The sequence below is a fragment of the Microbispora hainanensis genome (assembly GCF_036186745.1).
Taxonomy (GTDB): Bacteria; Actinomycetota; Actinomycetes; order Streptosporangiales; family Streptosporangiaceae; genus Microbispora.
Genome location: NZ_CP108086.1, coordinates 3,515,613 through 3,973,858, shown reverse-complemented (window position 1 = coordinate 3,973,858; position 458,246 = coordinate 3,515,613). Strand labels below are relative to the sequence as shown.

The 458,246-nt window shown below is 71.5% G+C and carries 405 protein-coding genes, 1 tRNA gene and 1 other RNA gene (1 of these 407 only partly in view); 179 read left to right on the top strand and 228 right to left on the bottom strand.

What is annotated here, in order from left to right; translation table 11 throughout:
- Positions 1 to 35 precede the first annotated feature (35 nt).
- A tRNA-Arg gene (locus OHB01_RS18695) sits at positions 36 to 110 on the bottom strand.
- 128 nt (positions 111 to 238) lie between these two features.
- Here OHB01_RS18695 and OHB01_RS18690 point away from each other — a divergent pair.
- Complete coding sequence (locus tag OHB01_RS18690) at positions 239 to 628, top strand: response regulator transcription factor (protein WP_244313084.1); 390 nt, start codon at positions 239 to 241, stop codon at positions 626 to 628.
- A gap of 29 nt (positions 629 to 657) precedes the next feature.
- Here the strand turns inward: OHB01_RS18690 and OHB01_RS18685 are convergent, their stop codons facing one another.
- Positions 658 to 1,365, bottom strand: coding sequence for an alpha/beta hydrolase (locus OHB01_RS18685; protein WP_328855747.1), 708 nt, complete (start codon positions 1,363 to 1,365; stop codon positions 658 to 660).
- A gap of 83 nt (positions 1,366 to 1,448) precedes the next feature.
- Between OHB01_RS18685 and OHB01_RS18680 the strand changes: the two genes are divergently transcribed.
- Positions 1,449 to 2,042: a TetR/AcrR family transcriptional regulator gene (locus OHB01_RS18680; protein WP_142649298.1), complete on the top strand. Its 594-nt coding sequence runs from the start codon at positions 1,449 to 1,451 to the stop codon at positions 2,040 to 2,042.
- A gap of 249 nt (positions 2,043 to 2,291) precedes the next feature.
- On the top strand, positions 2,292 to 2,879 hold the full coding sequence (locus tag OHB01_RS18675; RefSeq protein ID WP_142649297.1) for a DUF5666 domain-containing protein: 588 nt from the start codon (positions 2,292 to 2,294) through the stop codon (positions 2,877 to 2,879).
- A gap of 64 nt (positions 2,880 to 2,943) precedes the next feature.
- Here the strand turns inward: OHB01_RS18675 and OHB01_RS18670 are convergent, their stop codons facing one another.
- From OHB01_RS18670 to OHB01_RS18655, 4 genes are all read right to left on the bottom strand, one after another.
- Positions 2,944 to 4,338 (bottom strand): glycoside hydrolase family 16 protein, encoded by a 1,395-nt coding sequence (locus OHB01_RS18670; RefSeq protein WP_328855746.1) that lies wholly within the window; start codon positions 4,336 to 4,338, stop codon positions 2,944 to 2,946.
- A 307-nt stretch (positions 4,339 to 4,645) separates the two neighbouring features.
- Complete coding sequence (locus OHB01_RS18665) at positions 4,646 to 6,025, bottom strand: DHA2 family efflux MFS transporter permease subunit (protein ID WP_142649295.1); 1,380 nt, start codon at positions 6,023 to 6,025, stop codon at positions 4,646 to 4,648.
- Positions 6,022 to 6,558: a PadR family transcriptional regulator gene (locus tag OHB01_RS18660; protein WP_142649294.1), complete on the bottom strand. Its 537-nt coding sequence runs from the start codon at positions 6,556 to 6,558 to the stop codon at positions 6,022 to 6,024. Before OHB01_RS18660 ends, OHB01_RS18665 begins: the two co-directional genes overlap by 4 nt.
- A gap of 39 nt (positions 6,559 to 6,597) precedes the next feature.
- Complete coding sequence (locus OHB01_RS18655; RefSeq protein WP_328855745.1) at positions 6,598 to 7,104, bottom strand: anthrone oxygenase family protein; 507 nt, start codon at positions 7,102 to 7,104, stop codon at positions 6,598 to 6,600.
- A 152-nt stretch (positions 7,105 to 7,256) separates the two neighbouring features.
- Here OHB01_RS18655 and OHB01_RS18650 point away from each other — a divergent pair, with 152 nt between their 5' ends.
- The 6 genes from OHB01_RS18650 (at position 7,257) to OHB01_RS18625 (ending at position 14,207) form a co-directional block, all read left to right on the top strand.
- Positions 7,257 to 8,204, top strand: coding sequence for an AraC family transcriptional regulator (locus OHB01_RS18650; RefSeq protein ID WP_142649292.1), 948 nt, complete (start codon positions 7,257 to 7,259; stop codon positions 8,202 to 8,204).
- 278 nt (positions 8,205 to 8,482) lie between these two features.
- Positions 8,483 to 9,784: an ABC transporter substrate-binding protein gene (locus OHB01_RS18645; protein WP_328855744.1), complete on the top strand. Its 1,302-nt coding sequence runs from the start codon at positions 8,483 to 8,485 to the stop codon at positions 9,782 to 9,784.
- A gap of 123 nt (positions 9,785 to 9,907) precedes the next feature.
- Positions 9,908 to 10,930 (top strand): carbohydrate ABC transporter permease, encoded by a 1,023-nt coding sequence (locus OHB01_RS18640; protein ID WP_142649290.1) that lies wholly within the window; start codon positions 9,908 to 9,910, stop codon positions 10,928 to 10,930.
- Complete coding sequence (locus OHB01_RS18635) at positions 10,923 to 11,747, top strand: carbohydrate ABC transporter permease (protein ID WP_142649289.1); 825 nt, start codon at positions 10,923 to 10,925, stop codon at positions 11,745 to 11,747. The genes OHB01_RS18640 and OHB01_RS18635 overlap by 8 nt, the downstream gene beginning before the upstream one ends.
- Entirely contained in the window at positions 11,744 to 13,132 is a 1,389-nt protein-coding gene (locus OHB01_RS18630) for a GH1 family beta-glucosidase (RefSeq protein WP_240971677.1), read from the top strand. Before OHB01_RS18635 ends, OHB01_RS18630 begins: the two co-directional genes overlap by 4 nt.
- A gap of 79 nt (positions 13,133 to 13,211) precedes the next feature.
- Positions 13,212 to 14,207, top strand: a complete 996-nt coding sequence (locus tag OHB01_RS18625; protein WP_142649288.1) for a LacI family DNA-binding transcriptional regulator — start codon at positions 13,212 to 13,214, stop codon at positions 14,205 to 14,207.
- A gap of 53 nt (positions 14,208 to 14,260) precedes the next feature.
- On the opposite strand, the gene OHB01_RS18620 is transcribed toward OHB01_RS18625, so the two are convergent.
- A complete protein-coding gene (locus OHB01_RS18620) occupies positions 14,261 to 15,292 on the bottom strand; it encodes a LacI family DNA-binding transcriptional regulator (protein WP_222709667.1) in 1,032 nt (343 codons plus the stop codon).
- A 198-nt stretch (positions 15,293 to 15,490) separates the two neighbouring features.
- Between OHB01_RS18620 and OHB01_RS18615 the strand changes: the two genes are divergently transcribed.
- From OHB01_RS18615 to hydA, 14 genes are read left to right on the top strand one after another with little or no spacing between them, the layout of a single operon-like run.
- Positions 15,491 to 16,456, top strand: a complete 966-nt coding sequence (locus OHB01_RS18615) for a dihydrodipicolinate synthase family protein (RefSeq protein WP_328855743.1) — start codon at positions 15,491 to 15,493, stop codon at positions 16,454 to 16,456.
- Complete coding sequence (locus OHB01_RS18610) at positions 16,453 to 16,746, top strand: (2Fe-2S)-binding protein (protein ID WP_147944662.1); 294 nt, start codon at positions 16,453 to 16,455, stop codon at positions 16,744 to 16,746. The genes OHB01_RS18615 and OHB01_RS18610 overlap by 4 nt, the downstream gene beginning before the upstream one ends.
- A complete protein-coding gene (locus OHB01_RS18605; protein WP_142649285.1) occupies positions 16,736 to 18,247 on the top strand; it encodes an FAD-dependent oxidoreductase in 1,512 nt (503 codons plus the stop codon). The genes OHB01_RS18610 and OHB01_RS18605 overlap by 11 nt, the downstream gene beginning before the upstream one ends.
- Complete coding sequence (locus tag OHB01_RS18600) at positions 18,244 to 19,446, top strand: NAD(P)/FAD-dependent oxidoreductase (protein ID WP_142649284.1); 1,203 nt, start codon at positions 18,244 to 18,246, stop codon at positions 19,444 to 19,446. The genes OHB01_RS18605 and OHB01_RS18600 overlap by 4 nt, the downstream gene beginning before the upstream one ends.
- The gene (locus OHB01_RS18595) at positions 19,440 to 20,771 is read left to right on the top strand and encodes an amidohydrolase family protein (protein ID WP_142649283.1); all 1,332 of its coding nucleotides are present in this window, start codon (positions 19,440 to 19,442) and stop codon (positions 20,769 to 20,771) included. Before OHB01_RS18600 ends, OHB01_RS18595 begins: the two co-directional genes overlap by 7 nt.
- Before the next feature lie 58 nt (positions 20,772 to 20,829).
- Complete coding sequence (locus tag OHB01_RS18590) at positions 20,830 to 22,926, top strand: hydantoinase/oxoprolinase family protein (protein ID WP_142649282.1); 2,097 nt, start codon at positions 20,830 to 20,832, stop codon at positions 22,924 to 22,926.
- Positions 22,923 to 24,671 (top strand): hydantoinase B/oxoprolinase family protein, encoded by a 1,749-nt coding sequence (locus OHB01_RS18585; RefSeq protein WP_142649281.1) that lies wholly within the window; start codon positions 22,923 to 22,925, stop codon positions 24,669 to 24,671. Before OHB01_RS18590 ends, OHB01_RS18585 begins: the two co-directional genes overlap by 4 nt.
- 7 nt (positions 24,672 to 24,678) lie before the next feature.
- Entirely contained in the window at positions 24,679 to 26,307 is a 1,629-nt protein-coding gene (locus OHB01_RS18580; RefSeq protein WP_142649280.1) for an ABC transporter substrate-binding protein, read from the top strand.
- A 42-nt stretch (positions 26,308 to 26,349) separates the two neighbouring features.
- Entirely contained in the window at positions 26,350 to 27,429 is a 1,080-nt protein-coding gene (locus OHB01_RS18575; RefSeq protein ID WP_142649279.1) for an ABC transporter permease, read from the top strand.
- The gene (locus OHB01_RS18570) at positions 27,426 to 28,358 is read left to right on the top strand and encodes an ABC transporter permease (RefSeq protein WP_328855742.1); all 933 of its coding nucleotides are present in this window, start codon (positions 27,426 to 27,428) and stop codon (positions 28,356 to 28,358) included. Before OHB01_RS18575 ends, OHB01_RS18570 begins: the two co-directional genes overlap by 4 nt.
- Positions 28,355 to 29,239 (top strand): ABC transporter ATP-binding protein, encoded by an 885-nt coding sequence (locus tag OHB01_RS18565; RefSeq protein ID WP_142649278.1) that lies wholly within the window; start codon positions 28,355 to 28,357, stop codon positions 29,237 to 29,239. Before OHB01_RS18570 ends, OHB01_RS18565 begins: the two co-directional genes overlap by 4 nt.
- Entirely contained in the window at positions 29,236 to 30,072 is an 837-nt protein-coding gene (locus OHB01_RS18560) for an ATP-binding cassette domain-containing protein (RefSeq protein WP_142649277.1), read from the top strand. The genes OHB01_RS18565 and OHB01_RS18560 overlap by 4 nt, the downstream gene beginning before the upstream one ends.
- 47 nt (positions 30,073 to 30,119) lie before the next feature.
- The gene (locus OHB01_RS18555) at positions 30,120 to 30,509 is read left to right on the top strand and encodes a gamma-glutamylcyclotransferase (RefSeq protein ID WP_147944665.1); all 390 of its coding nucleotides are present in this window, start codon (positions 30,120 to 30,122) and stop codon (positions 30,507 to 30,509) included.
- A 59-nt stretch (positions 30,510 to 30,568) separates the two neighbouring features.
- Positions 30,569 to 32,035, top strand: coding sequence for a dihydropyrimidinase (hydA, locus tag OHB01_RS18550; protein ID WP_147944682.1), 1,467 nt, complete (start codon positions 30,569 to 30,571; stop codon positions 32,033 to 32,035).
- A 19-nt stretch (positions 32,036 to 32,054) separates the two neighbouring features.
- Here hydA and OHB01_RS18545 read toward each other — a convergent pair whose 3' ends face one another.
- From OHB01_RS18545 to OHB01_RS18535, 3 genes are read right to left on the bottom strand one after another with little or no spacing between them, the layout of a single operon-like run.
- Positions 32,055 to 33,251: a hypothetical protein gene (locus OHB01_RS18545; protein ID WP_142649275.1), complete on the bottom strand. Its 1,197-nt coding sequence runs from the start codon at positions 33,249 to 33,251 to the stop codon at positions 32,055 to 32,057.
- 2 nt (positions 33,252 to 33,253) lie between these two features.
- Positions 33,254 to 33,640 (bottom strand): Rid family detoxifying hydrolase, encoded by a 387-nt coding sequence (locus OHB01_RS18540; RefSeq protein WP_142649274.1) that lies wholly within the window; start codon positions 33,638 to 33,640, stop codon positions 33,254 to 33,256.
- A gap of 13 nt (positions 33,641 to 33,653) precedes the next feature.
- Positions 33,654 to 34,895, bottom strand: coding sequence for an alanine racemase (locus OHB01_RS18535; RefSeq protein ID WP_328855741.1), 1,242 nt, complete (start codon positions 34,893 to 34,895; stop codon positions 33,654 to 33,656).
- Between the two features lie 116 nt (positions 34,896 to 35,011).
- Here OHB01_RS18535 and OHB01_RS18530 point away from each other — a divergent pair, with 116 nt between their 5' ends.
- The gene (locus OHB01_RS18530; protein WP_328855740.1) at positions 35,012 to 35,689 is read left to right on the top strand and encodes a tetratricopeptide repeat protein; all 678 of its coding nucleotides are present in this window, start codon (positions 35,012 to 35,014) and stop codon (positions 35,687 to 35,689) included.
- A 125-nt stretch (positions 35,690 to 35,814) separates the two neighbouring features.
- Here the strand turns inward: OHB01_RS18530 and OHB01_RS18525 are convergent, their stop codons facing one another.
- Genes OHB01_RS18525 through OHB01_RS18515 form a run of 3 tightly spaced genes read right to left on the bottom strand, consistent with a single transcriptional unit; the run spans position 35,815 to position 42,282 of the window.
- Entirely contained in the window at positions 35,815 to 37,359 is a 1,545-nt protein-coding gene (locus tag OHB01_RS18525) for an N-acyl-D-amino-acid deacylase family protein (protein ID WP_328855739.1), read from the bottom strand.
- Positions 37,360 to 37,385: 26 nt separating this feature from the next.
- Positions 37,386 to 41,567 (bottom strand): DUF4153 domain-containing protein, encoded by a 4,182-nt coding sequence (locus tag OHB01_RS18520; protein ID WP_328855738.1) that lies wholly within the window; start codon positions 41,565 to 41,567, stop codon positions 37,386 to 37,388.
- A gap of 25 nt (positions 41,568 to 41,592) precedes the next feature.
- Complete coding sequence (locus OHB01_RS18515; RefSeq protein ID WP_142649270.1) at positions 41,593 to 42,282, bottom strand: response regulator transcription factor; 690 nt, start codon at positions 42,280 to 42,282, stop codon at positions 41,593 to 41,595.
- Positions 42,283 to 42,484: 202 nt separating this feature from the next.
- Between OHB01_RS18515 and OHB01_RS18510 the strand changes: the two genes are divergently transcribed.
- Entirely contained in the window at positions 42,485 to 43,078 is a 594-nt protein-coding gene (locus OHB01_RS18510) for a hemerythrin domain-containing protein (protein WP_240971675.1), read from the top strand.
- A gap of 593 nt (positions 43,079 to 43,671) precedes the next feature.
- Entirely contained in the window at positions 43,672 to 43,866 is a 195-nt protein-coding gene (locus tag OHB01_RS18505; RefSeq protein ID WP_142649269.1) for a hypothetical protein, read from the top strand.
- Positions 43,867 to 43,947: 81 nt separating this feature from the next.
- On the opposite strand, the gene OHB01_RS18500 is transcribed toward OHB01_RS18505, so the two are convergent.
- The gene (locus tag OHB01_RS18500) at positions 43,948 to 44,268 is read right to left on the bottom strand and encodes a DUF3817 domain-containing protein (RefSeq protein ID WP_328855737.1); all 321 of its coding nucleotides are present in this window, start codon (positions 44,266 to 44,268) and stop codon (positions 43,948 to 43,950) included.
- 68 nt (positions 44,269 to 44,336) lie between these two features.
- Positions 44,337 to 45,260, bottom strand: coding sequence for an SURF1 family protein (locus OHB01_RS18495; RefSeq protein WP_328855736.1), 924 nt, complete (start codon positions 45,258 to 45,260; stop codon positions 44,337 to 44,339).
- 447 nt (positions 45,261 to 45,707) lie between these two features.
- Between OHB01_RS18495 and OHB01_RS18490 the strand changes: the two genes are divergently transcribed.
- Both OHB01_RS18490 and OHB01_RS18485 read left to right on the top strand, forming a co-directional pair.
- Positions 45,708 to 45,881, top strand: a complete 174-nt coding sequence (locus tag OHB01_RS18490) for a hypothetical protein (RefSeq protein WP_168066169.1) — start codon at positions 45,708 to 45,710, stop codon at positions 45,879 to 45,881.
- 174 nt (positions 45,882 to 46,055) lie between these two features.
- Positions 46,056 to 47,519, top strand: a complete 1,464-nt coding sequence (locus tag OHB01_RS18485; RefSeq protein ID WP_328855735.1) for an NAD(P)/FAD-dependent oxidoreductase — start codon at positions 46,056 to 46,058, stop codon at positions 47,517 to 47,519.
- Between the two features lie 111 nt (positions 47,520 to 47,630).
- On the opposite strand, the gene ggt is transcribed toward OHB01_RS18485, so the two are convergent.
- Positions 47,631 to 49,397 (bottom strand): gamma-glutamyltransferase, encoded by a 1,767-nt coding sequence (gene ggt / locus OHB01_RS18480; RefSeq protein WP_142649265.1) that lies wholly within the window; start codon positions 49,395 to 49,397, stop codon positions 47,631 to 47,633.
- 218 nt (positions 49,398 to 49,615) lie between these two features.
- Here ggt and OHB01_RS18475 point away from each other — a divergent pair, with 218 nt between their 5' ends.
- Positions 49,616 to 50,767: a sensor histidine kinase gene (locus OHB01_RS18475; RefSeq protein WP_328855734.1), complete on the top strand. Its 1,152-nt coding sequence runs from the start codon at positions 49,616 to 49,618 to the stop codon at positions 50,765 to 50,767.
- Positions 50,764 to 51,426: a response regulator transcription factor gene (locus OHB01_RS18470; protein ID WP_328855733.1), complete on the top strand. Its 663-nt coding sequence runs from the start codon at positions 50,764 to 50,766 to the stop codon at positions 51,424 to 51,426. The genes OHB01_RS18475 and OHB01_RS18470 overlap by 4 nt, the downstream gene beginning before the upstream one ends.
- 21 nt (positions 51,427 to 51,447) lie before the next feature.
- Here the strand turns inward: OHB01_RS18470 and OHB01_RS18465 are convergent, their stop codons facing one another.
- Positions 51,448 to 52,071 (bottom strand): TetR/AcrR family transcriptional regulator, encoded by a 624-nt coding sequence (locus OHB01_RS18465; RefSeq protein WP_147944672.1) that lies wholly within the window; start codon positions 52,069 to 52,071, stop codon positions 51,448 to 51,450.
- Between the two features lie 88 nt (positions 52,072 to 52,159).
- Here OHB01_RS18465 and OHB01_RS18460 point away from each other — a divergent pair, with 88 nt between their 5' ends.
- Entirely contained in the window at positions 52,160 to 53,626 is a 1,467-nt protein-coding gene (locus OHB01_RS18460) for an MDR family MFS transporter (RefSeq protein WP_142649262.1), read from the top strand.
- A gap of 277 nt (positions 53,627 to 53,903) precedes the next feature.
- On the opposite strand, the gene OHB01_RS18455 is transcribed toward OHB01_RS18460, so the two are convergent.
- The 3 genes from OHB01_RS18455 to OHB01_RS18445 are packed head-to-tail and all read right to left on the bottom strand — an operon-like array spanning position 53,904 to position 56,596.
- Entirely contained in the window at positions 53,904 to 54,722 is an 819-nt protein-coding gene (locus OHB01_RS18455) for a MerR family transcriptional regulator (RefSeq protein WP_328855732.1), read from the bottom strand.
- A 21-nt stretch (positions 54,723 to 54,743) separates the two neighbouring features.
- A complete protein-coding gene (locus tag OHB01_RS18450; protein ID WP_328855731.1) occupies positions 54,744 to 55,946 on the bottom strand; it encodes an anhydro-N-acetylmuramic acid kinase in 1,203 nt (400 codons plus the stop codon).
- Between the two features lie 20 nt (positions 55,947 to 55,966).
- Positions 55,967 to 56,596 (bottom strand): TetR/AcrR family transcriptional regulator, encoded by a 630-nt coding sequence (locus OHB01_RS18445; protein ID WP_142649259.1) that lies wholly within the window; start codon positions 56,594 to 56,596, stop codon positions 55,967 to 55,969.
- 76 nt (positions 56,597 to 56,672) lie between these two features.
- On the opposite strand from OHB01_RS18445, the gene OHB01_RS18440 reads away from it, so the two are divergent.
- Positions 56,673 to 57,386 carry a carboxymuconolactone decarboxylase family protein gene (locus OHB01_RS18440; RefSeq protein ID WP_328855730.1) on the top strand — a complete coding sequence of 238 codons (714 nt, stop codon included), beginning with the start codon at positions 56,673 to 56,675 and terminating at the stop codon, positions 57,384 to 57,386.
- A 143-nt stretch (positions 57,387 to 57,529) separates the two neighbouring features.
- On the opposite strand, the gene OHB01_RS18435 is transcribed toward OHB01_RS18440, so the two are convergent.
- The gene (locus OHB01_RS18435; RefSeq protein ID WP_328708190.1) at positions 57,530 to 59,086 is read right to left on the bottom strand and encodes a glycoside hydrolase family 10 protein; all 1,557 of its coding nucleotides are present in this window, start codon (positions 59,084 to 59,086) and stop codon (positions 57,530 to 57,532) included.
- 244 nt (positions 59,087 to 59,330) lie between these two features.
- Between OHB01_RS18435 and OHB01_RS18430 the strand changes: the two genes are divergently transcribed.
- Positions 59,331 to 60,227: a MurR/RpiR family transcriptional regulator gene (locus OHB01_RS18430; RefSeq protein WP_147944676.1), complete on the top strand. Its 897-nt coding sequence runs from the start codon at positions 59,331 to 59,333 to the stop codon at positions 60,225 to 60,227.
- Positions 60,228 to 60,289: 62 nt separating this feature from the next.
- Here the strand turns inward: OHB01_RS18430 and murQ are convergent, their stop codons facing one another.
- From murQ to OHB01_RS18395, 7 genes are all read right to left on the bottom strand, one after another.
- On the bottom strand, positions 60,290 to 61,306 hold the full coding sequence (gene murQ / locus OHB01_RS18425; RefSeq protein ID WP_328855729.1) for an N-acetylmuramic acid 6-phosphate etherase: 1,017 nt from the start codon (positions 61,304 to 61,306) through the stop codon (positions 60,290 to 60,292).
- Positions 61,307 to 61,371: 65 nt separating this feature from the next.
- Positions 61,372 to 62,376, bottom strand: coding sequence for an ABC transporter ATP-binding protein (locus tag OHB01_RS18420; protein ID WP_142649255.1), 1,005 nt, complete (start codon positions 62,374 to 62,376; stop codon positions 61,372 to 61,374).
- Complete coding sequence (locus OHB01_RS18415; protein ID WP_142649254.1) at positions 62,373 to 63,404, bottom strand: ABC transporter ATP-binding protein; 1,032 nt, start codon at positions 63,402 to 63,404, stop codon at positions 62,373 to 62,375. The genes OHB01_RS18420 and OHB01_RS18415 overlap by 4 nt, the downstream gene beginning before the upstream one ends.
- A gap of 2 nt (positions 63,405 to 63,406) precedes the next feature.
- Positions 63,407 to 64,315, bottom strand: coding sequence for an ABC transporter permease (locus tag OHB01_RS18410; protein ID WP_142649253.1), 909 nt, complete (start codon positions 64,313 to 64,315; stop codon positions 63,407 to 63,409).
- Between the two features lie 94 nt (positions 64,316 to 64,409).
- The gene (locus tag OHB01_RS18405) at positions 64,410 to 65,417 is read right to left on the bottom strand and encodes an ABC transporter permease (protein WP_147945383.1); all 1,008 of its coding nucleotides are present in this window, start codon (positions 65,415 to 65,417) and stop codon (positions 64,410 to 64,412) included.
- Between the two features lie 3 nt (positions 65,418 to 65,420).
- On the bottom strand, positions 65,421 to 67,241 hold the full coding sequence (locus tag OHB01_RS18400; RefSeq protein ID WP_328855728.1) for an ABC transporter substrate-binding protein: 1,821 nt from the start codon (positions 67,239 to 67,241) through the stop codon (positions 65,421 to 65,423).
- A gap of 67 nt (positions 67,242 to 67,308) precedes the next feature.
- The gene (locus tag OHB01_RS18395; protein ID WP_168066165.1) at positions 67,309 to 67,446 is read right to left on the bottom strand and encodes a hypothetical protein; all 138 of its coding nucleotides are present in this window, start codon (positions 67,444 to 67,446) and stop codon (positions 67,309 to 67,311) included.
- Positions 67,447 to 67,498: 52 nt separating this feature from the next.
- Between OHB01_RS18395 and OHB01_RS18390 the strand changes: the two genes are divergently transcribed.
- Both OHB01_RS18390 and OHB01_RS18385 read left to right on the top strand, forming a co-directional pair.
- Positions 67,499 to 67,699 carry a hypothetical protein gene (locus tag OHB01_RS18390; protein ID WP_167530662.1) on the top strand — a complete coding sequence of 67 codons (201 nt, stop codon included), beginning with the start codon at positions 67,499 to 67,501 and terminating at the stop codon, positions 67,697 to 67,699.
- A gap of 2 nt (positions 67,700 to 67,701) precedes the next feature.
- The gene (locus OHB01_RS18385; RefSeq protein WP_328855727.1) at positions 67,702 to 68,982 is read left to right on the top strand and encodes a sulfite exporter TauE/SafE family protein; all 1,281 of its coding nucleotides are present in this window, start codon (positions 67,702 to 67,704) and stop codon (positions 68,980 to 68,982) included.
- A 127-nt stretch (positions 68,983 to 69,109) separates the two neighbouring features.
- On the opposite strand, the gene OHB01_RS18380 is transcribed toward OHB01_RS18385, so the two are convergent.
- Together OHB01_RS18380 and OHB01_RS18375 are read right to left on the bottom strand one after the other, a co-directional pair.
- Entirely contained in the window at positions 69,110 to 69,655 is a 546-nt protein-coding gene (locus OHB01_RS18380; protein WP_328855726.1) for a hypothetical protein, read from the bottom strand.
- Complete coding sequence (locus OHB01_RS18375; protein ID WP_328855725.1) at positions 69,656 to 69,997, bottom strand: hypothetical protein; 342 nt, start codon at positions 69,995 to 69,997, stop codon at positions 69,656 to 69,658.
- Between the two features lie 246 nt (positions 69,998 to 70,243).
- Here OHB01_RS18375 and OHB01_RS18370 point away from each other — a divergent pair, with 246 nt between their 5' ends.
- Complete coding sequence (locus OHB01_RS18370; protein ID WP_142649248.1) at positions 70,244 to 71,695, top strand: tetratricopeptide repeat protein; 1,452 nt, start codon at positions 70,244 to 70,246, stop codon at positions 71,693 to 71,695.
- Between the two features lie 218 nt (positions 71,696 to 71,913).
- On the opposite strand, the gene ald is transcribed toward OHB01_RS18370, so the two are convergent.
- Together ald and OHB01_RS18360 are read right to left on the bottom strand one after the other, a co-directional pair.
- Positions 71,914 to 73,029: an alanine dehydrogenase gene (gene ald / locus OHB01_RS18365; protein ID WP_142649247.1), complete on the bottom strand. Its 1,116-nt coding sequence runs from the start codon at positions 73,027 to 73,029 to the stop codon at positions 71,914 to 71,916.
- A 67-nt stretch (positions 73,030 to 73,096) separates the two neighbouring features.
- Positions 73,097 to 74,479, bottom strand: a complete 1,383-nt coding sequence (locus OHB01_RS18360; protein WP_142649246.1) for an aspartate aminotransferase family protein — start codon at positions 74,477 to 74,479, stop codon at positions 73,097 to 73,099.
- A gap of 249 nt (positions 74,480 to 74,728) precedes the next feature.
- Here OHB01_RS18360 and OHB01_RS18355 point away from each other — a divergent pair, with 249 nt between their 5' ends.
- A complete protein-coding gene (locus OHB01_RS18355) occupies positions 74,729 to 76,081 on the top strand; it encodes a M20/M25/M40 family metallo-hydrolase (RefSeq protein WP_142649245.1) in 1,353 nt (450 codons plus the stop codon).
- A gap of 114 nt (positions 76,082 to 76,195) precedes the next feature.
- Here the strand turns inward: OHB01_RS18355 and OHB01_RS18350 are convergent, their stop codons facing one another.
- Positions 76,196 to 77,500 (bottom strand): pectate lyase, encoded by a 1,305-nt coding sequence (locus tag OHB01_RS18350; protein WP_328855724.1) that lies wholly within the window; start codon positions 77,498 to 77,500, stop codon positions 76,196 to 76,198.
- 681 nt (positions 77,501 to 78,181) lie between these two features.
- On the opposite strand from OHB01_RS18350, the gene OHB01_RS18345 reads away from it, so the two are divergent.
- Genes OHB01_RS18345 through OHB01_RS18335 form a run of 3 tightly spaced genes read left to right on the top strand, consistent with a single transcriptional unit; the run spans position 78,182 to position 81,980 of the window.
- Positions 78,182 to 79,033: an ABC transporter ATP-binding protein gene (locus tag OHB01_RS18345; protein WP_147945286.1), complete on the top strand. Its 852-nt coding sequence runs from the start codon at positions 78,182 to 78,184 to the stop codon at positions 79,031 to 79,033.
- Complete coding sequence (locus tag OHB01_RS18340; RefSeq protein WP_142648223.1) at positions 79,030 to 81,378, top strand: YhgE/Pip domain-containing protein; 2,349 nt, start codon at positions 79,030 to 79,032, stop codon at positions 81,376 to 81,378. The genes OHB01_RS18345 and OHB01_RS18340 overlap by 4 nt, the downstream gene beginning before the upstream one ends.
- The gene (locus OHB01_RS18335) at positions 81,375 to 81,980 is read left to right on the top strand and encodes a TetR/AcrR family transcriptional regulator (RefSeq protein WP_142648222.1); all 606 of its coding nucleotides are present in this window, start codon (positions 81,375 to 81,377) and stop codon (positions 81,978 to 81,980) included. The genes OHB01_RS18340 and OHB01_RS18335 overlap by 4 nt, the downstream gene beginning before the upstream one ends.
- 111 nt (positions 81,981 to 82,091) lie before the next feature.
- Here the strand turns inward: OHB01_RS18335 and OHB01_RS18330 are convergent, their stop codons facing one another.
- Positions 82,092 to 83,009, bottom strand: coding sequence for a hypothetical protein (locus tag OHB01_RS18330; RefSeq protein ID WP_142648221.1), 918 nt, complete (start codon positions 83,007 to 83,009; stop codon positions 82,092 to 82,094).
- A 166-nt stretch (positions 83,010 to 83,175) separates the two neighbouring features.
- Here OHB01_RS18330 and OHB01_RS18325 point away from each other — a divergent pair, with 166 nt between their 5' ends.
- Positions 83,176 to 85,014 carry a substrate-binding and VWA domain-containing protein gene (locus OHB01_RS18325; protein WP_260617296.1) on the top strand — a complete coding sequence of 613 codons (1,839 nt, stop codon included), beginning with the start codon at positions 83,176 to 83,178 and terminating at the stop codon, positions 85,012 to 85,014.
- A 32-nt stretch (positions 85,015 to 85,046) separates the two neighbouring features.
- Entirely contained in the window at positions 85,047 to 85,796 is a 750-nt protein-coding gene (locus tag OHB01_RS18320; protein WP_142648219.1) for a hypothetical protein, read from the top strand.
- Between the two features lie 45 nt (positions 85,797 to 85,841).
- Here the strand turns inward: OHB01_RS18320 and OHB01_RS18315 are convergent, their stop codons facing one another.
- Positions 85,842 to 86,804: a threonine ammonia-lyase gene (locus tag OHB01_RS18315; protein WP_261986037.1), complete on the bottom strand. Its 963-nt coding sequence runs from the start codon at positions 86,802 to 86,804 to the stop codon at positions 85,842 to 85,844.
- 58 nt (positions 86,805 to 86,862) lie between these two features.
- On the opposite strand from OHB01_RS18315, the gene OHB01_RS18310 reads away from it, so the two are divergent.
- Positions 86,863 to 87,735 carry a LysR family transcriptional regulator gene (locus OHB01_RS18310; RefSeq protein ID WP_328708199.1) on the top strand — a complete coding sequence of 291 codons (873 nt, stop codon included), beginning with the start codon at positions 86,863 to 86,865 and terminating at the stop codon, positions 87,733 to 87,735.
- Positions 87,736 to 87,739: 4 nt separating this feature from the next.
- On the opposite strand, the gene OHB01_RS18305 is transcribed toward OHB01_RS18310, so the two are convergent.
- Positions 87,740 to 88,270: a hypothetical protein gene (locus OHB01_RS18305; protein ID WP_142648217.1), complete on the bottom strand. Its 531-nt coding sequence runs from the start codon at positions 88,268 to 88,270 to the stop codon at positions 87,740 to 87,742.
- Between the two features lie 296 nt (positions 88,271 to 88,566).
- The gene (locus OHB01_RS18300) at positions 88,567 to 88,842 is read right to left on the bottom strand and encodes a helix-turn-helix domain-containing protein (RefSeq protein WP_142625059.1); all 276 of its coding nucleotides are present in this window, start codon (positions 88,840 to 88,842) and stop codon (positions 88,567 to 88,569) included.
- Between the two features lie 55 nt (positions 88,843 to 88,897).
- Here OHB01_RS18300 and map point away from each other — a divergent pair, with 55 nt between their 5' ends.
- From map to OHB01_RS18280, 4 genes are all read left to right on the top strand, one after another.
- On the top strand, positions 88,898 to 89,665 hold the full coding sequence (gene map / locus OHB01_RS18295; protein ID WP_142648216.1) for a type I methionyl aminopeptidase: 768 nt from the start codon (positions 88,898 to 88,900) through the stop codon (positions 89,663 to 89,665).
- Positions 89,666 to 89,747: 82 nt separating this feature from the next.
- Entirely contained in the window at positions 89,748 to 90,386 is a 639-nt protein-coding gene (locus OHB01_RS18290; RefSeq protein WP_142648215.1) for a LysE family translocator, read from the top strand.
- Positions 90,387 to 90,538: 152 nt separating this feature from the next.
- Positions 90,539 to 91,297 (top strand): VC0807 family protein, encoded by a 759-nt coding sequence (locus OHB01_RS18285; RefSeq protein WP_328855723.1) that lies wholly within the window; start codon positions 90,539 to 90,541, stop codon positions 91,295 to 91,297.
- Positions 91,294 to 92,301 (top strand): hypothetical protein, encoded by a 1,008-nt coding sequence (locus OHB01_RS18280; RefSeq protein WP_328855722.1) that lies wholly within the window; start codon positions 91,294 to 91,296, stop codon positions 92,299 to 92,301. Before OHB01_RS18285 ends, OHB01_RS18280 begins: the two co-directional genes overlap by 4 nt.
- Here OHB01_RS18280 and OHB01_RS18275 read toward each other — a convergent pair.
- From OHB01_RS18275 to OHB01_RS18255, 5 genes are read right to left on the bottom strand one after another with little or no spacing between them, the layout of a single operon-like run.
- On the bottom strand, positions 92,268 to 93,863 hold the full coding sequence (locus OHB01_RS18275; RefSeq protein WP_142648213.1) for an acyl-CoA synthetase: 1,596 nt from the start codon (positions 93,861 to 93,863) through the stop codon (positions 92,268 to 92,270). The genes OHB01_RS18280 and OHB01_RS18275 overlap by 34 nt on opposite strands.
- A 36-nt stretch (positions 93,864 to 93,899) precedes the next feature.
- The gene (locus OHB01_RS18270) at positions 93,900 to 95,048 is read right to left on the bottom strand and encodes a thiolase domain-containing protein (RefSeq protein WP_142648212.1); all 1,149 of its coding nucleotides are present in this window, start codon (positions 95,046 to 95,048) and stop codon (positions 93,900 to 93,902) included.
- A gap of 8 nt (positions 95,049 to 95,056) precedes the next feature.
- Positions 95,057 to 96,082, bottom strand: a complete 1,026-nt coding sequence (locus OHB01_RS18265; protein WP_147945283.1) for a lipid-transfer protein — start codon at positions 96,080 to 96,082, stop codon at positions 95,057 to 95,059.
- Positions 96,079 to 97,002, bottom strand: a complete 924-nt coding sequence (locus tag OHB01_RS18260) for a Zn-ribbon domain-containing OB-fold protein (protein WP_328855721.1) — start codon at positions 97,000 to 97,002, stop codon at positions 96,079 to 96,081. The genes OHB01_RS18265 and OHB01_RS18260 overlap by 4 nt, the downstream gene beginning before the upstream one ends.
- Positions 96,992 to 98,539, bottom strand: a complete 1,548-nt coding sequence (locus tag OHB01_RS18255; RefSeq protein ID WP_147945281.1) for an acyl-CoA synthetase — start codon at positions 98,537 to 98,539, stop codon at positions 96,992 to 96,994. The genes OHB01_RS18260 and OHB01_RS18255 overlap by 11 nt, the downstream gene beginning before the upstream one ends.
- A gap of 209 nt (positions 98,540 to 98,748) precedes the next feature.
- Here OHB01_RS18255 and OHB01_RS18250 point away from each other — a divergent pair, with 209 nt between their 5' ends.
- Both OHB01_RS18250 and OHB01_RS18245 read left to right on the top strand, forming a co-directional pair.
- Positions 98,749 to 99,564, top strand: coding sequence for a crotonase/enoyl-CoA hydratase family protein (locus tag OHB01_RS18250; protein WP_328855720.1), 816 nt, complete (start codon positions 98,749 to 98,751; stop codon positions 99,562 to 99,564).
- Between the two features lie 95 nt (positions 99,565 to 99,659).
- A complete protein-coding gene (locus OHB01_RS18245) occupies positions 99,660 to 101,156 on the top strand; it encodes a hypothetical protein (protein WP_328855719.1) in 1,497 nt (498 codons plus the stop codon).
- Between the two features lie 4 nt (positions 101,157 to 101,160).
- On the opposite strand, the gene OHB01_RS18240 is transcribed toward OHB01_RS18245, so the two are convergent.
- Both OHB01_RS18240 and OHB01_RS18235 read right to left on the bottom strand, forming a co-directional pair.
- Positions 101,161 to 102,354, bottom strand: a complete 1,194-nt coding sequence (locus OHB01_RS18240; RefSeq protein WP_328708204.1) for a damage-control phosphatase ARMT1 family protein — start codon at positions 102,352 to 102,354, stop codon at positions 101,161 to 101,163.
- A 280-nt stretch (positions 102,355 to 102,634) separates the two neighbouring features.
- A complete protein-coding gene (locus tag OHB01_RS18235) occupies positions 102,635 to 103,750 on the bottom strand; it encodes an NAD(P)H-dependent flavin oxidoreductase (protein WP_142648205.1) in 1,116 nt (371 codons plus the stop codon).
- Positions 103,751 to 103,998: 248 nt separating this feature from the next.
- Here OHB01_RS18235 and OHB01_RS18230 point away from each other — a divergent pair, with 248 nt between their 5' ends.
- On the top strand, positions 103,999 to 104,961 hold the full coding sequence (locus OHB01_RS18230) for a LysR family transcriptional regulator (protein ID WP_142648204.1): 963 nt from the start codon (positions 103,999 to 104,001) through the stop codon (positions 104,959 to 104,961).
- 234 nt (positions 104,962 to 105,195) lie between these two features.
- Positions 105,196 to 106,350: a S1 family peptidase gene (locus tag OHB01_RS18225; protein WP_142648203.1), complete on the top strand. Its 1,155-nt coding sequence runs from the start codon at positions 105,196 to 105,198 to the stop codon at positions 106,348 to 106,350.
- Between the two features lie 43 nt (positions 106,351 to 106,393).
- Here the strand turns inward: OHB01_RS18225 and OHB01_RS18220 are convergent, their stop codons facing one another.
- The 4 genes from OHB01_RS18220 to OHB01_RS18205 are packed head-to-tail and all read right to left on the bottom strand — an operon-like array spanning position 106,394 to position 110,395.
- On the bottom strand, positions 106,394 to 107,143 hold the full coding sequence (locus OHB01_RS18220; protein WP_142648202.1) for a decaprenylphospho-beta-D-erythro-pentofuranosid-2-ulose 2-reductase: 750 nt from the start codon (positions 107,141 to 107,143) through the stop codon (positions 106,394 to 106,396).
- Positions 107,144 to 107,177: 34 nt separating this feature from the next.
- Entirely contained in the window at positions 107,178 to 108,536 is a 1,359-nt protein-coding gene (locus OHB01_RS18215) for an FAD-binding oxidoreductase (RefSeq protein ID WP_328855718.1), read from the bottom strand.
- Positions 108,515 to 109,447 (bottom strand): decaprenyl-phosphate phosphoribosyltransferase, encoded by a 933-nt coding sequence (locus OHB01_RS18210; protein ID WP_147944573.1) that lies wholly within the window; start codon positions 109,445 to 109,447, stop codon positions 108,515 to 108,517. Before OHB01_RS18210 ends, OHB01_RS18215 begins: the two co-directional genes overlap by 22 nt.
- A gap of 21 nt (positions 109,448 to 109,468) precedes the next feature.
- Complete coding sequence (locus OHB01_RS18205) at positions 109,469 to 110,395, bottom strand: DUF3068 domain-containing protein (protein ID WP_328855717.1); 927 nt, start codon at positions 110,393 to 110,395, stop codon at positions 109,469 to 109,471.
- 200 nt (positions 110,396 to 110,595) lie between these two features.
- On the opposite strand from OHB01_RS18205, the gene OHB01_RS18200 reads away from it, so the two are divergent.
- Both OHB01_RS18200 and OHB01_RS18195 read left to right on the top strand, forming a co-directional pair.
- Positions 110,596 to 111,876 (top strand): acyltransferase family protein, encoded by a 1,281-nt coding sequence (locus OHB01_RS18200; protein WP_261985938.1) that lies wholly within the window; start codon positions 110,596 to 110,598, stop codon positions 111,874 to 111,876.
- Positions 111,877 to 113,778: 1,902 nt separating this feature from the next.
- The gene (locus tag OHB01_RS18195; RefSeq protein ID WP_328855716.1) at positions 113,779 to 114,549 is read left to right on the top strand and encodes a class I SAM-dependent methyltransferase; all 771 of its coding nucleotides are present in this window, start codon (positions 113,779 to 113,781) and stop codon (positions 114,547 to 114,549) included.
- On the opposite strand, the gene OHB01_RS18190 is transcribed toward OHB01_RS18195, so the two are convergent.
- From OHB01_RS18190 to OHB01_RS18165, 6 genes are all read right to left on the bottom strand, one after another.
- Positions 114,490 to 115,473: a DUF3068 domain-containing protein gene (locus OHB01_RS18190; RefSeq protein WP_328708207.1), complete on the bottom strand. Its 984-nt coding sequence runs from the start codon at positions 115,471 to 115,473 to the stop codon at positions 114,490 to 114,492. The two genes, OHB01_RS18195 and OHB01_RS18190, sit on opposite strands and share 60 nt — an antisense overlap.
- On the bottom strand, positions 115,470 to 119,600 hold the full coding sequence (locus tag OHB01_RS18185) for an alpha-(1->3)-arabinofuranosyltransferase domain-containing protein (protein ID WP_328855715.1): 4,131 nt from the start codon (positions 119,598 to 119,600) through the stop codon (positions 115,470 to 115,472). Before OHB01_RS18185 ends, OHB01_RS18190 begins: the two co-directional genes overlap by 4 nt.
- Positions 119,601 to 119,606: 6 nt before the next feature.
- Positions 119,607 to 121,085, bottom strand: coding sequence for a glycosyltransferase family 4 protein (locus tag OHB01_RS18180; RefSeq protein WP_328855714.1), 1,479 nt, complete (start codon positions 121,083 to 121,085; stop codon positions 119,607 to 119,609).
- A gap of 222 nt (positions 121,086 to 121,307) precedes the next feature.
- A complete protein-coding gene (locus tag OHB01_RS18175) occupies positions 121,308 to 121,439 on the bottom strand; it encodes a hypothetical protein (protein WP_256862666.1) in 132 nt (43 codons plus the stop codon).
- A gap of 152 nt (positions 121,440 to 121,591) precedes the next feature.
- Entirely contained in the window at positions 121,592 to 123,706 is a 2,115-nt protein-coding gene (locus tag OHB01_RS18170; protein ID WP_328855713.1) for a hypothetical protein, read from the bottom strand.
- A 69-nt stretch (positions 123,707 to 123,775) separates the two neighbouring features.
- Entirely contained in the window at positions 123,776 to 125,983 is a 2,208-nt protein-coding gene (locus OHB01_RS18165; protein ID WP_328710916.1) for an acyl-CoA dehydrogenase, read from the bottom strand.
- Positions 125,984 to 126,153: 170 nt separating this feature from the next.
- On the opposite strand from OHB01_RS18165, the gene OHB01_RS18160 reads away from it, so the two are divergent.
- On the top strand, positions 126,154 to 127,227 hold the full coding sequence (locus OHB01_RS18160; RefSeq protein ID WP_147944577.1) for a S1C family serine protease: 1,074 nt from the start codon (positions 126,154 to 126,156) through the stop codon (positions 127,225 to 127,227).
- A gap of 79 nt (positions 127,228 to 127,306) precedes the next feature.
- A complete protein-coding gene (locus tag OHB01_RS18155; protein ID WP_260617292.1) occupies positions 127,307 to 128,344 on the top strand; it encodes an adenosine deaminase in 1,038 nt (345 codons plus the stop codon).
- Here the strand turns inward: OHB01_RS18155 and OHB01_RS18150 are convergent.
- Positions 128,317 to 128,871 carry a UTRA domain-containing protein gene (locus OHB01_RS18150; RefSeq protein WP_328855712.1) on the bottom strand — a complete coding sequence of 185 codons (555 nt, stop codon included), beginning with the start codon at positions 128,869 to 128,871 and terminating at the stop codon, positions 128,317 to 128,319. The two genes, OHB01_RS18155 and OHB01_RS18150, sit on opposite strands and share 28 nt — an antisense overlap.
- 180 nt (positions 128,872 to 129,051) lie before the next feature.
- Here OHB01_RS18150 and OHB01_RS18145 point away from each other — a divergent pair, with 180 nt between their 5' ends.
- The 5 genes from OHB01_RS18145 to OHB01_RS18125 all read left to right on the top strand — a co-directional run bounded on the left by OHB01_RS18145 (position 129,052) and on the right by OHB01_RS18125 (position 136,403).
- Positions 129,052 to 129,465: a hypothetical protein gene (locus OHB01_RS18145; protein WP_142648193.1), complete on the top strand. Its 414-nt coding sequence runs from the start codon at positions 129,052 to 129,054 to the stop codon at positions 129,463 to 129,465.
- Positions 129,450 to 131,687, top strand: coding sequence for a hypothetical protein (locus OHB01_RS18140; protein ID WP_142648192.1), 2,238 nt, complete (start codon positions 129,450 to 129,452; stop codon positions 131,685 to 131,687). The genes OHB01_RS18145 and OHB01_RS18140 overlap by 16 nt, the downstream gene beginning before the upstream one ends.
- Positions 131,688 to 131,828: 141 nt before the next feature.
- Positions 131,829 to 134,525: a LuxR family transcriptional regulator gene (locus OHB01_RS18135; protein ID WP_142648191.1), complete on the top strand. Its 2,697-nt coding sequence runs from the start codon at positions 131,829 to 131,831 to the stop codon at positions 134,523 to 134,525.
- A gap of 53 nt (positions 134,526 to 134,578) precedes the next feature.
- Entirely contained in the window at positions 134,579 to 134,728 is a 150-nt protein-coding gene (locus tag OHB01_RS18130) for a hypothetical protein (RefSeq protein ID WP_168065981.1), read from the top strand.
- A 79-nt stretch (positions 134,729 to 134,807) separates the two neighbouring features.
- Complete coding sequence (locus OHB01_RS18125; protein WP_147944579.1) at positions 134,808 to 136,403, top strand: NBR1-Ig-like domain-containing protein; 1,596 nt, start codon at positions 134,808 to 134,810, stop codon at positions 136,401 to 136,403.
- A gap of 102 nt (positions 136,404 to 136,505) precedes the next feature.
- Here OHB01_RS18125 and ssrA read toward each other — a convergent pair.
- From ssrA to ftsE, 5 genes are all read right to left on the bottom strand, one after another.
- Positions 136,506 to 136,891, bottom strand: a transfer-messenger RNA (tmRNA) gene (gene ssrA, locus OHB01_RS18120).
- A 292-nt stretch (positions 136,892 to 137,183) separates the two neighbouring features.
- On the bottom strand, positions 137,184 to 139,088 hold the full coding sequence (locus OHB01_RS18115) for a penicillin-binding transpeptidase domain-containing protein (RefSeq protein WP_142648190.1): 1,905 nt from the start codon (positions 139,086 to 139,088) through the stop codon (positions 137,184 to 137,186).
- A gap of 3 nt (positions 139,089 to 139,091) precedes the next feature.
- Positions 139,092 to 139,574, bottom strand: coding sequence for an SsrA-binding protein SmpB (smpB, locus tag OHB01_RS18110; RefSeq protein WP_142648189.1), 483 nt, complete (start codon positions 139,572 to 139,574; stop codon positions 139,092 to 139,094).
- 56 nt (positions 139,575 to 139,630) lie between these two features.
- Positions 139,631 to 140,530, bottom strand: a complete 900-nt coding sequence (gene ftsX / locus OHB01_RS18105) for a permease-like cell division protein FtsX (protein WP_142623990.1) — start codon at positions 140,528 to 140,530, stop codon at positions 139,631 to 139,633.
- A 14-nt stretch (positions 140,531 to 140,544) separates the two neighbouring features.
- On the bottom strand, positions 140,545 to 141,234 hold the full coding sequence (ftsE, locus tag OHB01_RS18100) for a cell division ATP-binding protein FtsE (RefSeq protein WP_079315626.1): 690 nt from the start codon (positions 141,232 to 141,234) through the stop codon (positions 140,545 to 140,547).
- A gap of 179 nt (positions 141,235 to 141,413) precedes the next feature.
- Here ftsE and OHB01_RS18095 point away from each other — a divergent pair, with 179 nt between their 5' ends.
- Positions 141,414 to 141,602 (top strand): hypothetical protein, encoded by a 189-nt coding sequence (locus OHB01_RS18095; protein ID WP_030509253.1) that lies wholly within the window; start codon positions 141,414 to 141,416, stop codon positions 141,600 to 141,602.
- On the opposite strand, the gene prfB is transcribed toward OHB01_RS18095, so the two are convergent.
- A complete protein-coding gene (gene prfB / locus OHB01_RS18090) occupies positions 141,596 to 142,714 on the bottom strand; it encodes a peptide chain release factor 2 (RefSeq protein ID WP_142648188.1) in 1,119 nt (372 codons plus the stop codon). The genes OHB01_RS18095 and prfB overlap by 7 nt on opposite strands.
- Positions 142,715 to 142,797: 83 nt before the next feature.
- Here prfB and OHB01_RS18085 point away from each other — a divergent pair, with 83 nt between their 5' ends.
- Entirely contained in the window at positions 142,798 to 143,868 is a 1,071-nt protein-coding gene (locus tag OHB01_RS18085) for a hypothetical protein (protein ID WP_142648187.1), read from the top strand.
- 13 nt (positions 143,869 to 143,881) lie between these two features.
- Here OHB01_RS18085 and OHB01_RS18080 read toward each other — a convergent pair whose 3' ends face one another.
- The 4 genes from OHB01_RS18080 to OHB01_RS18065 form a co-directional block, all read right to left on the bottom strand.
- Positions 143,882 to 148,828 (bottom strand): NAD-glutamate dehydrogenase, encoded by a 4,947-nt coding sequence (locus OHB01_RS18080; protein WP_142648186.1) that lies wholly within the window; start codon positions 148,826 to 148,828, stop codon positions 143,882 to 143,884.
- A 26-nt stretch (positions 148,829 to 148,854) separates the two neighbouring features.
- Positions 148,855 to 149,676 (bottom strand): tryptophan 2,3-dioxygenase, encoded by an 822-nt coding sequence (locus OHB01_RS18075; protein WP_142648185.1) that lies wholly within the window; start codon positions 149,674 to 149,676, stop codon positions 148,855 to 148,857.
- A gap of 441 nt (positions 149,677 to 150,117) precedes the next feature.
- Positions 150,118 to 150,318 carry a zf-HC2 domain-containing protein gene (locus tag OHB01_RS18070; protein ID WP_142623997.1) on the bottom strand — a complete coding sequence of 67 codons (201 nt, stop codon included), beginning with the start codon at positions 150,316 to 150,318 and terminating at the stop codon, positions 150,118 to 150,120.
- Positions 150,318 to 150,896 carry a sigma-70 family RNA polymerase sigma factor gene (locus OHB01_RS18065; RefSeq protein WP_312845745.1) on the bottom strand — a complete coding sequence of 193 codons (579 nt, stop codon included), beginning with the start codon at positions 150,894 to 150,896 and terminating at the stop codon, positions 150,318 to 150,320. Before OHB01_RS18065 ends, OHB01_RS18070 begins: the two co-directional genes overlap by 1 nt.
- Positions 150,897 to 151,019: 123 nt before the next feature.
- Here OHB01_RS18065 and OHB01_RS18060 point away from each other — a divergent pair, with 123 nt between their 5' ends.
- From OHB01_RS18060 to OHB01_RS18010, 11 genes are all read left to right on the top strand, one after another.
- Positions 151,020 to 151,622 (top strand): DUF4142 domain-containing protein, encoded by a 603-nt coding sequence (locus OHB01_RS18060; RefSeq protein WP_142648184.1) that lies wholly within the window; start codon positions 151,020 to 151,022, stop codon positions 151,620 to 151,622.
- 21 nt (positions 151,623 to 151,643) lie between these two features.
- Positions 151,644 to 152,783 (top strand): DUF1996 domain-containing protein, encoded by a 1,140-nt coding sequence (locus OHB01_RS18055; protein WP_328855711.1) that lies wholly within the window; start codon positions 151,644 to 151,646, stop codon positions 152,781 to 152,783.
- A 117-nt stretch (positions 152,784 to 152,900) separates the two neighbouring features.
- Positions 152,901 to 153,782 carry a hypothetical protein gene (locus OHB01_RS18050; protein WP_328855710.1) on the top strand — a complete coding sequence of 294 codons (882 nt, stop codon included), beginning with the start codon at positions 152,901 to 152,903 and terminating at the stop codon, positions 153,780 to 153,782.
- Entirely contained in the window at positions 153,779 to 155,236 is a 1,458-nt protein-coding gene (locus OHB01_RS18045) for an NADH-ubiquinone oxidoreductase-F iron-sulfur binding region domain-containing protein (protein ID WP_328855709.1), read from the top strand. Before OHB01_RS18050 ends, OHB01_RS18045 begins: the two co-directional genes overlap by 4 nt.
- Before the next feature lie 146 nt (positions 155,237 to 155,382).
- Positions 155,383 to 156,855 carry an FAD-binding oxidoreductase gene (locus OHB01_RS18040; RefSeq protein ID WP_147944584.1) on the top strand — a complete coding sequence of 491 codons (1,473 nt, stop codon included), beginning with the start codon at positions 155,383 to 155,385 and terminating at the stop codon, positions 156,853 to 156,855.
- Between the two features lie 58 nt (positions 156,856 to 156,913).
- Positions 156,914 to 157,648, top strand: a complete 735-nt coding sequence (locus OHB01_RS18035) for a GNAT family N-acetyltransferase (protein ID WP_328855708.1) — start codon at positions 156,914 to 156,916, stop codon at positions 157,646 to 157,648.
- A 148-nt stretch (positions 157,649 to 157,796) separates the two neighbouring features.
- A complete protein-coding gene (locus tag OHB01_RS18030; RefSeq protein ID WP_142648180.1) occupies positions 157,797 to 159,230 on the top strand; it encodes an ATP-binding protein in 1,434 nt (477 codons plus the stop codon).
- A gap of 119 nt (positions 159,231 to 159,349) precedes the next feature.
- On the top strand, positions 159,350 to 159,985 hold the full coding sequence (locus OHB01_RS18025; protein ID WP_142648179.1) for a hypothetical protein: 636 nt from the start codon (positions 159,350 to 159,352) through the stop codon (positions 159,983 to 159,985).
- A 32-nt stretch (positions 159,986 to 160,017) separates the two neighbouring features.
- Positions 160,018 to 160,647, top strand: coding sequence for an ABC transporter ATP-binding protein (locus OHB01_RS18020; protein ID WP_142648178.1), 630 nt, complete (start codon positions 160,018 to 160,020; stop codon positions 160,645 to 160,647).
- Complete coding sequence (locus OHB01_RS18015) at positions 160,644 to 161,435, top strand: ABC transporter permease (RefSeq protein WP_142648177.1); 792 nt, start codon at positions 160,644 to 160,646, stop codon at positions 161,433 to 161,435. Before OHB01_RS18020 ends, OHB01_RS18015 begins: the two co-directional genes overlap by 4 nt.
- A gap of 20 nt (positions 161,436 to 161,455) precedes the next feature.
- The gene (locus tag OHB01_RS18010) at positions 161,456 to 163,501 is read left to right on the top strand and encodes a polyprenyl synthetase family protein (RefSeq protein WP_328855707.1); all 2,046 of its coding nucleotides are present in this window, start codon (positions 161,456 to 161,458) and stop codon (positions 163,499 to 163,501) included.
- An 18-nt stretch (positions 163,502 to 163,519) separates the two neighbouring features.
- On the opposite strand, the gene OHB01_RS18005 is transcribed toward OHB01_RS18010, so the two are convergent.
- The gene (locus OHB01_RS18005; RefSeq protein WP_328855706.1) at positions 163,520 to 164,242 is read right to left on the bottom strand and encodes a TetR/AcrR family transcriptional regulator; all 723 of its coding nucleotides are present in this window, start codon (positions 164,240 to 164,242) and stop codon (positions 163,520 to 163,522) included.
- Between the two features lie 86 nt (positions 164,243 to 164,328).
- Between OHB01_RS18005 and OHB01_RS18000 the strand changes: the two genes are divergently transcribed.
- From OHB01_RS18000 to OHB01_RS17990, 3 genes are all read left to right on the top strand, one after another.
- Positions 164,329 to 165,177 carry an NAD(P)H-binding protein gene (locus OHB01_RS18000; protein WP_328855705.1) on the top strand — a complete coding sequence of 283 codons (849 nt, stop codon included), beginning with the start codon at positions 164,329 to 164,331 and terminating at the stop codon, positions 165,175 to 165,177.
- Positions 165,178 to 165,264: 87 nt separating this feature from the next.
- Positions 165,265 to 165,693 carry a hypothetical protein gene (locus tag OHB01_RS17995; RefSeq protein WP_142648173.1) on the top strand — a complete coding sequence of 143 codons (429 nt, stop codon included), beginning with the start codon at positions 165,265 to 165,267 and terminating at the stop codon, positions 165,691 to 165,693.
- Complete coding sequence (locus OHB01_RS17990) at positions 165,690 to 167,351, top strand: hypothetical protein (RefSeq protein WP_328855704.1); 1,662 nt, start codon at positions 165,690 to 165,692, stop codon at positions 167,349 to 167,351. The genes OHB01_RS17995 and OHB01_RS17990 overlap by 4 nt, the downstream gene beginning before the upstream one ends.
- A gap of 63 nt (positions 167,352 to 167,414) precedes the next feature.
- Here OHB01_RS17990 and OHB01_RS17985 read toward each other — a convergent pair whose 3' ends face one another.
- Positions 167,415 to 168,092 carry a TetR/AcrR family transcriptional regulator gene (locus tag OHB01_RS17985; RefSeq protein ID WP_147944590.1) on the bottom strand — a complete coding sequence of 226 codons (678 nt, stop codon included), beginning with the start codon at positions 168,090 to 168,092 and terminating at the stop codon, positions 167,415 to 167,417.
- Positions 168,093 to 168,193: 101 nt separating this feature from the next.
- Between OHB01_RS17985 and OHB01_RS17980 the strand changes: the two genes are divergently transcribed.
- The gene (locus OHB01_RS17980) at positions 168,194 to 169,156 is read left to right on the top strand and encodes an NAD(P)-dependent alcohol dehydrogenase (RefSeq protein WP_142648170.1); all 963 of its coding nucleotides are present in this window, start codon (positions 168,194 to 168,196) and stop codon (positions 169,154 to 169,156) included.
- Positions 169,157 to 169,197: 41 nt separating this feature from the next.
- Here OHB01_RS17980 and OHB01_RS17975 read toward each other — a convergent pair whose 3' ends face one another.
- The gene (locus OHB01_RS17975) at positions 169,198 to 169,833 is read right to left on the bottom strand and encodes a TetR/AcrR family transcriptional regulator (protein ID WP_142648169.1); all 636 of its coding nucleotides are present in this window, start codon (positions 169,831 to 169,833) and stop codon (positions 169,198 to 169,200) included.
- A 195-nt stretch (positions 169,834 to 170,028) separates the two neighbouring features.
- On the opposite strand from OHB01_RS17975, the gene OHB01_RS17970 reads away from it, so the two are divergent.
- Positions 170,029 to 172,050 (top strand): glycoside hydrolase family 6 protein, encoded by a 2,022-nt coding sequence (locus tag OHB01_RS17970; protein WP_328855703.1) that lies wholly within the window; start codon positions 170,029 to 170,031, stop codon positions 172,048 to 172,050.
- 2 nt (positions 172,051 to 172,052) lie between these two features.
- Here the strand turns inward: OHB01_RS17970 and OHB01_RS17965 are convergent, their stop codons facing one another.
- The 3 genes from OHB01_RS17965 to OHB01_RS17955 all read right to left on the bottom strand — a co-directional run bounded on the left by OHB01_RS17965 (position 172,053) and on the right by OHB01_RS17955 (position 174,524).
- Positions 172,053 to 172,727 carry a DUF4166 domain-containing protein gene (locus OHB01_RS17965; protein WP_328708234.1) on the bottom strand — a complete coding sequence of 225 codons (675 nt, stop codon included), beginning with the start codon at positions 172,725 to 172,727 and terminating at the stop codon, positions 172,053 to 172,055.
- Positions 172,724 to 173,311 carry a hypothetical protein gene (locus OHB01_RS17960; RefSeq protein WP_328855702.1) on the bottom strand — a complete coding sequence of 196 codons (588 nt, stop codon included), beginning with the start codon at positions 173,309 to 173,311 and terminating at the stop codon, positions 172,724 to 172,726. Before OHB01_RS17960 ends, OHB01_RS17965 begins: the two co-directional genes overlap by 4 nt.
- A gap of 523 nt (positions 173,312 to 173,834) precedes the next feature.
- Positions 173,835 to 174,524, bottom strand: coding sequence for a hypothetical protein (locus OHB01_RS17955; protein ID WP_328855701.1), 690 nt, complete (start codon positions 174,522 to 174,524; stop codon positions 173,835 to 173,837).
- A 123-nt stretch (positions 174,525 to 174,647) separates the two neighbouring features.
- Between OHB01_RS17955 and OHB01_RS17950 the strand changes: the two genes are divergently transcribed.
- A complete protein-coding gene (locus tag OHB01_RS17950; protein ID WP_328855700.1) occupies positions 174,648 to 176,057 on the top strand; it encodes a transcriptional regulator in 1,410 nt (469 codons plus the stop codon).
- Positions 176,027 to 177,889, top strand: a complete 1,863-nt coding sequence (locus tag OHB01_RS17945) for a DEAD/DEAH box helicase (RefSeq protein WP_328855699.1) — start codon at positions 176,027 to 176,029, stop codon at positions 177,887 to 177,889. Before OHB01_RS17950 ends, OHB01_RS17945 begins: the two co-directional genes overlap by 31 nt.
- 151 nt (positions 177,890 to 178,040) lie before the next feature.
- Here OHB01_RS17945 and OHB01_RS17940 read toward each other — a convergent pair whose 3' ends face one another.
- Complete coding sequence (locus tag OHB01_RS17940) at positions 178,041 to 178,220, bottom strand: hypothetical protein (RefSeq protein ID WP_328855698.1); 180 nt, start codon at positions 178,218 to 178,220, stop codon at positions 178,041 to 178,043.
- On the opposite strand from OHB01_RS17940, the gene OHB01_RS39925 reads away from it, so the two are divergent.
- The gene (locus OHB01_RS39925; protein ID WP_419197591.1) at positions 178,170 to 178,718 is read left to right on the top strand and encodes a protein NO VEIN domain-containing protein; all 549 of its coding nucleotides are present in this window, start codon (positions 178,170 to 178,172) and stop codon (positions 178,716 to 178,718) included. The genes OHB01_RS17940 and OHB01_RS39925 overlap by 51 nt on opposite strands.
- 46 nt (positions 178,719 to 178,764) lie before the next feature.
- Here the strand turns inward: OHB01_RS39925 and OHB01_RS17935 are convergent, their stop codons facing one another.
- Together OHB01_RS17935 and OHB01_RS39920 are read right to left on the bottom strand one after the other, a co-directional pair.
- On the bottom strand, positions 178,765 to 179,049 hold the full coding sequence (locus OHB01_RS17935) for a DUF6881 domain-containing protein (RefSeq protein WP_328855697.1): 285 nt from the start codon (positions 179,047 to 179,049) through the stop codon (positions 178,765 to 178,767).
- Positions 179,003 to 179,368, bottom strand: coding sequence for an HYD1 signature containing ADP-ribosyltransferase family protein (locus OHB01_RS39920; RefSeq protein ID WP_419197590.1), 366 nt, complete (start codon positions 179,366 to 179,368; stop codon positions 179,003 to 179,005). Before OHB01_RS39920 ends, OHB01_RS17935 begins: the two co-directional genes overlap by 47 nt.
- 331 nt (positions 179,369 to 179,699) lie before the next feature.
- Between OHB01_RS39920 and OHB01_RS17930 the strand changes: the two genes are divergently transcribed.
- On the top strand, positions 179,700 to 180,608 hold the full coding sequence (locus OHB01_RS17930) for a hypothetical protein (RefSeq protein WP_328855696.1): 909 nt from the start codon (positions 179,700 to 179,702) through the stop codon (positions 180,606 to 180,608).
- A gap of 206 nt (positions 180,609 to 180,814) precedes the next feature.
- Here the strand turns inward: OHB01_RS17930 and OHB01_RS17925 are convergent, their stop codons facing one another.
- Complete coding sequence (locus OHB01_RS17925) at positions 180,815 to 181,318, bottom strand: very short patch repair endonuclease (protein WP_328855695.1); 504 nt, start codon at positions 181,316 to 181,318, stop codon at positions 180,815 to 180,817.
- Between the two features lie 88 nt (positions 181,319 to 181,406).
- On the opposite strand from OHB01_RS17925, the gene OHB01_RS17920 reads away from it, so the two are divergent.
- On the top strand, positions 181,407 to 182,681 hold the full coding sequence (locus OHB01_RS17920; protein WP_328855694.1) for a DNA cytosine methyltransferase: 1,275 nt from the start codon (positions 181,407 to 181,409) through the stop codon (positions 182,679 to 182,681).
- 66 nt (positions 182,682 to 182,747) lie between these two features.
- On the opposite strand, the gene OHB01_RS17915 is transcribed toward OHB01_RS17920, so the two are convergent.
- Positions 182,748 to 183,377, bottom strand: coding sequence for a 2'-5' RNA ligase family protein (locus OHB01_RS17915; protein ID WP_328855693.1), 630 nt, complete (start codon positions 183,375 to 183,377; stop codon positions 182,748 to 182,750).
- Positions 183,374 to 184,549, bottom strand: a complete 1,176-nt coding sequence (locus OHB01_RS17910; protein ID WP_328855692.1) for a hypothetical protein — start codon at positions 184,547 to 184,549, stop codon at positions 183,374 to 183,376. The genes OHB01_RS17915 and OHB01_RS17910 overlap by 4 nt, the downstream gene beginning before the upstream one ends.
- 230 nt (positions 184,550 to 184,779) lie before the next feature.
- Between OHB01_RS17910 and OHB01_RS17905 the strand changes: the two genes are divergently transcribed.
- From OHB01_RS17905 to OHB01_RS17890, 4 genes are all read left to right on the top strand, one after another.
- Entirely contained in the window at positions 184,780 to 184,989 is a 210-nt protein-coding gene (locus OHB01_RS17905; RefSeq protein WP_328855691.1) for a hypothetical protein, read from the top strand.
- Complete coding sequence (locus OHB01_RS17900) at positions 184,973 to 185,266, top strand: hypothetical protein (RefSeq protein ID WP_328855690.1); 294 nt, start codon at positions 184,973 to 184,975, stop codon at positions 185,264 to 185,266. The genes OHB01_RS17905 and OHB01_RS17900 overlap by 17 nt, the downstream gene beginning before the upstream one ends.
- Positions 185,267 to 185,380: 114 nt before the next feature.
- The gene (locus OHB01_RS17895) at positions 185,381 to 185,593 is read left to right on the top strand and encodes a DUF397 domain-containing protein (RefSeq protein ID WP_079315603.1); all 213 of its coding nucleotides are present in this window, start codon (positions 185,381 to 185,383) and stop codon (positions 185,591 to 185,593) included.
- 61 nt (positions 185,594 to 185,654) lie between these two features.
- Complete coding sequence (locus tag OHB01_RS17890; protein ID WP_142648152.1) at positions 185,655 to 186,074, top strand: hypothetical protein; 420 nt, start codon at positions 185,655 to 185,657, stop codon at positions 186,072 to 186,074.
- 6 nt (positions 186,075 to 186,080) lie between these two features.
- Here the strand turns inward: OHB01_RS17890 and OHB01_RS17885 are convergent, their stop codons facing one another.
- The 4 genes from OHB01_RS17885 to OHB01_RS17870 all read right to left on the bottom strand — a co-directional run bounded on the left by OHB01_RS17885 (position 186,081) and on the right by OHB01_RS17870 (position 187,973).
- Positions 186,081 to 186,500 carry a cytotoxic translational repressor of toxin-antitoxin stability system gene (locus tag OHB01_RS17885; protein WP_328855689.1) on the bottom strand — a complete coding sequence of 140 codons (420 nt, stop codon included), beginning with the start codon at positions 186,498 to 186,500 and terminating at the stop codon, positions 186,081 to 186,083.
- Positions 186,497 to 186,910 carry a prevent-host-death protein gene (locus tag OHB01_RS17880; protein ID WP_142623584.1) on the bottom strand — a complete coding sequence of 138 codons (414 nt, stop codon included), beginning with the start codon at positions 186,908 to 186,910 and terminating at the stop codon, positions 186,497 to 186,499. The genes OHB01_RS17885 and OHB01_RS17880 overlap by 4 nt, the downstream gene beginning before the upstream one ends.
- A gap of 298 nt (positions 186,911 to 187,208) precedes the next feature.
- Entirely contained in the window at positions 187,209 to 187,715 is a 507-nt protein-coding gene (locus tag OHB01_RS17875; RefSeq protein ID WP_328855688.1) for a DinB family protein, read from the bottom strand.
- Between the two features lie 18 nt (positions 187,716 to 187,733).
- Positions 187,734 to 187,973 carry a hypothetical protein gene (locus tag OHB01_RS17870; protein ID WP_147944424.1) on the bottom strand — a complete coding sequence of 80 codons (240 nt, stop codon included), beginning with the start codon at positions 187,971 to 187,973 and terminating at the stop codon, positions 187,734 to 187,736.
- Positions 187,974 to 188,261: 288 nt separating this feature from the next.
- Here OHB01_RS17870 and OHB01_RS17865 point away from each other — a divergent pair, with 288 nt between their 5' ends.
- Positions 188,262 to 188,543, top strand: a complete 282-nt coding sequence (locus OHB01_RS17865) for a HesB/IscA family protein (protein ID WP_142648148.1) — start codon at positions 188,262 to 188,264, stop codon at positions 188,541 to 188,543.
- 118 nt (positions 188,544 to 188,661) lie between these two features.
- On the opposite strand, the gene OHB01_RS17860 is transcribed toward OHB01_RS17865, so the two are convergent.
- Positions 188,662 to 189,417 carry an SDR family NAD(P)-dependent oxidoreductase gene (locus OHB01_RS17860; RefSeq protein ID WP_187280749.1) on the bottom strand — a complete coding sequence of 252 codons (756 nt, stop codon included), beginning with the start codon at positions 189,415 to 189,417 and terminating at the stop codon, positions 188,662 to 188,664.
- A 138-nt stretch (positions 189,418 to 189,555) separates the two neighbouring features.
- Here OHB01_RS17860 and OHB01_RS17855 point away from each other — a divergent pair, with 138 nt between their 5' ends.
- Positions 189,556 to 190,419 carry a helix-turn-helix transcriptional regulator gene (locus OHB01_RS17855; protein ID WP_328855687.1) on the top strand — a complete coding sequence of 288 codons (864 nt, stop codon included), beginning with the start codon at positions 189,556 to 189,558 and terminating at the stop codon, positions 190,417 to 190,419.
- 33 nt (positions 190,420 to 190,452) lie between these two features.
- Here OHB01_RS17855 and OHB01_RS17850 read toward each other — a convergent pair whose 3' ends face one another.
- Genes OHB01_RS17850 through OHB01_RS17825 form a run of 6 tightly spaced genes read right to left on the bottom strand, consistent with a single transcriptional unit; the run spans position 190,453 to position 195,341 of the window.
- Positions 190,453 to 191,244, bottom strand: coding sequence for an alpha/beta hydrolase (locus tag OHB01_RS17850; RefSeq protein ID WP_328855686.1), 792 nt, complete (start codon positions 191,242 to 191,244; stop codon positions 190,453 to 190,455).
- A gap of 18 nt (positions 191,245 to 191,262) precedes the next feature.
- Positions 191,263 to 191,850, bottom strand: a complete 588-nt coding sequence (locus tag OHB01_RS17845; protein ID WP_328855685.1) for a GNAT family N-acetyltransferase — start codon at positions 191,848 to 191,850, stop codon at positions 191,263 to 191,265.
- A gap of 60 nt (positions 191,851 to 191,910) precedes the next feature.
- Entirely contained in the window at positions 191,911 to 192,516 is a 606-nt protein-coding gene (locus tag OHB01_RS17840) for a response regulator transcription factor (protein WP_142648144.1), read from the bottom strand.
- Positions 192,513 to 193,694, bottom strand: a complete 1,182-nt coding sequence (locus OHB01_RS17835; RefSeq protein WP_205830311.1) for a sensor histidine kinase — start codon at positions 193,692 to 193,694, stop codon at positions 192,513 to 192,515. The genes OHB01_RS17840 and OHB01_RS17835 overlap by 4 nt, the downstream gene beginning before the upstream one ends.
- Positions 193,695 to 193,704: 10 nt before the next feature.
- Complete coding sequence (locus OHB01_RS17830) at positions 193,705 to 194,433, bottom strand: ABC transporter permease (RefSeq protein ID WP_328855684.1); 729 nt, start codon at positions 194,431 to 194,433, stop codon at positions 193,705 to 193,707.
- A complete protein-coding gene (locus tag OHB01_RS17825) occupies positions 194,430 to 195,341 on the bottom strand; it encodes an ABC transporter ATP-binding protein (protein WP_328855683.1) in 912 nt (303 codons plus the stop codon). The genes OHB01_RS17830 and OHB01_RS17825 overlap by 4 nt, the downstream gene beginning before the upstream one ends.
- A 185-nt stretch (positions 195,342 to 195,526) precedes the next feature.
- On the opposite strand from OHB01_RS17825, the gene OHB01_RS17820 reads away from it, so the two are divergent.
- On the top strand, positions 195,527 to 196,549 hold the full coding sequence (locus OHB01_RS17820; protein WP_328855682.1) for an ATP-binding cassette domain-containing protein: 1,023 nt from the start codon (positions 195,527 to 195,529) through the stop codon (positions 196,547 to 196,549).
- Complete coding sequence (locus tag OHB01_RS17815) at positions 196,546 to 197,391, top strand: ABC transporter permease (RefSeq protein ID WP_142648141.1); 846 nt, start codon at positions 196,546 to 196,548, stop codon at positions 197,389 to 197,391. The genes OHB01_RS17820 and OHB01_RS17815 overlap by 4 nt, the downstream gene beginning before the upstream one ends.
- Here OHB01_RS17815 and OHB01_RS17810 read toward each other — a convergent pair whose 3' ends face one another.
- The 3 genes from OHB01_RS17810 to OHB01_RS17800 are packed head-to-tail and all read right to left on the bottom strand — an operon-like array spanning position 197,392 to position 202,052.
- Positions 197,392 to 200,562 carry an ATP-binding protein gene (locus OHB01_RS17810; protein WP_328855681.1) on the bottom strand — a complete coding sequence of 1,057 codons (3,171 nt, stop codon included), beginning with the start codon at positions 200,560 to 200,562 and terminating at the stop codon, positions 197,392 to 197,394.
- A gap of 34 nt (positions 200,563 to 200,596) precedes the next feature.
- A complete protein-coding gene (locus tag OHB01_RS17805) occupies positions 200,597 to 201,388 on the bottom strand; it encodes an alpha/beta fold hydrolase (RefSeq protein WP_147944432.1) in 792 nt (263 codons plus the stop codon).
- Positions 201,389 to 201,407: 19 nt separating this feature from the next.
- Positions 201,408 to 202,052, bottom strand: a complete 645-nt coding sequence (locus tag OHB01_RS17800; protein WP_142648138.1) for a dihydrofolate reductase family protein — start codon at positions 202,050 to 202,052, stop codon at positions 201,408 to 201,410.
- A gap of 98 nt (positions 202,053 to 202,150) precedes the next feature.
- On the opposite strand from OHB01_RS17800, the gene OHB01_RS17795 reads away from it, so the two are divergent.
- The 5 genes from OHB01_RS17795 (at position 202,151) to OHB01_RS39915 (ending at position 205,071) form a co-directional block, all read left to right on the top strand.
- On the top strand, positions 202,151 to 202,651 hold the full coding sequence (locus OHB01_RS17795; protein WP_328855680.1) for a helix-turn-helix domain-containing protein: 501 nt from the start codon (positions 202,151 to 202,153) through the stop codon (positions 202,649 to 202,651).
- Between the two features lie 25 nt (positions 202,652 to 202,676).
- On the top strand, positions 202,677 to 202,934 hold the full coding sequence (locus OHB01_RS17790) for a type II toxin-antitoxin system Phd/YefM family antitoxin (RefSeq protein ID WP_142648136.1): 258 nt from the start codon (positions 202,677 to 202,679) through the stop codon (positions 202,932 to 202,934).
- Positions 202,935 to 202,936: 2 nt separating this feature from the next.
- Positions 202,937 to 203,317, top strand: coding sequence for a type II toxin-antitoxin system VapC family toxin (locus OHB01_RS17785; protein WP_328855854.1), 381 nt, complete (start codon positions 202,937 to 202,939; stop codon positions 203,315 to 203,317).
- An 83-nt stretch (positions 203,318 to 203,400) separates the two neighbouring features.
- Entirely contained in the window at positions 203,401 to 204,930 is a 1,530-nt protein-coding gene (locus tag OHB01_RS17780; RefSeq protein ID WP_419197579.1) for an IS1634 family transposase, read from the top strand.
- The gene (locus tag OHB01_RS39915) at positions 204,931 to 205,071 is read left to right on the top strand and encodes a PIN domain-containing protein (protein WP_419197589.1); all 141 of its coding nucleotides are present in this window, start codon (positions 204,931 to 204,933) and stop codon (positions 205,069 to 205,071) included.
- A 69-nt stretch (positions 205,072 to 205,140) separates the two neighbouring features.
- Here the strand turns inward: OHB01_RS39915 and OHB01_RS17775 are convergent, their stop codons facing one another.
- The 3 genes from OHB01_RS17775 to OHB01_RS17765 all read right to left on the bottom strand — a co-directional run bounded on the left by OHB01_RS17775 (position 205,141) and on the right by OHB01_RS17765 (position 208,996).
- A complete protein-coding gene (locus OHB01_RS17775) occupies positions 205,141 to 207,054 on the bottom strand; it encodes an acetoacetate--CoA ligase (RefSeq protein ID WP_142648134.1) in 1,914 nt (637 codons plus the stop codon).
- A gap of 62 nt (positions 207,055 to 207,116) precedes the next feature.
- Positions 207,117 to 208,040: a serine hydrolase gene (locus OHB01_RS17770; protein ID WP_240971470.1), complete on the bottom strand. Its 924-nt coding sequence runs from the start codon at positions 208,038 to 208,040 to the stop codon at positions 207,117 to 207,119.
- 8 nt (positions 208,041 to 208,048) lie between these two features.
- Complete coding sequence (locus tag OHB01_RS17765; RefSeq protein ID WP_142648133.1) at positions 208,049 to 208,996, bottom strand: LysR substrate-binding domain-containing protein; 948 nt, start codon at positions 208,994 to 208,996, stop codon at positions 208,049 to 208,051.
- Positions 208,997 to 209,105: 109 nt separating this feature from the next.
- Here OHB01_RS17765 and OHB01_RS17760 point away from each other — a divergent pair, with 109 nt between their 5' ends.
- On the top strand, positions 209,106 to 210,653 hold the full coding sequence (locus OHB01_RS17760) for a penicillin-binding transpeptidase domain-containing protein (RefSeq protein WP_147944436.1): 1,548 nt from the start codon (positions 209,106 to 209,108) through the stop codon (positions 210,651 to 210,653).
- A gap of 174 nt (positions 210,654 to 210,827) precedes the next feature.
- Here OHB01_RS17760 and OHB01_RS17755 read toward each other — a convergent pair whose 3' ends face one another.
- Positions 210,828 to 211,547, bottom strand: coding sequence for an HAD family hydrolase (locus OHB01_RS17755; protein ID WP_261985929.1), 720 nt, complete (start codon positions 211,545 to 211,547; stop codon positions 210,828 to 210,830).
- A gap of 281 nt (positions 211,548 to 211,828) precedes the next feature.
- Between OHB01_RS17755 and OHB01_RS17750 the strand changes: the two genes are divergently transcribed.
- Positions 211,829 to 212,017, top strand: coding sequence for a hypothetical protein (locus OHB01_RS17750; protein ID WP_147944438.1), 189 nt, complete (start codon positions 211,829 to 211,831; stop codon positions 212,015 to 212,017).
- Here the strand turns inward: OHB01_RS17750 and OHB01_RS17745 are convergent, their stop codons facing one another.
- From OHB01_RS17745 to OHB01_RS17730, 4 genes are read right to left on the bottom strand one after another with little or no spacing between them, the layout of a single operon-like run.
- Positions 212,018 to 212,650 (bottom strand): HAD family hydrolase, encoded by a 633-nt coding sequence (locus OHB01_RS17745; RefSeq protein ID WP_142648130.1) that lies wholly within the window; start codon positions 212,648 to 212,650, stop codon positions 212,018 to 212,020.
- Positions 212,651 to 212,694: 44 nt separating this feature from the next.
- The gene (locus OHB01_RS17740; protein ID WP_142648129.1) at positions 212,695 to 213,201 is read right to left on the bottom strand and encodes a DUF6912 family protein; all 507 of its coding nucleotides are present in this window, start codon (positions 213,199 to 213,201) and stop codon (positions 212,695 to 212,697) included.
- Between the two features lie 24 nt (positions 213,202 to 213,225).
- A complete protein-coding gene (locus OHB01_RS17735; RefSeq protein ID WP_142648128.1) occupies positions 213,226 to 213,900 on the bottom strand; it encodes an HAD family hydrolase in 675 nt (224 codons plus the stop codon).
- A gap of 40 nt (positions 213,901 to 213,940) precedes the next feature.
- Positions 213,941 to 214,687: a YbaB/EbfC family nucleoid-associated protein gene (locus tag OHB01_RS17730; protein WP_328855679.1), complete on the bottom strand. Its 747-nt coding sequence runs from the start codon at positions 214,685 to 214,687 to the stop codon at positions 213,941 to 213,943.
- A gap of 131 nt (positions 214,688 to 214,818) precedes the next feature.
- Between OHB01_RS17730 and OHB01_RS17725 the strand changes: the two genes are divergently transcribed.
- The 3 genes from OHB01_RS17725 to OHB01_RS17715 are packed head-to-tail and all read left to right on the top strand — an operon-like array spanning position 214,819 to position 216,334.
- Positions 214,819 to 215,151: a hypothetical protein gene (locus tag OHB01_RS17725; protein ID WP_328855678.1), complete on the top strand. Its 333-nt coding sequence runs from the start codon at positions 214,819 to 214,821 to the stop codon at positions 215,149 to 215,151.
- Positions 215,151 to 216,077 carry a hypothetical protein gene (locus OHB01_RS17720; RefSeq protein ID WP_328855677.1) on the top strand — a complete coding sequence of 309 codons (927 nt, stop codon included), beginning with the start codon at positions 215,151 to 215,153 and terminating at the stop codon, positions 216,075 to 216,077. The genes OHB01_RS17725 and OHB01_RS17720 overlap by 1 nt, the downstream gene beginning before the upstream one ends.
- Complete coding sequence (locus tag OHB01_RS17715; protein WP_222709641.1) at positions 216,062 to 216,334, top strand: hypothetical protein; 273 nt, start codon at positions 216,062 to 216,064, stop codon at positions 216,332 to 216,334. The genes OHB01_RS17720 and OHB01_RS17715 overlap by 16 nt, the downstream gene beginning before the upstream one ends.
- Here the strand turns inward: OHB01_RS17715 and OHB01_RS17710 are convergent.
- The 7 genes from OHB01_RS17710 to OHB01_RS17680 form a co-directional block, all read right to left on the bottom strand.
- A complete protein-coding gene (locus OHB01_RS17710) occupies positions 216,327 to 217,661 on the bottom strand; it encodes a glycoside hydrolase family 3 protein (RefSeq protein ID WP_328855676.1) in 1,335 nt (444 codons plus the stop codon). The genes OHB01_RS17715 and OHB01_RS17710 overlap by 8 nt on opposite strands.
- A gap of 56 nt (positions 217,662 to 217,717) precedes the next feature.
- Complete coding sequence (gene ptsP / locus OHB01_RS17705; RefSeq protein ID WP_328855675.1) at positions 217,718 to 219,421, bottom strand: phosphoenolpyruvate--protein phosphotransferase; 1,704 nt, start codon at positions 219,419 to 219,421, stop codon at positions 217,718 to 217,720.
- 29 nt (positions 219,422 to 219,450) lie between these two features.
- Positions 219,451 to 219,708 (bottom strand): HPr family phosphocarrier protein, encoded by a 258-nt coding sequence (locus OHB01_RS17700; RefSeq protein WP_142648123.1) that lies wholly within the window; start codon positions 219,706 to 219,708, stop codon positions 219,451 to 219,453.
- A 25-nt stretch (positions 219,709 to 219,733) separates the two neighbouring features.
- Entirely contained in the window at positions 219,734 to 220,384 is a 651-nt protein-coding gene (locus tag OHB01_RS17695; RefSeq protein WP_142648122.1) for an HAD family hydrolase, read from the bottom strand.
- 4 nt (positions 220,385 to 220,388) lie between these two features.
- Positions 220,389 to 220,835 carry a PTS sugar transporter subunit IIA gene (locus OHB01_RS17690; RefSeq protein ID WP_142648121.1) on the bottom strand — a complete coding sequence of 149 codons (447 nt, stop codon included), beginning with the start codon at positions 220,833 to 220,835 and terminating at the stop codon, positions 220,389 to 220,391.
- An 83-nt stretch (positions 220,836 to 220,918) separates the two neighbouring features.
- A complete protein-coding gene (locus OHB01_RS17685; protein ID WP_030509331.1) occupies positions 220,919 to 221,155 on the bottom strand; it encodes a glucose PTS transporter subunit EIIB in 237 nt (78 codons plus the stop codon).
- Between the two features lie 32 nt (positions 221,156 to 221,187).
- Positions 221,188 to 222,222: an SIS domain-containing protein gene (locus OHB01_RS17680; protein ID WP_142623618.1), complete on the bottom strand. Its 1,035-nt coding sequence runs from the start codon at positions 222,220 to 222,222 to the stop codon at positions 221,188 to 221,190.
- Between the two features lie 154 nt (positions 222,223 to 222,376).
- Here OHB01_RS17680 and OHB01_RS17675 point away from each other — a divergent pair, with 154 nt between their 5' ends.
- The 3 genes from OHB01_RS17675 to OHB01_RS17665 all read left to right on the top strand — a co-directional run bounded on the left by OHB01_RS17675 (position 222,377) and on the right by OHB01_RS17665 (position 225,209).
- A complete protein-coding gene (locus OHB01_RS17675; RefSeq protein ID WP_142648119.1) occupies positions 222,377 to 223,117 on the top strand; it encodes a GntR family transcriptional regulator in 741 nt (246 codons plus the stop codon).
- A gap of 28 nt (positions 223,118 to 223,145) precedes the next feature.
- Complete coding sequence (locus tag OHB01_RS17670; protein WP_142648118.1) at positions 223,146 to 224,480, top strand: PTS transporter subunit EIIC; 1,335 nt, start codon at positions 223,146 to 223,148, stop codon at positions 224,478 to 224,480.
- Between the two features lie 276 nt (positions 224,481 to 224,756).
- Positions 224,757 to 225,209, top strand: coding sequence for an Rv3235 family protein (locus tag OHB01_RS17665; protein ID WP_142648117.1), 453 nt, complete (start codon positions 224,757 to 224,759; stop codon positions 225,207 to 225,209).
- A 61-nt stretch (positions 225,210 to 225,270) separates the two neighbouring features.
- Here the strand turns inward: OHB01_RS17665 and secA are convergent, their stop codons facing one another.
- On the bottom strand, positions 225,271 to 228,072 hold the full coding sequence (gene secA, locus OHB01_RS17660; RefSeq protein ID WP_142648116.1) for a preprotein translocase subunit SecA: 2,802 nt from the start codon (positions 228,070 to 228,072) through the stop codon (positions 225,271 to 225,273).
- A gap of 219 nt (positions 228,073 to 228,291) precedes the next feature.
- Between secA and OHB01_RS17655 the strand changes: the two genes are divergently transcribed.
- Positions 228,292 to 228,564, top strand: coding sequence for an HGxxPAAW family protein (locus tag OHB01_RS17655; protein ID WP_147944444.1), 273 nt, complete (start codon positions 228,292 to 228,294; stop codon positions 228,562 to 228,564).
- A gap of 58 nt (positions 228,565 to 228,622) precedes the next feature.
- Positions 228,623 to 229,840, top strand: a complete 1,218-nt coding sequence (locus OHB01_RS17650) for a winged helix-turn-helix domain-containing protein (protein WP_328855674.1) — start codon at positions 228,623 to 228,625, stop codon at positions 229,838 to 229,840.
- Here the strand turns inward: OHB01_RS17650 and OHB01_RS17645 are convergent.
- Entirely contained in the window at positions 229,833 to 230,537 is a 705-nt protein-coding gene (locus tag OHB01_RS17645) for a response regulator (protein ID WP_142623623.1), read from the bottom strand. The two genes, OHB01_RS17650 and OHB01_RS17645, sit on opposite strands and share 8 nt — an antisense overlap.
- 232 nt (positions 230,538 to 230,769) lie before the next feature.
- On the bottom strand, positions 230,770 to 231,129 hold the full coding sequence (locus OHB01_RS17640) for a hypothetical protein (protein ID WP_142648114.1): 360 nt from the start codon (positions 231,127 to 231,129) through the stop codon (positions 230,770 to 230,772).
- A 94-nt stretch (positions 231,130 to 231,223) separates the two neighbouring features.
- Here OHB01_RS17640 and OHB01_RS17635 point away from each other — a divergent pair, with 94 nt between their 5' ends.
- From OHB01_RS17635 to OHB01_RS17625, 3 genes are all read left to right on the top strand, one after another.
- Positions 231,224 to 232,804, top strand: coding sequence for an alpha/beta hydrolase (locus OHB01_RS17635; protein ID WP_147944445.1), 1,581 nt, complete (start codon positions 231,224 to 231,226; stop codon positions 232,802 to 232,804).
- An 86-nt stretch (positions 232,805 to 232,890) separates the two neighbouring features.
- On the top strand, positions 232,891 to 233,274 hold the full coding sequence (locus OHB01_RS17630) for a hypothetical protein (RefSeq protein ID WP_147944446.1): 384 nt from the start codon (positions 232,891 to 232,893) through the stop codon (positions 233,272 to 233,274).
- Positions 233,275 to 233,370: 96 nt separating this feature from the next.
- Complete coding sequence (locus tag OHB01_RS17625; protein ID WP_328855673.1) at positions 233,371 to 233,853, top strand: hypothetical protein; 483 nt, start codon at positions 233,371 to 233,373, stop codon at positions 233,851 to 233,853.
- Between the two features lie 100 nt (positions 233,854 to 233,953).
- Here the strand turns inward: OHB01_RS17625 and hpf are convergent, their stop codons facing one another.
- The 5 genes from hpf to mtrA all read right to left on the bottom strand — a co-directional run bounded on the left by hpf (position 233,954) and on the right by mtrA (position 240,117).
- Positions 233,954 to 234,619, bottom strand: a complete 666-nt coding sequence (gene hpf, locus OHB01_RS17620) for a ribosome hibernation-promoting factor, HPF/YfiA family (protein ID WP_142648110.1) — start codon at positions 234,617 to 234,619, stop codon at positions 233,954 to 233,956.
- A gap of 526 nt (positions 234,620 to 235,145) precedes the next feature.
- Entirely contained in the window at positions 235,146 to 235,868 is a 723-nt protein-coding gene (locus OHB01_RS17615) for a ComF family protein (protein WP_142648109.1), read from the bottom strand.
- A 56-nt stretch (positions 235,869 to 235,924) separates the two neighbouring features.
- On the bottom strand, positions 235,925 to 237,694 hold the full coding sequence (locus OHB01_RS17610; RefSeq protein ID WP_142648108.1) for an LpqB family beta-propeller domain-containing protein: 1,770 nt from the start codon (positions 237,692 to 237,694) through the stop codon (positions 235,925 to 235,927).
- Entirely contained in the window at positions 237,681 to 239,423 is a 1,743-nt protein-coding gene (mtrB, locus tag OHB01_RS17605; protein ID WP_142648107.1) for an MtrAB system histidine kinase MtrB, read from the bottom strand. Before mtrB ends, OHB01_RS17610 begins: the two co-directional genes overlap by 14 nt.
- A gap of 16 nt (positions 239,424 to 239,439) precedes the next feature.
- Positions 239,440 to 240,117, bottom strand: a complete 678-nt coding sequence (gene mtrA / locus OHB01_RS17600) for an MtrAB system response regulator MtrA (protein ID WP_036327899.1) — start codon at positions 240,115 to 240,117, stop codon at positions 239,440 to 239,442.
- Positions 240,118 to 240,400: 283 nt separating this feature from the next.
- Here mtrA and OHB01_RS17595 point away from each other — a divergent pair, with 283 nt between their 5' ends.
- From OHB01_RS17595 to OHB01_RS17575, 5 genes are read left to right on the top strand one after another with little or no spacing between them, the layout of a single operon-like run.
- Positions 240,401 to 241,777 (top strand): glycerophosphoryl diester phosphodiesterase membrane domain-containing protein, encoded by a 1,377-nt coding sequence (locus OHB01_RS17595; RefSeq protein ID WP_328855672.1) that lies wholly within the window; start codon positions 240,401 to 240,403, stop codon positions 241,775 to 241,777.
- A complete protein-coding gene (locus tag OHB01_RS17590; protein WP_260617283.1) occupies positions 241,774 to 242,412 on the top strand; it encodes a DUF4129 domain-containing protein in 639 nt (212 codons plus the stop codon). Before OHB01_RS17595 ends, OHB01_RS17590 begins: the two co-directional genes overlap by 4 nt.
- Entirely contained in the window at positions 242,409 to 243,578 is a 1,170-nt protein-coding gene (locus OHB01_RS17585) for a DUF4350 domain-containing protein (protein ID WP_328855671.1), read from the top strand. Before OHB01_RS17590 ends, OHB01_RS17585 begins: the two co-directional genes overlap by 4 nt.
- On the top strand, positions 243,575 to 244,540 hold the full coding sequence (locus tag OHB01_RS17580; RefSeq protein WP_142648105.1) for an AAA family ATPase: 966 nt from the start codon (positions 243,575 to 243,577) through the stop codon (positions 244,538 to 244,540). Before OHB01_RS17585 ends, OHB01_RS17580 begins: the two co-directional genes overlap by 4 nt.
- Before the next feature lie 7 nt (positions 244,541 to 244,547).
- Positions 244,548 to 245,873, top strand: a complete 1,326-nt coding sequence (locus tag OHB01_RS17575) for a DUF58 domain-containing protein (RefSeq protein ID WP_328855670.1) — start codon at positions 244,548 to 244,550, stop codon at positions 245,871 to 245,873.
- 21 nt (positions 245,874 to 245,894) lie between these two features.
- Here the strand turns inward: OHB01_RS17575 and OHB01_RS17570 are convergent, their stop codons facing one another.
- Positions 245,895 to 246,887 (bottom strand): stage II sporulation protein M, encoded by a 993-nt coding sequence (locus OHB01_RS17570; RefSeq protein WP_142648103.1) that lies wholly within the window; start codon positions 246,885 to 246,887, stop codon positions 245,895 to 245,897.
- A gap of 40 nt (positions 246,888 to 246,927) precedes the next feature.
- Between OHB01_RS17570 and OHB01_RS17565 the strand changes: the two genes are divergently transcribed.
- Positions 246,928 to 247,848 carry an RDD family protein gene (locus OHB01_RS17565; RefSeq protein ID WP_261986040.1) on the top strand — a complete coding sequence of 307 codons (921 nt, stop codon included), beginning with the start codon at positions 246,928 to 246,930 and terminating at the stop codon, positions 247,846 to 247,848.
- Between the two features lie 133 nt (positions 247,849 to 247,981).
- On the opposite strand, the gene OHB01_RS17560 is transcribed toward OHB01_RS17565, so the two are convergent.
- Positions 247,982 to 249,382 (bottom strand): hypothetical protein, encoded by a 1,401-nt coding sequence (locus OHB01_RS17560; protein ID WP_328708279.1) that lies wholly within the window; start codon positions 249,380 to 249,382, stop codon positions 247,982 to 247,984.
- A 375-nt stretch (positions 249,383 to 249,757) separates the two neighbouring features.
- Here OHB01_RS17560 and OHB01_RS17555 point away from each other — a divergent pair, with 375 nt between their 5' ends.
- From OHB01_RS17555 to OHB01_RS17545, 3 genes are all read left to right on the top strand, one after another.
- Positions 249,758 to 250,411 carry a DUF305 domain-containing protein gene (locus OHB01_RS17555; protein ID WP_260617282.1) on the top strand — a complete coding sequence of 218 codons (654 nt, stop codon included), beginning with the start codon at positions 249,758 to 249,760 and terminating at the stop codon, positions 250,409 to 250,411.
- Positions 250,412 to 250,585: 174 nt separating this feature from the next.
- Positions 250,586 to 251,014 (top strand): nuclear transport factor 2 family protein, encoded by a 429-nt coding sequence (locus tag OHB01_RS17550; protein WP_328855669.1) that lies wholly within the window; start codon positions 250,586 to 250,588, stop codon positions 251,012 to 251,014.
- Positions 251,015 to 251,568: 554 nt separating this feature from the next.
- Positions 251,569 to 253,545 (top strand): DUF222 domain-containing protein, encoded by a 1,977-nt coding sequence (locus OHB01_RS17545; RefSeq protein ID WP_328855668.1) that lies wholly within the window; start codon positions 251,569 to 251,571, stop codon positions 253,543 to 253,545.
- A 390-nt stretch (positions 253,546 to 253,935) separates the two neighbouring features.
- Here the strand turns inward: OHB01_RS17545 and OHB01_RS17540 are convergent, their stop codons facing one another.
- Positions 253,936 to 255,192: an adenosylhomocysteinase gene (locus OHB01_RS17540; protein WP_328855667.1), complete on the bottom strand. Its 1,257-nt coding sequence runs from the start codon at positions 255,190 to 255,192 to the stop codon at positions 253,936 to 253,938.
- Between the two features lie 61 nt (positions 255,193 to 255,253).
- Positions 255,254 to 256,681 carry an adenosylhomocysteinase gene (gene ahcY / locus OHB01_RS17535; protein ID WP_328855666.1) on the bottom strand — a complete coding sequence of 476 codons (1,428 nt, stop codon included), beginning with the start codon at positions 256,679 to 256,681 and terminating at the stop codon, positions 255,254 to 255,256.
- A gap of 166 nt (positions 256,682 to 256,847) precedes the next feature.
- On the opposite strand from ahcY, the gene OHB01_RS17530 reads away from it, so the two are divergent.
- Positions 256,848 to 257,180 carry a MerR family transcriptional regulator gene (locus tag OHB01_RS17530; protein WP_142622861.1) on the top strand — a complete coding sequence of 111 codons (333 nt, stop codon included), beginning with the start codon at positions 256,848 to 256,850 and terminating at the stop codon, positions 257,178 to 257,180.
- Positions 257,181 to 257,204: 24 nt separating this feature from the next.
- Here the strand turns inward: OHB01_RS17530 and OHB01_RS17525 are convergent, their stop codons facing one another.
- The 7 genes from OHB01_RS17525 to OHB01_RS17495 form a co-directional block, all read right to left on the bottom strand.
- Positions 257,205 to 258,611 carry a DUF6114 domain-containing protein gene (locus OHB01_RS17525; RefSeq protein ID WP_328708284.1) on the bottom strand — a complete coding sequence of 469 codons (1,407 nt, stop codon included), beginning with the start codon at positions 258,609 to 258,611 and terminating at the stop codon, positions 257,205 to 257,207.
- Positions 258,612 to 258,622: 11 nt separating this feature from the next.
- Positions 258,623 to 259,201 (bottom strand): DUF6230 family protein, encoded by a 579-nt coding sequence (locus tag OHB01_RS17520; protein ID WP_205830305.1) that lies wholly within the window; start codon positions 259,199 to 259,201, stop codon positions 258,623 to 258,625.
- Positions 259,202 to 259,346: 145 nt separating this feature from the next.
- On the bottom strand, positions 259,347 to 260,288 hold the full coding sequence (locus OHB01_RS17515) for a cation diffusion facilitator family transporter (RefSeq protein ID WP_142648096.1): 942 nt from the start codon (positions 260,286 to 260,288) through the stop codon (positions 259,347 to 259,349).
- 34 nt (positions 260,289 to 260,322) lie between these two features.
- Complete coding sequence (locus OHB01_RS17510) at positions 260,323 to 261,477, bottom strand: SIS domain-containing protein (RefSeq protein WP_147944043.1); 1,155 nt, start codon at positions 261,475 to 261,477, stop codon at positions 260,323 to 260,325.
- Positions 261,474 to 261,647 (bottom strand): Trm112 family protein, encoded by a 174-nt coding sequence (locus OHB01_RS17505; RefSeq protein WP_076432865.1) that lies wholly within the window; start codon positions 261,645 to 261,647, stop codon positions 261,474 to 261,476. Before OHB01_RS17505 ends, OHB01_RS17510 begins: the two co-directional genes overlap by 4 nt.
- A 4-nt stretch (positions 261,648 to 261,651) precedes the next feature.
- Entirely contained in the window at positions 261,652 to 263,007 is a 1,356-nt protein-coding gene (locus OHB01_RS17500) for a phosphomannomutase/phosphoglucomutase (RefSeq protein WP_142648094.1), read from the bottom strand.
- 71 nt (positions 263,008 to 263,078) lie between these two features.
- Positions 263,079 to 263,444 (bottom strand): DUF3499 domain-containing protein, encoded by a 366-nt coding sequence (locus OHB01_RS17495; protein WP_142622849.1) that lies wholly within the window; start codon positions 263,442 to 263,444, stop codon positions 263,079 to 263,081.
- Between the two features lie 248 nt (positions 263,445 to 263,692).
- Between OHB01_RS17495 and OHB01_RS17490 the strand changes: the two genes are divergently transcribed.
- Complete coding sequence (locus OHB01_RS17490) at positions 263,693 to 264,088, top strand: metallopeptidase family protein (protein ID WP_168065971.1); 396 nt, start codon at positions 263,693 to 263,695, stop codon at positions 264,086 to 264,088.
- Positions 264,089 to 264,092: 4 nt separating this feature from the next.
- Here the strand turns inward: OHB01_RS17490 and OHB01_RS17485 are convergent, their stop codons facing one another.
- The 4 genes from OHB01_RS17485 to OHB01_RS17470 all read right to left on the bottom strand — a co-directional run bounded on the left by OHB01_RS17485 (position 264,093) and on the right by OHB01_RS17470 (position 270,889).
- On the bottom strand, positions 264,093 to 265,559 hold the full coding sequence (locus OHB01_RS17485) for a DUF5719 family protein (RefSeq protein ID WP_147944044.1): 1,467 nt from the start codon (positions 265,557 to 265,559) through the stop codon (positions 264,093 to 264,095).
- Positions 265,556 to 268,426 carry a glycosyltransferase family 2 protein gene (locus tag OHB01_RS17480; protein WP_328855665.1) on the bottom strand — a complete coding sequence of 957 codons (2,871 nt, stop codon included), beginning with the start codon at positions 268,424 to 268,426 and terminating at the stop codon, positions 265,556 to 265,558. Before OHB01_RS17480 ends, OHB01_RS17485 begins: the two co-directional genes overlap by 4 nt.
- Before the next feature lie 191 nt (positions 268,427 to 268,617).
- Entirely contained in the window at positions 268,618 to 268,875 is a 258-nt protein-coding gene (locus OHB01_RS17475) for a WhiB family transcriptional regulator (protein WP_079313297.1), read from the bottom strand.
- Positions 268,876 to 269,068: 193 nt separating this feature from the next.
- Entirely contained in the window at positions 269,069 to 270,889 is a 1,821-nt protein-coding gene (locus OHB01_RS17470) for a hypothetical protein (RefSeq protein WP_328855664.1), read from the bottom strand.
- Positions 270,890 to 271,060: 171 nt separating this feature from the next.
- On the opposite strand from OHB01_RS17470, the gene cofD reads away from it, so the two are divergent.
- Both cofD and OHB01_RS17460 read left to right on the top strand, forming a co-directional pair.
- The gene (gene cofD, locus OHB01_RS17465; RefSeq protein WP_147944045.1) at positions 271,061 to 271,999 is read left to right on the top strand and encodes a 2-phospho-L-lactate transferase; all 939 of its coding nucleotides are present in this window, start codon (positions 271,061 to 271,063) and stop codon (positions 271,997 to 271,999) included.
- 20 nt (positions 272,000 to 272,019) lie between these two features.
- Positions 272,020 to 273,324, top strand: a complete 1,305-nt coding sequence (locus OHB01_RS17460; protein WP_328855663.1) for a coenzyme F420-0:L-glutamate ligase — start codon at positions 272,020 to 272,022, stop codon at positions 273,322 to 273,324.
- Here OHB01_RS17460 and OHB01_RS17455 read toward each other — a convergent pair.
- Together OHB01_RS17455 and OHB01_RS17450 are read right to left on the bottom strand one after the other, a co-directional pair.
- Positions 273,317 to 275,074 carry a substrate-binding domain-containing protein gene (locus OHB01_RS17455; RefSeq protein WP_328708288.1) on the bottom strand — a complete coding sequence of 586 codons (1,758 nt, stop codon included), beginning with the start codon at positions 275,072 to 275,074 and terminating at the stop codon, positions 273,317 to 273,319. The genes OHB01_RS17460 and OHB01_RS17455 overlap by 8 nt on opposite strands.
- A 106-nt stretch (positions 275,075 to 275,180) precedes the next feature.
- On the bottom strand, positions 275,181 to 277,802 hold the full coding sequence (locus OHB01_RS17450) for a bifunctional FO biosynthesis protein CofGH (protein WP_147944047.1): 2,622 nt from the start codon (positions 277,800 to 277,802) through the stop codon (positions 275,181 to 275,183).
- Positions 277,803 to 277,999: 197 nt separating this feature from the next.
- Between OHB01_RS17450 and OHB01_RS17445 the strand changes: the two genes are divergently transcribed.
- A complete protein-coding gene (locus OHB01_RS17445) occupies positions 278,000 to 278,347 on the top strand; it encodes a hypothetical protein (RefSeq protein WP_142648086.1) in 348 nt (115 codons plus the stop codon).
- Here OHB01_RS17445 and OHB01_RS17440 read toward each other — a convergent pair.
- From OHB01_RS17440 to OHB01_RS17420, 5 genes are all read right to left on the bottom strand, one after another.
- Complete coding sequence (locus OHB01_RS17440; RefSeq protein ID WP_142648085.1) at positions 278,332 to 279,309, bottom strand: DNA-3-methyladenine glycosylase family protein; 978 nt, start codon at positions 279,307 to 279,309, stop codon at positions 278,332 to 278,334. The genes OHB01_RS17445 and OHB01_RS17440 overlap by 16 nt on opposite strands.
- Before the next feature lies 1 nt (position 279,310).
- Positions 279,311 to 280,399, bottom strand: coding sequence for a sugar phosphate nucleotidyltransferase (locus OHB01_RS17435; RefSeq protein ID WP_142648084.1), 1,089 nt, complete (start codon positions 280,397 to 280,399; stop codon positions 279,311 to 279,313).
- Positions 280,400 to 280,539: 140 nt separating this feature from the next.
- Positions 280,540 to 281,667, bottom strand: a complete 1,128-nt coding sequence (locus OHB01_RS17430; RefSeq protein WP_142648083.1) for a glycosyltransferase family 4 protein — start codon at positions 281,665 to 281,667, stop codon at positions 280,540 to 280,542.
- 241 nt (positions 281,668 to 281,908) lie between these two features.
- Positions 281,909 to 282,835, bottom strand: coding sequence for a lysylphosphatidylglycerol synthase domain-containing protein (locus tag OHB01_RS17425; RefSeq protein WP_142648082.1), 927 nt, complete (start codon positions 282,833 to 282,835; stop codon positions 281,909 to 281,911).
- Positions 282,832 to 283,686 (bottom strand): class I SAM-dependent methyltransferase, encoded by an 855-nt coding sequence (locus OHB01_RS17420; RefSeq protein ID WP_142648081.1) that lies wholly within the window; start codon positions 283,684 to 283,686, stop codon positions 282,832 to 282,834. Before OHB01_RS17420 ends, OHB01_RS17425 begins: the two co-directional genes overlap by 4 nt.
- A 178-nt stretch (positions 283,687 to 283,864) precedes the next feature.
- On the opposite strand from OHB01_RS17420, the gene OHB01_RS17415 reads away from it, so the two are divergent.
- Positions 283,865 to 284,818, top strand: a complete 954-nt coding sequence (locus OHB01_RS17415; protein ID WP_312845742.1) for a lysylphosphatidylglycerol synthase domain-containing protein — start codon at positions 283,865 to 283,867, stop codon at positions 284,816 to 284,818.
- On the opposite strand, the gene OHB01_RS17410 is transcribed toward OHB01_RS17415, so the two are convergent.
- From OHB01_RS17410 to OHB01_RS17400, 3 genes are all read right to left on the bottom strand, one after another.
- Positions 284,782 to 285,891 carry a glycosyltransferase family 4 protein gene (locus tag OHB01_RS17410; RefSeq protein ID WP_328708290.1) on the bottom strand — a complete coding sequence of 370 codons (1,110 nt, stop codon included), beginning with the start codon at positions 285,889 to 285,891 and terminating at the stop codon, positions 284,782 to 284,784. The genes OHB01_RS17415 and OHB01_RS17410 overlap by 37 nt on opposite strands.
- Positions 285,888 to 286,820, bottom strand: a complete 933-nt coding sequence (locus tag OHB01_RS17405; RefSeq protein ID WP_260617281.1) for a glycosyltransferase family 2 protein — start codon at positions 286,818 to 286,820, stop codon at positions 285,888 to 285,890. The genes OHB01_RS17410 and OHB01_RS17405 overlap by 4 nt, the downstream gene beginning before the upstream one ends.
- A gap of 62 nt (positions 286,821 to 286,882) precedes the next feature.
- Entirely contained in the window at positions 286,883 to 288,982 is a 2,100-nt protein-coding gene (locus tag OHB01_RS17400; RefSeq protein ID WP_328855662.1) for a hypothetical protein, read from the bottom strand.
- A gap of 302 nt (positions 288,983 to 289,284) precedes the next feature.
- Here OHB01_RS17400 and OHB01_RS17395 point away from each other — a divergent pair, with 302 nt between their 5' ends.
- From OHB01_RS17395 to OHB01_RS17380, 4 genes are all read left to right on the top strand, one after another.
- Positions 289,285 to 290,961, top strand: coding sequence for a hypothetical protein (locus OHB01_RS17395; RefSeq protein WP_328855661.1), 1,677 nt, complete (start codon positions 289,285 to 289,287; stop codon positions 290,959 to 290,961).
- Positions 290,962 to 291,257: 296 nt separating this feature from the next.
- Positions 291,258 to 293,210 carry an LCP family protein gene (locus OHB01_RS17390; RefSeq protein ID WP_147944052.1) on the top strand — a complete coding sequence of 651 codons (1,953 nt, stop codon included), beginning with the start codon at positions 291,258 to 291,260 and terminating at the stop codon, positions 293,208 to 293,210.
- Positions 293,211 to 293,527: 317 nt separating this feature from the next.
- Positions 293,528 to 295,900, top strand: a complete 2,373-nt coding sequence (locus OHB01_RS17385; protein WP_328855660.1) for an acyltransferase family protein — start codon at positions 293,528 to 293,530, stop codon at positions 295,898 to 295,900.
- A gap of 67 nt (positions 295,901 to 295,967) precedes the next feature.
- Complete coding sequence (locus OHB01_RS17380) at positions 295,968 to 297,113, top strand: glycosyltransferase (RefSeq protein WP_328855659.1); 1,146 nt, start codon at positions 295,968 to 295,970, stop codon at positions 297,111 to 297,113.
- Positions 297,114 to 297,120: 7 nt separating this feature from the next.
- Here OHB01_RS17380 and OHB01_RS17375 read toward each other — a convergent pair whose 3' ends face one another.
- The 4 genes from OHB01_RS17375 to OHB01_RS17360 form a co-directional block, all read right to left on the bottom strand.
- Positions 297,121 to 297,795 carry a hypothetical protein gene (locus tag OHB01_RS17375; RefSeq protein WP_142646369.1) on the bottom strand — a complete coding sequence of 225 codons (675 nt, stop codon included), beginning with the start codon at positions 297,793 to 297,795 and terminating at the stop codon, positions 297,121 to 297,123.
- Positions 297,792 to 298,145, bottom strand: a complete 354-nt coding sequence (locus OHB01_RS17370; protein ID WP_142646371.1) for a hypothetical protein — start codon at positions 298,143 to 298,145, stop codon at positions 297,792 to 297,794. Before OHB01_RS17370 ends, OHB01_RS17375 begins: the two co-directional genes overlap by 4 nt.
- A 282-nt stretch (positions 298,146 to 298,427) precedes the next feature.
- The gene (locus OHB01_RS17365) at positions 298,428 to 299,675 is read right to left on the bottom strand and encodes an RNA polymerase sigma factor (protein ID WP_142646373.1); all 1,248 of its coding nucleotides are present in this window, start codon (positions 299,673 to 299,675) and stop codon (positions 298,428 to 298,430) included.
- The gene (locus OHB01_RS17360; protein ID WP_142646735.1) at positions 299,659 to 300,027 is read right to left on the bottom strand and encodes a YciI family protein; all 369 of its coding nucleotides are present in this window, start codon (positions 300,025 to 300,027) and stop codon (positions 299,659 to 299,661) included. Before OHB01_RS17360 ends, OHB01_RS17365 begins: the two co-directional genes overlap by 17 nt.
- Before the next feature lie 149 nt (positions 300,028 to 300,176).
- Here OHB01_RS17360 and OHB01_RS17355 point away from each other — a divergent pair, with 149 nt between their 5' ends.
- Positions 300,177 to 300,926 carry an acetoacetate decarboxylase family protein gene (locus tag OHB01_RS17355; protein WP_328855658.1) on the top strand — a complete coding sequence of 250 codons (750 nt, stop codon included), beginning with the start codon at positions 300,177 to 300,179 and terminating at the stop codon, positions 300,924 to 300,926.
- Positions 300,927 to 300,936: 10 nt separating this feature from the next.
- Here OHB01_RS17355 and OHB01_RS17350 read toward each other — a convergent pair whose 3' ends face one another.
- On the bottom strand, positions 300,937 to 301,902 hold the full coding sequence (locus tag OHB01_RS17350) for an ion transporter (RefSeq protein ID WP_328855657.1): 966 nt from the start codon (positions 301,900 to 301,902) through the stop codon (positions 300,937 to 300,939).
- A gap of 176 nt (positions 301,903 to 302,078) precedes the next feature.
- Here OHB01_RS17350 and OHB01_RS17345 point away from each other — a divergent pair, with 176 nt between their 5' ends.
- A complete protein-coding gene (locus OHB01_RS17345; RefSeq protein WP_328855656.1) occupies positions 302,079 to 302,957 on the top strand; it encodes a GNAT family N-acetyltransferase in 879 nt (292 codons plus the stop codon).
- 79 nt (positions 302,958 to 303,036) lie between these two features.
- Here the strand turns inward: OHB01_RS17345 and OHB01_RS17340 are convergent, their stop codons facing one another.
- The 6 genes from OHB01_RS17340 to OHB01_RS17315 form a co-directional block, all read right to left on the bottom strand.
- Positions 303,037 to 303,918 carry a glycosyltransferase family 2 protein gene (locus OHB01_RS17340; RefSeq protein ID WP_328855655.1) on the bottom strand — a complete coding sequence of 294 codons (882 nt, stop codon included), beginning with the start codon at positions 303,916 to 303,918 and terminating at the stop codon, positions 303,037 to 303,039.
- Positions 303,919 to 304,098: 180 nt separating this feature from the next.
- The gene (locus tag OHB01_RS17335) at positions 304,099 to 304,857 is read right to left on the bottom strand and encodes a CDP-alcohol phosphatidyltransferase family protein (protein WP_142646381.1); all 759 of its coding nucleotides are present in this window, start codon (positions 304,855 to 304,857) and stop codon (positions 304,099 to 304,101) included.
- Positions 304,835 to 305,875 carry an iron-containing alcohol dehydrogenase family protein gene (locus OHB01_RS17330; RefSeq protein ID WP_168065758.1) on the bottom strand — a complete coding sequence of 347 codons (1,041 nt, stop codon included), beginning with the start codon at positions 305,873 to 305,875 and terminating at the stop codon, positions 304,835 to 304,837. The genes OHB01_RS17335 and OHB01_RS17330 overlap by 23 nt, the downstream gene beginning before the upstream one ends.
- A gap of 44 nt (positions 305,876 to 305,919) precedes the next feature.
- Positions 305,920 to 306,651: a sugar phosphate nucleotidyltransferase gene (locus tag OHB01_RS17325; RefSeq protein ID WP_142622796.1), complete on the bottom strand. Its 732-nt coding sequence runs from the start codon at positions 306,649 to 306,651 to the stop codon at positions 305,920 to 305,922.
- Between the two features lie 93 nt (positions 306,652 to 306,744).
- Complete coding sequence (locus tag OHB01_RS17320) at positions 306,745 to 307,410, bottom strand: DUF5941 domain-containing protein (protein ID WP_142646385.1); 666 nt, start codon at positions 307,408 to 307,410, stop codon at positions 306,745 to 306,747.
- A complete protein-coding gene (locus tag OHB01_RS17315) occupies positions 307,407 to 308,915 on the bottom strand; it encodes a CDP-alcohol phosphatidyltransferase family protein (protein ID WP_328855654.1) in 1,509 nt (502 codons plus the stop codon). The genes OHB01_RS17320 and OHB01_RS17315 overlap by 4 nt, the downstream gene beginning before the upstream one ends.
- Positions 308,916 to 309,083: 168 nt before the next feature.
- Here OHB01_RS17315 and OHB01_RS17310 point away from each other — a divergent pair, with 168 nt between their 5' ends.
- Positions 309,084 to 310,490 (top strand): bifunctional cytidylyltransferase/SDR family oxidoreductase, encoded by a 1,407-nt coding sequence (locus OHB01_RS17310; protein WP_185948938.1) that lies wholly within the window; start codon positions 309,084 to 309,086, stop codon positions 310,488 to 310,490.
- 34 nt (positions 310,491 to 310,524) lie between these two features.
- Complete coding sequence (locus tag OHB01_RS17305; RefSeq protein ID WP_328855653.1) at positions 310,525 to 312,375, top strand: CDP-glycerol glycerophosphotransferase family protein; 1,851 nt, start codon at positions 310,525 to 310,527, stop codon at positions 312,373 to 312,375.
- Between the two features lie 114 nt (positions 312,376 to 312,489).
- Here OHB01_RS17305 and OHB01_RS17300 read toward each other — a convergent pair whose 3' ends face one another.
- Entirely contained in the window at positions 312,490 to 313,548 is a 1,059-nt protein-coding gene (locus tag OHB01_RS17300; RefSeq protein WP_142646391.1) for a glycosyltransferase family 2 protein, read from the bottom strand.
- 54 nt (positions 313,549 to 313,602) lie between these two features.
- Here OHB01_RS17300 and OHB01_RS17295 point away from each other — a divergent pair, with 54 nt between their 5' ends.
- Positions 313,603 to 315,117, top strand: a complete 1,515-nt coding sequence (locus OHB01_RS17295; RefSeq protein ID WP_328855652.1) for an LCP family protein — start codon at positions 313,603 to 313,605, stop codon at positions 315,115 to 315,117.
- Positions 315,118 to 315,253: 136 nt separating this feature from the next.
- The gene (locus tag OHB01_RS17290; RefSeq protein ID WP_328855651.1) at positions 315,254 to 316,960 is read left to right on the top strand and encodes an ATP-binding protein; all 1,707 of its coding nucleotides are present in this window, start codon (positions 315,254 to 315,256) and stop codon (positions 316,958 to 316,960) included.
- A gap of 452 nt (positions 316,961 to 317,412) precedes the next feature.
- On the opposite strand, the gene OHB01_RS17285 is transcribed toward OHB01_RS17290, so the two are convergent.
- Complete coding sequence (locus tag OHB01_RS17285) at positions 317,413 to 318,066, bottom strand: TetR/AcrR family transcriptional regulator (protein WP_142646397.1); 654 nt, start codon at positions 318,064 to 318,066, stop codon at positions 317,413 to 317,415.
- A 163-nt stretch (positions 318,067 to 318,229) separates the two neighbouring features.
- Between OHB01_RS17285 and OHB01_RS17280 the strand changes: the two genes are divergently transcribed.
- Positions 318,230 to 320,068, top strand: coding sequence for an AfsR/SARP family transcriptional regulator (locus OHB01_RS17280; RefSeq protein WP_328855650.1), 1,839 nt, complete (start codon positions 318,230 to 318,232; stop codon positions 320,066 to 320,068).
- A gap of 71 nt (positions 320,069 to 320,139) precedes the next feature.
- Here the strand turns inward: OHB01_RS17280 and OHB01_RS17275 are convergent, their stop codons facing one another.
- The 9 genes from OHB01_RS17275 to OHB01_RS17235 all read right to left on the bottom strand — a co-directional run bounded on the left by OHB01_RS17275 (position 320,140) and on the right by OHB01_RS17235 (position 326,868).
- Positions 320,140 to 320,316, bottom strand: a complete 177-nt coding sequence (locus OHB01_RS17275) for a hypothetical protein (protein ID WP_168065728.1) — start codon at positions 320,314 to 320,316, stop codon at positions 320,140 to 320,142.
- Between the two features lie 102 nt (positions 320,317 to 320,418).
- Complete coding sequence (locus tag OHB01_RS17270) at positions 320,419 to 320,856, bottom strand: S26 family signal peptidase (RefSeq protein WP_142646401.1); 438 nt, start codon at positions 320,854 to 320,856, stop codon at positions 320,419 to 320,421.
- A gap of 8 nt (positions 320,857 to 320,864) precedes the next feature.
- Positions 320,865 to 322,730: an ABC transporter ATP-binding protein gene (locus tag OHB01_RS17265; RefSeq protein ID WP_328855649.1), complete on the bottom strand. Its 1,866-nt coding sequence runs from the start codon at positions 322,728 to 322,730 to the stop codon at positions 320,865 to 320,867.
- Positions 322,727 to 323,269 (bottom strand): TlpA family protein disulfide reductase, encoded by a 543-nt coding sequence (locus OHB01_RS17260; protein ID WP_328855648.1) that lies wholly within the window; start codon positions 323,267 to 323,269, stop codon positions 322,727 to 322,729. The genes OHB01_RS17265 and OHB01_RS17260 overlap by 4 nt, the downstream gene beginning before the upstream one ends.
- Before the next feature lie 15 nt (positions 323,270 to 323,284).
- Positions 323,285 to 323,830, bottom strand: coding sequence for a MauE/DoxX family redox-associated membrane protein (locus OHB01_RS17255; RefSeq protein ID WP_328855647.1), 546 nt, complete (start codon positions 323,828 to 323,830; stop codon positions 323,285 to 323,287).
- 99 nt (positions 323,831 to 323,929) lie between these two features.
- Positions 323,930 to 324,487 carry a hypothetical protein gene (locus OHB01_RS17250; protein WP_142646407.1) on the bottom strand — a complete coding sequence of 186 codons (558 nt, stop codon included), beginning with the start codon at positions 324,485 to 324,487 and terminating at the stop codon, positions 323,930 to 323,932.
- Between the two features lie 137 nt (positions 324,488 to 324,624).
- The gene (locus OHB01_RS17245; protein WP_142646409.1) at positions 324,625 to 325,710 is read right to left on the bottom strand and encodes an FUSC family protein; all 1,086 of its coding nucleotides are present in this window, start codon (positions 325,708 to 325,710) and stop codon (positions 324,625 to 324,627) included.
- Positions 325,711 to 325,818: 108 nt separating this feature from the next.
- Positions 325,819 to 326,253, bottom strand: coding sequence for a nitroreductase family deazaflavin-dependent oxidoreductase (locus OHB01_RS17240; protein WP_142646411.1), 435 nt, complete (start codon positions 326,251 to 326,253; stop codon positions 325,819 to 325,821).
- A 207-nt stretch (positions 326,254 to 326,460) separates the two neighbouring features.
- On the bottom strand, positions 326,461 to 326,868 hold the full coding sequence (locus OHB01_RS17235) for a winged helix-turn-helix transcriptional regulator (RefSeq protein WP_142646413.1): 408 nt from the start codon (positions 326,866 to 326,868) through the stop codon (positions 326,461 to 326,463).
- A gap of 76 nt (positions 326,869 to 326,944) precedes the next feature.
- Here OHB01_RS17235 and OHB01_RS17230 point away from each other — a divergent pair, with 76 nt between their 5' ends.
- Entirely contained in the window at positions 326,945 to 327,787 is an 843-nt protein-coding gene (locus OHB01_RS17230) for an SDR family NAD(P)-dependent oxidoreductase (protein WP_142646415.1), read from the top strand.
- Between the two features lie 56 nt (positions 327,788 to 327,843).
- On the opposite strand, the gene OHB01_RS17225 is transcribed toward OHB01_RS17230, so the two are convergent.
- The gene (locus OHB01_RS17225) at positions 327,844 to 329,007 is read right to left on the bottom strand and encodes an acyl-CoA dehydrogenase family protein (protein ID WP_142646417.1); all 1,164 of its coding nucleotides are present in this window, start codon (positions 329,005 to 329,007) and stop codon (positions 327,844 to 327,846) included.
- 187 nt (positions 329,008 to 329,194) lie between these two features.
- On the opposite strand from OHB01_RS17225, the gene OHB01_RS17220 reads away from it, so the two are divergent.
- Positions 329,195 to 330,547: a UDP-glucose dehydrogenase family protein gene (locus OHB01_RS17220; RefSeq protein WP_205829999.1), complete on the top strand. Its 1,353-nt coding sequence runs from the start codon at positions 329,195 to 329,197 to the stop codon at positions 330,545 to 330,547.
- A 57-nt stretch (positions 330,548 to 330,604) separates the two neighbouring features.
- On the opposite strand, the gene OHB01_RS17215 is transcribed toward OHB01_RS17220, so the two are convergent.
- A complete protein-coding gene (locus OHB01_RS17215) occupies positions 330,605 to 331,204 on the bottom strand; it encodes a TetR/AcrR family transcriptional regulator (protein ID WP_221889886.1) in 600 nt (199 codons plus the stop codon).
- A gap of 96 nt (positions 331,205 to 331,300) precedes the next feature.
- Between OHB01_RS17215 and OHB01_RS17210 the strand changes: the two genes are divergently transcribed.
- Positions 331,301 to 332,728: an MDR family MFS transporter gene (locus tag OHB01_RS17210; RefSeq protein ID WP_328855646.1), complete on the top strand. Its 1,428-nt coding sequence runs from the start codon at positions 331,301 to 331,303 to the stop codon at positions 332,726 to 332,728.
- Between the two features lie 22 nt (positions 332,729 to 332,750).
- Here the strand turns inward: OHB01_RS17210 and purE are convergent, their stop codons facing one another.
- From purE to OHB01_RS17195, 3 genes are all read right to left on the bottom strand, one after another.
- Positions 332,751 to 333,254 (bottom strand): 5-(carboxyamino)imidazole ribonucleotide mutase, encoded by a 504-nt coding sequence (gene purE / locus OHB01_RS17205; RefSeq protein WP_142646425.1) that lies wholly within the window; start codon positions 333,252 to 333,254, stop codon positions 332,751 to 332,753.
- Entirely contained in the window at positions 333,247 to 334,359 is a 1,113-nt protein-coding gene (locus OHB01_RS17200) for a 5-(carboxyamino)imidazole ribonucleotide synthase (RefSeq protein WP_419197588.1), read from the bottom strand. The genes purE and OHB01_RS17200 overlap by 8 nt, the downstream gene beginning before the upstream one ends.
- Positions 334,360 to 334,449: 90 nt before the next feature.
- Complete coding sequence (locus OHB01_RS17195) at positions 334,450 to 335,412, bottom strand: hypothetical protein (protein WP_328855644.1); 963 nt, start codon at positions 335,410 to 335,412, stop codon at positions 334,450 to 334,452.
- A 242-nt stretch (positions 335,413 to 335,654) separates the two neighbouring features.
- Between OHB01_RS17195 and OHB01_RS17190 the strand changes: the two genes are divergently transcribed.
- The gene (locus OHB01_RS17190) at positions 335,655 to 336,251 is read left to right on the top strand and encodes a GtrA family protein (RefSeq protein ID WP_328855643.1); all 597 of its coding nucleotides are present in this window, start codon (positions 335,655 to 335,657) and stop codon (positions 336,249 to 336,251) included.
- Positions 336,252 to 336,255: 4 nt separating this feature from the next.
- Here OHB01_RS17190 and OHB01_RS17185 read toward each other — a convergent pair whose 3' ends face one another.
- The 8 genes from OHB01_RS17185 to OHB01_RS17150 form a co-directional block, all read right to left on the bottom strand.
- Positions 336,256 to 337,524 (bottom strand): ATP-binding protein, encoded by a 1,269-nt coding sequence (locus tag OHB01_RS17185; protein ID WP_168065730.1) that lies wholly within the window; start codon positions 337,522 to 337,524, stop codon positions 336,256 to 336,258.
- A 35-nt stretch (positions 337,525 to 337,559) separates the two neighbouring features.
- On the bottom strand, positions 337,560 to 338,228 hold the full coding sequence (locus tag OHB01_RS17180) for a response regulator transcription factor (protein ID WP_030451323.1): 669 nt from the start codon (positions 338,226 to 338,228) through the stop codon (positions 337,560 to 337,562).
- 299 nt (positions 338,229 to 338,527) lie between these two features.
- Positions 338,528 to 339,007, bottom strand: a complete 480-nt coding sequence (bfr, locus tag OHB01_RS17175) for a bacterioferritin (RefSeq protein WP_142646431.1) — start codon at positions 339,005 to 339,007, stop codon at positions 338,528 to 338,530.
- A gap of 13 nt (positions 339,008 to 339,020) precedes the next feature.
- Positions 339,021 to 339,200 carry a (2Fe-2S)-binding protein gene (locus OHB01_RS17170; protein ID WP_142616586.1) on the bottom strand — a complete coding sequence of 60 codons (180 nt, stop codon included), beginning with the start codon at positions 339,198 to 339,200 and terminating at the stop codon, positions 339,021 to 339,023.
- Positions 339,201 to 339,336: 136 nt separating this feature from the next.
- Positions 339,337 to 340,422: an S-(hydroxymethyl)mycothiol dehydrogenase gene (locus OHB01_RS17165; protein ID WP_142646433.1), complete on the bottom strand. Its 1,086-nt coding sequence runs from the start codon at positions 340,420 to 340,422 to the stop codon at positions 339,337 to 339,339.
- A 10-nt stretch (positions 340,423 to 340,432) separates the two neighbouring features.
- The gene (locus OHB01_RS17160) at positions 340,433 to 341,434 is read right to left on the bottom strand and encodes an adenylate/guanylate cyclase domain-containing protein (protein ID WP_260617163.1); all 1,002 of its coding nucleotides are present in this window, start codon (positions 341,432 to 341,434) and stop codon (positions 340,433 to 340,435) included.
- Between the two features lie 38 nt (positions 341,435 to 341,472).
- On the bottom strand, positions 341,473 to 341,985 hold the full coding sequence (locus OHB01_RS17155; protein WP_142646435.1) for a PH domain-containing protein: 513 nt from the start codon (positions 341,983 to 341,985) through the stop codon (positions 341,473 to 341,475).
- A gap of 65 nt (positions 341,986 to 342,050) precedes the next feature.
- Entirely contained in the window at positions 342,051 to 342,896 is an 846-nt protein-coding gene (locus OHB01_RS17150) for a biotin--[acetyl-CoA-carboxylase] ligase (RefSeq protein WP_328855642.1), read from the bottom strand.
- 165 nt (positions 342,897 to 343,061) lie between these two features.
- On the opposite strand from OHB01_RS17150, the gene fdhD reads away from it, so the two are divergent.
- Positions 343,062 to 343,961, top strand: a complete 900-nt coding sequence (gene fdhD, locus OHB01_RS17145) for a formate dehydrogenase accessory sulfurtransferase FdhD (RefSeq protein ID WP_205830000.1) — start codon at positions 343,062 to 343,064, stop codon at positions 343,959 to 343,961.
- Positions 343,962 to 344,023: 62 nt separating this feature from the next.
- Here the strand turns inward: fdhD and OHB01_RS17140 are convergent, their stop codons facing one another.
- The 3 genes from OHB01_RS17140 to OHB01_RS17130 form a co-directional block, all read right to left on the bottom strand.
- Positions 344,024 to 346,660, bottom strand: a complete 2,637-nt coding sequence (locus tag OHB01_RS17140) for a phosphoenolpyruvate carboxylase (protein WP_142646441.1) — start codon at positions 346,658 to 346,660, stop codon at positions 344,024 to 344,026.
- Positions 346,661 to 346,792: 132 nt separating this feature from the next.
- Positions 346,793 to 348,379, bottom strand: a complete 1,587-nt coding sequence (locus tag OHB01_RS17135) for a hypothetical protein (RefSeq protein WP_328855641.1) — start codon at positions 348,377 to 348,379, stop codon at positions 346,793 to 346,795.
- Positions 348,358 to 349,119 (bottom strand): ABC transporter ATP-binding protein, encoded by a 762-nt coding sequence (locus OHB01_RS17130; RefSeq protein WP_328855640.1) that lies wholly within the window; start codon positions 349,117 to 349,119, stop codon positions 348,358 to 348,360. Before OHB01_RS17130 ends, OHB01_RS17135 begins: the two co-directional genes overlap by 22 nt.
- A 210-nt stretch (positions 349,120 to 349,329) precedes the next feature.
- Here OHB01_RS17130 and OHB01_RS17125 point away from each other — a divergent pair, with 210 nt between their 5' ends.
- From OHB01_RS17125 to OHB01_RS17105, 5 genes are all read left to right on the top strand, one after another.
- A complete protein-coding gene (locus OHB01_RS17125; RefSeq protein WP_328855639.1) occupies positions 349,330 to 350,919 on the top strand; it encodes an acyl-CoA carboxylase subunit beta in 1,590 nt (529 codons plus the stop codon).
- Complete coding sequence (locus OHB01_RS17120) at positions 350,916 to 351,149, top strand: acyl-CoA carboxylase epsilon subunit (protein WP_142646447.1); 234 nt, start codon at positions 350,916 to 350,918, stop codon at positions 351,147 to 351,149. The genes OHB01_RS17125 and OHB01_RS17120 overlap by 4 nt, the downstream gene beginning before the upstream one ends.
- 143 nt (positions 351,150 to 351,292) lie before the next feature.
- Positions 351,293 to 352,231: an NYN domain-containing protein gene (locus OHB01_RS17115; protein WP_142616576.1), complete on the top strand. Its 939-nt coding sequence runs from the start codon at positions 351,293 to 351,295 to the stop codon at positions 352,229 to 352,231.
- A 171-nt stretch (positions 352,232 to 352,402) separates the two neighbouring features.
- On the top strand, positions 352,403 to 353,998 hold the full coding sequence (locus OHB01_RS17110) for a DNA-3-methyladenine glycosylase 2 family protein (RefSeq protein ID WP_328855638.1): 1,596 nt from the start codon (positions 352,403 to 352,405) through the stop codon (positions 353,996 to 353,998).
- Positions 353,999 to 354,104: 106 nt separating this feature from the next.
- Positions 354,105 to 354,599: a methylated-DNA--[protein]-cysteine S-methyltransferase gene (locus OHB01_RS17105; protein WP_142646451.1), complete on the top strand. Its 495-nt coding sequence runs from the start codon at positions 354,105 to 354,107 to the stop codon at positions 354,597 to 354,599.
- A gap of 440 nt (positions 354,600 to 355,039) precedes the next feature.
- Here the strand turns inward: OHB01_RS17105 and OHB01_RS17100 are convergent, their stop codons facing one another.
- From OHB01_RS17100 to OHB01_RS17045, 12 genes are all read right to left on the bottom strand, one after another.
- A complete protein-coding gene (locus OHB01_RS17100) occupies positions 355,040 to 356,005 on the bottom strand; it encodes a hypothetical protein (RefSeq protein ID WP_328855637.1) in 966 nt (321 codons plus the stop codon).
- A complete protein-coding gene (locus OHB01_RS17095) occupies positions 356,002 to 356,706 on the bottom strand; it encodes a hypothetical protein (protein WP_328855636.1) in 705 nt (234 codons plus the stop codon). Before OHB01_RS17095 ends, OHB01_RS17100 begins: the two co-directional genes overlap by 4 nt.
- A 139-nt stretch (positions 356,707 to 356,845) precedes the next feature.
- A complete protein-coding gene (locus tag OHB01_RS17090; protein WP_328855635.1) occupies positions 356,846 to 360,238 on the bottom strand; it encodes a hypothetical protein in 3,393 nt (1,130 codons plus the stop codon).
- 137 nt (positions 360,239 to 360,375) lie between these two features.
- Positions 360,376 to 360,777, bottom strand: coding sequence for a pilus assembly protein TadG-related protein (locus tag OHB01_RS17085; protein WP_147944758.1), 402 nt, complete (start codon positions 360,775 to 360,777; stop codon positions 360,376 to 360,378).
- A gap of 68 nt (positions 360,778 to 360,845) precedes the next feature.
- Positions 360,846 to 361,211, bottom strand: coding sequence for a TadE/TadG family type IV pilus assembly protein (locus OHB01_RS17080; protein ID WP_167530251.1), 366 nt, complete (start codon positions 361,209 to 361,211; stop codon positions 360,846 to 360,848).
- A gap of 20 nt (positions 361,212 to 361,231) precedes the next feature.
- Positions 361,232 to 361,783 (bottom strand): TadE family protein, encoded by a 552-nt coding sequence (locus OHB01_RS17075; RefSeq protein ID WP_328855634.1) that lies wholly within the window; start codon positions 361,781 to 361,783, stop codon positions 361,232 to 361,234.
- 2 nt (positions 361,784 to 361,785) lie between these two features.
- Positions 361,786 to 362,007: a hypothetical protein gene (locus tag OHB01_RS17070; protein ID WP_142646458.1), complete on the bottom strand. Its 222-nt coding sequence runs from the start codon at positions 362,005 to 362,007 to the stop codon at positions 361,786 to 361,788.
- Entirely contained in the window at positions 362,007 to 363,068 is a 1,062-nt protein-coding gene (locus tag OHB01_RS17065; protein WP_261985966.1) for a type II secretion system protein, read from the bottom strand. The genes OHB01_RS17070 and OHB01_RS17065 overlap by 1 nt, the downstream gene beginning before the upstream one ends.
- Entirely contained in the window at positions 363,065 to 364,000 is a 936-nt protein-coding gene (locus OHB01_RS17060) for a type II secretion system F family protein (RefSeq protein WP_147944757.1), read from the bottom strand. Before OHB01_RS17060 ends, OHB01_RS17065 begins: the two co-directional genes overlap by 4 nt.
- A complete protein-coding gene (locus OHB01_RS17055; RefSeq protein WP_328855633.1) occupies positions 363,997 to 365,316 on the bottom strand; it encodes a CpaF family protein in 1,320 nt (439 codons plus the stop codon). Before OHB01_RS17055 ends, OHB01_RS17060 begins: the two co-directional genes overlap by 4 nt.
- Positions 365,313 to 366,104, bottom strand: a complete 792-nt coding sequence (locus OHB01_RS17050) for a hypothetical protein (RefSeq protein ID WP_147944756.1) — start codon at positions 366,102 to 366,104, stop codon at positions 365,313 to 365,315. The genes OHB01_RS17055 and OHB01_RS17050 overlap by 4 nt, the downstream gene beginning before the upstream one ends.
- A gap of 1 nt (position 366,105) precedes the next feature.
- Positions 366,106 to 366,789, bottom strand: a complete 684-nt coding sequence (locus OHB01_RS17045) for a hypothetical protein (RefSeq protein ID WP_142646467.1) — start codon at positions 366,787 to 366,789, stop codon at positions 366,106 to 366,108.
- 476 nt (positions 366,790 to 367,265) lie between these two features.
- Between OHB01_RS17045 and OHB01_RS17040 the strand changes: the two genes are divergently transcribed.
- Positions 367,266 to 372,023, top strand: coding sequence for an FtsK/SpoIIIE domain-containing protein (locus OHB01_RS17040; protein WP_142646469.1), 4,758 nt, complete (start codon positions 367,266 to 367,268; stop codon positions 372,021 to 372,023).
- Between the two features lie 175 nt (positions 372,024 to 372,198).
- Here OHB01_RS17040 and OHB01_RS17035 read toward each other — a convergent pair whose 3' ends face one another.
- Entirely contained in the window at positions 372,199 to 372,471 is a 273-nt protein-coding gene (locus OHB01_RS17035; protein ID WP_030508536.1) for a WXG100 family type VII secretion target, read from the bottom strand.
- A 469-nt stretch (positions 372,472 to 372,940) separates the two neighbouring features.
- Here OHB01_RS17035 and eccB point away from each other — a divergent pair, with 469 nt between their 5' ends.
- Positions 372,941 to 374,362 (top strand): type VII secretion protein EccB, encoded by a 1,422-nt coding sequence (gene eccB / locus OHB01_RS17030; RefSeq protein WP_328855632.1) that lies wholly within the window; start codon positions 372,941 to 372,943, stop codon positions 374,360 to 374,362.
- Between the two features lies 1 nt (position 374,363).
- Here the strand turns inward: eccB and OHB01_RS17025 are convergent, their stop codons facing one another.
- The 6 genes from OHB01_RS17025 to OHB01_RS17000 all read right to left on the bottom strand — a co-directional run bounded on the left by OHB01_RS17025 (position 374,364) and on the right by OHB01_RS17000 (position 387,247).
- Positions 374,364 to 374,903, bottom strand: a complete 540-nt coding sequence (locus OHB01_RS17025; protein ID WP_205830002.1) for a hypothetical protein — start codon at positions 374,901 to 374,903, stop codon at positions 374,364 to 374,366.
- Positions 374,904 to 374,913: 10 nt separating this feature from the next.
- Complete coding sequence (locus OHB01_RS17020) at positions 374,914 to 375,426, bottom strand: hypothetical protein (RefSeq protein WP_142646470.1); 513 nt, start codon at positions 375,424 to 375,426, stop codon at positions 374,914 to 374,916.
- Positions 375,426 to 385,541 (bottom strand): hypothetical protein, encoded by a 10,116-nt coding sequence (locus OHB01_RS17015; RefSeq protein ID WP_328855631.1) that lies wholly within the window; start codon positions 385,539 to 385,541, stop codon positions 375,426 to 375,428. The genes OHB01_RS17020 and OHB01_RS17015 overlap by 1 nt, the downstream gene beginning before the upstream one ends.
- A gap of 2 nt (positions 385,542 to 385,543) precedes the next feature.
- Positions 385,544 to 385,894: a hypothetical protein gene (locus OHB01_RS17010; RefSeq protein WP_142646472.1), complete on the bottom strand. Its 351-nt coding sequence runs from the start codon at positions 385,892 to 385,894 to the stop codon at positions 385,544 to 385,546.
- Positions 385,891 to 386,307 (bottom strand): YbaB/EbfC family nucleoid-associated protein, encoded by a 417-nt coding sequence (locus OHB01_RS17005; RefSeq protein ID WP_142646474.1) that lies wholly within the window; start codon positions 386,305 to 386,307, stop codon positions 385,891 to 385,893. The genes OHB01_RS17010 and OHB01_RS17005 overlap by 4 nt, the downstream gene beginning before the upstream one ends.
- A gap of 85 nt (positions 386,308 to 386,392) precedes the next feature.
- Entirely contained in the window at positions 386,393 to 387,247 is an 855-nt protein-coding gene (locus tag OHB01_RS17000) for a helix-turn-helix transcriptional regulator (protein WP_142646476.1), read from the bottom strand.
- Between the two features lie 100 nt (positions 387,248 to 387,347).
- Between OHB01_RS17000 and OHB01_RS16995 the strand changes: the two genes are divergently transcribed.
- Complete coding sequence (locus OHB01_RS16995) at positions 387,348 to 387,728, top strand: cupin domain-containing protein (RefSeq protein ID WP_147944752.1); 381 nt, start codon at positions 387,348 to 387,350, stop codon at positions 387,726 to 387,728.
- Between the two features lie 139 nt (positions 387,729 to 387,867).
- Here OHB01_RS16995 and OHB01_RS16990 read toward each other — a convergent pair whose 3' ends face one another.
- The 3 genes from OHB01_RS16990 to OHB01_RS16980 are packed head-to-tail and all read right to left on the bottom strand — an operon-like array spanning position 387,868 to position 391,133.
- Positions 387,868 to 389,184, bottom strand: a complete 1,317-nt coding sequence (locus OHB01_RS16990; RefSeq protein WP_328708315.1) for an SseB family protein — start codon at positions 389,182 to 389,184, stop codon at positions 387,868 to 387,870.
- On the bottom strand, positions 389,184 to 389,969 hold the full coding sequence (locus tag OHB01_RS16985; protein WP_142646480.1) for a WXG100 family type VII secretion target: 786 nt from the start codon (positions 389,967 to 389,969) through the stop codon (positions 389,184 to 389,186). Before OHB01_RS16985 ends, OHB01_RS16990 begins: the two co-directional genes overlap by 1 nt.
- Before the next feature lie 3 nt (positions 389,970 to 389,972).
- Positions 389,973 to 391,133: a hypothetical protein gene (locus OHB01_RS16980; protein ID WP_142646484.1), complete on the bottom strand. Its 1,161-nt coding sequence runs from the start codon at positions 391,131 to 391,133 to the stop codon at positions 389,973 to 389,975.
- Between the two features lie 239 nt (positions 391,134 to 391,372).
- On the opposite strand from OHB01_RS16980, the gene OHB01_RS16975 reads away from it, so the two are divergent.
- The 6 genes from OHB01_RS16975 (at position 391,373) to OHB01_RS16950 (ending at position 395,895) form a co-directional block, all read left to right on the top strand.
- A complete protein-coding gene (locus OHB01_RS16975; RefSeq protein ID WP_142646486.1) occupies positions 391,373 to 391,723 on the top strand; it encodes a WXG100 family type VII secretion target in 351 nt (116 codons plus the stop codon).
- 39 nt (positions 391,724 to 391,762) lie between these two features.
- Entirely contained in the window at positions 391,763 to 392,062 is a 300-nt protein-coding gene (locus OHB01_RS16970) for a WXG100 family type VII secretion target (protein WP_142646488.1), read from the top strand.
- Positions 392,063 to 392,154: 92 nt separating this feature from the next.
- Complete coding sequence (locus OHB01_RS16965; protein ID WP_142646490.1) at positions 392,155 to 392,511, top strand: hypothetical protein; 357 nt, start codon at positions 392,155 to 392,157, stop codon at positions 392,509 to 392,511.
- Between the two features lie 30 nt (positions 392,512 to 392,541).
- Entirely contained in the window at positions 392,542 to 394,026 is a 1,485-nt protein-coding gene (locus OHB01_RS16960; protein ID WP_328708317.1) for a hypothetical protein, read from the top strand.
- 16 nt (positions 394,027 to 394,042) lie between these two features.
- Positions 394,043 to 394,468, top strand: coding sequence for a hypothetical protein (locus OHB01_RS16955; RefSeq protein ID WP_142646494.1), 426 nt, complete (start codon positions 394,043 to 394,045; stop codon positions 394,466 to 394,468).
- A gap of 26 nt (positions 394,469 to 394,494) precedes the next feature.
- Positions 394,495 to 395,895 (top strand): hypothetical protein, encoded by a 1,401-nt coding sequence (locus OHB01_RS16950; protein WP_142646496.1) that lies wholly within the window; start codon positions 394,495 to 394,497, stop codon positions 395,893 to 395,895.
- Between the two features lie 181 nt (positions 395,896 to 396,076).
- On the opposite strand, the gene OHB01_RS16945 is transcribed toward OHB01_RS16950, so the two are convergent.
- Together OHB01_RS16945 and OHB01_RS16940 are read right to left on the bottom strand one after the other, a co-directional pair.
- The gene (locus OHB01_RS16945) at positions 396,077 to 396,517 is read right to left on the bottom strand and encodes a YbaB/EbfC family nucleoid-associated protein (protein WP_142646498.1); all 441 of its coding nucleotides are present in this window, start codon (positions 396,515 to 396,517) and stop codon (positions 396,077 to 396,079) included.
- A gap of 212 nt (positions 396,518 to 396,729) precedes the next feature.
- Positions 396,730 to 397,164, bottom strand: a complete 435-nt coding sequence (locus tag OHB01_RS16940; RefSeq protein ID WP_328855630.1) for a hypothetical protein — start codon at positions 397,162 to 397,164, stop codon at positions 396,730 to 396,732.
- Here OHB01_RS16940 and OHB01_RS16935 point away from each other — a divergent pair.
- From OHB01_RS16935 to OHB01_RS16910, 6 genes are all read left to right on the top strand, one after another.
- Positions 397,163 to 397,480, top strand: a complete 318-nt coding sequence (locus OHB01_RS16935; protein ID WP_328708322.1) for a hypothetical protein — start codon at positions 397,163 to 397,165, stop codon at positions 397,478 to 397,480. The two genes, OHB01_RS16940 and OHB01_RS16935, sit on opposite strands and share 2 nt — an antisense overlap.
- 183 nt (positions 397,481 to 397,663) lie before the next feature.
- Entirely contained in the window at positions 397,664 to 398,545 is an 882-nt protein-coding gene (locus tag OHB01_RS16930; RefSeq protein WP_142646504.1) for a hypothetical protein, read from the top strand.
- Complete coding sequence (locus OHB01_RS16925; protein WP_147944747.1) at positions 398,542 to 398,931, top strand: YbaB/EbfC family nucleoid-associated protein; 390 nt, start codon at positions 398,542 to 398,544, stop codon at positions 398,929 to 398,931. Before OHB01_RS16930 ends, OHB01_RS16925 begins: the two co-directional genes overlap by 4 nt.
- Positions 398,932 to 398,942: 11 nt before the next feature.
- A complete protein-coding gene (locus tag OHB01_RS16920; protein ID WP_261985968.1) occupies positions 398,943 to 399,320 on the top strand; it encodes a YbaB/EbfC family nucleoid-associated protein in 378 nt (125 codons plus the stop codon).
- Positions 399,321 to 399,601: 281 nt separating this feature from the next.
- Positions 399,602 to 400,243, top strand: coding sequence for a PadR family transcriptional regulator (locus OHB01_RS16915; protein ID WP_142646510.1), 642 nt, complete (start codon positions 399,602 to 399,604; stop codon positions 400,241 to 400,243).
- The gene (locus tag OHB01_RS16910; protein WP_142646512.1) at positions 400,230 to 401,009 is read left to right on the top strand and encodes an SGNH/GDSL hydrolase family protein; all 780 of its coding nucleotides are present in this window, start codon (positions 400,230 to 400,232) and stop codon (positions 401,007 to 401,009) included. Before OHB01_RS16915 ends, OHB01_RS16910 begins: the two co-directional genes overlap by 14 nt.
- A 69-nt stretch (positions 401,010 to 401,078) precedes the next feature.
- On the opposite strand, the gene eccD is transcribed toward OHB01_RS16910, so the two are convergent.
- Positions 401,079 to 402,572 (bottom strand): type VII secretion integral membrane protein EccD, encoded by a 1,494-nt coding sequence (eccD, locus tag OHB01_RS16905; protein WP_260617167.1) that lies wholly within the window; start codon positions 402,570 to 402,572, stop codon positions 401,079 to 401,081.
- A 73-nt stretch (positions 402,573 to 402,645) separates the two neighbouring features.
- Here eccD and eccCa point away from each other — a divergent pair, with 73 nt between their 5' ends.
- The 3 genes from eccCa to OHB01_RS16890 are packed head-to-tail and all read left to right on the top strand — an operon-like array spanning position 402,646 to position 408,067.
- Positions 402,646 to 406,626, top strand: coding sequence for a type VII secretion protein EccCa (gene eccCa, locus OHB01_RS16900; RefSeq protein WP_142646514.1), 3,981 nt, complete (start codon positions 402,646 to 402,648; stop codon positions 406,624 to 406,626).
- Between the two features lie 20 nt (positions 406,627 to 406,646).
- On the top strand, positions 406,647 to 406,952 hold the full coding sequence (locus OHB01_RS16895) for a hypothetical protein (RefSeq protein ID WP_328855629.1): 306 nt from the start codon (positions 406,647 to 406,649) through the stop codon (positions 406,950 to 406,952).
- Positions 406,949 to 408,067: a WXG100 family type VII secretion target gene (locus OHB01_RS16890; protein WP_147944743.1), complete on the top strand. Its 1,119-nt coding sequence runs from the start codon at positions 406,949 to 406,951 to the stop codon at positions 408,065 to 408,067. Before OHB01_RS16895 ends, OHB01_RS16890 begins: the two co-directional genes overlap by 4 nt.
- A gap of 56 nt (positions 408,068 to 408,123) precedes the next feature.
- Here OHB01_RS16890 and OHB01_RS16885 read toward each other — a convergent pair whose 3' ends face one another.
- Positions 408,124 to 408,981, bottom strand: coding sequence for an SDR family NAD(P)-dependent oxidoreductase (locus OHB01_RS16885; RefSeq protein ID WP_328855628.1), 858 nt, complete (start codon positions 408,979 to 408,981; stop codon positions 408,124 to 408,126).
- 205 nt (positions 408,982 to 409,186) lie between these two features.
- On the opposite strand from OHB01_RS16885, the gene OHB01_RS16880 reads away from it, so the two are divergent.
- Entirely contained in the window at positions 409,187 to 410,092 is a 906-nt protein-coding gene (locus OHB01_RS16880; protein ID WP_147944741.1) for a helix-turn-helix transcriptional regulator, read from the top strand.
- 2 nt (positions 410,093 to 410,094) lie between these two features.
- Here the strand turns inward: OHB01_RS16880 and OHB01_RS16875 are convergent, their stop codons facing one another.
- Positions 410,095 to 411,552 (bottom strand): MFS transporter, encoded by a 1,458-nt coding sequence (locus tag OHB01_RS16875; protein WP_328855627.1) that lies wholly within the window; start codon positions 411,550 to 411,552, stop codon positions 410,095 to 410,097.
- Between the two features lie 321 nt (positions 411,553 to 411,873).
- On the opposite strand from OHB01_RS16875, the gene OHB01_RS16870 reads away from it, so the two are divergent.
- A complete protein-coding gene (locus OHB01_RS16870; RefSeq protein ID WP_328855626.1) occupies positions 411,874 to 412,353 on the top strand; it encodes a helix-turn-helix domain-containing protein in 480 nt (159 codons plus the stop codon).
- 297 nt (positions 412,354 to 412,650) lie between these two features.
- Here the strand turns inward: OHB01_RS16870 and OHB01_RS16865 are convergent, their stop codons facing one another.
- Complete coding sequence (locus OHB01_RS16865; RefSeq protein ID WP_328855625.1) at positions 412,651 to 414,942, bottom strand: serine/threonine-protein kinase; 2,292 nt, start codon at positions 414,940 to 414,942, stop codon at positions 412,651 to 412,653.
- A 117-nt stretch (positions 414,943 to 415,059) separates the two neighbouring features.
- Positions 415,060 to 416,214: a type VII secretion-associated serine protease mycosin gene (gene mycP / locus OHB01_RS16860; RefSeq protein ID WP_142646528.1), complete on the bottom strand. Its 1,155-nt coding sequence runs from the start codon at positions 416,212 to 416,214 to the stop codon at positions 415,060 to 415,062.
- A 211-nt stretch (positions 416,215 to 416,425) separates the two neighbouring features.
- Between mycP and OHB01_RS16855 the strand changes: the two genes are divergently transcribed.
- The 3 genes from OHB01_RS16855 (at position 416,426) to OHB01_RS16845 (ending at position 421,507) form a co-directional block, all read left to right on the top strand.
- On the top strand, positions 416,426 to 418,207 hold the full coding sequence (locus OHB01_RS16855) for an acetyl/propionyl/methylcrotonyl-CoA carboxylase subunit alpha (RefSeq protein ID WP_328708328.1): 1,782 nt from the start codon (positions 416,426 to 416,428) through the stop codon (positions 418,205 to 418,207).
- Positions 418,208 to 418,455: 248 nt separating this feature from the next.
- Positions 418,456 to 419,850, top strand: a complete 1,395-nt coding sequence (locus tag OHB01_RS16850; RefSeq protein WP_260617172.1) for a hypothetical protein — start codon at positions 418,456 to 418,458, stop codon at positions 419,848 to 419,850.
- Between the two features lie 370 nt (positions 419,851 to 420,220).
- Positions 420,221 to 421,507, top strand: coding sequence for a pentapeptide repeat-containing protein (locus OHB01_RS16845; protein WP_328855624.1), 1,287 nt, complete (start codon positions 420,221 to 420,223; stop codon positions 421,505 to 421,507).
- A 95-nt stretch (positions 421,508 to 421,602) separates the two neighbouring features.
- Here the strand turns inward: OHB01_RS16845 and OHB01_RS16840 are convergent, their stop codons facing one another.
- Entirely contained in the window at positions 421,603 to 422,631 is a 1,029-nt protein-coding gene (locus tag OHB01_RS16840; RefSeq protein ID WP_142646536.1) for an ROK family transcriptional regulator, read from the bottom strand.
- Positions 422,632 to 422,677: 46 nt separating this feature from the next.
- Here OHB01_RS16840 and OHB01_RS16835 point away from each other — a divergent pair, with 46 nt between their 5' ends.
- Positions 422,678 to 423,847 (top strand): MFS transporter, encoded by a 1,170-nt coding sequence (locus OHB01_RS16835; protein ID WP_147945377.1) that lies wholly within the window; start codon positions 422,678 to 422,680, stop codon positions 423,845 to 423,847.
- Positions 423,848 to 423,864: 17 nt separating this feature from the next.
- Here OHB01_RS16835 and OHB01_RS16830 read toward each other — a convergent pair whose 3' ends face one another.
- Positions 423,865 to 425,256: an NAD(P)H-quinone dehydrogenase gene (locus OHB01_RS16830; protein WP_142646540.1), complete on the bottom strand. Its 1,392-nt coding sequence runs from the start codon at positions 425,254 to 425,256 to the stop codon at positions 423,865 to 423,867.
- A gap of 138 nt (positions 425,257 to 425,394) precedes the next feature.
- Between OHB01_RS16830 and OHB01_RS16825 the strand changes: the two genes are divergently transcribed.
- From OHB01_RS16825 to OHB01_RS16815, 3 genes are read left to right on the top strand one after another with little or no spacing between them, the layout of a single operon-like run.
- Positions 425,395 to 425,847, top strand: coding sequence for a gamma-glutamylcyclotransferase (locus OHB01_RS16825; protein WP_142646542.1), 453 nt, complete (start codon positions 425,395 to 425,397; stop codon positions 425,845 to 425,847).
- Positions 425,848 to 425,900: 53 nt separating this feature from the next.
- Positions 425,901 to 426,698, top strand: coding sequence for a purine-nucleoside phosphorylase (locus OHB01_RS16820; RefSeq protein WP_396689086.1), 798 nt, complete (start codon positions 425,901 to 425,903; stop codon positions 426,696 to 426,698).
- Positions 426,699 to 426,707: 9 nt separating this feature from the next.
- Positions 426,708 to 428,342: a phospho-sugar mutase gene (locus OHB01_RS16815; protein ID WP_147945376.1), complete on the top strand. Its 1,635-nt coding sequence runs from the start codon at positions 426,708 to 426,710 to the stop codon at positions 428,340 to 428,342.
- Positions 428,343 to 428,441: 99 nt separating this feature from the next.
- Here the strand turns inward: OHB01_RS16815 and OHB01_RS16810 are convergent, their stop codons facing one another.
- Complete coding sequence (locus tag OHB01_RS16810; protein WP_147945375.1) at positions 428,442 to 428,810, bottom strand: FtsX-like permease family protein; 369 nt, start codon at positions 428,808 to 428,810, stop codon at positions 428,442 to 428,444.
- Between the two features lie 91 nt (positions 428,811 to 428,901).
- Between OHB01_RS16810 and OHB01_RS16805 the strand changes: the two genes are divergently transcribed.
- The 3 genes from OHB01_RS16805 to OHB01_RS16795 all read left to right on the top strand — a co-directional run bounded on the left by OHB01_RS16805 (position 428,902) and on the right by OHB01_RS16795 (position 431,266).
- A complete protein-coding gene (locus OHB01_RS16805) occupies positions 428,902 to 429,408 on the top strand; it encodes a helix-turn-helix domain-containing protein (protein WP_328708331.1) in 507 nt (168 codons plus the stop codon).
- 157 nt (positions 429,409 to 429,565) lie between these two features.
- Complete coding sequence (locus OHB01_RS16800) at positions 429,566 to 430,789, top strand: IS701 family transposase (protein WP_328855623.1); 1,224 nt, start codon at positions 429,566 to 429,568, stop codon at positions 430,787 to 430,789.
- Between the two features lie 339 nt (positions 430,790 to 431,128).
- Positions 431,129 to 431,266, top strand: a complete 138-nt coding sequence (locus OHB01_RS16795) for a hypothetical protein (protein WP_187280834.1) — start codon at positions 431,129 to 431,131, stop codon at positions 431,264 to 431,266.
- Between the two features lie 1,216 nt (positions 431,267 to 432,482).
- Here the strand turns inward: OHB01_RS16795 and OHB01_RS16790 are convergent.
- From OHB01_RS16790 to OHB01_RS16775, 4 genes are all read right to left on the bottom strand, one after another.
- Positions 432,483 to 432,911: a hypothetical protein gene (locus OHB01_RS16790; protein ID WP_147945092.1), complete on the bottom strand. Its 429-nt coding sequence runs from the start codon at positions 432,909 to 432,911 to the stop codon at positions 432,483 to 432,485.
- Between the two features lie 73 nt (positions 432,912 to 432,984).
- Positions 432,985 to 433,566 (bottom strand): PH domain-containing protein, encoded by a 582-nt coding sequence (locus tag OHB01_RS16785; RefSeq protein ID WP_328855622.1) that lies wholly within the window; start codon positions 433,564 to 433,566, stop codon positions 432,985 to 432,987.
- A complete protein-coding gene (locus tag OHB01_RS16780) occupies positions 433,563 to 434,651 on the bottom strand; it encodes an adenosine deaminase (RefSeq protein WP_328855621.1) in 1,089 nt (362 codons plus the stop codon). Before OHB01_RS16780 ends, OHB01_RS16785 begins: the two co-directional genes overlap by 4 nt.
- 49 nt (positions 434,652 to 434,700) lie before the next feature.
- The gene (locus OHB01_RS16775; protein ID WP_147945091.1) at positions 434,701 to 435,054 is read right to left on the bottom strand and encodes a cupin domain-containing protein; all 354 of its coding nucleotides are present in this window, start codon (positions 435,052 to 435,054) and stop codon (positions 434,701 to 434,703) included.
- 133 nt (positions 435,055 to 435,187) lie between these two features.
- On the opposite strand from OHB01_RS16775, the gene OHB01_RS16770 reads away from it, so the two are divergent.
- Positions 435,188 to 437,572, top strand: coding sequence for a hypothetical protein (locus OHB01_RS16770; RefSeq protein ID WP_328855620.1), 2,385 nt, complete (start codon positions 435,188 to 435,190; stop codon positions 437,570 to 437,572).
- Positions 437,573 to 437,872: 300 nt separating this feature from the next.
- Here the strand turns inward: OHB01_RS16770 and OHB01_RS16765 are convergent, their stop codons facing one another.
- A complete protein-coding gene (locus OHB01_RS16765) occupies positions 437,873 to 439,291 on the bottom strand; it encodes an MFS transporter (protein WP_328855619.1) in 1,419 nt (472 codons plus the stop codon).
- Between the two features lie 103 nt (positions 439,292 to 439,394).
- Here OHB01_RS16765 and OHB01_RS16760 point away from each other — a divergent pair, with 103 nt between their 5' ends.
- Complete coding sequence (locus OHB01_RS16760; protein ID WP_142646564.1) at positions 439,395 to 439,859, top strand: MarR family winged helix-turn-helix transcriptional regulator; 465 nt, start codon at positions 439,395 to 439,397, stop codon at positions 439,857 to 439,859.
- Between the two features lie 62 nt (positions 439,860 to 439,921).
- On the opposite strand, the gene OHB01_RS16755 is transcribed toward OHB01_RS16760, so the two are convergent.
- Complete coding sequence (locus OHB01_RS16755) at positions 439,922 to 440,761, bottom strand: VOC family protein (protein WP_142646566.1); 840 nt, start codon at positions 440,759 to 440,761, stop codon at positions 439,922 to 439,924.
- Between the two features lie 11 nt (positions 440,762 to 440,772).
- Positions 440,773 to 442,017: an MFS transporter gene (locus OHB01_RS16750; protein ID WP_205830008.1), complete on the bottom strand. Its 1,245-nt coding sequence runs from the start codon at positions 442,015 to 442,017 to the stop codon at positions 440,773 to 440,775.
- A gap of 58 nt (positions 442,018 to 442,075) precedes the next feature.
- Between OHB01_RS16750 and OHB01_RS16745 the strand changes: the two genes are divergently transcribed.
- Positions 442,076 to 443,059, top strand: a complete 984-nt coding sequence (locus OHB01_RS16745; protein WP_328855618.1) for a winged helix-turn-helix domain-containing protein — start codon at positions 442,076 to 442,078, stop codon at positions 443,057 to 443,059.
- Positions 443,060 to 443,346: 287 nt separating this feature from the next.
- On the opposite strand, the gene OHB01_RS16740 is transcribed toward OHB01_RS16745, so the two are convergent.
- The 11 genes from OHB01_RS16740 to OHB01_RS16690 form a co-directional block, all read right to left on the bottom strand.
- Positions 443,347 to 444,633: a thymidine phosphorylase gene (locus OHB01_RS16740; RefSeq protein ID WP_142646570.1), complete on the bottom strand. Its 1,287-nt coding sequence runs from the start codon at positions 444,631 to 444,633 to the stop codon at positions 443,347 to 443,349.
- 9 nt (positions 444,634 to 444,642) lie between these two features.
- Positions 444,643 to 445,032 (bottom strand): cytidine deaminase, encoded by a 390-nt coding sequence (locus OHB01_RS16735; protein ID WP_142646572.1) that lies wholly within the window; start codon positions 445,030 to 445,032, stop codon positions 444,643 to 444,645.
- Positions 445,029 to 446,300: an ABC transporter permease gene (locus tag OHB01_RS16730; RefSeq protein WP_147945087.1), complete on the bottom strand. Its 1,272-nt coding sequence runs from the start codon at positions 446,298 to 446,300 to the stop codon at positions 445,029 to 445,031. The genes OHB01_RS16735 and OHB01_RS16730 overlap by 4 nt, the downstream gene beginning before the upstream one ends.
- 31 nt (positions 446,301 to 446,331) lie before the next feature.
- Positions 446,332 to 447,462, bottom strand: coding sequence for an ABC transporter permease (locus tag OHB01_RS16725; protein WP_142646576.1), 1,131 nt, complete (start codon positions 447,460 to 447,462; stop codon positions 446,332 to 446,334).
- Positions 447,459 to 448,997: an ABC transporter ATP-binding protein gene (locus tag OHB01_RS16720; protein WP_142646578.1), complete on the bottom strand. Its 1,539-nt coding sequence runs from the start codon at positions 448,995 to 448,997 to the stop codon at positions 447,459 to 447,461. The genes OHB01_RS16725 and OHB01_RS16720 overlap by 4 nt, the downstream gene beginning before the upstream one ends.
- 100 nt (positions 448,998 to 449,097) lie before the next feature.
- Positions 449,098 to 450,126: a BMP family lipoprotein gene (locus OHB01_RS16715; protein WP_261986007.1), complete on the bottom strand. Its 1,029-nt coding sequence runs from the start codon at positions 450,124 to 450,126 to the stop codon at positions 449,098 to 449,100.
- A 207-nt stretch (positions 450,127 to 450,333) separates the two neighbouring features.
- On the bottom strand, positions 450,334 to 451,374 hold the full coding sequence (locus OHB01_RS16710; RefSeq protein WP_205830010.1) for a BMP family lipoprotein: 1,041 nt from the start codon (positions 451,372 to 451,374) through the stop codon (positions 450,334 to 450,336).
- Between the two features lie 87 nt (positions 451,375 to 451,461).
- On the bottom strand, positions 451,462 to 453,276 hold the full coding sequence (locus OHB01_RS16705) for a serine/threonine-protein kinase (protein ID WP_328855617.1): 1,815 nt from the start codon (positions 453,274 to 453,276) through the stop codon (positions 451,462 to 451,464).
- A gap of 315 nt (positions 453,277 to 453,591) precedes the next feature.
- Positions 453,592 to 454,833, bottom strand: a complete 1,242-nt coding sequence (locus tag OHB01_RS16700) for an amidohydrolase (RefSeq protein WP_185948943.1) — start codon at positions 454,831 to 454,833, stop codon at positions 453,592 to 453,594.
- A gap of 239 nt (positions 454,834 to 455,072) precedes the next feature.
- Positions 455,073 to 456,245: a glutamate--cysteine ligase gene (locus OHB01_RS16695; protein WP_142646579.1), complete on the bottom strand. Its 1,173-nt coding sequence runs from the start codon at positions 456,243 to 456,245 to the stop codon at positions 455,073 to 455,075.
- Positions 456,246 to 456,312: 67 nt separating this feature from the next.
- On the bottom strand, positions 456,313 to 456,513 hold the full coding sequence (locus OHB01_RS16690) for an SCO4848 family membrane protein (protein ID WP_261986005.1): 201 nt from the start codon (positions 456,511 to 456,513) through the stop codon (positions 456,313 to 456,315).
- Positions 456,514 to 456,607: 94 nt separating this feature from the next.
- On the opposite strand from OHB01_RS16690, the gene OHB01_RS16685 reads away from it, so the two are divergent.
- Positions 456,608 to 457,969 carry a D-alanyl-D-alanine carboxypeptidase gene (locus OHB01_RS16685; RefSeq protein ID WP_328855616.1) on the top strand — a complete coding sequence of 454 codons (1,362 nt, stop codon included), beginning with the start codon at positions 456,608 to 456,610 and terminating at the stop codon, positions 457,967 to 457,969.
- A gap of 215 nt (positions 457,970 to 458,184) precedes the next feature.
- Here OHB01_RS16685 and OHB01_RS16680 read toward each other — a convergent pair whose 3' ends face one another.
- A protein-coding gene (locus OHB01_RS16680) for a YihY/virulence factor BrkB family protein (RefSeq protein WP_240971177.1) crosses the window boundary here: on the bottom strand, positions 458,185 to 458,246 show its final stretch. It continues 907 nt past the right edge of the window; the window shows 62 of its 969 coding nt (coding positions 908-969); its start codon lies beyond the right edge, outside the window — the gene reads right to left on this strand; the stop codon is at positions 458,185 to 458,187.

Sequence of the window (458,246 nt, the reverse complement as noted above, 5' to 3'; positions counted from 1 at the left end):
GCCCTGGTCAGCGGCTTGATCCGCTGGTCAAGGTCTGGTGCCCCCTGCAGGATTCGAACCTGCGCACCCGGCTCCGGAGGCCGGTGCTCTATCCCCTGAGCTAAGGGGGCTCAACCGCTGATAAGGCTACCAGGACTTGAAGGCCCCTCGTGACATCATTACGGCCCGCAGGGAGCGCGGGGATGTAGATCAGTGAAAACCGCGCGCCCGCCCCGTCTCATTGGCTAGCTTTGCCGCCGTGGGCGAGCTTCTGGGACGCGTGCTGGTCGTGGATGACGACGAGGTCATCCGGCAGCTCATAGCGGTCAACCTGACCCTGGAGGGGTTCGAGGTCGAGACCGCGTACGACGGGCAGGACTGCTTGGACCGCGTCCATGACGTGGATCCCGATGTGATCACGCTCGACGTGATGATGCCGCGCCTTGATGGCTGGGAGACGGCCACGCGGCTGCGGGAGGACCCGAGCACCCGGCACATCAAGGTCATGCTCATCACCGCTCGTGCCCAGGAGGACGACCGCAGGCGGGGTTACGACATCGGCGTCGACGCCTATCTCACCAAGCCGTTCGACCCGGCCGAGCTGATCCAGATCGTACGGGACCTGGCCAAGAGCCCCGGCGCGCTCTGAGCGGGGCCGGGCGTACGGCGCGGGCGTGATCAGGCCGCGCGGACGGACACGTCCTCGGCCGCCGTGTCGATGAAGCGGGCCAGCCGGGCGGGGTTGGCGAGCACGGTGAGATGGCCTCGGCCCTGGATGTGGAAGAGGCTGCCGTCGGCGCAGGCCCGCAGGAACGCCAGTTCGTCGACCCGGAAGTGATCGCGGGCGCCGTTCACCAGCCAGACCCGGCCGGGGTAGGCGGCCAGCGAGGCGAGGGGGTCTTCCGCCGTGACCGCCGCGACGACGGACGCCACGACCTCGCTGCTCAGCCCGCCCTCGATCATGGCTTCGCCGGCGGCCCCGGGCAGCATGCGGCGCAGCGCGAAGCGGCTCACCCGGTCGGCGAGCCTGGGATTGCGGGCGGCCAGGCGCCCGGCGAACCGGTAGACGTCCGCCATGGGCCCGTCCGGCCGGGCCGTGCAGCCCATCGCGACCAGGCCGGCGACCAGGCCGGGATGCCGGGCCGCGGTGGCGATGCCCACGTAGCCGCCGAGGGACAGCCCCACGACGAGGGCCCGCCCGCCCAGGTCGTTGATCGTCTCCGCGACGACGTCGCAGGCCGACTCCGTGTCGTACGGCAGGCCGCGGCGGCGGCCGTGGCCGGGCAGGTCGGGCGCGGCGGACGGAGCCCGCAGCAGCGCCCTGACCGGGGACCACATCGTGCCGCTCAACCGGATGCCGTGAATGAAGACCACCGGCAGGCTCATGACGCACCTCCTCCCATCACAACGCAACGTTGCGTTGCATATGTCATTAAAACACAACGGTGCGTTGCAGTAAGCTCCCCCGCATGGCCCCACGCAAGAAGGACGACATCCTCAACGCCGCACTGAGCCTGCTGGCGGAGAAGGGCTACGAGGGCCTGACGATCGAGGGCGTGGCCGAACGGTCGGGGGTCAACAAGACGACGATCTACCGGTGGTGGCCGTCGAAGGCCGCGCTGCTCGGCGCGGCGCTGGTCGAGGCGCGGACGCTCGACTTCGACGTGCCCGACACCGGGAGCCTGCGGGGCGACCTGCAGGCGCTGCTGGACGGCCTGGCCTGGCTGCTGACCACTCCCCCGGCGGCGGACATCGCCGTCGCGGCGCTCGGCGCGGCCGTCAACAGCCCCGAGCTGGCGGAGGCGGCCAAGGGCTTCTTCGCCGACCGGTTCGCCAGGGAGCAGCCGATCTTCGAACGGGCACGGGAACGCGGCGAGCTCGGCGACTCCGCCGACCCGATGATGATCATGGATTTGCTCGCCGGCGCGGTCTGGCTGCGGGTGGTATTCCGGCAATTGCCTCTGGACGATGGCTTTACCGAGCGGGTGGTGAACGCCGTACTCGATGGGGTAGGGCGGCCAGGGGATCCGAAGGCGGGCCGACCGGCGCGGGCCGGCGGCTGACCGGACGGATCGACCTGACGGCCCGGCCGGGAATGCCACTGGCGGGCCCTCCGCGACGGGTTCGCGGTGCCGCGCGCTCCATGCGCGTCCGCGTACGCCCGGCGCGTCCTTCCCGCGGACGTTCCGCGCCACGGTCGCGTCCGCTCACGTCATGCGCGCACATTCCAGCCGCGCCGCCCACGCCAGGCCGCACCGTGCCATTGCACCGGGTCGTGTCGTGCTCCGGCGCGGGGTGGAGGGAGCACACCGATGACCATCTCCAGCAAGCCGCCGAAACCTCATCGCAGACGGCCCCGGCTTCTGCTCGGAATCGCCGCGGCGCTCACCGTCGCCACCGGAGCCGGCCTCGCCGCCGCGAGCGCACCGGGGCAGGACCAGACGCCGTACGCCCAGGGGGGACAGCTCCGGTCGGGTCCCGAGCAGTTCGGCATGACCGAGCTCGCGCTGCTCCATCTCGGACCGGCCGGCCAGCGCAGCCGGGCCGGCGACTACCAGACCTTCACCAGCCAGACCGGCGCGGTGGAGTCGGTGCGGAGCGGCGCCGTGACGGTGGACGGCCGCACCTACACGGTCGACGAGTCGACCAGGGTCGTCGCGGACTCAAAGGGCCTGCAGGGGATCCAGCAGGGCGACCAGGTGTGGGTCATCGGCACGACCGGCGACAGCCCGCGGGCGATCATCGTCGCGGACGCCAGCCGCCCGGCCCTGCCGGGGCACGGCGGAGGCACCGCGCCCCCGGAGCAGACCCCGCAGACGCCGACGGCGCCCGCCACGCCGGGCGAGACCGGCACGCCTGAGGAGTCGCCGTCGCCGGAGACGGTCGAGCCCACCGAGTGACGTACGCCCGGCCGTGGGCGGGGACCGGTAGCGGCCCCCGCCCTGGGCGTGACGGCGTGACGGGTCAGGACGTGGCGAACGTGAACCAGTTGAGGTTGACGAAGTCGGCCGGCTGGCCGCTGCTGAAGGTGATGTAGACGGTGTGGGTGCCGGTCGTCGGCGCGATGTTGGCCGGCACGGTCGTCCAGCTCTGCCAGCCGCCGGTGTTGGCGACGGCGAAGTCGCCGATCGGGGTCGCCGTCGGGCTGTCGAGCCTGACCTGTACGAGGCCGCTCACGCCGGCCGCCGCACCGGAGGCGACCCTGGCCTTGAACTGCCGCGCCGCCGTCGAGCCGAAGTTCACTCCGTCGAAGCGCAGCCAGTCGCCGTTGGAGATGTAGGCGACGTTCTGCCCGCCGCCGGTGTCCTGGGTCGCCTCAAGCTGCGTGCCGCTCTGCGCCTGGTAGTTCTCCGCCTGGATGGTCGAGCGCGCGTCCACGCCACCGCCGGTCGGCGGGGGCGAGCTCGGCGGCGGGCTGCTCGTCGCGCCGCTCTGCCACACGGCCACGTAGTCGACCACCATCGGCCGTCCGGACACGGTGGCGGACGTGGGCGTGGAGAACCCGGCGACGCCGTTGGGGAAGCCGCCGCCCATGGCGACGTTGAGCAGGAGGAAGTAGCCGGAGTGGGAGGTCATGTTCGACCACGTCGTGGCGTCGAGCTGGCTCTGGCTGATGCTGTGGAACTGCTGGCCGTCCACGTACCACCGGAGCTGGTTGGGGGTGACGCTGCGGTCCCACTCGAAGCGGTAGGTGTGGAAGGCCGACTGGCAGGTCGAGCCCGGGCAGGCCCGGCTGGCGCCGATGCCGTTGGTCTCGCCGCACGCCCCGCCGGGGTTCACGCCGCAGTGCAGCACGCCCCAGACCGAGTTGATGCCGTTGACGTTCTCCATGATGTCGAACTCGCCGATGGCCGGCCAGTTCTGGTAGTTGCCGCGGTAGGGCGAGCCCAGCGCCCAGAAGGCCGGCCAGTAGCCGAGGGCGGCATTGCCCGTCACGTTCGGCATCTGGATGCGGCCCTCGATCCGCAGGATCCGCCCGGCCTCCGGCTTGAAGTCCGTACGGCGGGTCTCGATCCGGGCGGAGGTCCAGTTCTGGCCGCTGCCGATCGGCGTGATGCGCAGGTTGCCGGAGCCGTCCAGGCTGACGTTGGCCGGGTCGGCCGTGTAGTTCTGGATCTCGCCGGTGCCCCAGTTGCCCGGGCCTCCGGGGTACGAGTGACCGGTGTCGATGATCCAGTTGGTGGACGACGGAAGCGTTCCGGCCGCGCCGTTGAAGTCATCCGACCAGACGAGCGACCAGCCGGACGGCGTCGCGGGCACCGACGCGTCGGCGGGCCGTACGGCGAGGGCCAGGACCGCGGCGGCCACGGCGAGCAGCGCCAGCGCCGAGCGCCGCCATGGGGAGTGGAGCACACGCATGAGTACCTCTCTCCTCGGTCCGGTCGTCGCGGCGGGGGGATTGGGGGGTTGCGGGTGGCCTCACGCAGCGGAGACGGCGAACGTCCGCGGGGCCGGACGGCGGTGTCCGGAGAGGGTCGTGAGGGCCCGCGCACCGCGATCGCGGACCGCTTGAGCGACACTGTCCCCTCTGAATCTCACGCCCGTCAAGAGGATCTGTGAAATCCAAGAGAGCGTTCTCAGCACACGACACCCGGTGTAGGCGGCGATGAGAGAGCGCTCTCCAATTCACTTCCTGCGAGGACCCGGAGGCACCCCGCCATCGATGTCAAGAGACCTGCGGCAGGCGGAGCCTGGTCGCGCCCAGCGTGCCCAGCAGCGCGGTCGCGGCCAGGACCAGGGCGGTCTCGTGGAAGCCCGTGAGCGGCGAGCCCGTCGCCGCGCCGCGGGTGGTGAAGAACGTGACGAGCAGGGCGATCCCGAACGATCCCGCGAGCCGCTGCGCCACGCTGAACAGCGTGTTGGCGTCGGGGACGCGTTCCGGCGCCAGGCCGCCCAGCAGCGAGATCACCAGCGGCTGGCTCGTGAACCCGATGGCCAGGCCGCGTCCGCACAGGACGAGCGTGGTGAGCCACACGGGCGTGTCCGGCGTGAACAGCGCCATCAGCCCGGTCATCACCGTCAGGAGCACCATCCCGAGCACCACCGCGAACCGCACCGACCGCCGCTCGGCCACCCTCTGGCCGAGCGGGGCGGACAGTCCCATGGCCAGGCCCTGCGGCAGGAGCGCGAGCCCGGTGACGAGGCTGGAGTGGTGCTGGATCGTCTGGAGATAGAGCGGCGCGAGGAACAGCACGGCGAACAGCACGACACTCGACACCGCGCACAGCGCGAGGGTCGCCGCCCGCGCCCCGTCCCGCACCAGGTCGAGCGCCAGGGCGGCCCGCGGGCGGCGGCGGGCCCACAGCACGTAGGCGGCCAGGAGCGCCAGACCGGCCGGCCATGACGGGGTGGCCCAGCCGTGGGCCGCCACCCGTTCGACTCCATAGGTCGCCAGCCCGAGTCCGGTCGCCAGCAGGACCAGCCCCGGCAGGTCCGGCCGTACGGCGCGGTCGCCCCGCACGCCGAGACCCGCCCGATAGGCCGCGAACGCGCCGGGCAGGGCGAGCAGCCCGATCGGCAGGTTGATCAGGAAGATCGAGCGCCAGCCGTACGCGCCGATCAGCAGGCCGCCCAGGGAGACGCCGAGGGCGGGCGCCGCGAAGAACGCGAGACCCGCGGCGAGCGGCACCCTGCCGCGCGCGCCCGTCGCGGCTCCGCCCTCCCCGATGAGCAGGCCGATCGCCAGCGGGACGAGCGGCGCGCCGCCCAGGCCCTGCAGTGCCCTGCAGCAGATCAGCGTGCCGGCGTCGGGGCTCAGCGCGCACGCGGCGGACGCGAGCGTGAACAGGACCAGGCTGCCGATGTACGTCGGAACCAGCCCGAACCTTCTGGCCAGGTAGGACGTCAGGCCAAGGCCGACCGCCAGGGCGAGCAGGTAGCCGCTCACGGCCCACTGCACGACGTCCAGAGGCCGGCCGAGCTCGCGGGTCAGGTCGGGCACCGCGAGGTTGACCACCGACGAGTCGACCATCGACAGGATCGGGCCCGCGACGAGCCCGAGCGACATCAGGCGGGTGGGCCCGCCGGCCCCGGCGCCCGTCGTCATGCCGACTCCCCCGGCGACGGCGACCGCTGCGGGAGCGCCGCCTCCAGCTCGTCCAGCCAGGCCAGTTCGAGCCGGTGGCGCTCGATGTTGAAGCGGAGGACGCGCAGGCCCCACGGCTCGTGTCCGGCCGCCGCGGCCATCTCCTCCTGCGCCGCCAGCGAGTGCTCCACGCACTCCCGGCGCACCTCGATGATCCTGCGGCGGTCGAGCTCGGGCAGCAGGTCGAACAGGCCCACCCTGACCTGGAACTCCTCGTCCTTCGTCAGGAGCGTCGTGTCGGCCGTGCCCAGCAGCGCCCGCAGCCGCTCACGCCCCTTGTCGGTGATCCGATAGACGGTCCTCGGCGGACGGCCCGGGGCGGTCTCCTCCGCCACCTTCTCGATCTCACCGCGCTGCTCGAAGCGCCGCAGGGCGGGATAGAGCGTGTTGTTGTTGAGCAGGCCGCCGGTGACGCGTTCGATGTACTTCTTGATCTCGTAGCCGTGCTTCGGCGTGTTGAGCAGCCCTCGGAGGATCACGATGTCGGAGTACACCCGTCCAAATTAACCTAGGTTACGTTAACCGTCGAGAGGTCAGGCGCCGCGGCCCCAGCGGTAGGCGCCGTAGCCCATGAGCAGCAGGCTCACCCCGCCGGCCACGGCTCGCCAGGTGTTCCACGTGGTCCACCGGGCCGAGTAGTCCGCCCAGATCCGGGCGGCGGCCTCCGCCGGGTCGCCGTGGGCCGCGGCGGCGGCCAGGGCGTTGTTCATCGGCACGTTCACGGCGCCCGTGACCAGGAGCACGCCGACGACGTACACCGCGGCCGCCGCGAAGAACGGCCAGGCCGCGCCGGAGCGAGGGGTGGCCAGCAACAGGCCGCCCGCCCCCGCCGCGGCCACCGGGGCGAGGAGGAACGCCGCCAGGAACACCGGGTTCTGGATCTTGATGTTGACGGCGTTCATCGCGTCGATCGCCGAGGAGGCCGGCGCGGCGTTCAGGCCCGGCATGACCCCGACCGAGAACCCGAAGAACGTGCCCGCCATCCCGGCGGTCATCAGCATGGACAGGCCCGCCGCGACGGCGGCCAGAAGGTATGTCATGACGCCTCCGCCACGGCCCGGGCGCGGACACCGGCGGTGGAGATGAGCGGATTGTGCGCTGTCGTCGTCATGGCGATCAGTCAACCGGCGGGCCGCTCCCGGCGACATCGCCGAGACGCTCGACCGCATATGCGGCCGTCTACGATCTGGCCATGGACGCGCTGGCCGATCTCCTCGACGGCCCCCGGGCGCGGGGAGCCTTCCTGCTGCGGGCGACCCTGAGCCCGCCCTGGTCACTGCGAATCCAGGACGAGGCGCCGCTGTGCCTGGTCGCGATGGTGCGCGACCAGGCGTGGATCATGCCCGACGACGACCGGTCCGTACGGGTGGGGCCCGGCGACGTGGCGGTCGTACGCGGCCCCGGTCACTACACGGTCGCCGACGACCCGGCGACCACGCCGCAGGTGGTGATCCACCCCGGGCAGGTGTGCACCACCCCGGACGGCCGCGCCCTGTCGGGGGAGATGGACCTGGGCACGCGCACCTGGGGCAACGACCCGGACGGGTCGGCCGTGCTGCTCGTCGGCGCCTACCAGATGCGCGGCGCGGTCACCCGGCGGCTGCTGGCCGCGCTGCCCACGCTGCTGGTGCTGCGCGGCGACTCGTGGGACGGCTCCCTCGTCACGCTGCTCGGCAAGGAGATCGGCAAGGACGAGCCGGGCCAGGAGGTGGTGCTCGACCGCCTGCTCGACCTGCTGCTGATCGCCGTGCTGCGCACGTGGTTCTCCCGGCCGGACGCCCAGGCGCCGGGGTGGTATCGGGCGCACGGCGACCCGGTGGTCGGGCCGGCGCTGCGGATGCTGCACGCCGACCCGGCGCATCCCTGGACGGTCGCCGAGCTGGCGGGCCGGGCGGGCGTCTCCCGCGCCGCGCTGGCGCAGCGGTTCGCGAAGCTGGTCGGCGAGCCGCCGATGGCCTATCTGACCGGGCTGCGGCTGGCGCAGGCGGCCGACCTGCTGCGCGAGACGGACGCGACGCTGGAGGCCGTGGCGCGGCGGGTCGGCTACGGTACGGCGTTCGCGCTCAGCGCGGCCTTCAAGCGGGAACACGGCGTGAGCCCGCAGCGCTATCGGGAGACCCTGACCCGCCCGGCCGGCTGAAGCCGCGCGGCCACACCCGCCGATTCGCACGGACATCCCTCCAGCAACGCCCCAAGCGAGAGAACGCTTTCTCATCCATCCCGGGGAGCATGCCCGGCACCGGACGGCCGTCTTCCTGCGCCGATAGCCATGGGAGCGCTTCCACCAGGTGTAACACCATCCTCAGATAACGGGAATCGTTACTGATCCAGCCCTTGACGCCCTCAAGAGCGACTCCCAATCTTGTGCGAGAGCGCTCTCTTCATGATCAATCAAATGCGGGAACCCAAGGAGGGTTCATGGGCACTCCCCACGCGGGCCGCCGGATGGTCCGGTTCGTCGCCCCCATGCTCGCCGCCTCCCTGCTCACGCTCACGGCGTGCGGCGGGGGCGGGTCCGGCTCCACGACCGGCGGCGGCCAGTCCACGGAGAAGATCAAGCTCAGCGTCGGGCTCTTCGGCGACTTCGGCTTCAAGCCGCTCTACGAGGAGTTCAGGAAGACGCACCCGAACGTCGAGATCGAGGAGCGCCAGGCGGCGTACGCCGACCACCACACGAACCTCGCCGCGCACCTGGCCACCGGCGCGGGCGCCGCCGACGTCGAGGCGATCGAGGTGGGCTACATCAGCCAGTTCACCTCGCAGCCGGACAAGTTCCACGACCTGCGGCAATACGGCCTCGACAAGCGGCAGGGCGAGTATCTCGACTGGAAGTGGCAGCAGGGCCTCGCCCCCAACGGCGCGCTCGTCGGCCTCGGCACCGACGTCGGCGGCCTGGCCATGTGCTACCGCACCGACCTGTTCGAGAAGGCCGGGCTGCCGAGCGAGCGCGACGAGGTGTCGGCCCTGTGGCCCACCTGGGAGCAGTACATCGAGACCGGCAGGAAGTTCGCCGCCAAGGCGCCCAAGGACGCGAAGTTCTTCGACGGCCCCGGCGAGATCTTCCGGGCCATCATCGCCCAGGCCCCTGTCGGCGTGTACGACGCGCAGGACAACGTGGTCGTCGCCACCAACCCCGACGTGAAGAAGGCGTGGGACCTGTCGGTCCAGATGATCGACGCCGGCCTGTCCGCCAAGATCGGCGCGTTCACGCCGGAGTGGAACACCGGCTTCGCCAAGGGCTCGTTCGCGACCGTGATCTGCCCCGCCTGGATGACGGCGTACATCCAGGACCAGGCCAAGAACGCGGCCGGCAAGTGGGACATCGCCACCGTGCCCGGCGGCGCGGGCAACTCGGGCGGCTCCCATCTCACGGTGCCGAAGCAGAGCAAGCACCCCAAGGAGGCCGCCGAGCTGATCGACTTCCTGACCTCGGCGCAGAACCAGGCCGCGGTGTTCAAGGCGATCGGCAACTTCCCGTCGATCCCGTCGCTGTACGACCAGCCGGACATCCAGAACTTCACGAAGGACTTCTTCAACGACGCCCCCGTCGGCAGGATCTACTCCGACGCCGCGAAGAACCTCAAGCCGCAGCACCTCGGCCCCCGCGAGGGCGACGTGCGTACGGCCATCGGCAACGGCATCGGCCGGGTCGAGCAGGGCAAGCAGTCGCCCGACGAGGCGTGGGCCCAGGTCCTCAAGGACGTGGAAGGCATCAAGTAGTCCGTCGCAGGCGGGGCCCCAGTCGACCGGATCAGCGACCGGCTCAGCGACCGGCGATCGGCTCAGGCGATCCGATCCGCTCGGGTTGTCGGCGCCGGGGCCCCGTCCAGAGGAGGATCTCCCATGGCATCACCCCCGGGCGGGTCCCTGCGGACCGCGGCGCCCTCCCCCGGCGGCCCACCGGCCGCCTCGCCCGCCCCGGCGCGCGCGCGAGCGGCGTCGGGCCGGGGCTCCACGCTGCACCGGCTCGATCTGCACGTCTCGCCGTACGCGTACGTCGCGCCGTTCTTCCTGCTCTTCGCGGCCTTCGGCGTCTTCCCGCTCGTCTACACGGCCTGGGTGTCGCTGCACGACTGGAACCTGCTGAGCAGCGACAACCCCTTCGTCGGCCTGGACAACTACGCGGCGCTGTTCGCCGACGGCTACTTCTGGAACGCGGCGTTCAACACGCTGTCGATCGGCGTGCTGTCCGCCGTGCCCCAGCTGCTGCTCGCGCTCGTGCTGGCGCACCTGCTGAACCGGCCGCTGCGGGCACAGACGCTGTTTCGCATCACGCTCCTGCTGCCCAACGTGACCAGCGTCGTGGCCGTGGTCGTCATCTTCAGCCAGCTCTTCGGGCGCGACTTCGGGCTGGTCAACATGGTGCTCGACTGGCTCGGGGCCGGCCGGATCGACTGGCAGGCGGGCGTGGCCTCCTCGCACGTCGCCATCGCCGTCATGATCATGTGGCGGTGGACCGGCTACAACGCGCTCATCTACCTCGCCGCCATGCAGGCCGTGCCCAGGGAGATCTACGAGGCGGCGACCCTCGACGGCGCGTCCAGCCTCAGGCAGCTGTGGGGCATCACGCTCCCGATGATCCGGCCGACCGTCGTCTTCACGGTCATCGTCACCACGATCGGGTCGATGCAGATCATCGCCGAGCCGCTGCTGTTCGGCGCGCAGGTCAGCAACGGCGCGGCGGTCACGGGCGGCACCGACCGCCAGTTCCAGACCCTGGCCCTCTACCTGTACGAGAAGGGCTTCCGCAGCTTCGAGTTCGGCTACGCCTCGGCGGCGGCCTGGGTGATGTTCCTGCTCGTGGTCGTGGTCGTGGGCGTCAACTATCTCGTCGTACGGCGCATGCGTGGAGGACTCGATGCTTAGGTCGCTGCGCGCTCGTCCGCTCACCTATCTGACCCTGGTGGCGGTGGCGTTCTTCTCGGCGTTCCCCGTCTACTGGAGCGTGGTCGTCGCCTCGCACGACAACGCGGCGCTGGCCGAGGTGCCGCCGCCGCTGCTGCCGGGCGGCAACTTCTTCGCCAACGTGCGGCGGGTCTTCGACACCGCGCCGTTCGCGCTGGCGCTGCTCAACTCGTTCGTCGTCGCGGGGACGATCACCGTGTCGGTGATGTTCTTCTCGACCCTGGCCGGCTTCGCGTTCGCCAAGCTGCGCTTCCGCGGCCGCAACATGCTGCTGCTGATGACGGTCGTGACGATGATGGTCCCGGCGCAGCTCGGCATCATCCCGCTCTACATGCTGATGATCAAGCTGGAGTGGACCGGCACGATGTACGCCGTGATCGTCCCCGCGCTGGTCAACGCGTTCGGCGTGTTCTTCATGACGCAGTATCTGAGCCGCGCGCTGCCGACCGAGTTGCTGGAGGCGGGCCGTATCGACGGGTGCAGCACGGCCCGGCTGTTCTGGCACGTCGTGATCCCGGCCGCCCGGCCGGCCGCGGCGGTGCTCGGCATGCTCACGTTCATGACGGCGTGGAACGACTACTTCTGGCCGCTGGTGGTGCTCACACCCGACAATCCGACCGTGCAGGTGGCGCTGTCGCAGCTCGCCAGCGGCTACGTGCGCGACTTCACGCTCGGCCTCACGGGCACGGCGGTGGCGACCCTGCCGCTGGTGCTCGTCTTCGTCCTGCTCGGCAAACAGATCATCGGAGGGATCATGCAGGGAGCTGTGAAGGGATGACGGCGACGACCACGGCCACTCGGGGGACCGGATCGTCGACGATGATCTTCCCTGACGGCTTCGTCTGGGGCGCCGCCACCGCGGCCTACCAGATCGAGGGCGCCGCCGCCGAGGACGGCAGGGGCCCCTCGATCTGGGACACCTTCTCCAGGGTCCCGGGCAACGTCGCCGACGGCCACACCGGCGACGTCGCCTGCGACCACTATCACCGCTATGCCGAGGACGTACGGCTCATGGCCGGTCTGGGCCTGGCGGCCTACCGGTTCTCGGTGGCCTGGCCGCGCGTCCTGCCCACCGGGGCGGGGCAGGTCAACGCCGCGGGTCTCGGCTTCTACGACCGCCTCGTGGACGAGCTGCTCGCCCACGGCATCAGGCCGTACCCGACGCTGTATCACTGGGATTTGCCGCAGGCGCTGGAGGACGCCGGCGGCTGGGCAACGCGGGACACGGCGCAGCGCTTCGCCGACTTCGCCGCCGTCGTGCACGAGCGGCTCGGCGACCGCGTCCGCACCTGGACGACGCTGAACGAGCCGTGGGTGGCCGCCTTCCTCGGTTACTGCTCCGGCGTCCACGCCCCAGGCAGGCGCGACCCGGCCGCCGCGTTCCGCGCCGCACACCACCTGCTGCTCGCTCACGGCCTGGCGGCGCGGGCCCTGCGCGCGGCCGGGGCCGCCGAGATCGCGCTCACCCTCAACCTCTCTCCCGTGATCCAGACGGACGGCCACGAGGAGGCCGCATTCGTGGACGCGCTGCTGAACCGGCAGTTCCTCGACCCGGCGCTGCGGGGGCGCTACCCGGAGGAGGTGCTGGAGATCGCCGCCCGCCACGGCGGCCTCGGCCACATCCGGGACGGCGACCTGGCCGTCGTCCACCAGCCGATCGACCTGCTCGGCATCAACTACTACAACCCGTCCTTCGTGTCGGCCGCGCCCGGCGAGCCGGCGAACCCCGCCTTCCCCGGCACCGAGGGCATCCGGTTCGAGCCGCCGACCGGCCCGACGACCGCGATGGACTGGCCCATCGAGCCGTCCGGCCTCAACACCCTGCTCGTACGGCTGTCGCGCGACTATCCCGAGGTCGGGCTGCTCGTCACGGAGAACGGCGCGGCCTTCGACGACCACCTCACGGGTGACGAGGTGCACGACGACGACCGGATCGGCTACCTCGACGGCCACCTGCGGGCGGCGCACGCCGCGATCTCCGCCGGTGCGGACCTGAGGGGTTATCTCGTATGGTCGCTCCTGGACAACTTCGAGTGGGCCTACGGCTATCACAAGAGGTTCGGCATCGTGTACATCGACTTCGAGACCCAGCGACGCGTTCCCAAGGACAGCGCGCTGTGGTATCGAGACGTCATCGAACGCAACGGGCTGGGGAGTGCCTGACGACCACTGCCCGTCGTGAGCGGCCCCCGGACCGCGCGCGGCGCGGCGTGACTCGCCGGGCACGGCGAAGGGGGACTGCATGAAACGACCCACTCTGGAGGCGGTAGCGGCGCGGGCGGGAGTGTCCCGCGCCACCGTCTCCCGGGTCGTCAACGGGCAGATGACGGTGACACCGCAGATCAGGGATGCGGTGATGCGCGCCGTCGACGAGCTGGGATACGTCCCCAACTCGGCGGCGCGCAGCCTCGTCACCCAGCGGACCGACTCGATCGCGCTGGTCGTGTCGGAGCCGCCGACCAGGGTCTTCTCGGAGGACCCGATGTTCTCCACGGTCATCCGCTCGGCCAGCGTGGAGCTCGAGGCCGCCGACAAGCAGGTCGTGCTCATGCTCGGCGGCTCGGCCCAGAGCCACGCGAGGATCGAGCGCTACATCGCCAGCGGCCACGTCGACGGGGTCATGCTGATCTCGATGCACGGCGCCGACCCGCTGCCCTCGGCCGTCGCGCGGATGGGCGTCCCCGTCGTCTCGTACGGCAGGCCGCCCGTGCCGGTGCCCCTGCCGTACGTGGACAACGACAACGTGGGCGGCGCGGAGAAGGCGGTGCGCCACCTGCTGGACGGCGGACGGCGGCGCATCGCCACGATCGCCGGGCCGCAGGACATGATCGGCGGTCAGGACCGGCTCAAGGGTTATCGCGACGCGCTGCGCGAGTCCGACCGGCGGTCGATCGTCGCCGTCGGCGACTTCACCCGTGAGTCCGGCGCCGTCGCCATGCGCCACCTGCTGCAGGACGACCCGGACCTCGACGCCGTCTTCGTCGCCAACGACCTCATGGCCATCGGGGCGCTGCAGACCCTGCGCCAGGCGGGCCGCCGGGTGCCCGACGACGTGGCCGTGGTCGGGTTCGACGACATCGAGGCGGCCCGCTACACCGAGCCCCCGCTGACCACGATCAGGCAGCCGGTCATCGAACAGGCCGCCGCGATGGTCCGGCTGCTGCTCGGCCTGTTCAAGGGCGGCCCGGCCGACCCGGTGATCCTCCCCACCGAGCTCGTCGTCCGCGAGTCCGCCTGAGCCCACAAGACGCCTGAGCCCACGAGACGCCTGAGCCCACGAGACGCCTGAGCTCACGAGACGACGGGGGCGCACGACTCCCGCCTGACGAGCTGGGCCCCGACGCGGTAGGTGCGGCCCGCGCGTCCGTTCGCGGAATCCGACGCCGGGCCGTCGCCGCGCTCGATCTGCTGCAGCAGCAGGTCCATGGCGAGCTCACCGAGCTCCCGGGCGCCGTTGTCGACCACCGTGATCGCCGGCTGCCAGCAGCGCAGCCAGGGCATGTCCTCGTGACAGATCAGCGACAGGTCGTCGGGAAGGCGAACCCCGGCGTTGACCAGCGCCGGGAGGACGCCGAACACCGCCTCGTGGTTCGCCGCGAACAGCGCCGTCATCCGAGGCTCGCGATCCAGCAACCGGACGACCGCCTCGGTGCCGAAGCCCGGGTCGAACGGGCCTCGCTCGACGAGCCCCTCGTCGACCGCGATCCCCCGCTCGACAAGCGCCTGCTCATAGCCGGCGAACCGTTCCCGTCCGGAGTTGGTCGTGAGCACGCCGCCGATGAAGCCGATGCGTTCGTGGCCGAGGTCGAGCAGGTGGCGCGTGGCCTCGTACGCGCCCTCCCTATCGGAGGCGAGCACTGACGGGGCCGCGCTGTCGGCGGCCGCGCGGATGACGTTCACCACCCCCACCCCGTTCGACAGCAGGGTGTTGGACGTGGCGGCGTTCTTGCCCGTGCCGATCACGATGAGTCCGTCGACGCCGTGGGAGGCGAGCACGCGCAGGAACGACTCCTCGCGCCCGGCGTCGCTGTCGGTGATGCACAGCATCACCTGGTAACCCTCCGTGGCCGCCCGGCGCTGCACCACCTCGACGATCGTGTGGAACGAAGCGTTGATCAGGTTGTTGAGGACGATGCCGATGAGGTGCGACTGCTTCGACCGCAGGGCGCTGGCGATCCGGTTGGGCTCGTAACCCAGCCTGCGCGCCGCCTCGACTACGGCGGTCCGCGTCTGCGGCGAGATCAGCGGACTGCCGCTCAAGGCACGCGAAGCCGTGCTCCTGGACACCCCGGCCTCGGCCGCGACGTCCTTCAAGGTGATCAATAGAGTGCTCCGTTCCTGGGATCGATCCCATGCGATGACCATTGTGCCAAACCGGAACGCCGCCGATCGCACGTTTCCCGAGAAAACCTTCTGGGTTAAAACCTCATTTCGGGTCTTGACCAAAACCGTAGTCTTGATGGAACGTAGTGCAACCGATCCCACAGCAGGGGTCACGAGTGGACACACCGGGGACGTTTCATGGATCGCGACGACGTCGACTGGCACGGTTACTGGCCGGCCGCTCCCACTCCCTTCACCTCCTCCGGTGAGCTGGACGAGGACGCGCTGCGCGCGCTGCTGCGGCTCTACGTCCGTCAGGGCGTGCACGGCGTGCTGGTCAACGGGAGCACCGGCGAGTGGTTCAGCCAGAGCCCCGCGGAGCGCAGGCGTGTCGCCGAGATCGCGGCGTCCGAGCTGTCCGGCCGGATCCCCGTGGTCGTCGGGGTCACCGCCTACACCGCCGCCGAGGCCGCCGAGCTCGCACGGCACGCCGAAGCCGCCGGGGCCGACGGCGTGCTCGCCACGCCGCCGCCGTACGCGCACCTCGGAGCGGCCGAGATCCACGCCTTCTACGCCGAGGTCAGCACGGCGACGGAGCTGCCGTTCATGGTCTACAACTGGCCGCGCGGAGTCGCCGTCGACATCTCGGCGCACCCCGGGCTGGCGGAGCGCCTCGCCGATCTCGATCGGGTGGTGGCCATCAAGGACAGCACCGGCGACTGGCTGCGGATGCTGGGGACGGTCGAGGCCGTCGCCGACCGCGTCCGCGTCTTCGGCAGCTTCCTGCACCGGCGCGGCCTCGCCGTGCTGATGGAGATCGGCGGCGACGGCAACATCGACGGCGGGGGCATCGGCGCACCGTTCGCCGTCCCCTTCTACGAGGCCGTGCGCAAGGGCGACCGCGAGACCGCGCGCGTCTGGGCCGACCGGTACGTGGCGCTCTCCTCGCGGCTGATCAACCCCGACTACAGCGGCGTCTACGCCTCGCCGATCTCCCAGCTCAAGGCGGCCATGGCGATCCTCGGCCAGCCCGGCGGGCACGTACGGCCGCCGCTCCTGGAGATCGCCGACGACGACGTGATCAGCGCCATCGGCGCCGTGCTGCGGGAGTCCGGGCTGGTGAGCGCCCTGGAGGCGGAGGACGGAACGGAGGCGCGGCGATGACACGGACCGGGACGGGCACACCTCCGCGGACCGCGACGATCACGGTGGACGGGCGTCCGCTCACCGTCGTGGACGGCGTCAGCGTCGCGGCCGCCCTCGTCGGCGACGGCCGTTGGACGCTGCGCCGCAACCCCGTCAGCGGGGAGCCCCGCGGGCCCTTCTGCGGGATGGGGGTGTGCCTGGAGTGCGAGGTGACGATCGACGACCGGGCGGGAGTGCGTGCCTGCCTGACCCGGGTGCGTCCCGGTATGCGGGTCGGCACCGGCGGAGGCGACGACGGTGACCGCTGATCATTGGAACGAGCCATCCGGCGCCCCCGAGACGGTGACCAGGGACGTCCTGATCGTGGGCGGCGGGCCGGCCGGGCTCAGCGCGGCCGAGCGGCTCGCGGCGGCCGGGCTCACCGTGACCCTCGTCGACGAGCAGCCCGAGCTCGGCGGGCAGTACTACCGCAGGCCCGCGCCCGCGGTCGCCGAGCGGTGGGGAGACCACCGGCCCGAAGGCGGCGCGCTCGTCGAACGGGTGCGCGCGGCAGGGGCCGAGTGCCGGACGAGGCACACCGTCTGGGGCGTGGACGACGACGGGCGCACCCTTCTCGCGGTGGACGGGGAAGGACGTCCCGTCCGGCTGCGCGGGCGTTACCTGATCATCGCAACCGGCGCCTACGAGCGGGTCCTGCCCTTCCCCGGCTGGCAGCTTCCCGGGGTCGCCACCCCCGGTTTCGCGCAGCACCTCGCCGCGAGCGAGCACACGCCGATCGGTGAGCGGGTCCTTGTGGCGGGATCGGGCCCGTTCCTGCTTCCGGTCGCCTGCTCCCTCGTCGATCTCGGGGTGACCGTCGTCGGCGTCGCCGAGGCCGGCACGCCGTACCGGCCCCGGCCCGCGGCGCTCGGCGCGCTGCGTCACCCGGCACGCCTGCGCGAGCTGGCCGGGTACGTCACGCGACTGGCCCGCGCCCGGGTGCCGATCTGGCAGGGCCACTCCGTGGTCCGCGCCGAGGGGACCGACAGGGTCTCCTCGGTCACGGTCGCCGCCGTCGGCGACCCGGCGGCGGCACGCACCTTCCTCGTCGACGCGCTCTGCGTCGGGTACGGCTTCCGTCCCCAGACCGATCTGGCCCGCATGCTCGGGTGCGACGTGCGCACCGACGCCGTGACCGGCGACGCCACGCCGGTCACGGACCCGCGCGGGCGAACCTCGCGACCCGGCGTCTACGTGATCGGAGAGGCCGCCGGCATCGGCGGCGCGCCCACCGCCCGCGCCCGCGGCCTGCTCGCGGCCTTCGACATCCTCATCCGGGAGGGCCGTCCCCCGGCGCGGCGCGACCTGCTCCGGGCGGGCGCCGCGCTACGCGGCCTGGCCCGCTTCACCGAGCTCACCGGGCGGCTCTTCCCGAGCCCGGCCCGGCTGACGTCCTCCCTGGTCCCCCCGCTCCCCGGCGACACGATGATCTGCCGCTGCGAGGCCGTGACCGCGCGTGAGATCCGGGCCGTGGCCGGGGAGGCCGAAGTCCCCGCCCCTGTGGATGTGAACGCGGTCAAGGCGCGCACCCGCGCGGGCATGGGCCCGTGCCAGGGCCGGGAGTGCGGCGTGGCCGTGGCCGCGCTGGTGCGCTCCGTCGCCGGCCGGACCACCGATGCGAACGTCTTCCCGGCGCGCACGCCGATCCGGCCGATCCCGCTCAGGGCGTTGCTCGCCACGGAGACGACCCCGGAGACGACCCCAAAGACGACCCCGGGGGCCTCTCCGGACGCCCTCGGGCCCGCCACCCCCCAGGAGGAACGGCCATGAGCGGCGTGCTGACCGCGGACGCGGTGATCGTGGGAGCCGGCGTGCTCGGCGCCGCCGCGGCTCATCACCTGGCCCGGGCCGGGCACCGGGTCGTGATCCTCGAACGCGGCGCCCCCGGGCGCGAGGGGTCCGGGACCACGGCCGGCAACCTGCACATCCAGGCCGTGCACTCACAGCGGCCCGGGCAGGAGGTGCCGCTCGACAACGCGCGCTTCCTGCCGCTGCAGCGAGCCGCGAGCGAGCGATGGGAAACGCTGGAGGAGGAGCTGGGCGCCTCGGTCGAGTTGCGCCGCAGCGGTGGCTTCACCGTGGCCGAGACCCCCGGGCAGCACGCCGAACTGGTCGAGAAGCACGCGTGGGAGACCGGCGCGGGCATCCCGACCGAGGTCCTCGACGGCGACGCCGCGAGGGCAGCGCTCCCCCAGCTCGGCCCCACCGTGATCGCCGCCACCTGGTGCGCTCTCGACGGCTACGCCAACCCGCTGAAGGTGACCCCGGCCTACCTCTCCTCCGCCGCGCGGAGCGGCGCGCGGACGCATCCGTACTCCCCCGTCCGGCGCATCGACCGCCACCGCGAGGGCTGGCGGGTCACCGCGGGGCGGGACGGCGGGCTTGTCGTGGACACCCCGGTGGTCGTCGACACCGCCGGGCCCTGGCTGGGCCGGGTGGCCGCCATGGCCGGGGCCGCGCTGCGGATGTCGCCGGTCGCGATCCAGATGCACTCCACGGTGCGGCTGCCGCCCATCCTGCCTCACCTGGTGCAACACATCGGTGAGGGCCTGTCGGTCAAACAGGTGGCGGCGGGTAACCTGCTCATCGGCGGCGGCTGGCCCGCCCGGACTCTCGACCTGGAGGGCCGGAGCCTGCCGAGCCTGGCCAGCCTGCACGGCAACGTCCGGCTCGCCGCGCGGGTGCTGCCGTTCCTCGCGGACCTGCGGTTGCTCCGCATGTGGGCCGGGCCGCTCGCGGCCACACCCGACGAGATGCCGCTGATCGGCGAAGTTCCCGGGCTGCCCGGTTTTCTCGTCGCCGGCGGGACCTATGCCTTCACCTTCGCCCCCCTGTGGGGGGAGACGCTCCGTTGTCTCGCGGAGAGCAAGCCACCACCTGTGGACATCGCCGACCTCGGTCCCGGCCGTCTCATGGACCACGCCGACCACCAGGCCGACCACCAGGAAGAGAGGAACACCCAGTGCTGACAACGCTTCCGAGGAGAAACCTGGTCGCGGCGACGGCCGGCCAGACCAAGGGGCGGCCCGCTTCCGGCACCGTGTGGCTGACCGGCGGGCACGTCGTGGACGTGCGGAACGGCCGGGTGCGGCGCGACACGAACGTGGCGGTCACCGAGGGCCGGATCGAGCGGATCACCGCCGAGGCGCCGCCGCCCGGCGCCACGGAGATCGCGCTGAACGGCCGCTATCTGATGCCGGGCCTGATCTCCGTGCACACCCATCTGTCGGTCGTCTATCCCTTCTCGGCCAACGACGAGGCCGAAAACCCCGGGCTGACCGCCCTCCGGGCGCTGTCCCGCGCCCAGGACGCGCTGTGGGCGGGTGTCACCACCATCCGCTGCGTGCACGAGCAGTCGCGGGCCGACCTGCTGGTCCGTACGGCGGCCCGGGAGGGCTGGGTGGACGCGCCGCGTATCGTCGGTGCGGGCCGGGCGATCTCCACCACGGGTGGTCACGGCAAGGGCGGCGGTTGTTCTTACGCCGACGGGCACGACGCCTTCCTCCGGGCCGCGCGGGAGGAACTGGACGCCGGAGCCGACCACATCAAGATCTTCATTACCGGCGGCATCGCCCATCAGGGCGAATCGTTCGCGGGCGCGCAGATGACGGTGGAGGAGATGCGCGCCGTGGTGCGGGCCGCCGACGAGCACGGCACGTACGTGGTCGCGCACGCGGGGGCCGGGGCCGCCATCAGGGAGGCGATGGCGGCCGGAGTGCGCAGCTATGAGCACGCCTACGACCTCGACGACGCAACGGCCAAGGAGATGGCGGCGCGGCGGGTGTTCCTGACGCCGACGCTGTGCGTCACCCGCTGCCCCGACTGGATGGCCGAGCACGAGTTCACCCCCTGGCAGATCGAGAAGGCGATGGAGACCGGGCCCGGCCACCTCGCCAGCATCCGCCGGGCGATCGCGGCGGGCGTGGCCGATCCGGCGGACCCGGAGGCTCCGGGGATCACCTTCCTGGCCGGGACCGACTACCCGCCGGGCGAGCCCATCGAGGACACGGTGGTGGCCGTACGGGAGATGGAGTTCCTGGCCGAGGCCGGGCTGTCCCCGGCCCAGGCCGTGCGGTCGGGGACCCTCGACGCGGCCCGCCTGGTCGGCCTGGCGGGCGAGGTGGGAGCGGTCGAGGAGGGCCACGTCGCCGACCTCATCGTCACGGAGGCCGACCCGCTGGCCGATGTCTCCGCGCTGCGCCGGATCCCGCTGGTCATGCAGGCCGGACGTGTCGTCCGCGACGACCTGCCGGCGGCCGGCCCAGACGACGGCACGACCGGCGGCGCCTCATGAACCCCCGGCGTCGCGACCGGCGCCCCAGCCACGTTCCCCTGGACAGAAGGAGTCAGGCATGAGTTCCCCCGCCGGCCGTGTTCGGCTCGCCGTGGACATCGGCGGCACGTTCGTCGACGCGCTCGCCTTCGACGAGGCGAACGGCACGCTACGGCTGCACAAGGCCCCCACTACCCCCGACGCCCCGGCCCGGGGCGTGCTCGACGCCGTGGGCGGCCTGATGCCCGCCGGCGACGACGCCCCCGGCGCGGCGCTCACCGAGGTCGAGGCGTTCGTGCACGGCACCACGCTGGGTCTGAACGCGATCCTGCAGCGCCGCGGCGCGGATGTCGGGATCATCACCAACGAGGGCTTCCGCGACCTGCTGGAGATCGCCCGCGCCAACGTGCCCGGGCATTCCATGTACGACTTCTCCTACGCTCCGCCGCCGCCGCTCGTCCCGCGTCGCCGCCGTCTCGGCGTCCCCGGCAGGATCGACGCGCAGGGCCAGGTCGTCGAGGACCTGGACGAGGACGCGGTGCGCGAGGCGGGCCGGATCCTGGTCGAGGAGCAGGGCCTGCGGTCGATCGCCGTGTGCTACCTGCACTCCTACGCCAACCCCGAGCACGAGCGGCGAACCGCCCGGATCCTCCGGGAGGCGTATCCGGACGTGTCGGTGTCGGTGTCCACCGACATCACCCGCGAGTACCGCGAGTACGAACGGACCAGCACGGTCACCCTGGACGCCTACATCCGTCCGGTGCTCAGCGACTACATCGGCACTCTGGAGACGCGGCTCGAGGCGGCCGGGCTGACCCGTCCGCTGCACATCATGCGGTCGGGCGGCGGCGCGATGACCGCGGAGCTGGCCCGCCGGGCGCCGCTCATGACGGTGCTGTCCGGCCCGGCCGGGGGCGTCGTCGGCGCGTCCTATCTGTCCCGCGAGCTGAACGGCAGGAAACTCATCTCGTTCGACGTGGGCGGCACGAGCGTCGACTGCTGCGTGATCGAGAACGGCACGCCGGGCGAGGTCCACGAGGCGTCCATCGACGGGTTCCCGCTGCTCATCCCCATCTTCGACATCCGCACGGTGGGCGCGGGCGGTGGGTCCATCGCCTGGATCGACGAGGGCCTGCTCAAGGTGGGCCCCCACAGCGCGGGCGCGGTGCCGGGCCCCGTGGCGTACGGCGCGGGCGGCACCGAGCCGACCCTCACCGACGCCGCGCTGACCCTCGGCTACCTGGCCCCGGAGGCGTTCCTCGGCGGGGACATGCGGATCGACGCCGACGCCGCGCGCGACGCGATCGCCACGAAGCTGGCCGCGCCGCTCGGCGTGACCGTGACCGAGGCGGCGGCCAGCGTCTTCCGGGTGCTGCTGGCGCGCACGGTGGGCGCGCTCCGCGAGATCACCGTCGAGCGCGCGCTGGACCCGCGCGAGTTCGCGCTGCTCGCCTTCGGCGGCGCCGGGCCGCTGATCGGCCCGATGCTGGCCCGGGAGATGGGCATCGCCGAGGTGATCGTGCCACAGGTGCCGGCGGCGTTCTCGGCCTTCGGAATGCTCATGTCGGATCTGGAGTACGAGTTCGCCACCACCGTGCTGCGGCCGCTGACGGACGAGACACTGGGCGAGCTGGAGCCGGCGTTCGCGGAGCTGGAGACCCAGGGCGACGAGGTGCTGTCCGCACAGGGCGTCAAGCCGGAGGACCGGCTGCTGGTGCGGCGGCTCGACGTCCGCTACAACGGCCAGGAGCACACGCTCCCCATCGACCTGCTCCCCGGCGACACGGCGGCCACCGTGCTCGCCCGGTTCAACGAGCAGCACCGGGCCCGCTACGGCCACGCCATGCCGGACACCGGGCAGATCCTCACCCTGCGGCTGCGCGCGGTGGGCCGGCTCGCCAAACCGAGCCTGCCGGAGCTGCCGGCCGCGCAGACGCCGACGCCGGACCCGTCCGGCGAGCGCCCCGCCTTCGACGTGGCCAGCGGCGAGGTCGTCGCCTTCCCCGTGTACGACAGGGCGACGCTCGGCCCCGGGCACGCCCTGAACGGCCCGGCCATCGTCGAGGAGGGCACCTCCACCACCGTGATCTTCGGCGACCAGCGCCTCGCCGTGGACCCGTACGGCCAGCTCATCGTGACCGCCGCCACCCCCGCGCCCGAGGAGGAAGACCGATGACGACCACCGGACGCCTGGACGGCGCGACGGTCGAAGTGATCCGCAACTACCTGGTGTCGGTGGGCGAGCAGATGCGCCGCACCCTGGTCCGCGCGGCCTTCAACCCGGTCATCTACGAGGTGCTGGACTTCGGCATCTCGCTCTACAACGGCGAGCTCGAACTGATGGCGGAGGCCGCCGGGATCACGCACTTCCTCGGCGCGAACGACTACGCGATCCGCAAGGGCGTGGAGTACGTCGGCCGGGAGAACATGGCGTCCGGCGACGTCTACCTGCTCAACTACCCCTACTGGAGCGGCGCGCACTCCTACGACGCGATGCTGTTCGCCCCGGTCTTCCGTGACGGGAAGGACGGCCCGGCGGCGTACCTCGCGGTGCGGGCGCACTGGATGGACCTGGGCGCCAAGGCTCCGGGATACGTCCTCGACTCCACGGACATGCACCAGGAAGGCCTGATCTTCCCCGGTACGAAGATCGTGAGCCGGGGCGAGCCCGTGCACGACATCCTGGAGCTGGTCCGGTTCAACTCTCGCCTGCCCGACCTGACCATCGGCGACTTCCACGCGCAGCTCGCGGCGCTGCGCACGGGCGAGATCCGGCTCGCGCAGGTGTGGGAGAAGTTCGGCGGGGACACCGTCGACCAGGCCGTACGGCAGATCATCGAGCACGGCGAGCGAGTGTCCCGCAAGGGCGTGGCCGCGCTGCCCGACGGCACCTGGACCGCCGTGGAGTACTGCGACGACGACAGCATCACCGACGACCTGATCCGCATGGAGGTCAAGGTCACCATCGACGGCGACCGCATGATCGTCGACTTCAACGGGTCGGACGGCGCGGTTCTGGGGCCGGTCAACCTTCCGATCGGCTCCACGGAGAGCCTGGCGAAGGCCACATTGAAGGAGCTGACCAGCCCGCACGAGCCGACCAACGCCGGCCACTTCCGCAACCTTGAGGTCAGAGCCGATCCGGGCAATTTCTTCCACGCCGTCTACCCGTCGGCGACGTTCACCCAGTGGAGCGCGATCGTCGCCTTCGAGATGCTGCACAAGGCGCTTGCGGGGGTGATCGCCTCCATTCCGGCGTCGTCGGGCGGTGACGAGCCCGGGTTCATGGCTCTCGGCCACGACCCGCGCACCGGCCGCGACTTCGTGATCAGCAACAACGAGGGCATCGGCTGGGGCGCCACCCGGGACCACGACGGAGCCAACGCCCAGCAGCACCCGTCCCAGAGCGTGGTGCGCAACACCCCGATCGAGGTGCTCGAGCACAAGTCGACGATCTTCCACGAGCGGCTGGAGCTCATCCCCGACTCCGGCGGCGCCGGGAAGTTCCGGGGCGGCGTGGGCGTGCTGCGGCAGGTCCGCTACCTCGCCGACGGCGAGGTCCTGTCGATGAAGAAGAAGAGCAAGACCCGGCCGTGGGCGCTGGACGGCGGCCACGAGCCCGAGCCGAGCGAGATGGTGCTGTGGCCGGGCACCGACCGGGCCAAGCGAGTCGGCATGTATCGCGCGGCCATGAAAGCGGGCGACCGCTTCATCAACCGCACGGCCGGCGGGGGCGGCTACGGCAACCCGCTCGACCGCGACCCGGCGGCGGTGGTCGCCGATGTGCTGGACGGCTACGTCACCGCCGAGAGCGCCGAACGGCTGTACGGCGTGATCGTCAACGGGCCGGGCGACTGGCGGCCGACCCCGGCCCGGACCGCCCGCGCCACCGAGGTCTCCAGGCGTACGAAAGAAGGGTAGAAGACCCGTGAACCTCACCCATCCCCCCGTTTCCGGGCCGAAGGCCCGCCCGTTTCGAAACCCGGCTCGTCCGCTGCGGCTGATCTCCGTCGCACTGGCGGGGGCGCTCGCCCTCGCGGCGTGCGGCGGCGGCGCCGACGGCGGGCCGGGCGCCTCCGGCGCTCCGTCCGCCCGCGCGCAGACGCTGGTCATCGCCGAGAACGAGCCGCCCGCCACCTTCGACCCGGTCCAGGCCGACAACTCGACCGTCGACGAGGTCGTCCGGCCCGCCTACGACACCCTGGTGAAGTACGACGACGACAACCGGCTCACCGGGGTCGCCGCCAAGGAGTGGAAGGTCTCCGGCGACGGCACCGCCATCGACGTGACGCTGCGCGACGACATCACCTTCCATGACGGAAGCAAGCTGACCAGCGCCGACGTGCAGTTCACCCTGGACCGCGCCAAGAAGCTCGGCATCGGCGTGGCGTCGCTGGTGACGGCTTACGACAGCACGACCGTCACCGACGACACCCACCTGACGATCAAGCTGAAGCAGGCGTACGCGCCGTTCATGGCCGCACTCACCCGCGTCTACCTGCTCAACTCCACGCTGGTCCAGGCCAACGCCGGCTCCGACGACGGCCAGCAGTGGCTGGCGAACAACGACGCCGGATCGGGGCCGTACAAGCTGGTCTCCTACAGCCCCAACCAGGAGGCCAGGTTCACCCGCCACGACGCCTACTGGGGCGGCTTCACCACCCAGGCCAAGGACCTGGTGTTCCGCTACCTCGCCCAGGCGGCCACGCAGAAGAGCGCCCTGACCAGCGGTGACATCGACATCGCGATGGACATCGACCCCAACGACTGGGCGTCGATGGAGAGCGACCCGAACTTCACGGTCGACAAGGCCGACACCAACGTGCAGCTCTACGTGTTCTTCAAGATGAAGGACTCGCCGGTGGCGAACAAGGCGCTGCGCGAGGCCCTCTCCTACGCCTATGACTACGACCAGCATGTGTCCGCCATCCTCAAGGGCGCGGGCAAGAAGGCCGTCGGCGTGCTGCCCAGCGCGATGAGCTGCTTCGACTCCACCGTCACCCAGCCCGGTCACGACCTGGACAAGGCCAGGAGCATCCTGGCCGGGGCGGGGCTGAGCAACGTGTCGCTCACCATGACCTATCTCAAGGCCACCGCGGAGATGGAGCAGGCGGCGACGCTGCTGCAGTCGGAGCTTTCCAAGATCGGCGTGAACCTGAAGCTCGAGGCGGTCACCTACCCGCAGTACGTGGACATGCTGAAGAGCAACAAGACCACGCCGGATCTCGGCATGATCTACGCCTTCCCGCCGTACCCCGACCCCGACTCGGTGCTGTACCTGATGTTCGACTCCAGGTTCATCAACAAGGGTCAGAACAACGGGGGCTACGACAACCCGAAGGTCGACGAACTGGTGGAGAAGGCGCAGCGGCTCACCGACGAGGGTCAGCGCTGCGAGCTGTACAAGCAGGCGCAGCACATCATCGCCGACGACTACGCGTCGATCAACCTGTCCAATCCGCAGACCGTCGCGGTCTACCGCAAGGGCGTCACCGGCTTCCGGTACGACCCCTCGCACCACCAGACCGTGGACGTCTACCGCATCAAGGTCGGCTGACCCGGCGGAGCCGGCGGATCACCGTAGAGGGGAGGTGCCCACGTGGCCCGTTTCCTGCTGAGACGACTCGTCACCAGCGTCGTGGTGCTGGCCGGGCTGGCCGTCGTCACGTTCCTGATGACGCAGGTCCTGCCGGGCGACCCCGCCCGCGCCGCGGCCGGGCGCAACGCCACCGTCGAGCAGGTGGCCGCGGTCCGGGTCCGGCTCGGGCTGGACCGGCCGCTGTGGGACCAGTTCCTCGGATACATCGGCCGGCTGCTGCACGGCGACCTGGGCACCTCGGTGTTCACACAGCGTCCCGTGACCGACGACATCGCAGCGGTCCTGCCGTCGTCGGTGGAGCTGGTGCTCGCCGCCATGTCGATCAACATCGTCGTGGCCGTGCCGCTGGGCGTCTACGCCGCCTACCGGCGCGGCCGGGCGGCCGATCTCGCGGCCCGCGTCGTCGCCATGCTGGGCGCCGCCGTGCCGGTCTTCTGGCTGGGCCTCATGCTCCAGCTCGTGCTGTCGGCACGGCTGCGGCTGCTGCCCCTGACCGGCCAGCTCGCCTTCGGCCGGGAGGTCTCCGAGATCACCGGGATGACCACGGTCGACGCCCTGCTCGGCGGCGATCTCCCGGCGTTCGGCGACGCGGTGGCCCATCTGGTGCTGCCCGCGGTGACACTGGCCGCGTCGTTCATCGCCGTGGTCGCGCGCACGGTGCGCTCCTCGATGATCGGGGCGCTCGACTCCGACTACATCACGCTGGCCCGGGCCACCGGCGCGTCGGAGTTCCGGGTCGTGGTGCGGCACGGGCTGCGCAACGCGCTGGTGCCGGCCAGCACCATCCTCGGCATGCAGCTCGGCTGGATGCTGGGCTCCACGGTGCTGGTCGAGTCGATCTTCGGGCGCACCGGCGTCGGGGCGTACGCGGTCAACGCCGTGCTGCAGAACGACCTGTACGCGGTGATCGGCACCGTCCTGGTGATCGGCGTGGTGTTCGTGGCGGCGAACATCGCGGTCGATCTCGTCCAGCTCTGGCTCAACCCGCGGCTCCGGCAGACCGGCGGGGGATCCGCGCCCGCCGGCCCGGGCCCCGTCGCCGGCGCCGAGCCCGTCGCGACTGTGGGAGGCACCCCATGAGCGGGCAGAACGGACAGAACGGGCAGAACATGGCATACAGCGAAGCGCCCGCGGGCGTCGCCGCCCGCCTCTCCGGAGGACGGTGGACCCGCGCCGCGCGCCGCGCACCGCGCTCACCGGTGCTGGAGCGTGTGGCGATCGCCGTCGCGGCGCTGATGGTGGTGATCGCCGTCGTCGGGCCGCTGCTGGCGCCGCACGACCCCTACGCCGTCGATCTCGGCAGCGCGCTCCGGGCTCCCTCCGCGGAGCACTGGTTCGGCACCGACGCCAACGGCCGCGACATCCTGAGCCGCGTGCTGTACGGCGCCCGGGTGACGCTGCTCGCCACCGTAGTGGTGATCATCGCCGCGACGTTGATCGGGACTCTGGTGGGCACGGTCGCCGCGCTCGGGGGCCGGGTAGTCGACGAGGTGCTCATGCGCATCTGCGACATCGGCCTGTCCCTGCCCGCGATCATCCTGGCGCTCGGCCTGGCCGCCGCGCTGGGCCAGGGACTCGACTCGGCGGTGATCGCCCTGGCCGCGACGTGGTGGCCGGGCTACGCACGCCTTGTCCGCACGCTGGTGCGGGAGGTGCGAGACGCCGAATATGTGGACGCCGCCCGCATGATCGGGGTCACCCGGGCCCGCCTGGTGTTCCGCCACATCCTGCCGAACGCGCTCGACACCCTGTACGTGCAGACGACGCTGGACGTCGCCGCGGTGATGCTGGTCATCTCCGGCCTGTCCTTCGTCGGCGTGGGCGCGCAGGTGCCGTCCGCCGAGTGGGGCGCGATGATCGCGGCCGCCGCCAACAACCTGACCAACGGCTGGTGGGCCGTCGTCTTCCCCGGTCTCGCGATCATGATCACCGCGATCGCGTTCAACCTGGTCGGCGACTGGCTCCGCGTGCGCAACGACCCGACGATCCGTGAAGGGAAGGCCCGATGAAGCACGCCAAGGCCGCCCTGGACACTCCGTTGCTGGCCATACGCGACCTGCGGGTGAGCTTCCCCGCCCCTGACGGGCCGGTCGAAGTGGTGCACGGGGTCGACCTCGACGTGGCGCGGCGGGAGAAGGTCGCCCTCGTGGGCGAGTCAGGATCGGGCAAGTCGGTCACCGCCCGGTCCGTCCTGCGGCTCGACGCGGACGCGCGGCTCTCCGGACGGATCGAACTGGACGGCACCGACCTGCTCACCCTGCCGCCTCGCCGGATGCGCCAGGTGCGCGGCGCCCGGGTCGGCCTCGTCTTCCAGGATCCGCTGGCCGCGCTCAATCCGGTCATGACCATCGGCTGGCAGATCATCCAGCCGCTGGTCATCCGGGGCGTGTCCAAGCGGGTCGCCCGGCGGCGCGGCGTCGACCTGCTGTCGCGGCTCGGCGTGCGGGACGCGGAGCGCCGCTTCGACGACTACCCGCACGAGTTCTCCGGAGGCATGCGGCAGCGTGTGGTGATCGCCATCGCCGTCATCGCCGAACCCGAGTTGCTCATCGCCGACGAGCCCACCACGGCGCTCGACGTGCGCGTCCAGGCACAGGTGCTGGCACTGCTCAGGGAGCTGGCCGACGAGCGCGGCATGTCGGTGCTGCTGATCACCCACGATCTGGGCATCGTGGCCGGGTTCGCCGACCGGGTCGTGGTGATGCGCCACGGGGAGGCGGTCGAGACGGGACCCGTCGACGACATCTACGCCCGCCCTCGCCACCCCTACACCCGCGCCCTGCTCGCCGCCGTGCCCCGCATCGGCGACGACCCGGCGCGCCCCCTCGCCGTCGTCGACGCCTCCGGCGCTCCGGCCGACGGCGCACACCGGAGGGAGGACGGACGATGACGCGTTCGCCACACGACCCGAACGGCTCCGCCGCGCCGCTGCTCGTGGTCGAGAAGCTGGTCAAGAGCTTCGGCGGGCGGCGCGTCGTCGACGAGGTCTCGTTCGACCTGGCTCCGGGCGAGGTGCTGGGACTCGTCGGCGAGTCCGGTTCCGGCAAGTCCACCACGGCGCGGTGCGTCGCCCGGCTGGTGCGGCCCGACTCCGGGCGGGTGCTGCTCGCCGGTCGCGACGTGCCGGGGGCGGGGCGGCGGGAGCTTCGCGACCTGCGCCGGGACATGCAGATGGTGTTCCAGGACCCGTACTCGTCGCTGAACCCCCGCATGACCGTCGAGGCACTCGTCGGGGAGCCCCTCCTCGTGCACGGGCTGGAGCGGGACCGGCGGCGGCGGCGCGACCGCGTCGTCGAACTGCTGGAGACCGTCGGCATGTCGGCCGCGCATCTGGACCGCCACCCCCGCTCGTTCTCCGGAGGGCAACGGCAGCGCATCGCCATCGCGCGCGCGATCGCGGTCGGCCCCCGGCTCCTGATCTGCGACGAACCCGTCTCGTCGCTGGACGTCTCCGTGCAGGCCCAGGTGCTCAACCTGTTCCGCGATCTCAGGGAGCGTCTGGGCCTGTCGATCCTGTTCATCGCGCACGACCTGGCGGTCGTGCACTACCTGTGCGACCGGGTGGCCGTGATGGAGCACGGCGCGCTGGTCGAGATCGGCACGCGGAGTGAGATCTTCGGCTCACCCCGCCACCCCTACACCCGCGCGCTCCTGGACGCCGTCCCCATCCCGGACCCCGTCGCCGAACGCGCCCGGGCCCGGGGGAACCGGGCGGCGCCGTGACCCCTCCGAAGGCTTACGTCCCGCATCCGCAGAAGGGAGAACAGGCAGTGGAACCGCTGCGCATGTTCGTGAACGGCCAGGCGATGTCGGGGGGCAGCCTCAGCCCCGCGCTGAGCGAGGCCGTGTTCCTGGGCCCCGCGTCCACCGCGCCCCGCTACCGCTTCTACTCCGTCCGCGACGAGTTCCCGGGCCTGCACCCGGTGGCGTCCGGTGGACGCAGCGTCCCCGGCGAGCTGTACGAGGTCAGCTACGAGATCCTGCGCGACCGCCTGCTCCCCGGTGAGCCGCCGGAGCTGGAGCTCGGCGTGATCGAACTGGACGACGGCAGCGGCACGCTGTCGATGCGCATGCGTGCCGAGGCGCTCGGCGCCCCCGGCGTCATCGACATCAGCGACGCCGGCGGCTGGCGGGCCTACCTCACCGGCCGCACCGCGTGACCAGGCCGGAGCCGCGAGGACGACGGCGAGATGATCAGGGAGATGAGACGGTGACCTCGATGTTCCCGGGACGTTCCGGAGCAGGCGCGGACGGCGGACACGCGCCCGTCGACCTGGTCGTGCGCGGGGGGACGGTGGTGGAGGCCGGATGGTCCGGCCCGGCCGACGTGTTCGTGGCGGAGGGCCGGGTGCTCGCGCTGGCCGAGCCCGGGGCCCCCGCACCAGGCACCCCGGAAGAGATCGACGCGACCGGGCGTCTGGTCATGCCGGGAGGCGTCGACCCCCACTGCCACGTCGGTTTCACCTCCGGCGACTTCACCTCGCTCGACGACTACCTGCAGTGCACGACCGCGGCCGTCTTCGGCGGCACGACCACCATCGTGGACTTCGCGATCCCCCGCCCGGGTCAGGCTCCCGCGGACGCCGCCTACGCGCAGCGCGCCAAGGCGGAGCAGGGCCTGTGCGACAGCGCCCTGCACGCGTGCGTGACCGAGTGGGACGACACCATCCCCGACCAGCTCGGCGCGCTCGTCGCCGACGGCGTCGTCACGGTGAAGATGTTCACGACGTACCGCAACGAGACCATGGCCGACGCGGACACGATTCTGCGCACCATGGCCACCCTGCGCGACCTCGGCGGCATGGTGGTGATCCACTGTGAGGCCAACCACATCATCGAGGACACCCAGGCCCACTGCGCGGCCGATGGGCGAATCGGCGCCGCCGACATGGCCGGCACGCGCCCCGAACTGGCCGAGACGGCGTCGGTGGCCGAGATCCTCGCCATCGCCGAGTCGCAGCGCGCTCCCGTCTACTTCGTGCACCAGTCCACCGCCGAGGCGGTCGAGCTGGTCGCGGCGGCGCGGCGGCGCGGCCTGCGCGCCTACACCGAGTCGGTGGCGCACCACCTCGTGCTCGACGAGACGATGTACGAGGGGGAGCATCCGGAGCGGTTCGTCTGCTGCCCGCCGCTCCGGCCCCGCGACGCCGTGAGCCGTCTCGGGCGGCACCTGTTCACCGGAGAGATCACCACGATCGGCAGCGACCACTGCTGTTACGACACGGCGCAGAAGCGGTCGCGCAGCGGCGACGTACGGGTGATGCCGAACGGCCTGCCGGGTGTGGAGACGCGTCTGCCCGTCGTGTTCTCCGCGTACGTCGCCGGCATGGGCCTGCCCGCGACGCGTTTCGTGGAACTGACCGCCGCCAACCCCGCCCGCGCCAACGGCCTCTATCCCCGCAAGGGCACCCTGCTGCCGGGCGCCGACGCCGACATCGCCATCTGGGACCCCACGACAGAGTGGACGATCACTTCCGGCGACCTGCACATGGCCACCGACTACACCCCCTACGAGGGCATGCGGGTGACGGGACGCCCGGAGACGGTGATGGTCGGGGGCCGGGTCGTCGTGCATGACGGCCGGTTGACCGATGCCACCCCGCATGGACGTCACCTGCCCGCCCGCCGCCTGCACGACCCTGTCGCGCCGGTGAGCCTTCGACGGCCGAGCGCCTTGAGCACCTGACGGGGCCGGTGCGGAGCGTTCAGGCGAGCGCCTCGGTGATGCGGCCGAGCGCCTCGAAGGGCGCCAGGCCGTAGGCGTAGAAGTCGGCGGCCCCGGCCCCCGCCGTACGGGCCGCGCGCACCTTGGCGGCGAGCCGGTCGGCGGAGTCGGTGTCCGGGGCGCCGGGGCGCAGCACGACCCGCAGCTCGGGGTTCTTGCCGACCGAGCGCCGGTATGCCGCCACGTCGTCGGCCACCCGGGCCGGGTCCCTGGCATAGCCGAGCACCGCGAACGACGGGACCAGGTCGCCGAGCGCCACCAGGTCGATCCCGAGCTGCCAGGAGTCGTGCGCGGCCAGGCCGGCGGAGGGCAGCCCGTGGGCGTAGCCCTTGACCGCGCCCGTGCCGTCCAGGAACGTCAGCCGCGCGCCCTCGGCCGTCACCGCCGCCGCGACCTCGCCCACCAGCGAGGTGACGCTCTCGGAGCGGGCCCGTGCGTACGCCACCGCCTCCGGGCCCGCGTACGCCGTCAGCGCGGCCCGCGTGACCTCGCCCTCCGCGGGAGGATCGCCGTCCAGCACGCCCCCGACGATCCTGGCGCACTCCTGCCTGGCGACCTCGGCGTTCACCCCGAGGTCGGCGGCCCGGCGCATGCAGTGGGCGCAGAAGCACAGGCCGAACAGGAAGGCGTCCATCGGGCCGAGCGCCACGAAGCACCGCTCGTAGGCGAACGGCCCGAAGTGCAGCGACTCCGCGACGACCGTGTCCACGCCCTGCCGGGCGACGGCGCGGGCCAGCGCCACCGCGTACGCCCGGACGTCGGGGTGCGAGGGGCACAGGTCGGCCGGGGAGCCGTGGTCGCCGAAGCAGTTCTCCACCGTGATGTCGGGGTGGGCCAGGCCGAGGGTGGCGTTGTTCAGGAACACGGTCCAGCCGTGCAGCCGCATCCCCCGGTCCTCGCAGGCGCGGCGCAGCTCGTCGAGCGGCCGGTCCTGCGCCCCGGGCTGCACGGGCGGGGCCAGGCGCAGCCCGTCGAACAGGTCCTCCGGTGGCGGGAAGTGGACGCCGTCGCGGCGCAGCGTCAGGCGCGACGCGCCGTGCGGGGTCACGTCCCTGGCCTGGTGATAGGCCGCGGCCACCGCGATGCCTCGCACGCCGTACGCCGAGGCCCGGTCGAGCAGCCCCCGCGCGCCCTCGGCGGGCAGGTCCTCGACGAAGACGTACAGGGCGCTGTCCATCGTCAGCGGCCCGCGTACGCCACGAAGTCGATCTCGACGAGGATGTCCATGAGATCGGAGCCCACCGTGGTGCGCACCGGGTAGGGCCGGGTGAAGTAGGACTGGTAGACCTCGTTGAACGCGGCGAAGTCCTCCTTGAGGTTCTGCAGGTGGACCGTCGCCTTCACCACGTCGTCGAACGTCAGGCCGTGGGCCTCCAGCACCGCCCCGAGGTTGCGCATGGTGCGGTGGGTCTGGGCGGCCACGTCCTCGCCCACGACCTCGCCGGTCGCGGGGTCGAGCGGCCCCATGCCGGAGGTGTAGAGGAAGTCGCCCACCACGAGACCCTGGGAGTACGCGCCGACCGGCGCGGCCCCTGCCGTCGTACGGATCTCCTGCTTGCCAGCCATTGTCACCGCTCCATCAGAAACACGTGTTGATCAAATCAATCACGACGTCGTCGTCGTCCACCACGGGGATGACCCGCCATTTGTCGAAGGCAGTGCACGGGTGCGACAGCCCGAACGACACCAGGTCTCCCGGGCGCAGCCCGGCGTCGCCGTCGAGATAGGCGTGCTGGTCCTGCACCTTGACGACCGTCACCCCGGTCAACGGCTCGGCCGGACCCCGGCCACCCCGCCGTACGGCCCGGGGGAACGGCAGGTGGATGTCGTGGGGGACGTCCCGCTTGCCCATGCCGACCAGCACGAGACCCGGCTCGGGCACGGACAGCACCTGGGCCCAGACCTCCAGCGCGGGCCGCAGCTCGCCCTCCAGCCGGTTGTAGGGCGTGTGCTCCCGGTAGTAGCCGTCGTCGTGGGCGATGTAGGCGCCGCTGCGCAGCACCACGGTCGCGCCCGGCTCCTTGGTCAGCGGCGCGAGCTCCTCGGCCACCAGGTCGAACCACGAGCTGCCCCCGGCGGAGACCACGATGGGCCCTGCCACCTGCGGCGCGAGCGTCCGTGCCGCGAGGGCCAGCTCGCGCAGGAACCCGCGCACCCCGGCGGCCTCGTCGTGGGTCCCCTCATATCCGGCCACCCCGGCCAGCTCGGTCCCCCGGGCCTCCCGCACCGCGCGGGCCACCGCCAGCAGCTCGTCGTGGTCGCGGCAGCCGGTGCGGCCGCCCGGGTGGCCCAGCTCGACCAGCACGCGGAACGGGACGTCGCCGGCCATCTCGTCGAGCACGCGCACGCCCTCGATCGAGTCGGCGAAGCAGAGGAAGTCGAAGCGCCCCATCTCGCCGGCCAGCCAGCGCAGCGCGCCGCGGTCGAAGATCTCGTTGGCCAGCAGCACGCGCGGCACGCCGAAGGAACGGTGGACGAGCACCTGGCCCGGCGTGGCGGCGGTGACCCCCCACGCCCCGGCGTCGAGCTGGGCCCGCACGAGCTGCGGCGACATCGTGGTCTTGGCGTGCGGCGCGAAGGCCAGCCCGTGATGGTCGGCGAAGCGCGCCAGCGTCGCGATGTTGTGGTCGAGGGCCGAGCACCGAGCCGTCATCACCGGCCAGGTGAACGCGCCGTCGAACAGGGAGTGCCGGGCCGCGGCGAACTCCCGTCCGCCGATCGGCTCGCCCGGCCACAGGAAACCGCGGGTGCGCGCGTCGACGACGATCTCCGGGAGCCCCGGCTCCGCGGGCCGCGTCGGGAGGCCGTCCGTGAAACCCACGCCGCCCCCCTTGTTGTCCGGTTCAGACCACCTTGTGGATCGTACTGGACCACCGTCTCGGGGGTAGACTCGCGCCCTCACACCATGATCGGGATGGGGTGGCCATGAGCGGCGACGTGCGACTCGAGCGGGCCCTTGCCCTCTATGAACAGGCGGTCTTCGGCGGCGACGCCTCGGCTCTCGCCGAGGCCGACCGCGAGCTGGACGCGGTGGAGGCCGACCTGACCACGCGGGGATCGGGACGGGACATCGCCGCCGCCGAGGCCGGGCTCGCGCTGGCCCGCGGCCGGATCGTCCACGCGCGGTTCCTCGAACACCACGAGGAGGACCCCCGCGAGCTCGAACTCTTCGAGCGGGCGGCCGATCTCTTCCGGCGGCTCGGCGACACGCGCGGCGAGGGCGAGGCGCTCTTCTGGATCGGCTGCTTCCACCAGGTCGTACGGCACGACGACGAGGCGGCCGGGCCCGCGTTGCGGCGGTCGCATGAGCTGGCGGCGGGGGCCGGTGACAAGCTGACCATGTCCTACGCGCTGCGCCACCTGGGCATCGCCGATCACAAGGCGGGACGGCTGGAGGCGGCGCGCGAACGGCTGGAGGAGTCGGTCCGGCTGCGCCGGGAGCTCGGCTTCCATCCGGGGGTCGCCGCCAACCTGGTCGGGCTGGCCTACATCGCCGCCGCGGAGGGCCGCCGTGACGACGCCCTGCGGCTGCTCGACGAGGCGGCCGTCCTGGCGGAGACGAGCGGAGCCCTGGGCATCGCGCGGCACGTGGAACAGGCACGCACGAACCTGTGATCATCCCCCGACCTGGGCACGCCGACGACCGGCAGCGGCTGATCGACGCGCCCGGTGGCGGGCCGGTGGACGACTTCGCCGTCACGCTGCGCCGGGTCCCGGCCGAGCAGGTCCGGGCCGCTCGTTCAGGCGGGGCGCAGCGCCCGGCCGGGGGTGGCGCCGGTGAGCTCGCCGCCGCGCAGCACCGGCACACCGCCGACGAGCACGTCGTCCACGCCCACGGCGAGCGAGCGGGGCTGGTCGTAGGTCGCGGTGTCGGCCACCGTCGCCGGGTCGACGACGATCAGATCCGCGGCCTGGCCACGCCGTACGAGACCGCGGTCGGGCAGCCGGAAGCGGCGCGCCGGGTGCGAGGCCAGGTGCACGGCGGCCTGTTCCCAGGTGAGGTCGCCGAGCTCGCGTACGTGCCGGCCGAGATAGCGGGCGAACGCCCCGAAGCCGCGCGGGTGCGGATGGCCGCCCACGTAGATGCCGTCGGAGCCGCCCGTGTGGCCGGGGTCGCGCATGACGGCGCGCACCGACTCCTCCCCCGCCGGGCCCTCGTCGGGGCGGGCCTGCACGCAACCCGCCTGCAGCCGGGTCTCCACCAGCAGCATCCGGCAGAACTCCGCGGGATCGGCGCCGAACTCCGCCGCGGCGGCGGGCAGGGTCATCCCCTCGGCCCACTCGAACCCGGGGGCGTGCGAGAGCGTGATGCGCGGCCACAGGTCGTCGCGTCCCGCCCACTCCCGGGCGAGGCGGTCGCGTTCCGCGGACAACATGGCCACGGCGCGGTCGGGGTCGGCGGCGGGCACCCACGGCGGCAGCGTCACCATCGCCAGGATCGTGCTGGCCCGCAGGTAGGGGTAGGTGTCGAAGGTCAGGTCGACGTCCTGCCGCCGGGCGTCCTCGACCAGCGGCAGCAGGGTGGAGGCCGGGCCGTGGAGATGCGAGACGTGCACGGCCGCGCCGGACCGCCGGGCGATCTCCACGACCTCCGTCATCCCCACCGCCGCGGACGCGCCGTACGCGCGCATGTGGGTCACGTACGGCAGGTCGCCCAGCGGCGCGCACAGCGCCGCCAGCTCGGCGGCGTCGGCGTAGCGGCCGGGGGCGTACTCCAGGCCCGACGACAGCCCGGCCGCCCCTTCGACCAGGCCCGTCTCGACCGCGCGGAGCATGGCGCGCAGCTCGTCCGCGTCCGCGGCGCGCTCCGCCGGGCCCATCGCGTCGAACCGGATCGTCGCGTGCGGCAGCAGATAGACGGTGTTGAGCGGGGTCGCGCCGTCATATCCGGCGAGCAGACCGGCGACGCTCACCGGCCCGTCCACGTGCGGGTGGGGACCGTTGACCGCCGCGAAGTAGCGGCTCGCGTACGTGAAGGCGGCCGGGGAGGTCGCCGGGGCGAACGACAGCCCGTCCTGCCCCAGCACGAACGTCGTGACCCCCTGCCGCAGCGCGGCCTGCTGCACGAGCGGGTCGAACACGGCCGCGTCGCCGTGCGCGTGGCAGTCGACCAGGCCCGGCAGCACGAGCCTGCCCGCCGCGTCGATCCGCACCGCCGCCTCCGCCTGGCCGAGGCGGCCCACCGCCTCGACCCGGCCCCCGCGCACACCGACGTCGGCGCGGAACGCGGGGGCTCCGGTGCCGTCCACGACGCGGCCACCCGTGATCACAACATCGAAGCTCACGTCTCCGATTAGATCAGCCGTACGGATCAGTCGTACGGACCGGGCATGCGCGAAGGGCCGGGGCAGTCACGCGACCGCGAGACGGGCGGCACGACGGGCCTGCGCTCCAGCACCTCGCGGGCGCGGGCGCGGGCGAGGTTCCAGCCGTTCCAGGGGTCCGGCTTCCACAGCTCGTCGGCCGCCACCACTTCGCTCAGCACGCAGCTGCGGTCCGGCTCCGGCAGGCGGTCGAGGATCGGCACGGCCTCCGCCCCCAGCTCGCTCAGATAGTCGTGGTCGAGCCGCTCCACGCCCCGGACCGTCAGCTGGGTCTCTGCCACCCGCGCGTCGGGGTCCCACACCGCGAACACGAACAGCGACACCCCGGTGAGCAGCACGAGCGCACGGAAGAACCACGACGTGCCACCGCCGGCCAGGCGGACCGCCCCCACCACCAGGACCAGCACGAACACCGCGCCGAGCCACCAGATCGTCGCCTCCACCGAGGCCCGCAGCCGCGACAGGCCGTACGCGTCGGTGTAGAGGCCGAGCCGGTGCAGCGCCGAGGCGAGGATGACGAGGGTGAACGCGCACAGCAGGCCGAGCAGCACGGCCAGCAGCCAGCGGTCGGCCCGGCTCTCGCGGCGCAGCAGGGCGACCGCGGCCGCCACGATGCCGAGCACGAAGAGGCTGACCGTGACGAGTTCGAAGAAGCCCGACCTCGCATACTGCGCGTAGGTGAGCCCCGCAGTCGTCAGCACCCTGCGGCTCCCGCCGAACAACACCGTGATCTGCACCGTCACGAACGCCGTGAACAGCAGGTTCAGCCCGATCAGCGGGATCATCCACACCTGGCGGCCGATGGACATCCGCAGGTCGGGCGCGGCGGGCTCGGCCACCGGCCGCAGGCCCACCAGCACCGCCGCCGCGGCCAGCGCCGCGAACACGCAGAACACGAAGGCCCGGTAGGGCAGGCTCCTGACCCAGTCAGGGGTACGCAGCAGGTCGCTGAGGAAGGCCGAGAAGACGGCGTCGGCCGAGGCGAACAGCAGGCCGAAGACGGCCAGCAGGACGATGGTCACGAGGGCGCTGACCAGCGTGGGCAGCATCCTGCGCCGGGTCAGCCTCCGGATCGGCCCGCTCAGGAACCACGGCTGCGGCAGCAGCGCGAACACGACCGAGACCCCACCCTTGATCACCGCGAGCCAGCCCCGTCCGCCGCCCGACACCGCGAGCGACCCGACTCCGAACGCGGCCAGCAGCACCGGCCCGACCAGCCAGTCGGCGTCGCGGAAGAGCACCACGGAGACCAGCGCGTACGCCAGGAGGCCGAAGGCCACCGTCCACGGCGTGATCCGGCCACGACGGAGCGGCAGCACCGCGGGGAACGCCGCGGCGCCCATCGCGACCGCCGTCAGCGCGAAGCCCAGCCCGGGCGCCGCGTCCGGCAGGGAGACGGCGGCCACCAGGCCCGTCGCCGCGGCGGCCGGCAGCAGCCACCGGGGCGCGTCCGGCAGTTCCGGCCGCGGGAACAGCGGCGGCGGCACGTACGCGGGCGGCGGCGGGTATCGCCCCGGCCCCTGTGGTCCGGGCGTGCCCAGCCCCAGCGTGCCCGGGTTCTGCGTGCCCGGGTTCTGCGTGCCCGGGTTCTGCGTGCCCGGGTTCTGCGTGCCCGGGTTCTGCGTGCCCGGGTTCTGCGTGCCCGGGTTCTGCGCGCCTGGGGCGGGCGACGGGGAGGCGCTCACACCCCGTGCCGCGGCCTGGGCGGCGGCCTGGGCGGCGCTCATACGAGCGACCGGCCCAGGTGACGGCGCATCTGTCGGCCCAAGTGTCGGCCCAGGTGTCGGCCCAGGTGATGGCGTGGGCGACAGCACCGGTGACGACGCGGATGACGGTCCGGGTGGCGGCGCAGGCGTTGGCCCGGGCGTTGGCCCGAGCGTTGGCGCTGCGCCCTGCCAGGGCGGCGGCGCGGCTCGATGAGCCGATGACGACCCGCGTGTCGCTCCCGCGATCGCACCGCCGATGGCGAACAGCAGCACCACCACGACGCCCAAGCCGAGGATGACCGAGACGACCATCCCGGTGAGGAATCCGGCGATCATGCCAAGGCCCGCCCCCAGCGCCGCCCGCGCCAGCTGCCCAGCGGGGTCATGGACGGCGCCAGGCCGCGAGGCGGGCACATGCGGTGCGGGCATATGCGAGGCCATATGCGGTGCGGGCATATGCGAGGCCATATGCGACGCGGGCGCATGTGGGGAGGACACGTCCGAGGCGAGCATGTGCGAGACAGGCGCGTGTGACGCGGGCATGGGTGACGCGGGTACGTGTGCGGCGAGCGGCCGTGAGGCTACACCCCCATCCTGCGCACCCACGCCCTGCACACCCACGCCCTGCACACCCACGCCCTGCGGACCTTCGGGGTGCGCGCCCCCGTCGTGCGCGCCCATGTCCTCCGCCGCCGCGCCCGGCTGGCCCGCCCGCGCATGAACGAGGCCAGACCGCAACGACTCACTGCGCTCCTCGCCATCGCCCAGAACCCCGGCGTCCTGCGCACCCCCCTCGCGCACACCCACGTCCTGAGCCGCCGCACCCGGCTGACCCGCCCGCGCATGAACGAAGCCAGACCGCAACGACTCACTGCGGTACCCGCTGTCGCCCAGGGCACCGGCGCTGTCCGGAAAGCCGCCGTGGTCCCCGCTCTGGGGGTGGCCGCCTGTCGGAGTCTCGGTCTGCGATGAAGCCGAGACCTCGTGAAGGAATGCCGGCCGGAGGGGCTCCAGGCTGTGAGGCTCCACGCTGTGGGGCTCCAGAGTGCGGGAATCCGGGCTGGGGGGCTCCGATCCCTCCCCGTGCCCGGCCTCCGCTCGCTCATCCCCGGCCTGGCTCGCGGGCGAGGTCCCGGCCGGGGTCGCGGGCGAGGACGCCCCCGCACCCTCGCCCCGCGCCTCCCCCACCAGTGCGTCCTCGCCCCGTGCCTCCGCTACGCGCACGACCTCATCAGCGGTCTTCTCCGCGCTCACTGCGGGGGCGAGAGTGCCATCGATCAGATCGGTCTCGCCTCCGAATGGGCCATGCTCGCCGGGCCTGCCTTCGGCGCGGCCCGCGCCCGGCATGCGGACGTCCATGTCTCCCCTTCCGGCGCGGACGAGTCCGTCCGTGCTCTCCGCCGCAGCGGGCTCCGAGCGATGCGGCAGCACGACGACCATCCGGCACCCAGGGGCCGTGCCCCCGCCTCTCAACTCGGTCCCCTCGATCCTCCCGGTCCGCCTGGTGACCGGGATCGGGTCGGACACCGAGATCGACCCGCCGTGTAACTCGACGATCTCCTTGGCGATGGCGAGCCCCAGCCCCGCCCCGCCCGCGTCGGCGGCCCGTCCGGCGTCGAGCCGCGAGAAGCGCTCGAACACCCGGGCCCGCTCCGCCTGCGGGATGCCGGGACCGTCGTCGGTCACGCTGATCTCCAGGTTCGCCCCGGCCGGCCGCGCCTCCACCCGGACCATGCCGCCGGGCGGGCTGTGCCGTACGGCGTTGTCGAGCAGGTTGGCCAGCACCTGAGCGAGCAGGGCCGCGTCGGCGGACAGCACCGTCCCCGGCCTGACCGCGCTCACCACCGTGACGTCGTCACGCGCGAGAGTCGCCTCAGAGACGGCCTGACGGCACAACGACGCCAGGTCCAGCTCCTCCGGCTCGATCAGCCGAGCCCCCGAGTCGAGCCGCGACAGGTCGAGAAGCTGGGCCACCAGGCGGCCGAGCCGCTGCGTCTGGGCGAGGGCCGTACCCAGGGTGTCGAGGTCGGGCGGCGTGACGCCGTCCACGATGTTCTCCAGCACGGCCTGCAGGCCGGTGATCGGCGTACGCAGCTCGTGGCTGACGTTGGCCACCAGTTCACGCCGCTGGCGATCGACCTCGGCGAGGTCGGACGCCATGGCGTTGAAGGCCCGCGCCAGCTCTCCCACCTCGTCGCGGGAGGTCGCGCTGACGCGCAGGCCGTAGCGGCCCTTGGCGATCGTCTGCGCGGCCGCGGCCATCTCGCGCAGCGGCCGGGTCATGCCGTGGGCGAGGAGCTGCACCATGATCATCGCGAGCACGACGGCGATCGCGATCCGCAGGTCCCGGGACATGCCGGAGTTGATGCCGACCTCGTTGACGACGAACGCCGCGACCACGGCGAGCACGATCACGATGCCGAGCTTGACCTTGATCCGGCCGAGGAAGTCGAGCGGCCTCAATTGCCTGGCTCTCCCTGCTGAAACGTCATGGACGGACGAGCGCGTATCCCACGCCGTGGACGGTGCGGACGACCTCCGGGCCGAGCTTGCGGCGCAGCGCGCGGACGTGGCTGTCCACGGTCCGGGTCGCGGCTGCCTCGGAGAAGCCCCAGATGTCCGACAGCAGCCGTTCGCGTTCGAAGACCTGACCGGGCCGCTCGGCGAGACGCCGCAGCAGGTCGAACTCGGTCCGGGTGAGCTGGGCCTCGGCCCCGCGGACGAACACGCGGCGCTCGGCCGTGTTGATCTCGACGTCGCCGACCCGGATCACCGCGTCCTCGTGGGCCAGCAGGCTGGCCCGCTCCACCCGCCGCAGCAGGGCGTGGATCCGCGCGACGAGCTCCCGCATGCTGAACGGTTTGGTGATGTAGTCGTCGGCCCCCACGCCCAGGCCGACAAGGACATCCGTCTCCTCGCCGAGCGCGGTCAGCATGAGCACCGGCACCGGGCGGGCGGCCTGCATCCTGCGGCACACTTCGAGCCCGTCCAGGCCCGGCAGCAGCCGGTCGAGGACGACGAGGTCCGGCTCCGCCTTCGCATAGGCCGCGAGCGCCCCCTCGCCGTCACTCGCGACGCGTACGTCGAAACCCTCCGCCACGAGCCGGAGCCGTACGGCGTTCGCGATGGTGGCGTCGTCCTCGACCACGAGGATGCGGCGTTGCTGAGGGGTAGCCATGGAGGGAAGCGTAGATGCCCTCTGTGCAGAGTCTCCGTCCGGAAATGTGCAGATCCCGTGCATCCCGTGCATGACGGGCCGCCCGTGCCCGCCACAACAAGGGCTGCGGGCCACAGCATCGCTTCGATGAGCCGAATCCACTGGTCAGGGGTTTCGCCCTCAGGTTACGGGTAGCCCGGATATGACCAGAAAGGAGGCGCTAATGGACCGCCAGTCAAGGCCGGAGACCATGCGGGAGAACGACGTGATCGATCTCCTGACACAGCAGCACGTCCTCATCCGGGAGCTGTTCGACGAGGTCGACAGAGGCCAGGGGGAGGAGCGCAAGGAGGCGTTCAGCCGCCTGGTTCGCCTGCTCGCCGTCCACGAGACGGCGGAGGAGGAGATCGTCCACCCGTATGCACGGCGCAAGCTGGTCGACGGCGACACGATCGTGGACAACCGCCTCCAGGAGGAGGAAGAGGCGAAGGAGATGCTCAGCCGCCTCGACGACATGGACGTGACGACGGCGGAGTTCTCCCAGGAGCTGGAGAGGCTGCGGGCCGCCGTGTTCGCCCACGCCGCCGCCGAGGAGCGCTACGAGTTCTCCGAGCTCAAGGCGAGCACGTCCGAGGCCGAGCGCAAGGCGATGGCCGTGGGGGTCAAGGCGGCCGAGGCGATGGCTCCCACCCACCCGCACCCCGGGGTCGAGTCGGCGATGGAGAACGTCCTGCTTGGTCCACCGGTCGCGATCATGGATCGTGCCCGTGACCTGATCCGCAAGGCGATGGGCAAGTCGGAGTCCGGCGAAGGCTGAGTCTCCGGTCAGGGGTCTCCAGCCGGGAGTCCCCGATCAAGGGCCTCCGGCCGGGCCGCAGTACGGGAACGGACTCCGTCCCGTCGAATCGGGAGCGCGGCCCATGCCGGACGACCGGGCAGTGTGCGCGGCGCCGCGGAGCCGGACGGGAGACGATCACTCGTCTCCCCGGCACCGCGGCGCCGCTGCGTGGACGCGCACCGGCTGGGACCAAACCGGAATCAGGCCGGGGATCAGGCCGGGGATCAGGCTGGTATAGGGCCGGGTCAGCGCGGGATCAGGAGGGGGTAGGCCCCGGGGTCGGGCGGGGTAGGTCCCGGGTCGGGCCGGAGTCAGGCGCGGATCGAGCGGGGTCAGGCCCGGGGGCAGCGCGGGATCGGGAGGGGGTAGGCCCCGGGGTCAGGCGCGGATCGAGCGGGGTCAGGCCCCGGGGGCAGCGCGGGGTCGGGCGGGTCAGACGCGGATCGAGCGGGATCGGGCGGGATCGGCGCCGGCTTCCCGCGGGCGTTCGCGGAACTCGGCCGGGGCTCCGGACGTTCTCCAGGCGACGCGGGACTTCGCCCCGCGCGAGACCCGACACGAAAGGCCTGACGATGTCGCCACTGGGCAAGTACTACGTGGGCGCGGCGGTGGTGGCCGTGCTGGTCTTCATCCTTCCGGTGCCGTCGCTCCTCGCCTGGCTGATCACCATCGGCGCGCTGGGTGCGCCGGTCGTCGCCTACTTCATGCTGGACGAGTCGCAGCGGGCGCGGCTGCGGCGCATCCGCCGCCGTCAGATCGGCCGCTGAGGCCCCCGAGCACAACCACAGACACGACACAACTAAAGGTACGGCCGGGTCGCGTTTCGCGACCCGGCCGTTCCACTTCGCTCACGAAGCGGTGGCGATCCTCCTGCGCGCCCGCTCGGTGACGCTGCGCTCCATCACGAAGGACAGGAACGGGATCGTGCCCGCGATGAGCACCAGCAGCAGATAGCCGACCGACCAACGGGCCTTGATCAGGCCCAGGTTGATCGCGGCCACCAGATAGATCATGTAGAGGAAGCCGTGGATCGGCCCGACGACCGCGACCATCGTGTCGCTGTCGAACCCGTACTCGACGACCATGGCGGCACACAGCACGAGCAGCATCACGCCGACGATGTAGGCCATGACGCGGTAGAAATTGAGCGCGGATTCCACGTCGATCATTACCTCTGCTGGGGAAACGGTCACACCACGATATCCGGGCCACCCGGTGGTCCCGGCTCCAGGGCCGCTCAGGCCTCCACGTGCGCGGCGGGCTCGGACGACTGGGGCCCGGGCGACCGGGGCTCGGGCGACCGGGGCTCGGGCGGCTGGAGCCCGGATGACTGCGGCTCTGATAACTGAGACTCGGACGGCTGCGGCTCTAACGGCCCCGGTTCACCCGGCGCCCGCTCTGGTTCCTGTTCGCGTTCCCGCCGCCCGCGCAGGGCGTCACGGACGAAGTGGAACCACATGTAGACGGCGAACAGCGCGAAGATCCACCACTGGAGGGCATAGGCCAGGTTGCGCCAGTTGAACCCACTGCCAAGGGTCGGCGGCGACACGGCCACCGGCGTGACGCGGGACGGCGGCTCCTGCGCGGTCGCGACGACGAAACCGTCCCGCACCCGCGCGTCCGGCCACAGGTTGATCAGCTCCGCCGTCGACACCGTCGCGACCTGACCGGCCGGCAGGTTGCCGCTGCGCATGACGTCGTCGGTCTGCTCGGCCGGCCGTAGCCGCCCGGTCACGGTCACGGTGCCCTCGGGCACGGCCGCGGCGGGGTCGTCCGCCCTGGCGACCCAGCCGCGTACGACGGGGACGACCGTGCCGTCCGCGAGCCGCAGTGGCGTGAGCAGCCAGAATCCGTCCCCCTGGGCCGCCCGGCCGCCGGGGGCGGCCACGTCGGCGACCCGGTCGGCCACCAGCAACTGGTGCGCGGCGTCGTAGGTCCCCGTGGCGGTCACCCTGCGGCTGATCGCGGTGCCGTTCACGTGCTGCCCCACCTGCGCCAGCTCGGTGACGGCCACGGGCGCGGGGTCGGGGGCCCGCTTCGGGGCGCCCGACGCCTCGAAGACACCGAGCTGCCAGCGGCCGAGGAAGGTGAAGGACACGAGCACCCCGATGACCAGCAGGTGCAGGGCCACCAGCCGGGGAGCCAGGAGGGTGCGGAGCATGAATACAACGCTATCCGCCGCCCGCACCGGTCCGGTATTCGCTCCGGCCCAGAAGGACGCCGGCGCCCGGCCGGGGCGGTGACGTCTCGGCACCGCAGCACGGGGTCATGCGCCTTCCACGCGGCGGCCCGCACGGGTCAGCCCGGTGACGTCACGACGAACTCGGCAGGGGTTCATGCGGGTTCCACCCGGCGGCCCGGATGGGTCAGCCCGGTGACGTCTCGGCACGGCGGCACCGGGTCATGCGCCTTCCACGCGGCGGCCCGCACGGGTTCGCGCGGCGGCAGTCGGCGCGGCGCGGGTGCCACCCCGCCCGTAGGCCGGTACGCCGCCGTTTCCTGCCTCCGCCGGAGCATGAGTTCTGCCCTTCCTCAAGTGACCACCAGGAGAGGGCAAAATCCGACAAATCGCGGCCACGACACACCATGTGTCGCTAGAGTCTTGCCCATGTCCGACCCTCAGATCGACCCGGCCGGAAACACGCAGGCTTTCCGGGCGTTCGCGCAGCAGCAGGACGTGGAGGCCTCGAAGGAGCAGCCGTCGCGCCTGCCGATTTGGATCGCCGTCGGTGCGGCGCTCGTTGTGATCCTCGCCGTGGTGGCGTACCTCCTGGTGCGCTGACATACCTGTACCAGCCGCCGACGTCCGCGCCCGTCGGCGGCTTTGTCATGCCCGCCGACGCGTCCACGACGACACGTCGCTCCCCTGCCGCTCGGGCCGTACGCGCCGGACCCTGGACCCGGCCCACCCCCGGGAATAGATTGGACAAATCTTCTAATAGGACGGGGAGGTCGCATGCCCAGTCCGGGCGTCACGATCATCGGTTCCGGGTTCGCCGGGCTGTGCATGGCCATCAAGCTCAAGGAAGCCGGCTATCACGACTTCGTGATCCTGGAGAAGGCGGGCGAGCTCGGCGGCACCTGGCGGGACAACAGCTATCCCGGCTGCGCCTGCGACGTCCCCTCGCCGCTGTACTCCTTCTCGTTCGAGCTCAACCCCGGCTGGTCGCGGCTGTTCTCTCCACAGGAGGAGATCTGGGACTACCTGCGGGCCTGCGCCCGGAAGTACGGCCTGGAGCCCCACCTGCGGTTCGGCAAGGAGGTCTGCGGGCTGGAGTACGACGACGAGCGGGCCCTGTGGCGGGTGTCGACAGGCGACGGGGAGACCTTCGAGACCCACGCCGTCGTCTCCGGCGTCGGGGCCCTGCACGTGCCGTCATTCCCCGAGATCCCCGGCCGTGAGCGCTTCACCGGCACGGCGTTCCACTCCGCCCGGTGGGACCACTCCGCGGACCCGGCCGGCAAGCGCGTCGCGGTCGTCGGCACCGGCGCGTCGGCGGTCCAGTTCGTCCCGGTCCTCGCGGAGCAGGCGAGCCGGCTCACCGTCTTCCAGCGCACGCCGCCGTGGATCCAGCCCAAGCCCGACCTGCCGATCGACGGACGGCTGAAGCGGGCCATGGAGGCGCCCGGCGGCGCCCGGCTGCTGCGCGACGCCGTCTATTGGCTGCTGGAGACCCGGGCCGTGGGCTTCACGATCGACCCTCGGCTGATGAAGGTCCACCAGGCCATGGCCGAGCGCCATCTGGCCCGGCAGGTGCCCGACCCCGGGCTGCGCGCGAAGCTGACGCCCGACTACACCATCGGCTGCAAGCGGATCCTGCTGTCCAACGACTACTATCCCGCGCTGACCAGGGACAACGTCGAGCTGGTCACCGACAGCATCACCGAGATCAGGCAGCGGTCGATCGTGGACGCCGCGGGGCGCGAGCACGAGGTCGACATGATCGTGTGGGGCACCGGCTTCAAGGTGGTCGACGCGCTCAACGAGCAGCACATCGTCGGCAGGAACGGCGTCAAGATCCAGGACGCGTGGAGTGACGGCGTCGAGGCCTACTACGGGATCACGACCACGGGTTTCCCCAACCTGTTCTTCCTGCTCGGCCCCAACACCGGTCTCGGGCACTCCTCGGTGGTCTTCATGATCGAGTCACAGGTGCGCTATGTCATGGACTGCCTGCGGCTGCTGTCGAAGACCAAGGCCAGAGCCCTCGACGTACGGCCGGCGGCGCAGCGGGCCTTCAACGACCGCCTCCAGCGGCGGCTCGATCGGCTGGTGTGGAACGAGGGCGGCTGCACGAGCTGGTATCTCGACGAGCACGGCAGGAACCGCGCGCTGTGGCCAGGCTTCACCTTCGAATACTGGGCACGCACCCGGAAGGTGAAGCCGGAGGCCTACGAGCTCATCGGCGCAAGGTGCTGACCAGGCCCCGTACCGACCCGGCCCCGTGCCGACCCGGCCCAGCGCTGACCGTGCTGACCCGGCCCGGCGCTGACCCGGCCCCGCGCTGACCCGGCCCCGCGCTGACCCGGCTCAGCGCCGCGGGCTGACCACGAGGGCGCTGCCTCCGCCGCGCCTGCCCGGCTCGGCGACCGCCTGGACGCGGCCGTCGCGCAGGAACTCCAGGCCGGTCGCCGCGCCGATCTCACCCACCGGCGGGCCGGGGACGTCCGTCAGCGTGTGACCGAGCGCGGTCAGCTCCGCGCCGTACCGGTCGGCGAACGCGGGCTCGGCCTGGGTGGCGGCGGTGTTGCGCTGCGAGGCGCGCGGAGCGGCCACGGCCTCCGGGAGCGACATGCCGAAGTCGAGCCGGTTCAGCAGGATCTGCAGCACGGTCGTGATGATCGTCGAACCGCCGGGCGAGCCGACGGCGAGCAGCGGCTTTCCGTTCTTGAGCACGATGGTCGGGGCCATCGACGACCTCGGGCGCTTGCCGGGAGCGGGCAGGTTGGGGTCGCCCGGCGCCGGGCCGAAGGTGAAGTCGGTCAGCTCGTTGTTGAGCAGGATGCCGCGGCCCGGCACCACGATCCCGCTGCCGCCGGTCTGCTCGATCGTGATGTTGTAGGCGGCCACGTCGCCCCAGCGGTCGGTCACCACGAGATGGGTGGTCTCCGGCCCCTCCTTCTTCTCCTCTGGGACCGAACCTTCCGCAGCCCCCGAGGGGCATGGTCCGTAGGAGCCGTCGGGCGAACCGGGCGCGGCGGGGTGGGCCATCGCCCGCGGGCCGATCAGGCAGGCGCGCTCCTTGGCGAAGCCGTCGGACAGCAGCCGGTCCAGCGGCACGTTCACGTACGCCGGGTCGCCGACGTAGGCGTTGCGGTCGGCGAAGGCGAGCCGGGACGCCTCCAGGTATTCGTGCAGGCCGACCTTCGGGAGTGCCTCAAGGATCTTCAGCGCCTCCCCCACCGTGGATCCGCCGGACGACGGCGGCGCCATGCCGTACACGTCGAGGCCCTTGTACGTGACCTTGGTGGGCGGCCGTTCGAGCGCCCGGTAGGCCCTGAGGTCGGAGACCTCCATCAGGCCGGTCCTGACGTTCCGGGTGGCTCCCTTGCGCACCGGCGGCTTCTTCACGGTGGCGACGATCTCGCGGCCGAGCTCGCCGCCGTACAGCCAGTCGGGGCCGCGGACGCCCAGCTCACGGTAGGTGCGCGCGAGGTCGCGGTTGCGGAAGACCGAGCCGACCGGCGGCGGCTGCCCGCCCGGCAGGTAGAGCGAGGCGGTCGAGGTGAAGTCGGCGAAGCGGGCGGCGTTCTGCTCCGTCTGGTCGTGGAACGTCTGGTCGACGACGAAGCCCTTCTCGGCGATCTCGATCGCGGGGCGCAGCACCTGGCGCAGCGGCATCGTGCCGTAACGGCGCAGCGCCAGGTCCCACTGCGCCACGCTGCCAGGGACGCCGACCGACAGCCCGCTCGTGACGGCCTCGTCGAACGGGATGCCCTCGAACGCCGTCGAGGTCATCGCCCTCGGCGCGGCCTCGCGCCCGTCGATCGTGGTCACCTTCCGCTTGCGCGCGTCGTAGTAGACGATGAAGCCGCCCCCGGCCAGCCCCGCAGAGTAGGGCTCGGTCACGCCCAGCGCCGCGGCGCCCGCCACCGCCGCGTCCATCGCGTTACCGCCCTGGCGCAGCACCGAGAGCGCGGCCTTGCTCGCGTCGAGGTCCACGGTGGCCACCGCCCCGCCGTACCCCTCCGCGACCGGCCGCTTGACCTCTTTCGCGGCCGGTGAAGCGTGGACGGGCGGCGCGAGGAAGCCCGCGAACGTGACCAGTCCCAGCGACGCGACGACGACGCTTCTCATGCCCCGGCACCTCCATCAGACGTGACCGATCACTCCAGCATGACTCACGACAGTCAAAAAGGCTGCGGGAATGTCCGCTTTCGGACGCCTGCAGGACGCGGGTCCAGCCGGAGCGGCCCGGCCTGCGGCGGAGGGAAGCCCGCTACTCCTTGCGGCGTACGGCGGACTGCCGCGCGGGGCGGATGCGGTGACCAGGGGTGATGGCCTAGCGTGCGGGTGTGCGCTCCGCCGTGTTTCACCGCATCGATCCCGTTCTGCCGATCATCGTGGGGATCCTTCAGGTGTTCCTGTCGATCGGCGCCCAGTATGGGCAGTTGCGAAACCCGGATCTCGGACGGGTGCCGCTGACCTGGTGGGGCTTCGGGCTGCTGCTGGTCGGGCCGATCGCGATCGCGCTGCGCCGCCGCGCCCCGGTCGCCGTGCTGGTCGTCACGCTCACGGCCACCTCGGTCTACATGCTGTCCGACTTCGCGTATGGACCGGTGTTCCTCAGCCCGATCATCGTGATCTGCAACGCGGTGGTGTCGGGGCACCGCCGCGCGGCGTGGCTGTCGGCAGGGGCGTTCTTCCTGTTCGTGGTCGCCTACGCCACCTGGCTCATCCCCCATCGGGCGAGCCTCTTCCACCACACCGCGGTCGCGGCCTACCTGCTGCTCACGCTCACCGTCGCGGAGTTCTACCGGATGCGCCGCGAGCGCCTCGCCGAACGTCAGCGGATGGCGCGGGAGGCGGCCCGGCGGCAGGCGAGCGAGGAACGGCTCACCATGGCCCAGGAGCTGCACGACGTGCTCGCCCACAACATCTCGCTGATCCACGTGCAGGCGTCCACCGCCCTGCACATCCTGGACGACCACCCCGAGCAGGCCCGCACCGCCCTGGCCACGATCAAGCAGGCGTCCAAGGACGTGCTGACCGAGATGCGCGGCGTGCTGAGCCTGCTCAGGGAGGGCGCGCCGCGCTCCCCCACGGCGGGGATGGCCAACCTGGCCGACCTCATCGAGCGCAGCGGCCTGCCGGTCGATCTGGAGGTCACCGGGCAGGAGCGTCCGCTGCCCGCCGGCATCGACCGGGCCGGCTACCGGATCGTGCAGGAGTCGTTGACCAACGTCTCGCGGCACGCGCCCGGCTCGCGGGTGACCGTACGCGTGGCGTACGGGCCGGAGGAGCTGACCGTGGTGATCGAGGACGACGGCGCGGGGACGGCGCGGGCCGAGGCGGGCCTCGGCGGCGGCAACGGCATCCCCGGCATGCGCGAACGGGCCGCGGCGCTCGGCGGGTCGCTCGCGGCGGGCCCCCGGCCCGGCGGCGGCTTCCGCGTCGAGGCCCGTCTCCCCCTTCCCCCATCCGCCGACCAGAAGGAGCCGAAGTGATACGCGTCCTGCTCGCCGACGACCAGGCGCTGGTGCGGGCCGGGTTCCGGGCCCTGCTCGACGCCCAGGAGGGCATGACCGTCGTCGGCGAGGCGGGCGACGGCGAGCAGGCCGTCCGGCTCAGCCGCGAGCTGCGTCCCGACGTGGTGCTGATGGACATCCGCATGCCCGGCACCGACGGCCTGACGACCACCCGCCGCATCGGCGACGACCCCGCCCTCTCCGACGTGAAGATCGTCATGCTCACCACGTTCGAGCTGGACGAGTACGTCTTCGAGGCCCTGCGCGGCGGCGCGAGCGGCTTCCTGGTCAAGGACACCGAGCCTGCCGAGCTGATCCAGGCCGTGCGGGTGGTGGCCTCCGGCGACGCGCTGCTGTCGCCCGGCGTGACACGCCGGCTCATCGCCGAGTATGTCGCCCGCGCCAAGGAGCCCGCCATCGCGACCCGCCTCGACCCGCTCACCGAGCGGGAGCGGGAGGTGCTCGCGCTCGTGGGCACCGGCATGACGAACGACGAGATCGCCGCCCGGCTCTACATGTCCCCGGCGACCGCCAAGACCCACGTGAGCCGCACGATGACCAAGCTGCACGCGCGCGACCGCGCCCAGCTCGTCGTCATCGCGTACGAGTCGGGCCTGGTCAAGCCCGGCTGGGTCTGACCCGCCGTACGGCCGCCCGCGTCAGGTGGCCCGCCCGCTGACGAGGGGGAGGAAGAGCTCGTCGACGATCGACCGGATGCGGGCGGGCGGCACGGGTTTCAGGTTCATGAGCAGGTCGTGGCGCACCAGGTCGAACGGCATGGCGAGCACCGCGGGCGGGATCCGCTCCAGATCGATCTCGCCGCGGTCGTGGGCGCGCTGGTAGATGGCCTGGACGCGCGGTAGCCGCTGGTCGCCGATGATCCGGTCGCGCACCTGGGACGGGGTGAGCCCGGTGCCGGCCAGCAGCCCCGAGAAGGCGGCCGCCGCGGTGACGGCGAAGAAGGCGGCGCGGGTCTCCCCCATGCCGGTGAGCGCGGCGAGGAGATCGCCGCGCAGGGTCCCGGTGTCGGGGAGCTCGATCGGGTGCCTGCTCCGGTAGTGCTCGAGCGCGGCGAGCACGAGCTCGTCCTTGTTGGCCCAGCGGCGGTACAGCACCGCGATGCCGGTGCCGGCGCGGGCGGCGACGGACTCCATGGTCAGTTTCGCGAAGCCGGTCTCGACCAGCTCGTCCCAGGCCGCGTCCAGCAGCGCGGCCTCCAGCGCGGGCCCGCGTCGGCGTCGCGGAGCAGACGCGGCGGCAGGCGCGGCGGCAGATGTGGTCACGGCTCCATCATAAGGAAGGATTGCATTCCCTATCAACACGTCCTACTCTCCTAAGAGATGGATTCCACTCTTATTTGAGAGCGAGACGATGACGGAGACCACTGAGGCGAAGCTGTCGCCGCAGGTGAAGAAGGCGCTGATCGCGCTGCTCGTGGGCGGGATCGCGGCGATCCTCGACTCCACGATGGTGACGCTGGCGATCCACACATTGGTGGTGAAGCTGCACACGACCACCGGCACGATCCAGTGGGTCACCACCGGATTCCTGCTGGCGGTGGCCGTCGCGATCCCGGTCACCGGGTGGGCGGAGCGCCGCTGGGGCGGCAAGCGGGTCTGGATGGCCGCGCTGGTGCTGTTCGTGCTCGCCTCGGTGCTGTGCGCGGCGGCGTGGAACGGCGCGAGCCTGATCGGCTTCCGGGTGCTGCAGGGCTTCGGCGCCGGGCTGATCTTCCCGCTGATGCAGACGCTCGCGGTGAGGGCCGCGGGCGGACAGGTCGACAGCCGGCTGATGGCGACCGTCAGCCTGCCGATCGCGCTCGGCCCGATCCTCGGCCCGGTGATCGGCGGGGTGATCCTCGACTGGCTGAGCTGGCGCTGGCTGTTCCTCATCAACGTGCCCGTGATCGCCGCCGGGCTGCTGCTGGCGTGGCGGTTCCTGCCCGCCGACCGCCCCGGCGCCACGTCCGGGCGCGGGCGCCTGGACTGGACCGGTCTGGCGCTGCTCGCACCGGCGCTGGCGGGGATCCTCCTCGGCCTCTCGCAGCTCTCCAGGGAGGGCGGGATCGGCCACGCCGGGGTGCTGGCGCCGCTGGTCGCCGGGGTCGTCCTGCTGGCCGCGTTCGTCGCGTGGGCGGCGCGGCCCGGCGAGCGCGAGCCGATCGTCGACGTCCGGCTGCTGCGCGTCCGCTCGCTCGGCAGCGCCTCCGCGGTTCTGTTCACCGCCGGCGCGGCGATGTACGCCGGCATGTTCCTGCTGCCGCTGTACTACCAGCAGCTTCGGGGCGACAGCGTGCTCGACGCCGGGCTGCTGCTGATCCCGCAGGGTGTCGGCGCGCTCGCCTCGCGCTTCGTGGTCGGCGGGCTGGCCGACCGGTTCGGGGCACGCGCCGTGACGATCGGCGGCTTTCTGCTCACCGCCGTCGCCACCGTCCCCTTCGCGCTCGCGGGGCCGGACACGAGCCTGTGGTGGCTGGGAGCAGTGCTGCTGGTCCGCGGCCTGGGGACCGGGGTGGTGCTGATCCCGCCGATGTCCGTCGCCTACCAGGACATCCGGCCGACGGACATTCCGCACGCCACCATGAACACCCGCATCGCCCAGCAGGTGGGAGCGTCGTTCGGCACCGCCGTGGTCGCCGTCGCCCTGCAGTCGCTCCTCGGCGACGGCGCCGCGGCCGCCTTTCACGGCGCGTTCTGGTGGGCGATCGGCATCGCCGTCGTGGCGGTCGTCCCCGCCGTCGTCCTCCCGGCCCGTACGAGGGCGAGCCGGGCGGCGACGCCGGTGCACGGCGACGAGGCCACGAGTCCCCGGACGGCCGCACCGGAAGAGGTGGCGTGACCCCGGGGGTCCTCACGCCGGGGCGTCGCGGACCTCGTCCGCGACGCCCCGGCCCTGGAACCTCGGTTCGGTACGCCTATGGGCTTGCCTGCGGGCGGGTCCCGGCTCCACTCGATCACCGCCCGCAGCGACCGATGCCGCGGCCCCGCCGTACGGCCGCCGCGCAGCGCCGGCCGTTCGCCCACCGCCTCGGCGAGCTGCCGCATCGGTAACTGCGCCGGAAGGAACCGTCCGTGCCGCTCGTTCCAGCCGGTGAGCGCCGGTGGACGGCGCGCTGCTACGAGGCGAGCGGCTCCTGGAGTTCGGTCACCCAGCCGGCGGGGTCGTCGGGGCACTCCAGGTAGAGCTCCCTGGCGTACCCGGCGGAGCGCTCACCGCCGTCGGCGATCCACCGGGCCAGCGTCTGCGAGGTCGGGAGGACGTCGTCCATCGGCCCGCGGTGCACGATAGTGGCCGCCCGCTCGATCGCGGGCAGGTCCACGACCGCGAAGTCCTGACCGTCTCCGGACGCGACCGCGACCGGCAGCGCCACGTGCGCGAGGATCCCGTCGCCGCCCGGGGCGTCCTCGTAGTAGGCGATCCCCGGCCCCACCGGGGTCACCCCGGCCTCGTCCAGCCTGCGGCACAGCTCCTGGAACAGCGGGCCGACCACCGGGCCGATGTCCTCGGGCTCGTAGCTGCGCGCCACGGCGCCGAGCTCGGCCACCCGGACAGCGGGGATGCGCTTGACCACCACGTCGTCGGTGCTCATGTGTCCCTCACTTTCGATCGTCCGGAGCCTCGCCTCGACCTGGGCCAGCCGGGCCGCCGCGGCGGCCATCGCCGCCTCCAGCTCGGCCTGCCGCAGCCGCAGCATCCCGCGCAGTTCCCCGGCGCTCACCTGCTCGTCCAGGATCTCCTGCACCTGACCGAGGGTGAAACCCAGGTCCTTGAGCGCGATGATCCGGTTGAGGCGGGCGAGCTGGCCCGCCTCGTAGAAGCGGTAGCCGCTCGCGGGATCGACGTGGGCCGGGCGGAGCAGCCCGATCGCGTCGTAGTGGCGCAGCATGCGGACCGACACGCGGCCGTGCCTGGCGAAGTCTCCGATCGTGAACATGATGCGGCCGATTCCAGCGCCTCACACGGTGTGAGGGTCAACCACGCCGCCCATGCGGATCCGCCGAGGCGGCAGGTCCAGCGGCGCAGGCAGCCGCAGCGGGCCGGGACCGGGGGTGATCGTGCCGAGCACGCGCGCCCCTGTGGCGCCGGTGCACGCGGGCACGGTGCCGGGCAGGCCGTGCGCGGTGAGCCAGCCGAGATAAGAGAACGCGACGGCCTCCTTGGCGTCCGAGGGCACGCCGAGGTCGTCGCTCGGCAGCAGCCGCACGCCGTCGGCCCGCTCGCGCAGCGCGCGCATCAGGGCCGGGTTGCGCACGCCGCCCCCGGAGACGACGACCGTGCCGAGCCCGTGCCGCCGCAGCTCCGCCGCCACCGTCTCCGCGGTCAGCGCCGTGAGCGTCGCCACCAGGTCGGGCAGGCCCAGCGCGTACGGCCCGGCGATCCGGTCCAGATAGCCCGCGTTGAACAGTTCCTTGCCCGTCGTCTTGGGCGGCGGCCGGTGATAGTAGGGCTCGGCGAGCAGCTCGGCCAGCAGCCCCTCGTGGACCTTCCCCGCCGCGGCCAGCCTGCCGTCCTCGTCGTACGGCATGCCGGTGGCGGCGCGCACGGCCGCGTCCGTCAGCGCCGAGGCCGGGCCGGTGTCATAGGCGAGCGGAGGCTCGCAAGCGGCAGGGCCGAGCGGAGGCTCGCAGGCGGTGGGGGCGACGGTGATGTTGGCGATGCCGCCCAGGTTGAGCGCGCCCGCGCGTCCCGCCGAGGCGGGCAGCCCGGCCAGCAGCGGCAGGTCGAAGGCGGACACGAGCGGCGCGCCCTGCCCGCCCGCGGCCACGTCGCGCACCCGCAGGTCCGACACGACCGGCACGCCGAGCCGTTCGGCGATCCAGGCGGGCTGCCCGAGCTGGAGCGTCCCGCGCACGCGCCCGCCCTTCACCCAGTGGTACATCGTCTGCCCGTGCGAGCAGACGAGGTCGGCGGCCGGGCAGGCCGCCGCCGCGTCGGCGAACGCCTGTCCGACGAGCGTGTCGAGGCGGCAGACCTCGCCCATGTCCGTACGGCCCGGGGGCAGCGCGGCGACGATCGCGGCCCGCAGCTCGGGCGGGTAGGGCACGGTGGCGGTGTGCTCCACGACCCCGGTGAGCAGGTCGCCGTCGCGCGACCAGCGGACGAGCGCGCAGTCGATCCCGTCGTGGGAGGTCCCCGACATCAGCCCGAGTATGCGCACGCCCACCTCGCCGGGGCCCGTCAGCCGGCTCTCGGCGGGAGGCCGACGAGCTTGGTGAGGAAACGGTCGATCTGCTCCTCGGCTGGCGGCCAGGGCAGGTCGGGCTCGTTGATCCGTTGCGACAGCATGCCGTTCACCGCCGTACGCAGGTCGATCGCGACGGTCGCCGCGTCGTCACGCGGGGCGACGCCGGCGTCCATGCAGCGCTGGACCGCCTCCGTCGTCCTGGCGACCAGCACCTCCTTGAACGGCATGCCGAGCCGCCGGTGGACCGCGCTCTCGTGCAGCACCTTGTAGAGGCCCGGATGCTCGTGGGCCCAGGCGGTCTGCGCGAGGATGCGCGCCCGCAGCCGCGCCGCGGGGTCCTCGTGCGCGGCGTCCGCCTCGTCGCCGGTGCGCACCAGCTCCTCGTTGCAGCGCCGCAGCACGGCGAGCACGAGCGCGTCCCGGTCGGGAAAGTGCAGGTAGACCGAGGTGGCCGCGATCGACACCTCGCGCGCCACGGCCCGCAGCGACAGCGCCTCGTCGTCGGCGAGGGCGTCGAGCATCCGCATGGCCGCCGCGACGATCTCCTCGCGCAGCCGCTCGCCCTGCCCCCGCGCGTTCGGACGGCGGCGGGCGGCGGGAGCCGGGGGCGTGCTTGATTCCATGACCGGCCCATTGTACGAGCACGACTTTCACACTACAGTCGTAGCGCTACAGCCGTTCATCAAAGGAGCGATCCCAGTGACCGTCCACGCTTCGACCGACACGATCAACGAGATGGACCCGGTGTTCGCCCAGATGGCGGCCGCCAGCGTCGGGCACTGCTGGGCGGTGCCCGAGCTGACCGACCGCGAGAAGGTGTTCCTCGCCCTGGTGGCGGACATCTGCCAGCCCGCCCTCGGGCTCCCGTTCGAGATGCACGTCCGCGCGGGGCTGCGGCGGGGCGTGTCCACCGCGGACATGCGGGCACTGCTGCGCCTGATCTCCTACGACAGCGGGTACGTCGCGGCGCTGGGCGCGCTGGAGCGGCTCGCCGAGATCGAGGCCGCGGCCGGGCTCCCCCGTCCGGAGGCGGAACCGCTGCCCCGCGAGCTGCTGGAGACCGGCCCCGGCGCGGCGCCGACCCCGCTGCCCGCGCCCGTGCGGGCCGAGCTGACCAAGCTCGACCCGTACTTCCTGGAGTATTTCGACCTCCAGTCGCGGATGCGGGGCGTCCAGGGCCCGGGCACGCTGAGCGTCCGCGAGCGGGCGTTCATGACGATGAGCGTCGACGTGCACTACCAGACGCTGGACGAGACGTTCCGCATCCACGTGGGCCGCGCCCTCGGGGCAGGCGCGACCCCCGAGGACGTGCGGGCCGTGCTGCGCTTCAACGCGCAGTTCGGGGCGACCCGGGCGTGGCAGGCGTGGAAGGCGCTCAACGCGTGCCTCGCCGACCTCGCCCCCACCCGCTGACGTGCGCTGACGTGCGCTGACGTGCGCTGACGTCCCCGCACGCCGCGGCGCCGCGGTCCGCACCGCCTGACGACCGTGCGGACCGCTCGATCCACCCTGCTCAATGCAACCTGCTCAACGGGACCCTGCTCAATGGGCCCTGCTCAGTGGACGCCGCGTTCCCCGCTCGGCTCGCTCTGCCGGGAGACCCGGTCGACGGCCGTGACGTGGTAGCGGTGGCCGCGTGCGCCGTCCGGATCGACCCAGCGGACGTGCCGGTCCCCCGGGACGACCGCGACCAGGTGCTCCGCGTCGGCGAAGTCCTGCGGGCGGGCGGGCCGGTCGAACCGGAAGACGGCGAACTGGAACGGCGCGCGGGGTCCGGTGGCCTCGACGTGCAGCTCCACGCCCCCGCTCACGCGGCGGGCCGAGGCGAGCACCGGACGGCGCGGCGGCTCGCCGCCCGCGAGCCTCGGCAGCAGCGGTGCGAGCGCGGGCCGGGTGTAGTGCTCGTTCAGCACGCCGCTGATCGACCCGAGGCGGTCGTCGCGGACGTCGGCGGCGTTGTACCAGATGTCTCCGCCGACCTCCGAGTGGTCACGGTTGAGCGTGAGGTGCCGCGACAGCTCGTCCGGCTGGAACCATTCGGCGGGCTGCCCGGCCGTCCCCGCCTTGTACGCCGCCTGGCCGATCCACAGCTGCACGCCGGTGCCGGCGGCCACGCCGGACCACCAGGGGACGAGCTTGGCGTAGTCGGCGTTCGACTGGCCGATGTACCAGTAGAGCTGCGGCGCTATGTAGTCGAGCCAGCCGTTCCTCACCCACGTGCGGGTGTCGGCGTGCAGGTTGTCGTACGACTGGCCGCCGCTGGTGTCGGAGCCCAGCGGGTCGGTGGCCTTGTTGCGCCAGATGCCCGACGGGCCGATGCCCCAGATCACCTCGGGCTTGGCCCGCCGCACGCGCTGCTGCATCTCCCGCACGAGCAGGTCGACGTTGTTGCGCCGCCAGGAGGCCAGGTCGGCGAAGCCCCCGCCGTACGCCGCATAGGCCGCGCTGTCGTCGAACTCGGTGGTGTTGACCGGGTAGAAGTAGTCGTCGAAGTGGACGCCGTCGATGTCGTAGCGGGTGACGGCGTCGAGCATCGCGTCCTGCACGAACGCCCGGACCTCGGGGATGCCGGGGTTGTAGTAGAGCTTCCCGCCGTACGGGACGATCCACTCGGGGTGCTTGCGGCCGGGGTGATCGGGGTGCAGCTTGGCCGGGTCGGACTGCATCGACACGCGGTAGGGGTTGAACCAGGCGTGGAACGCCAGCCCCCTCCGGTGGGCCGCCTCGACGGCGAAGCCCAGCGGGTCGTAGCCCGGGTCCTGCCCCTGGACCCCGGTGAGGTACTGCGACCACGGCTCGTACGGGGACGGCCAGAAGGCGTCGGCGGTGGGCCTGATCTGCACGAACACGGAGTTGAGCCGGCGCGCCACGGCAAGGTCGCACCAGGCCTCGAACTCGGCCCGCTGCTGCTCGGGCGTGAGGCCCGTCTTGGACGGCCAGTTGATGTTGACGACCGAGGCGATCCACATGCCGCGCATCTGGCGCAGCGGTGGCACGTAGCCGGCGGAAGAGGCGGAAGCGGGGGACGCGGCGAGGGACGGCAGCGGTGCGGCCGACGCCGCGGCGGCGAGGGCCAGGCCGCGCAGCACGGCACGCCGGGAGGGAGAGCTCAATCGGACCTCCGAAGGCCGGGGGGTTTCGGCGATCACGACACTGACAGAAACTTACTTTCAGATCAATGCGGATAAAAGAAAGTGTCATCGACGTGTAATCTGCCCCAAGAGGTCCTCAGGAGAGACGGCACCGGGCATCCAGGTCACACCGCACATGTCTCGACATGTGGACTTCTGTCCGCGTTGTCCCGCACCGGCGGGCGCGTGGATCTAAGCTGATCGCGCACAGGAGAGGCTGCACGCAATGAACGAGAACGAGGGCGCACCGGTCAACCCGATCGCGACGGTGCGTGCGGTGTTGCCCTCGCTCACCCCCGCCGCCCAGACCATCGCGCGCCTCATCCTCGACGACCCCGCCATGGTGGCCCGCAGCACCATCACCGAGGTCAGCGCGGTCTCGGGGATCAGCGAGGCGACGATCGTGCGGACGGCACGGGCGCTGGGCTTCGCCGGTTATTCGCAACTGCGGTTCGCCCTCGCGGCGGCCGTCGCCAGGGACACCCCCGAGCGGCTCGTGCCCGGCGACCTCGCCCCCGACGACCCGCTGACCGACGTGATCGCCAAGGTCACCCGGGCCGAGTCGCAGGCGCTCGCCGACACGGCGGCCCAGCTCAGCCCCGACGGTCTCGGCGCGGTCGTGGACGCCGTCGCCGGCGCCCGCCGCGTGGACGTGTACGGCGTGGGCGCCTCCGGCCTCGTCGCGGCCGACATGGCGCAGAAACTGATGCGGATCGGGCTGCCCGGCCACTACTTCACCGACGCCCACCTCGCGCTCACCAGCGCCGCGCTGCTGCGCGAGGGAGACGTGGCCGTCGGGGTGAGCTGCACCGGCGAGACGCCCGACGTGCTCGGCCCGATCCGGGTCGCCCGCAAGGCCGGCGCGACGGCCGTGGCCATCACGAACAACCCGCGCTCGTCGCTGGCCGGGCTCGCCGATCACGTCCTCGTCTCCGCCGGGCGCGAGACGGCGTTCCGGCCGGGCGCGCTGGCCAGCCGGATCAGTCAGTTGCTCATCGTCGACTGCGTCTTCGTCGGCGTCGCGCAGCGCACGTTCGACAGCTCCGACGCGGCCTTACGGGCGACCCGCGACGCGCTCGCCGACTATCTCGGCGACGCCCACCGCCGCGCCCGCTCGGCCTGACCCACCCGCGCGGAACCGTCCGCTCCACCGGTTCTCCGAGAGCGCGGCCACCGGTCAGTCGGTCAGGCCGCGCCGCCGGCGCGGCGGGCGGCCTCCAGCCGGTCGCCGTTGGCCTTCAGCAGCGCCCGGGCGCCGTCCGGGCCAAGGTCGCGCTCGATCATCAGCACCGCCACCTTGACGTTCCAGTCCGCCGCCTCCAACGCGCCCCGCGCGGCGGCGGCCCCCGCGCCGGTGATGTCGCCGACCATCCGCGTCGCCCTGCGCGCGAGCTTCTCGTTCACCGCCGAGACCTCGATCATGGCGTTCCCGTACGTCCTGCCGAGCCGGATCATCACGATCGTGGAGATCATGTTGAGCACGAGCTTCTGCGCGGTGCCCGCCTTGAGCCGGGTCGAGCCGGCCACCACCTCGGGGCCGACGACCACCTCGATCGGATGCTCGGCCCGCTCCGACAGCGGCGACCCCGGGTTGCAGGACAGGCTCACGGTCAGCGCCCCACGGCGGGCGGCCGCGTCCAGCGCCCCCAGCACGAACGGCGCGCGTCCGCTGGCGGAGATCCCCACGAGCGAGTCGAGCGGGCCCAGGCCGCGGTCGGCGACGTCCGCCGCCCCGCCGTCGCGGTCGTCCTCGGCGCCCTCGACCGACCGGGTCAGCGCGGCCTCGCCGCCCGCGATGACGCCCTGCACCAGTTCGGGGTCGGTGCCGAAGGTCGGCGGGCATTCCGAGGCGTCGAGCACGCCCAGCCTGCCGGACGTCCCCGCCCCCACGTAGAACAGGCGTCCGCCCCGCGCCATCCGGGCGGCGATCGCGTCGATGGCGGCCGAGACGGCCGGGATGGCCCTGGCCACCGCGCCGGGCACCGTGGCGTCGGCCGCGTTCATCAGGCGGGCGATCTCCTCGGTCGGCAGCCGGTCGATCTCGCGATAACGCGGATCGCTCTGCTCGGTGTACAACTCGCCCTGCTCGGTGTACAACTCGCCCTGCTCGGTGTACAACTCGCCCTGCTCGGTATAGAGCTCGCCGAGCTCGGTTTCAAGCTCTCCGTGCTCGGTGGACAGGCCCGTCAGTGGGTCAGTCATCTCGTCCCTGTCGTCGGTTTCCATCTCCGGCCTCCCCCGCTCGCCGTACGCGTCCGGACGACTCCTCACCGGCGGCTCACCGGCAGTGCGACCACGCTGCGGCGCTCGGGATGGAAGCAGGCGTGCTCCTGCGGCGTGTCGCCGTCGCGGCCGAGCGCGGGCCGCTCGCGTTCGCACCGCTCGGTCCTGAACGGGCAGCGCGGCGCGAACAGGCACCCGTCCGGGTACTCTCCCGACGCCTCCACCGGCACCACGCGCTGCTCGCCCGGCGACTCCAGGCCGTGCAGCACCGGTATGGCCGACAGCAGCGCCTGCGTGTAGGGATGCACCGGGGCCGAGATGACGGTCTCGACCGGGCCGCGTTCGACCACCTGGCCGCGATAGATGACGTACAGCTCGCCGTCGGTGCCGATATAGCGGGCCGTCGCCACATCGTGGGTGATGAACAGCACGCTCACCCCGAGCCGCTCGCGCAGGTCCTTGAGCAGCGCGAGGATGCCCAGGCGCAGCGACACATCGATCATCGAGACGGCCTCGTCGGCGACCAGGACCTCGGGATCGACGGTCAGCGCGCGGGCGATCACCACGCGCTGGCGCATGCCGCCCGACAACTGGTGGGGATAACGCGGCAGCACGTAGCCCGGGTCGAGCCCGACCAGCCCGAGCAGCTCCCTGGCCCGCTCGTCCGCCCACGAGTGCGGCCGGCCGGTCTGTTTCGCCCGCAGCGCGAGCGGCGCGGCCAGGGCCTGGTGGATCGTGCGCGTCGGGTTCAGCGCGGAGTAGGGGTCCTGGTGGATGAGCTGCACCCGGCGGAAGTACGGCTGCCGCCTGCGGTGGCTCAGCGACGACATCGCCACGTCGTCGATGACGATCTCCCCGGAGTCGCAGGTCTCCAGCCCGGCGATGATCCGGCCGAGCGTCGTCTTGCCACAGCCCGACTCGCCGATGAACGAGACCGCGCCTCCTTTCGGAATGGCGAAGTCCACGCCGCGCAGCGCGGGCACCTCCCGGGCGCCGAGCACGCCGCCGCGCTGCCGGAACGTCTTCGTGATGCCGATCCCGCTGATCATGCCTGGTCCTCCCCCGTCACGGCGGCCACGGCCGGTCTGTTCCCCTCGTCTTCCCGTACGGCATGGCAGGCCGCCGACCGGGAGCCCGAGACGACCACCGGCGGCCGGCCGGTCTCGCACACGTCCATGCGCAGCGGGCAGCGCTCGCGGAACACGCACCCGTCGGCCGGGATGCCGGCCAGCGTCGGCGGGCGGCCCGGCAGGGCGCATGCCTCGCCGATGTCGCCGACGAGGCGCGGGATGGCCCCGAGCAGCCCCTGGGTGTACGGGTGGCGCGGCGCGGCCAGCACCTCCCGGGTGGGCCCCTGCTCGGCCAGCCGCCCGCCGTACATGACCGCGAGCCGGTCGGCGACCTCGGCGACCACCCCGAGGTCGTGGGTGATGACGAGCGTGGTGAGCCCGCGCTCGGCGTGCACCTCCCGCACGATGCGCAGGATCGTCGCCTGCGTGATCATGTCGAGGGCGGTCGTGGGCTCGTCCAGCACGACGAGGCGGGCGTTCAGCACCAGGGCCAGCATGATGCCGACCCGCTGGCGCATGCCGCCCGACAGCTCGTGCTGATAGCAGTCGAGCACCCGGGCGCCGTCCAGGCCCATCCGGCCGAGCAGGTCGCGGGCGTCGGCCAGCAGGCCGCGCGGGTCCTCGACGCCGTGCGAACGCCCCAGGTCGAGCACCTGCTTGCCGACCGTCTTGAGCGGATTGAGGGAGTTCTGCGCCGCCTGGAAGACATACCCGACGTGCCGCCCCCGGGCTCGGCGCAGCCCCTCGCCGCCGAGCGCGACGACGTCGCCGAGCCCGTCGATCTCGACGCTGCCCGCCGCGATCCTGCCGGGCGGCTGGACGGCGTTGAGCAGCGACAACGCGAGCGTCGACTTGCCGGAGCCCGACTCGCCGACGACACCGGTGATCGTGCCGGGCGCGAGGTCGAGGTCGACGCCGGACACCGCGGGCAGCTCGCCGGCCGGGGTGCGATAGACCACGGTCAGCCCGCGGATCCGGACGCCGGGAGGACTCTGCTCGGGAGCCATGCTCACTCCTCCCGCAGCCGGGGGTTGAAGATCTCGTCCATGGCGTCCACGACCAGCACGATGCCGAGCGTGAGCAGCAGGATCGCCAGCAGCGGCGCCAGCAGATAGGGCAGCGCGGCCGTCGTGGTCAGCGCGCCGCCGCCGAAGACGGCGAGGTTGAGCATGACGCCCCAGTTGTTCGCCTCGAACGGCAGCACGCCCAGGAAGAACAGGCCCACCTGCGCGTAGACCGCGCCGGTCACCGCGATGAGCGCGTTCATCGCGATGTACGGAGCCATGCCGGGCAGCAGCTCCCTGCCGACGATGTGCGTCGTGGACAGGCCGAGCCCCCGGGCCGCCTCGATGAAGCCGCGTTCGCGCAGCGACAGCGTCTGCGACCGCACGGCCCGGGCCACACCGCCCCAGCCGAGCAGCCCGAGCACCAGGCCCATCTCGACCGCGCCGGTGAACTTCCACACGGTCGACAGCACCAGCAGCAGCGGCAGCCCCGGGATCGTGAGCTTCATGTCGGTGAACCGCATGAGCACGGTGTCCCAGCGGCCCCGCCGGAACCCGGCGAACAGCCCGACGCCCGCGCCGACGACGACCGTGATGGCGGCCGTCACGAGGGCCGTCAGCAGGACGTACCGGGAACCGGTGACGACGAGGGCGAGCACGTCCGTCCCCTCGAAGTCGGTGCCGAACGGATGCCGCAGGCTCGGGGGCGCGTAGAGCGCGCTCGTGTCGCGCGGCAGGGGGTCGGGGTAGAGCATCGGCCCGAGGATCCCCATGAGGGCGAACACCACGAGGATGACCGCACCGACCATCCGGCTCGGCTTGCGCCGCATGACCCGCCAGACGCCCCGCCAGAAGTTGCGGCGGACCGCCGCGGCGGCCCCCGTCTCCGCCTCCGGCACGATGGTGGCGCTCATGCGATCCCCTCGCCTGACGGCTCGGGGTGGCGTCGTGCCGGAGGCGCGCATATGGCCGCACCACGCGGCACGCTGTGTCTGCTGATTCGCTCGGTCATGCCGCCTCCCCTCCGCTGCGCACCCGGGGATCGATGACCGTGTAGAGGAGGTCGGCGGCGATGTTCGCGACGACGACCGCCGTCGTGATGAGCAGGAACGCCCCGCCCATCAGCGAGTAGTCGCGGTTGTTGATGCTGTCGATGAGCATCAGCCCCAGGCCCGGGTAGTTGAAGATGCGCTCGATGAAGATCGAGCCGCCGAAGAGCAGGCCCAGCGAGAGCGCCAGGATCGTGAACAGCGGCAGGATCGCGTTGCGCGCCACGTAGCGGAAGATGATCGACCGCTTCATCCCGCGCAGCTCGGCCGCCAGGATGAAGTCGTCGCCGAGCACGGTGACCACGCTCGACTTCATCGCGAGGATCCACCCGCCATAGCCGGCCAGCGCGTACGTGACGACCGGCAGGGTGGCGTGCTGCACCAGCGAGCCGATGTAGTCGGCGGTGAAGCCGGGGTCGATCACGATGTCGGCCGTCCCCCCGGCGGGGAGGATCGGGATCAGCGTGGTGAAGATCGCCCCCAGCAGCAGCGCCAGCACATACTGCGGCACGCCGTGCAGCAGCGACCCGGAGATGGCGAGGAGGTCGCCCAGCACGCCGGTCCGCTTGATCGCCGCGTAGACGCCCATGACGACGCCGACGAGGAAGCTCAGCAGCGTCCCGGCGAGCACCGGGATCAGGGTCCACTTGGCGGCCGAGAACAGCACGGTGGACACGCCGGTGCCGGGCACGGACAGCGACTGCCCGAGGTCGAGGTGGGCCAGCCCGCCCATGTAGTCGAGATACTGCTCCCACAGGCCGCCCTTCGGCGTGAAGCCGTACAGCGCCTCGACCGCGCGCTGGGCGGCGTCGGGGGCCATGCCCTGCTCGACGAGCTTCTGGTAGCGGGCCAGGAGCGGATCTCCGGGAACGTTTCTGATGATCAGGAAGCTGATCGTCGTGACGACCAGGATCATGACGAACCCGCGGGCCACATGGCCCGCGAGCCGCCTGAGGAGAACCGCCATGGACTACTGCTTCTTCTTGATCAGGCCGAGCTGGATCCAGACGCCGGAGGGCTGGCGCAGCAGATCGCTCTCGTCCTCCGGGAAGCCGGTGAAGCGGTTGGTGTTGACGAACTGCGTGTTCACGTAGTCCCAGAGCTGGATCACCGGAAGATCCTGGTTGGCCGCCTTGGCGAGCTTGGCGATGACGGCCTTCTGCTCGTCGCCCGTGACGCTGTTGAGCTGGACGGTCAGCTCGCCGGGGTTGACCGTGCCGACGCCCTCGACGTCGATCGTCTCGGGGCCACCCATCCAGTTGCCGTCCTTGCCGGCCGGCGAGTGCTTGACCTTGCCGCCGAGGATGTTCCAGCCGTTCGAGGAGCCGTACAGGCGCTGGTAGATGTTGTACGGCGCGGGGCCGAGCGCGATGAGCCAGAAGCCGAGATCATACTTGCCCTCGGCGAGCTCCGACAGATACAGCGGATAGTCGGCCGTGGTCACCACCTCGGCGTCCACCCCGGCCGTGGCGAGCTGGCTGGTGATGGCCTTGGCCGCGGAGACCCAGTCGGAGAACGGCGCCGGGATGTTGATCGTCACCTTCCACGGCTTGCCGTCGGCCAGCGCCCACTTGCCGTCCTTCTTCTGGAGGCCGGCCTCGGTGAACTCCTTCTCCGCCTTCGCCGGGTCCAGCGCGTACGGCTCCAGCGTGTCGAGCTCGGCGCCGAGCCATTCCCTGGCGGCCTTCTGGTGGATGCCCGACGTGGTCACGGCCGCCGTGCCGCCCTCGGGCGAGGCGATCTGCGTGACCTCCTGGCGGTTGATCAGGTAGGCCAGCCCGCGCCGCACGTGCACGTTGTCGTACGGCTTCTTCGCCTGGTTGAACGCCAGCGAGACGGCCACCGGGGAGTAGCCCTTGATCACCTGGTTGCCGGGCGTCGCCTTGATGCGCTTCATCACGTCGGCGGGCACCGCGGTGAACGGTGCGTTGTCGAGCGTGCCGGAGGTCAGATAGTTCCAGATCTGCTCGTTGCCCGTGGTGTTGAGCAGCTTGAGCTGGTCGGGCGCGACGTTGGCGGCGTTGTAGAAGTTCGGGTTCTTCACCAGCAGCGCCTCGCCGGGGTTCATCCGCTTGAGGACGAACGGCCCGGCCGACACGTCCTGGGCCGGAGCGAACGCGAGCACCTTCTCCGACAGCGCCTTGACCTGTCCGCGCGCCGCCTCCGCCTCGGGGCCGTCACCGCGTGCGGCCTTGAGCGTGTCCCAGAAGTCGGCGGGGACGACGCTCTGCCAGACGTGCTCGGGCACCACGAACGCGTCCATGACCCCGCGCACGAACGTGACGCTGGGGTTCTTCATGTCCTGGGTGATCTTGATCGTCCTGTCGTCGACGACCTCGACGTCCGAGGCGGCGCCGGCCGCGCCGGGGTCGACCGCGAAGGCGGTGCTGCCCTGGGTGTAGGCCAGCGCGATGGAGAACTTCACGTCCGCGGCGGTGACGGGCTGCCCGTCCGACCACTTGTTGCCCGGCTGCAGGTGAAGGGTGATGGACGAGTTGTCCGGCGCGATGTCCCAGCTCGCCGCGATGCCCGGATAGAACTGGTTCGGGTCGGTAAGGGTGTTCTTCGCCCAGGCGATCCTCATCGCGTTGTAGCCCCAGAACGCGTTGCCCTTGGGGTTCCACGGGTTGATCGGCGCGTTGACGTCGAGTGACGGCTTGTTGATGTCGACCGTGGTGTAGACACCGCCACCGCCACCGCCGCCCGTGGATTTTCCGCTCGTGCCGCCGCCGCTGCATGCCGCGACGGCCGCGAGGCTGAGCACCGCCGCGACCGCTGTCAGACGTTTCATTGACCGCTCCGGGGGGTTGTTCTGATGCGGATCTTGTCCGGACCTTATGCGGCGGCCCAAGCACAGGTCAATAATCTGCAAAACTCGTGAGGGTTCTGCAACTTTCCTTCATCGCGGTCACGGCGAAACCGAGCGCCGCGACGAACCGCCGCAAGTGGTGGTCTTCTCTCCGGCCGGTCAGCGAACTGTTACTGGTCGCTTCCACGCGATCACATTACGTTGCGAGAAAAGACCCCCGTCCTGCGAGGAGGACCTGCGTGAAGTCCATCGCCCGATTCTGTGGCAACTGCAGCTGCGGCTGCCCCGAGCTGTTCGTGGACGTCTCCGCCCCGGCGGAGCGTCAGGTCGTCATCACCGACGACTTCGGTCAGAAGGTGGAGATGAGCCTCGACCAGCTCGGCTCGCTCGTGGAGGCGGCGAAGACCGGCGCGCTGGACGACCTCGCGCTCACCGGCTGACCGTGGAGCCGGCCGCCCTGTTCGCCGGAGGTCTCGTCGCCGGCCTTGCCGCGGGCACAGCGTCGTGCACCGCCGTCCAGGGCGGCCTCCTCATCGGCCTGGCCGCCCAATCTCGCGGCCAATCTCGCGGCCGGTCTCGCGGCCCGTCCCGCGCCCTGTCTCACGGCCTCGCCCGCGGCCTCCCGCCGGTGGCGGCGTTCCTGACCGGCAGGCTCGCCGCCCACACCGCCCTCGGGGCGCTGCTCGGGCTGCTGGGCGCGGCCGTACAGGTCGGCCCGCGCACCCGCGCGGCACTGCTCGTCGCCGCCGGGACCGCGGTGGTCGTGCTCGCCGTACGGATGCTCCGTCGCCGCCGGTGCGCACAGGCGGAGCCCGGGACGGCGGACGGCGACCCGCGTGCATGCTCGTGCGCGGACGGTGGGCCCGCGCAGGACCGCACACAGATGAAAAGCGCACCGCCGGACAGTGCTTCACCGGACAGCGCACCACCTGACATCCCGCCGCCGGACAGCGCACCACCGGGCAGCGCACCACTGGACATCCCGCCGCCGGGCAGCGCACCACCGGGCAGCGCACCCCGGTGTCCCGCACTGACAGATGGCGCACCACGGGGTCGTGCACCACTGGGCGGCGGGGCCGGTTCCCCGGGCGGCGGGGCCCGCTCCCCCGGCCTTGCACGGGCGGCGGCGCTGGGCATGGCCACGATCTTCGTACCCTGCGGCGTCACGATCGGCATGGAGGTCGTGGCCGTCGGCTCGGGCTCGGCGCTCGGGGGCGCGGCCACGCTCGCGGGGCTCGCACTCGGCACAGCGCCCGCCTTCGCCGCCCTCGGTCTGCTGCTGCGCACGCTCGTCTCGACCCGGCTGGCCGCCCTCGCGGGGATCGCGGCCGTGGCCGCCGGGCTGTTCACCGCCGGCTCCGGGCTGCGGCTCGGCGGCTGGCTGCCGGACGTCTCCCTGCCGGAGTTCGGCTCCCCCGCCGCCGCGGCGGGACGCGCCCTCACCGGCACGGACGGCGTCCAGCGGCTCACCGTCTGGGCGACCCCGGAGGGGTTCCGGCCCGGGATCGCCGTCGCCGCCGCCGGACGGCCCGTCGAGATCGTCTTCAGGACGAAGGACAACCGGGGCTGCACGCGCACGCTCACGATCGACGACCACGACGTCGTGCTCCCCGTGACCGGAGAGCGCGTGGTGCGGCTGCCCGCCCGTCCGCAGGGGCGGCTGCGCTACGCCTGCGGCATGGGCATGTACGTGGGCTTCGTCAGGTTCGAGCGCTCCCCCTGACCCCCGGGCAATCCCCGCGGACAGGGCAAGACGGATGCCGGCCGGGGGCTCCGGCCGACATCCGCCGGGGGTCAGGGAACGCGGGCGCGGGCATCGCAGGGGATCAGGGCACCTCGGGGCACGGGGATCAGGGAACGCGGCGGCTCGCCGCGAGGGCGTTGTCGGCCTGGGTCTGGTTGTAGGTGGCGCGCGTCACGCAGACGTGGTCGGCGGGAGTGGTCTCACGCCAGACGTATCCCTGCTTGCACGTGTCCGGCCCGTACGGCTTCTCTACCGAACCCCCCGGCCAGAAGGGCGGGTTCTTCGGCACGGTGTACGTGATCTCGGTCCACCCGGAGTAACGGGTCGCGAAGAGACCGCCCGACCAGGCGCCTTCCACCTTGAAGGTGTAGGTCTTGCCGGGAACCAGCGTCCCCGTGGTGGCCTTGGTCGCGTTGCCCGGCAGGTCCACCTGCACACCGGGGTCATACCGGAACAGCACCTTCTTGTACGAGCTGCCGTTCACCCACTGCACCGTCGCCCGGTAGTCGCCGTATGCGACGACCCGCAGGTTCTGCGGCTTGGGCACGGGGCGCAACTGGCCCGCGCCCGGAGGGAAGGAGGGGACGTTCCCGGCGATCGGGATGGGGTCGCTGGAAGCGCACTCCGAGGGGTGCCCGACGCCGGGCCACACTTAGCAGACGGTCACCCGGGGGGCCTGGCCGGCGTAGGCCCGCACGTGCGCGGCGGGAATGGTGAAGGAGGTGGTGGCGCCGCGGTCGTTCCATGTGCCCTCCTGGTAGCCGCCGAACGTCAGGACCGTCGCCTCGCCCGCGACCGTGCCGGAGAAGAACGTGTCCGGCCCCCACGTCACCCGTAACCCGCCGTCGACCGGGATGATGCTGTTGATTCTCGGGGGCCGCCGGTTCACGTCCGCCTGCGCGGGACCGGCCACCGTCGCGCACGTGAGACCGGCGGCCAGCCCGCCGGCCACGAGGGCCTTGACGTACGCTCCACGGCGCTTCATCTGAGTCATCTCTCTTCTCCCGTCCGAGCTCCGTACTGACGAGTCCCACGATGCGCCGGGGCCCTGACCGGCCACATCGTGGCAATCCCTGCGGCCGGTTCCGGGATATCCCGGAACCACCGGCCGCCGGACACGTCGTCGAGCTCAGGTGGGAGCGCGGGGTGTGGTGCCTGCGCGGCGCCGCACCCACGTGTCATCCCAATGTCTTGCCAATAACCCTCCGTGACGACTCGGTTACGTGTCACCCTGTGTCCCATGACACTAGTGGGAGCGACGGAGGCGACCGCGTGGCCCGGGATACCGGTCCCGCGTACCCCTGAACCCCTGGACCCGGCCGAGGCGAACCTGGTCGACAGGGCCCGTGACGGCGACAGCGACGCGGCGCACCGGCTGGGCCGGCTGTGCGCGGAGCGCGACGACCGGCTGGGCGCCCGGCTCTGGTGGGAGCGGGCGGCGCGGGCGGGCAACGTCGACAGCGCCTACAACCTCGGGCTGTGGCACCGCACGCACGGAACGACCGAGGAGGCCATCGGCTGGTTCGAGCTGGCGGCGAACACCGGTGACGCCGACGCGGCGACGAACCTGGCATCACTGCTGCTGGAGCGGCGCGGCGACGCCGACGGAGCACGCAAGTGGTTCGAGCGGGCGGCCGAGGACGGCTCCCGCCACGCGGCCCGGCGGCTGGCCCTGCTCTGCGAGGACCAGGGCGACGGCATCGGCGCGCGGCGCTGGCACTTCAGGGCCGCCGTGGACGGCGACCTGCGCTCGGCCCACGACCTGGGGTTCCTGGGCTACGCCGCAGGCGACGAGGCCGAGGCGCTGCACTGGTGGGAGTACGCGGCACGTGGCGGCCACGCGGAGGCCGCCTATCACATGGCCCTGCTCCTGCACGCGGCACGTGACGAGAAGGGCGCGGAGGCGTTCTACCGGCTCGCCGTCCGCGCCGACCACCCCGGGGCGGCCTTCCGGCTCGGCGACATGGCGCTCTGCCGGGGCGACCTGACCACGGCACGCGCCTGCTTCGAACGGGCGGCGCAGACCGGCCGGCCGGACGCGCGGCGGATGGCCGGTCTCGTCTGCGCCCGGATGGACGACAAGCCGGGGGCCGCCCGATGGTATGGGCAGGCCGCGGCCGACGACCCCGAGGCGGCCTTCCGGCTCGGCCTGCTGCTCGTCGCGGAGCACAACGACCTGAAGGGCGCGCGCCACTGGTTCAGGCGTGCGGCCGAACGCGGGCACCACGGCGCCATGGTCGAGCTGCGGACGCTGCTGCCCCTGCTCGGCGCGTCGCCCGAGACCGAGGAGTGCCTGCTCGACCCGGCCCCGCCCTACTGGAGCCGCCCGGCGGAGCCCGGGCAGGCCGCACGCGCGGAGCTCGCCGTGGCGGCGGCGCGCAGGCGCGGCGACCCGGCGGCGGAGCCCGCGGACCTGGTCGAGATCCTCGGCACGTGGGATCTCGTCACCACCGAGCTCCTCACCGGGGCCTCGCCGCTCGGCGACGGGCCCGACGTGGTGGGCCCGGCGGACACCGTGGGGTGGCTCGCGCAGGCGAGCGGACTGCACCGGGCCGCGATCGAGCACCTCGCCCTGGTGCGCGCGACGCTCCTGCGGCCGGGGACGGCCCCGTTACCCACCCCGGCCGAGGTCGAGCACGTGCTCGGCACCGCGAGGGATCTGCGCAGACGCCTCGGTCTCGGTCGTGCCTGACAAATCACGCCCTGCTGCGCGTGGCCCAGGCGGCGCATCGCGGCGTTCTCGCCCTACCCGCGAAGATTGCTCACCGGCTCACGATCTCCGCGGGGCCCGGATTCGTCGCCCATAGCTCCGGCTATGGCCTCCTCCTCCGCCTTGCGATGCATCCACCTGCACGCTCACGACGGGCAGCGTTTGTCAGGCACTTCCGCGCTGATCCCCCACGTCTGCGGTCAGGCGGCGAGGATCTCCGCGACCGGCGTGTACGCCAGGCCGTGCGCCGAAGCGACGGGCGCGTTGGTGAGGACGCCTGCGTGGGTGTTGAGACCCAGGCCGAGCGCCTCGTCGCCGCGCAGCGCGTCCTTCCAGCCCCTGTCGGCGATCTTCACGGCGTACGGCAGGGTCGCGTTGGTCAGGGCGTAGGTGGAGGTGTTGGCCACCGAGCCCGGCATGTTCGCCACGCAGTAGAACACCGACTCGTGCACGCGGAACGTCGGCTCGGCGTGCGTGGTCGGGCGGGAGTCCTCGAAGCAGCCGCCCTGGTCGATCGCGATGTCGACGAGCACGGAGCCCGGCTTCATGCGGGAGACCAGCTCGTTGGAGACGAGCGTCGGGGCCTTGGCGCCCGGGATGAGCACGGCGCCGATGACCAGGTCGGCCTCGATCACCGCCCGCTCGATCGCGTACGACGTCGAGACCAGCGTCTTCAGCCGGCCCTGGTAGATGGCGTCGATGAAGCGCAGCCGGTCGATGTTTACGTCGAGGATCGTCACGTCGGCGCCCATGCCGACGGCGATCTGCGCCGCGTTGAGGCCGGAGACGCCGCCGCCGATCACGACGACCTTGGCGGGGGCCACGCCGGGCACCCCGCCGGGAAGCACGCCGCGTCCGCCGTTGAACCGCATCAGGTTGTACGCGCCGACCTGGGGGGCCAGCCGCCCGGCGACCTCCGACATCGGGGCCAGCAGCGGCAGCCCGTTGCCGACCTGGACGGTCTCGTACGCGATGGCGGTGGTGCCCGCCGCGAGCAGCGCGTCGGTGCACGGCCGGGAGGCGGCGAGGTGGAGATAGGTGAACAGGATCTGGTCCGCGCGGAGCCGGTGGTACTCCTCCGCGATCGGCTCCTTGACCTTGAGGATCATCTCCGACTCGGCCCACACCTCGTCGGCGCCCTCGACCAGCTTGGCGCCGGCCGCGAGGTACTCCTCGTCGGTGATGTGGGAGCCGAGTCCGGCACCGCGCTGGACGTCGACCTCGTGGCCGTGACGGACGAGCTCGTGGACGCCGGCCGGGGTGGCGGCGACGCGGTATTCGTGGTTCTTGACCTCGGCGGGCACGCCGATCTTCATGAGGTGTGTCCTTTCAAGCGGTCACTCGTCACGGTCGCCCCCTGCCCGGCCGCACGAGCTCTATGGTCTAAAGGCGGGCCCACGCCTCGGTGAGCACCGAACGGAGAATCGACTCGATCTCGTCGAACTCCTTGGGGCCGCAGATCAGCGGCGGGGCGAGCTGCACGACCGGGTCCCCACGGTCGTCCGCCCGGCAGTACAGGCCGGCGTCGTACAGCGCCTTCGAGAGGAAGCCGCGCAGCAGGCGCTCCGACTCCTCCTCGTTGAAGGTCTGCTTGGTGGACTTGTCCTTGACCAGCTCGATTCCGTAGAAGTAGCCCGAGCCGCGGACGTCGCCGACGATCGGCAGGTCGCGCAGCCGGTCGAGGGTCGCCTTGAACACCGGCTCGTTGGCCGTGACGTGCTCAAGCAGCCCCTCCCGCTCGAAGATGTCGAGGTTGGCCAGGGCGACGGCGGCCGACACCGGGTGGCCGCCGAAGGTGTATCCGTGCGCGAAGGTCTCGCTGCCGTGCTTGAACGGCTCGAACAGCCGCTCCGACACGATCATGGCGCCGATGGGCGAGTAACCGCTGGTCAGGCCCTTCGCACAGGTGATGATGTCCGGCACGTAGTCGAACTTCTGGCCGCCGAACATCGTGCCGAGACGGCCGAAGGCACAGATGACCTCGTCCGACACGAGCAGCACGTCGTGGGCGTCGCAGATCTCGCGCAGGCGCTGGAAGTATCCGGGGGGCGGCGGGAAACAGCCGCCGGCGTTCTGCACCGGCTCGACGAAGACGGCGGCCACGGTGTCCGGGCCCTCCATCTCGATGGCCTTGCCGACCTGGTCGGCGGCCCAGCGGCCGAACGCCTCGGGGTCCTTGTCCAGGCCGGGGAAGCCGGAGATCTCGTCGGCGCGGTAGAGGTTCGTGTTGGGGGCCTTGATCGCGCCGGGCACCAGCGGCTCGAAGACCTGCTTGAGCGCCGGGATGCCGGTGATCGACAGCGCGCCCTGCGGGGTGCCGTGGTAGGCGATGGACCGGCTGACGACCTTGGTCTTCAGCGGCTTGCCCTTGAGCTTGTAGTACTGCTTGGCCAGCTTCCAGGCCGACTCGACGGCCTCGCCGCCGCCGGTGGTGAAGAAGACGCGGTTGAGGTCACCGGGGGTGAGCTCCGCGAGCCGCGCGGCGAGCTCGGCCGCCTTCGGGTGCGCATACGACCACAGGGGGAAGAACGCGAGCTCCTGGGCCTGCTTGGCGGCGGCCTCGGCCAGCTCGGCGCGGCCGTGACCGACCTGCACCACGAACAGTCCGGCCAGGCCGTCGAGATACCGCTTGCCGTGGATGTCGTAGACGTAGGCGCCCTCGCCGCGCACGATCATGGGCACCTCCCCTCCCTCGTAGGAGGAGTGGCGCGTGAAGTGCATCCAGAGATTGTCCTGTGCGGCCTTGAGAACGTCGGGGCGCGTCATCGCAACCTTCCCTCAGGTGATCCGTCGCTGCTGCACAGTGTGCATGCCGCTTCCGCGTTTTGCCAAGTGATTACGTGGCGTCACTGTGAAAGAAGTTCGGATTCCGTGACATCGACATGTAACGGCAACGAAATCCGTCACCGTAGATTGGGGCCGTCCAGGCGCGGGAGCTGGGCCGGCCCGACCTGTGGTCAAATGGGGTTCCACCAGCCGACCTGGCAAGATCCGCGTACATTCCGGGAGAACGTCGTGACACCAGAGGAGATCGAGCGCGCCGTCGAGGAGGGCATGCCGCAGACGGTCGAGGACCTCAAGCGCCTCGTCGCCATACCGTCCGTCGCGTTCCCCGGCCACTCCGAGGCCCCGGTCCTTGAGGCCGCGGCGCTCGTCGAACGGCTGCTGCGCGACGCCGGCCTCCCGCACGTCCGGCAGATCCCCATCGAGGGCAGCTTCCCCGCCGTGTTCGCCGAGGCGCCCGCCCCCGAAGGGGCCCCGACCGTGCTGCTCTACGCGCACTACGACGTGCAGCCCGCAGGCGACCTCGCCCTGTGGCGCACTCCGCCGTTCGAGCCCACGGTCGTCGACGGGGTCATGCACGGCCGGGGCGCGGCCGACGACAAGAGCGGCGTCATCGCCCACGTGGCCGCGCTGCGCACTTTCAACGGCCGGTTCCCGGTCGGGCTGAAGGTCATCATCGAGGGCCAGGAGGAGTACGCCGGCGAGCGCCTGGAGGCGTTCGTCGAGAAGAACCCCGAACTGCTGCGCGCCGACGCCATGGTCATCGCCGACGTCGGCAACCCCGCGGTGGGCGACCCCGCGATCACCACCTCGCTGCGCGGCATGGCCGCGTTCACCGTGGAGGTCCGCACGCTCGCCGAGGCCGTGCACAGCGGCTCGTTCGGCGGCGCCGCCCCCGACGCGCTGGCCGCGCTCATGCGCATGCTGACCGCCCTGCACGACGACCAGGGCAGCGTACGGGTGCCCGGGCTCGAACCGGGGACCTTCCCCGGCGAGGCCGCCGGCGAAGAGGAGTTCCGCGAGCTCGCCGGAGTGCTCGACGGCGTGTCGCTGGTCGGCGACGGCTCGCTCGCCGACCGGCTCTGGGCGTCGTACGCGATCACGGTGACCGGGCTGGACGTGCCGACCGTGACCGGCGCCATCAACGCGGTCCAGGCGGTGGCCCGCGCGCGCGTCACGATCCGCATCCCCGCGAGCGGTGACTCCCGGCAGGCGCTGAACGACGTGACGGCCTACCTGGAGAAGGTCGCGCCGTGGGGGGTCAAGGTCTCCTTCAGCGACTTCGTCACCGGCTCGGGCTTCCAGATCGAGCCGGGCGGCCCGGCCATGAACGCCGCGGGGCGCGCGCTGGAGCGCGCCTTCGGGCGGGCGCCGCGCCAGGTCGGCCAGGGCGGCTCGATCCCGCTGGTGGCGGCCCTCGCCCGGCAGTTCCCCCAGGCCGAGATCCTGCTGTACGGCGCCGAGGACGACGGCGCCTCGATCCACGCCCCCAACGAACGGCTGGTGCTGGACGAGCTCAAGCGGATCATCACGACCGAGGCCCTGTTCCTCGCCGACTACGGCGGCTGGCACGGCGCGTCCTGAGCCCGCGGCAATCGGACACAGAAGGCCCGGTGGATGGGGGGACCACCGGGCCTTCCGTTTTTCTCGCACCGCCGTCACACGTGGCCCGGGGGATCCGCGGGCCGGCCGGCGCGCTTACTGGTAGTGGATGTCGGAAGAGCTGTAGATGCAGTTCGTGCCGTCGGCGCCCTCACCGATCTTCGTGGGCTCGCTGCCCTTCGGCACACCCTTGTACTTCTCGCAGATCACGATCTTGTGGCTGGAGTCGTTCTTGATCGTGATGTTCGAGAAGCGCGCAGTGTCGCCCCAGTTGGTGTTGATGCCCGCGAGCGCCTTGCCGGGAGAGGTCGCCACGATGTTCGACATCTGGACGTGCCGCTGGTAGGAGTTCGTGCAGTTGCCGCAGGCGCGGTAGAGCTTCCCGAAGTTCTCCACCTGGAAGTTCCTGATGATCATCGTGCCGGGGCCGTTGTGCTGGAACACCTTGTCGGAGGCGCTCCTGGCGCCGCCGCCGTCAATGGTCATGACCTGCGACGACGAGCTGCCCAGCAGGGTGGCGGCGTCTTCGCCGACGTCCTCCCACCAGACGTTCTGCAGCGTGCAGCTGCCCAGACAGTGGATGCCGTCGGCGCCGGGCGAGCCGATGATCACGTTCTTGAGCGTTGCGCCGTTGGCCAGCTCGAAGATCGGGTCCTGGCTCTCGCTCTGCCCGCCGTCGCCCATGTCACCACTTGCGTAGTAGCGCTTAAGGCCCCCGTCCACGGTGCCGGAGACGCTGATCGTGCTGGTGACCGCCTGCGAGCCGTTCGGGCTGGGCCAGCCCGACGGCGGCGGCGTCGGATTGGTGCTCGGCGTGGGCGAAGGGGATCTCGTCGGCGTCCTGGTGGGGGTGGGGGAAGCGGGCGGCTGGGAGCCGGTGGGCTGGAGTGACCACTGTTTGGTGGACACCGAGTCGCAGGAGTTCTGCTGCACGAGCGCGCCTGAGGAGGTGGAGTTGTCCTTGGTGTTGAGGCACTTGTCGCTGTTGGCGTTGACGACGCGGTAGTTGGAGCCCGAGGCGGTCAGCTCCCAGGTCTGCGACGTGGAGCCGGTGCAGGACTCCTGCTGGACGGCCCTGCCCGCGGAGGTGGAGGCGTCCTTCACCCCGGCGCACTTGCCGCTGTTGGCGGCGGCCAGGCGGAAGCCGCTGCCCTGGGTGGACAGGTTCCAGGTCTGGTTGCTCGCGCCGTTGCAGCTGGAGACGGTGAGCTGCACGCCGTCGGCGGTGCTGTTGCCGGGGACGGTCAGGCACAGGCCGCTGGCGCCGTTCACGATCCGGTAGGCGCCCGCGCTGGGTCCCGCACTGGGTCCCGCATTGGGTCCCGCACTGGGCGCCGCGTTGGACACGCCGACGAAGACGCCGCCCACCAGGGCGGCGACCCCGACAACGGTGCCGATCACCCCGACTCCGGTTCTGCTACTCCTTCTCAAAGCCGAGCTCCTCGCAGGTCGTGCAGGACCCCTGACCGAGGCTGGTGGCGGCGCCACTCCTGGTCCCGCTAAGGGAATTCATAGATGTGAACAACATCCATGAACCGGAACACGGCCAAAAGTACGGACCCCGCGAACCCGGGTCAATGCTCCGTGTCGACCAGCTGACGGGGTGGTCCTGGCACCCGCCGATTCCGGCAGGTGAGACCGTCCGCACCCGGTGCGCGCCAGTGAAATTTTCATGAAACACGGACACGCCGGGAGAGCCGAGGAGGTCATGGCGGAGAGCCATGGCCGACTGGAACGTTGCGCGGCACCACCCGGCACTCCCCACACACCGCCTGGCACTTCCCACACGGCACCGCGTGACTCCCCCTGCACGGCACCGCCCGGCACTCCCCGCACGGCACCGCCCGGCACTTCCCACACGGCACCGCGTGACTCCCCCTGCACTGCACCGCCCGGCACTCCCCGACATTTCCCACACGGCGGCGCGCGGTTCGCCGGCAACCCCCTTCTCCCCTCGTCAGGCCCGGTCACCGCGGACATGGGCCTGTGTCGGCGAAATCACACCATGACGAGCATGGGGCGAGAGCTCCCCAGGGCTACTCTTTTGTACCGACTGGTCAGTGCAAAGAACGGAGCACAGACGTGAATGCCGGGCGAACCACCGACGTCGCCACCCCCTCGGCCGGAACCCCCGACGGGCCGTCCGGCGGCGGGGTGGACGACACGTGCGACGGTGGTGGGGTGGACGACGCGTCCGACGGCACGTCCGGCGAGGCGTCCGGCGCCGTGTTCGGCGGGGTCGAGCTGAAGGCGCGAGACCTGGGCGTGCGCGGCGCTCACGGCTGGGTCTACCGGCACGTCTCCCTGCACGCGGCCCCGGGGACGCTGACCGTCGTCACGGGCGAGGCGGGCAGCGGCCGTACGAGCCTGCTGCTCACCCTCGCGGGACGGATGAAGCCCACCGAGGGGACGCTCACCGTCGGCGGCCTCGCCACACCCCGCGGGATCAGGCGGATCGCCGCCCTCGGGCTCTTCCCGGAGGTGAACCCGTTCGACGACGCCCTGACCGTACGGGAGCACCTGCAGGAGCGGCTGCGCCCGCACGGGTTCCTGTGGCGCAGGCGGCACCCGGACGCCGTGCGGTCGGCGCTCGCCCACGCCGGGCTCGATCCGGACGCGCTGCCGCGGGGCGACCGCACCCTGGCCAGGGACCTCACCCGGGCCCAGGCGGTGCGGCTGGGCGTCGCGCTCGCCCTGCTCGACCAGCCGGGCCTGCTGCTCGTGGACGACGCCGGCACCGGCATCCCCGCGGGCAGGCGGCGCGAGCTGTGGGACGTGCTGCGCGGCCTGGCCGACCAGGGGCTCACCGTCGTCGCGGCGTGCACCGACGCCGAGGAGGCGACCGGCGCGGCCAGCACGCTGCTGCCGCTGCCCGTTCCCGCTCCTCCGGCACCCGGTGCCGGAGACGCGGCGGAGACAGGAGAACGCCGATGAGGATCCCCCACCCCGGCCGGCTCGAACTGCGCAGGTTCCTGCGCTCGCGGCTCACCAGGGCCGCGCTGGTCGCCGTCGTCATGCTGCCTCTGCTGTACGCCGGGCTCTATCTGTGGTCGTTCTGGGATCCCCAGGCGAACCTCGACCGTGTGCCGGTGGCCCTCGTCGTGGAGGACCGTCCCGCCACCGCCGCCGGCGCCGCGGGGAGCCCCCCGAGCACGGTGGACGCCGGACGCGAACTCGCCGCCGAGCTGGAGCGGCGCAAGGTCTTCGCGTGGCACCGGGTCGACGCGGCGGAGGCCGACAAGGGCGTCCGAGAGGGCCGTTACTACCTGTCGCTCACGATCCCGGACGACTTCAGCGCCGACCTCGCCTCGCCCTCCGGCGACGGCACGCCGCGCCCGGCCCAGCTCGGCGTACGGGTGGACACCGGGCGCAGCTACATCATGCGGACGATCTCGGACGCCGTGTTCCGGGAGGTCAAGGAGGCGGCCGGACGCAGCGCGGTCAAGGGCTACCTGGACCAGATCTTCCTGTCCTTCGGCGAGCTGCACGACAAGACCGCCCAGGCGGCCGACGGCGCCGACCGGTTGCACGACGGGGCCGCCGCCGCGAGCGACGGCGCGGCCTCGCTCGCCAAGGGGCTCGGGTCCGCGCAGGACGCGACCGGCAAGCTGTCGTCCGGAGCCGACGCCCTGTACAGCGGGTCGAAGCAGCTCACGAGCGGGCTGCACCAGGCCAGGACCGGCTCGGCCTCCCTGTCCGCCGGTCTGTCGAAGGCGGCCGCGGGCGCGGCCGACCTCCGCAAGGGCCTGTCCGCGCTCGGCAAGGGTGCGGCCGCACTGGCCGAGGGCAACCGCGAGGTCTACCGCCAGGTGCACACCCTGTCTCCCACCGTTAACCGGGCGGCCGACAAATACGTCCCGGTGCTGGAGAAGAACGGCGACCGCATCCGGCAGGGCGCGCTCACCCTCGCGAAGGGCGCCGACGGCTTGGCCGACGCACTCGACGGCCTGCCCCAGGAGGTGCAGGGCTCGGCGGGCACGGCCAGGCAGGACCTGCGGGCCGTCCAGCGCTGGCTGAGCGCCCATCCCGACGCCGACCCCGAGCTGCGCGCGCTGGTCGAGCAGGCCGCGGGGTCGGCGGGCGACCTCGCGTCGGCCGCCGGGCGGCTGCAGAACCGCCTCGGCTCGCAGGAGGGCAGGCTCGACGACCTCGCCGGCACGGCACGGACCGTCGCGGACGACGCCCGCGAGCTGGCCGCCGCCGCGCCCGGCCTCGGCAGCGCGCTGAACGACGCCCGCGACAAGTTCAACCAGCTCGACAAGGGGCTGAAGCGACTGGCCGACGGAGCGTCCGACCTGCACGACGGCGCGGGCAAGGCGCTGAACGGAGCCACCTCGCTGTCGCGCGGCCTCGGCACGCTCAACAGCGGCGCGCGGACCCTGTCCACCGGGCTTGCCAGGCTCGACGACGGAGCGACCGGCCTCAACACCGGGCTCGCCTCGCTCGCCTCCGGCGCGGGCAAGCTCGACAACGGCATCGGCAAGCTGCACCGGGGGGCAGGAAAGCTCGGCTCCGGGCTGGTCAAGCTGACCGACGGTTCAAGCGAGCTGGCCGGCAAGCTCGGCGACGGGGCCGCGCAGATCCCCGACTACGGCACACCGGAGCGCGACAGCCGTACGGACATGATGAGCGACCCCGTCCGGCTCGCCACCGAGGTGGACAACGAGGTGCCCAACTACGGCACCGGGTTCGCTCCGTTCTTCGTGCCGCTCGCGTTGTGGGTCGGCGCGATGGTGACGTACATGGTGCTGCGGCCGCTCAACCCGCGCCTGCTCGCCGGGTCGGCGCCGGCGTGGCGCACGGCCCTCGCGGGCTGGCTTCCCGGGCTCGCGATGGGGACGCTCCAAGTGGCGGTGCTGCTCGCCGTGCTGCGCTTCGGCCTGGGGCTCGAGGCGGCCGACTGGCCGGGGATGGCGGCCTTCCTGGTGCTGGTCACGGCGGCGTTCCTCGCCGTCGTGCAGGCGGTCAACGCGCTGCTCGGGCCGCCCGGACGGGTGGCGGTGCTGGCGCTGCTCATGCTGCAACTCACCTCATCGGCGGGCACCTACCCGATCGAGACGTCCCCCGGGTTCTTCCAGGCCATCTCGCCGTGGCTGCCGATGAGCTGGGTGGTGTCGGCGATGCGCCGCCTCGTCAGCGGCGGCGACACCACCGTGGTGTGGCAGGCTTGCGGCGTGCTGTCCGCGTTCGTCGCCCTCGGTCTCGCCCTCACCGTGCTCGCCGTCCACCGTGGTCGTACGTGGTCGATGCGCCGCCTCAAGCCGGAGCTGTCGCTGTGAGCGGGCGGGGCGACGGCGCGACCGGCGGCAGGCGGGCCGAGACCCGGCAGCGGCTCTACCGGGCCGCTGCCGAACTCATCGCCGAGCAGGGTTTCGCCGCCACCACCGTCGACGCCATCGCCGAACGCGCGGGAGTGGCCAAGGGCACCGTCTTCTACAACTTCGGCAGCAAGGAGGCGCTGTTCGCGGGCCTGCTCGACCACGGGATCGAGCGGCTCGCCGACGCCCTCGCCGAGGCCGCACGCGCCCCGGCCGCCTCTCCGGTCGCCGTGCTAGACGCGCTCATGCTCGCGCAGCTCCGCTTCTTCGACGAGTACGGGCCGTTCGCCCGGGTGCTGCTGGCCGAGCTGTGGCGGGCGGCCTGGCAGGACGCGATCCTGCGGCTGCGCACGAGCGTGCTCGCGGTCTACGAACGTGTCCTTGCCGATGCCGTGGCGGCCGGCGAGCTGCGCCCGGGATTCGACACCGGCACCGCCGCCACCGCCGTCTTCGGCATGGTGCTCACCGTCGCCATCGAGCGTCGCGCGCTGCACCCCGGCCAGCCGGTCGAGGACGTACACGCGACGCTCGCCGAACTCGTCCACCGCCGCATCTCGCCCTGACGGAGCCCTGGCCGAGCCCCTGATGAGCCCCTGATGAGCCCCAGATGAGCCCCGGACGAGCCCCGGACGAGCCCCGGACGAGCGCGGATCGGCGTCGGGCGAGCGCGGACGTCAGAGGAAGAGCTCGTCCACCGACGTCACCGTCACCGCCTTGCGGACCCACTCCTTCAGGAGATTCAGGTCGGAGCATCGGCTGATCCGCTCGCGTGCCTCGGGGGGAATCTCCAGCCCCCGGGCGTCGAGCACGGCGAGGATCGCGTCGATCTCGCCCTCCGCGCGCCCCTGTTCCAGCCCCTGCTCCAGACCCTGCTCCAAGCCCTGTTCCAGGCCCTTGTTCACCCAATCGGAGAAGTAGCGGTCGCCGATGACCTTCTCGTAGTCGGCTGACGCTGTCATCAGAAGCTCCTTCAGGCGCTCACCCACTACTGTGGGTACCAGGCCGAACACGTAGCTCAAATATAGCCGGACGTCCTTCTGGTCGAGCTCGTTCAGCCCCTCCAGCATGACCTCCAGCCCCTTGTCGATGTCGGGGTGGTCACCGTTCATGGCCGCCGACAACACGGCCAGCTCGGGGTGCCTGCGTGCCTCGCCCGGATCGGTGACCAAGGGCAGGCGGTCCGAGTGAATCGCCACCGGGGTGACCGTTCCGCTCGGCCCCATGGAGATGGGCTGCTCGCACCAGCGGCCCACCGCCGGGTTCAGGCTGATCACCAGCAGGGCGGTGTCACACTTCAACCGGGCCCGCAGCGCGGCGACGTATACGGGCCAGGTGAAGCGCTTGTCCGCGTCGTGCCGTAACTGCACCTCGACGATCACCGCCAGCCGGGCCGTTCCCGACCCGTCGCGGAGCACCACGACCGCGTCCGCGCGATACTCCACCGGGGTCAGTTGCGTGGCGTCCACCGCCTCCGCCGTGGCCTTGGCGAATTCGGGCGGCTCGATGCCGCCGACCTCGCGTAACAGCTCCACCGCGGCGTTGGGCCTCCGGTGGAAGAGGTCGACCGTTTGTTGATGGATGAGATTCGGCACGCGGGAAACTTTACTCAGTGTGTTCGAGTCGTTACGGAGAATTATCGGGTTCTGTGGATGAGTGTGGAACGGGGCTGGGGTGTTAGCTGGACGAGATGATCGGCAACTAACGTGATCCGCCATTCGTCGGGATAGATGCAGGTATCCCGTGACAATGGAGGAGCCCGTGTACCCCCCACCGCAGCAGAAGCGCCGCCGCAGCGTGGCACCGTTCGTCGTCGCGGTCATCTTCGCGGGGGCGCTCATCGTCGGGCTGAGGCTGCTGTTCGGCGGAGTTTCAGGCGGCGGTGGCGATGCCGGTGACGGCGGGGGCGACGGGGGCGGGAGTGCGGGCAAACGCGCCTGCGGTGACGACGGGATCACGCTGACCATCGCCGCGTCGAGCGAGAAGGCCGAGCTGCTGCGCACGATGGCCAACGACTACAACGGCCATGAGGTGGACGGAAAATGCGTGGACGTGGTCGTGAACTCCAAGGCCTCGGGCGGGGCCATGCAGGCCCTCGCGCGGGGCTGGGACGAGCGGCAGGACGGCCCGAAGCCGGACGTCTGGACGCCGGCGAGCACCGGCTGGGTCACCCTGCTGCGGCAACGCGTCGAGGGCGGCGACCAGGCGTCGCCGGTGTCCGCCGACAACCCGACGATCGCCACGTCTCCGCTGGTCATCGCGATGCCCAAGCCGATGGCCCAGGCGCTCGGCTGGCCGTCCAAGAAGATCGGCTGGTCGGAGATCCTCGACCTCGCCAACGACCCCAAGGGCTGGGCGGCTTACGACCACCCGGAGTGGGGGAGGTTCCGCCTCGGCAAGACGAACCCGAACTTCTCGACGTCCGGGCTCAACGCCACGGTCGGGGCGTACTTCGCGGCCACCGGGCTGTCGGGCGACCTGACGGAACGAGACGTCGCCGCGGCGAAGACGCGCGAGTTCGTGCGGGGGGTCGAGCGGTCCATCGTCCACTACGGCGACACGACGCTGACGTTCCTGTCGAACCTCCAGCACGCCGACGACTCGGGGACGGCCATGTCGTACATCTCCGCCGTGACGGTGGAGGAGAAGTCGGTGTGGGACTACAACCAGGGCAACCCGACGGGTGATCCCAAGACGCTCGGCGACCACGCCAAGCCGAAGGTCCCGCTGGTGGCGATCTACCCCAAGGAGGGCACGCTCTTCTCCGACCACCCGTACGCCGTGCTGTCCTGGGCGGACGCCGCGAAGAAGGCCGCGGCGGCGGACTTCCTGAAGTATCTGCAGGCGCCCGAGCAGCAGAGGCAGTTCGAGAAGTACGCCTTCCGGTCGTACGACGGCAAGCCGGGCGACCTCATCACGACCGCCAACGGCCTCGACCCCAAGCAGCCGGCGACCACGCTGAGCACCCCGGCGCCGCCGGTGCTGAACCGCATCCTCAAGAGCTGGGCCGAGCTGCGCAAGCCCGCCAACGTGCTGATGGTGATGGACGTGTCCGGCTCGATGGGCGCCGACGTCGAAGGCACCGGCAAGACCAAGCTCGACCTGGCCAAGCAGGCCGCGATCAACGCGCTGCCGCAGTTCGGGCCGAACGACCGGGTCGGCCTGTGGCTGTTCAGCCTCAAGCAGGACGGCGACAAGGACTACCGCGAGCTCGTCCCCCTGGGCAGGGGCAACCAGTCGCAGCTCAAGAGCCGCATCAACGGCCTGATCCCCAGCGGCGGCACGGGGCTGTACGACACGGCCCTCGCGTCCTACCAGTACGTGACGCGCCATCAGAGCGGTGACGCGATCAACGCGGTCGTGTTCCTGACGGACGGCAAGAACGAGGACAACAACTCCATCTCGCTCGACAACCTGCTGCCCGACCTGCGCCATGAGGCGGGCCAGGAGACCGTGCGGATGTTCACCATCGCGTACGGCGGCGACGCCGACCTCGACGTCCTGCGGCGCATCTCGCAGGCCACGGACGCGGCGGCCTACGATTCGCGCAAGCCGGGAAGCATCGACGAGGTGTTCACCGCCGTCATCTCCAACTTCTGATCAACCCTGCCGTCCGACCTGGGAGCCCCCCTTTGTCCCGCTTCACCGAGGAACTCCGCGACCCCTGGGCGCTGCTCCTGGGCGCCACCGCCGCGGGCGCGGCCTGGGCGGTCGGCGTCCCTACCGTGGGGGTGCCCGTCGCCGGGGTCGCGGTCTGGCTCATCAAGGCGTTCGCCTCCGCGTGGCAGTCCACCGGTGGCGAGAGCCGTACGGAAACGCAGGCCCCGCCGGTGACGAAGGGGAGCGCGGAGGAGGCGTGGCTGCGGCGGGCGGAGCGGGCCGCCGCGTCGTTCGCCGACCTGACCGCCTCGATGCGCGGGCAGCTCCTGCTCGACCGGATCGCGGCGATGCGCCCGCAGGTGGACGACACCGTCGGCACGCTGCGCCGGCTGGCCGGGCACGCCTCGGTCACCGGCTCGGCCCTGGCCCGCTTCGACCCCCGGTTCCTGGAGCAGGAGCGCGTACGGCTCACGCAGGCGCGGCAGACGGCCCGGCAGGAGGTCGCGGGCGAGCTCGACCGGTCGATCGCCGCCCTTGACGCGCAGCGCGAGGTGTACGACAGGTTGTGGGGCACGCGGGAGCGGGTGCTGGCCCGGCTGCAGTCGGGCGCCATCAGCCTGGAGGGCCTGGTCGCGCGGGCCGTGGAGATCTCCGCCATGACGGCGGCCTCCGACGACGCGGGCGGCGCCCGGGCGCTCGACGAGCTGACCTCGGAGCTCGAACTGACCCGGCAGAGCCTGCACGAGATCGAGGAGGCCACCCGCGACGACGTCGGCCCCTGAGCCCACTTGAGCCCGCTTGGGGGCCCTCCGTCCGCCTGTGCGCGTTCAACCGGCGAGGAGGCGGGCGAGCTCGGCCGGGCCGGCGTTGCCGCCCGTGCACACCACGGCCACCCTGCGCCCGGCGAACTCCTCACGCCGGGCCAGCAGCCCGGCGAGGGCCGCCGCCCCCGCGCCCTCGGCCAGGGTGTGGGCCTCGGTGAGCAGCAGACGCTGGGCCCGCAGGATGTCGTCGTCGTCCACCAGCACGAAGTCGGCCAGGCCGTCGCGCATCACGGCCTGCGGGAGCGCGAACGCCGAACCGGTGGCGAGCCCCTCCACGACCGTCTTGACGGGCCGGGTCACCGGCTCCCGCAAGCGCCAGGAGTCGTGCGCGGCCGGGGCCTGGGCCGACTGGACGGCGATCACCCGGCAGCCCGGCGCGAGCGCGGCGGCGGCGAGGCACGCCGCGGCGGCCCCGCTGCCGCTGCCCACGGGCACGAACACCGCCTCCAGATCCGGCCGGGCGGTGAACATCTCGACGTAGAGCGTGCCCACCCCGGCCAGGATGTCCGGCTCGTCGGCCGGGCTGATCAGCCGGCGTCCCGTGCGCTCGGCGAGGTCACGCGCGTGCCCGGCGGCCTCCACCATCGTCGCGCCCCGGACCTCGACGGTCGCCCCGAGCGCCTCGACCGCCGCGACCTTGGCGGGGTTCGGGTTCTCCGGCATCAGGACGGCGCACGGCACGCCGTACAGGCGGGAGGCGTACGCGACGGACTGGGCGTGGTTGCCGGTCGAGTAGGTGACCACCCCGCGTTCGCGGCCGGCCATGCGCGCCAGCAACGCGATGCCGCCGCGCACCTTGAACGCCCCCGTGGGCTGGACGTTCTCGTGCTTCACGTGGACCTCGGCGCCCACCGCCGCGTCGAGCACGGGATAGGACCACAGGGGAGTCTCGGGCAGATGCGGGGCGATGAGCCGCCGGGCGTCCAGGATGTCGCGGATGTCGGTCATGACCCCCAGCCTGGCCATCCGCAGGACAATAGGTCCAACTCAACTTCTCAGGCGAAACCATAGACGGGATCGATGAATGCCGCTCGACGTCGTACGGCTGCGGGTCCTCGTGGCGGTGGCCAGGACCGGCACGGTGACCGCCGCGGCGCGGGAGCTGCACTACTCGCAGCCCTCGGTGAGCCACCACCTCGCCCGGCTTGAGGCGGAGACGGGCGCGAAGCTGGTGCAGCGCGTGGGGCGCGGCATCCGCCTCACCGAGGCGGGCCGCCTGCTCGCCGAGCGGGGCGCGGAGATCCTCGGCCGTCTCGACGCGGCATCCACGGAGCTCGCCGCGCACGTCGGGCTGCGCGCCGGACGCGTCCGGCTGGCGGCGTTCCCCTCCGCCCTCGGCACGTTCGTCCCGGCCGCCGCCGCCCGGCTCGCGCGCGACCATCCGGGGCTCGACCTGCGGCTGATGGAGGCCGAGCCGCCCGAGGCACTGCGCCTGCTGCGGGCCGGCCGGGTGGACGTCGCCGTGGTCTTCCGCTTCGGCGAGACCGCCCCCGAGGACGACGGCGTCCGGCTGGTCCACCTGCTCGACGACCCGAGCCTCCTCGTCACTCCCACGGCGTACGGCGACGCGGGCGACCTGGCGGCGTACGCGGACGGGACGTGGATCACGGGATGCGAGCGGTGCCGCGCGCACCTGCTCGCGCTGTGCGCCGAGGCGGGCTTCACGCCGCGCGTCTCGTTCACGACGGACGACTACGTGGCCGTGCAGGCCATGGTCGCGGCCGGGCTGGGCACGGCGATCCTCCCCCGGCTCGCGCTGTCGGCCCACCGCCATCCCGACGTGCGGGTGTCCGAGCTGCCCGGGTCGGACCGCCGGGTCTACGCCGCGACGTACGGCGAGCCGCCCGACCCGCCCGCCACCGCGGCCCTGGTCGCCGCCTTGCTGGCGATCATATGATCCGTCAGCTCGGTGCCGGCGACGGCGTGGCGGCGTCGTTGTCCAGCTCCTTGGCGCTCCACACCGCGACGCCGGTGCCCGGCAGCTGACTGATTTTGGACTCGAACGTGGCGGTGCCGTCCGTCGCGTCGTCGTCCTCCTCGGCGAAGACGAGGAGCGCCTGCCATTCGTTGTACCGGTCCGCGGGGAAGAGCAGCCGGGGACCGATCGACAGGTCCGAGTCGCCGGACAGCCGCTGGCTGTCGACGGTCACCCAGCCGTACGACGGCCGGTCGCTGAGCCGCACGTAGATGAGCGCCGAGCCTCCTTCGGGCACGACCACCTGGGCGGGTGTGACCATGACGTACGGCGTGGCGCTCACGGTCGGGGTCGGCGTCGGAGTGGGAACCGCACTCGGCAGCAGGCGGGCGACGGCGGCCGATCCGCGCGGCGCGGCGTCGGCCGTGCCCGGGACGAGCCCGGTCACCGCGGACGCGGCGGCCACGACGGCCGCGAGGACGGCCGGGCGACGTAACCGGCCGTGGGGGAATCGCATCGGGCACCTCCGTGGTGAGCCGACCGGCCGCCTCGGGCCGGCTGCCGTTGATCGTCGGCGATGCTCACAGCGTCCGATCTGCCACGCGGCCTGTACAGGAACCGCCGCCCCGGCGGCCACCCGGAGGGGCCCGCGACGGGCCGTTCACCTGGGGCAAACGCCCCCGGACACGGACACCCGGCCGGTGAAAGATTCAGCGCCGCCAGAGCAAACCACCGAGCAAACCACCGAGCAAGCCACTGAGCAAGCCACTGAGCAAGCCGCCGCGCGAGGCGCGACGAGCAAGCCGTCGCGGGTCAGCCGGCCTGGCGGAACTCGCCGGTCTGGGGACCCTCCGCGCAGGCGGCGGCCAGCTCGTCCAGCGACAGGCCGAGTGCGGCGGCGAGCGCGGCGACCGTGAAGAAGGCCGGGGTCGGCGCGCGGCCGGTCTCGATCTTGCGCAGCGTCTCGGCCGACAGCCCGGCCGCCGCCGCGACCTCGACCATGCTGCGCTCGCCGCGCGCCTGCCGGAGCAGGACGCCGAACCGCTCCCCCCGCTGCCGCTCCTCGGGGGTCAGGGGCACTCTCACCATGACCGTGATACTAATACCGGTATAGTTATTGGTGCCACCCCCGGAGGGCATTGTCATGGTGGAAATCAAGAGCGACGCCGCGCTGGACGCGATGCGGGAGGCGGGGCGGGTCGTGGCCCGCACGCTCGACGCCGTACGGAAGGCCGCGGCCATCGGGGTGCGGCTCACGGACCTGGACGAGACGGCGCGGGCGGTGCTGCGCGAGGCCGGGGCGAGCTCCCCGTTCCTCGGCTATCGGCCGCCCTTCGCGCCGACCCCGTTTCCCGCCGTGATCTGCGTGTCCGTCAACGACGCGATCGTGCACGGCATCCCGACCGGCTACCGGCTGCGGGACGGGGACGTGGTCGGCGTCGACGCCGGCGCGGTGCTGGACGGCTGGGCGGCCGACGCCGCCGTCACGTTCATCGTGGGCACGCCGCGCCCCGGTGACCTGGAGCTGGTCGACACCACGCGCAGGGCGCTGGAGGCCGGGATCGCCGCCGCGACCGTGGGCAACCGCATCGGGGACATCTCGGCGGCGATCGGCGCGATCGCCAAGGAGGCCGGATATGGCATGCCCAGGGACTTCGGCGGCCACGGCATCGGCCGGCGGATGCACGAGGACCCGTCGGTGCCGAACCACGGGCGGCCCGGCCGGGGCTATCCCCTGCGGCATGGTCTCACCCTGGCCATCGAGCCGATGTTCATCGCCGGGGGCCGGGACGGTTATCACACAGCGGGCGACGGCTGGACGCTGCACAGCACGGACGGCAGCAGGGCCGCCCACATGGAGCACACCATCGCGGTCACCGAGGACGGCCCTCGCGTGCTGACCGTGCTGTGAATCCACTGCTCTGGAGTCACTGCCCGTGACGGCGCTCTAAATTGACGTGCCGCGACGGCGCCGGTGTCCCTACCATCCGAACATGCCGACTCTGCCCACGCTCGCCCTGTTCGCGGCCGCCACGATGGCGTTGCTCCTGGTTCCGGGACCCGCCGTGCTCTACATCGTCACCCGGAGCGTGGCCCAGGGCCGTACGGCGGGGCTGGTCTCCGTTGTCGGCATCCACACCGGGTCGCTCGTCCACATCGCCGCCGCGGCCTTCGGGATCACAGCGCTGCTCGCCGCCTCGGCTACAGCGTTCGCCGTCGTGAAGTATCTGGGCGCGGCCTACCTCCTCTACCTGGGCATCCGCAAGCTCGTCCGGCGGACGGAGGCGGAGGAGACCGAGGTGAAGCCGGCCTCGCCCCGGCGGCTGTTCGGCGAGGGGTTCGTGGTCAACGTGCTGAACCCCAAGACGGCCATGTTCTACCTCGCGTTCCTGCCGCAGTTCGTCGATCCGGCGCGCGGCCCCGTGGCCCCGCAGGTGCTCGTGCTCGGGGCAGTGTGGGTCGCGCTCGGCATGGCCAGCGACGGCACGTACGCCCTGCTGGCCGCGGTGCTGGCCGGGCGGCTGCGCTCCTCGGCGCGCGCCCGGCGGCGGCTCGACCAGGGCAGCGGCGTCGTCTACCTCGGTCTCGGCGCCGTGGCCGCGCTCGCGACCGAGGGCGCCAAGAAGCTCTGACAGCCCGCCCGAGGGCAGACCCAGCACAGACCCGGGGCAGACCCGGGGCAGACCCAGGACATTTGTACTGCCGCAATCGGGATCGCTGAATCTGTCGGGCTCCTCCGGTTTTCGCGAGGCTTAACGCACACGGAGACCCCCTGGAGGACCCGATGACCGAGACCCTGGCCGCCCCAGTGACCGGCCCAGTGACCGGCCCAGTGACCGGCCCACTGACCGGCCCAGTGACCGGCCCGGCGACCGCCCCGATGAGTGCCGGCAAGCCCCGGCGGGGCACCCTCCGGACCCTGCTGATGCCGCTCGCGATCGACGTCGCCGCGCCGATGGCCTGCTACTACCTCCTGCACGGCGCGCTCGGCACGAGCGAGGTCACCGCGCTGGCCGTGAGCGGCGTGATCCCGGCCGTCCGGGTGATCGCCGGGATTGTCAGCGACCGCACGATGAACGCGCTGGCCGGGCTGACGCTGGCGGTCAACGTGGCGGGCATCGCCCTGAGCTTCGTCACCGGCGACGCCCGCATGATGATCGCCAAGGACTCCGCCCTCAGCGGCGTGATCAGCCTGTTCATGATGCTCACGGCGTTCACCGCGCGCCCGGTGATGACCCAGGGCATGCGCGCGTTCATCACCCGGGGCAACGCGGCGCGGGAGGCCGCCTGGGAGCGGCTGGCGAACGGCGCGAGGTTCCGCCGCGCCGAGCGCCGCTTCACCGGGATCTGGGGCGCGGCGCTGCTCGCCGACTGCGTGGCCCGGCTGATCGGCGCGTTCACGCTGCCGGTGTCCACCATGGTCTGGCTGTCCAACGTGCTGCTGATCGCCGCCCTCGCGGTGGGACTCGTGGTGGCGGGCGCGTTCGGCTCCGGGCCGATCATGTGGATGATCAACAACGAGGTGCGGGGAGACGCTCGATGAGAGGCAGGGGCATCAACTACGACACCGGTTTCCTCCCGGGCGGGCAGCTCAGCCGGGAGACGTTCGACCCGGAGACGGTCCGCGCGGAGATGCGCGTCATCGCCGACGAGCTGCACTGCACCGCCGTACGCATCACCGGCGGGCACCCCGAACGGCTCAGCGTCGCCGCGCGGCACGCCGCCGAGGCGGGGCTGGAGGTGTGGTTCGCGCCCTTCCCCTGCGAGATGACGACGCGGGAGCTCGCGCCGTACTTCGCCGAATGCGCCGAGCGGGCCGAGAAGCTGCGGCGCGACGGCGCGGAGGTGGTGCTCGTGACCGGATGCGAGATGAGCATCTTCTGCACCGGCTTCCTGCCCGGGGAGACCTTCTTCCACCGGATGGCGGCGCTCGGCGCGGGGGACGCCGAGGTGTACGCCCGGTTCGCCGAGATCCCCACCCTGCTGAACCCCTTCCTGGCGGAGACCGCCGAGGCCGCCCGCGCGATCTTCGGCGGGCGGGTGACGTACGCCTCGGGCGAGTGGGAGGACGTCGACTGGAGCCCGTTCGACATCGTCGCGGTGGACGCCTACCGCGACGACCGCAACGCCGCGACCTACCGCGAGGAGCTGCGCTCCCGCTTCCGGTTCGGCAAGCCGGTGGCGGTGACCGAGTTCGGCACGTGCGCCTACACGGGAGCGGGCGCACGTGGCGGCATGGCGTGGGCCATCGTGGACTACACCGCGACCCCGCCCCGGCTCGACGGCGACTACCGCCGCGACGAGGGCGAGCAGGTCCGCTACCTGCGGGACCTGCTCACGGTGTTCGAGGAGGAGGGCGTGGACAGCGCCTTCTGGTTCACCTTCGCCGGCTACACCACGGCCTATGACCCCGACCCGCGCGCAGACCTCGACATGGCCTCCTACGGCGTGGTCCGGCTGCTGAAGGACGGCGGGCGGGAGCCGAAGGAGGTCTTCCACGCCCTCGCCGCCGCCTACTCCGGCGGACACGCCGCGGCGGCCACCTGACCGGCCCACCGGTAGTCGGCCTTGCCCGCCGGGGAACGGACGATCTCCTCGACGAACGCGTAGGTCCGCGGCACCTTGTAGCCCGACAGCCGGGTGCGGCAGTGGGCGTCGAGCTGCCGCGCCGTCGGCGTCGTCCCGTCGTACGGCTGGACGACGGCCGCGACCCGCGACCCCCAGCGGTCGTCGGGGATGCCGGTGACGACGGCGTCGAACACGGCGGGATGCCCCTTGAGCACCGCCTCGACCTCCTCGGGGAAGACCTTCTCCCCTCCGGTGTTGATGCACTGGGATCCGCGGCCGAGGATGCGGATCGTGCCGTCCTCCTCCACCGTGGCGAGGTCGCCGGTGAGCAGCCACCGCACGCCGTGGGCGTCGGTCACGAAGGTGCGGGCGGTCTTGCCCGGGTCGTTGTGGTAGCCGAAGGCGATCCGGCCGGCCCTGGCCACCGTGCCGATCCGCCCCGAGCCCGGCTCGACCGGGGTCAGCGTCTCGTCGAGCACGGTCACGGAGGCGCCGGCGTTGGGCCGATAACGCAACCCCGACTCGGGCGACGACCCCTCGACCCCCGACGCCGTGTATCCCGACTCGGTGGAGCCGAAGTTGTCGAGGATCATCCGGCCGGGCAGCAGCTCCTCCAGCCGGGCGCGCACGGCCCCGCTGAGGATCGCCCCGGTCGAGCTGAGCACGAACAGCGACGACAGGTCGTAGGACCCGGCGGCCAGCTCCTCGGCGATCGGGCGGGCCATCGCGTCGCCGGTGATGTTGAGGCTGACGACCTTCTCCCGCTCGATCGCGCGCAGCACGGCGGCGGCGTCGAACCTGCGGACGTGCACGATCGTGCCGCCCATCCACCAGGCGATGAACGTGCCCATCTGGGCCGCGCCGTGCATCAGCGGGGCCGCCGTCATCATGACGACCGGCGACGCCGCGCCGCGCGCCTGCTCGATCACCGCCTCGGGCGTCTTCAGCGGCTCGCCGTACGGGTTGCCGCCGCCGAAGGCGAAGAACAGGTCCTCCGACCGCCACATCACGCCCTTGGGCATGCCGGTCGTGCCGCCGGTGTAGATGACGTACACGTCGTCGCCGGACCGGGGCGGGAAGTCCCTGCCGTCGGGCCGCCCCGCCACCGCCTCCTCGTACGGCACCGCGCCCGGCACTGCGGAGGGGCCGCCGACGGCGACGAGGTGGCGCAGCCCGGGGACCCGCGCGGCCACGGCCGCGACGCGGTCGTCGAACTCCACGTCGAACACCAGGGCCGCGATGCCGGAGTCCTGGTAGAGGTAGCGCAGCTCGGACTCGACGTACCGGTAGTTGACGTTGACCGGCACGGCCCGCAGCTTCAGCGTCGCCAGCAGGGCCGCGACGTACTCCACCCCGTTGTAGAGCTGCATGCCCACGTACGTCCCGCGTCCGACGCCCTGCGCGGCCAGGTGGTGGGCGAGCCGGTTGGCGTGGGCGTCGAGCTCGGCGTACGTCGGGCGGTCGTCGCCGCAGACCAGCGCGACGCGGTCCCCGATGGCGTCGGCGAGCCCCTCGAAGAGATCGGCGTGGTTGAACTCCATCCGGCGGACCTCCCGCTCGTCAGGGTCTGAGCTGCCTCACGGTCTGCGGCTTCCGACGATCCACATCGCGAAGAACTGGGCGCCCCCGCCGTACGCGTGGCCGAGCGCGAGGCGTGCCCCCTCGACCTGGTGCTCCCCCGCCATGCCCCGCACCTGGAGCGCCGCCTCGGCGAAGCGGATGAGGCCGGACGCGCCGATCGGGTTGGACGACAGCACGCCGCCGGAGGCGTTCCACGGGGTGTCGCCGTCGAGCGCCGTGCACCCGGCCTCGGTGAGCTTCCAGCCCTCCCCCTCGGCCGCGAAGCCGAGGTTCTCCAGCCACATCGGCTCATACCAGGAGAACGGCACGTACACCTCGGCGACGTCGATCTCCCGGCGCGGGTCGGTGATCCCGGCCTGGCGGTAGACGTCGGCGGCGCAGTCGCGGCCGGCCCTCGGGCTGACGACGTCGCGGCCGGCCATCATGAGCGGCTCCGAGCGCATCGCCGTGCCGTGGATCCAGGCGGGCGTGCCGGTCACCTTGTCCTCGGCCGCGAGCACGATCGCGCAGGCGCCGTCGGACGACGGGCAGGTCTCCAGATAGCGGATGGGCTCCCACAGCATCGGGGTCGACTCGACCATCTTCCGGTCGATCCCGGGGATGCGCAGGTGGGCGTACGGGTTCTTCAGCGCGTTGAGCCGGTCTTTGACCGCGACCAGCGTGCCGATGTGGCCGGGCGCGCCCGACCTGCGCATGTACTCCCTGATGTGCGGCGCGAAGTAGCCGCCCGCCCCCACGACCAGGGAGGCGCTGAAGGGCGGGTGCGTGGTCAGGGCCCAGGTGGCGTTCGACTCCGACTGCTTCTCGAAGGCGACCACCAGCACCCGCCCGTGCACGCCGCCCTGCACGAGCGACGCGCCGACCAGCGCGGTCGAGCCGCCGACCGAGCCCGCCGTGTGCACGCGCGTCACCGGCTTGCCGGCCGCGCCGAGCGCGTCGGCCAGGTACGCCTCCGGCATCATCACGCCCTCGAACATGTCGGGGGCCTTGCCGATGACGACCGCGTCGATGTCGGCGAACGTCAGGCCGGCGTCCTCCAGCGCCCGCAGGGCGGCCTCGCGCACCAGCCCGGCGAGCGACACGTCCCGGCGTCTCGTCTGGTAGCGGGTCTGGCCCACGCCGATGACGGCACAGCGGTTTCCCACGGCGACTCCTACAGAGACTGGTCGAGCACGGCGACGAGGTTCTGCTGCAGGCACGGCCCCGAGGTGGCGTGCGCCACCGCGCGGTCCGCCGAGCCGTCGAGGATCCGCCGGGCCGCCTCGCCGATGCGGATCAGGCCGGTGGCCATCACGGGGTTGGCCGCGAGCGGCCCGCCCGACGGGTTGACCATGACGTCGGCGGACAGGCCGAGCGCCTCGCGCAGGATCGGCTCCTCGTGGCTGAACTGGGTGTGCAGCTCGGCCACGTCGACCGGGCCCTTGCCCACTCCGGCCGCCCGGCCCGCCTCGGCCGTGGACACCGACCGGGCGAGGTCGCGCATGCCCAGATAGTGGGGCTCGGCGCGGTGTGCGATGCCGGTGATCCAGGCGGGCCGCCCGGCCAGCTCGCGGGCGCGGTCGCCCGCGGCCAGCACCACAGCCGCCGCCCCGTCCGTGACCGGCGCGACATCGTACGGCCGCAGCGGCTCGACCTCGAACTCCTCCCCGGCAGGGTCGGGCAGGTCGAGGGCGTACGGGTTGGCCCGGCCGCCGGCCCGGCTGCGCCGTACGATCTCGTCCAGCGCCGCCCGGTCCGCGTTCACCGCGGCGGCCTGCAGCGCGGCGTACGACACCTGGTCGAGCCCGAGCGGCGCCAGATAGTACGGGTCGAGCTGGAGCGTCATGATCTCCCGGATGTCCGACATCGACGACTTGCCGAAGCCGTAGACCAGGGCGGTGTCGATGTCGCCGTGCTGGAGCCGCACCCACGCCTCGTACAGCGCGAAGGCGCCGTCCATCTCGACGTGGCTCTCGCTGATTGGCGGCCAGGCGCCGACCGCGTCGAGCGCCGAGACGAACGAGAACGGCGCCCCGGCCAGGTAGTCGCACGAGCCGGAGCAGGTGAAGCCGAACCTCTTCAGCCCGGTCGCCCGCTTGACCTCGTCGATCACCGGCAGCAGCAGTTCCGGCTCGGCCGGCCCGGCGTCGTGGCCGGTGTGCACGGTCTGGGCGAAGGCGACGACCGCGACGTCCCTCATCGGGCACCCCCGGCGGACTCGTCGAGGTCGGCGTCCGGCTCCCCGGTCGGTTCGAACCACTTCACGTTGGCCATCGACAGCGTCCGCTCCTCGGGCGGCAGCCACACGGCCCGCACCCGCATGCCCTGCCGCACCTCGTGCGCCGGCACCCCGCCGATCAGCGCGATCATCGGCGTGTCCGCGCCGTCCAGCAGCACGTACGCGGAGACGAACGGCACCTCGGGGGCCCGGGGGTCGGGCAGGTTGTTGATGGCGAAGGTGGTGACCGTGCCGGTGTCGGCGACCTCCACCTCCTCCTCGATCACCGAGCCGCACGCGGGGCACGACACGCGGTAGGGCACGTAGACGGCGGCGCACTCGCCGCACCGGCCGCCGACGAACCTCCCGTCGCGCACGCCTTCCAAAAACCGGGTGAGCGCCCGCCCCGGCGTGACGCGATACTCGGCCCGCACGGGCGCGACGAGCGAGGCGACCTCGGGCAGGAAGCACTCGATATCCGTGATGTGCCCGGAGGTGGCGGCCCGCCAGCGCGGGCGCACCCGCAGGCCCGGCCGCAGCGCCTTCCGGCTCCCCGCGTCCACCGCGTGGACGAGGGCGGTATCGGCGCCGTCGAGCCGGATGAGCGCCCAGGCGAACGGCCGGTCGAGCGGGTGGCCGGGGCGCGGCGAGCCGACCCACGCCCATGCCTGGACGGTCCCGGCCGGACCGACCTCCACGTACTCCTCGGTGACCGGCTCGCCGGTGTCCGGGTCGTACTCCAGCGGCGGCACCAGCACCCGCCCCCCGGCCGTACGGACCCCGACCAGCCGCCGGTCGCGCAGTTCGGTGAGGAAACGCCCGATGACGGGCCCGGTCGTACGCGTGTAGCCGCCGGGGAACTCCAGAACGTGGGCGGCGACGAGCGGTTCCTCAGATGGCACGGTCCCTGCCTTCCCAGTAGGGGGCGCGGAGCTTGCGTTTGAGCAGCTTGCCGTTCGGCTCGCGGGGCATCTCGTCGATGAACTCGACCACGCTCGGCCACTTCATGCGGGCCAGGCGGCCCTCCAGGGAACCGACGAGCTCCGCGGCCAGCTCCTGCCCGGGGACGGCGCCGGGCGCGGGCTCGACGACGGCCATGATCCGCTCACCCCACTCGTCGTCCGGGATGCCGAACACGGCCACGTCGGCCACCTTCGGGTGGGCCATGAGCTCGTTTTCGATCTCGGCCGGATAGATGTTGGCCCCACCCGAGATGATCATGTCGGCCTTGCGGTCGCAGAGGAAAAGGAAGCCGTCGTCGTCCAGATAGCCGATGTCGCCGACCGTGAAGTAGTCCCGGAGGCGGCCCGCGGCGGTCTTCTCCGGGTCGCCCTTGTATTCGAACGAGATGCCCATCTTCATGTAGACGGTGCCGGGCGTGCCCGCGGGCACCGGCGCGAGCTCGTCGTCCACGATCAGCAGCTCGCTGCCCGGCCAGGCCTTCCCGACCGTGCCCGGCCGCTTCTTCCAGTCCTCGGGAGTGGCGACCGTGCCGCCGCCCTCGGTGGCGGCGTAGTACTCGTAGATCACGTCGCCCCACCACTCCAGCATCTGCCACTTGACCGGCACCGGGCAGGGCGCGGCGGCGTGGATCATCCACCGCAGCGACGACAGGTCGTAGGCGCGCCGCGTCTCCTCGGGCAGCGACAGCAGCCGCTTGAAGTGCGTCGGCACCATGTGGGAGTTCGTCACGTGATGGCGCTCGCACAGGCGCAGGGTCTCCTCGGCGTCCCACCTGTCCATGAAGACGAGCGTGTGCCCCATGTGCAGCGCCGTGCCGGCGAACTGGGTGACCGCCGTGTGATAGCTCGGCGACGTGACCAGGTGGGCGTTCGGGCGGCCCGGTGTCACGCCGAACAGCCGCAGCAGCGCCGTCATCAGCTCGGCGGCGTCGTCGGGGTCGAGGCCGGTGAGCGCGCGCCGCACGCCCTTCGGCCTGCCGGTCGTGCCCGAGGTGTAGTGCATGGTCGCCCCGGCCGTACGGTCGGGCGGCGGGGTGCCCGGCCTGCCGTCGGTCAGCTCGGCGACGGGACGGAAGCCCTCGACGTCGCCGTAGGAGAAGCACCGGCCGGTGTCGATCCCGGCCTCCCGCGCGCCCCTGGCGGCCTCCGCGGCGTACCGCTCGTGGGCGAAGAACGCCCTGGCCTCGCTGTCGGCCAGGATGTAAGCGATCTCGGGCCCGGTGAGGTGCCAGTTGACCGGCGTGTAGTACCACCCCGCCTGGAGGGCCGCGAGGTAGAGCACGAGACCGTCCGCGCCGTTGGGCAGCAGGCCGCAGATGCCGTCCCCGGGGCGCAGGCCCAGCTCACGCAGGCCGTGGACCATGCGGTTGGCCCTGGCGAGCAGCTCGCCCGCGGAGTGTTCCGTGCCATCGGGATCGACCGCGGCGATCCACGCCGGGTCGGCCTGCGCCAGCCTCCAGAAACCGAGTGAGCCCATATGCCAGCTCCCTATGGGGGCGCGCCGCACCACCGGGAGGCGTCAGCGGTCGCGGAGTGAAGCACGCGGGTGCGGCGCTGACAAGATCTGGCAATGCGGAGCGACTCAGACGAGAATCGGTTCTAGTTCTTGCGGGCAGACTAACCCCGCGCGCCATGGCTAACAAGCGCTTGATCGAGCCGGTGACACCACCCAGCCGGAGGACACCTGTGGAGCTCCTGCCCATCAGCACCCCGCACTGCCGCATCGAGTGCGACGGTCACGTGGTGATCGTCACGATGGACCGGCCCGAGGCCAGGAACGCGCTCTCGCAGGACATGCTGGTCGGGCTCGCCGAGGCGTGGCAGTACATCTCGGACGAGCCGGAGGTGCGGGTCGGCATCCTCACCGGCGCGGGCGGCACGTTCTGCGCCGGGGCCGACCTCAAGGCCATGGGCACGCCGTCCGAGGACGACCGGGTGCGCCGCCGGGCCGCCGAGATCCCCGACTACCACTGGAAGGGCCTGCTGCGCGACACCGGGGCGCTGCCGTCCAAGCCCATCGTGTGCGCGGTCGAGGGGTACGCCGTGGCGGGCGGCACCGAGCTGCTCGTCGGCACCGACCTGCGGGTCGCCGGGGAGAGCGCCACGCTCGGGCTGTTCGAGGCACGACGGGCGCTGTTCCCCATGGGCGGCAGCGCCGTACGGCTGCCGCGCCAGATCCCGTACGCGTTCGCCATGGACGTGCTGCTCACCGGCAGGGCGATCACGGCGGCCGAGGCGCTCACGATGGGCATGCTCAACCGTGTCGTGCCGGACGGCCAGGCGCTCGACGTGGCCCGCGAGCTCGCCGACCAGGTGGCCGCCTGCGGGCCGCTGGCCGTGCAGGCGATCCTGCGCGCCTACCGCGAGACGCTGGGCATGCCGGAGGCCGAGGCCCTCAAGGTGTCCGACGCGATCGGCTGGCCGGTCATCGGCTCGGAGGACGCCAAGGAGGGCTCCCGCGCCTTCCGCGACAAACGCCCACCGGTCTACCAGGGCCGATAGCCGGCCGATGGCGCCCGGCGCCTCATCGATGATTGACTTGCCCGTCTCGGGGGTGCTGTTCGCGCGAAGCGGTCGCGCATCGATGAGGAGGTCGCGTGGCGACGAACGGGCCCTCGGACGATCCAGGGCGGCGGGGACGATGGGCCCAGCGGGAGAACGAGCACCGCCGTCGGCCGTATGAGGCGGCGCTGGCCGCCTGGCGGCGTGCCGACGTCGAATTACGCCACATGCTCGCGAGCGCTCGCACATACCGCGGCCGACCCCCTGGCGACGTCCCGCCCTCGCTCCGAATGCGGCGCGGGGAGACGCTTCTCTGGAACGCTCCCGGCGCACGGCTGATCGAGCTGCGGCATCAGCCCGCGCTGCCTCCCCCCGGTTACGCGAGCCTGCCGGAGTTGACCTGGGCGGCCGGGCAGGCGCCGCCGGCGCAGGCGAACGTCAGCGACATCGGCGCGGTGTCCGTGACGAACCAGCGCGTCGTCTTCCACGGCAGCAGGCACAACCGCGAGTGGGCGTTCGCCAAGCTCACCGGCCTGGCTCACGACCTCCCGACGTCGTCCACCCTGATGAGAGTCGGCAACCGGAAGTACGTCTCGGGCCTGGTGCTCGATCCGGGGGCGTCGGTGGGCTTCCGGTTCAATCTGGCGCTCGGCCTCGCCGACGCCATGGGCGACCGTGCGGGGTTCGTCGCGCATCTCGAACGCCTGCTCGTGCACCACCAGTCGCTCCTTCCATCGCCACCCGCCCTCGTCGGCCCGGCGCAGGCCCCGCACGCGGCTCGTACGGCCCTCGGCGTGCTGAGAACGGCGTATTTCGGCCCGCGCGGCGCGTCACCGAGACGTCGCGCCCTCCAGGGTCTCGTCACGGTCGCCCTGACGCTCGGACTGATCGGCCAGGTGCTTCCCCATGCCCCCGTCACCATCGCCTCGGTGGGGCGACCGTCAACCCTTGTGCCATCCGCGCTCGCGCCGACCGTGCTCGCGCCGACCGTGCCCGCGCCGACCGTGCCCGCGCCGTCGCTCGCGCCCGCAGAAGTGGCGACCGACGTCGCGGAGCCCGTCGTGACGGTGACGATCACGCAGGCGCCTTCCTCGGAACCCGTGCCGGAGGCTGCGGATCCCGCTGTGACGGTGACGATCGAGGTCACGAGTACACCGGCTCCGGAACCGCCGGCAGTGCCTTCTCCCCGGCCTCCCGCTCAGGCGGAGATCACTGCGGCTCAGTCACCTCCGGCACCGCCGTCGGAGGCGGCACCGCCGCCGGAGACAGCACCGCCGCCGGAGACAGCACCGCCATCGGAGGCGGCACCACCGTCGGAGGCGGCACCACCGTCGGAGGCGGCACCGATGCCGGAGGCCGTCCCGCTCTGTGACGCGCCCGCGAATCCGTACGGATACACCTTCTGCGACGGCGACCTGATCACCGACCCGAAGCCGGACATCTGCCGGTACTTCCACTGCATTCCCAATTTCTGGGAGGGCAAGGGCTACATGATCGAATGCAGCGACGGCAAAGTCAGCATGTCGGGCGGGCGTCAGGGCTCGTGCTCATACCACGGCGGCAACCGCAGGCGCGTGCATCAGGGCCGATAGTCGCTCAGGGGCGGGCCTGCACCATGGCGTGGGTGCCAGTGGTCCGCCAGGGGCGGCCGGGCGCGTCCAGCTCGGCCAGCGCGCGCTCCGGCACGCCCACCAGCGCATCCGACTTGAGCGTGCGCAGGGCGACGACCGGCCCGGGGAAGTAGGCGGTGACCGCGGCGAACGGCGTGCTCGCCGGCCACATCCGGTCGCCGACGAGCCGCCGGTAGTTCAGGTCGCCCTTCATCACGGTGAGCGAGGCCGACGCGAACTCCGCCCGCAGGTCGTCCGGCATCTCCGCGTACGGCAGCGGGGCGCAGGCGAAGGGATGCGCCCGCAGCGTGAGGCGTCCCTCCTCCATGGCGTCCCAGAGGCGGGCGCCCGCCTCTGCGGCCCGGCCGGGCGCCGCGGCGAGCCGCCGCAGGCACGCCAGCACGTCGGCGGGGGTGGCGTCGGACACGAAGTACGGATAGGGCTTGACGTGCAGGACGACCTCGCCCGCGAGCCCGCAGGCGAGGAGATCGTCGGCCAGCACGAGATCGGGCAGCAGTTCGCGCCCCGCGTTGTCGGCGACCAGGCAGATCCTCCCCGGGGCGGCGGCCTCGACCAGCGACCACAGCAGCGGGCGGTCGTCCACGACCAGGTCCGCGGCCTTCTCCCGGTCACCGGTGAGGGTGACGCCGAAGGACAGGTCCGCCCGGTTGCCCCAGAGCGAGCCGAGCAGCAGCGCGTCGGCCCGCTCGGCCGGGGAGAGCGCGGCGGTCTCGTCGAGCGCCGCCAGCTCACCGTCCACGTCCGGGCCATCGAGCTCGGCCTGCTTCATCGGGCCGAACGGATCGATCCCGCGCCACGGGCCGTCACCGAAATATCCGGTGGCTTCGAGCACCTTCCGATAGAAGTAACTCTCCCCCCACAGGAAGGGCACGTCGACATAGGGGCGGCCGATCTTGCCGCGTCCCCACTCGGCCCAGGCCGCGGCGTCGTGCGCCGACGGCTCCAGCGGCTCCATGACGTCGCGCACGACCTCGTCGAGCAGCCGGTCGAGCGCGCGCCGCCGGTCCGGCGAGTACGGCAGCGCCTCCGCGACCTGGCGGACGAGCACCGGGTGCCGCTCCCTGAAGACGCTCAGCGCGTAGGAGCCGGGGACGTTCCCCATGATCGGCGGCGGGGTTGGCAGGGCCTCAGCCACGGTCTCGTCGCGGGCACCACTCATCCCCGGCGTCCTCCCTCTGCTCGCGGAACGGCACCGCCAGTAAATCGCAGCGGCCGGGCGACCGAGGGAGGCGGGGGCAGGCGTGGGGACAACCGGGCCTGGCAGGGCCCAGTTGCGTGCCCGTACGGGTGATGTGGTGGGGGCGGAGCGGGAGCTGGCGTTGGCCGGTGAGGCGGCCGATCGGGGTGCGGGGTCCTTCTCTCCAGGGGACGGACGCGCGAGGGGACCCGCCGCTCACCGCGTCAGCCGCCGCTCACCGCGTCAGCCGTCGCTCGCGGTGTCAGCCGTCGCCGGTCATGCGGCCGAGACGTTCCATCGCCTCGATGTACTCCTCCACCATCTCGAAGACGACCTGTCTGGCCGGCTTGACCTGGTTCATCGCACCGATGATCTGCCCGGCCGGGAACGTGGCCAGCTCGGTCGCGTCCGACCTGCTGATCCGCCGCAGCGCGTCGGAGATCAGCATGAACTGCAGCGGCATCGGCAGCGTGCCGGGCGACTCGGCCGACTCCCACGCGTCGGTCCACTCGTTCTTCAGCAGGCGGGCGGGCTTGCCGGTCCAGCTCCGCGACCTGACCGTGTCGCGGGAGGTGGCCGCGATGATGCGCCGCCGTACGGTCTCGGAGGTGTCGGCCTCCTCCACGGCCAGCCAGATCGAGCCGGTCCACACGCCCTCGGCGCCGAGCGCCATGCCCGCGGCCATCTGGCGGCCCGACCCGATGCCGCCCGCGGCCAGGACCGGCACGTCCACCGCGTCCACCACCTGCGGGATCAGCACCATCGTGGAGATCTCCCCGGTGTGGCCGCCGGCCTCGGTGCCCTGCGCCACGACGACGTCCACGCCGACCTCGACCTGTTTGATCGCGTGGCGGGGCGTGGAGGCGAGCGCGGCCACCTGCACGCCCTTGGCGTGCGCCTGCTCCACGACGTCCGCGGGCGGCGGGCCGAGGGCGTTGGCGAGCAGCGCGATGGGGTGCCGGAGCGCGACCTCGACCTGCGGCCGGGCGGTCGCGTCGGTCCAGCCGAGCAGCACCTTGCCGGAGTCGGCGCCGTCGAGCGGCGGCACGCCGTGCCGGGCCAGCAGATCCTCCACGAAGGCCCGGTGCCCCTGCGGGATCATCCCCTGCAGCCGCGCCACCAGTTCTGCGGGAGTGTCCACGTCGAGGTCCGCGCCCGCGTAGGAGGCGGGCATCACCACGTCCACGCCGTACGGACGACCGTCCACGTGGTCGTCGATCCACTTCAGCTCGATCTCGAGCTCTTCCGGGGTGAAGTACAGGGCGCCGAGCACGCCCATGCCGCCGGCGCGGCTGACCGCGGCGACGACGTCCCGGCAGTGGCTGAAGGCGAAGATGGGGAACTCGATTCCGAACATGTCGGTGACACGTGTCCGCATGCCTCGAACGTACGACGGCCCCCACCGAACTGCAACGCGTTCTAATAAGCCGCGCCCGACAGGTTCCTACCAGTCGGTAACCATTCCCCGGAGGGCGGGAGAAAGCCCAGGCGAGAACGCGTTTCACGCCACGGCCGACGCCCCAGCCGCACCACCCGTCACAGCGGTGACGACAGCTCACGGGCCAAAGTCAGATTTCATGACAATGCGGGATTGCGGCCATAACACGAGGGTCGTACCGTCCCTCTATGGATCTGGAGATCCGCCATCTGAGAATCGTGCACGCGGTCGCCGAAGCCGGGAGCGTCACGAAAGCGGCCACCCGGCTCGGCCTCGCCCAACCGTCGCTCACCGCGCAGCTCAAGCGCATCGAGCGATCACTCGGAGGTCCGCTGTTCGAACGCGACCGCAACGGCGCCCGGCCCACTCCTCTCGGCGAGATGGTGCTCGCCCGCGCCCGGGTGCTGCTGCCCGCCGTACGGGACCTCCAGGAGGACGCGGTGAGGTTCGCCAACACCTCCGTCAAGCTGCCCGGCTATCGTCTGGGCGCGACGAACGGGCCCATACTCGGCGGGCTCGTCGAGCGTCTGACCGCCGACCAGCCGGGCATCCCCGTCACCACCCGCACCTCGTGGTCGGCCGCTGAGCTGACCTCGCTCGCGGTCGCGGGCCGGCTCGACTTCGTGCTGCTCGGAACGTGCGGCGACAGCCCGCCTCCCCCGGCCGAATCGATGAACTGGACCACGGTCGGCACCGATCCGGTCTTCGTGCTCCTGTCCGAGGATCATCCCCTCGCGGGAGAGAAGGAACTGGAGCTGTCGAGCCTCGCCGAGGAGCACTGGACGGTCGCCCCCGGCGACGGCTGTTTCGCCGACTGCTTCGCCGCCGCCTGCGCCCGGGCCGGGTTCGTCCCCGAGTCCATCTACGAGACGGACGTGGCGACCTGCCTGCACCTGGTCGGAGTGGGCAAGGCGGTCGCCCTGTGCCAGGCCACCTTCCGGCTCACCGCCGGGCTGGTCATGATGCCGCTCGCCGGCGCGCCGCTGCGCTGGCGGCATCTGCTCGGCTGGCACGCCGACTCGATCGGCGCGCGGGCCGCCGCCCCCGTCGTCGCCGCGCACGCCCGGGCCGCGTACGCCGACGCGGTGCGGCGCAGCGCCCGCTACGCCGACTGGCTCGCCACCAACCCCGAATACGGCGCGGTTCCCTGAGCGGTTCCCCGACCGAAATCGCACGACCGGCGAATTCCGTCATGAATGACGGCGTACGAAAGGGCTATTTCGGAATGCTCCCGCGGGCGTGGTGCGGGAGCGGCCAATTTCGGGCCAGCGAATCCTCTCGCGAGGGCGGTTCCATAACTCGGTGATAGGGGCGAACTGATAGATCCACCGGAGAGCGGAGGTCGGTTACGTTGACGGCACCCCCAGAGACAAGGAGAGCCCCACATGCTCCACAGACGCACCGTACTCGCCGGATGCGCTCTGGCCGTCACGGCCCTCGCCACGGTCGCCACCCCCGCCGTGGCCGAGCCGAACGACTCTCCCGCCTCCTCCGGCCTCAAGCCTCCGCCCGCCTTGGTGGACGCCATGCAGCGCGACCTCGGGCTCACCCCCGCCCAGATCGACGCCCGCCTGGCCAACGAGGCCAAGGCCATGTCCGCCGACGCCAAGGTCCGGGCCGCGATCGGCGACGCCTACGCCGGTTCCTGGGTCACCGGCACCACCTCCGAGAGCTTCATCGTCGCCACCTCCGACGCCTCGAAGGCCGGTGCGATCCTGGCCGCGGGCGCGCAGCCGAAGATCGTCGGCCGCAGCCTCGCCGCGCTCGAGTCGACCGAGGCCGCGCTCGACCGGGCCGCCGCCAGTGCGCCCGCCTCCACCCCCGTCTGGTACGTCGACGTGCGCAGCAACAGCGTCGTCGTGCTGTCGTCCAACCCCGCCGAGGCCGAGGCGTTCGTGGCGGCCAGCGGCGCCGACACGTCGGCCGTACGGGTCGAGCAGTCCAGCGAGCAGCCGCAGACCTACTACGACGTGCGCGGCGGCGACGCCTACTACATCAACGGCTCGGCCCGGTGCTCGATCGGCTTCTCCGTACGCAAGGGAAGCACGAACGGCTTCGTCAGCGCCGGCCACTGTGGCCGCGCCGGCAACACCACGACCGGCTACAACCGGATCGCGCAGGGCACCTTCCAGGGCTCCTCGTTCCCTGGCGACGACTACTCGTGGGTCGCGGTCAACAGCAACTGGACGCCCACGGGCTGGGTCAACAACTACAGCGGCGGCAACGTGGCCGTGAAGGGCTCGTCCGTGGCCCCCGTCGGCTCGTCGATCTGCCGCTCCGGCTCGACCACCGGCTGGCGCTGCGGCACCGTCCAGCAGCTCAACGCCAGCGTCCGCTACTCCCAGGGCACGGTGAGCGGCCTGACCCGCACCAACGTCTGCGCCGAGCCCGGTGACTCCGGCGGCTCGTTCATCTCGGGCAACCAGGCCCAGGGCATGACCTCGGGCGGCTCGGGCAACTGCACCGTCGGCGGCACCACGTACTTCCAGCCCGTCAACGAGGCCCTGTCGGTCTACGGGCTGACACTCGTCACCGGCTGATCCGGCCGATCACAGGAGGCTCTCCCGCCGGCCCGGCACGGGGTCAGCGGGGGAGCCTCCGCCATATGGGGCGGGGCAGCAGCCGCATGACGGCGAACGCGAGCCGCAGCCGCGCGGGCACCCACACGGTCACCTTCCGCGTGTCCAGGGCCTCCATCACGCCGTCCGCGACCTCGGCCGCCGTCACCGACATCGGAGCGGGGGTCATCCCCCGCGTCATCCGGCCGATCACGAACCCCGGCCGGACGACCACGACCCGGGCCCCCGAGCCGTGCAGCGCGTCGGCCAGCCCCTGGGCGAAGCCGTCCAGCCCGGCCTTGGCGGAGCCGTACACGAAGTTGGCCTTCCGCACCCGCACCCCGGCCACCGACGACAGCACGACGAGCGTGCCGTGGCCCTGCTCGCGCAGCCGCCGCGCGGCGGCCAGGCCGATGGAGACGTGGCCGCCGAAGTTGACGGCGACGTCGCGGGCGGCGGCCACCGGGTCGGCGTCATAGACCGCCTGGCTGCCGAGTACGCCGAACGCCGGGATCACCACGTCGAGGTCGCCCACCTTGGCGGCGGCCTCCTCGATCAGGCCGGCGTGCGTCTCCGGCCGGGCGGCGTCGAAGTCGAGCACGTGGACCTCGGCCCCGAGCCGTTCGAGCTCCTCCACCGGCGCGGTCCCGCCCCGAGCGGCGAGCACGACCCGGCGGGCGCCCCGCCGGACCAGCCGCTCCACGATGGCGAGGCCGATCTCGCTGCGCCCGCCGAGCAGCAGGACGGTGTCGACCGAGCCCAGCGCGTTTCTCACGACCACTCCCACGACGACGGAACCAGCACAGAACTCAGCACAGCCGCAGCCTACGGGCGAGATCGGAGACGAAGACGCCGTCCGGGTCGGCCCGGCGCCGGATCTCCCGCCACTCCCCCAGCCGCGGATAGGTCGCGGCCATCGTGGCGGCCGACATCCGGGAGTCCTTGGCCAGGTAGAGCCGCCCCCCGGCCGCCGCGACCCAGCCGTCGAACTCGGTCAGCATGGCGGCCAGCCCGCGCTGCCCGGCCGGGATGTCCAGGGCCAGCGTCCACCCCGGCATCGGGAACGACAGCATGCCGGGCGTCCCCGCCCCGAACCTCTTCAGCACGGTCAGGAACGACACGACGCCCGCGCCGGACAGCCGCTCGACCACCCGGCGCAGCGTGTCCTCCGCCCCGAGCGGCACCACGAACTGGTACTGCACGAAGCCGCGCGGGCCGTACATCCGGTTCCAGCCGGCCACGCCGTCGAGGGGATGGAAGAACGGCGCGATGCCCTGGACGATCCGGCGCGGGGCGGCGGGCGCCTTGCCGTACCAGGCGGCGTTGAAGGCCCGCACCGTGGCCCGGTTGAGCAGGCCGCCGGGCGCCCAGGGCGGCGCGGACAGCAGGGGCCGCGGCGCGAACGCGAGCGGGTTCGCCCGCGCGCGGGCGGGCAGGTCGCCGGGCGCGGCGTGGTCACCACGGGTGAGCACGCCCCGGCCCATGCGCCCGCCCCGCGCCAGCAGGTCGATCCACGCGACCGTGTAGCGATGCCCGTCGTCGGTCGCGGCCATCGTCTCCAGGGTCTGGTCGAGGTCGCGGGTGCGCTCGACGTCCACCCGCATCCACGCCGTCTCGATCGGCACGCACTGGAAGGCCGCCTCGACGACGATCCCGGTCAGCCCCATCCCGCCCACGGTTGCCCAGAACAGGTCGTCGCCCGGCCCGAGCGTACGTACGACGCCGTCGGCGGTGAGCAGGCGCAGCGACCGCAGATGGGCGCCGAAGGAGGAGTCCACGTGGTGGTTCTTGCCGTGCACGTCGGCCGCGACGGCCCCGCCGACCGTGACATAGCGGGTGCCGGGGGTCACCGGCACGAACCAGCCGCGCGGCACGAGCGCGGTCATGAGGTCGTGCAGGCTGACCCCCGCCGACGCGGTGACGAGCCCGGTGGAGTCGACGCGCCATGACCGCTCAAGTGCCGTGCAGTCGAGCACGAGCCCGCCCGCGTTCTGCGCGGCGTCGCCGTACGCGCGGCCGAGCCCGCGGGCCACGACGCCGCGCCTGCCCGCCTTCGCCACCAGCTCCGCGGCCTCCTCGGCGGTGCGCGGGCGGACCACCGTCGCCCGCGTGGGCGCGGTGCGCCCCCATCCCGTCAGCGGCGTCGTCATGCCAGTTGGATACCGCATGCCAGCAGGATCAGCATCAGCGCGAGGAACACCTGGAGCGGGCGGTCGCGCAGCAGCAGTTCCTCGGGCTCCTCGCCCACCCCGCGGTCGACGAGCAGCGCGTGCCGCAGCACGACCAGCACGAACGGCACGATGCTGAGCGCGCAGAACGCCCTGGCCGATCCGGTGTGCTCCTGGAGCGCCCACAGGCAGTAGGTGACGATCATCGCTCCCGAGGCCATGACGCGCACGTGGCCGAGGTAGCTCGCGGTGTACGTCTCCAGGGTGGCCCGGGCGACCTGGCCGTCCTGCGGCCCGGCGCGGAGCTCGGCCTCGCGCTTGCCGGCCACCAGCAGCAGCGAGCCGAGCGAGACGACGACCAGGAACCAGCTCGTCACCGGCACGGCCACGGCGACCGCCCCCGCGTACGCGCGCACGACGTGGCAGCCGGCCACCGCGACGAGGTCCACCACGGGCTGGTGCTTGAGCCACAGGGTGTAGGAGAAGGTGAGCGCCAGATAGGCGGCGACGACGGCGGCGAGCGGCCACCCACCGGCCAGCCCCACGAGCAGGCCGGCCGCCAGCAGCACCGCGCCTGCCGTCCGCGCGAGCCGTACGGACACGATCCCGGCCGCGATCGGGCGCAGCCGCTTGCGGGGATGGCGCCGGTCGGCGGCCACGTCGGCCGCGTCGTTGAAGAGGTAGGACCCGGCGGCGGCCAGGCAGAAGGCGGCGAACGCGACGAGCGAGCCACGCAGCCCCGCCCCGGTGGTGAGCACGCCGGCGGCGGCAGGAGCGGCGAAGACGAGCGCGTTCTTGAGCCACTGCCGGGGCCGGCAGGCCCGCACCAGCCCGGCCGCGCGGGAGCGCCGGGAGGGCGTGCCCGCCGGAGGCGCCGCCACCGGCGGGTGCAGGACGCTGTCCCGCTTCACGGGGTCGGCCGGCTTCCCGGGTCAGTCCGCGCGGCCCGGCCGCAGCAGCCACACTCCGACGACGGCGAGCGCGAGCCCGAGGATGAGCGACACCAGGGGGAGCGTCGTCTTGATGAGCGTGATCTGGGCGATGTTGTCCCGGGCCGTTTTGACGAGCTCGCCGATGGTCTGCGGCGTGAACGAGGCGGTGGCGATGAGGGCGGGCATGCGCTCGACGCCGTCGGCCGTCTTCAGCACCTCGTGGCGCTGCTGCTCCTGCTTGACCGGGACGCCGGTGGTCGGCTCGACCCAGAAGGTGTTCACGCCGTCGTAGACACGGTCGACCTGGATGTCGCCCGTCCCCTTCATGCCGAGCACGGAGGCGGGCGCGCTGAGCTGCTCGACGGGCGTCGGCGGGATCTTCTGCACGAACCGGTAGACCGGCAGGCCGTCGATCGTGTCCTCGCCGTCGAACGTCGCGTCGTACGCCTTGCGGGTATCGGTGTTGAACACCTGATAGGTCTTCTTCTCGACGCCGAACGGGAACAGGAAGATCTGGCCCTGCAACTGCACCGGCTCCGCGCCGGAACCGCTGTTCACGCTCGTGCCGCAGCAGGTGACGCCCTGGCCGTTGTATTTGTTGAACGCGCTGCGGAACTGCGTCATGGAGATCTGCGGATTGTTGTTCGTCACGTCGTTGGCGTTGGTGAACTGGTCCCACACGACGTGGTCGTCCTTGGACTCCCTGACATCGCCCCTGGTCGTGACCGTAATGTCGAGGGTGCCGGTGAGGACCTTCAGGTCGCGCATGCTGAAGTAGCGGGCGTTTTCGGCGGTCAGCCGCGTGACGCTGTATTGGTTCGCCGGCGCCTGCACGAGTTTGTCCGCGACCTGGAATCTCAGCAGCGGCGCGAGAACGACGAGGAACGCCCCGAGTCCTACGAGGACCACTCCCAATCCGCGGCGCATCGCTCCTCCTGGGGCAGGCCAGATACTACCTATTTGTCCTGAAACACGTTCCTATTTCGCTGTATGTTAGACGGGGCGGTGACCAACGTCACGAGGGATGCGGAAAAGTGACCGAAACAGGTTCTAGCTCGACGGCGACTCGTGACATGTTACCGGCCGGTTCGCAACCTGTTCGTGACACACCGGTGCTTTCCGGTCAGGTGCCTGCCGGACATGTGGACGCCCTCGACGGTGTGCGGGCGCTCGCTGCCATCGCCGTCCTCGTGTTCCACGTCGCGATCGAGTCGGCGGCGGCGTTGCACGACAACTTCTTCAGCAGCCTGCTCGCCCGGGGCGACGTCGCGGTGCCCATCTTCTTCGCACTGTCCGGGCTGCTCCTCTACCGGCCCTACGCGCGTGCCGCGCTGCTCGGGGAGCGTCCCCCGAGCACCCGGGTCTACCTGGTCAAGCGCGCCCTGCGCATCCTCCCGGCGTACTGGCTGGTCGTGGTCGCGGCCATGACGCTGTGGGCCGGGCCGCACCTCGGCGACGTGAAGACGTGGCTGCAACTGCTGCTGCTCGGCCAGACCTACGAGATCCACCCCTGGTGGTTCGGCCTCGGGCCGCGCGGGCTCGCCCAGATGTGGAGCCTGTGCGTCGAGGCCGCGTTCTACGTGCTGCTGCCACTGGTCGCCGCCGTGCTGGCGGCGTACGCGCGGCGCGGCGGTCCCGATCTCGGCAGGCGCGCCCGGCGGCTGCTGACCGGCGTCGCCGTGCTCGCCGCGTCGTCGTTCGCGTGGGCGCTGCTCACCTATTTCCCCGTCTATCGGCCCTACCTGAACACCTGGCTGCCCCGAGCCTGGGTGTTCTTCGCGATCGGCATGGCGCTGGCCGTCGTCTCCGAGTGGGCCCGCCAAGAGACCCGCGAGGACGGCCCAGCGCACCGGTTCGTCCGGGCGGCGGGCGCGTCGGCGGGCTCGTTCCTGCTCGTCGCCGCGCTCGCGTACGCCGTGGCGGCCTCGCCGCTGACCGGCACGCGCTTCAGCGGCGTGGACGGCGTGTGGGCCGACCTGTCGGAGCTGGCCCTGTACGCCACCGTGGCGGCCGGGCTGGTGACCCCGGCCGCGCTGCTGCCCGCCGGGGGCTCGCCGTACGGGCGCTTCCTGGGCAGCCGGGTGATGCGCTTCCTCGGCCGGGTGTCCTACGGCGTGTTCCTGTGGCAGTTCGTGGCCCTCTATCTCTGGTACGACTTCACCGAGCAGCGGCCGTGGAGCGGGAACTTCGCCGGCAACCTCGTCGTGGTCGGCGCGTTCACGCTGCTGCTGGCCACGCTCACCCATCGCTACGTCGAGGAGCCGGCGAGGCGCCTCGCCCTCCGGGCGACCTCTTCACGGAGGGGGACGCGGAGGGGGACACAGACGGAGACGGAGACGGAGATCTCTTCACAGAAGGCGAGGGCGACGGGGAAGGAGACGGAGACGGCGGCGTCACCGCGTCCGTAGGGGCGGGCGCGCCGGGCACGGGGTCGCCGTAGGCGAAGCCCTTCAGGCAGACCGCCGCCGGGTCGTCCAGCCGGATCAGCAGCCCCTTGCCGACGGCCGTGACCGGGAAGTGCACCAGCGCGCCACTGGATCCGGTGGCATGGAACCGCAACCGCCCCTGCTGCCCGCTCATCTCGTAGCTGCCGGTGCCGTCCCGCTTCGCGGTGTAGGCCAGCCCGGCGACCGGCCCGGGCCCGCCGAACGAGACGACGTCGGGGAAGAAGATCGCGTCGCCGAACAGCGGGAAGCACGAGCGGTCCCCCGGCGGCAGCACCCCGACCGACGCCTTCACCTCGACCGGCGCGAGCCCGCCCTTGTCGTCGAAGACGAGCGCGTGCTCCGACGGCTCGGGCACCCGCATCCGGGCGCGCAGCGCGGGCCGGGCGAGCGGGGCCAGCAGGTGGTGGCTGAGCCTGCGGTTGCCGTTCCACGGCAGCACGATGTCCTCGGGCAGCGGGCTGGAGTAGATCACCGCCGTGTCCGGCGTCTTGGCGAGGGAGGCCCGTACGGCGGCCAGGTAGGCCCGCACCCGGTCGCCCGACAGTGTGTCGCGGTAGTTCTGGATCGACACGATCGACATCGCGAGATAGGCGCCCGCGACGAGGCCCGCCGCCGTCGGCAGCCCGCTCCCGGGGGGAATCGGCCGGCGGTAGGGCGCGGTCTCGTCCCGGGCGGGCAGCAGGGCGAGCCCCAGGCAGACCGCGAGCACGATCGCGGCGTCCGCGACATAACGGGTCTCGGAGCCGACGACCTGGGCGAGCCCGGTGCCGCGGGCGATCGCCGTGGGCACGCCGTCCGCGGCCACCAGGTAGCCCGCCAGGATCACCCAGGCGCGTACGGCCCGCCGCCGCCACAGCACGGTGGCGACCACCAGGGCGGCGAGCACGGCCCACCCCGCGGCCACCAGCAGCGGGCCGGGGTCGGCCAGCCCGCCGTTGGGCAGCACCGGGCCCCACGACAGCGGCCCGCCGACCACCCCGGCCGGGAAGACCTGGCCGAGAAGGCGGCCCAGCAGGCTCGCCGCGTCACCCGGAGCCGGGACGGCCGCGCCCTCGCCCGGCGCGGTGCCGCGCCGGGCCAGGTAGAGCGCCGCGTATCCGCCCATCAGCAGCACGTAGGAGCCCCACAGCCGCCAGTGGGAGCGCAGCTCGCGCAGCATGAGTGCGATCCACGGGCCCGCCCACGGCCGCAGGTACGACGTGGTGAGCGCGAACAGCAGGAACGGGACGAAGACCCCCTTCGTGCTGAACGCCATGCCGGCGAGCACCCAGTAGAACGCCCGGCGGGCGTGCCGCGCCCCGCCCTCCCCGGCCCACCTGACCTGGGCCGCCAGGGCCATGACCATCGTGAGCTGCAGCGGCACCGCGTTGATGGCGGCCGACCACCAGCCGAAGGCCGGGACCGTCAGCGGCGAGAACAGGGCGAAGGCGAGCGGCAGCAGGATCCCGGGCCGGGTGCCGAACAGCCGCACGAGCAGCCGCAGCAGCATCGCCGCCACCGCCGCCTGGACGGCGAGCGTGACCGCCGAGACCAGCAGCCAGTCGTACGGCGACAGCCGCGACAGCACCCAGGTGAGCCCGAGCGCCCCCGGCATCAGGTGGCCCTTGTGGACGCGGAACAGGAAGTCGAACGTCAAAGAGTGCTCGTAGGCGTCGCCCACGAACAGGAAGTCGTCCTCCACGAAGGACGACGACGTCAGCACGGGGATCCGCACCGCCAGCGACGCCACGACCAGCAGGACGCCCGCGATCATGACGGGGTTCCGCAGGCCCGCCCGCCATCCCGGCAGGGCCCCGGGCCGTTCCGTACGCATGGTCTGAGTCATCGGAATTCTCCCAGCGCCGTGGGACAAAGGGGGATGTTATGCTCCGGCGCACCCGACAGGAGAGGGACGTCGTGCACGCCGAGCCGTTCCGCGCCGACCTGGCCCGTTCGATCCGCCTGTTCAGCGCCTTCCGCAAGGAGCAGACCGACCCCGACTTCTTCTACGGCCTGCTCGCCCGGGACACCATCGCCCAGCTCGCGGCGTACGCCGACCTCGACGGCGCGCTCGTCGCCGACGTCGGCGGCGGGCCCGGCTACTTCACCGAAGCACTGCGCGCCGTGGGCGCGCGGCCGGTGTGCGTCGACTGCGACGCCGGGGAGATGAGCGCGCGCACCGGCGCCATCCCCGACGGCGCGGTGCTCGGCAGCGCCCTCGACCTGCCGATGAAGACCGGATCCGTCGACGTCTGCTTCTCCTCCAACGTGCTGGAGCACGTGCCCGATCCGTGGCGGATGGGCGACGAGATGGTGCGGGTGACGCGGCCGGGCGGCCTGGTCTACCTGTCGTTCACCAACTGGCTGTCGCCGTGGGGCGGCCACGAGACCTCGCCGTGGCACTACCTGGGCGGACATCACGCCGCGCGCCGCTACGCGCGCCGCCACGGCCGCTCCCCCAAGAACGTGTACGGCACGAGCCTGTACGCCGTCTCGGTGGCCCGGGCGCTCGCGTGGGCCAGGCGGCATCCCGGCGCCGACCTCGTCGACGCCCTGCCGCGTTACCACCCTCGCTGGGCGACCCCGGTGATCCATCTACCCGGCGTTCGCGAGATCGTGACCTGGAACCTGCTGCTCGTGCTGCGCCGCCGCTGACCTTCCCGGCCGGACGCCGATCGCGTAGCCGCCGGCCAGCAGAATCGCCAGCAGCCCGCACCCCAGCGGGATCCACTCGCGCGTCAGCAGCATCCACCGGCGGAACCGGGCCGCCTCCCCGGCCAAGGCGTACACCTCGGCGGTGCTCGTCGTCAGGTCGGCGTCGAAGGCGACCAGCCGCTCGACCTGGTCGGGCGTGCGCAGCGTGTCGCGCCGCCGCTCCTGCGTGCGCACGGTCAGACCGCTCTCCGGCTCGACCCAGATCGTCCGGGTGATCTCGGTGTATCTCGCCACGGCGACCCGCTCCTCCTCCGGCATGCCGACCGTCGTGCCGGGCACCGGGCCGGGCAGATCGGCGGTCTTCACCGGCCCGGCCGAGTAGGTGTAGCGGTAGGTCGGCACGCCCGCGACGGTCTCCTCGCGCTCGAACCGCAGTTGCTCCTCCCGCCGCAGCAGCGGGTCGAACATCGCGTACGAGCGCGGCTCGGCCCGGGCGGGCAGCCGGAAGGCCAGCCCGGTCTGCCGCACGCCGGGATCCTCGTCCACATAGGCCGCGCAGCAGTCGACGGCAAGACCGGTGCGCCGGTCGAAGGCCGTGCGGCGCTCGTGATAGTCGACGCGCTCGCCGTCCCGGGTGTCGAGCGAGGAGAACTCCACCCACACGGCCGTGTGGTCGTCGCCCGCCCCCGGATCGCCATAGACGGCCACCGTGTTCTGCACCGGCACGTCGCGGTGCAGGCGGAAGGTCGCGGTGTCGAGATAGGTGGCCGAAGGCGAGACCAGCCGCTGCACGCGGGTCTGCTCCAGCGGCATGACCGTGGTCCGCGGATAGACGTAGAAGTGGAACAGCGCCCCCACGGTGACCAGGAAGGCGATGCCCGCCAGCAGGAGCGGGCGCCGCAGCCGCACGAACGCGTCCGTCACCGGCTCACCCCTCCCTCGTCCCGTACGGCGGCCAGCAGCCGGGCCAGCACGACGAGACAGAGCGCGTCGGCGGCGAGGCCCTGCCCGGCGGCCTGGGCGAGCCCGGCGAGACCGAGCGCGACCAGCGCCACCCACGCGGAGGCGGCATGGCGGGCGAAGACCCGGAAACGGGTCGGATCGGCGTGCTGAGCGGCGGCGATCCCGCGCAGCCACAGGAACGCCGCCAGCGCGGCGGCGACGACGGCCACGCCCGCCACGCCTCCGGCCCACAGCCCGGCGACCGGCGCGGCGATCCACACCCACAGCACACGGACGCGGCCCGGCCCTGCGGCGCGCAGGCGCGACCGGCCCCGCACCAGCGCCAGGGCCACCACCACGAGGGCCAGGCCCAGCCCGGCGAGCAGCGCCGCGCGGTAGGCCGGGTCGGGCTCGTAGCGCAGCACCACCTCGCCGCCGCCGGCCGGCAGCTCCCAGGCCTGCCGCCAGCCGTCGAGCCGTGCGGGGGTCAGCCGCACGCCGTCGAGGTACGCCTGCCAGCCGGCGTTGTAGTTCTCGTTGACCACCAGATAGGACGGCGCGGCTGCGGCCACCCGCAGGCGGCGCTCCTGCGGCCCCCATGACGTCACCGTGGCGGGGGTGGCCGTCACCTTCTCGTGTTCGGCTTCCGCTCCGTCGTCCAGCACCACCGAGCGCACCCGGAAGGCGTCGCCCGGCGCCACGCTGACCCTGCTGCGGCCTTCGGTCAGGTGCACGGGCGCGCAGCCCGAGTAGGTCAACGGGCGGCCGTTGAGCACGTCGTCGAGCGTGCCGCCGACCACCCGGGTCGGCACGTCGTCGCCGTCCACCCGCAGCGTCGGGCCATAGCCGCAGGGCAGCCGCAGCGGGATGGCGCCGAGGCCGCCGAGGGGCTTCACGCCGGGGATGGCGATCTCGGCCACCTCGATCGGGCGCGAGGCGGGCGCGGTGAACTCGATGGTGAACGTCCGCGTCTTCACCGCGGGGAAGGTGAACACGCCGTCTCTGTCCACCCACCCCTGCACGGCCCTCTCCCCCGCGCGCAGCGTGAGCTTCACGGGCGGGATGCCCTGCGCCGAGTCGGGGAACAGCACCCGGATCCGGGAGAAGCTCCGCTTTTCGCCCAGGTCGATCGACAGCGTCGGATGCCGGTCGAACGGCTGGGCGTACCACAGCGTCGCCGGGTCGCCGTCCATCGCCTGGCGGCCCAGCACGGCCCCGTGCTCGGTGGCGGTGGACGACGCGGTGACGTGGGGATAGCGGTCCGGCAGCGTGGTGAGCAGGTCCGCCGCCTTCGGATCGCTGAGCACGGCCTGCCCGCGCACCGTGCGCACGCCGGCGTGGGCCACCGGGACGAGCCGGTCGAAGCCATAGCCGTCCTCGCCGATGGTCTGCAGCCGCGAGGAGCAGGTCCAGGTGACCGAGCCCCGCATGCACGCGTCGGCGTCCCCCCGCTTGGTGAGCAGCACGGTGCCCGGATCTTCGCCGGACACGTCGGGCACCGAGATCGTCCGCACCGCCCGTACGCCCGGGATGCGCAGGTCGGTGATGCCGACCCGGCTGCCGAGCGCCGTCTTCGGCTCGTACGCGAGCCGGGTCACCCGGATCCGCAGCCACGAGCTCGTCCCGGGCACCGGGCGCAGTGGCTGGAGCGCGTCGGTGCGCGCCACCGCCACCCGGCGGACGCCGCGCTCGGTCTCCAGCGCGACCTCGGCCACCGGCGGGCCGAGCGTCCCCTGCTCGAAGGCCGCCGAGATCTCGGTCAGGTCCACCGGGCCGGTGAAGCGGACCTCCAGCCACTCCCCGACCGCGCCCTTCCAGCCGTCCGACCGCCAGCCCGTGCGCGGATCGTCGTCCAGCGCGGCGTACGGCTGCCGCCCCGGGTCGCGCTGGCCCACGGCGGCGGTCACGGCGGAGTCCGCCGACGAGGCGGTGACGTCCTTCACGTCGAGATAGCGGGCGGTCGAGGTGGCCGACGACCATGCCGGGTCGGTGAGATCGGTGGTGACCGGCGCCTGGCCCTCCGTCAGCGTCGCCGACGCGATGCGCCGCACGTCACCGAACACGATGTCGCGTTTGCGCAGCGTGTCGGTGAGGATCGTGTCGCGGGCGGGGATCTGCGCCGCGCCCGGCTCGTCGCCGACGAGCACCGGGCGGTCGCCGGTGAGCAGTCCCTCCTCGGCCAGGTCGAGCATGGCCTCGGGGGCGCCCTCCACGTGCAGCGTGCCCGCGCGGGGCACGATCGAGGCGAGCGGCGCCGTCTCAGGGATCGTGTAGACCTCCAGCGCCGGGTAGGGCTGGTCGAGCCAGCCCGAGGCGGTGCCGTTCGCGGTCAGGCCCACCAGCGGCCCGAACTCGGCGGTCCTGGTCAGCCCCGAGTCCTGCAGCGTCTGGTGCACCCGGGCGGGCCAGGCGGTGCCGAGCGCCTCCCTGACCAGGTCGTTGCGGATGAGCAGGTAGGTCACCCCGGCCCGGCGCAGGGCCTCGGCGAGACCCGGCGAGCCGTGCCCGGTGGCGAAGCACTCGTCCACCGCCTGCACGAGCCGGGCCAGGCCGGGCGACCCCCACGGCACGTTGGCGTGGGTCGCCCAGCGCACGGTCAGCAGCGACTGCATGGGCTCGTCGAGCGGACGTCCCCACAGGTATTCGCCCCGCGCCGAGCCGGGCATGGCGAGCACCATGCCGTCGCCCGTGTTGCGGTTCAGCCAGGCCGCCGCCTCTCGCCAGTAGGCGGGGATGTCCGCGAAGGCACCACGAGCGGTCACCCCGGCCGTACCGACCGGCACGAGCGTGAGCGCGAGCAGCCCGGCCGCCACGGCGGTGACGGGTCTGCGCAGCCGCACCGGGCCCGCTACGGGAAGCGCGGCGAGTCCGAGCGCGAGCGGCAGCCGGATCAGCGCGTCGAACTTGTGCAGGTTGCGGAACGGCGCGAGCGGCCCGTCGAGCAGGTCCCTGACCTGGCCGGTCCAGGGGTGGGCGAGGTCGCCCGCGTGCCCGGCGGTGACGATCACGAGACCGGCGATCACGGACAGCGCGAGGAACGTCCGCTCGGGGGTGGCCCTGCGGACGACGCCGGTCAGCCCGAGCCCTGCCACCAGCGCCGTCGCGGCGACCAGCCACGGCACGGTCGCCTGGTCGTAGGCCGCGGGAAGCCACGGCTGCCCGTCCACCGGCAGGAACGAGATCCAGCTCGACGTGCCGCGCAGCGCGTTCACCAGGGAGGTGACGCTGGCGGTCGCCGACGCCGTCTCTATGAACGGCAGGAACGAGAAGATGTAGCGCCCGAGCAGCAGCAGCGGGACGAGCCACCACATCGACACGAGGCCGACGAACGGCAGCCACCAGCCGAGCAGGGCCCACTTGCGCCCACCGTGGCGGCGGCTGAGCAGGTAGAGCAGCGGGACGACCAGCACGGCCAGCTCCGCCGCCGCGTTGACGCCGCCCGCGAACAGGAACGCGGCGGCCGACAGCGCGGCGGCCCGGCGCGGGCTCGCCCCTTCCCGCGTGCCGTGCACCAGGGGCAGCAGCACCCACGGCAGCACGGCGCTCGGCTGGAACTCCGAGGAGTTGATCCCGATCAGCGCCAGCGCGTGCGGGGCCAGGGCGTAGGCGAGCGCGCCGAGGAGCCGGGTGCCGGGCGAGCCGATGCCCATCGCCCGCGCCAGCCGTTCGGTGCCGAGGAACGCCGCGCACAGCACGAGCGACATCCAGAGCCGCTGGATGTCCCAGGCCGGCATGTCCAGGGCCCGGAAGAGCACGTAGAACGGCCCCATCGGGAAGAGATAGCCGTACGCCTGGTTCTGCAGGTGGCCGAAGTAGGCCGGATCCCACAGGTGGAGCGCGCGCGACAGGAACCCCAGGGGGTTCACCGCCATGTCGAGCTTGGTCTCGGAGATCACCGCGCCGGGCGCGGTGTTGAACGCGACTGCCGCCAGCAGGAGGCAGCCCGCCAGCAACCGGAGCCGGTGCCGCAGCGTACGGCCCGGCGAGCCCGCCGAGCCCGCGGCGGGCTCGGCCGAGGCGGGAGCCTCGCCGGGCGCCTCCGGCGTGCGGGTCACCGCTTCCCGGGCGGAGCCGGGCTCCCTCGGGTGGACCGAGACGTCGACGGACACGGGCGCTCAGGACTTCTCGGAGCGGGACTTCACAGAGCCGGTCTCGGGGCCGGACTTCTCGGGGCCGGACTTCTCAGCGCCGGACTTCTGAGGGCGGGACTTCACAGAGCCGGTCTCGGGGCCGGACTTCTCAGCGCCGGACTTCTGAGGGCGGGACTTCTCGGAGCCGGTCTCGGGGCGGGACTTCACGGAACCGGACTTCTGGGAGCCGGACTTCACGGGGCCGTCGCCGGGGGTTCGCGCGGGGAGCCGGTCGAGCTCGCCGGCCACCAGCCTGGTCATCGCCGCCCCGGTCTTCCCCCAGGTGAACTCGCCCGCCCATTGGCGGCATGCCCGCGCCATCCGCGCCCTGGTCAGGGGGTCGTCCAGCTCGCGCAGCGCCTGGCCGACCACGTCGGCGAGCCGCTCGCCGTCGCGCACCAGCCACCCCGTCACGCCATGCCGTACGGAGTCACGCAGGCCGGCCACGTCGTAGGCGACGGTGGGCACGCCGAGCGCGGCCGCCTCGATCACGGTCAGCCCCCAGCCCTCGAACTCCGAGGCCGTGACGTTGAGCCTGGCGCCGCTCAGCACCGCGTTCTTCTCCCTCTCGGGCAGGAATCCGTGCAGGTGGACGCGTCCGGCCACGTCGGGCCTGCCCGCCCGCTCGGCCAGCCGGTCGTGCTCGGGGCCCCGCCCGATCACGTGGACGTGCAGGCCGGGACGGGCGGGCGCCAGCTCGGCGGCGAGCTCGACGACCCGCTCGACGCGCTTGTGGCCGACCAGGCGGCCGAGGTAGACGACGGCCGGGTCGCCGGGCACCGGCTCCCGCGCGACGGGCCGCGCGGTCGGGCTGCCGTTGGGCACCACCTCGATCGGCGCCAGCCAGCGCAGCCGCGCGCGCATCTCGTCGCGGGACGACTCGGAGACCGTCACCGTCGTGCACCGCCGATAGAGCAGCCGCGCCACCGGCCCCTCGATGAAGCAGCCGATCCGCGCCAGCCACCGGGGGAAGAAGGCGTAGAACTGCCGGTCGTGCACGTGGTGGACCACGCAGATCACCCGCGTACGGCGGCGCGCCACGACCGGCGAGAAGAACGGGATGCCGTTCATACAGTCGATGATGACGTCGAACCGGCGGCGGTGCATCAGCAGCCAGAGCGGGACGAGAAGGTAGACCAGGTATTTGTTGCCCATCCGGCGCAGTTCGATGCCGTCACGCGCCTCGCCGCGGGTCTGGTCGCGCTCCCGGCTGGTGAGGAAGTGGACGCGCGCCCCCTGACCGACGAGGTAGGCCGAGACTCGCCAGGCGTACTCCTCCGCGCCGCCCGCGACGGTCTGGCTCGGTTCGCGGAAGTTCAGCACGGCCGCGCGTACGCCGTCGAGCAGCGGAACGGCGGCCGGTGCCGCGACCGTGCCGGTGGCCGCCAGATGCGGCCTGCCGGGCGGTTCGAGAGAGGGGGCCGGGCGCCCCGAGGACTTCGCCTTCGCACCCTGTGCGACCACGACCACTCCTTCGGGTGACGCGTCTCTGCGGGGAGTTCGGGGAGGCACCGCGCGACGTGGCCGCCCGTACGGGTGGTCCGGGTGCGGCGGGCGGGGCGGTGCGGGTGAACCGGGGCACGGACGCATGAGGGCATGGCGGAGCCACGCCCCTGACGAACTGGGTCTTCGCGGGGAGTCCTTTTCGAGAAAGTCCTTATGGCACGGGCGTCAGGTCTGGTGCGCTCACCTGTCGCCGTAGTTGTAGAGCGGCTTGTTCGGCGGCTCGGCGGTGGGCGCGGCCACGTTGACGACCGCCACGGAGGCGACGCCGGCGAGCACGGCCCCGACCGCGAGAGCAGCCAGCACCTTCAACACGTGGCTTCCTCCTTGTCGGAACGCACAGTGCCTAGCGGTATGTACGGTGCGCCGAGATTAGAACGTGATACAGCTCCTACACCAGAGCCTTGGTCAAACCGTGATAAAAAGACTTACCGTCCAGTATGCCACGAGGCGCAGGTCTTCCCAGTTCACAGGCGTATCAGGAGAAGTTCCCGGCCTCTGTATACGGGGGTCACCCCCGGGAACCGAGACAAGAACGTGTTCTCATCAACTCCTTCCACGAGCACATACCGCACCCCCTCCCGCCGGAGCGCCACTGTGAGCGACGCAGTGAGCGACGCAGTGAGCGACGCAGTGAGCGACGCAGTGAGCGACGCCGTGGGCGGCACAAGTGCCGACACAGTGGGCGGCGTCGCGAGCGGCACTGTCGGCGACACTGTGGACACCGCGGGTGGCACGGTGCGCGTCGTGGGCGACGCTGCGGGCGGCTCGATGGGCGACGCAATGGGCGACACGGTGACCGACGTTGCGGGCGGTGTCGTGGGTGGTGTCGTGGGCGACGCAGTGCTCGGCACGGTGGGCGACGCAGTGCTCGACGCAGTGGGCAAGGCTGCGTGTGCCCCTGGCGCCGCTTCCGGAGCGGCCAGCAGCGCGCCGATGCGCCGCGCGCGCGGGCTCTCGGCGGCCAGCCGGATCCGCGTCCCGTCACCCGTGCCGACGACGAGCCCGTCGTTCCACACCACGGGCCGGGAGAACATCTTGGTGGCGGGGTCGAGGACGACCCGGCCGCCGTTCCACGCGAACGCCCGGTAGGCGCTCCAGGGCAGCGACAGCAGCGCGCCGGGCGCGGGATCCCCGTTGACGATGGCCTGCACACGGCGCCATTCCTCGGGATACTCGGCCGTCCCGAGCCTGCCGAAGGCGCCCAGCGCGAACGTCGGCAGGGCCAGCACCGGCACCACCACTGTGGCCGCCGCGACCGGAGCCGGCATCGCGGCGCGCAGGGCCGTCACCGCCACCGCGACCCCCACGGCCTGCGCCAGCGCGAGCGGCGCGATGTACGCCTGGCCGTCGCGGAGCGGGCCGAACCCCGCCCACCAGCCGATCAGAGCGCGCGGCACGCCCGGCGCGAACGCCCCGGCGCACGCGATCACGACACCGGCGCACGCCGCCGCGGCCAGACCCCGCCACCACGCGGGCCGCCGCACGAACCCAAGCCGCGCGAAGCCGAACCGTACGAACCCGAGCCGCACGAACCCCGCGATCGCGACGAGAGCGAGGGCGAGGCGGACGGCGGCGAGCGCGGGCATGTCCTGTCCCGGCACGGCGGCGTGGGAGTTCCAGATGCCGCCGAGCGTGAGCAGGCTGCCGAGCGTTCCGAAGGGCCCGTCCGCCCGGGGCGCGAAGGCGGCCACCCCGGCGGGGTCGGCCGCGGTGTCCGCCCCGATCACCGATGTGAGCGCAGGGACGAGCCACGGCAGGCTGAGCACGGCGAGGACGCCCAGTGGCGGCGACACCGACGAGAGCACCGCCCGCACCCGGCCTCCCCCGCCGCCATCACGGCCGTCTCCCTCGCCGCCATCACGGCCGTCTCCCTCGCCGCCATCACTGCCGCCCTCCCCGCCACCGTCCCGCCGGCACAGCGCGGCCACCGGGAGCACGGTCAGAGCGCTCACGAGCATGGCCTGGAACCCGCCTACGGCGGCGGGCAGGAGGGCCGCCGCGAGCCGCACGGCCCCGCCACGCGACACACCACGCGACACGGCGTGCGACACGGCGTGCGACCCGGCGTGCGACACGGCGTGCGACCCGGCGTGCGACACCGCGCGCACGGCCCAGGGCAGCCCGGCATATCCGAGCAGCAGCGCCCACTGTCCGATGAGCAGGCGCTGGGCCAGATAGGCGTTCCAGGCGTAGAACGCCGCTGCGGCCAGCCGGGGCACGATCCCGCTCCCCGGCAGGGCGTCGCGCGCGAGCGCCGCCGCGCCCGAGGCGGCCAGCACGAACAGCCCGAGCAGGATCGCCTTCTGCACGATCTCACCCGGGATCACGGCCGACAGCACCGCCACGACCTGGTCGCTCGGCACGGCCCTGGGGAAGCCGTCGCCGAGGTGCACCGGCGGGTCCGGCACGAAGACCATGTCGTAGCGCAGGACGAATCCCGGTCCCAGGGCGGGCCCGAGCGCCAGCACCCCGAACGCCAGGCCGAGCAGGGCGGGCCCCAGCCGTACGAGCGCCGCCCCAAGGGCGGCGCCGTCACGCCCGGCGAGGCCAAGGCGCGCAAACCGGAAGGGCCGCCACATAGTCGTACAGGCTAATGGCAGGTCACCCGGGTGCCCGGTGGCCCGGGTGACCGGCCGGTCACCTGAGGGCTACTTGCCCGGCTCCGGGTCGCGGGGCAGGCCGAGCATGCGCTCGGCGATGATGTTGAGCTGCACCTCCGTGGTGCCGCCGTAGATCGTCATCGCGCGGGTGGCGAGCACGGCGCGGTTCCAGTAGCCGGCGTCGCCGAGCTTCCAGTCGGCGGCGGTGACGGCGGCCGGGCCGAGCAGCGAGACCGCCACCTCGGAGACGTGCTGCGCGTGCGCGGTGGACAGCAGCTTGCGCACCGACGCGTCGGCGCCCGGCTCGCTGCCGGCGAGCTGCTTGAGGGTCACCCGCAGCGACAGGGCGTTGATCGAGTGCGCCTCGCAGACGACGCGGGCGAGGTCCTGCCGCTCGGCGGGGGTGAGCTCACGGCCGAGCCGGCCGGCCAGACCGAGCAGGTCGGGTACGGAGGCGCCGGTGCCGCCCGAGCCGGACGACAGCGAGACCCGCTCGTTCGACAGCGTGTTCCTGGCGACCCGCCACCCCTCGTTGACCTCGCCGACGACCATCTCGTCCGGCACGAAGACGTCGTCGAGGAACACCTCGTTGAAGAGGTTCTCCCCGGTCATCTCGGTCAGCGGCCGCACGGTGACGCCGGGCGCCTTCATGTTCACGAGGAAGTAGGTGATGCCGTCGTGCTTGGGCTTGGACGTGTCGGACCTGGCGATGCAGATGGCCCACTCGGCGACGTGCGCCACCGACGTCCAGATCTTCTGGCCGTTGAGCTTCCAGCCGCCCTCGACCTTCTCCGCCTTCATCTGCAGCGACGCGAGGTCGGAGCCGGCCTCCGGCTCGGAGAAGAGCTGGCACCAGATCAGCTCGCCGCTCAGCGTCGGCGGCAGGAACCGCTCCTGCTGCTCCGGCGTGCCGTACGTGACCAGCGACGGCACCACCCACGCACCGATGATCATCTGCGGCGGCTTGATCTTGGCCGCCCTGACCTCCTGGTGGATGAGCACCTGCTCCAGCGGGGAGGCCGCGCGGCCCCAGGGCCTGGGCAGGTGGGGCATGACGAAACCGGCCTTGGCCAGTGCCCGCTTCTGCTCGGCGCCCTCCAGGGCGGCGATCTCGGCGAGCTCCGCCCGGATGGACGCGCGCAGCGGCTCCGACTCCTCCGGCAGGTCGATCTCCATCTCCCGGGCGACACCCTGGAGCGCGAGCCCGGCCACCCGGTCGGACCACTCGGAGGAGGAGCCGAGCAGCGCGCGGAGGGTCAGCGCCCGGCGGTAGTAGAGGTGCGCGTCGTGCTCGAAGGTGTAGCCGATGCCGCCGAACGTCTGGATCGCGTCCTTGGCGCACTGCACCGCCGCGTCGGGCGCCATGACGGCGGCGATCGCGGCGGCGTAGTCGCGCTCGGCGCCGTCCGCCCGGGTGGCGTCCCAGACGGTGGCCCGCGCCTGCTCCAGCGCGACCAGCATCCGCGAGATCTTGTGCTTGATGCCCTGGAACTGGCCGATCGGGCGGCCGAACTGCACCCGGACCTTGGCGTAGTCCGCCGCGGCGGACACGCACCAGGCGGCCACCCCGGCGGCATCCGCTCCGAGGACGATCGCGGCCACGTTCCGCACCTCGGCGCCGGTCAGGCCGGTCAGCACCCGCTCGGCGGGCACCCGTACGGCGTCCAGCTCGACCTTGGCCACGCCACGGGTGAGGTCGAGCGACTTGACCGCGGTGACCGTCGCCTGGGCGGCGTCGACGGCCACCCACTCCTCGCCGCCGTCCGTGGCCACCGGCAGGACCAGCACGTCGGCGACCGTCGCGCCGAGGACGTACCCGGCCGCGCCGCTGATCGTCAGCGTGTCCTCGTCGCGGACCCCGGTGATCTCGGCGTCGAGCGCCACCGCGCCGGTCAGCGACCCGTCCGCGAGCCCGGGCAGCAGCTCGGCCTGGGCCTTGCCCTCGGAGGCGAGGATCGCGGCGCTGGCGAGCACGGTCGGCACGATCGGGCCGGGCGCCACCCGCTCCGACAGCGCCTCGATCGCCACGGCCGCCTCCAGGAGGCCATAGCCGGAGCCGCCGAACTCCTCGGGGATGTGCAGCCCGAGCAGCCCCTGGCCGGCGAGGGCGGGCCAGAAGGATGGGCGCTCCTCCGTTCCCGGATCGGCGAGGACGCCCACCGTGCTCCGCACGAGGTCGGCGGGCACGGCCCGCTCGGCCCATCCGGTCACCGACTCGCGAAGCGCCTCGTGCTCCTCGCTCAGCCCGATCGCCATAAGATCCTCCAGCACTAGGTCCTTGTAGAACCATATTCTAGAGGAATATTCGCTGGCTAGGCCGGGTTCCGCCGGGCTCGGGTATCGGCCGTTCCCGGCACCCGTCATGAGCTGCGCCGGTCCCGGCGTGCCGCCTTGCGGCGACCGTACGCGCAGGTAGACAGGGGACTATGCAGCTCTCACGGAAGGTCCTCCGCACGGTCGCCACCCCAGCCGTGGCCGTGCTGGTCGCGGCGGGATGCTCGCCGAGATCCGAGATCGCCTCTCCGACGGCCCCTCCGAAGACGGGAACGGCCGCGCCCCTGCCGACCCGCCCGCTCGAACTGGAGACGACGTACGAGCAGGTCATCAAGAGCGTCCTCCCGTCGATCGTGCAGATCACCACCGGGCAGGCGCTGGGCTCGGGCATCGTCTACGACACCGACGGCCACATCCTGACCAACGCCCACGTCGTGGGCGCGTCGACGACGTTCCAGGTCACGCTGGCGACGGGTGGCAAGCCGAGGAGGGCCAGGCTGGTGAGCTCCTATCCCCCCGGCGACCTGGCCATCATCCAGGTCGAGGACAAGACCGGGCTGACACCCGCGGTCTTCGGCCGCTCCGCCGACCTCAAGGTCGGCCAGATCGTGCTCGCGATGGGCAACCCGCTCGGCTTCTCCGGCAGTGTGACCCAGGGCATCGTGTCCGCCCTGGGCCGCACCGTGACGGGCGAAAGGCACGCCGGCGGCGGTGCCGCGACCATCACCAACGCCGTCCAGACCTCCGCGCCCATCAACCCCGGCAACAGCGGCGGCGCGCTGGTGGACCTGTCCGGCCAGGTCATCGGCATCCCGACGCTGGCCGCCGTCGATCCCAACCAGGGCACCGCGCCCGGCCTCGGCTTCGCGATCCCGAGCGACACCGCGACCGACATCGCCCGCCAGATCATCCAGTACGGCCGGGTCGTCAACAGCCATCGGGCCGCCCTCGGCGTACGGGTCGGCACGGCGGTCAACGCGGACGGCGACCCGATCGGCGTGGCCGTCGGCTCCGTGGCCCCCGGCGGCGGCGCGGACAAGGCCGGCATCCGCGCCGGCGACGTGATCCTGAAGGTCAACGGCACGCCCACGCCCACAGCCACCGACCTGGCGCAGGTCCTGGTGACGCTCAAGCCGGGCGACAGGGCCAAGGTCGAGCTGATGCTGCCGGACGGCAGCAAGAAGACGGTCACCGTCGTGCTCAGCGAGCTCCCGGCCGGAGGATGAGCCTGATCCTGACAAAGTGCTGTGAGATAGCGCGGAAACGCTTGGAGGCGGCTCCTGCCTGCTTGTTACGTTCGATCCCGTGATCTCACCGCGACTCACCACGTTCATCGCCGGGCTGCCCAAGGCGGAGCTGCACGTCCACCACATCGGCGCGGCGTCCCCGCGCATCGTCGCCGAGCTCGCCGCCCGATATGAGGGATCAACGCCCGTGCCCGCCGACCCCGCCGAGCTCGCGGCCTTCTACGACTTCCGCGACTTCGCCCATTTCCTCCAGGTCTATCTGCAGGTCGTGGACCTGGTGCGGACCCCCGAAGACCTGTGGACGCTGACCTACGGCGTGGGCGGCGATCTGGCCGCCCAGCAGGTGCGGTACGCCGAGCTGACCGTGACGCCCCATTCCCAGCTCGTCCGGGGCTTCGCCCCGCAGGAGTTCTGCGAGGTGATCGAGGACGCCCGCCGCAGGATCGAGGCGGACTTCGGCACCGTGCTGCGCTGGTGCTTCGACATCCCGGGCATCCCGGGCCCGCCCGCCGACCAGACGCTCGCCATCGCGCTCGACCAGCGGCCCGACGGCCTGGTCAGCCTGGGCCTCGGCGGCCCGGAGACCGGCGTGTCCCGGTCGCAGTTCGCCCCGCACTTCGCCGCGGCCCGCGCCGCCGGGCTCCACTCGGTGCCGCACGCCGGCGAGGTCACCGACGCCGATTACGTCTGGCAGGCCGTACGCGACCTCGGCGCGGAACGGATCGCGCACGGCATCCACAGCGTGGGCGACCCGGCGCTGCTGGAACACCTGGCCGAGCACAAGATCACGTTGGAGGTCTGCCCCACCTCCAACGTCTGCACGCGGGCCGTGCCCAGCCTCGCCGAGCATCCGCTGCCCGCGCTGGTCGCGGCCGGGGTGCCGGTCACGGTGAACAGCGACGACCCGCCGATGTTCGGCACCGACCTCAACCGGGAGTACGCCGTGGCGGCCGAGCTGCTCTCCCTAGACGAGAAGGGCGTCGCCGACCTCGCCCGCGCCGCCGTGGATGCGTCCTTCCTCGGCACCGAGGGCAAGTCGGCGCTGCTCGCGGAGATCGACGCGTACGCTCAGAACTCGTCGGCGCCGCTCACCTGAGCGATGTCGAAGACGTGCCGGGAGGCGGCGCAGATGGTCTCCAGGACGTGGATCGGCAGGTCGTCGGCCGAATAAGCGGCCCGTACGATCTGGACCACCCACTCTCCCGGGTCCAGGCGCAGCGTGGCCGCCTCCTCGTCCCGGGGCGGCCGGGCGACCAGATGCTCCTCCGCCCGTCCGAACCGGTGGCCCTGCTCCTCGATACGCGCCTGCAGACTCGGCGAGAGGAAGCCCGGCTCGCACAGCGGGGTGTCCGCGAAGAGGTCGAGCCGCAGGAAGCTCGTGGCGACCCGCACCGGCACGTCGCCGGCGAGCAGCAGCTTGCGCCGGGCCAGCACCGGCGTGCCCGGCTCGACCCGCAGCCCGGCGGCCACGTGCTCCGACGCGGGCTCCGGGCCGACGTACAGCATCCGCCGCCCGGCCCGCATCCCCTGCCGCTGCGCCTCCGTCAGAAACAGCGAGGCCGATCCCCGTACGGCAGGCTCCGACGGCAGCGACCGCCGCACCAGCACTCTCGGCTCCCCCACGACTCCCAACTCCCCCACGGCGGATCCCCTCCCACGTACCGGACCCGACAGTACTCGCCATGCCCGAAAGCCGACGATCGGGGAAGCGCTCCCTAGAGGAATCCCTGGGCCGCAACCCGAGGCGCCGCCGCCGACGCGCCGCTTAGCCTGCGTCTCACGCGCGATCGGAGAGGCAGGGCGATGGCGGACCGGCAGGTGATGCTGAGCTACGGATACTCGGTGCCGGCGTTACCGGAGCCGTTGCTGCGTGGTGTCTACGGGGAGCGCACGCCCGATCCGCGGGTCGAGTTCGTCGCGCTGACGGTCGCCTGCTACGTCAGGGCCAACGCCACCCGCCGGCTGACGCGCGATCGCGTGCTGCGGGCGATGGAAGCCCGGATCACGTCGTCGAACGTGTACGACCTGATCTCCCTGCTGGCCGGGCTCGGGATCGCGGACGAGTTCTTCGGCCTGACGGCCCGGACCGTGGACGAGGACGGGGCTTTCCGCGAGTTCCTGCTCGGCCTCGATCCGCTGCTGATCGACGCCATCCGGCACCACAAGGGACCCAACAAGATGTTCACAGGAGGGATTAGCACATGGGCGAGGCCATAGTTGCGGGAATCGACACCGGCGGGCTTTCCTTCACGGCCGGCTTCTCCGACCGTTATGTCTATTCGAATTATTTCGTGCCCGTACTGCTTACCTACGGCGACGGGATCACCCCGATCCTGCCCTTCTACACCAAGCGGCTCCTCATCGAGGTGCTGCGGTATTCATCGGTCGGCGACCGGCTGTTGGACGCCATCGACGCCCTGAATCTGCCGGACCTGTGGTCGCTGAACGCCCTGGACGACGCGAAGGAACGGCTGCCGCAGACGGAGTCGACGATGACCGTCGGGGAGCCGCCGACCTCCCGGCCGACGCTGCTGGGAACGCAGGACGTGGAGTTCGTGGCCGGGATGCTCAGGTCCGACCTCGGCTTCGCCTTCCTCGACCGCACCTGTGTCCGGCCGGTCGGGTTCGCGCTGGGAGAGCATGTGTACGCCCTCGCGCTGGCCCCGGGTGAGGAGGTCGTGCTGGAGCAGAAGACCTACACCAAGCGCCAGCTCACCCTCGAAGAGCAGAACGAGACCGAGCGCCAGTTCGACCTGGAGCTGGTCAGCTCGCTGAGCACGGAGATCCAGGAGGGGTTCCAGCGGCAGCGCAACCTCACCGACAGCTCAGGACTGAACGCCACCCACACCGGCTCCTATCAGAGCCCGGAGTTCTTCTGGGGCAAGTTCAACGCCAGCCACACCATCGCGTACAGCAGGAACGTGACCGAGGCGCACCAGGAGAGCCGCAGCCGCACTGTCAAGGACAGTCAGACGGCCAGCTCCAAGGTGGCCGCCCGCTATCGCGCCCAGCACAAGGTGGACTTCAAGCTCGTCACGGAGACGGGCCTGGAGACGACGGCCAAGCGCACCGTCCGCAACCCGAACCGGACGACCCCTCTGACCCTCCACTACTTCAAGGTGCTGCAGCGCCTCCAGCTGCGGCAGGAGCGGTACGGCGTGCGCCTGTGCTGGGCACCCTGCGTCAAGGATCCCGCGCAGACGTTCTTCGACAAGATCCGGGCCGGCCGCCAGGCGATCATCGACAAGGCCCTGCGCGCGCTGCCGCCCCGGCCGCAGGAGCCGAAGAAGCCCGAGCCCGTGGCCGGGCCCGTGCAGACGACGGCGGCGACCAAGGTCTTCGCGTCAGCCGTGACACCGGCCGACAATTGGGGGTTCAGCGGCGACATGAGGGCCGAATACGACGTCCTCATCCCGTACGACGCTGCCTTCGAGTGGGATGGCGACACCGGCTTCGTCCAGAACAGCATCGCGATCTTCTCCCGCCGTCCCAAGGTCAGTCACTGGATCACCGGCACGCCCTACCCCACGGACGGCGGGCTCAAGGTCCGCGTCCACATCGGTGCGGATTCCTGGTTCGGCGGCCCCGGCATCGACTTCCAGGTCAAGGCGCGGTTCAGGGAGAAGCCGACCATCGTCCAGGAGACCGGGGAGAACACCAAGTACAACGACGATCTCACGGCGTACCGTACGGCGCTCAAGGCATGGGAGGACGCCCGCGACGCCGCCGTGCGGGCGGCCCACGAGGAGGGCGACGCGTTCGAGGCGCGGCTCAGGCAGGGCCTCAATCCGGTCAACGAGATGGTGTCCCAGATCATCGAGCAGCACTTCCCCGCGAGCGTGCGCGACGAGTGCTGGGAGATCGAACACTGGCAGCGGGTCTTCGACTGGGAACGCGCCTCGTTCGAAGCCTTCCCGAGCTGGTGGTCGGGTGGTGCCGCCCGTGAGCCGGAGCGCGACCCCTCCGATTTCGTCAACGCGAGCTGGGCCAAGCTCTACCTGCCCGTACGACCCGGAATGGAGCGCCAGGCCCTGCGCTGGATCTTCGGCAAGGCCGTCAGCAGGCCGCTGCGACCGGAGATCGAGAAGCGGTTCGACGTGGTCATCGACGATCTGCGGCAGTTCCGGACCGACCTCATCGGACAACCGGACGAGCTGCCCGACCTCGCCGAAGAGGGCCGCGAGCTTCCCGGCGCGGCCCACTGCCTGGCCACCTGGACGGAGCTGATGCCGACCGACGGGACGCACGCCGAGGTCGTCCAGGGCGTCACCAGCGCCGCCGACCAGACGACCATGCGGGAGATCGAGGACGCCGAGGCCATGCGGAAGACCCTGCTCGAAAGCGAGCGGCAGGCCGTCAGGCTCAAGGACCGGGCACACGAGCGCATGACCGAGCCCGCCGGCATCGACGTCGTCATCGGCTCGACGCCCACCCACTGAAGCGACCGGCTCGGCGGCCACGGAAGCGGCCGCCGTCCGGGCCGGCCCGTGGGCGTCCCGGCTCCACCTCGGCTAGGGGATTTCTCCGGGTTTGCACCTGTCGTACAGTCACGGTGGGCCGCACCAGCGGAGGTGATCATCATGTCGCCGCACAGGATCGTCTCATTCGTCGGACGCGCGGCCGAGCTGGCGAGGCTGGACGCGGAGCTGGCCGGGGTGCGGGCGGGATCACCGCGGATTCTACTGGTCGACGGGCAGCCGGGGATCGGCAAGACCGCGCTGGTCCGGCGGTTCCTGAGTCGCCATCCCGGCCTCACGGTGCTGTGGGCGAGCGGAGAGCAGAACGAGTCGACGCTCTCGTACGGAACCTTCGACCAGTTGCACAAGGCGGACGCCGTCCCCGCGGACCCGTTGGAGGCGGGGGCGGCCCTGCTGGAGAAGCTGGGCGATCTGCAGGACCGGGGCGAGCTGGTGCTGGTCCTCGATGACGCCCACTGGGCGGACACCGCCTCGCTGCACGCGATCACCTTCGCCTTGCGGCGGCTGCGTGTCGACCGGATCATGGCGATCGTCATCGTGCGCGATCCCGCCGACCAGCGCCTGCCGGAGGGCCTGCGCCGGCTGCTCGCGGCCGAGTCCACCGCGCGCATCTCGCTGGCCGGGCTCGCCGCCGAAGACATCCAGGGGCTGAGCGAGACGCCGTTGCCGCTGCGGGTGGCCTCGCGGCTGCGTGACCATACGAGCGGAAATCCCCTCCATGCCCGCGCCCTGCTCGAACAGGTGCCGGGAGAGCTCCTCGCCGATCTCGGGTCACCCCTGCCGGCGCCTCGTTCGTACGCCATGCTGGTCCTGTCGCGCCTCGCCGGCAGTGCTGTCCGCACCCAGCACCTCGTGGAGGCCATGTCCGTGCTCGGCGCGTCCGCTCCCCTGTGGCAGGCCGCGCGGCTGGCCGCCCTCGACCATCCGGTGGCCGCCCTCGACGAGGCCGTGGCGGCGCACCTGCTAGAGGAACGTTCCACAGGCAACGGCATCGTGGTCGCCTTTCCTCACCCGCTGATCCAGGCCGCGGTCTACCAGGACTTGGGACCCGCGCTCCGCATGGCCCTGCACGGCAGGGCGGCCGAGATCGTCGGTGACGAGCTGGCGAGGCTGAACCATCGGCTCCACTCGACCGCTCACCCTGATGACACGCTGGTGGCGGAGTTCGCGGCGTTCGCTCGGCGGGAGGCGAACGCGGGCCTGTGGTCCAGCGCCGCCGTCCACCTCACCCGCGCCGCGCGGCTGGCCCCGGCGGAGGACGAGCGAGCACGGCTGACCGCCGACGCGATCGAAGCGCTGCTCCTCGACGGGCAGGTCGGCGAGGCGGTGACGCTGACGACGGAGCTGCCCGAGACCTGCCCCGCGGCCGTCAGCGGATACGCCCGTGGCGCGGTGGCCTATGTGACCGGACGGCTGGAGGACGCCTTCGAGCTGCTGACGGACGCGTGGAAGCACTGCGCGCCCGATGAGGAGCCGGTGCTCGCGGCCCGGATCGCCGAGAACCTCGCGGCCCTGTGCAGCATGCGATCCCGGGGAGCGCAGGGCGCCTGGTGGGCCGAGCAGGCGTTGCGGCTGGCGCCCGACCGGCCGGGCATGGGCATGGCCCGCTATTTCCGGCTCGCCGGCCTCGGCATCTCGGGGAGTATAGACAAGGCGCTCGACCTCATACCGTCACTGCCCAACCCGGAGATCGCCAGTCCCTTCGAGCTCGACGCGATCTGCGGACGAGGGGTGCTGCGCACCTGGGCCGACGACCTCCAGGGAGCACTGCGAGACCTCTCCGGAGTCGTGGCCGCCTCGGCCGGTCGCTCGGCGCCGTTCCGGCTGCTCGCCGCGTCGATGCTCGGGTACGCCGAATATCGTGCCGGTCATTGGGATGACGCCGTCGTGCATGCCGAGATCTCCACCTCGATCGCCGACGACGCCGGTCAGGCGTGGCTCGCCGCCATCGCTCACGGCCTCGCCGCCTGCGTGCCCGCCGCGCGCGGCGAATGGGACCACGCCACCGCGCACATCCGGGCCGCGTGCGGGGTGCGTCCGGACAGCACCGTCGCGCTCACCACCGCGTGCAGCGCCGAGGCTCACCTGGCCGCGGCGCAGGGCAGCCATGATCAGGTCATCACCGCGCTGAAGCCGCTCGCGGACCTCGGTCACCAGGACGGGAGCCACGAGCCGGGAGTGATCGCCTGGCAGGATCTGCTCGCCGACGCGCTCATCGCCGTCGGCGCGGACGAGGAGGCGGAGGCCGTCCTCGTCCCGTGCGAGAGGCTCGCGAGGGAGCGCGGCCGCCACTCGGTGCTGGCCGCCTGCGCGCGGGTCCGCGGCAACCTGCTCGCCTTCCGCGAGCGGCACTCCGCCGCCGACGCCGCCTTCCAGGAAGGTCTCACCCACTGCGCACGGATCTCCATGCCGTTCGAGACCGCCCGGTTGCGGTTAGCGTACGGCGGCTTCCTGCGGAGATGGGGCAAGCGTGCCCTGGCGGCCGAGCAGTTGGAGGCCGCTCGCGACGCGCTGGAGAGGCTGGCCGCCCGGCCGTACCTCGAAAGGTGCGAACGCGAGCTCGCCGCCTGCGGACTGCGGGCATCCTCCGGTCATCGGCGCCGGGGAACTCTCACCCCGCAGGAACAGGCGGTGGCGAGGCTGGCCGCCACCGGAATCAGCAATCGCCAGATCGCCCGCGAGCTCATGCTGAGCACCAAGACCGTCGAATATCACCTCAGTCACCTGTACGCCAAACTGGGCGTGACATCCCGCGCGGCGCTGATCGCGACATTCGGGAACGTGAGAGACCCAGGGTAAGCACCTAGGCGTCTCCCGATGAATCTCCCTCACCTCAGGTCTACCGTTGGCTCATGCGATTCGTCATCGACCTCGACTACACCGATGACGGAGTGCGCGGCCAAGTGCTCCGCGAGGGCCACGCGCCGGAGACCTTCACCGGCTGGCTGGGACTCCTCCGGCTCCTGGAGCCTCCCTCAGCAGTCGACGAGGGCGACGCCTAGCGATTTCCCTGAGAGCTCCCCTGGGGCGACCTCCCCTCGATGCCGTCTTCAATGAGACGACTCCAAGGGAGGATCGCTCATGGACCGATTAGCGGCCGGCCAGGAGATGAAGGCCGGCTCGGAGCTCGTGTCCGGCAACGGACGGGTGTGCCTGGTCATGCAAGGTGACGGCAACCTGGTCCTCTATCGCACCGACGACGGGCGCCCCTTGTGGGACACCGGCACCTGGGGCAAACCCGTCGCCCACGCCGTCATGCAGGGCGACGGCAACGTCGTTCTCTACGACGACTCCGGCCAGGCACACTGGGCCACGAACACGGACGGCAACCCCGGCGCCTGGCTGTGGCTGCAGGACGACGGCAACCTCGTGCTGTACGGCACCGCCGGAAATCCGCTCTGGGCCACGAACACCGTCCAGCACTTCGGCCCGGCCGCCGTACCCGGGTTCCTGCCCTCCACGAGAGCCCCGCGGTTCGGAAACCGCCCGTGGCCTCAGGGAACCGCGCTGCAGATATCCATCCACGGCCTGCCGCCCGTCTCCATCGACGTCACCGAGATGGGGTTGTGCGGTGGCATGTCCTTCCTCGCCCGGGACATCCACGAAAGCGGCACTCCTCAGCTGAAGGGCACGGACTCGTCCGCCATTCCCGTCCCGCTCGCCCAACACATCCTCACCCGCCTGGTGCACAGCTTCGACGGCCCCGGCGTGGTCGCCCGCTGGCTGGCCGACACCCAGGCGCTCGACCACGACGCGATCGTCTGGGGCTCCGGGCTCTTCCGCCGGTCGTACAACGAGATCCCGGGCATCATCCAGGACATCGACAACGGCGTTCTCAGCCCCATAGGGCTCGTCCTCACCCACTCCTACGCCCCCTGGGACGTGTTCAAGAACCACGTCGTCCTCGTGTGGGGTTACGAGCGGCACGGTGACCTGCTGACCCTGCGCACCTACGACTGCAACTTCCCCGGCCACGACGACATCGTCATCCAGATGGACATGAGCTCTCCCACCCCGGCGAAGACCATCACCACCAACGGCACACACGGCCCCAATTCTGGCCAGATCCGCGGTTTCTTCAGGCTTCCGTACCGACACGTGGACCCGGCCCCCGCCTACATCGACGACGGCTCGGTCGTCACTTCGACCCCGCCCGCGGCGACCATGCCCGCCGGCTCGCGCACGCACGTCACTGTCCGTGTCACCAACACCGGGTCCACCACGTGGACTCCCGATCTCGGGTATCGGCTCGGCAGCCAGTCTCCTCAGGACAACACCACCTGGGGCCTGGGCAGGGTCGAACTGCCGGTGCCCGAGGTCCGCCCCGGTTCCACGGCGACGTTCCGGTTCGACGTCACCGCGCCCGGCACAGCGGGCATGTACGACTTCAGCTGGCAGATGCTGCGGGAAGGGGTCCACTGGTTCGGCCACGCCGGCCCCCCTGTGCGGATCGTGGTGGGCTCGACCGGCAGCGCGTGCGAGCAACTGCACCAGCGCCACCAGCACCTCGACGAACAACTCGCCCAGGTCAAGGCCGAGATCGCCGCCGTCGACTGGAGCGATCCCTTCATCGCCAGGCACGAGGCCGCCGGCCTCAGCCGCGTCGCCCAATCCCTGCGCCAGCAGATCAGCGACGTGGAGGCCCAGCAGATCGCGCAGGGATGCGCCCCCGGATGAGTCCCACAGGGCTCCACGGGATGACGCGCCGGAGGGGATGTCCCGTGGGAAAACCGAAGGGCGGGGAGGAAGCGATCGCTTCCTCCCCGCCCTTCGGCGGAGATGTGGAGGTGGCGGGAATCGAACCCGCGTCCTTCAACACCAAGACAGGGCTTCTCCGGGTGCAGCCTGTTGCGCTTTTCTCGGCCCCGGCAATCTCACAGGCGAGTCGCCGACGGGCCCAGTCACTGTTTGGTTTCCCGTACGGCCCCGTGACCGGGCCGGACGGTTGAGCCTTCTAGCGATGTCAGTTCCGGGCCGAAGGCACTCCCGGGCTGACAGAGGTTACTCGCTGCTTAGGCGGCGAGAGCCAGGGAAGCCTGGCTGACCTCAGTGCTCTTCTTATTGGCACTTATTGTTTCGCGGTCACAGTGTTAACGGGGTTATGTCCGCAGTCCCCGACCCGCTTCCCCTGACTTGCAATGTCGAAGTCGAAACCGGTCACCCCCTGTGCAGTTGTCAATCCAGACCCGAGAGCCTGGCAACTCAAGCTTACTCGTGACAACACCGGCGACGCGACTCGAATTCCGGTGGGACGCCGAAGCCCCCGGGATCGCGGCCTGTGGCACGCGTCCCGGGGGCCGACCGGCAGGGTCGAGCCGGTCGAGACGGGCAGGGCTCCCCCCGAGATGGAGCCCTGTCCTCATCACGGCGACTGGGCCCGCAACCCCCCAAGCGGGTCCCAGTCACCTAGAAAGACGCCGACCGCCGCCCTGATGGTTGCTCGCCTCCGGATCTTTTTCAGGTCTGGGGCTGGGCGTCGCGGAAGAAGCTCCCGGCGATCGCCGAGGCGGCCGCCAGGTCGCCGCTCTCCGACAGCACGGCGACCGCGACGTCACCCTGCCAGCCCACGAACCATGAGAGCCGGGTGCGCTCCTTCTTCTCCGTCTGGGTGACCTCGGCGGCCACGCCGTACACGGGGTCGCCGGGGGCGGAGGCGGCGGTGGCCGCGCCGGACGTCACACCGGCCCGCATGAGCGTGCGCAGCTTCGCGGTGATCGCGGGGTCGAGCGTGACGGGCTGGGCGGTGGCCTGCGTGGCGCCGCCGACCGATGGGTCGGGGGCGGCGGGCGAGGTCACCAGCACCGGCGGCCGCCACGTGCCGGACTTCACGGCCGCGGCGACGAGGGCCATCGCCAGCGGGCTCACGCGGGCACCCTGCCCGGCCATGATCTTCGCGATGGCGGCGTCCCCGTCGGGGGCGTTCATCGACCCGCTGAACGTCTTCAGCGGCAGCCTCCAGTCGCCGCCGATGCCGAACTGGGTCGCGCTGTCGGCCAGCCGCTGTCCGCTGATCCGCCGGGCAAGCGACGCCAGGGCGGTCACGCAGCCCTGCGCGAAGTCGGTTTGGAAGGTCGGTGTCGTCACCCCGACGATGCCCGGCTGCTGGAAGCGGGCTCCGCCCACGGTGCGGTCGGCGCTGCACGGCACCTTCTGCTTCGGGTCGAGGCCCGACTCGAGCAGCCCTTCCGCGGCGATGATCGAGAAGGCGGTGCCGGCCGCGAACTTTCCGGCCAGCGCGTCGTTCTCCTGGTGCAGCTGGTTGGTGGAGACGGCCAGCACCTCGCCGGTGGAGGCCTGCACCGCGACGAGCGCGGCCGGGCGGGGTCCGGCCACGGCGGAGTCGCCCACGTGCTGCAGGCGGCTGTCGATCGTCGTCTGGACCGAGGAGTTCTCCCGTCCCGGCCACGCCTTGAGCTCCTTGACCTGCCTGCCGGTGGCGTTGTCGAGGATGACGACCCGGGTCTCGGTCGAGCCGGTGAGCTGGTCCTGGTAGGCCTTCTGCAGGCCGTCGCGGCCGAGCGTGTCGCCGGCGCGCTGCGGTCCGCCGAGCTTCTGCTCCGCCTCCGGCGTGATGGCCGTGACCACCCCGACGATCTGGGTGGGCGACTTGGGGGCGACCGGCGGGTTGTCGATCTGGAACTCGAGACCCGGGATGGCCTCCAGCTTGGACTTGATCTGGGCGAACTTCGTCCGCCCGAACGTCGCGAGGGGGACGAAGTCCTGCGGGGGCGACGACAGGATGCGGCTCAGCAGGCGGTCCTGGGCGAAACCGGTGACCTTCGAGAGCTGGTCGCAGAGCCTGCCGGGGTCCTTGATCTTGGCGGGGATGACTCCGGCGACGTGCAGCACGGTCTCGTCCTGCAACGGGTTGCCGTTCCGGTCGAGGATCGGCTTGCGGCCCTTGGGGACGGTGGCGACCGCGAGCCGCTGCCCGGGGTGCAGGTCGGGGTGGATGACGCTCGGCGACCACCGCACCTTCCACTGGCCGCCGACCAGGTGCAGGGGCAGGTTGCCGTCGTACTGCCAGAGGGGGTTGTTCTCGCCGAGATCCACCTCGGCGTGGTAGCCGGCCTGCGCCGAGTCGCCGTCCTGGCTGATCCCCCGCAGGGTGAAGCGGATCGAGGCGGCGTCCAGTTGCAGCCGGGCGTCCTCCAGCGCCTTGCGCACCACCGCCGGGTTGCCGTCGGCGCGCCGCGCGGCGGCGGCGTAGTCGCCCGTCTGCCAGCCGACGAGGAAGTCGCGCACCGCGTCGTGCGGCGTCGGCTCCTCGAAGCAGCCGGTCAGCAGGGGCGCGGCCAGCCCCAGCGCGAGCGCGGCCCGTACGGCTCTCGCCCGGACGACCCCGAATGATCGGAAGGACACGGGCTAACGGCCCCCCCGGCGGCGGACCGCGTTCGACATGGCCCGCGCCATCTCCCGGTTGGCCTGCTTCTCCATGAGCGTCTGCCGCTTGTCGTAGTCCTTCTTACCCCTGGCGACGCCGATTTCGATCTTCGCCCGGCCGTCCTTGAAGTACATCGACAGCGGGATCAGCGTGAGGCCCTTCTCCTTCAGCGTCACGTCGAGCTTGCCGATCTCCTTGCGGTTCAGCAGCAGCTTGCGCGTCCGCCGGGCGGCGTGGTTGGTCCAGGTGCCCTGGCTGTACTCCGGGATGTACACGTTGATCAGCCAGACCTCGCCGCCCTCGACCGACGCGTAGCCGTCGGTCAGGTTGGCCTTTCCCGCCCGCAGGGACTTGACCTCGGTGCCGGTCAGGACGAGACCGGCCTCGTAGGTGTCCTCGATGAAGAAGTCGTGCCTGGCACGCTTGTTCTGGGCGATCAGCTTGCGCCCGGTCTCACGTGGCATAAGGGGAGCCTACCGTCGCCTCGAAGGGCGGAAACGAGTTGCGCGGCGGTGCGGGCTCACACCCGCAGGTAGCGGCGCAGAGTGACGAAAGAGGCGAGCACACAGATGAGCACGCCGATGGCCATCGTGCCGGTGATCACACCCGCGACCGTGTCCCAGCCGAGGGGCGCGGCCATGTAGGTCTGGATCGACTCGAAGATGAAGACCTTGACGATGATCAGGATCACACCGGACAGAACGCCGCCGATGAGGCCCGCGATCAGACCCTCCAGCACGAACGGAAGCTGGATGTAGATGTTGGAGGCGCCCACCAGCCGCATGATGCCGGTCTCTCTCCGGCGGTTGTACGCCGAGAGCCGGACCGTGTTGCCGATCAGCAGGGTCGCCGCGATCACCATGAGGATCGCGATGCCCAGCGCCACGTTGCGCAGCGTGTCCATGAAGCCGAAGACCGACTGGAGCAGGTCGCGCTCGTTGACGACGTTGGAGACGCCGGGCTGTCCCTTGAGGCTGCCGGCCACGGCCGCCGCCTTCTCCGGGTCCTTCAGCTTGACCCGGAACGACTCCGGCATGTCCTCGGGCTTGGTCACCGAGAGCAGCAGTGTGTTGCTCTCCGTGCTCTGGAAGTTCTTGAACGCCTGGGCCTGGTTCTCGAACTGCACCCGCTCGACGTCCGGCAGCGCCTTGATCGTCTGCTCCAGGTTGCCCTTCTCCTCCTGCGTGACCGCGCCTCTGTTCTTGCACGGTTCGAAGGGCGAGCCCTTGGTGCACAGGTAGACCGACAGCTCGACCTTGTCGCTCCAGAAGCCGGTCAGCTTCGAGACCTGGGAGTTGATCATCAGTCCGACGCCGAGCAGCGCCATGCCGACCGCCACCGTCACGATCACCGCGATGGTCATCGTGAGGTTGCGCCGAAGGCCGATCCAGACCTCGGAGAAGATGAAGTTGGCCCGCATGGTCCCAGTTACTCCTAATACGCCTGGCCGTACACGCCGCGCGACTGGTCGCGGACGATCTTGCCGTCCTCGAGCTCGACCACGCGCTTGCGCATGGAGTCGACGATCGCGGCGTCGTGTGTCGCCATGAGGACGGTCGTGCCGGTCCTGTTGATTCGGTCGAGCACCTTCATGATGCCGATGCTCGTGGCGGGGTCGATGTTTCCGGTCGGCTCGTCGGCCAGCAGGATCATCGGCCGGTTGACGAACGCGCGGGCCATCGCGACCCGCTGCTGCTCGCCACCGGACAGCTCCTCCGGCATGCGGTGCGCCTTGCCCTCCAGGCCGACGAGCTCGATGACCTCGGGGACGACCTTGCGGATGAAGCGGCGCGGCTTGCCGATGACCTCCAGGGCGAACGCCACGTTCTCATAGACGTTCTTGTTCGGCAGCAGCCGGAAGTCCTGGAAGACGCAGCCGATACGGCGGCGCAGGTGCGGCACCTTGAAGTTGGACAGCTTCGACAGGTCTTTGCCGGCCACGTGGATGGAGCCGCTGTTGGGCCGCTCCTCCTTCAGCACCAGCCGGAGGAAGGTGGACTTCCCCGACCCTGACGGACCGACCAGGAACACGAACTCGCCCTTGTCGACGTCCACGCTCACGTGGTCGAGGGCGGGCCGGTTTTGGTTCGCGTAGACCTTGGTGACATTATCGAAATGGATCACGGGCGCATCACGGCTAGCCAGTCTAGGGGGTTGGACGGCCGGTCCGGGGGTCGCCGGTCACTTTGCTCTGGATCGACGTTCCGTTTGGCCAGAGGCCAGTCTAGGGGTAACACTGGCATGGAACGTCCATAACGGAAACAAAACGATTAGCCCTTGGGCGATGGGGCGGTAAAGCTGCTATGAGCTGCGAACATCTGATCTGCGCCGCGTGCGCGGGCCCCGTGGTGGAGGGGCGCTGCCCCGTCTGCCGAGAGGGCCGCGCCAAGGTTCACCACCACGGGTTCATGGGGCTGTCGCCCCTGGTCATCGCACTGATCGTGCTACTGGTCGTGGCGCTCGTCGCGCTCACGCACGTCAGCGGTTACTGACCGTCACCCGACTCCTGGCGGCGCATCCAGCGGATCTCGCCCTCGATGAACTCGTCGAGGTCGCCGTCCAGCACGGCGGAGGGGTTGCCCGCCTCCACGCCCGTACGCAGGTCCTTGACGATCTGGTAGGGGTGCAGGACGTAGTTGCGGATCTGCGTGCCCCACGAGGTCGTCGTCTCGCCGCGCAGCTCGTTCATCGCCGCGGCCTCCTCCTGGCGCTTGCGCTCCAGCAGCTTGGCCTGGAGGACGGCCATCGCCGTCGCCCGGTTCTGCAGCTGCGACCGCTCGTTCTGGCAGGAGACCACGATCCCGGTCGGGAGGTGGGTGATCCTCACGGCCGAGTCGGTCGTGTTCACGCCCTGACCACCCGGCCCGGACGACCGGTAGACGTCGATCCGCAGGTCGTCTTCGTTGATGTCGATGTGATCGGTCTGCTCGACCACGGGCACCACGTCGACGCCCGCGAACGAGGTCTGCCGGCGGCCCTGGTTGTCGAACGGGCTGATCCGCACCAGCCGGTGGGTGCCGTGCTCGCCCCTGAGCGTGCCGTACGCGTAGGGGGCCTTGACCGTGAACGTGGCCGACTTGATGCCGGCCTCCTCGGCGTAGGAGGTCTCGTAGACCTCCGCCGGGTAGCCCTTGCGCTCGGCCCACCGCAGATACATGCGCAGCAGCATCTGGGCCCAGTCGGCCGCGTCGACGCCGCCCGCCTGGGCGTTGATGGTCACCAGCGCCTCGCGGGCGTCGTACTCGCCCGACAGGAGCGTGCGGACCTCGAGCGCGCTGACCTCGGACCTGAGCGCGGCGAGCTCCCGTTCCGCCTCGGCCAGCGCGTCCTCGTCGCCTTCTTCGGACGCCAGCTCGAACAGGACCGGCAGGTCCTCCAGGCGGCGGCCCAGGCCGTCCACCCGGTTGACCTCGGCCTGCAGGTGGGAGAGCTTGCTGGTGACGCGCTGCGCCTGCTCGGGGTCGTTCCACAGGTCGGGCGCGGCAGCCTGGTCCTCCAACTCGGCGATCTGCTTGCGCAGGGCGTCGAGGTCGAGCACGTCCTGAATGCCCTTCAGCGTGCCGCTAAGCTCGTTGATCTCTTCGGCTGGATCGATGACTGCCACGTCTGTAAAGGGTACGCGAATCGGAGACCCGGTCAGGCAGTCCGCCTCGGTAGCATGTGCATCGATTGCATGGGGAGGCTGGCGTGAACGGGGTCGTTCGGAGTGCGCTGGCCTTCGCCCTTCTCACCTCCACGGTCGTCGCCTGCTCGGGCGGCGAGCCGGCCCTGCCGACGGCCAGCCCGGCGGCCGCCATCTCCGCCCTGCCGAGTCCCGGCGCGAGCCCGTCGTCGTCGGCGAATTCCCCGGCCGTGACCCTGGATGAGGCCTCCGAGGCGTTCGACGCGTTCCTCGACACCGACAACGTGCTGCGGCAGGCCGGGGCCGGCCGGTGGGCGCTCCTGCTCACCCAGGACGGCCAGCGGCCCATCACGATCGCCGGCATCCACTCGCAGGCGGGCAAGCCCGCCCACTACACGTGGGATCGCCGCACGGTGCTCGTGCCCCGGCAGAGCGGCCGTTCGAACGTCTGGTTCGCGGCCACCGCGCGGCGGCGCGACGCCTCCGGCGAGGTCCGCACGGGCGTGTTCACGTTCGTACGGCAGGGCCGGAACGGGCGGTGGCTCAACAGCTTCGCGTCGCTCCTCTACCCCGGGGAGACGCCGCCCTCGGTCGCCCTCGACGAGGACGGGTACGCCACGGCGCTGGAGGCCCGCGACACCTCGGTGGCCATCAGCCCCAACCTGATGGGCCCGCTGCACGCCACGGTCGCCGAGGAGGGCACCAAGGGCTACGCCTCCGGGCTGATCGCCCCGGGACCGCAGACCACGGGCTTCTACGACGAGATCAGCAAGGCCAAGGAGACGGCCAAGGCCGACGACTGCATGAACTACGAGTCGATCTTCGCCTCTGCCCCCAACTATCCGATCTTCGCGCTGCGCACGAGCGACGGCGGCGCGATGATGCTCTACACGCTGATCCGCACGTCCTCGTGGACCCCCAGCCCCCAGGGGCTCAAGTGCGGCGAGGGACGTCCGGTGGCGGTGCCCGCGGAGGCCCGCTGGCTGCTGAACCCCGCCAAGAGCCTGTTCATCCGGCAGAAGCGGCAGATCATCGAGACCCAGCAGTACGTGAGCGCGGTGCCGCCCAAGGCGTCCACCGCGCCCGCGCACGTCGTCGGCTACGAGGGCATCGTCACCGGCGGCTCCAACCACTGATCACCGGGCACGGTCACTCCTCCACCGCGTGGGGGAGGTTGCTGGTGGACACCAGCGTCCGCACCGCGCGCAGCGCCACCGACAGCGTCGCCAGGTCGAAGGTGTCGCTCTCCCAGATCTCCGACAGCGTCTGCCGCGACCGCGTCACCGCGGCCTGGTTGGCCTCCGTCCAGCTCGCCAGCCGCTCCTCCGGCGACAGGCCCGGCCGGCTGTGGATCAGCACGTCCCTGGTCAGCGTCGCGTGGGCGGCGTACAGGTCGTCGCGCAGCGCCGACCTGGCCATCGAGTTCCACCGGCTGTCGCGCGGCAGCGCGATCACCCGCTCGCGCAGCCGGGCGAGCTGGAGCCGGTCGGCCAGGTCGAAGTAGACCTCGGCCACCTCGCTCACCGGCCGGCCGGTGTAGGCCGCGATCTCCACCAGGTCGAACGTGGAGTAGGCCGGCACCATCGCCGCGACCCGCTCGGCCAGCTCGCCGGGCACGCCCCTGGCCACGAAGGAGTCCCTGCGCTCCTCGTACGCCACGAGGTCGGGGCCGGTCAGCAGCTTGGGCAGGTGGGGCAGCAGGCCGCTCGCGCCCTCGATGAAGTAGCGGGCCGTGGAGGAGAGGTCGAGCGGCGGACGGCGGTTGCCGAGCAGCCAGCGGGTGCCGCGCTCGGACAGCTTGCGGGCCTCGAACAGCATCGCGAGCTGAGTGGAGGTGTCCACCTCGTTGTCCAGCTCCTCGATCTGGCGCACCAACGACGGCAGGTCGAAGACCTCCCGCGTCACCAGGTAGGCCCGCACGATGTCGGGCGTCGAGGCGCCGGTCTCCTCCCCGAACCGGAAGACGAAGCTCGTCCCGCCGAAGTTCACCACGTCGTTGACGATCCGGGTCGTGATGATCTCCCGGCGCAGCGGGTGGGAGTCCATGTACGGCCGGAAGCGCTCCCGCAGGGCCGAGGGGAAGTACGACACCAGCCACGACGCCAGCGACGGGTCGTCGGGGATGTCCGACTGCAGCAGCTCGGCGTCCACCACGAGCTTGGTGTAGGCGAGCAGCACCGCGAACTCGGGGTTGGTGAGCCCGAGCCCGGCCTGGCGCCGCTCGGCGAGCACCTTGTCCGAGGGCAGGAACTCCAGCTCCCGGTCGACCAGCCCGGCCCGCTCCAGCTTCCGCAGATAGCGGGAGTGGATGTGCAGCATCTCCGGCGCCTGCGCCCGGGCCGCCGCGAGCACGACGTTCTGGGCGTAGTTGTCCTCCAGGACCAGCCTGCCCACCTCGTCGGTCATGTCGAGGAAGAGCTGGTTGCGCTGCTTGTCGGTCATCTCGCCGTCGCGGACGACCTGGTCGAGCAGGATCTTGATGTTCACCTCGTGGTCGGAGGTGTCCACACCGGCCGAGTTGTCGATGAAGTCGGTGTTGATCAGCCCGCCGTTCAGGGCGAACTCGATCCTGGCGCGCTGGGTGAAGCCGAGGTTGCCGCCCTCGCCCACGACCTTGCAGCGCAGCTCGGACGCGTTGATCCGCAGCGCGTCGTTGGCCTTGTCGCCCACGTCGGCGTGGGTCTCCGACGACGCCTTGACGTACGTGCCGATGCCGCCGTTCCACAGCAGGTCGACGGGGGCCCGCAGGATCGCGCTGATCAGGTCGTTCGGCGCGAGCGCGGTGACGTTGGACGGCAGGCCGAGCGCGGCGCGCGTCTGGGGCGACACCGGGATCGACTTCGCGGTGCGCGGCCACACGCCGCCGCCCGCCGAGATGAGCTTCCTGTCGTAGTCGTCCCAGGAGCTTCTGGGCAGCTCGAACAGCCGCCGCCGCTCGGCGAAGCTCCGCGCCGGGTCGGGGTCGGGGTCGATGAACACGTGCCGGTGGTCGAAGGCCGCCACGAGCCGGATGTGCTCCGACAGGAGCATCCCGTTGCCGAACACGTCGCCGGACATGTCGCCGATGCCGACCACGGTGAAGTCGGTGGTCTGCACGTCCACGCCGAGCGTGCGGAAGTGGTATTTGACCGACTCCCAGGCGCCCCTCGCGGTGATGCCCATGACCTTGTGGTCGTAGCCGACCGACCCGCCGGAGGCGAAGGCGTCCCCGAGCCAGTAGCCGTACTCCTTGGCCACCTCGTTGGCGATGTCGGAGAACGTCGCGGTGCCCTTGTCGGCGGCCACCACGAGGTAGGTGTCGTCGCCGTCGTGCCGCACGACGTCGGGCGGCGGCACGACCTGCCCGGCGGCCAGGTTGTCGGTGAGGTCGAGCAGGCCCGAGATGAACTGGCGATAGCAGGCCACGCCCTCGGCGAGGAACTCGTCGCGTCCGCCGGCCGGGGGCTGCTTGACGACGAAGCCGCCCTTCGAGCCGGTCGGCACGATGACGGTGTTCTTCACCATCTGCGCCTTGACCAGGCCGAGGATCTCCGTGCGGAAGTCCTCCATGCGGTCCGACCAGCGCAGGCCGCCGCGGGCGACCTTGCCGAAGCGCAGGTGCACGCCCTCGACGCGCGGCGAGTACACGAAGATCTCGTACTTCGGCCGGGGCCGCGGCAGCACGCTGATCGCCTGCGGGTCGAACTTCAGCGAGATGTACGGCTTGCGCCTGCCGGTGACGAACTGGCTGCCCGCGTCGCCGGCGTCGCGGCCGTCGTCGCGCGCGGCCTGGAAGACGTTGGTGCGCAGCGTCGCCTGGATCATCTCCAGGTAGGCCCGCAGGATGCGGTCCTCGTCGAGCGAGGCCACCTCGTCCAGCGAGGCGAGGATCTCCTCGGTCAGCGCGTCGCAGACCTCCGCCCTGGCGTCGTCGGGCCGGCGCGGGTCGAGCCTGGCCTCGAACAGCCGCACCAGCAGCCGGGCCAGCCGCACGTTCCCGCGCAGCACCTTCTCTATGTACGACTGGCTGAACGTCGTGCCGGCCTGCCGCAGATACTTGGCGTACGCCCGGAGGATCTCGGCCTGCTCCCAGGTGAGCCCGCCGGCCAGCACGAGCGCGTTGAAGCCGTCGTTCTCCACCTCGCCACGCCACAGCACGGCGAACGCGTCCTGGAAGAGCCGCTTGAACTCGTCGCGGTGCACCTCCTCTGAGGGGGTGTAGCGCAGGCCGAAGTCGTAGATCCAGGCGTCCTTGGTGCGGGGGTCGTGGTCACGGTCGATCTCGTAGGGCCGCTCGTCCACCACCTCGACGCCCATCCGGGTGAGCAGCGGAAGCACCCGCGACAGCGAGATCGGCGCGCCCAGCCGGTAGAGCTTCAGGCGCCGCTTCCCCTCGGCCGCGCCGTACGGCTCGTAGAGGTTGATGCCGATGGCGTTGGGGTCCTCGGCGAGCGCCTCCAGCCGCTTGAGGTCGGCGACGGCCGTACGCGCGGGGAAGTCGGCCTTGTAGCCCTCGGGGAAGGCGGAGCCGTAGCGGCGCAGCAGCCGGGGCGCGTCCTCTTCCGGGCACAGCTCGTTGATCGCGGTGGCGAGGTCGTCCTCCCACGTCCGGGTGGTGGCGGCCAGCCGCGCCTCCAGCTCCTCGACGTCGACCGGGGTGTCGGCGAGCGGCTTGCCGCGCTCGCCGCGGATCACGATGTGCAGCCGGGCCAGCGCCGACTCGCCGATCATCGTGCTGTAGTCGAGCGAGCTGCCGCCGAGCGCGTCCATCAGGATGCGCTGCATGTGCAGGCGCACCTTGGTGGTGTAGCGGTCGCGCGGCAGGAAGATCAGGCAGGAGATGTAGCGGCCGTAGTCGTCGCGGCGCAGGAACAGCTTGACCTGCTTGCGCTCGCGCAGCCGCAGCACGCCGAGCGCGATGGGCAGCAGCTCGTCCACGGACATCTGGAAGAGCTCGGTGCGCGGGTAGGTCTCCAGGATCTCCATCAGATCCTTGCCGTCGTGGCTGTCGGGCGACAGCCCGGCCCGCTCCAGCACCTCGGCGAGCTTGCGCCGCAGCACCGGGATCCGGGAGATCGACTCGTTGTACGCCACGTGGGTGAACAGGCCGAGGAAACGGCGCTCGCCGATCACCTCGCCCTCGGGTGAGAAGACCTTGATCCCGATGTAGTCGAGGTAGTGGGGCCGATAGACGGTGGCCCGGCTGTTGGCCTTGGTGACGATGAGGAGCTGTTTCTCCCGCGCCTTCTCCCGCACGGCCGGCGGCAGGGCCGCGAAGCTGGCCGATCCGGGCTTGTCGGCCCGCAGGATGCCGAGCCCGGTGCCGGGCAGGCCGCGCAGCGCCGCGCCGCCGTCGGTGTCCTCCAGGCGGTATTCGCGGTAGCCGAGGAACGTGAAGTGGCCGTCGGCCAGCCAGCGCAGCAGCTCCACGCCGTCCTCGACCTGCGCGGGGTCGAGCGGCGGCGGGTTGACCGCCAGGTCCTCGGCGGTCTGCACGGCCATCGCCCGCATCTTGGCGAAGTCCTCGACCGCGCAGCGCACGTCGAGCAGCACCCGCTGCAGGTCGTTCTCCAGCTCCTTGAGCACGGCCTGATCGGTCTGCCGGTCGATCTCGATGTGCATCCACGACTCGCGGATGACCTGCCCGGTGACGTCCTCCTTGTCGGGGCCGAGCAGCTCGCCGGTCATGTCCCTGCGCACCCGCATCTGCGGATGGACGATCAGGTGGGTGCCGATCTCGTGCCGGTCCAGCTCCGTCGTCACCGAGTCGACGAGGAACGGCATGTCGTCGGTGACGATCTGGACCACCGAGCGGCCCGGGTCCCAGCCGTGCTCCTCCAGAGTGGGAGTGAACGCGCGGACCAGCGCGCGTCCCTGCGGCCGGTGCTGGGCCAGGTGGCGGTGGGCCATCGCGGGGCCGTAGACGTTCACCGGGTCGCGGTCGGCCAGGTCCTCGACCGGAACGTTCCGGTAGTACCGCCGTAGGAAGGCCAGGACGTCCTCGCCCTCCACCTGCAGCGCTCCCGGCGCGTGCGCGCATCTCTCGGCGGCGATGCGGAGAAGCTCATCCAGCGCTTCATCCGATTCCTGCCGACTTAGCGCCATTTCGAGCGGCATGTCGCTACTCACTCCCTTGTGAGGATTCAAAGCCAGGCCCGCAGTTCCCAGAGCAGGGGAAAGAAGTGCAAACGCGTCCTTCCCCTCAAGTACGGTGCCCCAGAAGAGCCCCCCGTACCGGATTTCGTGCCGATCTGGCGCTCCACCATCTGCACGTGCCTCATCCGCCAGAGCGCCGTCGTCTCGTCGTGGGTGAGGAGATCTTCGGCCAGATCCCACAGATCGTCGTACGATCCCCGGTCGCGGGCGACGGCCAGCAGGGACTCCATGATCTCCTCGTCGGAGACAGGCAGGCCCCGCTGGGAGAGGGCGGTGACGAAGGCGTCCCACAGCGTCGGCTCGTCGAGCCGACGCCGGAGCCTGGCGAGCTCCGCCTCGCTCGCGTCCCGCAGCCGGCCGAGGTACGTCGGGTCCTTGGCGCCGGAGAGGAACTCGAGCTCGCGGAACTGCACCGACTGGAAGCCGCTCGCGGGGGCGAGCACCGATCGGAACTCCAGAAAGTCCTGGGGGGTCATGGTCTCCAGCACCTGGACCTGGTCGACCAGCACCTTCTCCACCGCGTGGACCCGGCGGAACAGGTGCCTGGCACGCCACAGGGCGCCCTCGATCATCGCGTCCCTGATCCGCTCCAGCTCGTGCAGGAGGAGCTTGAACCACAGCTCATAGACCTGGTGAACGGTGATGAACAGCAGTTCGTCGCTGGCCCCGGATCGCTGCTCCTGCTGGGCGAGCAGCTCGGGGAGGCGGAGATAACCGCCATAGGACAGGCGCGCGCCCTCCTCGCCGAAACTGCGCGGCGGGGGCAGGACGTCTCCGGACCCGGCCCGGCCGTACGGCGTCGCAGGCATGCGCCACTCCTCCACGATGGGCGCGCTCCTTCCGGTCCCCATTGACCGAAAGGTCGGCACCACCGCCCCCGATATCACCCCAAAACGGCACAAACGTCAACTTGGTCCAGACCCTTGTGATCAGGGGGTTGACCTTGCCCCATTTAACCAGCCACACCCCCGCCGAGGGGTCCGATGCGCACGCCGCCCCGCAATGATCGGAAAGCCACGCGCCGGCCATCGGGAAATCCGAAATTCCGGATCACGAGACGGTGTGCACTCCTCGAAGCTGCTTTCGACTCGCGTGCGATCATGAGTCGTGGAAGATCACCGTCCGGAGCGTACGGCCGTCTTCGTGGACCAGAGCGGACGCCGGGCCAGGATCTTGACAGCGGCCGCGGCCGACGGGCGATCTTCGGGCCGTACCGCGGCCGTCTGCCGCGGGCCGCCGGCGCCGGGCGATCAGGGGTGGGAACGCTCCGAGGAGGAGACGGAGCCGTCCTTGAAGGCGTCGAGCATGCCGGGCAGCTCCTGGGCCTCCAGCAGTTCCGCCCGGCATGGCGCGCATTCGTCGAGGTGCCGCTCGAACGCCTCGGCGTCGTCGTCGTCCAGCACTCCCAGGGCGTACGCTGCCACGTCGAAGTGCGGCGACGACGCGGACATCAGCTGGCCACCCCCCTCTCCTTCAGGGCCGTGCGAAGTGCGCGCAGGGCGTAAAAGAGCCTGGATTTCACGGTACCCGGTGGGATGCCCAGAACCTCGGCCGCTTGGCTTACCGTCCGGTCCCGTAAGTATGTCTCTTCGATAACTTCCCGGTGCTGACTCGACAGGTGCCGCAGCGCGTCCGCGACCACGATGGCCGCCAGCGTCCGGTCCGAGCCGTCCGGTACGGCGATGCTGTCCTCTTCGGGAGCCTCCACCTCCCTCGGCCGTACGCCGCGCCTGCGGCGCCCGTCGATCACGATGCGGCGGGCGACGGTGAGGAGCCACGCCCACAGCAGGGGCGGCTCCCACGTCAGCTTCGCCGAGTTGCGCCAGGCACGCACGAGCGTCTCCTGGACGACGTCCTCAGCCCATTGCAGGTCGTTGCCGGTCGTCTTGCGCACATGACGCAGCAGCGGACCGCCGAACTCGCGGTACAGCTCCCGGATCAGGCGTTCGTCCCGATCGTCGTTGTCAGCGTCATAGTCGGGGGGGTCAAGACGCACGAACCGGCTGTCGAGTTGTCGACGCACGGCCACATATTTGCACCAGGGTTACTGGTTCGTACACCACATCCGTAACTCCAGTCATTTCTGACTATTTCCTGAACCGCGCCCGAGGAGACCGCGTACCTCCGACCGAAGGTCACGAAAGGAGGCACGATGCGGTTCCGGTTTGGGGAACTCCTGGTGCTCGGCGTCTTCCTCTTCGCGGCGGCCGTCACGGTCGTCGTGGTCGTCCCTCGGAGTGCGTCGTCGCAGCCGGGCTGGACCGGGCCGGATTGGACGCAGACCCCCTACGGCCCGCTGGGCCCGGCCGACCGCGACCTGCTGGTCCGCGTGCGCTGGGCGGGGCTCTGGGAGATCCCCGCCGGCCGCTGGGCCCAGGACCGGGCCGGCAGCGCCAAGGTCAAGGACGCCGGCATGCACCTCGTCGAGGACCACACCAAGCTCGACGCGGCGGTCAGGGAGCTCGCCGCCAAGCTCGCCGTCCCGCTGCCGGACCAGCCCAACCCCGACCAGCGCGGGTGGCTGGACGAGATGGCGCCCCTGCGCGGCGCCGACTTCGACCGCGTCTTCACCGCCCGCCTGCGCGACGCGCACGGCAAGGTGTTCACCTTCGTCTCCGCCGTACGCGCGGACACCCGCAACAGCCTGATCCGCGACTTCGCCGGGCAGGCGGTCGACGTCGTGATGAAGCACATGACGCTGCTCGAAGGCACCGGGCTCGTCGACTACTCCACGCTGCCCACCCCCACGGTCTAGCACTGTCTTTAGGGAGACTCCATGCGAAAACGGCTCGTGCTCGCGATGGCGGGCGTACTGATCGCAGGCTCGCTGACCGGTGTGGGCCGGCCCGCGTTCGCCGACCACTGCGACCCCTCCGTCCAGGGCGCGGAGTGCGAGGACGTCGGCCCGGCCCTGGAGGACTTCGTCGACATCCGGCAGGTCCCGCCGGGCGACACCGGCGTACGCGCCGGGCGCGGCTCGTTCACCTCACGCTGCGGGCGCAACGAGAACGGCCACCGCAACTCCGACAACCACATCGTCACGCCGGGGGTGTCGAACGGCGCGCACCACGTGCACGACTATGTCGGCAACCTCACCACCAACGGCTTCTCCACCGACCAGAGCCTCGCCGCGGGCGGCACCACCTGCCGGTTCGGCGACAAGTCGGCGTACTTCTGGCCCGTGCTGCGCAGCCGGACCGGCGTCGGCGCCGCCCAGGCGGCACCATCGGCCTCCCCCTCGCCGGACGCCTCCGCCCGATCCCAGGAAGGACGGTTCCAGGAGGGGCGCTTCCGCACCGGGCGCGGCCGGGGCCCGGGCTCCGGTACGGGCTCAGGTGCGGGCGGCTCCGGTACGGGCGCGAACCCGGGCGCGGACGAGCCGGGCGGCGCGTCCGAGGGCAACGTCGGCAGGATCCTCCTGGCGCGGTCGGTCACGCTGCAGTTCCGCGGCAACCCGGTCAGCAGGGTCGTCGCGATGCCCCGCTTCCTCAAACTGATCACCGGCGACGCGAAGGCGGCCACCAACGGCGGCGCCAACGCCAGGGCGCAGTGGACCTGCACCGGCTTCACCAACCGGCTCACCAGCAAATATCCGCTCTGCCCCCGGGGCAGCCTGGTGCTGCGCGTGCTCGACTTCCCCAGTTGCTGGGACGGCCGGAACACCGACAGCGCCGATCACAGGACCCACGTCGTGTTCCCCGGTGCGAACGGCGCCTGCCCCGCGGGCACCCGGGCGATCCCGCAGCTGCGCATGACGCTGGCCTATTCGGTGCCGAGCGGGCCGTCGTTCGCGGTGGACAGCTTCCCCGAGCAGCGGCACAACCCGATCACCGACCACGCCGACTTCGAGAACGTCATGCCCGACCGGCTGATGAACACGGTCGTCACCTGCGTCAACCGCGGCCTGCGCTGCTGAGCCGCCGAACCCCGATCGTGCCGTTCCCCGTCCGGTCCTTTCGCAGACCACCCCCGCCTGAGGACGGGGAGCGGCACCCTCCCACATCGAGCCCGCATCGACGAAACGGAGGAATCCTTGCCCAGCAGACGGGCTCCCCGGCACACCCGGCCGGATCCCGGCCTCGACCTCGAAAGGCGCGGCGTGCGGATCGCCCTCGGCGCCGTGGTCGCCCTGGCCCTCACCGGAGGGCTCGCCGCCACCCGGACCAGCGGCGGCGCGGCGTTCCTCGCCGACGCCCAGGCGTTCCTCACGTTCTACGCCGGGGTCTTCTCGCTCGTCGGCCTCACGACCACGGTCGCCCTCGGCCTGGCGGCGACCGACCGCGTCGTCCTGCCGATCTCGCAACGGGTGCGCGTCCAGCTCGTGCACCGCGCCATGGCGCTGCTCGGCATCGGCTTCCTGATCGTCCACATCGGCATGAAGATCGCCGCCGGGCTGGTGCCGCCGTACGGGTCGGTGATCCCCACCACCAACGTCTACGTGTCGCTGGGGGCCGTGGCCTCGGACCTGTTCGTCGTGATCGTCGCGACCGGCGTGATGCGCGGCAGGTTCGCCCAGGCGGAGCGGCCCTGGCTGTGGCGGGGGCTGCACGACCTGGCCTATCTCGCCTGGCCGGTGGCGATCCTGCACGGCCTGACCGCGGGCCGGACCGCCGCCCCCTGGGTGACCTTCAGCTACGTGGCGTGCCTTGCGGCGGTCGGCGCGGCCCTGCTGATCCGGCTCGCCGCCGCCACCCGGCCCGCCCGGCAGGCGCCGACCGGCGACTGGAACGCCGAGTGGAGCGCCGGCCGCATGTCCCGGGAGGGCCTCGACGCGCCGCGGCCCGCCGTACGGCGGCAGCAGACCCCACGTGAGGCCGCCGTCCTCGGCCGCACCGGCACCGATCCCCACGACGTCCTCGACATGCCCGGCACACCTCCCACCCCCCAGGAACCCCGCCTCCGGAGGATCGTGTGATTCCCTACCGCGTCTCCCATGTCCGGCGGCTCGGCCCGGCCCGGCTCACCGCTGGGCTGGACGACCACCGCAGGCTCGACCTGAACGCGCACTACAGGTTCCACGACCGGCTCCCGAGCCAGACCGTGGACGCGCTGATCTCGATGGCCGAGGAGGTGGACCTGCGGGGCCGGGGCGGAGCCGCGTTCCCGTTCGCGCGCAAGCTGCGCGCCGTGTCCTCCCGCGCCCGCGACAGCGAGACGGTCGTGCTGGTGAACGCCGCCGAGGGCGAGCCCGCCAGCCTCAAGGACAAGACCCTGCTCACCCGGGCGCCCCATCTCGTCCTGGAAGGCGCGCTGCTCGCGGCGAGCGCGCTCGGCTCCCGCGAGGTGGTGATCGCGGTCGGCGCCGGCGAGCTGGCCGAGGCGTCGGTGACCGCCGCCGTGGCCGAGCGCGGCCTCACCGGCCTGGTGCGCGTCGCGGGCATCCAGGAGAGGTTCGTCTCGGGCGAGGGCGGCGCGCTCGTCCGCGCGGTCAACGGCGAGGCGGGCCTGCCCCCGGGCCGCAAGGTCCGCTCCAGCGACAGCGGGGTGCGCGGGCTGCCCACCCTGCTGTCGAACACCGAGACCTTCGCCCAGCTCGCCGTGCTCGCCGAGCTGGGGCCGGAGGAGTACGCCGCGGTGGGCACCGTCCAGGAGCCGGGGACGATCCTGCTCACGGTCGGCGGCTCGGTGGCCACCCCCGCGGTCGTGGAGGTGACGCCGGGCGTGCCGCTGGCCGACGTGCTGAACCTGTGCGAGGCGAAGATCGGCGACGGGCTGCTGCTCGGCGGCTACCACGGCACGTGGATGGCCGCCGAGGACGCGTACGGCGCGATCCTGTCGCGGCGCGGCGCGAAGGAGGCGGGCGGCGAGCTGGGCGCGGGCATCGTGGTGGTTCTGGGCGAGGACACCTGCCCGCTCGGCGAGACGGCGCGGGTGGCGAACTACCTCGCCGCGCAGTCGGCCGGGCAGTGCGGGCCGTGCCGCCTCGGGCTGCCGGACCTCGCGCGGGCCTGCCGCCGGCTCCAGGACGGCGACCCGGAGGGCCCCGAGCTGATCCGCCGGGCCGCAGCCGCGGTGAAGGGCCGGGGCGCCTGCTTCCACCCGGACGGCTCGGCCAGGTTCGCGCTGTCGGCGCTCGACGCGTTCGCCGACGACGTGGAGGAGCACCGCTTCCACGGCGGCTGCGGGCGGACGACCACGGGCGTGCTGCCGCTGCCGATCGAGGACGCGCAGGACGCCAGGCTCGTCGTCGACTGGACCCGCTGCCAGGGCCACGGCCTGTGCGCGCACCTCGTGCCCGAGCTGGTCAAGCTCGACCGGCACGGCTTCCCGGTGCTCATGGACACCGGAGTGCCCTCGTGGCTGCTGGGCGAGGCGCAGAAGGCCGTGGAGATGTGCCCCGCGCTGGCCCTCCGCATAGGCACGACGTGACCTCGGTTCACCCCGGCGTGTGGCTCCGGCAGACGGCTCCGCGGGACAGGGCCGGGGAGTAGGACCGAAGTGATGGGGTTGTTACCAACCTGACCGGTTCCATGAGCGTCTCAACGAGGGAGATCAGCACCTCGGGGAGTACGACCATGATCGACAGACGGAGTTTCCTTCGCGTTTCGGCTCTGGCCGGGGCCGCCGCCGTTACCGGTGCGGCTTCGGGTGCGGCCTTCGCCGCCGCGGGGCCCCGTCCCGCCGACTGGTCCGCGCTCGGACGGGGGCTGGACGGCAAGCTGATCCGCCCCGGCGATGCGTCGTACGACAACGCGCGCCGCGTGTTCAACTCGGCCTTCGACTCCGCCCGCCCGGCCGGGGTGGCCTACTGCAAGACGGCGGGGGACGTGTCGGAGTGCCTGGCGTTCGCCCGGCGCTACGGCGTGCCGGTGACCTCCCGGTCGGGCGGCCACAGCTACGCGGGCTGGTCCACGGGCAGCGGGCTCGTCATCGACGTGTCGCCGATGAGCGGCGTGTCCTACGCGAGCGGCCACGCCACGGTCGGCGCCGGGGCACGTCTGGTCGACGTGTACGCCAAGCTGGCCGCGCACGGCGTCAGCATCCCCGCGGGCTCCTGCCCGACGGTCGGGGTCGCCGGGCTCACCCTGGGCGGCGGCATCGGCGTGGTGTCGCGGCAATATGGCCTGACCTGCGACGTGCTGGAGTCGCTGAAGGTGGTCACGGCGGACGGGAAGGTGCTGACCTGCTCGCCGACCTCGCACCCGGACCTCTACTGGGCCTCCAGGGGAGGCGGCGGCGGCAACTTCGGCGTGGCGACGTCGTTCACGTTCCGGACCCATCGGACGCGTTCGGTGACCCTGTTCTTCCTGCACTGGCCCTGGGCGAAGGCCGCGGCCGTGCTGAAGGCATGGCAGGCGTGGGCGCCCGCCGCGCCCGACGCGATGTGGTCCAACTGCCATCTCGGCCACGACCCGTCGCTCGACGTGATGGTCGGCGGCCTCTACATCGGCGGCAAGACCGCGTGCGAGAACCTGCTGCAGAAGCTCGTCGACCGCGTCGGTTCGAGCCCTTCGACCCGCTACGTCGCGACGTCCGCCTACGACCACGCGATGATGGTGGAGGCGGGCTGCGCGTCGGCGTCCGTGGCCCAGTGCCACCGTCCCGGCACGCTCCCCGGGCAGAACCCGAGCGGCAAGCTCGTCCGCGACTCGTTCTCGGCCAAGTCGCACTTCGCTTACAAGCCGCTGTCGTCCGCCGGGATCAAGGCACTGGTGGCCCAGGTCGCCGCGCCGGGCCGGCACATCGTGATGCTCGACGCGCTCGGCGGCGCCGTCGCCCGGGTGCGCCCCGACGCGACCGCCTTCCCACACCGCAAGGCGCTGTTCGGCGTGCAGTATTTCTCCCACTTCTCCGGCGCCGCCGCCTGGGCCAGGGCCGCCCACGCCGCCATGCGGCCCCACTTCGGCGACCACGCGTACGTGAACTACGTCGATCCGGAGCTCAAGAACTGGCGGCAGCAATACTACGGCGCCAACGCCGCCCGGCTGGCCCAGGTCAAGGCGGCGTACGACCCCCACCGCCTGTTCCGCCTGCCCCAGGGCGTCTGACGGGCCGCGACGCTGTTAACCGGTTGCCGGGCGGGGCGGGCTGCGCGAGCCTCGCGGTATGACCGAGGAACGGCGGACGATGACCGGCCCCCACGGCGTCCCGGTGTGCAGTTATCGGGAAGGCGTCCGCGACGGCAGCCCCTGGGCGTACGCGATCGAGGACATCGGCCCGGGAGCCGCCGACGCGATCATGTCGCGGATGACCGGCTGGGCGGTCTCCGCGCCGGTCGAGCTCGGCCAGGCACTGCTCGACCGGGGCGCGCGGCTGCTGCGGCACATGCACGTGATGCGGTGCGACCTGCCGGTCGCCGAGCCGGTCGGGGGCACCGCTCCGGACGGCTTTCTGCTCGTCCCCTGTGATCGGCCGCCCGCCGAGATCCTCCCCGCGTGGTTGGCCGCCTACCCGCCCGGCCACCCCGACCACCAGCCACGGGATCCCGAAAAGGCCCTGGAGGAGGAGCTTGTTCCGCTCCTGAGCGGCGAGGAGATCGGCCCCCTGCTCGCCTGCAGCGTCCTTGCCGTACGGGAGGACTCCGCTGGTAAAGGCGAGGTGGTGGGCGGCGTGTTCGCGCACGACTCGGACCGGGGACCGTGGATCGCGGACGTGTTCCGGCACCCGGACCGGTCGCCGCGAGGTCTCGGCGCGCTCATGCTGTCGGCCACCCTGGCCCGCGCCGGCGCGGACGGGCTGAGCGGCCTGGGCCTGGTGGTCACCGAGGGCAACCCCGCCCGCCACCTGTACAAAAGGCTCGGTTTCCAGGTCACCGACACCACGATGACGGTAGCGATCTGACCGCAAAGCAGACCGGTCATCACGCTCTCATCGCCTTGATGTGACCGCAGTGCGGAGACCGGCTTCCCCGACGGTTCACCGATCGGGAGCTCCAGGAAATGTAACCGACGACCCACGAAATGTAACTGACCGCAGTTACATTTCCCGCATGCCTGAGGACGTGAGCCATCTCATCGATGAGCTTCGGGCAGCCGGCGGGGACTCGACGGCCATAGAGGTCAAGTCGGCTGCCGGAGGACTCCCCGAGTCGCTGACCCCGACTCTGAGTGCGCTCGCGAATCTACCCGGCGGCGGAACGATAATCCTCGGGCTGGATGAACGGTTCGGGTTCCGGCCGGTTCCACTGCCGAACGTGCAGTCACTGAAACAGGGCCTCGCGGCGAAGGCGCGCTCGTTCACGCCACCTGTCCGCCTGACTTTGGACGACGGGATCGCCTACGGCGCTCCGGTCGTAGTGGCGAGGGTGCACGAGTGCGACAAGTCCGCCAAACCGTGCCGGGTCACCGCCACGGGCGCCTCCTATCTGCGAGGATACGACGGCGATTTCCGGCTCTCGGATATCGAAGAACAGGCCTTCATCGCGGCGCGACGAGCACCTATGTTCGATCGACCTCTGGTCGAGGGAGCCACCTCGGCGGACCTTGACCTCGAACTGGTGAAAGCATTCGTTGAGGCGGTCCGCGAGCGCGATCAGCAGGGGCTGGGGCGCTTCGTCCGGGACGATGAACTGCTGTGCCGCGCCGGAGTAACCGCCGTCGACGGCAGACCTACGGTCGCTGGGCTACTGGCTCTGGGCACGCATCCGCAACAGTGGTTCCCTCGATACGCCATCCAGATATCCGCCGACCCACTGCCAGGAGATCCACCCGGTTCCCGGGCACGCAACCTGGCCGTCCTGACCGGACCCATTCCCCGAATGCTCGACGCAGCCATGGAGTGGGCCAGACGAACCTTCGATACGGCCGTCGTGGCGGGGCTCGACGGCACCGTCCGGGATTTGCCCGCCTATCCGCTTGTCGCCTTTCGTGAACTGGTCGCCAACGCGTTGGTCCACCGCGATCTCGATCACTGGTCAGCGGGGATGGCCGTGGAAATCAGGCTTCGCCGGGATCGTCTTGTGATCACGAACCCCGGAGGGCTCTACGGCATAACGGTCGACCGTCTCGGCAAAGAAGCGGTCACGTCCGCACGCAACGCGCGGCTCGTCGCCATCTGCCAGAACGTGCGTTCCCCATTCAGCGGCGGCCGAGTCATCGAGGCGCTCGCCAGCGGCATTCCCACTGTGGGAGCGGCGCTCACAGAAGCCCGTCTACCTCCCGCTCACTACATCGACGCGGGCATTCGGTTCGTCGCCATCCTGCACCGGCCCATCGTCACCATTCCGGCAGCCGACCCGTTGAACGCCACCGAGTCACGCGTCCTTGACGCCCTCACGCACGGGGCCCTCACCGTCGCACAGTTGGTCGAGATGCTCGATCTCACGGCACCGAACATCCGCAAGGCTCTCCGCGGCCTACGCGAGCAAGGCTACGTGCGACAGCATGGCGGCCGAGGAAAGTTCACTCACTACGAGCGCGTCTGACGCCCTGAGCGAGAGCAGCGATGGGGAAGTGCCATCTGACCTGCGTCGACCAACCAACCCTCTAGTTACTGTCTGTGATAAGTAAATTACCGTCAGCAATCTTCCCGGGGGGGATGTCCATGAACCTTTCTCGATCGCGCGTCTACCTGGCCTGCGGCGTCGGCGCCGCGGCGGGTGTCGTCGGCCTGGCCCTGACGGTCCTCCCGTCGGTCGCCCAGGGGACGTCGGGCGGCGGCAGCCAGAACACCAGGCCGGTCGCCGATCCCTCGCCCAAGCAGCCGGGCGGCCACACCGTGCTCACCTGCGCGGTGAGCACCAGCGGCCCGATCACCGCCGACCCCGCGGTGGGCAAGGAGGCCCGCGCGGTGACCGCCAAGGGCGCCGTGGCGCTCACCGGCTGCGCCTCTCCCGACGGGAGCTTCCCCAACATCCGCTCGGGCACGGCCACCTTCAAGGGCACCGGGCAGGCGTCCTGCACGGGCGTCCAGAACGTCGCCGGCACGGGCACCATCACCTGGAAGGACGCCCAGGGCAAGACGCTGGGCACCTCCACGGTCCACCCCAACCTCGACGGGATCGCCTCGTACAACCCGGGCGACATGATGCTGGTCGGCGAGGTCACCGAAGGGAAGCTCAAGGGCAAGCGGATCGCCGGGAAGGCCGCGCCCACCTCGGACATCAGCCAGTGCTCCAGCAAGGGCGTGAGCAGCGCCCAGGGCAGCGGCACGGTCGCCTTCATCGCCGTCGACAAGTAGCCGACGCGGGGCCGGGGCGGGAAGGGTGCCGAATGCCGTCGGATGAGGCCGTGCTGCGGGTGCGGGACGTACGGAAGAGCTACCGGGGCAACCCGGTCCTGCGTGGTGTGGATCTCGACCTTCCGCCCGGCCGGGTGGCGGGGGTCGTCGGGGAGAACGGCGCGGGCAAGACCACGCTGCTGCGCGTCCTCGCCGGCGACCTGCGGCCGGACGGCGGGTCGGTGCGCCACGGCGGGCGCATCGGACACTGCCCGCAGGAGACGGTGCTGCACGACGCATTCACGGTCGACCAGCACCTGCGGTTCTTCCAGGTCGCCTACGGCCTGGAAGACCTGCGCAGGGCCGAGGAGCTGATGGAGGCGCTGCGGTTCTCCGGCTCCCGCCGGGCCCGCCCCGCCACGCTGAGCGGCGGCACGCGGCAGAAGCTCAACCTCGTCCTGGCCCTCATGCACGACCCGGACCTGCTCCTGCTCGACGAGCCCTACCAGGGCTTCGATTGGGAGACCTACGTACGGTTCTGGGACCTGGCCGAGGAGCTGCGCGGACGCGGCCGTTCGGTGCTGGTGGTCTCCCACCTCGCGTACGACGCGGCCCGTCTCGACACCCTCCACCGGCTGGAGGGCGGCGTGCTGCGGGCCGCGGACAGGACCGGTGCCGCATGAGAGGTCACTGGGCCTGCTACGCCACCGCCGTGCGCATGACGTTCGTGGAGCACCTGCGCAACCGGCTGGCATTGGTGATCATCGTGCTCTTCATCCCGGTGTGGGTGATCCTCATCTACGCCCTGTCCCTGGAGATCCCGCTGCCGTTCTTCGTCCGGGCCGCCGACCGGACCGTCACGCTGCCGGCCGGCGTGCTCAACCAGCTCGGCGGGGCGCTGCAGATCCTGGCGCTGATCACCGGATTCATGATGTTCGTGACCACGATGAACTCGGCGTCGTTCGACCGCCGGCTGGTGCGATCCGGGTTCCCCCAGCTGTGCCTGATCGCGGCGAAGCTCACCGCCCTGGTGGTGGTTGCGCTCGTCATCGCGCTCTACGCGACCGGCCTGATCTGCCTGACCCATCCGACCGCGCAGCCCCTGCTGCTCGCCGCCGCCCTCGCCGGTGGAGCGCTGATCTACGGAGGGATCGGCATCGCGCTCGCCGCGGTGCTGACCAGCGACCTGGCCGGCCTGGTCCTCGTCACCGTCATCTGCTCGATCGACCTGGCCCTGCAGAGCCCGCTCGCCACCCCGGCCGCTACCAGTGTCCTGGTGCGTTTCCTGCCCGACTACGGGCCGATGCAGGCGGCGGTCGCGGCCGTGGCCATCGACACGGTGCCCTGGAACGCCGTCGGCCCGGCCGTGTGCTGGGCGCTGGCCACGGTGGCCCTCGGCATCTCCGCCTTCGTCGGCCGTACGCGCGCGCAGGGGCCGGTCGGTGTGCCGGTGACAGCAACGCATCCATGAGTCCCCCGTCAGGAGCATCCGTGACATCTGAGAGCGTTTCTCGTGCCTTCCCCGCCCTGAAGTCCGACCTCGATCGGGTGCGGGAGATCGTCGGCATGGCGGACGTGCCGAACCGCTCCGAACTGGCCCCGCTGACCAGGCAGCCTGCGGGGCACCGCCACCTCATCCGGCCCACTCTGGCGCTGTTGTCCTACTACGTGCTCGCCGGACCGGAGCGGGCCGCCGACATCCGCGCCGTCGAGGCCGCGGCGGCCGTCGAACTGCTGCACATGGCGTCGCTCTATCACGACGACGTCATCGACGACGCGCGCCGGCGCAGGGGAAGGCCGAGCGTCAACACCGTGTGGGGCGCGCGACTGGCGGTCCTGGCCGGCGACCTGCTGTTCACCAGCGCCAGCCGGATCCTCTCCGAGCTGGGCCGGCGCGAGTCCCTGGTGGTCGCCGAGACCGCCCGGCGGATCTGCTCGGGAATGATCGCCGAGACCGCCGACCGCTTCCTGCTCTCCCGCACCGAGGCCGATTATCTGGAGGTGACCGGCGCCAAGACGGCCGAGTTGCTGTCCCTGGCCTGCCGGCTGGGCGCAATGCAGGCCGGACGAGGCCCCGAGGCGGAGGAGGACCTGGCACGGTTGGGCTGGCATCTCGGCATGGCCTACCAGGTGCGCGACGACATCCTCGACCTGACCGCGACGACCGGAGAGCTCGGGAAACCGGCCAACTCCGACATCGTGGAAGGCGTCTACACGCTGCCCGTGATCAGGGCCCTGGGCCGCGAGCCCTCGCTCGCCCGGCTGCTGCGCCGCGGCCTGACCACGGCCGACGCCGAGCGGGCACGGCAACTGGTTCTATCGTGCGGAGCCGTGGAGGAGGCCCGGCAGGTCGCCGAGACCCACGTGGAGACGGCTCTGCGGCGACTCGACGGTCTGGGCGATCCACGGTCGCGTGAGGGGCTGGCCGGCTACGTGCGGTCGATCACGGGTTCCGGCGCCAAGGCCGCCCCCGCCGTGACCTCTCCCGCTCCGGCCTCCGCTCGGCCCGGCGTTCCAGCGGGGCGGCACGAGCAGGTGCAGGAGCGGTTGGACGCCTGGCTTCTGGACACCGGGCTGGCCACCACTCCGGAGGAGGCGCGCCACCCGCGGTGGAACGCCATGGCCTTGACGGCCGCGCGGTTCTGGCCGGGCGCCGACGCCGAGCAGGCCGAGACGCTGGCCCGTTGGATGCTGGTGATCGCCGTCGTCGACGACCTCTTCGACGAGCCGGGGCTCACCGACCCCGGCGAGATCGTCCGGCTGCGCCACCGGCTCACCCTGCTCGTCCGCGGGCTCGGCGACACCCCGCCGGCCGGTGGAGCGGTCGCCACGGCCATGGCCCAGGCATGGGAGCGGGTCCGCCTGATCCAGCCGCCCTCATGGCGGGCGCGCGCCCTCGGTCACCTGGAGGAGTGGCTGGAGGCGGCCGAGCGCGAGGCGTGTCACCGGCTCAGCGGTTTCGTCCCCAGCCTGCGGGACCAGTTCGCGTTGCGTCTGGGGAGCTCCGGAGCACCTGTCTTCCTGGACACCTTCGAGATCACGTACGGCGGGGAGCTCGAACCGGAGGTGCGCGATCATCCGCTCGTCCGCCGGCTGCTGAACGTCGGCGCGGCCGCGGCGCTCGCCGAGAACGACTTGATGACTCTGGACGAGGACGAGGCCGTCGGCGCTCCCTACAACCTGGTCAGGGTGCTCCGCCACGAGACCGGCTGCACCAGGCAGGAGGCGATCGACGAGGTGACGCGCCAGGTCGAGGACGGCTTCGCCCAGGTGGACGCCATACTCGCCGCCGCGCCCGCCATCCTGCGGCCCGCCGACGGCGGCGCCGCCGCCGAGACCGGGATGGGTCTCCTGCGCCTTTCCCGGGAGCGGCTGCCGGGCTGGCGCGCCCTCCATGACATCGACCGCTACAACCGGTCGTCCGCCGGCAGCGAGACGTACCTGGCCCGGCTCCGCCGGGAACTCCTGGACGAGTACGCCGAGCACGCCGAGTGCGCCAAGGACGCCGCGTACGCCGAGACCGGCGCGGCCCGCTGACGTTCGCCCGTCCAGATCTCAGCCGGGTCCGTCCGCGGCGAGCCGGTCGAGCCATTCGCCGAGCACGTGGCGTTCGCCGTCGGTGAGAGCTGTGGCGTCGGGCAGCGCGGCGCGCAGCGCCATCGCCGCCGCGGCCGGTCCGGGGGCCTCGACCACGGGGACGTCGGTGGTGATGGCGGCTATCACTGCCTCGCGGGCCGTCTCCGACAGGCGCGGGTCACGCCGCTCCACGGGCAGGGCGAGCAACGTGAAGACCGTGCCGCAGCCGGCGGCGTGCACGAGGTCGGCCGCCAGGCGCTCGCCGACCTTCAGCCGCCCGGCGGCGGCGATGGCGCGGATGCGCTCCCCCAGCATGCGGAAGGCGGTGACGGCGGCGGGCGACTGCCGTCCCGGCGTGGGATCGCCGTACATGAGCGAGAACAGGGCGGGGTTCGCCAGCCCGAAGCCGACGTGCAGGTCCCATCCGGCGCGCAACGCCTCGATCGGGTCGCCGACCGGCGGGCTCGCCTTCTTGTCCCGGAGATAGGAGCTGAAGCCATACTCGGCGACCGCGTCGAGCAGGCCCTCCTTGTCGCCGAACAGGCGGTAGATCGTCGGCGCCTGCGTCCCCGCCGCGGCGGCCACCGCTCTGGTCGAGACGGCCTCGCGCCCGCCGCTCGCGAGCAGCCCGGCCGCGACCGACACGATGTGCGCCCGCGTCCTGTCGCGGCCGCTCGCCGTCTCGCTCTCGGGATCACTCACGCTTCCAACGATATCAGCAAGTTGATATCGGTAGATTTCCAGTGTTAGCGTCATTGTTGATAACACCGATATCAAGGAGTGAGATAATGATCATCATCACCGGGGCGACGGGTCAGCTCGGGCGCGGCGTCGTCAAGCATCTGCTCGCGCGCATCCCCGCCGACCGGCTCGGCGTCAGCGTCCGCGACGTGGCGAAGGCCGACGGCCTCGCCCAGCGCGGCGTCCGCGTGCGGCAGGGCGACTTCGACGATCCCGCGAGCCTGGCGTACGCGTTCGAGGGCGCGTCCCAGGTGCTCGTCGTCTCGGGCCCTGCCGACGCGCGCCCGCACCGTACGGCGATCGAGGCCGCCACGGCCGCGGGCGCCAAGCGGATCGTCTACACCAGCCACATGGGCGCGAACCCGGCATCCCCCTTCGTCCCGATGCCGTCCCACGCCGAGACCGAGCAGGACCTGCGCGCGTCCGGCGTCGCGTTCACCGCGCTGCGCAACGGCTTCTACGCCACCACCGCGGTGCAGTTCGTGCGTCAGGCGCTCGAGACCGGCACGCTCGTCGCGCCCGAGGACGGCCCGGTCTCCTGGACCGCCCACGCCGACCTCGCCGAGGTGGCCGCCGCCGCCCTGACCGAGGAGGGCCGGCTCGACGGGATCACCCCGCCGCTGACCGGTCCCGAGGCGCTCGACCTGGCGGACGCCGCCGCGCTCGCCTCCGAGCTGACCGGACGCGAGATCACCCGCGTCACCGTCCCGGACGACGAGTGGGTGGCGGGCATGGTGTCACAGGGCGTTCCCGAGCAGCAGGCCCGCTTCCTTCTGGGCATGTTCGAGGCCGGCCGCCGGGGCGAGTTCGCCGAAGTCGATCCCACGCTCGGGGAGTTGCTCGGCCGCAAGCCGATCACGTTGCGCGAACTGCTGGCGGACGCGCTCGCGACCTGATGCGTTTCTGTTTTCCAGCGGCTGTTTTCCGGCGGCTCCGTCAAGTCCAGATATACATTGTCATTGGATCTTGTAAGGGGGCCGGGAATGCTCGAATGGGTGGCGGCGGCGGTCGCGGCGGGCGGAACCGCGGTGGTGCAGGCCGCGGGCACCGACGCGTGGGCGATCGTACGGCAGCGGACGGCGCGGTTGCTCAGCCGCGACGATCCCGAACGCGAGCGTACGGAGCTGATGCGGCTGGACCAGACCGCGACCGATCTCGCCTCGCTCCCCCCGGGCGACGCCGCGCTCGTACGGGCCAGGCAGGAGGCGGCCTGGGCGGCCCGGTTCGAGATGCTGCTGGAGAGTCTCGGCGAGGCCGAGCGTGAACGGGTGGCCCGCGAACTGAACGACCTCGCCGACCAGGCCCGCCAGGCATCGGCGGGAGGAGTGTCGGGGAACGTCTTCCGTGGACCGACCGCGTTCCAGGTCGGCGACAACAACCGTCAGGACAACCACTTCGGGCCGACGCCATGACCCGCGACCCCGAATCAGGAAAAGACGGGTCAACAAAAAACGACGCAGCAACGAAAAAGGACGGAGTAACGGGAAACGTCTTCCACGGCCCGGCGCCTTTCCAGCTCGGGGATCGCAACGTCCAGATCAACCACATTCACCAGGCGCCGCCGCAGCGCCGCCCGCTGGTCCTCACCGGTGCGGCGGTCACGACCCGGCACGAGCTGGCCGCCGCCATCCGCCGCGACTGGGCTGCCGCGAGGCGTCAGTTCTTCGAGGGCGCGGCCACGGCCGGCGCGCCCTCCGACGGCTGGCTCGGTCTTCTCTCCTGGCTGCGTGAGCTCGACGGTCTCACCGCCGAGGACCTGACCACCCAGATCGAGCTCATCGACCATCGGCTCCGCGACCAGGCTCTCCCGGCCGACCTGAAACTGCTTCACCTGCTGGGCTGGCTCGATCCGGCGGGAGAGGCCGTATGGCGAGGGACGCCGGTGACGGTGGAGGCGCTGTCCGAGGCGCTCAGGATCGGCCGCATCCGCGAAAGCGGCCCCGAGTGGGAGCTCTACCGCGATCTCTGCGAGGGTGGCCTGCTGGACGCCCTCGCCAGGTTCACGGTGCTGAGCGCGCTGCGCGGGACCCAGCAGGCGTGGAACGAGGTCTGGGAGTCGTGGCGGCGGCTGGCCGCCAGGATTCCCGGGCTGCCGTCCGAAGCCCGCGAATGGGCCGGGAGCGGGGCACGCGGGCTGCTGCTGGCGGCCCTCCTGCCCTACCCGCAGACCACGGTGTGGTTGCGCGCCGCCTGCGAGCACGTGCCGCCGCCCGCCACCGGTGAGATCGAGTGGTACGACTGGCTGCGCGAGCGGGACGGCGGCCCGGACACCCCCATCGGGTGGCTCGTACGCACCGACTTCACCGCTTACGCCGCCGCGCAGGCGGAAGCGATGCGGCTGCAGGCGGCGGCCGACCTGCAGAACCAGCGGATGGCGGCCGTGCTGGATCACGCCGCCGCGCTGCGCGACCGCGAATGGGCCGACTACGAGCGCCGGCGGCTCTCGCCCACGGCCCGGTTGGAGGCGGTCGGCCGCGCGACGCTGTGGCTCGGAGCCTGGGGCGCCGCCACGATCCCGGTGCCCTGGGTCATCTGGGGGTGGGCCGAGCCGGACATCGCCGCGACGGTGTCCTGGTATCTCGTCGCGCTGACCCTGGCGGCGTACGCGGGCTGGGTGCCACAGGTCCTGCGACTCGGCGCGGCGTATCGGCCTCCGCTGCACCGCGTACGGGAGTGTGCCGAGGAAGCCAGGGCCGACCGTGGAAGCGTGCGGAGGGGTCTCATCAGAGCAGGCGGCGTGGCCGGAGCCGTCCTGATCCTGGGCGTGCTCGTTCACGATGTCGGCGTCGTCGTGACGACGATCCTCGTCGTGCCCCTGCTGGCCGTGGCGTTCCATTTCGCCCGCATCGGGGCGCTGCACGACTGGGCGGACGAGCATCGGGAACGGCTGCGGGACTACCGGTCCGGGCGGCCCGACGCGGGCGGCATCCCGCAGAGCATCATCCAGGGCGTCCGGTCGCCGTCGCCCGGAGTCCGGGCCGACGCCTACCGGGAGTTCCTCCGGCAGTTCACCGGCCTCGGCCACAGCGGGCAGGACGAGGGCCGGGACAACGGCCGTCGCGACCGCTGACCGGGCGCGCCGCCGAGATTCCGCGCTCCGCGTCCGATAGCGAAAGCGTCGCCCATTTTCGCGTCAGGCCCTGGAGGAACGCGGTCTCTGTGAGCCGTCGGCCGCGACCGGGACATCGCGCAGCGACAGAGCGCTCGGCGGAGGCAGGGGCCGGTGAGCCGCCTCGGCGCGGAACGACTGCAGCAGGTACGCCACCAGGCGCCGGGACGCGGCAGTGTCGTGCGGCAGCGCGGTGACCAGACCACAGTGGGACAACAGGGCCACGATGAGGTCGGAAGGGTGGAAGTCGGCCCGCAGCGCGCCCGCCGCCTGGGCTCTGCGGACCAGGGTCGTGAGGTCGCGCTCGGTCCGTTCCCGAGCCTGCGCGTGTCCCGCCGTGCTGTCCGGAAAGGCCGCGACGAACGCGGCGGGGAAGCCGCGCTCCTCCCGCTGGAGTTCGCAGACCGTCTCGAACAACCGCTGGAAGCCCCTCCAGGGGTCGGGGTCGGCCAGCGCCTCGGTGAGCGCCCGGGCGCAGGTCTGCATCTGGTGCGCGAACGCGGCCCGCACCAGCGCGTCGCGGGTCGGGAAACGCCGGTAAAGCGTCGCCACGCCGACTCCGGCCCTCCGGGCGACGGCCGCCATGGGCGCGTCGATCCCGTGCTCGGCGAAGACCTCGCGGGCGGCGACGAGGATGCGCCCCCGGTTGCGCCGGGCGTCGGCCCGCATCCGCTGGCCCGCGATCCGAGAGGAATCCTCCACCACTGTTTCTCACTTCCGATGTAAGCGGACGGTGCCGTCCACATAGAAGCCTACGCTCGGGCCCGATGCCAGCACGGCCACCGACGGCGAAGGTGAGAGCGATGGACGACCACACGATGAGAGCGGTGCTGTTCGACCGATACGGCGGTCCCGAGGTGCTGTACGTGAGCCGGGTGCCGCGCCCGGAGCCGGCGCCCGGCGAGGTGCTCGTGCGGGTGCGCGCGTTCAGCGTGAACGGCGGAGAAACGGCCGCCCGTTCCGGCAAGGTCCGTCTCCTCACCGGACGGAAGTTCCCGCAACGCATGGGGTTGGACCTCACCGGCGAGGTCGCCGCGCTCGGCGCCGGCGTGACGGACTTCGTGGTCGGCGACCGGGTGTGGGGTGTCGTGGGCCGCACCGGATTCGGCAGCGCCGCCGAGTATGTGGCGGTCCGGGCCGAGCGGCTCGGCCGCGTCCCGGCCGGACTCGATCTGGTGGAGGCCGCCGCGCTGCCGGTGGCGACCACGGCCATCACGGCGCTGCGCGACAAGGCCCGGCTGCGCCCCGGCGAACGACTGCTCGTACGCGGCGCCGCGGGCGGTGTCGGCAACGCCGCCGTCCAGCTCGGACGGGCCTACGGCGCCGAGGTCACTGCCCTGGCCCGCGCCGCCAACCTCGACTTCGTCCGTACGCTCGGCGCCCATCACGTCGTCGACCACCGGACCGTCACGCCGGGCGAACTGGGCCTGTTCGACGTGGTCCTCGACACCGCGGGCACCGACCTGCGGGCCTTCCGGCGCCTGCTGAGGCCCGGCGGGCGTATGGTCACCATCGCCTTCGACCTGACGCGGCCCGCCGCTTCACTCGGCTATCTCGCCGCCAGCGCCGTGCACGGACGCGGCCGGGTGCGCTTCTTCAGCGGCAACCCCACGCGGGCGCTCTTCGACGACCTCGCCCGTGAGGTGGCGGAGGGGAGACTGCGCCCCGCGGTGGACCGGTGCTTCCCGCTGGAGGAGACGGCGGCGGCCCACCGCGCGCTGGAGGCGGGCGGGGTGCGGGGCAAATACGTCGTCAGGGTCGACTGACGGCACCGCGCCGGCTCATCTGTCCGCCGCACTTCTCGGCCTCACATTTCGCCGGTGCCGGCCTTGCGGAGGCGGGCGCGTACGGTGCGCCGCACGAGCGGGCCCATGTCCTCCAGTACGCCGACCAGGCCGGCGAGCTGCTCCAGGCTGTTGAACGCGCGCTCCGCGCCGTCGCGGTCGACGCCGTCGTACAGTTCGAGGCCGACGAACGCCGCGGCCGTCGCGCGGGCGAGCCCGGCGACGTCCACGAACTCCGCGAGCGGGCTGCCGGCCAGCACGCGGCCGAGGACCTCCTCGATCTCGGTGACCCACATGCCGAGGCCGTCAGCCGTGGCGGGGGCGAGCCTGCCATCCATCTGGCTGCCCGCGAGCATCTGGGCGAGCACGGCGAGGTTGCCGGTCTCGCGCTCCTCGGCGTGCAGTGCACGGCCGAGGTCGAGCAGTTCGCGCAGGGAGGTCACGGCCGCGAACCGGGCCCGATAGACGGCCACCCGCTGCTCGGAGCCGTACCGCAGGGCCGCGGCGAGGAGGTCGTCGACCGTGCCGAAGTGATAGAAGACGAGCGCCTGGTTCACCCCCGCGGCGGTGGCGATCGCCCGCGCCGAGGCCCCCGCGATGCCCTGGGTGCGCAACGTCTCCAGGGCGCCTTCGAGCAGCCGTGTGCGGGTGTCGGCCATCGTCTCCCCCTTCGTTCCTGTTTCGCGGCTTCACCGTAGTGGCAGGCGTCCGGCGATGGCCCGCCCGGCGGCGGTCATAAGATCCGAAGTGACCTTCCCGGACATCCCAGCGGGGGCGATGTGTACGGCGGCAGCGAGGCGGACGGCTTACCCGGGCAGCATGAGTCCGGCCTGCGAGCAGGCGACCCGCACCAGGTGGGGCCTTACCGGCTGCTGCGCAGGCTGGGCGAGGGCGGCATGGGCACCGTCTATCTGGGCGAGGCGCCGGACGGCACGCGCGTGGCGGTCAAGCTGCTCCATCACTCCATCGCCGCCGACCCCGGCTTCCGCCGCCGCTTCCGCCGGGAGGTGGAGGCCGCCAAACGCGTCGCCCGCTTCTGCACCGCCGCCGTCCTCGACGCCCAGATGGACGGCGAGACCGCCTACCTGGTCACCGAATACGTCCCCGGCCCGACCCTCCGGGAGGCCGTCGTACGCGACGGGCCGCTGCGCGGCTCCAGCCTGGAAGGACTCGCGGTCAGCATCGCGACCGCCCTGCGGGCCATCCACGCCGCCGGGATCATCCACCGCGACCTCAAGCCCGGCAACGTCCTGCTCTCCCCCGTCGGCCCCAAGGTCATCGACTTCGGCGTCGCCCACCTGACCGACATGACCGGACAGATGAGCAGCGCGGTCGTCGGCACGCCGTCCTTTATGTCTCCCGAACAGTTCGAGGGCGGCCCCCTCACCCCCGCCTCCGACGTCTTCGCCTGGGCGAGCACGATCGCGTACGCGGGCACGGGCCGCGCCCCCTTCGGCAACGGGACGCTCCCCGTCGTGCTCAACCGGGTCATCAACGGGGAACCCGACCTGACCGGCCTCGACGGGCCGCTGGGCACACTCGTCGCCCGCGCCCTGGCCAAGAACCCCGCCGAGCGACCGACCATGCAGGACATCCTCGACACGCTCATCGGCTCCGCGGCCCCCGCGACCATGCCCGGGGGTGGTGGGAGACCCAGCCGCAGACTGGCGATGGGCATCGGGGCGGGGGCCGTCGCCCTGGCCGCGGCGGTGGCCGCAGTGTGGCTCGGCACCTCGCCGGGCTCGCCCTCGTCGTCCGGCCCGTCCGCCACCTCCGTGGCCGCCGCTCTCCCTACTGCTTCCCCCGTTCCCCCGTCCGCTTCCGCCGCCGACACCGGTGGCAATCCGCTGCGCGAGCCCGGCGTACGGTTCGCCTACAGGAAGGAGCCCGACCCGCAGCGCCAGGCGGAGATCTGGGAGGCGCAGGGCAGGAAGGCCGACGCCGCGCTGATGCGCGCCCTGGCCGCGGTGCCGCATTCCGTGCAGCTGAACATGCCGCTCGCCGAGGTGAAGGACACCGTCACGTCCACCATGCGGCTCGCCGCGGCCCACGACGCGACACCGGTGTTCATGACGGACTACATCCCTCTGGCGGACTGCTCCCGTCGCGGGGCGCCGGACGAGCGGACGTACCGGCACTGGATCGACCAGGTCGCGACCGGCATCGGCGCGGGCCGGGCGGTGGTCGTGCTCGAACCCAACAGCCTGACCAAGGTGCCCGGCACCGACGGCTGCGATGAGGGCGGCGCGGCGGGGACCGCCGAGCGCTACCGCGAGCTCGGCTACGCGGTGGACCGCCTGGGGAAGCTGCCGCACACGGCCGTGTATCTCGACGGCGGCATCCAGGGCTGGCCCGAGTCCGTCACCATCATGGCCGACCGGCTCGTCAAGGCCGCCGTAGCGCGGGCCGACGGCTTCTACCTGAACAGCTCGGACTTCCAGCACACCGACACCCTCCTCCCGTACGGCGAAAAGCTCTCCCGCTGCGTCCACGTGGTGAGCGCCAAGGGCGGCACCTGTACGGACGCCGAGATCGCCGCCGTGCCGGCCGACGCGCCGCTGACCCACTTCGTCATCGACACCAGCCGCAACGGCAAGGGCGTGTGGGACGCGCCCGAGGGCAAGTACGCCGACCCGCAGCCGTGGTGCAACCCGCCAGGGCGGGGCGTCGGCCTCCGCCCGACCACCGACACCGGCGACGAGCTGGCCGACGCGTTCCTGTGGATCCGCCACCCCGGAGACTCCAACGGCCGGTGCCTGCGGGGCGGCCCCGGGCCGGAGGATCCGGTGTATCACCAGGTGGCCCCCGTCGGCGGCACCTGGTGGCCGGCCCTCGCCCTCGACCGCGCCCGCAACGCCGTCCCGCCGCTGCGTTGACGTCAAAGGCGCGCCTCTTCGCGTACAGGTTTGATCGTGGCGGGCACGCCGTGCTCGGTGACGTCGACATATCGGGCCGTGAACGCGCCCCAATAGCCGAACATGGGCCCCAGCCGGTGGTGCGACACCGTGACCCCGATGCGGAACTCCCCCGCCTCGTCGTCGTACGACTCCCTGACGACGGCCGTTCCCGTGACCGCTCCGGGGAGGCGGCAGGAGAGCCTGCCCTCGTGCAGGCGGAACTCACCGGAGCGGATGACGAGACCCCCGTGCTCGTCCACCTGGAAGTCCAGGTCCACGGCCAGATGCTGGTGCGAGCCCAGATAGTCGACGATGCCCCTGATGGGGTCGAACACCATCTGGGCGTCGAACCGCCTGCGGCGGCCGGGCAGCTCGAAGACGCGGACGAAGCTGACCGTCTCCCGCCCGTACGAGTCGACGTACGGGTAGTTCTCGATGGTGAACGGCACCTGCCGGCCCTGCTCGGGGACCAGGATGTTGCGGGTCCCGCCGATGGCGAGGAACGGCCGGGTGAAGCCCGCATGCCAGATGTGGTCCATCACCCCCGCGCCCACGCAGGCCCGCCTGTCGGCGACGCTCACACCGAAGCGTCGTTGCAGTTGCGGGTGCAGACGGGCGAAATCGGAGCCCAGGGCACGTTCGAAAATCGAGGTCATAGCGTCTCCATCAGGGGGTGCGGGGCTGTCGCCGCCTGCCGGTCGGGCGGACGGCGCAGGCATCGCCGGGCCGCCGGGGTCGACGGAAGCGGCGGCAGGAGTACGGCCGCCGCTCCGATCAGGCAGGCGACGGCCGCCGGGGTTGTGGTGATGGCGATCGCGGTCGTGAGGGTGCGCAGGCAGACCTCGGCGAGCGCCTGCCACAGGGAGCGCTCCGGCGTCTGGCCGGTCTCCAGCCAGAGGCGCAGCCGATCGAAGGACCAGGCCGTCGCCCAGCCGATGAGCGGCCGGAAGACGAGGTCGACGGCATTGCCCCAGCCGGGGCGATAGCCGTACCGGGTGATGAAGCGGACGCCGTCGTCGGTGGGGACGTAGCGCCAGTAGCCGGAGCCCGAGCGGATCAGCGAGAGCGGATGGCCGGAGGCGAAGCGCAGCGCTGACGTCCGTTGCCCTGGATCGCGCCGGTCTCCCGCCGTAACGCCGCTGCCGTCGATGACGAGCCCGGGCAGGAGCCGGAAGGCGTACCGGAACCGCTGCGGCCGGTCGGCGGCGCGCGGCAGATAGTCGATCTCCGTGAAGCGCAAGTCCCAACGTTGGTGCAGGTCAGGGCGCTGTGTCCGCTCCCACAGGGCCTCCATGTCGGCCCGGATCAAGCACTCGACGTACACAAACCGGCCCATGCGCACCCCTCACGTCTTGAGCGATCGCTCAAAAGTGAGAGTAGGCCGATTTAAGCGTTCGCTCAAGAGCGTCGAACGCAGCACGGCGGTGAAGGAGAAGACTGGCGCCGCAGGGCCGACCGGCTTGTGAATGCCAGGATGGAGAGCCTCTCCCGCCGTCTCCACCTGAAGGCGAACCAGAGCGAGCGCCGACGCCTGCGCCGAGCTCTACGCGGTGCCGACCGGGACGCCCCCTCCTTACTTCGTCACCGACAACAACCGGAACGGCATGGACGCATGGCAACTGCCGGAGAGTAAGTGCGCGGCCTCTAGATCTACTGCAACTCCCGGGCCGCGCCGTAGGTCGTTGAGTGCCTGAACGCTCCGGCCTCCGGCGTTAGAAAGTAGGCCGACCGCGTGAGCCTGGCCCAGGCGCTGGACCAGTTGGTCAGCGGTCCAATTCCTTATGGACCGCCCTCTTGGCCTCCTCAGGCAGGCGCCGATATGCCACCCAGGCACGTTCCAGGGGGGTCGAACCTCGGCGCCCTCGTTCTATCCAGCGGCTGAGGCGACGGAGGTCATGCGGCTCGAGAGCTTTGATGTCCGCAAGCACCTCGTCCGCGCGAACAGGCGCGCCGAGTTGGCCGGACCGGCAACGCTTGCACTGAGTCACAAGCATCACGTCCTCGCTACCGTCCGGGAGGATGACCTCCACGCGCGTGACAGAGAGCACGGCGGTCTGGTTGGAGTCGTCCAGGTATGGCTCCCCGCCGGAGATTCCGCACACCGTACACATGTAGTCATCACGCTGCAGGATCGCCTGCTTCTCCTTGGACGAGATCGCCTTTTTGGGGGCAGCAGCGCGCCGGGCAACGGGGTCCCAGACGGGTACGCCCGCCCTCACAAAACGCTGGTCTTCCGCTGTGAGCGTGGCGTCCTCCGTGTTGGTGAGGATCACCCAGCCGTAGTCACGAAGATCACGTACCCGCCGGTCAACCTGCGAGACGCCCGGGAACGCCTCGCGGACCTGCTCCTTGGTGAACGTGTTGCCCTCACCCACTACCTGTACGAGCCAAAGCGCGGACTTGACCATCGTTCCGGCCTTGTGCTCAGGGTCGTTCCAGGCGGGGAGAGCCATACGTCTTGCTCCGTCTTCTCCAGATGGGTGGTACAACCTCTGGATCATGCTAGGCGTTTTGTCAACGCTCTCTATCATGATGTCCGGAGTTCTACATACTCGATCCGGCTTGGAGGTGCCTGCATGGCCGTGAGATTTGGTGTTCCTCCGGAGGGCGAGAGGATCCGCAGCCTGGTCGAGGAGCGCCTCAAGCAGGCCATGTCCGAGGACGGAGCCAAGATCACGGTCGACTGGCGCGGTGAGCAGAGACACCTCCGTGTCATCTCGATGCCTGTCGACATGCTCTACTTCAACCCGGACACCCATCGAATTCGGGCACAGAGAACTCTGAACCCCGAACGCAACCGAGTTCTGGAAGAGGCACCGTGGAGCGACGCCGCGCAGGCGTACCTTCATGACCTTCTGCGCCAGCAGGCATCCGATCCCAACCAGACGGACCCCGAATACACCTCCCTGATGAACGAGCTCGATGATTTCGGGCAGAGGGAGCCGGGGATCATCAGCCCTGACGGGATCCTTGTCGACGGAAACACACGCTGCGCTGCTTTGAGAGACCTCGGTGTCAAAGACATCCGAGTCGGCGTACTGCCCGCCGATACCTCTCGGCGGGATATCAATAGCGTTGAACTCGCACTGCAGCTACGCAAAGACAAACGGCGCGACTATTCTTACATCAACCGTCTTATTGCCATCGAGGAAGAACTCGCGAGCGGACGACGCGAGGAAGATGTCGCCCGGGACTTCAATATCAAAGTGAAGACCTTGCAGCAAGACCGCAGGGTCTATCAAATGATCAACGAGGCGATCGAGCGTAGCCGCACCAGCGGCGGTGCCCAGCTTCGGCTCATCGACTTCGAACGACACCAGGAAAAGCTCCGAGAGCTGCAGCGCGACTTCGACAAGAAGGCCGAAACCGACCCTGAAGCCGCTGAGCAGCTCAGAGAGTCGCGGCTGGCGATGGTCGTGCTGAATTACCCAAAGACCTCACTGCGCTTGGCAGAGGGAGATTTCTACAAGCGTTACCTAGATGAGCGTCTGCCGACACACCTGCGCCCTGCGGTGGAAGAGTCCAGTGCAGTCGTAATCCCGGGACTTCCCGGTGTCGCTGTCCCTGACGCGACAGTAGCCGTTAAGAAAGCTCGGGCTCTGACCGACCAGCTTCTCCAGGCGGAAGCGGCCAGAGTGGCGGGCGACAAGCTAGGGCCACAGGAGCAGGCTGAAGCCGGTAACTTGATCAAAGCCGCTCGCACTACGTTCGACGTGGCAGTGAAGCTAGCTGGCCAGAACGCGCAACTCGAGAAGCGCAAGATAGCCGTGCAAGAACGACTTACCGATGCTGCTGACTACGTTAAGCAGTGTGCCGCGGAATTTGCCGAAGCCAAGGCCAAACGGGCTCTCGACGAGGATGCTTTCGACGATGCCCTTCTTGAGTTGCGCGACAGTCTTATTCGCCTCGCAAGACAGGCTGGCCGCACGTTCGACATTCCGGGTGACGGTGTGGAATGGCTGCTCTCAGCGACACGGGAAGACTGATGCCGGAAACTGCAACAAAGGCAAGTCTTCAGATTGGATTCGGCGATGGTGTCGCCAGGGCGCGCCTGTACGCAAGGAGCGATCACGAGGACAATCTCAAGCGGCTAGCGCTAAAGTTCCCGACAGGAATTATGCGCATGTCCGGTGTACTTGAGGTCGATGTCGATGACCTTCTGGTGAACCTAGCCGCCCTCGCGTCCTGGCCTGAGCCTGGAACGGTCACTTGGGATCCCCAGCTTGCGGCCCTGGCATCTGACTCTGCCCACGACGCACAGGTCATGGGAGAGCGGATTGACAAGGGTGGCGTCCCTAGCGACGTGGCGTCGGAAGACGTGCCGCATCTCCTTGGGTCATCATGGATAGGCGATCTCACCGAATTTCAAATCCGGGACATCGCACGGCTGCTCTCGCTGAGACACGGGGCCAACTTCTCAGTGCCTGGGGCCGGCAAGACGCGCGTCGGCCTCGCCGTCTTCCATGCCTTGCGCAACAAGGGGGTTGAGCGTCTTCTCATCGTAGGACCCAAATCTTGCTACGAGTCCTGGCTCTTTGAGAACCAGCAGTGTCTTGCAGAACCACTGCGCATGGAGATCTACGGCAAGGACAACGATCCATCAGCTGATTCACTGATCGTGAACTACGAGCGACTCCGGTTCGACGGCGTAGCAAACGACCTAGGCCAGTGGCTGGCGGCAAGACCCTCCATGCTTCTGCTCGATGAGGCCCATCGCATGAAATTGGGTGCTGATGGGACGTATGGCGCCGCCTGCCTAGCTCTGGGACCAAGAGCCAGGCATCGCCTTATTCTTACTGGTACGCCGGCCCCTAACGGGCCGAAGGACCTAGAAAACCTCTTCGGGTTCGTGTGGCCCGGCCATGGGCGACAGAAGGTCGTTCAGGCTGTCGGGGGTGGCGACCTCGCCAAGGCCAGTCAGGTACTGCGCCCTCTTTTCACTAGGACCACCAAAAACGAGCTTGGCCTACCACCAGTAACGACCAGCTTGCGCCTCGTACCCATGCCGCCGCTGCATCAGGAGATCTACGAGGCACTTCGAGGACGGTTCTCAGCACGAGCCGCTGGATCAGAGACCGACTTCATCGCGCTAGGAAAGATAGTCGTCTACATGCTCATGGCGGCAACCAGCCCGGCCCTTCTCGCGGTCGGCGCCACCCGCTATGAGCCACTCGCTTACCGAGTGCCCCCGCTGGCCGTTCCTGCCAACTCGCCGCTTTCGACCCTCATGCGCGACCTACCGAACTACGAGATGTCACCCAAGTACCAGGAAGTGCTTGCGATCGTCGCCGCCAACGCTGCGCGAGGACGCAAGACACTAGTATGGTCAACATTCATTCGAAGCCTGAACACTCTAAATCGAATTCTCGGCGAATTCCGGCCAGCCATCGTCCACGGCGGCACAGAGGATCGAGAAGCAGAGATATTGCGTTTCAGGAGAGACCCCAGCTGCATGGTGCTGCTCTCTAATCCAGCCACCCTCGGGGAGGGCATCAGCCTTCACCATGAGTGCCATGACGCGGTCTACGTCGATCGCGACTTCGCGGCCGGCCGCTTCCTCCAGAGCCTCGACCGAATTCACCGATTGGGCCTTTCTCCAGACGCTGAAACCCGGATCACCGTTCTGGCGTCCGAGGGCACGATCGATGAACTTGTCGAACAGCGTTTGGCGGACAAGCTACTTTTTATGGGAAGTATCCTCGATGACCCAACGGTGAGGGAACTTGCCGACCTCTATGAGGAACCAGCCATCGGCGGCGGACTCGATCAGCGCGATCTGCAGGCCCTGATGGGACACCTTCGTGCCACTGCCGCCTGAACCTGTGCTGCGCGCAGCGGTGCGCTGGCTAGAGAGACTTCCCAATAGCGGATACCGCCGATGTAGGTCTCTTTTCTCGACACACCCAGACTTTAGCGACCTCACGCCAACTCAATACGATACTGCCTACTCCTGGCTACACGAGGTTGGCTTACCCGACGAAAGCCGACAACACATATCCGTTCCCCAGCAGGTCTTTGAAGCAGCCCTTCTCCATCTCCCCTGGTTCCAGGACGCCGACATTCTTGTCCAGGATCCGGTCGAGCTCCCCGAAGACGCCTTGAGAGCCGCCCAAGCTCTTGGGATCGATGCCGATCAAGCCTTTCGGCATGTCCATCTAGCATGGAAGAAAGTTGATCTCGAGCTGCGAAAACGAATCGGCGCAGCCGGCGAAGCAGCTCTGGTTGAGCTTCTAAGGAGTTCGGTAGCCGCACGCGTGGAGCATGTGTCCACATACTCGGATGCTTATGGGTACGACATAGAATTATTCGACGCCAGCTTTCAGCTGCACATCGAAGCAAAGGCAACGCTCCGCCGGCACCGATTGACACTGTTTCTGTCCCGGCACGAGTACGAAACGATGATGCATGACCCGGCATGGCAGCTCGTGGCCGTCCACCTGTCCGAAGATTTGAGAGCCGAGGCCATCTGCTCAGTTCCTGCGGAGTGGATTCAGGAGAACGTTCCATCCGATCATGGATTCAGCGGACGATGGGAATCATGCCGTCTTAACATTCCGCCCAGCCAGGTGACTAGCGGCATACCCAGGCTTGCCCCGCTCTTCCTCGATAGCAGAGCACCAGCCATCGACGGTCGCGTCAGATGGTAAGAGGACGGAGAATGCCTTGCATTCCCACGAGCCCTCCCCTGGCTCCTTAAGCTCTCCCCGCCTGGCTCCACATCCGCTCAAACTCCTCACGTGTGATCGCCGACGCAGAGAACTCACCCTCCGAGGAGATCTCCTCAGGAGATCCGATGGGAACCTCGGAAAGCCCGGTCATCGCTGTTTCGGTCTCCTCGTCAGCCCGCTCCACTCGGCCGTCCCGGAACACCTGGACCTTCCGCTTCTCGTAGCCGGCGGCATCGACTTCGCTGTACAGCTCAAGAGGTTCCTCAGGGAAGTCGTGATGCCACTCCACCCGGAGGTACCAGGTCGCCATTTGCCCCCCAGCTTACGATCCGACCCCTAAGGTCGAGCGCTTCACGGCCTGGGATGACGAAGACGTGCTCCCTGCCGCGGATGACCTCAAGCCCTGTCACATCAAGCCCAACATAGTGGGTGAAGCGCTCAGGTAACCACGGCACGCGCAGGAAGCAGCGGGACAGCTGCGCCCGAGTCATAGTGCCGGGCGGAATGTCCGATACATACTGGCCATCACCGTAGTAGGCATCCTTCGAATTTTCTTTCCGCAACGAAGGATAGAGCTCAAGGCTATCTAATATTGCCAGCAGATTAGCCTCGGTCGTGTAGTGCCACATTGTTTCGACACTACACATAAAAGGAACTCGCAGCACTTGAGAAGTGCCCGGGAGGGCAACACCCTGAAACTCCTGCTCGGCGATCACGCTTCCACATATAACCAGCCGTCGGGCCGCCCCGCGTCGCTAGCCCGGAGAATGCAACTTGCAAAAAATTGCGCGTGGTTGCACAGCCCCATGCGCCGGTCATAGGAGGGACTGCCTGGAGGGCGCCATACGAGTTGCGGCGGCCAGGGCGGCGGAGACTAGATGCGCCGGTCCCCGCGCATGTGCAAAAAAATGCAACGGCGCCCACGCGCGGAACCCACCCCACCACGTGTCCCCATATGACATGATCTTCCCGATCTGTCGACCCGCCCCCCACGAAGGGTTTGCCGCCATGCCCGCCGTTGCCGGAGTTGCAGTACCGCTCCCTGAAGTGGCCAGGCTTGTCGCCCACGCGATCGACTCCTCTGGCCATCCCGCTTCCACGATCGCCAAGTCATCAATAGACACTGCTAAGGACTTCTCCGAGATGGACCCCAGTCTCAAGGGCAGCCACTTCGACTCGTCATTCCTCAGCCGCGTACGCAATGACAAGATCCGTAAGCCCAACCGGGGGAAGCTGATTGTTCTGAAGTTGACCTTGCTCCGACTTGACGATCCAGGACATCTGAGCTGGTCACATGAGCAGCGCTCAGCCGCGTTGGGCAAGGCAGTCGAATTCGCCAAGCAGGTTTCGGCTGCGGTAGCCGAAGCCAGGGTGGGCAGCGGATCGCGGATCCACAACGGCACTAGCGCGCGGCACGCGCGTACGGTAGAGCTGTTTGGGGCGCAGGGCGAATTCTTGCTGCATGAACTGGAGGACAGCAGCACAGGGGAGGCAGAGGCCAAGCTGGCGGTATTGCACAAGCTCAGCGGAGACGGCGACGACGCACGGTATTGGACGATCCTGGCCGCCACCGCAAATCCTGACTACGCCCCTCCATCGTCTCAGCATGAGCTATTCAACGAAGCACGTCGTTATGCCGCGGAATACCATCGCGCGCGCGATGTCGAAGCTGCGCGGATGTACTTGCGTCATGCGGCAGATTTCGGCGATGCAATTTCGGCCTTCCAACTCGGCCAAATGGCCGAGCTGGAAGGTGACGCGCGGGTAGCGATCAACTGGTATCGCAAAGCTGATGAGCTTGGCCATCCCCACGGGGAGCAGAGCGCAAAACGCCTTTCCCGGCAAACCGATACGCACGAGGATGCCTGACGTGCCGCTTCGGGCACACCGGCAGCTATACGATCTTGCCGGCAATGCTGCCAGTACGGATAGAGCGCAGTTCATCGCAAGCGGAAAGCCACGGTGATGGGGCTGCGGCAACCGATCATCGCCGTGCTGACGCACTTACAGTCGGGTACCGGCTTCCGATCTCCCGGTTGGAACTGATCCGGGCCTGGTGATCGATGTCCCAGGAGTTACATGGATGAACTACTATCGCACGTGCGTTCGGAACCAAGATTGACTGCGGCAACAACCGCCTCTACTGCGGAGGATAGCGGCTCGTGCTCCCAGAGACGCAGGACCGTCCAGCCGGCGGCGTCGAGTGCTACGTTGACCCTGCGATCACGATCCATGTTCCGGCGCAGCTTGGGTGTCCAGTACCACTCGTTCGTCGTCGGCTCGCGCCCGTGCTCAGGGCAGACATGCCAGAAACACCCGTCGACGAAGACCGCTACCTTGCGTGCGGTGAAGACGATGTCCGGGCGCACTTTGACTTCGCCGAGGTTGAGCTGGAAGTCCTTGCGGTAGCGGTAGCCAAGCCGGTGCAACGCACTGCGCAGCGCCACCTCGGGCTTCGTGTCCGCCCGCCGGTTGGCGCGCATGTTGCGCGATCGTCCCTCGTTGAGGGGCGCCGGGTAGAGGCCTCGCTCGTGGGCCTGCCTCCTGGCCTGGTCTCTCTTCGTCTCGGGCACGTCCATACCAAAAAGTGCGCGGTTCCCGTCCTTCTTCGCGAAGATACATGGGGTGCCGCGCCCACGTACCACCGAGCAAGTGAAAGGGGCCCTCGTGGCTGAACCACTCCGAGTCATCGAGATCTGCGCCGGCGCGGGCGGCCAGGCGCTTGGACTCGAGAAGGCCGGGTTCGAGCACGAGCTGGCTGTGGAACTGGACGAGAACGCTGTGAACACCCTGCGTTACAACCGGCCGCACTGGAAGGTCGTACAGGGTGACGTCGCGGACCCAGATGTCTGGGATCCCGAAGACTACGCACCGAAACCTGGCCGTGCCCCGATCGATCTCCTAGCTGGTGGAGTTCCCTGTCCTCCGTTCACGATCGCAGGCAAACAGCTGGGGGCGACTGACGAGCGCGATCTCTTTGCCTGGGCAGTCGAGCAGGTCAAGATCCTCCAGCCTCGAGCACTGCTGCTGGAGAACGTGCGCGGGCTCAGCATGCCTCGCTTCGCCGGCTATCGACAGCATGTCCTCGATAAGCTCGCCGAGTTCGGCTACGCCGCCGAATGGCGCCTCCTGCATGCTGCGAACTTCGGCGTCCCTCAGCTACGACCGAGATTCGTCCTGGTAGCAATGAGACCCGATGACTTCGCGCACTTCCACTGGCCGGAGTCAACAGGGGATGCGCCGACCGTCGGCGAGGTTCTGCTTCCCTTGCTCTCAGCTAACGGATGGCGTGGTGCGGAAGAGTGGGCCAAGAAGGCCAACGACATCGCCCCTACCATCGTCGGTGGCTCTAAGAAGCATGGCGGTGCCGACCTTGGGCCAACTCGAGCGAAGCGTGCCTGGGCAGAGCTTGGTGTCGATGCTCTTGGTGTCGCCGATGCCGCACCTGGGCCTGAGGACGTGTTTGCAGTCGGTCCCAAGCTGACCTGCGAGATGGTGGCTCGGATCCAAGGCTGGGACGGTGAAGAGTTCAAGTGGACCTTCACCGGCAAGAAGACATCCAATTACCGCCAGATCGGCAATGCCTTCCCCCCACCGGTTGCTAAGGCCCTGGGACTTTCCATCGCTGCTGCACTCAACCGTACGGCGGAGCGCCGTCAGTTCGATCCTGTCATCGAACACGATCCGATCTACCGAGCTCTTCGTGAGGACGGGGGCTTCATGACGGCCGCCCAGATTGCCCGAAAGACCAAGTTGCATTTCGATGACCCCGAGATCGATCGGCGGATCAGCCTTCTCAGCCGCGACTTCGAGATTCTCAAAGAAGAACGGCGGAGCGGGCTCGCGTACAAGCTCGGAGCTTTTCGGGCCTTCACAGGGCAGGCCGATCACAAGCGCCATGAATACTTCCGTGATCGCGAGACTCTATCCAAGATCAGTTAAGTGAGCTCCGCACCGGGCGACGCGGAGAAGACTGAATCTGCACCCGGCACGGAGCCTTGGTCTGGATCACCTCGCGATAGCGAAGGGCAGTTCTGCGATAGGGCGCCAGTTCCAGAGATGTTCGGGGCCGTCCTGGATGACCAGGCTGATGTGGTCGATCGTGACCTCGCAGTCCGGTAGGTGACGGCCCAGGGCGGTGATGACGGGCTCGGCGGGCTGCTCCGCACTGCTGTAGGCGACCGTGACGTGCGGTATCCAGGGATTGGTGTCCAAGGCTCCGTCATGGCCTACGGCAGCGCGGGTGGCGGCCCGTACGGCGTCGAGCATCGGTGCCAGCGCCTCCGCGGGACGTACCGCCAAGGCGATGGCTTCGGGGTGGTAGAGCACGCGGCCGAGTGTCACGGTGACCGGCTGCACGTCCGCCAGGCGTTTCCGCGCCTCGGCGATCAGCGCCGCAAGCTGCTCCTCCGTGACCTCGTCGGTCAGGCCGACGACGAGGGTCGTCAGGTGCAGCCATTCGTACGGCACCGGGTCCAGCCCGCCGATTCCGGCCAGGCGTCGACGGGCCTCGCTCGCTATCGCCCGAACCTGCGGGTCATCGCGAAATAGAACATGCCAGTAGATCCGGCCCTTCCCCGATGGGAGCATTTCCCGCCTCCCCCAGCGGTCGGCCATGAACTTCGGCAAAGGGCTCACTCGCCCTCCCCAGCACCGACCGCCGACAGGGCGGCAGAGGTGAAGTCGCGGATCTGCTCCCGGAGGGTCACTGCGACGTCGGAGCCTTGGAAGCGTCGGTCGTCCAACCGCGCGTCCAGCTCCACCAGGTAGTTCGTCACTGTGGACATACGGAACTCCGGCGGCATGCTCATCACGGGCGCGATCTGCTCGGCAGCGCCGTGAAGATCGCCCATCATCGCGTACGCGTTGGCCGCTCCGAACCTGATCTGCGCCCATGTGGCAGGGACGCGTGGATCTCCGGATGCCCACGCCGCTTCCGCCATACGAGCGGCGTGAAGAGCCTCTTCAGGATTGCCGGCCTGCAGAGCGACCGAGAGCGCATACAGCGCCTGCCGCGGGCGCGGGCACGACCAGGGGGAGATGCCGGAGTCCTGCGAGAGCCGGGCCTCGGCGGCCTCTTCGGCACGCCGCAGGGCTTCCCGCGCCCGTTCCTTGTCCCCGAGCAGACCTGCGGCGTTGGCCTCCTGACTTGCGAGCAGGACGCGAAGCTGGGTCGGCGGGCTGCACTCGTACCCTCGCCGTGCGAGGTCGGCCGACGCGGCGAGCCGGCCCCGCCATCGTTCGGTCTTCGCCTGGGCGCTGAGCGTGGCGGCCGGACTTACACCGGCCTCCTCGGCGCACATGGCAGCGGCCGTGCCGTAAGTCATGGCGACAGCGTTGCGGTGCAGGTCTCCGAGGAGGATGCAGGCGTGGGCCAGAAGATCGGCCTCAATGCGGAACAGTTCGCGGGTCTGGCGAAGCCTCTGCCTGCCACCGGACAACAGCGCGCGCGTGTGCCGTTCAACGCGGACGACATCAGACAACACCCGCGCGGGAGGGACGTGGGCGTGGCTCTCACCGAGGCGTCGCGTCTCCTCCGCGAGCATGCCGATCGAGCCGTCTCCGACGTTGGTCTGCTCGATCCAGGCGACGAGATCGATCACATCGTCCTCGCGCGTCGGGACGGCAACCGGTTCTCCGAACAGTTCCGCCTCGGTGAGCCCGAAGGCTCGGGCGTACAGCACGCGGTAGGGATCGCCGGGGCGGTTGTGTCCGGCCTCGTACGCCTTGATGCGGCGGATCATTGTCTCCCGCGACGGCAGGCGGGGACGGATGTCCTCGTCGGCGGCCTCGACCAGGCGGCGGGCCATCTCACGCTGGCTCCACAACCGGTTGCGCCGCTCGGCGCGCAGCCGTACAGCCCATGCGGGTAGGTCGTCGCTCATCGCCTGCCCCTTCGCTCGGATCCGGGGGTGATCCCTGGGCGCCCTCAGTTTCCCTCATCCGCACCTGTGCCGGAAGGGTTACGCAGCGCTGTCATAGCAGGTGAAACGGAACGGAGTCCAGGCCCTACAAGAATTCAGGAATCGAGGTCCGAGCTGTGACAGACCGGAAGGGCACCACGCCGACCGAGGGCTGGCGGGTGATGACGAGCGATCGTGGACGGCTGTGGGCGACTCGCGAGCGGCCATTCCCCACCGCAGCCGAAGAGGCGGGGGCCGCCCGGACCGTCGACGGCGACGGCCTGACCGAGCTCTGCCGGGTCATCGCCGAGCAGGAGAGCCTGGCCGCCCTTGCCTCGGCTTCTTGACGACTGTCCCGGGCTGCACCTGGCGCCCGAGCAGCCGGGGCGGGTCGTGCTGCGGCGGATGGCTGAGACCAGGCGCACTGCCCGGGTCCGGGTCGTGGCCCACACCTGCGACCACTGCTCGCCGCTGGCGTACGAGCTGTGCGCTTCTGGCGGGCTGCTGTTCGTCCGCCGTACGGACCGGACCAACAGAACGCCGGAAGTCCGCGAGACCGATCGCCTGCCGGACGCGCGGGCGCGCCGGGTGTGGCTGGACGTGCTGCTCGGCCGCGCCCGATGAAGCCGAGCCCGATTAAGCCGAGCCCGATAAAGACAGGCCCGGTGAAGGCGGGCCCAACGAGGACGCCCGCCCGGCGAACCAGCCGGGGCGGGACCACCAACAGGAAGGAGCCCGATGGACCTGTACGACCGCGACCTCGCCGGAGTGCGCTTCCGGCGGCTGTGCGGCGGCAACCAGCAGGAGGAGGACATGGAGTCCTGCGTCGAGCTGGCCCCGATTCCGGGCGAGGCGGACGCCTTCGCCCTGCGTGACAGCAAGAACCCGGATGCCGGGACTCTCCGGTTCACCGGTGCCGAGCTTCGCGCGGCCGGCCTGACCACACTGTAGGAGCACGGCGGCCCCTGCCCGCTCGCACCAGGCAGGGGCCACCCCCACTGTACGGAGCGTCATGCACCTGCACTGCTACGTGTGGAGCGGCATCGGGGAAGAGCTGCGCAACGAGGCCGAGCGGCGACCGCCGCTGCCGCCCGCCGACCCCGGTCCGTTCACGAGCTCCCCGCTGCCGCCGATGCGTACGTGCGACTGGCTGCTGAAGCCGGCCCGCCGGATCGACGCCTCTGCGGCCACTCCCGACGACGCGCTCACGTGGCTGGCGGAGCGCTACCGGGCGATGGAGAGCTCCTTCCTCCGCCCGGCCGACGAGGCCCGCATCGGGCTCGACGTACGGCTGCGCAACGCCCGCGAGGCACTCACCGGCGGCGTCGACGTGCAGTGGGGCATCTGGCTGACCGGCGGCCGGTTCCTCACCTGCGGCGTGGTGTGCTGCTCCCCCAACCGCCACGCCGCCTACCGCTGCCCCACCTCCTGAACCGGCCTACGAGCCTTCCGACCAGAAGATCTGAAGACGAGCAAGCGCCTCATCTCGCGACATGCGGCCGACCTCGGCTTCGGTCAGCCCGACTCGATGGATGAGGAGATAGACCAGGTCTGCGGGCAGCGCCTCAGCCGGCGCTTGACGGCCTCCCCGGTCAGGCACGATCCCGTCCCGGACGCAGCCCCAGAACTCCTCCTCGGAGACCTGGAGCTGGTCTCGCAGGATATGAGCCCAAAGGCTGGGCCCATAGCGGTCAGGTGGATGTGAAATTCGCGTCCGCAGGATGCCGCCCGTAGGGAGGTCGAACTCGTACGTCACGTGGTGCGTGCCCGTCCGTCCCCTGGCGTCCCGGATTCGCCGCCAGCCTTCGCTCTTGCAGAAACGCTCGTGATCTTCCCGGGTCGGCTGCGGCCACGTCATTGAGCCGCCCCTATCAGCCACTCCCGTAGCTGGTCGTCGCTGCTCAGGCAGATCATCTGCACCAGCCCCCAGTTGTCGCGGTGGTTGACCGCGTCCAACAGGTGGTCCTGCCAATCCTCGGCGTACTCTCGAAGCGCGTCGATCATCTCGTCGATGGCCTCGTCGAACGTCCGCCCGTCCGCGGCGACCGGCAGCCCTGGAATGAAGACCGACCATCCACCATCCTCGGCCACTACCTGGGCGTTGGATGGGCAGATTCGAGCCAGGAAGTATCGCAAGCGCTCGCCGTCTACTACAGCGGCGGTCCGGTCGTCGCGGCGAACGGTCGCACTCCGACCCCGCTCAGCAGCGTCGAGGAGCTCCTTGAGCTTGGCTCTGGCCTCCGTGTAGCTGGCGAAATGCACTCCCATGCCACTTCCTCTCGTCCCACTGCCAATATCGGATCGAGAGAAACGTACGTCAAGTACGCGAAGTACTTGGACCCGCACGGCGTACTCCGGGGTTGTCGATCCGATCAGGCGCCGCCGGTCACCTTGATGGCCTGTGCGGTGATGCCGGTGTTGGCGGCCGAGACCAGGCGCACTGCCGGGCGCGGGTAGTGGCCCGTGCAGTGGGGCATCTGGCTGACCGGCGGCCGGTTCCTCACATGCGGCGTGGTGTGCTGCTCCCCCAACCGCCACGCCGCCTACCGCTGCCCCGGCTCCTGACTCAGTCGAGGACGAGGAACTGTTTGCCGTCGATCAGCTCGCGTACGGCGTCGAGATGGCCGGCATGGGTCGCCGTCTCGACGATGACGTGGAGGATCGCCGAACGCAGGTCGCGCGGCGGCCGGTCGTCGCGGAAGTCCGGCCACCAGCGCGGCGCCTGGTCCAGACCCCTGGAGGCGATCACCTTGTCGGCGCGCGCCGTCTCCTCGCGGTAGAGGTCGAACACCTCCGAGGCGGGCCGGTCGCCGGCCACCTGCCACGCGTCGGCCGAGGTGGCGAACGAGGCCACCGCTTCGGGGTCGCCGCCGAAGACCGCGCGGAACCAGAAGCGCTCGACGTCGAGGGCGAGGTGGTGGACGAGGCCGACCGGGGTCCAGGCCGACGGAAGGACAGGACGCCGGAGGTCGGCCTCGTCCAGGCCGTCGAGGATGTCGAGGACGTGCCGCCGCTTCCAGTTCAGGTAGCCGAGGAGGGTCTCGACCTCACTCGATTCCGGTGACGAGCTCATGTGCGATCTCCCCTTCGGTCACTCTGTCGCGATGGCGTCGAGCAGCCGCTGGAGGACAGCGCGATCGCCGGTGGTCTTCAGCCGCTCCCCGAGCCGGACGGGCGGGGTCCCGTCGATCACCAGGGCCTTGAGACCGGCCGAATCGATCCCGAGGGGCGTCGTCGTCTCCCGCAGCAGGGACTGCCGGCCCCATCGGCTCAGGTGCACGAGGATCGGCTCCAGGTCGTGGCCCCACTCGGTGAGCTCGTAGAAAAACAAGTAAATAGCTTTGCATATGTAGCGTCCTGTGCGCTGTTGCCACACTCAGGACACCGTGAGAACAAGCCACGGCAAGAGGACCGATGGGCGGCAGTTATCAGGACAGTGATCGCCAGGACGCGCACGGCCGGAGCGCTACGCGGTTTCGTCCCCGGATCGGGGGTACGGCGTAACGAGGTCGGAGTGGCCGGCGTCGCGCACGCGCCGTCGGGCCGTCCCGACCACATGGGGCCGGAGGTTTCTCCGGCCGTACGGAAAATCCGCCCCCATTCGTGAAGGAGCAAGTCAATGCTGACGCTGACCGACAACGCCGTCATGGCGATTCGTGATCTGACGGCCGGTGACAACATCCCTGATGAGGCGGGCCTGCGACTGGCGGCGAGGCCCGGCCCGGAAGCCTCCCTCGAACTGTCTCTGGTGAGCGCGCCGCAGGCCGGCGACCAGGTGATCGAGAAGGCGGACACCCGGGTCTTCGTCGAGGCGGAGGTGGCGCCCTCGCTCGACGACAAGACGCTCGACGCCGAGATCGGTGCGGAGGGCCAGCACACCTTCCTGCTCATGCGCCAGTAGAACCACCTCTGGCGGTGCGTAACCGCGGCCCGAGTCGTGCGGGCCCGCAGGCCGTCCGGCCCAGACCAGCCGGCGGCTACGGCGCGGGCTCGCATCGGGTCGTCACAGCGAACAGGTGTCAGGCCCCGCCGGTCACTTTGATCGCCTGTCCGGTGATGCCGGTGTTGGCGGCCGAGCCCAGATAGACGACGGCGTTCGCGACCTCGGCGGCGTCGAGCAGGCGGCCGATCGGAGCCCGCGCGCTGTAGTGCCCGCCCCATTGCTCGGCCATCTCGGCGTTCGTCTCGGTCCTGGTGAAGCCGGGCATGACGACGTTGGACAGGATGTCGCCGGCCTTCCCCAACCCGAACGCGGCGGACCTGCTGAAACCATGCAGCGCCGCCTTGGCCGCCCCGTAGAACTCCCCGCCGGGCATGCCGTCGACCGCGATGCTCGACGAGATGTGCACCATCCGGCCCCATCCGCGCTCCCGCATCGACGGGACGACCGCCCGGCTGAGCCGCAGCGCGCCCTCGACGTTGACCCGGATCACCTTCTGCCACCTCACGTCGGGCACGGCGTCGAACGGGAGGTCCGCTTCCGGCTCGTCGGCGCCCCAGTGCACGGCGTTGTTGACCAGCACGTCGATCCGGCCCGACCACGCGAGCACGCTCTCGACCAGGCCGCGGGCCGCTTCGTCGTCGTCCATCTCGTACGGCGCGACGAGCGAGCGTCCGCCGATCTCCTTGGCGAGCCGTTCCGCACCGTCCTGCGCGTGGTGATAGGTGAGCACCACGTCGGCTCCTTCGGCGGCGAACCCGCGGGCGATCTCCCGCCCGATGCCGCCGGAGGCCCCCGTCACGATGACCGTACGGCCGGTGAGTCCCAGATCCATGTCGGCGCTCCTCATGTCAGTGACAACCGTGAACAGCACCGAGGATCCGGTGACGGGGACCACCCGAGGGAGGCCGGGCCGAGACTGGCCCCCGCAGGGCCACGATCGGAGGCGAGGTCGCTCGGTAGCCTGCGAAGCGTGAGCGACAACACCCTGGGAGAGTTCCTGCGGTCCCGCCGTGAGGCGGTCACCCCCGCCGAGGTCGGGCTGCCCGGCGGCGGCCGGCGCCGGACCCCCGGCCTTCGCCGTTCCGAGCTGGCCACGCTGGCCGGGATCAGCGTCGAATATCTCACCCGGCTTGAGCAGGGGCGGGACCGTCACCCCTCGGTGCCCGTGCTCGCCGCCCTCGCCGACGCGTTGCGCCTGTCGTCCGACGACCGCCTCCATCTGCTCCACCATTTCAAGGCGGCCGACGGTGCCGGCCGGCTCGTCGGCCCGTGCCAGGGGCCGCCCGCGCAGTCGGTGCGTCCCACCGTCCGGGCGCTGCTCGACCGGCTCGAACCCGCCCCGGCGGTGGTCGTCAACCGGCTCGGCGACGTGCTCGCCCACACGAACGGCTACGAGCTGCTTGCCGGCCCCATCGGGTTGCTCGACCGCCGGCCAGCCAACCTGGTGCGGTACGTCTTCGCCGACCCCCGGGCCAAGGCCGCGTACCCCGAGTGGGACCGGGTCGCCGGCGAGCGGCTCGCCGCGCTGAAACCGGGGATTTCCCGGGAGGACCCGCACGTCGAGCACCTCGTCAACGAGCTGACCCTGGCCGTCGGCGCGCCCTTCACCGACCGGTTGGCGACGCCGCCCGGCCCGCCCAGGCGCACCGGTCTCGAACGGCTGGCGCATCCCGAGGCGGGCGAACTACGGCTGGCCTACGAGACCCTCGGCCTGTCCGACGACGACAGCCAGGTCCTGATCGCCTATCTCCCCGCGGACGACGCCACCGCCGCCAGGCTCGACCGCCTCACGGGCCGCCATCCCGGCGCCCTCTGCGCCGTCTCGGGCTTATGATCGCTGATTCCCGGCATGGTCTAACGGCATGGTCTAACGGATCGCCACTCTGTCGAGCCATTCGCCGACGAGCGCGGCCAGCAGCCCGGTCTGCTCGTGCGGCAGCGCGTGCCCGGCCCGGTCGAGGACGGCGTAGGTGGCATGCGGATAGCGCGCCACCAGCTCCCAGGCGCCGGCGTACCCCACGGTGGAGTCCTGGCGCCCGGCGATGATCAGGGTCGGGCCGGCGTACGGGGAGACGTCGCTCAGCCGCCATTGTTCGAAGACCCGCCCGAGGCCGTCCCGGTCGACGAGGGGCAGGGCCGGGGCCACGTGCTCCCGGAACCGTTCGAGCGTGGCGGGCGTCTGCACCACGAAGTAGTCACGAAACTGGGCCTGCTCGGTCGGGCTCAGCACCCCGGCCACGTCGGCCGAGGCGTACAGCACCTCGTGCGCGGGCACGTCACGCGTGTCCTCGCCGAGCGGGCAGATCAGCGCCAGCCCCGCGACCTGGTCCGGACGGCGGGCGGCGATGCCCCGGGCCAGATATCCGCCGAACGAGTGGCCGACGACCGCGAACGGCCGATCGCCGGCGACGGCGTCGACCAGACCGAGCACGAGATCGAGGACGTCGTCGGAGCCGCGGAGCCGGTCCCCCACCGGAGTGCGCCCCATGCCGGGCAGGTCGGGGTAGACGCGCCGATAGCCGGGCAGGTCGCGGAAGACCGGTTCCAGCGCGCCGGCCATCTCGCGGTGGTCCACTCCCGCTCCATGCAGCGCCAGAACGGGCATGCCGTCGCCGTGCTCGGCGAAATGCACTGGTATGCCGCTGATCTCCACGTCCATTTGGTCAACCTAGCCAGATCAGGCGGGGGCCGTTCGGGAAACGAGCCACTGCTCCCGGGTGATCGCATACTCGACCTCGCCGAGCTCGCTGCCGGGGAGCGGCTCCTCCCAGTCCATGTGGAACGTACGGACGTACTGCATGCCGATCGCGGCCATCGTCGCGCGGGAGGCGGCGTTGACCGCCATGGTCTCGGCGAAGACGCGGTCGAGCCGGAGGTCTTCGAACGCGTAACGAAGCAGCTCGCGGGCTCCCTCGCTGCCCAGGCCCTGGCGCCAGTAGCGCCGCAGGAGCCGGTATCCGAGCTCGGCCTGTCCGTCGGCCGGGCCCTGGTCGGCACGCGCGGGCGGCTCCAGAAGCCACCAGCCGACGAACTTCCCGTCCACGAACCCGGCCCAGAAGCCGAGCCCGGCGGCGCGGTGCGCGACGTCGAGCCGCTGACGGTGGAGGGCCTCCACCTCCTCGCGGGTGCGCGCACGGCCGGTGAGGTAGCGCATGACCTCGGGATCGGCGTCGAGCTCGATCTCGTGCTCAAGGTGGTCGTCGGACAGCGGCACGAGCGTGATGCGGTCGGTCTGCAACATCGGCTGCGACATGGGCTCTGACATGCGGGCGATTCTCGCGCCCGAGCCGCTTTCCGGTCATTCCCTTTTTCCGGAAACGGCGCGTCAGAGCCAGCCCTGTTCGTCGGCTATCAGCGCGGCCTCGGCGCGGGTGCTCGCGCCGGTCTTGCCGATCGCCGCCGACAGGTGGTTGCGTACGGTCCCGGCCGAAAGGTGCAGGCTCCGCGCTATCTCGGCCACCGTGCCGCCCTGCCGGGCCGCGCGCAGCACGTCGCGCTCCCGCGGGGTCAGCGGGCTCGACCCGCTGGCGAGCGACTCGGCGGCCAGGGCGGGATCGACCACGCGCAGGCCCGCGTGCACCCGGCGCACCGTGTCGACCAGGTGCTCAGGCGGCGCGTCCTTCACGACGAAGCCCGAGGCGCCGTTTTCCATGGCACGGGCGAAGTAGCCGGGCCGCCCGAAGGTCGTGCAGATCACCACCCGGCACGACGGGAGCGCGGCGCGCAGGTCGGCCGTGACCTCCAGGCCGTCCCTGCCCGGCATCTGCACGTCGATCAACGCCACGTCGGGCCGGGCGTGCCGGGCCGCCTCGACGACCTCCTCGCCCGAGCCGACCTGGGCCACCACCTCGATGTCGGGCTCCAGCGCGAGCATCGCCGCGAGCGCCCCGCGTACGAGCGCCTGGTCGTCGGCGAGCAGCACCCTGATCATGCGCGGCTCGCCCGCAGCCGGAAGCCGCCCGCGGGCAGCGGGCCCGCCTCGACCCGCCCGCCGACGGCGCGCAGCCGCTCGGCCAGGCCGGACAGGCCGTTGCCGGGCTTCGCCGCGTGCCGCCCCGCGGTTTCTCGCCCCGTGTCTTGCCCCGTGCCGTTGTCGCGCACCTCAAGCCAGTCGTCCCCGAGCAGCACCTCGCACCGGGTGGCGCCGCTGTGCCGGATCACGTTGGTGACCCCCTCTCTCAGGACGTACGCGAAGGGCTCGGCCAGCTCGGCCGGCACGTGGTCGGCGGACGGCGGGAGGATCGGGCTGATCCCGGCGGCCCGCAGCGCGGCGCGTGCCCCCGCCAGCTCGGCGGCGAGGGACGGCCGGCGGCGGCCCGACACGGTCAGGCGCACCTCGCCGTGCGCCTCCCGGGACAGCCGTTCGACGTCGCGCAGCTCGGCCAGAGCGCGTTCGACGTCGCCGCCACTCTCCAGCACCCGGCGGGCCAGGGCGGTCTTCACCGTGATCGTGGTCAGGCTGTGCCCGAGCACGTCGTGGAGGTCCCTGGCCAGCCGGTCGCGCTCGGCCGCCGTGGCCAGCGCCGCGATCTCCTCGTGGGCCTGGCCGAGCTGGACGACGAGCCGGATCAGCAGCGTCACGGCCACCGGGATCACGACCCCGGGGACGAGGCCGCCCACGTGCTCCCAGGTGACGGGGCCGGGGGCGAGCCACTGTGCGAGCACCTGAAGCAGCCAGGTCGCCGCCGCGAGCAGCACGCCCCAGCGGGCCGGAAGCAGCCAGGCCGCCACCGCGAGCACGTAGCTGAACACGCCGGCATGGCCGAGATAGAGCGGGCCGTCGCGCAGCAGGGCCGCCACGGCCGCCAGCGCGAACAGCGCCCCGACGAGCAGGATCCGCCGCCGGGGCGGCAGGCGGATCCCGCCGATCATGGACCAGAGCCAGCCCGCCGCGTACAGGACAGTGACGGCGCCGAGCGCGATCCGCACCGCCGGGGCCTGCGGCCCGGATCCGTCCGGCCTCAGCGCCTCCCGCAGCGTCTCCCACAGCGGCCAGACCAGCAGGAGCGCCAGCACGAGGACGCCGCGGACGTGAGCCGAGCGAGACCCCGGCCGGGCCGGGTTCCACACCGGCCAGGCGGAACGCCCCCATACGCCCTGCTCGCCCACGTCAATCACCCTAGGCCCGCGCCGTGTCGCGGCGATACCGGACGGCCACGGCGACGCCCAGCACGAGCGTGTACAGCGCCAGGACCAGCACGGCCACCCCGCTGCCTCCCCCGCTGCTGTGCCCGCCCAGCGCGGCGGCGTGGCCGATCTCGGCGAGCCAGTAGCTCGGCAGGACCTTGGCCACCACCGCGAGCGCGGCGGGGAACGTGCTCACCGGGATGAACAGCCCGCCGACGAAGCTGAGCACCAGCACCACCGCCCCCTGGTACGCCTGGAGGCCCCGGGCACTGGCGAACTGGCCGATCAGCAGGCCGAGCAGGGCGAACGGCACCGTGCCCGCCCACACGCCGAGCACGGCCGTCGCCCAGCCGCCCGCGGACAGGTCCACCCCGCCGGTGAGCGCGGCGACCAGCGACACCCCGGCCACCGGCGGCAGCGCCACGACCATCGCCACCGACGCCTTGGCCAGCAGATAGCCGCCGCCGCTGAGCGGAGTCAGCCGCAACTGGCGCTGCCAGCCGATGCCGCGCTCCACCGCCGTACGTGCCCCAACGTCGAGCGCCGCCTTCATCGCCCCGAACACCGCGACCCCGCCCATCACGTACGCCGCGGGAGCGCCCTGGTCGGCGAAGCGGTCGGCCATCAGCAGATAGATGCCCACCGGCAGGGCGACCGCGAACAGCAGGAACTTGGCGTCCCGCAGGGTCCGTCTGATCTCGAACGCGAGATATCCGGTCATCGCACGGCCTCCGCTGCTCCGGTCAGGCGCAGGAACGCCTCCTCCAGGCCCAGCGCGCCGACCTCGACGTCCCGCACCTCGGGATAGCGCGCCAGCAGGTGCCGTACGACCAGGTCGGAGTCGGTGCAGCGGAGCTCGGCCCGGCCATCGCGCACGTGCGCCGCAGTCACGCCCGGGAGCGCGCCCAGGTCCTCGGCGCGCGCGCCGGGCACGGTCGCGGTCACCGTACGGCCGGACACCTCGGCCATGACCGCCGATACCGGGCCGTCGGCCACGACGCGGCCCGCGTGCATCAGCACGACCCGGTCGGCGTACGCCTCGGCCTCCTCCAGGTAGTGCGTGGAGAACAGCACGGTGCGGCCGGTCTCGGCGAAGGCGTGCATCGACTGCCAGAACTCCCGCCGGGCCGTCAAGTCCATGGCCGCCGTCGGCTCGTCGAGCACCAGCAGGCCGGGGCCGGACACCAGGGCCATGGCGAACCGCACCCGCTGCCGCTGGCCGCCGGACAGCAGCGCGGCCCGGCGACCGGCGAGGCCGGCCACCCCGGCGCGGCCCAGCACCTCCTCCACCGGCAGCGGCGTCCGGTGCAACGACGCGATCAGCGCCACCGTCTCGCGGACGGTCACGTCGTCGAGCAGCGTGCCCTCCTGCGGCATCACGCCCACCAGGCCGCGCCGCACCGCCTCATGCGGAGACGCGCCGAACACGGCGATCTCCCCCGCGTCCGGACGGCTCAGCCCGACGACCATGTCAATCGTGGTGGATTTTCCCGCGCCGTTCGGGCCGAGCAGGGCCACCACCTCCCCCCGGTCCACCACCAGGTCGACTCCGTCGACCGCGCGGGTCTCGCCGTACGTCTTGCGCAGCCCCGCGATGGAGAGGGCGGGGGCGCCGTCATGAAGGTTCATGCGGCAAGCCTCCGCCGCCGCCTCGACGCGGGCCCCCGCCGTCTGTCACGACCCGCCCACGACAGATGTCACGGATCCGGGTCGTGTCGGCCCGCAACGGTGCCCGCTAGATCGGATCTAGCGGCGTCCGCGCCGGATCTGGCGCCTGTTTCGTGAACGTTTGGATGAAACGGAGACGACAGATCATGCACGACCTGGCGATAGAGACATCGGGCCTGGTCAAGACATTCGGCGACAACCGCGCGGTGGACGGTCTCGACCTCACGGTGCCGGCCGGCACGGTATATGGCGTGCTCGGCCCCAACGGGGCGGGCAAGACCACGGCGGTCAAGATACTGGCGACCCTGCTGCGCCCGGACGGCGGCGAGGCCAGGGTCTTCGGCCACGACGTGCTGCGCGAGGCCGACGCCGTACGCGGCCGGGTGAGTCTGACGGGCCAGTACGCCTCGGTGGACGAGGAGATGACCGGGGTGGAGAACCTGGTCCTGCTCGGCAGGCTGCTGGGCCACAGGAAGGCCGCGGCCAAAGACCGGGCCATGCAGCTGCTCGAGGCGTTCGGGCTGACCGAGGCCGCCCGCCGGCAGGTCAAGAACTACTCGGGCGGCATGCGCAGAAGGCTGGACATCGCGGCCAGCATCCTCAACACGCCCGACCTGTTGTTCCTGGACGAGCCCACGACCGGCCTCGACCCGCGCAGCCGCAACCAGGTCTGGGACATCATCAGGATCGTGGTCGCCCACGGCACGACCGTGCTGCTCACCACGCAGTATCTGGACGAGGCCGACCGGCTGGCGGGGCGCATCGCGGTCATCGACCACGGCAGGGTCATCGCCGAGGGCACGCCGGGCGAGCTCAAGTCGTCGGTCGGCTCGGGGGCGGTGCACGTGCGGCTGCGGGACGCCGCGCAGCGGCCGGAGGCCGAGCGGGTGCTGGCCAAGGAGCTGAACACCCAGGTCCATCTGGAGGCCGATCCCGTGGCCCTGACCGCCCGCGTCGCCGGGGAAGACGCCGACGCGGCCCCGGAGCGGGCCTCGCGCGCCCTCGCGGCGCTGGCGGCGTCCGGCATCGTCGTGGACGACTTCTCCCTCGGCCAGCCCAGCCTCGACGAGGCCTTCCTCGCGCTGACCGGCGCGCCTCCTGGGGAGCACAGCCTTGCCCTTACGGATCACCCGGCCACCGGCGAGAACGCTCAGGAGGAGGCGGCATGAGCGCCACGACCACCGAGACCGGCACGTCCTTCGTCCCCGCCGCCGACACGCTCGGCGCGGTCCTGGCGCCTGGCGTACGCCCGCCGCGCCCCAGCGCCCTGTCGGCCTCGCTGACGTTCGGCTGGCGGGCGATGTTGAAGATCAAGCACGTGCCCGAGCAGCTCTTCGACGTCACCGCGTTCCCGATCATGATGACGTTGATGTTCACCTATCTGTTCGGCGGTGCGCTGGCGGGCTCGCCGACGGAGTATCTGCAGTTCCTGCTGCCGGGCATCATGGTGACGAGCGTCGTCATGATCACGATGTACACCGGGGTCGAGGTCAACAAGGACATCGAGAAGGGCGTCTTCGACCGCTTCCGCAGCCTGCCGATCTGGCGGCCGTCGACCATGGTCGGCTACCTGCTCGGCGACGCGTTGCGCTACACGATGGCCTCGACGGTCATCCTCGTGGTCGGCCTCGCGCTGGGTTTCCGCCCGCAGGGCGGGGTCGCCGGCGTGGTGGCCGCGATCGCGCTGCTGGTGGCCTTCTCGTTCGCGTTCTCGTGGATCTGGACGATGTTCGGGCTGCTGCTGCGCAGCGAGAAGTCGGTGATGGGCGTCAGCATGATGGTGCTGTTCCCGCTCACCTTCCTCAGCAACGTCTACGTCGACCCGCAGACCATGCCGGGCTGGCTGCAGGCGTTCGTCGGGGTCAACCCCATATCCCACCTGGTCACCGCGGCGCGTTCCCTGATGGCGGGCAGCCCCGACACCGGGGAGATCACCTGGGTGCTGGTCTGCGGCGCGCTGTCGGTCGTGATCTTCGGCGCGCTGACCATGCGGCTCTACAACCGCAAATAGTCACAGGCGCCAGGTGATCTCGTGGCCGGGCTGGTAGCGGCAGGTGGCGCCGGTGGAGACGGCCGCGCGGAGGTGCGCGGCCAACGCGGGATGCAGGTGGTCGAGCTTGCGCAGCACGTCGCGGATGCGGGCGGTGACGGCCTTGCGGGCGCGCTCCGCCTCGTCGCCGAGACGGCGGTCCCGGCCGCCCAGACCGGAGGCGGAGCGCAGCTCGGCCAGCAGGGCCGCCCGTTCCCTGTCGAACTCCGCAGCCCGGCCGTCGTCGCGCCGCTCGGCCGCCCGGTCGATCTCCTCATCGAGCAGGGCGAGCCGGCGCCGATAGCGCGCCTTGGCCTCCTCGTCGAGGACCGCGTCGCCGCCCATCCCCCGGGCGGCGACGACCAGCTCCCCGCCCTCCGGGTCGAGCAGCCGTACGGCGGGCAGGTCGGCCCCGGGATGGCTCAGCAGGAGATGGAGGTCGCGCAGGCCCTTGGCGTCGGGCAGGCGGACGGTGTGGCCGCCGAACCCCAGGGTCCAGACCGCGCCGTCCCGCCGGAACTCGGCTCCGGCGCCGGGCGGTGTGCGGCTCCTGCGGACGCGCTCCAGGACGTGCCGCATGCCGAGCCGGCGCGCCTCGCTCTCCACGTCGTCCAGCAGCTTCCCGGCCTCCTCGGCGTCGCCCGGGCGGCACCGCCGCAGCAGCGCCTCGCCGAGATGCGCCCGCGCCTCGACGGACCACGGGCGGGCGAGCAGCAGCTCGGCGGAGTGCCAGGCGGCGGTGAACCCGTCGATCGCCTCGTCCCAGCGTTCCTGCGCCGCGTCGACAAGGGCACGCAGGAGGACCACCGGGCCGCCGATGTCCCAGCCGTACATCGACACCGCCCAGGTGCCGAGATAGGGGTCGAGCTCGGTCCGCGCCTTCTCGCACAGCTCCGGGTCACGCGACCAGGCGGCCACCATGGCCTGGAACCGCAGCCACAGGGGCTGCACCGCACGTCGCGGCTCGCCCCTCGCCATGGTGTCGCGCAGGTGGCGCAGCGCGGTCGCGCCGTCTCCCCTGCGCAGCGCGGTCATCCCTTCGAGCAGGCCGGGGCAGGGGTGCCCGCCCCGGCGCAGCGCCCGGTGGATCTCGTCCAGGCCGTCGTCGCGGCCCTGGAGCATGCGTACGGCCCAGCGGTGGTGGTCCAGCATGTAGAGGCAGTGGTCGTGCCCGTGCTCGAACCGGGCGAGCTCGTCGAGCAGGGCCTCAGCCTGGGCGAAGTCGCCCGTGAGGGCGGCGATGATGCTGCGGTCGCTGGCCGTCGCTATGTCGATGCGCGGCAGGTCGGCGCGGCCGCCGAGCGCTACGAACTCGCGGAACTGGTCGAAATAGGCGGGGTCGCCCTGTTCGAGCAGTGCCACCCAGCGCAACGCGGCGGCGATGCTCTCCATCTCGACGTCGCCCGTGCGGCGGGCCAGGGTCAGTAGCTCTCCGGTGAGCGCCACCCTCTCCGGTGCGGTGCCCAGGCCCCAGATGGCGTCGTGGGAGGCCCACAGGCTGAAGGCCAGCGCCTCGTCGTCCTCGCCGCGCCGGGCGAGCAGCGCCACGTGGATGGCCAGCTCCCGTGCCAGGTGGTCGAGGGACAGCTCCTCGCCGGGAGGCCGGCCGTCCCGGACCAGCGCGGCGTGCGCCTCACGCAGCAGATCTGCGACCAGCGGACCACCGTCGCCACCGCAGGACGCATAGAAGGTCAGCGCCACCCTCGCGATGAGCTGGGGCTCGCCGATCTCCCGGGCGACGGCGGCCGCCTCCTCGAACGCACGCCTGCCGCCGTCGCGGTCGTTCCCGTGGTAGACCTCGCGGCCGAGTTCGAGTGCGATCAGGACGCGCCGGCGGTGCTCACCGGCGACGGCGGCCAGTTCGAGCGCCCGGCGATAGTGCCCGAGCGCCTCCTCGGTGGCCAGGCGCGCGGCGGCGTCGCGGGCCGCGGCGAGCAACCGGTCGGCCGCGTGGGCCGGCTCGACGTGGTCACCGGCCAGATAGGCGTGCCGGGCCACGTCGGCGGAGAGCACATGCTCCGCGAGAGCCGGCGACCGCTCCACGGCGTCGACCACCGCGGCGTGCCGCCGGGCCGCGGCCTTCTCATCGAGCGACTCGTAGAGCGTCTGGCGGACCAGATCGTGCGCGAACGCGAACACCTCGCCGCCTGCCGACCCGCCGCCTGCCGACCCGCCCTTCGCTATGACGAGCCGGGCGGCCACCGCCTGGTCGAGCAGCCGTTCCACCTGGAGGACGGGAGCGGCGGCGACGGCGGCCAGCACCTGGCGGTGGAACTCACGCCCGAGCACCGCGGCGGTGACGAGAAGGTCCACGACCGGCGCGGGCAGCAGGGACAGCCGCCGCAGCAGGGTGTCGCGAACGCCGGGAGCGATCGTGGCGACCGAACCGCCGCTGCGCCACAGCCGCGCGGTCTGCTCCACGAAGAAGGGGTTGCCGCCGGTGCGCCGGTGCACCTCGGCGACGAGGTCGGCGGACGGATTCAGGCCGGCGGCGCGGGTCATCAGCGCGCCGACCTCCTCGCGTTCGAGCCCGGTCAGGGTCACCGTGGTCGCCCGCGCGACGAGCGGCAGCACGAGGGGCCGCAGCGGATGGTCCGCCGACTCCACCTCCACGTCGCGGTAGGTGCCCACCAGCAGCACCCGCTCGAACCAGGTGTGCTGGGCCGCGAAGTCCAGCAGCCGGAGCGACGCGGCGTCGGCCCAGTGGAGGTCTTCGAGCACGACCACCAGGGGACGGCTCTGGGACACCGCCACCAGGGCGCTCGTCACCGCGTCGTACAGCCGGAAGCCCTCGGCCGCGTCGGCGCTCGGCGACTCGCCCAGCAGCGCGGCCAGTCCGGCGCCCCCGGCGTCTTCGGCCGCCGCCCACTCCTCGGGCGCGGCCCACCGCCGCATTCCTCGCAGCACCTGCACCCACGGCCAGTAGCCGGGGGCGTTGTCGGACTCCCAGCAGGCTCCGCCGAGGACCAGCGCGCCCAGGCGCCTGGCCTCCTCGGCCGCGCTGGTGACGAGCGTGGTCTTGCCGATGCCGGCCTCACCGGCGACCAGCGTCAGGCCGCCGTGACTGCCGACCGCCCGCGCGATCTCGGCGCGCAGCAGCGCGGCAGGATGCTCCCTGCCGATGAGCTGAGGGATCGCGCCGTCGATTCGCATGCCGATTCGACGGTAGCCGCCCGCTCCGACATTTTCAGCCGAGAAACTTCGTGAGGATCTCCGCCAGCGCCGCCGGCCGCTGCAACACCGCGTGGTCCTCGCCGGGCATCACCCGGAGTTCGGCGCCGGGCACGGTCGCCGCGACGGCCTTCGTCCCCTCCGCCAGGTTCGGCGCGGTCTGGTCGCCGTACACCGCCAGCACCGGCACGCCGATCCGGGCGAGCCGCTCGTACGGCATCACCTGCCAGATCTCGCTGACCAGCACGTCGTACGGCAGGCTGGGCGCCTTGTCGGCCAGGAACGCCCACCCCGGCCCGGCCTTCATCCCGGCGATCGCCTCGGTCGGCACTCCGACCGCCTCGTGGAGGAACAGCTCCACCGTGCCGTCGCGGTCACCGGCGGCCACCAGGGCCTTGAGCCGGTCGTAGATGTCGGCCGCCGGCCTCGGCTGGTTCTCGTCCGCGCAGTACGGCGGCTCGTAGACGGCCACCCGGTCGATCGGCAGGCCGCGCATGACCCCTTCCAGCACGAGGATCGCGCCCGAGGAGTGGCCGAACGCCGAGGCCCGGCCGCCGACGTGCTCGATGACGGCCGCCAGGTCGTCGATCTCGTTGGCGACCCGATAGTCGTCGCTCTTGTCGTCGCTGCCCGCCCGGCCGCGCCGGTCGTACGTCACGACGGTGAACGCCGACGCGAGTTCGGCGGCGAGCCCGGCGACGGTGGAGCGGTCGTTGAACGCGCCGCCCACGAGGACCACCGGCGTGCCCTGGCCGATCGTGTCGACGGCGAGGGTCGTGCCGTCCTTCGAGGTGATGTGCTCGGTCATGTCCGTCTACCTTTCACGGTTACCGGCGGGTGAAGGTCATATGGGTGACGCCGCTGGGGGTGGTCACGGACTCGATGTCGAAGCGCTGCTCAAGCCCTTCGAGCCCGTCCCACAGTCGTTCGCCGCGGCCGAGGACGATCGGGACGACGGCGACGTGCATGTGGTCGACCAGGTCCGCGGCGAGGAACTGACGGACGACGCCCGGCCCGCCGCCGATCCGCACGTCGAGACCGCCCGCGGCCTCGCGCGCCTGCCGCAGCACCTCCTCGGGGGTGGCGTCGATGAAGTGGAAGGTGGTGCCGCCCTCCATCTCCACCGATGGCCGCGGGTGATGGGTCATGACGAAGACCGGGGTGTGGAACGGCGGGTTCGGGCCCCACCATCCGGTCCACTCGTGGTCCTCCCACGGGCCCCGCTGCGGCCCGAACTTGTTGCGGCCCATGATCTCCGCGCCGACGCCCTCGTTCCAGGTGCGGGCCAGGGCGTCGTCGGCCCCAGCGGCACCGCCGGTCTTCCCCTGCATGGCGCGGAAGATGCGGGTCTCGAAGAACCACTCGTGGAGCCGTCCGCCGGCGTGGCCGAACGGCTCTTCGAGCGTCTGCCCCTCACCCGTGGCGAAGCCGTCCAGGGAGACGGAGAAGTTGTGCACTCTGACACGCGACATGGCTGATCTCCCGGATTCGGCGAGTGATTGCGGATTGCAACTACTGGGATCGACCGTAGACTAGGTGATGGCAAAACGCAATCAGTTTGGAGGTCCGCATGCCAGACGAGCCGCGGTCGGGGTGCGCGATCAACGCGGCGGTGGAGGCACTCGGCGACAGGTGGAGCCTCATCGTCCTGCGCGACATCATCTTCGGCGGGCGGCGGCACTTCCGTGACCTGCTCGGCAACTCCATCGAGGGGATCGCGTCGAACATCCTCAGCAGCCGTCTCAAGAGCCTCGTCGCCGGTGGTCTGCTGACCCACGAGGACGCGGGCCGGGGACGGCGGGGCACCTACAGCCTCACCGAGGCGGGCATCCAGACGGTCCCGATCATGGTCGCGCTCGGCTCGTGGGGACTGCGGCACCGTCCGACGACGCCGGAGCTGGCCGTACGGGCACGACTGCTGGAAGAGGGCGGCCCGCCGCTGTGGGAGGACCTGATGGACGAGCTGCGCGAGACGCACCTGGGCATCCCCCGCCCCGACCCCAGCCGCCCGCGCGCGTCCCAACTGCTCCAGGATGCGCACGAACGCGTCGTGGCGACGTCGGCGGGCTAAGCTAACTTAGCTAAGGAGGTCGGTGATGTCAGAAGGCGCTACCGAGCAATACAACATCCACGAGGCGAAGACGAACCTGTCGCGCATCATCGACAGAGTCGAGCACGGCGAGGAGATCGTCATCAGCCGTGCCGGTCGTCCCGTGGCCAAGGTCATTCCCTTCCCGACCAAGGTGAGCCGCCGCGGCAGGGGCTCCCTGAAAGGGCAGCTCCACATGGCCGACGACTGGGACTCACCCGAGGTCAACGATGCCATCGCGAGGGATTTCGGGCTGCTGCCGTGAGGATGCTTCTCGACACACACGTCGTCCTCTGGTGGCTGAGCGACGACCCGACGCTCGCCGACGAGATCAAGAGCATGATCGAGGAAGAGCCGGAGGTCTTCGTGAGCCCGGCCACTCTTTGGGAGGTGGCCATCAAGCAGAGCATCGGCAAGCTGGTCGCACCCGACGACCTCGTCGAACGAATCCGCGACAGCGAGTTCCGCGAACTGCCGATTCGCTTTGGCCACACCATCGAGGCGGGGAGGCTACCACTCCTTCACCGCGATCCCTTCGACCGGCTGCTGATCGCTCAGGCCCGCCACGAAGGACTCTCCTTAATCACCAGAGACGGCCGGATTCCCAAGTATGACCTGACTTGGCTCACGTTTCAAGATCGCCGCTGAGCGCGAGGCGCTGACCTCGTGGTTCCCGGTTCGGAACGGCGAAAAGTGCGCACTAAATCGATCATGTCTCTACCCTGGTGGCCGTGTCTCCGTACGTGCGGACGGTGAAGACGGCCTCAGGCGCCCGGGCAGTGCAGATCGTCCACTCCTCCCGCCGCGGATCGCGGGAGATCGAGCACATCGGGTCGGCGCACGACGACGCCGAACTGGAGACGCTCAAGGCGGTGGCGCGTCAGCGGCTGGCCACCGGCCAGCAAGAACTGGACCTGGGGCTGGACGACGGGCCGGCAGCGGGCGGGCCGCTGGAGATCGTCAGCTCGCGGATGGAACACCTGTGGGACGCGCTGTCCCGCGCCTACGACACGCTGGGATTTGCTGCCGCAGCCGGAGGCGATGAGGTATTCCGGCAGCTGGTGCTCGCGCGGGTGATCGAACCGACGAGCAAACACGACAGCCTGCGCGTGCTCGCCGAGGCCGGGATCGCTCCGGTGTCGTATGCCACGGTGAAACGCCGCCTGCCGGACTACGCCACACCGCAGTGGCGCCAGGCCCTGGCCGGTGCGTGCGCGGCCCACACCCGCCTCGGGCCGGCCAGCCTGGTCCTGTACGACGTGTCGACCTTGTACTTCGAGACCGACGCCGGGGATGGGTTCCGCGAGCCGGGCTTCTCCAAGGAACGCCGCCTGGACCCGCAGATCACGATCGGGCTGCTCACCGACTCCTCCGGGTTCCCGCTCATGGTGACCGCCTTCGAGGGCAACAAGGCCGAGACCCACACCATGCTCCCGGTGATCGAAGGGTTCATGGCGGCCCACGACCTGCCGGACGTCACGATCGTGGCCGACGCCGGGATGATCTCCGAAGCCAACAAGCAGGCCATCGAAGCCGCTGGGCTGTCGTTCATCCTCGGCATGAAGATCCCCGAGGTGCCGTATGCGGTCACGCAGTGGCGGCGCGAGCACCCCGGCACCCCGATCCCCGACGGGCACATCTTCATCCAGCCCTGGCCGTCGGGATCGAGCCGGCCCCGCCGCGACCAGATGATCTACTACCAGTACCGGGCTGAGCGGGCCCGGCGCACGCTGCGCGGCATCGACGAGCAGGTCGCCAAGGCCCAGCGCGCCGTCGACGGGCAGGCACCGGTCAAGCGCAACCGGTTCATCAAGCTGTCCGGCGCCACCAAGAGCGTCAACACCGAGCTGGTGGACAAGGCCAAGGCCCTGGCCGGGCTCAAGGGCTACATCACCAATCTCGCCGCCTGCCCGGACGGGACACCCATCACCGCCGAGTTCGTCATCAGCTCCTACCACCGGCTGTTCGAGATCGAAAAGTCCTTCCGGATGAGCAAGCACGACCTCAAAGCCCGGCCGATCTACCACCACAAACGCGAGTCCATCGACGCGCACCTGACGATCGTGTTCGCCGCCCTGGCGGTCGGCCGGTGGATCGAAGCACGGACCGGATGGTCGATCAAGAAGTTCATCCGCACCGCCCGCCGCTACCGCACCGTCCATATCCAAGCCGGCAACCACGTCCTGACCGCCGCCGACCCCCTGCCCACAGACCTACGCGACGCACTCAAGCAGATCCGCAGCCCCGAAGGTGCGCACTAAATTGAGCCAACTCAGGTACCACTCCTTCACCGCGATCCCTTCGACCGGCTGCTGATCGCTCAGGCCCGCCACGAAGGACTCTCCTTAATCACCAGAGACGGCCGGATTCCCAAGTATGACGTCCATGTGCTGACGGTCTGAGCGCGCCGCCGGGCTCGGAGAATCTATATAAGTGCACTTCTTATAAGTGCACTTATATAGACGGCCGTTCTACTGCTGCGGCGTGAAGTGGGCGAGGACCTCGGGGTTGGCCATGGCGTCGGGGTTGGCGGCCTTCTCGACGGGGGTGCCGAGCAGGATCTTCCGCACCGGGACCTCCAGCTTCTTGCCCGACAGCGTCCTCGGGATGCCGGGGACCACATGGATCTCGTCGGGCACGTGCCGGGGAGAAAGCTCGGTGCGCAGGGCCGTACGCAGGCGAGACACCAGCTCGTCGGACAGCTCCGCGCCCTCGGCCAGGGTGACGAACAGCAGCAGCCTGCCCTCCTGGCCGAGCTGCCCGGTGTCGATGACCAGGCTGTCGGCGATCTCGTCGAACCGCTCCACGACGCGGTAGAACTCGCTGGTGCCCATCCGTACGCCGCCGCGGTTGAGGGTGGAGTCGGAACGGCCGTAGATCACGCAACCCCCGTCGGGGAGGATCTTGATCCAGTCGCCGTGCCGCCAGACGCCCGGGTAGTCGGCGAAGTACGACTCCCGGTAGCGGTCACCCAAGGGGTCGTTCCAGAACATGACCGGCATCGACGGCATGGGCCGGGTGATGACGAGCTCCCCCACCTCGCCCACGATCGAGGCGCCCGCGGGGTCGAACGACTCGACCGACGCGCCGAGGCAGCGGCACGGGATCACGCCGGCCCGGATCGGCAGCAGCGGCACCGCGCCCACGAACCCGGTGCACACGTCGGTGCCGCCGGAGAACGAGCCGAGCTGCACGTCGGGCTTCACGTCCGAGTAGACCCAGGCGAACCCCTCGGGCGGCAGCGGCGAGCCGGTCGAGCCGATCCCGCGCAGCCGGTCGAGCCCCTGCGGCTTCACCCCGGCCTTCATCGACGCCATGATGTACGGCGCGCCGGTGCCGAAGTACGTCACGCCTTCCTCGGCGGCGACCCGCCACAGGGCGCCGGTGTCGGGATGGGCCGCGCTGCCGTCGTACAGCAGGACGGTGGACCCCACCAGCAGGCCGCCGATGAGGTAGTTCCACATCATCCAGCCGGTAGTGGTGTACCAGAAGAACACATCCCCCTCGCCGAGGTCCTGGTGGAAGGACAACGACTTGAGATGCTCCAGCACGATGCCGCCGTGGCCGTGCACGATGGGCTTGGGCAGGCCGGTGGTGCCGGACGAGTACAGCACCCACAGCGGATGGCCGAACGGCACCCGCTCGAACTCCAGCGGCGCGGTCTCGGCCCGCAGGTCGTCCCAGCTCACGCCGTTATCGGGCGCGCCTTCGAGGAGCGTGGGAATCCAGACGGTCGCCTCCAGCGTCGGCAGCTTGCCGGCGATCTCGCGCACCACCTGCGACCGGTCGTACGCCTTGCCGCCGTAGCGGTAACCGTCCACGGCGATGAGCACCTTCGGCTCGATCTGCGCGAACCGGTCGGTCACGCTGGGCGCGCCGAAGTCGGGCGAGCAGGAGGACCAGATCGCCCCGAGCGAGGCGGTGGCCAGGAAGGCGATGAGGGCTTCCGGGACGTTCGGGACATAGGCGGCGACCCGGTCACCACGCCCCACGCCCAGCCGTACGAGGCCCGCCCGGACGCGGGCGACCTCCTCGCGGAGCTCGCCGAGCGAGTACTGCCAACGGCTGCCCGATTCGTTGCGGAAAATCACCGCCGTCCGGCCGGGGTGGCCGCGCAGCGCGTTCTCGGCGTAGTTCAGGGCCGATCCTGTGAACCATTCGGCATCCGGCATCGTTCCCCGGATGACGGGCCCGTCGCCACGCGTACCGACCACGCCGAAGTAGTCCCATATGGAGGTCCAGAAGTCGGCCGGAGACTCGACCGACCACTTCCAGACGTCCTCGTAGTCCCCCGTACGGCCCAGTCGTTCCATGTAACGGGTGATCCGGGCCGCACGTACGACGTCGGGCGTGGGTTCCCAGAGCAGAGCGCCTTCCTCGACCATGCCCCCATCTTTGCCAGGCTTGCGCCGCATGTCACCCTCCCCGCCCACATAGAAAGGGCCTGTCATATGTGGGTTCTGAGCTGGTCGATCGCCATCCGCGCCGCGGTCCCGATCGCGGCGTCGGCCCGCGGCTGGTTCTGCGCCGTGCCGTACGACCGGGTGAACACGGCCACGGCGTAGCGCCCGCCGTCGGGATACTCCACCACCCCGATCTCGTTGCGCAGCGTGGGCAGCGTGCCCGTCTTGCCGCTCACCGCGACATCGTCGAACGGGAACCCCGAGGCCAGCCGGTGCGGCCACACCTGCAGCGCCATGAGACGACGGATCGCCGCGCACGAGGCCGCTCCCGCCGCCTCGTCCCGCCAGATCATGGACAGCAGCCGGGTCATCTCGCGTGGCGTGCTCCGGTTGGCCACCGCCGGGTCGAGCGCGCTCAGGCGCGCCACCACCTCGGGGTCGGTGCACGCCTGGTTCACGTCCGACTGGTCCGCCACACCCGCGTCCACCCGCAGGCTGGTGAGCATCTCGCGGCAGTCCTGCGTCACCCGCGTCGCCGTCAGCCCGAGGCCGTCGAGCAGCGTGTTGACCGCCTCCCTGCCCACCCGGGCGAGCAGCACGTCGGCCGCGGTGTTGTCGCTCACCGCCATCATCAGGTAGGCCAGGTCGCGCAGCGACAGCGTCGCGTCGTCCAGCATCGCCGCCAGCCCGGTGCCCCCGCCCGTACGGTCCGCGCCCGGCACGCGGACGCGCTCGGTGAGGTCGAACAGCCCGCGCTCGGCCTGACGGTGCAGCTCCAGCACCAGCGCCACCTTGAAGACCGACGCGAGCACCACCGGCTCGTCGGCACGCAGGCCCACCTCGCGCCCGTCGTCGATGTCGACCACGTGCAGCCACCCCATGACGCCGGCGGACCGGAAGACCCGTTCCATCGGGTTCATGCCGGGACTCATGTCGCGTGTGGTGCCGCGCGTCGTGCCGCGTGTCATGTCGGGTGTCATGCGAGGAACCCGGTCGCCGGGCGCGGCGCCACGCGCGGCGCGGGCGGCACACCTTCGTCCACCATGCCGGCGCTCTCTTTCAGCACCTGTACGGCCACGGTCGTGAAGTCTCGCACGTACGGCCCCGGCTCGGCCCGCCAGGCCGGGGAGCAGCGCCAGGCCAGGGGCGCGCCCGCGAGGGGCCGCCACACCACCCCCGGCACCTCGGCAGGAGCGCCGAACGTGACGGCCGTGCCGGAAAGGACCAGGCCGAGGGCGAACTCCACGCGGTCGGTGCAGACGATCTCGGCGGGGACGAAGCCGCCCCGGCGGCACGAGGCCAGCGTGTCGTCGTACAGGCCGGGCTCGGCGTCCCGGGAGAACAGCACCAGGTCGCGCCCGGCCAGGTCGCCGAGGTGCACGGTCGCCCACGCGGTCAGCTCGTCGTCCTCCGCCAGCAGGACCCCCGGATGCCGGACGAGCACCGGCCCGTACGCGAGCCCGTTCGCGGCGACCGGATGCCGCAGCAGCCCGACGTCGAGCCTGCCCTCCAGCAACGCGGTGACCTGCGCGGCCGTGCCCATCTCGGTCAGCGACAGCCGTACGTCGGGGCGGCGCTCGCGAAACCCCGCGATGAGCGCGGCGAGCACGGCGGCGCCCAGGTCGGCGGGGACGCCCGCCCGCACCACCGCCGCGTCGCCACGCGCGAGGTCGGACATGAGGTCGCGCATCCGCTCGACCCTGGCCACGATCTCGCGGGCCTCGGGCACCAGCAGCCGCCCCGCCTCCGTCAGCGCCACCCGCCGGCTCGACCGCTCGAACAGGCGCACGCCCAGCTCCTCCTCCAGCCGCTTGATGCGCTGGCTCAGCGGCGGCTGGGCCATCCCCAGCCGCGCGGCCGCGTTCCCGAAATGCAGCTCTTCCGTCACAACCAGGAAGTAGCCGAGATGCCGGACCAAGTCCACGAGCTGGGAGCATATCCGAACCGAACATGAAGCACGTTGATATCCATATTGGACATCCTTCCGGTCGATCTGCTGCTCTATGGCGTGCACTCGATCCGAAGGGGGACGCATGCGAGAGCGCAGGCGCTGGCCGTACGTCACGGCGGCGGTGCTCGTGCCGGTAGTGGCCGCGGGGGTCACGGTGTGGGCGCTGCGGACGAAGGGATCACCCGAGGAGACCGCGCGGGACTTCCTCGCGGCGTGGTCACGCTCGGACTACGCGGCGATGCGGACGCTCGTCGCCGACCCGCCGGCCGGCTTCGAAAGCACCTACCGCCGCTTCCACGACGACCTGAAGCTCACGGGGCAGCGATTCCAGGTGACGAGCGTCCAGGACGACACCGTGCGGTTCCGGGCGCGGCTGACCGGCCCGCTGCCCATCGCGTACGACGGGAGGCTGCACCTGGTCGAAAGCGACCGCGCCTGGAAGGTGGCATGGACCTCGACTGCCATCCATCCCCGGATGGGCAACGGTGTCCGGGCCAAGCTCACCACCGTGCCCGCCGAGCGCGCGCCGATCACCGCCGCCGACGGCACCCGCATCGACACACCGGACGCCCCCGGCTCCGTGCAGCAGATCGTCGAGGGGCTGCGCGAGCAGTACGCCTCGCGCCTGACCGGCACCGCGTCCGCCCGGGCCGACCTGGTCGACAGCCGTACGGGCTCGAAGGTCGCCACACTGGCCGAGGGCGGATCGAAGCCCGGCAAGCCGCTTTCGACCACCCTCGACCTGCGGGTGCACCAGGCGGGTGCGCAGGCCCTTGAGGGCGTGGACAAGCCCGCCTCGCTCGTCGCGCTGCGCCCCTCCACGGGCGAGGTCCTCGCGGTGGTCAACAAGCCGGGCGGATACAACCGCGCCCTGCTCGGCGCGTACCCCCCGGGCTCGACTTTCAAGATCGTGACCGCCTCGGCCCTGGTCGCCGGTGGCGTCACGCCCGGCCAGACCGTCGAGTGCCCGGCCGAGAAGACGATCGGCGGCTTCCCGTTCCACAACGCCGAGTTCCACGACTACGGCACGCTGCGCTTCGTCGACGCCTTCGCCCACTCGTGCAACACGACGTTCGGCGACATGGCGGTGCGGCGTCTCGGCGCCGATCGCCTGTCCAAGGTGGCCTCCGACTTCGGTTTCGGCGCCAGCATCAAGATCGGGGTGCCCGCCGTGGACGCCGCCTTCCCAGCACCGCATGACGACACCGATCTCGCGTCCGCGGCAATCGGCCAGGGGCGCGTCCTGGCCAGCCCGCTGAACATGGCCGCCGTCGCCGGCGCCATCGCCGCCGGCACCTGGCGGCAGCCCCGGCTGGTCCCGGCCTCACTCGTCCCGGAGGGCGGCACGCCCCCACGCTCGCTGGAGCCCGCGGTCGTGTCCGCGCTGCGCCGCCTCATGCCCGCCGTCGTCAGCGAGGGCACCGCGAGCGGCATCTCCTTCCCCGCCGGTACGGCGGGCAAGACCGGCACCGCCGAATACGGCTCGGCCGATGGCGGCAAGAACCCGCCCACGCACTCGTGGTTCATCGGCTACAAGGGCGACCTGGCCTTCGCCGTCGTGGTCGAGGGCGGCGGCACCGGAGCACAGATGGCGGCCCCCGTCGCGGCCCGCTTCCTCAAGGCGCTGTGACTCCGCAAGGCACTGTGACTCCGCAATGCACCGTGACGACGCTCAGTACGGCCGGCCGGGGACGTTCAGCCGGACGCGGTAGAGGCCGAAAGGACCCACGTCATCTGGAGCGGCCGCGGCGCTGAAACGTTCAGGCCGCGCCCGTATGCGGTCGGCGCCCCATCGAGTCCGGGGTCAGTGGGCCGTACGGTCGGCCGGAGTGGTCAGGCGGGCGACGGCCGCGACGACTTCGGAGGAGTTGGACAGGTCGGACAGCACGATGTCCGCGCCGGCCTCGCGCAGCTCGGCGGCCGTGGAACGACCCGACGCCACGCCGATCATGGCCGCGCCACCGATCTTCGCCGCCTGGACGTCACGCGTGGAATCGCCGATGAGGACGGTGTTGCCCGCGGTGAAGACGGCGCCGTACCGGGCCTTGGCCCGCCCCTGCGAAACCTGCAGCAGGGTGGCCTTCGGATAGACCTCCTCGCCGTAGCCGCCCACCTCGACGTCGATCCACTTGTCCAGCCCGAACGCCTTGAGCTTGTGCACGGCATTGCTCTTGATGGTGCCGGTGAGCACCGACTGCACGACGCCGTCGAGGCGTGACACGGCCTTGAGCGCGTCCTTGGCGCCGGGCAGCGCGCGGCCGTCCTTGGACAGCCGCCCGCGCCGCTCCGCGAAGCAGACGGCCAGCGCGTCGACGAATCTCGGCAGGTGATAGTCCTCGACGGCGATGCCGTTGACGGCCAGGGTCTCGAAGATGATCTCCGAGTCGGGGCGGCCCAGCGCCGGTGCGAGCTTGACCAGCGGTCGCCCTGTCACCATCCGGAACGCGTCCGCGTAGGCGTCGCGGGTGACGATGGCGACGTCGACGAGCGTCAGGTCGATGTTCCAGAGAACGAGGCGGTTGATCGCGGCCTCCGTGGGGGTGCGGTGTGGATCGTGCTCAGCGTACGGCCCACGCGGAGTGTCCGGTGTATCCACAACCGCCTTGATAACCCCTCCCAGACGGGACGGGTAGCGAACCGGCGAGCCCGAGCAGTACGAGCTGCCGACCGGGGGCAACGGGCGGAGCATGTGGTGCGACGCCAAGGCCGACCGGATCGAGACGCGCGGCGCCAAGCGGGGCGGACGGCGCCGACCTCCCCAAGGAGCTGCGCAACCTGCCGTTCGCGCAGCTCCCCGGGGCCGTGATGTTCGCGATGTGGGCCGTGATGCTCGCCTACACCCGGGTCTCCGGCCAGGAGACCTGGGACGCGATCACCGGCCTGTTCCTCTTCGCGTCGTTCGTCGTCGGAGGTGTGGCGGTCAAGCGGCTCTACCGGCCGCCGCGCAGGGCCAAACCCCGATGGCTGCTGGAGGAGGAACGCCAGGCCCGCTGATCAGACGAGATCGAGGGCGTCGGCCAGCGTGTCCACCACGGGGACGCCGACGCCCTCCAGCTCCGACCGCTTGGTCATGCCGCCGGTGTAGAGGATGGCGCGGGCGCCGACGTGCTGGGCCGCGTGGGCGTCGTCCACGCTGTCACCGATGACCACGACCTTCGCCGAGTCGAGGCCGAGCGCACGCAGGTGCTCCACCATGTGCTCGGCCTTGTGGCCGCCGGTCGCCGAGCGCGAGCCGTCGATCCGGGTGAAGTGGCCGTCGATGCCGAACTCGCCGGTCTTGCGGACCAGCCGTTCGTGGCCCCACATGGACAGCAGCGACTGCGTTCGGCCCGACTCCTGCCAGGCGCGCAGGCTCGACACCGCACCCTCGGCGAGGCTGCACGCCTCCATCAGGCGGTGATAGTGCTCGTGGAAGCCCGCGTCGAGCAGTTCCCATTCGCCTTCCCTGAGCGGCCGGCCGAGCATCCGCTCGTACGCCACCCAGATGGGGCGGGTGTACACCTCGCGGAAGCCGTCCGCGTCGTACGGCCCCAGGCCGTACGGCACGAAGAGCTCGTTGGTCGCGCCGACGACGGCGTCGATGTCGTGGAAGAGCGTCCCGTTCCAGTCCCAAACAATGTGTGTCATCTTGTCCCCCAGCTTAGACGCCGGGTGTGACAGATCCGTGAAGCTCAGGTGAGCAGGTCGGGGATCTCCTGGGTCGCGTACCACAGCAGCTCGTGGTCCTCCGCGCCGTCCACGACGAACTGCGCGTCGTCGTCCCCGCCGTCGGCCGCGGGCAGCGCCGCGATGGCCGCCTCCACGTCGGGCAGGGCGTCGGCGTCGTCCACGTGGACGGCGGCGACCAGCCGCATCGGGACCGGCTCCAGCACCCGCACCCGGGCGCGCTCCTCCAGGTCGGCCCCGGTCTTCACCGTCTCGTCGGGCACCTCGGCCGCGATGACCACACGCCGGGCGGCCGTCTGGGCGCCGTCCGCGCGGTCGGCGGCCAGCATGCGCAGGGAGGCCCGGGCGGCCTCGGTCAGCGCGACGTACTCCAGCTCCTCGGTGTCGCCCGAGGCGTACCACTCGATCAGCGCGGGGGTGACCGCGAACCCGGTCAGCGGGGCCGGGCCCAGCTCCCCCGCGGCGACGATGCGCGCCAGCGCGGGGATGGTGGACGGCAGATAAACGCGCATGCGTTCCTCGAATCAATCTTGCGGCTATGGACGGGCGGCGGCGCCGGGCTCGCGGAGAGGCAGGCCGAACAGGCGCTCCATCTCGGCGATGGTCTCCGCGGGATCGCTGTGGTGGACGCCGACCAGGCCGATCGCGCGGGCCGCCACGATGTTCGCCTCGATGTCGTCGACGAACACGCACTGCCCCGCGTCGAGCCCCAGCAGGCCGAGCGCATGCCGGAAGATCCGCTCCTCGGGCTTGCGCATGCCGACCTCTCCCGAGATGACGACCGCGTCGAAGAGGGCCTCCCAGTCCTCCCGCGAATAGTGGTCGCCCCAGGAGTTGGACACCAGGCAGGTGCCGAGCCCGGCCGCCCGGGCCTGGCGGAGCATCTCGTTCATCTCCTCGACCGGCCGGAACCCGGCGAACATCCGGGTCAGCAGGCCGTCGGCCTCCGGCGGTCCGCCGTCGAGGGTCACCAGCCGGGCCGCCAGGGCGCGCTCGAACTCCAGGACCGGGATCTCGCCGCGTTCGAGCGCGTGGATCGGGTTCTCCCCGCCCGGCTCGACGCCGGCCCGGTATGCCTGCGCGACCAGCGCGCGCATCACGTCCCGGTAGTGCCGGGGATCGATCCGGTCCGCCTCGATCCACTCCGCGATCGACTCGGCCAGGCTCGTGGTCAGAACCCCGCCCCAGTCGATCAGCACACCCTTGAGCACCGCGCCTCCCAGCCGACGTGCCTACAAATATAGGGAGTGGTCAGCAGGGCCGCTCGAACGGCTTGAGCAACCCGCCGAACCACTCGTCGACGGCGTCCGGGCCGAACGACTCGCCGGGCGCCAGCTCCCGCAGCGCGTCGTTCACCATCTGACGGCACTGCTGTTCCGCGTCCTCCTGCGCCCGGCGCAGGGCCAGCAGGAGCTCCTCGGCCAGCGTCCGGCTGGGCAGGCGCATGGCACGAGGCTCGATGACGACCTCGCGCACCAGGCCGTGCGCCGTCGTGACGGCCTGGATCCGGCCGTCCGCCGCCCGGCCGCGACCGGTGACGGCCTCGATCTCGCGCTCCCCGTCCGCCAGCCAGGACTCGATCCGCTCGGCCCGCCGCGCGTCCTGCTCCAGGTCGCCGGTTTCGCGCCGATCGGGGGCGAAGGCGTCCGGTCCCGCGTCCAGCTCCTGCGCGAGCTGATCGAACCGATAACGCACGAACGTCTCGTCGAGCGGGGCGGCCAGCCCGGTCGCCCTGGTATGGGCGGCGGCGACGAGCTCGTCCGTCCGTTCCTTCGCGGCGTCCTGGGCGGTCCTGGCCGCCCTCGTGACCTCCGCGCTCAAGACGGCCGAGTCGAGCCGCATGACCCGGGGGTCCAGGATGATCGCGGTCACCTGTCCCCGGCCGTCGGCCCTGGCCCGCACCTGGCCGTCGGCGGCCTCCCCTTCGCCGGTGACCCGCCGGATCTGGGCCTGGATGTCCGCGAGGCCGCGCATGACGTCCTCGGCCTGGCGAATCATTTGTTCCAGCAGCTCCAGATCACTGCCGCCCGGAAACGACAAGGACAAGCGTTCCTCCATAAAAAGAACAAAAGGCTTTTACTGTGCAATTCACCCGTCCGTAATTCGCGGGTCATGCTAACGTGCGGCGCATGCACGGGGAACTTGGCATCGAGCACAGCGGTGTGAACAGCACTTCCCTTCGCCTGACCGAGCACGGCGACGAGTTCGTGACCGCCCTCGTTCATCTGCGCGAGCGGGCGGGCTCCGCCTCGTGGGGCGACGACGGCCTGTTCGGCGCCTTCGTGGCCGCCTACAACCGCGGCGCCCTGACCGCCGTCGAGGCGTACGCGCACCTCGGGGGGAATGTGAGCGGCCACGGAGACGCGCTCGCGGTCGCGAGCCGGCGGGTGTCGGACGCCGAGGGCGACGCGGGGCGCCAGATCTCGACGGCCGCCGACGAGGCGGGCCTCACATGGGCCTGATGCCGCCCGACTGGGCGCAGCCGATCGCGAGCCTGGTCAACTTCCCGAAGATCGACGAGGCCGACATCCGCGCGGAAATCCGCCCCTGGCAGGTCGTGCAGGCCGGCGCCGCCTCCGGAGGAGCCGGCGCGGAGAACGAGGTCAGGCGGCTGCCGGGCGTCTACCAGGGCGTGTCCGCCGACGCGATGCATACCAACTGGAACAAGGCCGGCACCGCAGAACACCTCCGCACGGCCGTCGGGGCCGCCGCGTACGCGCCGGCGGTGCTCGAAGGCACCGCCACCGCGGTGACCGCCACGAAGGTGGCCATCATCAGCCAGGCCGTCGCGGACGCGACGAGGCTGGCCTCGGTCCTCGTCGCGGGCGGTCCGTTCGCCGCGGCCTCGGCCACGGCCGGGCTTCTCGCCACCCGCTACGCCATGCGGAAGATCCTCAGGGAGGCCGAGGAGGGCGGGGCCCGGGTGCTGGCCCCGGCCGTCACGCGGCACATCACCGAACCGCTGGAACGCATCCTCAAGAACACCCGCGGCCCCTTCGGCGGTGGCCCGTCCCTGGCGGGAGCGGGCGGCCCCCACGTCCCGCTGCGGGGAGCGCCGGTGCGGACGACGGGCACGGCGGGGCCCCGCGGCGGCGTCAAGCTCGACATGGCCAGGAGCCGCAAGCCCTACTCCCGGCAGACCGGCCCACAGCTCTCCCCCGCCGAGCAGGCCGCGCTGGACGCCAAGAAGGCCGGTCAGCCGTACGACAGGAAGGCGGCCAAGGCGGCGGAGCAGAAGGTGAAGACCGGTGAGAAGCTCGACGGTGAGCGCAACGCGCAGAAGCGCGGCACCCAGACGGACCAGTCGAGCCGGCAGCAGAATCAGCAGCAGGGCCAGCAGAACCAGAGCAATCAGGGCAAGAAGAAGCGCCGGTGGGGATCTTCGTGACCAAGCCGATCACTAATCGAATGCACCACTTCACCCAGAACAATCCCGAAGGGATCGGCCAGGACAGCATTCCCGCGCTGCTCCGCCGGGTCGCGACCACGATCGAGGAGCTGGGCCAGATCGAGGTGTACGACCTGATCATGCACAACGAGATCACCGACGACGGCGCCGACTGGCCGTCCATCACGGTGTATTTCGACTACACCGACCCCGACGAGCCGGTCGAGGACGCGGAGGACGCGCCTGACGTCACTTGACGGCGGCGAAGACGCGCTTTGCGATCTTGAGGTGGGCGGCGGACCTCACCGCGCCGGGGTCGGTGCGGATCGGGCCGAAGAGGCCGCGCTTCTCCTTCAGCCGCAGGATCCGCAGCACCGACTGGTCGATCCTGCGTTCGGAGATCCGGCCCGACTTCACCGCGGCGAGGACGGCGTCGTACGCCTTGGGCAGGTTCGGCGGCATGAGGAGGATGTCGGCACCGGCGAGCACGGCCCGCACGGCGACCTCGGCGTCGCCGTACTTCTTGCGCACCCCGGCCATGTCGAGCGCGTCGGTGCTGATCACGCCGTCGAAGCCGAGCTCGTCGCGGAGCAGGCCGGTGAGGATGCGGGGGGACAGCGTGGCGGGGTCGCCCGAGGGGTCGAGCTTCGGCATCACCAGGTGCGCCGACATGATCGCGTCCACCCCGTGCGCGATCGCCTCCCGGAACGGCGGCGCGTCCAGCTTCCGCCACTGTGACTTCGAGTGAGTGATGACCGGCAGCCCCGTGTGGCTGTCGACCGAGGTGTCCCCGTGGCCGGGGAAGTGCTTGGCGACGGAGGCCACACCCGCCGCGTGGAAGCCGTCCACCGCCGCCCCGACCATCGCGGCCACCTTCCCCGGGTCGGCGCCGTACGCGCGGGGGCCGATCACGGGGTTGCGCGGGTTGATGTTGACGTCGGCGACCGGCGCGAAGTCGAGCGAGATGCCGAGGTCGCGCAGCTCCTCCCCGGTCGCCCTGGCGACGTCGCGCGCGTTCGCCGGCTTGCGGGTCTTCCCGATGTCCGACGCGCCGGGAAACGTGGTGACGACGGACTTGAGCCGGGAGACCAGGCCGTTCTCCTGGTCCACGCCGATCATCAGCGGCGCGTTGCCCGCCTTGGCCGCCGCCTCGCGCAGGCCGGTGGTGAGCGCGGCCACCTGGCTCGCGCCGGAGACGTTGCCCGCCCAGTCGAACAGGATCACCCCGCCGGGGCGGAACTTCTCCACGACCTGCGCCGGCGTGGCCACGCCGTACCGTGCCTCGTTCTCCTTGCTCGCCGCGCCGGCCTTCTGACCCCACACCACGATGGTGAAGAGCTGTGCCACCTTGTCGCGCAGGCTCATCTCCGCGAGCGTCCGCTCGGCCAGGCTCCCCGAGGGCCGTGCCGACGGCGTGGCCGACGCCGGCGCGGCGGACGGCGTGGCGGACGGCGTGGCGGACGGCTTGGCCGACACCGGCGCCGACGCGCGGGGCGAGGGCGCCGGGCTCGCGCCGATGCCCGGCCCGCATCCGGTCACGAGAAGGGCGGCGATCATGCCGAGACCGTGTCTGATTCGTGGCACGTTCTTTACCGTATCCGGGTCCGGCTGTGACCGGGCCGGAACCCGGTCACGGCCGGTCAGAGCGCGAGCGCGTCCAGGCCCGGCAGCTCCGCCCGCGCGGCGGCCTTCGCGGCCTGCGCCGACGTGGCCGAACGCGCCGCGGCGGCGGCGTCGCGGCACTGCGCGAGCGTGTGCCGTGCCAGGGCGGCGCGCACCCAGGGCAGCGCGGGGGCGCCCATGGACAGCGAGGTGACGCCCATGCCGACCAGCACGCAGGCGAGCACCGGATCGGCCGCGGCCTCGCCGCAGACCCCGCAGCCCTTGCCCGCCGCGGAGGCGGCGGAGGCCGCCGTCGCGATCAGGTCGAGCACGGCCGGATGCCACGGGTCCTGCAGCCCGGCGACGGCGCTGACCTGGCGGTCGGCGGCGAGTGCGTACTGCGTGAGGTCGTTGGTGCCGATCGAGAAGAACTCGACGGCCCGGATGAGGTCCGCCGCCCGCAGCGCCGCCGACGGCACCTCGATCATGATGCCCGCGCCGTCGAGCCCCGCCGTACGGCAGGCCTCGGCGAACCACTCGGCCTCCTCGACGGTGGCCACCATGGGCGCCATGACCTGCACCTTGGCCGGGACGCCGGCGGCGGCCCTGGCCAGCGCGCCCAGCTGGGCGGTCATGATCTCCGGATAGCGGCGGAACATGCGCAGGCCGCGCTCGCCGAGCGCCGGGTTCGGCTCCTCCTCCGGCGGCGGCAGGAACGCCAGCGGCTTGTCGGCGCCCGAGTCGAGCGTGCGCACCACCACACGGCCCTCGGGGAACGCCTCGAACACCGCCCGATAGGCCTCCTCCTGCTCGCTTCCCGACGGCGCGGTCTCCCGGTCGAGGAAGAGGAACTCGGTGCGATAGAGGCCGACGCCCTCGGCGCCGTTGGCCAGCGCGCTCTCCAGGTCGCGGGGGCCGCCGATGTTGGCGAGCAGGGGAACGGGGTGGCCGTCGGCGGTCGCGCCGGGGCCGGTGGCCGCCGACAGCACCGCCCGCCGCGCCTCGTCGGCGGCGCGCGCCTCGGTCACGCGGGCCGGGTCCGGGGCGAGCAGCACCTGCCCGGACGCGCCGTCGACCAGCACGGGGGTGCCGGGGGCGATCGCGGTCGCACCGGCGCAGCCCACGACGGCGGGCACGCCCATCGAGCGGGCGAGGATCGCCGTGTGGCTGGTCGGCCCGCCCTGCTCGGTGACGAACGCGGCGACCACGTCCTTGGACAGCAGGGCGGTGTCGGCGGGGGCGAGGTCCTTGGCGATGAGCACGAACGGCTCGTCGGCGCTGGTGGGCACGCCGGGCATGGGCAGCCCGGTGAGCACGGCGATCACCCGGTCGCGGATGTCGTCGAGGTCCGTCACGCGCTCGGCCAGATAGCCGCCGGCCGCCGCGAGCAGGTCCCGATACCTGCCGAAGGCGTCGAAGACGGCGCGCGGGGCGGCCACGCCCTGCTCGATGAGCTCGCCGACCTCCATGGCCAGGCTCGGGTCGCGGGCCATCAGCGCCTGCGCGCCGAGCACCTCCTGGGCCTCGCCGCCCGCCCGGGCGCCGCGCGCCTCCAGGTCGGCGGCCACCTCCTCGACCGCCCGCTCCGCGCGGGACCGCTCGGCGGCGGCGTCGCCGTCGTGGCGCGCCTCCTTGTCGGGCTCGGGGATCTCACCCGCGAGCACATGGGCCGGCCCATATCCCGCGCCCGGGCTCACCCCAGTGCCGGCCAGCACAGTGCCGGTCTCGTCCCCCGCTGTCATCCCCGTCGTCCGCTGCCCGTCCACTGGCGTCAGGAGGCCGAGGCGATCTTGGCGAGCTCGTCGAGCAGCTCTTCGGCGCCGTCGCCCTCCGCGCGGATGACGATCGACTCCCCCTGCCGTACGTCGAGCGCGAGGACCGACAGGATGCTCTTCGCGCTCACCGGCGAGCCGCCCGCCTTGGCGACGGTGACGTCGTAGGGCGCCTTCGCCGCGGTCTGCACGAACGTCGCCGCCGGGCGGGCGTGCAGCCCGACCTCGGACGCGACGCTGACTGTGCGTTCGGCCACGATTTCCTCCTCCTGCGGCGGTGGTCTAGACCGCCGGTAGTTCCGTCAAAGGCCAGTCAATACCCGACATATCGGGTACTACCAGATCCGCGTGTGACAGTTCATCCGGATGATGCGTGGTGGCCACCGCGACGCAGGTCATACCCGCGGCCCGGGCCGCCGCTATCCCCGCGAGCGAGTCCTCGAACACCACACACGCGGCCGGGTCCACGGCGAGCAGATCCGCCGCCTTGAGATAGCCGGACGGGTCCGGCTTCCCCACGGTCACGTCCTCGGCGGAGACGATGGTCCGCACCATCTCCACCACGCCGATCTCGGTGAGCCGCTCCACCGCCCACCATCGCTGGGCCGAGGTGACCAGGGCCAGCGGAGCCCCCTGCTCCGCCACCCGGGCCACCAGCTCCGCCGCCCCCGGCACCGGCACGATGTCGGGCAGGTCCGGATGGTCGTAATAGGAGCGGATCTCCTCCATCACAACCTGCGGGTCCAGACCGGGCAGCACCTCGGGGATGACGTCCACCCCGCGACGGCCCACGACGCTTCGCAACAGCGTGTCGTCGAACGTGATGCCGTGGTCCTCCAGGAACATCCGCCACAGGGCACGGTTGCGGATCTCGGTGTTGACCAGAGTGCCGTCGAGGTCGAAGAGCGCGGCCGTCGTCACCTGAGCGGTCACCTGATCACGACCACTCGAAGAGCGGGTCGCCCGCGCTCACGCTGCCCTCGGCGAGCCCGCCGACGGAGTCCGCCACGGCGTCGAGCGCCACCACCGGGCAGACCGGCGAGCGCCCGCCGGCCTCGACCGCCGCGGGGTCCCAGGCCACGACGGGCTGCCCCGCGCCGACGCGGTCCCCCTCGGCCGCGAGCAGGCGGAAGCCCTCGCCCTTGAGCTGCACGGTGTCGATGCCGAGATGCACCAGCACGCCCCTGCCGTCGTCCCCCACCACGACGTACGCGTGTGGGTGCAGCTTCACGATCGTGCCGTCGATCGGGGCCAGGGCCTCGACGGGCTCCCTGAGGGGGTCGATCGCGGTCCCCGGGCCGACCATCGCCTGCGCGAACACCGGGTCCGGCACGGCGGCGAGACCGATGGCCGCCCCCGCGACCGGGGCGAGAACAGTCGTCAATGAAGAGCCCTTCCCTGAGATCCGGGCAGGCGTCGTCACAGGTCCGGCCGAAGAGACCGGCGGACCCGCGACGATCTCCCGGTTCAGCCGATGATGTCCTCGATGTCGCTGGCGATGGTGTCGGCCTCGGGGCCCACCACGACCTGGACGACGTTGCCCGCCGCCATCACTCCGTGGGCGCCGGCCGCCTTGAGCGCGGCCTGGTCCACCTTCGAGGCGTCGTGCACCTCGGTGCGCAGCCGGGTGATGCACGGCTCCACTTCGATGATGTTGTCGGCGCCACCGAGCCCGGCGATGATCGCCTCGGCGTCTGCAGCCATGGGGTCCTCCTGTTGTATCGAACGGCCTGCCGTCAGTCGGTCTGCGTGACCTTCTTCAGACCGCGGGGGGAATCGGGGTCGATACCGAGCCTGCGCGCGAGCGCCTCGGTGAGCAACTGCCCGGGGACGATGAGTCCCAGCGGGGCCACCCACTCGGGCAGGTCCGGACCGTTCAGGGCGGCGGTCGAGGCCGCGGCGAGCCGTTCGCCGCCCCCGACGCCGAAGGCGGCGGCGCCCGCGCCGGTGACCCGCTCGGCCAGCGCGACCGTGCCCGCCAGCGTCGGGCCCTCCCCCGCCGCCACCAGGATCGCCGGGGTCTCGGCGTCCACGACCGCGATCGGACCGTGCAGCAGGTCGGCGTACGACAGGCCCATGGCGTGCAGGTAACACGCCTCCTTGAGCTTGAGCGCCAGCTCCAGCGCGGTCGAGAACGCCAGGCCGCGGCCGGACACGACGACGCCGGGCTTGTCGGCCAGGCCCTCGACGACGGCGTCCAGGTCACCGGGGTCGGAGATCAGCTTCTCCACCGCGTCCGGCACCCGGCGCAGGTCGTCGGGGTCGACGTCGGCGCCGAGGCCGATGGCGAGCACGGCCAGCGCGGCGAGCTGGGTCGTGTAGGTCTTCGTGGCCGGGACGGCCTTCTCCTCGCCGGCGAGCGTGCACAGCGCGAGGTCGGCGGCCTGGGCCAGCGGCGACTCCTCGCCGCCGTTGGTGATCGCGACGGTCTTCGCGCCGCAGTCCTTCGCCCACTGGAGGGTCTCGACGATCTCCTCCGTACGGCCCGACTGGGACAGGCCCACGGCCAGCACGCCGTCGAGGTCGAGCTTGCGGCGGTAGGTGGTGGCGACCGAGGGGGCGCCCATGGCGGCCATCCGGCCCGCCCGCGCCTCGATCAGATAACGGCCGTACACCGCCGCGTTGTCCGAGGTCCCGCGGGCGACGAACAGCAAGTGGCGCGTGTCGCGTGCGACCGCCTCGACTTCACCGGTCCTCGGCAGAAGGGCGTCCAGCGTCGCCCGGATCGCCGCGGGCTGCTCGGCGATCTCACCGCGCATCCTGGTCGTCATTGATGATCTCCCTCTGCTCTGGCGAGATTTGTCCGTTATCGATCCGTCGCCGGCCCATACATTGACACACATTTCCCGGCTGTGGTCTAGTCCGGACTAGACCAGTAAGAACCTTAACTTATTCGGACGATCCTGAGCGAGAGGGGAGGGATCAGTGGCCCAGATCGATCCGGACAGCCCGGTGCCCAAGTATTTCCAGCTACGGGAGATCCTGCTCGACCTCATCGAGAGCAACGAGCTGCCGATCGGCGCGGCGATCCCCTCCGAGCGTGACCTGAGCCAGCGTTACGACCTGTCTCGTATGACGGTACGACAGGCCGTCGACCACCTGGTGTCCGAGGGCCGGTTGCACCGCGTCCCGGGTAAGGGAACGTTCGTGGCCCGCCCGAAAATCGAGCTGGCGCTCCAACTCACCTCCTTCACCGACGACATGCGGGCGCGCGGCATGGAGCCGGGCTCCCGCGACCTGGACCGGCGGGTGGTCCGGGCCAGTGCCCACCTCGCACGGCAGCTCGGCATCCAGCCGGGAGACGCCGTCCACTTCATCGAGCGGCTGCGCACGGCGGACGGGGAACCGCTGAGCATCGAGCGCGCCCACATCCCGGTGGCGCTCGCACCCGATCTCGATGCCTACGACCTGACCGGACGATCCCTGTACGCCCTGCTCGAGTCGCGCTACGGACTCGTGATGGACGCCGGGGAGCTGACCATCGACGGCGGGCTCGCCGACCCGAGCGACGCCGATCTGCTCAAACTGCCCCGGGGCGGGGCCGTGCTGCTGCTGCAGCGCCGGTCCTTCGCCGGCGGGGTATGCGCCGAACTCGGCGTCTCCACCTATCGCGCCGACCGCTACCAGCTCCGGACGCTCCTCGGAGCCCCGGCCCGACGCCTCTAGTAGTCCCCCCATCCTGGAGGAACACCAGATGAGTTCCACCTCCGCCGACGCGGGCCTGCCCGCAGCACCTGCCGGCCAGAACGCGGTGATGACCGCGCTTTCCCGCATCGGCCGCTCGCTGATGCTTCCGATCGCCGCGCTGCCCGCCGCGGCTCTCCTGCTCCGGATCGGCCAGGACGACCTCCTCGGCCGTACGGACAACGCGACGCTCGACAAGATCGCTCAGGTCATCGGCGGCGCGGGCGGCGCACTGTTCGACGCGCTGCCGCTGCTGTTCGCGGTCGGCGTCGCGGTCGGTTTCGCCCGCCGTGCCGACGGCTCCACCGCCCTTGCGGCCGTGGTCGGCTACCTCGTCTGGGACCGGGTCACCCACCTGATGTTCTTCGACGCCTCCGCGGACTCGGCGGTGCACACGAAGGTGGTCCAGTCCGTCCTGGGGGCGGACGGCAAGCCGACAGAGGTGCTCAACCTCGCGTCGGCCAACCCGACCGGAGTGCTCGGCGGCATCCTCATGGGCCTTGTCGCGGCCATCCTGTGGCAGAAGTACTACCGGACGAAACTCCCCGCCTATCTGGCCTTCTTCGGCGGCCGCCGCTTCGTGCCGATCCTCACCGCGCTGGCCGGGCTCGTCCTCGGCGTGGTCTTCGGCCTGATCTGGCAGCCGATCGGGCAGGGCCTGAGCAGCTTCGGCGACTGGCTCGCCGGCAACGCCACGATCGGCGCGGGCATCTACGGGATCGTGAACCGGGGCCTCATCCCCTTCGGCCTGCACCACTTCGTCAACTCGATCGTCTGGTTCACCGTGCCGGAGTGCACCGTCGGCGCCACGCACGCCACGGGCGACCTGAACTGCTACTTCGCGGGCCAGGACGGCGCGGGCGCGTTCATGGCGGGCTTCTTCCCGGTCATGATGTTCGGCCTGCCGGCCGCCGCGATCGCCATGTGGCGGGCCGCGCCGCCGCACCGCCGCGCCACGGTCGGCGGCATCATGCTCTCCACCGCCCTGATCTCGTTCGTCACCGGCATCACCGAGCCGATCGAGTTCGCGTTCATCTTCGTCGCCCCGATCCTGTTCGCGGCCCACGCGCTGCTCACCGGCATCTCGATGGCCGTGGTCGCGGCCCTCGACGGACGGCTCGGCTTCGGGTTCTCCGCCGGCGCGATCGACGCCGCCCTGAACGCGACGAAGGACAACACGCACAACTTCTGGCTGATCATGTTGATCGGCGTCATCTACTTCGTCGTCTACTACGTGATCTTCAGCTTCCTGATCAAGAAGCTGAACATCATGACGCCCGGTCGCGAACCCGAGCCCGACGTGGACTCGGGGGAGAGCGCCGACACGGCGCGGGCCCGCGCCTGACGCGTCAGGTTCCCCTCTCAGGGAGCAGGGGCGCCCGGTGATCCCGGGCGCCCCTGTTGTTTTCCCGCATTGCGGATGCCGCTAATGGCCGGCAGGCCCGCGCCCAAATCCGCGGTGACCCCGCCAACCCGCGGGAACCTGGCCGGAATCTTCCCGGACGAACCTCTGCACAAAGGCCCGCGGCTCGGCAAAGTTGGCGTTTTCTCGTATCAGGGCGGATGACCGCAACCTCTTTAAGACGTCAGTCAGGTTCACGGCGCAGAGAGCGGAGTCCCGATGCCCAAGCCCGTCCCCCTGCCACGGCTCGCGTCCGTCCCCCCGGCCGATCCTCCCTACGACGAGCGTGACGGCGGCGGCCACATCACCCATCCCGCCACGTACGGCGCACTCGCCCTGGCCCCCCTCCCGGCCCGTACGGGCACGCCCACGGACGAGCGCCGCCTGCGGGGGCTCGGCCAGGCGCTCGCGGAGGTCCTGGCCGGTCGCAGGCCGCCGGAGACCGTCCATGACCGGCTGACCGAGCGGGCCTACCGCGAGCTGGTCCGGGCCGGGAAGATGATCGATACCGAGCGGCCGCCCCTGACCGGCCTCCCCCACGTGCAGCGCCCCCGCGACGGAGTCATCGAGATGTGCCTGCTCGTCCACTGCGGGACGCGCAGCCGCGTGCTCGCCGTACGGCTGGAGCGGCGGGGCGTGCAGTGGCTGGTCACCGACTTCGAGACGGCGTAGGACGCGAAGGACCCCGCCGGGGCATCGCCCGGCGGGGTCCCTCTCAGGTCACGCTCTCAGGTCACGCCTGCTGGTTGCGCGGGTCGCCGTGGCAGCGCTTGTACTTCTTGCCCGAGCCGCAGGGGCAGGGCGCGTTGCGCTCGGTGTCACCGTACGCGGCGCGCTGCTCGGGGGTCGACCGCACCCGGTTGACCTCCACGTCGCCGCTCTCGCCCGGCGCGGTGTAGACCATCTCGGTCGGCCGCGACGGCTGCCGCAGCGCGCGGGCGATGATCGAGCCGGTCTCGGCGAGCGCCGTGTCCTCCTCGGCGTTCTCCTCGACGATCGGGTTGGCCTGCACCTCGACCTCGAGGTTGAACAGGTAGCCGACCGACTCCTCCTTGATGCCGTCGAGCATCGCGGAGAACATCTCGTAGCCCTCGCGCTGATACTCGATCAGCGGGTCCTTCTGGGCATAGGCACGCATGCCGATGCCCTCCTGGAGGTAGTCCATCTCGTAGAGGTGCTCGCGCCACTTGCGGTCGAGCACCGACAGGATGACCCGGCGCTCCAGCTCGCGCATCGCCTCGGAGCCGAGCTGCTCCTCGCGGCGGTCGTAGGCCGCGAGCGCGTCCTCCTTGACCTTCTCGGCGATGATCTCCGCCGTGAGCTCCTCGCGGTCGCCACCGATCTGCTGGATGAGCTCGTCGACGGTGAAGGAGATCGGGTAGAGCTGGCCGAACGCCTTCCACAGCTTCTCGAGGTCCCACTCCTCGGCGAAACCCTCGGCCGTGGCGCCCTTGACGTAGTCGTCCACGACGTCGGTGACGAAGCCGCGGACCTGCTCGTGCAGGTCGGCGCCCTCCAGCACCCGCCGCCGCTCGGCGTAGATCACCGTGCGCTGGCGGTTCATGACCTCGTCGTACTTGAGGACGTTCTTGCGGATCTCGAAGTTCTGCTGCTCGACCTGGTGCTGCGCGGAGGCGATGGCCTTGGAGACCATGCCCGACTCGATCGGCACGTCGTCCGGGATGTTGAGCCGCGTCATGATCATCTCGACCCTGGCCGAGTTGAACAGCCGCATGAGGTCGTCTTCGAGCGAGAGGTAGAAGCGCGACTCACCGGGGTCGCCCTGACGGCCGGAACGGCCGCGGAGCTGGTTGTCGATGCGCCGCGACTCGTGCCGCTCGGTGCCCAGCACGTAGAGCCCGCCGAGCTCGGTGACCTCCTCGTGCTCGGCCTTCACGGCCTCCTTGGCCTTCTCCAGCGCCTCGGGATAGGCCTTCTCGTACTCCTCCGGAGTCTCCGTCGGCGACAGGCCGCGCTGGTGCAGCTCAAGGTCGGCGCGGAACTCGGGGTTGCCGCCGAGCATGATGTCGGTGCCTCGACCGGCCATGTTGGTCGCCACGGTGACGGCGCCCTTGCGGCCCGCCTCGGCGACGATCGCGGCCTCACGCGCGTGGTTCTTCGCGTTCAGCACCTCGTGGGGCACGCCCTGACGCTTGAGCATCCGCGACAGCTTCTCGGACTTCTCGACGCTGGTGGTGCCGACGAGGACCGGCTGGCCCTTCTCGTAGCGCTCCTTGATGTCCTCGACGCAGGCCTGGAACTTGGCGTCCTCGGTCTTGTAGACCACGTCGGGCTGGTCCTTGCGGACCATCGGCCGGTTGGTCGGGATCGGGACGACGCCCAGCTTGTAGGTCTGGTGGAACTCGTTCGCCTCGGTGGCCGCCGTACCGGTCATGCCGGCGAGCTTGTCGTAGAGGCGGAAGTAGTTCTGCAGCGTGATCGTGGCGAGAGTCTGGTTCTCGTCCTTGATCTTCACGCCTTCCTTGGCCTCGATGGCCTGGTGCATGCCCTCGTTGTAGCGACGGCCGTGCAGCACGCGCCCGGTGAACTCGTCGACGATCAGGACCTCGCCGTCGACGACGATGTAGTCCTTGTCCTTCTTGAACAGCTCCTTGGCCTTGAGGGCGTTGTTGAGGAACTGCACGAGGTGGGTGTGCTCGGGCTTGTAGAGGTTGTCGATGCCGAGCCAGTCCTCGACCTTCTCCACGCCCGCTTCGAGGATGCCGACGGTGCGCTTCTTCTCGTCGACGACGTAGTCGCCGGTGCTCTCCTCGCCGTCCTTGCCCTCGGTGCCGCGCCGCAGCCGGGGCACGATCTTGGCGAACTCCTGGTACCACTTGCCCGACTGCTCGCCCGGGCCGGAGATGATGAGCGGGGTCCTGGCCTCGTCGATCAGGATCGAGTCGACCTCGTCCACGATGGCGAAGTTGTGGCCGCGCTGGACGCACTCCTCGATCGACCACGCCATGTTGTCGCGCAGGTAGTCGAAGCCGAACTCGTTGTTCGTGCCGTACGTGATGTCGGCGTTGTACTGCTTGCGGCGCTCCTCCGGCGACATGTTGGCCAGGATGACCCCGACCTCCAGGCCGAGGAAGCGGTGGACGCGGCCCATGGTCTCGGCGTCGCGCTTGGCCAGGTAGTCGTTGACCGTGACGACGTGGACGCCCTTGCCCGAGATCGCGTTGAGGTAGGCGGGAAGAGTACAGGTGAGCGTCTTGCCCTCACCGGTGCGCATCTCGGAGATGTTGCCCATGTGCAGGTTGGCGCCACCCATGATCTGCACGTCGAAGTGACGCTGCCCGAGCACTCTGCGGGCGGCCTCGCGTACGGTCGCGAACGCCTCGGGGAGCAGGTCGTCGAGGGACTCGCCCTCGGCGTGACGCTGCTTGTACTCGGCGGTCAGCGCGCGGAGCTCGGCGTCGGACAGGCTCTTGAAGTCCTCTTCGATGGAGTTGACCTGCTCGGCGATGCGCTTGAGCTTCCGCAGAGTCTTGCCTTCGCCGGCGCGAAGGATCTTGTCGAGAATGGCTGGCACTTTTAGTAAAGCTCCTCGCAGGTCTACCTCGGTTGATCACCGGGGTGTGAGGACGAGACATACTTCCCCGCTAGCCATCGTAGGCGGTTCCAGTACCAGACACACCCACCTGCTATCGACGGAGCGCCGCGGCACAATCGCATAACTCATGGGGGAAAACCGCCGCCAGGGGTTCCCCCGATGTTCCGACCACCACTGCCATCAGGTAGAAAACGGGGTATGGCACAGAGCGGACACCAGGGCAGCCACGCGGGAAGCGCCAAATCTTGGCTTGCCGTCATCATCATCCTCATCGGCTTCACGCTCGGGGGCGTGGCGCTGACCCTCGGCCCCAACTGGCTCTTCGTCTGGATCGGCGTCGGCATCTGCGCGGTCGGCGGGCTGCTCGCGCTCGCGTTCGACATCTTCTCGGACGTGATCGTGGACGCGCCCCGCCAGATCCCGGTCCAGGAGCACCACTCGCCCTTCGAGCACCGGTCCATCAGCTCCTGAGGCAGCCCCCGAACCGCCGTAGGGGTTTTGTCGGTCACAGCGTCTAGCATCTCTGGCTGTGACCGACCTGACCGCAGACGAGGCCCGCAGGATCATCCTCCGGGCCCAGGGTTTCCTCGGCGCCACCGCCCGCGGCGGCGGCGTCCCCGGCATGCTGCGGCGCGTCGGCGCCGTCCAGCTCGACACCATCTCCGTCCTGGCCCGCTCCCACGAGCTCGTCGCGTACGCGCGCCTCGGGGCGGTCGGCCGCTCCGCGGTCGAGCGGGCCTATTGGGACGATCCCGCCCGCGCCTTCGAATACTGGTGCCACGCCGCCTGCATCCTGCCCATCGAGCAGTGGCCGCTGTACGCCTTCCGCCGCCGCGCGTACCGGGACCGGCGCTACCGCTGGCACGAGGTGCCGCCCGTGGTCGACAAGGTCCTCGAGCAGGTGCGCTCGGACGGCCCGCTCACCACGGCCGACATCGGCGGCGCCAAGAACGGAGGGCCGTGGTGGGACTGGTCGGACACCAAGATCGCCATCGAGTTCCTGCTCGACATCGGTGAGGTCGTCTGCACCCGCCGCGTCGGCTGGCGGCGCGTCTACGAGCTCGCCGAGCGCGCCGTCCCGGCGGACCTGCTCGCCCAGGATCTGTCCGACGACGAGTGCGTGACCCGGCTGACCACGATCGCCGGGCGGTCGCTCGGCGTGGCGACCCGGGCCGACCTGGTCGACTTCACCCGCGTCAAGGGCAAACACGCCGCCATGCTCGACGAGGCGCTGCTGAGCGGCGCCGCCGGCCTCGTGCCCGTACGGGTGTCCGGCTGGCCCGCACGGCGCGGCACGGACCCGCATGGCCCGAACGCCTGGGCGGACCCCGCGGCGCTGGAGAGCGAGCCGCGTGGGCGGCACCGCACCACGCCGCTGTCGCCGTTCGACTCGCTCATCTGGGAGCGGGCGCGGGCCGAGCGCGTGTTCGGCCTCAACCACCGCCTGGAGGCGTACGTCCCGAAGGACAAGCGGGTGCACGGCTACTTCGCGATGCCGGTGCTCGCGGGCGGGCGGATCATCGGCAGGGTCGACCCCGCCCGTGAGGGCGCCACGCTGGTCGCCAAGCAGGTCGGTTTCGAGCCCGGCGGCCGGGCCAGGGCCGTGGAGGCCATGAGCGACGCCCTGTGGGAGGCCGCGAGCTGGGTCGGCTGCACCGACGTGCGGGTGGAGCGGGTCGGCGCGGCCGACCTGGAGGCCCCGCTGCGCGCCGCGGTGGCCGGCGGCCCGGGCCGGCCGATCAGGTGATCTCCAGCAGCCGCTCGCGCACTGCGTAGACCACGGCCTCCATGCGCGAGTGGAGCTGGAGCTTCTCCAGGATGTTGCGGACGTGGTTCTTCACCGTGTTCTCGGAGATGAACAGGTCCTTCGCGATCTCGCGGTTGTTCATACCCTTCGCGACGAGGCGCAGCACCTCCATCTCCCGGTCGGTCAGGCGGGGAACCGGGAGCTGGGGAGGCCGCTCGGCCTCCTTGCGGCTCATGTTCGCGAACTCGCTGATCAGCTTGGCCGCCATCGCGGGGTTGATGAGCGACTGCCCCTCGTGGACGCCGCGCACGGCGTCGGGCACCTCGTCGATCTGGACGTCCTTGAGCAGATAGCCCGTCGCACCCGCCTTGATCGCCTCGAAGAGGTCCTCCTCCTCGTCGCTGACGGTGAGCATGATGATCCGGGTGCTCGGCACCGACTCCTTGATCTTCCGGGTCGCCCCGATGCCGTCCAGCCTCGGCATGCGGACGTCCATCAGGACCACGTCCGGCATCAACCGGTCCGCGAGCTCCACGGCCTCCTGGCCGTCGCTCGCCTCGCCGACCACCTCGATATCCGCCTCCGCGGCCAGCGCGAGCTCCAGGCTGCGGCGGATCAGCGCGTGATCGTCGACGATCAGCACACGGATCGGCTCGCTGCGACCGGCTGCTCGGGCCGCCTCGTCGGGTCGGGTCACGGAACCTCCTTGCGGGGGCCAAGGACGCTGGATCGCCATCATGGCACGGTTCGGGAACCGGTGTGGATCTTCGTCGAGGCGTTACTACCCCCGGCACCAGGACATACCTGGGTGAACGACACCTGCTGCGCGGAACGTGCTCATCCTCTTCACGATAAGTGCCCACACCCCCGAATCACGCACTCTGCTTCGATGTCGCGGCTTTTCGGCCGGCATCGTAAGGCCCGGTTTCTCAGAGGAGGCCGTACCGGGAGAGCACGTCAGATACGACGGGCCCCACTGGGCTCATCTGGCGGAGAACTCCTCTCACCAGATCCGCCGGAGACGGCGGCTGCGAGATCCCCGGTGTGGGCGTTGGGGGGACGGCCGCCGCCGCGCCCCTGAGCAGCACGGCCCGTTCTCGCAGGCTTCCACTGACCGTCCCGGTGCCGCGCCGCATCGCTCCCAGCTCGGCCTGCACCCGATCCCGATGCGGGCCCTTCCAACTCATCCGGTCCATCAGGACGCCGACCGGCTGCAGCACTTCATCAATCGCCTCGGCCAGATCCTCATGTTCATGTGCCAACCGGCTCAAATCATCATGCAGAGACATCCCCGTTATTCCATCCGATCCAGGCGGGTGGCGTAAGAATCCTTCCACATTGTGCAACGACGGGCTAGGTTTTAGTCCTGTGGAGCCGGAACGGGTGGTCGACGCGGACGATCTGGAACAACTGGCCAAGCTTCTCACCGACAAACGACAACTGGCGGAGCAGTACTACAAGCGGGCCTGCCAACTCGTGGGACAGGCCCAGGCCACTCCACTGGCGGCCATGCTGCGGTGGGCCGGGGACACCGCCACAGAACTGGGCAACCGGGCCGCTATCGTCCGCGCAGCGGAAAAGGGCGGGGACCCATTCGGCGCATTGTCCACATTCGGCCTGACCACCGCAGTCGGGACCATTTCCGGTGATGACAAAATCCGGCTGCGGAAAGACCTGAAAAAGGTCATCAGCGACAACGCCGCATCCACTCCGGAGCAGCGAGTTCAGGCGATCCGAAAATTCTTCGGCAAACTGACCGCCGCCGAACGATCCTGGCTCGCGATCGAACAGCCCGACGTGGTCGGGCGACTGGACGGCGCGCCGGCCACAGTGCGCTACGCCGCCAACCGGCTCCTGATCGAGCGCGCCCTCACCCATGAACAGAAGGACCTGGCCGCCTTGAAGGCCACCGACCCCAAAAGTCCCCAGGTGACGCTTCTGGAGAAGCGGGTGGCCCGCATGACGGAATTCCTCCAGCCGCGGGTGACCGGCGACGGCCGGTCCGTCCCGCGCCAGTTCCTGCTGTTCGATCCGGCTGGCGACGGCCGCGTCGCGGAGGTCTTCGGCGACCTCGCCAAGGCCGAACACGTCGCCGTCATGGTCCCCGGCATCACCAACCGGCTCGACAACTACCACGACATAGCGCGAGACGCCACGCTGCTCTTGAGAGATCCCGAGACCAAGAGGGATCTGCCGGAGAGCGCGGTCATCACGTGGCTCGGTTATGACACGCCTGAGTTCGGCGACTCCGTGCTGCCTGCCAAGGCCGAGGCCGGTGCCCCCGCACTGCATTCGTTCCGTGCCGGGCTGGAGGCGGCCAAGGGTGCGAAGTTCGCCCTGTTCGCCCACAGCTACGGCACATTGCTGTCCAGCAAGGCCCTGCAGGAGGGGACGCCGTTCGACTCGGTCGTGTTCATGGGGAGCCCGGGACTCGGCCCCACCATCAAGAGCGCGGCCGATCTCAAGCTGAAACCCGGCACCCAGGTGTTCGCCATGCGCGCCCCAGGCGACTGGGTGTCCTACACGGAAGCACACGGCAAGGATCCTGCGGAGATGGCCGACATCCGACGGCTGGCCACCGGCCGGTCGTCCGGTCACTCCGAGTACTACATGCAGAAGAACACAGGGTTGAACAACCTGCAGACCATCCTCACCGGCGACGGGTGTGTTCAGACCTTTATGGGGTCGCCGAAACTGGATGACGAACAGTTCGGCGCCGCCAACGTGCGGGTCCTGGTCAAGGAACTACAGAGCAGGGTCCCGCAATGGAAGGCGGGAGCACTCGCCACGGCGTTCGAGCCGATTATCCGAGGGGCGATAAACGGCAGCACGGACGTACCCACGCTCATTGCCCTGACGACGACAACGCTCGCCGACTCCGGCCTCGGCGGCTACTTCGCCCCGCAGGACATCGCGCAGATCGTCGGCAAATCCCTCACGGAAGCCGGACCCGACCAGAGATGACCTTTCCGCTCAAACTTCGCCTCCTCGCCACAGTCCTAGCCCCGCTCGCGCTTGTGAGCGCCTGCACACGTGGACCGGAGATAAATATGACCCCTGAGGAATCTCGTCAGGTTCTCATCACGGAGGCCAAGGCCATCATCCGGGCAGTGTTCCCTGACGCCGAGCCTCTCGTCGCCGTACAGGTGAAGGATGCGCCGTGTGGCGGGCCTGTCGGTACCGACGACACGAGCGTGACAAGTGTCCTCACGGTTCGCAGCGACACCGCGAACGACACGTCCGATCCGGACGAGGTGTTCCGGGAAGTCCTCACAGTGCTGCGGCAACGCGGCTGGACCATCAACTACACGAAAGGTCGCGTGGCCGGTGCCGAACGCAAAGGCGTGGGCGGCATCAGTGTGGGGGTGCCAAAATCCCCTGTCGGAATCAACATCGGCGGCGACACGGAATGCGTGAAGAACCCTGATAGATAGGTTTCCAAACGCTCCGACACCCCCTCATGCTGGCGAGCGTGTGCCGAACTGCTACCCAATTCCGCTACCCATCGTGATGAGTGACCAACAGACCAAATGATCTCCCTGTCCCGGAACCGCCGCGCCATCATCGCGATGCTATGCCTGCCCATTCCCCTGGCCGGCTGCATGCGCGTACCGGAAGTGGAGATGACCCCCGAACAATCTCGTCAGGTGCTCATCACCGAGGCCAATGCCATCATCCGGGCGGTCTTCCCCGACGCCGAGCCCCTCGTCGCCGTACAGGTGAAGGACTCACCTTGCGGTGGGCCGGTCGGCACCGAACACACCAGCGTCAAAAGCGCCATCAATGTCCACAGCGACGCAACCGACAAGGATCTCAACCCGGACGACGTGTTCCAACAAGTCCTCACAGTGCTGCGGCAACGCGGCTGGACCATCAACTACAGCCGTACTCGCGTGGCCGGCGCCGAACGCGCAGGTGTGGGCGGCATCAGCGCCGGAGTGGGAGAGTCACCCGTCGGAATCAACATCTTCGGTGACACGGAATGCGTGAAGAATCCGGAACGAGCGACCTGACCGTAGGAATGATCCGAGAGTGTCGCCAGGTGCCCGTGGATGGGTGTACGAGCGTGGGCCGGCCCCGTTGAGCGAGGTCCGGCCCACGCTGGGCGAGGTGCTAGCTCTCCACGAGCCTGAGGACTCCGTAGTCGTAGCCGCGGCGTCGGTAGACGACGCTCGGCTGACCCCCTTCCTTGTCGCGGAAGAGGTAGAAGTCGTGTCCGACGAGCTCCATTTCCAGGAGCGCCTGATCGATCGTCATGGGGTCGGCCTTGTGGAACTTCTCGCGTACGATCAGCGGTCCTTCGCCGTCCATCTCGATGGGCACGATGGGCTCGGAACTCCGGGCCCGCCCACCGGCGGTCTCGGCCGGGATCTCGGCGACCGGCTCCGGCTCCTCCCGGACGCTCGTGACCACCTCCTGCGCGTTCTCGGTCACCGCGGTGAACTCTGCCATCGAGGGAGGGCAGTTCTTCCCGTGATGGATCTTGCGGCGATCGGCTAGCCGCCTCAGCCGTTCCTCCAGTTTGCCGATGGCGATGTCCAGCGCCGAGAACCGGTCGTCCGCGCAGGCCTCCGCGCGGATCGCTGGGCCCCGCGAGTGGATGGTCAGCTCCACCCGTTCACGCTGCCCGCTCTGCCGGTGGTTGGGTTCCTTCGAGACCTCTACGTCGACCTGGATGAGCTTGTTGTTGAGCTTCTGGATCCTGGCCAGCTTGGACGTCACTTGATCGCGGAACCGGTCACCCACAGTGGTGTGCCGTCCCTTGACGATGATTTCCACGCAAAGCCCCCCTTCGCACATCGACGGTGGTGCACGCGCTCTTGGACACCCGTCCGGCCGACCTGGTCTTCGTCCCCACATCCGCCTGCTGAGGGGTTCGCAGCTCACTCGCCACTACTGCCCTTCTCCTCTTACGGGGGACATCTGGACCCCCGGGAGGGCAGGACTTACCTCTAAGCCGCACCGTGATCGGTCGACCAAGAGTCGCCTTACGTGGGCCGTTTCGCCTGCGGCTGGCATCGGCTAACCAGGCCGAACCCCGCGAGGGAGTCGGCCCGGCGCAACCACGGACCCGAACGGGTGCCATGTCTGAACGCTAGTCGCTACCGCCTCGGATGTCAGCCAGGAGATCCGCTAAACGATCACTTTGCGTGATCCCGGTTGCCATCTCACCGCCGGAAAATTCGTGGTCATATTCTGGGAATCCCCGCAACCGGAGCATCCACACCTGTGTTGAGCAGGCAAGTCGCCCCGGAGTCGGCAGGCGCTCACGTCCCGGCGACACGCCGCGCTCTTACCCAAGGTTTTACGGTCTGTGATATTCGCCAACCCGGCATCTCCGGCGTGTCGCCGCGATGGTCACCGCCGCGGACGGCTCCGCTCCGGCGGCGCGCAGCGCCCTGGCCGCCTCCGCCAGCGTCGTCCCCGTCGTGACGATGTCGTCCACCAGGACCACGTCGGCGGCCTCCAGACAGCCGTCAGACGGCCGTGGGCGCGCCGCCGCGCCCGGCACGACCTCGAACGCTCCCGACAGGTTGACGGCCCGCTCCACCGATCCCAGCCCCGCCTGGTCGGCCACGCGCCTGCTCTGCCGCAGCAGGGGCGCTAGAGCTGCGGGCCTGCCGCGCCGGCACAACTGACGGGCCGCCGCAGCGGCGACGGCGCGGACGGGGTCGTGCCCACGGCGGCGGGAGGCGGCCCGTGCGCTCGGAACGGGCACCAGCCACACCCCGCGAAACACTCCCCTGCCTGCCGCCCAGGCGGTCACACAGGCGCTCACGGAGGCCGCCAGGACCGGCACCAGCGCCGTACGGCCGCGTTCCTTGCAGGCGAGGATCATCCGGCGGGCCGCGCCGTCGTAGGCGGTGGCCGACCAGCAGTCGGGCAGGCCGGGAGGCGGCGGGTCCGGCGGCCGGGGGGCCGGCTCCCGCAGCAGCTCGGCCCGGCAGGAGCAGCAGGCGAGGGCGCCCGGCGCGCCGCATCCGGCGCAGCGCGGCGGGAGGATCAGATCGAGCAGGGCGGACGGCACGCCCTCAGCTTGCCGTCCGCCACCGACAGTTCCCCGGCTCGTCACTCCACGCCGGCTCAGCCGAGGGGATAGACGGGGTCGGTGGCGCCCTTGTCGGCGCGCGGGGTCCAGGCGTGCTTGTCCACGCTGTAGGTGAGCACCTGGCCCTCGTCGGCCGCCGCGAGCACGTGGTCAGGCACGGCCGCGATCGACTTGATCTTCGAGTCGAGCTTGATGGGGCCGTCGTTGGGGACCACACCCTCCATCACCGACCAGGTGGCCAGCTCCTGGCCGCTGCTGCCCTCGGACAGCACGAGCAGGTCGGCGGCGTCCTGCCAGGCGATGTCCTTGATCTTGCGGGCGTCGCGCGGCTCGATCAGCGTACGTACGGACTCGATCCGCGTCTGCTGGCCGTTGCGGACGATCGTGCCGATCTTCACGGAGGTGCCGAGGCCGTCGTCGACGATCGCCGCGACCCGGGCGCCGTCGCGGGAGACCCGCAGTTCGAGGATCCGTCCGTACGACAGCTCGTCGTCGACGTCCACGCGGTGGGCCCGGCCGTTCTCCGCCGTCCAGACCTGGCTCTCGTGCGGGTTCACCCTCTCGGCCGACCAGACGGCGCCGTAGCGGTCCCAGGAGGGCGGGCTCATGTCGCCGCCCGCGATCCACCGTTGCCACTGGCTGCCCGGGGTCATCGGGGCGACGTAGACGCCGTCGCCGTTGAGCAGGGCGGCCACCTGGGCCGGGAACGCGTTGGGGTTGGAGACGGCGGGCTGGGAGAACTTCCCGGTCTGCTCGCCGGCCGCGCCCGGCACCGGGGTGCCGTCGCCCTTCTCCTTGAACTGCAGCAGCCTGCCGCCCTGCATGTAGTAGGCCTGCAGGGAGCCGGTCAGCACGTTCGGGTCATAGCGGGCGTAGTCGGCGGGCCGGAACCGCCTCCCCGACTCGCCGTTCACGCGGATCTCGACGGTGCGGCCGGTGACCAGCTCGCCGAGCGTCCATACGAGCTGCGCCTTGAGCGCGTCGAGGCGGTCGGCGGGCACCGACTCCAGCTCGGAGGAGAAGTCGAGCACGACCGTGTCGCCCTCGACGGTGATCCGGTTGAGCTCCGTGCCCGGCGGGAACGCGCTGCTCACCGCGTTCCTGATGGAGGAGGTCGGCCCGGCGAGCAGGCGGCGGACCAGCGTCTCGGGCACTCCCCTGCTGGGCTCGATCGGCACCCACACCCTGTCGGCCACGAGACCGACCTCACCGGTGGCCGGCGGGTAGTACAGGTCCACCCTCCGGTACGCGCGCTGCAGGTCGTCGTACGACAGCAGGCGGCCGTCGGAGAGCACGTCGATCCGCCACTCGCCGTCCTGCTTGACCAGCGTGAACGGCTCGCCGATGGTGCCGGCGGCCGGGGTCGACCTGCCCTCGGGGTCGATGGTGGCGACCGCCGTGCCCTTCAGCGTCACCGTCGTCCGCATGGCCTTCTGGAGGTCCAGCGTGTGGTCCGACTCGATCTTGCCCTCGTAGATGCGGGTCTGCCGCCAGGGGTTCCAGCGCTTGACCGCGCCGGGGGTGAGGTACTCCCTGGCGATGGTGAGGCCGGGATCGTCGAAGGCGGCCATGGCGGCCTGGAAGCCCCTCACGATGTCCTCGGGCGGGGCGCCCTTCTTGGGCGGGGTCGCGATGAGCCGCACGTACGGCTGGCTGAGCGTGTCCTTGCCGTGGTCCTCCTGGGCGACGCGGGGGCTGCCGCTCGTGGGCACGGTGGCGCACCCCGCCCCGCCCGAGACCAGGACGAGCGCCGTCCCCACGGCCGCGGTCAGGCGGCGGACGCCGAGCCGCTCAGTCCGCCGCATCGAATGCCCCCGCGTCCACGTTCTCCCGCACCCTCGGCGCCGTCTCCGCGGGCGCGGGGGTCAGGACCGGCGTGGCGTGACCGCGCCACGTGCGCCGCATCTCGACCTCCGGGGGCACGAGCGGCAGCGGCGAGCCGCGCAGCGGGGTTCCCGCCACGCGCGGCAGCGACAGGCGGAACTGGCTGCCCTCCCCCGGCGCGCCCCACGCCTGGAGCCAGCCGCCGTGCAGCATGGCGTCCTCCCGCGAGATCGCCAGGCCGAGGCCGGTGCCGCCGATGGTCCGGGCGCGCGAGGGGTCGGCCCGCCAGAAGCGGTCGAACACCATCGTCTCCTCGCCCGGCTTGAGGCCGACCCCGTGGTCGCGTACGGCCACGGCCACCGCGTCGCGGTCGGCGCCGAGCGTGACGACGATGTCCTTGCCCTCGCCGTGCTCGATGGCGTTGAAGAGCAGGTTGCGCAGGATGCGCTCGACCCTGCGGCTGTCCACCTCGGCCATGCACGGCTCGTTGGGCAGGCGCAGCTCGAAGCGGGTGGCCTGCCGCTCGGCGAGCGCCTCGGAGTCGCCCACGGCGCGCAGGACCACGTCGCGCATGTCGACGGGGTCGAGGTCGAGGGTGGCCGCCCCGGCGTCGTAGCGGCTGATCTCCAGCAGGTCGGCGAGCATCGACTCGAAGCGTTCGAGCTGGTTCTGCATGAGCTCGGCGGCCCGCGCGGAGGCGGGGTCGAAGTCCTCGCGCCCTTCGTAGAGCAGGTCGGCGGCCATGCGGACCGTCGTCAGCGGCGTGCGCAGCTCGTGGGAGACGTCGGAGACGAACTGCCGCTGCACCTGGGAGAGCTCCTCCAGCTGGTGGATCTTCACGGCGAGGTTGGACGCCATCTCGTTGAACGAGGTCGCCAGCCGGGCGAGGTCGTCCTCCCCGCGCACCTTGAGCCGCTCCTCCAGCCGGCCTGCGGCGAGCCGTTCCGCCGCCTGGCGCGCGAGCCGTACGGGGGTGACCACCTGGCGGGTGACCAGCGAGGCGACGCCGGCCAGCAGCAGCACGAGCGCGGCTCCCGCGCCGAAGACCATCTGCTGCACCGTGAGCAGCGTCTTCTCCTCGTCGCCGAGCGGGAAGACGTGGTAGATCTCATAGGTCCCGTTCACCCGGCCGCCCACCAACCAGGCGCTCTCGGGCTGCTTCGCGCCGATGTACCGGATCTTCACGGTCTGGGCCAGGAGCGTCTGCTCGTCGCTGTTCTGGACCTTCACCCGCATGGAGGCCGGGATGCTCGTCCAGTCGATCTGCCCGGACGCCCGGCCCTCGCCGACCGACGCGTCGTTGAAGATGACGACGTCGTAGCGGCCTCCGGAGCGGTCGGTCAGCGCCTTGGCCGCCGCGTCGACGGGGTTCAGCGTCTGCCCCTGGTCGGTGGCGTCCTGCGTGATGTCGGTCGAGTCCGCGGGCTGGGTGAGGTAGCCGCTCGCGGTCGCGATGTTCGCCCGCGACTCCTCGACCGCGGACACCTCGGTGCTGGTCAGCACCGAGGCGACGATCGACTGCATCAGGAAGACGCCGAGGACGACCACCACGGCCATCGACAGCACGAGCGTGCTGGTGACGACGCGGAGCTGGAGCGAACGCCGCCAGACGTGCCGCAGCCTGCCCGCGAGGCGGCGCGCGCGTCTGCGGACCCCGCGGGCGATCTGGCCCGGGGTCCGGCGACGGCGTTTCCTCGCAGGGACCGGCATGACGCTGACGTGCAGCTTACGCCGGGCCGGCCTTGTAGCCCACACCCCGGACCGTGACGACGATCTCGGGGTGCTCCGGGTCCTTCTCGATCTTCGCGCGCAGGCGCTGGACGTGCACGTTCACCAGACGAGTATCGGCGGCGTGCCGGTAGCCCCAGACCTGCTCCAGCAGCACCTCGCGGGTGAAGACCTGACGGGGCTTGCGGGCCAGCGCGACCAGCAGGTCGAACTCCAGCGGCGTGAGGTTGATGGTCTCCTCGGCGCGCTTGACCGAGTGACCGGCCACGTCGATCGTGATGTCGCCGATCTGCAGGATCTCGGGCGTGGGCTCGTCGGTGCGGCGCAGGCGGGCGCGCACGCGGGCCACGAGCTCCTTCGGCTTGAACGGCTTGACGATGTAGTCGTCCGCGCCGGACTCCAGCCCGAGCACCACGTCGATGGTGTCGCTCTTGGCCGTCAGCATCACGATCGGAACGCCGGACTCGGCGCGGATGCGGCGGCAGACGTCGATGCCGTCGGCACCGGGAAGCATCAGGTCGAGCAGGACGAGGTCCGGCCGGGTGTCCCTGAAGGCGTCGAGCGCCTTGTCGCCATCGGACACGAACGACGGCTCAAAGCCCTCCCCGCGCAAGACGATGCCGAGCATCTCGGCGAGAGCGGCGTCGTCGTCGACGACCAGCACGCGTCCTTTCATGGCCCCTCATTCGTACGCGTATGGGAGATTTGGGCGTTTGTCACAGTTTCCCCCGCAGGCTACCGTGGCCACCGCTTTGGTGTTACACGACCACGACAGTGGATGGAGTTTAGGCGCAGCGGACCAAGCGCGCGATGATCTGACCAGATGCGGTCACACCGGCGGGAATCCCGTGGTGCGGTCACGTTCCAAGTGTGCGCCCGCACCCCCCGTTTCGGCCATCCCCCACAGCCCTCCCGTACGACCGCTGCGGCGCGCGCGTACATCATGCCAGGATTGGGACATGACAGACGGCCCCGGCTCCACCCCCGAGCTGCCCTCCGGCTGGGCGGCCGAGCAACCTCCCCCGTACGGCGGGGCCGCCGGAGCGTCCGGGCCTTCCTGGGCCTCTCCCGGCGCCGGCACGCCGCAAGGCGCACCATATCCTTCTGCGCCCGATCCCGCTGCGCCCGATCCCGCTGCGCCCGATCCCGCTGCGCCCTATCCCTCCGCACCCAATCCCCCTGCGCCGTCCGCGCCGTACGCAGGGCAGTACGGGTACGGATACCGGGCGCCGGACGCGCCGCGGCCGGGCATCATCCCGCTGCGCCCGTTGACGCTCGGCGACATCCTCGACGGCACGATCAAGCTGATCCGGTCGAACCCCAAGGCCACGCTGGGCCTGTCGGCGATCGTGGCGGCGGTGACCGGAATCCCTGCCGCGATCGGGCAGGCCATCTCCTTCGGCTCGCTGAGCGATTTCATGGCCGACCCGTACGCCGACGGCATGGACGTGCCGGTCGCCGGGCTGGCCGCGCAGTACATCGGCTCGATCCTCACCTATGTGATGACGTTCGTGGGCACCACCATCCTCACGGGCGTCCTCACCCGGGTGCTCGGCCGCGCGGTGTTCGGCGGGCGCATCACGGTGGGCGAGGCGTGGCGGCTGGCGCGGGCTCGGGTGCCCGCGTTGTTCGGGCTGGTGCTGCTGCAGGGGCTCATCCTCCTGCTGCCGCTGCTGGCGGTCGTCGCGGTGCTCGTCGGCCTCGCGGCGGCCGACGCGTTCGACGGCATGGGGAGCGGCGCCGCCGGAATCGGGGTCCTCCTCGGCCTGCTGTTCATCCTGGCCTACATCCCTTATCTCCTGTTCTTCTACACGCGTCTGTCGCTGGCGGCCCCCGCCGTCGTGCTGGAGGGCCGCGGGGTCACCGACGCCATGAGCCGGTCGTGGCGGCTGGTCAAGGGCGACAGCTGGCGGGTGCTCGGCATCCTGCTGCTCACCGCCATACTCGCGGCCATCATCAGCGGCGTGCTGGCGATCCCGTTCACGCTCGGCGGCTCGCTCATCGGGATGCTGAACGGCGACAGCGCGGGCGGCACCGTGATCGCGGCGCTCCTCCTGGCGGTCGGCCAGGTCGTCGCCTCCATGATCACCTATCCCTTCCAGGCGGGTGTGGCAGGGCTGCTGTACGCCGACCGGCGGATGCGGGCCGAGGCGTTCGACCTCGTGCTGCAGACGGCGGCGGCGCAGAACCAGTCGCAGGGCTGGGTCCACGCCGGGGTCGACGACCTGTGGCACCCGAGTTACGCCGCCGGGACCGCGCCGGGCTCCGGGCCCTATCACGGGGCTCCGCCATACGGGCAGTCCGGGCCGTACGGGCCATACGGCCCGCAGGCGTGACGGCCGTGCGGGCGGCGGCGCTGCTCGCCTCGCCGATCGACATCGGCCGCGAGCAGGCCGCCCGGGAGGCCGCGCGCGAGCTGTCCGGTGCGGGCTACCAGCACGAGCCGCTTTTCGACCGGCTGCAACGGGAGATCTCCCAGTTCCTCGGCGACCTCATGAGCGGCGGCGGCACGGGCGTGGGCGGCGTGACGTCGCTCGTCGTGATCGCCGTCGTCCTCGCCGTCCTGGCCGTGCTGCTCCTGTGGGCCCTGCGCCGCTTTTCGCGCGACCCGCGTACGGAGAGCGGCGCGGTGTTCGGGCAGCGTGAGCGGACGGCCGCCGAGCATCGCGCCGAGGCCGAGCGCCTGGCGGCCGAAGGGAGCTGGGCCGGGGCCATCCAGGAGCGGCTGCGCGCCATCGCCCGCGAACTGGAGGAACGCGCGATCGTCGGCCCGATGCCGGGCCGCACCGCCGTCGAGCTGGCCGAGGTCGCCGGGCAGGCGCTGCCGCCCCACGCGGCGGACCTGCGCGCGGCGGCACGATTGTTCGACGACGTGACCTACGGCGGGCTGGGCGGCACCCGGGAGGGCTACCTCTCGCTCACCGCCCTGGACGAGCGCCTGCGGTCGGCCCGGGCGAGCGTGGACGCATGACCGCCGGGATCGCCGGGAGCGCCGGGACCGCCAGGACGCCGGGACGTGTGCGGCAGGCGGCCTGGGCCGCGGCGCTGGTGCTGCTCGTGCTGATCACGGCGGTGCTACCGCTGCTGCTCACCGGGACGCAGTCCGGCGGCCGCACCCTCGATCCCTCCGACACCTCGCTGGACGGCAGCGCCGCGCTCGCCCGGCTGCTCCAGACGCACGGGGTCGAGGTGGTCCGGGTGGAGACCCCCGGCGCGGCCGTGTCCGCCGCCGGGCCGTCCGCCCTGCTGCTCGTCACCGAGGCGAGCTTCCTGGACCGCGGCGACGCCGGCCGCCTCGCCGCGGCTTTCGGCGACCGGCTCGTCGTCGGCTCCGTGCCGTACCTCGACGTGCTCGCCCCCGGCGTACAGAGAGAGGGCCCCGTACGCGCCCGGTCGCGGGCCCCGGAGTGCACGCTGCCGGAGGCGGTGCGGGCCGGAGACGCCTACACCGGTGGCATGTCCTTCACCGGGCCGCGCGGGTCCACCGGCTGCTACCCCGCCGGCGACGGGCACGCCCTGGTCCGCTACACCGCGGAAGAGCACACCGTGACCGTGCTGGGCGACGCGTCGTTCATGACCAACCTGCGCCTCGCGGAGGACGGCAACGCGGCGCTCGCGCTGAACCTCGCCGGGGCGCGGCCGAGACTCGTCTGGCTCGCCGCGCCCGACGACTCCGACGAGGCGGGCGGCGGAGGGACCGGCGGGGAGGCCCGCTCGCTCGGCGACCTCATCCCCGGCGGCGTGAAGTGGGCGGTCCTCCAGCTCGTCGTGGCGGTGGCCCTGGCCGCCCTGTGGCGCGGACGCAGGCTCGGGCCCGTCGTGGCCGAGCGCCTGCCCGTGGTCGTGCGGGCCGCGGAGACCGTCGAAGGGCGCGGACGCCTCTATCGGTCCCGCCGGGCCAGGGACCGGGCGGCCCTCGCGTTGCGGGCCGCCGCGGCCGACCGGCTCGCCCCCCGCCTCGGGCTGCCCCGCACCGCGACCCCGGAGGAGGTCGCCCTCGCCGCCGCCGCGCGCACCGGCCGCGACCCCGAGCCGGTGCTGACGCTGCTGTGCGGCCCGCCGCCCGGAAACGACACCGCGCTGGTGGCCCTCGCCGCTCACCTGGACACACTCGAAAGGCAGGTACGAGACTCGTGACCACACCTGAATCGGACGCGGACGCCGCCCGCGAGGCGCTCGCGGCGCTGCGGGCGGAGGTGGCCAAGGCGGTCGTGGGCCAGGACCCCGTCGTCACCGGCCTGGTCATCGCGCTGCTGTGCCGGGGTCACGTGCTGCTCGAAGGCGTGCCCGGCGTGGCCAAGACCCTGCTCGTACGCACGCTGTCGGCCACGCTCGCCCTGGACTTCAAGCGGGTGCAGTTCACCCCCGACCTGATGCCGGGCGACGTCACGGGATCGCTGGTCTACGACGCCAGGACGGCCGAGTTCGAGTTCCGCGAGGGGCCGGTATTCACCAACCTGCTGCTCGCCGACGAGATCAACCGCACGCCGCCGAAGACCCAGGCCGCCCTGCTGGAGGCCATGGAGGAGCGGCAGGTCAGCGTCGAGGGCGCGGCCCGCGCGCTGCCGGATCCCTTCATCGTCGTGGCGACCCAGAACCCCGTCGAGTACGAGGGCACCTACCAGCTCCCCGAGGCGCAGCTCGACCGGTTCCAGCTCAAGCTGACCGTGCCGCTGCCGGCACGCGAGCAGGAGATCGCCGTCCTCGAACGGCACGCGCTCGGCTTCGACCCGCGCGACCTGACGGAGATCAAGGCGGTGGCGTCCGCCGCCGACCTCGCGGCAGGGCGCCGGGCGGTCGCGCAGGTGCACGCGAGCCCCGAGGTGCTCGGCTACATCGTGGACGTCGCCCGCGCCACCCGGCAGTCGCCCTCGCTCCAGCTCGGCGTCTCGCCGCGCGGGGCGACCGCGCTGCTCGCCGCCGCGCGGGCGTGGGCATGGCTGTCGGGCCGGTCGTACGTGACGCCCGACGACGTGAAGGCCCTGGCGCGGCCCGCCCTGCGCCACCGTGTGGGGCTGCGCCCGGAGGCCGAACTGGAGGGCGCAACCCCCGACGGCATCCTGGAGGGCATCCTGGCCGCCGTCCCCGTGCCCCGGTGAGGGCCGCGTGGCGCTGACCGGACGCACGGGACTGCTCGCCGCCCTCGCCGCGATCGTCGTGCTCCTCGCCCCCGAGCCCGGCCTGGTCGTCCTGGCCGCCGCGCTCGTGCTCGCCGTGCTCGTGACGGCCGACCTGCTGCTCGCGGGCGCCGTACGCGGGCTCCGCTTCCAGCGCGACGGCGAACGAAGGGTGCGCCTGGGACAGTCGGCGACCATCGGTCTGGTCGTGGACAACCCGGGTGGGCGGCGCGTGCGGGGCGTGCTGCGCGACGCCTGGCAGCCCTCGGCCGGGGCCGAGCCCCGGCGGATGCCGCTCGACGTGCCGGCCCGTGAGCGGCGGCGCCTGGTCACGACGCTGACGCCCACCCGCAGGGGCGACCGGGAAGCCGTGGCCGTGACGGTCCGCTCGGTCGGGCCGCTGGGCCTGGCCGCGCGGCAGCGGACGTTCCACGTGCCGTGGACCGTCCGGGTGCTGCCGCCGTTCCTCAGCCGCAGGCATCTGCCGGCGCGGCTGGCCCGGCTGCGCGAGCTCGACGGACGGCACCCCGCGCTGGTGCGCGGCCAGGGCACCGAGTTCGACTCGCTGCGTGAATACGTGGTGGGCGACGACGTCCGCTCCATCGACTGGCGGGCGAGCGCCCGGCGCAGCGATGTCGTCGTACGCACCTGGCGGCCCGAGCGCGACCGCCGGGTGCTGATCGTGCTCGACACGGGCCGCACCTCGGCGGGCCGGGTCGGGGAGGCGCCGCTGCCCGGCTCCGGGCCGTCCGGGTGGCCTCGCCTGGACTGGTCGATGGACGCCGCGCTGCTGCTGGCCTCGCTCGCGGCGCGGGCCGGCGACCGCGTCGACTTCCTCGCCTACGACCGTGCCGTACGGGCCCAGGTGTCCGGTGTGTCGCGCACGGAGCTGCTGTCGTCGCTGGTGAACGCGATGGCGCCGATCGAGGCGGAGCTGGTCGAGGCCGACGCCGCGGGGATGGTGGCGGCCGTGCTGTCCAGGGCCAGGCGGCGCCGCCTGGTGGTGCTGCTGACCGACCTGAACGCCACCGCCATGGAGGAGGGCCTGCTGCCCGTGCTGCCCAGCCTGTCGTCCCGGCACATGGTCGTGGTGGCCTCGGTCGCCGACCCGCGCGTCGCCGGCATGGCGGCCGGGCGCGGCACCGCGGAGGCCGTCTACGACGCCGCGGCGGCCGAGCGGCTGCGCGGCGAACGGCGTGGGATCACCGCGGTGCTGCGCCGCCACGGCGTGGAGGTCGTGGACGCCCTGCCCGAGGACGTCGCCCCGGCGCTCGCGGACGCGTACCTGGCGCTGAAGGCCGCCGGCCGGCTCTGAGTCCTCTTAGGCGGTCGGTACTTAGGCGGTTGGCGCGAGATCGGGGGCGTGTTCGATGTCGCCCGTCTCGTTCGCGCGTTCCGCCCGGCGGCCGAAGACGACCACGTACGCGATGAACAGCGCCTCCGCGAGCGCCCCGATGGAGATGCGCGCCCAGGTCGGCAGCCCCGACGGGGTGACCCCCGCCTCGATGAGCCCGGAGACGAGCAGCACCACGACCAGGCCGAGCGCGACGCTCATCACGGCCCTGCCCTGCTCGGCCAGCGCCTCCGCGCGCCGCCTCGGGCCGGGGTCGACGGCGGTCCAGCCCAGCCGCAGCCCGGCGGCGGCCGCCAGGAAGACCGCGGTCAGCTCCAGCATGCCGTGCGGCAGGATCAGGCCCCAGAACACGTCCGCCTTGCCGTGCGCGTGCATCAGGCCGCCGAGGAGTCCCACGTTGGCCGCGTTCTGGAACAGGATGTAGGGAATGGGCAGGCCGAGCAGGATCGCCGAGACCACGACCTGCATGGACAGCCAGGCGTTGTTCAGCCACACGTGGCCGGCGAACGACACCGCCGGATTCTCCGAGTAGTAGTCGGCGAAATCGTGCTCGACGATCTGCCGGATCTCCTCCGGCGTGCCGATGAGGCTCTGCACCGTGGGATCGCGCGCCACCCACACACCCACGACATACGCGACCGCGAGCGAGGCCACCGTGACGCCGATCCACCACCGGCGCGCCCGATAGGCCACCACGGGGAACGACACCGTGAAGAACCGGGCGACCTCCCGCCAGGCCGGGCTGTGCGCGCCCGTGACGGCCGAGCGCGCCCTCGCCACCAGCGACGACAGACGTCCCACGAGAAGGGCGTCGGACGACCCCGACCGCACGATGGACAGGTGGGTCGCCGCCCGCTGGTAGAGCTCGACCAGCTCGTCGACCTCCGCGCCGCGCAGCCTGCGCTGTCGCCGTACGAGGTCGTCCAGCCGGTCCCAGGACGGCTTGCTCGCGGCGACGAAGGCATCGATGTCCACGGATCGGACCCTATCGACGCGACGCAGTAGGGTGCGCAGTGTGTCCGAAGTCGTGACCGGCGAGGCGGTCGTCGTAGAGGTTCGCGTCGCCCAGCTCCCCAGCCGCGCCCTGGCCTTCCTCATCGACTGGGCCGTCCAGTGGGCCGTGCTGATCCTGACCGTCGTGCTGGTCACACAGGCGTCCCTGGTGACCGACGACTCGCTGGCCACCGGCCTGTTCATCCTGTTCCTCGTGCTGGTCACGGTGGGCTATCCGGTCGCGTTCGAGACGATCAGCAGGGGCCGCTCGCTGGGCAAGCTCGCCCTCGGCCTGCGCGTGGTGAGCGACGACGGCGGGCCGGAACGCTTCCGGCAGGCGTTGTTCCGCGGGCTCGCCGGGTTCCTGGAGTTCTGGACGTTCGCCGGCGCTCCCGCGCTCATCACGTCGCTCCTCAACCAGCGCGGCAAGCGCCTGGGGGACGTGTTCGCGGGGACGACCGTCATCGGGGAGCGCACGCCGCAGCAGGCCCCGCCGCCGGAGATGCCTCCGGCGCTCGCGTCGTGGGCCGCGACGCTGGAGTTGTCCGGGTTGTCCGACGACCTGGCCAACACGGCCCGGCAGTACCTGTCCCGCTGGAACCAGCTCACCCCTCAGATGCGGGACGAGATGGGGATGCGCGTGGCCGCGCAGGTCAGCGCGCGGGTGGCGCCGCCGCCCCCGCCCGGCGTTCCGCCGTACGCCTATCTGGCCGCCGTACTGGCCGAACGCAGACGCCGCGAGGAGATGCGGCTCGCCCGGGCCCGTTCCACGCCCCCACCGTACGGTCCCCAGGGGTACGGCGCTTATGGACACGGCGCTTATGGACCTTATGGGCAGGGCGCTCATGGGCAGGGCGGGCCGGCGCCGGCGCCGCCGACGGCGGCCGAACCGCCGCGCGGAGACGCTCCGCCGACATCGGGGGGATTTGTTCCGCCCGTTTAGGTGTAGAGCCCGATATGCGGGGCACCTGTGGTCATTGCAGGTCATGGGGCATACCTGCAGTGGGGTTGAGGCGGGCATCGCCGGTGCGTTGAGGGAGAGACCGCACCGGAGATGCCCGCCTCCTTCCATACCTCTAGTGCCTGCCGGGCTCGCGGTACGAGCCCTGACTCTGCACGTTGAGGATGTCCATCTTCACGCTCTTGGCCTGGTTCGTACGTGGGTCGTTGATCCGCAGGACGTCGAATCCCTGGTTGAACTCGCTGCCGTAGATGTAGCCGTTGTAGTAGTAGGCCGACCAATAGCCGGCGCTCAGCGGCTCCGACCACGGGCCGCGCTCGAAGTAGCCGATCTCCTGCGGGTGCGCCGAGTCGGTGAAGTCCCAGATCGAGACGCCGCCCTGATACCAGGCCTGCACCATGATGTCGCGGCCCTTGACCGGGATCAGCGAGCCGTTGTGCGCGACGCAGTTCTCGGTGTCGTCCTGGTAGCGGCTGATCTTGAAGTAGCTCCGGAAGGTGAGTTTGTTGCCGGGGGCGATGTCATAGATGGCGTCCGCGCCACGGTTCGGGCCGATGGCCTCGTTGCAGGTGGCCGCGCCACCACCGCCGAGCTCGTCGGTGAAGACCACCTTGGTGCCTTCGTTGTTGAACGTCGCCGAGTGCCAGAAGGCGAAGTTCTCGTCGTCGCGTACGACGTCGAGGACCTTCGGGCGCTCGGGGTCGCGGATGTCCAGCAGGATGCCGTCGCCCATGCAGGCGCCCGCCGCCAGGCCCTTCTCCGGGTACGCGGTGATGTCGTGGCAGCCCGTCGTCGCGGACGTGCCGTTGGGGTAGGGCTGCCCGTCACCCGGGTTGCCGCCGTCCGGGAACAGCACCGGCGTCGCCACCACAGACGCGGCGGTGGGGTTGTTGAGCGGGACCTTGATGATGGAGATCAGGTCGTGCGGCGGCTGGCAGTCGGGGAAGGACGCCGACGGGCTGTAGGAGGAGACGTAGATGTAGACGTTCTTGCCGCTCTTGTCCGGCACGAGGGTGTGGGTGTGGGAGCCGCAGTTCGTCTCCACCGACTTGATGTACTTCGGGTTCGACTTGTCCCTGACGTCGAAGATGCGGACGCCCTCCCATGACTCCTTGACCGACGCCGACTGGGACGTGCTGGCGCACGAGTCGTCGTTGCGGGAGGAGTCGACCGACCCGAACAGCAGGTCGCCGTACACGGACATGTCCATCTGGGAGCCGGGGCAGACCACCGAGCTCTTCACCACCGGCCTCTTCGGGTTCCTGATGTCGAAGATCGTGAATCCGCCATAGTTGCCGACGTAGGCGTAGTCGCCCTGGAAGGCGATGTCGGTGTTGATGGTGCCGGCCAGGGCGGTGGGGGTCGGCACGTTCGCGACGTGGGTGACGTTCGCGCTCATCGCGATCTCGCCCGGAGCCAGCACGTCAGCGGCCTGTACGGGATTGGCGGACAGAGCCAGGACGACCGCCGCGCCCGTGACGGCAAGCGCACGACCGCTGCGGCGTAAGGTGAACAACTTGCTGTCCTCCTCCTATAAAGGGGGCATAAATAGACTGATCGTCACTTCTGACTTGATTGCTTCGCTAGCTGTCAACCTGTCAATAAAACTGGCACATGTCGCCCTTTGTCGTCCCGAACCTGCCGGGTTAGCGTCGTGATCTCGGTACGCTCCGCGGCAGGGAGGGCAGGGGTGCGAAGCGCGCAGGACAGCAGGAAGCGCTCTGCGCGGGACCGCACGTGGGACAGCGGCGGGCGCTTTACGCGGGGCGGCAGAGCGCGCTTGGCGCTGGACACCGGGGACCGCTTTGCGCGGGGCGGCACAGCGTGCTTCGCCCGGGAGAGTAGGACGCGGCTCGCGCGGAAAGGTAAGGCGCGGCTTGGGCGCGTCCTGGTGGCCGGTGTCGCGCTCCTCTTCAGCGCCTGCCTTCTCACCGCCTGCGCGGAGGACGTACGGGAGAGTGCTCCCGTCTCGACCGCGCCCGTGATCGCGCCCGGCCGGCCCGGCGAGGAGGCCAGGACCCTCAGCCCTGCCGAGGCCGCCACCGCGGTCCCCTCCCCCACCGTCAACGCGGCCGACGTGCGGTACGTCCAGAACATGATCGTCCACCACCGGCAGGCGCTGGACATGGCGGCCCTGGCTCCCTCGCACGCCTCCTCCGCCAAGCTGAAGGCGCTCGCGGCCCGCATCCATGACGTACAGGAGCCGGAGATCCGCGTCATGACGTCCTGGCTCGACCGGGAACACCTCCCCCGGCCCGACCACCACGCCGATCATGAAGGCATGCCGGGCATGGCCACCCCGGAGCAGATGAAGGCGCTCAGGGCGGCCTCCGGCGCCACGTTCGACAGCCTCTTCCTCCAGATGATGGTCGCCCATCACGAAGGCGCGATCGCGATGGCCACCACGGCGCTCACCGAGGGCTCACACCTCACCGTCGAACAGTGGGCCACGGACGTGATCGCCGAACAGACCGCCGAGATCCGGCGGATGCGTGAAATGCAGGGCACCCGACCTTCCCCCACCCCCGCCCTGCACCGCGCCTGACCTGCACCCCGCCCGACCGCACGGTGCCCGAGCTAAACCGCACCTGACCTGCACCGCACTCGACCGCACGGCGCCCAACCGCACGGCGCCCGAGCTGCACCGCGCTCCACCTCACTGATCGCATTACCTCTCCGGTAATCGCCGTGCCGCGTGCAGGTGCACAAGAGTCGTGGCATGAGCACTGACACCCATGACGTCGTGGAAGAGCTGCTGCGCCGGATGGCGGAGGGCGATCACGACCGTACGGCGGCGCTGTTCGCCGAGCCCGTCGACTGGCTGCTCTCCTGGCCCGCCGAGGGGCATCCTGCTGTTCCCTGGATCCAGCCGCGCTCCAGCCGGGCCGAGGTGGCGGACCACTTCCGGTCTCTGGAGGCCCACCATGTGCCTGAACTCAACGGCACGTCGGTGACGCGAATCCTGGTCGACGGGACACACGCCGTCGTCCTCGGAGAGATCGTGCAGACGGTCCGAGCCGAGGGCACCGCCTACACCTCGCCTTTCGCGCTGCATCTGACCGTGGAAGACGGACTCATCACCCGCTATCACATTTTCGAAGACAGCCTTACTATTGCCCGCGCCCTCAGCACCCAAATCAGCCCATAAAGGGCCTTTTCTGGGACCCCAGGTGCCTTTTCTGGAACCCCAGGAAGTCGTCCAGCGAACTTGCCTCCCACTTTTCTCGCATGACACAATTAATACACGCTTTCGAAATAACGAGTGGAGGTGCGATGGAACCGTTCGATATCGATCCTGAGCGCCTTCACCGTTCGAATGGTCCTGACGACGGTGAGTGGTGGGACCGGCTGATCGCCAATCCGCCGCTGTGGTCGTCCGACGGCTCGTCCGCCCGCGATCCCTTCCCGATCATCAACGTCGACTCCCGGCAGCGCGCCGACGCACCCGTTGTCGAGAGCGTGGACGCCCCGGGCGCGGACGTCCCCGGCACGCATACCGACAGCGCAGATAGCGACGGCGCGAACGCCTCGCCTGGGGCTGCCGACGGCGCGGACGCTGCTGGCACAAACGGCACTGGCGCGAATGGCACTGGCGCGGGCGGCTCTGGCTCGGGTGCGGGTGCTTCCGAGGGTGTGGGCGGTCATGGTCGGGGCCAGCGCCGTGTGCGGTCGTCGTGGGTGGTGGTGGGGTCGGTTCGTGAGGTGGCCCAAGAGCTGGCGCTGACCCCGCTGCCCGACGACGTGGACATGTGCCTGGCCGAGGCGGAGGAGCTGCTGTTCGCCCGCGACCGGATCACCAGCGCCCTGGCCGACCGCGTCGGCCGGGTCCACCGAGCAGGTCAGGCCAGGCAGCATGGGCATGCCTCCACCCGCTGCTGGCTGCGCACCAGAGGGGGGATGACGGTGGGTGGTGCGGGCCGCCTGCTCACCCTCGGCGCGGAACTGCCGCGCCTCCCCGTCGTGCGGGAGAAGTTCGCCACGGGTGAGCTGGCGGCGGGGGTGGTGGAGGCCATCTGCGCCGCTGTGGCCGGGCTATCGGACGAGCAGGCCGGCCTGGCGGAGCCGATCTTGGTGGACCTGGCCGGCAAGGCCGGGGCGGCGGAGGTCGCCAAAGCCGGCCGCCACCTGCGGGCGGTGCTCGACCCCGACGGGGAAGAGCGGGATGAGCGGGCCGATTACGGGCGGCGGTTCCTGCGAGTCCGCCCGGGCAAGGGCGGCGGCGTGGAAGGGGAGTTCTACCTGCCGCGTGAGGCCGGCGCCCGGTTGATGGCGTTGTTGCAGGCGTACGCCAAGCTGAGGGCACAGGGTGATGACCGCCCGCTGACGGTACGCCAGGCCGACGCGCTGATCGCCCTGCTGGAGCAGAAGATCGCCGCCGAGCTCCTCGTCGTGGTCAGCGCCGAATCCCTCCCCACCGACCCCGAAACCACCGACCCCACCGCCGACCCGGCCACCCAAGACCCCGCTGCCCCGGCCACCGAAGACACCGACCCAGCCACCCAAGACCCCGCCGACCCGGCCACCGACGACCCCGCCGACCATGTCGAGGACGCGCGGGACGCCGAGGGCTTCGAGGAAGGCCGGGAGCACACAGGCGACTTTGCTCCCGGCGAGTCCGACGACCTCGACGCGGCCGAGGCCGAGGCAGGTGCCGGTGCGGGGAGCAATGCCGATGCCGACGGAGCCGCTGACGCCTGCACCGAGAGCGCCGCCGACACCGTAGCCCCTGCGCCTGTCGAGGCCGCCGACAATGCCTCCGACGCGATGAGCGGCCCCGGTCACGCGAGCGGCGCGGACGGCCCCGACGGCTTCGACACTCCCGAGGCCGACGTCACCAGCGACTACACCCCCGACGCCACCGGAGGCACCGACGCCCCCCACCAGGCCGACGACGCCGTCTCCGACGTGATAGGCGACCCCGGTGCTGCGGGCGGCACCGACGCCCCCGACGCCGCGGACGGGCTCGACAGTGCCGAGACTGAAGCTGAGGCCGAGGCAGGTACCGGTGCGGGAAGCGACGCCCGTGAATGCGAACCGCCCGGCACCGCAAGCACCGCCTCTCCCGACGGCGACGGAGATTCCCACACAGCACCTTCGGACACAGCACCTTCGGAGGCGGTGCAGCCGGATCCTCCTCCCGAGGACGCCTCCGCACGTCACACCCACGCCGGGCATCGGCCTGCGGGGGACTGCCGGCATGGCCAGGGCACGCCGGGAGCGCTGGGAACGGCACTGGGATCGTCGCTGCGTGCGTCGTTGGGGATGGTGCCGCCGGGGTTGCTGCTGGCGACCGGGCAGGTGCTGCCCGTCTCCAGCGTGCACCGCCTCGCCCGCACCTCGACTCTGGTGCGGATCGTCATGAACGCCGACGGGCAGGTCCTCGACATGGGCCGAAAAGTCCGCCTGGCCACCCCCGCCCAACGCCGGGCCATCTACGCCCGGTACGCCACCTGCTGGATCGACGGCTGCCCCCTCCCGGCGACCATGTGCCAGATCGACCACGCCGACAACTGGAGCACCGGCGGCCTCACGGACCTGAAACTCCTCGGCCCGGCCTGCCAGTTCCACAACCGCGACCGCTACCAGCACCCCGACCGCTACACCCGCCGCAACGTCGGCGAAGACCGCTGGGCCTTCACCTACCACCGCCTCGGACAAGCCCGACGACTACACGAGTAAGACGCGGGGGCACACAGGGAGCGCGACGCGGCACCGGGCAACGCGCGGGAGCCCGCACAGCCGCGAGCAAGGCGGGAGGCAGCGGGCGGGGTGGACGCGCAGACAGGCCCAGCGGCTGTGAAGTGAAGCGGGAGGCACAGAGAGAGCCTGCCGCGCAGGCAAGCCCGGCGACGCGCGGACAGGCCCGCACGGCTACGGGAAGGAGACAGGAAGCACAGAGGGGCGTGGCACGCAGGCCGCCCCGGGCGGCGCAACCGCAGGGTCCCCAGCGCGGACCGACCAGCGCGGCTGCCGAAGCGAAGCGGGGAGGCGCAGAGGGAGCGGGGCGCGCGGGCAGACCCGGGGCGGATATGGGAATGAGGCCGGAATGGAGAACTCGGGCCGACGAGGTCAGGACCCGAAGCGCCAGGAGCGGAGATACTCCTCCTGCTCGCCGGTGAGCGCGTCGATCGAGATCCCGGCGGCGGCGAGCTTCAGGCGGGCCACCTCGGCGTCGATGTCGGCCGGCACGTCATAGACACCCGGCGACAGCCGGGCGGACTCGCGGACCAGCCAGGCGACGGCGAGCGCATGAGCGGAGAACGACATGTCCATCACGGCGGCCGGGTGGCCCTCGGCGGCGGTCAGGTTGACCAAGCGCCCTTCGGCGAGCAGCAGCAGCCTGCGGCCGTCTTCCAGGACGTACTCGTCGGTGTTGGGCCGGATCCCGAAGCGCACCTCGCGCGCCATCTCCTCCAGCGCCCGTACGTCGATCTCGACGTCGAAGTGACCCGCGTTCGCGAGGATCGCGCCGTCCTTCATGACGGCCAGGTGCTCGGCGCGGATGACGTCGCGGTTGCCGGTGACGGTCACGAACACGTCGCCGGTCTCGGCGGCCAGGCTCATCGGCCGTACGTCGTAGCCCTGCAGGGCGGCGTCGAGTGCCTTGACCGGATCGATCTCGGTGACGACGACCCGCGCACCGAGGCCCTTGGCCCGCTCCGCGACACCCCGGCCGCAGAAGCCGAAGCCGGCCACGACCACGGTGCGGCCCGCGAGCAGGACATTTGTGGCCCGCATGATGCCGTCGAGGGTCGACTGGCCGGTGCCGTAGCGGTTGTCGAACATCCGCTTGGTCCGGGTGTCGTTCACGGCGACCATCGGGAAGCGGAGCGCGTTCTCCGAGGCCATCTGACGCAGCCGGATGATCCCGGTCGTGGTCGCCTCGCAGCCGCCGACCACGCCATCGAGGAGTTCGACGCGCTCGGTGTGCAGGGTGTTGACGAGGTCGCATCCGTCGTCGAGCACGATGTGGGGCGCGATGTCGAGCGCCTGGTGGATGTGCCGGTAGTAGGTCGCCTTGTCCACGCCGGCGCGGGCGTGCACGGCGATGCCGTACGTCCTGAGCGCCTCGGCCACGTCGTCCTGCGTGGACAGGGGGTTGGACGCGGCCAGGGCGATGCGGGCACCGCCCTCCCGCAGCGCCCCGAGGAGCACCGCCGTCTCGGCGGTCACGTGCATGCAGGCGGCGAGGCGCAGGCCGTCGAGCGGCCGGTCGGCGCCGAACCCGGCGCCGACCGCCTGGAGGACCGGCATCGAGCGGGCCGCCCACTCGATGCGCCGCTCTCCGGCCTCCGCGATGTCCGCCGTGATGTCCGGCTGAATCACGCCGTCTGCCTCCTGACGAGGGGCGCGGGCCGGGCCCACGCCCCCGTCGTGCGAGTCGCGATCAGTAGCGGTAGTGGTCCGGCTTGTACGGGCCCTCGACGTCGACGCCGATGTACTCCGCCTGCTTCTTGCTGAGCTTGGTCAGCTTCACGCCGAGCGCGTCGAGGTGGAGGCGGGCGACCTTCTCGTCGAGGTGCTTGGGCAGCACGTAGACGCCGGTCGGGTACTCGTCGGTCTTCGTGAACAGCTCGATCTGGGCGATGACCTGGTTGGTGAACGAGTTCGACATGACGAACGACGGGTGGCCGGTGGCGCAGCCGAGGTTCATCAGGCGGCCCTCGGCGAGCACGATGATCGAGTGCCCGTCGGGGAACACCCACTCGTCGACCTGCGGCTTGATGTTGACCTTCTTGATGCCCGGGATGCGGGCCAGGCCGGCCATGTCGATCTCGTTGTCGAAGTGGCCGATGTTGGACACGATCGCCTGGTGCTTCATCTGCGACATGTGCTCGGCGCTGATGATGCCGTAGTTGCCGGTGCAGGTGACGAAGATGTCCGCGATGCCGACGACCTCCTCCAGGGTGGTGACCTGGAAGCCGTCCATGGCGGCCTGGAGCGCGCAGATCGGGTCGATCTCGGTGACGATGACCCGGGCGCCCTGGCCGCGCAGCGCGTCGGCGCAGCCCTTGCCCACGTCGCCGTAGCCGCAGACCACGGCGACCTTGCCGCCGATCAGCACGTCGGTGGCGCGGTTGAGGCCGTCGATCACCGAGTGGCGGCAGCCGTACTTGTTGTCGAACTTCGACTTGGTCACCGAGTCGTTGACGTTGATCGCCGGGAAGAGGAGCGTGCCCGACTTGTGCATCTCGTAGAGGCGGTGCACGCCGGTCGTGGTCTCCTCGGTGACGCCCTTGATGCCCTCGGCGACGCGGGTCCACCACTTGTCCTCGGAGACCGTACGGCGGAGCGTGTCGAGGATGACCGCCCACTCCTCCGGGTCGTCCTCACCGGCGACCGGTACGGCACCGGCCTTCTCGAACTCGACACCCTTGTGCACGAGCAGCGTCGCGTCGCCGCCGTCGTCCAGGATCATGTTGGGGCCGGAGCCGTCAGGCCAGCGAAGGGCCTGCTCGGTGCACCACCAGTACTCCTCCAGCGTCTCGCCCTTCCAGGCGAAGACCGGGACACCGGAGGGGTTGTCGACCGTGCCGTTCGGGCCGACGACGACCGCGGCGGCGGCGTGGTCCTGGGTGGAGAAGATGTTGCAGCTCACCCAGCGGACGTCGGCGCCGAGCGCGACCAGCGTCTCGATCAGCACGGCGGTCTGGATCGTCATGTGCAGCGAGCCCATGATCTTCGCGCCGCGCAGCGGCTGCGCCGCTGCGTACTCCTTACGGGTCGCCATGAGGCCCGGCATCTCGTGCTCCGCGAGGCGGATCTCTTTGCGGCCGAATTCCGCAAGCGAAAGGTCGGCGACCTTGAAGTCCATGAGTGTCTCCTCCGTTGTCCGTCGTTGCGAGTTTAGGCGTCGCGAACGCACGAACGCATACGCAGGGCCGCGAACCTGACACAAGAATGTGAGATTCCCTGTCCGGCGGGTTCCGGAGGCACTCAGACTGTCTAGCGTGGACCCAGGAACGGGGACCGGAGGCACGATGCGCATCACCGAGGCGGCCAAACGGCTCGGCATGTCTCCCCGGATGTTGCGCTACCGGGAGGCTCTCGGCCTGCTGCCACCCGTACGGGACAGGGGCGCCCATCGGCGCTTCGGGCCCGACGAGCTGGAGGCGGTGCGCCAGGCGATGGAGCTGGAGAGGCGGTTCGACGTCTCACCTGCCGAGCTGGCCTTCGCGCTCCGGGCGCTGTCCGAACCCGCGGTGGCCCAGGCCGTACGGGATCTCGGCGTGCGCATCGGACGCATCCAGGCGCCGCGCCGGGCGCTGGACTTCGAGAAGGAGAAGGCCCTGCGACTGCTCCGGCACCGGTGAATCAGGCGCTCGGGCAGCCAGAGCTCAGGCGCCGACCACGAGGCGCAGGTCGTCGGCCCGCAGGGAGTCGGCCGTGACATACGGCTGCTCGCTGACGATGTCGGTCATCGTCAGCGGGACGTTCAGGGACGGCACCAGTTTGAGCGCCCTGACCAGCAGGTTCGGGTGCTCGGCGGTGAACTCCTGAGGCACGCCGAGAAGCTTGGCGGTCATCTTCGTGGTGCAGATCACCACGTTGCCCTCGAAGGTGAACGTGCTGCCGCTCAGCGTCGCCGGGCCCATCGTCTGCTGGGGCTGCTCCAGCACGGCCTTGTCCATGGTGAAGCGCAGCATCTTGACCGTGCCGGTCGCGGTGGGCATCTCGACCACGCCGGTGAACTTCATGCCGGTCATGGTCAGCGAGGGTGCGCGTACGGCGGCCGGCTCGGTCGCGACCCGCACCGCCCCGGGCGTCGAAGGGGCTCCCGGCTGGTCGTCCCCGTCCTCGCCGGGTGACGGCGAGGGGCTTTTCCTGCCGGTGAGCGACCCCACGGCGCCCTCCAGATCCGTGGGCAGCTTCGTGGGTAGCTTCGTAGGCAGCGCCGTGGGGAGCGCCGTGGGGAGTGTGCTGGGCAGGACACCGCCGAGGACGTCGGACAGGCCGCTGGGGACGGCACTCGGGAGGACGCCGGGCAGGAGGGAGCCACCCTGCCCGGAACCGCCCTGCCCGCCCGTTCCCGGATCGTCCCGCGCCAGGGCCGTCCCGGCCGCCAGGATGACGGGCAGCACGGCGATGGCCAGCGCCTTGGCCCCCGGACCCGGTCCGGTGTCCCCGCGCCCGCCGCCGTCCGGACGTACGCCACCGCCACCGTCGTCGGGGTCCTCATCGGCACCGCCGCCAGAGCCGGGGGCGTCGGGGGCGTCGGGGGCGGGATCGGCGTCGCGCTTGACCCGGGCGACCAGGATGCGCGGGCTCTCGTCCGCGGGTTCGGCGGGCCGCTGCGGCCGGGCGGCTTCCAGGCGCTCGTCGCCGCTGACCACCCGCCGCTCGGTGAAGGTGATGCCCCCGTCCGAGAGCGCGGGAGGCGCCGCGGGCGCGGCCGGAGCCGTGCCGGCCTCGGTGGTCTCCGCGGGCGTCCAGGCGACCGCGAGCGCGCCTCCGACCAGGCCGAGCAGCATGCCGATCAGGAAACCGCCCAGGTTGGCGTAGACGAACGAGGCGATCGAGACCAGTACGGCGACCACGCCGAGGAAGGCCCGCTGGCCGGGCTGGAGCCACACCATCAGGCCCAGGATGATCAGCACCAGCGCGATCAGATAGGTGGCGCCGACCGTGCCCGACTGGATGACGAGCGGCAGGGCCTGGGTCGCGAACGGGATGCTCAGCAGCTCCAGGCCGGCCGCGAGCACGAGCAGGCCGCCCCAGAACGGCCGCGACCGCCGCCATTTCACCGGCCGCTCCATCAGAAGCACTCGTGCCGGCCCGGCTCCACGGCGAGTTTCAGCCCCGGCAGCTTGAACGTGGCCGCGTTGACGGCCCAGGAGACCTGCCGGAAGTCCTTGATGGTGATCCCGGCGGCCTGCTGGCCGAACATGCCGGACGCGCCCTGGCCGTCCGGAAGCTGGTCGAGGGCGCTGGCGTCGCGGCCCGCCTCCAGCTTCGTGAAGACCGCGTTGCCCTCGATCTGGGTGGCGTCGACGATCATGTTCTCGGCGGTCACCGGGTCTTTGCCCGTGCCGGCGGTGATCCGGATGGTCACGGCGCCGACGGGCGACTTCACCAGCACGGTCTGGCACATGTTGGTCAGAGTGGCCTTCCGGATGCCGGAGACGGCGACCGGGATCTTCTGGCCCTTCTTGTTCTCGACCGTGCTGCCGTACTGCACGAAGCCCTGGCCCTGCAGTGTGTCCGCGGAGACCTTGAAGGTGTCACCGGAGACGACGAACGACGCCCCGATCGCCCCCTCCGCGGTCGCACCGACCAGTACGGAGGCGACCGCGAGCGCGGGCACGAAGACGAGGGCGAATCGTTTCCACCGCACGCGTCCCTGAACCACGAGTCACCTCCGGAGTCAACCAGCCGTAATGTAAGGGTAAAGTTACCGACTGGTACCACCAGCGATGAAGTGACCGTGCATCACATTTCAATCACGGTGCGCAAGGAAATCGAACCGCCCGTAACGGGCGTTATGCGCCGGTACGTTGCCCCGAGGCGGCGTCCGCCCGATAGAGGTCCGGCTCCAGGTAGATCACCCGGGCCATCGGAACCGCCTCGCGGATGCGCCGTTCGGCCTCGTCGATGCCGCGAGCCACCTCACCGGCGGTGTCGTCGTGCTCGACGGCGATCTTCGCGGCGACCAGCAGCTCCTCCGGGCCGAGATGCAGAGTGCGCAGGTGGATGACCCGGCTGACCTCGGGCGCGGCCTCCAGCGCGGCGCAGATCTTGTCCTCGACCTCGGGCGTCGCGCTCTCGCCGATCAGCAGCGACTTGGTCTCGGTGGCCAGGATGACCGCGATCACGGCGAGCAGCACGCCGATCACGAGGCTGCCCACGCCGTCCCACGCGCCGTTGCCGGTGACCACGGCCATCGTCACGCCGAACAACGCGAAGATCAGACCGAGCAGCGCGCCGAAGTCCTCCAGCAGCACCACCGGAAGCTCGGGCGCCTTCGCCCTGCGGATGAAGGCCACCCAGGAGTGGTCGCCCTTGAGGGCGCTCGACTCCTTGATGGCCGTACGGAACGAGTAGCCCTCGGCGAGGATCGCGAAGATCAGCACCGCGAAGGCCCACACCGGCGACTCCACCGGCTCCGGGTCCGCGATCTTGTGCCAGCCCTCGTAGAGGGAGAACAGGGCGCCGATCGTGAAGAGCACCACGGCCACCACGAACGCGTAGAAGTAGCGCTCCCGGCCGTAGCCGAAGGGGTGCTTGCGGGTGCTCTGCTTGGCGGCGCGCTTGCCGCCGAGCATCAGCAACGCCTGGTTGCCGGAGTCGGCCACCGAGTGGACCGACTCGGCGAGCATCGACGACGACCCGGTGAACAGGAACGCCACGAACTTCGCCACGGCGATCGCCAGATTGGCGCCGAGCGCCGCAAGGATCGCCTTGGTACCGCCACCCGCACTCACGATGGACTCCTCATTTCAAACGGCCGAGGCGATCCTATTGGGAAATCCTGGCCTGAAGTTCCCTCGCCGCGACGGCCGACGCCGGGTCGATCCCGTACCCGAGAGCGAGGTAGACACTCGCGTAGTCGCACAATCCGGCCAGTGCGGCGAACCGGTCCAGCGGGTGCGCGCCCTCGCCCAGGATCTCGGAGACCGGAATCCCCCGGTCCTCGGCCAGCCGTACGGCGGCCGTGCGCGACCTGGTCACCTGCGGGTGCTCCTCCTCGTCACGCAGCAGGAACAGGCGCAGGCGCGCGCCGTCGCCCGGCTCGTCGGCGAACGGGTCGGCGAAGATGTCCCGCCCGGCGAGGGGTCCGTCGAACGTCGTGATCTGGTTGTGGGCGGCCTCGGGCAGCTCTCCCCAGATCGCCGGATAACCGGCGTCCCCGCTCAGCCTGCCGGCCAGACCGTGGGCCGCCACCGCGGCCAGCGGCGAGGTGCCCCAGATGACCGGGAGCGTCCCGGCCAGTTCCATCGCCAGCGTCTTGCCGGGGTTGATGAACGCCTCGCTCGACGGCCGGCACCGATGGGCCAGGTCCTCCAGCCGTTTGGCCACCGACTCGAACTCGCTCTCCCCGGCCGTCACCAGCCCGAGCGAGGCCGCCGCGAGGATCGGCGGCACCATGAGCGACCACAGCGTGGCCCTCGGCTGCCCGGCCACCCCGGTCGCCCCGCCCACCTGCGCGTACGGCCCGCCGGCCCGCTCGACCAGCGCCGACAGCGGCGTGCCGGGCGCGCCCACGCCCACGAGCGCGCACCCGCGGCGTACGGCCTCGGCGGTGACTGCGACGGTCTCCTCGGTCTTGCCGGAGCGGGAGACGGCGATGACGAGATCGGCGGCGCCGACCCAGCCGGGCAGCCGGTGGCCGCGCACCGTCACCACGGGGACCGGGGCGCCGTATCGGCAGAGCGCCTCGAGCACGTCGCCCACGAGGGCGGAGACGCCCATGCCCGCCACCACGATCGCGCGGGGGCGGCCGTCACGGCCGACCCGGGCCACGCCGTTCTCCACCGCCGACCGGTAGGCCGCCCGCACCTGGGCGGCCGACGACGCCACGGAACGGAGCACGCCGGAGGGGTCGCCCTCCACCAGGTATGCCTGGTCGTCGAGCCGGTCGGGCTCGAATCGGGCCCCTCCGGCACTGCTCATGCCTTGCGTGCCTCGTCGACGAGGAGCACCGGGATGTCGTCGCGCACCGGGTAGACCAGCCCGCACGACTCGGAGGTGCACGCCAGCTCGTCCGCGTCGGGGACGGCGCGGAGCGGGGACTTGCACGCCGGGCAGGCGAGGATGTCCAGCAGCCAGTCGTCGATCTTCAACTCGTCAGCTCCTTACAACGGCGAGAACTTCGTCTCGGACTGCGGCGACCTTCTCCTCGTCGGCTGCCTCCGCGTTGAGCCGGAGCAGCGGCTCGGTGTTGGACGGACGCAGGTTGAACCACCAGTCCGGACCGCTGACGGTGAGTCCGTCCAGCTCGTCGAAGGTAACACCCTCACGGCCCGCGAAGGTCTCACGCACCCGGGCCAGGGCGCCGGCCTGGTCGTCGACCCTGCTGTTGATCTCCCCGGACGCGGCGTACCGCGAGTACTGCGACAGCACCTCCGACAGCGGCCGGTCCTGCTCGCCCAGCGCGGCGAGCACGTGCAGGGCGGCCAGCATGCCGGAGTCGGCGTACCAGAAGTCGCGGAAGTAGTAGTGGGCCGAGTGCTCTCCGCCGAAGACGGCGCCGGTGCGGGCCATCTCCGCCTTGATGAACGAGTGGCCGACGCGGGTGCGTACGGGCTTGCCGCCGTGCTCGGCGACGATCTCCGGCACGCCCTTGGAGGTGATCAGGTTGTGGATGATCGTGGCGCCGGGGTTCTTGGCCAGCTCCCTGACCGCGACCAGCGCCGTGATCGTGGACGGCGAGACGGACTCGCCCCGCTCGTCGATGACCCAGCAGCGGTCGGCGTCGCCGTCGAAGGCGATGCCGATGTCCGCGCCCTGCGAGACGACCGCCTTCTGCAGGTCGCGCAGGTTCTCCGGCTCGATCGGGTTGGCCTCGTGGTTGGGGAAGCTGCCGTCGAGCTCGAAGTAGAGCGGGGTCAGCTCGATCGGCAGGCCCTTGAAGACCTCCGGGACCGTGTAGCCGCCCATGCCGTTGCCGGCGTCCACGACCACCTTCAGCGGCCGGATGCCCGACAGGTCGACCAGCGTCTTGAGGTGGGCGGCGTAGCCCTCCAGCAGGTTGCGCCGGGTCACCGTGCCCGCGCCCGGCGTGCCGCCCAACCCGGTGTCGAGCAGTTCGGCCGCGTGGTCGCGGATCTGCAGCAGGCCGGTGTCGGTGCCCACCGGCACGGCGCCCGCCCGGCACATCTTCATGCCGTTGTATTTCGCCGGGTTGTGGCTCGCGGTGAACATGACGCCCGGCAGGCCGAGGCTGCCGCTGGCGTAGTAGAGCATGTCGGTCGAGCCGAGCCCCGCGTTGATCACGTCGGCGCCCCGGGAGGTCGCGCCCCGCGCGAACGCCTCCGCCAGCGGGCCGGACGAGGTGCGCATGTCGTGCGCCATCACCACCGATGACGCGCCGGTCAGCTCGACGAAGGCCGCTCCGACGGCCTGTGCGATCTCCTCGTCGAGCTCGTCGGGCACCACGCCCCGCACGTCGTACGCCTTGAAGATCCTGCTGAGGTCGGCCACTGCACGCCCCTAAAAGTCGTTAAGTCTTCGCACCTGAGCCTATAGCGCCCTATCGCCCACGCAGCGGGGTGTCAGCGCTCCCTGTTGGGCTGGGCGGACTTGAGCACTCTCAGGTGACCTCGGCGGCCCACCTCGACCGCCTGGCCGACGGGTTCGCCGGCGGCGGGAGCGGGGCGCGCGGCCTCGCGTACCGCGTTCGCCAGGGCCTCCAGGTCGTCCCCGCTGGGGGTGGCGGACTCGGACGGAAGGCGCACGACCTCCCATCCCCTGGGCGCGGTGAGCCGTTCCGCGTGCTCCGCGCACAGGTCGTAACAGTGTGGCTCGACGTACGTCGCCAGGGGGCCGAGGACGGCGGTCGAGTCGGCGTAGACATACGTGAGTGTGAAGACGGCAGGCTGCCTGCAGGCGGTACGGGAACAGCTGCGGACGGGGCTCACGGAGGGACCGTATCCGGTCCGCGTTCACATTGCCACCACCCCGCCGCTCTTATTGAACGTGTCGCCACAATTCCGCGATCTCTGAAGTCGATATGACGTTGTTGGGCAAAGCGGACACGAGCGGACACGAGCCGTCGGGCCCACCGCATCGGCGGGGTGGGCTCTAAGCTGACTGCGTGAGCGATCGGAGCGGTGACAGGCCGGATCGAGGGCGGCGGGTGCGCCGGCGTGACCGGCATGGCCGCGGCATGCGCGGACCCCTCGCGCCCTCGCACGTCCCCATCGCCAAGTCGCGCGGCGAGCGGTTCGACGACCTGGTGCTCGACGCGGTCGACCGGCTCAAGCCTCGGTGGGGCACCCAGCTCGCGTCGGTCGAGTTCGCGGTCGAGGAGGTGCCGCCCGCCGCGGAGCTGCTGGACGGGCCGGCGCGGCTGTCCTCCGACCCGATCCCCCTGGGACGGGCGGAGTCGGCCTCGGGGGACGAACCCGCCGCCGTGGTGCTGTATCGCCGTCCGCTGGAAGCCCGGGCCCGCGACCGCGAGCAGCTCGGCACGCTGGTCCTCGACGTGGTCGTCGAGCAGGTGGCCAGCCTGCTGGGCCTCACCCCGGAGACGATCGACCCCGGCTACGACGACCGGCACTAGCTCCTTAAGGAAGCACGGCGCCCGGGGAGTCGACGGTCGGGGGCACCAGGGCCCAGATCCTGGCCATGGCCAGCGGCTGCGCGGTCACCATCTGACCATCACCGGCCCCCTCGTCGAGGACGCGCCCGCCGTAGACGGGACCTGAACCCGGCTTCGGCCGTACGACGACGCTGAAGCCGCCCTTGCCGCCCTTCGGCGGCGCAAGCTTGAGCTCCTTGGTGCGGGCGGCGGGCAGCTTCACCTCGACCGGGTCCGGCGCCGCCCCCTTCGTCGGCACCATCTGGACCTCCACGGTGGCCGCCGCGAAGGGCGCCGACAGCACCAGCCGGGAGGTCTGCTTGCCCTCCGCGCGACCGTCCGCGACGACGCTGCCGAGGTCGATGGACGGGGCGCCGGCCGTGAAGGCGACGTCCTGCCGCATGCCCGTTCCGGTGATCTTCAGGCCGGCCACGATCGGGACGTCGGACTCCAGCACCAGCGCGGCCGGCTGGCCGCCGATCCCGGTGGACAGGTCGAGCGAGGACGCCGACCCGGCCGGCACCTCGATCGTCTCCTTGTTCTTCAGCGCGTAGGAGCCGTCCTTCAGCACGGCCTTGATCCGCACGGACGTGTCCCGCTCCCCCGGCGCGGCGACGTACAGCTCCCGCTGCCCGGCGGTGCCGGGAATGCCGGGGACGACGACGCGGGTGGCCGGGGCGGCGGCGACGGGCAGCCAGTCGACGCCCCTGCCCTCGCCCAGCACGGCCTTGACCGCGGCGGCCACCCGGCCGCTGCGGGTGCTCACCTGCAGCGCCATGATCAGCGGGGAGGGCGCGAGGTCGCGCAGCCTGATCACACGGTGCTGGCCGGGCTTGACGACGACGCCGTTGCCGCGCTCGCTCAGCACCGGGCCTTCCCCGGAGTAGACCATGAACGAGACGTTGGCCGGGGCCGCGTCGGGGTTGGCGAGGTAGAGGGTCATCTCCGCCGCGGCCGGCCCCGGCCCGATGAACCAGCTCTCCGCGCCCGGCTCGACGCACCGCACTCCGGCGAGCCCCCGCTGGGCGCCCGACGTCTCCCTGGCGGTCTGGGCGCTCTCCAGCCCGGCGGCCATGGAGCCGGTGGCGTCGACCACGAGAGGCCCGCCCCCGGCGGCGATCTCGCGCTGCCACAGCAGGCCCGGCCGGTCGATCACGGCGTCGCCCTTGCCGCCCTTCCCTCCGCTCCTGTCTCCCGGAGCCTTGATCCCCGACAGGGTGGCGCTTCCGGGGGCCTCGGGCCGTTCGGGGTCGGCCGGGGTCACCACACTCACCCGGCTGCCGGACGGCGCGGGGCACACGGCGGTCACCGACTCCACCGGCGCCCTGACGGCCTGCGGACGCGCCTGCGCGACCGGCGCGGGCCGGCTGACGAAGGCCACGCCATACAACGCGCCCAGCGCGACAAGCACCAGGGCGAGCAGGCCGAAGCGGTTCTCGATCAGTCTCCTCACGCGGGCACCCGATCTTCCTTGGCCCGGCCTTCCTTCGCCCTGCGGCGGTTGCGCGGGGCCTCCTCGGGGGGCGCGTCGATGTAGTCGCCCTCCGGCTCCTTCGTACGGGCGCCGGGCGAGGCCAGGATCAGCACGAGCACGAGCAGCCCGCCCTGAGCCCACAGCCAGCCCCGATGCAGCGTGCCCGCGGTGGCGGGTGGCGGGGGCACGGTCACCTGACCGGCCACGCGCCACAGGCCGCCCGTCTCCGAGAGGCTCACCCTGACCAGGGCGGGCTGGGAGTCGAGCGCCCGTTGCAGGGCGGGGTCGACCGGGCCCGGCACGGTCACGAAGCGGACCCCCGACGACGCGAGCGTCTCGACGTACGTGCTGCCGCGGCCCGAGGCGAGCCCGGCGACGGCGGTCGTGAAGCGGTCGGTCACGTCGCGGGGTGATTCGAGGTCGGACTCGCCGATCAGCGGGCCCCGGCCGCGCATCAGCGTGTAGCCGACCCTGCCGTCCCTGGGACGCAGCAGGAGCGTGCCCTCGCCGGGCTCCGACTGGAGCTCGGCGAGCACCGGCACCGGGTCGCTCAGGTCGCCGCGCAGCGGGCCCTGCGCGCCTCTCATCACCCACAGCGCGGCGGCGGCGAGCGGGGTCGCGAAGGCGACCACGACGATCAGCATCGCGCCCAGGCGGCGCCACCCTCTCGCCGCCCGGAACTCGGCGATCCGGTGCGCCTGATGCGCGGCGGCCACGAGCAGGCCGGTCGCCGCGAACGCCAGCGGCACCCCCGGCCACGCCGCGATGTTCACCCGGCTGACCACGATCGCCACCAGCAGCCCGAAGAGCATGACGCCCCAGCCGATGGCGACGACCATCTGGTGCCGCCGCAGCAGCAGCGCGGCCAGCGCGACCGCGATGAGGCCCGCGGTCGCCCAGACGGGCGGCACCCCCGGCCCGCCGGGGCTCAGCATGAGCAGGTGGTCGGCGCCGAGGCGGGGATCGATGAGGCGGGCGTCGTGCAGGCCGGACTCGAGCAGGATCCGGCCCGGCTCCCTGGCGATCTGCACCAGCCACGGGAGCAGCAGCACGACCGGGGTGCCGAGGCCGATCACGAGCGACCGCCTGACGCCCCTGCGGATGCCGCCGAAGGACACCGCGGCGAGCCCGCCGAGGATGGCCACCAGCACGTACACGAGCGGGACGAAGGCCGTGCCCACGGCCAGGAGCAGGCCGAAGCCCCAGGCGGCCCGCCGCGACCCGGCGATCACCCGCGTGGCGAGCGCCGCGTAGACGGGCAGCAGCACGATCACGATCGCGGTGCCGAGCCGCCCGCCCGCGATCACGCCCGTCGTGACCGGCAGCAGGGCGTAGGTGGCGGCCAGCCAGACCCGCGCGGGCGTGTACGAGATCATCCGCTTGGTCGCGGCGTACGCCGAGATCCCGGCCAGCGGCACGCAGCCGAGCAGCACCACGGCCACGGCCAGCCACGTCTTGCCCAGCGCGACCGCCGACAGCCCGGCCAGCACGGCGACGTACGGCGGCGCCCAGGTCTGCGAGCCGAGCCCGGCGGCGTGGTGGTCTTCGACGTAGAGCCGCCACAGGTCGGACGCGCTCCCGGTGACCGGCACCAGAGCGCCGCCGCCCAGGTGCCCGTCGGACGACAGGAGGGCGGGCAGCAGCGTCCTTTCGGCCGCCAGCGTGATCACCGCGAGAATCAGGCAGAGCACGACGCCGGGGCTGCTGAACACGCGCTGGACGCCGCCGGAGTCGGTCAGCAGCTCGTCGCCGTCGTCCTCCTGGCCGGGGTCCGCGGCCGCGTGGTGGCGGCCCGCCGAGTCGACCGGCCCGGCTCCGGCGAGGAAGCCCTGCACCATGTCGGCCAGCCGCCGCAGCGCGGCGCCCGGCGGGGTGAGTTTGCGGCGGATCGCGGGCCAGCCCTGTTTTCTGCCCTTCTTCCTGGCCTTGCGGGCCCGCCGCAGCCGCCAGGGGTGGCCGATGACCGAGCCGAGCGCGGCCAGCTCGTCGAGGGCGTTGGCCGGCTGCTTGGCCAGCAGGAACAGCAGGGCCCGCAGCGTCGACCCGATGACGTTGCGCAGCAGCGCTCGCACGAGCGCGCCGAACGGCACGTTGGCCATCAGGACGAACAGGCCGTTGCGCCGGTCGAGCCTGCGCGGGTGCTGCTCGCTGGTGGCGATCCTGCGCCGCCGCCGCGCCGACGCCTCGGCGTGCCAGGCCACCGCGTCGCTCACGTTGAGCACGCGGTGCCCGGCCGTACGGGCCCGCCAGCACAGGTCGAGGTCGTCGCGGAACAGCGGCAGCTCGGGGTCGAGGCCGGACAGCTCGTCCCACACGTCCCTGCGGATGAGCATGCCCGCCGTGGAGACCGACAGGACGTCGGCGATCCCGTCGTCATGCTGGCCCTGGTCGTACTCCCTGGGCTCCAGGCCGGTGTCGCGCCGTCCCGACCTACTGACGGTCACGCCCATCTCCAGCAGCACCCGCCGGTCGAGCCAGTCGCGCAGCTTGGGGCCGAGGATGGCGGCCTTGGGATCCTGCTCGGCGGCCCACAGCAGGGCCTGCAGCGCGTGCGGGTCGGGCGCGCAGTCGTCGTGGAGCAGCCAGACCCACTCCTGCGCGGGCGCGGGCGGCAGCCGCCGCAGCACCTCGTGGACGGCCTCGCCGAACCCGGTCGACCTGGGCAGGGTCAGCACGTTGCCCTGCCCGAACGCCTCGGTCAGCAGCTTCCCGCTGCCGTCACGGCTGCCGTTGTCGACGCCGACGACACGGTCGAGAGGCCGGGTCTGCCGCAGCACCGCTGCCAGCGTCTCCTTGAGCCAGCGGGCGCCGTCGTGAGCGACGACGATCGCGGTCACCGAGTGCACGTCGAGTCCTAGGGGGGTCGTACGGCTGAGCGCCGACCACGATACGGCAACCCGGACTCACCCGATCACATCCAGGCGAAACAGGATGTCAACAGCAACCCAGACAGATGCCCGCAGACAGCCGCGTACAGACATGAGTGCGGGGCCGCGCGTCGAACGCACGACCCCGCTCACGTCGCAGTCATGGACGCCTAGACAGCCTGGCGCTTGATCTTGCGTCTTTCCCGCTCAGACAGGCCGCCCCAGATGCCGAAACGCTCATCATGCTGAAGCGCGTATTCAAGGCATTCGGCGCGTACCTCACACGAACGGCACACCTTCTTTGCTTCCCTGGTGGAACCGCCCTTTTCAGGAAAGAACGCCTCAGGATCGGTCTGCGCGCACAATGCGCGTTCCTGCCACCCAAGATCTTCACCATCGAGCGCCTGTGCCATGACCAGATCGGTCATTGCACACCTCCCTGTCGCTCGCCCGCCCGCATGGAGCCCCCCATAAAAACGCCTGCCCTATACCCACCCTCGGGAAGGCGTAACAACATGTCTGTAATTACACGCGCGTGGCGCGTGTGGCGTCAAGCGGCATAACGATACCCGGGGAAAGACCTGCTCGCCCCGGTTCGTAACGCCCCGATCTACGGTCCTATCAGCGTTCGGAACCATACCAAGGGAGGTTGGGGTCGGTTCCGCGGCCTGCCTGATCAGGGGCGGAACCTTCCTCATACTTTGCCTGCGACCGATCCGGGGTGTAGATGGCCGTCGGATCGAGCGGCTCCTCCCTGCGCAGGGGGTCGCTGAGCGGGTCTCCCTGATAGCCGGAGGGGTCGAAGCGGAGCGTCTGGTCGGCGGGGCCGGGCATCGGGGGCTGGAACGGCGCGGGCTCGGACTGGGGGTGGCCGAGCGGGTTGTCGTAGTACTCCGGCATGTCCTGCGGGCCGGTGGGGTGGTCGGGCAGGGCGCCCTGCTGGTAGCTCTGCGCCTGCTGGTAGGCCTGCGCGAGCTGCTGCTCCCTCGGGTCGGCCGGGGCCTCGTACGCGGGGGGAGCGTCGAAGGCCGTGCCGCCGGCCGGGTGCTCGCCGCCCGGGCGGGCGAACGCCTGGCCCGAGTAGCCGGAGAACGGCGAGCCCTGCCCGTAGGACTGGTCCTGCCCGTACGACTGGTCCTGCTCGTACGGCCTGGCCTCGGGAGCCGGGCTCGGGCTGTAGGAGGAGGGCTGGCCGTAGCCACCCGAGACGCCGGGGGCGTTGGAAGCGCCGGGGGGAGCGCTCGGGATCTGGCCGTAGCCGCCGGAGCCGGAGTCCGTCTGCTGGCCCGCGTAGCCGTACTGGTCGAACACCGGGCCCTGCGGCGGCGGGGAGTAGTCGGGCCGCTGGGGCGCCGCCGCGGCCTCGGGCTGCGCACCGTAGGCGCCGTAGTCGGAGTAGTGCGCGCCGGTCTGGACGTCCTGCAGCGACGGCCGGGGCGGCTGCTGCGAGTGAGCCGGGAGCGGGGCCGGAACGGGCGCGGGGGCGGCAGCCGGGGTGGGAGCCGGGGCCTGCGCGGGCTGCGGGAGGAACTGCGGGGGCTGCGGCGCGGTCGGGGCGGGGTTGTAGGAGGGCTGCTGCTCGTACTGCTGTTCCTGACCGAACTGCTGCTCGTACTGCTGTTCCTGGGCGTACTGCTGCTGGTGCTCCGGATACCGGTGCTCGGCGGGCGGGAGCTGGGGGTGAGCCGGCACCGGCGCGCTCTGCCCGTACGCGGGCTGGCCCTGCGGCTGATTCTGCGGCTGATTCTGCGGCTGGCCCTGCTGCGGAGTCTGGGGGGCGCTCTGCGGCGCGGCCTGGGGGACGTTCTGGACGGGCGCCTGCTGAGCGGGCATCGGGCCGGGACCCTGCTGGGGAGCGTGCGGAGTGTGCGGGTCCTGCGGACCGTAAGCGCCCTGCGGCACCTGCGGGCCCTGCGGAGTTTGCTGGGGCGGCAGGCCCGGAGCGTACGGCTGGGGCGGGTAGGCGTCGTCGCGCCTGCCGAAGAAGTCGCCCGCCGGTTCCCTGGCGGGCTGGAGCGCCGACGCCGTGCTCAGCGCGTACAGCGCGCCGAAGACGGCGAGCGCGACCATCGGCAGTCCGGTGATCAGGTATTCGAACCGGTCGCGGAACGTGGGCAGGTCGCCCACGAGCACGCCCAGCAGGGCGATCACGCCGAAGACGATGCCGAGAGCGAGCGACCCGGCCGCGCCGAGCGCCACCAGGCGGGCCCGGGGGGTCGGCGCGCCTGCCTTGGCGACGAGCAGCACGGCGCCGAACGCGAGCGCGGCCGACACCGGGGACACGAGGGAGTAGAGGTTCGCCGCCGCACGGATGCCGAAGGTGCTGCTCACCGTCGATCCGATCAGCATGCGCGCGATGCTGACGAGGACGCTGGTGATCACCACCGCGAGCATCGTCCACGCGGCCGGCTCTCGGAGCCGGCCGGTATCGACCTTGAGCACGACTACCCCCATCGGTCCAAACGGCACTCGGGGAAGTTTTGCACATGACTGACTTAAGCGTCGTCAGACCCAGCAACCTCACAAGCCGAACACACCCTACATATCGCTGTTCGTCCCATTCCTGGGGTGGGTGTCGGCGATCCCGTGGGCGGCCGGTGGAAGACTGGCGGCATGCGCATCGTGTCCCTCGCCGGAGGAATCGGCGGCGCCCGGTTCCTCCGAGGTCTCAAGGCGGCGGCCCCCGATTCCGAGATCACCGTGATCGGCAACACCGGCGACGACATCACTCTCTTCGGCCTGCGCGTGTGCCCGGACCTCGACACGGTCATGTACACGCTGGGCGGCGGCATCAACGAGGAACAGGGTTGGGGACGGGCAGGTGAAACGTTCACCGTCAAGGAGGAGCTCGCCGCCTACGGCATGGAACCGCAGTGGTTCGGCCTCGGCGACCGCGACTTCGCCACCCACATCATCCGCAGCCAGATGCTGGCGGCCGGTTATCCGCTCTCGCAGGTGACCGAGGCCCTGTGCGACCGCTGGCGGCCCGGGGTGCGGCTGCTGCCGATGTCCGACGACCGCACCGAGACCCACGTGGTCGTCTCCGACGAGGCGGGCAGGAGGGCCATCCACTTCCAGGAGTGGTGGGTGCGGCTGCGCGCCTCCGTGCCTGCCGAGCAGATCGTGCTCGTCGGCGCGGACGAGGCCCGGCCCGCGCCCGGTGTGCTCGACGCCATCGCGGCGGCGGACGTCGTCATCCTGCCGCCGTCGAACCCGGTCGTGAGCATCGGCACGATCCTCCAGATCCCGGGCATCCGGGCGGCCCTTGAGGACAAGACGGTCGTCGGCGTCTCCCCCATCATCGGCGGCGCGCCGGTGCGCGGCATGGCCGACGCCTGCCTCACGGCGATCGGCGTGGAGACGAGCGCCCAGGCCGTCCTGGAGCTGTACGGCTCCGCGCTGCTCGACGGGTGGCTCGTGGCCGAGGAGGACAAGGGCGTGGCGCTCGACGGCGTGGTGGTGGAGGCCCGCCCGCTCCTGATGAGCGATCCCGAGGCCACGAGGGACATCGCCGCCGCGGCCCTCACCCTGGCCCGGTCGCTGAAGTCCTGACGCAGATGGCAGAGGAGCACATGCCCCAGATCACCGTCAACGGCGTGCCCGGCCTGCCCGAGGTGCGGCCCGGCGACGACGTCGCCCTGCTCGTGGCGCAGGCCGCGCCCGACCTGCGGGACGGCGACATCCTGGTCGTCACCTCCAAGATCGTGAGCAAGGCCGAAGGCCGGATCAGGCAGAGCGCCAGCGATACAACACAGCGCGACAGCCGTACGGCCGCGATCGAGGAGGAGACCGCGCGCGTGGTCGCGCGGCGCGGGGACACGGTCATCGCGCAGACGCGGCACGGCTTCGTGATGGCCGCGGCCGGGGTCGACGCCTCCAACACCTCTCCCGGCACCGTGCTGCTGCTGCCCGAGGACCCGGACGCCTCGGCGGGCCGCATCCGCCGGGGGCTGCGCGAGCGGCTCGGCGTGCGGGTCGGTGTGATCGTCTCCGACACCTTCGGCCGGCCCTGGCGGCACGGCCTGACCGACGTCGCCATCGGCGCGTCCGGCGTACGGCCGCTTGAGGACCTGCGTGGCGGCACCGACGGCTACGGCAACCCGCTCAACGCGACCGTCACGGCGCTGGTCGACGAGATCGCGGCGGCGGGCGACCTGGCGAAGGGCAAGCTGTCGGGCGTCCCGGTGGCCGTCGTGCGCGGGCTGGGCGGCCTGGTGACCGACGACGACGGCCCGGGCGGGCGGGTGCTCGTCCGCCCCGCCGACGAGGACATGTTCCGGTTCGGCTCGGCCGACGTCGTCTTCGCCCGCCGCACGATCCGCGAGTTCTCCGACGCCGAGGTGGACACGGCGGCCGTACGGCGGGCCGTGGCGGCGGCCATCGCCGCGCCCGCCCCGCACCACACCACGCCGTGGCGGTTCGTGCTGCTGGAGACCCCGCGGGCGCGTACGGAGCTGCTCGACGCGATGCGCGACGCCTGGATCGAGGACCTGCGCTCCGACGGCTTCTCCGAGGAGTCGATCGCCAAGCGGATCCGGCGCGGCGACGTGCTGCGCAACGCGCCCTACCTGGCGGTGCCGTGCCTGGTGATGGACGGCTCGCACACCTACAGGGACGACCGCAGGAACGCCGCCGAGCGGGAGATGTTCGTGGTGGCCACCGGCGCCGGCGTGCAGAACTTCCTGGTCCAGCTCGCCGTGCAGGGGCTGGGCTCGGCGTGGGTGTCGTCCACGATGTTCTGCCGCGACGTGGTGCGCAAGGTGCTCGGCCTGCCGCAGAACTGGGACCCCATGGGCGCCGTGGCCATCGGCCATCCCGCTGCGCCGCCGAAGGACCGGCCGCCGCGCGACCCGGCCGACTTCTACGTCGTCAGGTGACCGGCGAACAGGTGGGGTGACACAGCCGCCGGGCCAGCGCCGACAGGAACACGTCGATGATCTGGCCCGGCTCCTGGGCCACGTAGAGCTGGCCGTTGGTGGCCGAGACGATCTCGCCGAGCGCCCGCCGGTCGGCGGCCTTGCCGAACGCGACCACGATGATCTGCACCGGCCTGTCCGGATCCCACTCCTTGCGGAGCTTTCCGACGAGGTCCCGCCGCGACACGCCCTTGCCGTCGTCCACGCCCGCGGTGAGCACCAGCAGAGCGTTGCTCATCTGCGGGTCGTAGCCCTTCGACACCGCACGGAAGCCCGCGTCGATCGCGTCGTACAGCGAGCCGGTCCGGTCATCGCGCGCCCTGATGCCGTCGGCCACCCGGAACAGGGCGGTCTTGCGGATCTCCTCCTGGCCGTCGTCGGGCTTGCCGATCGGGCCGAGACCGACGAGCTCGCGGTGGTCCGCGCCGCCTTCCAGGTCGCGGGCGAACTCCCACAGGCCCATGTGGGTCTCGTTCGGGAAAAGCTGCAGGCCGAGCTTGGCCGCCTCGACCGCGACGTCCAGCCGGGTCTTCCCGCCGTGCCCGCTGATCGGTTGGGCGTTCTCCTCGGACACGTCGGCGAGCACGAGGAGACGGCTCGGCGGGGCGAGCCGGCTCCACGCCTCCAGCGCCTCGTCGATCACCTGGGCCGTGATCGACGGCCGCGGGCGCGGCACCTCGGTCGAGATGCCCGCGCCGGTGTCGAACGGCGGCTGCCCGTCGGCGCCCCGGAACCCGGCCTTCCGTACGGCCTCCTGCGTCGCCGCCGACCGCAGCCAGGCCGCGAACAGCCGCGAGGCCGCCGCCCGGCCGGGGTCGGCGGCCGTCACGACGTACGGATAGTCGAGGTTGATCGTGCCCTCCTTGGGCTGGAGGGCGACCACGGGCTCGGCGCCGCTCTCGCGGTTGTGCGCCCACACCGACTGCTCGGGGACGATCACCACGGGACGCGACCAGAAGCCGGGGGCGTCCACCGCGCCGAGCATGCTGCGGTAGTCGGGGGCCGACCCCGACTGCGCCATCCGCACGAACGCCGTGAGGTCGCGGTCGGCCCTCTCCCCCGAGCCCACGATGTCACGGGCCGCCGCGACGGTCGCGATGCCCGCCCCCGACACCGACGGGTCGGGGATGCGCACGATGTCGGGCTCGTGCTCGGTGGGCTGGAGGCGTCCCCGCACCGTGGCGGGGAAGACCATGTCCCAGCTCATGGCCGTCCCCCCGGCGGCGAACCGCTCGGCGAGCGAGCGCCGGGTGGCGAAGACCAGCGGGGAGGTCGCGACCACGGTCTCGTCGGCGGCGATGTCCTGCCCGCCCTGCGCGCGGGCCAGCCGCACCCAGACGGACGAGTCGGCGATCCATCCGTCCGGGCGGTCGGGCAGCACACCGGCCCGGTCGCCGATCAGCGTGCGGAGCACCGGCGCCGGGGGCTGCTCGGCCACCTGGACCTGGACGCACCGCCCGTCCACTCCCGCGCCGGAGGCGTTGAACCGCTCGGCCGCGTCCATGACCGGCCGCGCGACGTCCACGGCCGCCGCGACGCTCACGAGGATCGGGTCGCGGGCGGAACACGTTCCCGTCGAGCGCGTGAGGAAAACGGCGATCCCCGCCACGACGATCGCCACGGCCGCCAGGGCCGCGGCCCCGCCCTTCCATCTGGCCTGCCTGCGCCGCCGCTCGGCGGCGAAGGCGGCGCGGTGACGACCGGACGGCACGGTGCGGGGTCCCTTCCCAGGCTCATCGACGGCACTGCGATTCTGCCCGCCCACCCCGCGTACGGCGCAAGAGCGAATTAGAACTCGTTATATACAGCGCGTCCAATTACTCGGACCGGGAGGCGGGTGAGATCGTGAGCAGCGGCCTGCGGACCGACTGGCACACCCCGTCGCTGCGCCGGGCCGCCTCGGCCCGCTCCTCGCTCGGCGTGCCGTACGACGTGGTGCGCTGGCGCAGCGGACGGCCGGTCGGCGCGACCATGGCCGCGATCTCGCTGATCGTCTTGTAGGAGCCGTTCTCCGAGCCGGCCATCCGGCTGATCGTCTCCTCCATGAGCGTGCCGCCGAGGTCGTTCACTCCTCCGGCGAGCACGTCACGGCACAGGTCGTCGCGCAGCTTCACCCAGGAGCACTGGATGTTGCGGATCGCGCCGTGCAGCATGATCCGCGCCAGCGCGTGGACGGCCCGGTTCTCCCGCGCGGTCGGCCCCGGCCGGGCGATCCCCGCCAGGTAGATCGGGGCGCTGTGGTGCACGAACGGCAGCAGCACGAACTCGCTGAAGCCGCCCGTCTCCTCCTGGATCGTCCGGATGAGCCGGATGTGGCGCACCCAGTGCTCGTGGGTGTCCACGTGGCCGTACATCATGGTCGAGGTCGTCGGGATGCCGACCCGGTGGGCCGTGGTGATGACCTCGATCCACTCCCGGGTGGGCAGCTTGCCCTTGGTCAGCACCCACCGCACGTCGTCGTCGAGGATCTCGGCGGCCGTGCCGGGCAGCGAGTCGACCCCCGCCTCCCGCGCCGCGATCAGCCACTCCTCGACCGACAGGTTCGTACGGCTCGCGCCGTTGACGACCTCCATCGGCGAGAACGCGTGCACGTGGATCTCGGGGCAGCGTTCCTTGACCGCGCGGGCGATGTCGAAGTAGGCCGTGCCGGGCAGGTCGGGGTGGATGCCGCCCTGCATGCACACCTCGGTCGCCCCGGCCTCCCACGCCTCCTGGGCCCGGTCGGCGACCTCGCTCAGCGACAGCGTGTAGGCGTCGGCGTCGGTGCGCCGCTGGGCGAACGCGCAGAACCGGCAGCCGGTGTAGCAGACGTTGGTGAAGTTGATGTTGCGGTTGACGACGTAGGTGACGTCGTCGCCCACGGCCTCGCGGCGCAGCCCGTCGGCGATCCGGCACAGCTCGTCGAGACCGGCGTCGTCGGCGCCCGCCCCCGACTGGTCACCGGCGAGGTCGAGCAGCGTCAGCGCCTGCTCCTCGGTCAGCCGCGCCGGGTCGGCCTCCGCCTGCCGCAGCGCCTCCCGCACGTCCGCCCGGACCGTGCGGCTCCGGGCGTCCGGCAGGCGTTCGCGCAGCGCGTCCCAGTCGCCGTACACGCTGTCGAAGTCGGCACGGCGGTCGCCCGTACGGCCCTCGGCGTCGACGGCGGTGTGCAGGTCGGCCCGCCCTCCGGTGACGAGGCCACCATCGGGCTCCTGCCAGGGACGGCCCCGGAGCACCGCGTCCTCCCGGGCGAGCCCGGTGGCGGGGTCGGCCAGCGCCGCGACGTGCTCGGTGAGGCGGGGGTCGAGCCACGGCTCCCCCGCGAGCACATACTCGGGATAGATCGTGAGGCGCTCGCGCAGCGTGAACCCGGCGCCGGCGGTGCGCGCCGCCAGGTCGTCGATCTGCGGCCAGGGGCGTTCGGGATTGACGTGGTCGGGCGTGAGCGGCGACACCCCGCCCCAGTCGTCGATGCCCGCCCGCAGCATCAGCGCGTACTCCTCGCCGATCAGGTTGGGCGGCGCCTGCACGCGGACCTTCGGGCCGAGCACGAGCCGGGTCACCGCGATCGTCGCGGCCAGCTCGTGCAGGTCGGCGTCGGGCATCCCGCGCATGGCCGTGTCGGGCTTGGCGCGGAAGTTCTGGACGATGACCTCCTGGATGCCGCCGTACTCCCTGGCGACGCGGCGGATCGCGAAGATCGACTCGGCCCGCTCCTCGATCGTCTCGCCGATGCCGATCAGCAGGCCCGTCGTGAACGGCACGCTGGAGCGGCCCGCGTCCTCCAGCACGCGCAGCCGTACGGCGGGGTCCTTGTCGGGAGAGCCGTAGTGGGCCTCGCCCTTCTCGGTGAACAGCCGCCGCGAGGTGGTCTCCAGCATCATGCCCATCGACGGCGCGACCGGCTTGAGCCGCTGCAGGTCCTTCCAGGTCAGCACGCCGGGGTTGAGGTGGGGCAGCAGCCCGGTCTCCTCCAGCACCCGGATCGCCATCGCCCGGACGTACGACAGCGTGTCGTCGTATCCGTGGGCGTCGAGCCACTCGCGCGCCTGGTGCCAGCGGTCCTCCGGCCGGTCGCCGAGCGTGAACAGCGCCTCCTTGCAGCCCATCGCCGCGCCCTGGCGGGCGATGTCCAGCACCTCGTCCGGGGACAGGAAGGCGGCGGGCAGCTTGTGGGGCGCGGTGGCGAACGTGCAGTAGCCGCACCTGTCCCGGCACAGCCGGGTCAGCGGGATGAACACCTTGCGGCTGTAGGTGATGACACCGGGCCGGCCGGCGGCCTCCAGCCCCGCGTCCCTGACCCGCGAGGCGTGCGCGAGCAGGGCGTCCAGGTCGTCGCCGCGGGCGCGCAGCAGGATCGCCGCCTCCGCGAGGTCGAGGGCCTTGCCGTCCCTGGCCCGCGCGAGTGCCCGGCGGGTGCCGCTGTCGGAGCTGACGTTCGGGAGTCGCTTCGCCGTCATACGCGCACCCTATGAGGCGTGGGTCCGTCCGGCGCACTCAGCCCCCGGCCGCACGTACGGGAGAAGTCACGGGAGAAGTCATGGCGCAGCCGCGCCGGGGAGTTTGCGGCCGGAGGGTATGAGCGCTGGAGCGAGATCGATGAACGGGCGGGGAATAGATGGCCGTTATCAGGGTGGATGGCGCGTTTTGTCTGGTTGTGGCGTTCGTCGTCGGGTTGTCGGCGCCGCTCGCCGGCACGGCGTTCGGGGCTGTGCAGGCGGGGCACGGCCACGGATCGGGCAAGGGCAAGGGCCACGCCAAGCAGGTCACGGACGGCCGCAACACGGCCAACACGCCCGCGATCGCCAGCGGCCCCCTGCAGATCTCCAGGGGCAGGCGCAACGTGAACGCCGCCGCCGGCAACAACGCCATCGCGTTCACCGGCCTCCAGCAGGTGACGAGCGTCAGCGTCTTCACCGACACCCTCAGCGGCAGGTGCGTGGACGGGATCGACGACTGCGGGATCAACCAGAACGTGAACGCACGTCGTCAGAAGGCCCGGTAGTCCCGCGCGGCCATGCGCGGGCCACGGGCCGGCGGCCTGACGCCGCTGAGCTCGATCAGCCTCACCACGCGGTGGCGGTGTCCCCGGAACGGTTCCAGCAGGTCGAGCATGCCGTCGTCGTCGGTCTTCTGCCCGGTCAGCGCGTAGCCGACGATGCCCGGCAGGTGGAAGTCGCCCACGCTCGGGGCGTCGGGATCGCCGTGGGCCCGCTGGCGCACCTCTGCGGAGGTCCACACGCCGATGCCCGGCAGCGCCCGCAGCAGGCGGTCCGCCTCCTCCGATGACGCCGCCGTGGTCGTGCCCTCTAATTTCCCGGCGTGCCGGGCCGCGTTGACGATCGTCCTGGCCCGTACGGCCTCCGCGCCCGCCCGATGCCAGTCCCACGACGGGATCTCCCGCCACACCTCCGGCGGCGGGATGACGTACATGCCCTCGGGGGCCGGGCCCGGGGCCGGCTCGCCATAACGGCGCAGCAGGAAGCGCCAGGCCCGCCACGCCTCCCTGCCGACCACCTTCTGTTCGAGCACGGCGGGCGCGAGCGCCTCGAAGACCCGCAGGGAGCGCCCCACCCGCAGCCCGGCGGCGCGGCTCGCGAGGCCCGCGACGAACGCGGCGGCGCGGGCCTGCCGGGGGTCGCCCGCGCGGGTGAGCCGCGCGAGCAGGGCGGCGAAGCCCTCGATGTCGTCCTCGGCGCCGAGCAGCGACGGCAGCGTCTCCAGCAGCCAGCCCGCCCCCGGCCCCCACGCCTGCGCGTGGACCTCGCCGCGGCTCGCCGTCACGCGCAGGGTGCCGGGCCCTTCCGGGGTGCGCGAGGTGCGCCAGATCGCCCCGTCCGGCGTACGCCGCCAGGCCGGGTCGCCTCCCCCGCGCCGGTGCGGCGACAGCGTCAACGCGACGTCGAGCTGCGCGGACGGGCGCCAGCGCCGCTCGCTTCGCCGTCCGGTGGAGGCCGCGGGGATCATGTCACACGTCGCTGGAGAAGCGGACGGCGCACTCGGGCAGGTTCACCCCGGGCCAGACGCGCATGCCGGAGGTGAGCTCGTTGCCGGGGCCGATGTGCGCGCCGTCGCCGACGACGACCTCGCGCAGCACCGCGCCGGAGGCGACGCGGGCGCCGACGCCGACGACCGAGTTCACGACGGTCGCGCCGGACGCGACGTGGCAGCCCTCGGACAGCACACTGCCGCGCACGCTCGCGCCGGCCTCGACCCTGGCCCGCGGGCCGACGACCGTGCCGCAGGTGACCTTGGCCTCGGGCGACACGACGGCCCCGTCCAGCAGGAGGCACTCGCCCACCGGGCCCGGCAGCGCGGGCGAGGCGAGCTTGCCCAGCACCAGGTCGGCCGAGCCCTGCACGAACGCCGCCGGGGTGCCCACGTCGAGCCAGTAAGACGTGTCGGCGTAGCCCAGCACCAGCTCGCCGGCCGCGATCAGGCCGGGGAAGGTCTCCCGCTCGACCGACACCACCTGGCCCTCGGGGATCGCGTCGATGACCGAGCGCTGGAACACGTAGCAGCCGGCGTTGATCCGGTTCGTCACGGGATTGGGGGTCTTCTCCAGGAAGGCGCTGACCCGGCCGTCGTCGTCGGTCGGCACGCAGCCGAACCGCGACGGGTCGTCCACCTCTGTGAGGTGGAGGGTCACCGCGGCCCCCCGTGAGACGTGCAGGTCCACCTGCTCCGCGATGTCGTGGCCCGACAGGATGTCGCCGTTCAGCACGAGCACCGGCGCGTCGGGCGGGCAGGTCAGCGCCCGCGCGGCGTTGCGGATCGCGCCGCCGGTGCCGAGCGGGGTGTCCTCGGTCATGTAGACGATCTCCAGGCCGAAGCCCGACCCGTCGCCGAACGCCTCACCGAACATCGACGCGCGATAGGACGTCGCGAAGACCACGCGGCGCACTCCGTAGGCCCGCGCCTTCGCCAGTTGGTGCGCGAGGAAGGGCACCCCCGCCGTCGGAAGCAGCGGCTTGGGCGTGCTGAGCGTCAGCGGCCGCAGACGCGTGCCCTGGCCGCCCACGAGAAGGATCGCCTCGAGACCGTCAGGCGACCGCACAGAACTCTCCCTCACAGCCGCGAGGGTAGCCTAGGTAGGCCGTCCGCATGGCTCGCCGACGCCGACCGTTGCGCGGACGTTTCATGACACTGGCACGATCTCCGGCCGCCGCGCGAAACTTTCATGATCCATCGTTTTGGTCAGCCCTCGACCGCCCGTTGGTAGGCGAGCAGATGCGCCTCCGCCGAGTGCCGCCACGTGAACTCGCGCGAGCGGGTGACGCCCGCCCGCGCCAGCGAGGCGCGCCGCTCCGGCGACTCCAGCAGGGCGCGCAGCGCCCGCGCGATGCTGTCGGCGTCGGGTTCGGTGTAGGCCACGGCGTCGCCGCCCACCTCGGGCAGCGAGGCGCGGTGGGTGGTCAGCACGGGCGCCCCGCACGCCATCGCCTCCAGCACGGGCAGCCCGAACCCCTCGCCTCGCGACGGGGAGGCGACCACGAGCGCCCCGCCGAGGAAGCCCGGCAGGTCGGCGAAGGGCAGGAAGCCGGGACGCACGACCTTCACCCGGGGCGGCAGCGCGGCCACGGCGGCGTCGACCTCCTCGTCCCAGGCGGGGCCGCCGGCCAGCACGAGCGCGGGCGGCGAGGACAGGTGGGCGACCGCCCGGCCGAACCCGGTCACCAGGTTGGGCACGTTCTTGCGCGGCTCCAGCGCGCCCAGATAGGCGACGTACGGCCGGCCGTGCAGGCCGATGCGCCCGGCCACCCGGCGTACGTCCTGCGGCGTGGGCGGGTGGAACAACGCGGGGTCCACACCGTGATAGGCGACGTCGATCCGGGTGGGGTCGGCGGCCAGCACCCGCACCAGCTCGTCCATGGTGGCCTTGGAGGGCACGATCACCCGGCTGGCGTGGCGTACGGCGGTGCGGGTGGCCGACCGGAAGAAGGAGGCTCTGACGGGGTCGTGCTGGTCGGGGTCGGTGAACGAGGTGACGTCGTGCACGGTGGCCACGGTGGGCAGGCCCGCGCTCAGCGGGATCGAGTAGTAGGGAGCGTGGATCACCTGGGCGCCCGCGTGCCGGGCGAGGACCGGCAGCCCGGTCTGCTCCCAGGCCAGCCGCTTGTTCCGGTTCGTGATCGCGGGCGGTCCTGACAGGATCCGCGCCGAGGGGGCGAGGGCGGCATAGCGCTCGGCGTCCGCGCGCTGGCAGACCACGGCGAGGTCCGCGCCCGCCTCGTGCAGGGCCGCGACCAGTCCATCGACATACCTGATCAGGGCGCCGCGATCGGCGGGGACCGCGGCGGCGTCGACGAGCACCCGGGGTGTCAAATGAATCGCTCCCCTCACTGGGCCCGCACCGGGCCGGGAGGATCGCTCCCCTGCCCGCGCGGTCCCGCTGGTTCCGGCGGTGTTCCGGCAGTGCTTCAGCAGGGCCGGGGGCCCACGCCACGAACTGACGCCTTCCCCCGCGTCCCTGCTTGTCACTCTATTTCCGGCGTCCCCCAAAACGTGAGGGATATCACATGAGGATCATGTCCGCGCGCGGCCGACCCGCGCCGATTCCACGGATTCAGGCCCGGGTTACGGGTTCCTCCCGCGTACGGACCACGCGCCGGGAGGCCAGACCGGCGACGCCGGCGCACACGAGGTCGCCGACGGACACGATGAGCCGGGAGCACAGCGCGGCGGCGATAGCGGCGGGCCGGTCGAGCACCGGGGCGAGCGCGGCCACCATCGCGACCTCCCGCACACCCGCGCCCGCCGGAGCGATCACGAACACGAACCCCAGGCACCAGGCGAGCGCGAACGCGCCGAAGCTCAGGATCACGGCCGAGGGCCCGCCCGCCCCGAGGCCGTGCACGACGAGCGCCAGGTGCACGCCGTACGCCGCCCAGCCCACCAGGGCCCAGCCGCACGAGACGAGCACGCCGCGCCGGGTGAGCGGCCGTTCGAGCGGCGGGCGGCGCAGCACGCGCAGCCCGAACGCGATGACGCCGTTGACCACCTTCGGATGCAGGGCGGCGGCGACCACCGGCACGAGCAGCAGCAGCCAGGCGTATCTCATCACCGACTGCCCGGCGAGCACCGGCAGCGTGACGACGGCGACCAGCAACCCGGTGCCGAGATAGATCGGATAGGTCAGGAAGAAGGCGGCGGCGCTGCGCGGCCGGGGGATGCCGTGGTCGCGGCCCATCTCCATCTGCGCGAGCATCGGCCACACCGACCCGGGGATGTACTTGCCGAGCTGGCCCACGAAGAAGATCTTGGACGCGTCGGTGAACGCCAGCGGGGAGCCCAGGTCGGTCAGCAGCGCCCGCCACATGAGCATCCCCGACAGCAGCGCACCGAGCACCGCCACCAGCGAGCCGGTCAGCTCCACCCATGACAGGCGGGCGAACCCGTCCGCCACGGCGGTCCACTGGCTCGCCACCGCCCAGACGCCGAACCCCAGCGCCACGAGCAGGAACAGCGCGCGTACGGCCTTGCGGCGGGTCATCGGGACGTGCGGACCGGCTCGGGCGACTGCGGGAGCGGCGCGCCGAGGGGACGGCGGGGCGTCTTGGTCGCGACCCACAGATAGGTGGGGACGACCGGCAGCAACGCCCGCAGGGCCGGGCGCGGCGTCCGCTCCAGCGTGGCCTTGGCGGCGCGGCCGACCGCGCCGGGGAACAGCTCGCCCCCGGCGAACCGCTCGGGCGCGGCCAGCACCGGGAACGTGTAGTCCCACACGTGGAAGTCCGCCAGCATCCGCCGCAGCCCGGGCCGGGTGCGGAAGCGCTCGTAGTAGTGGTCGGCCCGGCCGAACGCCCGCACGTAGCGGTCGGCGGCGGCGGGCGGCAGGTAGGACAGGAAGGGCAGCTTGTAGTGCGGCTCCATGATCCCGAGCCGGTTGCCCAGGCCGAGATAGAGCACGCCGTCGTCGGACAGCACCCGGTGCATGTCGGCGATCACGGCGTCGGGGTCCACCACGTGCTCGTAGATGTGGTTGAAGACCAGCACGTCGATCGACCCGTCCGGGAACGGCAGGCGGGAGCCGTCCGCGCAGACGAACCCGACCCGCCCGCCGAAACGGTCGGACGCCTTGCGCAGACCAGGCACATCGATGTCGAGCCCGAGCGTGCGGCGCGCGCCCGCGGCGGCGAGCTCGTCGGCGATGAACCCGGCCGAGCACCCGACGTCGCCGACGGTCAGCCCCGACAGCACCTCACCGGGCTTGGCCGTGTCTCTGCCCAGGAAGTGCGCGAGCACCGCGATGATCTTCGCGGCCTTACGCCTGCGCTTGTCCTCGTCGAGCATCGCGGCCTGGAACTCGGAGTATTCGAGCTGGGCCGCGCGTTCCGCGCTCATCCTCGCCCCCCGCTCACTCTCGTCCTCCGCTCACCCTGGTCGTCCGCTCACCCTGGTCGTCACGCTGCCCAACAGTACCCGTGCCCGCGCCGCCCCCGTCTCCCGATCGGCCCACCCTGTGGACAACCCGGCGCGGCGGACCTACCCATGAGTAGCTTCAGGCTTTACCCTGGGGCGCGTGCCGCGCCTGCTGAACCGCCTGCGCTCCAGCCCGCTGCTGCGGGTGCTGCTGGCCCTGGTCGCGCTCGCCTTCCTGGCGTACGGCCTGGCCCGCAACTGGACGGAGACCTCGGCCGCCCTGTCGCGGCTGTCATGGTGGTCGCTCGGGGGCTCGTTCCTTGCCGTGCTCGCCGGGCTCGGATTCATGCTGGTCGCCTGGCGCGACATCCTCGCCGGGCTCGGCTCGCCCCTGCCGCTGCGCGTGGCCGCACGGGTGCTGTTCGTCGGCCAGCTCGGCAAGTACATCCCCGGCTCGGTCTGGGCGTTCGCCGCGATGATCGAGCTGGCCCGCGACCACGGCGCGCCGCCGCGGCGGACGTTCAGCGCCACCGCCCTCGGCCTGGTGACCTCCCTGGGCTGCGCGCTCGCCCTCGCCGCGGCCACGCTGCCGGGGCAGATCGCCAGACAGGCGTGGTGGCTGCTCGCGCTGGTCCCGCTCATCCTCGTCGGCCTCCACCCCCGGGTGATGACCTGGGGGCTCAACCTCGCCCTGCGCGTCGCCCGCAGGGAGCCGCTCGACCGGGTGCTCAGCGGCGCGCAGATGGCCAAGGCCGCCGCCTGGACGATGGCCGGCTGGCTCGTCTACGGCGTGCACCTGTGGGTGCTCGTCGGCGGGATGCGGCCCGCCGGCCCGTCCCTCTACGCCGTCGCCGCCGGGGCGTACGCGCTGGCCTGGGCCACGGGCATCCTCACGGTCGTGGTCCCCGCCGGGATCGGCGTGCGGGAGGGCGCGATGGTCGTGGCGCTGGCGCCGGTGCTCGACACGCCCCGGGCGCTGGCCGTCGCCGTGGTGTCGCGTGTGATGTTCACCGCCGGCGACGCCGTCTGGGCGGGGCTCGGCTTCCTGCTCGCCCGCGGCCGCGCCGTCCCGGCCGCTCAGCTCTCCGACGCCGCCAGCAACGTGTCGAGGTAGACGGCCCAGTGCGGCTCGGGATCGACGGGCGCCACACCCGCCCGCAGCCGCTCCGGCGTCCCGGGCTCGTAGAACCGCTTGATCGCCTCGGCCAGCGGGCCGGCCGAGCCCGGCTCGACCAGGAGGCCGTCCACGTCGTCGCGTACGTTGTCGGGCAGCGCCCCGACCCGGGTGGCGATCACCGGCACGCCGTGCTCGTGACCGAGCCACACGTTCTGGCTCGCGGTCGCCGAGCGATAGGGCAGCACGAGCGCGTCGGCCTCGGCGAACAGCCCGGGCACGTCTTCGGCCGCCACGTATCCCGGCCGGATCTCCACCCGATCGGCCAGGCCGAGCCGGGCGATCAGGGCACGGGTGTCCTCCAGGCCGCCCCAGAACTCGCCCGCGACCGTCAGCCGTACGCCGGGCACCTGCGCGAGGGCCTCAAGCAGCAGGTCGAGCCCCTTGTAGGGCCGCACGATGCCGAAGAACAGCAGCCTGCCCGAGGGCTGTCGGCCCGCGGCCTCCCGCGCGCCGCGCGCGGGCAGGTGCGGTGCGAGTGCGGCCACCCGCACCGGCGCGCCGGCGAGCGCGCGGGCGAGGTCCGCCTGCTGCTCCGAGTGCGCGAGCACGCCGTCCACCCGGCGCAGCAGCGCCGTCATCAGCGGCCTGTCGTACGGCTTGCTCTCGTGCGGCAGCACGTTGTGACACAGCGCCACAACGCGCGCCTCGCGGCACGACGCCACCACGCGCGCCCGGCGGCGCAGGCCGTACAGGATGCCGAGATAGGCGGGCACCTGCACCGGACTGAGCACGGCGAACACGACGAGGTCGGCCGCGCGCAGCCGCCGCCCGCAGGCCACCCAGCCGTCCGGCCGCCGCCAGTCGAGGTCGCGGCGGGTGTCCGGGTAGGGCTCGCCCTCGGGGCTGTCGATCGTCTGCTGCCCGGGGTAGAGGAACGAGGGATACTGCGCCCGCCACGACTCGATGACCACGTCGTGGCCCCGCGCCCGCAGCCGGTGGGCCAGCTCGGTCGTGTGCTGCGCCCCGCCGCCCTTGTACGGATATGTCGGGCCGACGATCGCGATCCTCACACATCACCCCGGGATCGGACGATCAGGTCGGCCAGCAGGGCCACCGACCCGATCAGCATGCCGGAGATGAAGATCACGATGGCGTTGCTGGTGAGGTAGAAGCCGTAGCGGATCACGTCGTACAGGCCCTTGACGAACCCGATGCCGACCAGCCAGAGCGCGGGCGGCATGAGCACCTTGAGCGGGTTGAAGTACATGACCATCCGCAGCACCTGCAGGATGTAGCGGTAGGCGTCGGAGACGAAGTTGAACTTCGACTTCCCGGCCCGCTTCGAATACTCGATCGGCAGGTAGAAGACGTCGTGCTGGTTCGACATGAACGCCAGCGTGATCGTCGTGACGCAGGAGAAGCCGGGGGGCAGCAGCCGCAGGTAGGGCTTGGCGACCGACTTGCGGAAGGCCCGCAGGCCCGAGTTGAGGTCGGGGATCTTCTGCCCGGCCAGCCGCTCGGCCACCTTGCGGATGAACCACTTCGCCGGCACCCGCAGGATCTTGTGCGAGCCCTCCTCGGTGGTGCGCGCGCCCACGACCTGGTCGATCGTCGGGTCCTTGTCCAGGATCTGGACCAGCTCGGGGATGCGCTCGTTCGGGTAGCTCATGTCGGCGTCGGTCCACACGACGATCTCGCCGCGGGCCTCCTGGCTGCCGATCCTGCGTACGGTGCCGGAACCGCCGTTGCGGTGGAACGCCCTGATCCGCATGTGCGGGAAGCGCGGTGCGGCCTGTTCCAAGCGCGCGAGCGTCTGGTCGGTGGAGCAGTCGTCCACGGCCAGCAGTTCGTAGGTGTACCCGCTGGCGTCCATGGCCGCGCAGATGCGCTCCACCTCGTCGATGACGTGGTCCTGCTCGTTGTAACACGGCAGGACAATCGTGACGTACGGGGTTTCTGCGGGAGTCACGGCGCTTCCAGAGGTCTCGGGCGAGGTCACGTCCGGCTAGGGTACTCTGCCCCGGCACATCGCGGTCTCACTTCCCGGACGCCTCCTGCCGGTCAGGTGGGCACGGTCATCCAGACGTTGACGGTGAGCGACCAGGTGCCGTTGGGCGGGTCGACCAGCGAGCGTTCGTCCTGCCGGGTGCGCAGGCTCATCACCCGTCGCGCCGGGCCGTACGCCATGAGCTGCTCGGGCTCGGCGGCGAGCAGCACGGGCACGCGGCCCGTACGGCGGACGGCCTCGGCCAGGCGCAGCACGTCGGCCTGCAGCGGCACGTCGGACTTCGGGGGAAAGACCACCCGGGCCGTCGGGAGCCCGCACTGGCCGCGGATGACCTGCGTCAGCCGGTCGCCGGTGACCCGTTCGACGATGAGCACCGAGGCGTTCGCCGGGATCGCCCGGCACAGGCCCGCCACCGCGGCGGCCTCCCCCCGGTTGACCGGCGTGAACGCGGTGCCGATCGACGTGATCGCGGGCGGGATCACCATCAGCAGCGCCCCGGCCGCGACGGCGACCCGCGACCGTGCCGGGCTGGACCAGCTCGTACGCGCCGGCCGTTCCGTAAGCCAGTGCAGCCCCCAGACGGCGAGCAGCACCAGGCCGGGGATGACGACCGGCACCAGCCTGCGCGAGGCGAAGGGGTGGTCGGGAGTGATCGCGGGACGCCAGAGCGTCGTCACCGCCGTCCACCCGATCACGGCCAGCGGCAGCAGCCAGCCGAACTCCTTCGTCAGGCCGCTCTTCATCAGGCGGCGCACGAGCACGGCCGCCGCCAGGGTGGCCAGCACGACGGCGGGAATCCCGACGTACCAGAAGACCCAGTCGAGGGAGTGCTCGTAGTAGAGCCGGGACGAGTCCTTCGCGAGGCCGTTGGCGATCTGCGTCTTCTCGATGAAGTCGGCCGTGAGCCGGTCCTCGGGCGTGACCGCGTGACGGCGCACGGTCTGCACCCAGGGCCGCACGGCGAAGCCGATCATGACCAGCACCACCAGGGCCGCGGCGGCGTCCGGCAGCCATCTCACCCTGGGGAGGCGGCGCGCGCGGACGGCGATCCAGGGCGCGAGAGCCGTGCCGGCGGCCGTGAGCACCACGACGACGGCGCAGATCGCGAGCAGGGGGACGAGCGAGCCCGACAGATATTCCAAATACGGCCGGGCGAGGACATAGCCGCCGATGAACCCCCACAGCGCGCCCACGACCAGGCCGGTCAGCAGGGGCACGCCCAGCCGTCCCTCGGGATAGGGCCTCTCGCGGGGAATCCGCCGCAGCGCGATGAGCAGCCCGGCGAAGGCGAGCACGGGCAGCACGTCGCGCAGGCCGTCGATGCGCACCAGCAGCGCCAGCCCGAACGACAGCCCCGCGAGCACGGCGGACGGGAAACCCGCCCCGGGCAGCGCCGCGCCGAGCCGGGCGCGGGCGTCGAGCAGCAGGTTCATCCCGCCGAACAGCAGAATCAGCGATGGGATCTCGCTGAACGTCGTCCGCGACGTGTAGAGGATCGGCAGGCTGATCGCGAACACGAGCGCGGCGAGGGGCGCCCAGCGCGTGCCCACGAGCCGCGCGGCGGTCCCGGCGACGGTGAGCACCGCGAGCGCGCCCAGCACGGGCGGCACGAGCAGCAGGCCGGGGACGCCGCCCAGCCAGTGGCCGATCGCGTAGGTCATCGGCGGCCCGGCCATGAACTGGGGGACGATCCCGTCGCCCGTCATGTAGACGCCCATGCTGTCGAAGCGGAGCGCGGGATCGGGGCCGCCGAAGTCGCTCACCGGGATCGGCAGCGACCCGTGCCGGGCGAGCCAGACGGCGTACTGCGCGTAGGTCGACGGGTCGCGCCGGACGATCAGCTGCTCGCCGTGCAGGAGCCCGTTGAACACTCCCGATCCGAGCGCCACGGCGAACGTGGCGGCCGTGGCCCACCGGTGCGGCGCGGCGGTGGTCCCGGGCAGGCGGCGCAGGCCGCACACGCACAGCAGGAGGGCGGCGGCGCCGCCGAGCAGCGCCATGGGCAGCGGCCGGAACCACCCGAGCAGCAGCAGCGGCAGCCCGGCGAGCAGCCATCCGCTCAGCGCGAGCGCGGGCACGACGGAGACGGCCGCGAGCGTCCTGCCCGCCGCCTCCCGCTCGGACGGCAGCCGTGTGCGGCCGGATCTGTTCACTGGGATGCCCCCGAGATTAGCGGCCCCCACGCCTTCACCGGGAAGATCGTCCGCTGCGCGCGTCGCGATTTCCACAGGCGCGTGCTCGGCTCGCACGGGGGGTCGTACGGAGCCGGTAGCGTACGCCGGGAGGCAGGCAGGGGGGCCATATGAGGGTGTCGGACGGCCGGGGCTCGGCGCCCTGGCCCGGGTGGGACGGGCCGCGGCACGCGCGTCCCGAGCCTGCTCTGTCCGGCGAGCCGCCGTCCCGGAGACCGATGAGCCGGGCACCGATGAGCCGGGCACCGATGAGCCGGGGACCGATGAGCAGGGCTCGCGCGCGTGCGACGCGAACGGAGCTACGCGGGTGGGCGCGCAGGCACCGGTGGTTCCTCGTGGTCTTCGGGCTGGGGACGCTGCTGCGGCTGGTGACCATGCTCGGCTACCGGCCCGCGCTGTGGTTCCCCGACTCCTACACCTACGTCGTGACGGCCATGCGGCCGAGGCCCGACCTCGTCCGCCCCGCGGGCTACTCGATGTTTCTGAGGCTGCTGGAGCCGTTCCACAGCTTCGCCCTGGTCGTGACCGTGCAACACGTGCTGGGGCTGCTCGTCGGCGTGATGGTCTACGTGACCGTCCTGCGGCGCGGCGGCCCCCGGTGGGCGGCCGTCCTGGCCTGCGTCCCGGTGCTGCTCGACGCCTACCAGATCGAGCTGGAGCACCTGCTCGTCTCCGACACGCTGTTCACGTTCCTGGTCGTGGGTGCGGTGTGCCTGGCCATGCGCCGCACCCTGACGCCGCGCTCTGCCGCCGCGCTCGGCCTCGTGCTGGCCGCCGCCACGCTGACCAGGACCGTCGGGCTGCCGCTGATCGCCGTCTTCGCGCTGCTCCTCCTCGCGTACGGCGTGCGCCGCGCGGCCGACGGCGCCCGCCCGGGAAGGGTGGTGGCCCGGCTCACCGTGCCGTTCCTGGTGGCCGCGCTGCTGCCGATCGCGGGTTACGCGGGCTGGTTCTACGCGACCTACCAGCGCGTCGGGCTGGTCGGCTCCAACGGAGTCTTCCTCTATGCCCGCACGATGGCGTTCGCCGACTGTTCGGTGATGAAGCCGCCGCCCGACCTCGCCGTATTGTGCGATCCCCGGCCTCCGGCGTCCCGGCCGGCGTCCCAGGAGTACATCTGGAACGCCGAGTCCCCGCTCGTCCGGTTGCCCGGCATCACGTTCACCAAGGAGACCGACACCCTGGCCGGTCGGTTCGCCTCGCTCGCGATCCGCAGCCAGCCGCTCGACTACCTGCGTGGCATGCTGACCGAGCTCGGCAGGTCGTTCACGCTCGGCCGCCCCGTCTATCCGGACCCGGAGACGTACGGGTACTACGAGTTTCCGGCGACCGTGCCGCCGTCGCCAGGCAGGCACCCCGCGCTCGTCGGCAAGGAGTTCGCGCAGCGTTACGAGCAGGGGCCCATCACGGTGGACGTCGTCGAGCCGATCGCCGGGGTGATGCGGGCCTATCAGGGCGTCGTACGGCTGCCGGGAACGGCCCTGCTGGTGATCCTCCTGGTGCCCCCGGCCGCCTGGGCCGTACGGGCGCGGTGGTGGCGCGACGCGGCGCGGGCCCGATGGCAGCCGGGGGCGGCGCGGACGCGACGGCCGGCCGCACACCGCGCATATTCGAACGGCGCGCACTCGAACGGGGCGCACTCGAACGGGGCGCACTCGAACGGGGCGCACTCGAACGGGGCCGGCCTGGACGGGGCCGGCCCGGACGTGGCAGCCGCGAGCAGGGCCGCCACGAGCAGGGCCGTCGCAGGCCGGGCCCGCTCGAACGGGTCCGCGTCGAACTGGGGCGTCGCCTGGGCGACCGCCTGGGCCCTGCTGCTCGTTCCGCCCGCCACGGCCCAGTTCGACTACCGCTACGTCCTGCCCGTGGTGCCGCTCGCGTGTCTGGCCGCCGCCCTGTCCGTCCGGGCCTCCCAGACCGGACATGACCGGCTGAGCTGACCAAACAGCGGCTGAAACATCAAATCCCGGTAAAGGGAAACTCAATGTCATACCCAGAATGTCGGTGTTTAGTATGCTCTGCCCCTGGATCAGGGGGACGTGGCACGGCGTGATCGCGGCCCGGATCCTCCCAATCGCGGCGCCCGCAGACGCTCCAGTGACCTAACCTCGGAGCGCCACGTGATCGCCAGGCAAGGAGGACAAGTGCGCGAGCGAACCAGTAATCCTGCCGGCCTCTCGCCCACTAGTCCGGCCGCCCGACCAGGCCGTACGGCCGCCTGCCGGGCGGGCCTGCGATGAGCGAGCACAGGCGCGTCGGCGCGCGTTCCGGCCGTCCGCCGGCTCCGGCCGACCAGAGGGTCTGGGGTCCCCGGGAAGACGGCGCGTACGACGACGCCTTCGAGGCTCCCCGCGGACGCAGGGGGGCTCCCGGGCCCGCCGGATACGCCGACATGCCGGTGGCCGCCGGCCCCGCGGGCTACGCGGAGATGCCGGGGAGACGAGGCCGGCAGCGACCGCCCGAAGACGACTACCCGCCCGATTACCCACCGGAGGCGTACGACGCGGGAGGACGCCGCAGAGGCGGGCGGCGCGCCGAGCCGCCCGAGCCCTTCTTCGAGCCCGGTGATCCTCTCTACGAGGATGAGGAGCCGCCGCGGCGGCGCGGTCGCAGGCGTGGCGGCGACGATGACGGCCTCGGCCCGGCCCCCACCGCCGCGAGCCGAGCCTCCGGAGGCGGCGGGGATCTCCCCCCGGACGACAGGCCATCCCGCCGGCGCGGAGGCGGCGGGGGCGGCGGCCGGTCCGGCCTGGGGATCGGCGGCTGGATCAGCGTGGTGCTCACGTGTGTGATGGTCATCGGCACGCTGACGGCCTACAAGGTCTATCGGAGCACGATCGGCCTGATCAACAGAGGCGCGTCCACCGACGACCTCGACAAGAACCGTCCCGTCAACGAGACCGGCGCGATCAACGTGCTGCTCGTGGGCTCCGACACCCGCGCGGGTGACAACAAGAAGTACGGCCAGCACCTGGTCAACGACGGCGAGCGCACCGACACGATCATGCTGCTGCACGTGTCGCCCAACCGCGACGGCGCGACGCTGCTGAGCTTCCCCCGCGACTCCATGGTGATGATCCCCGCCTGCTACAACAAGAACAAGACGCTCGTCCCGGCGCACCTCGGCATGATCAACTCCGCGTTCTCCGACGGCGGGATGATCTGCACGCGCCGCACGATCGAGACCCTCACCGGGATCCGCATCCACCACTACGTGAAGGTCGACTTCACCGGCTTCAAGAACATCGTGAACGCGCTCGGCGGCATCGAGATCTGCCTGCCGCAGGCCGTCAACGACAAGAAGGCGAAGCTCCAGCTCCCGGCCGGCAGGCAGATCGTGAAGGGCGAGGCGGCGCTCGGCTACGTGCGGCTGCGCTACGGCCTCGGCGACGGCAGCGACATCTCCCGCATCAAGCGCCAGCAGGTCTTCATCTCCCAGGTCGTGAAGAAGGCGACCAGCAGCGCCCTGCTCACCGACGTCGGCAAGCTGCAGAACTTCATCGCCGCCGCGGCGAAGTCCGTCACGATGGACGACGCGCTCAACACCGAGGAGCTCATCAAGATCGCGCAGAGCGCGCAGAAGCTCTCGGCGAAGGGCTTCAAGGCCACCACCGTGCCGTGGGAGCCGTACGTCGCCGACAAGAACCGCGTCCAGTGGAAGCAGCCGGCCGCGGGCAACCTCTTCAAGGCCATCGCGAACGACACCGAGGTCACCCCGACCGCGAGCGCCACCCCGACCGCGGCCGCCTCGCCGTCCGGCCCGGTGGTCACCAAGCCGCAGCAGGTCAAGGTGCAGGTGTTCAACGGCACCAACACAGCCGGGCGGGCCAAGGAGGTCGCCGAGGAGCTCTCCGCGCTCGGCTTCAACGTCGTCGGCGTCGGCGACGCCAGGAAGCCCGACGGCACCGACCAGCCGAAGACCATGGTCCGCTACACCGGTCAGGGCTGGAACTACTCGAAGATGCTGGTCGGCAAGCTGCTCAACCCCGTCAGCCCGGAGACCGGCAAGGTGGCGAGCGGCCCGGTCACGCCGTTCACGCCGTCCTCGCCCCCGCCGGACGCGCCCAAGGGCAAGGTGCGCGGGCCGATCATCCAGCTCGTCGTCGGCGCCGACTGGAAGGGCGTCCGCTCGCCCATCGACCTGGGCGACAACGCCATCACCGCCGACACCAACCCCTGCGCGACCTGAACCGCGCCACGGCCGGGCCGGGGCTCCTGCGTCGTCCACGAGGACGCGGAGCCCCGGCCCGTTTCCGTTTCCGGCGGTCTGCCGGTTTCCGGCGTTCTGACACCGGGATTCACAGAAGCCACAAGAGCTTCGTTCGGCCCCAGAGGCGACATACGCGTTCAAGAACGTTAGGGTGAACACCTGGCGGACGCGCCCTGTTCGCCCGTTCGGGCTTATGCGCCGGGGCGCCTTCGCTAGTGTCCGAAAGGACGCGGCGACGCTACGCCATGCGTGGCCGTTCCCCCGAGCCTCCCAACAGATAGCTGAGCGTTTCTCCCGTGAGTGACTCCCGCCATCACGCCCCGGTTCCCGGATCTCCACAAGGCAACGACCCCGACGCCGAAGAGGCTCCCACCGGAGTGATAAGCCGCATCACCGGAGACTGGCCCGCTCCGGACGGCGGCGGCCTGCCGCGGCGGGAGCCGAAGACCACGGGTGGTCCGGAAGCGGAGCAGCACGGGCGTCACGAGAGCGGCTTTCGAGCGCCCGGCGACGAGAGCGCCGGTGAGAGGGGCCCGGGCAGCACGGGCAGCGCGGCGGGCAGCGCGACAGGCGCCGCCGAGACGGGGAACCCCGAAGGCCCCGCGCCGGCCGGTTCCGCACCCGCCGGGGCCTCGCCGTACGACAAGCCGCCGCTGCCGGTGCGCAAGCCGCGGAGCACCGGTGCCGCTCCCCTCGCCGCCCCGACTCCCACCGCCTCCACACCAAGCGCTTCGACACCGGGCACCTCCACACCGGGCACGTCCGCACCGGACGACAAGCCGCCCCTGCCCGTACGGAAGCCACGCCGGCCGGGCGCCTCCCGCATGGGCATGCCACCCGCGTCCGCCCCGCAGCCGGAGGGCTTCGACTACTTCTCCGCGGGCCGGGGCCCGGATCGCGCGGACACGGCTCGTCAGGGCGCGGAGCACGCCGCCTCGCCCATGGGCGCCGCCGACAGTCCCACGGCGTGGCCCCAGGCGTTCCCGGAGAACGGCCCCCGCAACCTCGCGGACGCGTTCCCCGGCGCCGCCCGGCGCTCGTCCGGACCACAGGCAGGCCCCGGAGCACAGGGTGGCCCAGACGCCCCCACGCCCCCCTTCGGCGAGCCCCCGGCCTTCCCCACCCCGGCCTTCGGCGCCGGGGCCGACACGGCGGGAACGCGCTTCGGCGGTTTCCCCGAACCTCCCGCTTTCCCCGAACCTCCCGCTTTCCCCGAACCTCCCGGCTTCCCCGAACCTCCCGGCTTCCCCGAGCCACCGCCGGCGGCCGCCGGCCGGACGGCGAACCCCTTCCTCGACACTCCCCCGTCCAGCACCGGCCCGGCCGGCACCGGCCCGTCCGGCGCGGGCCCGGCCGTGACCCCGGACGACCCCTTCGGCGCCGCGCCGTACGCGCCGGCCCCCGCGTGGCCGGGTCAGGGCGCCGACCCCGCCCAGTGGGACCCCTGGCGGCGCTCCCAGGACGGCTCAGGCGGCGCGAACGACCCCCGCCAGACCGGCCCGCTCGGCAAGCCGCTGCGCGCCCCGCTGCCCGCCTGGGCCGAGGCCGCGCCCGCCCGGCCGGACGACCCGTCCGCCCACGGCGCGAAGCGGCGTGACGGCGCGGAGGGCGAGCCCGCGCGGGAGCACGCGCCCCGGGCCAAGAAGCCGCGCGACCCCTACCTCGACAACGTGAAGTTCGTCGGCATCGCCCTGGTGCCGATCGGCCACTCGCTGGTCCCGACGCTGGCGGCCGACTCCTCGCGGGCGGCGTACCTGTTCATCTACGTCTTCCACATGCCGTTGTTCGTCATCGTCAGCGGTTACCTGTCCAGGAACTTCTGGAACTCCAACGCGAAGACCAACAAGCTCGTCGACACGTTCCTCGTACCGTACGTGATCGTCGAGCTGGGGTACGCCGTGCTGCGCACCGCCTTCGGGCACAAGTTCAGCATCACGATCACCGACCCCGCCTGGTTGAACTGGTATCTGCTCGCGCTGCTGTTCTGGCGGCTGTCCACACCCGTGTGGAAGCGGATGAAGTACCCGTTCATCATCTCGATCGTCGTATACCTGTTCGCCGGGTTCTCCCAGCTCTCCGGCGACTTCAGCATGGACCGCTTCTTCGGCCTCATGCCGTTCTTCGTCCTCGGTCTCGTGCTCAAGCCGGAGGTCTTCGACTTCCTCAAGAAGCGCTGGGTGATGGTGCTGTCGGCGCTCGTGCTGCTGGGCGCCGCGGCCGTGGCGATCTTCCTGGTGAAGAACTACTCGATCAAGCTCGGCCCGATCTACTACAAGAACAGCTACAAGACCCTCCACCTGGTCTGGTGGAAGGGCATGATGCTGCGGGCGGCCCTGCTGGTGGCCGCGCTGGCCATGTCGGCGGCCGTGATGTCGCTGGTCCCCAAGCGCCAGACGTGGTTCACCGACCTCGGCACCCGCACGCTCTACTGCTACCTGCTGCACGGCGTGCCGGTGATGATCGCCAAGGAGATGGGCTGGCTCAGCTTCTCCTGGCTGCACGGCCCGCTCGGCGTGGCGGCCATCGCGTGCTCCTGCTTCGCGCTGGCCATCGTGCTGTGCCTGCCGATCACCCGTACGGCGTTCAAGTGGCTGCTCGAACCCCGGCTGACCTGGTTGTACCGGAGGCCGAGCGCGCGGCCGGCGCAGCCGGCGAGCACCGGAAGTTAAGCCGCATTTCGAGGAGCATTCACCCGGCACATCCGGTCATTTCGGACGGTGCGGTCAGCCTTCCTCCATGAGGGTATGCGTCGGCACGACAGTCCATCATCCCGAGGACGCCCGGATCACCCACCGGCAGATCCGGGCGCTGCTCGACTCCGGTCACGAGGTCACCTTCGTCGCGCCGTTCAGCCACTGCAACGTGACGCCGCGGCAGGGCATCCGGGCCGTCGACGTGCCGCGGGCCGTGGGCCTGCGCCGCGGCAAGGCGCTGCGGGCCGCCGCCTCCGCCCTGCGCACGGCGGCCCGAGACGCCGACCTGCTGCTCGTGCACGACATCGAGCTGCTGCTCGCGCTGCCGCGCCGCCGGCCTCCCACGGTCTGGGACGTCCACGAGGACACGATCGCGGCGCTCGGCGCCAAGACGTATCTGCCGGGGCCGGTGCGGAGCGTGCTGCCGCCGCTGATCCGCGCGATCGAGAGCCGGGCGGAGCGGCGGGTCCATCTCATGCTCGCCGAGGAGTCCTACCGTGCGCGCTTCCCCGGCGCGCATCCCGTCGTGCCCGACCACACGTACGTGCCGCCGGCGCCGCCCGCGCCGCCGGGGGACAACCGGATCGTCCACGTGGGCCACATCTCCCTCGCGCGCGGCGCGGCCGAGATGGTGGAGGTCGCCCGGCGGCTCCGGCCGTACGGCATCCGCCTCGACCTGATCGGGCCGGCCGACGCCGAGGTGCGTCCGATGCTGCGCGACGCGCAGCGCGCGGGGCTGCTCGACTGGTTCGGATACGTCCCCAACAACCACGCGCTGCGGATGGCCGAGGGCGCCCTGGCCGGGCTGTCCCTGCTGCACGACGTGCCGAACCATCGCCACTCGATGCCCACGAAGATCATCGAATACATGGCCCGCGGCGTCCCCGTCGTGACGACCCCGCTGCCGATGGCGGCGTCCCTGGTTGAGCGGGCCGGCTGCGGGACGATCGTCCCGTTCGGCGAGGTCGGCGAGGTCGGCGAGGTGGCCGACGCGGTCGTGCGGAGCGTGCTCCGCCTGCGCGAGGACGCCGAACGGCGTGCCGAGATGGGCGCCCGGGGCCACGCCGAGGCGCTGAACCACTACCACTGGCCCGCCGTGGCCGGCGAGTTCGTCGCCCTGCTGGAGCGGTGGGCCCAGGCCCCGGACACGGTCCCGGCCCTGAGCCCGAGCCGTACGGTCCCGGCCTGACCGCCCCTCATGCCGCGGGCCGGCCGGAGCCGGGTGGCGCGGACAGCAGGCGCAGCCCGGCGGCGGCGAGGCCGGCCGCCTGGGTGACCGCGCCCGCGACCTCGAACCACTCGGAGCCGGTAACGAGGCCGATCACGTGCAGCGGCGGCCACGCGACGACCCCCGCGGCGGCCCAGATCGGCACTACGCGGGCGCGGAGCAGGGCCAGCCCGAGCAGCAGCGTGCCGACGAGGTTGCCGAGCGCGAAGAGCGGAAACACCCAGACGACCGTCGGCTCGCTCTCGACGCCGTCGATGACCGCCGCGTAATCGGCGGCGTGATCCCCACGCTCGGCCATGACGACGTTGCCGATCCCGTTGAAGGCGATCGCGAAGTAGCAGATGTATCCCGCTGCCACGAGAACCGTGCCGAGGAACCCGAGCCTGCGGCTCCGGTCGCCGATGAGGCGCCTCGCGCCGAGCATGGCCGGCACCATGAGCAGGCTTCCCACCATGGCGGCGAGCGAGCCGAGGCGGTAGAGGCCGGGATGGGCCGACGCCAGGGCCAGTGCGTTCGCCCCGGTGCTGTCGTCTCCTCCCGCGCGGGTGGCCCAGGCGTAGGCGGCGTTGGCGACGACGAAGCCCAACGGCGCGGTGAACAACGCCAGGGCGAGCGGCAGATGACGAGTGCGCGGCGGCGTCATGTGCGGGACCGCAGAGCCGGGGCGAGGAACGCGACGCAGACGAGGGTCAGCACGACGCCGACCGCGGCCGTCGCGATCGCCGGTGTGGGGACGTCGTCGACGAAGAACGCCGGCACCGCGGTGAGCCCCGACAGCAGCCTGGTGACGACCACGGCCACTACCGCGGCGCGGCTGCCGCGCCAGGCCAGCACGACGCCGACCACGGTGATCAGGCCGAGCACGCCGTCGAGGAGCGCCACCGCGAACGGCGGGTGCTCGCCGTCGCCCAGCGGCAGCGAGACCACGTCGACGAGACCGAACAGGCCGGCCAGGACCAGGCCTGTGACGAGGAGAACCGAGCGTTTCACCATGCCTCCTGAGATGCGGATCGGATACCGATGTCCGCAGTGTGAGCGCACCGGCCCCGCCGGCGGATCCGGGCTATCCCTGGCCGGATCTCCGTGCTGGCACGCATTCACTCCGGCCGCCTCGCGGCCTGCGGTGTGCTCTCGCGGCGCTCCCCCGCCTGCTCACGTACGCCCCGGGTGCTGCCGCTGCCGCAGGCGACGCAACGGCGGCGCTGAACGGCACGGCGCTTGCGATCGGCTGCCCGGCATGGAGGACGACCACCGCCGCGTGCTCGCCGTCCTGCTCTACCTCGGCAGTTCCCGCACCTGCCGCAGGCGCCGGTCGAGGAACGCCCGCTCGGAGGCGTTCCGCGTGCGTGTGATCGCCGCCTCGTACGCCCGCGCGGCCTCCCCGGCCCGGCCGAGCCGCCGCAGCAGGTCGGCCCTGACGGCGTGGAACAGGTGGTAGCCGTCCAGGTCGAGATCGTCCACGAGGGCGAGCGCGGCCTGCGGCCCGTCCACCTCGGCCACCGCGACGGCGCGGTTGAGGGCGACGACCGGGTTGGGGGCGAGGGCGAGCAGGTGGTCGTACAGGCTCAGGATCTGCCGCCAGTCCGTGGCGGCGGCGACCGGCGCGTCGGCGTGGACGGCGTTGATCGCCGCCTGGATCTGGTAGTGCCCCGGCCTGCCGCGCCGCAGGCACGCCCGCACGATGCCCTGGCCCTCGGAGACGAGCGCGTGGTCCCACCGGCCGCGATCCTGCTCCGGCAGCGGCACCAGGTCGCCGGCCGGGGTGGTGCGGGCGTCGCGGCGGGCGTGGACGAGCAGCATGAGCGCGAGCAGCCCCATGACCTCCGGCTCGTCGGGCATCAGCGCGGCCAGCAGGCGGCCGAGCCTGATGGCCTCCGCGCACAGGTCCTCGCGGGCCAGCCGGTCGCCCGCGCTCGCCGTGTGCCCTTCGTTGAAGATCAGATAGACGACGGCGAGCACTGCCCGGAGGCGGTCGGGCAGGTCGGCCTCGCGCGGGACGCGGTACGGGATCCCCGCGTCGCGGATCTTGGCCTTCGCCCGCACCAGCCGCTGGGCCATGGTCGGCTCGGGGACCAGGAACGCCCGCGCGATCTCGGCCGTGGTGAGGCCGCCGAGCAGGCGCAGCGTCAGCGCGACCCGGGCGGCCGGGGCGAGCGCGGGATGGCAGCAGGTGAAGATCAGGCGGAGCCGGTCGTCGTGCACGGGACCCTCCTCGTCGGCCGGTTCGCCGCCCGCGTCGCCCGGGGCGTGCAGCAGGGCCGCCCACGCCTGCTTGTCCGCACGCCGGGACTCCCGCCGGTGGCGGTCGATCACCCGGTTGCGGGCGGTCGTGATGATCCAGCCGGCCGGGCTGGGCGGCGGCCCGTCGCGCGGCCAGCGCCGCACCGCCTCGGCGAACGCGTCCTGCACCGCCTCCTCCGCGACGTCGATGTCGCCGAAGTGGCGGACCAGGACCGCGACGGCCCGGCCGTACTCCTCGCGGAACACCCGCTCGATGTCGAGGTCCCTATCGCCGGTCGTCATCGCCCTCCACGATGCCCGCGAACGGGCGCACCTCGACCGGGAGCGTGGTCGCACGGGCGAGCCTGCGTCCCCATTCGAGCGCCGCGTCGAGGTCGGGCGCCTTGATGATCGTCAGCCCGCCGACGTGCTCCTTGCCCTCGGCGTACGGGCCGTCGGTGACGAGCTCCTCACCATCGCGCACCCGCACCACCGTCGCCGTGCCCGGATCGTGCAGCCCGCCGGAGAAGACCCATGCCCCCGCGGCGCGCAGATCCTCGTTGAGGACCGCCAGATCCCGCATGATCGGCTCCAGGACCTCCGGCGGGGGCGCGTCGCCGTCGGGCTGCTGGATGCTGAGCAGATAGTGCCTCATGGCCTCGTCCACCTCCTCGGTGAGGCCCGCCTGATGCGGGCCCGTTCACCTTCTACACGACCGGCCACCCCCCGAATCGACACCAGGACTGGCACAACCTTGCCGCCGTACGGCTGTCGCCCGGCCGCCCGGCTTGCTGTACTGGGAGCATGGCAAGCCATCTCGTCCAGGGTCGCAGGGTCGAGACGCCGGTGGAGGTCCGCGACGCGTCGGTCTGCGTCGCCGCCTACCTCGTGCGGGCCGACGCGGCCCGCGCGGTCCTCGCGTACTCCAGGATGGACGTCACCGAGGTCCTGCCGGGCAAGGCCCTGTGCTCGCTGGTGTTCGTCCGCTACCACGACTCCGATCTCGGCTCCTACAACGAGTTCGGGGTCACCTTCCTCGTACGGCCGGACGGCTCGGGCCCGCCGCCGAGGCCCGGGCTCCTGGCCGGGCTGAAGGACCTGCGCGGGGCGGGATCGGGCACCTTCGTCCACTGGCTGCCGGTCGACCAGGCGTTCACGCTGGAGGCCGGACGGGCCATCTGGGGCTTCCCCAAGGAGCTGGCCGACGTGGACCTGCGGCTCCGCTCGCCGTACAAGCGGTGCCTGCTGCGCAGGGACGGCCGGATGGTCGTCGACCTGCTGCTCAGGCCCGGCATCGCGGCGACGCCCGTGCCCCTGCTCGGCGAGGCCCTGCCCGTGCCGGACGCCTACGCCCACCTGGACGGGGTCACCCGCCGCATCCCCTGGACGGCCCGGGCCCGGGGGGTGCGCTGGCGGCCGGGCGGCGCGCTCATCCGCCTGGGCAACCACCCCATCGCCAAGGAGCTGAGCGAGCTCGGCCTGCCCCGGCGGGCCCTGATGACGGCCACCGCCGAGCACGTGTCGATGACCTTCCAGGAGCCCGGACCGGCGTGACGCCCCCAGGTCACTCGCCCTGACGCCGGCCGTCCGCCTCGGCCTGTGCCCCCTTGGTCTGTGCCCCCTCGGTCCGTGCCCCCTCGGTCCGTCCCCCCTCTGCTTGGGGCGCCTCGCCGTGTGACGGCTGATGATCGCAGGAGCGCCGGTCCCGGGCGGCGGCGTCCGCGAGCGCCGGCAGCTGGGCCGCCAGCCGGTCGACCTTCTCGTTCAACGCCCTGATCTCGTTCATGACCGCGATGTGCTGCTGCAGCTCCAGCTCCTGGTCATCCTTCCAGCGCTGGGCGTTCACCTCCGCCTCCATCGCGGAGACGATCACACCGATGAGCAGGTTGAGCACGAAGAACGCCGTGATCACGATGAACGTGGCGAAGAAGATCCACGCGAGCGGCTCCTTCGTCATCACGTCCTCGGCCACCTCCGGCCAGCCCTCGACCGTGAGCACCGTGAACATCGTGAACAGCGACCGCCCGAGGTCGCCGAAGTAGCGCGGGGCCACTTCGTGGAAGAGCTGCTCACCGATCACGGACGCCGTGTAGAGCGACAGCAGCAGGAGGACCACGGCGGAGGCCAGCCCCGGCAGCGCCGCGAACAGCGCCGAGACGACCCGCCGCATGCCCGGCACGACGGAGATCAGCCGCAGGACCCGCAGGAACCGGAAGAGCCGCAGGATCGACACCGACTCCGAGGCCGGCACGAGGGCCATCCCGACGATGACCAGGTCGAACCAGTTCCACGGGTCGCGGAAGAACGCCTTTCCGTGTACGGCGATCCGCAGGATGATCTCGACGACGAAAACGGCGAGGATGGCCCGGTCGATCACGAGGAAGGCCGTGGCGTATCGGTCGGCCAGCTCGTGCGAGGTCTCCAGCCCGAGCGAGAGACCGTTCAGCGCGATGACGGCGATGACCGCACGTTGGAAGACCGGAGAGTCGATGAAGACACGGAGCCGCTCGCGCTGGAAGGGCAATCCCACACTCCAAGATCAGACAGCGTGACCGCCCGAAATCCTACAGTTTGCCCCTGACCTCCGTTCCCAGGGAGGGTCGGTAGCGCCATGCACCCTGCTTTGATCGACTTTGTGCGGTGCCGTGCTCCGGGCATAGAGGCCGGGGGCGCTACCGTCGGAGAGCAGTCGAGGGAAAGGTGGCCATGAAGCCCGCAGACCCGTCCGTTCCGCCCGTCCGCCGTCTTGGTCTCGCGGACGTGCCGCACTGCCTCGACCTGGCGCAGGACCGCTCCTGGCCGAGGGAGGAGCGCAAGTGGCGGCTCCTGCTGGAGAACGGCGAGGGCTTCGGCATCGACGCCCCGGACGGCCGCGGGCTGGCGGGAACGGCCGTCCTCACCCGGTATGGCACGACGGCCGCCGCGGTCGGCATGATGCTGGTGGCCTCCCGCTATGGCGGGCGAGGGCTGGGACGCCGTCTCCTGGAGCACGTCCTGGCGGAGGCCGGCGACGCGACCGTGTTCCTGTGCGCGACGGAGTATGGCAGGCCACTGTACGAGAAGCTGGGCTTCGAGACGGTCGGCGTGGTCGAGGCCCGGGTCGGCCGCTTCCACGCCGGCGACGGCCCGTACGGCGAGGCGGACCCCGGCCGGAACGCGACCCGGCTCGCCGAGCCCGGGCGGGACCTGGCCGCGCTGTGCGCCCTGGACGTCGAGGTCTTCGGGGCCGACCGATCGCGCCTGCTGGCCCGCCTGTTCGCCTTCGCCGAGCAGGTCAGGGTCGCCGAGCGGGACGGTGAGATCACCGGCTACGGGGCGGCCTGGCGGAGCGGCGACCGATTGTTCGTCGGGCCGGTCGTCGCGGAGGACGACGCGACCGTCCGGGCCCTGGTCACCGGCCTGGCCCGGGGCGCGGACGTCCGGATCAGGCTCGACCTCCACCGCCGTCACGAAGAGCTGGTCTCGTGGTTCGACGGGCACGGCCTGGCGCGGTCCTCCACGACGTCCTTCATGGTCCACGGCGGCCGGCCGCTCCCCGGCGACCGGTCCCGTCTCGTCGCCTCGTTCATGTCGGCGCTCGGCTGAGCGCAAGAGGCCGGGCGCGAGAGGCCGCGCGCGAGAGGCCGGGCGCCGGGACGTTGAGGACCCGGCCGCTCGTCCGGATCTAGACGATGGGCGGGCGGCCGAGCCGCAGCATGCGCCAGGCGGTGCGCCAGGCCATGGGACGGCGCTCGCCCGCCGGCTCGCGCAGCCCCTCGAAGAAGCCGCGGAACCACGCCTTGATCGCGGGCATCGAGCGCTCGCGTAGGAGTGTGAGCACGACCCAGTTGAGCAGGTAGAACATCGCCAGCGGCCACGGCAGGTTGCGCCGGGCCAGCCAGACTCGGTTGCGGGCGTTCAGCCGGTAGAAGTCCGTGTGCCGCGACGGCAGCACCAGCGGGTGGTACATGACCGGCTCGGCGTCGTATTCGATGCGGTAGCCCTCGCCCAGCAGGCGCCAGGCGAGGTCGGTCTCCTCGTGGGCGTAGAAGAACTTCTCCGGCAACCCACCGACTTGGAGGAACGCCGACTTGCGGATCGCGCAGGCGCCGCCGAGGAAGGTCGTCACCGGCGACGACCGCTCGGGGTCGCCGGCCCGCAGGCGGGGCACGTGCCTACGCTGCACCAAGCCGCCCTCGGGGTCCATCACCCGGAAGCTGATCACGGCGAGGTCGGGCTCGTGCGTGAACCGCTCGCGGACGTGCGCGGCGACCTTGGAGTTGGCATACCAGCCGTCGTCGTCCAGGAACAGGACGATGTCACCCGAGCACTCCTGCACGCCGCGGTTGCGCCCCTCGGGGATGCCCGCGTTGCGCTCCAGCCGTACGGTCTTGATCGTCGCGGCGGTGCCGGGCAGCGGCCGGGCGGTCAGCTGCGGGACGTCCGCGCCGTTGCCGACGATGACCACCTCGATGTCGCCGTCGGTCTGGGTGAGCGCGGACTCCACCGCCCGGTCGAGCTCGGCGATCCTGTTGCCCATGGTGAGGATGACACAGGAGATTTTCACCGCGTCACTGCCTCGACATGGGGCGCACTACACACGACTTCATGATCACCGAGTCTGTATGGCCGGGCAATCCGGAATCTGCCTGGTTTACCTTCGGACAAGGGTATCGGAACTGACACCAAACCCCTACCCAACCGTGAATGTACGGCCTGACAGCACGCCACGCGGGACTCGACGCGCTCATGAGAGCCGCCGGGAGGCGAGGATGCTGACCAGGTGCAGCACGAGCTGGACCACCGCGATGATCACGCAGGCGACCACGAGGATGCGGGTGGCGGAGAACCAGTTGTCGAGCACCGCCGCGACCACGACGATCAGCGACAGTTCGACGGCCTGGATCACCCGGTGGAACCGCAGCGCCGCCGCGGCCCTGCGGGCCAGCGCGAGCCGGGGCGAGGTGAACTGCTGCGCCGCCGCCTCGGTGGTCGCCACCAGGCCCGACCGGGCGCGGGCGACGTCGACCAGGTCGGTCTCCGACTTGATCAGGATCGCGCCGAGCGCCGCCGCCACGCCCATCACCGTGTACCAGTCGGGCAGGGTCTCCGACGCCCGGAAGCCCAGCCCGATCAGCAGGGCCGCCTCGGCGAAGTAGTGCCCGACCCGGTCGAGGTAGACCCCGGTGATCGAGGTGCGGCCGGTCCAGCGGGCCAGTTCCCCGTCCGAGCAGTCGAGCAGCAGGTAGACCTGGATGAGCAGGGCCGCGCCCAGTGCCGCCCAGAAGCCCGGGATGGCGAGCACGGCGCCCGACGCCACCCCGCACAGGATCATCAGGCCGGTGACCTGGTTGGGCGAGATGGGGGTCTTGGCCAGCAGCCAGGTGGCGTAGATGGACAGGCGCCGCATGTACAGCAGGCCGGCCCAGTGCTCGCCGCTGCGGCGGTCCATGGTGGTCTGCGGCTGGGCGACCGCGCGAAGCTCAGCGACCGACGGCGCGGACATAGTCCTCAACTCTCCCCCGGACCTCGTGCTCCGACAGCCGGAGGTGCTCAAGGATGGTGTAGCGGCCGGGCCGCGTGCTCGGGGCGAGCATCACTGCCTCGGTGAACTGTTCGTGCGTCAGGCCGACGTCGCCGGGGGCGACGGGCAGGTTGTGCTGCCGCAGGCAGCCGACGACCTGGCCGAGCCGGTGGGAGTCCTCCCGGAGGAAGAAGCAGAAGGCCGCGCCGATCCCGGCCAGCTCGCCGTGGTTGGCGGTCCCAGGGAAAAGCTGGTCCACGGCATGCATGATCTCATGATCTCCGCCGCTCGCCGGACGGCTTGACCCGGCGATGACCATCGACATGCCCGACATGATCAGCGCCTCGGCCAGCACGGTCAGGAACGCGTCCGACTCGATGGAGTCCGCCCGGCCCAGCACCGCCTCGGCCGCCGTACGGGCCATGGAGATCGCCACCCCGTCGACGGGCTCGCCGCGCTCGGTCCGGCCGAGCTGCCAGTCCTCGATCGCCGACAGGTTGCTCACCACGTCGCCGACACCGGCTCGTACGAGGGACTGCGGCGCGTCGTGCACGAAGTCGAGGTCCACCATGATCGCCAGCGGCATCGGCACGCCGAACGACGGCTTGCCCCCGTCGTGGACGAGGGAGGCCACCGGCGAGCAGATGCCGTCGTGCGAGAGGTTGGTCGCCACCGCGACCATCGGGATCCCGGCCAGCGAGGCGGCATACTTCGTGGCGTCGATCGTCTTGCCACCGCCGATCCCGACGACGGCCTCGAACGCTCCCTTGCGCAGGTCCGCGCCGAGTGCGATGGCGGCGTCGACCGTGCCGTCGGCGACCCGGAAGACCTTGGCGTCACCGAGCGAGGGCGCGATGACCTCGGTGATCCGGTCCCCCTGGTTCGGGCCGACCGCGACCGCCACCTGCCCGGACGTGGCCACCCGGCTGTCGGCCAGCAGGGTCCCGAGCTGCGCGATCGCGCCCCGCCGCACCTCCATCGAGAGGGGAGCGGGAAGCATCCTTGCCAGAATCGGCATGCGAACTCCTCACAAGACCGCGGAAATCAGTAACGGCACGCGATCTCACGGGCTTTCGCGAGGTCGTCGTGGTTGTCCACCTCGACCCACTCGACCTTGCCGATCGGGGCGACGGCGATCTTCTCGCCGCGCTCGACCATCTCCTGGTAGCCGTCCTCGTAATAGAGCTGCGGGTCGCGCTCGAACGTGGCCTTCAGCGCGTCGGCGAGCCGCTCGGCCGCGCCCGGCCGGATGAGCGTGGCGCCGATGTACTCGCCGTACGCGTCGGCCGGGTCCATGAGCTTGGTGATCCGCTTCAGCCGGCCGTCCTCCAGGGTCACCTTCATCTCCTCGTCCGCCAGCGACTTCACGTCGTCGACGGCGAGCAGGATGTCGGAGGTGTTCTCTGCGGCCAGCAGGGTCCGCTCCACCGACACCGGGTGGACGGTGTCGCCGTTGACCAGCAGCGCGCCCTGGGAGAAGTAGTCGCGGGCGCACCACAGCGAATAGGCGTTGTTCCACTCCTCGGCCTTGTCATTGTGGACAAGCGTGAGCTTCACCCCGTGGCGCCGCTCCAGGTCGGCCTGCCGTTCCCGTACGGCCTGGGCCTGGTAGCCGACGATCACCACGACCTCGCGGAGGTCCACGGCCGCCAGGTTGCGCAGAGCGATGTCGAGGATCGTGGTCTCACCGTCGACCGGCACCAGCGCCTTCGGCAGCGTGTCGGTGTACGGCCGCAGGCGACGTCCGGCCCCGGCGGCCAGCACCATTCCGAGCAATTTCCCGCACTCCTTGAGGTCGAGCGTCAGACAGTAACCCCAAAGGTTAGTTGGCTCGGCACCCCGATTGGGTAATCCACCGTTGGTCTGACGTTAATCCTGGGCCGCCGGTTCCACCGCCTCGTCGGGAGTGCGGGGTGCGGCGAGCCAGCAGGTCACGCTCTCCCAGGCGAACAGGCACCACAGGTAGAGCGCCAGCAGGACGAACACGACGGGCACCAGGCCGAGCAGGCCGCCCAGGGCGACGACCAGCATCCGGCCGTCCCAGCCGAGCCCCGCCGTCGCCAGCCACGGCGGCGGATACACGTGCTGGCGCAGCCGATAGACCGTGTCGTAGTGATGGAATGCCAGCGCGCCGAGCAGCGCGACGATGATCACCGGCGGCACGGAGCGGGCGAATCCGGCCGAGGCGATGAAGCCATACTCGGTCAGCCGCAGGATCGGGGGCGCCAGCCAGTCGAGCCGACCGTCGTGCCGGTGGGCGCTGCCCGCCCCGGCCAGCAGCAGCGCCACCGCCGGGGCGAAGACCGCGAAGTCGTCGGCCCCGGCGATGCCGAGCACGAGCAGCACGGCGGTCACGAAGGCCCCCGCGATCGCGGGCGGCAGCGGCGGGAGCTGCCCGGCCACGAGCAGCCCCATCGCCTTCGACAGCGGGCCGTCGTCACGGTTGGCCACCACGACGCTGCGCGGCACCGGCGTCATGTGCACGGAGATCGCGCCCCGCGTCTTCCCGCCCGCCTCCCGGGGCCGACGGCTCATGCGAACGACCTCGCCATCCGCCCGGCGGCCGTGTAGGCGAGGGCCACCGCGCCCCAGCCAAGCAGCGCGAGGAACGTCACCCGCGCGTCGAACAGCGCGGCCGTCACCGAGATCAGCGCCATGCGCTCCCCAATCGGCAGGACGATCATCTTCTTCGCCCAGTAGGCCACGCCCCGCGCGCCGCTCAGCGCGTCGAGCCGCCGCGACAGCGCCAGCACCGATCCGGTGCCCTTCGCGGCGGCCGCGGCGGGCGCCTCGTCCCAGGGCACCGCCATCGAACGCGGGGCCGCCGCCCGCAGCCCGGCCGCCCTGGCCCGGTCGGCCACCGCGCCCGCGTAGGAGAAGTCGACCATGTGGCGGACCGTCTGGAGGATCATCGTGCCCACCGCCAGGGCCCAGATCTCCCACGGCTCCCGGGACGCCGACACGTATCCGGCCGCGAGGCCGACGTACACCAGGTATTCCTTGAACCGGTCGCTGATCGCGTCGAGCCAGCTCCCGAGCGGGGAGAAGCGGCGCGTGTATCGGGCGAGCTGCCCGTCCAGACAGTCGAGCACGAACGACAGGTAGAGCGCGACGGCGCCGACGACGAGCCCCGCCCTGCCGCCGTCGGAGAACCAGATCGCGGCGATGGCGGCGAAGGCGACCGAGATGCCGGTGACCGTGTTCGGAGTCAGGCCGAGACGGGCGGCCGGGCGGATGAGGTGACGCGACCACGAGCTGACGCAGAAGGTGGTGAAGAAGCCGTCGCCGCTCTTCACCGCGGCGTCGAGCCGGGCCTGCGCCTCGTCGACGTCGGCAAGCTCGCGCACCGCGCGCTCGGCGGCCGGGCGTGTGCCGGCCCGCCCGCAGTGCAGGGTGTTCAGCGTGACGGCGTGCACCTGCACGCCCGCCCGCACCAGGCCCGTGAGCAGCAGCTCCGGGACCTCGCCGTCGCCGACCCGCCCGAGGTGGCGGCGCTGGGCCAGGTCGGCCAGGTCCTCGGCGATGTCGGCCAGCCCGGCCAGGTGGGCCTCGCCGACCTGGAGGACGCCGCGGAAGGTGCCGTTGGCCCACTCGACCTCGTGGAAGGACGTGCCCGCCGACACGACGCGGCCCCACTCGGTCCGTACGGGCGGACGCAGCGGGGCCGGGTCGCCACTGGCGACGAGCGCGCCGGTCGGGCGCGCGGGATGTTCGAGCAGCAGCGACAGCGCCTCGGTGTGCGCGACCAGGTCGGCGGCCAGCACGGCGACCGGGGAGGTCGAGGCGCGGGCCGTCTTGGCCACGATCCGCAGGTCCTCGGCGAGCCCGTCGCTGACGCAGATCTGGTGGCGTGGGCCGCCCTCGGCGCTCTTCTCCCACTCTCCGGCCTGGGCGTCCTGGCTCCGGACCACGACCAGCACCTCGCGGACCGGCAGCGTGAGGAGCTGGGCGATGAGCCGCTCCAGGAGGCTGCCCTCGGATCGGGCGCCGTCCGACCAGGGCAGCCCGGCGGCCGGCGAGGTCGCGAGGACGACCGCCACCGTTTCTGTGTCCCGTGACGTACCGGGCTTGCTCGGATCCGCCCCCATATGAAACCCGTTTCACGTTGACCGCACGTGCTCACCTCGCAAAGTAACCGAGTGATCACAAGGTGGCAATCACCTTCTCCGGCTTCCGGCACGGGTATGGTCTCCTCCGGGGAGGACAACATGATCGCCGAATCGCGTCTGCGCAGGGTGGGGGTGGTGCTGGCCGGCGGCGTCGGTCAGCGCGTGGGCCTCAACACCCCGAAACAGCTTCTGAAGATCGCCGGGAAGACGATCCTGGAGCACACCCTCGACGTGTTCGACGGCCACCCGGAGATCGACGAGGTCGTCGTCCTGATGGCTCCCGGCTTCGTCGCCGAGGCCGAGGAGATCGTCAGGAGGAACGGTTACACCAAGGTCGGCCGGGTGCTCGAAGGCGGTGCGAGCCGCACCGAGACGACCTGGCGGGCGCTGTGCGCGCTGGGCGAGCAGGAGTGCGACGTGCTGCTGCACGACGCCGTACGGCCGCTGATCGAGCCCCGCATCATCAGCGAGTGCGTGGCGGCCCTCGAACGCTACGAGGCGGTCGAGGTGGCGATCCCCTCTTCCGACACGATCGTGGTGGCCGCCCCAGGCCCGCGCGGCGACATCATCCGCGACATCCCCGACCGCTCCCGGCTGCGCCGGGGGCAGACCCCGCAGTGCTTCCGCCTGTCGGTGATCCGGGCGGCGTACGAGCGGGCCCTGGCCGACCCCGAGTTCCCCTCGCTGCCCACGACGGACGACTGCGGCGTCGTGCTGCGCTACCTGCCCGACGTGCCGATCTACATCGTGCCCGGCAGCGAGCACAACATGAAGGTCACCCATCCGGTCGACGTCTTCATCGCCGACAAGCTCTTCCAGCTCGCCGAGAACACCGCACCCGCGCTGGACGAGGACGCGTACCGGGCCGGGCTCGAAGGCCGCACGCTCGTGGTCTTCGGCGGCAGCTACGGCATCGGCGCGGACATCGTCGCGCTGGCCAAGGGCTACGGCGCGAGCGTCCACTCGTTCTCCCGCAGCCAGAACGGCGTGCGCGTCGAGGACGTCGCCGCCGTGGAGGACGCGCTCGCCCGCGTGTACGCCGAGACCGGCCGGATCGACTACGTCGTCAACACGGCGGGCGTGCTGCACATGGGCAAGCTCGGCGAGTCCGGGCAGCACACGATCGAGGAGACCATCGGGATCAACTACCTCGGACCGGTCAACATCGCCCGCGCCTCCGTGAAATACCTGATGGAGACCCGCGGTCACCTGCTGCTCTACACGTCCTCGTCCTACACCCGCGGCCGGGCCGACTACAGCCTCTACTCCTCGACGAAGGCCGCCGTCGTCAACCTCACCCAGGCGCTCGCCGACGAGTGGGCCTGCCAGGGTGTCCGCGTCAACTGCGTCAACCCCGAGCGCACCGCCACCCCCATGCGGCTGCGCGCGTTCGGCGACGAACCCGCCGGAACGCTTCTCTCCCCCGCCGCCGTCGCCCGCACCAGCATCGACGTGCTGCTGTCCCGCCTCACGGGACAGGTCGTGGACGTACGGCTCAACCGATGAACACAACCATCAACGGAGGGACGGGCGCCCGCCCATGGGGGGAAACAACAGGGGGCGCAGGGCCCCGCACGCACTGGTCAGGCTGGCCCGGCGACCGGCGCTGAGAGGCCTGGCCGGTGGGCGCAGGGGCGCGTTCACCGCGCTCACTCTCGCGTCCTACCCGGCCCTGCTCACGGCCGCCGTGTGGCCGCTGCCGGCGACGTTCGCACTGCTCGTGCCGCTGTCGTACGCCGCGGAGATCGCGCTGCCCGGCCGGGCGGCGGCGATGCTGAGCCGGGCCCATCTCGGGGCCACGGTCCGCTTCCTGTCGCGTGAGACCGCCGTCGTGGTGATGCTGGCGCGGCTGGCCCCGGGACGGCCGTGGTGGTTCGCGGCGTTCGCGGCCGGGCTGTTCCTGTTCCACGGCCTGCGTGCGGTGCAGACGTGGCTCGCCGAGCACGTCGACCGGCGGCACAACCAGATGCCGGTGGTGACCCGCAACATCGACCTGCCCGCGCTGCGGATCCCGCCCGCGCCGCCGCGCGCGCTGCTCACCTGCCGGGGCGCCAAGCTGCTCTACCTCGACGCGCTCGCGGTCGTGCCGGCCGCGGCCGGGGCGGCGGCGGGCCTGGGCTGGACGGGCGCGGCGGGCGCCGCCGCGGCCCTGGCGCTGGAGGTCGTCGCGGTGGCCCTGCTGCTCGTGCACGCGCGGCGGGCCAGGCACCTGGGCGACCGGCGCCGGGTGCTCGCGGTCGTGGACAAGTGGGTCGCCGCCTACCGGCCCGAGGTCGTCATGTACTTCTCCGGACCGGTCACGGCGGCCTACCAGGCCACGATGTGGCTCGGGACGCTGGAGCGCATCACCCCGAGGACGCTCGTGGTGCTGCGTGAGCGGGCCCAGGTCACGGCCATCGGATCGACGACGCTGCCGGTGGTGTGCGTCCCCTCCTCCGTCGACCTCATGAACTTCCGCGCGCTCGACGGCGTGCGGGTCGCGCTGTTCCCCGCCAACGTCGGCAACAACATCCACATGCTCCGGGTGCCGGGCGTGCGGAGCGTGTTCATCGGCCACGGCGACAGCGACAAGGAGGCGTCCTTCAACCCGTACACCAAGGTGTACGACGAGGTCTGGGTGGCCGGGCCGGCCGGGCGCGACCGCTACCTGCGCGCACAGGTGGGCGTGCGCGACGAGGCCATCGAGGAGGTCGGCCGCCCCCAGCTCGCCGGGGTGCGGCGCACCAGCCCGTACGCCGAGGGGGCGGCGCCGCACCGGACCATCCTGTACGCGCCCACGTGGGAGGGGTGGAGCGACGACCTGTTCCACAGCTCGCTCGTCGCCATGGGCCCCGCGATCGTGCGCGCTCTGCTCGACGAGCCGGTGCGGGTGATCTACAAGCCCCACCCGTTGACCGGTCACCGCTCGCAGGCCGCCCGCACGGCCCACCGGAAGATCATCAGGCTGCTGTCCGAGAGCACCGGCATGCCGCACCTCGTCGTGACCGGCCGCGAGCCGTCGCTGTACGAGTGCTTCAACGAGGCCGACGTGCTGATCTCGGACATCTCCAGCGTGGTGTCGGACTTCGTCGCCAGCGGCAAGCCGTACGTCGTGGCCAACGTGGCGGGCCTGCCGGAGGACCGGTTCCGCGAGCGCTACCCGGCGGCCGGGGCGGCCTACCTGCTCGGGCCCGACCTGGCGGAGCTCCCGGACATCCTGCGCCGCCTCGACGTGGCCGGAGAGGACGACATGGCCGCCGCCCGGCGGGCGCTGCGCGCCTACCTGCTCGGCGCCGACCAGCGCGACCCGCTGGCCCGCTTCGAGGAGGCCGTACGGCGTGCCGCCGCCCGGGCCGAGGCCCGCGCCCTCTCCCTCGGACTGAGCGCCCTCGATCCTGTCGTACACGAGTGAACGCGCCGAGGAGAGCTTATGGATGCCAAGGAAGGGCGACACCAGGTGACCTCGACGGTGCCCTTCGGGCGGGAGATCTTCGTCCCCCACCCGATCGGCTTCACGCTCGACACCTCAGTCTTCGAAGAGGTCCTCTAGGCTCGCCCGCTCCGGCTTGGGGCGGGGCTTGCTGAGCTTCGGGGGGCTGGTCAGGAAGCCCGTCCCCCACGAGACGTGCATGGTGGCGTACACCAGCGGCAGGCGGACGAGCGCGGCGCCGGGCAGCCCGCGGCCGGTGAGCACCGAGCCCGCCAGGATCGCGAGGAGATAACCCCCGGGAATGATCAGGCCGGGCAGGAAGAAGGGTGAGACCACCAGGCCCAGCGCCATCGCCGCCACGGCGGCCGGCGGGGCGAGGTAGCGCAGGTTGATCGTGCCCTGGTGGGTGCGGGAGACGACCCGCCGCCAACGGCCGTAGTGGAAGTACTGCTTGGCCAGGGCGCGCACGTTGGGCCGGGGACGGTAGGTGACGCGCATCCTCGGCTGGAACCACACGAGCCCGCCGGTCTCCCGGATGCGGTGGTTCATCTCCCAGTCCTGCGCGCGCAGGAAGTGCTCGTCGTAGCCGCCCACCCGGTCGAGGGCGCTGCGGCGGAAGACGCCGAGGTAGACGGTGTCGGCCGGACCGGCCTCCCCGCCCGTGTGGAACCGCGCGTTGCCCACGCCGATCTTCGAGGTCATGGCGCAGGCCACCGCCTGCTCGAACGGCGTGATCCCCTCGGCGGCCATGATGCCGCCGACGTTGTCGGCGCCGGTCTGCTCCAGCGTCTCCACTGCCGTACGAAGGTAGTCGCGGGGCAGGATCGCGTGTCCGTCCACCCGCGCGACGATGGGGTTGCGGGACGCCGCGATGGCGGCGTTCAGCGCGTTGGGAGTGCGGCCGGTGGGGTTCGGCACGACGACGACACGGCGGTCCTCGGCCGCGATGGCGTCGGCGACCTCCTGTGTGCGGTCATGGGAGGGGCCCACGCTGATGACGACCTCAAGGGGGCCCTCGTAGTCCTGTTCGAGGACCTGCCGTACGGCGTCGCGCAGGTGCCGTTCCTCGTTGAGCACCGGCATGATCACCGACACCGGCGGCCAGGGCCGCGCGGGATTCTGGCTCGACTGTCGCGAGTCGGGAAAGGGCTTCATGGCGGCGCTCACGCTACTGTACGGAGGGGTGGAGACGGCAACCGGAGGACGGGAATGCCCGGCGACCATGAGGAGGACTCCGGCGTCCGCGTAGGGGGCGACGGGTACGGCGGGGTTAGGCTGACGGCGCAACGCGCCCGCCGGCGGAGGACGAGCCTCCGATCCCTGGTCATATCGGGCTCGCTGTCGGGAGTCGTGCTGATCGGCTCGGGCGTGGCGTGGTTCGCGCCGAACTACGCGCTCAACCGCATCCGCTCGGTGGACGCCGGGACGAGCGAGGCCGAATCCACGGGCGCGATGAACATCCTGCTGGTGGGCGTGGACAAGCGCGACAACCTGACCAGGCGCCAGCAGAACCAGCTCCACCTCGGCCGCGACGTCGGCCAGCGCACCGACACGATGATGGTGATCCACCTGTCGGAGGACCACCGCAGGGTGACCGTCGTCAGCCTGCCGAGGGACACCTGGACGACGATCCCCGGCAAGGGCGAGCACAAGATCAACTCTGCGTACCAGTTCGGCGGAGCCAAGCTGGCCGTGAAGACGGTGGAGCAGGCGACGGGCCTGAGCATCAACCACTACATCGAGGTCAACGTGCTCGGGTTCATCGATGTCGTGGAGTCGCTGGGCGGCGTCACCGTCTGCACGCCGGTGCCCATCGACGACCCGAAGACCAGACTGCACCTCCAGCCGGGGACGTACACGCTGGACGGCGTCAACGCGCTCGCGTACGCCCGCACGAGGGCCACGGCGCGCTCCGACCTCGACCGCATCGACCGGCAGCAGCAGGTCATCTCCGCGCTGCTCGGCAAGGCGCTCAGCGGCGGCACGCTCGCCAATCCCGTCAAGCTCACCGGGTTCCTCGACTCGACGTTCAAGACGCTCACCGTGGACGCGGCCCTGCAGAAGAACCTGCTCGGCATGGTGAACCAGTTCAAGACCGTCTCGACCGACGACGTGTCGTTCGCGACCGTGCCGCTGGCCGACGTGAACTACCACACGCCCACGGGCGAGTCCGCGGTGCTGTGGGACAAGACGGCGGCCCGCGACCTGTTCCAGCGGATCGCCGCCGACCAGCCCCTCGTCAAGCCCTCGGCGAAGGCCTCGGCGTCTCCTACAGGCAGCCCCGCCGCGTCCGCGAGCGCCGTGGCCTCTCCTTCTGCCTCTCCGACGGCGCTCACGATCCCGCCGGGCCGCATCTCGGTCAAGGTGCTCAACGGCACGCTCATCACCGGTCTCGGCGCGACCACGAAGGCCCGCCTCGTCGATGCCGGGTTCATGGTGCCGTCGCCTCCCGGCGACACGACCCGCCGCGACTTCGCCACCACGGTCATCCGCTATCCGCCCGGCCGCGAGGACTCGGCTCGTACGGTGGCCGCCGCCATCCCGGGCGCCGAGCTGCGCGAGCAGCCCGACGTGGCCGGCATCGAGGTGGTGGTCGGCCAGAAGAACCATGACGTGAAGAAGGTGAAGGTCACCGCGCCGGAAGACGCCGCCGCGTCCGCATCGCCCACGCCGCAGGCGACCACCTCCGCCCGCACCGCCACGCAGAACATCTGCAAGAAGTAACCGCCCGGCCAGCATTCGCGTCGGACCGGCGGCACCGCCACACCCCCTCAAACGCCGTCCCACCCACTGGAGGGCCAACTGATGTCCAACTGAGAGAGCGTCAATTTTCGACGCTCTCTCAGTTAGTATCAGTGACATGGAACCGGAGGCACTCAGTGCCGTCCTCGACGCCGTCGGCAAAGGCGTGCCGGCGGACGCCCTGGAGTCGGAAACCCTGGACTTCAAACTTGTCGCCGACTCTCCCAAGGCGACCTTCGCCCTGCTCGCCGATGCCCTGGTCTGCTTCATCAACGCCCAAGGCGGCACCGTCGTCTTGGGGGTGGACGACAAGGCGACGGTGAGAGCGGACGCCTTGCGCGGCGTGCCCACCTCCTACACCTTGGACGGCCTCCGCAAAGGGGTCTTCGACCGGACGTCTCCGCCGATCACACCATTCGTCGTGGAAAGGATCGTGGACGGCGTCCGGCTGGTCGCCCTGTCCGTTCCCCGCGGAGTCATGCCGCACAGCAACGCCGCGGGTCTCGCCACTCGTCGCCTCGGCAAGGAGTGCCTTCCGTTTCCCCCCTCGCAGCAGCGCGAGGTCATGATCGCGCGGGGTCAGATCGACTGGTCCGCCGAGGCGTCCGGTGCGGGGCTCGAGGACCTGAGCGCGGTGGAAATCGCCCGGCTTCGTGACCTGCTGGTGGCAGCGGGCCGCGATCACCTCGCAGCGCTGTCCGACCGAGCGATGCTCGAAGCGCTGCGACTCATCACTCCGGACGGCGGTGTCACCAACGCCGGGGTCCTCCTGCTCGCCGACGAGCGGGTGCTGCGCACCGTGGTCCCCAGCTACGGATACTCCTATCAATTCCGCCCCACCTTGGGCAGCGAGGCGACGGGCAGGAGCAGAGGGACCCGGCCCCTGCTGGCGGCGCTCGAAGTGATGTCGGACGCGGTCGCCACGCGCCGGGAGATCCACCCGCTCACGATTTCCGGCGGTGTGCAGCTCCAGCTCACCGACTATCCGCAGGACGCCGTACGAGAACTGATCGTCAACGCCTTCATCCATCGTTCCTACGAGACCAGTGGGACGGTGGACATAGAGCACTCCCCCGAACGGCTGGTCATCACGAGTCCTGGAGGGCTTGTCGCCGGGGTCACCCCGGAAAACATCCTCACGCACCCTTCGACGCCGCGTAACCGGCTTTTGACCGAAGCCATCTCCACTCTGCAGTTGGCTGAGCGCACGGGGCAGGGCATCGACCGGGCCTATCGGGAGATGCTTCGCGTGGGCAAGGAACCTCCGTCGATCGAAGACAGCGGCACCCTCGTGCGCGCGACGCTCTCCGGCGGCATCGGCAACGATGCCTTCGTCCGCTTCGTCGGCGAGTTGCCCGCGAAGGCGGCGCGCGATGTCAACGTCCTGCTCACGCTGTCGCATCTCCGCCGCGACAGCGCGATCGACGCGCTCCGGCTCGCCGCCGTGATCCAGCGTCCTCCCGAGGAGGCCCAGGAAGTGCTCATGTCGATGGCGGAGGAGCACGGTCTGCTGGAGCCGAGCAGACGCACCGCCAGAAAACTGTTTCCCACGTATCGCCTGCGGGCCGAGACGGTCGCCGCGATGTCCCGGGCAATCACCTACCGGCGCCGGGGTGTGGACGGGATGGACCAGAAGATCATCGATCACGTTCGCGAGTACGGCTTCGTGACGAACCGCACCCTGCAGCGCCTCTTCGACATTCAGGTGTACGCGGCGCGCGACATGCTCAACGACCTGCGTGCACGCCGGATTCTCGAGAAGATCGGAGACGCGCGCGGCGGGACTGGAGTCAGGTATGGGCCAGGGCCTGCCTTTCCGCGCTGAGTGACCGGTGGCGTGATCTGGTGGTCAGGCGTACGTCCACGGACTCGTCGCCGTCGCGCTCGCACCACAGGGCCAGGTGCCGGTCGGCGGCCTCCCTGGCGATGGCGGCCGGGACCGGCGGGGCCTCAGCCGGACGCGCTCGGGGCGTAGATGTCGTCGAGGCCGATCAGGCGGATACCGGGAGTCCCCGGCGGCCGAGGCCAGCAGCTCGGCGGGCCGCGAGGAGGTCGCGGGCGCAGGCCGGCACAGAGGTGTAGTTCACAGAACTGTACTTCTGTGAATCTCCCCGCTCGCGAGCGCGCTGCGGACCGCGTCGAGGAGGGTGGCCGGCTCTCCGGTCCGGTACGCCTTCCTGGATGTGGTTCATGACGTAGCCGAAGGCCAGGCCGGTCGCCTGGTCGGCGAAGCCGAGCGAGCCGCCGTAGCCGGGGAACCCGCGGGCAGGAAGCGGTTCACCTGCGCGCGGGACGCGGCACCGGTGGGGGGTCCCCCGGCAGGCGGAGCGTGCGGTGGACCATCTGGTGCAGAAAGGTGCGGAAGCGCCACAGCGCGCCGGGGTGCTTGTGGTCGTATCTCTGGCCCGACCTGTCGTACACGCCGCTCTGCACGAAGCTGTGCACGCACCAGATCACCGCGTTGATCGTGTAGTCCACGTCCACGTCCGGGGCGGTCACCATCGGGGAGATGGTGTCGATCACGAACTGCGCCGCCGGAGCGGCGTACATCGGCTCCAGCTCGGGGATGTCGGTGGCGTCGGCGAGCCACCTGTGGGTGTAGAGCGCCGGATATTCCGGCTGGTTGCAGCAGAAGTCGATATATCGGTCGAGAAGCCGGTGCAGGGCGACGATCTTCTGGTCGGGCGGGGCGCCGACGATGTCCTTGATCCCTTTCTCCAGGACGGCGTTGTGAGCGCTGTTCATGAAGTCCATGACCTCGAGATAGATCTCTCGCTTGTCGCCGAACTGCCGTTTGATGTAGGCGACGTCAGTGCCCGCGGCGTCGGCGATCTGCCTGAGGTCCGTGCCGTCGTAACCCAGCCCGGCGAACAGGCGGGTCGCCACCTGGAGAACGCGGTCGGACAGGTCCCCGTTGCCCGTACCCGTCATGCGGTAGTCGGTTCCCCCGTGGATCCCCCCTAATCACCGTATGGCGGGCCCGGTTCGGAACTGTTCCGGACACTTGCCGGGCTTGTGCGGGTTCGCGGCGGGCAGGGATCTTCGTGGGGTTCTCTTCAGACGCTCCTCGCGAGACGCCTACGGAGGTCCCGTCGTGCACCGATCATCCGATCCGGAGGGCGGATCGAACCTTCGGTTCGGCTTGCTGGGCCCGGTCGAGGTCAGGAGGAACGGCAGGCCGGTCCCGCTCGGCTCGCCCAAACAGCGCGCCCTGCTGACCGCGCTGCTGCTCGAACCCAATCGGGTCGTGTCGATCGACCGGCTGGTCATGGCGGTGTGGGACGAGGAGCCGCCCCGCTCGGCCGTCGCCAACGTCCGCACCTACGTCAACCGGCTGCGGGGGACGCTCGGCGACGGCGACCGGCTGACGGCCCGGCCGCCCGGCTACGTCCTCACCGTGCACCCCGGCGAGCTCGACGTCAGCGAGTTCGCCGACGCCCTGCGGCAGGGCAGGCAGGCGCTGTCGGCCGGGCGGCCGGAGACGGCGTTGCGGCACCTGTCGGCGGCCCTCACCCGGTGGCGCGGCGCGCCGGCCGAGGACGTGCCCAGGTCGGCGGCGCTCGGCCCGCGCCTGGACGCGCTCGCCGAGCAGCGCTGCCTGGCCCTGGAGGCGCAGGCGGAGGCCCGCCTCATGCTGGGCGAGCACGCCGACGCCGTGCCGGAGCTTCGGGAGACGGTGGCCGCTCATCCCACCAGGGAGCGGCTGTGGGGCAGCCTCATGCTCGCGCTGTATCGCACCGGCGACTCCGCCGCCGCGCTCGCCGCGTACGGCCAGGCCCGCGCGTTCCTGGCGGAGGAGCTGGGCGTCGAGCCCGGTCCCGAGCTGGCCGAGCTGCACCGGCGAATCCTCCGGCGGGACCCCGCCCTCGATCCGTCCCGTCCGGCCCCCGTGTCGGAGGCAGGGCCGACACCGGTCGCGGGCCCCGGAAGTCTCGTGAGTCTCGTGGGCCGCGATGCGGAGCTGAACGAGCTCGTGGCCGCGATCACCGCCGCACCCTCGCGGCCCGTCCGGCCGGTCGCCGTGCACGGCCCTGCGGGGGTGGGCAAGTCGGCCCTCGCTCTGCACGCCGTACGGATGGCGGCGCCGGCCTTCCCCGGCGGCGTGTTCCACGTCGACCTGCGGACCCTTCCCCGGCCCGGCGCGTACGAGACGCCGGCCCGGCTGCTGGGACTGCTGGGGCTGGCGGACGACGAGATCGCCGCCGACCTCGACGACGCGGTGCTCCAGCTCGGGAGCGCCACGGCCGGCAGGCGGGTGCTCGTCCTTCTCGACAACGTGACCGACGAGGGCCAGGTGCGCCCGCTGGTCGGCGTCTGTCCCGGCTGCCGGTTCGTCATCACCAGCAGGATGGTCCTCGGGGCGCTCGACGACGTCGACCATCTGCCGCTCGCTCCCCTGCCGGACGACGCGGCGTACGAGCTGCTGGTGCGGCTCTGCGGCCGGGACCGGGTCGATCCCGAGCAGGTGAGGAGGGTGGCCCGGCTCTGCGACAACCTGCCGCTCGCACTGCGGATCGCGGGCAAGCGGCTGGCGGTCCGGCGGGAGTGGACGCTGGCGGCGTTCGCCGACATGCTGGCCTGCGAGGAGCACCGGCTCGACCTGCTGACCTGCGGCGACCTTTCCGTACGCAGCGCCCTCGACCTCGACTACCAGGCCCTGCGGCAGTGCGGGGGGACGGCGAACGGCAGCGCGCTCGCCCTGTTCCACCGCCTCGGCGAGCGTGGCATGGCCGACTGCGGGTCGGCGACGGCGGCGGGGCTCCTCGGCCGTGACCGGCGTACGGCGTGGGCGGCACTCGGCAGGCTGGCCGATCTCCGCCTGATGAAGCCGATCGCCCCGGACCACTACCGGATGAACGACCTCACCCGCCTGTACGCCATGGAAATCGCCAGAACAGCAGGAAAACCCGCGAACGGGAATTCGGCCGTCTAGGGTGGCCATTCGAAAGCGGGGCGCCCTTCGCGCGAGGAGAATTCGCGCGAAGGACGCTCCGCCGTGTCCGTCTAGCAGATGTACTGCCAGTATGTGCAGTAACTGCCGCCGGGGATCCCCGACCCGGTGCAGCAGTAGCGCTGGACGCAGCCTGTGCTCTCGTACCAGCAGTTGACCGCCTCCGCGCGGGTGGCCGGGACCAGCCGGGCGACCATCCGGTCCGCCAGTCGCTGAATCGTCCGTGTCATTCAGTTCCTCCTTGTGAGGGACTCCTTTTCGGAGCCCGACATTAGGAGCGGCCTCGATCGCGGACGTACCACTGCGATACACGAATTCCTGTATCGCCGGGTTCACGCGTTCAACCGCCGGATCACGACACCGGTGATCCGGCTTTCCGGAAGGAGCCCCCACTGCCGGGAGTCGGTGCTGCGCGACGGATCGTCCCCGAGCACGAGCAGCCGCCCCGGCGGCACCCGCGTCTCCCCCAGCGCCTCGAATCCCGGTGGGACCGGATCCCCGGCCACGGCCGCGGCCCGCTTGATCACCAGGTTGGTGCCGCCGTCGAGCGTGACCCCCTCCCCCGGGCCCACGCGGGAGATGACCACGATGTCACCGCGCCGGACGCGCCGCCCCGTGCGCAGCGTGCGTACGAGGACCCGGTCGCCGGACCGCAGGCTTGGCTCCATGCTCTCCCCGTGCACCTCGACGACGCGCAGCGACCGTCTGGCCGCCATCGCGGCGGCGCCGCCGAGCGCCGACGCGAGCAGGACGAGCAGGACGGGTGTCATCGTGCGTGTCATCGTGCCCCCGAGAGCCGGTCGTGCGGGGCGGCGGCGGTGTGGTCCTCCCGCTGCCGGTATCCCTCGGCCTGCAGGGCGAACAGGCGAGCGTAGATCCCGCCGCGCGCGAGCAGCTCGGTGTGCGTGCCCTGCTCGGCGACCTGCCCGCCGTCCAGGACCACGATGTGGTCGGCGTCGCGCACCGCGCCGAGCCGGTGGCTGATCAGCAGGCTCGTACGGCCGCGGCGGTGCTCGCGCAGGCCTTGATGGATCTCGTGCTCCGCCTCGGCGTCGAGGCCCGAGCTGGGCTCGTCCAGGATCAGCAGGTCCCTCTCGCCCCGCAGGTAGGCGCGGGCCAGGGCGACCCGCTGCCACTGCCCGCCCGACAGATGGACCCCCACATCCGTGGGACCGTCCTCCGCGGGGTCCACGAGGCCGCCGAAGACGCGGGACAGCATCGTGTCGTACCCCCGGGGCAGGCGGCTCACGACGCCGTGCACCCCCGCCCGCCGCGCCGCCGCCTCGATCCTCCCCCGGTCGTCCAGCGCGGCGAGGTCGCCCAGGCCGATGTTCTCGGCCGCGGTCATGTCATATTCCATGTAGTCCTGGAACACCGCCCCGATCCGCGCCCGCAGCTCCGCCGGGTCCACCTCCCTGAGATCGATCCCGTCCCAGAGGATCGAGCCGCGCTCCGGGTCGTACATGCGGCACAGGAGCTTGACCACCGTGCTCTTGCCCGCGCCGTTCCGGCCTACGAGCGCCACCGCGGTGCCGTACGGGATGGTCAGGGTGAGGCCGCGCAGGGCCCAGGGGTGGCCGGGCGAGTAGCGGAACCACACGTCCTTCAGCTCGATCCCCCGGCGCAGCGGACCCGTCCGCCGGGGCCGGGCCGGGACCGGCAGGTCCGGCTCGGCGTGCAGGACGGCGAGGTAGTGGCCGAACAGCAGCACCTGCTGGTGCACGGTGACGAGCTCGACGACGAGACCGCTCACCGCGGCCTGGACTCCGGCGACGGCGGCCACGAACAGCGCCACGTCGCCGATCGCGCCCGTGCCGTTCGCCGCGGACACGAGAACCCACAGCAGGCCGCCCCCGGCCGCGAGCGCGGCCGTCGTCCCGGTGACGGCCTGCACGCCCAGCTCGCGCCGGTCGGTGCGGCTCCGCTCGGCGTTCGCGGCCCGCCGGTAGGCGTTCATGAGCCCGCGCAGGTGCGCCCCGGTGCCGAAGAGCCTCAGCTCCTTGGCCGCCCGGACGTTGACGAGAAGCTCGCCGAAGAAGAGCTCGCGGCGCTCGACCGGGCCGATGCCCCACAGCATCGCGGCCCGCCGCCGCGACAGCCAGAGCTCGGCGGCCAGGGACGGCACCGCGGCACCGAGCACAAGGGCGGCCATCCACGGGCTGATCGTCACGAGGGAGACGAGGAACCCGGCGCCGGTCATCGCCGTCCTTGCGGTGCCCAGGGCGGCGGAGACCACCATGCCCGGGGTCGCCCCGCCGTGCTGCTGGGCCATGCGGATCCGGTCGTGGAACGCCGGGTCCTCGAACCTGGCGAGGCCCACGAACCGCTCGGTGGCCCGGAAAAGGCGGTCCTGGGCGGCGAGGCCGATCCTGCGTCCGCTCTCGTCCCTGACGTACTGGACGATCTGCGGCCCGAGCGCCGTCAGCACCCCGCACCCGGCGAGCACCGCGCCCAGGCCCGCGGTCACGCCGACCCCGGGCCGGCCGGCGGCGATCTCGTCGAGGACCAGCTTGGTGCACCAGGCGATCGTCACCGGCAGGACGGCCATGAGCGTGCTGAGGACGACGAAGGCGATGGTCAGCCCCCTGCCCGCCCGCCAGGCCATGCCGAGGGCGGTCACCACCGCCCGCGCTCGGGCCGTCACGCGTGTGCGGGGATCGTGTCGAGGTCCTCCAGGGTGGTGCCGCTGGCGACCACCCTCCCGTGCTCGTCGACCAGGGCGAGGGACGGGAAGCCGCGCACCTGCAACGCCTTCGTCAGGCCGGTGCCGAACTCCTCGATCAGCACCAGGGCGACCGGCTCCAGCGCCCGCCGTTCCTCGGCCATCTCCTCCTCCGCACCGACGAGCACGGCCAGCACGTTGCCGCGTCCTCCGGGGAACGACCGCGCGTGCTCGGCGAACTGCGGCAGGCGTTCGTGGCAGGCCGGGCAGTCGGGCGAGAAGACGCCGACGAGGACCGTCCCGGTCAGCGTCTCATCCGAGACGTGCACGCCGTCGGTGCTCACCGCGGAGAAACCGCCGATCGTCGCCCCAGGAGGCAGTACGAGGGACGGGGCACCCGGCGGTCGCGCCGACAGCATCTCCTCGTGCGCCCGAAGCCGCCGGATCACCCCGACCGTCAGCACCAGGTCGATCAGGCACAGGACGCCGACGCCCAGAACGAGCGCTGTCAGGAACGGCATGAGGAACCACCTTCGTCAGGGTGAACTGGTGAACAGACCGGCGATCTCGCCGATCGCGGACAGCAGGACGGCCGCGGCCCCGGCCGCCAGGGCGACCGCGACGAACCCGGCTGGCCCGAGACCCGCGAGGACGGTCCCGGCGCCGGCCTGTACCGCACCTGCCTGTACGGCTCCCGCCGTCGCGGCGGCGAGGAGCACGGCGTTGCGGGCGAGATGACCGGGGCCCACGGGAACGGCGGAGGCGCCGAAGCAGCGGCAGGGGACCCGCCTGCCGCGCCGCAGGGCGACGACGATGGCCACGGTGAAGGCCACGAGCAGCCCGAGCGCGAGACAGAAGCCGGCGAGCACGGTGGGCGGCCAGGCAAGCAGCGGCGCGACGGCGGCCTCGGCGGTGACGACGAGCGCCGCGACGGGCCGGGCCGGCAGCCGCAAGAGGGGCACGAGGGCGCGGATGGCCGCCGTGAACTCCTCGTACGCCGTCCGCCCGCGCAGCTTGCTCACGGCCGACATGAGGAAGACGATCCCCGTGAGCAGCCGGCAGAAGGCGAAGAGATAGGCCACGGGCGTCCTCATCCCCGGTCGGGCGGGTGGGTCGCCCACCACGCTAGGAACAGCCGCGAGACACCGGATATACGACGGCTACACGCCGCGGTGTATTCGTTATGCGGCCATTTGGCCGATGTGACGCGGGGACTGCACAATGGACGACGTTTCACGCCGGCGAGGAATCGAAGCAGCGTGAAAACGTCCCGGAAACGCGACTTCGCGACGACCATCGACCAGCGGCTCCAGCGGACGGCGCAACAGGCCGTCGACGCGTACGTCCACCGCGACGACGCGCAGATCGCCACACAGGTCCTGATCGTCCCGGGCGAAGGGACCGTAAGGGCGATGGTCTCCAGCCGTGATCCCGACGGCGGGCGGGGACTCCAGCAGGGCACGACGGCGATGCCGTACGCCCTGGCCGCCGCGCTCGCCGCCGGCTGGCGATACGACGACGGTTTCTTCGTCGGGGACGCGTACCGTGCCCCGAGCTACCCGGCGTTCAAGAACTGCGCGGGCAGGCCCGTCGGCGATCCAACCCACAGCGTCCGCAACCGCGAGAAGGGCGGATCCCGGTTCGTCACCCTGCGGTCGGGCACCCGGGACGCCGTGAACACCTTCTTCATGCAACTGCAGGGGAAAGTGGGCCTGTGCGAGACCATCCAGATGGCCCATCTGGAAGAAGACGATGACCGAGGCGGTGCGGGGGACGCAGGAGACCCGCTTCACCCGGCCGGACACCGAGCGCTTCGGCGGCTGCCGCGACTCCTGCCCGCCGCGTTGATCGGCGACGGTGAGCGGGGCGTCCGCTCTCAGCCGCGCATGCTCTCGTCGAGCGGGGTGAGCGTGGCCGAGGCCTCGTCGTGCTCCATGCCGGTCGCCTGGAGCAGATCGACGGCGATGGAGCGCAACTGCGCGATGATGACGTTCGCCGAGAAGCCCAGGTGCTTGGGCCGCTCCCGCGCGGCGACGGCGAGCAACGCCTGCCTGGCCAGCGTCGGCTCGCGCCCGGCCCCCAGCTCCAGTTGGAGCAGCAGCGCCGCCTCCGAGACCTCGCGCAGCAGCTCGGCCAGCGCGACCGGCGGCGGCATGGGCTCCCCCATCGCCGCCAGCGTGCGGCGCACCAGCACCCGCGCGTTGCGCAGCGCCAGGTCCACCGGCAGGGCGGCGGTCTGATACCTGGCCAGCCTGGCCCGGTGATGCCGGCGCAGCGGCGAGATCCTGATGATCTCCTTGCTGTTGTCCAGCGCCGCAGTGAACTCCTCGACCGCGGTCTGGGTCCTGCGTCCGCATTCCAGGGCCTCGGCGGCCAGGTCCGCGTCGCCCTTCTCGATCGCCTCCGCCGCCTGTTCGAGCATGGTGGAGAACGCGTCGAGCACACCCGACAGGTGCCTGCCCGCGATGGTGAGCGGGCTGGCGGGCAGCAGGGCGACCGCGGCGATGCCGACGACGCCGCCGGTGAGCGCGTCCACCATCCGGTCCAGCCCGCCGCCGTCCGCGCCCGGCACCAGCATGGCGACCAGCACCGCCGACGACCCGGCCTGCGACACGAACAACTCGCTGCTGTTCAGCAGCCACGCGACGGTCATGGCCAGCGCGATCACGAACGCGAGCTGCCAAGGGCCCGAGCCGATCCACGACACGAGCAGGTCGCCGACGCCCACCCCCAGGCTGACGCCGATCACCAGCTCGGCCAGCCTGCGCAGCCGCCGGCCGGACCCGATGCCCACGCAGATCATCACGGCGACGGGCGCGAAGAGGGGGTTGGGGTGGCCGAGCAGATGTACGGCGACGAGCCAGGCCAGCGCGGCGCCCACGGCACACTGCGCGATGGAAGGCCCGATCACACCGAACGTGCCCAGCCGTTTCCTCCACTGATCAACGAGCCACGCGCGCACCCCTCCACAATCGCGAATCTTTATGACAGTGGGATCACATTTGCCCCGAAATCCTCTGGTTCGAGCCGTTCGCCGTACAAGGCCGGCGGCGGCGTCGCCAAGGCCTCTCTAGTTGATCCGGAAGACGGGGAAGCCCGGAGCGATCTCCCGCACCTGTTCCTCGGACGCGTTCGCGTTGAGTCCCTCGAAGAACCTTCCGACCTCCCAGCCCCAGCGCTTCAGGTACGCCCGGAGAACGGCCGGCTTCTCCTCATCGGAGAGCTCGATGGCGGTGAACGCTTCGACGCGGCGGCCCACGCGCAGCTCACCGTTCCCGGCGGCACGCAGGTTGCGGACCCACTGAGTGATACCCCGGGGTGCGACCAGATAGCGAGTGCCGTTCAGGGTCAGCACGTTCACCGGCGTGGTGCGCCATTCCCCGCTGGACCGGCCGCGGACGTACAGGATCCGGGATCCCCAGAGGCTGATCCCGAGCCGGGTCAGCCCTGCGACCGTCCGGTTGAAGAGGTGATCCATGCGGGTCGGTTCGATGTAGCGGGACATGGTCGACTCCTCGGCGACTCACTCCGAGAGCACTGCTCTCGCTTTAGGGCAAGCATGCCCGGAGACACGCTCACAGTCAAGAGCGGTGCTCTCTAGCTTGTACGCCGATCTCGCCGAAGACGTGGAAAACCCCGCCTCCAACCACGGGAGACGGGGTTTGCGCTGCTCAGGGCTGCTGGGGGGGCAGGGTGGGCTGCCCGCCGGAGGCTAGGCGCCGGTGTGCCGGAAGCGGGCCTCCCTGATGTCGGCCTCGTGCCGCACCGCCCAGTCGGCCAGCGCGGACACGGGCTCCAGCAGGGTGCGGCCGAGCGGGGTCAGGCTGTACTCGACGCCGGGAGGCACGGTCGGGTGCACCTCGCGGCGCACCAGGCCGTCGGTCTCCAGGGCGCGCAGCGTACGGGTGAGCATGCGCTGGCTGATGCCCTCGATCGCGCGGTGCAGCTCGTTGTAGCGATGGGGCCGGCCGCCGAGCAGGATCAGCAGCAGCATGCTCCATTTGTCGCCCAGCCGCCGGAACAGCTCCCCCACCGGGCAGGCTTCGAGCTCGTCGATCGGCACGGGACGGGGAAGCTCGTGGGCGAGTACGGAGGGAACACCAGTGTGCGTACCGGACATCAAACTGCCTTCTTTCCGCCTCTGACGTCGCAGCCCGACGATTGGACCAGCCGACCACCAGCCTATGGAGGATTCCGTGCCGGGCCGACGACACAAGACCGTCATCATCAGCGGGGGAACCGACGGCATGGGGCGGGCGACCGCCCTGGAACGGCTCGCGAGGGGCGATCACGTCACGGTGATCGGCAGCAGCGAGGCCAAGGGCCGTGCGCTGCTGTCCGACGCGGCGAGCCCGAACCTGCGGTTCGTACGGGCGGATCTTTCCTCGATCGCGGAGGTCGAGCGGATTGTCACCGACGTGGCCGAGCACCACGACTCGGTCGACGCGCTGGCGCTGTTCGCCAACCGGATCAGCTCCAAGCGCACGGAGACGGCCGACGGGCTGGAGTACACCTTCGCCCTGTACTACCTGAGCCGATACCTGCTCGGGACCCGCCTGCGGCCGCTGCTGAACGCCGCCCCCGACCCGGTGGTCGTCAACGTCGCCGGGGTCGGCGTCACCGCGGGCCGGATCGTGTGGGAGGACCCCCAGTTGACACGCCGGTACGGCCAGGTGCTCGCGCAGCTCCAGGCGGGACGCGCCAACGACCTGCTCGGCGTCGCGTTCGCCGCCCGGCCCGAGAACCGGGCGCGCTACGTCCTCTACCACCCCGGTTTCACCCGCAGCGGGGTGAGCGGCCACCGGAACCCACTGGTCCGCGGAGCCATCAGGGTGCTCGCGGCGTTCCTCGCGCGCCCGGTGGCCGAGTCGATCCGTCCGATCGTCGAGTGGATCGACCACCCGCCGGCCGGCGCGCTCACCGCGGTCGACCGCGGCAAGCCGGTCGACCACTCGCTGAAAACGCTCGATCCCGGCGACGCCGAGCGCCTGCTCGCCTACACCGAGGACCTGCTCGGCCGCCTCCGGGCGGACGCCTGACCCGACGGCGAACCCCGCCTGCCCGGTACGGCAGACGGGGTTTCGCACGTCAGCGGCTACTTGAGGAGCTGGCGGGCCATGACCATGCGCTGGATCTGGTTGGTGCCCTCGTAGATCTGGGTGATCTTGGCGTCGCGCATCATCCGCTCGACCGGGAAGTCGCGCGTGTAGCCGTACCCGCCGAGGAGCTGGACGGCGTCGACGGTGATCTCCATGGCGGCGTCGGAGGCGGCGCACTTGGCGGCGCTGGAGAAGAAGGTGAGGTCCTTGACCGGGGTGCCGCTCATGGCCAGCTCCGACTTCGCGGCGGCGGCGTAGGTGAGCTGGCGGGCGGCCTCCAGCTTCATCGCCATGTCGGCGAGCATGAACTGCAGGCCCTGGAAGTCGGCGATCGGCTTGCCGAACTGCTTGCGCTCCTTGACGTACCCGAGGGCGTAGTCGAGCGCGCCCTGGGCGATGCCGAGCGCCTGGGCGGCGATGGTGACGCGGGTGTGGTCGAGCGTGGCCAGGGCGGTCTTGAAGCCGGTGCCCGGCTCGCCGATCATGCGCGAGGCCGGGATGCGGACGTTCTCCAGGATGACCTGGCGGGTGGGCGAGCCCTTGATGCCGAGCTTCTTCTCCTTGGGCCCGAACGAGACGCCCTCGTCGTCCTTCTCCACCACGAACGCCGAGATGCCGCGGGCGCCGGCCGAGGGGTCGGTCACGGCCATGACCGTGTAGAACTCCGACACGCCCGCGTTGGTGATCCACATCTTGGTGCCGTTGAGCACGTAGTGGTCGCCGTCGCGCTCGGCCCTGGTCTTCATGGAGGCGGCGTCGGAGCCGGCCTCCGGCTCCGACAGGGCGTAGGAGAACATGGCCTCACCACGGGCGACCGGCGTGAGGTAGCGCTGCTTGAGCTCCTCGGACGCCGACAGCAGCAGCGGCACGGTGCCCAGCTTGTTGACGGCCGGGATCAGCGAGGACGAGGCGCACGCGCGGGCGACCTCCTCGATCACGATCACGGTGGCGAGCGCGTCGGCGCCCGCCCCGCCGTACGCCTCGGGGATGTGCACGGCGTGCAGGTCGGCCGCGACGAGGTCCTTGTAGACCTCCCAGGGGAACTCCTCGTTCTCGTCGGCCGCCGCGGCACGCGGGGCGATCTTCTCGTCGGCGATGGCCCGGACCGTCTCGCGGAGCATCTCGTGCTCCTCAGCGGGGGCGTAGAGAGGGAAGCTCATAAGGCCGATACTAGGACGTCCGACTAGAAAGTTACCAGTCAGTACGACAGCCTCCCTGACTGATCTTCTTGACAGGGGTGAGGAACCGGTTGCCTGGCATCGACCGGGGCGGACCGAGGGCCGTACCGTGGGGCCAAGGCGCCGGTTTGCCCAGGTGGTTCACAGGGCAGTTGACTGGCCCGGTACCATGCCAGATCACAAAGAGTCGGTAAGAGGGGAGCATGCCGTGCCGTACCGCCTCACTGTGCTGGGGACCGGATACCTGGGTGCAACGCACGCGGCGTGCATGGCCGAACTGGGCTTCGAAGTGCTCGGTCTGGATGTGGACCAGAGCAAGATCGAACGGCTGCAGCGCGGCGAGCTGCCGATTCACGAGCCCGGTCTGGAGGAGCTCCTCCGCCGCAATCTCGACTCGGGCAGGCTGCGCTTCACCACCTCATACGAGGAGGTGGCGAAGTTCGGCGACGTCCACTTCATCTGCGTGGGCACGCCCCAGAAGAAGGGCGAGCAGGCCGCCGACGTCTCGTTCCTGGACGCGGTCGTCGAGTCGCTGGCCCCGCACCTCGACCGCGAGTGCCTGGTCGTGGGCAAGTCCACGGTGCCGGTCGGCACCGCCGAGCGCCTCGCCGACAAGCTCGTACGGCTCTCGCCCGCGGGGATGCAGGTCGAGCTGGCCTGGAACCCCGAGTTCCTGCGTGAGGGCTTCGCCGTCCAGGACACGCTCCGCCCCGACCGGATCGTGCTCGGTGTGACCTCCGAGCGGGCCGAGAAGGTGCTGCGGGACGTCTACGCGCCGCTGGGCGAGATCCCGATCGTGGTGACCGACTTCCCGACGGCCGAGCTGGTGAAGACGGCCGCGAACGCGTTCCTGGCCACGAAGATCTCGTTCATCAACGCCATGGCCGAGCTCTGCGAGGCCGCCGGCGGCGACGTCACCCAGCTGTCGCAGGCGCTGTCGTACGACGAGCGGATCGGCGGCCGCTACCTCAACCCCGGCCTCGGCTTCGGCGGCGGCTGCCTGCCGAAGGACATCAGGGCGTTCACGGCCAGGGCCGACGAGCTCGGCGCCTCCCAGGCGCTCGCGTTCCTCCGCGAGGTCGACCAGATCAACCTGCGCCGCCGGGCCCGTACGGTCGACCTCACCCGCGACATCCTTGGCGGGGCGTTCGACGGCCGCAGGGTGGCGGTGCTGGGCGCGGCGTTCAAGCCCAACTCCGACGACATCCGCGACTCTCCGGCCCTGGACGTGGCCCTGAAGATCGCCGAGCAGGGCGGGCAGGTCACGGTCTACGACCCGGTCGCCCTGTCGAACGCGCGGGCGGCCCACCCCCACCTGGGGTACGCCGAGTCGGCCATGGAGGCCGCCCATGAGGCCGAGGTCGTGCTGCTGCTCACCGAGTGGCAGGAGTTCGTGACCCTCGATCCCGAGGAGCTGGGCGCGGTCGTCGCCGCCCGCACGATCGTCGACGGCCGCAACGCGCTCGACGCGGACACCTGGCGCGAGGCCGGCTGGGACTACCGCGCCCTCGGCCGCCCCTGATCCTCGCGCCGGCCCGGCGAGCCGGGCCTCACCGCACCGAGCCCGGCGAACCCGCCCTCACTGCGCCCTCAGACGGAGGAGGGGCAGGAAGACGTCGTCGACGATCTCGGCGATGACGTCCTCGGAGACCGGCCGCCCGGTCATCAGGAGCTCGTGACGGACGAGGTCGATCGGCAGCGCCGCCAGCCGCGGAGTGAGGCGCCGACGGTCGATCTCCCCGCGCGCGGCGGCGCGGTCGAGGATCTCGTCCATCAGATCGGGCCCCCCGCGTTCGGCCAGAAGCCGCTCTCGCAGGTCGGCCATCGTGGAGCCGGTCTCCGCGAAGAACTCGCTCATCTGCATGCTCATCACCACCGCCAGCTCGCCGCGCCGCTCCGACATCCACCGCAGCAGGGCCACGACGTCGTCGCGGAGAGAGCCGGTGTCGGGCACCGTGAGCCGGTTCTTCCGGCCGTAGTGCATGATCGCGGCCACCGCCAGATCGGCCCGGCTCGCCCACCGGCGGTAGACCACCGGCCGGCTGGTCTGGGCACGTGCGGCCACCCCCTCGAACGTGAAGCCGCCATAGCCGCCGCTGACCAGCTCGTCCCATGCGGCGTCGAGCAACGCCTCCTCCAGCTCGGCTCCACGCCGCCTGGTTGCGGTCTTCTCCGACACGATCTCTCCTCAAGATACACAAGCGCATCTTATTGACGGCACGACATCCAGAGGATTAGATACACAAGTGCATCTAATCTTGCTCCGGAGGTCGCCATGAGCACCGCAAGTCCGCCCGCCACCCGGGAACGCCTCGACCCGGCATTCGTACGGCTCTCGCTCGTCATGCTGACCGGCACCCTCGCCGTCGTCTTCGACACGACGATCGTCAACATCGCACTGGACACCCTGGGACGGCAACTGCACGTGCCGGTCTCGACCGTCCAGTGGATCACCACCGGCTACCTGCTCGCCCTCGGCATGGTGGTGCCGACGACGAACTGGCTGACCGGCCGTTTCGGCGGCAAGAACGTCTGGCTGGCCGCATTGACGATCTTCCTGGCCGGATCCGTCGGCGCGAGCCTCGCCCCGGACGCGGCGACGCTGATCGCCTTCCGCGTGGTGCAGGGCGCGGGCGGCGGTCTCATGCTGACCGTCATGCAGACGATCCTGGTCCAGGCCACGGGCGGACGGTCGCTCGGCCGCGCCACGGCGATCATCGGGCTGCCCGCCCTGCTGGGCCCGGTGCTCGGCCCGGTCCTCGGCGGCCTGATCGTCCAGCACCTCTCCTGGCGCTGGATCTTCTGGATCAATGTGCCGTTCTGCCTGGCCGGGCTCGCGCTGGCCTGGCGCTTCATGCCCGCGGGCGAACGCGACCGCGAAGCGCCGCTCGACTGGATCGGCCTGGTCCTGCTGTGCCCCGGCATCGCCGGGATCATCTTCGGCCTCTCCCGGGTCGGGGTCGGCGGCGGCTTCGGCCACGCCGACGTGCTGCTGCCGCTCATCGCGGGCGCCGCGCTCATCGCCGCCTTCGCCGTACGCGCGCTCGGGACGGACACGCCGCTCGTCGACCTGCGACTGCTGCGCAGCCCCTCGTTCAGTGCGGCGAACGCGCTGATGTTCCTGTCGGGCTTCGTCCTCTACGGCGCGATGCTGCTGATCCCGCTCTTCTATCAGCAGGTGGGCGGCAGGGACGCGTTCACGGCCGGTCTCCTGCTCGCCCCGCAGGGCATCGGCGTGATGCTGAGCAGGGGCCTGGCCGGCACGCTCACCGACCGCGTGGGCGCGCGCCCGGTCACCGCCGTCGGCCTGGTGATCACCGCGCTCGGGACGCTGCCGTTCGCCTGGGCCGGGCCGGACACCGCGACGTGGTGGCTCGTCGCCGCGCTCGTCGTACGCGGCGTCGGCCTCGGCGCCGTGACGATCCCCGTCATAAGCAGCGCGTACGAGGGACTCACCCGCGACGAGGTGCCGCACGCGAGCGTGATCACGAGGACCGCGCAACAGGTCGGCGGCTCGTTCGGCACCGCCGTGCTGGCCGTGGTCCTCGACAGCGCACTCGCCCGTCATCCCGGCGGCCCTTCGGACGCCGCGGCGGCCTTCGAGCACACGTTCTGGTGGTCGCTCGCCTTCACCGTGCTCGCACTGGTCGTGTCCGCGTGGCTGCCTTCCCGGCTCACCCGCCGCCCCACGGCAGCCGGATGAGCCGGGCTCACCGATGCCGGGGCTACCGGCCGAGCTGGGCCGCCTCGGCACGCAGCCGCTCCCCCTTGGCGTGCGCCTGGTCCCGCAGGGCGGCCTGGAACTCCTCCATCCGCCGCCGCAGGTCCTCGTCGGACGCCGCGAGGATCCGTACGGCGAGCAGCCCCGCGTTGCGGGCACCGCCGACGGCGACGGTCGCCACCGGCACCCCGGCCGGCATCTGGACGATCGACAGCAGCGAGTCCATGCCGTCCAGATATTTGAGCGGCACCGGAACGCCGATCACGGGCAGCGGGGTGACCGAGGCCAGCATGCCCGGCAGGTGAGCCGCGCCGCCCGCGCCCGCGATGATCACCTTCAGCCCGCGCCCGGCGGCGCGGGAACCATACTCGATCATCTCCGCGGGCATGCGGTGCGCCGACACCACGTCGGCCTCGAAGGACACGCCGAACTCGGCGACGGCCTCGGCGGCCTGGTGCATCACCGGCCAGTCCGAGTCGCTGCCCATGACGATTCCGACGTCAGGCATCCACAGGTCCCTTCAGGCAGGTGACGGCGTGGTGGGCGCGGGCCCGCACCTCGTCAAGGTCGGTGCCTAGGGCGGTGACGTGCCCGATCTTGCGGCCGGGCCGGACGTCCTTGCCATAGAAATGGATCTTGATGCCCGGGTCGTTGGCCATCACGTGCTCATAGCGCGAGTAGACGTCGGGGTCGGGCCCGCCGAGCAGGTTGGCCATGACGACGACCGGCGCGGTCATCGACGGCGACCCGAGCGGCAGGTTGAGCACGGCCCGCAGGTGCTGCTCGAACTGCGAGGTGCGGGCGCCCTCGATCGTCCAGTGGCCGCTGTTGTGGGGACGCATGGCCAGCTCGTTGACCACGAGCCCCGACTTCGTGACGAACATCTCGACCGCGAGGAGCCCGGTCACGCCGAGGTCGCGGGCGATCGTGAGCGCGATCCGCTGGGCGTGCGCCGCCTCCTCCTCGCCCAGGTTCGGCGCGGGCGCGATGACCTCGACGCAGATGCCGTCCTGCTGCACGGTCTCGACCACGGGATAGCTGACACCCTGGCCGTGCGCGGACCGGGCGACCAGCACGGCGACCTCACGCTCGAACGGGACGAACGCCTCGGCCATCAGGGCCACGCCGGTGGCGAGCACCTCGCGCGCCTCGTCGGGCGACTCGCACATCCACACGCCCCGGCCGTCATAGCCGCCGCGTACGGCCTTCAGCACCACGGGCCAGCCGTGCTCCTCGGCGAACGCCTCCACACCGGCCAGGTCGTCGACGCGGGCCCAGGCGGGGCAGGGCGCGCCGATGGCGGTGAGCCGCTCCCGCATGACCGCCTTGTCCTGCGCGTGGACCAGGGCGTCCGCCCCGGGGTGTACGGCGAGGCCGTCGGCGGCCAGGGCCCGGATGTGCTCGGTCGGCACATGCTCGTGGTCGAAGGTGACGGCGTCGCACCCCTTCGCGAACTCCCGGAGATCGTCAAGGTCGCGGTAGTCACCGAGCCGGGTGTCCACGATCACCTTGGCGGCGCTCTCGTCACGGTCGTTCGCGAGCACGCGCAGGTCGATGCCGAGCGCGATCGCGGCCTGCTGCGTCATCCTCGCCAGCTGACCCGCGCCGACCATGCCCACCACGGGCGGGGTCACGGGTGCGGTAGGGGGAACGTTCGGGCTGTTCACGACACGTCAGCCTACCTATTGCCCGGCGAAACCCCGTCAGCCGGATCCCTTGCGGATGTCGGCGAGGACCCTGCGCATGCCGATCGTCGTCATCGTGGTGTCCTTCGCAACCTTGGTCGCCAGCACCACGATCTCGCCGCCGGTGACGGTCGTGGCCGCGCCGCCCGTGAAGGCGCGTACGTCCGCGGCCCGATAGCGGGGGTGCGCGAGGGAGGAACGGCCCGAGCCCGGCTTCTGGGTGAAGACGACGCGCAGCGCGTGGAACACCAGCGCCCCGCCGGCGGGCAGCGCGAGCGCGCGGGCCGGTCCCTCGATGCGCACGTCGGTGGTCAGGCGATCGGGGCGGGCCCTGCCGGGGGCGCGGACCAGCTCCACGAGGAGGCGGCGCATGGGGTCGCCGGAGGCGAGGCGCACCCCGCTGACCCCGGCGCCGTCCACCCCGGAGGGATCGGTCAGGAACGCGACGTGCCGGGTGGGCGCGACCCGCGCCGCGACGGCCGCGTCCGGAACGGCCTCCGCGTCGAGCACCGCGCCGTCCATCGCGGGCGCCTTGCCGACGAGCAGGATAGGCCCGGCGCCGAGCCGCCATCGGCCGTCCTCCCATACGAAGACGAAGTAGGCCGGCTGGGGCTTGCGGGCCAGCACGGCGAACCAGGCGCCGTTCTCGCCGTCCTCGCGGCGGGGCAGCAGGAACTCCGGATCGTGGTAGGCCCGGAAGGCGGGCGCGGCGTAGCCGTCCCGAGCGGCCGCGCAGACCCCGCTCGCGATGGCGCCCTCCGCACCGGTCGTGAGCTGCTGGATCTGGGCGCAGTCGCGGTCCTTCCAGGCGTCCGCCAGGTCGCCGAGGCCGTCGAAGGCCTCCTGCGCGTCGGCCATGGTGATCTCGACCGTCGCCGGGGGCGTCTCGCCCGGATCGGCGGGGGTCTCGCGGAGGCCCTCGGTCCCACACCCCGCGAGCAGGACGAGGCCGAGACCGAGGGCCGTGAGTCTGCGGAACACGAGTGAGGCCACCTCTCCAGAACGCGTACGTCCCCGAACGAAGTGATCCTGGTCGGGCGAGAGCGTAGTGCGAAGACCGGCCACTCATCCCAGATAGCGGGATTTTTCTTGAAATGTTCTTTGATGACCTGGGACGAAGCGGGCGAAGGTTGCGGCAAGACCCCGATTTGTGCTTGTGAACGGTAGCCTGAGAAGACCTCGCCGCCGACCGTGGCCGCCGATCAGGAAGGACCGTGCGGGACGTGCAGTTGCTACGACGCGCCTACGAGCGGTTCGCCGCGCTCATCCATGAGTTGATCAAGTTTGGCCTGGTGGGCGCGATCGCGTTCGTCATCGACTTCGGCGGCACCAACCTGCTGCGGTTCGGCATCGGCATGGGCCCGCTGTCCTCCAAGGTCGTGGCCACGATCGTCGCCGCCACGTTCGCGTACGCGGGCAACCGCTTCTGGACCTACCGTCACCGGGAGCAGAGCGGCCTGGCGCGTGAGTACGTCCTGTTCTTCCTGCTGAACGGCATCGGGCTGCTGCCCCCGCTGCTCACGATCGGCTTCGTGAGCTACTCGCTGGGCCTGCACGACGCGGTGAGCTACAACATCGCCCAGTTCGTCGGCGTGGGGCTGGGCACGCTGTTCCGCTTCTGGTCCTACAAGAAGTGGGTGTTCCTGGCCGTTCCGGAGCTGGCCCCGGAGAAGTCCGAGGAGCCCGCCGAGGGGGCCGTCGAGAAGGTGGGCGCGCTGCCCCACCCCGACGTACGGTCCCACCCCGACGTACGGTCCCACTCGGACGCGCGCCCCCACCCGGACGTGAAGGCGCAGCCCGACCCCCTCGCCACCAGTTGATCCGTCAGGCGGGGCCGCTCACCACGCGATGACGCCCGCTGTCGCGGGTGTGGCGTAAGAAGATGGCGAACGTCGCCGGGCGGCGTTTGACCAGCTCAAGCCGCCCGCCGTCGGCCGCCACCAGGGCGCGGGCGAGGGTGAGCCCCAGGCCCGTGCCGCCTCCCCCACTGACGCTCCGCTCGAACACCCGGTGGCCGAGGGCGTCCGGAATGCCCGGCCCCTCGTCGGCCACCTCGATCACCACAGACCTGCCCGTACTCGATGTGTTGATCGTCAGCACGCCGTCGCCGTGCTTGAGGGAGTTCTCCAGCAGGGTGGACAGCACCTGGCTGAGCCCGCCGGTCGTGCCGAGCGCGCTGAGGCCGCGGTCGCCCGCGAGCACCAGCGAGCGGTGGGCCCGGCGGAACGCCGGCTCCCATTCGGTGATCTGCTGGCCCACCACGTCGTCCACGTCGATCGGCGCAGCCTGGGCGTGGCGCTGGCGGCGGGCGGCGGCCAGCAGCTCGTCGATCACGGCGGTCAGCCGCTCGACCTGCACGACCGCGGCCTCGCCCTCCTCGCGCACCACGTCGGGCTGATCGGCCGCCGCGACGATCTCCTCCAGGCGCATGCTCAGCCCGGTCAGCGGCGTACGGAGTTGGTGGGAGGCGTCGGTCGCGAACTCGCGCTCCCGCGCGAGCAGGTCGGAGATCCGCAGCGCGCTGCGGTCCAGCACCTCGGCCACGAGATCCAGCTCGGGGATGCCGTAGCGGTGCCTGCTCGGCCTCGCGTCGCCCGAGCCCAGCCGCTCCGCGATCCTGGTGAGATCCTGAAGCGGCAGGTTCAGGCGACGCGAGGTGACGGTCGCCAGTCCGATCGCGGCCCCGAGGGCCACGACGGCCAGCGCGATGATGAGCACCAGCCGCGCATGGGTGTCCTGTTGGACCTGGGCCGCGTCACGGCTGACGCGTACGTATCCGTTCTCGGAGCGCGCCTCCTCGGTCAGATCGCGGCCCGCCGGTGGAGGCGAGCCCACGACGATCGGCGGTTTCCCGCGGACGTACACCTGGAGGTACCGGTCCGGGTAGTTCCGCGCGAGCTGGTCCGGACTGATCTCCAGGCCCTGGCTGAGGGAGTACTCCACTCCGAGCAGCAGCCGGCTCGCGTCCGTTCTGAGCTCCTGGGCGACCTCGTCGCTGATCAAGCGCACGACGACGACACCCAGGGGCACGCCTAACAGCAGTACCGCGATGACCGCGACGAGCAGCATGGAGGAAAGCAGGCGCCGGCGCACGTGCTAGCCCCTCCCCCGCAACCGCCCCACGGCGGCTACTCGCGCTCGAAACGGAAGCCGACCCCTCGGACTGTCGTGATGTAGCGCGGCTTGGCCGCGTCGTCTCCGAGCTTGCGGCGCAGCCACGAGATGTGCATGTCCAGTGTCTTCGTCGACCCCCACCAGTTCGTGTCCCACACCTCGCGCATGATCTGCTCGCGGGTGACGACCTTGCCGGCGTCCCGTACGAGCACGCGGAGCAGGTCGAACTCCTTGGTGGTCAGGTGCAGTTCCTTGTCTCCCATCCAGGCCCGGCGTGAGTCGGCGTCGATGCGGACGCCTTGCACCACCGGGGTCTCCGATGTTCCGCGCCGGAGCAGGGCTCGCACCCGGGCGAGCAGTTCTGCCAGGCGGAACGGCTTGGTGACGTAGTCATCGGCCCCGGCGTCGAGACCGACGACGGTGTCGACTTCGTCGACACGGGCGGTGAGGATCAGGACCGGAGTCCCGTGTCCCTCCGCGCGAATGCGGCGCGCGACCTCCAGCCCGTCCATCTCTGGAAGGCCGAGGTCGAGAACAATCAGGTCGACGCCCCCCGACAAGGCCCTCTCCAGGGCCTGCGGGCCATCGGGGCTCACCTCCACCTGATAGCCCTCCCGGCGCAGGGCTCGCGCCAGCGGCTCGGAAATCGAGGTGTCATCCTCGGCGAGAAGTACGCAGGTCATGGTGCGATCGTAGGACCTTGTGCGATCGTTTCCCGGCTACAGCGCGCCTTTTGACTTGTCGTTGACCCATCAATTGACCTGGGCAAACACTGATAAATCCGGGATAGTCAGCACGGAAGCGACGCGATCTTCTATCCTATTCTCGACCATTTCGAACTTCGTCGCTGGAAACCGCATAATGGCGTGAAAAACGCCCGTCGAAGCGATGACGACGGGCGTTGTGCATCTGATTTCCCGTCCGTGCGAGCGACGGCCGGGGGTGCGCCGGGCCACGGGAGCGCACGGCTCAGGCGGACGGCTCAGGCGGACGGCGGTTCCGCGTACCGCTGAAGGTACAGCTGTTCGCCCAGGCTCTCCAGGAGGCCCAGCTCGGTTTCCAGATAGTCGATGTGGTGCTCCTCGTCGGCCAGGATGCGCTCGAAGAGCGTGGCCGAGGTGATGTCCCCCCGCTCCCGCATGAGCGCGATGCCGGGCCGCAGGCGCTTGACCACGCCCAGCTCCAGCTCCAGGTCGGCCTGAAGCTGCTCCCTGACGGTCTGGCCGATATGCAGGGTGTTCAGCTTCTGGTAGTTCGGCAGACCCTCCAGGAACAGGATCCGGTCGGTGAGTTCCTCCGCGTGCCGCATCTCGTCGATGGACTCCGCCCGCGTGGTCGCGGCGAGCTTCGTATATCCCCAGTTCTCCTGTAGCTTCGCGTGCAGGAAGTACTGGTTGATGGCGGTCAGCTCGGAGGTGAGCTGCTCGTTGAGCAGCGCGATGATCTCTTTGTCGCCCTGCATAAGCTTCCTCGATCTATGCGCTGGTGACCAGGTCCTCTGACCGTTTCAGGATCGCACAGATCTTCCGGACGCAGGACGCGCAGTCCCCCCCTGCACCGGTCGCGTCCCGCACCTGGCGAGCCGTCCTCGCCCCGTCGGCGATGCAGTCGTGCACCTCGCTCTCGGTGACGGCGCGGCAGATGCAGACGTACATGAAGCGGCCTCTCAGGGATCTTGAGGAAGGTTAGGCATACCTAAGATAACCCACTTTGGTAAGGCTTGCCTATGTGTTCCATGGCACAGAAAGGGCGGCACTCCGCAAAGCGGAAGCGCCGCCCTTCACGCGCGCGTCAGAGCACCACGACGGAGCGCAGCACCTCCCCGCGGTGCATCTTGCCGAACGCCTCCTCGACCTGGTCGAGGCCGATGGTCTCGGTGACGAACCCCTCGAGGTCGAGCCGTCCCTGCAGGTAGAGGTCGATCAGCATGGGGAAGTCACGGCTGGGCAGGCAGTCGCCATACCAGGAGGACTTGAGCGCGCCGCCGCGGCCGAAGACGTCGAGCAGCGGCAGTTCGATCTGCATCTCCGGCGTCGGCACGCCGACCAGCACGACGGTCCCGGCCAGGTCGCGGGCGTAGAACGCCTGCTTGTACGTCTCGGGACGGCCCACCGCCTCGATCACGACGTCGGCGCCGAACCCGCCGGTCAGCTCGCGGATCGCCTCCACCGGGTCGGTCTCCCGGGAGTTGACCGTGTGCGTGGCGCCGAAGCCGCGAGCCCAGTCGAGCTTGCGGTCGTCCACGTCCACCGCGATGATCGTGGTCGCGCCGGCGAGCTGGGCGCCCGCGATGGCCGCGTTGCCCACGCCGCCGCAGCCGATCACCGCGACCGAGTCGCCCCGGGTCACGCCGCCGGTGTTGATCGCGGCCCCGAGACCGGCCATCACGCCGCAGCCGAGCAGCCCGGCGACGGCCGGCTTGGCCGCCGGGTTGACCTTCGTGCACTGCCCGGCCGCCACCAGGGTCTTCTCCAGGAAGGCCCCGATGCCGAGCGCCGGGCTGAGCACGGTGCCGTCGGCCAGCGTCATCTTCTGCGCCGCGTTGTGGGTGGCGAAGCAGTACCACGGCCTGCCCCGCAGGCACGCGCGGCACTGCCCGCACACCGCCCGCCAGTTGAGGATCACGTAGTCGCCGGGCTCTACGTCGGTCACGCCAGGGCCGACCGCCTCGACGACGCCCGCGGCCTCGTGGCCCAGGAGGAACGGGAAGTCGTCGTTGATGCCGCCCTCGCGATAGTGGAGGTCGGTGTGGCAGACCCCGCAGGCCTGCACGTTCACGACCGCCTCGCCGGGCCCCGGGTCGGGCACGACGACCGTCTCCAGCGTCACCGCCTCACCCTTGCCGCGCGCCACCACGCCCTGGACTTCGTACGGCATGTGCTGCACCTCAACTTTCTCGGGTGGATCTCCTCAGAACATACGGCTCCACCACGCCGAGCCCGCGGGCGGGACGGCGGCGGAGTTTGACCAGGTCGACGCCGGGAGCACCGGTGAGGCCTGCGGCCAGCTCGCTGTCGGCCAGGATCGTGCCGGGCCTGGCGATGGCCGTCAGCCGGGCCGCCAGGTTGACCGTCGTGCCGAAGACGTCGCCCATCGCCGGGAGCACCGGGCCGTACGCCAGCCCGACCCGCACGTCGGGCCCCTCGGCGTCGCGTTTGAGCTCGTCGATCAAATCGAGGGCGATGAGGGCGGCGGTCCTCGGGTCGGCGGCGGTGAAGAGCACCTCGTCGCCGAGCGTCTTGACCAGCCGGCCGTCGTGCGCCGCGATCACGTCGGAGGCCCGCGACTCGAACCCCTCGACCAGGTCGGCCAGCGCCAGCTCGTCCAGCTCCCGCGACACGCGGGTGAAGGCGACGAGGTCGGCGAACCCGACCCCGAGCCTCGGCCGGGTCGGCGAGACGTCCTCGCCGGGCTCGGCGAGGGAGACCAGCCGGCTCGCGGTCGCGGCGAGCTGGGAGCGCCAGACGTGCACCAGCGTCTGCTCGAAGTCCGGCAGCAGGCGGCTGACCGTGTCCACCACCTGCCGCAGCGCGTCCTCCCCCGCCTTCGCGCCGGGCTGGATCAGCGCGTCCAGCATGATCTCGGCCTGCCACTGGGCGAGCCGCGCGGTCGTACGGCCGAGGGCCCTGGCCATGCGGATGACGGTGCGCTCGTCGAGCGTCTCCGTGTCGATCAGGTCGCGGATGCGGCGCAGGGACTCCAGGTCGGCCTCGGTGAACGCCACGGCGTCGTCGGAGAACGTGGCGAAGCCGAGGGCCCGCCAGATCCGCGCCGCCAGGTCCTGCGGGATGCCGGCCGCCTCGGCGACCTGCCTCCGGGTGTAGGCCGGCGCCTGCCCCAGGAACAGCCGCCGCATGTCGTCGGCGCCTGGCCGCCCGCTAGTGTCCACGTCCCCCTCCCCCGCGCGGCGCGCAGGCCGCGCCGCGTTCATTCCCCGTCGATGTTCCCGTCCGCGGCGTCCTCCACCAGCCGGAACAGCTCGTGCCGCACCCGCTGGATCTGGGGGATGTCGCGATAGTCGATGTCGCCCTTCTCCGAGGCCGACTCGACCCGGAGCGTGCCGCATCCGAGGATCCGCTCGATGAGCCGCTGGTCGGAGCTCACGCTGCTCACCTTGGCCAGCGGGATGTCGTCCTCCGACTTGTTCAGCACTCCGATGCTGATCGCGAAGCGGTGCGAGGTCAGCGTGTACGACGTCGTGACCCAGCGCAGGTAGGGGATGATCGTCCACAGGACCAGCGCGACGAAGGCGACGACGGCCACCGCGCCGCGGGCGTATCCCGCGTATTCGTAGTCGCCGGGGATGAAGATGAAGGCCGCGACGGCGGCGGCCAGCACGACGATGAGGGCGAGGAACGGAAGGATCAGCCGCTTCCAGTGCGGATGGAACGACAGAACGACCCGCTCGCCGTCGGCCAGATATTGATCGGGGAGACCCATGGCGCAAATCGTGACACGATCGCCGGTCGATTGCATGTGTTCGCCCGATCGCCCGGCGGCTCCGATCATTCGGAGACGGGCGGCCCGGTCTCCGGCGACCGGCGCACGTGGACGACGTCGCCCGCGCTGAGCGTGTGCTCTCCGTCCTGGGCGCGCACGACCAGGTGACCGGACGCGTCGACGCCGGTCGCCAGGCCGGTCAGCACCCGGTCGCCGGGCAGCTCGACCCTGACCTCCTGGCCCACGGTGGACGACCAGGCGAGGTAGGCGGCACGCAGGCCCGAGGCGTCCGGGTCGCCGCCGGCGACCGTCCACTCCCGGTAGTGCGACTCGATCTCCCGCAGGATCGCGCGCAGCAGCGGGTCGCGGTCGGTGCAGACGGCGTTCTCGACGGCGAGGGACGTGGCCCGCTCCACGGGCAGCTCCTCCGGCCGCAGCGAGACGTTGAGCCCCATGCCGATGACCACCATGCGGTCCACCCGCTCGGCCAGGATCCCGGCGAGCTTGCGCTCTCCCACCATGAGGTCGTTGGGCCACTTGAGCCGCACGTCGATCTCCGCGATCCGCCGTACGGCCGAGGCGGCGGCGAGGCCGACCAGCAGCGCCAGCCAGCCCTGCCGGGCGAGCGGCACCTCCGGCCGCAGCAGCATCGAGAACGTCAGCCCCGAGCGCGGCGGCGCGCTCCACGTGCGGCCCAGCCTGCCCCGCCCGGCGGACTGCACTTCCGCGACGAGCACGGCGCCCTCGGCCGGGTCGTCGCGCACGGTCCTGGCCAGGTCGGCGTTGGTGGAGCCGGTCCGCTCGACCACGCGGATGGACGACCACAGCGAGCCCGGGCGCACCAGCGCCCTGGTCAGCGCGGTCTCGGACAGCGGAGGCCGGTCGAGATCGGCGTACGGCGAGTCGGGCACGCCCCCAGGCTATCGGCCCGCGGACCCGCCCCCGCCGCGCCGTCCGTCCGCTGGAACCACGCTTGCCGGGCATCCCGGGCCCACCCGGCGGGCGACGGCCGGCCGGCGGCGTGGCAGGCTGCGTACGGGATGGATCAGCAGCCATGCCGCCAAGGAGGAAGACAGATGGAATCGGACGGCGCGGCGCGGCCCACTGCCCGTCTGGGGCCCGTCACCCGGTCACGCGTCCGGAGGGTGTCCGGATCGGCCGTACGCGACCGGCGTGACGACCTGGCCACGGAGGAACCGCTGGAGATCCGGCTGCTTGCCGGAGGCGAGAGCCGTACGGTGGCGATCACGATGCGGACGCCGGGCGCGGACTTCGAGCTCGCGGCGGGGTTCCTGCACGGCGAGGGCATCGCAGGCCCCGGCGACATCGCCGCCATCGGCTACTGCACCGACGAGGACCTGGACCCCGAGGCGCGCTACAACACCGTGACGGTGCGGCTCACCGCCACCCGGCTCCCCGACCTCGGCGCGGCGGCGCGCAACTTCCTGACGTCGAGCGCGTGCGGCGTCTGCGGCACGGCGAGCCTCGACGCCCTGCGCGACCGCTGCGCCGTGCCTGCCGCGCGCACGCCGGTCGCCGTGTCCGCCACGACCCTGTACGGCCTGCCCGACCGGCTGCGGGAGGCCCAGGGGGTGTTCGGCAGGACGGGCGGGCTGCACGCCGCCGGGCTGTTCACGCCCGACGGCACGCCGCTGGCCGTGCGGGAGGACGTGGGACGGCACAACGCCGTCGACAAGCTGGTCGGCTGGGCGATGCTCGGCGGCCGGACCCCGCTCGACCGGCACGTGCTGCTGGTCAGCGGCCGGGTCGGCTACGAGATCATGCAGAAGGCCGCGAGCGCCGGGATCCAGATCGTGTGCGCCGTGTCCGCGCCCTCCTCGCTCGCCGTCGATCTGGCGCGCGAGTTCGGCGTCACGCTCGTGGGCTTCCTGCGCGAGGAGCGCTTCAACATCTACGCCTGCCCGGATCGGATCGAGGTCGGGCGGATCGAGGCCGAGCAGGCCGAGACCGCCTGAGCCGCCTGTGCCGGTGGTCGCGGGCGTCGCCGCGCGCGACCACCGGCTCAGGCGGGCCGTCGTCAGCCCGTGTTCTGCAGGCCGGCCGCGACGCCGTTCACGCTGAGCAGCAGCAGCGTGGACAGGCGCTCGCGCTCCTCCTCCGAAAGGTCGCCCGGCGCCCGCAGCGCCGACAGCGCCCGGAGCTGGAGGTGGCTGAGCGCGTCCACGTAGGGGTCGCGGAGCTGCACGGCCCGCGACAGCACGCGCCGGTTCTCCAGCAGGCGGGCGTGGCCGGTCACTTCGAGCACCAGCCGCCTCGTCAGGTCGTACTCCTCCAGGACCTGCTCGGCGAAGTCGCTGCGGCCGCCCAGGGCCAGATAGCGGGACGCGATCGAGCGGTCGGTCTTGGCCAGCGACATCTCCGCGTTGTCGAGCATCGAGGCGAACAGCGGCCACTCCTTGTAGGCCGAGCGCAGTTCGGCCATCCCGCCGTCGGTGACCACGGCGGCCAGGCCGCTGCCCAGGCCGTACCAGCCGGGGAGGTTGACCCGCGTCTGGGCCCAGGCGAACACCCACGGGATGGCCCGCAGGTCGTCGAGCGAGCGGGGCGCGCCGAGGCCGCGCCGCGCGGGACGGGAGCCGAGCCGCAGCGAGCCGATCTCCTCAAGCGGGCTGACCAGCGCGAACCATTCGGGGAAGCCCGGTGCCTCGGTCAGCGCCCGATAGGCGCGCTCGGAGGCGCCGGCCACGGTCTCGGCCATCCGGCGGAACTTCGCCGCCGCCGCGGCCGTGCTCGACTCCACCGCCGAGGTGGACGCGAGCAGCACGGCGTTGGTGACCTGCTCGATGTGCCGCTTGGCGATCGCCGAGTGGCCGTAGCGCGCGAAGATGACCTCGCCCTGCTCGGTGACCTTGAACCGGCCGGCGACCGATCCCGGGGCCTGGGCGAGCACCGCCCGGTTGGCCGGGCCGCCGCCCCGGCCGAGCGCGCCGCCCCGGCCGTGGAAGAGCGTGAGCCTGACGTCGTTGGCCGCGGCCCAGGCGGTCAGCGCCGCCTGCGCGTCGTAAAGGCGCAGCGTGGCCGCCGCCGGGCCGAGCTCCTTGGCCGAGTCGGAGTAGCCGAGCATGACCTCCATGCGCCGCCCGTTGTCGGCGAGCCGCCGGCGTACGGGCTCCAGCTTGACCATGCCCTCCAGCACGACGGTGGAGTTGTCGAGGTCCTCACCCGACTCGAACAGCGGGACCACGTCGAGCACCGGGGCGCGGTCGCCCAGGGCGTGCCTGGCCAGCTCGTAGACGGCCGCGATGTCGTCGGCGGAGCGGGTGAACGACACGACATAGCGGGAGCAGGCGGCCACGCCGAAGCGCTCCTGGATCCATCCGATCACCCGGATCGTGGCCAGGACCTCCTCGGTGCGCTCCGACAGCGTGCCGGAGGCGATCTCCTTGAGCGCCGCCGCGTGCACCGCCGAGTGCTGGCGCACCTCCAGCTCGGCCAGGTGGAAGCCGAACGTCTCGACCTGCCAGATCAGGTGCTGCAGCTCGCCGTACGCCTGCCGTACCGCGCCGGCCCCGCGCAGGGAGTCCTGCGCGAGCCGCAGGTCGGCCAGCAGCTCGGCGGGCGCGCGGTAGGCGAGGTCGAGGTCGCGGCGGCGGGTCGCGGCGATCCTGGCCGCCACGAACATCAGCCACTGGCGGTGCGGCTCGCGCGGCGACCGGGTGGCCATCTCCGACACCAGGTCGGGGTGATCGTCCTCGGCCTGCGCGAGCGCGGACCGCAGCTCGGCGGACGGCGGCGTGTAGGCGCTGGCGAGGGTGAGCGACCTGCCGATCCGGGTGGTGGCGTTCTCCAGCGCGATCAGCACGTGCTCGGCCTGGATCTGGATGGCCTCCCTGGTCACCTTGGCGGTGACGTTGGGGTTGCCGTCGCGGTCGCCGCCGATCCAGCTTCCGTAGCGGATGTACGCCTTGGCCAGCGGCTCCCGCGTCCCCGTGCCGGGGCCGAGCGCCGCGTCGAGCGAGCGGTAGATCTGCGGCACCGTGCGGAACAGCGTCTCGTCGAACGCCGCCATCGCCGTACGAACCTCGTCGAGCGGGTCGAGCCTGGTGTGGCGGAGCTGGGCGGTCCTCCACAGGATGTCGATCTCCTCGAGCAGCCGCCGGTGGGCCTCCTCCCGCTCGGCGGCGCCGCGTCCGGGGGCGTTGTAGGCGTCGAGCTGGGCGCTGATCCGCTGGATGGCGGTGACGATCGCCCGCCGCCGCGCCTCCGTGGGGTGGGCGGTCAGCACGGGCCGGAACTCCAGCCCGTCGATCAGGTCCTGGAGCCGGTCGTCCCCCCGCAGCCGCTGCACGGCCTCCGCGAGGGACTCGCGCAGCGGCACGTCGTCCCTGTCGCGCTGCCGCAGGATGCGGATGCGGTAGTGCTCCTCGGCGAGGTTGGCGAGATGGAAGTAGCAGGTGAAGGCGCGGGCGATCTGCACGGCGCGGTCTACCGGCCATTCGGCCACCAGTGCCGCGACCTCGTCCGCCGTCGTCTCCCGGCGGCGGGCCGCGATCACGGCCTTCCTGAGCCGTTCCACGTCGGCGAGAAGCTCGGGACCGCCGTGTTCGGCGATCACCTGTCCCAGTAATCCACCCAATAGGCGCACGTCAGCGCGGAGTTCGTCCGGCATCTCCGCTACGGCGTTGTGACGTTCGGCAGGAGCGATGGCGGCCATGCTTCGAAGGCTAGCGAATCGCGCTCGGCAGCCCGAGGGCGGTCTCACCAATTGGACTAGACCACTCAAAACGCACCCCCCGCGCGGAAGCAGGACAACACCCCCGCGCGGAAGCGCGGCACGACAGCACCGTCAGGTGGGGCGGGAGACGGCGGCGAGGAGCTCGGGGAGGCGGGCGAAGCCGACACCGGCGGCGATCCGGCGTCCCGCCCACGCGGCCGCCACGCCGTACGGCACGGCGAACACGGCCCACCAGGTCAGGCCCAACAGGACCGGCAGCACGACCGGCAGCGTGAGCACGCCGGTGACGACCATCGTGGCGAAGGAGGCCGCGAACGCCTGCCCGCCCTGCCCGGGAGCGGCGCCGCTGAAGGCGTTCAGGCGGTCGGGGTAGGTGTAGGGCGCGGTCACACTGGTGATCGCGCCGACGCCCATGGTGACGCCGAGCACGCCCCAGGCGACAGGAACGGCGGCGAGAGCCCAGGCGGCGTCGCCTCCTCCCACCACGCCGGCGAACAGCGACACCGCGAGCAGCAGCGGCACCCCGATGACCGCCATGGCCAGATGCCGCCCGGCCAGGTCGGTACGCAGGTCGCGCGGGGTGGAGAACGCCACGGCGTTCATCCACAGCGACCTGCCGTCGATGCCGAAGGAGTTGCCCGCCTGCAACCCGATCATGACGGCCGCCAGGCAGGCGGGCCCGATCACCGAACCAAGGCCGGCCTCGCCGTCCCCACCGCGCAGGGAGAGCGTGACGATCACGGTGACGCACAGCGCCATGATCCAGTTCACCCGGCCCCGGGGCTCCCGCGCGGCGTACTTCAGTTCCTTCGCGACGACCGCGCCGAGCATGCCGCCGGGCAGGAACCGGCCGATCGAGATCCGGCCCGACCTCCGGACGGAGCCGCCGCCCTGGCTGGAGGCGTCGGGCCGCACCAGCGCGTGCCGCAGCGCGGCGACCCACAGCCATCCCAGCACGACGACCGACATCGCGACGACGATCAGCTCGGCGACGCCGATGAGGCCCCCGTCGGCGATCGCGTGCGCGGCCAGCCCCGGCGGCGTCCAGCGCAGGGCGTCGCCCACCGACGCCAGCATCCGCGTGGGGTCGCCCGACAGGCCGCGGTTGACCAGCAGGTTCGGCACCTGGACGAGCAGCACCACGAAGATGGCGGCGACCGCCAGCAGATCGCGTCCCCTGCGGGTGCGCAGCAGGCCGGACAGCCCGGTGGTCACCAGGCGCGACGTGGTGAGGCAGAAGGCGAACACGAGGATCACCGCGGGCACCCCGAGCAGCACCCCGCCAGGACCGTGGGCGAGCGCGACCACGCCGCCGGACAGCGCGATCAGCGAGGCGATCGGCCACGGCCCGGTCGCCGACGCTGCCAGCATGCCGGTCGCGAGCTGCCGGGTGGTCAGCGGAAACAGGGCCAGCCGGGCCGGGTCGAGCGTCTCGTCCAGGCCGAACGCCGTCAGCGGCACGATGACCCACCCGATGGCGAAGATCGCGAACGCCGTCGCCACGAGGTCGAGGGCGATGTCGGACGGCGCGGACCGGATGAGGGACACCAGGGCGAAACCGGCGACGGCCGCGACAAGCGCGACGACCATGGAGAAGGCGAAGCCGGCCTGCCTGCCGGCGTCGCCGCGCAGGCCCCCGCGCACCAGGCTGAGCTTGAGCCGGACGAACAGCCAGGTCATGCCGGCGAGCCCAGCCACGACAGGCCCTCCTCCCCGTTGCCGCGCACGCCGACCAGATCGAGGAACGCCTCGTTGAGCGTGCGGCCCTGCCGTACGTCGTCGAGCGGGCCCTGCGCGACGACGAACCCGCGGTTCATCACCGACACCCAGTCGCACAGCCGCTCGACCAGATCCATCACGTGGCTGGAGAAGACGACGGTGGAGCCCGAGGCGACATATCTGCGCAGCACCTCGGTCAGCGTGTTGGCGGAGACGGGATCGACGCCCTCGAACGGCTCGTCGAGGAACAGCACGCCCGGGTTGTGCAGCAGCGCCGCCGCGAGGCCGATCTTCTTGCGCATGCCGGTGGAGTAGTCGACCACCAGCTTGTCCTGTGCCTCGACCAGGCCCATGACCCTGAGCAGCTCGTCGGCGCGCTTTCCGACCTCGTCCATGGGGATGCCGCGCAACTGGCCGCAGTACATCAGCAGTTCGCGGCCGGACAGCCGTTCGAACAGCCGCAGGCCCTCGGGCAGCACGCCGATGCGTGCCTTGACGCCGACCGGGTCGGCCCACACGTCGTGGCCGTCGATCTCGATCCGCCCGCCGTCCGGGCGCAGCAGCCCGGTGACCATGCTCAGCGTGGTCGTCTTGCCCGCGCCGTTGGGGCCGACCAGCCCGGCGAAGCTGCCCCTCGGGACGACCAGATCGACACCGCCGACCGCCACCTGCTGCCCGAAGCGCTTGAACAATCCCTGCGTCCTTACGGCATCCGTCATGGAGCCCCCAGTCGTATAAAGCCGTCGTAAAGACGAACGAACGGCGCACGGGGCGCGTTCCTGCGGGGCATCCGTAGATCCCATTGCGCGCGACCCGGAGCGACCGCGCGATGCCGCTCTGGTTAACCTGTCGGGCATGGATTCGACGCGACCCGGAGCGGCGTTCGGGACCCGAGGGCCGCTGAGCACACGAGGAACGGTGAGCGGGCGATGAGCGCCGAACGCGTCCCCGAGATCGACATCCACACCACCGCCGGCAAGATCGCCGATCTGGAACGGCGCCTGAGCGAGGCGGCCCACGCGGGCTCCCAGCGAGCGGTGGAGAAGCAGCACGCCAAGGGCAAGATGACGGCCCGCGAGCGGCTGGCGGCCTTCCTCGACGAGGGCTCCTTCGTGGAGTTCGACGAGCTGGCCAGGCACCGGGCGACCGCGTTCGGCCTCGACCGCGAGCGCCCGTACGGCGACGGGGTCGTGACCGGCTACGGCACGGTGGACGGCCGGCCGGTCGCGGTGTTCGCGCAGGACTTCACCGTGTTCGGCGGGTCGCTCGGCGAGGTCTTCGGCGAGAAGATCGTCAAGGTCATGGACCACGCGCTCAAGACCGGCTGTCCGGTGATCGGCATCAACGACTCGGGCGGGGCGCGCATCCAGGAGGGCGTGGTCTCCCTCGGCCTGTACGCCGAGATCTTCAAGCGCAACGTGCACGCCTCCGGCGTGGTCCCGCAGATCTCGCTGATCATGGGCCCGTGCGCGGGTGGCGCCGTGTATTCCCCCGCACTGACCGACTTCGTCCTGATGGTGCAGGAGAAGTCGCACATGTTCATCACCGGGCCCGACGTCATCAAGACCGTCACCGGCGAGGAGGTGACGTTCGAGGAGCTGGGCGGCGCGCACACGCACAACTCGCGCTCCGGCGTCGCCCACTACGAGGCGTCCGACGAGCAGGACTGCCTCGACTTCGCCAGGGCGCTGCTGTCCTATCTGCCGTCCAACAACATGGACGACCCGCCCGCCTTCGACGTCGAGGCGGACCTGGAGACGACCGACGAGGACCGCGAGCTCGACACGCTGGTCCCCGACTCGGCCAACCAGCCGTACGACATGCACACGGTCATCGAGCACGTCCTCGACGACGGCGAGTTCCTGGAGATCCACGCGGGCTTCGCGCCGAACATCATCGTCGGCTTCGGCCGGGTCGAGGGGCGGTCGGTGGGCGTCGTCGCCAACCAGCCGATGAGCTTCGCCGGCACGCTCGACATCGCCGCCTCCGAGAAGGCCGCCCGGTTCGTGCGCACCTGCGACGCCTTCAACATCCCGGTGCTGACCTTCGTCGACGTGCCGGGCTTCCTCCCCGGCACCGATCAGGAGTGGAACGGCATCATCCGGCGCGGCGCCAAGCTCCTCTACGCCTACGCCGAGGCGACCGTCCCGCTGGTCACCGTCATCACCCGCAAGGCGTACGGCGGGGCGTACGACGTCATGGGGTCCAAGCACCTCGGCGCGGACATCAACCTGGCCTGGCCCACCGCCCAGATCGCCGTCATGGGAGCCCAGGGCGCGGTCAACATCCTTTATCGGCGCGAGCTGGCCGCGGCCGACGACCCGGACGCCGCGCGGGCCCGTTTCATCAGCGAATATGAGGACACGCTGGCGAATCCGTATCTCGCGGCCGAGCGCGGCTATGTGGACGCGGTCATCCGGCCTTCGGACACCCGGGCCCAGGTCGTCCGCGCGCTGCGCGCCCTCCGCAACAAGCGGGCCTCGCTGCCCCCGAAGAAGCACGGGAACATTCCGCTGTGAGCAGCCGCGAGCCCTACCTCAGCATCGTCAAGGGGGACGCCACCCCCGAGGAGATCGCGGCGCTCGTCGCCGCGCTGGCGGCACAGTCGGCGGCGCGGGCGGCGGACGCCGCCCGGTCGGCGGCACCGCGAACGAGCCTGCGAAACTGGAGGAATCCGGCACATCACCTGCGGGTGGGACTCCCGCGCGGGCCGGGAGCCTGGCGCCGGGCCTTCTTCCCCGGCGGGTGAGACGTCGTCCGGCGCGATCGGCGACGACTACGGACCGATTACATCGCCGGAACAGGGTGTCAACTGGCTCAAGAGTTGGGACTATCTAGAAAGCGGGGGAATATAGTCAGCCGATCAACTAGTGACGAGTCCAGGAGGACACCATGGCCATCCCGGACTTCAGCGCACACGGCATTGCCGCAAAGTATGCCGTTCTCGTGGACGTCGGTTACCTTTACGCGGCCGCCGGTGAAGTTCTCTTAGGCGCCAAGGAGCGTAAGGAGTACCGCGTCGCCGCGGACGAGCTGATCCAGGCGCTCCAGAAGCATGCGCTCGAACGCATCCCGGGTGAGCTGCTGCGTGTCTACTGGTACGACGCCGCCCGTGATCGTGTGCCCACGGTGGACCAGCGTGTGATCGCCCAGCTTCCCTGGGTCAAGGTCAGATTGGGCAACCTGAACGCCCGTGGCCAGCAGAAAGGGGTGGACGCCCAGATCCGCAGCGATCTGGAGGCGCTCGCCCGCCACCATGCCGTGAGCGACACCGTGCTGATCGCCGGGGACGAGGACATGGTGCCCGCCGTGGAGGCCGCGCAGGCGTACGGCGTGCGCATCCACTTGTGGGGGGTCGAGCCGCCGTTCGGGACGAACCAGGCCGAGCGGCTCGTGTGGGAGTCGGACACTGTCGAGATATTGAGCGCCGATTTCCTGCGTCCGTTCTTCACCCGCGCGCCGGTGCCGGTGCCCGTGCCGCCCACGCCGTCTCCCGCCCAGGTCTTCGCGGGCCGTACGGTCAAGCCGATGCCGCCGAAGACGCCCGTAGGCCAGGTCGCCAAGCTGGGCCCGGGCCGGCCCCGTGTGGAGGAGGTCGGCGAACATGTGGCGCAGAAATGGATACTGACCCGCGGGCGGGACAACATCCGTGATCTGCTGCCGGGACCGCTGCTGCCCACGGTGATCGACACCGAGCTGCTCATCGAGGCCGAGAAGGAACTCGGCCACTCCCTGCGGCCCTATCCGGAGGCGCGCGTGTGGCTGCGCGACGGTTTCTGGGCCCGGGTCTACCGTGAGTTCGACCTCGGGGTCGGCATCTCCAGCAAGTGACGCCGGGCGTACCGGCCTGGCGTCCGAGCTCGCACGGGAGCACTCCCGGCACAGGATGATCTCCCGTGCCCGGTCTCGCGCGAGTGCCCCCTCCGCGCGGCCGCATTGTTAGCACGGTCACGTCCGATTTCCGCCAGCCCGCATCGGTGGCCAGCGCATAACGTCTTCTACGTGACCACACGACAGCTCGACTTCGACGCGTGCTACCTCGCCGTCTCCGCGCGGGACTCCCGCTTCGACGGGCGTTTCTACACGGCTGTCACCACCACCGGCATCTACTGCCGCCCGATCTGCCCCGCCCGCACCCCCGCCCGGGGAAACGTCCGCTTCTATCGCCACGCCGCCGCGGCCGAGGCCGCCGGTTTCCGGCCCTGCCGCCGCTGCCGTCCGGAGCTCAGCCCCGGCGACCCCGGCTGGGACGTCCGCGCCGACCTCGTCGGACGCGCGCTGCGGCTGATCGACGACGGGGTGGCCGACGAGACCGGCGTCGCCGGGCTGGCCCGCCGCCTGCACGTGACCGAACGGCACCTGCACCGCCTGTTCGCCGCCGAACTCGGCACCGGGCCGCTCGCCGTCGCCCGCACCCGGCGGCTGCTGCTCGCCAAGCAACTGCTCACCGAGACCACCCTGCCGATGGCCGACGTCGCGTTCGCCGCCGGGTTCGGCAGCGTCCGCCAGTTCAACGCGGCCATGAAGGAGTCGTACGGCTTCGCGCCGGGTGAGCTGCGCAAGACCAACGGGCCGATGCACGAGAAGGGGAGCCCGGTCGCCCTCACGACCGGGCTGACCCTTCGGCTCGGCCACCGGGAGCCGTACGACGCGCAGTCGGTGCTGCGGTTCCTGGCCGCCCGCGCGATTCCCTCGGTGGAGGCGGTCTGCCGGTCGGGCGACGACGTCACGGCCTACACGCGGGCCGTGCCGGGCGGCTCGATCACGCTGCGGCCCGCCGCAGGTCATGTCCGGCTCACCGTGCGGACCACCGAGACGCACCGGCTCTCCCGGCTGGTGGCCCGCTGCCGCCGCCTGCTCGACCTCGACGCCGACCCCGGCGCGGTGCGGGAGATCCTCGGCGGGACGTCGCTCGGGCCGCTGGTGGCGGCCCGTCCCGGGCTGCGCGTTCCGGGAGCGTACGACGGGTTCGAGGTGGCGGTGCGGGCGGTCGTCGGGCAGCAGATCTCGGTGGCCGGTGCCCGCACCCTGCTGGGCCGCATCGCCGCCCGGGCCGGGCTGCCCGCCGTCCCGGCGACGGGGGACGCCGCCGCGGACGGGACCGACGTGCTCGCCGTCGCGGCCGGGTCAGGGGCACGGGAACTCGAGGCCGCCACGGTGAAAGTGCGCGGCGTGGAAGCCGCCGCCGTGGGCGCGCACGAAACGGAGCCGCTCGCGGCGGGCCAGGTGCCGTTGCTCTTCCCCACGGCCGACCGGCTCGCCGCCGCCGACCTGGACGGCCTTGGGCTCACCACCCGCAGGGTCGCCACGATCAGGGCGCTCGCCGAGGCGGTGGCCTCCGGCGCGATCGACCTCGACGGCGCGGACGACCCGGCCGACACCGTCGCCAGGCTGCTGGAGATCCCCGGCATCGGCCCGTGGACGGCCTCGTACATCGCACTGCGCGCGCTGCGCGACCCGGACGCGTGGCCCGAGGGCGACCTGGTGCTGCGCAAGACGATGGAACGGCTCGGCATCGCCGCGGACGAGGCCGAGCGATGGCGGCCTTGGCGCGCGTACGCCGCGCTCCACCTGTGGAGCCATGCCTCCACCGCCTGAAGACCATGCCTCCGCCGCCTGAAACGCGGCCGGACGCCTGGCCCTGCCCCGGTTTCGCACAAGCTCCTCCCCCGCCCGAAGGCGGGTGTCACCTCGGAGGTTTCCGATGATCCTCACTCAGACCGTGCCCACGCCGGTGGGCCCACTCGCTCTGCTCGCCCGCGACGGCGTGCTCGTCGCGGCCGGTTTCACCGCCGAACCCCAGGAGATGTTCGCCCGGCTCTCGCCGTCCCTGCGGGCGCTGCCGCTGCGGGAGGGCGATCTCGGCGACGCGGCCGAGGCCGTACGGGAGTACCTCGCCGGGCGGATCGACGCGCTCGACCGCATCCCCGTCGAGCAGCCCGGCACCCCCACGAGGCAGCGCCTTTACGAGGCGCTGCGTGCCGTGCCCGCCGGGACCACCGTGTCGTACGCGCAGCTCGCGGAGAAGGCGGGGCTGCCCAGGACGGCCGCGAGGGCCGCGGGGTCGGCCTGCGCGCAGAACCTGATCGCGCCGTTCGTGCCGTGCCACCGCGTGCTGCCCTCGACCGGCGGTTATGGCAGTTACTACTACGGCACCCCGGTCAAGGAGTGGCTCGTCGCCCACGAGTCCCGCGCCTGAGCTGTGCTTATCTGACCTGTGCTTATCTGACCTGTGCTTATCTGACCTGTGCTTATCTGACCTGGCCTGATCCGACCTGGCCTGATCCGACCTGGCCTGATCCGACCTGGCCTGATCCGACCTGGCCTGATCCGACCCAACCTTGGGCGCGCGCGACGGGCGAGAGCGGCGACGCCGGCTTCCGCCTCGCCCCGTCGGCGAGGGCGGTGCGGCTGTTCGCCGACCGGGCCGATCCGAGGGGCGAGCCGGACCGGGAGGCGGGCCGGTCCGGGAGGCGAGCCGATCCGGGGGGCCAGGCCGGGGCGGGCCGGACCGGGAGGCGAGCCGGACCGGGAGACGGGCCGGACCGGGAGACGGGCCGGACCGGGAGACGGGCCGATTCGGGGGGCCAGGCCGGGGCGGGCCGGACCGGGAGACGGGCCGGACCGGGCCGGGCGGCGTCACTCCTTGACGATGCTTTGGACCTCACCGACGGGCACGTCCCTGGTCGCCGAGACCTCGATCGGGTCGTACGCGAACGGGACGGCCTGGCCGCCCTGGTTGCCGTTGCCCTGCACGTTCCAGACGCTCGTCACGGTGAGCGTGTAGACCTTGTTCGGCAGGTCAACGGAGGAATGCCGGTAAATCACGCCGCACTCGGGTTCCTTCGTCCCGTCCTCGTCGGCGCCCTTCTCGTACGGCTTGCCGGTCGCGCCGCATCCTGCGGTGAACACCTCGGCGCGCTTGTCGTCCTTGGTGCCGGGGTCGATTTCGAGGCGAGCCGGCGTCGCCGTGACGGTGGCGGACATGACCCCCGGCAGCGTGGCGGTGACGGACCGGGGCTCGGCCTCGGCTCCCTCCAGCCACACCCAGGTGCCCAGGTTGACGTAGCTCTTGGCGTCCGGGCTCAGCTTGATCTTCGGCTCCGGCACGGTCAGCGCGGCCCGGGCGATCTGCATGAGCTGCTCCAGCGTGATGCCCCCGGCGGGGACGGTGCCCTCGGGCACCCAGACGTACGGCTCACGCTGGGCGGCGCACGCCTGCCCCGCCGGGTCTCCGGCGTTGTAGGCGATGCCCCACCACTGCCCCTTCTCGCCGATCTTGTCGCCGAACTCGTCCATGTCCACGTCGTAGTCGAGCCCCGCGTCCACCGCCTGCTTCTTCTGCTGCGCCTGGAGGGTGCGCATGTCGTCGGCCGACGCGTTCGGCTCATACCAGCAGGGCTGGGGCATGCGATAGCCGTCGCTCTTGCCGCCGAGCCCGTTGCCGGACAACCCGATCCTGGAGTTGGTCAGCCTGACGCCGGCCGTGTTGCCCTTCTGGAACGCCTCGCCATGCGGCCCGTCGTCCGGGCCCGCGGCGGCGGGCTGCGCACACATGGCGATCAGGGCCCCCGCCAGCAGGGGCGCCGCGGCAATGGCCCTCATCTGACGCACTCCTTCGCACGCTCGTCCGGATAGGCCGCGTGACGGTAGAGCCGGATCAGCCAGGCGCCGTCGTCGCCCTGCCCCAGACCGGCGGTCTGCAGGAAGACCGCCCGCGGACGTTTCAGCCAGGCGGGCTGACGGTCCAGCGGAGTGCCCTCCTGGTCGGTCAACCGCACGCCGGTCAGGTCCACGCAGCCGTCGGCCTCCGCCCCGCGTCCCATCACCGCGGGCACCCGCAGGGCGTAGAGCTTGGCCACACCCCGGGCCGACTGCCCGTCCTTGAGGAACCCCTGCACCCAGGTGAGGGCGTCCATGTAGGCGGACGACTTGGGGTCGATCCCCTTCGCGTACGAGCGGTCCCGGCCGGAGGTGCTGACGGCCCGCCACTGGGCCGTGAAGTCGTCGGCGAACGCCTTGATCACCGCCGACCGCTTGGGGTCGGGCTCGTCCGGCCATTCGATCTCGATCGTCAGTCCCGGCGCCACCGTGATCGTCTCGGTGCCCGGCTGCGAGGCCGGCGTCTCCGACGCGGCCACCGCGGCCGGCTCCATGCCGCCGCCCGGGGTGAAGCCACGGTCGGCGTCCGGAGCGGCGCACGCCGAGAGCAGCAGCGCGCAGGCCGCCGCGCAAGCCGCCAGTGGCAGCGTGCGGGCCGAGGCGAGCGGCGCCGCCGTCGCCGGGGCGAGTGCTGGACGCGTCACCGGGATCCTCCGCAGTCTGCGATCCCCCGCCGCTGTGTCCCCGTCGCTGTCAACCTTGGAACGGCCGCCGGGGACGAGCCAGCGCTATGCGTGGATCGGCATGATTCGGAGGAGAGAATCCCTGGCATTGGGGCTCCGATCAGGCGAGACGTGAGGTTCTGAGATCCGCCGGGCTTCCGGGGCCCGGTTTTCCGAGGGCCGGGTTACCGAGGGCAGGGTTACCGAGGGCAGGACTCCTGCGGGCGGGGTTGCGAAGGTCCGGGGAGACCGTGCGGCGCCAGTCGGGCAGCAACTCGTCGATGAGCGCCTCCGTCTCCGGCGCCATCCCACCGCCGTACGGATGGGAGGTCGCGCGGCGCAGCAGGCCGTCGACGACCGCCCGCAGCCGGACCGGTTCCCCGGTGGCGTGCGCCGCCCGGAGCAGATCGCGCCACAGCCCCTCGTCGTCGGCGGCGAGCAGCAGCCCGGCCCGGGCCGCCGCCACCGCGCCGTGCGGGTCGTGGCGGGCCAGGCGGATCTCGCACAGCGCGTGGGCGGCGTCCGCCACCCAGGCCGTGACGTCGTACTCCAGGGGGTCGGCCGCCAGCCAGGCGTACCGGTCGGGCGGCCTGCCGTTCAGCAGCGGGCCGCGCACCAGCGCCAGCGCGCGCTCCAGCAGGTCGGCCTCCATGCCCCCGGCTGTGCCACCGGATGCGCCACCGGATTCGGCATTGGTGGGGTCGGCGGCGTCGGCCCATTCGCCGGCCTGCCGTACGAGGTCCTGGAACAGCCGCCAGTCCGTACGGACCTCCGGCCCGAGCCGCAGGCGCCCGGACCGGTCGAGGAACAGGTGGGGGCGTCCCTCGGAGTCGCGCCCGAGCCACTCGGCGACCCTGGCGATCGTGGCGTCGCGCACCGCGAGCTGCACGCCGCGCGGCCACAGCACGCCGGTCAGCACGGCCGGGTGCACGCCGTCCGGATGGGTGGCCAGATAGACGACGAGCTCGTGGGCGAGCGCCGCCCTGCCCTCTTCGAGCGGGTTCACCGGGCTGATCTCGATCGGGCCGAGGATGCGCACCTCGATGGAGGGTGGCTCCTCGCTCAGCCGCTCCATGACCGGGGTGAGCGGCTCGCCCTCCTGCTGCCGGGCCGTACGGAACAGGCCGATCACGGCGTCGTAGTGCCGGCGCGGCAGCAGGTGGGCCTCGATGTCCAGACCCAGGGCGTCCACGCGGGCCCGGCCGTCGTCGGTGACCTCCCACGTCCAGGTGGCGTGCGGCAGCTCGCCCGCGATCACGAAGCCGCTCGCCGTACGCCTGCCCTTGCCGAGCAGTGCCAGGCGGCGCGCCTCGTCCTCGTCGGGGCGGATGGCCGACAGGAGATAGTGCGGGGTGTAGGCAGGGTCGTCCACGCGGCTGTGGACCCGGCCGGTCAGCACGTCGCCGTCATGGCGGGCCCGCTCCTCGAACTCCGGCAGCACCTCGGCCAGGCTGCCCGCCGTCCTGATCCGGTCGGGCGCGAGCAGGGTCAGCTCCTCCCCGAAGCCGACGAGCGTGATGCGCATCCGGTCGGACCACCGGTTGGTGGCCAGCTCGACGGCGAGCGCCGACAGCGCGGCGACGGTGTGCGCCCCGGTGATCGCGATCACGCCGTGGGCGGCCTCCAGGTCGACCAGGACCCGGCCGCCCTGCCCGGTGCCGAGCGAGACCAGCCCGGGGTACGGCGCGGGCACCCCGGCGAGGACGTGCTCGTCGATGCGCCGTCCCTCGTGGGCCGGAAGTCGCCACACCTGCCCGTCGTCGCAGGTCTCCCACGGCTCCGGCGCGTCCTGTTCGGCCGGGTGGATCCACAGGTCGAGGCCCCGGTTGGAAAGGTGGACGGCGTAAATCGTCGGCGGGCGCCGGTCGGCGTCGGCCAGCAGGCGGCCGAGCAGGCGCAGGCCGATGTCGAGCATGCGGCTGCCGGGGGCGTCGGCGCCGAGGCGGATGGCGACCTCGGCCTCGGCGGCGTCTCCGCGCGGCCGGGTGATGCGGCGTCCGAAGGCCCGGTGCCACAGTTGCTCCCGCCGCCTGCGGCCGAGCAGCGCCAGCAGCCCGGCCGCCGCCAAGGACGAGGCCGCCAGGTAGTCGGCGAGGACCGGCCCGCCCTGCGGCTCCTCCTCCGCGGGCGCGACCGCCGGTTTGACGGTCGTGGTGATGATCGGACGCGGGGTGGGCGTCGGGCGGGCGGTGGCGGGCGTGTCCTTCGCGTCGCCGGTGCGGCCCTTGGGCTCGGACGGCTTGTCCTGCGGCATCGCGGGCGGCGGCAGCACGATGCCCGGCTTGCTCGGCTCGGGCGTCGCCCTGCCCCCGACGTGGCCGGTGTCGCCCTGGTCGCCGGCGTTGTCGGGCCGGGTGGTGTCCCGCTCGCCTTCCGTCGCACCTGCGGTGTCGGACCCGGTGTGGGACCCGGTGTGGGACCCGGTGTGGGACCCGGTGGTGGGGCGCGGGTGAGGCGTCGTGTGCCGGTCTTCTGTCGCGCGCCGGTCCACCGTCGTACGCGGGTCGGCGTGGACGTCGCCGCCGGTCGCGCCTCCCTTGGCATAGCGGGTGTCGCCGTCGAGCTCGGCGGGCGCCTGGCGGTGCTCCTTCAGGATCTCCGGCCGGTCGTCGTCCACCGGCACGATGTGGACGTTCCTGGCGTCGTCCGGCATGTCGAGCACCCAGCCGGGACGGATGAGGTCGGCCATGTGCAGCCGGCTGCCGTCGGGCTGCTCCTTGTGCTGGTTGAGCCGGTAGATCTCCGGATAGCGGCGCCCGTCTCCCAGGCACTTCTCCGCGATCTCCCACAGGCTCTCGTGGTGGCGCCCGTGCGGCGGCTGGACCACGTAGACCTTCTTGACCTCCCTGGCGTGCAGGGCCGGTCGCTCCGCCTCGGCCTGCGGCACCGGCGCCGACAGCGCCGCGACGTCGGGCCGGATCGCGGCGGGGGCGCCCGCGCGGGCGATGGGCACCGCCACGGCGGTCGCGGTGAACAGCAGCAGCACGGCGGAGACCAGGCGGTTCGCGAGCGCCTGGGTGCCGCCCGACAGCGGCACCCGGGCCGGCATGCCGACCCGCCGCAACGCCGCGTAGACCTCGACGACGACGCACAGGAACAGTTGCAGCCAGGCCAGCCACACCAGGAGGATCAGGATCGCGGTGATCGTCTCGGGGCCGACCTGGCTCGTGAACAGGTCCGCGTTCAGCAGGTCGCCGGTGATCGGCGGACCGGCCAGCCGGAGCAGCGCGTACGGCACGCCGCCCACCAGTCCCACCAGCGCGAGCAGCGCCCCGAGCCCGGCGAGGACGTCCCCGGCCGTGCGCCGGGTCCGCAGTTGTACGGGCCGTCGCCGGTCGTCGTGCCAGTGCTCGGGCGCCTGCTGCGGCCCCAGCACCGACGGCATGCCATCCGGGCGTGGCCGCGGACCCCGGCCGGGCGCGCCGCCTGCGGCCTCGGGATCGGCCCACAGGCTCCCGCCGAGCGTGCCGCCGCCTGCGGCCTCGCGGTCGGCTCGCGGACCCCGGTCGGGCACGCCTCCTCGGGCGGCCTCGTGATCGGCCCGTGCGTCCCGGCCGGATGTGCCCGCCGTAACGCCGCGCGGGAACCCCCGCCCTCGCCGGGCCTCCCGGTCGAACTCCTCCCACCGGCCGCCTGGCGGCCGCGTCCCGGTCACGCCTCCCCCGCATCGGGAGCGGCCGTGGCCTCGGCCTCCATGTCGGAGCCGGCGAAGCCCAGCGCGGACAGGAAGAAGGCGTCCCAGTGGACCGACACCGCCACCGTGACGTCCGCCTGGCCGCCGCCCACGGTGCACTCGGTCATGCGTACGCCGTCGGCTCCCTGGTCCGCCGTGATCTTCTCGGCCTCGCCGCACACCGCGCCCTCATCGGCGAGCAGCCGCACCTCGCCGGTGGCCCGCAGGGTCTCGACGTCGATCTGGTCGGCGGCGGCGCGGGCGGCCTGCTCGGCGATGTCGGCGGCCTTGAGGCGGGCGTTCATGGCGGCCCCGCCGTCCACCAGCAAACCGGCCAGCAGGAACACCACCCCCGAGAAGAGGACCACGAACACCGACATGGAGCCCCGCTCCCGCCCGCATCCGACCGGGAACGGTGCCCGTCTGAGAGCGCGCGGACGCGGCGGGGTCATTCCACCCTCCGATACCGTTCGAGCGGCACGACCGAGGTGCCCGACATCTGCTTCGCCGCGCCGAACCCGAGGAAGTCGAGGTTCAGTTCGCAGGTCACGGTCACCCGGACGGTGCCGTCCATCGTCCAATCGCTGCCGGACATGTCCACCTGAGGCGAGCAGTCTCCGGAGAGCGCGGCCTCGGCGGCCTCCTTCGCGGCCGACTCGGCCTCCGCCTCGGTGCGCTGTACGGAGGCGGCCCGGGCGGCGTCCCGCGCGGCCCCGTTGACCTCGCCCTGGGCCTCCACGATCCGGCCCGCGCCGACGAGGAACAGCAGGAAGAGCAGGAACAGCGGGGCCAGCATCACCGTCTCGGCCGTCATCGATCCACGCTCCGGCCGGGTCATTCGCAGCCCTCCGAGCCGTCGTCGGGACGGAAGCACTCAATGGGCCCGCCGAACCGTGACGTGATCGTGAAGGTCATCTCGGGCAGCAGCGGCACCACCTGGACGGCGCTGCCGGTCACCTCGACGCCGCGCTGGTCGCCCTGTTCCCACGCCTGCGCCTGGGCGTTCTTCAGCAACTGCGGCCCGATCGCCTGCACGATCTGCCGCGCCTTGCCCTCGGCCGCCTCCTGCCAGCCGTCGGAGCCGCCCGCACGGGCGATCCGCGCGCCCTCCCGCGCGGCGGCGTCGGCGACCTGGCGGCCGTGGAACCAGAGCGTGACCTGGACGATCAGCAGCACGACGGCGAGCACGATCGGCATGAGCATGGCGAGCTCGATCACCGTCGCGCCCCGCTCGCGGCTCCGCATTCGCCGAGCCCACCGGCCGCGCGCGACCGGCCCGCTCGGCTCGCGGTGCCCGGGCCGTCCGCCCCGGTGGCGGCGCTCGGCCTGCTCGCCACCTTCGTGGCGTGCGGTGGCCGGGGCGCGGGGGCCGGTCACGCCCTGCACGATCACTCCCCGTTACCCCCGCCGCCTCCGCTGAAGCTGTTCTGGATGTCCGACTGCTTCTGCTCGACCAGTTGCTTGATCAGCGTGGCGAGGCCGAGCGCGACTCCGGCGATGATGGCGGTGATGATCACCCATTCGACCGCGGAGGCGCCCCTGGACGGGGCGTTCCTGGCGCGGTCCAGCCGCACATGGAGCACGGCGATCAAATAGTGGAACCAGAGCATCAGGCCCCCAACATCTTCATGGCTGCGGGAAAACTGAGAAAGATCACGAAGCCCGCACACAGCAGGAGCTGGGCGACGAGCATCGACTGGGACCGCTCACCCGCCTTGCCCTCGACCTCCGCGAGTTCGCGGCGGCGGAGGGTGGCGGCACGGGCCGTGAGGGAGGCGCGGACCTTGGCGCCGTCGTCGGCCACGAGCCCGAGCGCGGCCGACAGGTCCCGCAGCTCGTCCACGTTGATCTCGTCGCCGAGCTGGCCGAGGGCCTGCCAGGGGGTGATGCCGACGATCCGGGCGTTGGCCAGCGCCTCGCGGATGCGTTCCATCGCCCAGTTGGAGCCGGGGGCGGGACCGGCGCCGTTCGTGGCAGCGCCCGACGCGCCGTTCACCGCACCGCTCGCGGAAGAACCGTTCGCGGTGCTGCTCACAGAACCGCTCGCAGTGCCGCTCAGCGTGCCGTTCAGCGCCCCGGGGGTGGTGACGGGGCTGCCCACGGCGACCGCCATCATCAGCGCCTCGGGCACGCCCCTGCCGCCCGCGAGGTTCATCGACACGAGGTCGAGGAAGGCGCCCACGGCGTGCCGGAAGTCCCGGCGGCGTACGGCGGCGTCCCGCCGGATCTGCGCGTCCGGCAGCAGGAAGAAGATCACGCAGACGACGAGGGCAGACCAGAGCGGCACCTGCACCGAGACGCCCCATCCCATCAGCGCGAGCCAGCCGACGAGGATCGGGAACGCCAGCAGGCCCGAGACCCCGAGCAGCAGCTTGGTCGCGAGGAAACCCTCGAACGACTTGCCGAGCAGCGCGAGGTCGGCCTTGGTCGAGCGTGCCTCCCATCCTCGCGCCGCGTAGAACCGGGCCAGCCGCAGGCCGAGCATGCGGCGAAACTCGCTGACGTCCTCCTCGGGTGCGATCAGCGGCGCCCGCGGCACGCCCTTGCCGTCGCGGGCCTGGTCGAGCGCGGCGAGCCGGGCGGTCAGGCCGGGCCGGGGCGGGAAGAGTGCCCGCACCAGCAGGAAGAGCCCGAGGCCGAGCACGGCTCCGCAGAGCACCGTCGTGATCACCTGGTCACCTCCGCCGCAGGCGGCTGCGCCTGCGCGGCCACCGCGGACCGCGGGCGGTGGTAGGGGGCGAGGATCCTGGCCGGCTTGTCGAAGCGGGCGAGCCGCCGCATCCAGGCGAACCCCGCGCCGAACAGGCCCGCCACCACGACCAGTACGGCCTGGCCGAGCACGGAGTCGTACTCCTCGACGTACGAGCGGTTGAAGACGACGAGCATGGCGGCGAAGGCGAGCGCGGTGCCGACCACGATCTGCACGCTCTTGCGGGTGGACCTTCGCTCGGCCTCCACGCGCCGGCGCATGTCGAGCTCCTCACGGGCCGAGACCGCCAGGGCCGAGAGCACGTCGCGCAGGCCCGGCCCGCGCAGCCGCGAGTTGAGGATCAGCGCCGCCACGACGAGATCGGCCGAGGGGTCGTCGAGCTCGTCGGCGAACATCCGCAGCGCGTCGGCGAGCGGCATCCGGGTGTGGAGACGGTCGACCAGGGCCCGCAGGTGGGGCTGCAGCATGGGGGCCGCGGCCCTGATCGAGGAGGGGATGGCCTGTTCGAGGCCGGCCGCGCCCGCGATCGTGTCGCGCAGCGACTCCGTCCACGCCGCCAGGCCCTCCAGGCGTCGCATGGCGGCCCGCTCCTCGGCCGCGCCGCCGGTGAAGCCGCGCCAGGCGAGGACCAGCAGCACGGCGCCCGCCGCGATGACCGGCCAGCCGGTCACCACGAGCACCACGACACCCGTCACCACCGCGATCGCCGACCTCGTGGACAGCGTGCGCAGCAGGCGCATCCGCTCGGCCCGGCCGTCCGGGGTGGCGGGGCGGGGGCGCAGGCCGTACACGGCCAGGGCGAGCAGGAAGAGCCCGCCGCCCGCCGCGGCCCCGGCGAGCAGCACCAGGGGGTCGAGGACGCCGGCCGGCAGCGCCGGCAGCAGGCCGTTCATCGCCACGCTCCCCGCGCCGGGTCGTATCCGTGGGCGGCCAGCTCGTCGGCGCAGGAGATCGGGGCGTGCGGCACCAGGTAGTCGTCGGCCATGGCGAACACCTCAGAGGACAGCACGCGCCCGTCGCAGCCGGTGACCTCCCGCACGCTGGACACGTAGCGCCGCAGGGTGCCGCCGCGGTGATAGTCGTTGCGCTTCTCGATGAAGACGACGAAGTCGATGGCCCCGGCGATGAGCATGTGGGTGGCCTCGATCGGCAGCCGCTCCTCGGCCTGCAGCGCGTAGGTCGCGATGCGGTTGAACACCTCCATGCTGGAGTTGGCGTGGATCGTCGACAGCGATCCGTCGTTGCCCTGGGTCATCGCGTTGAGCATCGTGACGATCTCGTCGCCCAGCACCTCGCCGACGATCACCCGCGAGGGGTTCATACGCAGCGACCGCCGCACCAGCTCGGCCATCGTGATCTCGCCCTGCCCCTCGGCGTTGGGCAGGCGGTGCTCGAATGCCACCGCGTTGGGATGCAGCTCGGGGAACTGGTCGAGCCCGAGCTCCAGCGCCCGCTCCACCGTGATCAGCCGCTCGTGCGGCGGGATCTCGTTGGCCAGCGCCCGCAGCAGCGTGGTCTTCCCGGCGTTCGTGGACCCCGCGATCATGATGTTCTTCCGCGCGGCCACGGCGGCGGTGAGGAAGCGGCCCAGCTCGGGGGTGAGCGTGCCGTTCCCGACGAGGTCGCTGAGGAACACCTTGCCGAGCCGGGCTCGGCGGATCGACAGCGCGGGCCGTACGGTGACGTCCATGACGGCCGACAGCCGGGAGCCGTCCGGCAGGCGCAGGTCGAGCTGCGGGTTGGCGGTGTCGAACGGCCGCGACGACAGGCCCGAGTAGGCGGCCAGGATCTGGATCAGCTCGATGAGCTCCTCGTCGGAGTCCGCGACGGGGTCGTGCATGATCTCCTGGCCGTCGGCGTAGCCGACGAAGACCCGGTCGCAGCCGTTGATGTCGATGTTCTCGACGTCGGGGTCGTCGAGCAGCGGCTGGAGGCGGCCGACGCCGAACAGCGCGGCGTGGATGCCGGCCGCCAGCGCCTCCTCCTCCTCGGCCGTGGGCGGGGTGCGCCCCACGCCGATCTCGTTGCGCGCGTGCTCCTCCAGCACCTGCGCGATCAGCGCCCGGGCGAACTGCCGCTCGTCCTCCCCCGACATCGGCGGCACGCCGCTCGCCTGGTCGAGCCGCCGCTGGTGCGCCAGCCGGTCGCCGACCTCCTGCCGGAAGCGCTTGACCAGGCTGTGGTCGACCGGCCGCCGCTGGGAGTTCACGACCGCACCTCCGGCCGCCGCTTCGCCCGCCCCGCGGCCGGCGGCGCCGCCGTCTCGCCGCCCTCGGCGAGCTGCGCGGCCAGGCGCGTGGCCAGCTCCCTGGCCGTACGGATGAGGAGGCTGCGGTCGAGCCGCCCGCCCCACTGGCCGCGCAGGAGTTCGGCGCCCTTCGGGTCGTACGCGAGCCCGCCGACGAAGGCGACGTCCCAGCCGGAGACGATGCGCCGGATCTCCTCAAGCGACGACCGGTATGACCGGGGGTCGGCGATGACCACGATCCCGACCTTCCGCCCGATCAGCGACAGCCGTTCGCGCAGGTGGGCGACGTGGTCGAGGCTGGCCCTGGTGAACAGCACCACCTGGTCGGCCTCGGCCACCAGGTCGCCGATCTGGGGGTGCAACCCGAGCCTGCCGCAGTCGGCGAGCACGTCGGCCTGCGGCAGGGCGGCGAACGCCCGGCCGAGCGGGCCCCACAGCCAGGTGAGGCCGGACGCCTGCTCGCCGTTGGTCAGGCCGGCCAGCACGTCGAGGCCGCCGACGAGCCGCTGCGTGTGCTCGTAGATCAGCTCGGCGTGGAGCCCGCGCCGCGCGACCGCGCCGAGGCTGAGCAGGCCGCGCCCGGGGTTCAGCACGCTCCCGTCTTCGCCGGGCAGGCGGTAGGCGAGATCGCCGCCGGAGGGGTCGCACTCGGCCAGCAGCACCGCCCGGGGCCACACGGCGCCGAGGGCGGTCGCCGCGGTGGTCACGCCGGGCGCCCCCTTGTCGGCGGCGAGCACGATCAGCGCCACGTCACTTGACCCCCGGGAGCGTGACGATGGCGATCTCCCCGCTGGAGGCGTACTGGGCGATGGCAGGCGCGATCGACGTGTCGACGACGATCGTGACCAGGCCGCCCCCGGACCGTCCGATGGACAGGCTCTCGACGCGGGCGGCGGTCGCCAGCACCTTCTGCTGGGCGGTGCCCGACCCCTTGCCCGCCGACGGCACGTAGATCACCTGGACGATGTCGCTCCACTTGAGGTCGGCGGGCATCTGGCCGGCCTTGAGCGACAGGCCCACCTTGGCCTTGCCCGGCCCGACCTGGTCGGTCGTCCTGGCGGTCATCGGCTCGGTGAGCAGCGTGCCCGGCAGCAGCGTCACGCGGGCGTACGTCTTGGCCACCTCGTTCCTGAACCGCCAGGGAACGTATTGGACGCCGGTGTCGGCGATCTGCACCTCCTGCATGGCGGAGATCGGGATGAGCTGCCCGGCCCCCACCTGCTGGGTGATCTGCACGGCCGAGACGCGGTCGCCGCTGCGCATGACCAGCAGCGTGGTGGCGAGCGCGCCGCCCAGGATGAGGAGGACGGCGAGCGCGGCGAGCGCGGGCTTGCGCTCCCTCGGCGGGACGGGCAGCCGGCGTGCGGCGGGCCCGGACAGGCCCGGCCGTGCGGGTGCCCGGCCGTCCTGCGACGTCTTCTCGCTGATCCTCATGGGTGGGGGACTCCCAGGGATGAGGGCGCCCTTCTGTTTTCGGGCCGCACGAATGTGTTTATGGTCTAGCCGTTTGTTGCTAATTCACTCCATTATGGCCAGCTTGCGCCGCCATAAGTGGCCTGATGCGGCGACCCATGCTTATCCGTTAGGAATACGCCTGTCAACGGGAGTCGATCTATCGCCATATCGACACACGGCTTTACCGGCCCGATATTTCGTGATAGTACGTTTGCACTTGTTTCCCAACTGTCACACCATTCACACTCTTCGTACCGCCGTACAAAGCGACCGGAGGGGCGTGATGACCGCGCGCCTTACCCATTCCGGGGAAACGCCCCGATGAGCGGGGGTGACACGGCTACCGTGACCCCGCGGGCCGCATGGCCCGTACGCCAGGAGATCTTCACGGGGACGCCCCGGGATGAAACGCTTTCCGCGAGGCCGCCGCACAACCGCCTTCTGGGAGTTCGCGCATGCGGATAACGCTCACCGTGGTCAGCGAGGACGGCCGCCGCGACGTGCTGGTCGAAGGCGACGAGAGCGCCACGGTCGCCGCCCTCGCCGCCGCGCTCGACGGCGGGGCCGCCCGCCCGGCCAACGTCGTACGGCTCCCGCACGCCCGCGCGCCGTACGACCTGGACCGGGGCGACCGGCACGCCCGGCCGTCCGGCGAGGTGAAGCTGTGGGTCGACGGCCGGCCCGTCGGCCCGGACGCGTCCGTATTCGGCCTGCTGAGGGATGGCGACGTGGTGGCCCTGGACGGCCAGGCCGCTGCGGCGACGGTGACCGAGGAGCCCGGCGGGCCGGCGGAGCTGCGCGTCGTGGGCGGCCCAGGGGCGGGGGTCGTCCACCGGATCGGCCTCGGCGCCCACACGATCGGCTCCGATCCCGCTTGCGCGATCTCCGTGCCCGACCCGAGGATGCCGCCGGTCGCGCTGGTGGTGCGGCTGGCCCCCGGCACGGCCACCGTGGAGCCCGCCGTCTCCGGGGGCGGCCCGGTGGCCCGGCTTGAGGGCGAGCCGCTCACGGAGGCCGTGGCGTGGCCGCCCGGGGGCATGCTCGCCTGCGGCGGCTCGGTGTTCGCCCTGGGGCCGGTCGTGCCGCCGGACGCCCACCTCGACGCGCTGCCGGACGGCGGGCTCGCCTACAACCGCCCGCCGCGCCTCCAGCGGCCCGAGCGGCAGCGGCGGTTCACGGTGCCCGCCGAGCCCAAGCGGGGCGAGGGCATGCGGCTGCAGTTGCTGGCCGCGCTGCTGCCCGCCGTGCTCGGCGTGGTCATGGCCGTGGTCACCCGCACGTGGTACTACCTGCTGATCGCGTTCATGACGCCGCTGATCATGATCGGCCAGTGGGTGAGCGACCGCAGGCACGGCAGGAAGAAGCACCGCCGGGCGGTCAAGGCCTACCGCGAGCGGATGGCCGCCTTCGAGGAGGAGGTGGCCCGCGCGGTGCGGCAGGACGAGGAGGCCAGGCGCGGCGGCGCGCCCGACCCGGCCGAGGTGCTGCTCACCGCGACCGGCCCGCGCCGCCGGCTGTGGGAGCGCCGCGTGCACGACCGCGACGCGCTGCGGCTGCGCGTGGGCCTGGCCGACCTGCCCGCCGACCTGGAGTTCGAGCCCGAGAGCGGCACACCCCAGGACGCGCCCCGCCGGGAGCCGCCCACCTGCCACGACGTCCCCGTCGCCCTGGTCATGCGGCGTCTCGGCGTGGCCGGGCTCACCGGCCCGAGAGACGTGGCGCTCGGCTGCGCCCGCTGGCTCGTCGGCCAGGCCGCCGCCCTGCACAGCCCGCGCGACCTGGCCATCGTGGTGCTGTCGGCCAACGCCGACGGCGCCGCGCAGTGGGGCTGGGTGCGCTGGCTGCCGCACTGCGCGCCCGACGCCGCCGCCCGCGGCGGCGCACTGTCGTCCGACTGCGCCGCGCTCGTCGGCGCCGACCCCGAGGCCGCCGCCCGCCGGGTCGCCGAGCTCGCCGCCCTGGTGACCGAACGGCTCGACGCCGAGAACGGCTCCGGGCCGGGGCTGCCGCGCGGCGTCCGCCTGTCCGGCGGCCCGGCCGGCTGGGACGACCTGGGGCGCGGCGGCGGCAACCGGCCCGCCGAGCCCGCGTTCGCGACCTACGACGAGCGGCCGTTCGACGTGCTCGTCGTGCTCGACGGCGCGCAGGTGCTGCGCGGCCTGCCCGGCATGCCGCAGGTGCTGCGGCAGGGCCCGCGCGCCGGGGTCTACACGATCGCCATCGACGACGACGAGCGGCTGCTGCCCGAGGAGTGCGCCACGGTCGTGTCCTGCGACCGGGAGGGCGGGGTGCGCCTCCACGGCGGCGGGCTCGACCCGATCACCGGCATCCGCGCCGACCTGGTCTCGCCGTCCTGGGCCGAACGCCTGGCCCGCGCGCTGGCCCCGCTGCGCGACGTCAGCCGCGACGACCCCTCGGCCGCCCTCCCCGACGCGGTCCGCCTGCTCGACCTCCTGGAGGTCTCGCTCGACCCGGCCGCGCTCGCCGAGCGGCAGGGCCGTACGACCCGGGCTTTGATCGGCGTGGGACCGGACGGCCCGTTCGAGGTCGACCTGAGCCGGGACGGGCCGCACGCCCTGGTCGCGGGCACGACCGGTGCGGGCAAGTCGGAGCTGCTCCAGACGCTGATCTGCTCGCTCGCGGTGGCCAACCGGCCCGACGAGATGACGTTCGTGCTCATCGACTACAAGGGCGGCGCGGCCTTCAAGGAGTGCGTACGGCTCCCGCACACGGTCGGCATGGTGAGCGACCTCGACGGCCACCTCACCCAGCGGGCGCTGTCGTCGCTGGCCGCCGAGATCCGGCGCAGGGAGCGGCTGCTGCTCGACGCGGGGGCCAAGGACATCGAGGACTACCAGCGGGCACGGGGCGCCACCTGGGTGCTCGGCGCGGGCGGCGTGCGGCGGGCGCGCGGCGGCGGCATCTTCGCCGCGCCGGTGCCGGAGGCCGCCGGGAGCAGGAAGGACCTGCCGCCGCTGCCCCGGCTCGTGCTGATCATCGACGAGTTCGCCGCCCTGGTCACGGAGCTGCCCGACTTCGTCGAGGGGCTGGTCGACATCGCGCGCAGGGGCCGCTCGCTCGGCATCCACCTGATCCTCGCCACCCAGCGGCCCGGCGGCGTGGTGACCGCCGACATCCAGGCCAACACCTCGCTCAGGATCGCGCTGCGGGTCACCGACGCCGCCGAGTCCACCGACGTCATCGACGTGCCCGACGCCGCCCACATCTCCCGTACGACGCCCGGCCGCTGCTATGTGCGGGCCGGCTCGGGAGCGCCCGTGGCCGTGCAGACGGCCAGGATCGGCGGTCGCACACCGCATCCGCGTGGTGCGGGTGCGGCCGACGCGGGGGACGATCTGCGGGTGCTCGACCTGCCCTGGCAGGCGCTCGGCCACCCGTTGCCCGCCCCGCCCGCCGCCCAGGCGGCGAGCGGCACCGACCTGGCCCTGCTCGTCGACGCGCTGCGCGACGCCGGGCGCGAGCTGCCCCGGCAGCCGAGCCCGTGGCTGCCTCCGCTGCCCGACCAGGTCGTCCTCGACGTCGGGCCCGCGGGCTCCTCCGGCGGCCTGCTCGCTGGGGCCGCGCCGTACCGGCCGGGAGCCGAGGAGGTGCCGCCGCTGCCGTTCGGCATGACCGACCTGCCGTGGGAGCAGGGCCGCCGCCCGCTCACGCTGGACATGCGGCACGGCGGCCACCTGCTGATCGCGGGCGGCGCGCGCAGCGGGCGGTCGAGCGCGCTGCGGACGATCGCGGGCTCGATCGCGGCCGGCGCCTCCCCCGAGGACGTGCACGTCCACGCCGTCGACTGCGGGTCGGGCGCGCTGCTGCCGCTGGTCGCGCTGCCGCACTGCGGGGCGGTCGTCACCCGGGACCAGCTCGACCGGGTGGAGCGCCTGCTGACCCGCCTGCGCGCGGAGGTCGGACGCCGCCAGCAACTGCTGGCCGAGGCCGGCTATGCCTCGCTGGCCGAGGCGCGCTCCGCCGCCAAGTCCCGGGCCGCCCGCGACCGTTCCGGCGTGGGCGCGCTGCCCTGGCTGGTGCTGCTCGTGGACCGCTGGGAGGGGTACGTCGCCGCGTTCGAGAACTACGACTACGGGCGGCTGGTCGACGCCATGCTGCAACTGCTGCGGGAGGGCCCGGCCGTGGGGCTGCGGGCCGTCGTCACCTCTGACCGGTCGGGCCTGCTCGGGCAGATCTCCACCGTCTTCGACGACCGGCTCGTGCTGCGGCTCGCCGACCCCGCCGACTATGGGCTCGCCGGGTTGCCGGTGCGCGACCTGCCGAGCGCCATGCCCCCGGGCCGGGCCCTGGCCGTGGGCGAGCACGGCCTGGTCGAGAGCCAGATCGCGCTGCTGTGCGACGACCCCTCCGGCCCGGCGCAGGTGGCCGTCGTGCAGGAGCTCGCCCGTACGGCGGCGGCGCGGTTCGGCGGCTCGGACACCCCGGCGAAGTGGGCCTGGCCGTCGGAGCCGCCGCTGCGGGTGGACGCGCTGCCGATGCGGATCACGGCGAGCCAGGCGCTCGACCTGGAGCCGGCGTACGAGCCGCCGTCGGCCCTGTGGGCGCTGCTCGGCGCGGGCGGCGACGCCCTCGTCCCGATGGGCGTGGACCTCCAGGGCCAGGGACCTGCCGCGGTGATCGCCGGGCCGCCGCGCTCGGGACGGTCGTCCGCGCTGGTCACGGCGGCGCGCTCGCTGCTCGGCCGGGGAACGCCGGTGCTGGTCGTGACCCCCCGCCGCAGCCCGCTGCGCGACCTCGCAGGGACGCCGGGGGTGCTGGCCGTGCTGGACGGCAACGCCAGGAGCGTGACCGGAGGCGGCGCGGACGACTTCGGCGGCCTGCCGGGCGCGCTCGACCCGCTCGCCCTGGTCGCCGGGCACGAGCGCTACGTGGTGGCCGTGGACGACGCGGAGCTCATCTCCCCCGACTCCCCGCTCGGCCTGGCCCTGGACGAGATGCTGCGCACCGGGCGGGACGGCGAGCACGGCCTGCTCATCGCCGGAGCGACCGGCGACCTGGCGACGGCCTACCGGGGGTTCGCGGCCGAGGCCCGCAAGGGCAGGACCGGCCTGCTGCTCAACGTGCAGAGCCCCGCAGACGGCGACCTGTTCGCCGTACGGCTGCCGCGCGGCGCGGTCGGCGGGCCTCCCGGGCGGGGCCTGCTGGTCGTCTCGGGCGTCGCGACCCCCATCCAGGCCGCGGTGCCGGACTGAAACACGAAACCGCCGGGCTGTGACACACAACCCGCCGGGACACGAGACCCCCGGGACACGAAAACGCCGGGACACGAAAACGCCGGGACACGAAAACGCCGGGACACGAAAACGCCGGGCCGCCGTGGGGGTTCCACGGCGGCCCGGCGGCCCGGCGGCCTGCGGTCTGCGGTGGTCAGCGAGTCGCGGACTCGATGTTGCCGCGGTAGGTCGTGATGACCCGGGAGGCTTCGTTGAGCTCTTCCGCCATGCGCTGGAACGCCGCCCGGTAGCTCTGCCAGGCGTCGTGGAAGCGCTGCGCGCCGGGGCCGGTCCAGGCGGTGCCGACCTTGGCCGCCTCGCGGTCGAGGTTGGCCATCGTGGTGCGAACCTGGTCCGCCTGCTGGCTGAACTGCGCGGCCATGCTCTGCATCTCCGCGGGGTCGCCGCCGAGCAAGCTGTTACTCATCCAGTCACTCCTTCATCGACAAAGGGGCCGCCCCCACCGTAAATCGTTTGTCAATCTTGTGAACCCCTTATGCCGAGCGGCTATATCGAGTGCCGGAAGAATACGCTTTTCCTGTTGTTCTATTCCCCCTTTTTCTAACGTCCGGAAATGCGTCGTCTGGCGGGATAAAGCAGGACGACGACGAGCACGACAGCGTAGACCCCGTACGGCGTGGCCGCGTCGGCGTACGAGAGCGGCCACAGGCCGGCGGCGATCAGGGTGGTTCCGGCCGCGACGACGGCGCGGAACGGGCCGGGCCCGTCGGCGACGACGGCACACCGGTGGAGACGAAGCTCATCGAAGCCGCGACGGGAGATCCGGCAGGTCGCGCGGGCCCTGACGGCGAACCGGACGGGCGAGGGCGACGGCGGAGATCACGACGATGGCCGCGGGTCAATATGCTGACATCCATGCCCTTTGACAGGGAGAGGTGACCGTGCAGACCCGGAAGGACCTCTACCAGGCGTACCGGCTGATGCAGCAGCGTCTGGGCCAGGCCTTGCTGCAGGGCGAGCCGGACGTCGCGGAGTCGCCGATGCGGCGGCACAACATCGCGACGTTCTGCGGGATCCTGCTGTCGGTGCTCCTGCTCGCCGGCTTCGGCATCTGGGGTGTGATCAAGCCGGGCGGCGCGACCAGGCTCACCGAGCCCGGCCAGCTCCTCGTCGAGCAGGACACCGGCGCGACCTACGTCTACAGCCAGCAGGAGCGCGTGCTGCTGCCCACGGCGAACTACGTCTCCGCCCGGCTGCTGCTCGACACCGCCGACGTGACGGTGCGCGACGTCTCCGCCGCCTCGCTGGCCGAGCTGCCGCGCGGGCCGCTCGTGGGCATCCCCGGCGCGCCCGACTCGCTGCCGCCCAAGGACAAACTGGTCCACGGGCCGTGGTCGGTGTGCGTCGTGGACGGCCCGGACGCCTCGGGGACGCCCAGGCCGTACGTCACGCTGGTGGGCGGGATGGACGTCGGCGGCAGGCCCCTCGGCGGCGGCGCCATGGTCGTGGACGACGGCAGGCAGAAGTGGGTCGTCTGGGCCGACCGGCGGATGCGGGCGAGCACCAGCGCGGTCAACGCCCTCAACGCCCAGCCCAGGAAGGTGCCCGCGAGCTGGCTCAACGCCCTGCCCGAAGGCCCCGCGTTCAGCGGGCCGAAGGTGCCGAATCTGGGCAGGAAGGTCCGGGGGCCCGACGGCAAGGTGACGGCGGCGGTCGGGCAGGTCTTCACGGTGCCCGGCATCGGGGGCGCCCCCGCCCGCTGGTATGTCCTGCTGTCCGACGGCCTCGCGCCGATCTCCCTCGCCCAGGCCACGCTCCTGCTGTCGGACCCGGCCACCAAGGCGACGTACGGCAGGCGCCCGCTGCAGCCGATCCCGATCGACGCGGCCACGGCCGGGGCCGCGTTGTCGAAGCAGCCGAGCGTCATGGGCGGCGGGATGCCCGAGACGATGCCCACGGTCGTCTCCCCCGCCTCCACCACGCCACTGTGCGCGGTCTTCGCCGGCACCGCCGGCGGCTCGACCCGGGCGACCCTGACCGTCGGCGCCTCGATCACGATCCCCACGCCCCGCGCTCCGGGCACCCAGGACACCTTCGACCAGGTGCTGCTCCCGCCGGGATCGGCGGCGGTCGCGGGGCTGCTGCCGGGCGAGGGACAGCTCGGGTCGATCACGAACTACTTCCTGGTGACCGACCAGGGCCGCAGGTTCGCCATCGCCTCGCCCGACCTGCTGCCGAAGCTCGGCTACGACGCCGCCGACACCACACCGGTGCCCGCGCAACTGCTGCACCTCATCCCGGAGGGCCCGGCGCTCGACCCGGCCGCCGCCCGCGCGCCGGTGCCCCTCGGCAAGTAGGTCAGCCGTTGAGGCGGCGGAAGTCGTCCAGGTTCTGCTGGTAGAACGCGATGTCCTCGGCCAGCCGGTCACGCAGGAAGCAGTCGGGCTCCGCCTCGCGGGCGGCCAGCCCCGCCTCGGTCCAGAACGCCTCGGCGGGCACCTCGTCCTCGCCGGGCGGGATGAACTTGAGCGCCTCCTTCAGTGCGTCCCTGGCCGTCTCCCAGCCGCTCACCACCCGCTGGAAGAGCCGCTCGTCCCCCGGCTCCTCGGTGTATTCGAGGTCGTCGGCGAGCGCGCGCCGCGCGTACCCGGCGCCGGCGAGCCGCCACTGACCGGGGTCGATCAGCTCGGACAGGCCGACGCCGAACCGCTCCCCCTCGTCCCCGGCCTCCGCCTCGCTCGCGTACGGCACGAGCACCTCGACGCCGCCGGACCTTACCGTCCACGCCTCGGGCCCCTCCACCGGCGGCTCCTCCGGCGTGGCCTCCTCGACGGTCAGCGCGAGATACAGCCGGGCCTCCGCGAGCGTCCGCGCGTGGGGGATGGGCACCTGTTCCATGCCGGCAACCCTATGCTCCGGCGAGCTCCCGGTAGGTGTCGCGCACGACGAGCAGCCGGTCGAGACGGAACCGACCCGGCTCGGCGGCCCGCACGGCGCGTCCCCGCTCCGACCAGAACGCGTCCTCGGGCACCTCGTCCTGCCCGGGCGGGACGAACTTGATCACCTCTTCGACCGCGGCCCGCGCGATCGACAGCGCCTGCCGCCGATCGCCCTCCATCGGGGCGTTGCCCGCCGTCAGGTCGGCCACCCACAGCCACTCGCCGGGGTCGAGCAGCTCGGACGGCTCCGCGCCGCCGAACGTCGGGAAACCGGTGGGCGTCACCTCCCGCGCCGGGAGCCCGAACAGGTGCTCCCGCTCGGCGCCGCACGCCGCGCAGCGCCCCTCGTATGAGGTGACCAGCTCCCCTTCGACGCTCGCCAGGCCGCTGTCCCAGTCGGTGTCAACGGAACCGCAGGCGCAGGGGTGCAGGTCGAGATAGAGCTGCGCCTCGTCCCTGCTTCTGGCGATCGAGTAGGGCATCACACGTTCCTCACCTGTGGCCGTCCGGCGTCCTCCTGCCGGGGGACGGTCTCGTCCTTGTCGTCGTCCTCGTCGTCGGGCGGCTCCCAGCCGGAGATGTTGCTGAGCCTGCGCATCCGCTCCCACAGGTCGGGCACCGGCGCCTGGGGCGGCACGGTGATCCACGGCGGTGGAGGCGCCGCCTGGCCCCGCGCGCCGAGGTCGCGGGCGACCGCCTCGATCTCGTGCCGCAACCGCGCCCGTTCCTCGGCGGAGGTGGCCGCCAGCCACTTGCGGGACAGGTAGGCGTGCTCGTTGCGGCGAGCGGTGGCGCAGGCGTCGTAGCCCGGATCGACGGTGTTCAGGAACCGGCGCACCACTCCCTGCTCCAGCGCGGCCCGCTTCTGCAGGGTGTCGCTGATCTCGTGGAGCAGCACCCGGGCCACCACGTCGGGGGACAGCCTCGGCGACAGCCGGATCACGTTCGGACGCCCGCCCGACCCGAGTTCCGTACGGGCGGGGCGGCCGCCGCCGGGGTCCTCGATCAGCACGAGGAAGCCTTCCGCGCCGGACCTGACGGTCTCCGCGGTGATGACCTTGCCGTCCGGCGTCGCGCCCAGGGCGTGCAGGCCCCGGCCGAAGTCCGCCGGGCGCAGGTCGGCGACGGCCGCGGGGATCTCGGCGTGCGACAGGTCGGGCAGGTGCGGGGCCCGGCCGTCGGCCACGAACGCGGTCTTCGGGATGGGCTGGGCCGTCACGGAGCCGGGCGAGGTGATGGAGGGGTTGCCGCCCCAGGTGCCGTCCGCGGCCGTCTCGGGCACCGGCCATCCCGGGTCGGCCTGCGCGGGCCGGGCGACGCCGAGGGAGTCGAGCCGTTCGGCGATCCGGTCGGCGAACCCGCTCGGCCGCCCGCCGTACAGGTCGCGCAGGTCGAGGCCGTGCCGCTCGGCCAGCGCCACCAGGTCGGGCGGCACCGTGCCGAGCGCCTCGGCGAAGGGGTTGCCGGACAGCTCGCCCACGGGCGTGGCGCGGTGGCGCTCGACGGTGCCGTCGGGCAGCGTGAGATGGAGGTGGACGTCGGCGCCGAGGTCGCGGGCGAGCAGCCTGGCCTCCTCCACCAGAGCCGTCGAACCCGTCTGGCCGGCGTCGGCGACGATGCCCACGGGACGCGTCCCGGTGCGCCCTCTGAGCGCCTCGGCCATCGCCTTGGTGAGCGTGGCGGGCTCCGCCGGGTCGTACGACGGATGTCTCGTGGCCATCTCGCGCACGCGGTCGTGGGAGAAGAAGACGCCGGGTGTCGTGGCGTGCTGCCGGTTGAAGTCCCACAGGGGCCGGGCGGCGCCGGCCTCGCGGTTCGCCAGCATCTCCTCCAGCGCGTGCTGGAACATGATCAGGTGGGCCGTGCCGGTCGCGCCGCGGGGGACGGCCACGGTCCGCACCACCGTCTCCGCTCCGTCGCGCGCCACCTGGCGCACCTCGAACCGGAGGTCGAAGTCGACCCGGAACCGCACCTTGGCCCCGGTGCCCTTCTCGAAGACGCTGGTCTCGTCGCGGTTGCCGCCGCTGCCCGAGCTCGACTGCGCGGTCTGGTCCCCGGCACCGAGGTCGGCGCCGGCGCCCACGGCGCTCCCCCCGCTGTACGTGCGGCCGAGCGGCGTCATCTGCCCTCGGTCGGTGGCCGTGCCTGCCGTGTTCTGCTCGCGGTCCACCTGCCCCAGCTCGGTGTCCTGCAGGCCCAGCGCCACCGGGTCGGGCTCGGACAGGTCGGCGTGGATGCGCACGTCAACCATCTGGCCCGGCCGGCCCGGCATGGGCAGCCGGAGGAGCCGGTGCCCGTCGGGGCCGGTCATCCGCTCAAGCCGGGTCGTGAGCCCGGGACCGGTGAGCGTCTTGGCCAGCGCCGCGTAGTGCTCCATGGCGGCGGCCCCGCCGATCAGGTCCTGCCGGGAGAGCCGGTCGAACACGGCGCGCAGCAGCCCGTCGGCCTTGAGCCGCTCGGTCACGAAGACCTCGGGCGGCGCGACCCGCCGCACGTCGGGCGGGGCGGGCGGCCGCTCGGCGACCGTGCCCTTCTTGGCCACCATGCCGTCCGGCAGCACCCGGGCCATCGTGCCGTCCAGCGTGACATGGCTGGTCCGGGGGACGCGGGTGGTCGCGGCCACGGCGCCGCGCAGGGAGCCCGACGTGCGTTCGACCTCGATCATGACGGTCACCGGGTGCTCGACGAGCTGCCCGCCGCGGAACGCCGCCGCGCGCTGGATGCGGGTCCGCTGGGTGCCGGTGGAGGCCGTGCCGGTGTGCGAGCGGTCGGTGGCGGCCGCCCTGCCGCCGCTGCCTGCGGCCTGGCCCGCCCCGGCGTTCCCGCTGCCGCCGAACGTCTTGCCCGACGACTCGGTGCGGTCCTCCTGCGTGTACGTGTAGTCCTGGAGGATCTGGCCGAAGTTGTGGACGTTCCCGCCGTAGCTCGCCTCGTCGCCGTGGAGCACCGCCCTGATCCTGACCGTGACCTCCTCGGTGAGGTGGGGGCCGATCTTGAGCGAGTACGTCTTGACGAAGCCCTCCTCGCCGCTCATCGCGTCGATCTTGCCCCACCAGCGTTTGCCGGCGAAGTCGCCGAACAGGCTGCGCAGCAGGACGGGGTCACGCTTCAGCGCACCGGGCGCGACCTTGCCGATCTGGCCGAGCACCTGGTCGAGCACGTGGGTCGGCGTGCCGTCCGGGGCCTTGAGGGCGGTCTTCTTCACGGTGCTCTCGCCGAGGGAGTCCCGATAGAGGTCGGGGACGTCCACGGGGCTGGCGAGGTCCGGCAGCCTGTCGTGCATCCGCTTGAGCCGGTTTCCCTCGGCGGCCAGGCGCATCGGGAAGTCCTTGGCGAGCCGATCGGCGAGCACGTCGCGAGGGTGCCTCTGCTCCAGGTCGGGCCGGGGGTTGCCCTCCCTTCGCGCCAGCGCCCGGTCGGCCAGATATCTGCGCACCAGCGGCACGGCCGTACGCGGGTCGAGCTGGAGGTTGCCGTCGAGCAGCCGCGTCACCGCGTCGGCCACCTGGTCGAGGGGCAGCTTGAGCTCGCCCCTGCCGTAGAGGTCGAGGGCGTCGCGCTCGGGGAGGGAGTAGACGACCGTCCTGTCCCGCAGCGGCTCGGCGTCGGCCCGCCGGTTGCCCGCCTCGTCGCCGGAGACCGTGATGTCCGCCTTCATCGCGAACACGTAGTGCTTGCCGGTGTCGATGGCCAGCCGTTCCCTGCCCCAGATCGCCGTGTCGGCGATCGATGACGACGTGCTCCCCGCCGCGGACCCGCCGAGCCCCGCCCTGCCGCCGAGCGCCCGGGGCAGCGCCCCGCTCACGCCGGTCGAGGCGTCCATGGACCGCCCGCCGCGCGCCTCCGTCCGTGCGGTGTAGGCGCCCATCGTGAAGTTGATGTCGCCGATCACCAGGTCGGCCGCGGTCACGAACTCCGACTCGCCCGGCCTGGCCGTGACCCATGCCGACGCCCGGTGCGTACGCAGGCGGCGCGGGCGCACCGCCAAGGCGGTGCCGTACGTCGTGGCGGGGTTGGCGGGGTCGGCGAGCAGCCACTCCGGGTGGGAGATGAGGCTGCGGGTGTTGAACGCCTCGGCGAGGTGGTGGAACGACACCGAGCCCGGCTGCATCGCCCTCGGCAGCACCGATCGCAGGGCGTCGAGCACACCGGTCCCGTCCACGTGCAGGAGAGTGGCCAGGCTCAGCGCCTCCGGGGACGTCGGGTGGCGGGGCGAGACCCCGGTCCGGTCCTCGGGCAGGAGATCGGAGGGCAGCAGCACCCGCATCCACACGTCGTCGCTCTGGGCCAGCGGCGTGATCTTCCCGTCCTCGATCAGGTCCACGGTGAGCGTGTGCGGAACCTCGAAGATCGCCGCCGGAGCGGTGCCCTCTATCAGCGTGACCAGGTTGCCCGTGTCGTTGACGGTCAGGCCGGCCGCGCTGCCCTTGTTCCAGTGGACGCCCGCGTCCGCGCCGGTCGAGCCGACCCCGCCCGGCTCAAGGCCGAGGGCGGGGCCGACGTCCACGGACCGGCCGCTCGACCGGCTGACCGTGCGGCCGGAGGTCTCCGACGAGATGTCGAGGTCGGCCGCGACCTCGGCGGCGCTGGTGCCGACGAAATCCTCCCGGCCCGACTGCTCCAGCCGGATGCGCACCGTGAGATGCCGGCTGGCCCGGCCGATGCCCTGGCTCACCAGGTCGAGGATGATGCCGTCCTGCATGGCCTGGTCATAGCCGGTCTGCAGGCGGGCCGGAGAGAGCTGCTCGGCCACCTCGATCATGTTGGCGATCTGGCTCGCCCGGGTCAGCGGGTCGCGGGACAGCCGGCCGTCCTCGCCCGGCAGCAGGCCGCGCGCACGCAGTTGCGCCACGACCTTCGCCCGCACCTCGTTGAAGTTCTCGACGCTTTCGGGACGGTCGCTCGCCTGCACGAGCCCCGGCCCGGCCCCGGTGCCGCGGGCCCAGCCGGGCAGCCGGGCCAGGCGGCCCTTCGGCACGCCGGGTTTCGGGTCGTCCCTGAGCCTGCCCTCCTCCGCGTTCACCACGGCCGCCCGGTCGACCGGCAGGCCGTAGCGGTACGCGTGCGGCTCGGGCATGCGGAACAGGCCCGTGCTCTCGCCGTGCACGGCGGGAAGCGGCGTCTCGTCGGTGTTGAGCTGCACCGTCACCGTGTGCTTCAGCTCCAGCGCGTACGCCTGGGTGTGGCCGGCCCAGCGCTGCACGCTCGGCCGGATGGCGGTGCCGCCCGCGCTCATCGACCGCGACCGCGACCAGGAACGGCCGAGCCCCGCCGTGATCCGCGGTGCGGCGGCCTTGAATCCGCCGAGGTGGAGACGGCCGAGCAGACGCGGGCCGCCGATGGGAAGCTGGGCTCCCGCGGTGCCCTTGACGTCGACCGACCGGCCCGCCGAGCGCGAACCCGACGCGCCCGAGAACCCCACGCGCAGCCGTTCCAGGCGGTGCTTGATGCTCGGCGTGCCGACCGGCCGCGCCGTGTCCATCACGACCTCGCTCTTGATCCGCACGTAGCCGACCACCCGGCCGTTGACGGTGATCGGACGGTGCAGCCCCTCGGGATCGTTGACCGCCTCGCCGAGCCGGGCGGGCAGTTCCTTCGTCATGATCGTGACGATCTGGTCGCGGGTCATCCTGCCGATCTCCGGGCGGCCGATCCGCTCGGCGGTGCGGTCGGCGAGGTCCTGCAGCCCGGTCAGCCCGGTGACCGCGTGCTCGGGGAGCGGCGTCCGCTGCCACTGGCCCCTGGGGAGCCGGGTGACCTCGGCCGGCCCCCGCTGCGCGTGGGTGTGCGGCAGATACACCTGCAGGCTCCGGGCGTCACCGGGAGCGCCGCTGTCCACCTGCGCCCGCTCGGTGCCGTTCGCGGTGCGCAGCTCGACCTCGGCCGAGGCGAGCCCGTCGAGCACCAGCGCCTCGCCCGCGTTGTCCTGCACCGCGCCGGCCAGCGCGAACTCGGAGGCGTTGCCGTTGAACGACTCGCTCCTGCCGAACGTGACGCCGGCCCTGAGCACGCCGAACTTCATCAGCAGCCCGACCCAGTGCACGTACTGCAACGGCTTGCTCAAGGTGTTGAGGTCGAAGCTCGGCGCCAGGCGCAGCGAACGGTTCGCGGTGACGGAGGCCGAGCGTCCGCCCTGCGGCAACTGGCCGAGCATCGACTGCGAGTGCCGCACCGGATGGCCGAAGACCTCGACCAGGTCCGTGACCTTCAGCCGCAGCCGCAGCTCGCCCCGCGTGCCGCGGCCCACCCGCAGCAGCGCGCCGTCCTCCGACACCAGCCACCTGAAGTTCGACCGCAACACGTGCGACAGCTCGTCGGGCGCGTAGCGGTGGTCGACCCCGGCACGTTCGAGCATCTCGTTGACGACCCGTGTGAGCCGTTCGAGATGGGGCAGCCGGCCCGCCGGCGTCGCCTCCGACAGGACCTCGGGCAGCGGCAGGGCGTCCGCGTGCGCCTCCTTGTACGCGCTGTGGGCCTCCTCCGCCTCCCGGGCCAGCCGGGCGACATCCGCCGGCAGCGGGCCCGTACGGTTGGCGGGGAGGGCGTCGAGGGCGTTCTCCAGCGCCTCGTACTTCGTGCGCGCCTCGACCGCCCGCCGCAACGCCCGCGCGTACGCCTCCTTGCTGTGGCGGGCGCGTTCGGCGCTCGCCCGGTGGACGTCGCGGTCCGTCAGCGCCTTGCGGCGGCGTTCCCCGGCGCCGAGGTCCTCTTCCCGCGACGCCTTCTCCGCGGCATCCTCGGCCTTCTTCGCATCGGCCGCGGCCGCCCTGGTGCTGCGGATCTTCTCCTTGACCGCCGTGAGCAGTTCGCCGGCGGCGTCCGTCAGCGTCTCCCGCTGGGAGCGGGCCAGCCCGCGCAGCTCCGCCACCGGATCGGACGATGTCGCGCCTTGTCCGGTGGTGCTTGGTGCGTTCGCGGTCTGCGTCGCGGGGCCGGGGGCCTGCTGGGATACGGTGGGTGGCCGGGGCGCCGACCAGGGGGGCTCGGGGGCGGTGTGCCCGAGCCTCTCGATCTCCCGTCCGATCTGCTCGATCTCGTGCGCGATGGCGGGACTCTCCGATTCCGGGGCTTCCCGCCACAGCCTGTCCAGGAGCGCGTGCTCGCGATAGCGCGCGGTCACGCAGGCCGTGGGGTCCGGCTCGGCCGTACGGCTCAGGAACGAGCGGACCATGCCCTGCCGTGGGCCGGACATCCGCTGGAAGACGTCGCTGATCTCGTGCAGCCACACCCGGGGCAGGATGTCGTTCGCCAGGCGCGGCGACAGCCGTACGACGTGGGGGTCCTCGGCCGTGCCCGACCTGACCCTGGTCTCGGCGAGACGACCGCCGCGAACCCGGCCGATCTCGTACCGGAAGTGCTGCCCGCCGAGCCGGCCCGTGTCCACGACGACCGTCCGCTCGCCGGCCAGGCCCAGCGCCGTCACGTCCGGGCCCACGTCGGACGGCTGGAGCGCCAGGAAGCCCTGCTCCGCCTCACTCGACGACAGGTCGGCCAGATGCGACGCCCTGCCGTCGGCGACGAACAGGCTCCGCGCGATCGGCCGGGCGGTCACCCGGCCGTTCCCCCGGGTCGTACGCGGTCCGGACCGCCTGGGGCCTTGGGGGTTGGCCGTCTGGGCGGAGTTCGTCGCCGGAGCGGTTCCCGCGGTCGGGGACGCCGTGGTTCCGGGCGCAGTGGCTCCGGGCGCGGTGGCTCCGGGCGCAGTGGTTCCGGGGGCGGTGTTGGAGGCGGGCGTGGTGTTGGAGGCGGGCGCGGCGGTTTGGCCTCCGCTCGCCGGGTTGGCCGTTCCGTTCGCGCCGGTCGCGGAGGTGATCCCGGCGAGAGCCTCGGCGCGGCGGACGATGTCGGAGGCGGTGTCGGAGGAGCGGCCGACGCGCAGAGCGTGCTCGGGTCCGTGCGGCGGGACCGTCGCCTCCTCCACCAGCCTGGCCCCCGCGTCGCTCAGCCGGTCGGGCCGCCAGCCGCGCGGGTTGTCCTCCAGCACCTCACCGGCCACCTCGGCAGCGGCGCCCCGGTTGTCCGGCGTCGCGTCGGCGAGCCGGGCGAGCGCGTCGAGTGCCCCCTCGGCAGGGAGTCCCAGGCTCTCCTCGGCGATCCTCGCCCCCAGCAGGGCCGCCGCCTCCGCATGGAGCCGAGGCGTGTCCACGCCCTCGGCGGCACGCGCCGCCAGCCGCTCCGTAACGGTCTTGATGTCCTCGCCCGACAGTTGCATCGGCCTGCCGTCGGGGCCGGTCAGCCTCGCGCCCCGACCGTCGCGCAGGAAGAGCGTGTCGGGCGCGATCGTGAGCAGCACGTCGGAGACCGCCGTACGAGCCGCCGCCTGCGCCGCCGTCTGTGCGGCCGTCTGTGCGGCCGTCTGTGCTGCGGAGGTGCTTCCCGAAGCGCTGCCGCTGTTCGTTCCCGAGGACGCCGCCGGGGAGGCCGGGGCGGCCGGTGACGCCGCAGCGGACGATGTGGCCGACGAAGTGGCGGACGAAGTGCTGGATGACGTGGTGCCACCGGAGGCAACAGCCGACGGCGAAGCGGACGCCTGCGTCGCCGCAGGGGCTGCGGGCATGGCCGCGGCGGGCGTGCTCACAGAGCCGGCCGATGGGGAGGCAGCGGAAGCAGCCGCCGACGCCTGCCCCGGGTTCGCGCTGCCCGCGTTCGTCGTGTTTGCCGCGTTGGCCGGGCCGGACGTACTCGCACTCGGGGTCGCTGCGGAGGCCGGGGTGTTCGAGCCCGCCGCACCGGTGGTGCCACTCGCACCCGGGGCAGAACTGGCGGTGGTCTGCGGGCCGGACGCGCTTGGCGAGGCGCCCTGACCCTGACCCGGATTCGCGGCGGTAGTACCCGCCGCGCTCGTGGCGTTGGTCGCGTTGCCTGCGTTCGTCGCGTTGCCTGCGTTCGTGGCGCTGGTCGCGCTCGTGGCGCCGGTCGCGTTCGCGTTGGTGACGTTCGTGGCGGTGCTGGAGCCCGAGGTGCCAGAGGTGGTGGCGCCCGCGTTGGCGGTGGTGGCTGTGCCGGGGTTCGTCGGGCTCACGCCGGACTGTGCGGAGGACCCTGCGGTGGCGGGCTGGCCGGTGGTGGAGGGCTGGTTGGAGCCGCTGGGGGGTGCGGCCGTCACCTGGCCGGACGGCGCGGAGCTGGACGGCGCGGAGCTGGAGGTCTGGGCGGATCCGCTCGGCGTCGCGGCTGCCGTCTGGCCGGCACCGGATGGGGTGGCCGAACCGCCGGAGGGGTGCCCCGCGACGGACGCGGTGGTCGTGCTGCCCGAGCCCGCGGTTCCACCGCCGGTCGCGGTCTGGCCGCTGCCCGCCGTGTTCGTGTTCGCCGAGCCGGGATCGCCACCCGAAGGCTGCCCGGCCGTGGGATTGGGAGACGGAGTGGACAGGGCCCGGGTCAGATCGGTGTGGACGCTGGTGTCGTACGCCGAGGCCAGGGCCGTACGCGGACTGGCGACCGCCTGGATCACGTCAGGGTTGAACGGGCTGATCGTGTTCGTACGGCCGGCGCCGGACAGTGCGGCCCCGACCAGCGACTCCCCGTCGGGCAGCTCCCACTGGCCGTACACGAGCCCGTTGGCCAGCATGCTCCCGGCCGGGGAGGCGATCACGTTGGTGAGGCCGGTCGTCAACGCCCTGCCGGGGAAGCGCTTGAACGCGTTGCCGAAGCCGGGGGCGTCGGTGTTCAGCCTTCTGAGCAGGGGCGTCCTGTTGACCAGCTTGCTGACCGGGTGCGCGACCCGCATGCCGACGCCCGCGCCGCCCGCCGCGCCCAGGGCGGTGGCGCTCGTCATCTTCCAGTCCCAGCCGTTGCGGGTGCCCGACTTCCGCTGCTCGGACTGGGCGAGTGCGTCGCCGGCGACCTCCTCGCCGATCTCCTCGACGAGCTCTCTGCCCAGGGGGCTGGCGAGGATGCGGCCGAGCAGGCCGGTCCGGACCGAGGCCAGCATGGTCCCCTTGGCGATCGCCTGGGCCGCGGCGGGGCGGCCGGCCATGAGGGCGAGCCGTTCGAGGATCTTCTGTGTCTCGGCCCTGGCGCGGGCGGCGATCGGCCCGATGACCCGGGTGGAGGCCCCGGCGGAGTAGAAGGCGGCGACGAGCGCGATGAACGTGGCGATCAGCGCGATCCAGAACACCACGTTGACCGACAGCTTCGAATACTGCGTCTCCCGGGCGAAGTTGTCGGCCTGCGCACCGTAGGCGAAGTGGTTGTTCGCCACCTTGAGCAGGCCGGTGTCCTCCGAGTAGTGCTCGCCGAGCCGGTTCAGGAACGCCTGCATCGACGGGCCCTGCATCCCGCTGAGCACGGCGACGGCGGCGGCTCCCACGGGATCGACGGACTGCACGACGTTCACGGTCGCGGACCGGTGTGCGCGGGCGAGCTGCCACAACTGGCTCTCGCTCGCCTCCGGCCAGGTCTGGCCCGCCGTGAGCAGGGCGATGAGGTCGTCGGCCCAGGCGGGCAGCGACTCGCCCCAGGCGGGGGTGACGTCGACGACCGAGCCGCCGCCGTCGGCGAACGCGGGCAGCCCGTCGCCGTTCGAGGTGACGTCGCCGTTCGTCGTGGCCGGCTTGGCACCGGAGCCCGTGCCGGTGGTGGAGGAGTGCGTCATCGTCAGACCCGCTTCAGGATCTCGCGCACCTCTCTGGCCCGTTCTCCGTCCATGCCGCGGGCGTTCTCGGCACTGCGCCGTACGGTCGGGCCGAGCTCGACCACCTTCGCGGCGAGTTCCTCGCCCTTCTTCATCAGCGTGTCGGGCCCGCCGCCCTCCATGTACGCGGAGCGGAAGGCGGCGCCGGCCGTGTCGTGTCCCCACGGCTCGGCGGCGTTGAGCCGCTGGATCTCCCGCAGTGCGGCGCCGTAGCCGCTCTCCACGTCGGTCGCCGTGGCGTGCCACTGCGACAGGCCCTTCGCGAGCTGCTGCGGGCGGATGTCGACGTAGTTCACCTCGAACAGCTCGCTCATGGGCTCTCCGGTGTCCGCTTCGGCATCTGCCTCGACATCTGTTCGAGCACCGCATCGAGGTCACCCTCGATGTGCGCCCTCATCTGCTCAGGGGGAACGAGTGGCGCGAAGATCTCGACGACCCGGTCCTGGGCCTTGGCCACGGCGGCGTGGATGGTCCGCGTGATGGCGTCGGCCAGGCCGCGCGCGTCCTGCCGCCGATAGATGCGTGGGTCGAGGTCGAGCCTGATCAGGTCGCCGTTCGCCCCGACCGTGGCCGCCACGAGCCCGTCACGCGACTTCTCCGTCACCTGTACGGCGCGCGCCTTCTCGTGCAGCACGGGCGCCTCCTCCTGCAGGCGCATGAACGTGGCCCGCAGTTCCTCGGCGTACGCCCGCATTCCGGCGGCATCCGGCGTCTGTCCCCCGGCCATGTTCATCACCCCGATCGCCCGCGTTCACCCCAATGCCGATCAACGTCCAATATCGGGGATTATCACATCTTCGTTTGGCATCCGGTTAGTGTCGATTCCCTCGGGACGCCTGACGGGCATCCCTACGCGACACGTGCCCACCGGACGCATAGCGCGCGGGTGTGATGCCGACATGCCGGGTGAAGTGCCGGTTCAGGTGCGCCTGGTCATGGAATCCCACGCTCGTCGCCACATCGGCCGGCCGCTGACCGCTCAGCAGGAGCCTGCGGGCCAGGTCTATGCGCTTGCCCGTGAGATAGGTGTGCGGCGGCAGGCCGTACGTCCGCGTGAAGCAGCGGATCAGGTGTGTCGGATGAGAGTGGAGGACGGCGGCCGCCTCCCGCAGCGACAGCCCCACCCGGACCCGGGCGTCCAGCAGTTCACGCAGCTCGACGGCCAGCCGGTGCGCCTCCCGGCCGGGCTCCCGATGCCGGAACGCCTCAAGGTGGAAGCGCAGCCTCTCCGCGACGAAGAACAGGCGTGATTCGCCCTCGACCACCTCTCCCGGATGCCCGAGAGCGGCATGCAGGCGGTGGATCCGGTCACGCAGGAGTGGGTCGGCCAGGATCGGGGCGTCCGCCGCCTTGCCGATGAGACGTTCCGGCAGCACGGTGGTGTCCAGGTAGAGCACGCGCTTGCGGAAGCCCGCGGCGGTGACGGTCCTGCCGTCATGCCGGACACCGGGAGGCAGGAGCAGTACGGCGGACAGGTCGGCGGCGGCGTGCCGGCGACGGTCCAGTCCGAAGTCGACCGCGCCGTCGTCGAGGATCATCAGGTCCCACGTGTCGTGAGTGTGGGCCGGATAGGCATGGTCGGTGAAGTGCGCGTGGAAGACCTCGGCGATGCCGGGCACCGGCGGCCGCCAGGCACTGACCGTCGGCGGACGATGGTGAGCCGTCACGCTAAGAACGTACAAGACGGGCCACAGCGGGCCGGGCCACGCTCATCACGTGCGTCATCGCCCGCTCCGGGCGGTGCATCCGAAGTGAGAGGCACACACGATGTCCGTTTCCCTCGACCCCGTCAACATCGCCGACAAGCTCTCCCGGATCGACGAGTTGTGGACGCAGAAAACGATCGCCGGGCTCAACGACTACGAGATCAAGCTCGCCAAGCTGAAGGGAGAGTTCGTCTGGCACACCCACCCGGAGACCGACGAGCTGTTCGTGGTCGTCAGCGGCAGGCTCACCATCCGGCTGCGCGAGGAGGATCGCGAGGGGGACGTCGTCCTCGGGCCCGGCGAGCTCTACGTGGTGCCCCGCGGCGTCGAGCACTGCCCCGTGGCCGAGGAGGAGACGGCCGTGATGCTGGTGGAGCCGGTCGGCACGCTCAACACCGGTGACGCGGGCGGCCCGATGACCAGGGCCGCCGAACCCCTGTAGGAGATCGCGGGCGAGGGCGGGGACCGCTGGGGCGACGGCGCGGCGAGGAGTCTCCGCGGCGTGCTTCAAAAGCCGGCCCGGCCGGGTCGTCCGCCGGCGAACCGCTGCGCGACGTGGATGTGCGGATCGGTCTCGCTCGTCAACGTCCGCTCCCTTCGTCCGAGCCCAGGTCGAGAGGCTCGGCGTGCTCGCGTAGGCCGCTGACCTCGGCGTGGCCCACCCACCGCCGGTGGACGCCCCGCTCGATCCGCTCCATGCCGAGCGCCCGCGCGACCGGCAGCCGCCCGCCGGTGTATTCGAGCAGCAGCTCGCCCGGGCGTTCGTCGCGTACGAGGCAGGGGGCGCCGCGCCACTCGCACACCCGCGTGACGTGGAAGACCGCCTCGCACTCCTCGGCGGGCACCGGCCGGACGAAGCGGCCCGGGGCCCGCTCCTCGAACCCGTCGGCAGGCCCGTCGCTCAGCAGCCGGATCAGCAGCCCGTCGTGTCCCGCGTCCGGATTCGCCGTGAACTCGGCTCCGCGCCGGCGCGCCCGATAGGAGCTCGCCGACGCCGACGCCGGTGCCGGTGCCGGTGCGAGGGCCTGTTCCGGGGGCTGTTCCGGGCCGGGCGGCAGCCAGCGGCCGAGGTCGCCGTCGTAGACCGCGCGTACGACCTCGGTGCCGGCCAGGGTCAGCTCGACTATCTCAGAGGCGTGCGGCAGCCGTACGGCGTCCACCTTGTATTCACGGACAAGGGAGTCCGCGTTGGGCGCGAGGCCCATTCCGGCGAACGGCGGCTCCTCGATGACCCACCCGGCGACCGCCGCCATGCCCGCCTCGTCGGTCCCGCCGTACGGCGTGCGGTAGAGGTTCAGCCCCACCGTGCGCCACCGCAGCAGGAACAGCGAGCCCTCGCGGCTGAGCAGACCGTCGTCGTCGCCCCGGCCGATGGCGTCGGCGAGCACGGCCGGCGTCGCCAGGTGTGCGACGTCGAGCGCGTGGTGGCAGTAGCCCGAGACGCGCGACTCCCCCTCGCCGAGATATGACCGCAGGTCGTGGGGCGTGAGCGGCTTCTGCACGACCGGCAGCGCGGGCTCGGGCTCCGCCCTGCGGTCCTGCGCGAGGGTGGGGACCGCGAGCCTGGCCACGGTGCCCGGTTCGAGCAGGAAGCGCACCGGCAGGCCAGGGTTGACGGCCAGGCCCCACCGCGGGTCGGGCCAGCCCGCGGCCAGCTCGACCAGCGAGGTGATCCTGACCCGCGACAACCCGGTGGCCGCCCGCATCGCCTCGACCGAGGTGTACGCGGGCAGCCACACCCGGTCGGGCGCGGTGATCGTCGGCCAGGCGGCGTCTCCCTCCGGGGGCGCGGGCAGCGCCAGCTCGGTGTCCCTGAGCATGCTCAGGCAGACCGCCAGGTCCCCCGCGTCGTACGCCGCCCCGAGCCGCCGCTCGAACGCGCTGGCCGCCCACTCCATCAGAGGCTGAACGGAGGCATGAAGGACGGCGTCTTCGGCATGTCGTCGGGGTCGGGGAGGGGCTCGGCGAGGCCTCCGGTGGACGGGTCGAAGGCCACCTTGGCCTTGGCGAAGTCGGGCGCCTCCATGGTGATGGCCTGCATGCCGGGGAACTTCTGCTGGACGCCGGCGGTGAGATAGGAGACTCCCATGAAGATCGCGGCGACCTTGAAGCTCACCCTCCCCAGGATCGCGAACACCCGCTCCGCGATCCTCGACAGGGAGGCGATCACCGCTACCACCATGGGCTCGACTACGGCCAGCGTCATCGGGTTGCCCTTGGCGGCGGCGCCGGCGTACGCCAGCGTCATCGCCGCCCCGCCGAGCGACAGCGAGATGTAACTGGCCGCGGTGTAGATCTGGGCCGCGGAGTCGAGGCTGTCGCCGACGCCTTTCATTCCCCTGTCCAGCGAGTCGAGCTGCGTGTCCAGCTCGGCGAACTTCTGCTTCATCGTGGCCAGCATCTGCCCCTTCAGATGCCCGTTCGACTCGAGCGCGGTGATCTGCCCGCGGAGATCAGTGCGCAGCTGCCCGATGTCGGGTGACGCGTTGGCGTCGTCGCCTCCCTCGTTGCGCCACTCGCGCGCGCCCCGCGCCATCGCGTCGGGGTCGGCGACCATCGCGAGCAGCACCGCCGCCAGCGGCCGGGCGGCCGGCTCCAGGAGGGAGGCCGTGCCGGCCAGCCCGGCGCCGGTGATGAAGTTGTTCTGCGCGTTCCAGATCTCGACGTTGCCGATGCTCACCATGGCCTAGATGTCCTCCTGCATCCCGAGGACGGGAGGCGCCACGTCCTCGTCGCCGAACCAGGTGCTCTCGTCTTCCGGCACCGCCGGGCCCCGCGTGCGCTCCTTGCCGTCGTCGTTGCTCCCCGCGCCCATGCCCATCGGGGCGTACGGCATGGCGGGGATCCCCCCGGACCCGCCGCCGGCCCGCCCGGCGCCGGAGCCCAGCCCGCCGCCCGCGCCGCTCGCTCCGGAGCCGTACGACGCGCCCCCGGAGCCGTAGCCGCCCGAGCCGTAGCCGCCGCTCCCCGGCCGGTTCAGGGAGTAGTCGCCCGGCCCGTAGCCGGTCGTGCCGAGGTCGGGGACCGACGGCGGCGTCGGCGTCTGCAACGGGTTCGGGTTGTACGAGGAGAGGGAGGTGTCGCCCGGGTTGTTCAGCTTGGGGGTCTCCAGGGCGTTCGCACCGTTCTGGCCGAGCCCGTCGAGGCCCGTGGAGCCGAGGCCGTTCTGACCGAGACCGCCGTTCGGGTCGAGGCCGCTGCCGCCGGGGCCGTTGCCGTCCGGGTCACCGGGGCCGGGCAGGCCATCGCCGATGTCGCCTGGATCGGGCAGCGAGCTGCCGTCCGGCACGTCCGGGCGCGGCAGGTCGTCGTCGAGGCCGTTGCCGAGCTTGTCCTTGGGCAGCGTGAGGTCCTTGCCGAGGTCGGCGCCGGGGTCGGTCTTCGGCAGCCCGCCACCGTCGAGCCCGAGCTTCTTGGGGTCGAACCCGGGGGCCTTCGGGCCGCCCGGCAGGCCGGGCTGATGGGGGTCCCCGGGGCCGCCGGAGCTCTGCTTCTCGGCTTCCTTGGCGTTCTCGACCGCCTGGTCGATGGCCGGCCGGTAGGACTCCAGGACCTCCTGGCCCTTCGCCACGGCCTCGGCCGTCTGGTCCCGCACCCGGCTGTGCACGCCGTTCAGGCTGCCGCCGATCACGCCGAAGGTCAGCATCGGAAGGTGAATGTTCTTGATCCGCCCGCTCGTGGCCCCCAGGACCTGTCCCCGGCCGGCCACGTCGTTGCCGAACTTCGTGACCTCGGGGTAGTCCATCTTGAACTCGGGGTCCACCAGGCGGGGGTCCACCACGCCGCCCGTGTTCATCGTGTTCGCCAGGCCGGCGAAAGGATTCCCGCCGCCGCTCGTATCGGTCACAGCACCCTCCAGCCGGTTGCCGACAGATTGCGTTTTCAACTACTTACGGCCGAGTCACCACAAAGCTCGCAAATCGTATGAAACCCCTAACCTGCCGTCTGACAAATGCGTAAGCGACGTGACAAAATCTTAATCTGGGACAGTCCCGGCAAGCCCCCTTCTGATCCATTACTGTGACTTTTGGGTCATCACCCGACCCTCCTGGTCGGGGGAATTCGACAGGATCAGTGGAGGTGACCATGTCGCACTCTGGCGCAAGCCAGGCCCAAGTAAGCCGGCACGACCTGGAGGAGGCGATCACCTGGATCGGCGACGCGGCCGAGAACATCCGCGGCATCCAGCGTTACCTGGACAGCGCCGGTGAGAACCTCAAGGTGCACTGGCAGGGTGAGTCGCACCACGCGTTCAACAAGGTGCACCTGCTGTGGCACGAGCGCATGGACGTCATCCTGGGCAGCCTGCAGACCCTCGCGGAGAGCATCCGGGCGAACAACAAGAACTACGCCGAGTTCAACACGCAGGTGACCGCCGAGATCAACAAGATCGAGGCGCTCATCAACCAGGCCCCGCCCGCCTCGTACAGCCGCTGAGCCCGAGACGACCACCAGCAACGGACGGAGAGCGCGACGGTGGACTTCGACATCACAAAGGTCAACTTCAGCGGTCTCGACACGGGCGAGACCGAGTTCCAGAACGCCTTCAACAGGCTGGTCACGGAGCTGGAGAACCTGGAGAACAAGCTCAACACCAAGACCGCGATCTGGCAGGGCAGCGCCAAGGACGCCTACGACCAGACCCGGCGGATCTGGCAGCAGGAGGCCAAGGGCCTGGCGGACATCGTGTCCCTGCTGGCCAAGAACATCAACATCACGAACATGAACATGAAGGACGTCGAGCGCATCAACGCCGCCATGTTCGACGGCAAGTAGGACGGCAGGCAGAGCGAACGTCCGACGTACGGCCGGCGGCACCGGCGATCCCTCGTCGGCGCCGTCTTCGGCCGTGAACGGGAGGGTGACGCATGTCCCGAGGCGTGGAGGTCAGCCGTACGGCCCTCAGGAACGCCCGCAAGGACTTCGAGGAGGCGCTCGAACTGCTGGCGCCCGGGGCGTCCAAGCGCGAGGTGACTCCGGTCGCCTTCGCCGAGGGCGGCGCGGTGAAGAAGCTGATCGCGCAGCGTGACGCCATCGGCGGGTTCTGGCCCGCGGCCATGGGCTTCCACACGAGCGTGACCAGCGCGGAGAGCGCGGTCACCGCCATCTACGCGGAGATCGCCGCGACCCTGGGCATCGCCGCCGAGCGTCTGGAGCTGGCGATCAGGAATCTCGACGCCGGCGAGCAGGCGGGCGTGCAGCAGGCGGGCACGGCGCAGGTCTAGCCGTACACGGGGAACGGTTAAGGAGGCGTCTTGGCCGAGAGAAAGATGCCGATCAGGGCGGCGATCGACGCGTCCGACCCGGGCGTCGTCATGCTCGACACCCTGCGCGACGCGCTCGGGAAGACCGACCCCGAGCTGATCAGGGCGGCCTCGGGCGAGTTCAAGGGTGTGCACGACAAGCTGAAGACCGTGGTCGACACCCTCGACAAGCACCTGGACGCCCTCGACAAGCACTGGACCACGGGCGACGACGCCAAGCAGGTGAAGGAGCAGCTCCACCGGCTCAGGACCTCCACGCTCGCCGTGATGAACGCGATCGTGGAGACCTCCCTGCCCGACGGCCGCTCCGGACCGCCCTCCACACCGCGCGGCGTGGTCCCCGCGCTGGACGTGTACGCCAGCTCGCTCAACCAGTTCCGGGGCGAGAACGTCCCGAAGCCCACCAAGAGCGACATCGACTGGTATGACGCCGCCCTGGAGGCCGGGGCGGTCGGCGCCGCGGGCGGCGCCATCGCCGGCTCCCCCTTCGCGGGTGTCGGAGCCATCCCCGGAGCCGTCATCGGCGGCGTCGGCGGGTTCATCGTCGGCGGCATCGGCGGCGCCATCGGCTCGATCTTCGGCGACGGCCCCTTCCTCAACATCTTCGGGGAGTCGAAGGAAGAGAAGGACATGAAGGCGGCCGAGGAGCACCTCAAGAAGCTCACCCAGGCGACGAAGGCCGCCAACGACATGTTCCCCGCCTCACTCGACACCGACGTGCCGAAGTTCGACATGACGCCTCCCCCGTTCAACCCCGTCACCGGGCCCGGCGGGAGCCTCCCGAACGGGAACGTCCGCACGAACGTGAACGGCCTGGGCGATCTCGGGTCGCTCGGCGACCTCGGAAACGACCCTTCCGGCGACGGGCTCGGCTTCGACACCGGCTACCCGCCGTACGGGCTCGGGGGCGGGCCCGGATCGGCGGCGGGCGGCGACGGGCGGTTCGGGAACGGGCTCGACGGCGGACCGAACGGGACGGGCCTCGACGGGCTCGACGGCTCGGGCCTGAACGGCGCCGGACTGAACGGCGGCTTGAACGGGAGCGGGCTGGACGGGAGCGGTCTCAACGGCGCGGGCGGCAACGGCGCCGGCAACGGACAGTACGGCGCGGGTCCGGGCACCAGCCTGGCCGGCCACACGCCGGGGCTCGACGCGTTCGGCGCATCGGGCGGCTCCGGCGGTGGCGCGGGCGCGGGGTACGGCACGGGCTTCGGCGGCAGCGGCTACGGCGGAGCCGGAGCGGGCGGCGGCGCAGGTGCCGGAGCCGGGACCGGCGGCGTGACTGGCGGCGTGACCGGCGTGAACGCGGCGGGTCTGCGATCCTCCGCCGGAGGCTCGATGCTCCCGATCGCGCCGCACGGCACGGGCAAGGGCGAGGAGCGCGAGGAACGCGAGCGGACCACCTGGTTGCTGGAGGACGAGGACTTCTTCATGAGCGACCAGCCGACCACCTCCCCCCGCATCGACAGGGCATGATCGAGAAAGGTGTGACGTGTCCCTTGACTCCGGCGGCGGTTCGCCGCCACCGAAGCTGCGCCTGCCCGCGGACTGGCCGGGTCTCGACGGGAGCCCGGACGGCGCGGCGGGCGGGCCGTACATCGAGCACACCCGGGTCCTCCAGGTCCTCAAGGGGCTGCGGGAGGAGCTCGGGACACTGCGCGGTCGCGCTCCGGCGAGCATGAGCGCCACCTGGAGCGGCCCGGGCACCGCGGGCGAGGTCCAGGGCCTGACCAACGTCGGCCCGGCCGAGGCCGGTCCGTGGGACACGGCCCGATATTTCGGACTGAACGCCGAGCAGGCCCACGAGGTGCTCAGCGGCAAGTACCAACTGCTGATCGACCGGGTCGAGGCGCTGGTCACGGCCGTCGAGCAGGCGGTCGCCAACTACCAAAAGGGCCACGAGAGCAGCAGCGCGTGAGCCAGAGGGCAGGGAGATAGACCTCGATGGGATCCGACTCCGGCTGGGAGCTGATCAAGATCTACGAGACCCTCTACGGTCTCGACCAGGGCAATCTGACCCGGGAACAGATCAAGCAGAAGCTCGACGCCGCCAAGCCGGACGACATGGGCAGGGCCGGCCAGGCGTTCCTCGACGCCGCCGACCTCATGGGCGGGACGATCGGCGGGAACGGCCCGTCCGAGAGCGGCATCCAGGCCGCGCTCAGCAGGACGGCCAAGGAGCTCGCCCAGGTGTGGCGCGGCCCGGCCGCGGTCCAGGTGCAGTCGGCGCTCCGCGCACTGTACGCCACGGCGGGCGCGCTGGGTGACGCCATGGCGTCCAGCGGAGCCGCCATGTCCTGGTACGCGACCGTGGTGAAGAACGCGCAGGCCAACTTCCCCGCCGCCACGGACACCAGCAACGAGGGCGCCGGGGGCGGCACCACGGGCAGCCCGCCCACCGACGCGGACGAGGCCGCGCGCAGACACTTCCGCAAGCTCAACGAGGACATCCAGCAGGCGAACAACGCCTTCGCCGAGGGGCTGGCCTTCGAGCTGCCCGCCATCGAGCCGACGAGCATCGACCTCACCCGGTCGCCGCGCATCCAGGTGGGCGGGACGGGGGCGCCCGTCACGACCACCGACACGTGGCACGGCGGCTCCACCGGTGACGGCACGTCCGGTTATGGCACGTCCGGCTCGGGGGGCTCGGGTTCCGGGTCGAGCGGTTCGGGCTCCGGCGGGGGCGGCGGCACGGGCGGCCCCGGCTCCGACGGCAGCGGCTCGGGCGGCGGCGGCACGGACGGGTCGGGCGACTCCGGCTCGTCGGACCCCGGGCAGAACGGCCCTGGCCAGGACGGCACAGGACAAAACGGCACAGGGCAGAACGGTTCCGGGCAGAACGGTTCCGGGCAGAACGGTTCCGGGCAGAACGGTTCCGGGCAGAACGCGGGGCAGCCGGGTGGTTCCGGCGACGGGTCGGGCACCGCTCCGCCCGTGATCGGCGGCTCCGACAGGACCGACCTGGCCAACGCCCATCCCCTGCCCACCGGCACGAACCCCGCGGGCACCATCCCCAACGGGCTCACCGGCTATCCGGACACGCACCTTCCCGTCACGACGACCGGCCCCACCGGCACGCTCCCGCCCGGCGGGGTGATCGGCACGTACGGCGGGCAGCGCGGCGGCTTCGGGACCGGCTTCGGCGTCGGCGGCGTGCAGGCGGGCGAGTCCGTCCTCGGCGCCCTGCGGCCGGGCCAGGCCGGCGGAGGTTCCTCCTTCATGCCCTACGGCCCGGCAGGCGCGGCCGGATCGGAGGGCCGGGAGGAGCGTCAGCGGGAGATCTACGACCCCGAGCCGGACGTCTGGCGCGTGACCGGCACCACCAGCCCCGACCGCATCGGCTGACCCCGCCGCGACCACATCAGCCGCATCGGGCTTCGCGGCGCTCGCCACCACGACGAGCGCCACGGTGCCGGTGGTCGCAGCGGGCGCGGGGCCGGGCCGCACAGACAGCATGGCGCCGGTGGTCGCAGCGCGCGTGGTCATGCCCGGCCCAGGGCCCGCCCGCTGTGGAGCGGGCGGCGGGTTACAGGCCCAGGCTGCGGCTGATGCGGTCGAGCTCGCCCAGCACGTCCTTCGCTGTCCGGTCGAAGGCGGACTCCGCCTCTCTGACCTGGGCGAGCACGGCCTCCGGGTCGTCCAGGAACTTCGACTGGTCGCCCTCCGGCCCGAGCGCGTCGGCCATGGCCCGGTTCATCTGCCGATACAGGTCGTCGGACGCGGCCCGCATCGTCTCCTTGATCCGCTCGGCCAGCTCCCCCGAGCTCAGCCGCATGGCCTTGGGATGCAGCTCCAGCTCGCTCAGCCCTCGGGCGGAGACCTCCACGCTGACCAGGCCGTCCTCGTCGCGGGCCCGGCCGACCAGCGAGGACAGGGTGGTCTGGAGCCGTTCGACGGCCGTGATCCTGGCGTCCACTCGCTGCTGGAAACGCTCCACGTCGAAGTCGTCGAACCCGCCGTCGGCCATCTGAGCCCCTTTTCCCCGCGATATTCGGAACATCGGCAAGTTAACGCATTCAAACCGAGGCGTACGGGTTTTATCGGCTCACCCGTTACGCATCAGTGAACATCCGCCGAATTTCCGCTTTCTACCTGCGGAAACGTATCCCCGACGCATGGCAGGGACCCGAAACCCGGTGATAGGCAAGATCACGTGTCCTACGGTGCACCCTCGTCAAGTCAGTCACCGGTCCCCGCCACGGCGTCGCCCACCGCTTCCCCGGCTCCGCCCACCTCGGCCACACCGCCGACGACCCCACCGGCGTCCACGGCACCGCCCTCGCCGGGGCCGTCCGCTACACCGTCCACCACGCCGCCCGCCACACCGTCCACCGCACCATCGGCAGCACCGCCGACCGGCGCGCCCACGGCGGCGGCGACACCGACGTCCCCCGCTTCCCCGGCTCCGTCCGTGCCGTCGATGGTCAGCCCGTGCCCGCACACGCCGCCCTGCCCGCCGCCGGGCCCCTGCCTGCCCGACTCGCTGCGCGTACGGCAGCCGGGGACACCGCCGGGGACACCGCCGGGGACGCAGCCGGGGACGCAGCAGGCCCCACAGCGGGCCCCGCGGTCGCCGGCGGCCCCGGCCGCACCCTCTGGCGGCTCAGGCGCCATGCCCGGCTACGAGGTGGCCGCGAGCTTCATCAGGAAGTTCGCCGGCACGGTGAGCGGCTCCGCCGACGGTGTCCGGCGGCTGGGGGACGCGACGCCCCGCTTCCGGGGCTGGAGCCTCGCCCCGCTCGCCGGGATCCCCATCGTCGGGCTCACCGTCGTCCACCGGTTCAACACGATCTCCGACACCTGGTCGGGCGCCGCGGCCATCCTCGGCGACGCCCTGCACACGGACGGCGAGACGCTGGTCAGGGCGGCCGACAATTACGTCGCGGCGGAGAAGGCGAGCAAGGCCACGATCCAGCAGCCGCGCCCCTGAAAGCCGTGCTCACGCCGGCCCAGCGGGCGCGACATCCCATCAGCGATCGACTCTCCCGGCCGACCGGCAGGGGCACGGTCTTTCAGCAGGGCTCAACGTCCAGGAACCACAAGTGCTCACCTGCCGGCGGCTGCCACCAGGAGTCTGCCGCACGGCTCACTCCAAGAACCGATTAGGACCCGCATGTCGACTCCGCCCAGCGAGCCGGGCACGCTGTTCGTTCCCGGCCGGCCCACTTCGGGCCCCAAGGAGCTCTACATCACCGATTCGAGTGGCAACGTCCAGCGGACCGTCTCCGTGGCACCGGCCGGCTCCGCCGACACGGCTGCCGCCTCCGCCGCCACCCGCACCGACCCCGGCTTCTTCAAGAGCCTGGTCAAGGGGTTGAACCCGCTGCGGCAGCAGACGCGTGCGGCCTCGGCCATGTCCGGTCTGGGAGTCGCGGCACTCGCCCTGGACGTGGCCGCCACGCTGAACCTCGGCAACCCCTTCCTCTTCTACGACAGGCGGGAGACCTGGAAGGAGATGGGAGGCCGGCTGGAGAGCGGCAGGTCGGACATCTGGTTCTCCTACTTCCAGGACGTCAGCCCCAACTGGAAGGGCCAGGCGGCGGACCTGCTCGGGCGGCGGGTGCGCTTCAACACCACGGTCCTGTACGAGAAGCTCCACGGGATCACCGGTGAGATGAGCGGTGCGATGCACAGCCAGTTCAAGGAGGTCCTTGAGTACGACCTGTCGGTGTTCGGCCTCTACGCGACCTCGGCGCCGGTCCTCCGTTCGCTGGCGGCGATGAGCGCGCACCCGGTCGGCCGGGTCGCGCTGATCTCGCAGGCCGGTGCGTTCGTCAGCGCGCTGGGCAACCTCGTCAAGCAGTTCGCCGACATCTACATGGCGTACGAGAGCGACCTCAACAAGATGGAGCAGAAGCTCAACGACGTGCGGGCCGCCTTCTACCACCAGGGCGACCCGGCGCGGGGCCGCCGTGACCTCACGCTCACCCCCGCCGTGGCGGAGCGGGCGAACATCCACGACTACTGGCAGCCGGCGAACAGGGACCTGCGATGAGGAACACGGCCGCGTTCAACGAGGGCAGGGAGGGCGACGTCGCCGGCCTGGTGCGGGAGGTGCAGGGCCGCGTCGGCGCGCTCGCCGACCTGCTCCACACCCTGAGCGAGGAGGTGATCGAGGGCACCGACGCCACGGGCGCCGTGACGGCCCGGGTCACCGGCGCGGGTCACCTGCTCGGGCTGAGCATCGACCCGCGGGCGATGCGCGACCTCGACCACGTCGCGATGTCAGCCGCGATCCAGGGCGCGATCGGCGCCGCGCGCGGCGCGACCGGCGAGCGGCTGACCAAGGCCATGGAGGAGTTCACGGCGGACTTCGGCGACGCGCCCCCGTCCGGCGACCCGCTCGTGCCCTACGTCCAGGCCCTGCTTCGCGAGGAGTGACGGTGAACGAGATGCGTGAGCTCCGGGCGCGCATTGAGCGGCTGACGGCCGCGGCCGCCCTGATGGACGAGCTCGCCGCCGAGTGGAGCACGCGGAAGCACATCGGCAGGGCCGACGAGGGCAGGATCACCGCGACCGTCGATGCCGTGGGCACGCTGCTCGCCCTCGACATCCACCCGCTCAGCATGCGCAGGCTCGACGGCCGCGGACTCGCCGAAGCCGTCCTCAAGGCCGTACGGCGGGCCGAGGCGGCGGCGGAGGCGGCCAAGGAGGAGCTGATGCGCGGCGGGCTGGAGGCGGCGGGCCTGCCCCATGTGGCCGATCTCCTCGGCGACGCCCGCCGCGCCTTCGACGAACGGGCGTCACCTCACGGCACCCACCGGCCCTAACCCAAGACACCCCACGCGCCTCCGGAGAACGGGAGCCACCCCACGGCACCCACCGGCCCTAACCCAAGACACCCCACGCGCCTCCGGAGAACGGGAGCCACCCCACGGCACCTACCAGCCCTGGCCCAGGACACCCGCCGCGTCTTCGACGAGCGGGTGTCACTCCGCTTCCAGCCGAAGTCGCCGCCGCTCGAACCCCCTCCCCAGGGCCTCGTCAATCTCCTGATAGTCAGATCGTTGAAGAGTCATATCCTTGACTAACGGAGAGAAGGGAGCGGTTCATGGCCTTGCGGCACGCCGTCCTCGCGGCATTGCTCGACGGGGAGCTCAGCGGTTATCAGCTGGCCAAGGCGTTCGATGTCGGCGTGGCGAACTTCTGGCACGCCCTGCCCCAGCAGCTGTACGCCGAGCTGGCCAGGCTGGAGAAGGAGGGGCTGGTCGCGGGGCGGCGGGTGGTCCAGGAGACCCGGCCTGCCAAGCGCCTCTTCCACGTCACCGACGCCGGGCTCGCCGAGCTGGAGCGGTTCGCGGCCGACACGTCGAAGCCGTCGTTCATCCGCGACGATCTGCTCGTCAAGGTGCAGGCGGCCGACCACGTCGACGCCGAAGCGCTGATCCGGCAGGTCGAGGAGCGGGCCGCCATGGCTGAGGCCAAGATCGACCTGTTCCGGCGGATCCTGCGGAAGATGCGCGGCGACCTGGGCGAGGAGGAGTTCCTTCGCGTGGGCCGGCGCATAGGGCCATACCTGACCTGCCTGCGCGGCCTGGCCTTCGAGGAGGGAAACCGCGACTGGTGCCGGCGAACCGCCGCGATCCTCCGGGCCAGGAACGCGGCCGTCGCGGGCGAAGACACCCCGGCCGTGGCAGGCGAAGGGGCCGCACCGGCTTCTCGCCGTCCGGAGGTGGCCCGTGCCGACCGATGAGCGCCTGCGTTACGTCGCCCTCGGCGACAGCCAGACCGAAGGGCTCGGCGACGGCGATCCCGCCCACCCGCGGGGCTGGGCCGACCGGCTCGCCGAGCGGCTCACGGCCGTCGACCCGGAGGTCACCTATGCCAATCTCGCGGTGCGCGGGCGGCTCGCCGGGGAGGTGCGGGCGGAGCAGCTCGCGCCGGCCCTGGCCCTGCGCCCCCATCTGGTCACCGTCGTCGCGGGCGTCAACGACCTGATCAGGCCCCGCTTCGACGCCGCCGAGGTGGCCGGGCACCTGGAGGCGATGTTCGCCGCTCTCACGACGGCGGGCGCCCGCGTCGCGACCCTCACGTTCCCGGACGTCGGGAAGATCGCACCTATCGCCCGGCCGCTCCGCTCGCGGGTGTTCGACCTCAACGACCGCATCCGGGTGGCGGCGGCGCGGCACGGGGTCGTGGTCGCCGAAACGGCGGACCACGCCGTCTCCACCGACCCCCGGCTCTGGAGCGCCGACCGGCTCCACGCGAGTCCGCTCGGCCACGAGCGCATCGCCGCGGCCGTGGCCCACGCCCTCGGCCTGCCCGGCAGCGACGACGGCTGGACGCTGCCTCTGTATCCCCCGATCGATCCGGCCGGCTGGCGGGCCGTGGGCGCCGAGGTGCGCTGGGCGGGCACGTTCCTCGGCCCGTGGCTGGTGCGGCGCCTCCTCGGCAGGTCGTCCGGCGACGGCCGGACCGCCAAGCGCCCCGCCCTGCTGCCCGTACGGCCGACGGCGTGACCCACACGCCCCGCGAGACGGCCCACGACCGAGACGGCCCACGACAGGGGCGGCCCACGACAGGGACGGTCAGCCCGACAGGCCGCGCACCCAGGAGTACAGGTCGAGCACGCCCAGCGTGAGCGGCACCAGCGCGACGATGAGCAGCGCGTCGAGGATGTCGGCCGCCCGCCCCCAGAACGGCGAGGGCCTGCCCGCGGGCAGCCAGAGGCCGAGACCGAGCGCGAGCAGGGCCGTCCACAGCACCCCGATCGTCACGGCCACCTCGCCGACGGCGTCGGCGCCGGTGCCCACCGCGAACGCCAGGGTGGCGGCCCCGGCCACCGCCGTGAGGACCATCCACAGCCGCTGGGCGACCCCCGCGAAGACCCGCGCCCGCATGGCCAGCGCCAGCGCCAGCGTCGCCGCCGTGGTGTCGGCGACCCAGCCGCCGTGCCGTACGAGCAGCAGCTCGGCCGCCACGCCGGCGAGCGCGATCGCGATGACCATGCCGGTGGCGTACCGGTGAGCCTGCGCGGTCCGCTGGAGCACCAGCGGGCCGTCGATCCGCTGGTTGTCGCTGCGCAGCTCCTCGGCGCTGGTGGGCAGCGGCGGCAGCGGCACTCTGGCCATCCGGAACGACAGCGTGGGGATGAGGGGGCTCAGCGCCAGCAGGGCCGTGGCGACCACGGCCGCCGCCCCGGCGCCCGGTCCCCCGAAGACCATCACGCACGCGGCGCCCACGGCCCCGGCGACGGACGCCACCGCGACGCCGAGGAAGCCGGCCACGCCGTCGGCGATCAGCACGCCGCCGACCGTCGCCACCAGCGCGGTGTACGCGAGCCCGGCCAGCAGGTTCGGCGCCCCGAGGATCAGCACGGCGCCCGAGGCCCCGGGCGTGAACAGACCGGCGAGGAAGGCGTGCGGCAGCGCCGCGTAACCGACGAGCGCGCCTGCGGTGGGCTGGCCGACGGCCCTCGACACCACGGCCCCGGCGGCGACGAGGAGCACCGCGACTGCTCCGGCCACCCCCGCGGTGAGCCGCGGCGGGGCCGCCGCGAGGGCGAGGACGACGGCGCCGAGCGCGAGCAGCGCGGCGGCCACGCCCATGCCGAGCAGCCGCGTGTGCCGCGGCTCCCACCTGCCGCCGCCCTCCTTGGTGCCGGTGGCGACGACGTCGGCCACGTCGTCGAACACCGCGGGCGGCATGACCGCGTCGCGCGGGCGCAGGTAGAGGACCTCGCCGTCGAGGACGCCCAGCGCCCCCAGACTCTGGCCGAGGTCGAGCGGCGGCCCGCCGAGACGCTGGAGCACCCAGCCGGGGGCCGCGGCGGCCTCGCCGCCGACCTCGCCGACCGCCCGGAGCAGTCCGGGCATGACGTGCGGCAGCGGGATGTCCGACGGCAGCGCGAGGTCCGCCTTCTTGCGCGGGGCGACCACCGTGACGTGGCACAGGGGCGGCAGCGGCACGGTCGCCTGCGGCAACGCGCCCTGCTGGGCCGGGCCGTGCGGGCCCGGGCCGGGCTGAACCATGCCCTGCTGGACCACACCTTGCTGGACGTGGAGGGGGACCGGCGATGACACAGCGGGAATCCTCTCCCGGAGATCTCTCTGACAGCCCGAAAATATCGGCAAACCTGGTAGAAAAGTCAGTCAGATGAGCATTGTCGTGGTCTCGCGTCCCGAGCGCCGCCCGGGCCCCAAGCCGCCCCGTGGCGAGATCCTCCTGGAATCCCCGCCGGAGATTCCCGAGGTCCAGCCGCAGGGCCTGATGTCCATGCTCACGTACGTGCCGATGCTGGCCGGCGGCGCCGCGATGGCGCTGATGTTCACGGCGGGCGGCAACGGCAACCCCCTCATGTACGTGGCCAGCGGACTGTTCGCCGTCTCCATGGTCGGCATGAGCGTCGGCCAGCTCGGCCGCAACTCCGGTGAGCGCAGGAACCGGCTCAACGGGCTGCGCCGCGACTACTTCCGCTATCTGTCGCAGATCCGCAGGAAGGTCCGCAGGGCCGCCGTGCAGCAGCGGGAGGCGCTGGAGTGGAGCGGGCCGCCGCCCGACTCGCTGTGGTGGCTCGCGATGGGGCCGCGCCTGTGGGAGCGCAGGCCGCGCGACGACGACTTCGCGACCGTACGGCTCGGCACCGGCGTGCAGAAGCTGGCCATCCAGCTCGTCCCGCCGGACACCAAGCCGGTGGAGGACCTCGACGCCCTGTCGGCCGGGGCGCTGCGCCGGTTCGTCCGGGCGCACGCCACGGTCTCGGGGCTGCCCGTCGCGGTCGCCCTGCACTCCTTCGCGCGCATCCACCTCACCGGCGACCCCACCGCGATGCGCGAGCTGGTGCGTGCCATGATCGCGCAGCTCGTCGTCTTCCACTCCCCCGACGACATGCGGATCATGATCTGCGCGAGCAAGGAGTGGATGCCCCACTGGGAGTGGGTGAAGTGGCTGCCGCACGCCCTGCACCCGGAGCAGAACGACGCCGCGGGCCAGGTCAGGCTCATGGCGGAGAACCTCGGCCACCTCGACGCGCTGGTCGGGGAGGAGCTCAGGGAGCGGGCCAGGTTCCGTCCCGGCGCCTCCGCGGATGCCCTGCCGTACCACGTGGTGATCGTGGACGGCGGGCACGTGCCGCACGACAGCCAGCTCGGCTCCGACGCCATCCAGGGCGTGACCGTGATCGACCTGTCCGCGGTGACCGGGCCGGTGCCCGAGGCGATCACGCTCCGGCTGGACGTCCAGCCCGACGGCTTCCACATGGTCAAGATCGACCACACGGGACGGCGGTCGAGCAACCGGCTCGGCGACCCCGACCGGCTCGGTTATCCCCAGGCGGAGGGCCTGGCCCGGCAGCTCGCGCCGCTGCGCGCCTCCGCGGGCGCCCAGGGCGAGGCGCAGGACGTGCTCGGCGTCAACACCTCGCTCACCGACCTGCTCGGCGTGGGCGACCCCGTACGGCTCGATCCCGCGGTGATCTGGCAGCCCCGCGCCGGGCGCAACCGGCTGCGGGTGCCGATCGGCCTGGGCGCCGACGGGCGGATCGTCGAGCTCGACATCAAGGAGTCGGCGCAGGGCGGCATGGGGCCGCACGGCCTGGTCATCGGGGCGACCGGCTCCGGCAAGAGCGAGCTGCTGCGCACGCTCGTCCTCGGCCTGGCCATCACGCACTCCTCCGAGATCCTCAACTTCGTGCTGGTCGACTTCAAGGGCGGCGCGACGTTCCTCGGCCTGGAGTCCCTCTCGCACGTGTCGGCGGTCATCACCAACCTGGAGGACGAGCTGCCGCTCGTCGACCGCATGCACGACGCGCTGCACGGCGAGATGGTGCGTCGCCAGGAGCTGCTGCGGGCCGCGGGAAACTACGCCTCGCTGCGCGACTACGAGCGGGCCAGGGAGCAGGGCGCCGATCTCAAGCCGATGCCGACCCTGTTCGTCGTGATCGACGAGTTCAGCGAGCTGCTGACGGCCAAGCCGGAGTTCATCGACCTGTTCGTGATGATCGGACGGCTCGGCCGCTCGCTCGGCGTGCACCTCCTCCTGGCCTCCCAGCGCCTTGAGGAGGGCAGGCTGCGCGGCCTCGACACCCACCTGTCGTACCGGATCGGTCTGCGCACGTTCTCCGCCATGGAGAGCCGGGTCGTGCTCGGCGTCGCCGACGCGTACGAGCTGCCGCCCGCGCCGGGCAACGGCTACCTGAAGTACGACACGACGGGCATGACCCGGTTCAAGGCCGCCTACGTGTCCGGGCCGCACCACGCCGACCCCACGCGGTCCGCGTCCGGCGAGCCGGGCCGTCCGATGCGCGACGTGGTCGAGTACGGCACCGCCTTCGCGCCGGTCGAGGTGACCGAGACGCCCAAGGAGCTGGCACCCGCCGATGAGCAGGCCGGCCCGCGGCACAGCCTGCTCGACGTCGTCGTCGGCCGCCTCACCGGCCACGGCCCCCCAGCGCACCGGATCTGGCTGCCCCCGCTGGCCGAGCCGCCGACGCTGGCCCACCTGCTGCCGCCGCTGTCCGTCACCCCGCAACACGGCCTGACCACCGCGACCTGGGGCGGCCGGGGGATGCTCCACGCGGTCGTCGGCATCGTCGACCGGCCGTTCGAGCAGCGCCGCGACCCCTACTGGCTGGACCTGTCGGGCGGCGCGGGCCACGTCGGCGTCGCGGGCGGCACGCAGAGCGGCAAGAGCACCGTGCTGCGCACGCTGATCACGAGCATGGCCCTGATGCACACGCCGCGCGAGGTGCAGTTCTACTGCCTCGACTTCGGCGGCGGCTCCCTGGCCTCACTGGAGGGGCTGCCCCACGTGGGCGGCGTCGCGAGCCGCCTCGACGCCGACCGCGTGCGCCGTACGGTCGCCGAGATCTCCACGATCCTGGAGCGGCGCGAGGCGGACTTCGCCGAGCACGGCATCGAGTCGATCGCGGCCTACCGGCGGATGCGGGCCGAGTCCGGCCGCGACGGCGACGGCTGGGGCGACGTGTTCCTGGTCGTGGACGGCTGGCTGACGCTCAGGCAGGAGTTCGAGTCGCTCGAACCGGTCATCACCGACATCGCCGCACGTGGCCTCGGCTACGGCATCCACGTGGTGGCGGCCACCAACAAGTGGTCGGAGTTCCGGTCGAGCATCCGCGACCTGTTCGGCACGAGGGTCGAGCTCAAGCTCGGCGACGCGTACGAGTCCGAGGTGAACAGGAAGGCGTCGCTGGCGGTCCCCGAGGGCGTGCCGGGACGCGGCCTCACCAAGGAGGGGCTGCACTTCCTGTCCGCGCTGCCGCGCATCGACGGCGTGCAGAGCTCCGAAGACCTCGCGGCGGGCGTCCGCGGGCTCGTGCACGCGATCAGGGAGGCGTGGCAGGGGCCGCCCGCGCAGCCGATCCGGCTGCTGCCTCCGGTGCTGCCCGCGGCGTCGTTGCCGAGCCCCGAGGAGACCGGCCCGAAGATCCCCATCGGCATCGACGAGGCGACACTCTCGCCCGTGCTGCTCGACTTCGACGCCGACCCGCACTTCGTCGTCCTGGGCGACACCGAGAGCGGCAAGTCGAACCTGCTGCGGCTGATCGCCGAGGGCCTGGTGGCCAGGCGGGAGCCGCACGAGGCGATGATGATCGTCGTCGACTACCGCAGGTCGCTGCTCGACTCGGCCGCGACCGCCCACCGCATCGGCTACGCGGCGTCGAGCACCGCCGCCGCCGAGCTGGTCAACGACGTACGCGGCGCTCTGCTCAAGCGGCTTCCTCCGGCCGACCTCACGCCCGAGCAGCTCCGGACGCGGAGCTGGTGGCAGGGCTCGGACGTCTACATCGTGGTGGACGACTACGACCTGGTCGCCACCTCGTCCAACCCGCTGCTGCCTCTGGTGGACCTGCTGCCGCAGGCGCGGGACATCGGGCTCCACCTGGTGTTGTCGCGCCAGATGGGCGGCGCCGGCCGGGCCATGTACGACCCGGTCATCCAGAAGCTGAAGGACATGGCCAGCCCCGCCGTCATCCTCTCCGGCAACAAGGACGAGGGCTACCTGTTCGGCAACGTCCGGGCGCATCCGCTGCCACCCGGCCGGGGCTACCACGTGGACAGGAGGTTCGGGGCGCGGCTCGCCCAGACCGCGTTCCTGCCTCCTCCGGACGGTGAGTGACGGACGGAAAGGAGCAGCACGTGACCGGTTTCGACATCCACTTCCAGGCGCTCGAAAGCTGCCGTACGGCGGTCCGCAAGGCCTGGGGCCAGTACGAGAGCCTGCACGGCGGCCTGCCCGAGACGCCCGGCGCCCGCGCGGCCGACTTCGGGCACGTGGACGGCGCGGCGGCGCTGGCCGCGGCCGTCGACACGGCCTACTCCGCGCTGACCTCCGAGGCGGCCGACGCGAGGACCAAGCTGAAAGGCGTCGAGCGGGCGCTGGAGACCGTGCAGGACAACGTCCGTACGGCCAACGAGGCCACGTCCACCTCGATGCGGGCATGAGTGGCGTCGCCGACCTGCCGGGGGGTGCGGAGCTGGCCTCCATGTTGCGGAAGGTGAGCGGCGATCCCGGCGCGATCCGCGACATCGCCGGGAAGTGGCGCGGCGCGGCCGGCAACGCGCAGGACTACGCGGGCGGGGTGAGCCGCGCCGTACGCACCGTGGACGCCGCGTGGCAGGGCCGCTCCGCCGACGCCTTCGTCACGTACATGAACAGGTACGGCAAGGCGGCCGACGGCCTCCACGACGCCCTGGTCGCGTGCGCGGGCGCGCTGGAGAAGGTCGCCACCGCCCTGGAGAGCGCCAAGTCGAAGATCGACGGCATCTGTGGTGACGTGGTCGCCGAGGCGGCCACCTACCGCAGCCGGCACCAGGACGCCACCGACGAGGAGCTGGACAGCGGGCTGCGGGCCATCGTCTCCCGGGGCGTCGAGGACGCCCGGCCCCATCTGGAGCAGGTGAACACGGCCGTCGGCGACGCCACCAAGACGCTGGGCGACCGCCTCGGCGGCGACTACCGGGACGGCGCGCTCACCTTCGCCAAGATCCCCGACCCGGGCAAGCAGGAGTTCGTGCCCCGGCACGGGCACACCGTCGACTGGCAGCGCACCCCCGGCTACACGGGCGCCTCCGGTGACCCGCGCCCGACGCTCGCCTCGTACAACCCGACGAACCTGAGCGGCGCGAACGGCACGGGCGGCGGCTTCGGCGGCTACGGCCCCAGCGGCCCGCCGCCGGCCGGCGGCGGGCCCGCGCCCACGGGACAGGTCAAGGACTGGATCGACCAGGCCATCGCGATCCTCAGGGCCCAGGGCTACCCCGCCGACAAGATGAACCGGGACGACATCTGGATGATCATCCGGCACGAGTCGGGCGGCAACCCTCACGCGATCAACAACTGGGACTCGAACGCGGCCGCCGGAACCCCGTCGAAGGGCCTGATGCAGACCATCGACCCGACGTTCGACCGCTGGTCGCTGCCCGGGCACAAGGACATCTGGAACCCGGTGGACAACATCATCGCGGGCGTCCGCTACGCCATCGCGCGCTACGGGTCGGTCTCGGCCGTCCCCGGCGTGGTGGGCATGAAGACCGGCACCGGATATCGCGGATACTGACCCGGCAGCCCCTATCTGAACGACGTGCTTTCGCGGCGGCGGGGAAGGGCGGCCGTTCAGGCGGCGGGAAAGTCGGTGGCGGGCGCGGTGAGCGCGGCGGCCTCGACGTTCGCCCGCAGGGCCTCGACCTTGGCCGTGGCGTAGGAGTGGGCGTCGGATCCGAGCAGCAGCCGCAACGGGCCCTTCCCGGTCACGACCCGGTCGATGATCGCACGGGCGCCCTTGACCGGGTCGCCGAGCTGGCCGCCCTGGAGCTTGAGGTGATCGCGCACCATCTCGCGGATGCCCGGGTAGTGCGCGGTCGTCTCGGCGGGCAGGGCGAGCGAGTCCTCGGTGAGGAACTCGGTGCGGAAGTAGCCGGGCTCCACGATCGTGACCCCGATGCCGAAGTCCGCCACCTCGGCGGCGAGGGCCTCGCTCAGCCCTTCCAACGCGAACTTCCCGGCGCAGTAGAGCGCCCAGCCCGGCACGGCGGTCAGGCCGAGGATCGAGGACACGTTGACGATGTGGCCCCCGCGCCGCTCGCGGAGGACGGGCAGGGCGGCGCGCAGCACGTTCCACACGCCCACGACCTGGACGTCGAGCATGTCGCGGACCTCACGGTCGCCGGTCTCCTCCACCGCGGCCAGGAAGCCGTAGCCCGCGTTGTTCACGACGACGTCCAGGCCGCCCAAGCGTTCGGTGGCCTCCTGGACGGCCCACGCGACCTCCGCCTCGTCGCGCAGGTCGACGGTGAGCGAGAAGGCGCGAGACGTCGGTCTCGTCGCCGAGCGCGGCGAGCAGCCGCTCGGACGACCGGGTCGTCGCGGCGACGCGGTCACCGCGATCGAGCAGCTGCTTGACCAGTCGAGGCCCAGGCCCCGGGAGGTGCCGGTCACGAACCATACGGCCGGTCGGCTAGCGGGAAAGCTCATGATCATCCTCTGCGGGTAGGAGGCGGTGCTTGCCGGATTCGGCGGTGGCGCCGGCCCGGAGGTCCCGGAGACCGGCACAGCACCAGCATCGGTCGCCTCGACCCGCTGCGGAGGCCCATATCACGCCCTGTGCGACCGCGCACCGGGCAACCTAGGAGTAATAGGACCAGGCAGGATTCGAACGGCAAGAGAGACACTGGAGGGCATGGCAGAGACCAACCGCGAACTCGCCGACTTCCTGCGACGCGCCCGGAGCCAGGTGGACCCGTCACGGGCCGGTCTACCCCCCGACGGCCGCGTCCGGCGGGTCCCCGGCCTGCGTCGCGAGGAGGTCGCCTTCCTGGCCGGAGTCTCGGCCGACTACTACGCCCGCCTCGAACAGGGCCGGCGCATCACCCCGTCGCCGTCGGTCGTCGAGGCCATCGGCCGCGCCCTCGGCCTCGACGACGCGGGACGCGTGCATCTGCACGACCTCACCGGCGTGACCACGATGCCCGTACGGCGGCGCACCCGCGGCGTCCAGCGCGTACGCCCCGGGCTCTACCAGCTCCTCGACGCCTTCGACGGCGAGCCCGCCCTCGTACTCGGCCGCCGCACCGACGTGCTCGCCGCCAACCGGATGGCGAAGGCGCTGTTCGCCGACTTCGAACGGATGCCGCCCCGGCAGCGCAACTACGCGCGGTGGATGTTCCTCGACGACGCCGCCCGATCGCTGTTCGTCGACTGGGAGGTCCAGGCGCGGGCCGCGGTCGAGAGCCTGCGGCTCGACGCCGGTCGCGACCCGGACGACCATGCCACCGCCGCCCTCATCGCCGAGCTGCGCGAGCACAGCCGCCAGTTCGCCCACTGGTGGGAGCAGCACCGCGTCCACCAGCGCACCCACGGCTCCAAGCGGCTGCGCCACCCGCTCGTCGGTGAGCTGACCGTCGAGTTCGAGACGCTCTGCCTGCCCGGTGACCCCGACGTGACGCTCTTCCTCTACACCGCGGAAGCCGGCTCGTGCTCGAAACTCGCCCTGGACCTTCTCGCGAGCTGGACCCTCTCCGGCCCGGGCGCCGACGCCGCCTCACCATACGACCTGCGTACCGGCACCGACGACCGTGCCCGCTGATGTCACTTCCGGTGGCCCGCCGACTTCTCGGCGAAGAGGACGAACGTCAGGACGGCGGCGAGCACGAGAGCGCACACCGTGACGATCAACCCGGGCCGCAGAGAATCGGTGAAAGCGCCCGCGACACCGCGTGCGATCGTGGCGCCCATCGCCCCGGCGCCCGCCGGCGCGTGGCCGCCGTGCGCGACCGCGCTCTCGACCTGGGCGGCGACACCGGAGGGCACTCCGGCCCCGGCCAGACGCTCGGGAAGCACCGCCGAGAAGTGCGCGGTCAGGATGGTGCCCAGCACGCTGGCGCCCAGCACGTTTCCGAGCTGGCGGAACATGTTCACGGACGCGCTGGCCATGCCTGCGGCTTCGTGGGGGACGCTGGAGATGGAGGCGGCGGTGCTCGGTGCCAGCACGAAGCCGGCACCGAGACCGAACAGCACCATTCCGGGCCACACCCAGGCGTAGGAGTCGTCCGGCGGCGACGCCATGAGCAGCGCCGTCCCGGCCGCCGCGATGACGAGCCCGGCCGTGAGCATCGATCGGGTGCCGAATCGGCGGATCAGGCGTCCCGCCACCGCGCTGACGGCCACATAGACGGCGAACATCGGCAGCAGGCGCCATCCGGTGTCCAGGGCCGACGCGTGCTGGACGCGCTGGAAATACAGCACCATCAGCAGGGGCACCCCGCCGAATCCGAACATCATCACCAGGGCCACGCCCATGACGGTGCTGAACGACGCCGAACGGAACAGCGTCAGGTTGAGCATCGGGTCCGCGCTGCGAAGTTCCACACGGACAAACAGGACAAGGGTGACGAGGAAGACGAGGAACGCGACCAGGATGCGCGTATCGCCGTACCCGACGTGCCCGCCCTCGATCACGCCGTACGTCAGGGCCAGCAGGGACACGGTGGTCAGCACGAGGCCGGGGATGTCGATACGACGGCCGAGGTGACGGCTGTTCTTCACCAGGATCGGCGTGACGGCCAGGACGACCAGCGACATCGCGGCGTTGACGAGGAACACGCTGTGCCAGGAGAAGTGGTTGAGCAGCACGCCGGCCACCAGAGGACCTCCGGCCAGGCCGACGCCCGAGCAGCCCGCCCAGATGCTGATCGCCTCGGTGCGCTTGCGGGGGTCCGGGAAGATGTGGCTGACGATGGTCAGGCTGTTGGGCAGGATCATCGCGCCGCCGACGCCCATCACCGCCTCGGCGGCGATCAGCGTCCCGCCGTCGCCCGCGCCGAACGCGACAAGACTGCCCACGCCCATGACGACGGTGCCGATGAGGAAGACGGTGCGCCGGCCGGCGAGATCGCCGAGAGTGCCGGCGGACAGCGTCAGACCTGCCACCGCCAGGGTGTACGCGCTGCTGACCCATACCAGGGTCGTGGTGGACGTATGCAGTCCCGACTGGATGAAGCCGAGAGACCCGATCGTCGCGGTGATGTTGATGAAGGTCATCATCATCCCGAGGCAGGCCGCGGCCAGCGCGAGCCACGGCCGCCCGGTCCCAATCCCGGTCCCAATCCCAGTCGTGGTCCCAACCGCGGTCCCGGTCGCGGTCGCGGTTCCGGTCGCGGTCGCGGTTCCGGTCGCGGTCGCGGTTCCGGTCGTGGTCCCGGTCGTGGCCGGCGCCGACGGCGGTAGCTCCGTTGCGCCCGTGAGCGCGGTTCCCTCGTGTGACTTCTGGGATGGGTCCTGTGATTCGGACGAATCCCCCCTGAGTTGCGTCATAGAACGCACGCTAATGCTGGTCAGTTCTATTACGCAACTTGTAGTCTTGGGTGTGTGGAACGCAAAAGCTTCGCCGACATGCACTGCTCGGTGGCCCAGTGCCTTGAGGTGGTCGGTGAGTGGTGGACGATGCTGATCGTGCGTGACGCCTTCCTGGGCGTCACCCGGTTCGACGAGTTCCAGCAGCGCCTGGGCATCTCCCGCAACATCCTCAACCAGCGGCTCGGCCACCTGATCGAGCACGGCGTCATGCGGAAGGTCCCCTACAGTGACCGTCCGGCGCGATACGAGTACCGCCTCACGGACAAGGGCCGTGACCTGTGGGGGGTGGTCACCGCCATGAGGCAGTGGGGGGACCGGCACGCCGCCCCCGACGGGCCGCCGCTCCAGATGGTGCACAAGGGCTGCGGGGAGACGGTCGAGGCGACCATGACCTGCTCCCACTGCGGAGAGTCCATCGGGGCAGGGGACACGCGGGCCGTCGCCGGACCCGGGGACTTCGACAACCTGCTGCAGGTCAACGGCTCAGCGTGACGAGCGAGCCGCGCGAGCTCGTCCCGGGCGCAGCGATCCGGGCACGGTGATCCAGGCAGGGCGGCACGGTCCCGAGCCGGCCGGAGGCGCGGCCTGATCCCGGCCTGAGATCGAGCCGGGATCGCCTCCCCAGAGTGGCACCGGCAGAGCCGCGCAGACGGGCCGCGCAGATGGAAGGCCGGGCGGATGTCCGCCCGGCCTTCGTGTGAACCGGTCAGCCGGCTGTCAGCCGGCTGTCGGCCGGAAGTGCCAGCCGGGGGTGCCAGTCGCAGTGCGGCTGTGGTGCCGGTCGCAGCGTCAGCGGCAGTTGTCCCAGTCGCCGCCGGCGCTGGACGCGCCGACGCTGCCGGAATACCTGACGCACTTGCCCTTGGCCTGCAGCTTCACCGGGCCGGCGTAGTACTTGTAGTTACCGCTGTCGGTCTTGGAACCGCCGCCCTGGACTTCCAGCGTCGCGGAGACCGGAGTCTCCTTGCCGACGTCGGCCGTCTTGATCGTGACGACGCAGTTCTCCCCCGTGCCGGGGTTGTACAGCTGATAGACGGTGCCCCCCGCCAGGGCGCTGCTGCGCTGGACGGAGAAGCCCGGACCGCAGGCCTGGGTGGGGCCGAAGGGGTTCCGGACCGGCGCCGCGGTCGTCGGCTCCGGAGTCGGAGTGGTGGGCCTGGGGGCCACCGTCGTGGGCTTCGCCGTCGGAGTGGGCTTGGGCGCCACCGTAGTCGGCTTCACCGTCGGAGTGGGCTTGGGCGCCACCGTGGTCGGGGTCGGGGTCGGGGTCGGGGTCGGGGTCGGGGTGCTCGGCTGCGCGGACGCCGTCGGCTCCCCGGTGGGCTTCCGGGCGTGCCTCCGCCCGGGCCTCTCGGTCGGTACCCAGGAGGGAACCCAGCTGGGCCTCTCGACGGGCTTCTCGGTGGGCCCCTCTGTTGGCCCCTCGGTCGGCCCCTCGGTCGGCGCGGTGGGCCGCGGGCTCGGCACCTGCTCCTGCTGCTCCGTGGGCACCGGGCTCGGCGACTGCGTGGGCGGGGGCTCGGGAGTCGGCTGCGTCGGCACCGGGCTCGGCAGCGCGGTGACCGTGGCGGTGGTCGTCACCCGGGCCGTCGGCTGCGTCGTCGACCAGGTCGGCTGCTGCGGCGGCGGGACCACCGGCTGGCTCGGCATCGGCACGAGCGGGCCGGGGGTCGGCGCCGACGTGAGCTCCGGCGTCACCGGAGAGTCCGTCGGCCACTCGCTCGGCAGCACCAGCGGCTGCACCGGCGAGTCGGGGTCGTCGGACGACAGCGCCCACGGCACCGTCACCTGCGGCGCCGCCGTCGGGGCCGATCCGCTGCCCCCGGTCGCGCCTCCCGCCGTGGTGCCGCCGCCTCCCGTGGTCCCTCCGCCGCCCGCGTTTCCACCGTCCGCGAGCGCACGTCCGCCGTTCCCGTGCCCGCCCGCGGAGCCCTCCGCGGCGGCAGGTGACAACTGGACCTGGGAGTAGTGACCGGCGCCCCACAGCCCCACTCCGGAGAGCAGGACCACGGCGCCGACCGCCGCTGCGAGCCCGACCGGGAACGGCCTGCGCTTGGCCGTCTCGACCTGGCCCTGGGTGGTCGGCGGCCCCCACGTCTGCTGCTGGGGCTGCTCCTGCGGCATGGCGGGCGGCTGCCAAGAGGCGGTGGACGCCTGCTGAGGGACGGGCGGCGGGCCCCAGGTCTGCCCAGGCACCGGGGCCTGAGGAACAGGAGCCTGCTGCGGAACCGGCCCCTGCTGGGGAGCAGGCGCCGGCGGAACGGGGACTCCCCCGACCGCCGGCTGCGGGGGCAGCACGACCGTCGCGCCGGGGGCCGGCGCCGGTTGTGCCCCTGCGGCGCCGCCGAGCAGTTGCAGCATCGCGGTGTACGCGGTGGGCCGCTGCCCCGGCTCCTTGGCGAGCGCGGGCAGCACGACCTGGCGCAACCGTTCGTCCAGGCCGCCGAGGTCGGGCTGCGCGTTGAGCACGGCCTGCGGCTCCTGCGGGAACGGCGGACGTCCGGTCGCGGCGAAGACCACCGTGGCGGCCCAGGCGAACATGTCCGCGTACGCGTCGTAGCGCTCGCCCCTGATCTGCTCCGGAGCCCGGTAGGCGAGCTCGCCCACCGGTGGGCCGACCGCGACGTCGGTCAGCTTGACGCCGTCGTCCGCGACGATGACGTTGTGCGGGGTGAGCGAACCATGCACGAGGTCGGCGAGGTGCACGGCCGTCAGCGCGGTGAGCACGCCCACCGCGACGCGTTCGAGCGCCTCCCCCGAGAGCGGGCCCTCGGCCGCCACGACGGCGGCCAGGCTGCGTCCCTCGACGTGTTCCCTGACGACGTAGGGTCGATCCCCGAATAGGCCCGCCGTGATGGTGCGGGCCACATATGAGCTGGACACACGCGTGGCCACAGTGAGCCGGTCGAGGACGGCCTGCCCCGAACCCGGCTCCGCGGCCAAGAGCTTGATCACCCGCACAGGGGCGTCGTCGCCGGTCTCCTTGCCGACATAGACGTCGCCGCGGGGCCCCTCGTCCAGCCGTCCCTGGATGGCGTACTCGCCTATCTGCTCGGGATCACCCGGCCGTAAAGGGTGCATCTCAGTCCTTTCTGGAAGTGACCTGATAAGGATCATTCAACCAAGAGGACATGGGGCAAAGCATCAGTTTCCGGCAGGCACAAAACATTGAAACGTCAATTACCCAAAGCCGAAGAGTCAACCTTCACGGCCGGGACGCCACCTTCTCCGTCTGCCCATCGGCACGAACACCCGTACGGCCACGATCAGCCCCACCGCGCACAACGCCGCCGCCGCGATCGTCAGCGCCAGGTCGATCGCCTCCTGGTCCACCGGAGCCGGTTTGCTCACCGCGTCCTGCGACAAGGGGGCAGGCGCCGGCGGCGCGATGACGGGGGCGCCGCCGACCTCCATCGGCAGGATCGCGGTGACGGCAAGCATCGGGTTGACCATCCCGGCTCCCGTGCCCGTCCCCAGTCCGCCGTCCGCCGTGGCGGTGATGCGCCCGCGCACCTGCTCCTGGTTCAGCTCCGGATGGCGGGCACGCACCAGCGCCGCCACCCCCGCGACGTACGGCGTGGCGAAGCTCGTGCCTTCGAGCCCGCTCATGTACGACCGCCCTGGCCAGGTGGAGGTGATGTCCTGGCCCGGACCCAGGACGGAGACGGGAGTGACCGTGTTGGAGAAGTCGGCACGCCGGCCGTCCGGGGTGGCCGACCCCACGGCGAGCACATCCGGATACGCGGCGGGATAGGAGGCCTCCGGCGTGCCGTCCTCCGCGGTCGTGTTGCCGGCCGCCGCCACGATCACCGCGTCCTTGCCGACCGCGTACGCGACGGCCTGCCTGAGCTTCGGATCGTCGCGGGCGTCGATCGACACGTTGATCACGTCGGCGCCGAAGTCGGCCGCGTCCACGATGGCCCTGGCCAGCGTGTCCGGGTCGCCGCGCTCCTCGTTCGTCTGCTTGAGCGAGATCAGCCGTACGCCGGGCGCGACCCCATGGAAGGGGACGCCCTTCAGATACTGGGCGGCGATGATCCCGGCGACCGCCGTGCCGTGCCCGACGCAGTCACGGTGGCCCGTGCCGGTGTAGTCCACCTCTTTGGCCACCCGGATCTGCGGGTGCGTCAGGTCCACGCCGCTGTCGATGATCGCGACCGTGACGCCCTCGCCCCTGGTGAGCGGCCACACCCGCTTGGGGTCGAGCCTGCGCTGCGCCCACGGCTCGGCCACCTGCATGCTGCCCTTGCGCGGCGCGCACCGAGCCGGCGCGACGCGCGCCTCGGCGGGCGGCGCGGGCGGCGCCACGAGAAGCAGAGCCAGCACGGTCGCCAGAAGGCCGGGTCCCCGCATAAGCGATCAGCCTAACGAACCCGACCGGTGGTGCCACTTCACAATATGCCGCTTCAACCCGGACATACCGGCGATGGGGCAGGGAAGTGCAGGGAGACGAGGCACGGCGGCGATCCCACTCAGTAAGGGGCCGGACGCCGTCCAGAGCCGGCAGGTGCATAAAATCCACCACAGCTCATAACCCAGGGGGCCCGAGGGAAGGATGCACGCGGTGCACAAGGTCCTGATCGCCAATCGCGGTGAGATCGCCGTACGGATCGCCCGGGCCTGCGCAGACGCCGGGCTGTCCAGCGTCGCGGTCTACGCGGACCAGGATCTGGACGCGCTGCACGTGCGGGTGGCCGACGAGGCGCACGCACTCGGCGGGCAGAGCCCGGCCGAGACCTACCTCGACATCGACAAACTCCTTTCCGTCGCCCGGAAGACCGGCGCGGACGCCGTCCATCCCGGATATGGCTTCCTCGCCGAGAACGCCGGCTTCGCCCAGGCCGTGCTCGACGCCGGCCTGATCTGGATCGGCCCGCCGCCGGCGGCGATCACCGCGCTGGGCGACAAGGTCCAGGCCCGGCACATCGCGCAGCGCGTGGGCGCCCCGCTCGTGGCCGGAACCCCCGATCCCGTCTCCGGGGTGGACGAGGTCGTCGCCTTCGCGCGGCAGCACGGCCTGCCGATCGCCATCAAGGCGGCGTTCGGCGGCGGCGGGCGCGGGCTCAAGGTGGCCCGCACCATGGAGGAGATCCCCGACCTGTACGAGTCGGCCGTGCGCGAGGCCGTCACCGCCTTCGGGCGCGGCGAGTGCTTCGTCGAGCGCTACCTCGACAAGCCCCGGCACGTCGAGACCCAGTGCCTGGCCGACTCCCACGGCAACGTCGTCGTGGTCTCCACCCGCGACTGCTCCCTCCAGCGCCGCCACCAGAAGCTGGTGGAGGAGGCCCCGGCCCCGTTCCTGACCGGCGAGCAGCTCGAACTCCTCTACTCCTCTTCCAAGGCGATCCTGCGCGAGGCGGGCTACGTCGGCGCGGGCACGTGCGAGTTCCTCGTCGGCCAGGACGGCACGATCTCCTTCCTCGAGGTCAACACCCGGCTGCAGGTCGAGCACCCGGTCAGCGAGGAGGTCGCGGGCATCGATCTGGTGCGCGAGATGTTCCGCATCGCCGACGGCGAGGCCCTGGGCTACGACGACCCGGAGCTGCGCGGCCACTCCATCGAGTTCCGGATCAACGCCGAAGACGCGGGCCGGGGCTTCCTGCCCGCGCCGGGAACGATCACCTCGATGCGCGTCCCGTCCGGCCCCGGCGTACGGCTGGACGCGGGGTACGAGGCCGGGATGAGCGTGCCGCAGGCGTTCGACTCGCTCGTGGCCAAGCTGATCGTCACCGGCGCGACGCGTAAGCAGGCGCTGGAGCGGTCGCGCCGGGCCCTGGCCGAGTTCGAGATCGGCGGAATGCCGACCGTGGTGCCGTTCCACCGGGCCGTGGTGAACGACCCCGCCTTCACCGGCGAGCCGTTCTCCGTGCACACCCGGTGGATCGAGACCGAGTTCGACAACACGATCACGCCGTACGAGGGTGCCGTGGAGGCGGCCGAGCCCGCCGAGCGTGAACGGATCACCGTCGAGGTCGGCGGCAAGCGCCTGGAGGTCGTCCTGCCCGCCGGGCTGGGCCCGTCTGGATCGGGCTCCTGGGGATCGGGGTCGGGCGCGACCGGCTCCGGCCCGGCCAGGAAGGCCGCGCCTCGGCGGTCCGGCGGCGGTGCCAAGAAGGCCGCGGCGAGCGGCGACTCCCTCGTCAGCCCGATGCAGGGCACGATCGTGAAGGTCGTCGTCGCCGACGGCGACGCCGTCGAGCCCGGCGACACGATCGTCGTCCTGGAAGCCATGAAGATGGAGCAGCCGCTGACCGCACACAAGGGCGGCACGATCACCGGCCTCGCGGCCGCCGTCGGCCAGACGGTCACCGCCGGGGCGGTCCTCTGCGAGATCAAGGACGCCTGAGCCGCCGGCCCTGAAGGCCGGCGGTCTCCCCTGGCGGGGGCTCACCGAGGGTGATCTTGGTGCCCCGCCGACAGCGATCTCATCGGGCGAACGCGGTCACGGCGGACGGTTCGGCGGCCGACGCCGCCGTCATTCACCGGCAAGAAGACGCATGCCGGCAGCCGGGTGCGGAACGATAGGTTTTTGTGGAGGAACCATCACGCCCTGCCGTTCGTCCTGTAGGGCGAAGGAGGCTTGAAGCCGTGACCATGAAGACACCGCTCGGCCGGGTGGGGGCCGCCCTTGCGGCGCTGCTCGCCGGACTCATCACTCTGCTCGCTCTCGCGCCGTCCGCCATGGCGGCTGCTCCCCCGGACCCCGCCACGGTCCTGTCGTCCTGGAAGAACGCCAAAGACCCGCTGTTCGTCCAGAGTGGGTCTCCGCTCTCGTCGAGTCAGCAGAGCGAGATCCGCCAGGCGCTGAAGGACTCGAAGTCCAAGATCTACGTGGTCGCCATGCCCGACGGCACCGTGAGCACGAGCCAGGTGAGCACCTACATCCCGCAGTTGCTGTCCGAGCTCGACAAGGCGGGCCGGTCGAGCGCGACCGTGGCCCTCCTCGACGGCAACAGCCTCTTCGCGGGGTCGACCGAGCTGCCCAGGAACGCTCCGGGCGTGCTGGCCCGGCTGTCCACCAGCGCCAACAACGACGTGGTCACCGGCATGAAGGACTTCATCAACCGGGTGAACCTGGTGCGCGAGGGCGACGTCAATGGTGCCCGTGCCAAGGGCAGCACGGTCGGCGGCGGTGGCGGTTCGGGTGTGCTGCTGGGCATTCTGGGCATCGCGGTTGTCGGAGGTGCCGGTTTGTGGATCGTCGGACGCCGCAACAAGCGCAAGCGCGAGGAGCGCGAGGCCGCCGAGCTCGCCGCCGTCAAGCAGACGGTCGAGGAGGACGTCACGAAGTTCGGTGAGGAGATCACCGCGCTCGACATGGACGTCAGGATGCTCCCGCAGAGCGAGACGACCACCGACTGGCAGCGGGCCCTCGACTCCTACGAGCGGGCCAAGGTCGAGCTCGCCGCGATCAAGCGCCCGGAGGACCTGCGCACGGTGACCTCCACGCTGGAGGACGGCCGCTACGCGCTGGCCTGCGTCAAGGCGCGCGTGAACAACCAGCCGCTGCCCGAGCGGCTGCCCCCGTGCTTCTTCAACCCGCAGCACGGCCCGTCGGTGCGCAACGTCCGGTGGGCGCCCCCCGGCGGCGCGGTGCGCGACGTCCCCGCCTGCGCGGCGGACGCCGAGGCGGTGGAGCGCGGCTTCGACCCGCAGATGCGCGAGGTCATGGTGGACGGCCAGCGCAGGCCCTACTGGGACGCCGGTCCCGCCTACCAGCCCTACGCGTACGGCTACTACGGCGGCTTCGGCGGCGGCGACCTGCTGACCGGCATGCTCGTCGGCACCATGCTCGGCAACGCGTTCGGCGGCTGGGGCCACGGCGGATACGGCGCCGGGTACGACTCCGGCTACGCCGCGGGCGTGGAGGCCGGCGGCGGCGACTGGGGCGGTGGCGGCTTCGGCGGCGGCGACTGGGGTGGCGGCGGCGGTGGCGATTGGGGCGGCGGCGACTTCGGCGGAGGGGACTTCGGCGGCGGCGACTGGTAACGCCTCAGCGCCTCCGGCACAGCGTGGCTTCCGGCACGGCGCAGAAGCACCGCAGCGCTCCCAGCCACCGCAGAAGCGTGTGAGCGCCACCGCGACGGACACGGAAGCGCCCGGGCACCTCTGTGTCGGCACATCTCCTCAGCGCCTCCGGCACAGCACCCGAGCGCTTTCGATGGCGCAGAAGCGCTTGAGCGCTTGCGGTGGACACAGACGAGGGGCGGACCTGATGGTCCGCCCCTTCGTCGTATGCGGGCTCGGCCGGGTGGTGCACCATCCCGGGAAATACCGGGATGATGGCCGGTCAGCGGATTGCAAGTGGGATTAAAGACCGCGTGGGAGACTCGGGAGCGTTCCCCCCAGGAGGCCCCCCGTGCGTCGCTTCACCCCCCTGCCCGCCGCCGCGCTGCCCTTGTCACGGTTCTCGTCGCGGTCCCTGTCGCGGCTCCTGTCGCTCACGTTGCTCGCGTCTGTGTCACTCGCGTTCGTGGCACTCCCCGCGACCGCCGTGCACGCGGCCTCCGCTCCCTGCAAGCCGGGCAGCGGCGTCAAGCTTCGCGGCAAGGACCTCACCAGCGCCACGCTTCCGTACGCCATGCGGTGCGCCGACCTGACCGGCGCGAAGCTCGACGGGGTGGACCTCACGGGCAAGGACCTCACCGGAGCCATCCTGCGCAAGGCCTCGCTGAAGGAGGCCGATCTCGGTCAGGCGCGTCTCGACTATGCCGACCTGCGCGGCGCCGACTTCAGCGAGGCCGACCTGGGCCAGATGCAGGCCAAGCAGGCGAACCTGCGCGGGGCGATCCTCACCGACGCGGACGCCGTACAGGCCGAGTTTCCGCACTCCGACCTGACCGGCGCGGTCCTCACCCGGGCCGTGCTCACCCAGGCCAACCTCACCGACGCGAAACTCGTGGACGCCGACCTGAAGGACGCCACGCTCGGGCAGATCAAGGGCCGTACGGCCGACTTCACCCGGGCCAAGCTCGGCGAGGCCAAGCTCGGCCAGGCCCACCTGGAGCACGCCGTGCTGCGGGACGCCGACCTGTCCGAGGCCGAGTTCACCCAGGCCGAGCTCGACGGCGCGGACTTCCACGGGGCGAACGTCGACAAGGCCTCCTTCACCCAGGCCGACGACGTGAACCTGACCGGGGCGAAGGGCACGCCGAAGGACCTGCCGGACGACGCCGTCGCACCCGGCTCCGCCGGGGAGGAACCGGTCGATGACGCCTCGCCGTCCACCTGGGACCAGGACGTGCCCCCGAACGCCGTACGCCCGAAGGGCCCGTCGCCCGCGCTCATCCTCGTCATCGTGTCCGGTCTCGGCCTGAGCCTGACGCTGATCATGTGGGGCGTCGCACACCGGCGCAGGGAGCGTTTCGTGGCCGAGATGGCGGTGGCCCGGCACGCCGCCGAGGAGGACGTGACCCGCTTCGGCGAGGAGATCGACGCCCTCGACTTCGAGATGAAGATCAACCAGGTCAGCGGGCCCACGCACGAGTGGCGGGCGGCGCTCGACGCGTACGAGGCGGCCAAGCAGGCGTTGCACGTCGCCCAGACGCCGTACGACCTGCAGGCGGCGGCCATGGCCATCGGGCGGGGGCGGCAGGCCCTGCATGAGGTCAGGTCACGGCTGTCCGCCACGGGCGGCAGCCACTGACCTCGGCAGGTTCACGAGCGGCTCACGGACGGCACCCGCTGACCACGGCAGGTTCACGAACACCTCACGGGCGGCACCCGCTGACCACGGCGCCGTCACGGGCGGCCCTGGCCGAAGACGGCGTCGCGGGCGATCGAGAGGGCGGTGGAGACCGCGCCCCGCAGCACGGGGTTGTCCGGGATGCCGCTCACGCGGACGTGTACGGGCACGGGCGAGACCTCGGCCAGCCGCTCGGTGACCAGGGCCGCCAGCGGCTCGCCGCCCGCCATGCTGGTGGCGCCGCCGAGGACGACGAGGCCGGGGTCGAGCACGGCCACGAGCGTGAAAGCGGCCGTCGTGACCCGGTCCGCCAGGGCCGGGAGGTCCAGTCCGCGTACGGCATCGGTGCCCAGCAGGGCGCACACCTCGATGTCGAGCCGGCCGAGGAAGCCGATCTCCCCGGCTCCTCCGGAGGCTCCCCGGCGGAGCCTGCCGTCCAGCACGACGGCCGCGCCGACGCCGTCGTCCAGCCAGAGCAGGACGAAGTCGTCCCGCCCGGCGGCCGCGCCGGTGGCGTGCTCGGCGACGGCGGCCAGGTTGACCTCGTTCTCCACGGTGACCGGCGCGTCGACCAGTGTGCGCAGGGCCGGGAGAAGCCCGGGCCGCCACGCGGGCTCGACGTTCCCGGCCGCGAGGTCTCCGGTCTGCGGATCGACCATCCCGGGCGCGCCGATGACGACGGCGTGCAGCGGGCGTGAGCCGGCCGCCTCGGTGAGCGCCTCCGCGACCAGCCCGGGGAGGTTCTCCCCCACGGGCCGCGTCGCCGTGCCCACGGTGGCGCCGGTGATGTCGGCGACCGTGACGTGGACCACGTCGCGCCGCACGTCCACCCCGCCCACGAAGGCCCGGTCGGCGACGATCCCGTAGAGGCGGGCGTTGGGACCGCGCCGGTCGCCGCCGCTCTCCCCGGTGACCCGGATCAGCCCGTTGACCTGCAGGCGTTCGATCAGGTCCGACACGGTCGGGCGGGACAGGCCGGTGAGCGCGCGAAGCTGGGGCGCCGTCAGCGGGCCCCGTTCCAGGAGCAGATCGAGCGCGAGCCGGTCGTTGATGGCCCGCGCGAGCTGGGGTGTCGCGGTCTTCACGGAAAAACCTCTTTTTATCAGGAACCCTGCCTGTTAATTTAGCCGTATGCGAGACAGACATCAACGGGCCACCGCCCTCGTCTTCGCCGTTCACGGCGCGGTGGCGGGCACCATCGCCACCCGCATGCCCTGGCTTCAGGACCACTTCGGCCTGGGCACGGCCGCTCTCGGGCTCGTCCTGCTCTGCCCGCCGATCGGCTCGTTCCTCACGATGCCGGTGACGGCCCGGCTGGCCTACCGGTTCGGGCCCAGGGCGACGACCCGGGTCCTGCTCGCCCTGTGGTGCGCCTCCCTGGCCCTCCCCGTGCTGGCGCCGGGCCCGCTGTGGCTGGTCCCCGTGTTCCTCACGTCCGGCGCCGCCGCCGGGATGTCCGACCTGGCCATGAACGCCCAGGGCGTGCTCGTCGAACGGCGGCTGGGCAGGTCGGTCATGTCCGGCCTGCACGGCATGTGGAGCGTCGGCAACCTGGCCGGCGCGGGCATCGGGGCCGTGGCGGCGCAGTCGGGCCTGGACGCGCGGGCGCACCTCGCCCTCATGGCGGCGGCGCTGGTCGTCCTGGGCGTGGTGGGCAGCCGCGCGCTCCTCGACGACGAGCCCGCGCCGGACGAGAAGCCGCCGAAGCGATTCGCGCTGCCGCCGAGGGCCGTCCTGCTGATCGGCCTGATCGGCTTCTTCGGCACCTTCGCCGAGCGGGCCAGCGGCCAGTGGGCGGCGATCTACCTCACGAACGTCGCGGGGGCGGGCGCGGGCCTCGCCGCGACCGGCTACGCCGTGTTCACCGCGTGCATGGTCACCGTGCGGCTCGGCGGAGACTTCGTGGTGCGCAGGCTCGGGCCGGTCCTGACCGTACGCGCCGGGGCGGTCACCGCCGTGATCGGTGGGGTGATCGTGGTCGCGTTCCGCACGCCCGCGCCGGTGATCGTGGGGTTCGCGTTGTTCGGCGCCGGTCTCGCCGTCGTCGTCCCGCTGGTGTTCGCGGCGGCGGGCCAGGTCGCCCGTACGCCTGCGGAGGGCGTCGCGGGGGTCGCCACGATCACCTGGATGTCGGGGCTCGTGGCACCCTCCGTCATCGGCTGGCTGGCGGCCACGTTCGCCTTCCCGTTCGCCTTCGCCCTGGTGACGTGCATGGTCGGGGCGATGATCCGGCCGGCGCGCGCGCTGCGCCCGCGCCCTGCCGCCGCCCGCGTCCCCGAGGGCGCGGCATGCGCCGACTGATCCGGCCTCGACAGAGGTCAGATGCCGGCGGTCTGCGGGGACATGAGACGGCGGGCCGCCTCGGTGATCGAGCCCGACAGCGACGGATAGACGGCGAAGGTGTGGGCGAGCTGGTCCACGGTCAGGCGGTGCTGCACGGCCACCGACACGGCCAGGATCAGCTCCGACGCCCGGGGCGCGACCACCACGCCGCCGAGCACGATGCCGGTGTTCGGGCGGCAGAACAGCTTCACGAAACCGTCGTTGAAGCCCTGCATCTTGGCCCGGGCGTTGGTGGCCAGCGGCAGCTTGACGACGTTCGCCTCGATCTCGCCCGCCTCGATCTGCCGCTGCGACACGCCCACGGCGGCGATCTCCGGGTCGGTGAAGATGTTGGCGGCGACGGTGGCCAGCCGGATCGGCTGCACGGCCTCGCCGAGCGCGTGCCAGACCGCGATCCTGCCCTGCATGGCGGCGACGGAGGCGAGCATCAGGACGCCGGTGCAGTCTCCCGCGGCGTACACGCCGGGCGCGGAGGTCCGCGACACCTTGTCGACCTCGATGAAGCCGTTGCGGTCGAGCCGCACGCCGTTGTCCTCGAGCCCGAGCCCGGAGGTGTTGGGCACCATGCCTACGGTCATGAGGCAGTGGCTGCCCTCGGCCGTACGGCCGTCCTCCAGGGTCACGACGACGCCGTGCTCGGTGCGCTTGACCGAGGCGGCGCGCGAACGGCCCATGACGTTCATGCCGCGGCGCCGGTAGACCCCTTCGAGCACCTCGGCCGCGTCGGCGTCCTCGTTGGGCATCATCCGGTCGCGCGAGGAGACCAGCGTGACCTCCGACCCGAGCGACCGGTAGGCGCCGGCGAACTCGGCGCCGGTGACGCCGGAGCCGACCACGATCAGGTGCTCGGGCAGCTCCTCCAGGTCGTACAGCTGGCGCCAGCTCAGGATGCGCTCGCCGTCGGGCTCGGCCCCGGGCAGCACGCGCGGGTGGGCGCCGGTCGCCACGATGACCACGTCGGCCCGGATCGTACGGTCCCCCGCGCGCACCACCTGGGGATCGACCAGCCGGCCCCGGGCGCGGATGACCTCGACGCCCTCGGCGGCCAGCCGGGCGGCGATGTCGTTCGACTGGGCGAGCGCGAGCTCCTTGACGCGCTTGTTCACGTCGATCATGTCCACGTGGACGCCGCCGGTCTCGTGGCCGGAGCCGCCGTCGAATCGGACACCCAGCGACGACGCGTCGAGAAGCGCCTGCTTGCGGACGGAGGAGGCGATCAGGGTCTTGGACGGCACGCAGTCGGTGAGCACGCACGCCCCGCCGGGGCCTTCCTCCTCCACGACGGTGACCTGAGCGCCCAGTTGCGCGGCGACCAGAGCCGCCTCGTATCCGCCGGGGCCGCCACCGATGATCACGATCCTTGTCACGTGCTCCATTGTCCCGCATCCTGATTACGTATTCCCGGCGAGGTACGCGTAACGGGCCGACTACGCGGATTTTCTCGCCGCATCCCCGTGCGCGCGTACCCGTCCAACTTTCGGGATCTTGGTTTAGGCTTGTGAGCCGTGCCTGTTTATGCGGCCTACGGCAGCAACATGGACCCCAAGCAGATGGCGGAGTGGGCTCCCCACTCGCCCATGCGAGGAACGGGCTGGCTCTCGGGCTGGCGGCTCACCTTCGGCGGCGAGGACGTCAGCTGGGAGGGCGCTCTCGCCACGATAGTCGAGGACGCCGACGAGCAGGTATTCGTCGTCCTGTACGACGTGCCGGAGTGGGACGAGGCGTCCCTCGACCGGTGGATGGGCACCGACCTCGGCCTCTACCGCAAGCTCCGGCTCCGGGTCGCGACCCTGGAGGGCGACGTGCTCGCCTGGTCGTACGTGCTGGACTCCTACGAGGGCGGGCTGCCGTCGGCGCGATACATCGGCATCCTGGCCGACGCCGCCGAGAAGGCGGGCGCACCCGACGACTACGTCGCGTGGCTGCGCACCCGCCCCTGCAAGAAGCTCGGCGACTGACACGAGCCCGGCACTTATCCGCCGGGTTCATGCACTTCTGTACCCTCAGCAAAGTGACCCCATATGACCTGGCGGCCGAGGCCGCGACCACGCTGAGGAACCTGACCGGCATCCCTTCCTTCGACGTCGCCCTCGTCATGGGCTCGGGCTGGGTCCCGGCCGCGGACGCGATCGGCGAGACGGTCATCGAGCTCGCGGTGACGAAACTGCCCGGGTTCTCGCCTCCCGCGGTCGCCGGTCACGCCGGAACGGTCCGCGCGGTGCGCACCGCCGCCGGGCTCAACGCCCTGATCTTCCTCGGGCGTACGCACCTCTATGAGGGCCGCGGGGTGGAGCCGGTGGTCCACGGGGTGCGCACGGCCGTCGCGGCCGGGGTGCGCACGGTGGTGCTGACCAACGCGGCGGGCGGGCTGCGGCCGGAGACCCAGAAGGTCGGCGACCCGGTCCTGATCAGCGACCACATCAACCTCACCGGCAGCAACCCGATCACGGGTGCGACGTTCATCGACCTCACCGAGGTCTACTCCAAGCGCCTGCGCGACCTCGCCCGCGCGGTCGACCCCACGCTGTCCGAGGGCGTGTACGTCGCCTTCCGCGGCCCGACGTACGAGACGCCCGCCGAGATCCGCATGCTGCGCACGCTCGGCGGCGACCTGGTGGGCATGTCCACCGTGCTGGAGGCGATCGCCGCCCGGGAGGCCGGGGCCGAGGTGCTCGGGATCTCCCTGGTCACCAACCCCGGCGCGGGCCTGGTGGGCGAGCCGCTCAACCACGAGGAGGTCCTGGAGGTCGGCCGGGCCACGGCCGCCCGCATGGGCGTCCTGCTCGCCCAGGTCGTCGACAAGCTGTAGGGGGTATCCATGTCCGATCTCGTACGGCTCGCCGAAGAGTGGCGCGACCAGGACCCCGACCCCGAGACGCGGGCCGAGCTCGACGCGATCCTGGAACGTGACGATCGGGCCGAGCTGGAGGCCCGCTTCGGCGCGAAGCTGGAGTTCGGCACGGCGGGCCTGCGCGGCGCGCTCGGAGCCGGGCCCAACCGGATGAACCGGGTCACCGTGATGCGGGCGGCCGCCGGCCTGGCCCGCGTCCTCGGGCCGGGACGCCACGTGGTGATCGGCTACGACGGGCGGCACAAGTCCGACGTGTTCGCCGCCGACACGGCCCGCGTGCTGACCGGGGCGGGCCTGCGCGCCTCGGTCATGGCCGGCAAGTGGCCCACCCCTGTGCTGGCGTTCGCCGTACGCCACCTGGGCGCGGACGCGGGCGTCATGGTCACCGCCTCGCACAACCCTCCCCAGGACAACGGCTACAAGGTCTACTGGGGCGACGGCGCGCAGATCGTGCCGCCGATCGACCGGGAGATCTCCGAGGCCATCGACGCGGTCGGCCGGGTGGACGCACTGCCGCTGGGCGACGGCTGGCAGACCCTCGGGCACGACGACATCGTCGTGCCCTACCTGCGGGCCCTGACCACGCTCCCGATCGGCGACGCCCGCGAGATCTCGGTCGCGTACACGCCGCTGCACGGCGTCGGCGGCGCGACCGTGTCCGAGGCGTTCCGCGTGGCGGGCTTCGAGGTGCCGGTCATGGTGAGCCGGCAGGCGATGCCCGACCCCGACTTCCCCACCGTGGCGTTCCCCAACCCGGAGGAACCGGGCGCCATGGACCTCGTGCTCGAACTCGCCGCCGCGACCCACGCCGACCTGGTGATCGCCAACGACCCGGACGCGGACCGCTGCGCCGTGGGCACGCCGCTGCCGGACGGCGGTTATCGCATGCTGACCGGCGACGAGGTGGGCGGCCTGCTGGCCGAGCACGTGCTGCGGCACACCTCGGGCGGCGACCGGCTGGTCGCCACGTCGATCGTGTCGTCGTCGCTGCTCGCCAAGATCGCCGCCGCCCACGGCGTGCGGCACGCCGAGACGCTGACCGGCTTCAAGTGGATCATGAAGTCGGGCCCGGGGCTGGTCTTCGGCTACGAGGAGGCGCTGGGCTACAGCGTGGGCTCGGACGCCGGGCTGCCGGTCCACGACAAGGACGGCGTGGGCGCCGCCCTCACCGTGGCCGGGATGGCCGCCATGGCCAAGCGTGACGGCAGGTCGCTGCTCGACCTGCTGGACGACCAGGCCCGCCGCTATGGCCTCCACGCGACCACCCAGCTCTCCGTCCGGGTCGAGGACCTCTCGTTGATCGCCAAGGCCATCGAGCGCCTCCGTACGCACCCACCCGTGCACCTGGCGGGCCGTACGGTGGAGTCGGCCGAGGACCTGTCCCAGGGGGTGGCGGGACTGCCGCCGACCGAGGGGCTGCGCTACCGCCTGTCGGGCGACGCCCGGATCGTCGTACGGCCCAGCGGCACCGAGCCCAAGCTCAAGTGCTACCTGGAGGTCGTCGTGCCGGTCGAGGGCGACGACGTCGCAGCCGCCCGGGCGCGGGCCGCGCGGGACCTGGAGGACCTGAAGAAGGACCTCTCCCTCGCCCTCGGTCTGTGACCCGTCCGAAGACGCAGTTTCCGGCCGGTGGCGTGCCACCGGCCGGAAACACGGACCCGCCGGGGGCCACACCGGCTACTGGCGGGCCGCGACGGCCTCCTACTGGCGGGCGCCCACGGCTTCGGCCGGGCGGGCGCGCAGAGCGAGACGCGCGGGGAGGCTCGTGGCGACCAGGGCGAGCGCGGCCACCGCGGCGATCACCAGTGCGTAGCCGGCCGGCGGGATGTACGACAGGGCCGACCCGGTCATGCCCCTGCCGAAGGCCGACAGCGTGACCAGCGTGATGCCGGTCCCGGCGAACACGGAGACGATCAGCGCGGTCAGGGTCTCCAGGCGGAGCATGCGCAGCACCTGCCGCCGGGTCGCGCCGACCAGGCGCAGCAGGGCGAGCTCGCGCGACCGGTCCGTGGTGGACATCGCCAGCGTGTTGACCACGGCGATCGCGCTGAACGCGATGATCAGGCCCATGGCCACCTAGTGGCCCATCACCGAACCTCGGTCGGGTAATTGATCTCGGTGGGTGTACCCGTCAGGCTGGCTGCCTCTGCGATGTTGGGAGGTGGTCGTGGCTCGCCGACCGGAGGTGTTCGTCCGGCCGTTGACGATGGAGGAAGGCCGCAGACTGCAGCGGATCACCAGGACCGCGAAGGATCCGGTGAAGCTGCGGCGCGCGATCGTGGTGATGATGTCCGGCCAGGGTCAATCGGTCCCGGACATCACCTCGTTGATGCAGGTCAGCGACGGCTACGTCCGTGATGTCATCCACGCTTTCAACGAGCGGGGGTTTGAGGCGCTGGACCCAAAATGGAGCGGGGACCATCCGCGAGCGATCAGTGAGCGGGTGCGTAAGCACATCTGCCTGATCGCCACGACGGTCCCCGCCGAATGGGGTATCAGCGGGCAGTCCACCTGGAGCCTGCGCACGCTGGCCGAGCACCTCATCACGCGCGGGGTGGCGGCGGCGATCAGCCGCGAGCACCTGAGGCGGATCCTGCGCGCGGGCGGGGTGAGCTGGCAGACCACCACGACGTGGAAAGCCTCCACCGACCCCGACTTCATCGCCTAGTACTCCAGTGACACTTCGCGATCTTCGCGGTTGAGGTGGCATGGGAACGGCCACCACGTGATCATTCGGAGTTTGTGAAGACATCTGAAGATCGCGTGATGGCCGTGGCCGACAGCGTAGACCCCGACCGCTGGATCGTCACCCTCAATGAGCTCTGATGACGCGGATCGCGCACCGGTTCGGCCGCATCGAGCCACGTCGCGCGGCGAACGCCTACGTCCGGGGCCTGTTGTCCGGCGTCGAGCGGAAGAACTGCTGGAACCTGGCCGAACACGCCGGGCTGAACGGCCCGCAGACCATGCAGCGCCTGCTGCGCACCGCGCGCTGGGACGCCGAGGCCGTCCGCGACGACGTCCGCGGCTACGTGAGCGAGCACCTCGGCGCGGGCGGTGTCCTGATCGTGGATGAGACCGGCTTCCTCAAAAAGGGCCTCCGATCGGCCGGCGTGCAACGCCAGTACACCGGTACCGCCGGCCGGATCGAAAACAGCCAGGTCGGCGTGTTCTTGGCCTACGCCACCCCGCGCGGCCGCGCCTTGATCGATCGCCGTCTGTACCTGCCCGAGCACTCCTGGCGGGCCGACCAGTCCCGCTGCCGCTCCGCCGGCGTCCCGGACGAGATCGCCTTCGCCAACAAACCCGCCCTGGCCGCGCAGATGATCGCCGCCGCGTTGGACGCCGGGATCGACGCACCCTGGGTGACCGGCGATGAGGTCTACGGCCAAGATCCGCGCCTGCGCGCCCTGCTGGAAGCGCGGCAGGTGGGGTATGTGCTGGTGATCGCGGGCACGGCCCGCATCCGGTGCGAGGGCCTCGACTGGAAGGCCGCCCAGATCGCCGCGCACGTCCCAGATGGGCACTGGCACCGCTACAGCGCCGGGCGTGGCGCCAAGGGACACCGCTGGTACGCCTGGGCCTGGACCCGCATCGACACCCACCGGCCCGGTCACCGGTGGCTGCTGATCCGCCGCAATCCGGTCACCGGGGAACTGGCTTTCTACCGCTGCTACGCACCCACCCCGATGCCGCTGGCCGCCCTGGTGCGCATCGCCGGCATCCGATGGACGGTGGAGGAGTCCTTCCAGGCCGCCAAAGGCCAGGTCGGGCTGGACCACTACCAGGTCCGCAGTTGGGACGGCTGGCACCGCCACATCACGTTGGCGATGCTCGCCCTGGCCTTCCTCGCGGCCCTGGCCGCCTCCCAGCCCGACGACGACCACGCGCATCTGCCCTTGACCATGCCCGAGATCCGCCGCCTACTGGCCGCCCTCACCCTTACCCGACACCGCCGCACCGAGGAGATCCTGCACTGGTCACACTGGCGACGCCGCCATCAAGCCACCGCCCGCCGATGCCACTACCAGCGCAGATCCCACCCATGATCTCAATGTGTCACTGGAGTACTAGATGCAACGCGTCCTTCAGTTATACGATCACCCGCCCGCTGATGGGCGGGTGATCTGCCTGGATGAGTTCGGGCCGTTGAACCTGATGCCGCGCCGGGGCAAGCGATGGCGTCCGGCGAGGTCGCCAGCCCGGCTGCGGGCCACCTACAACCGCTACAACGGCGTCATGCACATGATCGCTGCGCTCGACCTGGCGAGTTCGAGGAGCGGCCCCGGTACCCCGAACCGCCGGCTGTTCTCGCGAACGGCGCGAAGGTACTCCAGTACACCCATAAGGAGGACCCGCAGCCGGAGCAGCACGCGTGGGGTTAGGCCATGTGGAGCACCGAGAACATCACCGTGTCCATGCCGTACGCGGTATGGCGGGTCTGCTATCGCGACGGGCTGTGGCATGCGACGGGCGGGATCTACTGCGCTTCGTACGAGCGGGCGCTGATCCGCTACCAGGAATGAATCGCGGACTGAGTATCAGCAAAATCTGCTGACATGCACAGAACAGCCCCCGGCAGTGATGCCGGGGGCTTTACCGTAGTCCCGCCAATGAACGGAGAAGCTAATGCGCGTACTTCGGGATCTCATAGTTGCGGCCGTTCTGGTCGTAATTTTAGCAATCGCCGCATTTGATGAATGGGTCGCGTTCGTCCCGTCCCGACCTCGAGCGCTTACCTCTACGCCGCCCCCCATCCCCACGGATGAACCGGCACCCACTCCGGCAGATGAACCGCCCCTAATCCCTACACAAGCACCATCCCCGCCCATTGCGCACGTACCGTCACGAGCCTTCACTAAGAAACCAGCCCTCGCGCCTTTCAAGCTTATCGGGGCAATTCGGCTTCCCGCCAGCGAAGCAGTCAACATCGACCTGGCTAAAGAGGTTCAGGAATGCACCATGGGTGCGGGCTATGAAGACATCCACGCGGGCACTCAGGTCATCGTTACCGACCAATCGGGAGAAATAATCTCCCTTAGCAAACTCACTGTAGGGGCTCTAGTGCTGAATGGAGACGAACCAATATCCGAGCAGCCCTGTAGTTTTCTATTCATTGCCACGGTCCCGAGTGGACGCACGGCGTACGGCATCGAGGTCGCTCATCGTGGCAAGGTGTTTTACACCGAGAAAGACCTGCGGTCCTCGGCGGCGGTCCTCAACCTAGGCTTTCCCGAAGAGAGGAGCGGGTAGCGATGGGGAAACTCACCGCTCAGCACATGGCAGTCCTGGACGGGCGCTCCGGATGTACATAGGACGGCCAGGCGGAAGCGGAGCAGCACTTACAAGCTGGCCAGGAAGCGCCTCGATCTCACCACGCAGACGAGGGCTGGGCCACCTGCGGCAGGCGGAGGGCCGCCTAGCTTACGTGGAGCCCGCCGAGGAGTTGCGCCGAGAACTCATGACCTGGCAACTGAACAACGACATTCCGATCGCGAAGGGAAGGGAATCGTGGCAGTTTGGCAAATCACGAAGAGGATATTCTTCGTCACTGTGGCCCTGTTCTGGATCGGCACTTTGGTCGCCAAGGTCCTGCGGGCATTCGGATACACAGGCTGAGGCCGCCCGTGCTGGTGCCGCTAGGCGCTGTTCGCTTTCAGGGCTGGCCGCCGAACACTTCGTCGCGGAGCCGTACGGTATCCAGCAGCGTAGGGGCCGGCGCGTTCTTGGCCTGCTCAACCGTCAGGGTCCCACCCACAGGGGTTCGAGGACGAACATCGCGCGCTGCACGAGCCGGGTGAGGCCGAAGACGACCAGCGAGATCAGCACCACGGTGATCGTCGCGTCGGCCGTCGCCCCGCCGCGGGCGGCGTCGATCAGCGCCGCGCTCGCCACCACGAACGACGCGAGCACGCGCGCGGTATCGCGATGGGCACGGGTCAGCAGCAGCGCACCGGCCAGGAAGCCGAGGATCCCGGTCGAGACCCCGCCCGCGACGGTCGCCGTGTAGACGAGGACGGCCTGCACGGCGAGCAGCCACCACGTCCTGACCTTCAGCAGATAGAGGACCTGCACGCCGAGCACCGCCAGCGCGATCGGAGCGCCGGCGATCACGTAGACGCTCGCGAGCGCGGCGAGCACAACGACGACGATCACTCGTTCCAGACGCACTCAGACCCCTCCGGCAGACGATTGCCGCCCCGGCGTCGCACGGGCGGCCTTTGCTCCCGGTCCGGCTACGTGATCAGGAGACGACGAAGGCGGCCACGACCAGGACGATCGCGGCGGCGACGGCCGCCAGGGCGGACGGCGACCAGGTGACACGGGTCTCGCCGGACGAGCTCTCGCGGCGGGACCGGCTCATCTCGGTGAGCTGGTCGGCCACCCAGTCGGCGTGGGTGCGGGCGCCGACGGCCTCGGCCGCCGCCCGCTCGGCCTTGTTCGCCGACTTGGCCGCCTTGGCGGCCCGTCCAGCGGCCCTGACCCGCTCACGGGCCGTCGCCTGGGGCGTCCAGCAGCGCACGGTCGTGTCGCCCGACTCGATCACGATGGCGTTGGTCACGGACACGTCGTCCACGCCGCTCCAGGGGACGTAGGCGTTCCGCAGCACGTTGCGCACGCGGACACCGCCCTCCTCCACGATGACGGCGGGCCGCAGCGCCATCACGAAGACCAGCGCCGTGATGACGCCGAGCACCGCGCCCGCGATCAGCGCGCTCGGCAGGTGGCCGTGGGCCGTCAGGTCCCACACGTTCCACGCGGCGAACAGCATCCAGAGCCAGCCGAGGAGCCAGGCCGCTTTCGATCGGTAGACCTGCGGCTTCACGCGTGCCACTTCATCTGCGCGTAGCCGGGCTTGATCACGCCGTTGATCAGCGCGAGCCGTTCGTCGAACGGGATGAAGGCCGACTTCATCGCGTTGACCGTGAACCACTGCAGGTCGTCCCAGTCGTAGCCGAAGGCGTCCACGAGCTTCGCGAACTCCTGCGACAGGCTCGTGTCGCTCATCAGCCGGTTGTCGGTGTTGACCGTCACCCGGAAGTGCAGGCGGCGCAGCAGGCCGATCGGATGCTCGGCGATCGACGGGGCGGCCCCGGTCTGCAGGTTCGACGTCGGGCACATCTCCAGCGGGATCCGCTTGTCGCGGACGTACGCCGCCAGCCTGCCGAGCTTGGCCTCGCCGTCGTCCGGCACCGTGATGTCGTCGATGATCCGCACACCGTGGCCGAGCCGGTCGGCGCCGCACCACTGGATGGCCTGCCAGATCGACGGGAGCCCGAAGCCCTCCCCCGCGTGGATCGTGAAATGGGCGTTCTCCCGCTGGAGATACTCGAACGCGTCCAGGTGCCGTGTGGGCGGATAGCCGGCCTCGGCCCCGGCGATGTCGAACCCGACCACGCCGAGGTCCCGATAGCGTACGGCGAGCTCGGCGATCTCCATCGAGCGGGCCTGGTGGCGCATGGCCGTCAGCAGGGTGCCCACCCGGATCCGCGGCTTGCCGTCGGGCCCGGCCGAGCCGAGCCGGAAGCCTTCGAGCACGGCCTCCACGACCTGATCGAGCGACAGCCCCCGCGAGGTGTGCTGCTCCGGGGCATACCGGACCTCGGCGTACATCACGCCGTCGTCCGCCAGGTCCTCGGCGCACTCCGCGGCCACCCTGACCAGCCCCTCGCGGGTCTGCATCACGCCGACCGTGTGCGAGAACGTCTCCAGGTAGCGCTCCAGCGACCCGGAGTCGGCGGCGTCCCTGAACCAGGCCGCCAGCTCGCCGGGGTCGTACGTCGGCAGGGTGTGGCCGCAGTCACGGGCGAGGTCGATGATCGTCTCCGGACGCAGCCCGCCGTCGAGATGGTCGTGCAGGAGCACCTTGGGCGCCCTGCGAATCTCCTCCAGCGTGGGCAGCCTGGTCATGCCCCCTCCTCGCCGCCGTCGTTCTTCCGGCAATCCTAAGCTGGCCGTCCTACTCGTCGCGGTTGGCGGTGTCCGGGGAGAACGCGGGCAGGCAGACGGCGACGTACTCCGCGCCGGACGGCCCGGAGCTGTAGCGGATCTTCTCGCCGGGCTCGCTGACGAACGCCTGGCCCGCCTCGACCACGGTGGTGCCGCCCGCGTGCTCCACGATGACCGACCCCTTGAGCACGAGCGTGTACTCGGCGAACTCCGGGGTCTGCGCGGGCTCCTCCCAGCCGGGCGGGGCGACCATGTGCGCGATGGAGAGCTGCTCGTCGCCGCTGTTGACGCGGCCCACGTATTCGTCAATGACCTTGCCGCCCGGCACCGGAATGCGGGTGGGGCCGTCGATCCTCCTGACCATGCCGCCCAGTGTGTCAGTAGATCCGAAATAGCGTCATATAGGCCCATCCGCACTACGCTTGAGCGGCTGCAGAGGCGGACGAGACCGCCGGGCCGGGAGTGCGAACGTGAAGCCGTACGGACGAGGAGCCGCGGTGAGAGATCTGCCGGGATTCGACGCCTTCGCGGCGGACCAGGCCCAGCCGCTCGCCCGTACGGCCCTGTCGCTGACGGGTGACCCGGAGGCCGCCCGCGCCCTCGTGGTGACCGCGCTCTCGGTCGTGGCGGCCAGATGGCGCACCGTACGCTGGTCGTTTCCCGCCCACGCCGCCCGTGAGGCGCTGTACGCGGCCTATCTGAAGCGTCCGCGTGCCCGGAAGGCGGCACCCGGGACCGGGCGCCTCGATCCCGGCTCGGACGCGGCGGCCCTCGCGGAGGCGCTGACCGCGCTGACACCGCGCCGCCGCGCCCTTGTCGTGGCGTGCTTCCACGACGGGGACACCACCTGGCAGGCGGCGAATCTGTGCCGCGTGGACGCCCGGACGGCCAACACCGAGACCGTGCTCGCCGTCGCCGAGCTGCGCAGTCGCCTTCCCGCCTCCTTCGTGGAGGTAAGCCCGCCGAAGCCGGCGGATCCCGCAGCGGCGGAGCGGGCGATGGAGGCGGCCCCCGACGAGACGCCCTCGAAACCCGCCGTAAGCGCCCCGCCCCCAGAAGCGCCCGCATCGGAGGCCCGCGCATCGGAGGCCCGCGCATCGGAGGCCCGCGCATCGGAGAGCCCCACTTCAGAAGGCTCCGCTTTCGCGGACTCCGCTTGCGAGGGCTCCGCTCTGGAGAGGGCCGTTTCAGAGAATGCCGCTTCCCAGCAGATGCCGCCGGAGGCGGACCGGTGCCACACCGCGCCGGACGACGATGCGGAGACCGGTGGCGGCGCGCGTGGCACGGCCCCCGGCCCGTCGCCGACCTCGTGGGCGTCGCCGTCCCAGGCACCCACCCCCACACCGACCCCATGGACGTCACCGTCCCAGGCACCCACCCCCACACCGACCCCATGGACGTCACCGTCCCAGGCATCCAGCGCCACTCCAACCTCATGGGCGTCGCCCTCTCAGGCGTCCGGCTCCGCGTCCACACCTTGGAGCTCGCCGTGGCAGCCGGGCCACGCCGCCGGGCCGCCCGCCGGGCCCGCGTCCTACGGCGCACCCCCGGAGACCTGGTCCGGGGGGAACACGCCTTCCGCGACGCCGTTCGCCCCGCCCGCCACCCCTGCCGTACCGCCGGGGAGCAGCGGTCCCGGCGACCGCGGCGACGGTCCGTGGGAAGCGGCGCTGCGCAGGGAACTGGCCGTCCTGTCCGCGCAGATGCCCGCGCTCGATCCCGTCCCTCTCACCGCCGAGGCCGCACGGACCGGGCGGCGGCAGGGCACGCGACGGCGCGCCCTGGTCACCACCATGAGCGTCACACTCTCCGCTCTGGTCATCGTCCCCCTCGCCTTCGGCGCGGCCGGCCTGCTCGGGCGCGCCGCGCACAGCACGGACGGCGCCTCCCCCGGCGTGCTGGACGAGAGCGACGCGGCTCCCACGCTCCCGCCGTCCCTGCCCGCCCCCGTACGCTTCGCCTACCGGGGGTTCTGCACAGCGGACGACTGGGACGCGTTCACCCAGGAGTTCGCGGAAAACGGCTGCGCCCAATGGCGAGTTGTGGCGACCACGGGCGGTCAGTGGCGTGTGGCGGACGTGTCCCCCGCCCTCAGCGACGGATGGCAGCCCCTCCTCGCGATCAGCGGGGACGGCAACCGCCTGGTCTACTTCAGCGCGGCCTCGTCCGACTTCGTCATGATCGACCGGCGCGACACCACGACGAGGAGGACCGACCTGGTCCCGCTCGCCGAGGAGGTCTCGCCGGAGGAGACCCACGTCGTCATCTCGCCCAGCGGGCGGTGGATGGCCGCCGACTTCGGCCCGGCCGCGGGGGCGCTCCATCCACGGGTGCAGAACCTCACGAACTATCACGTCCGGACGTTGCCCCGCCGGATGCGGGTCCTGGCCGTCTCGGACAACGGCACGGTGACGGGCACGGCCGCATGGGACACCGACACGGTTCCCGGGCGGCTCACCACGACCGTCCTGCTGCGGATGCGGCCCGACGGGCGCATGCTGAGCCGTACGCCGATCGACTCCGCGCTGTTCGAGGCAGGCACCGCGGTCTCCCCGGACGGACGCGCCGTCGCCGTGGCGGCCGAGCGCGCCCACCCGGCCGAGGGCGACCACGGCCAGTTGGTCACGATCGACTCCGTCACCGGCAAGGTGCTCACCCGGCGTGAGGCGGCCCTCCCCGAGGACACGCACATCTTCGCCGTACGCGGCTGGGCGGACGAGCACGAGGTGATCGTGGAGGCGGAGCGGATCAGCGACGACGACGAGGACGACGCGGAATATTCGGTCTACGCCATCGACGTGCGCACCGGAGCCGCGCGGCCGATAGAGCTGGACGAGGCGGGCGGTGTGCCCGCCCTCTGGGTCCCCGGCACGATGCGCTGACCCGGACGCGCACCGCCCTCGACACGCACTGGCCCGATCACGCGGTGGCCCCGGCGCGCCCGGACATGGTGTCCCCGGATGCGCACCGCCCTCGACACGCACTGGCCCCGACATACACCCCCCTCGGCACGCACTGGCCCGGACACGCGGTGGCCCCGGCGCGCCCGGACATGGTGTCCCCGGATGCGCACCGGCTCAGCCGCCCTGACCAGGAAGGTGGCGGCCGGGCGTGCGGGAAGGGGCGCCCCGGCGCGACCGGGACGCCCCTTCCTCTGACGGCGGTGGGAAACGTAGGGCGGGTCAGACCGTCTCCAGCACCGCCTCCTCCCGCGCCTCGGCCGGCCGCCGCCGGGACCGGAGCCCGGTGAGGGCGATGGCCAGGCCGACAAGGGCGAACCCGGCCGAGACCAGGATCGCTGCGCGGAAGTGGCCGATCGGGTCGCCGCCGTCCGCCCCCGAGGTCAGGACGGCGGTGACGATCGCCAGCACCACGGCTCCGCCGACCTGGCCTGAGGTGTTCAGCAGGCCCGAGGCGAGTCCCTGCTCCTCGTCGTCGACCCCGGCGGTCGCCTGGATGTTGAGCGACGGGAACGACAGCGCGAAGGCGATGCCCAGCAGGACCATGCCCGGCAGCACCATCGCGAGCAGGCTGGGGTGAAGATCCACCCGCAGGAACACCGCGTACCCCGCGAGCAGCGCCACCGAGCCCACCACGATCAGCCGCGCGGTGCCGAAGCGGTCGGCGAACCCGCCCATCGTGGTGGAGGTGAGCGCGACCAGCAGTCCCGCAGGCAGGAACGCGAGGGCGGTCTGCAACGCGCTCCAGCCCAGCAGGTTCTGGAAGTACTGCATCGCCACGAACTGGAAGCCGACGTACGACCCGAACAGGATGACCAGGCCGATGTTGGCCCGGACGAGTGGCGCGGAGCGCAGGATGCCGAGCCGGACCAGCGGGTGCCGCACCCGGCGCTCCAGCCAGACGAACAGCCCGATCAGGGCGGCGGCCCCGGCGAGGGACAGCACGGTGCGCACCGCGCTCACCTTGGGCGCCTCCACGACGGCGAAGACCAGGAGCAGCATGGCCGCCGTGATGGTCGCGGCCCCGAGGAGGTCGTGGCCGCCTTCACCGCGTTCCTCGCCCCGCTGGAGCAGCCGCGTTCCGGCGATGAGGGCGATGATCGCGACGGGCACCGGCATGAAGAACGTCCAGCGCCATCCGATCTCGGTGAGCAGGCCGGACAGGACCAGCCCGAGCGAGAAGCCGCAGGCGCCGCAGGCGGTGAAGATGCTCAGGGCCCGGTTGCGTGCGGGCCCTTCGGCGAATGTCGTGGTGATGATGGACAACGCGGCGGGCGCGGTGAACGCGGCGCTGACGCCCTTCACGAAGCGGGCCGCGATCAGCAGGGTTCCGTCGGTCATCAGCCCGCCGAGCAGCGAGGCGGCGGCGAAGACGACGAGGGCGGTCAGGAACACCCTGCGGCGGCCGAGCAGGTCGGCGGTCCGGCCCCCGAGCAGCAGCAGACCGCCGTATCCCAGCACGTAACCGCTCACCACCCACTGCAGTGACGAGGTGGACATCCCGAGATCGGCCTGGATGGACGGGAGCGCCACCCCGACCATCGACACGTCAAGAGCATCGAGGAACACGACGGCGCAGAGAACGGTGAGGGCACCCCACAGGCGGGCCCCCCAGCGCTCGTCCCTAGTGGAGGAAGTCATGACAGGGGAACTTACATGCACACGCATTCAATGCACAAGCAAATAATGCGTTTGCATCTAATGTGTGTGCATGGTATGGTCGCGCCGAGAAAGGCGGTCTCGCATGAACGACATCGACACCGGCTTTGTGGTGATGGCCTGGCGCGAGCTGCTCGCCCGGCACGCGGAGGTGTCGTGCGCGCTGGAGCGTGAGCTGAGCGACAAGCACGGGCTCGGCGTGAGCGAGTTCGAGGTGCTTGAGCGCCTCGTGGAGGCAGACCGGTCCTCTCTCTGCGACGGGCCGGACGGGGCCAAGTTCCGCGTGCAGGAGCTCGCCGGCCAGGTTCACCTGAGCCAGAGCGCGCTGTCACGCCTCATCGCCCGGCTGGAACGCGAGGGCCTGGTCGGCCGCGCGCTGTGCGAGGCGGACCGGCGCGGGGTCTTCGTGCAGCTCACCGAGGAGGGACGGCGACGGCACGCGGAGGCGACCCCCACGCATCGGGCCGTCCTGGCCGAGCACCTGTTCCCCCACCTCGTGAACGCCGGCTACGCGCCATCCGTCCCGGACGAGGCCCCCCGCCCCGTCTGAGCCCTCATGTGACGAAGAGAGCCGGCCCGCTGAGCACGCGGGCAGGCGCGGAACCGGCGGGCTCAGGCGATCAGGAGCGGCACGCCGTCCACGTCGACGAGCGCGCCGTTCGCGTCCACCAGCGCGCCGTCTCCTGTCACCTGCGCGCCCGCCTCGATGAGCCGGAAAGCCGCCTCCTCCGGGTCGTCGGCGGCGATGGCGACGTGCCGGAAACCCCGCCGACACGGGTCGGGAGTCCACGGGCTCGCGGTCGTGGGAGCGGTGAACGTGAAGACCTCCAGGACCGCCTCCCCGGCCAGCAGATATGTGATCAGGAAGCCGCGCGGGTCCTGGTCCTGCGATATCTGGCCGATGACCTCATAACCGAGCCTGTCCCGATAGACGGCGAGCGCGGCGTCGAGGTCGGCGGACGTGACCGCCACGTGGTCGAAGACCGGCGGCGCCGTACGCGGCCTGCTCAGGGCGGCCAGCCGTTCCCGCTCGGCCAGGTCCGGCGAGGCGACCCGGTGATACCGGAGGTAGCCGGACGTGATCTCCAGATGGGTGCCGTCCGGGTCCTGGAAGAACGCGATCCGCACGCCGCCGACCGCGTCGAGAGGTGGCAGCGTGAAGGGCACCCCGGCGTCGCGGACGCGCTCGGCCCGCAGATCGACGTCGCCGACCTTGAAGCCGATGTGCCGGATGCCGCGCTGGAGGTCGTCGTTCACCCAGCCGCCGAGATCGCCTTCCGTCGTCTCGACCAGTTTCAGCAGTGCGGGCCCGGCCGAGAGCCATGCGACGCCGGGCGCCGCGGCCGGGCCCTCCGCTGGAGCGAGATCCAGCAGGTCGCGGTAGAAGTCGAGCGAGCGGACCAGATCGGCGACGCCGATCTCGACATGACGGATGCCTTCGTGATCTGACACGGCTCCCCAACCTACCCCCGGCCCCTCCGCGTCCCGAGCGGTCCCGTACGGCGAAGCCCGCCGACGCCGGTGACCGTGCCGGGGCGGACCTCGGCGGCCGGGCCGGGCCGCAGGCCGGGAGCCAGTGCGAGGGTGACCACGACGGAGGCCACCGCCATCGCGCCCATCGCGGCCGGGGCCGAGGTGGTCTGAGCCACCGCCCCCGCGATCGCCGCGCCGACCCCCTGCATGGTCAGCACGCCCGACGACTGCAGCCCGAGCGCCTGCCCGCTCATCTCCTCCGGGGTGACGGACATGAGGCGTTCCTGGAGCAGCAGGCTCGCCGAATATCCGGCCGAGGCGAGCATGACGGCGGCCAGCGCGACCGGCAGGGACGGGCGGAGCAGGAAGACCAGGTAGGGCGCGGCGAGCAGCAGCCGCAGCGGAGCGCTCAGCCGCTCGCGCCACCACGAGGGGACGAACCGCCCCAGCAGCGTGTCACCGGCGAGCATCCCGGCGGCGGCGCAGGCGAACAGCAGCCCGGCGTGCGGGGGATCGTAGGCGACGTACAGCGACTCGCAGCCCACGATCAGGCCGTTCGGCACCCACAGGGCCAGATAGAGCCGGCGGCGCAGCCCCGACGACCAGAGCACGCGGTTGACCCGCCACGTCTCCGCCGGAGAGGGCCGTCCCTGCGCGCGGGGCGGGCGGCCGGTGAGCCCCCACCGGGCGACGGCCGCCGCGACGAGGTACAGCCCCGCCCCGGCGAGCAGCGTGCCGCGCGGGGACAGCGCGGTCACGAGCACGCCTCCGGCGACGAAGCCGACGATCTGCTGCACGCCGACCGACATGCTGAGCACCGAACGGCCGAGCAGGTAGCCGTCCCTGGGCAGGATCTCGTTGAGCAGCCCGAACCGGACCCCGCCGCCGAGGGAGGCGGCGAGCCCCATGCCCAGGACGACGGCGAACACCGCCCACAGCGGCAGACCGGGAACGGCGAGCGCGGCCGTGCCGGCGCAGTGGACGAGCGCCAGCGCCGTCATCGCGGCACGCGGGGGCAGCCGGTCGGCGGCCGACAGCAGCACCGTCGCCCCGAGCACCTGTGCGAAGGACGAGCCGAACATGCTCAGGGCCGACAGCAGCGGCGACCCCGTCGCCCCGTAGACGAGCGTGCCGAGGGCCAGGCCGCTCACGGTTGAGGCCGCCACCTGCGCGGACGCGGCGGTGAACAGGGGTGTGTATTCAGGCGTGCGGAACAGTTCCCGATAGGTACGCATGACGGGAGCCTCGATCACCGCCGCGCACCGCCGTTATTGTTTCGCGGGGAGGCGAAACATGGGCTGGTGGCTGGCCGACTCCGACACCCTCGCGGAGAGCCGGTTCGTGATCTCTCCCCTGGCCGAGGCCACCGCCTGCCTGTTCACCCTGGAGAGGGCGTCGGCGGCGCATCCCGGCGAGCGGGAGTGGCTCGACACCCATCTGCCCGCCTTCCGCTCCCGCCTGGCCGGCGACCCGATCACGGCGCTGCTGCTGAGGGCCGCGCGGGGCCGCAACTGGACCGCCGACTTCCTCACTCCCGCTCCGACCGGCGAGGGCGAGCCCGCCTTCGAGGAGGAACTGGCCCGGGTCCGCGCGACCCCGCCCGAGACCGCGTACGCCGACATCGAGGTGGCGCTGCGCGGTCCGTTGCCGGGGCCGCTGCGCCGCACCGACCTGGCCGACCGCGCGGCGGATCTGCTGGATTGGGTGTGGACGCACACCGTGCTGCCCGACTGGCCGCGCCGCCGGCGGATCATGGAGGCCGACGTCGTCGCCCGCGTGGGCCTCATCAGCCAGGGCGGCTGGGCCGCCACGCTGAACGACATGCGCAAGGGGATGCGCTGGCTCGGCGGCGACCGGCTGCAGATCAACACCTACGACTATCCGCCGAGGCGGATCGGCGGGGCGCGGCTGATGTTCGTCCCGGTCACTCCCCGCCAGGCATGGGCCGCCTGGACCGTGGGCCGCCACTACGCCCTGGTCTACCCCTGCTCGGGGACGCTGGCCGAGCCCGGCCGGGCGCCGGTGCCAGAGGCGCTCGGCAGGCTCCTCGGCCCGGCACGGGCGCGGGTGCTCGTGCTGCTCGCCGCACCGAAGAGCACGACGCACCTCGTGGCGCTGAGCGGCCAGGGCCTGGGCTCGGTGGGCCGCCACCTCAAGGTGCTCCTCGACTCCGGTCTCGTACGGCGGCGCCGGGCCGGGCGGTCGGTGCTCTACTACCGCACGCCCCTCGGCGACGCCCTCGTGGCGGGTGACACGGATGGTCGTTCGATGGAGTGAACCAACCTCGCCAACCCCAAGGCCCTGTGGTCTTCTTCGGCGTCCTGTTCGCCAGCCTGCTCCCGCACCGTACGGACCTCGTCACGCGGGCGGCCACCCTCGGCGCGATGCCGACCGTGGCGTTCGCCTGGTTCTCCGCCGTCGCCTTCCTGGCCGGCAGCCCGTGGATCACCAGGGGCTACCGGCGGCTGAAGAAGCGGCTCGACATGCTCACCGGCGGCCTGTTCGTCGGCATGGGCGTGCATGAGCGCGCTGCTGATCCCACGCTGACGCGAAGACTGCGACGCTCAGGCGGTGATGCGGTCGATCACCAGCGGCAGCAGGTCCGCGCCGCCGTCCTGGCCGATCTCGTACGCGCCCTCGAGCGCCTGGAGCGCCCGGTCGAACCTGGCGGCCTCGTCGGCGTACAGGGTCATCAGCGGAGCCCCGGCGCGGACCGTCTCGCCGGGCTTGGCGTGCAGCACGATGCCCGCGCCGGCGGAGACCGGGTCCTCCTTGCGAGCCCGTCCGGCCCCGAGCCGCCAGGCCGCCACGCCGACCTTGAGCGCGTCGAGCGTGCGCAGCGTGCCCGAGGCGGGGGCGGTGACAACGGCCGACTCGGCGGCCTTCGGCAGCGGCGCGTCCGGGTCGCCGCCCTGGGCGATGATCATGCGCCGCCAGGCGTCCATCGCCGAGCCGTCCTTGAGCGCCTCCTCCGGGTCCTTGGCGCCCGGGACGGCGGCGGCCTCCAGCATCTCCCTGGCCAGCCGTACGGTGAGCTCGACCACGTCGGCGGGGCCGCCTCCGGCGAGCACCTCGACGGACTCCTCGACCTCCAGCGCGTTGCCCACCTTCAGGCCCAGCGGGCGGTCCATCGCGGTGAGCAGGGCGACCGTGCGCACCCCGGCGTCGGTGCCCAGCTCGACCATCGTCCGGGCCAGCTCGCGGGCGTCGTCCACGTTCTTCATGAACGCGCCCGAGCCGGCCTTCACGTCGAGCACGAGCGATCCCGTGCCCTCGGCGATCTTCTTGGACATGATCGAGGACGCGATCAGGGGGATCGACTCGACCGTGCCGGTGACGTCGCGCAGCGCGTAGAGCTTCTTGTCGGCCGGCGCGAGGCCCGCGCCCGCCGCGCAGACGACCGCACCGGCCGAGCGGATCACGCCGAGCATCTCGTCGTTCGACAGCGACGCCCGCCAGCCGCGGATCGACTCCAGCTTGTCCAGCGTGCCGCCGGTGTGGCCGAGGCCCCGCCCGGACAGCTGCGGCACGTACGCGCCGCAGGCGGCGACCAGCGGGGCCAGCGGCAGGGTGATCTTGTCGCCGACCCCGCCGGTGGAGTGCTTGTCGGCCGTGGGCCGGTCGAGGGAGGACCAGTCCATCCGCTCCCCCGACCTGATCATGGCCTGGGTCCAGTCCGCGATCTCCCTGCGGTTCATGCCGTTGAGCAGGATCGCCATCAGCAGCGCCGACATCTGCTCGTCGGCCACCTCGCCCCGCGTGTACGCGTCGATCACCCAATCGATCTGGGCGGTCGACAGCTCGCCCCGGTCGCGCTTGACGGTGATGACCTCGATCGCGTCGAACCCCACGTTTCCCCCTTATCGCGACAAATCATCCGGGCCGAAGGCGAACGGCAGGAAGCCGTCCATCCGCATCGGCCCGTCGGGCGTCTCCACCAGCAGGTCGCGCCCGCCGTGCTCGAACAGCAGCTGGCGGCAGCGGCCGCACGGCATCAGCAGCTCGCCGTGGCCGTCCACGCAGGTGAAGGCCACCAGCCTGCCGCCGCCGCTCGCGTGCAGCGCGGAGACGAGCCCGCACTCGGCGCACAGCCCCAGGCCGTACGACGCGTTCTCGACGTTGCAGCCGGTCACGATCCGGCCGTCGTCGACGAGCGCCGCCGCCCCCACGGGAAACTTCGAATACGGCGCGTACGCGTGGGTCATGGCCTCGCGGGCCGCGACCCGCAGCGCCTCCCAGTCGATGCTCATTTCGCCTGCCCCCTTCGATACGGGACACCGTCGGCCGCCGGCATGCGCAGCCGTTGCGAGGCCAGCGACAGGACCAGCAGCGTGGTCAGGTGGGGGGTGAACGAGGTGAACTGCTCCGGCACGGTGTCGGTCACGGCGAACACCACGAACACCGCGATCGCCACGACCCCGGTGATCAGGGCCGCGCGCCCGCGCCGCTGCCGTACGAGCTGGTAGACCGCCACGGCGACGAGCAGCAGCGCGACGACGAGCAGCAGCGCGTGCACCGAGATGCCGCCCTGCCGGAGCTGGAGCGCGTCGGTGTAGCCGAACAGCGCCGCGCCGCCGGCGAGCCCGCCGGGACGCCAGTTGCCGAAGATCATGGCGGCGAGGCCGATGTAGCCGCGTCCGCCCGTCTGCCCGTCGCGGTAGATCCCCGCCGCCACCAGCGACAGGAACGCGCCGCCGAGCCCGGCGAGCACACCGGAGACCAGCACGGCGGCCCACTTGTACAGGTAGACGTTGACGCCCAGCGACTCCGCCGCGACCGGACGCTCGCCGCACGCCCGCAGGCGCAGGCCGAACGGCGTGCGCCACAGGATGTAGAACGACAGCGGCACCAGCAGGATCGCCAGGATCGTGAACCACGACACGTCCTGGGTGATGCCCCGCAGCACGCCCGCGAAGTCCGACAGGACGAACCAGTGCTTGGCCTCGACGGTCCGCAGCGGGTCGTTGAGGAAGCCCAGGCTCACCGTGCCCATCTTGGGCAGCGGCGGCGAGTTCTTCGTGCCGCCACCAGGCATGCCGTCGAAGACGAGCTGGGACAGATACTGGGTGAAGCCGACGCCGACGATGTTGATCGCCACGCCGGAGATGATGTGGTCGACGCCGAAGGTCACGGTCGCGACGGCGTGGATGGCCGCGCCCAGCGCCCCGCCGACGGCGCCGGCGACCACACCCGCCCAGGGGCTGTGGAACTGGATGGCACCCCAGGCGCCGAACCAGGTGCCGAGCACCATCATGCCTTCGAGGCCGATGTTGACCACGCCGGCCCGTTCCGACCACAGGCCGCCGAGACCGGCGAGCCCGATCGGCACGGCGAGGCCGAGCGCGGCGCTGACCGTGCCCGCCGAGGTGATGTCGTTCGCCCCGGTCACCAGCCGCGCGATCGACAGCAGCACCACGAGCCCGGCCAGGCCGAGCAGGAGCACCGGGCCCGACAGCCGGAAGCGCCGCACCGGGGCCGCCTCGACCGGGCGTTCGACCGGGAGGTCCGTCGCCGTCATGCCGTCTCCTCGATTCCGTCCGGCCTGGTTGTCATGCCGTCGCCTCCGCCTTCGGCGCCTCCTGTGGCGCGGCGAGCTCGCGGCTGACCCTGCGCTGCTCCGCGACGATGCGGTAGCGGTGGACCAGCTCGTACGCGATGATCACGGAGAGCACGACGACGCCCTGCATGATCTGGACGATCTCCTTGGAGATGTCGAGCAGCTGGAGCTGGTTGGACGAGTTGTCCAGGAAGCTCCACAGCAGCGCGCCGACCGCCATGCCGACCGGGTTGTTGCGGCCGAGCAGGGCGATCGCGATGCCCGTGAAGCCGAGACCGGCCGGGAAGTTGTTGCTGTACTTGTAGGAGGCGCCGAGCAGCTCCGGCATGCCGATCAGGCCGGCGACCGCCCCCGACATGACCATCGTGACGACGATCATCTTCTTCACGCTGACACCGCTGGCCACCGCCGCGGACTCGGACTTGCCGGTCGCCCGCAGCTCGAAGCCGAACCGGGTGCGGTTGAGCACCACCCAGTAGGCGATGCCGAGCAGGACCGCGACCACGATGAACCCGTTGACGAGCACCGGCGTGCCCGCGATGAGCGGGATGCCGGGCATGTGCGCGTCGTCGGGGATGGGCCTGGTGCCGAGGTCGTTGCCGGTCAGCACGCCGAAGTGCTCGCTGACCAGCCACGAGCCGAGGCCGGTGGCGATCGCGTTCAGCATGATGGTCGAGATGACCTCGCTCACGCCCCGGTAGACCCGGAGCAGACCGGCGATCGCGGCCCACAGCGCGCCGACGACCACCGCCACGACGATCACGAGGACGATGTTGAGCACGCCCGGCACCACGGCGGCGCCGCCGAGCCCGGCGGCGATCACGGCCGCGAGCCGATACTGGCCGTCCACGCCGATGTTGAAGAGGTTCATCCGGAAGCCGACGGCCACCGCGAGCGCGGAGATGTAGTACATGACCCCGGTGTTGAGGATCATGGCCATCGACCGCGGCTGGGTGCCGTACTCCGCGAGGGTGGTGAACGCCAGCACCGGGTCCTTGCCCGCGGCGACCAGGACCACCGACGTGATCAGCACGGCGACGACGACCGCGATGAGGGGTGCGACGACGGCGAGCCAGCCGCTCAGCTTCACCCGGCCGAGCACCCGGTCGAGGAACCCGTTCATACCGTCTCCTCCCCGGCGCCGGTCATCGCCGAGCCCAGTTGCTCGGGGGTCACGTTCGCGGGATCGACGTCGGCGACGATCCTGCCGCGCAGGATCACCTTGAGCGTGTCGGACAACCCGATCAGCTCGTCGAGGTCCGCGGAGATCAGCAGCACGGCCAGCCCGGCGGCGCGCGCGGTGCGCAGGTGGTCCCAGATGGCGGCCTGCGCTCCGATGTCCACACCCCGGGTGGGGTGGCTGGCGATGAGCAGCACGGGATCGCCGCTCATCTCCCGCCCGACGATCAGTTTCTGCTGGTTGCCGCCGGACAGCGTGGCCGCGTCCACGTCGATGCCGGGGGTGCGCACGTCGTACTCCTCGACGATGCGCCGCGTGTCGGCCCGGGCACCGGCGCGGTCGATCCACGGGCCCTTGACGTTGGGCCGGCGGGTCTGGTGGCCGAGGATGCGGTTCTCCCAGAGCGGCGATTCGAGCAGCAGGCCGTGGCGGTGGCGGTCCTCGGGGATGTAGCCGATGCCGCCCGCGCGCCGCTTCAGCGTGGACCACTGGGAGATGTCGGCGCCGGCGAGCGTGAGCGCGCCCGCCTCGCAGGGGCGCATACCCATGATCGCCTCGACGAGTTCCGCCTGGCCGTTGCCCTCGACGCCCGCGATGCCGAGCACCTCGCCCTTGTGGATGTCGAAGCTCACGTTGTCGACCACCGGCCGCCCGTCGCCGGTGCGCACGGTCAGGTCGCGTACGGACAGGGCGACGACGTCGGTGACGGTCGACTCGCGGGTCTCGGGGCTGGGCAGCTCGCTGCCGACCATGAGCTCGGCGAGCTTGCGGGAGGTCACGTCCTTGGGGTTCACGGTCGCCACGGTGGTGCCGCGCCGGATGACGGTGATCTCGTCGGCCACCCGGAGGACCTCGTCCAGCTTGTGGGAGATGAACAGGATCGTCAGCCCCTCGCGGACCAGGCCGCGCAGGTTGTCGAACAGCTCGTCCACCTCGTGGGGCACGAGCACGGCGGTCGGCTCGTCCAGGATCAGGATGCGGGCGCCCCGATAGAGCACCTTGAGGATCTCCACCCGCTGGCGGTCGCCGACACCCAGGTCCTCGACCGGCACGTCCGGCTGCACGCCCAGGCCGTACGCGTCGGAGATCTCCTTGATCTTCTTGCGTGCGGCGGCGAAGTCCAGGGCGAGGCCGCCGCGGCGCGGCTCGCTGCCCAGGACCACGTTCTCCAGGACGGTCAGGTTGTCGGCCAGCATGAAGTGCTGGTGGACCATGCCGATGCCCACGGCGATGGCGTCGGCGGGGGTGTGGAAGCCCACGGGCGCCCCGTTGACGCGGATCTCGCCCTCGTCTGGGCGCTGCATCCCGTACAGGATCTTCATCAGCGTGGACTTCCCCGCGCCGTTCTCGCCTACGAGGGCGTGGATGTGCCCCTTGGCGACGCGGAGGTGGATGTCGCTGTTGGCGACGACTCCCGGGAACCTCTTGGTGATCCCGGTGAGTTCTACTGCGGGTTCCGTGGCGGTCGCGGCGGTAATGTCGGCCTCCTCTTCGCGGAGTGCCCGGTGCGGTCAAGTGATAGTGAGAGTAGAGCAAAGGGCCCGGGGCGGGTGCCTCCGGGCCCCTCGAATGCGCAGGTCAGGACGTCGGGACCGTGATCTCGCCGCCGACGATCTTCTGCTTGTACTCGTCGATCTTCGACTTGATGTCGTCGATCTTGCCGCCGGTCGTGGAGTAGTCCACGCCGCCCGCCTTGAGGTCGTAGACCGAGGGGCCGGACGTGACCGTGCCGTCGATGTACTTCTTGAGGAAGTCGAAGACGGCCACGTCGACCTTCTTGATCATCGAGGTGATGATCACATCCTTGAAGTCGGCGTACGCCGGGAGCGCCGCCTGGTCGGAGTCGACGCCGATCGCCATCGCGTTCGCGGCCTTGGCCGCCTCGAAGACGCCCGCGCCCGAACCGCCGGCCGCCTGGTAGACCACGTCCGCACCGGCGTCGTACATGCCCTCGGCGGCCGTCTTGCCCTTGGCCGGGTCACCGAAGCCGCCGAAGTCCGGGGGCTGGGTGAGGTACTTGGTCTGGATCTTGATGTCCGGCTTGACGGCCTTCGCGCCGGCCTCGTAGCCCGCCTCGAACTTGTGGATCAGCGGCACGTCGACGCCACCCACGAAGCCGATGTTGCCCTTCTCGGACTTCAGCGCCGCCGCGACGCCCACGAGGAACGACCCCTGCTCCTCGGCGAACATCAGGTTCGTGATGTTGTCGCCCTTGGCCGCGTCGTCGTCCACGATGGCGAACTTGACGTCGGGGAACTCCTTGGCGACCTTCGCCACGGAGCCGGAGTAGGCGAAGCCCACCGCGATGACCGGGTTGTAACCCCCGGACGCGAGCAGGCGCAGCCGCTCCTCCTTCTGTGCGTCGGTCTCGCCCTGGGTGGCCTCCAGCTCCTTCTTCTCGACGTGAAGCTCCGCCTCGGCCTTGTCCAGGCCGGCCGCGGCCGCGTCGTTGAAGGAGCCGTCGCCACGGCCACCGATGTCGTATGCCAGGCCCACCTTGACCTGGGAGGCGGCAGGCGCGCTGGACGCGTCGGCCGAAGCTCCGGTCGTGGTGGTGTCGTCGCTACCCCCACAGGCGGCGGCGGCCATGAGCAAGGCGCCGCTCACCGTGGCGGCGGCCAGTCTGCTAACTCGATTGCGGAGCAAGGTCGTGACTCCCCTTCCGTTCCCCGCCCGTCTGACTCTCGTCGCACGCACGCAGGAACGCACGGCAACCCTGCACGGAAGATAGTTGTTTGACCTGCATCGACCAAACCCGCACCGCAGTCCGCAACATGTCCGTTATGCAGCGCAGTCCACACCGTGACCAGGGCGTCAGCCTGGGGAAACCTTGACCCGGCCGTGGATGATCTCCTGCTTGAGCAGCTCCAGACGCGGCTGGATGTCGTCGATGTGGCCGCCGGTGAGGCTGTAGTCGACGCCGCCGCGCCTCAGGTCGTACACGACCGGGCCGCTGGTCACGGTGTGGTCGGCGACGCCGGCGAGGTAGTCGTAGACCGCGACGTCGATCCTTTTGATCATCGAGGTCATGATCACGTGGCGCACGGCCGGGTCGGCGCTCTTGGCCTGGTCGTAGTCGACGCCGATGGCCCACGCCCCGGCGTCGTTCGCCGCGCGGAACACCCCGGCCCCCGAGGCCCCGGCGACCTGGTAGACCACGTCGGCGCCGGCCCGGTACATGCGCCGTGCGACCTTCTCCGCCTTGTCGGGCCGGTAGAAGCCGTTCAGGTCGTGCGGGCCCGTGAGGTAGGCGATCCTGATCCGCACCCGCGGGTTCACGTGCTTCACGCCCTGGACGTAGCCGACCTCGAACTTCCTGACCAGCGGCGACGGGTTGCCCCCGACGAAGCCGACGTCGCCGGTGCGCGACTTCATCGCCGCCGCCGCGCCCATCAGGAACGACCCCTGCTCCGAGGCGAACAGCAGGTTCGTGATGTTGGGGCCCTTCACCGTGGGCTCGTCGACGATCGCGAACCGCGTCCTGGGAAACCTCGGGGCGATCCGCGCCAGCGCCGGTGCGTACGAGTATCCGACCGCGATGATCGGGTCGTATCCCGCCGCGGCGAGTGCCCGCACCCGCTCCACCTTGCGGGTGGCGGGCTCGCCCGGCGCGGCCTCGACCTCACGCACCCGCATGCCCTTCAGGTTGCGCTTGGCCTCGTCGACTCCGGCGGCCGCGGCGTCGTTGTACGACTGGTCGCCCCGTCCGCCGATGTCGTACACGAGCCCGACCTGCAGCGGACGTGTACGCGGGGTCGCCGTGCTCACCTCGCCGCCGCATCCCGCGACGGCGGTCACGGCGGCGGCGACGGCGCCCGCCATCACCGCCCGGAACGCCCGCAATCGGACCTCCATCCCGGAATTGTCCCAACCTCGCGATACCCGCTGGGCGTCCAGGAGAACGTGGGACACAAAGTCCCTGACAGATTTATCCCATTTGGGTCAATTCGTATGCGAAAGAGACCCCGAGTATCGGGCGTCCCGTTCTCCTTCGCGTGTCACCGCGAAGTCGGCCGCGGTGTCGCCCCGCCAGGTGATCGAAACGCTTCCGGGATAACACGCGTCGCCCTTCACCTGGTCGAGGGTCAGCACGAGCGTCTCGCCCGATTCGCGCGCGGGGGTGAGACGGCCGGAGCAGTGGAGGTCGGCACCCCACCTCATCCGTGCCGGGGTGGTCAGGCGGATCTCGACCGGGAAGATCCGGCCGGCCGAGGGATAGCGGGCGACGCCCGTCCACGTCCCGTCGAGGCGCCCGGCCAGGCGGGCTGGCTGGTGGGCGGATTCGCGGCCGGGTTCGCCGTTCGTCAGGACCCACGCGACACCCGCTGCGACGACGACCGCGACGAGGAGGACGAGCGAGGCGATCACCGCACGCGCCCGCCCGCGACCACGCCCGCCGGGTCTGGCGAGCTCCGTAGGCCGGTCCACCAGGACGCCCTCGGCTCCCCCGGGCTCCGTGCCGGTCCGCTCCGTACTGGTCCGCTCCGTACTGGTCCGCTCCTGGCTGGTCGGCGTCCGGCTGATCGGAGCCGAGCCGGTCGGCGTCGGGCCGGTCGGGCCCAGGCCGGTCGGACCCAGGCTGCTCGGATACGAGCCGGTCGGATCCAGGCTGGCCGGCTCGGTGTCTGCGGGTTCTCGGCCGGTCGGCTCGGTGTCGGACTCGTCAACATCGGTCCGGCCTGTGTCGGCCTGGCCTGTGTCGGCCTGGCCTGTGTCGGCTTGGCCTGTGTCGGCCTGGCTTGTGTCGGTCTGGCTTGTGTCGATCTGGCCGGTGTCGGCCCGCGCCCCGGGCGACGTAGCCCCCGGCTCCTGTCGTGGCGGTGCCGTAGACCCGGACACCGCAGAGCCGGACACCGCAGAGCCGGACGCCGCAAAGAAGGACGCTGCGGAGCCGCCGGGCCCCGGTGCGGTCATGCCCTGCCCCGCCCGCCCCGGGGGTCCGGGCCGGCCTGGGGAGGGCCGGTCGAGCAGGGCGCTGAGCACCTGTCCGGCGTCCGGCCGGTCGGCCGGGTCCGCGGCCAGGCACGCCACGACGAGATCTTTCAGCAGGCCGGCGAGCGGCCCGAGGTCCGGCATGCCGTACAGGATGCGGGCCATGACGGCCGCGTGCGTGTCACCGGTGTAGGCGTGCCGCCCGCTCGCCGCGTAGACGAGCGTGAGCGCCCAGCAGAACACGTCCGCCGCCGGACCGGCAGACCGGCCCTGGAGCTGCTCCGGCGCCATGTAGGCCGGGGTGCCGACGAGATTCCCGGTCGTCGCGGTGGCGTCGGCGAGCCGCGAGATGCCGAAGTCGACGACCCGCAGCCCGTCCGAGCCGAGGAGCACGTTGCCCGGCTTGAAGTCGCGGTGGACGATTCCCGCCCGGTGGATCGCGGCCAGCGCGGTCGCCGTCCCCACGGCGACCCGGTCGAGATCGCCGCCCGTCCGCGGTCCCGCCGCCGTCACGTGCTCGCGCAGCGACGGCCCGTCGACGTACTCGCTCACGACGTACGGCCGGTCGCCGTCGAGGTCGGCGTCGAGGACCTGGGCGGTGCAGAACGGCGCGACCCGGCGCACCGCCTCGATCTCACGGGCGAAGGCCCGCCGGGCGGCGGTGCCGTCGAGCCGGGCGTGCAGGAGCTTCACGGCCACCGGCACGCCCGACGGGGCGGTGCCTCGGAAGACGACGCCCTGGCCGCCCGCGCCGAGGCGGCCGTCGAGACGGTAGTTCCCGAGATGCCGGGGGTCCTCGGGACGCAGGAGGGAGACGTCGGGCACGGCGGCGTACGGCTCAGCGGGCTCGGCCGGTCGGGTGAGCGCGGTCCGGGAAGCGCGCGTCCGACGGGCGCCGGCTCGACAGACGCGGATCCGACGGCTGTGGATTCAACGGGCGCGCACTTAACAGGCGCGGGTCCGACAGGCGCGGGTCCGACAGACGCGGGTCCGACAGGCGCGGGTCCGACAGGCGCGGGTCCGACAGGCGCGGGTCCGAGAAACGCGCGTCCCACGGGCGCCGGCTCAACAGGCGCGGATCCGACGGCTGCGGATTCAACGGGCGCGGATCCGACGGGCGCGAATTCACCTGGGCTCGGTTCAGCGGGCACCGCCCCACAGCGCGGTCAGCGCGGTGGCGGCCAGAACCTTGACCCCGATCCCGATCGCGCGCTCGTCCACATCGAACAGCGGCCGGTGGATGTCGACCTCGTCGACGGTCCCCGGCGCCCGGGTGCCCAGCCGGGCGAGCGCGCCGGGCACCGACTCGAGATACCAGGAGAAGTCCTCGCCGCCGAGGCTCTGCGGCGTGGGCACGGCCGCGCCCTCGCCGATGACCTGGGTGACCGCGTCGTTCAGCATCTGGATGCTGGTGGCCTCGTTCACCGTGGGCGGCGTGCCGCGCCGGTAGTCGATCTCGGCGTCCACGCCGTACGCGCCCGCGACCGAGTCGAGCAGGGCCTTGACCATGTCGGGAGCCTGGTGCCAGGCGTCCTCGTCGAGCGACCTGACCGTGCCCTGGGCCACCCCGAAGTCCGGGATCGCGTTGGCCACGGAACCCGCGGAGATCTGGCCCCACACGAGGCTGAGGCTGGAGCGCGGGTCGACGCGGCGCGACAGCGCGGCCGGCAGCTCGGTGACGATCTTGCTGAGCGCGTAGACGAGGTCGACGGTCAGGTGCGGGCGGGCGGTGTGCCCGCCCGGGCCCGCGACACGGATCCGCAAACTGTCGCAGGACCCGGTGATCGGGCCGGTCCGCAGGCCGATGTGACCGACGTCGAGGCGCGGGTCGCAGTGCAGCGCGAAGATGCGGTCGACCTCGTTGAGGCCGCCGTCGCGCATGACCTCGAGCGCGCCGCCCGCGACCTCCTCGGCCGGCTGGAAGATCAGCCGCACCCGGCCGGGGAGCGCTCCCGCGTCGGCCTGCGACGCCAGGAACAACCCCGCGCCGAGGACGATCGAGGTGTGCACGTCGTGGCCGCAGGCGTGACACGCGTTGGGGTTCGTGGAGCGATAGGGGACGTCCTTCTCGTCCTCCATCGGCAGCGCGTCGATGTCGGCGCGCAGTGCGACCGTGGGGCCCTCGCCGCGTCCGAGGTCCACCCACAGGCCGGTGCCGCGCGACAGCGGGTGCGGGGTGAGCCCGGCGTCCGTCAGCCGCTCAGCGATCTTCTCTGTCGTGCGATGCTCGCTGAAGGCGATCTCCGGGTGCGCGTGTACGTCTCGCCGGAACTCGATCAGCTCATCGTTGTGCTCGCGAAGGAATTCCGCCAGCTGCCCGGCCAGGTCGTTACTTCCCGGCACGGCCGCGTCCGGCGTTGCGAGCTTCGATGAGGTGGCCACGGGTCTTCCCTTCTCCGGCGAGCCGTCCCGCCACGGATTGCCGGATCGTCCAATATGATCATGAAAAGTCACGAAAAAGCCCAAAAGGGTCGAGCGGGCGTGTCTCGCCTCCACCGACCCTTCATTCACAATCCTTCCATGCCGCGACCCTCCGATACGGCGGATTGCCCAGTATTTACACCGGGCGCCGCACGTTGTCAGAACTAGGCACTGTTGACGGACATATCAGGCCTACCCCGTCAGGTGGCTGATTGTCCGATCTCGCGGTTGGGGTTCGCGGTGACGAACCTGTCCTCGGCGAGCTCGATTACCGTGGCGTCGACCACGTCCTGGAGGGTTCCGCCGTCGGCGAGGATCGCTCGCTGGCGCTCGGATGAGCTCCCCTGCTCCAGCACCTCGGTCACGACCGCCAGCTCGTCGGCACAGCCGAGCCGCTCGGCGACGGGTTCGAGTTCACGCTGAAGTTCATACAATACGTCGCGCATCGGCGCCGTGGCGCCATGGTCGTCGGTGATGACGTCCATGTCGAGGCCGTAGCGCGTGGCGCGCCACTTGTTGTCGCGCACCACCCACGCCGCGGGATGCGGCAGCGTGTATCCCCGGTCGAGCTGCTGATCGAACTGCTGCACGAGGCACTGGGACAGCGCGGCCACCATGCCGACCTCGCGCGGCGTCGGGATGCCGTCGAACATCCGGATCTCGATCGTGCCGAAGTCGGGGTGCGGCCGGATGTCCCACCACACCTCCTTGATGCTGCGGATCGTGCCCGCCCGCAGCAGCGTGTCCATGTACTCCTCGAACTCGGCCCAGTCGGCCAGCAGGTGCGGCGGCCCGGCCGTGGGCAGCGAGCCGAAGACGATGGCCCTGCTGGACGCCAGCCCGGTGTCCTGCCCGCCCCAGAAGGGGCTGGAGGAGGTGAGCGCGAGGAAGTGCGGCAGGTACGCCGCGAGGGCGTTGACGATCGGGATGACCTTGTCCCGCTCCTTGACGCCCACGTGGACGTGCACGCCGAACGTCTGGATCCGCCAGGCGAGCCATTGCAGGTCCTCGATCAGCTCCACGTAGCGCTGGCTCGGCGCGTAGACCGCGTCGCGCCAGTCGCTGATCGCGTGGGTCCCGGTGCAGGCGAGCCCGATGCCGCGCGGCTCGACGGTCTCGGCCAGCCGGCCGATGCTCTTCTTCAGATCCTGCACCGCCTCGGCGACGGTGTGACAGACGTCGGTGACGATCTCGACCTGCGACTGCATGAGCTCGTGCATGGCCTTGGGCCGTTGCCCCTCACTGAGGTCGGGAACCGCGGCGAGCACCTCCTTGGCGTCCTGGCGGAGATGACGCGTCAGCCGGTCGACGAGCTGAAGCTCCCATTCCACGCCGAGCGTCGCGCCACGTGAAGGGTTGAAGTCGATCGCCAAAGCTTGCCTCCATCACGCTCGGTCCCTGCCGACCCTTCGGGTCACAGCGGACAAGGTCGTTCCAGGCTCAGGCCCTACCCTTCATCCATCCCCGCACGCCGACCGCCCCGAGCGCCAGCCCCAAGATGATGTTCACCGCGATGAGCACGCCGTGGACGACGTAGAAGGACGTCTCGTGCCCGTCGGCGAGGTTGAAGCCGAGGTTGATCCACTCGAAGATCGTGAAAACGCCGAGTGCCACAAGGAAGATCGATACACGTCTCGTCATGTCCACAGTATCGGGCTGCCACCAGCGTGGCCCTGTGGCATTTGGGGCATATGTCGCGTCATGCGAAGGCAGTCAAGGCTAGGCTGAGCGACCTATGGGGACGAACCTGCGGGCCCTCGCCGCGACCGTGACGACGACGGGGGTGCTGACGACGGCGCTGCTCTGCGCCCCTCCCACCGCGAACGCACGGGCCGTGCCAGACCTGGCGCCGCGGCAGACCGGCACGGCCACGCTCGGCACCGCAGTCACCGGAACCACAGTGGCCGGAACCACAGGGACGGGAACCGCTGTCACCGGAGCGACCGTCTCTGGAACGGCCGTCTCTGGAACAGGCAAGGCTAACGGCGCCATCGGCGGAGACCGGCTCGCCGGCCGCGGGATCATCCGGCCCGCCGGGATCAAGCCCCCGCCCAAGACCGAGGCCAGCGCGTACGTCATCGCCGACGCCGACACCGGCGCGGTGCTCGCGGCCAAGGACCCGCACGGGCACTACCTGCCCGCGAGCACGCTCAAGACGCTGACGGCCGTGACGCTGATCCCCCGGCTCGACAAGAACCGCAAGATCAAGCCGAGCGAGGAAGCCTGCAATGTGGAGGGCAGCGCCGTCGGCATCGTCCCCGAGCCGATCTACAAGGTCGACGACCTCTTCCGGGCGCTGCTCATGGTCTCCGGCAACGACGCGGCCGTCGCGCTGGCCGAGGCCAACGGCGGCGTGAAGAAGACGCTCGCCGACATGAACAAGGAGGCGCGCAAGCTCCAGGCGTACGACACGGTGGCCAAGACGCCGAACGGCCTCGACGCCCCGGGCCAGCGCAGCTCGGCGTACGACCTCGCCTTGATCGCGCGGGCCGGGCTGGCGCTCCCGGACTTCCGCGAATACATCAGCACGAAGGTCGCCAAGTTCCCCGCGCCCAAGGAAGACCCCAAGAAGAAAAAGAAGAAGAAGCGCCGCGACGACGCCGAGGCCAGCGAGTCTCCCGCGCCCGCTTACTACGAGATGGCCAACCACAACCGGCTGCTGGGCCGTTACAAGGGCATGCTCGGCGTCAAGAACGGCTGGACGTCCAAGGCCCTGGGCAGCTTCGTGGGCGCGGCCAAGCGTGACGGCCACACGATCCTCGTCGTGATCATGCATCACCCCGGTTCTTTCTGGGACGAGGTCGCCAAGCTGCTCGACTGGGGCTTCGCCGCGAGGGGCAAGGCGGCCCCCGTGGGCCAGTTGGTCGCCCCCGCGCCCGACCCCAAGCCCGCCTCCTCCCCCCTGGCCGTACGGGCCTCTCCGACGCCGGGCGGGGCCGACGTGGGCGCGGCCAGGGCACGTGGAGAGGACCCCGCCTCCAACGGCGCGGGCTCGACCACTCCCCTGGTGATCGGCGGCGGCGCCGTCGTGGTCCTCGCCCTCGGCGCGTACGCCCTGCGCCGGCGCCGCAGGACGCCCGGCGATGCCACCGGCTAACTCGCGGGCGGGGACGGCGTGCTCGGCGGCGCGGCTGACCTCCTCCCATCGGGCCCGCGTCTTCATGCGCTGACGGGAGACGTCGAAGGCCAGGTCGTAGGCCATGCCGCCCAGCAGCAGCCGTAGCGGCGGCTCGTCGCTGCCGACGAGCTTCAGCACGGCCTCGGCGGCCGGCCGGGGATCGGTGCCCACCGACCCCTCGGGCTGCGCCCCCGTCAGGTCGGGCCACGGCCGGTCGTGGGCGTGGTCGCGGGCGACGGCAGCGGGGTGGGCTGGG

What these genes read in the sequence shown, in the direction of transcription:
- OHB01_RS18685 (WP_328855747.1), bottom strand. Translation starts at nt 1,365, where the DNA reads ATGAGCCTGCCGGTGGTCTTCATTCACGGCATCCGGTTGAGCGGCACG.
- OHB01_RS18680 (WP_142649298.1), top strand. Translation starts at nt 1,449, where the DNA reads ATGGCCCCACGCAAGAAGGACGACATCCTCAACGCCGCACTGAGCCTG.
- OHB01_RS18675 (WP_142649297.1), top strand. Translation starts at nt 2,292, where the DNA reads ATGACCATCTCCAGCAAGCCGCCGAAACCTCATCGCAGACGGCCCCGG.
- OHB01_RS18670 (WP_328855746.1), bottom strand. Translation starts at nt 4,338, where the DNA reads ATGCGTGTGCTCCACTCCCCATGGCGGCGCTCGGCGCTGGCGCTGCTC.
- OHB01_RS18665 (WP_142649295.1), bottom strand. Translation starts at nt 6,025, where the DNA reads ATGACGACGGGCGCCGGGGCCGGCGGGCCCACCCGCCTGATGTCGCTC.
- OHB01_RS18655 (WP_328855745.1), bottom strand. Translation starts at nt 7,104, where the DNA reads ATGACATACCTTCTGGCCGCCGTCGCGGCGGGCCTGTCCATGCTGATG.
- OHB01_RS18650 (WP_142649292.1), top strand. Translation starts at nt 7,257, where the DNA reads ATGGACGCGCTGGCCGATCTCCTCGACGGCCCCCGGGCGCGGGGAGCC.
- OHB01_RS18645 (WP_328855744.1), top strand. Translation starts at nt 8,483, where the DNA reads ATGGGCACTCCCCACGCGGGCCGCCGGATGGTCCGGTTCGTCGCCCCC.
- OHB01_RS18640 (WP_142649290.1), top strand. Translation starts at nt 9,908, where the DNA reads ATGGCATCACCCCCGGGCGGGTCCCTGCGGACCGCGGCGCCCTCCCCC.
- OHB01_RS18635 (WP_142649289.1), top strand. Translation starts at nt 10,923, where the DNA reads ATGCTTAGGTCGCTGCGCGCTCGTCCGCTCACCTATCTGACCCTGGTG.
- OHB01_RS18630 (WP_240971677.1), top strand. Translation starts at nt 11,744, where the DNA reads ATGACGGCGACGACCACGGCCACTCGGGGGACCGGATCGTCGACGATG.
- OHB01_RS18625 (WP_142649288.1), top strand. Translation starts at nt 13,212, where the DNA reads ATGAAACGACCCACTCTGGAGGCGGTAGCGGCGCGGGCGGGAGTGTCC.
- OHB01_RS18615 (WP_328855743.1), top strand. Translation starts at nt 15,491, where the DNA reads ATGGATCGCGACGACGTCGACTGGCACGGTTACTGGCCGGCCGCTCCC.
- OHB01_RS18610 (WP_147944662.1), top strand. Translation starts at nt 16,453, where the DNA reads ATGACACGGACCGGGACGGGCACACCTCCGCGGACCGCGACGATCACG.
- OHB01_RS18600 (WP_142649284.1), top strand. Translation starts at nt 18,244, where the DNA reads ATGAGCGGCGTGCTGACCGCGGACGCGGTGATCGTGGGAGCCGGCGTG.
- OHB01_RS18590 (WP_142649282.1), top strand. Translation starts at nt 20,830, where the DNA reads ATGAGTTCCCCCGCCGGCCGTGTTCGGCTCGCCGTGGACATCGGCGGC.
- OHB01_RS18585 (WP_142649281.1), top strand. Translation starts at nt 22,923, where the DNA reads ATGACGACCACCGGACGCCTGGACGGCGCGACGGTCGAAGTGATCCGC.
- OHB01_RS18570 (WP_328855742.1), top strand. Translation starts at nt 27,426, where the DNA reads ATGAGCGGGCAGAACGGACAGAACGGGCAGAACATGGCATACAGCGAA.
- OHB01_RS18565 (WP_142649278.1), top strand. Translation starts at nt 28,355, where the DNA reads ATGAAGCACGCCAAGGCCGCCCTGGACACTCCGTTGCTGGCCATACGC.
- OHB01_RS18560 (WP_142649277.1), top strand. Translation starts at nt 29,236, where the DNA reads ATGACGCGTTCGCCACACGACCCGAACGGCTCCGCCGCGCCGCTGCTC.
- hydA (WP_147944682.1), top strand. Translation starts at nt 30,569, where the DNA reads ATGTTCCCGGGACGTTCCGGAGCAGGCGCGGACGGCGGACACGCGCCC.
- OHB01_RS18545 (WP_142649275.1), bottom strand. Translation starts at nt 33,251, where the DNA reads ATGGACAGCGCCCTGTACGTCTTCGTCGAGGACCTGCCCGCCGAGGGC.
- OHB01_RS18540 (WP_142649274.1), bottom strand. Translation starts at nt 33,640, where the DNA reads ATGGCTGGCAAGCAGGAGATCCGTACGACGGCAGGGGCCGCGCCGGTC.
- OHB01_RS18515 (WP_142649270.1), bottom strand. Translation starts at nt 42,282, where the DNA reads ATGGCTACCCCTCAGCAACGCCGCATCCTCGTGGTCGAGGACGACGCC.
- OHB01_RS18510 (WP_240971675.1), top strand. Translation starts at nt 42,485, where the DNA reads ATGGACCGCCAGTCAAGGCCGGAGACCATGCGGGAGAACGACGTGATC.
- OHB01_RS18505 (WP_142649269.1), top strand. Translation starts at nt 43,672, where the DNA reads ATGTCGCCACTGGGCAAGTACTACGTGGGCGCGGCGGTGGTGGCCGTG.
- OHB01_RS18500 (WP_328855737.1), bottom strand. Translation starts at nt 44,268, where the DNA reads ATGATCGACGTGGAATCCGCGCTCAATTTCTACCGCGTCATGGCCTAC.
- OHB01_RS18495 (WP_328855736.1), bottom strand. Translation starts at nt 45,260, where the DNA reads ATGCTCCGCACCCTCCTGGCTCCCCGGCTGGTGGCCCTGCACCTGCTG.
- OHB01_RS18490 (WP_168066169.1), top strand. Translation starts at nt 45,708, where the DNA reads ATGTCCGACCCTCAGATCGACCCGGCCGGAAACACGCAGGCTTTCCGG.
- OHB01_RS18485 (WP_328855735.1), top strand. Translation starts at nt 46,056, where the DNA reads ATGCCCAGTCCGGGCGTCACGATCATCGGTTCCGGGTTCGCCGGGCTG.
- ggt (WP_142649265.1), bottom strand. Translation starts at nt 49,397, where the DNA reads ATGAGAAGCGTCGTCGTCGCGTCGCTGGGACTGGTCACGTTCGCGGGC.
- OHB01_RS18460 (WP_142649262.1), top strand. Translation starts at nt 52,160, where the DNA reads ATGACGGAGACCACTGAGGCGAAGCTGTCGCCGCAGGTGAAGAAGGCG.
- OHB01_RS18455 (WP_328855732.1), bottom strand. Translation starts at nt 54,722, where the DNA reads ATGTTCACGATCGGAGACTTCGCCAGGCACGGCCGCGTGTCGGTCCGC.
- OHB01_RS18445 (WP_142649259.1), bottom strand. Translation starts at nt 56,596, where the DNA reads ATGGAATCAAGCACGCCCCCGGCTCCCGCCGCCCGCCGCCGTCCGAAC.
- OHB01_RS18430 (WP_147944676.1), top strand. Translation starts at nt 59,331, where the DNA reads ATGAACGAGAACGAGGGCGCACCGGTCAACCCGATCGCGACGGTGCGT.
- murQ (WP_328855729.1), bottom strand. Translation starts at nt 61,306, where the DNA reads ATGACTGACCCACTGACGGGCCTGTCCACCGAGCACGGAGAGCTTGAA.
- OHB01_RS18420 (WP_142649255.1), bottom strand. Translation starts at nt 62,376, where the DNA reads ATGATCAGCGGGATCGGCATCACGAAGACGTTCCGGCAGCGCGGCGGC.
- OHB01_RS18415 (WP_142649254.1), bottom strand. Translation starts at nt 63,404, where the DNA reads ATGGCTCCCGAGCAGAGTCCTCCCGGCGTCCGGATCCGCGGGCTGACC.
- OHB01_RS18410 (WP_142649253.1), bottom strand. Translation starts at nt 64,315, where the DNA reads ATGAGCGCCACCATCGTGCCGGAGGCGGAGACGGGGGCCGCCGCGGCG.
- OHB01_RS18405 (WP_147945383.1), bottom strand. Translation starts at nt 65,417, where the DNA reads ATGGCGGTTCTCCTCAGGCGGCTCGCGGGCCATGTGGCCCGCGGGTTC.
- OHB01_RS18400 (WP_328855728.1), bottom strand. Translation starts at nt 67,241, where the DNA reads ATGAAACGTCTGACAGCGGTCGCGGCGGTGCTCAGCCTCGCGGCCGTC.
- OHB01_RS18375 (WP_328855725.1), bottom strand. Translation starts at nt 69,997, where the DNA reads ATGACTCAGATGAAGCGCCGTGGAGCGTACGTCAAGGCCCTCGTGGCC.
- OHB01_RS18370 (WP_142649248.1), top strand. Translation starts at nt 70,244, where the DNA reads ATGACACTAGTGGGAGCGACGGAGGCGACCGCGTGGCCCGGGATACCG.
- ald (WP_142649247.1), bottom strand. Translation starts at nt 73,029, where the DNA reads ATGAAGATCGGCGTGCCCGCCGAGGTCAAGAACCACGAATACCGCGTC.
- OHB01_RS18360 (WP_142649246.1), bottom strand. Translation starts at nt 74,479, where the DNA reads ATGACGCGCCCCGACGTTCTCAAGGCCGCACAGGACAATCTCTGGATG.
- OHB01_RS18340 (WP_142648223.1), top strand. Translation starts at nt 79,030, where the DNA reads ATGAGGATCCCCCACCCCGGCCGGCTCGAACTGCGCAGGTTCCTGCGC.
- OHB01_RS18315 (WP_261986037.1), bottom strand. Translation starts at nt 86,804, where the DNA reads ATGGCCAGGCTGGGGGTCATGACCGACATCCGCGACATCCTGGACGCC.
- OHB01_RS18310 (WP_328708199.1), top strand. Translation starts at nt 86,863, where the DNA reads ATGCCGCTCGACGTCGTACGGCTGCGGGTCCTCGTGGCGGTGGCCAGG.
- OHB01_RS18305 (WP_142648217.1), bottom strand. Translation starts at nt 88,270, where the DNA reads ATGCGATTCCCCCACGGCCGGTTACGTCGCCCGGCCGTCCTCGCGGCC.
- OHB01_RS18300 (WP_142625059.1), bottom strand. Translation starts at nt 88,842, where the DNA reads ATGGTGAGAGTGCCCCTGACCCCCGAGGAGCGGCAGCGGGGGGAGCGG.
- map (WP_142648216.1), top strand. Translation starts at nt 88,898, where the DNA reads ATGGTGGAAATCAAGAGCGACGCCGCGCTGGACGCGATGCGGGAGGCG.
- OHB01_RS18290 (WP_142648215.1), top strand. Translation starts at nt 89,748, where the DNA reads ATGCCGACTCTGCCCACGCTCGCCCTGTTCGCGGCCGCCACGATGGCG.
- OHB01_RS18285 (WP_328855723.1), top strand. Translation starts at nt 90,539, where the DNA reads ATGACCGAGACCCTGGCCGCCCCAGTGACCGGCCCAGTGACCGGCCCA.
- OHB01_RS18280 (WP_328855722.1), top strand. Translation starts at nt 91,294, where the DNA reads ATGAGAGGCAGGGGCATCAACTACGACACCGGTTTCCTCCCGGGCGGG.
- OHB01_RS18275 (WP_142648213.1), bottom strand. Translation starts at nt 93,863, where the DNA reads ATGGAGTTCAACCACGCCGATCTCTTCGAGGGGCTCGCCGACGCCATC.
- OHB01_RS18265 (WP_147945283.1), bottom strand. Translation starts at nt 96,082, where the DNA reads ATGAGGGACGTCGCGGTCGTCGCCTTCGCCCAGACCGTGCACACCGGC.
- OHB01_RS18255 (WP_147945281.1), bottom strand. Translation starts at nt 98,539, where the DNA reads ATGGGCTCACTCGGTTTCTGGAGGCTGGCGCAGGCCGACCCGGCGTGG.
- OHB01_RS18240 (WP_328708204.1), bottom strand. Translation starts at nt 102,354, where the DNA reads ATGAGTGGTGCCCGCGACGAGACCGTGGCTGAGGCCCTGCCAACCCCG.
- OHB01_RS18235 (WP_142648205.1), bottom strand. Translation starts at nt 103,750, where the DNA reads ATGCGGACACGTGTCACCGACATGTTCGGAATCGAGTTCCCCATCTTC.
- OHB01_RS18230 (WP_142648204.1), top strand. Translation starts at nt 103,999, where the DNA reads ATGGATCTGGAGATCCGCCATCTGAGAATCGTGCACGCGGTCGCCGAA.
- OHB01_RS18225 (WP_142648203.1), top strand. Translation starts at nt 105,196, where the DNA reads ATGCTCCACAGACGCACCGTACTCGCCGGATGCGCTCTGGCCGTCACG.
- OHB01_RS18215 (WP_328855718.1), bottom strand. Translation starts at nt 108,536, where the DNA reads ATGCGGTATCCAACTGGCATGACGACGCCGCTGACGGGATGGGGGCGC.
- OHB01_RS18205 (WP_328855717.1), bottom strand. Translation starts at nt 110,395, where the DNA reads ATGCGCCGCGGATTGGGAGTGGTCCTCGTAGGACTCGGGGCGTTCCTC.
- OHB01_RS18195 (WP_328855716.1), top strand. Translation starts at nt 113,779, where the DNA reads ATGCTCCGGCGCACCCGACAGGAGAGGGACGTCGTGCACGCCGAGCCG.
- OHB01_RS18170 (WP_328855713.1), bottom strand. Translation starts at nt 123,706, where the DNA reads ATGTGGCGGCCCTTCCGGTTTGCGCGCCTTGGCCTCGCCGGGCGTGAC.
- OHB01_RS18165 (WP_328710916.1), bottom strand. Translation starts at nt 125,983, where the DNA reads ATGGCGATCGGGCTGAGCGAGGAGCACGAGGCGCTTCGCGAGTCGGTG.
- OHB01_RS18160 (WP_147944577.1), top strand. Translation starts at nt 126,154, where the DNA reads ATGCAGCTCTCACGGAAGGTCCTCCGCACGGTCGCCACCCCAGCCGTG.
- OHB01_RS18145 (WP_142648193.1), top strand. Translation starts at nt 129,052, where the DNA reads ATGGCGGACCGGCAGGTGATGCTGAGCTACGGATACTCGGTGCCGGCG.
- OHB01_RS18140 (WP_142648192.1), top strand. Translation starts at nt 129,450, where the DNA reads ATGGGCGAGGCCATAGTTGCGGGAATCGACACCGGCGGGCTTTCCTTC.
- OHB01_RS18135 (WP_142648191.1), top strand. Translation starts at nt 131,829, where the DNA reads ATGTCGCCGCACAGGATCGTCTCATTCGTCGGACGCGCGGCCGAGCTG.
- OHB01_RS18130 (WP_168065981.1), top strand. Translation starts at nt 134,579, where the DNA reads ATGCGATTCGTCATCGACCTCGACTACACCGATGACGGAGTGCGCGGC.
- OHB01_RS18125 (WP_147944579.1), top strand. Translation starts at nt 134,808, where the DNA reads ATGGACCGATTAGCGGCCGGCCAGGAGATGAAGGCCGGCTCGGAGCTC.
- smpB (WP_142648189.1), bottom strand. Translation starts at nt 139,574, where the DNA reads ATGCCACGTGAGACCGGGCGCAAGCTGATCGCCCAGAACAAGCGTGCC.
- ftsX (WP_142623990.1), bottom strand. Translation starts at nt 140,530, where the DNA reads ATGCGGGCCAACTTCATCTTCTCCGAGGTCTGGATCGGCCTTCGGCGC.
- OHB01_RS18095 (WP_030509253.1), top strand. Translation starts at nt 141,414, where the DNA reads ATGAGCTGCGAACATCTGATCTGCGCCGCGTGCGCGGGCCCCGTGGTG.
- OHB01_RS18080 (WP_142648186.1), bottom strand. Translation starts at nt 148,828, where the DNA reads ATGCCGCTCGAAATGGCGCTAAGTCGGCAGGAATCGGATGAAGCGCTG.
- OHB01_RS18075 (WP_142648185.1), bottom strand. Translation starts at nt 149,676, where the DNA reads ATGCCTGCGACGCCGTACGGCCGGGCCGGGTCCGGAGACGTCCTGCCC.
- OHB01_RS18070 (WP_142623997.1), bottom strand. Translation starts at nt 150,318, where the DNA reads ATGTCCGCGTCGTCGCCGCACTTCGACGTGGCAGCGTACGCCCTGGGA.
- OHB01_RS18060 (WP_142648184.1), top strand. Translation starts at nt 151,020, where the DNA reads ATGCGGTTCCGGTTTGGGGAACTCCTGGTGCTCGGCGTCTTCCTCTTC.
- OHB01_RS18055 (WP_328855711.1), top strand. Translation starts at nt 151,644, where the DNA reads ATGCGAAAACGGCTCGTGCTCGCGATGGCGGGCGTACTGATCGCAGGC.
- OHB01_RS18040 (WP_147944584.1), top strand. Translation starts at nt 155,383, where the DNA reads ATGATCGACAGACGGAGTTTCCTTCGCGTTTCGGCTCTGGCCGGGGCC.
- OHB01_RS18035 (WP_328855708.1), top strand. Translation starts at nt 156,914, where the DNA reads ATGACCGAGGAACGGCGGACGATGACCGGCCCCCACGGCGTCCCGGTG.
- OHB01_RS18030 (WP_142648180.1), top strand. Translation starts at nt 157,797, where the DNA reads ATGCCTGAGGACGTGAGCCATCTCATCGATGAGCTTCGGGCAGCCGGC.
- OHB01_RS18025 (WP_142648179.1), top strand. Translation starts at nt 159,350, where the DNA reads ATGAACCTTTCTCGATCGCGCGTCTACCTGGCCTGCGGCGTCGGCGCC.
- OHB01_RS18020 (WP_142648178.1), top strand. Translation starts at nt 160,018, where the DNA reads ATGCCGTCGGATGAGGCCGTGCTGCGGGTGCGGGACGTACGGAAGAGC.
- OHB01_RS18015 (WP_142648177.1), top strand. Translation starts at nt 160,644, where the DNA reads ATGAGAGGTCACTGGGCCTGCTACGCCACCGCCGTGCGCATGACGTTC.
- OHB01_RS18000 (WP_328855705.1), top strand. Translation starts at nt 164,329, where the DNA reads ATGATCATCATCACCGGGGCGACGGGTCAGCTCGGGCGCGGCGTCGTC.
- OHB01_RS17995 (WP_142648173.1), top strand. Translation starts at nt 165,265, where the DNA reads ATGCTCGAATGGGTGGCGGCGGCGGTCGCGGCGGGCGGAACCGCGGTG.
- OHB01_RS17990 (WP_328855704.1), top strand. Translation starts at nt 165,690, where the DNA reads ATGACCCGCGACCCCGAATCAGGAAAAGACGGGTCAACAAAAAACGAC.
- OHB01_RS17980 (WP_142648170.1), top strand. Translation starts at nt 168,194, where the DNA reads ATGGACGACCACACGATGAGAGCGGTGCTGTTCGACCGATACGGCGGT.
- OHB01_RS17975 (WP_142648169.1), bottom strand. Translation starts at nt 169,833, where the DNA reads ATGGCCGACACCCGCACACGGCTGCTCGAAGGCGCCCTGGAGACGTTG.
- OHB01_RS17965 (WP_328708234.1), bottom strand. Translation starts at nt 172,727, where the DNA reads ATGACCTCGATTTTCGAACGTGCCCTGGGCTCCGATTTCGCCCGTCTG.
- OHB01_RS17955 (WP_328855701.1), bottom strand. Translation starts at nt 174,524, where the DNA reads ATGGCTCTCCCCGCCTGGAACGACCCTGAGCACAAGGCCGGAACGATG.
- OHB01_RS17950 (WP_328855700.1), top strand. Translation starts at nt 174,648, where the DNA reads ATGGCCGTGAGATTTGGTGTTCCTCCGGAGGGCGAGAGGATCCGCAGC.
- OHB01_RS17945 (WP_328855699.1), top strand. Translation starts at nt 176,027, where the DNA reads ATGGCTGCTCTCAGCGACACGGGAAGACTGATGCCGGAAACTGCAACA.
- OHB01_RS17940 (WP_328855698.1), bottom strand. Translation starts at nt 178,220, where the DNA reads ATGCCGAAAGGCTTGATCGGCATCGATCCCAAGAGCTTGGGCGGCTCT.
- OHB01_RS17935 (WP_328855697.1), bottom strand. Translation starts at nt 179,049, where the DNA reads ATGGCGACCTGGTACCTCCGGGTGGAGTGGCATCACGACTTCCCTGAG.
- OHB01_RS39920 (WP_419197590.1), bottom strand. Translation starts at nt 179,368, where the DNA reads ATGTGGCACTACACGACCGAGGCTAATCTGCTGGCAATATTAGATAGC.
- OHB01_RS17930 (WP_328855696.1), top strand. Translation starts at nt 179,700, where the DNA reads ATGATCTTCCCGATCTGTCGACCCGCCCCCCACGAAGGGTTTGCCGCC.
- OHB01_RS17925 (WP_328855695.1), bottom strand. Translation starts at nt 181,318, where the DNA reads ATGGACGTGCCCGAGACGAAGAGAGACCAGGCCAGGAGGCAGGCCCAC.
- OHB01_RS17910 (WP_328855692.1), bottom strand. Translation starts at nt 184,549, where the DNA reads ATGGCCCGCCGCCTGGTCGAGGCCGCCGACGAGGACATCCGTCCCCGC.
- OHB01_RS17895 (WP_079315603.1), top strand. Translation starts at nt 185,381, where the DNA reads ATGGACCTGTACGACCGCGACCTCGCCGGAGTGCGCTTCCGGCGGCTG.
- OHB01_RS17890 (WP_142648152.1), top strand. Translation starts at nt 185,655, where the DNA reads ATGCACCTGCACTGCTACGTGTGGAGCGGCATCGGGGAAGAGCTGCGC.
- OHB01_RS17885 (WP_328855689.1), bottom strand. Translation starts at nt 186,500, where the DNA reads ATGACGTGGCCGCAGCCGACCCGGGAAGATCACGAGCGTTTCTGCAAG.
- OHB01_RS17880 (WP_142623584.1), bottom strand. Translation starts at nt 186,910, where the DNA reads ATGGGAGTGCATTTCGCCAGCTACACGGAGGCCAGAGCCAAGCTCAAG.
- OHB01_RS17875 (WP_328855688.1), bottom strand. Translation starts at nt 187,715, where the DNA reads ATGAGCTCGTCACCGGAATCGAGTGAGGTCGAGACCCTCCTCGGCTAC.
- OHB01_RS17865 (WP_142648148.1), top strand. Translation starts at nt 188,262, where the DNA reads ATGCTGACGCTGACCGACAACGCCGTCATGGCGATTCGTGATCTGACG.
- OHB01_RS17860 (WP_187280749.1), bottom strand. Translation starts at nt 189,417, where the DNA reads ATGGATCTGGGACTCACCGGCCGTACGGTCATCGTGACGGGGGCCTCC.
- OHB01_RS17850 (WP_328855686.1), bottom strand. Translation starts at nt 191,244, where the DNA reads ATGGACGTGGAGATCAGCGGCATACCAGTGCATTTCGCCGAGCACGGC.
- OHB01_RS17845 (WP_328855685.1), bottom strand. Translation starts at nt 191,850, where the DNA reads ATGTCAGAGCCCATGTCGCAGCCGATGTTGCAGACCGACCGCATCACG.
- OHB01_RS17840 (WP_142648144.1), bottom strand. Translation starts at nt 192,516, where the DNA reads ATGATCAGGGTGCTGCTCGCCGACGACCAGGCGCTCGTACGCGGGGCG.
- OHB01_RS17830 (WP_328855684.1), bottom strand. Translation starts at nt 194,433, where the DNA reads ATGACCGGATATCTCGCGTTCGAGATCAGACGGACCCTGCGGGACGCC.
- OHB01_RS17825 (WP_328855683.1), bottom strand. Translation starts at nt 195,341, where the DNA reads ATGAACCTTCATGACGGCGCCCCCGCCCTCTCCATCGCGGGGCTGCGC.
- OHB01_RS17820 (WP_328855682.1), top strand. Translation starts at nt 195,527, where the DNA reads ATGCACGACCTGGCGATAGAGACATCGGGCCTGGTCAAGACATTCGGC.
- OHB01_RS17815 (WP_142648141.1), top strand. Translation starts at nt 196,546, where the DNA reads ATGAGCGCCACGACCACCGAGACCGGCACGTCCTTCGTCCCCGCCGCC.
- OHB01_RS17810 (WP_328855681.1), bottom strand. Translation starts at nt 200,562, where the DNA reads ATGCGAATCGACGGCGCGATCCCTCAGCTCATCGGCAGGGAGCATCCT.
- OHB01_RS17805 (WP_147944432.1), bottom strand. Translation starts at nt 201,388, where the DNA reads ATGACCGAGCACATCACCTCGAAGGACGGCACGACCCTCGCCGTCGAC.
- OHB01_RS17800 (WP_142648138.1), bottom strand. Translation starts at nt 202,052, where the DNA reads ATGTCGCGTGTCAGAGTGCACAACTTCTCCGTCTCCCTGGACGGCTTC.
- OHB01_RS17795 (WP_328855680.1), top strand. Translation starts at nt 202,151, where the DNA reads ATGCCAGACGAGCCGCGGTCGGGGTGCGCGATCAACGCGGCGGTGGAG.
- OHB01_RS17790 (WP_142648136.1), top strand. Translation starts at nt 202,677, where the DNA reads ATGTCAGAAGGCGCTACCGAGCAATACAACATCCACGAGGCGAAGACG.
- OHB01_RS17785 (WP_328855854.1), top strand. Translation starts at nt 202,937, where the DNA reads ATGCTTCTCGACACACACGTCGTCCTCTGGTGGCTGAGCGACGACCCG.
- OHB01_RS17775 (WP_142648134.1), bottom strand. Translation starts at nt 207,054, where the DNA reads ATGGTCGAGGAAGGCGCTCTGCTCTGGGAACCCACGCCCGACGTCGTA.
- OHB01_RS17770 (WP_240971470.1), bottom strand. Translation starts at nt 208,040, where the DNA reads ATGACACGCGGCACGACGCGCGGCACCACACGCGACATGAGTCCCGGC.
- OHB01_RS17760 (WP_147944436.1), top strand. Translation starts at nt 209,106, where the DNA reads ATGCGAGAGCGCAGGCGCTGGCCGTACGTCACGGCGGCGGTGCTCGTG.
- OHB01_RS17750 (WP_147944438.1), top strand. Translation starts at nt 211,829, where the DNA reads ATGTTCGCGATGTGGGCCGTGATGCTCGCCTACACCCGGGTCTCCGGC.
- OHB01_RS17745 (WP_142648130.1), bottom strand. Translation starts at nt 212,650, where the DNA reads ATGACACACATTGTTTGGGACTGGAACGGGACGCTCTTCCACGACATC.
- OHB01_RS17740 (WP_142648129.1), bottom strand. Translation starts at nt 213,201, where the DNA reads ATGCGCGTTTATCTGCCGTCCACCATCCCCGCGCTGGCGCGCATCGTC.
- OHB01_RS17730 (WP_328855679.1), bottom strand. Translation starts at nt 214,687, where the DNA reads ATGATTCGCCAGGCCGAGGACGTCATGCGCGGCCTCGCGGACATCCAG.
- OHB01_RS17725 (WP_328855678.1), top strand. Translation starts at nt 214,819, where the DNA reads ATGCACGGGGAACTTGGCATCGAGCACAGCGGTGTGAACAGCACTTCC.
- OHB01_RS17720 (WP_328855677.1), top strand. Translation starts at nt 215,151, where the DNA reads ATGCCGCCCGACTGGGCGCAGCCGATCGCGAGCCTGGTCAACTTCCCG.
- ptsP (WP_328855675.1), bottom strand. Translation starts at nt 219,421, where the DNA reads ATGACAGCGGGGGACGAGACCGGCACTGTGCTGGCCGGCACTGGGGTG.
- OHB01_RS17685 (WP_030509331.1), bottom strand. Translation starts at nt 221,155, where the DNA reads ATGGCTGCAGACGCCGAGGCGATCATCGCCGGGCTCGGTGGCGCCGAC.
- OHB01_RS17680 (WP_142623618.1), bottom strand. Translation starts at nt 222,222, where the DNA reads ATGACGACCAGGATGCGCGGTGAGATCGCCGAGCAGCCCGCGGCGATC.
- OHB01_RS17670 (WP_142648118.1), top strand. Translation starts at nt 223,146, where the DNA reads ATGAGTTCCACCTCCGCCGACGCGGGCCTGCCCGCAGCACCTGCCGGC.
- OHB01_RS17665 (WP_142648117.1), top strand. Translation starts at nt 224,757, where the DNA reads ATGCCCAAGCCCGTCCCCCTGCCACGGCTCGCGTCCGTCCCCCCGGCC.
- OHB01_RS17655 (WP_147944444.1), top strand. Translation starts at nt 228,292, where the DNA reads ATGGCACAGAGCGGACACCAGGGCAGCCACGCGGGAAGCGCCAAATCT.
- OHB01_RS17640 (WP_142648114.1), bottom strand. Translation starts at nt 231,129, where the DNA reads ATGTCTCTGCATGATGATTTGAGCCGGTTGGCACATGAACATGAGGAT.
- OHB01_RS17630 (WP_147944446.1), top strand. Translation starts at nt 232,891, where the DNA reads ATGACCCCTGAGGAATCTCGTCAGGTTCTCATCACGGAGGCCAAGGCC.
- OHB01_RS17625 (WP_328855673.1), top strand. Translation starts at nt 233,371, where the DNA reads ATGATCTCCCTGTCCCGGAACCGCCGCGCCATCATCGCGATGCTATGC.
- OHB01_RS17610 (WP_142648108.1), bottom strand. Translation starts at nt 237,694, where the DNA reads ATGCGGCGGACTGAGCGGCTCGGCGTCCGCCGCCTGACCGCGGCCGTG.
- mtrB (WP_142648107.1), bottom strand. Translation starts at nt 239,423, where the DNA reads ATGCCGGTCCCTGCGAGGAAACGCCGTCGCCGGACCCCGGGCCAGATC.
- mtrA (WP_036327899.1), bottom strand. Translation starts at nt 240,117, where the DNA reads ATGAAAGGACGCGTGCTGGTCGTCGACGACGACGCCGCTCTCGCCGAG.
- OHB01_RS17595 (WP_328855672.1), top strand. Translation starts at nt 240,401, where the DNA reads ATGACAGACGGCCCCGGCTCCACCCCCGAGCTGCCCTCCGGCTGGGCG.
- OHB01_RS17585 (WP_328855671.1), top strand. Translation starts at nt 242,409, where the DNA reads ATGACCGCCGGGATCGCCGGGAGCGCCGGGACCGCCAGGACGCCGGGA.
- OHB01_RS17550 (WP_328855669.1), top strand. Translation starts at nt 250,586, where the DNA reads ATGAGCACTGACACCCATGACGTCGTGGAAGAGCTGCTGCGCCGGATG.
- ahcY (WP_328855666.1), bottom strand. Translation starts at nt 256,681, where the DNA reads ATGGACTTCAAGGTCGCCGACCTTTCGCTTGCGGAATTCGGCCGCAAA.
- OHB01_RS17530 (WP_142622861.1), top strand. Translation starts at nt 256,848, where the DNA reads ATGCGCATCACCGAGGCGGCCAAACGGCTCGGCATGTCTCCCCGGATG.
- OHB01_RS17510 (WP_147944043.1), bottom strand. Translation starts at nt 261,477, where the DNA reads ATGAGCAGTGCCGGAGGGGCCCGATTCGAGCCCGACCGGCTCGACGAC.
- OHB01_RS17490 (WP_168065971.1), top strand. Translation starts at nt 263,693, where the DNA reads ATGCGCGGACCCCTCGCGCCCTCGCACGTCCCCATCGCCAAGTCGCGC.
- OHB01_RS17475 (WP_079313297.1), bottom strand. Translation starts at nt 268,875, where the DNA reads ATGACCGATCTGGTCATGGCACAGGCGCTCGATGGTGAAGATCTTGGG.
- cofD (WP_147944045.1), top strand. Translation starts at nt 271,061, where the DNA reads ATGCGCATCGTGTCCCTCGCCGGAGGAATCGGCGGCGCCCGGTTCCTC.
- OHB01_RS17460 (WP_328855663.1), top strand. Translation starts at nt 272,020, where the DNA reads ATGCCCCAGATCACCGTCAACGGCGTGCCCGGCCTGCCCGAGGTGCGG.
- OHB01_RS17450 (WP_147944047.1), bottom strand. Translation starts at nt 277,802, where the DNA reads ATGACGGCGAAGCGACTCCCGAACGTCAGCTCCGACAGCGGCACCCGC.
- OHB01_RS17440 (WP_142648085.1), bottom strand. Translation starts at nt 279,309, where the DNA reads ATGATCCCCGCGGCCTCCACCGGACGGCGAAGCGAGCGGCGCTGGCGC.
- OHB01_RS17425 (WP_142648082.1), bottom strand. Translation starts at nt 282,835, where the DNA reads ATGACCCGCCGCAAGGCCGTACGCGCGCTGTTCCTGCTCGTGGCGCTG.
- OHB01_RS17420 (WP_142648081.1), bottom strand. Translation starts at nt 283,686, where the DNA reads ATGAGCGCGGAACGCGCGGCCCAGCTCGAATACTCCGAGTTCCAGGCC.
- OHB01_RS17395 (WP_328855661.1), top strand. Translation starts at nt 289,285, where the DNA reads ATGAGCAGGGCTCGCGCGCGTGCGACGCGAACGGAGCTACGCGGGTGG.
- OHB01_RS17390 (WP_147944052.1), top strand. Translation starts at nt 291,258, where the DNA reads ATGAGCGAGCACAGGCGCGTCGGCGCGCGTTCCGGCCGTCCGCCGGCT.
- OHB01_RS17380 (WP_328855659.1), top strand. Translation starts at nt 295,968, where the DNA reads ATGAGGGTATGCGTCGGCACGACAGTCCATCATCCCGAGGACGCCCGG.
- OHB01_RS17375 (WP_142646369.1), bottom strand. Translation starts at nt 297,795, where the DNA reads ATGACGCCGCCGCGCACTCGTCATCTGCCGCTCGCCCTGGCGTTGTTC.
- OHB01_RS17370 (WP_142646371.1), bottom strand. Translation starts at nt 298,145, where the DNA reads ATGGTGAAACGCTCGGTTCTCCTCGTCACAGGCCTGGTCCTGGCCGGC.
- OHB01_RS17365 (WP_142646373.1), bottom strand. Translation starts at nt 299,675, where the DNA reads ATGACGACCGGCGATAGGGACCTCGACATCGAGCGGGTGTTCCGCGAG.
- OHB01_RS17360 (WP_142646735.1), bottom strand. Translation starts at nt 300,027, where the DNA reads ATGAGGCACTATCTGCTCAGCATCCAGCAGCCCGACGGCGACGCGCCC.
- OHB01_RS17355 (WP_328855658.1), top strand. Translation starts at nt 300,177, where the DNA reads ATGGCAAGCCATCTCGTCCAGGGTCGCAGGGTCGAGACGCCGGTGGAG.
- OHB01_RS17345 (WP_328855656.1), top strand. Translation starts at nt 302,079, where the DNA reads ATGAAGCCCGCAGACCCGTCCGTTCCGCCCGTCCGCCGTCTTGGTCTC.
- OHB01_RS17335 (WP_142646381.1), bottom strand. Translation starts at nt 304,857, where the DNA reads ATGTCCGCGCCGTCGGTCGCTGAGCTTCGCGCGGTCGCCCAGCCGCAG.
- OHB01_RS17330 (WP_168065758.1), bottom strand. Translation starts at nt 305,875, where the DNA reads ATGCTTCCCGCTCCCCTCTCGATGGAGGTGCGGCGGGGCGCGATCGCG.
- OHB01_RS17320 (WP_142646385.1), bottom strand. Translation starts at nt 307,410, where the DNA reads ATGAGCCGTCGGCCCCGGGAGGCGGGCGGGAAGACGCGGGGCGCGATC.
- OHB01_RS17310 (WP_185948938.1), top strand. Translation starts at nt 309,084, where the DNA reads ATGATCGCCGAATCGCGTCTGCGCAGGGTGGGGGTGGTGCTGGCCGGC.
- OHB01_RS17305 (WP_328855653.1), top strand. Translation starts at nt 310,525, where the DNA reads ATGGGGGGAAACAACAGGGGGCGCAGGGCCCCGCACGCACTGGTCAGG.
- OHB01_RS17300 (WP_142646391.1), bottom strand. Translation starts at nt 313,548, where the DNA reads ATGAAGCCCTTTCCCGACTCGCGACAGTCGAGCCAGAATCCCGCGCGG.
- OHB01_RS17295 (WP_328855652.1), top strand. Translation starts at nt 313,603, where the DNA reads ATGCCCGGCGACCATGAGGAGGACTCCGGCGTCCGCGTAGGGGGCGAC.
- OHB01_RS17290 (WP_328855651.1), top strand. Translation starts at nt 315,254, where the DNA reads ATGGAACCGGAGGCACTCAGTGCCGTCCTCGACGCCGTCGGCAAAGGC.
- OHB01_RS17285 (WP_142646397.1), bottom strand. Translation starts at nt 318,066, where the DNA reads ATGACGGGTACGGGCAACGGGGACCTGTCCGACCGCGTTCTCCAGGTG.
- OHB01_RS17275 (WP_168065728.1), bottom strand. Translation starts at nt 320,316, where the DNA reads ATGACACGGACGATTCAGCGACTGGCGGACCGGATGGTCGCCCGGCTG.
- OHB01_RS17270 (WP_142646401.1), bottom strand. Translation starts at nt 320,856, where the DNA reads ATGACACCCGTCCTGCTCGTCCTGCTCGCGTCGGCGCTCGGCGGCGCC.
- OHB01_RS17260 (WP_328855648.1), bottom strand. Translation starts at nt 323,269, where the DNA reads ATGCCGTTCCTGACAGCGCTCGTTCTGGGCGTCGGCGTCCTGTGCCTG.
- OHB01_RS17250 (WP_142646407.1), bottom strand. Translation starts at nt 324,487, where the DNA reads ATGGGCCATCTGGATGGTCTCGCACAGGCCCACTTTCCCCTGCAGTTG.
- OHB01_RS17240 (WP_142646411.1), bottom strand. Translation starts at nt 326,253, where the DNA reads ATGTCCCGCTACATCGAACCGACCCGCATGGATCACCTCTTCAACCGG.
- OHB01_RS17235 (WP_142646413.1), bottom strand. Translation starts at nt 326,868, where the DNA reads ATGTCCGGTACGCACACTGGTGTTCCCTCCGTACTCGCCCACGAGCTT.
- OHB01_RS17225 (WP_142646417.1), bottom strand. Translation starts at nt 329,007, where the DNA reads ATGAGCTTCCCTCTCTACGCCCCCGCTGAGGAGCACGAGATGCTCCGC.
- OHB01_RS17220 (WP_205829999.1), top strand. Translation starts at nt 329,195, where the DNA reads ATGCCAGATCACAAAGAGTCGGTAAGAGGGGAGCATGCCGTGCCGTAC.
- OHB01_RS17210 (WP_328855646.1), top strand. Translation starts at nt 331,301, where the DNA reads ATGAGCACCGCAAGTCCGCCCGCCACCCGGGAACGCCTCGACCCGGCA.
- purE (WP_142646425.1), bottom strand. Translation starts at nt 333,254, where the DNA reads ATGCCTGACGTCGGAATCGTCATGGGCAGCGACTCGGACTGGCCGGTG.
- OHB01_RS17200 (WP_419197588.1), bottom strand. Translation starts at nt 334,359, where the DNA reads ATGGTCGGCGCGGGTCAGCTGGCGAGGATGACGCAGCAGGCCGCGATC.
- OHB01_RS17180 (WP_030451323.1), bottom strand. Translation starts at nt 338,228, where the DNA reads ATGACCTGCGTACTTCTCGCCGAGGATGACACCTCGATTTCCGAGCCG.
- bfr (WP_142646431.1), bottom strand. Translation starts at nt 339,007, where the DNA reads ATGCAGGGCGACAAAGAGATCATCGCGCTGCTCAACGAGCAGCTCACC.
- OHB01_RS17170 (WP_142616586.1), bottom strand. Translation starts at nt 339,200, where the DNA reads ATGTACGTCTGCATCTGCCGCGCCGTCACCGAGAGCGAGGTGCACGAC.
- OHB01_RS17165 (WP_142646433.1), bottom strand. Translation starts at nt 340,422, where the DNA reads ATGCCGTACGAAGTCCAGGGCGTGGTGGCGCGCGGCAAGGGTGAGGCG.
- OHB01_RS17155 (WP_142646435.1), bottom strand. Translation starts at nt 341,985, where the DNA reads ATGGGTCTCCCCGATCAATATCTGGCCGACGGCGAGCGGGTCGTTCTG.
- fdhD (WP_205830000.1), top strand. Translation starts at nt 343,062, where the DNA reads ATGGAATCGGACGGCGCGGCGCGGCCCACTGCCCGTCTGGGGCCCGTC.
- OHB01_RS17140 (WP_142646441.1), bottom strand. Translation starts at nt 346,660, where the DNA reads ATGGCCGCCATCGCTCCTGCCGAACGTCACAACGCCGTAGCGGAGATG.
- OHB01_RS17130 (WP_328855640.1), bottom strand. Translation starts at nt 349,119, where the DNA reads ATGACGGATGCCGTAAGGACGCAGGGATTGTTCAAGCGCTTCGGGCAG.
- OHB01_RS17125 (WP_328855639.1), top strand. Translation starts at nt 349,330, where the DNA reads ATGAGCGCCGAACGCGTCCCCGAGATCGACATCCACACCACCGCCGGC.
- OHB01_RS17115 (WP_142616576.1), top strand. Translation starts at nt 351,293, where the DNA reads ATGGCCATCCCGGACTTCAGCGCACACGGCATTGCCGCAAAGTATGCC.
- OHB01_RS17105 (WP_142646451.1), top strand. Translation starts at nt 354,105, where the DNA reads ATGATCCTCACTCAGACCGTGCCCACGCCGGTGGGCCCACTCGCTCTG.
- OHB01_RS17100 (WP_328855637.1), bottom strand. Translation starts at nt 356,005, where the DNA reads ATGAGGGCCATTGCCGCGGCGCCCCTGCTGGCGGGGGCCCTGATCGCC.
- OHB01_RS17085 (WP_147944758.1), bottom strand. Translation starts at nt 360,777, where the DNA reads ATGTCGGTGTTCGTGGTCCTCTTCTCGGGGGTGGTGTTCCTGCTGGCC.
- OHB01_RS17080 (WP_167530251.1), bottom strand. Translation starts at nt 361,211, where the DNA reads ATGACGGCCGAGACGGTGATGCTGGCCCCGCTGTTCCTGCTCTTCCTG.
- OHB01_RS17070 (WP_142646458.1), bottom strand. Translation starts at nt 362,007, where the DNA reads ATGCTCTGGTTCCACTATTTGATCGCCGTGCTCCATGTGCGGCTGGAC.
- OHB01_RS17060 (WP_147944757.1), bottom strand. Translation starts at nt 364,000, where the DNA reads ATGAACGGCCTGCTGCCGGCGCTGCCGGCCGGCGTCCTCGACCCCCTG.
- OHB01_RS17045 (WP_142646467.1), bottom strand. Translation starts at nt 366,789, where the DNA reads ATGAGGATCAGCGAGAAGACGTCGCAGGACGGCCGGGCACCCGCACGG.
- OHB01_RS17040 (WP_142646469.1), top strand. Translation starts at nt 367,266, where the DNA reads ATGCGGATAACGCTCACCGTGGTCAGCGAGGACGGCCGCCGCGACGTG.
- OHB01_RS17035 (WP_030508536.1), bottom strand. Translation starts at nt 372,471, where the DNA reads ATGAGTAACAGCTTGCTCGGCGGCGACCCCGCGGAGATGCAGAGCATG.
- OHB01_RS17025 (WP_205830002.1), bottom strand. Translation starts at nt 374,903, where the DNA reads ATGGAACAGGTGCCCATCCCCCACGCGCGGACGCTCGCGGAGGCCCGG.
- OHB01_RS17020 (WP_142646470.1), bottom strand. Translation starts at nt 375,426, where the DNA reads ATGCCCTACTCGATCGCCAGAAGCAGGGACGAGGCGCAGCTCTATCTC.
- OHB01_RS17015 (WP_328855631.1), bottom strand. Translation starts at nt 385,541, where the DNA reads ATGACGCACTCCTCCACCACCGGCACGGGCTCCGGTGCCAAGCCGGCC.
- OHB01_RS17010 (WP_142646472.1), bottom strand. Translation starts at nt 385,894, where the DNA reads ATGAGCGAGCTGTTCGAGGTGAACTACGTCGACATCCGCCCGCAGCAG.
- OHB01_RS17005 (WP_142646474.1), bottom strand. Translation starts at nt 386,307, where the DNA reads ATGGCCGGGGGACAGACGCCGGATGCCGCCGGAATGCGGGCGTACGCC.
- OHB01_RS16995 (WP_147944752.1), top strand. Translation starts at nt 387,348, where the DNA reads ATGTCCGTTTCCCTCGACCCCGTCAACATCGCCGACAAGCTCTCCCGG.
- OHB01_RS16990 (WP_328708315.1), bottom strand. Translation starts at nt 389,184, where the DNA reads ATGGAGTGGGCGGCCAGCGCGTTCGAGCGGCGGCTCGGGGCGGCGTAC.
- OHB01_RS16985 (WP_142646480.1), bottom strand. Translation starts at nt 389,969, where the DNA reads ATGGTGAGCATCGGCAACGTCGAGATCTGGAACGCGCAGAACAACTTC.
- OHB01_RS16975 (WP_142646486.1), top strand. Translation starts at nt 391,373, where the DNA reads ATGTCGCACTCTGGCGCAAGCCAGGCCCAAGTAAGCCGGCACGACCTG.
- OHB01_RS16965 (WP_142646490.1), top strand. Translation starts at nt 392,155, where the DNA reads ATGTCCCGAGGCGTGGAGGTCAGCCGTACGGCCCTCAGGAACGCCCGC.
- OHB01_RS16950 (WP_142646496.1), top strand. Translation starts at nt 394,495, where the DNA reads ATGGGATCCGACTCCGGCTGGGAGCTGATCAAGATCTACGAGACCCTC.
- OHB01_RS16945 (WP_142646498.1), bottom strand. Translation starts at nt 396,517, where the DNA reads ATGGCCGACGGCGGGTTCGACGACTTCGACGTGGAGCGTTTCCAGCAG.
- OHB01_RS16935 (WP_328708322.1), top strand. Translation starts at nt 397,163, where the DNA reads ATGCCCGGCTACGAGGTGGCCGCGAGCTTCATCAGGAAGTTCGCCGGC.
- OHB01_RS16940 (WP_328855630.1), bottom strand. Translation starts at nt 397,164, where the DNA reads ATGGCGCCTGAGCCGCCAGAGGGTGCGGCCGGGGCCGCCGGCGACCGC.
- OHB01_RS16930 (WP_142646504.1), top strand. Translation starts at nt 397,664, where the DNA reads ATGTCGACTCCGCCCAGCGAGCCGGGCACGCTGTTCGTTCCCGGCCGG.
- OHB01_RS16925 (WP_147944747.1), top strand. Translation starts at nt 398,542, where the DNA reads ATGAGGAACACGGCCGCGTTCAACGAGGGCAGGGAGGGCGACGTCGCC.
- OHB01_RS16920 (WP_261985968.1), top strand. Translation starts at nt 398,943, where the DNA reads ATGCGTGAGCTCCGGGCGCGCATTGAGCGGCTGACGGCCGCGGCCGCC.
- OHB01_RS16915 (WP_142646510.1), top strand. Translation starts at nt 399,602, where the DNA reads ATGGCCTTGCGGCACGCCGTCCTCGCGGCATTGCTCGACGGGGAGCTC.
- eccCa (WP_142646514.1), top strand. Translation starts at nt 402,646, where the DNA reads ATGAGCATTGTCGTGGTCTCGCGTCCCGAGCGCCGCCCGGGCCCCAAG.
- OHB01_RS16890 (WP_147944743.1), top strand. Translation starts at nt 406,949, where the DNA reads ATGAGTGGCGTCGCCGACCTGCCGGGGGGTGCGGAGCTGGCCTCCATG.
- OHB01_RS16885 (WP_328855628.1), bottom strand. Translation starts at nt 408,981, where the DNA reads ATGAGCTTTCCCGCTAGCCGACCGGCCGTATGGTTCGTGACCGGCACC.
- OHB01_RS16880 (WP_147944741.1), top strand. Translation starts at nt 409,187, where the DNA reads ATGGCAGAGACCAACCGCGAACTCGCCGACTTCCTGCGACGCGCCCGG.
- OHB01_RS16875 (WP_328855627.1), bottom strand. Translation starts at nt 411,552, where the DNA reads ATGATGATGACCTTCATCAACATCACCGCGACGATCGGGTCTCTCGGC.
- OHB01_RS16865 (WP_328855625.1), bottom strand. Translation starts at nt 414,942, where the DNA reads ATGCACCCTTTACGGCCGGGTGATCCCGAGCAGATAGGCGAGTACGCC.
- mycP (WP_142646528.1), bottom strand. Translation starts at nt 416,214, where the DNA reads ATGCGGGGACCCGGCCTTCTGGCGACCGTGCTGGCTCTGCTTCTCGTG.
- OHB01_RS16850 (WP_260617172.1), top strand. Translation starts at nt 418,456, where the DNA reads ATGAAGACACCGCTCGGCCGGGTGGGGGCCGCCCTTGCGGCGCTGCTC.
- OHB01_RS16835 (WP_147945377.1), top strand. Translation starts at nt 422,678, where the DNA reads ATGCGAGACAGACATCAACGGGCCACCGCCCTCGTCTTCGCCGTTCAC.
- OHB01_RS16815 (WP_147945376.1), top strand. Translation starts at nt 426,708, where the DNA reads ATGTCCGATCTCGTACGGCTCGCCGAAGAGTGGCGCGACCAGGACCCC.
- OHB01_RS16810 (WP_147945375.1), bottom strand. Translation starts at nt 428,810, where the DNA reads ATGGGCCTGATCATCGCGTTCAGCGCGATCGCCGTGGTCAACACGCTG.
- OHB01_RS16800 (WP_328855623.1), top strand. Translation starts at nt 429,566, where the DNA reads ATGACGCGGATCGCGCACCGGTTCGGCCGCATCGAGCCACGTCGCGCG.
- OHB01_RS16795 (WP_187280834.1), top strand. Translation starts at nt 431,129, where the DNA reads ATGTGGAGCACCGAGAACATCACCGTGTCCATGCCGTACGCGGTATGG.
- OHB01_RS16780 (WP_328855621.1), bottom strand. Translation starts at nt 434,651, where the DNA reads ATGACCAGGCTGCCCACGCTGGAGGAGATTCGCAGGGCGCCCAAGGTG.
- OHB01_RS16775 (WP_147945091.1), bottom strand. Translation starts at nt 435,054, where the DNA reads ATGGTCAGGAGGATCGACGGCCCCACCCGCATTCCGGTGCCGGGCGGC.
- OHB01_RS16765 (WP_328855619.1), bottom strand. Translation starts at nt 439,291, where the DNA reads ATGACTTCCTCCACTAGGGACGAGCGCTGGGGGGCCCGCCTGTGGGGT.
- OHB01_RS16760 (WP_142646564.1), top strand. Translation starts at nt 439,395, where the DNA reads ATGAACGACATCGACACCGGCTTTGTGGTGATGGCCTGGCGCGAGCTG.
- OHB01_RS16750 (WP_205830008.1), bottom strand. Translation starts at nt 442,017, where the DNA reads ATGCGTACCTATCGGGAACTGTTCCGCACGCCTGAATACACACCCCTG.
- OHB01_RS16745 (WP_328855618.1), top strand. Translation starts at nt 442,076, where the DNA reads ATGGGCTGGTGGCTGGCCGACTCCGACACCCTCGCGGAGAGCCGGTTC.
- OHB01_RS16735 (WP_142646572.1), bottom strand. Translation starts at nt 445,032, where the DNA reads ATGAGCATCGACTGGGAGGCGCTGCGGGTCGCGGCCCGCGAGGCCATG.
- OHB01_RS16730 (WP_147945087.1), bottom strand. Translation starts at nt 446,300, where the DNA reads ATGACGGCGACGGACCTCCCGGTCGAACGCCCGGTCGAGGCGGCCCCG.
- OHB01_RS16725 (WP_142646576.1), bottom strand. Translation starts at nt 447,462, where the DNA reads ATGAACGGGTTCCTCGACCGGGTGCTCGGCCGGGTGAAGCTGAGCGGC.
- OHB01_RS16710 (WP_205830010.1), bottom strand. Translation starts at nt 451,374, where the DNA reads ATGGAGGTCCGATTGCGGGCGTTCCGGGCGGTGATGGCGGGCGCCGTC.
- OHB01_RS16690 (WP_261986005.1), bottom strand. Translation starts at nt 456,513, where the DNA reads ATGACGAGACGTGTATCGATCTTCCTTGTGGCACTCGGCGTTTTCACG.
- OHB01_RS16685 (WP_328855616.1), top strand. Translation starts at nt 456,608, where the DNA reads ATGGGGACGAACCTGCGGGCCCTCGCCGCGACCGTGACGACGACGGGG.